General features: G+C 65.6%; 289 protein-coding genes, 2 tRNA genes and 2 pseudogenes (1 of these 293 running past the window's edge). 136 read left to right on the forward strand and 157 right to left on the reverse strand.

Translation table 11 applies throughout. From position 1 onward, the window contains the following. Positions 1-459: the 5' end (the start) of an ABC transporter permease gene (locus tag C7I55_RS06900; RefSeq protein WP_106512141.1), read on the reverse strand. It extends 762 nt beyond the left edge of the window; the window shows 459 of its 1,221 coding nt (coding positions 1-459); it begins with the start codon at positions 457-459; its stop codon lies beyond the left edge, outside the window. Further along, on the reverse strand, positions 456-1,388 hold the full coding sequence (locus C7I55_RS06905; protein ID WP_199192748.1) for an ABC transporter ATP-binding protein: 933 nt from the start codon (positions 1,386-1,388) through the stop codon (positions 456-458). Before C7I55_RS06905 ends, C7I55_RS06900 begins: the two co-directional genes overlap by 4 nt. 40 nt (positions 1,389-1,428) lie before the next feature. Between C7I55_RS06905 and queG the strand changes: the two genes are divergently transcribed. From queG to C7I55_RS06915, 3 genes are all read left to right on the forward strand, one after another. Continuing rightward, positions 1,429-2,547 carry a tRNA epoxyqueuosine(34) reductase QueG gene (queG, locus tag C7I55_RS06910; protein WP_106512143.1) on the forward strand — a complete coding sequence of 373 codons (1,119 nt, stop codon included), beginning with the start codon at positions 1,429-1,431 and terminating at the stop codon, positions 2,545-2,547. Positions 2,548-2,785: 238 nt separating this feature from the next. Further along, complete coding sequence (locus C7I55_RS28735; protein ID WP_233222087.1) at positions 2,786-3,229, forward strand: hypothetical protein; 444 nt, start codon at positions 2,786-2,788, stop codon at positions 3,227-3,229. Positions 3,230-3,231: 2 nt separating this feature from the next. Beyond that, the gene (locus tag C7I55_RS06915) at positions 3,232-4,041 is read left to right on the forward strand and encodes a ferredoxin--NADP reductase (protein WP_233222118.1); all 810 of its coding nucleotides are present in this window, start codon (positions 3,232-3,234) and stop codon (positions 4,039-4,041) included. Positions 4,042-4,059: 18 nt separating this feature from the next. On the opposite strand, the gene C7I55_RS06920 is transcribed toward C7I55_RS06915, so the two are convergent. Next, complete coding sequence (locus tag C7I55_RS06920) at positions 4,060-4,443, reverse strand: hypothetical protein (protein WP_106512145.1); 384 nt, start codon at positions 4,441-4,443, stop codon at positions 4,060-4,062. After that, the gene (locus C7I55_RS06925) at positions 4,440-5,126 is read right to left on the reverse strand and encodes an EI24 domain-containing protein (protein ID WP_106512146.1); all 687 of its coding nucleotides are present in this window, start codon (positions 5,124-5,126) and stop codon (positions 4,440-4,442) included. Before C7I55_RS06925 ends, C7I55_RS06920 begins: the two co-directional genes overlap by 4 nt. 148 nt (positions 5,127-5,274) lie before the next feature. Here C7I55_RS06925 and C7I55_RS06930 point away from each other — a divergent pair, with 148 nt between their 5' ends. Next, positions 5,275-6,273: an adenosine kinase gene (locus tag C7I55_RS06930; RefSeq protein ID WP_106512147.1), complete on the forward strand. Its 999-nt coding sequence runs from the start codon at positions 5,275-5,277 to the stop codon at positions 6,271-6,273. Between the two features lie 150 nt (positions 6,274-6,423). Further along, positions 6,424-6,807 carry a hypothetical protein gene (locus tag C7I55_RS06935; RefSeq protein ID WP_106512148.1) on the forward strand — a complete coding sequence of 128 codons (384 nt, stop codon included), beginning with the start codon at positions 6,424-6,426 and terminating at the stop codon, positions 6,805-6,807. An 88-nt stretch (positions 6,808-6,895) separates the two neighbouring features. Here the strand turns inward: C7I55_RS06935 and C7I55_RS06940 are convergent, their stop codons facing one another. Both C7I55_RS06940 and C7I55_RS06945 read right to left on the reverse strand, forming a co-directional pair. Next, a complete protein-coding gene (locus tag C7I55_RS06940) occupies positions 6,896-8,470 on the reverse strand; it encodes an amino acid permease (protein WP_106512149.1) in 1,575 nt (524 codons plus the stop codon). 142 nt (positions 8,471-8,612) lie between these two features. Then, positions 8,613-8,990, reverse strand: coding sequence for a histidine triad nucleotide-binding protein (locus tag C7I55_RS06945; RefSeq protein ID WP_106512150.1), 378 nt, complete (start codon positions 8,988-8,990; stop codon positions 8,613-8,615). Positions 8,991-9,180: 190 nt separating this feature from the next. Here C7I55_RS06945 and C7I55_RS06950 point away from each other — a divergent pair, with 190 nt between their 5' ends. From C7I55_RS06950 to C7I55_RS06960, 3 genes are all read left to right on the forward strand, one after another. Beyond that, on the forward strand, positions 9,181-9,663 hold the full coding sequence (locus tag C7I55_RS06950; RefSeq protein ID WP_106512151.1) for an SspB family protein: 483 nt from the start codon (positions 9,181-9,183) through the stop codon (positions 9,661-9,663). Positions 9,664-9,830: 167 nt separating this feature from the next. Continuing rightward, a complete protein-coding gene (gene fumC / locus C7I55_RS06955; protein ID WP_106512152.1) occupies positions 9,831-11,231 on the forward strand; it encodes a class II fumarate hydratase in 1,401 nt (466 codons plus the stop codon). 104 nt (positions 11,232-11,335) lie between these two features. After that, a complete protein-coding gene (locus tag C7I55_RS06960) occupies positions 11,336-11,794 on the forward strand; it encodes a GNAT family N-acetyltransferase (protein WP_106512153.1) in 459 nt (152 codons plus the stop codon). Positions 11,795-11,801: 7 nt separating this feature from the next. Here the strand turns inward: C7I55_RS06960 and C7I55_RS06965 are convergent, their stop codons facing one another. The 3 genes from C7I55_RS06965 to C7I55_RS06975 all read right to left on the reverse strand — a co-directional run bounded on the left by C7I55_RS06965 (position 11,802) and on the right by C7I55_RS06975 (position 15,828). Further along, positions 11,802-13,673: a glycoside hydrolase family 2 protein gene (locus C7I55_RS06965; RefSeq protein WP_233222088.1), complete on the reverse strand. Its 1,872-nt coding sequence runs from the start codon at positions 13,671-13,673 to the stop codon at positions 11,802-11,804. Positions 13,674-13,749: 76 nt separating this feature from the next. Further along, positions 13,750-15,093 (reverse strand): glycoside hydrolase 5 family protein, encoded by a 1,344-nt coding sequence (locus C7I55_RS06970; protein WP_106512472.1) that lies wholly within the window; start codon positions 15,091-15,093, stop codon positions 13,750-13,752. Positions 15,094-15,300: 207 nt separating this feature from the next. Continuing rightward, a complete protein-coding gene (locus C7I55_RS06975) occupies positions 15,301-15,828 on the reverse strand; it encodes an acyloxyacyl hydrolase (RefSeq protein ID WP_106512155.1) in 528 nt (175 codons plus the stop codon). 451 nt (positions 15,829-16,279) lie between these two features. On the opposite strand from C7I55_RS06975, the gene C7I55_RS06985 reads away from it, so the two are divergent. Then, positions 16,280-16,816 (forward strand): DUF4142 domain-containing protein, encoded by a 537-nt coding sequence (locus tag C7I55_RS06985; RefSeq protein WP_106512157.1) that lies wholly within the window; start codon positions 16,280-16,282, stop codon positions 16,814-16,816. A gap of 198 nt (positions 16,817-17,014) precedes the next feature. Here C7I55_RS06985 and rplQ read toward each other — a convergent pair whose 3' ends face one another. The 4 genes from rplQ to rpsM form a co-directional block, all read right to left on the reverse strand. After that, positions 17,015-17,437: a 50S ribosomal protein L17 gene (gene rplQ, locus C7I55_RS06990; protein ID WP_106512158.1), complete on the reverse strand. Its 423-nt coding sequence runs from the start codon at positions 17,435-17,437 to the stop codon at positions 17,015-17,017. 532 nt (positions 17,438-17,969) lie between these two features. Then, positions 17,970-19,034, reverse strand: coding sequence for a DNA-directed RNA polymerase subunit alpha (locus C7I55_RS06995; RefSeq protein ID WP_106512159.1), 1,065 nt, complete (start codon positions 19,032-19,034; stop codon positions 17,970-17,972). An 84-nt stretch (positions 19,035-19,118) separates the two neighbouring features. Continuing rightward, on the reverse strand, positions 19,119-19,508 hold the full coding sequence (gene rpsK, locus C7I55_RS07000; protein ID WP_106512160.1) for a 30S ribosomal protein S11: 390 nt from the start codon (positions 19,506-19,508) through the stop codon (positions 19,119-19,121). 80 nt (positions 19,509-19,588) lie between these two features. Then, a complete protein-coding gene (rpsM, locus tag C7I55_RS07005; RefSeq protein ID WP_106512161.1) occupies positions 19,589-19,957 on the reverse strand; it encodes a 30S ribosomal protein S13 in 369 nt (122 codons plus the stop codon). 228 nt (positions 19,958-20,185) lie between these two features. Between rpsM and C7I55_RS07010 the strand changes: the two genes are divergently transcribed. The 3 genes from C7I55_RS07010 (at position 20,186) to C7I55_RS07020 (ending at position 22,915) form a co-directional block, all read left to right on the forward strand. Then, complete coding sequence (locus C7I55_RS07010; protein WP_106512162.1) at positions 20,186-20,605, forward strand: secondary thiamine-phosphate synthase enzyme YjbQ; 420 nt, start codon at positions 20,186-20,188, stop codon at positions 20,603-20,605. Position 20,606: 1 nt separating this feature from the next. Beyond that, positions 20,607-21,089 carry a YbaK/EbsC family protein gene (locus tag C7I55_RS07015; RefSeq protein WP_106512163.1) on the forward strand — a complete coding sequence of 161 codons (483 nt, stop codon included), beginning with the start codon at positions 20,607-20,609 and terminating at the stop codon, positions 21,087-21,089. 119 nt (positions 21,090-21,208) lie between these two features. After that, positions 21,209-22,915, forward strand: a complete 1,707-nt coding sequence (locus tag C7I55_RS07020) for a DEAD/DEAH box helicase (RefSeq protein ID WP_106512164.1) — start codon at positions 21,209-21,211, stop codon at positions 22,913-22,915. 190 nt (positions 22,916-23,105) lie between these two features. On the opposite strand, the gene C7I55_RS07025 is transcribed toward C7I55_RS07020, so the two are convergent. Next, the gene (locus C7I55_RS07025; RefSeq protein ID WP_106512165.1) at positions 23,106-24,764 is read right to left on the reverse strand and encodes an MFS transporter; all 1,659 of its coding nucleotides are present in this window, start codon (positions 24,762-24,764) and stop codon (positions 23,106-23,108) included. Positions 24,765-24,851: 87 nt separating this feature from the next. Further along, positions 24,852-25,418: an SRPBCC family protein gene (locus tag C7I55_RS07030; RefSeq protein ID WP_106512166.1), complete on the reverse strand. Its 567-nt coding sequence runs from the start codon at positions 25,416-25,418 to the stop codon at positions 24,852-24,854. 259 nt (positions 25,419-25,677) lie between these two features. Between C7I55_RS07030 and C7I55_RS07035 the strand changes: the two genes are divergently transcribed. The 7 genes from C7I55_RS07035 (at position 25,678) to C7I55_RS07065 (ending at position 29,857) form a co-directional block, all read left to right on the forward strand. Further along, positions 25,678-25,992, forward strand: coding sequence for a hypothetical protein (locus C7I55_RS07035; RefSeq protein WP_106512167.1), 315 nt, complete (start codon positions 25,678-25,680; stop codon positions 25,990-25,992). A gap of 84 nt (positions 25,993-26,076) precedes the next feature. Then, the gene (locus C7I55_RS07040) at positions 26,077-26,457 is read left to right on the forward strand and encodes a fluoride efflux transporter FluC (protein ID WP_106512168.1); all 381 of its coding nucleotides are present in this window, start codon (positions 26,077-26,079) and stop codon (positions 26,455-26,457) included. Continuing rightward, positions 26,454-27,608 carry an RluA family pseudouridine synthase gene (locus C7I55_RS07045; protein ID WP_106512169.1) on the forward strand — a complete coding sequence of 385 codons (1,155 nt, stop codon included), beginning with the start codon at positions 26,454-26,456 and terminating at the stop codon, positions 27,606-27,608. The genes C7I55_RS07040 and C7I55_RS07045 overlap by 4 nt, the downstream gene beginning before the upstream one ends. Then, positions 27,608-28,255 carry an FMN-binding negative transcriptional regulator gene (locus C7I55_RS07050; RefSeq protein ID WP_106512170.1) on the forward strand — a complete coding sequence of 216 codons (648 nt, stop codon included), beginning with the start codon at positions 27,608-27,610 and terminating at the stop codon, positions 28,253-28,255. The genes C7I55_RS07045 and C7I55_RS07050 overlap by 1 nt, the downstream gene beginning before the upstream one ends. Further along, the gene (locus C7I55_RS07055) at positions 28,252-28,911 is read left to right on the forward strand and encodes an HAD-IA family hydrolase (protein ID WP_106512171.1); all 660 of its coding nucleotides are present in this window, start codon (positions 28,252-28,254) and stop codon (positions 28,909-28,911) included. The genes C7I55_RS07050 and C7I55_RS07055 overlap by 4 nt, the downstream gene beginning before the upstream one ends. Next, positions 28,908-29,171: a hypothetical protein gene (locus tag C7I55_RS07060; RefSeq protein WP_106512172.1), complete on the forward strand. Its 264-nt coding sequence runs from the start codon at positions 28,908-28,910 to the stop codon at positions 29,169-29,171. The genes C7I55_RS07055 and C7I55_RS07060 overlap by 4 nt, the downstream gene beginning before the upstream one ends. Continuing rightward, complete coding sequence (locus tag C7I55_RS07065; protein ID WP_106512173.1) at positions 29,168-29,857, forward strand: ATP12 family chaperone protein; 690 nt, start codon at positions 29,168-29,170, stop codon at positions 29,855-29,857. Before C7I55_RS07060 ends, C7I55_RS07065 begins: the two co-directional genes overlap by 4 nt. Positions 29,858-29,922: 65 nt before the next feature. Here C7I55_RS07065 and C7I55_RS07070 read toward each other — a convergent pair whose 3' ends face one another. Together C7I55_RS07070 and gmk are read right to left on the reverse strand one after the other, a co-directional pair. Then, entirely contained in the window at positions 29,923-30,561 is a 639-nt protein-coding gene (locus tag C7I55_RS07070) for a hypothetical protein (protein ID WP_106512174.1), read from the reverse strand. 106 nt (positions 30,562-30,667) lie between these two features. Next, complete coding sequence (gmk, locus tag C7I55_RS07075) at positions 30,668-31,300, reverse strand: guanylate kinase (protein WP_106512175.1); 633 nt, start codon at positions 31,298-31,300, stop codon at positions 30,668-30,670. A 47-nt stretch (positions 31,301-31,347) separates the two neighbouring features. Between gmk and C7I55_RS07080 the strand changes: the two genes are divergently transcribed. Together C7I55_RS07080 and C7I55_RS07085 are read left to right on the forward strand one after the other, a co-directional pair. Further along, on the forward strand, positions 31,348-31,881 hold the full coding sequence (locus C7I55_RS07080) for a DUF1697 domain-containing protein (protein WP_106512176.1): 534 nt from the start codon (positions 31,348-31,350) through the stop codon (positions 31,879-31,881). Beyond that, positions 31,881-32,471 carry a DUF2585 domain-containing protein gene (locus tag C7I55_RS07085; protein ID WP_106512177.1) on the forward strand — a complete coding sequence of 197 codons (591 nt, stop codon included), beginning with the start codon at positions 31,881-31,883 and terminating at the stop codon, positions 32,469-32,471. The genes C7I55_RS07080 and C7I55_RS07085 overlap by 1 nt, the downstream gene beginning before the upstream one ends. Before the next feature lie 51 nt (positions 32,472-32,522). Here C7I55_RS07085 and C7I55_RS07090 read toward each other — a convergent pair whose 3' ends face one another. Continuing rightward, positions 32,523-32,714 carry a DUF3606 domain-containing protein gene (locus C7I55_RS07090; protein WP_106512178.1) on the reverse strand — a complete coding sequence of 64 codons (192 nt, stop codon included), beginning with the start codon at positions 32,712-32,714 and terminating at the stop codon, positions 32,523-32,525. A gap of 136 nt (positions 32,715-32,850) precedes the next feature. Between C7I55_RS07090 and C7I55_RS07095 the strand changes: the two genes are divergently transcribed. Further along, entirely contained in the window at positions 32,851-34,335 is a 1,485-nt protein-coding gene (locus C7I55_RS07095) for an ATP-binding protein (RefSeq protein WP_106512179.1), read from the forward strand. Between the two features lie 36 nt (positions 34,336-34,371). On the opposite strand, the gene C7I55_RS07100 is transcribed toward C7I55_RS07095, so the two are convergent. Next, positions 34,372-35,451 (reverse strand): alpha/beta hydrolase, encoded by a 1,080-nt coding sequence (locus tag C7I55_RS07100; RefSeq protein ID WP_233222090.1) that lies wholly within the window; start codon positions 35,449-35,451, stop codon positions 34,372-34,374. Positions 35,452-35,504: 53 nt separating this feature from the next. Further along, positions 35,505-36,227, reverse strand: coding sequence for a TetR family transcriptional regulator (locus C7I55_RS07105; RefSeq protein WP_106512474.1), 723 nt, complete (start codon positions 36,225-36,227; stop codon positions 35,505-35,507). Positions 36,228-36,455: 228 nt separating this feature from the next. On the opposite strand from C7I55_RS07105, the gene C7I55_RS07110 reads away from it, so the two are divergent. The 5 genes from C7I55_RS07110 to C7I55_RS07130 all read left to right on the forward strand — a co-directional run bounded on the left by C7I55_RS07110 (position 36,456) and on the right by C7I55_RS07130 (position 44,284). Next, positions 36,456-36,911 (forward strand): type II 3-dehydroquinate dehydratase, encoded by a 456-nt coding sequence (locus C7I55_RS07110; protein ID WP_199192749.1) that lies wholly within the window; start codon positions 36,456-36,458, stop codon positions 36,909-36,911. Beyond that, positions 36,908-38,227: an MFS transporter gene (locus C7I55_RS07115; RefSeq protein WP_106512181.1), complete on the forward strand. Its 1,320-nt coding sequence runs from the start codon at positions 36,908-36,910 to the stop codon at positions 38,225-38,227. The genes C7I55_RS07110 and C7I55_RS07115 overlap by 4 nt, the downstream gene beginning before the upstream one ends. After that, a complete protein-coding gene (locus C7I55_RS07120; RefSeq protein ID WP_106512182.1) occupies positions 38,227-39,144 on the forward strand; it encodes a shikimate dehydrogenase in 918 nt (305 codons plus the stop codon). The genes C7I55_RS07115 and C7I55_RS07120 overlap by 1 nt, the downstream gene beginning before the upstream one ends. Then, positions 39,138-41,012 (forward strand): bifunctional sugar phosphate isomerase/epimerase/4-hydroxyphenylpyruvate dioxygenase family protein, encoded by a 1,875-nt coding sequence (locus tag C7I55_RS07125; RefSeq protein WP_106512183.1) that lies wholly within the window; start codon positions 39,138-39,140, stop codon positions 41,010-41,012. Before C7I55_RS07120 ends, C7I55_RS07125 begins: the two co-directional genes overlap by 7 nt. Positions 41,013-41,317: 305 nt before the next feature. After that, entirely contained in the window at positions 41,318-44,284 is a 2,967-nt protein-coding gene (locus tag C7I55_RS07130) for a TonB-dependent receptor domain-containing protein (protein ID WP_158266314.1), read from the forward strand. 105 nt (positions 44,285-44,389) lie between these two features. Here the strand turns inward: C7I55_RS07130 and C7I55_RS07135 are convergent, their stop codons facing one another. From C7I55_RS07135 to C7I55_RS07150, 4 genes are all read right to left on the reverse strand, one after another. Further along, positions 44,390-45,922: a tannase/feruloyl esterase family alpha/beta hydrolase gene (locus C7I55_RS07135; protein ID WP_106512185.1), complete on the reverse strand. Its 1,533-nt coding sequence runs from the start codon at positions 45,920-45,922 to the stop codon at positions 44,390-44,392. Next, the gene (locus tag C7I55_RS07140) at positions 45,922-48,588 is read right to left on the reverse strand and encodes a TonB-dependent receptor plug domain-containing protein (RefSeq protein WP_106512186.1); all 2,667 of its coding nucleotides are present in this window, start codon (positions 48,586-48,588) and stop codon (positions 45,922-45,924) included. Before C7I55_RS07140 ends, C7I55_RS07135 begins: the two co-directional genes overlap by 1 nt. A 62-nt stretch (positions 48,589-48,650) precedes the next feature. Beyond that, on the reverse strand, positions 48,651-49,670 hold the full coding sequence (locus tag C7I55_RS07145; RefSeq protein WP_106512187.1) for a hypothetical protein: 1,020 nt from the start codon (positions 49,668-49,670) through the stop codon (positions 48,651-48,653). Then, positions 49,667-50,791, reverse strand: a complete 1,125-nt coding sequence (locus tag C7I55_RS07150) for a CapA family protein (protein ID WP_233222091.1) — start codon at positions 50,789-50,791, stop codon at positions 49,667-49,669. Before C7I55_RS07150 ends, C7I55_RS07145 begins: the two co-directional genes overlap by 4 nt. Positions 50,792-50,951: 160 nt before the next feature. Between C7I55_RS07150 and C7I55_RS07155 the strand changes: the two genes are divergently transcribed. Further along, positions 50,952-51,929, forward strand: a complete 978-nt coding sequence (locus tag C7I55_RS07155) for an alpha/beta hydrolase (RefSeq protein ID WP_233222092.1) — start codon at positions 50,952-50,954, stop codon at positions 51,927-51,929. A 10-nt stretch (positions 51,930-51,939) separates the two neighbouring features. Here the strand turns inward: C7I55_RS07155 and C7I55_RS07160 are convergent, their stop codons facing one another. The 3 genes from C7I55_RS07160 to C7I55_RS07170 form a co-directional block, all read right to left on the reverse strand. After that, a complete protein-coding gene (locus tag C7I55_RS07160) occupies positions 51,940-53,184 on the reverse strand; it encodes an alpha/beta fold hydrolase (RefSeq protein ID WP_106512188.1) in 1,245 nt (414 codons plus the stop codon). 181 nt (positions 53,185-53,365) lie between these two features. Beyond that, a complete protein-coding gene (locus C7I55_RS07165) occupies positions 53,366-54,364 on the reverse strand; it encodes a LacI family DNA-binding transcriptional regulator (RefSeq protein WP_106512189.1) in 999 nt (332 codons plus the stop codon). A 38-nt stretch (positions 54,365-54,402) separates the two neighbouring features. Next, positions 54,403-55,914, reverse strand: a complete 1,512-nt coding sequence (locus tag C7I55_RS07170; protein WP_233222093.1) for an AMP-binding protein — start codon at positions 55,912-55,914, stop codon at positions 54,403-54,405. Between the two features lie 99 nt (positions 55,915-56,013). Here C7I55_RS07170 and C7I55_RS07175 point away from each other — a divergent pair, with 99 nt between their 5' ends. Continuing rightward, the gene (locus tag C7I55_RS07175) at positions 56,014-57,135 is read left to right on the forward strand and encodes a 5-methyltetrahydropteroyltriglutamate--homocysteine S-methyltransferase (protein ID WP_106512190.1); all 1,122 of its coding nucleotides are present in this window, start codon (positions 56,014-56,016) and stop codon (positions 57,133-57,135) included. A gap of 197 nt (positions 57,136-57,332) precedes the next feature. Here the strand turns inward: C7I55_RS07175 and C7I55_RS07180 are convergent, their stop codons facing one another. Beyond that, the gene (locus C7I55_RS07180; protein WP_106512191.1) at positions 57,333-58,322 is read right to left on the reverse strand and encodes a zinc-dependent alcohol dehydrogenase family protein; all 990 of its coding nucleotides are present in this window, start codon (positions 58,320-58,322) and stop codon (positions 57,333-57,335) included. Positions 58,323-58,438: 116 nt separating this feature from the next. Here C7I55_RS07180 and C7I55_RS07185 point away from each other — a divergent pair, with 116 nt between their 5' ends. Further along, positions 58,439-59,338 carry a LysR family transcriptional regulator gene (locus C7I55_RS07185; RefSeq protein ID WP_106512192.1) on the forward strand — a complete coding sequence of 300 codons (900 nt, stop codon included), beginning with the start codon at positions 58,439-58,441 and terminating at the stop codon, positions 59,336-59,338. Positions 59,339-59,375: 37 nt separating this feature from the next. On the opposite strand, the gene C7I55_RS07190 is transcribed toward C7I55_RS07185, so the two are convergent. The 3 genes from C7I55_RS07190 to C7I55_RS07200 all read right to left on the reverse strand — a co-directional run bounded on the left by C7I55_RS07190 (position 59,376) and on the right by C7I55_RS07200 (position 62,904). After that, on the reverse strand, positions 59,376-60,410 hold the full coding sequence (locus tag C7I55_RS07190) for an aromatic ring-hydroxylating dioxygenase subunit alpha (RefSeq protein WP_106512193.1): 1,035 nt from the start codon (positions 60,408-60,410) through the stop codon (positions 59,376-59,378). A gap of 119 nt (positions 60,411-60,529) precedes the next feature. Next, a complete protein-coding gene (locus tag C7I55_RS07195; protein ID WP_106512194.1) occupies positions 60,530-61,375 on the reverse strand; it encodes a p-hydroxycinnamoyl CoA hydratase/lyase in 846 nt (281 codons plus the stop codon). Positions 61,376-61,443: 68 nt separating this feature from the next. Beyond that, positions 61,444-62,904 (reverse strand): aldehyde dehydrogenase, encoded by a 1,461-nt coding sequence (locus C7I55_RS07200; protein WP_106512195.1) that lies wholly within the window; start codon positions 62,902-62,904, stop codon positions 61,444-61,446. Positions 62,905-62,976: 72 nt separating this feature from the next. On the opposite strand from C7I55_RS07200, the gene C7I55_RS07205 reads away from it, so the two are divergent. Both C7I55_RS07205 and C7I55_RS07210 read left to right on the forward strand, forming a co-directional pair. After that, complete coding sequence (locus C7I55_RS07205; protein ID WP_106512196.1) at positions 62,977-63,498, forward strand: MarR family winged helix-turn-helix transcriptional regulator; 522 nt, start codon at positions 62,977-62,979, stop codon at positions 63,496-63,498. Between the two features lie 47 nt (positions 63,499-63,545). After that, positions 63,546-64,850 carry an MFS transporter gene (locus C7I55_RS07210; RefSeq protein ID WP_106512197.1) on the forward strand — a complete coding sequence of 435 codons (1,305 nt, stop codon included), beginning with the start codon at positions 63,546-63,548 and terminating at the stop codon, positions 64,848-64,850. Positions 64,851-65,291: 441 nt separating this feature from the next. On the opposite strand, the gene C7I55_RS07220 is transcribed toward C7I55_RS07210, so the two are convergent. The 3 genes from C7I55_RS07220 to C7I55_RS07230 form a co-directional block, all read right to left on the reverse strand. Further along, positions 65,292-65,741 (reverse strand): hypothetical protein, encoded by a 450-nt coding sequence (locus C7I55_RS07220; protein ID WP_106512199.1) that lies wholly within the window; start codon positions 65,739-65,741, stop codon positions 65,292-65,294. A gap of 153 nt (positions 65,742-65,894) precedes the next feature. Continuing rightward, complete coding sequence (locus C7I55_RS07225) at positions 65,895-66,212, reverse strand: hypothetical protein (RefSeq protein WP_106512200.1); 318 nt, start codon at positions 66,210-66,212, stop codon at positions 65,895-65,897. A gap of 53 nt (positions 66,213-66,265) precedes the next feature. After that, positions 66,266-66,901 (reverse strand): fumarylacetoacetate hydrolase family protein, encoded by a 636-nt coding sequence (locus tag C7I55_RS07230; protein WP_106512201.1) that lies wholly within the window; start codon positions 66,899-66,901, stop codon positions 66,266-66,268. Positions 66,902-67,310: 409 nt separating this feature from the next. Here C7I55_RS07230 and C7I55_RS07235 point away from each other — a divergent pair, with 409 nt between their 5' ends. Continuing rightward, positions 67,311-67,709 carry a DoxX family protein gene (locus tag C7I55_RS07235; RefSeq protein WP_106512202.1) on the forward strand — a complete coding sequence of 133 codons (399 nt, stop codon included), beginning with the start codon at positions 67,311-67,313 and terminating at the stop codon, positions 67,707-67,709. Between the two features lie 452 nt (positions 67,710-68,161). Here C7I55_RS07235 and C7I55_RS07240 read toward each other — a convergent pair whose 3' ends face one another. The 6 genes from C7I55_RS07240 to C7I55_RS07265 all read right to left on the reverse strand — a co-directional run bounded on the left by C7I55_RS07240 (position 68,162) and on the right by C7I55_RS07265 (position 74,505). Further along, positions 68,162-68,710: a Fur family transcriptional regulator gene (locus C7I55_RS07240; protein ID WP_106512203.1), complete on the reverse strand. Its 549-nt coding sequence runs from the start codon at positions 68,708-68,710 to the stop codon at positions 68,162-68,164. Between the two features lie 151 nt (positions 68,711-68,861). Further along, positions 68,862-69,218: a hypothetical protein gene (locus C7I55_RS07245; protein WP_106512204.1), complete on the reverse strand. Its 357-nt coding sequence runs from the start codon at positions 69,216-69,218 to the stop codon at positions 68,862-68,864. Between the two features lie 236 nt (positions 69,219-69,454). Beyond that, positions 69,455-69,751 carry a thioredoxin domain-containing protein gene (locus C7I55_RS07250; protein ID WP_106512205.1) on the reverse strand — a complete coding sequence of 99 codons (297 nt, stop codon included), beginning with the start codon at positions 69,749-69,751 and terminating at the stop codon, positions 69,455-69,457. A gap of 153 nt (positions 69,752-69,904) precedes the next feature. Further along, positions 69,905-72,055, reverse strand: coding sequence for a TonB-dependent receptor (locus C7I55_RS07255; RefSeq protein ID WP_106512206.1), 2,151 nt, complete (start codon positions 72,053-72,055; stop codon positions 69,905-69,907). A gap of 160 nt (positions 72,056-72,215) precedes the next feature. Continuing rightward, on the reverse strand, positions 72,216-72,569 hold the full coding sequence (locus tag C7I55_RS07260) for a hypothetical protein (protein WP_106512207.1): 354 nt from the start codon (positions 72,567-72,569) through the stop codon (positions 72,216-72,218). Between the two features lie 328 nt (positions 72,570-72,897). After that, positions 72,898-74,505, reverse strand: coding sequence for a winged helix-turn-helix domain-containing protein (locus C7I55_RS07265; protein WP_158266315.1), 1,608 nt, complete (start codon positions 74,503-74,505; stop codon positions 72,898-72,900). Between the two features lie 424 nt (positions 74,506-74,929). Between C7I55_RS07265 and C7I55_RS07270 the strand changes: the two genes are divergently transcribed. The 3 genes from C7I55_RS07270 to C7I55_RS07280 are packed head-to-tail and all read left to right on the forward strand — an operon-like array spanning position 74,930 to position 76,630. Next, the gene (locus tag C7I55_RS07270) at positions 74,930-75,346 is read left to right on the forward strand and encodes a hypothetical protein (protein WP_146150948.1); all 417 of its coding nucleotides are present in this window, start codon (positions 74,930-74,932) and stop codon (positions 75,344-75,346) included. A gap of 52 nt (positions 75,347-75,398) precedes the next feature. Beyond that, complete coding sequence (locus C7I55_RS07275) at positions 75,399-75,662, forward strand: hypothetical protein (RefSeq protein WP_106512210.1); 264 nt, start codon at positions 75,399-75,401, stop codon at positions 75,660-75,662. Beyond that, entirely contained in the window at positions 75,659-76,630 is a 972-nt protein-coding gene (locus C7I55_RS07280) for an alpha/beta hydrolase (RefSeq protein WP_199192750.1), read from the forward strand. The genes C7I55_RS07275 and C7I55_RS07280 overlap by 4 nt, the downstream gene beginning before the upstream one ends. A 77-nt stretch (positions 76,631-76,707) precedes the next feature. Here C7I55_RS07280 and C7I55_RS07285 read toward each other — a convergent pair whose 3' ends face one another. Further along, positions 76,708-76,905 (reverse strand): hypothetical protein, encoded by a 198-nt coding sequence (locus C7I55_RS07285; protein WP_233222094.1) that lies wholly within the window; start codon positions 76,903-76,905, stop codon positions 76,708-76,710. Between the two features lie 331 nt (positions 76,906-77,236). Here C7I55_RS07285 and C7I55_RS07290 point away from each other — a divergent pair, with 331 nt between their 5' ends. After that, entirely contained in the window at positions 77,237-77,965 is a 729-nt protein-coding gene (locus C7I55_RS07290; protein ID WP_106512480.1) for a Crp/Fnr family transcriptional regulator, read from the forward strand. Between the two features lie 29 nt (positions 77,966-77,994). Beyond that, the gene (locus C7I55_RS07295) at positions 77,995-78,237 is read left to right on the forward strand and encodes a DUF6894 family protein (RefSeq protein WP_408640592.1); all 243 of its coding nucleotides are present in this window, start codon (positions 77,995-77,997) and stop codon (positions 78,235-78,237) included. 372 nt (positions 78,238-78,609) lie between these two features. Here the strand turns inward: C7I55_RS07295 and C7I55_RS07300 are convergent, their stop codons facing one another. Next, positions 78,610-79,128, reverse strand: a complete 519-nt coding sequence (locus C7I55_RS07300) for a MerC domain-containing protein (RefSeq protein ID WP_233222095.1) — start codon at positions 79,126-79,128, stop codon at positions 78,610-78,612. 154 nt (positions 79,129-79,282) lie between these two features. Here C7I55_RS07300 and C7I55_RS07305 point away from each other — a divergent pair, with 154 nt between their 5' ends. Next, on the forward strand, positions 79,283-81,478 hold the full coding sequence (locus C7I55_RS07305; protein ID WP_106512482.1) for a TonB-dependent receptor domain-containing protein: 2,196 nt from the start codon (positions 79,283-79,285) through the stop codon (positions 81,476-81,478). Between the two features lie 333 nt (positions 81,479-81,811). Continuing rightward, a complete protein-coding gene (locus C7I55_RS07310) occupies positions 81,812-82,213 on the forward strand; it encodes a hypothetical protein (RefSeq protein ID WP_146150949.1) in 402 nt (133 codons plus the stop codon). A 108-nt stretch (positions 82,214-82,321) separates the two neighbouring features. On the opposite strand, the gene C7I55_RS07315 is transcribed toward C7I55_RS07310, so the two are convergent. Continuing rightward, a complete protein-coding gene (locus tag C7I55_RS07315) occupies positions 82,322-82,765 on the reverse strand; it encodes a hypothetical protein (RefSeq protein WP_106512213.1) in 444 nt (147 codons plus the stop codon). 182 nt (positions 82,766-82,947) lie between these two features. After that, complete coding sequence (locus C7I55_RS07320; RefSeq protein ID WP_106512214.1) at positions 82,948-83,847, reverse strand: helix-turn-helix transcriptional regulator; 900 nt, start codon at positions 83,845-83,847, stop codon at positions 82,948-82,950. Positions 83,848-83,942: 95 nt separating this feature from the next. On the opposite strand from C7I55_RS07320, the gene C7I55_RS07325 reads away from it, so the two are divergent. Further along, positions 83,943-84,689, forward strand: coding sequence for an SDR family oxidoreductase (locus C7I55_RS07325; RefSeq protein WP_106512215.1), 747 nt, complete (start codon positions 83,943-83,945; stop codon positions 84,687-84,689). Positions 84,690-84,907: 218 nt separating this feature from the next. Next, on the forward strand, positions 84,908-85,201 hold the full coding sequence (locus C7I55_RS07330; RefSeq protein WP_106512216.1) for a hypothetical protein: 294 nt from the start codon (positions 84,908-84,910) through the stop codon (positions 85,199-85,201). Between the two features lie 281 nt (positions 85,202-85,482). On the opposite strand, the gene C7I55_RS07335 is transcribed toward C7I55_RS07330, so the two are convergent. The 6 genes from C7I55_RS07335 to ligK all read right to left on the reverse strand — a co-directional run bounded on the left by C7I55_RS07335 (position 85,483) and on the right by ligK (position 92,675). Next, entirely contained in the window at positions 85,483-87,465 is a 1,983-nt protein-coding gene (locus C7I55_RS07335) for a TonB-dependent receptor plug domain-containing protein (RefSeq protein WP_106512483.1), read from the reverse strand. A 412-nt stretch (positions 87,466-87,877) separates the two neighbouring features. Then, positions 87,878-89,047, reverse strand: coding sequence for a 4-hydroxybenzoate 3-monooxygenase (pobA, locus tag C7I55_RS07340; RefSeq protein ID WP_106512217.1), 1,170 nt, complete (start codon positions 89,045-89,047; stop codon positions 87,878-87,880). A gap of 2 nt (positions 89,048-89,049) precedes the next feature. Further along, complete coding sequence (locus C7I55_RS07345; protein ID WP_199192751.1) at positions 89,050-90,057, reverse strand: aldo/keto reductase; 1,008 nt, start codon at positions 90,055-90,057, stop codon at positions 89,050-89,052. Beyond that, positions 90,054-90,947, reverse strand: a complete 894-nt coding sequence (locus tag C7I55_RS07350; protein ID WP_106512218.1) for an amidohydrolase family protein — start codon at positions 90,945-90,947, stop codon at positions 90,054-90,056. The genes C7I55_RS07345 and C7I55_RS07350 overlap by 4 nt, the downstream gene beginning before the upstream one ends. Continuing rightward, positions 90,944-92,008 carry a 4-oxalomesaconate tautomerase gene (locus C7I55_RS07355; RefSeq protein ID WP_106512219.1) on the reverse strand — a complete coding sequence of 355 codons (1,065 nt, stop codon included), beginning with the start codon at positions 92,006-92,008 and terminating at the stop codon, positions 90,944-90,946. Before C7I55_RS07355 ends, C7I55_RS07350 begins: the two co-directional genes overlap by 4 nt. Then, positions 92,001-92,675: a 4-carboxy-4-hydroxy-2-oxoadipate aldolase/oxaloacetate decarboxylase gene (gene ligK / locus C7I55_RS07360; RefSeq protein ID WP_106512220.1), complete on the reverse strand. Its 675-nt coding sequence runs from the start codon at positions 92,673-92,675 to the stop codon at positions 92,001-92,003. Before ligK ends, C7I55_RS07355 begins: the two co-directional genes overlap by 8 nt. A 98-nt stretch (positions 92,676-92,773) precedes the next feature. Here ligK and C7I55_RS07365 point away from each other — a divergent pair, with 98 nt between their 5' ends. From C7I55_RS07365 to C7I55_RS07395, 7 genes are all read left to right on the forward strand, one after another. Further along, the gene (locus tag C7I55_RS07365) at positions 92,774-93,943 is read left to right on the forward strand and encodes a LysR family transcriptional regulator (RefSeq protein ID WP_106512221.1); all 1,170 of its coding nucleotides are present in this window, start codon (positions 92,774-92,776) and stop codon (positions 93,941-93,943) included. 67 nt (positions 93,944-94,010) lie between these two features. Further along, entirely contained in the window at positions 94,011-94,889 is an 879-nt protein-coding gene (locus tag C7I55_RS07370; RefSeq protein ID WP_106512222.1) for an NAD(P)-dependent oxidoreductase, read from the forward strand. Further along, on the forward strand, positions 94,886-95,911 hold the full coding sequence (locus C7I55_RS07375) for an amidohydrolase family protein (protein WP_106512223.1): 1,026 nt from the start codon (positions 94,886-94,888) through the stop codon (positions 95,909-95,911). Before C7I55_RS07370 ends, C7I55_RS07375 begins: the two co-directional genes overlap by 4 nt. Further along, positions 95,908-96,372, forward strand: a complete 465-nt coding sequence (ligA, locus tag C7I55_RS07380; protein ID WP_106512224.1) for a protocatechuate 4,5-dioxygenase subunit alpha — start codon at positions 95,908-95,910, stop codon at positions 96,370-96,372. The genes C7I55_RS07375 and ligA overlap by 4 nt, the downstream gene beginning before the upstream one ends. 1 nt (position 96,373) lies before the next feature. After that, positions 96,374-97,246: a class III extradiol dioxygenase subunit beta gene (locus C7I55_RS07385; protein WP_106512225.1), complete on the forward strand. Its 873-nt coding sequence runs from the start codon at positions 96,374-96,376 to the stop codon at positions 97,244-97,246. Between the two features lie 116 nt (positions 97,247-97,362). Beyond that, positions 97,363-98,316, forward strand: coding sequence for a Gfo/Idh/MocA family oxidoreductase (locus C7I55_RS07390; protein WP_106512226.1), 954 nt, complete (start codon positions 97,363-97,365; stop codon positions 98,314-98,316). A gap of 493 nt (positions 98,317-98,809) precedes the next feature. Continuing rightward, complete coding sequence (locus C7I55_RS07395; RefSeq protein ID WP_158266316.1) at positions 98,810-100,153, forward strand: S8 family serine peptidase; 1,344 nt, start codon at positions 98,810-98,812, stop codon at positions 100,151-100,153. Between the two features lie 515 nt (positions 100,154-100,668). Here the strand turns inward: C7I55_RS07395 and C7I55_RS07405 are convergent. From C7I55_RS07405 to C7I55_RS07415, 3 genes are all read right to left on the reverse strand, one after another. Then, complete coding sequence (locus C7I55_RS07405; RefSeq protein ID WP_106512229.1) at positions 100,669-101,121, reverse strand: RcnB family protein; 453 nt, start codon at positions 101,119-101,121, stop codon at positions 100,669-100,671. A gap of 284 nt (positions 101,122-101,405) precedes the next feature. Further along, positions 101,406-103,031, reverse strand: a complete 1,626-nt coding sequence (locus C7I55_RS07410) for a M10 family metallopeptidase C-terminal domain-containing protein (RefSeq protein ID WP_106512230.1) — start codon at positions 103,029-103,031, stop codon at positions 101,406-101,408. A 318-nt stretch (positions 103,032-103,349) separates the two neighbouring features. Further along, positions 103,350-104,993, reverse strand: a complete 1,644-nt coding sequence (locus C7I55_RS07415; RefSeq protein ID WP_106512231.1) for a M10 family metallopeptidase C-terminal domain-containing protein — start codon at positions 104,991-104,993, stop codon at positions 103,350-103,352. Positions 104,994-105,219: 226 nt separating this feature from the next. Between C7I55_RS07415 and C7I55_RS07420 the strand changes: the two genes are divergently transcribed. Further along, the gene (locus C7I55_RS07420) at positions 105,220-105,552 is read left to right on the forward strand and encodes a GFA family protein (RefSeq protein WP_106512232.1); all 333 of its coding nucleotides are present in this window, start codon (positions 105,220-105,222) and stop codon (positions 105,550-105,552) included. 325 nt (positions 105,553-105,877) lie between these two features. Here C7I55_RS07420 and C7I55_RS27710 read toward each other — a convergent pair whose 3' ends face one another. The 8 genes from C7I55_RS27710 to C7I55_RS07460 form a co-directional block, all read right to left on the reverse strand. After that, entirely contained in the window at positions 105,878-106,186 is a 309-nt protein-coding gene (locus C7I55_RS27710) for a hypothetical protein (RefSeq protein ID WP_146150950.1), read from the reverse strand. 221 nt (positions 106,187-106,407) lie between these two features. After that, on the reverse strand, positions 106,408-106,863 hold the full coding sequence (locus C7I55_RS07430) for a hypothetical protein (RefSeq protein WP_158266317.1): 456 nt from the start codon (positions 106,861-106,863) through the stop codon (positions 106,408-106,410). Positions 106,864-107,003: 140 nt separating this feature from the next. Continuing rightward, positions 107,004-107,489 (reverse strand): hypothetical protein, encoded by a 486-nt coding sequence (locus C7I55_RS07435; RefSeq protein WP_158266318.1) that lies wholly within the window; start codon positions 107,487-107,489, stop codon positions 107,004-107,006. A 146-nt stretch (positions 107,490-107,635) separates the two neighbouring features. Next, positions 107,636-108,235 carry a hypothetical protein gene (locus C7I55_RS07440; RefSeq protein ID WP_106512236.1) on the reverse strand — a complete coding sequence of 200 codons (600 nt, stop codon included), beginning with the start codon at positions 108,233-108,235 and terminating at the stop codon, positions 107,636-107,638. A gap of 472 nt (positions 108,236-108,707) precedes the next feature. Beyond that, positions 108,708-109,469, reverse strand: coding sequence for an OmpA family protein (locus C7I55_RS07445; protein ID WP_106512237.1), 762 nt, complete (start codon positions 109,467-109,469; stop codon positions 108,708-108,710). A gap of 53 nt (positions 109,470-109,522) precedes the next feature. Further along, a complete protein-coding gene (locus tag C7I55_RS07450) occupies positions 109,523-111,016 on the reverse strand; it encodes a hypothetical protein (RefSeq protein WP_233222098.1) in 1,494 nt (497 codons plus the stop codon). 13 nt (positions 111,017-111,029) lie between these two features. Next, complete coding sequence (locus tag C7I55_RS07455; RefSeq protein WP_199192752.1) at positions 111,030-113,375, reverse strand: TonB-dependent receptor; 2,346 nt, start codon at positions 113,373-113,375, stop codon at positions 111,030-111,032. A gap of 90 nt (positions 113,376-113,465) precedes the next feature. Next, entirely contained in the window at positions 113,466-114,863 is a 1,398-nt protein-coding gene (locus C7I55_RS07460) for an MmgE/PrpD family protein (RefSeq protein ID WP_106512238.1), read from the reverse strand. A gap of 105 nt (positions 114,864-114,968) precedes the next feature. Here C7I55_RS07460 and C7I55_RS07465 point away from each other — a divergent pair, with 105 nt between their 5' ends. Next, entirely contained in the window at positions 114,969-116,252 is a 1,284-nt protein-coding gene (locus C7I55_RS07465; RefSeq protein WP_106512239.1) for an MFS transporter, read from the forward strand. Next, complete coding sequence (locus C7I55_RS07470; protein ID WP_158266319.1) at positions 116,207-117,373, forward strand: CapA family protein; 1,167 nt, start codon at positions 116,207-116,209, stop codon at positions 117,371-117,373. Before C7I55_RS07465 ends, C7I55_RS07470 begins: the two co-directional genes overlap by 46 nt. A gap of 113 nt (positions 117,374-117,486) precedes the next feature. Here the strand turns inward: C7I55_RS07470 and C7I55_RS07475 are convergent, their stop codons facing one another. Beyond that, positions 117,487-118,656, reverse strand: a complete 1,170-nt coding sequence (locus C7I55_RS07475) for a cytochrome P450 (protein WP_106512241.1) — start codon at positions 118,654-118,656, stop codon at positions 117,487-117,489. Positions 118,657-118,902: 246 nt separating this feature from the next. Further along, positions 118,903-119,256: a hypothetical protein gene (locus C7I55_RS07480; protein WP_106512242.1), complete on the reverse strand. Its 354-nt coding sequence runs from the start codon at positions 119,254-119,256 to the stop codon at positions 118,903-118,905. 62 nt (positions 119,257-119,318) lie between these two features. Here C7I55_RS07480 and C7I55_RS07485 point away from each other — a divergent pair, with 62 nt between their 5' ends. The 3 genes from C7I55_RS07485 to C7I55_RS07495 all read left to right on the forward strand — a co-directional run bounded on the left by C7I55_RS07485 (position 119,319) and on the right by C7I55_RS07495 (position 120,536). Next, the gene (locus C7I55_RS07485) at positions 119,319-119,708 is read left to right on the forward strand and encodes a hypothetical protein (RefSeq protein ID WP_106512243.1); all 390 of its coding nucleotides are present in this window, start codon (positions 119,319-119,321) and stop codon (positions 119,706-119,708) included. Positions 119,709-119,816: 108 nt separating this feature from the next. Then, on the forward strand, positions 119,817-120,074 hold the full coding sequence (locus C7I55_RS07490; RefSeq protein ID WP_106512244.1) for a hypothetical protein: 258 nt from the start codon (positions 119,817-119,819) through the stop codon (positions 120,072-120,074). 54 nt (positions 120,075-120,128) lie between these two features. Continuing rightward, positions 120,129-120,536 carry a hypothetical protein gene (locus C7I55_RS07495; RefSeq protein WP_106512245.1) on the forward strand — a complete coding sequence of 136 codons (408 nt, stop codon included), beginning with the start codon at positions 120,129-120,131 and terminating at the stop codon, positions 120,534-120,536. A gap of 5 nt (positions 120,537-120,541) precedes the next feature. On the opposite strand, the gene C7I55_RS07500 is transcribed toward C7I55_RS07495, so the two are convergent. Continuing rightward, positions 120,542-121,528 carry an alpha/beta hydrolase family protein gene (locus tag C7I55_RS07500; RefSeq protein WP_106512246.1) on the reverse strand — a complete coding sequence of 329 codons (987 nt, stop codon included), beginning with the start codon at positions 121,526-121,528 and terminating at the stop codon, positions 120,542-120,544. Here C7I55_RS07500 and C7I55_RS07505 point away from each other — a divergent pair. Beyond that, positions 121,527-122,444 carry a LytTR family DNA-binding domain-containing protein gene (locus C7I55_RS07505; RefSeq protein ID WP_158266320.1) on the forward strand — a complete coding sequence of 306 codons (918 nt, stop codon included), beginning with the start codon at positions 121,527-121,529 and terminating at the stop codon, positions 122,442-122,444. The genes C7I55_RS07500 and C7I55_RS07505 overlap by 2 nt on opposite strands. Before the next feature lie 20 nt (positions 122,445-122,464). Here C7I55_RS07505 and C7I55_RS07510 read toward each other — a convergent pair whose 3' ends face one another. From C7I55_RS07510 to C7I55_RS07545, 8 genes are all read right to left on the reverse strand, one after another. After that, positions 122,465-123,742, reverse strand: a complete 1,278-nt coding sequence (locus C7I55_RS07510) for an alginate export family protein (RefSeq protein ID WP_106512248.1) — start codon at positions 123,740-123,742, stop codon at positions 122,465-122,467. A 10-nt stretch (positions 123,743-123,752) separates the two neighbouring features. Continuing rightward, positions 123,753-124,547, reverse strand: coding sequence for a uroporphyrinogen-III C-methyltransferase (gene cobA / locus C7I55_RS07515; RefSeq protein ID WP_106512249.1), 795 nt, complete (start codon positions 124,545-124,547; stop codon positions 123,753-123,755). Position 124,548: 1 nt separating this feature from the next. Next, on the reverse strand, positions 124,549-124,905 hold the full coding sequence (nirD, locus tag C7I55_RS07520; protein WP_106512487.1) for a nitrite reductase small subunit NirD: 357 nt from the start codon (positions 124,903-124,905) through the stop codon (positions 124,549-124,551). Positions 124,906-124,909: 4 nt separating this feature from the next. Then, on the reverse strand, positions 124,910-127,420 hold the full coding sequence (gene nirB / locus C7I55_RS07525) for a nitrite reductase large subunit NirB (RefSeq protein ID WP_106512250.1): 2,511 nt from the start codon (positions 127,418-127,420) through the stop codon (positions 124,910-124,912). A gap of 237 nt (positions 127,421-127,657) precedes the next feature. Next, positions 127,658-128,866: a CmpA/NrtA family ABC transporter substrate-binding protein gene (locus C7I55_RS07530; RefSeq protein ID WP_106512251.1), complete on the reverse strand. Its 1,209-nt coding sequence runs from the start codon at positions 128,864-128,866 to the stop codon at positions 127,658-127,660. Continuing rightward, positions 128,863-129,444 (reverse strand): ANTAR domain-containing response regulator, encoded by a 582-nt coding sequence (locus C7I55_RS07535; protein WP_106512252.1) that lies wholly within the window; start codon positions 129,442-129,444, stop codon positions 128,863-128,865. The genes C7I55_RS07530 and C7I55_RS07535 overlap by 4 nt, the downstream gene beginning before the upstream one ends. A 181-nt stretch (positions 129,445-129,625) precedes the next feature. Then, positions 129,626-131,407: a bifunctional protein-serine/threonine kinase/phosphatase gene (locus C7I55_RS07540; protein ID WP_199192753.1), complete on the reverse strand. Its 1,782-nt coding sequence runs from the start codon at positions 131,405-131,407 to the stop codon at positions 129,626-129,628. Continuing rightward, entirely contained in the window at positions 131,407-132,228 is an 822-nt protein-coding gene (locus C7I55_RS07545) for a formate/nitrite transporter family protein (RefSeq protein WP_106512253.1), read from the reverse strand. The genes C7I55_RS07540 and C7I55_RS07545 overlap by 1 nt, the downstream gene beginning before the upstream one ends. Positions 132,229-132,854: 626 nt before the next feature. Here C7I55_RS07545 and C7I55_RS07550 point away from each other — a divergent pair. After that, a complete protein-coding gene (locus tag C7I55_RS07550; protein WP_106512254.1) occupies positions 132,855-133,073 on the forward strand; it encodes a hypothetical protein in 219 nt (72 codons plus the stop codon). Continuing rightward, positions 133,073-133,630 (forward strand): response regulator, encoded by a 558-nt coding sequence (locus tag C7I55_RS07555; RefSeq protein WP_106512255.1) that lies wholly within the window; start codon positions 133,073-133,075, stop codon positions 133,628-133,630. The genes C7I55_RS07550 and C7I55_RS07555 overlap by 1 nt, the downstream gene beginning before the upstream one ends. A gap of 177 nt (positions 133,631-133,807) precedes the next feature. On the opposite strand, the pseudogene C7I55_RS29430 reads toward C7I55_RS07555, so the two are convergent. The 3 genes and pseudogenes from C7I55_RS29430 to C7I55_RS07570 form a co-directional block, all read right to left on the reverse strand. After that, positions 133,808-134,077 (reverse strand): annotated as a pseudogene (locus tag C7I55_RS29430) (NAD(P)H-dependent oxidoreductase); the annotation flags it as partial. Next, complete coding sequence (locus C7I55_RS07565) at positions 134,074-134,379, reverse strand: hypothetical protein (protein ID WP_106512256.1); 306 nt, start codon at positions 134,377-134,379, stop codon at positions 134,074-134,076. The gene C7I55_RS07565 and the pseudogene C7I55_RS29430, both read right to left, overlap by 4 nt. A gap of 79 nt (positions 134,380-134,458) precedes the next feature. After that, positions 134,459-135,343: an HD-GYP domain-containing protein gene (locus C7I55_RS07570; RefSeq protein WP_199192754.1), complete on the reverse strand. Its 885-nt coding sequence runs from the start codon at positions 135,341-135,343 to the stop codon at positions 134,459-134,461. Positions 135,344-135,440: 97 nt separating this feature from the next. On the opposite strand from C7I55_RS07570, the gene C7I55_RS28470 reads away from it, so the two are divergent. Further along, entirely contained in the window at positions 135,441-135,875 is a 435-nt protein-coding gene (locus tag C7I55_RS28470) for a hypothetical protein (RefSeq protein ID WP_199192755.1), read from the forward strand. A 61-nt stretch (positions 135,876-135,936) separates the two neighbouring features. Here C7I55_RS28470 and C7I55_RS07575 read toward each other — a convergent pair whose 3' ends face one another. The 4 genes from C7I55_RS07575 to C7I55_RS07590 all read right to left on the reverse strand — a co-directional run bounded on the left by C7I55_RS07575 (position 135,937) and on the right by C7I55_RS07590 (position 138,327). Beyond that, a complete protein-coding gene (locus tag C7I55_RS07575; protein WP_106512257.1) occupies positions 135,937-136,278 on the reverse strand; it encodes a hypothetical protein in 342 nt (113 codons plus the stop codon). Then, entirely contained in the window at positions 136,275-136,808 is a 534-nt protein-coding gene (locus C7I55_RS07580; RefSeq protein ID WP_106512258.1) for an RNA polymerase sigma factor, read from the reverse strand. The genes C7I55_RS07575 and C7I55_RS07580 overlap by 4 nt, the downstream gene beginning before the upstream one ends. Before the next feature lies 1 nt (position 136,809). Further along, on the reverse strand, positions 136,810-137,157 hold the full coding sequence (locus tag C7I55_RS07585; protein WP_146150952.1) for a hypothetical protein: 348 nt from the start codon (positions 137,155-137,157) through the stop codon (positions 136,810-136,812). Positions 137,158-137,298: 141 nt separating this feature from the next. Next, on the reverse strand, positions 137,299-138,327 hold the full coding sequence (locus C7I55_RS07590) for a D-alanine--D-alanine ligase family protein (protein ID WP_233222099.1): 1,029 nt from the start codon (positions 138,325-138,327) through the stop codon (positions 137,299-137,301). Positions 138,328-138,601: 274 nt separating this feature from the next. On the opposite strand from C7I55_RS07590, the gene C7I55_RS07595 reads away from it, so the two are divergent. Beyond that, positions 138,602-139,828 (forward strand): ferritin-like domain-containing protein, encoded by a 1,227-nt coding sequence (locus C7I55_RS07595; protein ID WP_106512260.1) that lies wholly within the window; start codon positions 138,602-138,604, stop codon positions 139,826-139,828. Between the two features lie 195 nt (positions 139,829-140,023). Here C7I55_RS07595 and C7I55_RS07600 read toward each other — a convergent pair. The 10 genes from C7I55_RS07600 to C7I55_RS07650 all read right to left on the reverse strand — a co-directional run bounded on the left by C7I55_RS07600 (position 140,024) and on the right by C7I55_RS07650 (position 152,907). Next, positions 140,024-140,097: transfer RNA gene (locus C7I55_RS07600), tRNA-Gly, on the reverse strand. An 839-nt stretch (positions 140,098-140,936) separates the two neighbouring features. Next, positions 140,937-142,304 carry a 50S ribosomal protein L11 methyltransferase gene (locus tag C7I55_RS07605; protein WP_106512261.1) on the reverse strand — a complete coding sequence of 456 codons (1,368 nt, stop codon included), beginning with the start codon at positions 142,302-142,304 and terminating at the stop codon, positions 140,937-140,939. A 218-nt stretch (positions 142,305-142,522) separates the two neighbouring features. Continuing rightward, positions 142,523-143,593: a suppressor of fused domain protein gene (locus tag C7I55_RS07610; RefSeq protein WP_106512262.1), complete on the reverse strand. Its 1,071-nt coding sequence runs from the start codon at positions 143,591-143,593 to the stop codon at positions 142,523-142,525. Between the two features lie 340 nt (positions 143,594-143,933). Further along, positions 143,934-145,193 carry a ComEC/Rec2 family competence protein gene (locus tag C7I55_RS07615; protein WP_158266322.1) on the reverse strand — a complete coding sequence of 420 codons (1,260 nt, stop codon included), beginning with the start codon at positions 145,191-145,193 and terminating at the stop codon, positions 143,934-143,936. A gap of 1 nt (position 145,194) precedes the next feature. Further along, complete coding sequence (locus C7I55_RS07625; protein WP_106512265.1) at positions 145,195-147,564, reverse strand: TonB-dependent receptor; 2,370 nt, start codon at positions 147,562-147,564, stop codon at positions 145,195-145,197. An 85-nt stretch (positions 147,565-147,649) separates the two neighbouring features. After that, entirely contained in the window at positions 147,650-148,609 is a 960-nt protein-coding gene (locus tag C7I55_RS07630) for a FecR family protein (RefSeq protein ID WP_106512266.1), read from the reverse strand. Beyond that, positions 148,566-149,165: an RNA polymerase sigma factor gene (locus C7I55_RS07635; RefSeq protein WP_106512267.1), complete on the reverse strand. Its 600-nt coding sequence runs from the start codon at positions 149,163-149,165 to the stop codon at positions 148,566-148,568. The genes C7I55_RS07630 and C7I55_RS07635 overlap by 44 nt, the downstream gene beginning before the upstream one ends. Before the next feature lie 408 nt (positions 149,166-149,573). Then, positions 149,574-149,936 (reverse strand): hypothetical protein, encoded by a 363-nt coding sequence (locus tag C7I55_RS07640; RefSeq protein ID WP_158266324.1) that lies wholly within the window; start codon positions 149,934-149,936, stop codon positions 149,574-149,576. A gap of 13 nt (positions 149,937-149,949) precedes the next feature. Further along, complete coding sequence (locus C7I55_RS07645) at positions 149,950-150,345, reverse strand: hypothetical protein (RefSeq protein ID WP_106512269.1); 396 nt, start codon at positions 150,343-150,345, stop codon at positions 149,950-149,952. Positions 150,346-150,600: 255 nt separating this feature from the next. Beyond that, a complete protein-coding gene (locus C7I55_RS07650) occupies positions 150,601-152,907 on the reverse strand; it encodes a hybrid sensor histidine kinase/response regulator (protein WP_106512270.1) in 2,307 nt (768 codons plus the stop codon). Positions 152,908-153,036: 129 nt separating this feature from the next. On the opposite strand from C7I55_RS07650, the gene C7I55_RS29435 reads away from it, so the two are divergent. Continuing rightward, positions 153,037-153,186: a DUF6894 family protein gene (locus tag C7I55_RS29435; RefSeq protein ID WP_408640587.1), complete on the forward strand. Its 150-nt coding sequence runs from the start codon at positions 153,037-153,039 to the stop codon at positions 153,184-153,186. Positions 153,187-153,275: 89 nt separating this feature from the next. Here the strand turns inward: C7I55_RS29435 and C7I55_RS07655 are convergent, their stop codons facing one another. From C7I55_RS07655 to C7I55_RS07685, 7 genes are all read right to left on the reverse strand, one after another. After that, on the reverse strand, positions 153,276-155,471 hold the full coding sequence (locus C7I55_RS07655; RefSeq protein ID WP_106512271.1) for an ATP-binding protein: 2,196 nt from the start codon (positions 155,469-155,471) through the stop codon (positions 153,276-153,278). After that, entirely contained in the window at positions 155,468-156,883 is a 1,416-nt protein-coding gene (locus C7I55_RS07660; protein WP_106512272.1) for a glycosyltransferase family 2 protein, read from the reverse strand. Before C7I55_RS07660 ends, C7I55_RS07655 begins: the two co-directional genes overlap by 4 nt. Next, positions 156,880-157,848 (reverse strand): HEAT repeat domain-containing protein, encoded by a 969-nt coding sequence (locus tag C7I55_RS07665; RefSeq protein WP_146150954.1) that lies wholly within the window; start codon positions 157,846-157,848, stop codon positions 156,880-156,882. The genes C7I55_RS07660 and C7I55_RS07665 overlap by 4 nt, the downstream gene beginning before the upstream one ends. Positions 157,849-157,907: 59 nt before the next feature. Continuing rightward, positions 157,908-159,020 carry a YaiO family outer membrane beta-barrel protein gene (locus C7I55_RS07670; RefSeq protein ID WP_106512274.1) on the reverse strand — a complete coding sequence of 371 codons (1,113 nt, stop codon included), beginning with the start codon at positions 159,018-159,020 and terminating at the stop codon, positions 157,908-157,910. Further along, positions 159,017-159,391: a response regulator transcription factor gene (locus C7I55_RS07675; RefSeq protein WP_106512275.1), complete on the reverse strand. Its 375-nt coding sequence runs from the start codon at positions 159,389-159,391 to the stop codon at positions 159,017-159,019. The genes C7I55_RS07670 and C7I55_RS07675 overlap by 4 nt, the downstream gene beginning before the upstream one ends. 25 nt (positions 159,392-159,416) lie before the next feature. Continuing rightward, a complete protein-coding gene (ctrA, locus tag C7I55_RS07680; protein ID WP_106512490.1) occupies positions 159,417-160,118 on the reverse strand; it encodes a response regulator transcription factor CtrA in 702 nt (233 codons plus the stop codon). Positions 160,119-160,394: 276 nt separating this feature from the next. Beyond that, complete coding sequence (locus tag C7I55_RS07685; protein ID WP_106512276.1) at positions 160,395-162,560, reverse strand: ATP-binding protein; 2,166 nt, start codon at positions 162,558-162,560, stop codon at positions 160,395-160,397. 248 nt (positions 162,561-162,808) lie between these two features. Here C7I55_RS07685 and C7I55_RS07690 point away from each other — a divergent pair, with 248 nt between their 5' ends. From C7I55_RS07690 to C7I55_RS07710, 5 genes are all read left to right on the forward strand, one after another. Next, positions 162,809-163,609, forward strand: coding sequence for a DUF1499 domain-containing protein (locus C7I55_RS07690; RefSeq protein ID WP_106512277.1), 801 nt, complete (start codon positions 162,809-162,811; stop codon positions 163,607-163,609). A gap of 459 nt (positions 163,610-164,068) precedes the next feature. Then, complete coding sequence (locus C7I55_RS07695) at positions 164,069-165,058, forward strand: aldo/keto reductase (protein WP_408640588.1); 990 nt, start codon at positions 164,069-164,071, stop codon at positions 165,056-165,058. A 428-nt stretch (positions 165,059-165,486) separates the two neighbouring features. Next, positions 165,487-166,041 carry a GbsR/MarR family transcriptional regulator gene (locus C7I55_RS07700; protein ID WP_199192756.1) on the forward strand — a complete coding sequence of 185 codons (555 nt, stop codon included), beginning with the start codon at positions 165,487-165,489 and terminating at the stop codon, positions 166,039-166,041. A gap of 64 nt (positions 166,042-166,105) precedes the next feature. After that, positions 166,106-166,804, forward strand: coding sequence for a DUF4166 domain-containing protein (locus C7I55_RS07705; RefSeq protein ID WP_106512278.1), 699 nt, complete (start codon positions 166,106-166,108; stop codon positions 166,802-166,804). Next, positions 166,801-168,300 carry a TIGR01777 family oxidoreductase gene (locus tag C7I55_RS07710; protein ID WP_106512279.1) on the forward strand — a complete coding sequence of 500 codons (1,500 nt, stop codon included), beginning with the start codon at positions 166,801-166,803 and terminating at the stop codon, positions 168,298-168,300. The genes C7I55_RS07705 and C7I55_RS07710 overlap by 4 nt, the downstream gene beginning before the upstream one ends. Positions 168,301-168,632: 332 nt before the next feature. Here C7I55_RS07710 and rpsI read toward each other — a convergent pair whose 3' ends face one another. The 4 genes from rpsI to C7I55_RS07730 all read right to left on the reverse strand — a co-directional run bounded on the left by rpsI (position 168,633) and on the right by C7I55_RS07730 (position 170,883). Beyond that, positions 168,633-169,214 (reverse strand): 30S ribosomal protein S9, encoded by a 582-nt coding sequence (rpsI, locus tag C7I55_RS07715; protein WP_106512280.1) that lies wholly within the window; start codon positions 169,212-169,214, stop codon positions 168,633-168,635. After that, on the reverse strand, positions 169,214-169,693 hold the full coding sequence (gene rplM / locus C7I55_RS07720; RefSeq protein ID WP_106512281.1) for a 50S ribosomal protein L13: 480 nt from the start codon (positions 169,691-169,693) through the stop codon (positions 169,214-169,216). The genes rpsI and rplM overlap by 1 nt, the downstream gene beginning before the upstream one ends. A gap of 450 nt (positions 169,694-170,143) precedes the next feature. Further along, entirely contained in the window at positions 170,144-170,371 is a 228-nt protein-coding gene (locus tag C7I55_RS07725) for a helix-turn-helix domain-containing protein (RefSeq protein WP_106512282.1), read from the reverse strand. Next, positions 170,371-170,883, reverse strand: a complete 513-nt coding sequence (locus C7I55_RS07730) for a DUF2975 domain-containing protein (protein WP_106512283.1) — start codon at positions 170,881-170,883, stop codon at positions 170,371-170,373. The genes C7I55_RS07725 and C7I55_RS07730 overlap by 1 nt, the downstream gene beginning before the upstream one ends. A gap of 78 nt (positions 170,884-170,961) precedes the next feature. On the opposite strand from C7I55_RS07730, the gene C7I55_RS07735 reads away from it, so the two are divergent. Beyond that, positions 170,962-172,293 carry a retropepsin-like aspartic protease gene (locus C7I55_RS07735; protein WP_106512284.1) on the forward strand — a complete coding sequence of 444 codons (1,332 nt, stop codon included), beginning with the start codon at positions 170,962-170,964 and terminating at the stop codon, positions 172,291-172,293. A 13-nt stretch (positions 172,294-172,306) separates the two neighbouring features. On the opposite strand, the gene cutA is transcribed toward C7I55_RS07735, so the two are convergent. Then, positions 172,307-172,642, reverse strand: coding sequence for a divalent-cation tolerance protein CutA (gene cutA / locus C7I55_RS07740; protein WP_106512285.1), 336 nt, complete (start codon positions 172,640-172,642; stop codon positions 172,307-172,309). Beyond that, a complete protein-coding gene (locus tag C7I55_RS07745) occupies positions 172,639-173,688 on the reverse strand; it encodes a COX15/CtaA family protein (protein ID WP_106512286.1) in 1,050 nt (349 codons plus the stop codon). Before C7I55_RS07745 ends, cutA begins: the two co-directional genes overlap by 4 nt. Positions 173,689-173,846: 158 nt before the next feature. Between C7I55_RS07745 and C7I55_RS07750 the strand changes: the two genes are divergently transcribed. The 4 genes from C7I55_RS07750 (at position 173,847) to C7I55_RS07765 (ending at position 178,076) form a co-directional block, all read left to right on the forward strand. Continuing rightward, on the forward strand, positions 173,847-174,212 hold the full coding sequence (locus tag C7I55_RS07750) for a MerC domain-containing protein (protein ID WP_106512287.1): 366 nt from the start codon (positions 173,847-173,849) through the stop codon (positions 174,210-174,212). Between the two features lie 145 nt (positions 174,213-174,357). Next, positions 174,358-174,834 (forward strand): Fur family transcriptional regulator, encoded by a 477-nt coding sequence (locus C7I55_RS07755; RefSeq protein WP_106512288.1) that lies wholly within the window; start codon positions 174,358-174,360, stop codon positions 174,832-174,834. 117 nt (positions 174,835-174,951) lie between these two features. Then, a complete protein-coding gene (gene dxs, locus C7I55_RS07760) occupies positions 174,952-176,877 on the forward strand; it encodes a 1-deoxy-D-xylulose-5-phosphate synthase (protein ID WP_106512289.1) in 1,926 nt (641 codons plus the stop codon). 458 nt (positions 176,878-177,335) lie between these two features. Continuing rightward, the gene (locus C7I55_RS07765; protein ID WP_106512493.1) at positions 177,336-178,076 is read left to right on the forward strand and encodes a TlyA family RNA methyltransferase; all 741 of its coding nucleotides are present in this window, start codon (positions 177,336-177,338) and stop codon (positions 178,074-178,076) included. A 188-nt stretch (positions 178,077-178,264) separates the two neighbouring features. Here the strand turns inward: C7I55_RS07765 and C7I55_RS07770 are convergent, their stop codons facing one another. After that, a complete protein-coding gene (locus C7I55_RS07770; protein ID WP_146150955.1) occupies positions 178,265-179,074 on the reverse strand; it encodes a hypothetical protein in 810 nt (269 codons plus the stop codon). An 82-nt stretch (positions 179,075-179,156) separates the two neighbouring features. Here C7I55_RS07770 and C7I55_RS07775 point away from each other — a divergent pair, with 82 nt between their 5' ends. The 9 genes from C7I55_RS07775 (at position 179,157) to C7I55_RS07815 (ending at position 188,198) form a co-directional block, all read left to right on the forward strand. Next, positions 179,157-179,762 carry a hypothetical protein gene (locus C7I55_RS07775; protein ID WP_106512291.1) on the forward strand — a complete coding sequence of 202 codons (606 nt, stop codon included), beginning with the start codon at positions 179,157-179,159 and terminating at the stop codon, positions 179,760-179,762. Between the two features lie 101 nt (positions 179,763-179,863). Then, a complete protein-coding gene (locus tag C7I55_RS07780) occupies positions 179,864-180,922 on the forward strand; it encodes an efflux RND transporter periplasmic adaptor subunit (protein WP_408640593.1) in 1,059 nt (352 codons plus the stop codon). A gap of 4 nt (positions 180,923-180,926) precedes the next feature. Continuing rightward, positions 180,927-184,040, forward strand: a complete 3,114-nt coding sequence (locus C7I55_RS07785) for an efflux RND transporter permease subunit (protein WP_106512292.1) — start codon at positions 180,927-180,929, stop codon at positions 184,038-184,040. A gap of 9 nt (positions 184,041-184,049) precedes the next feature. Next, on the forward strand, positions 184,050-184,604 hold the full coding sequence (locus C7I55_RS07790) for a TspO/MBR family protein (RefSeq protein WP_106512293.1): 555 nt from the start codon (positions 184,050-184,052) through the stop codon (positions 184,602-184,604). 64 nt (positions 184,605-184,668) lie between these two features. Beyond that, the gene (locus tag C7I55_RS07795; protein ID WP_106512294.1) at positions 184,669-184,959 is read left to right on the forward strand and encodes an accessory factor UbiK family protein; all 291 of its coding nucleotides are present in this window, start codon (positions 184,669-184,671) and stop codon (positions 184,957-184,959) included. Positions 184,960-185,052: 93 nt separating this feature from the next. After that, positions 185,053-185,562 (forward strand): type III secretion system chaperone family protein, encoded by a 510-nt coding sequence (locus tag C7I55_RS07800; protein WP_106512295.1) that lies wholly within the window; start codon positions 185,053-185,055, stop codon positions 185,560-185,562. 482 nt (positions 185,563-186,044) lie between these two features. Next, positions 186,045-186,857 (forward strand): pyrroline-5-carboxylate reductase family protein, encoded by an 813-nt coding sequence (locus C7I55_RS07805; RefSeq protein ID WP_106512296.1) that lies wholly within the window; start codon positions 186,045-186,047, stop codon positions 186,855-186,857. Positions 186,858-187,136: 279 nt separating this feature from the next. Next, positions 187,137-188,027, forward strand: a complete 891-nt coding sequence (locus C7I55_RS07810) for a branched-chain amino acid aminotransferase (protein ID WP_106512297.1) — start codon at positions 187,137-187,139, stop codon at positions 188,025-188,027. A gap of 96 nt (positions 188,028-188,123) precedes the next feature. Further along, positions 188,124-188,198 (forward strand) — tRNA-Gln (locus C7I55_RS07815). 50 nt (positions 188,199-188,248) lie between these two features. On the opposite strand, the gene C7I55_RS07820 is transcribed toward C7I55_RS07815, so the two are convergent. The 6 genes from C7I55_RS07820 to C7I55_RS07845 all read right to left on the reverse strand — a co-directional run bounded on the left by C7I55_RS07820 (position 188,249) and on the right by C7I55_RS07845 (position 191,147). Beyond that, positions 188,249-189,292 (reverse strand): tyrosine-type recombinase/integrase, encoded by a 1,044-nt coding sequence (locus tag C7I55_RS07820; RefSeq protein ID WP_106512298.1) that lies wholly within the window; start codon positions 189,290-189,292, stop codon positions 188,249-188,251. Then, the gene (locus C7I55_RS07825) at positions 189,276-189,536 is read right to left on the reverse strand and encodes a hypothetical protein (protein ID WP_106512299.1); all 261 of its coding nucleotides are present in this window, start codon (positions 189,534-189,536) and stop codon (positions 189,276-189,278) included. The genes C7I55_RS07820 and C7I55_RS07825 overlap by 17 nt, the downstream gene beginning before the upstream one ends. Further along, the gene (locus C7I55_RS07830; RefSeq protein WP_106512300.1) at positions 189,536-190,135 is read right to left on the reverse strand and encodes a hypothetical protein; all 600 of its coding nucleotides are present in this window, start codon (positions 190,133-190,135) and stop codon (positions 189,536-189,538) included. Before C7I55_RS07830 ends, C7I55_RS07825 begins: the two co-directional genes overlap by 1 nt. Positions 190,136-190,237: 102 nt before the next feature. Continuing rightward, on the reverse strand, positions 190,238-190,537 hold the full coding sequence (locus tag C7I55_RS07835; protein WP_106512301.1) for a hypothetical protein: 300 nt from the start codon (positions 190,535-190,537) through the stop codon (positions 190,238-190,240). Next, the gene (locus C7I55_RS07840) at positions 190,534-190,740 is read right to left on the reverse strand and encodes a hypothetical protein (protein WP_106512302.1); all 207 of its coding nucleotides are present in this window, start codon (positions 190,738-190,740) and stop codon (positions 190,534-190,536) included. The genes C7I55_RS07835 and C7I55_RS07840 overlap by 4 nt, the downstream gene beginning before the upstream one ends. Continuing rightward, positions 190,740-191,147, reverse strand: a complete 408-nt coding sequence (locus C7I55_RS07845) for a hypothetical protein (RefSeq protein ID WP_106512303.1) — start codon at positions 191,145-191,147, stop codon at positions 190,740-190,742. The genes C7I55_RS07840 and C7I55_RS07845 overlap by 1 nt, the downstream gene beginning before the upstream one ends. 273 nt (positions 191,148-191,420) lie before the next feature. On the opposite strand from C7I55_RS07845, the gene C7I55_RS07855 reads away from it, so the two are divergent. The 3 genes from C7I55_RS07855 to C7I55_RS27715 all read left to right on the forward strand — a co-directional run bounded on the left by C7I55_RS07855 (position 191,421) and on the right by C7I55_RS27715 (position 192,849). Next, entirely contained in the window at positions 191,421-191,666 is a 246-nt protein-coding gene (locus tag C7I55_RS07855; protein WP_106512304.1) for a hypothetical protein, read from the forward strand. 322 nt (positions 191,667-191,988) lie between these two features. Further along, entirely contained in the window at positions 191,989-192,177 is a 189-nt protein-coding gene (locus C7I55_RS07860; RefSeq protein ID WP_106512305.1) for a hypothetical protein, read from the forward strand. Between the two features lie 78 nt (positions 192,178-192,255). Continuing rightward, a complete protein-coding gene (locus tag C7I55_RS27715; RefSeq protein ID WP_146150956.1) occupies positions 192,256-192,849 on the forward strand; it encodes a hypothetical protein in 594 nt (197 codons plus the stop codon). Between the two features lie 124 nt (positions 192,850-192,973). Here C7I55_RS27715 and C7I55_RS27720 read toward each other — a convergent pair whose 3' ends face one another. Next, positions 192,974-193,189 carry a hypothetical protein gene (locus tag C7I55_RS27720; protein ID WP_146150957.1) on the reverse strand — a complete coding sequence of 72 codons (216 nt, stop codon included), beginning with the start codon at positions 193,187-193,189 and terminating at the stop codon, positions 192,974-192,976. Between the two features lie 66 nt (positions 193,190-193,255). Here C7I55_RS27720 and C7I55_RS28065 point away from each other — a divergent pair, with 66 nt between their 5' ends. The 6 genes from C7I55_RS28065 (at position 193,256) to C7I55_RS07900 (ending at position 195,678) form a co-directional block, all read left to right on the forward strand. Then, positions 193,256-193,447 (forward strand): DUF6961 family protein, encoded by a 192-nt coding sequence (locus C7I55_RS28065; protein ID WP_408640594.1) that lies wholly within the window; start codon positions 193,256-193,258, stop codon positions 193,445-193,447. A 125-nt stretch (positions 193,448-193,572) separates the two neighbouring features. Next, positions 193,573-193,809: a hypothetical protein gene (locus tag C7I55_RS07875; RefSeq protein ID WP_106512308.1), complete on the forward strand. Its 237-nt coding sequence runs from the start codon at positions 193,573-193,575 to the stop codon at positions 193,807-193,809. An 84-nt stretch (positions 193,810-193,893) separates the two neighbouring features. Continuing rightward, positions 193,894-194,508 carry an SOS response-associated peptidase gene (locus C7I55_RS07880; protein WP_106512309.1) on the forward strand — a complete coding sequence of 205 codons (615 nt, stop codon included), beginning with the start codon at positions 193,894-193,896 and terminating at the stop codon, positions 194,506-194,508. A gap of 3 nt (positions 194,509-194,511) precedes the next feature. After that, on the forward strand, positions 194,512-194,838 hold the full coding sequence (locus C7I55_RS07885) for a hypothetical protein (RefSeq protein WP_106512310.1): 327 nt from the start codon (positions 194,512-194,514) through the stop codon (positions 194,836-194,838). Then, positions 194,835-195,296 carry a helix-turn-helix domain-containing protein gene (locus C7I55_RS07890; protein WP_106512311.1) on the forward strand — a complete coding sequence of 154 codons (462 nt, stop codon included), beginning with the start codon at positions 194,835-194,837 and terminating at the stop codon, positions 195,294-195,296. The genes C7I55_RS07885 and C7I55_RS07890 overlap by 4 nt, the downstream gene beginning before the upstream one ends. 199 nt (positions 195,297-195,495) lie before the next feature. Next, positions 195,496-195,678 carry a hypothetical protein gene (locus C7I55_RS07900; protein ID WP_106512313.1) on the forward strand — a complete coding sequence of 61 codons (183 nt, stop codon included), beginning with the start codon at positions 195,496-195,498 and terminating at the stop codon, positions 195,676-195,678. A gap of 31 nt (positions 195,679-195,709) precedes the next feature. Here the strand turns inward: C7I55_RS07900 and C7I55_RS27725 are convergent, their stop codons facing one another. From C7I55_RS27725 to C7I55_RS07955, 11 genes are all read right to left on the reverse strand, one after another. Further along, positions 195,710-196,249, reverse strand: coding sequence for a hypothetical protein (locus C7I55_RS27725; RefSeq protein WP_158266327.1), 540 nt, complete (start codon positions 196,247-196,249; stop codon positions 195,710-195,712). Between the two features lie 103 nt (positions 196,250-196,352). Further along, positions 196,353-196,694: a hypothetical protein gene (locus C7I55_RS07910; RefSeq protein ID WP_106512315.1), complete on the reverse strand. Its 342-nt coding sequence runs from the start codon at positions 196,692-196,694 to the stop codon at positions 196,353-196,355. Further along, complete coding sequence (locus C7I55_RS07915) at positions 196,694-198,490, reverse strand: phage tail tape measure protein (protein ID WP_106512316.1); 1,797 nt, start codon at positions 198,488-198,490, stop codon at positions 196,694-196,696. The genes C7I55_RS07910 and C7I55_RS07915 overlap by 1 nt, the downstream gene beginning before the upstream one ends. A gap of 53 nt (positions 198,491-198,543) precedes the next feature. After that, on the reverse strand, positions 198,544-199,287 hold the full coding sequence (locus tag C7I55_RS07920) for a hypothetical protein (protein ID WP_106512317.1): 744 nt from the start codon (positions 199,285-199,287) through the stop codon (positions 198,544-198,546). 153 nt (positions 199,288-199,440) lie between these two features. Next, positions 199,441-200,574 (reverse strand): phage major capsid protein, encoded by a 1,134-nt coding sequence (locus C7I55_RS07925; protein WP_106512318.1) that lies wholly within the window; start codon positions 200,572-200,574, stop codon positions 199,441-199,443. A 1-nt stretch (position 200,575) separates the two neighbouring features. Beyond that, positions 200,576-201,214, reverse strand: coding sequence for an HK97 family phage prohead protease (locus tag C7I55_RS07930; protein WP_106512319.1), 639 nt, complete (start codon positions 201,212-201,214; stop codon positions 200,576-200,578). 131 nt (positions 201,215-201,345) lie between these two features. Beyond that, the gene (locus C7I55_RS07935; protein ID WP_106512320.1) at positions 201,346-201,588 is read right to left on the reverse strand and encodes a hypothetical protein; all 243 of its coding nucleotides are present in this window, start codon (positions 201,586-201,588) and stop codon (positions 201,346-201,348) included. A 205-nt stretch (positions 201,589-201,793) separates the two neighbouring features. Then, complete coding sequence (locus C7I55_RS07940; RefSeq protein WP_106512321.1) at positions 201,794-202,111, reverse strand: hypothetical protein; 318 nt, start codon at positions 202,109-202,111, stop codon at positions 201,794-201,796. After that, positions 202,101-202,454 (reverse strand): P27 family phage terminase small subunit, encoded by a 354-nt coding sequence (locus C7I55_RS07945; protein WP_199192757.1) that lies wholly within the window; start codon positions 202,452-202,454, stop codon positions 202,101-202,103. Before C7I55_RS07945 ends, C7I55_RS07940 begins: the two co-directional genes overlap by 11 nt. 124 nt (positions 202,455-202,578) lie before the next feature. Next, complete coding sequence (locus tag C7I55_RS07950) at positions 202,579-202,884, reverse strand: HNH endonuclease (protein ID WP_106512323.1); 306 nt, start codon at positions 202,882-202,884, stop codon at positions 202,579-202,581. Beyond that, a complete protein-coding gene (locus C7I55_RS07955; RefSeq protein ID WP_106512324.1) occupies positions 202,881-204,266 on the reverse strand; it encodes an AAA family ATPase in 1,386 nt (461 codons plus the stop codon). Before C7I55_RS07955 ends, C7I55_RS07950 begins: the two co-directional genes overlap by 4 nt. A 682-nt stretch (positions 204,267-204,948) precedes the next feature. Between C7I55_RS07955 and C7I55_RS07965 the strand changes: the two genes are divergently transcribed. Then, positions 204,949-206,394 carry a tyrosine-type recombinase/integrase gene (locus C7I55_RS07965; protein ID WP_106512326.1) on the forward strand — a complete coding sequence of 482 codons (1,446 nt, stop codon included), beginning with the start codon at positions 204,949-204,951 and terminating at the stop codon, positions 206,392-206,394. Between the two features lie 47 nt (positions 206,395-206,441). Here the strand turns inward: C7I55_RS07965 and C7I55_RS07970 are convergent, their stop codons facing one another. Beyond that, positions 206,442-206,801: a response regulator gene (locus C7I55_RS07970; RefSeq protein ID WP_158266328.1), complete on the reverse strand. Its 360-nt coding sequence runs from the start codon at positions 206,799-206,801 to the stop codon at positions 206,442-206,444. A gap of 627 nt (positions 206,802-207,428) precedes the next feature. Here C7I55_RS07970 and C7I55_RS07980 point away from each other — a divergent pair. Then, the gene (locus C7I55_RS07980) at positions 207,429-208,643 is read left to right on the forward strand and encodes a dimethylarginine dimethylaminohydrolase family protein (RefSeq protein WP_106512329.1); all 1,215 of its coding nucleotides are present in this window, start codon (positions 207,429-207,431) and stop codon (positions 208,641-208,643) included. A 203-nt stretch (positions 208,644-208,846) separates the two neighbouring features. On the opposite strand, the gene C7I55_RS07985 is transcribed toward C7I55_RS07980, so the two are convergent. Next, complete coding sequence (locus C7I55_RS07985) at positions 208,847-209,212, reverse strand: hypothetical protein (protein WP_106512330.1); 366 nt, start codon at positions 209,210-209,212, stop codon at positions 208,847-208,849. A gap of 240 nt (positions 209,213-209,452) precedes the next feature. On the opposite strand from C7I55_RS07985, the gene C7I55_RS07990 reads away from it, so the two are divergent. From C7I55_RS07990 to C7I55_RS08025, 8 genes are all read left to right on the forward strand, one after another. Beyond that, positions 209,453-211,918 (forward strand): ATP-binding protein, encoded by a 2,466-nt coding sequence (locus C7I55_RS07990; protein ID WP_106512331.1) that lies wholly within the window; start codon positions 209,453-209,455, stop codon positions 211,916-211,918. A 57-nt stretch (positions 211,919-211,975) separates the two neighbouring features. Then, positions 211,976-212,362, forward strand: coding sequence for a response regulator (locus C7I55_RS07995; RefSeq protein ID WP_106512332.1), 387 nt, complete (start codon positions 211,976-211,978; stop codon positions 212,360-212,362). 122 nt (positions 212,363-212,484) lie between these two features. Further along, the gene (locus tag C7I55_RS08000; protein WP_158266330.1) at positions 212,485-215,385 is read left to right on the forward strand and encodes a S8 family peptidase; all 2,901 of its coding nucleotides are present in this window, start codon (positions 212,485-212,487) and stop codon (positions 215,383-215,385) included. Between the two features lie 47 nt (positions 215,386-215,432). Next, complete coding sequence (locus C7I55_RS08005; RefSeq protein WP_158266331.1) at positions 215,433-217,514, forward strand: GGDEF domain-containing phosphodiesterase; 2,082 nt, start codon at positions 215,433-215,435, stop codon at positions 217,512-217,514. A 414-nt stretch (positions 217,515-217,928) separates the two neighbouring features. Continuing rightward, the gene (locus C7I55_RS08010; protein WP_106512335.1) at positions 217,929-218,516 is read left to right on the forward strand and encodes an RNA polymerase sigma factor; all 588 of its coding nucleotides are present in this window, start codon (positions 217,929-217,931) and stop codon (positions 218,514-218,516) included. Between the two features lie 26 nt (positions 218,517-218,542). After that, a complete protein-coding gene (locus C7I55_RS08015) occupies positions 218,543-219,532 on the forward strand; it encodes a FecR family protein (protein ID WP_158266332.1) in 990 nt (329 codons plus the stop codon). A gap of 76 nt (positions 219,533-219,608) precedes the next feature. Then, positions 219,609-222,182, forward strand: a complete 2,574-nt coding sequence (locus C7I55_RS08020) for a TonB-dependent receptor (RefSeq protein WP_158266333.1) — start codon at positions 219,609-219,611, stop codon at positions 222,180-222,182. Continuing rightward, positions 222,176-224,314, forward strand: a complete 2,139-nt coding sequence (locus tag C7I55_RS08025; RefSeq protein ID WP_106512338.1) for an Atxe2 family lasso peptide isopeptidase — start codon at positions 222,176-222,178, stop codon at positions 224,312-224,314. Before C7I55_RS08020 ends, C7I55_RS08025 begins: the two co-directional genes overlap by 7 nt. Here the strand turns inward: C7I55_RS08025 and C7I55_RS08030 are convergent. The 7 genes from C7I55_RS08030 to C7I55_RS08060 all read right to left on the reverse strand — a co-directional run bounded on the left by C7I55_RS08030 (position 224,303) and on the right by C7I55_RS08060 (position 229,929). Then, positions 224,303-226,051, reverse strand: a complete 1,749-nt coding sequence (locus tag C7I55_RS08030) for an asparagine synthase-related protein (protein WP_158266334.1) — start codon at positions 226,049-226,051, stop codon at positions 224,303-224,305. The genes C7I55_RS08025 and C7I55_RS08030 overlap by 12 nt on opposite strands. Beyond that, a complete protein-coding gene (locus C7I55_RS08035; RefSeq protein WP_106512340.1) occupies positions 226,051-226,710 on the reverse strand; it encodes a lasso peptide biosynthesis B2 protein in 660 nt (219 codons plus the stop codon). The genes C7I55_RS08030 and C7I55_RS08035 overlap by 1 nt, the downstream gene beginning before the upstream one ends. A 48-nt stretch (positions 226,711-226,758) precedes the next feature. Further along, complete coding sequence (locus C7I55_RS08040) at positions 226,759-226,878, reverse strand: benenodin family lasso peptide (protein ID WP_106512341.1); 120 nt, start codon at positions 226,876-226,878, stop codon at positions 226,759-226,761. A gap of 114 nt (positions 226,879-226,992) precedes the next feature. Further along, positions 226,993-227,601 (reverse strand): GntR family transcriptional regulator, encoded by a 609-nt coding sequence (locus C7I55_RS08045; protein ID WP_106512342.1) that lies wholly within the window; start codon positions 227,599-227,601, stop codon positions 226,993-226,995. Further along, a complete protein-coding gene (locus tag C7I55_RS08050; RefSeq protein ID WP_106512343.1) occupies positions 227,598-228,479 on the reverse strand; it encodes a phytanoyl-CoA dioxygenase family protein in 882 nt (293 codons plus the stop codon). The genes C7I55_RS08045 and C7I55_RS08050 overlap by 4 nt, the downstream gene beginning before the upstream one ends. 17 nt (positions 228,480-228,496) lie before the next feature. Continuing rightward, positions 228,497-229,114 (reverse strand): acyl-homoserine-lactone synthase, encoded by a 618-nt coding sequence (locus tag C7I55_RS08055; RefSeq protein ID WP_106512344.1) that lies wholly within the window; start codon positions 229,112-229,114, stop codon positions 228,497-228,499. A gap of 77 nt (positions 229,115-229,191) precedes the next feature. Continuing rightward, positions 229,192-229,929: a LuxR family transcriptional regulator gene (locus C7I55_RS08060; protein ID WP_106512496.1), complete on the reverse strand. Its 738-nt coding sequence runs from the start codon at positions 229,927-229,929 to the stop codon at positions 229,192-229,194. A 275-nt stretch (positions 229,930-230,204) separates the two neighbouring features. Here C7I55_RS08060 and C7I55_RS29440 point away from each other — a divergent pair, with 275 nt between their 5' ends. From C7I55_RS29440 to C7I55_RS08090, 6 genes are all read left to right on the forward strand, one after another. Further along, positions 230,205-230,576: a transcriptional regulator domain-containing protein gene (locus C7I55_RS29440; RefSeq protein ID WP_408640589.1), complete on the forward strand. Its 372-nt coding sequence runs from the start codon at positions 230,205-230,207 to the stop codon at positions 230,574-230,576. Positions 230,577-230,595: 19 nt separating this feature from the next. Next, entirely contained in the window at positions 230,596-231,003 is a 408-nt protein-coding gene (locus tag C7I55_RS28740; protein WP_158266335.1) for a DNA -binding domain-containing protein, read from the forward strand. A 276-nt stretch (positions 231,004-231,279) separates the two neighbouring features. Continuing rightward, on the forward strand, positions 231,280-231,495 hold the full coding sequence (locus C7I55_RS08075) for a helix-turn-helix transcriptional regulator (protein WP_106512347.1): 216 nt from the start codon (positions 231,280-231,282) through the stop codon (positions 231,493-231,495). Then, positions 231,488-232,060 carry a S26 family signal peptidase gene (locus tag C7I55_RS08080; RefSeq protein ID WP_106512348.1) on the forward strand — a complete coding sequence of 191 codons (573 nt, stop codon included), beginning with the start codon at positions 231,488-231,490 and terminating at the stop codon, positions 232,058-232,060. The genes C7I55_RS08075 and C7I55_RS08080 overlap by 8 nt, the downstream gene beginning before the upstream one ends. A 68-nt stretch (positions 232,061-232,128) precedes the next feature. Beyond that, positions 232,129-232,692, forward strand: coding sequence for a lytic transglycosylase domain-containing protein (locus C7I55_RS08085; protein WP_408640590.1), 564 nt, complete (start codon positions 232,129-232,131; stop codon positions 232,690-232,692). A 348-nt stretch (positions 232,693-233,040) separates the two neighbouring features. Next, entirely contained in the window at positions 233,041-233,238 is a 198-nt protein-coding gene (locus tag C7I55_RS08090; protein ID WP_106512350.1) for a hypothetical protein, read from the forward strand. Between the two features lie 92 nt (positions 233,239-233,330). Here the strand turns inward: C7I55_RS08090 and C7I55_RS08095 are convergent, their stop codons facing one another. Continuing rightward, positions 233,331-233,711 carry a hypothetical protein gene (locus C7I55_RS08095; protein WP_146150961.1) on the reverse strand — a complete coding sequence of 127 codons (381 nt, stop codon included), beginning with the start codon at positions 233,709-233,711 and terminating at the stop codon, positions 233,331-233,333. Between the two features lie 62 nt (positions 233,712-233,773). Here C7I55_RS08095 and C7I55_RS08100 point away from each other — a divergent pair, with 62 nt between their 5' ends. The 4 genes from C7I55_RS08100 to C7I55_RS08115 all read left to right on the forward strand — a co-directional run bounded on the left by C7I55_RS08100 (position 233,774) and on the right by C7I55_RS08115 (position 237,480). Next, positions 233,774-235,333: a recombinase family protein gene (locus tag C7I55_RS08100; RefSeq protein ID WP_106512352.1), complete on the forward strand. Its 1,560-nt coding sequence runs from the start codon at positions 233,774-233,776 to the stop codon at positions 235,331-235,333. Then, positions 235,330-236,223, forward strand: a complete 894-nt coding sequence (locus tag C7I55_RS08105; protein WP_233222102.1) for a plasmid partitioning protein RepB C-terminal domain-containing protein — start codon at positions 235,330-235,332, stop codon at positions 236,221-236,223. The genes C7I55_RS08100 and C7I55_RS08105 overlap by 4 nt, the downstream gene beginning before the upstream one ends. Continuing rightward, positions 236,220-237,113 carry a plasmid partitioning protein RepB C-terminal domain-containing protein gene (locus C7I55_RS08110; protein WP_106512353.1) on the forward strand — a complete coding sequence of 298 codons (894 nt, stop codon included), beginning with the start codon at positions 236,220-236,222 and terminating at the stop codon, positions 237,111-237,113. The genes C7I55_RS08105 and C7I55_RS08110 overlap by 4 nt, the downstream gene beginning before the upstream one ends. A 64-nt stretch (positions 237,114-237,177) precedes the next feature. After that, positions 237,178-237,480 carry a hypothetical protein gene (locus C7I55_RS08115; protein WP_146150962.1) on the forward strand — a complete coding sequence of 101 codons (303 nt, stop codon included), beginning with the start codon at positions 237,178-237,180 and terminating at the stop codon, positions 237,478-237,480. Positions 237,481-238,104: 624 nt separating this feature from the next. Here C7I55_RS08115 and C7I55_RS08120 read toward each other — a convergent pair. Continuing rightward, positions 238,105-238,326 carry a hypothetical protein gene (locus tag C7I55_RS08120; RefSeq protein WP_158266336.1) on the reverse strand — a complete coding sequence of 74 codons (222 nt, stop codon included), beginning with the start codon at positions 238,324-238,326 and terminating at the stop codon, positions 238,105-238,107. Positions 238,327-239,327: 1,001 nt separating this feature from the next. On the opposite strand from C7I55_RS08120, the gene C7I55_RS08125 reads away from it, so the two are divergent. From C7I55_RS08125 to C7I55_RS08160, 8 genes are all read left to right on the forward strand, one after another. After that, positions 239,328-253,049 carry an HNH endonuclease gene (locus tag C7I55_RS08125; protein ID WP_158266337.1) on the forward strand — a complete coding sequence of 4,574 codons (13,722 nt, stop codon included), beginning with the start codon at positions 239,328-239,330 and terminating at the stop codon, positions 253,047-253,049. 9 nt (positions 253,050-253,058) lie between these two features. Continuing rightward, complete coding sequence (locus C7I55_RS08130) at positions 253,059-253,532, forward strand: SMI1/KNR4 family protein (RefSeq protein WP_106512357.1); 474 nt, start codon at positions 253,059-253,061, stop codon at positions 253,530-253,532. Between the two features lie 2 nt (positions 253,533-253,534). Beyond that, positions 253,535-253,849, forward strand: a complete 315-nt coding sequence (locus C7I55_RS28080) for a hypothetical protein (protein WP_106512358.1) — start codon at positions 253,535-253,537, stop codon at positions 253,847-253,849. Positions 253,850-254,309: 460 nt separating this feature from the next. Next, on the forward strand, positions 254,310-254,636 hold the full coding sequence (locus C7I55_RS08140) for a flagellar biosynthetic protein FliQ (protein WP_233222103.1): 327 nt from the start codon (positions 254,310-254,312) through the stop codon (positions 254,634-254,636). Positions 254,637-254,645: 9 nt separating this feature from the next. Continuing rightward, the gene (locus tag C7I55_RS08145) at positions 254,646-255,392 is read left to right on the forward strand and encodes a flagellar biosynthetic protein FliR (RefSeq protein WP_106512360.1); all 747 of its coding nucleotides are present in this window, start codon (positions 254,646-254,648) and stop codon (positions 255,390-255,392) included. Between the two features lie 4 nt (positions 255,393-255,396). Continuing rightward, positions 255,397-256,500, forward strand: coding sequence for an EscU/YscU/HrcU family type III secretion system export apparatus switch protein (locus C7I55_RS08150; protein ID WP_106512361.1), 1,104 nt, complete (start codon positions 255,397-255,399; stop codon positions 256,498-256,500). Then, on the forward strand, positions 256,484-258,499 hold the full coding sequence (locus tag C7I55_RS08155) for a flagellar biosynthesis protein FlhA (protein WP_233222104.1): 2,016 nt from the start codon (positions 256,484-256,486) through the stop codon (positions 258,497-258,499). Before C7I55_RS08150 ends, C7I55_RS08155 begins: the two co-directional genes overlap by 17 nt. A gap of 63 nt (positions 258,500-258,562) precedes the next feature. Continuing rightward, the gene (locus C7I55_RS08160) at positions 258,563-259,690 is read left to right on the forward strand and encodes a tetratricopeptide repeat protein (RefSeq protein ID WP_158266338.1); all 1,128 of its coding nucleotides are present in this window, start codon (positions 258,563-258,565) and stop codon (positions 259,688-259,690) included. A 125-nt stretch (positions 259,691-259,815) separates the two neighbouring features. Here the strand turns inward: C7I55_RS08160 and C7I55_RS08165 are convergent, their stop codons facing one another. The 23 genes from C7I55_RS08165 to C7I55_RS08275 are packed head-to-tail and all read right to left on the reverse strand — an operon-like array spanning position 259,816 to position 275,309. Further along, positions 259,816-260,148 (reverse strand): hypothetical protein, encoded by a 333-nt coding sequence (locus C7I55_RS08165; protein WP_106512364.1) that lies wholly within the window; start codon positions 260,146-260,148, stop codon positions 259,816-259,818. A gap of 12 nt (positions 260,149-260,160) precedes the next feature. Continuing rightward, positions 260,161-260,715 (reverse strand): tetratricopeptide repeat protein, encoded by a 555-nt coding sequence (locus C7I55_RS08170; protein WP_146150964.1) that lies wholly within the window; start codon positions 260,713-260,715, stop codon positions 260,161-260,163. A gap of 14 nt (positions 260,716-260,729) precedes the next feature. Next, on the reverse strand, positions 260,730-261,482 hold the full coding sequence (locus tag C7I55_RS08175; protein WP_158266339.1) for a sigma-70 family RNA polymerase sigma factor: 753 nt from the start codon (positions 261,480-261,482) through the stop codon (positions 260,730-260,732). Continuing rightward, the gene (gene fliP, locus C7I55_RS08180) at positions 261,479-262,201 is read right to left on the reverse strand and encodes a flagellar type III secretion system pore protein FliP (RefSeq protein WP_106512367.1); all 723 of its coding nucleotides are present in this window, start codon (positions 262,199-262,201) and stop codon (positions 261,479-261,481) included. The genes C7I55_RS08175 and fliP overlap by 4 nt, the downstream gene beginning before the upstream one ends. Further along, positions 262,198-262,617, reverse strand: a complete 420-nt coding sequence (locus C7I55_RS08185) for a flagellar biosynthetic protein FliO (protein ID WP_106512368.1) — start codon at positions 262,615-262,617, stop codon at positions 262,198-262,200. The genes fliP and C7I55_RS08185 overlap by 4 nt, the downstream gene beginning before the upstream one ends. Beyond that, positions 262,614-262,904 (reverse strand): FliM/FliN family flagellar motor switch protein, encoded by a 291-nt coding sequence (locus tag C7I55_RS08190; protein WP_199192759.1) that lies wholly within the window; start codon positions 262,902-262,904, stop codon positions 262,614-262,616. The genes C7I55_RS08185 and C7I55_RS08190 overlap by 4 nt, the downstream gene beginning before the upstream one ends. A 10-nt stretch (positions 262,905-262,914) precedes the next feature. Continuing rightward, complete coding sequence (locus C7I55_RS08195; RefSeq protein ID WP_106512369.1) at positions 262,915-263,712, reverse strand: FliM/FliN family flagellar motor C-terminal domain-containing protein; 798 nt, start codon at positions 263,710-263,712, stop codon at positions 262,915-262,917. Between the two features lie 11 nt (positions 263,713-263,723). Continuing rightward, positions 263,724-264,914, reverse strand: a complete 1,191-nt coding sequence (locus tag C7I55_RS08200; RefSeq protein ID WP_106512370.1) for a flagellar hook-basal body complex protein — start codon at positions 264,912-264,914, stop codon at positions 263,724-263,726. 2 nt (positions 264,915-264,916) lie between these two features. Beyond that, positions 264,917-265,366 carry a flagellar hook assembly protein FlgD gene (locus C7I55_RS08205; protein WP_233222105.1) on the reverse strand — a complete coding sequence of 150 codons (450 nt, stop codon included), beginning with the start codon at positions 265,364-265,366 and terminating at the stop codon, positions 264,917-264,919. A 1-nt stretch (position 265,367) separates the two neighbouring features. Then, entirely contained in the window at positions 265,368-266,258 is an 891-nt protein-coding gene (locus tag C7I55_RS08210) for a hypothetical protein (protein ID WP_106512371.1), read from the reverse strand. Then, positions 266,255-266,704, reverse strand: a complete 450-nt coding sequence (locus tag C7I55_RS08215) for a hypothetical protein (RefSeq protein WP_106512372.1) — start codon at positions 266,702-266,704, stop codon at positions 266,255-266,257. The genes C7I55_RS08210 and C7I55_RS08215 overlap by 4 nt, the downstream gene beginning before the upstream one ends. Beyond that, entirely contained in the window at positions 266,697-268,022 is a 1,326-nt protein-coding gene (locus tag C7I55_RS08220) for a FliI/YscN family ATPase (RefSeq protein WP_106512373.1), read from the reverse strand. Before C7I55_RS08220 ends, C7I55_RS08215 begins: the two co-directional genes overlap by 8 nt. Further along, positions 268,019-268,675: a FliH/SctL family protein gene (locus C7I55_RS08225; protein ID WP_106512374.1), complete on the reverse strand. Its 657-nt coding sequence runs from the start codon at positions 268,673-268,675 to the stop codon at positions 268,019-268,021. The genes C7I55_RS08220 and C7I55_RS08225 overlap by 4 nt, the downstream gene beginning before the upstream one ends. Further along, the gene (locus tag C7I55_RS08230) at positions 268,672-269,073 is read right to left on the reverse strand and encodes a hypothetical protein (RefSeq protein WP_106512375.1); all 402 of its coding nucleotides are present in this window, start codon (positions 269,071-269,073) and stop codon (positions 268,672-268,674) included. Before C7I55_RS08230 ends, C7I55_RS08225 begins: the two co-directional genes overlap by 4 nt. Beyond that, on the reverse strand, positions 269,066-270,316 hold the full coding sequence (fliF, locus tag C7I55_RS08235; protein ID WP_158266340.1) for a flagellar basal-body MS-ring/collar protein FliF: 1,251 nt from the start codon (positions 270,314-270,316) through the stop codon (positions 269,066-269,068). Before fliF ends, C7I55_RS08230 begins: the two co-directional genes overlap by 8 nt. Positions 270,317-270,338: 22 nt before the next feature. Beyond that, on the reverse strand, positions 270,339-270,659 hold the full coding sequence (locus C7I55_RS08240) for a flagellar hook-basal body complex protein FliE (protein WP_106512377.1): 321 nt from the start codon (positions 270,657-270,659) through the stop codon (positions 270,339-270,341). Next, a complete protein-coding gene (gene flgC, locus C7I55_RS08245; RefSeq protein WP_106512378.1) occupies positions 270,656-271,084 on the reverse strand; it encodes a flagellar basal body rod protein FlgC in 429 nt (142 codons plus the stop codon). The genes C7I55_RS08240 and flgC overlap by 4 nt, the downstream gene beginning before the upstream one ends. Further along, positions 271,084-271,419 (reverse strand): flagellar basal body rod protein FlgB, encoded by a 336-nt coding sequence (locus tag C7I55_RS08250; protein WP_106512379.1) that lies wholly within the window; start codon positions 271,417-271,419, stop codon positions 271,084-271,086. Before C7I55_RS08250 ends, flgC begins: the two co-directional genes overlap by 1 nt. A gap of 10 nt (positions 271,420-271,429) precedes the next feature. Continuing rightward, positions 271,430-272,560, reverse strand: a complete 1,131-nt coding sequence (flgI, locus tag C7I55_RS08255) for a flagellar basal body P-ring protein FlgI (RefSeq protein WP_106512380.1) — start codon at positions 272,558-272,560, stop codon at positions 271,430-271,432. Continuing rightward, on the reverse strand, positions 272,560-273,150 hold the full coding sequence (locus C7I55_RS08260) for a flagellar basal body L-ring protein FlgH (RefSeq protein ID WP_106512381.1): 591 nt from the start codon (positions 273,148-273,150) through the stop codon (positions 272,560-272,562). The genes flgI and C7I55_RS08260 overlap by 1 nt, the downstream gene beginning before the upstream one ends. Next, on the reverse strand, positions 273,147-273,824 hold the full coding sequence (locus C7I55_RS08265; RefSeq protein WP_106512382.1) for a hypothetical protein: 678 nt from the start codon (positions 273,822-273,824) through the stop codon (positions 273,147-273,149). Before C7I55_RS08265 ends, C7I55_RS08260 begins: the two co-directional genes overlap by 4 nt. Before the next feature lie 4 nt (positions 273,825-273,828). Beyond that, a complete protein-coding gene (locus tag C7I55_RS08270; protein WP_106512383.1) occupies positions 273,829-274,602 on the reverse strand; it encodes a flagellar hook-basal body protein in 774 nt (257 codons plus the stop codon). Then, positions 274,599-275,309, reverse strand: coding sequence for a flagellar hook-basal body protein (locus C7I55_RS08275; protein WP_106512384.1), 711 nt, complete (start codon positions 275,307-275,309; stop codon positions 274,599-274,601). The genes C7I55_RS08270 and C7I55_RS08275 overlap by 4 nt, the downstream gene beginning before the upstream one ends. A gap of 775 nt (positions 275,310-276,084) precedes the next feature. Between C7I55_RS08275 and C7I55_RS08280 the strand changes: the two genes are divergently transcribed. From C7I55_RS08280 to C7I55_RS29445, 3 genes are read left to right on the forward strand one after another with little or no spacing between them, the layout of a single operon-like run. Beyond that, positions 276,085-288,810: a polymorphic toxin-type HINT domain-containing protein gene (locus tag C7I55_RS08280; protein ID WP_106512385.1), complete on the forward strand. Its 12,726-nt coding sequence runs from the start codon at positions 276,085-276,087 to the stop codon at positions 288,808-288,810. Positions 288,811-288,815: 5 nt separating this feature from the next. Then, positions 288,816-289,214, forward strand: a complete 399-nt coding sequence (locus C7I55_RS08285; protein ID WP_146150965.1) for a barstar family protein — start codon at positions 288,816-288,818, stop codon at positions 289,212-289,214. A 26-nt stretch (positions 289,215-289,240) separates the two neighbouring features. Beyond that, positions 289,241-289,366, forward strand: a complete 126-nt coding sequence (locus tag C7I55_RS29445) for a Hint domain-containing protein (protein ID WP_408640595.1) — start codon at positions 289,241-289,243, stop codon at positions 289,364-289,366. A gap of 10 nt (positions 289,367-289,376) precedes the next feature. On the opposite strand, the pseudogene C7I55_RS08295 reads toward C7I55_RS29445, so the two are convergent. Beyond that, positions 289,377-290,042 (reverse strand): annotated as a pseudogene (locus C7I55_RS08295) (integrase core domain-containing protein); the annotation flags it as partial. Positions 290,043-290,425: 383 nt separating this feature from the next. On the opposite strand from C7I55_RS08295, the gene C7I55_RS08300 reads away from it, so the two are divergent. The 14 genes from C7I55_RS08300 to rlxS all read left to right on the forward strand — a co-directional run bounded on the left by C7I55_RS08300 (position 290,426) and on the right by rlxS (position 321,859). Further along, positions 290,426-304,249, forward strand: a complete 13,824-nt coding sequence (locus C7I55_RS08300) for a LysM peptidoglycan-binding domain-containing protein (RefSeq protein ID WP_106512388.1) — start codon at positions 290,426-290,428, stop codon at positions 304,247-304,249. Between the two features lie 2 nt (positions 304,250-304,251). After that, positions 304,252-304,626: a hypothetical protein gene (locus C7I55_RS08305; protein WP_106512389.1), complete on the forward strand. Its 375-nt coding sequence runs from the start codon at positions 304,252-304,254 to the stop codon at positions 304,624-304,626. Positions 304,627-304,839: 213 nt separating this feature from the next. Further along, positions 304,840-306,087: a S8/S53 family peptidase gene (locus C7I55_RS08310; RefSeq protein WP_158266342.1), complete on the forward strand. Its 1,248-nt coding sequence runs from the start codon at positions 304,840-304,842 to the stop codon at positions 306,085-306,087. A 27-nt stretch (positions 306,088-306,114) separates the two neighbouring features. Further along, on the forward strand, positions 306,115-306,447 hold the full coding sequence (locus C7I55_RS08315) for a hypothetical protein (protein ID WP_106512391.1): 333 nt from the start codon (positions 306,115-306,117) through the stop codon (positions 306,445-306,447). A gap of 257 nt (positions 306,448-306,704) precedes the next feature. Then, positions 306,705-309,695: a patatin-like phospholipase domain-containing protein gene (locus C7I55_RS08320; RefSeq protein ID WP_146150966.1), complete on the forward strand. Its 2,991-nt coding sequence runs from the start codon at positions 306,705-306,707 to the stop codon at positions 309,693-309,695. Positions 309,696-310,093: 398 nt separating this feature from the next. After that, positions 310,094-311,716: a hypothetical protein gene (locus C7I55_RS08325; RefSeq protein ID WP_158266343.1), complete on the forward strand. Its 1,623-nt coding sequence runs from the start codon at positions 310,094-310,096 to the stop codon at positions 311,714-311,716. Between the two features lie 264 nt (positions 311,717-311,980). After that, positions 311,981-314,107 carry a ParB/RepB/Spo0J family partition protein gene (locus C7I55_RS08330; RefSeq protein ID WP_106512394.1) on the forward strand — a complete coding sequence of 709 codons (2,127 nt, stop codon included), beginning with the start codon at positions 311,981-311,983 and terminating at the stop codon, positions 314,105-314,107. Between the two features lie 588 nt (positions 314,108-314,695). Continuing rightward, positions 314,696-315,661 carry a DUF2493 domain-containing protein gene (locus C7I55_RS08335; RefSeq protein ID WP_106512395.1) on the forward strand — a complete coding sequence of 322 codons (966 nt, stop codon included), beginning with the start codon at positions 314,696-314,698 and terminating at the stop codon, positions 315,659-315,661. Positions 315,662-316,018: 357 nt separating this feature from the next. After that, positions 316,019-316,930, forward strand: coding sequence for an ArdC family protein (locus C7I55_RS08340; RefSeq protein ID WP_106512396.1), 912 nt, complete (start codon positions 316,019-316,021; stop codon positions 316,928-316,930). Next, on the forward strand, positions 316,923-317,147 hold the full coding sequence (locus C7I55_RS08345) for a sigma factor-like helix-turn-helix DNA-binding protein (RefSeq protein WP_199192760.1): 225 nt from the start codon (positions 316,923-316,925) through the stop codon (positions 317,145-317,147). Before C7I55_RS08340 ends, C7I55_RS08345 begins: the two co-directional genes overlap by 8 nt. Before the next feature lie 68 nt (positions 317,148-317,215). Next, positions 317,216-318,139, forward strand: a complete 924-nt coding sequence (locus C7I55_RS08350) for a nucleotidyltransferase and HEPN domain-containing protein (protein WP_106512500.1) — start codon at positions 317,216-317,218, stop codon at positions 318,137-318,139. A gap of 287 nt (positions 318,140-318,426) precedes the next feature. Continuing rightward, on the forward strand, positions 318,427-318,840 hold the full coding sequence (locus C7I55_RS08355; RefSeq protein WP_106512398.1) for a single-stranded DNA-binding protein: 414 nt from the start codon (positions 318,427-318,429) through the stop codon (positions 318,838-318,840). A 309-nt stretch (positions 318,841-319,149) separates the two neighbouring features. After that, complete coding sequence (locus C7I55_RS08360) at positions 319,150-319,500, forward strand: hypothetical protein (RefSeq protein ID WP_106512399.1); 351 nt, start codon at positions 319,150-319,152, stop codon at positions 319,498-319,500. A 352-nt stretch (positions 319,501-319,852) separates the two neighbouring features. After that, positions 319,853-321,859 (forward strand): relaxase/mobilization nuclease RlxS, encoded by a 2,007-nt coding sequence (gene rlxS / locus C7I55_RS08365; RefSeq protein ID WP_106512400.1) that lies wholly within the window; start codon positions 319,853-319,855, stop codon positions 321,857-321,859. A gap of 203 nt (positions 321,860-322,062) precedes the next feature. Here the strand turns inward: rlxS and C7I55_RS08370 are convergent, their stop codons facing one another. Next, complete coding sequence (locus C7I55_RS08370; protein ID WP_106512401.1) at positions 322,063-322,314, reverse strand: hypothetical protein; 252 nt, start codon at positions 322,312-322,314, stop codon at positions 322,063-322,065. Between the two features lie 408 nt (positions 322,315-322,722). Between C7I55_RS08370 and C7I55_RS08375 the strand changes: the two genes are divergently transcribed. Further along, positions 322,723-323,037 carry a hypothetical protein gene (locus tag C7I55_RS08375; protein ID WP_106512402.1) on the forward strand — a complete coding sequence of 105 codons (315 nt, stop codon included), beginning with the start codon at positions 322,723-322,725 and terminating at the stop codon, positions 323,035-323,037. 215 nt (positions 323,038-323,252) lie between these two features. Further along, the gene (locus C7I55_RS08380; RefSeq protein WP_106512403.1) at positions 323,253-323,735 is read left to right on the forward strand and encodes a hypothetical protein; all 483 of its coding nucleotides are present in this window, start codon (positions 323,253-323,255) and stop codon (positions 323,733-323,735) included. The last annotated feature ends 165 nt before the right edge of the window (positions 323,736-323,900 follow it).

Below are 323,900 nucleotides of genomic sequence, written 5' to 3' on the forward strand. Positions count from 1 at the left end.
GAGCGCCTCGGTCTGCCGTGCTTCGTCGAGGATGAGGGTGATCTGCCGGTGCTGCAGTCCGCCGGCGCCGAGCGAGCCGGTGAGCGTCGGCCGATCCGGCACTCCGGTCAGCACCGCCACGACCTTCTTGTCGCGCGCGCCGAGCAATATCCGGGCCTGATCGGCGACATCGTAGTCGGGGTCGAACTGCACGAGATCCGGCAGCGAACGCTCGCCGAACGATGGGTCGAGCCGGGCCTTGGCCTGCGCGATCGGTGCGAACGCGGCCTTGCTCGCGATCACCGCCACGGTCGGCTTGACGTCCTGCCGCGCCATCTTCTCCGTGAGATTGCCGAACACGACCGAGATGGCGATGATCGCCAACGGCCCGATCAGGAACAGCAGGAAGGTGCGCGACCACACGGTCGCCATGAAGTCGCGGCGGCCGATGACGAACGCGGCGCGGACGAAGCTCTTCATCGGGATGCATCCTCCTGCATCTGACGCGCGGCCGCTTCGCCGGCGATGGCGACGAAGGCGTCATGAAGGCCCGGTCGCTCGATCGACAGCTCCTCGATTCCGGCGCCGCCGTCGATCAGCGCCTTGAGCAGAGGCTCGATGCCGCTCTCCGGGAGCTCGAAATGCCACAGCGAGTCGATCTTCTTCGTATCGGAGGGGAAGGCGGCGCGCCACGGACCCTCGGCATTGCGGGTGCGCAGCCGCACTTGCGGGCGCAGGCGATTGCGCGCGTCCTCGACCGTGCCTTCGAACCGGATTCGTCCCCCGGCGATGATCGCCACCCGCTCGCACAATCGCTCGGCGTGGGCGATGACGTGGGTGGAGAAGATCACCGTCGCGCCGGCCGCCGCTTCGTCGCGGATCAGCGCCTCGAGCCGCCCCTGGTTGATCGCGTCCAGCCCCGAGAACGGCTCGTCGAGCACGATCAGCTTCGGGCGGTGGACGATCGTTCCGAACAATTGCACGGTCTGCGCCATGCCCTTGGACAAAGCCTTGATCGGCTTGTCGACATAATCGCCGAGCCCGTTGTCGCGCAGCAATCCTTCCGCGCGGGCGCGGCCGACCGACAGCGGAAGGCCGCGCAGCGCACCGATGAAGGCGATCGATTCCCGCGCCGACATCGACTGATAGAGGCCGCGCTCCTCGGGCAGGTAGCCGACCTGCCCTGCGACATCGAGCGGCGCGTCATGGCCGAGCAGGCGCCGCTCGCCGCGATCGGGATCGATGATCCCGAGCAGCATCCGCAAGGTGGTCGTCTTGCCGGCGCCGTTGGGGCCGAGGATGCCGTAGATGCTGCCCTGGGGGACTGCGATATCGACGCCATCCACCGCGGTCTTGCCGTCGAAGGCCTTGAAGAGCCCTTTAGCCTCAATAGCTAAGCCACTGACCACTTTGTCGTACCCCCTGCGGCAAATGTGGTAGCGGGGTCGAATGAACGAAGGCAAGCCCGGGCTGCGCGAAAGGCTGGAGGCGAAGGCGAGGGAACTCGGCTTCGCCGCCGTCGGAGTCGCACGTGCGGATGCCGCGCCCAAGACGGCGGAGCGGCTGCGCCAGTGGCTCGCCAACGGATCCCATGGCGACATGCTGTGGATGGCGGAAACGGCGGAACGACGGGCCTCGCCGGCGGGCCTGTGGCCGGATGTCCGCTCGGTGATCTCGCTGGGCATGAGCTATGCGCCGGCGGTCGATCCGCTCGCGCTTGCCCAGGCGCCGGAGATCGGCCGCATCTCGGTCTACGCCCAGGGCGCCGACTATCACGACATCGTCAAGAAGGCGCTGAAGGCGCTGGCGCGGTGGCTGGTCGAAGAAGCGGGGTGCGAGCTCAAGGTGTTCGTCGACACCGCGCCGGTGATGGAAAAACCGCTCGCCGAGGCGGCGGGCCTCGGCTGGCAGGGCAAGCACACCAATCTCGTCAGCCGGACGGACGGCAGCTGGCTGTTCCTCGGCGCGATCTACACCACGCTCGAGCTCGCGCCGGACGCGGATGCCGCGGCGGCGGCAGATCGCGACGGCGCGAATCTCGGACCCGCCATCCCGCCTCACCGCGTCCATTGCGGCAGCTGCTCCGCGTGCCTCGATGCCTGTCCGACCGGCGCCTTTCCGGCACCTTTCCAGATCGATGCGCGGCGCTGCATTTCCTACCTGACGATCGAGCATAAGGGCCCGATCCCCGAGGAGTTCCGCGACTCGATCGGCAACCGCATCTACGGCTGCGACGATTGCCTGTCGGTCTGCCCCTGGAACCGCTTCGCCGACACCGCGCGCCGCAACCAGGCCTTTCTACCGCGGGCGGAACTCACCGCGCCGGCGCTGGCCGATATCCTCGCGCTGGACGATCCGAGCTTCCGCACCGTCTTCGCGGGCTCGCCGATCAAGCGGATCGGACGCGGTCGCATGGTCCGCAACGCTGCCATCGCTGCCGGCAATAGCGGCCGGGCCGAACTCGTTCCGGCGCTTGAAAGACTCCTCGAAGACGAAGATCCGGTGGTATCGGAAGCGGCGGCCTGGGCGGTCGCTAAACTTCGTCGGACGCTCCTGCCGGCCGCCTGATCGGCCGGAGCCTTCGCACGGTGACGGCCGCATTGTCATTTCGAGATCACGACGCTAGTTGCTAATGATAGTGATTCGCAACAAGGCAGGCGACCGATGATGGGAATGGTGATCATGGCGGCGATCCAACGGTCTGCTGCGGAAGCGTCCCGCGGCTGGATCTCGGCAATCGAGCGGACCCAAACCAGCCCTGGAAAGTCCATCCGCGCTTTCGCCACACGCCGCTGAGGACCCGCACATGTATCTTTATGTCGATCGGCCCTGCGCCGACCTTGCCCCCGGTGCGCGCTTTCTCGTCGCCGCAATGCGTGAATGGGTGGCGGCCACCCAGGCCGGGCGCTGCTCGTGCCGGGCGCTCGCCCCGGGCTTCGGTGCCGCCGGCGCACGCGAGATCCTGCCGCACTTTCAGATGATGATGGCGGTGCTGAACCGCGACGGCCTGACTGCGCTGCGCTTCGGGGGCCGTTGCCGCCCGACCGTGGTCGAAGACGAGGCCGTGCTGCTCGGGTTGCTGGATCGCGCCGCCGGCGGGCTCTCCTGCCTCGTCGCCGCACGGGCGCTGGTCACCCCGGCGATGGCGCCGATCCTCGTTCGCGCCCTGGCTGCGGTCGCGTCCGGCCTGCTCGCGCCGCCGCGAGGGCACCGCGCCAACGAGGGCAAGGCCGAGGAGGACGAGCGTTGAACGTGCCGGTCCGCCTTCCGCTCGTCCAGCCCGATCAGCCGGCCTTCGATACGGTCGCGGTGCGCTGGGTCCACCACTGGAACAGCCACTTGTTCAGCCTCGCCGTCGAACGGCCGCGCAGCTTCCGCTTCCGCTCCGGCGAATTCGTGCTGCTCGGGCTTCACGACGGCAGCAGGCCGCTGATGCGGGCTTACTCGATCGCCAGCGCCGCTTATGCCGAGGAGCTCGAATTCCTGTCGATCAAGGTCGAGCATGGCCCGCTGACCTCCCGTCTCCAGCGGATCGAGCCCGGCGATCTTCTCTATCTCGGCCGCAAGCCGACCGGGACCTTGGTCGCCGATGCCCTGACGCCGGGGAGCCGGCTGTTCCTGTTCGCGACCGGCACCGGCCTTGCGCCGTTCCTCAGTCTGCTCCGCGATCCCGATACCTATGACCGGTTCGCGCAGATCATCCTGGTGCATTCGGTTCGGCGGGTGAGCGATCTTGCCTGGCGGGACCAGCTTACCGGCCAGCTCGCCGACGATCCGCTGGTCCGCGACCAGGCCTTGCTGCAGCTTCTCTATGTGCCGACGGTCACCCGCGAGCCATTCCACACGTCCGGCCGCATCCAGGCGCTGATCGACGACGGCAGGCTGTTCGGTCCGCCTTTGCACGGGCCGGCCCGGCTCGATCCGGCGATCGATCGGATCATGCTCTGCGGCAGCAGCGCGATGATCGCGGACCTTTCGGAGCGTCTCGCCACGCTCGGCTTCGAGGAAGGCTCGAACGCGCGGCCGGCGCATTTCGCGGTGGAACGCGCGTTCGTCGGCTGACCCGGCCGGGTCTTTTCGTCAGCGGTGCTGCGTCGTCCTGCCGAGCGCGGCGACGCAGCTCGCGCGGTCGAAGTCGCGGCCGTCGGGCAGGCGCGCATCGACATGGGTGACGATCGGATCGCCGCCGCCGCGCGGCGGGTAAAGATAGGCGTCGAGGACGCAGGCGGGCCCGGAAAATTGCAGCTTCCGCGCCGAGCCTTCGCGAACGTCGAGATCGGGCCGGCCGAATTGCGCTTCGATCACCTTGGCAGTGCGGCCGATCACATTTTCGAGGCCGACGACGCTGTAGACTCGCGGCGCCGGCAACTGGACGCGCGGCGGCGTCGCGGGCGCGATCTCGGTCTTGGCCACGCAGGCGCCGAGCAGCGGCAGCAGCAGGAGAGGCGCGGTCTTGAGCTTCATCTCTTGCCTTTGTGAAACACGTGGGTGGCGGCCGCAGCCCCTATCAGCGGCGCGAGCAGATTGGCAAAGGGAATGAGAAACAGCCACGTCGCGCCGAGGCCAAGCAGCGCCCGTTCGAGTCGAGTCTCCCGCAGCCAGGCCTCAAGCGCCGCTCCCTGATGGTGCCGCGCCGCCACCATCTCACCGAGGTCCCGGCCGAGCGCCAGGGCGTTGACCGCCGAGAACAGCAGCAAAGGTCCGATCCCGGTGATCAGCAGCAGCAGGTAGAATGGGAGCGCGATCAGATTCCAGAGCAGGATCCGCCCGGCCGAGCGCAGCGAAAGCGAGATGCCCCGTCCCAGCGCAACCGGCCGGCCGCGCGCATTCGGGTAATGACGGGCTTCGACCGCTTCCACGATCTCGTCGGAGAACAGCCCGATCACGCCGATCGCGATCGCCGGGAACAGGAACCACAGGCTGAGGAGACCGAGCGCCAGGCCGGCGAGAGTTCCGCCCCCGGCACCGAGCGGACAGGAACCGTCGAACGGCCCGATTCCACACGGATCGACACCGGTCAGCAGCCAGGCCGCTCCCGCGGCGGCCGCGGCGAACAGGACAAGGGTCACCAGCAGCGATTTGGCGAGCACCTTCAGGAAGACAGGGTCGCCGATCTGGCCGAGAGCGCGCGTGAAAGCGGTAAGCATCGCCCTTGCTGCCCCGTTCGCGGCATCAGGGTCAAGGTCGAAGCCCTGCTCCTCTCAGGCGCTCGCGAAAGCCGGCGGCGAACAGGCATTCCACGACCTTGCGCTTTGTTCTAAAGGCGCACGCTTTCCCGGCTATGAAAGAGTGAATGTGACCGACACCCGCCTCGACGTCCTCTGCATCGGCAACGCGATCGTCGACGTCATCGCCGCCGCCGACGAAGCCTTTCTCACCGCCGAAGGGCTCGACAAGGGATCGATGCGGCTGATCGACGCCGACGAGGCGACCCGGCTCTACGGCAAGATGGGCCCCGGACGTGAGGTAAGCGGCGGCTCGGCCGGCAACACCGCCGCCGGCATCGCCATGCTGGGCGCCCGCGCCGGCTTTGTCGGCCAGGTCGCCAACGACCAGCTCGGCGAAGTCTATGCCCATGACATCCGCTCGATCGGCGTGGAGTTCACGACCCCGGCGAGCGACGGCGGTGAGGTGCCGACCGCGCGGTCGCTCATCCTCGTCACCCCGGATGCGCAGCGGACGATGAACACCTTCCTCGGCGCCGCCCAGCATCTCGACACCGCCAAGCTCGACGAAGAGCAGGTGAAGAGCGCCGCAATTCTTTATCTGGAAGGCTATCTCTGGGATCCGGAAACCCCGCGCGCGGCGATGGAGCGGGCGATCGAACTCGCCCATGCCGCCGGCCGCCGGGTTGCCTTCACCCTGTCGGACAGCTTCTGCGTCGATCGCCACCGCGACGGCTTCCTGAAGCTGATCGAAGACAGGAAGGTCGACATCCTCTTCGCCAATGAAGCGGAAATCGTGTCGTTGACCGGCGAGAAGGATTTCGATTCCGCAATTGTCGCCGCCGCGCCGCGCGTGCCTCTGCTCGTCGTCACGCGCAGCGAGAAGGGCGCCGTCGCCGTCGAGAACGGGCAGCGCGTCGATGTCGCTGCCGAGCCGGTCGACCAGATCGTCGACACCACCGGCGCCGGCGACCTCTTCGCCGCGGGCTTCCTCGCCGGTCTCGCCCAGGACCGCGGCCTGGAGCACAGCCTCCGCATGGGCGCAATCGCCGCGGCGGAAGTGATCTCGCATTATGGTGCGCGTCCCGAAGCCGATCTGAAGGCGCTGGTCGCCCAGAAGCTCGGCTGAGCCCGCCGATCCCGTCCCGGTCAAATGGCGAGGGGAGCTATGGCTCCCCCGTCGGCGGGTGCGCGCCTTCGCTTAAGCGCAGACAACAAGCACAGCAGCATCCATTCAGCGCGGGCCGGCTAGAGGCGGAAATCGAAGGAGAGCCGCTGAGTGTCCGATGACCGCCTGTATCTGATCGAATGCAATGCGGGTGCCGCGGCCATGCCGCGCAACGTCCTGACGGCCCACGGTTACAGCGTGCACGTTGTGACCGCCGAAGACTTCGCGCCCGATGCGGCGCATTCCGGCGCGCGCCCTATCCTGATCGCGACCTCCGGTACCGACCTCGGTTGCGCGCGCGCCGTGCTCCAGGCGCTCGGGGGCAGGGATGCGCAGGTTCCGGCCTTCGTCATCAATCCGGGATGCGGGCTGCGGCAGGCGGCAGGATTGCTGCACAGCGGGGCGGCCGACGTGATCGACGAGGGCGTGCCGGGAAGCGCGCTGCTCGGCAGCGTCGCGACCTTCGCCCGCGAACCTGTGCTTTTGCGGGAGTAGCCGCCGCCGTCAGAGGGCGCGCAGGCGACTGCGCCGGCACCAAAAAAGGGAGGCTTTCGCCTCCCTTTTTCATGCGCCGGGGATCCGGTCAGCGTGTCTCGCCGACACCGGGTATCTCCGGCTCCAGATCATGCAGTTCCGGTTCGTGAACCTCCACCAGGCCGCGGCCGAGATGGCTGTTGCGATAGGAATAGCCATAATAAACGATCAAGCCGATTCCGGTCCAGACCGGCAGGACGAGCATCGCATCGCGCGGCAGATTGAGGAACAGGAACACGCAGCCGATGATCGTCAGCGGACCGACCAGCCACAAAGCGGGAACCCTGAACTTGCGCTCCCGCGAGGGATCGCGGCGGCGCAGCAGCATCACGGCGATCGCCACCATCATGAAGGCGTAGAGCGTACCGGCATTGGCGATGTCGGCCAGCGCGCCGACCGGCAGGAACGCCGCGGCAAGCGCGACGACGACGCCGGTAAGAGCGGTGACGACATAGGGAGTCCGCCATTTCGGGTGGACCTTGGAGAGACCTTCCGGAAGCAGGCCGTCGCGCGACATCACGAAGAAGATGCGGGTCTGGCCGAACAGCAGGATGAGGATCACCGACGGCAGCGCCAGGAAGGCGGCGATGCCGAGCGCGTTGCCGACCGCACCGAAGCCGATGTTGCGCAGGACGTGGGCGAGCGCCTCGTTGGAGCAGACCAGAGCCTGGGCATGCGCCGGCATCGCGCACTGGCGGGCGAGCTCTTCCGAGCCGGCCGGGAAGGGCACGCCGCCCGGTCCCATGATCGGCTGGCCGCCGATCGTGCCGATCGCGCCGGCGGCAACGAGAATGTAGAAGATGGTGCAGATGCCGAGCGAACCGATCAGGCCGATCGGCACGTTGCGCTGGGGATTCTTGGTTTCTTCGGCCGCCGTCGAGACGGCGTCGAAGCCGACATAGGCAAAGAAGATGGTGGCTGCCGCGCCGACGGCGCCGACGCCCGAGCCGAAGCCGCCGAACAGGCCCGCCGGCAGGAACGGGTTGAAATTGGCGGTTTCGACCTTCGGGAGGGTCAGCACCATGAAGGCCGTGAGGGCCGTGATCTTGATCGCGACCAGAACCGCATTGACGCGTGCGCTTTCACTGGTGCCGATCATCAGCAGCCAGGTGACGAGCAGGGCGATGATCAGCGCCGGCAGGTTGATGAGGCCGCCCGGTGCGCCGCCGAGCGCGAGCGGACCGGCGCTCAGCCAGGGCGGCAGGGTTATGCCGAGGAATTCCTGCAGGATCGTGCCTGAAAAGTAGCCGGACCAGCCGACCGAGACCGCGCTTGCCGCGATCGCATATTCGAGCACCAGGGCCCAGCCGACCGTCCAGGCGAGCAGCTCACCCATTACCGAATAGGTGTAGGTGTAGGCGGATCCCGCGACCGGAAGCATCGCCGCGATTTCGGCGTAGCAGAGTGCGGCGACGATGCAGACCGCGCCGGCGATGATGAAGGCCAGCATCAGGCCGGGCCCGGCCTTCTGCGCGCCGGCGGCGGTGAGTACGAAGATGCCGGTACCAATGATGCAGCCGATCCCGAAAAGCGTCAGCTGCAGAGCGCCCAACGAGCGGTGCAGCGACTTTTTCTGAGCGGTGGCAAGAATGGCATCGAGAGGCTTTACGCGCCCGAAGATCATTACCCGTCCCCTTGAAATGTCAGGCGCATTGAACGCGCCTTTATGGATTGGCGCGGAGCCTAAACACTAAATTCCCGGCCGCAAAGCGAGAAACTCGCCGGGCGTCGCGGGGGGGATGACCTGGGCGTCGCCGCCCCGCCGCTCAGCGCGCGAGCATCGGCCCGAGCGGTCGGCCGCCGAACAGGTGGACGTGGAGGTGCGGCACTTCCTGGCCGGCATGGCCGCCGACATTGGCGAGCAGGCGGTAGCCGGGCGCAACCAGATCGAGGGCGCGTGCGACATGGCCCACGGCGCGGACGAAGCCGCCAATCTCCTCGTTCGACCCCCGCGCTGAAAAATCGTCCCAAGAGACATAGGCGCCTTTGGGAATGACGAGGATGTGGGTCGGTGCGGCCGGATTGATGTCATGGAAGGCGAGCGCCCATTCGTCCTCGTAGACGGTCTTGTTCGGAATCTCGCCGCGCAGGATCTTCGCGAAGATGTTGTCGGGATCGTAGGGGCGGGTCGCGTCGATCGCCATCGATGGGCTCCTCGTCTGATGGTTGTCTGCTGGCGTCCAGGACAAGCCTTACGGCGTCCCCGACTGGCGGGGAAGCGCGTCTCCTTGATCGGGGGAAACCCGGCCTGCACGCGCCCCGATTCCACCGAACTCGCGCAATCCGAGCGCGCAAATGCTTGACCCGTCCCGTCGCGGCGCTACCACGGGCCTCATGCAGGACGATATGCCGGACAGCCTGATTCCCTATGACGAGATCGTGCAGGAGGCCCTGCGCGCCGTCGTCGGTCGTGTGCTTGGCGAGGTCGAATCGACCGGGCGCCTCCCCGGCGAGCACCATTTCTACATCACCTTCAAGACGGGCGCCGCCGGAGTCGACATCCCGCGCCACCTCTCGGAGCGCTTCCCGGACGAGATGACCATCGTCATTCAGAACCGCTTCTGGGATCTCAAGGTCGCCGAAGACGGGTTCGAGGTCGGTCTCAGCTTCAACCAGATGCCGGCCAAGCTCGTCATCCCCTTCTCGGCGATCACCGGCTTCGTCGATCCCGCGGTCAATTTCGCTCTCCAGTTCCAGGCGCAATCGGACGAAGGCGATCTCCAGGACCACGAGGAAGCCGAAAACGATCATCCGGTCGCCGAGCCGGTCGAGGATGGCTCCAACGTCGTCTCGGTGGATTTCAGCCGCAAGAAATAACGCCGGCTATCCGGCCGTCTGCATCCTTATTCGCAATCACGACGGCTCGGCGCGATGCGCGCGGCGCCTGATCGTAGGCGGGCTGCGCGCGGAGCGCGCCGTGCGCCTTCCCTTGCGCCTGCCGAGGCCATAAAGGGCGCGGCGAAGATCAGCGCAACGGAGTCTCCATGGCATCGCTCACCCCCACCCGCACCGAAACCGACAGCTTCGGCCCGATCGACGTTCCCGGCGACAGCTATTGGGGCGCGCAGACCCAGCGCTCGATCCAGAACTTCCCGTTCGGCCCGCGTGAGGCGATGCCGTCCGAGATCGTCCACGCGCTCGGCTTCGTCAAACAGGCGGCGGCGCGGGTGAATGCACGGATCGGCGGTCTCGACGCCGGTCTGGCCGAGGCGATCCAGCAGGCCGCCGGCGAAGTCGCGGCGGGCGATCTCGACGATCAGTTCCCGCTCGTCATCTGGCAGACCGGATCGGGCACCCAGTCGAACATGAATGCCAACGAGGTGATTGCCGGCCGCGCCAACGAGATCCTCAGCGGAAATCGCGGCGGCAAGAGCCCGGTCCATCCCAATGATCACGTCAACAAGGGTCAATCGTCCAACGACAGCTTCCCGACGGCGATGCACATCGCTGCGGCACGCGCCGTGGAATCCCGTCTGATCCCGGCTCTGGAGACGATGCACCGCCGCCTCGCCGCCCAGGCTGCGGCCTGGGATCCGATCGTCAAGATCGGCCGCACCCACCTCCAGGACGCGACGCCGCTCACCCTCGGCCAGGAATTTTCCGGCTATGCGGCGCAGATTGCGGACGGGATCGATCGCGTCCGCGGCGTGCTTCCGCGCGTCTATCGCCTCGCCCAGGGCGGCACCGCCGTCGGCACCGGCCTGAATGCCCCGAAGGGCTTCGCCGAGGAATTCGCAGCCGAGGTCGCCAAGCTCACCCGGCTTCCGTTCACCAGCGCGCCCAACAAGTTCGAAGCGCTCGCCAGCCACGACACGCTGGTCGAGCTTTCGGGCGTGCTCAACGTGCTCGCAGTGTCGCTGACCAAGATCGCCAACGACATTCGCCTGCTCGGCTCCGGCCCGCGTTGCGGCCTTGGCGAACTGAAGCTGCCGGAAAACGAGCCCGGAAGCTCGATCATGCCCGGCAAGGTCAACCCCACTCAGGCCGAGATGCTGACCATGGTCGCCGCCCAGGTGATGGGCAATCACGTCGCGGTGACGGTCGGCGGCCTCCAGGGCCACATGGAACTGAACGTGTTCAAGCCGGTGATCGCCGCCAACGTGCTGCGCTCGATCGACCTGCTCGCCACGGGCATGGAGAGCTTCACCGAGCGTACCCTCGACGGCCTCGAGCCGGACGAGCGCCGCATCGCCGATCTGATGAACCGGTCGCTGATGCTGGTCACCGCGCTCGCACCCGAAATCGGCTACGACAATGCCGCCAACATCGCCAAGCACGCCCACAAGAAGGGGCTGACGCTCAAGGAAGCCGGCCTCGAGCTCGGCCTCGTCGATGCGGAGACCTTCGATCGGGTGGTGAAACCGGAAAGCATGCTCGGCCGCTGACAGGACGAATCCGCGCCTGTTCGGCGCGGATTCGTGAACTCTTCGCCTTCCGATCCGCGCTCGCGCCCGGCTACAGCGCCGTGCAGGGACGCGGGAGGGGCGAGATGATCGAGATACGCGAAGATGATCTGTCGGACGACGACGTGCGCGCGCTGCTGGCGCTGCACCTCAACGGCATGCACGCCAATTCGCCGCCGGGCCACGTCTTCGCGCTCGATCTTTCCGGGCTTCGATCGGCCGAGGTGACGGTCTGGACGGCCTGGGTCGACGGCGCGCTCGCAGGGATCGGCGCGCTCAAGGATCTCGGCGACGGAACCGGCGAACTGAAATCGATGCGCACCCACCCCGATCATCTCCGCAAGGGGGTTGCCGCGGCGTTGCTGGAGCATGCGATCGCGGCGGCGCAGGCACGCAAGTATCGCCGCGTCAGCATCGAAACCGGCACCGGCGAGGCCTTCGAGCCGGCGCTTGCGCTCTACCGCAAGCGCGGCTTCGGGCATGGCGAGCCGTTCGGCGGCTATGCGCATACCGAGTTCAACCAGCTGCTGCATCTCGCGCTTTGACGCGCGTTCAGCGGCTGTCTGGCGTCCGTTTCGAGTAATAATCGGCGAGCACGCCGAAGGCCTGCTTGCGCTCGCCGGTCTCGGAGATCAGGCCCTTGCGGTTCCAGCCCTGCTGGTAGACCGGGTGCTGGCGGCGCGGCGAGCGGAAGTCCTTGAGGATCCAGGGGGACATGCCGGCGAGGAACGGGATGCTGTCCGCCATGGCGAGCGTCTGGCGATAATATTCGGCCTGGAACTCCTCGGAGAATTTGCGGCGAAGGCCGGCGTCGAGGAAGCCCGCCTTGGCGTCGGCGCCGAATTCGGAGAGGATCAGCGGCTTGGTCGCCCCGCTCCGCCAGCCGATCGCCGGCAGCGCCTCGAGCCGGTCGCCGCTATACCAGCCATTGTAGGTGTTGATCGCCATCACATCGAGCTGCGCGACCAGCGGATCGTCGATCACCATCTCGATCCTGCCGTTTTTCTCGTCGCGGCGGGTGAGCAAGGCGGCGGTGACGAGGCGGCTGTCGTCGAGCGCGCGCACGTCCCGGACAAGGGTGGTGAGGAACGCGTTGCGGGGTTCCGAGACCGGGGTCTCGTTGGCGACGCTCCACAAGGCGATCGATGCGCGATTGCGGTCGCGCAGGATGTTTTCGGCCAGCATCCTGCGCGCGACCGCCAGCGTTTCCGGCCTTGCGAAGGCGACGCGCCAGTAAACCGGCACCTCGCTCCACACGATCAGCCCGAGTTCGTCCGCCATCCGGGTCATCACCTCGGAATGCGGATAATGGGCGAGGCGAACGAAATTGCCGTGCAGCCCGTCCTTGATCTCGGACAGCAAGGCGCGCGCCGCCGCCGGCGTGATCGCGCGCGTCGGCTCCTTGCCGAGTTCCTCCTCGTGCAGCGAGATTCCGCGCAGGAAGATCGGCTTGCCGTTGAGCAGGATTCGGGTGCCGCGCACCTCCAGGGTGCGGAACCCGATCCGGTCGGAAAGGACATCTTCGCCGCTCTCGAAGCGCACGTCGTACAGTGTCGGACTTTCGGGCGACCAGCGTTTCAGCGCGCGCGGCGCCGCTGCCTCGCCAGTCCAGCGGCCTTGCGAATCCGCCGTTCCCGAGAGAGTGAGTCCGAGCGCGGGGATGCGAACCCGCACGGGACGGCCTGCCGCGGACGGGCCGTCGAGGGTCATGCTCGCCCGGATCCGGCCGGCGCCCGTCAGCCGAATCCAGGCATCGTCGACATAGGTTGCCGGCGTGGTGACCAGGCGGACCGGACGAATGACGCCGCCATAAGTCTCCCAATCGGTGACCGTCGGCGGCACCGTGTCGTTCGACCGTTCGGAATCGACGCCGATCGTGATCTGGTTCTCGCCGGCCCGAAGCTTGCCCGTGACTTCCAGCGCGAACGGCGTGAATCCACCCTCGTGGGTGCCGACGAGGGCGCCGTTCACATAGATGCTGGCGCGATAGTCGACGGCACCGAAGTGGAGGAACTGGCGCTCGCCCGGGCGCGGCGCCGCCTCGAAGCGGCGCTGATACCAGACGAGGCCGTCATAATAGCGCATCGTTGCGTCATGGGTGATCCACGAGGACGGCAGGCTGGTGACCGGCGCCCGGCGCATGTCGAGCTCCCACAGGGCGTAAGGATCCTTGCGGGTTTCGGCGTCGACGTCGACATCGGCGTAGCGCTGGTGCGTGCGGCCGGGCGCCTCGCCGTGAAACCCGGCGACTCCGTCGCGATAGGGATCCACCGACCAGTTCCAGGGACCCGACAGATCCGTGCCGGCGCGGCCCGACGCGTTGACCAGCACCCGATCGGGAAGAAGCTGCGCGGCCGCGGCGTCGGGAAACGCCCCTGCCATTGCCAACGCACACGCGACCAGGGCCAACCACTTCCTCGCCATCCCGCTCTCTCCTCGGTATTTTGAGAGAGCTTTCGGGCAAGGCACGTGGCCGTGCAAGCCTCCCCGCGAGGCGTTCCTAGCTTCGTACCGCCTTGAGGGCGGCGATATGGTCGCGGATCACCCTCTTCGTGCTCTCGTCGCCGTCGAACACGCTGTACCAGCCCTGCGGTTCGTGCGGCGGATCGCCGAGATAGGAGGTGTCGCCGGGCTGGAAACGATGATCGGGGCTCGACGCGCGGCCTGCGCCGCCCCACGCCCAGAAGTTGGAGGCCGCGAGCGGGCCGCCGGCTTTGGCGTTGGCGAGCACCGCATCGTAGATCAGCGCGTAGAAGCGGTCCTTGAAGGTGGTCGGGGTGCCCGGATCGTAGAGTCCCTTGTCGCGCGGGAAGCCGAACTCCTCGATCACCAGCGGCTTGCCGAGCTGAGTCGCGAGCGCGATGTGGTCGGCGATGTAGGTTCTGACCTTCGCGGCGCCGGCATCGAAGGTGCCGAGCAGGTCGGCGCTGTCCACCCAGGTCCAGTTGAGCGGCCAGATATGGGCGGTGAGATAGTCGATGCTGCTTGGGCTGTGCGCCTCGATCACGCACTGCCGATCGCTGTGGCAGCCCTGAAGCCCTTCGCTGCCAGTCGACACCAGGTGGTTGGGATCGATCGATTTGATCAGGTTCGCCGTCTTGCCGATCCAGGCGTAGAAAGCCGGCAGATTCGGCCGGCCGACCGCCTCGCTGCCGGCGGGGCGGGGCTCGTTGGCGAGCTGCCAGGCCATGATCGCCGGGTCGTCGGCGTAGCGAATGCCCGTGACGCTGTTGGTCCGGCCGACGACCGCGCGAACATAATCATGATACAGGCCGATCGCTGCGTCGCTGGTGTAGAAAGCGGCATTCATGTCGGCGAATTGCGGCCAGGGATGGGCCGGATCGTTCATGTTGATGTAACGGCCGCCATTGGTCCAATAGAGGTAGGTCATCATCCCCCCCGACCATTCCCAGAAGTTGGTCAGGTAGATCACCGCCTTCATCCCGCGCTTGCCCATTTCGGCGAGCGCATAATCGAGGCCGGTGAGCAACGTCTCGTTATAGTCGGCTGTCTGAGTGCGGAATGCCGGCGTGATCGAGTTCTTGAGCGGCGACAGCTCGGAGGAGCCGAGGATGCGGAGATTGTCGATGCCGAGCGCCGCCATCGCATCGAGCTCCCGCTTCAGCCGGTCGCGATTGCCGTAAGGGGCGTCGGTACCGAGATAGGCGGCGTACCAGATGTTGGCTCCGGCGTAGCGATAGGTCTCGTCGCCGATCCGGAACCGGGTGCCGTCGACCCGGACGAAGCGCGACGGCGCGCCCGGGCGCAAAGGCGTGGTGGCGCCGGTGGCGCAGCCGGCGAGCAGGGCGGCCCCGGACAGTAGGGTCGTGCGACGGTCGAACATGATCATTTCCTCAGTGACGGGACGCCGCAGTGCGCCCGCGCACCGCAACACGGCCATGCGCTCCCGGTGGCGGTACAACTCCCCTGCTCGGCACGCGAGCCCCCGCCGCTTTGGGAGCAACAGAGGATGGCACGGGCACCAGCGGCGGCGGATTGCTTTTCATCGAGGGTAGAATAGCCGTCCTCCGCCGAAGCCGTCCAGCGCTGCTCAACGGAATCGATGGTTGATCCGCACGCCGATCGTGTCGATGCCGGGATTCTGATCGCCCAGCAGGGTGGCGTGGCTGAGATGGACCCAGCTTGCCTCCGCCGAGGTGCGCGGGCCGAGCCGGAATCCGATCCCGAACTCGGGCGCGAAGAGGATGCGGGAGCCGAAATCGATCCGGTCCGGACCCGGGCGCCTGGGCCCGCTGTGGACGGCCAGACCGATTCCGGGCCGCAGGTAGATCCTCTTGCCGACCTTCCAGCTCAGTCCGGCCGCGGCGAAGTGCGTGTCGCCGGCGCTGTTCAGCGAGACGAAGCCGTACGGTGACGGGGATCCGAGTGGTCGCAGGCCACGGATCCGCGCGCCGCGCCAGCCGAGCTGAAGATCGACACCCTGCTCGACATTGCCGCTGAGGTTGAGCCGTGTCTCGACATCGTGCGCGTAGATGCCGCCGAACAGCTCCTGCGCATCGACCGGAGAGGCCGTGCAGGCGACCGTGCCCAAGGCAGCAACGGAAAGGATGCGGACCATCCTGCGTCAACTGCGGCGCGCGGAGGCGGGTTCCGGACCCCAAGCGCGGAACCGCGGCCGACGGGCCGGGTTCCTCCCGCATGAGCAGCGACCCTACAGACGGCCAGGCACAACCTGGCCAGGCACCCGGCGACGAAGCCGCGCCCGGCACCCCCGGCACCGGCGAGAATCTTTGCCGCCATTGTAATGGAACGGGCGAGCATGACGGCACGCCATGCCCGGTCTGCGGCGGATCCGGCAAAGTCATCGAAGGTCTCCCGGGCGGCTGATCGCCAGACAAGATTCATCGTAACCTGTATCAACTCCCTGGTTTTACTTGGAACCCTGAGCTTCGCCTCCGGTTTGCCGGACGTCGCCAAACCAAAACCATGTGAAGCGACCTGGGTCGACAGCCAGGGTGAGCGCGCTTATCGCGCTCTCCCGGCGGATACGGGTTGGAGGAGATGACCAGATGATCCGTTCCCTTTTGCTCGCCGCGTTGGGCGCACTCGCCCTGGCCGCTTGCGCCACGACCGAAGCCGACATGCAGGCCGATGCCGCCGCTGCATCGGGCGACATGACTCCGACGCAGCGGGGGGCCTATGTCGAGATGGCCGCGGCAAGCGATTTGTTCGAGATCCAGTCGTCGCAACTTGCCGAGAGTCGGGCAACCCGCCCCGAGGTCAAGGAATTTGCGCGGATGCTGATCCAGCACCATCAGCAGACGACCGCCCAGCTGACCGCCGCCGCGACGGCCGCAGGCACGCCGCCGAGCCCCGATCTGATGCCGATGCAGGCGCAGATGATGGGCGAGCTGCGCAATGCGTCGGGCGCGGATTTCGACAGCGTCTATCTTCGCCAGCAGGTGCCGGCCCATGAAATGGCGCTGGCCCTGCACAGCAATTACGCAAGCAGCGGCGACACCGAGGCGCTGCGCGCAGTCGCCACCGCGGCCGTGCCGATCATCCAGCAGCACCTCGACCGCGCGCGTCAGCTCCAGGGCGGATAAGCATGATCGGGTCAGGCTGCATCAGCCTGATCCTTGGATCGTGCTCTCGTCATTGGTTTGGAGCCTGATCCGCAGCTTAGGTCGGAGCCGAGCGCTCCAACTTAACATGATCAGGCTCTGCGCCGGCACAAAGAGAAAGGGCCCCCGCATCGCGGAGGCCCTTTCTTCATTCCCGAACGGTCCGTTCGGACCGAGGCCTCAGGCCGCTTCGTCATACTCGTCGGCGCCCTGCACCGGACCCGAATCCTGGCCCTTGGCGGAGACGTCGCGGTCGACGAACTCGATGATCGCCATCGGCGCCGCGTCGGAAGCGCGGATGCCGGCCTTGATCACGCGGGTATAGCCGCCGGCACGGTCGGCGTAGCGCGGCGCAAGCGTGTCGAACAGCTTGACGAGCTGGGTGTCGTCGAGCAGCCGCGCATGCGCGAGGCGGCGGTTGGAAAGGCCGCCCTTCTTGGCGAGCGTGACCAGCTTCTCGACATAAGGACGAAGCTCCTTCGCCTTGGCGACGGTGGTGGTGATCTGCTCGTGCTTGATCAGCGCGGCAGCCATGTTCCTGAACAGGGCGGCGCGGTGGCTGGAGGTGCGCTGGAGCTTACGTCCGGCAACGCGGTGACGCATGGTGACTTCCTTCTTCGTTCGTCCGGACCCCGTGTCAGGTAAATCCGGCCAGGCTGTCTTGTGGGGGACAGCCCCGACCCCGTTCTCGCCGGGCCGAGGCCCATGCGAAAAGGCGGAGCAATGGCCCCGCCTGTCGCCGGCTCCTCAACAGGATTCTACGGCGGGAGTCAAGGGTAGAGCGACCCGCGTGGAGCGCAAGAATAAGGGGCCGCCTCGCGGCGGCCCTTCGAAAGATCGGTAGAAGAAGCAGAACCCGCCCCCTTCTCCCTGACGGTCGAAGGGTGGTGATCCTGGCTGCCGATCCCGCGGATGGGCAGCTTCGGGATCACCCCATGAGCTCCTGCTCGAGCGTCTTCGCCATCTCTTCGCGCCTGCGGCGGCTCACTGCGCAACGTCCCCGCACGGCCGCGCGGGCGCTCGCTCTCCGACGTCCAGCCTCCGGCCGGCCGCCCCCGAGCACCTCGGATGGCCACGAAAAAGGGCCGCCTCGCGGCGACCCTTTCTTAGGTTCGAATGGGTTCGAGCCGAAGGCTCAGCCCATCAATTCCTGTTCCAACTTCTTGGCCATCTCTTCGATGTTCTCCGGCGGCCAGCCGGGGATGTCCATGCCGAGGCGCAGACCCATCGAGGAGAGCACTTCCTTGATCTCGTTGAGGCTCTTGCGGCCGAAATTCGGCGTACGGAGCATCTCGGCTTCGGTCTTCTGGACGAGATCGCCGATGTAGATGATGTTGTCGTTCTTGAGGCAATTGGCCGAACGCACCGACAGTTCGAGCTCGTCGACCTTCTTCAAGAGGTAACGGTTGAGCTGGTTGGCGTCGGTCTCGCCCTCGCCGGCGGAGACGCCCGCCGCGACACCGGTCGGAACGCTGGTCATGGTCAGGCCTTCGTCGAAGTGAACGAAGAGCTGCAGCTGGTCCTGAAGGATGCGCGCGGCATAAGCGAGCGCGTCGTCCGGGGTGATCGTGCCGTCGGTCTCGACGGTGATCGTCAGCTTGTCATAGTCCAGCTCCTGGCCGACGCGGGTATTCTCGACCTTGTAGCTGACCTGGCGGACCGGGCTGTAGAGCGCGTCGACCGGGATCAGGCCGATCGGCGCGTCGGCCGGACGGTTCGAGGCGGCCGGGACATAGCCCTTGCCGGCTTCGACGGTCAGTTCCATGTTGAGCGTCGCACCGTCGTCGAGATGGCAGAGGACGAGGTCCTTGTTCATCACTTCGATGTCGCCGGTGGTGGTGATCGCGCCGGCGGTGACTTCGCCGGGGCCGGTCGCCGACAGCTGCAGACGGCGCGGCTGATCGCCCTCCATCCGCAAAGCGACCTGCTTCACGTTGAGGACGAGGTCGGTGATGTCCTCGCGAACGCCGGTGAGGCTCGAAAATTCATGCAGCACGCCCTCGATACGGATCGAGGTGACGGCCGCACCCTGGAGCGAGGAGAGGAGGACGCGGCGCAGCGAGTTGCCGAGCGTCAGGCCAAAACCGCGCTCGAGCGGCTCGGCGACGAACGTCGCCTTGCGCCGCGCGTCGCCGGCGGCGCGCTTCTCGAGTGCGTTGGGCTTCTTCATTTCCTGCCAGTTCTTAGCGTTGACGGCCATGATCTTCCCTTGGATGCAACGGAGCCGCGGGGACGGTTCCGGATATGAAGGCCGGGGCGCCGCACGGGCGCCCCGACGAAATCGTTACACGCGGCGGCGCTTCGAAGGGCGCACGCCATTGTGCGGGATCGGGGTCACGTCGCGGATCGAAGTGATCGTGAAGCCGACCGCCTGGAGGGCGCGGAGCGCGCTCTCGCGGCCGGAACCCGGGCCCTTCACTTCGACTTCCAGGGTGCGCACGCCATGTTCGGCGGCCTTCTTGCCCGCATCCTCGGCGGCGACCTGGGCCGCGTAGGGAGTCGACTTGCGGCTGCCCTTGAAGCCCATCATCCCGGCCGACGACCAGGCAATCGCATTGCCCTGCGCGTCGGTGATGGTGATCATCGTGTTGTTGAAGCTGGCGTTCACGTGCGCGACGCCCGCGGTGATGTTCTTGCGCTCGCGCCGACGAATGCGCTGAGGTTCGCGTGCCATGTTCTCTTATCCTACCAAATCTCGTGTGGCGCCGTGCCGCCGTCGAAGGCGCTGCCGGCGGAGCAATCCATCGGGATGGATTACTTCTTCTTGCCGGCGATCGGCTTGGCCTTGCCCTTGCGGGTGCGCGCATTGGTGTGCGTGCGCTGGCCGCGGACCGGAAGGCCCTTGCGATGACGCAGGCCGCGATAGGATGCGAGATCCATCAGCCGCTTGATGTTCATCGCCGTTTCGCGACGAAGATCACCCTCGACCGTGTGGTCGGCGTCGATCGTCTCACGGATCTGGAGGACTTCCTGGTCGGAAAGATCCTGCACGCGGCGCTCCGGCGCGATGCCCAGCTTGTTCGCGATTTCCACGGCCTTGGTGCGGCCGATACCGTGAATGTAGGTGAGCGCGATAACGACGCGCTTGTTGGTCGGGATGTTGACACCCGCAATACGTGCCATGTGATGTTTTCTCCTGCTCCACAGGGCGGCTGGCTGACCGCCCCATCTCAGCGCTTCGTGACTATATCCCGAAACGAGGATAGCCGACGCGCGCAGAAGCGCCGCCGGACGACCGGTTATCGGGATAGGCGGCAAATAGGTGTTGGGAGCGCCTCTGTCAACGTTCGTGACAGGCGAAGAAGAGCATGAAATCTGGCGCATCCGCGCCGTCCCGTTTAGGGCCGCGCGATGCGTCAATCAACCGCCTTGATCGAGATCGCGACCGAACGGCAGGGGCTGAAGGAGATCACCGCGTCCGTCCTTCGCTGGGTCGAGGGGCAGGGGGTGGGCGAGGGCCTGCTCACCCTGTTCTGCCGTCACACGTCCTGCTCGCTGCTCGTCCAGGAGAATGCCGCTCCGGACGCGCGCTCCGACCTCGAGCGCTATTTCGCGACGATCGCGCCCGAGGATCCGACGGCCTATGATCATGACGACGAGGGTCCCGACGACATGCCGGCGCATCTGCGTGCCGCACTGACCGCAGTCCAGATCTCGGTCCCGCTGATCGGCGGACGGCTTGCGCTCGGCACCTGGCAGGGCCTCTATCTCTTCGAGCATCGCCGGCGCCCGCACCGGCGCACCATCGCATTGCATCTGCTGGGGGAATGACATGAGCCTCGAATCGGTTCGCGCGTGGCTTGCGGCCAACGCGCCCGATCTCCCGATCATCGAAGTCGAAGCGAGCACCGCCACGGTCGACGAAGCGGCGGCGGCGCTCGGAGTCGAGCCAGGCCGGATCGCCAAGACCCTGGCGGTGCGGGCCGGCGGCGAACCCTTCCTGCTCGTCGCGCGCGGCGATGCGCGGCTCGACAATCAGAAGGCGAAGGCGGCTTTCGGCGGCCGGCCGCGGATGCTCGGCGCCGAGGAGACGCTCGCGCTGACCAGCCATCCCGTCGGCGGAGTGTGCCCGTTCGGCCTCGCGGCTCCGGTTCCGGTCTATTGCGATGTCTCGCTTCGGAACTTCGCGATCGTCTATCCGGCTGCCGGATCGCTCAACAGCTCGGTGGAAGTGTCGCCCGAACGCCTCGCCGCGATCACTGGTGCACAATGGGTCGACGCCTGTCGCTCGCCGCACGTCGATGAAACCGGATGATCGTTCCGAACCGGGACGAGCTTGCTGCGATGCAGCAAAGCGCTTCCCTCTGGCACGATGAAGGTCTATGGGACCGCTAAACCTTGCCCCTTGCGGGCACACCTCCCATTTGGATCCCCATGCCCTTCAGCCATTTGCCCCCGCTTCTCGCGGAAGCCCTATCCGCGCGCGGTTATTCCGCCCCGACGCCCGTTCAGGCCGCCGTTCTCGAGAACGACGCGGACGGACGCGATCTCATCGTGTCGGCCCAGACCGGATCCGGCAAGACCGTTGCCTTCGGCCTCGCCATGGCGCCGCAGCTGCTCGAGGAGAGCGGCGCGCTGCCATTCATCCGCGAGCCGCTCGCTCTGGTGATCGCGCCGACCCGCGAGCTTGCGCTTCAGGTCAGCCGCGAGCTGATCTGGCTCTACGGCAAGGCCGGGGCGCGGATCGCAACCTGCGTCGGCGGCATGGATGCCTCGAAGGAGCGGCGCAGCCTTTCCCAGGGTGCGCATGTCGTCGTCGGCACGCCCGGCCGCCTGCGCGACCATCTCGAGCGCGGCGCGCTCGATCTGTCGCAGCTGCGGGTCGCCGTGCTCGACGAAGCGGACGAGATGCTCGACATGGGCTTCCGCGAGGATCTCGAGGAAATTCTCGACGCGACTCCGGAAGGCCGGCGAACCCTGCTCTTCTCGGCGACCATGCCGAAGCCGATCGTCGCGCTGGCCAAGCGCTACCAGAAGGATGCCTTGCGCATCTCGACGGTGGGCGAGGATCGCGGCCATGGCGACATCGCTTATCAGGCCGTGACGGTGGCACCGGCCGACATCGAAAATGCGGTGGTCAATCTGCTTCGCTTCCACGAAGCGGAATCGGCGATGCTGTTCTGCGCCACCCGCGACAATGTCCGCCGGCTCCATGCGAGCCTGATCGAGCGCGGCTTTGCCGCCGTCGCGCTGTCCGGCGAGCACAGCCAGAGCGAGCGCAACCATGCGATGCAGGCGTTGCGCGATCGCCGCGCGCGCGTCTGCGTCGCCACCGACGTCGCCGCCCGCGGAATCGATCTTCCGACCCTCAGCCTCGTCATCCACGTCGAGCTGCCGCGCGACGCCGAGACGCTGCAGCACCGTTCGGGACGCACCGGCCGCGCGGGCAAGAAGGGCACGGCGGTGCTGCTCGTCCCCTATCAGCGCCGCAAGCGGGTCGACATGATGCTGCGCGGCGCCAAGATCGCGGCCGAGTGGATCCAGCCGCCGACTCCGGAGGATATCCGCCGCAACGATCGGACCCGCTTGCTCGAAGCCCTGCTCGAGCCGGCCGAATATGACGACGAGGATCGCGAGGTCGCGCAGAAGCTGCTCGCCGAGCGCAGCCCGGAGGACATCGCCGCGGCGCTCGTCCGCGCCCATCGCGCCCGCATGCCGGCGCCCGAGGAACTTGCCGACCAGCAGGTGGGCGGCGATCAGGAACGGCAGAAGGAGCATCGTCAGGGCTTCGAGGACACCGTCTGGTTCCGGATGGACATCGGCCGCCGCCACAATGCCGATCCGCGCTGGCTGCTGCCTTTGCTCTGCCGCCGCGGCCACATCACCCGCAACGAGATCGGTGCCATCCGCATCGCCCCGAACGAGACTGCGTTCGAAATCCCGCGGGCGGCCGCACGCCGCTTCGCCGAGGCGGTGAAGCGCACCGCCGGCGGCGATCCCGACGGCGAGGGCGCGATCCAGATCGAAGCGATGAACGGAACGCCCCGCGACGCGGCCAAGCAGAATCGCCGCGAAGGACCCCCGCCGGCCCGCCACAAGGCCAAGCCCGCCTACAAGGCAAAGCCCCACCGGCCGCGCTGAGACCCGCCGTATTGTCCCCTACCCAGCGGGGAGGGGCTAGGGGTGGGGAGGAGCGAGGCTGCTCGATGCAGCCGAGCAAGTAGCGGCGTCCTCAGCCACATCGAGGGGCTTCGGCCGCGCCCCACCCCTCAATCCCCTCGCCAAAGGGGGAGGGACGGTTCGAGAGAGAGGGAGGCTGAGCGGCACCCCCTCAATCCTCGATCTTGTTCCGGAACGTCTCGGGAAGCAGCAGCAGGCCGATGACCACGGTCAGCGCCGCCACCACGATCGGGTACCACAGGCCGTAATAGATATCGCCGGTGGCCGCGACCATTGCGAAGGCGGTGGTCGGCAGGAAGCCGCCGAACCAGCCATTGCCGATATGGTAGGGCAGCGACATCGAGGTGTAGCGGATCCGCGTCGGGAACAGCTCCACCAGCAAGGCCGCGATCGGGCCGTAGACCATCGTCACGTAGAGGACGAGGATGGTGAGGATCAGGATGGCGAGCGGCTTGTTGATCGCCGCCGGATCGGCCTTGTCGGGATAGCCGGCCGCGGCGAGCGCCACCTTGGTGCGATCCTGAAATGCCCTGATCGCAGCGCCGCGCGCGGCATCGTCGAGCCCCCGCGGATCGACCCCGGCGAGGGTGGTGGCGCCGATCCGCACCTGCGCGATACTCCCGCCCGGCGCCTCGACATTGGCGTAGGAGATGCCGGATTTCGCGAGGTACGATTTGGCGATGTCGCAGCTCGAGCGGTCGAACTTGTTGCGGCCGATCGGATCGAATTGCACCGAGCATTCGGAGTCACTGGCGATCACCGTCACCGGCGAGCTTGCCTGCGCCTGATACAGCGCCGGATTGGCGGCGCGGGAAAGGCCCTGGAACAGCGGGAAATAGGTGAGCGCGGCGAGCGCGCAGCCGACCAGGATGATCTTCTTGCGGCCGATCCGGTCCGACAGCCAGCCGAAGAAGACGAAGCCGGGCGTGCCGATGGCAAGCGCGATCGCGATCATGATGTTGGCGGTGGCGCCGTCCACCCGCATTGCCTTCTCGAGGAAGAACAAGGCGTAGAATTGGCCGGTATACCAGACCACCGCCTGGCCGGCGACGGCGCCGAACAATGCGATCAGCACGATCTTGAGATTGCCCCAGCGCGCAAACGCTTCGGTCAGCGGCGCCTTCGAGGTCTTGCCTTCCGCCTTCATCTTGCGAAACACCGGGCTCTCGTTGAGCTTCAGGCGGATCCACATCGATACGCCGAGCAGGACGATCGAGACGATGAAGGGCAGGCGCCATCCCCAGGCGGCGAAGGCTTCCTCGCCCATCGACCAGCGGATCGAGATCACCACCAGCAGCGCCGCGAACAGGCCCAGGGTGGCCGTCGTCTGGATGAAGCTGGTGTAGAGACCGCGGCGATGATCGGGGGCATGCTCGGCGACGTATGTGGCGGCGCCGCCATATTCCCCGCCGAGCGCCAGCCCCTGCAGCAGGCGGAGCAGCACGAGTATCAGCGGCGCGGCGACGCCGATCGAGGCGTAGCTCGGCAGCAGGCCGACCGCGAAGGTCGAAAGGCCCATGATCGCCATGGTGACCAGGAAGGTGTTCTTGCGGCCGACGAGATCGCCGATCCGGCCAAACAGGATGGCGCCGAACGGCCGTACCGCGAAGCCGGCGGCGAAGGCCGCGAGCGCGAAGATGAAGGCCGTGGTCTCGTTCACGCCCGAGAAGAATTGCGCCGAGATGATCGTCGCCAGCAGGCCGTAGAGATAGAAATCATACCATTCGAACACGGTGCCGAGCGAGGAGGCCGCGATGACCAGCTTCTCGTTCTGCGGCAGTTCGGTCTCGTCGGAATGTACGCTGGCCATGGATCCCCTCTTGTCGGTTTTTACACGTGGTCGGCGAAAGGCTCCTTGCCGGCAAGTGGAAAGTGTTAGCGCTCCCAGCGCCCGGGCTCAGCCGGCGAGCGCTTTGGCTAGCCGCTCGAGGGCCTGCCCCATCACCCCATCCACGGCGGGCGCCAGGGCCTCGGCACCGCCGCGAATGGTGCCGGCGACGGCATAGGTCTGCGTGATTTCGGTCCCGCCTTCGACCGTGCGCAGGCGCCATGTCAGCCGGCCGACTGCCGCTTCGTTGAGGATCGGGCCGAGCGCCGCATCCAGCGTCACGCTCGCATAAGGCATGGTCATCAGCACGCGGCCATGCTGGACGCCCCCAGCGGCCTGCGATGTGCCGCCACCGGATGTCCGCGCGCCGGCGAGGATCCGTTCGCAGAAGCATCCGCCCGGCGTCAGGTCGAGACTCATGTTCGCAGCGCTCCCCGAATAGGTGTGAGCCGAATCCCACCAGCTGCCGATGCGGCCGAGCATCGCCCAGATCTGCTCGGGTGTCGCTTTGACGATCCGCACGCTGCGCACTTCGAAACCGGCCGGCGCGGCGGAAACAACCTCCGCCTGGGCGGCAGCACCCCACGGCAACGCCGGGACGAGCGCCAGAGCGAGAGCGGCAAGGCGAGGCTTCATGCGTCTTCTCCCGATGTCGCCGAGAGCTTATCCCATCGCAGCGCCCGCGCAATGGTGCTCCATTCATGCCGTCTGCAGACGAAAGACGACGCTCCGTCGCCGCATGCTGGGCAAATGCGCGGCTTCGCGGCAGCAAAGGGGCAGCGACGCGGGTGTCTCGCCTGCTTCATCCCCGGGCGCGATGCCCGCGTCGTCACGCCGCGTACCGAATGGACGAAGCCTCGGGCGCGCAGCCGGATTCGGCGAGCAGGAGAGAGCGGTGCACGACCGGGGCGACGATCTGCACGGCACGATCGGCGGTGACACAAGATCCCGCGCCCCGAACAGCCTGCTACTGCGGAGGTCCGATCCCGGCGCCCTGATCGTCGAACGGCCCCGAGCCGATCTGCTCGACGCGCTCGCCGGGCTCGCCGGCGGCCCGGAGTTCGTGGAGCGAGTCCGAAGCGGTCCGACGCCGCTGCACATCTCTCTGCTGGCGCAAGGATCGAATGCCCCTCAGCCTGCGCGATTCTCCGCAAGCTTGCCGGAGCTGTACTGGCCCTATCTGATCGATCCACTGGACGGTGATCGCTGACCGGTTCGCCCGCTCGTGGCCCGCCGGAACCGTGAACGCCCTCCGCACTGGCGGAAGCGGGCCTGCATCGCTACATCGCGCGACATGCCCAATCTCTTTCTCGTCATGCTCGGCGGCGCTGCCGGCGCGGGCCTGCGCTACGGCGTCGGCCAGGCCGCCTCGCGCGCCTTCGGCCCCGGCTTCCCGTGGGGAACGCTGATCGTCAACATGACGGGAAGCCTGCTCGTCGGCCTGCTCGCCGCCATTCTCCTCAGGGACGGCGCCGCTGCCGACCGCGCGTCGTGGCTGCTGCTGGTCGTCGGCGGCCTCGGCGGTTACACGACCTTCTCCTCGTTCAGCCTCGAATTGTTGCGGATGGCGGAAGGCGGACAGGTTGCGGTCGCATTCGGCTATGCGGCGGGTTCGGTGATCGCCGGCCTCGCGCTGGCGGCCGGTGGCTTCGCGCTCGGGAGGGCTGCGGCATGAGCGAGAAGAAGAGCGAAGGCGAGGTTCGCCAGTTCACCGTGTCGGCCGATGACGACGGCATCCGGCTCGACCGCTGGTTCAAGCGCAACCTGCCGGATGCGAGCTTCAACCTCGTCTCGCGCTGGGCGCGCACCGGGCAGCTCCGCGTCGACGGCAAGCGCGCGACTCCGGGCGACCGGATCGAAGCCGGCCAGATGATTCGCGTGCCTCCGGCCGAAGCCGCACCTGCCGCCGCGACCCCGTCCAAACCCAAGATCGTTCGCCCGACGCTGACGCAAGATGAGATCGCCTTCGTCAACGAGATCGTCATCCACCGCGATCCGGCGGCGTTCGTCGTCAACAAGCCCCCCGGTCTCGCCACCCAGGGCGGCACCAAGACCCATACCCATCTCGACGGCCTTCTCGATGGCCTCGCCGACGAGGCCGGTAACCGGCCCAAGCTCGTCCACCGGCTCGACAAGGATACGTCCGGCGTCCTCCTGCTGGCGCGAAGCGCGCGGGCGGCAGGATTCTTCGCCAAGAGCTTCTCGGGGCGGACGGCGCGCAAGGTCTATTGGGCGCTGGTGATCGGCGTTCCCGACATCAAGGACGGCTATATCGACCTGCCGATCGCCAAGCAGCCGGGCACCGGCGGCGAGAAGATGCATGTCGACGAGGAGGAAGGGCTTGCCGCCCGCACCCGCTACCGGGTGATCGAGCGCGCCGGCAACAGCGCCGCCTGGGTCGAGCTCCAGCCGCTCACCGGCCGCACCCACCAATTGCGCGTCCACATGGCGGCGATCGGCCATCCGATCGTCGGCGACGGCAAATATGGCGGGCAGGACGCGTTCCTCACCGGCGCGATCAGCCGCAAGCTTCACCTCCATGCCCGCCGCCTGCGCATCGATCATCCGGACGGCGGCCAGATCGACATCACGGCCGAACTGCCCGGCCATTTCGCGGAGAGCATGGCCTATCTCGGCTTCGATCAGGGCGACGGCGATCTGCCGCTCGACGAGATCAAATTTTCCGAGACCGCCGAAGGCAAGCGCCGCGCCGCCACCGCCGCCGCCAAGTCGCGCCGCAAGGAACGCAAGGGCGAGCGTCGCAGCCGCGGCAGCGGGGGAGCCGAGGGCGGCCGCGGCGGCGGCGCAGGGCGCGGGCGGCGCTGATGCATCCGAACCGCAAGTTCCACATCGAGGATCGCGAGGCGATGGCGGCGCTGGTGCGCCGGACCGGATTCGCCACGCTCGTCGTCCAGACCGATGAAGGTCTGCGCGCCGTGCACCTGCCGGTGCTCCTCCAGGGCGATCGGCTGCGCTTCCACGTCGCGCGCGGCAACAGGGTCCATGCGGCGTTGCTCGCCGGTGCCGAAGCGATCGTGGTGGTGAACGGGGCCGACACCTATGTCAGCCCGGACTGGTACGGCCAGCCTGGTCGGGTGCCGACCTGGAACTATGTCGCGGTGGAGATGAACGGCCGTGCCGCCCCGCTCGGACGCGAGGCGCTGATCCGGCTGATGGACGATCTCTCCGCCGAGCATGAAGAGAAGCTCGCCCCGAAGACGCCGTGGACCCGCGCCAAGGTCGATCCGGCGCTGTTCGAAGGATTGCTGAAGGCGATCACCGGCTTCGAGATCGAAGTCGCCGAGTGGCGCGGCACTGCCAAGCTCGACCAGGACAAGCCCGACGAGGTGCGCGCGCGCCTTGCCGACGCGATCGCGGCGGCCGGTTGGCCGGAGGCCGCGGAGCTTGTCAGGAGTCCCGCGAACGTGACGGCGGTTTCGACGCCCGTGCTGCCGCGGGTGCCGCGACCATGAACCGGCTCGCCATCTTCGACTGCGACGGCACTCTGGTCGATGGCCAGGCCAATATCTGCCTGGCGATGGAGGCATGTTTCGCCGAGGCGGGGCTGCCGCAGCCGACCCGCGATCGCACCCGGCGGATCGTCGGGCTCAGCCTGGTCGAGGCGATGGAGAGCCTGCTGCCGGACGCGAAGCCGGATGTGCACCGCGCCCTCGCAGATGGGTACAAGCGCGCCTATCAGGGCCTTCGCGCCCGCGGTCTGGCGATCGAGCCGCTCTACGACGGCATCGCGGATCTGCTCGCCGATCTCGAGACCGACGGCTGGCTGCTCGGCATCGCTACCGGAAAATCGGATCGTGGCCTCGCCATCTGCCTCGATCATCACGGCCTCGCCCACCATTTCTGCACCTTGCAGACCGCCGACCGCCATCCGTCCAAGCCGCATCCCTCGATGGTCGAGACGGCGCTCGCCGACGCCGGAGCGGATTCGGCCCGCAGCATGATGATCGGCGACACCAGCTACGACATGATCATGGCGAAGCAGGCCGGCGTCATGGCAGTCGGCGTGGCGTGGGGCTATCACCCACCCGAGGAACTTCTCGCCGCCGGCGCCGATATCATCGTCCACGCGCCGCGCGACATTGCGGCTCTGATGAAGGTCGCCGCATGAGCCCGCAGGATCCGCACCGTCCCGACGATCTCCCGGCCCGGTCCGAGGCCTATTGGCGCAACCGCTTCATCCTGATGAATCTTGCCGGCATCGGCGGCACCGCGGTCGCCCTGCTCGGGCTCGCCATCTGGTATTCGGATCTGCTGATCGAGGGCGGATCGATGGCGATCGGCCTGCCTCTGGCCCTGATCGGAGTCATCGTGAGCTTCGTCGCCCCCAAATTCCTCGCCCGCCGCTGGAGGAGTCCGCCGGGAAAATGAAGCGTTTCTACAAGCAGGCGGCCGCTTTCCCGGGCGATGCCGGAGTGTCGATCGCGCTCGACACGCGGCCGGTCAAGACTCCGGCGCGCGCCCCCCTGACGGTGCCGACCGACGAACTCGCCGAAGCGATCGCCGCGGAATGGAACGCGCAGGGGGAGGAGGTCGACCCGCGGGCAATGCCGCTCACCGGCCTCGCCAACGCCGCGATCGACAGGGTGATGCCCGATCCAGAGGCGTTCGCCGCCAGCCTCTCCACCTATGCCGAGAGCGATCTGCTTTGTTATCGTTCGGAGGGGCCGCAGGAACTGGTGCGCCGCGAAACGGAGCAATGGGATCCGCTGATCGCCTGGGCGCGCGCCCGTTACGCGGTCGATTTCACGCTTGCTACGGGGGTCATGCACCGCCCCCAGCCGCCGGAGACGATCGCCCGGCTGAGCGAGGAACTGCGCGCGCGCGATCCATTCCGGCTGGCCGCAATGTCGCCTCTGGTGACGATCTCCGGCTCGATCGTGATCGCGCTCGCCCTTGCCGAAGGCGAGATCCGCCTCGCCGACGCCTGGGCGGCGGCAACGCTCGACGAAGCCTGGCAAGCCGAGCAATGGGGCGAGGATGCGCTCGCCGCGCAAGCCCTCGCCGCGCGCCGGCGCGACTTCGAAGCCGCCTACCGCTTTCTGACTTTGCTCTGACCCCGTCAATCTCCCCTCCCTTGAAAGGCAGGGGAGAGTCAGCGGTGTTCGCTGCCCTCTTGTGCTCAAATCCCCTCGTGGGTTCCCCGCAGCTCGGCTTCGGCGACCGACGCATGCGGATGATCATGTGCCGCCAGATCCTCCTGCGGCGCACTCACCCCCTTGGGCAGGAACCAGCGCGCGATGATCAGGCCACCTGCGGCCAGGGCGGCGGTGTCGGCGATGAACAGGTAGATCGCGAACGCCCAGTCATGATGATAATAGATCGGCGCCGCGAGGTGCATCAACGCGCCCGCTGCGACGGCGAAGATCGCGACCACGCGGGCGCGCGATCCGAAGTCCGGTACGCGATGATCGACGCCGATCAGGGCGGCCCCGATCAGCAATGCGATGATGAAGTCCAGGACGAGCAGGCCGAGCAGGGAGCCGGTGTCCAGCGCCGCGGCGCCGTTGATATTGTAGGATATGGTCGCGATCGGACCGCGGCCGTACATCGCAGTCTGCACTGCCGATCCGTTCGCGTCGGGGATCACATAGGTTCCGGTGCTCGGAAGGTTTGCGGCCAGGCTCCGCTGAACGCTTGCCGCGGGGAGGTCGTCGAGCGACCGGGTGGCGAGATTCTGCAGCCCGCTCAGGTGAAAGATGAAGCCGATCACGAACATGGCGAGCGCGGCCGGAACCGCGCCGATGATCACCCGGATCATAATATCCTCCCTGTTGCCCGGGAGGCAGGCCTCCCCGTTTCGGGAGTGTAACGCAAAGCGGCCGGGGAAGGTGCCGTTGCCTCGGACCGCCTTTCCGCGCCGCGCCTCAGCCGATCAGCGAGCGGACGAAATCGTGGAGGAAGATGCGCCGGGTCGCCTTGAGGCGCTCCGCCTTCAGGACGGTGTGGACGAGCTTGAGGCAATGTTCGGCGTCGTCGTTGATGAACACATAATCATATTCGGCCCAGTGGCTGATCTCGACCTCGGCGCGCGACATGCGGCGGGTGATGACCTCGTCGCTGTCGGTGTTGCGGGTGCGCAGGCGCCGTTCGAGCTCCTCCATCGACGGCGGCAGGATGAACACGCGGACGATATCGGGATCGACCTGCTTCAGCTGCTGGGTGCCCTGCCAGTCGATGTCGAGCAGCACGTCGCGGCCGCTCTCGATCTGCTTCACGACCTCGCTTTTCAACGTGCCGTAGCGATGGCCGAAGACGTGCGCCCATTCGAGAAAGCGGCCATCGGCGACGAGCCGGTCGAACTCTTGCGGAGAGACGAAATGATAATCCTTGCCGTCGACCTCGCCGGGGCGGATCGGGCGGGTCGTTGCCGACACCGACAGGCCGATGCCGTCGTCGCGCTGCAGGATCATGCGGGCGATCGTCGACTTGCCGGCGCCGCTGGGGCTGGAAAGAACGAAGAGAAGCCCGCGCCTCTTGAGGGGATTGACCGTCGCCATGGCCGCCCTTGGCTTGGCAGCGGCGCCCGCGTCAAGCAGGATGGCGCATGGCAAAGTTCATCGCGCTGCTTCGCGGCATAAACGTGGGTGGTCATCGCAAGGTGCCGATGGCCGACCTGAGGGCTCTGGCGGAGGAGCTCGGGCTCACCGCAGTTCGAACCTATGTGGCGAGCGGCAATCTCGTCTTCGCGGCGGCGGGCCGCAGCGAAGACGAGCTCGAATCCGCGCTTGAGGAGGCGATTGCCGGGCGCTTCGGCTTCGCGGTGGACGTGATCGTTCGCTCGGCGGAGCACTGGGCGGGGCTCGCCGCCGGCAACCCGTTTCCGGATCAAAGCGCCGCCACGCCCAATTACGTGATGATGACGATCGGCAAGCGGCCGGCGACCGACACCGACGCCGATTCGATCCGGCCCCGCGCCGCCGCCGATGAAGCGGTCGAGCGGGTGGGAGAAGCCCTGTGGTTCTGGTTCGGCGGGGGATCGGGCAGATCGAAGCTCGCCGCCGCCCCGCTCAAGGATGTCTGGACGGCGCGCAACTGGCGGACGGTGCAGACGATCGGCACGATGCTGGAGGGGGAATGATGAATCGACTGACCGCAACCGGGCCGGTGCCGATCGTGCCCGCGCGCTACTGGTTCCTCGCGCTTGGACTGGTGGCGATCGCCGCCGCGATCCTGCTGTGGATGGGCCGTCCGCCGATCTGCACCTGCGGCGTGGTGAAGCTGTGGACCGGCGCGGTGAACAGCGCCGACAACAGCCAGCATATCGCCGACTGGTACACGCCGAGCCACATCATCCACGGCTTCCTCTTCTATCTGCTCGGCTGGGCCTTTCTGCGCAGCAACCCACCGGGCGACCGGCTGCTGGGCGCCGTGCTGATCGAGGCCGGATGGGAGTTGCTGGAGAACAGCCCGATGATCATCGATCGCTATCGCCAGACGACAATGGCCCTCGGCTATAGCGGCGACAGCGTATTGAATTCGGTCGCCGACATCGGCTGGATGAGCCTCGGCTTCGCCCTGGCGCGGCGGCTGCCGCTGGGGGTGACGATCCTGCTCGCAATCGGTTTCGAGCTGCTGACGCTGGCGATCATCCGCGACAATCTGACGCTCAACGTGCTGATGCTGGTCGCGCCGATCGATGCGATCAGGATCTGGCAGGCGGGGGCGTGAATTCTCCCCTCCCTTGAACGGGAGGGGAGAACGGAGGAAAGGGAGCGCTGACTACGCCTCCGTCTTCAGTTTCTCCGCTTCGCGGTCGAGCACGTCGCGATCATTGCCGAAGCGCTCGATCAAGTCTTCGGCCTGGGCACGGTGCAGGCCGTGCTTGTGGGCGAAGTAATCGACTTCATAGGTTTCGCTGCCCGAGACCCGGGCGCGGTCCTGGCCGCCGCGCTTGCTCTTGTCGTCCGACATGCATCGTCTCCTTGGTTGTTACGGAGCGGCAACGCTGCGGCGAATCGCCGGTTCCGCGCACTTTCGGTCAAGCGCCTGACAAGTAACGGCTCTTCCGCCTTGTCGCACGCGCGCGCGTCGTCCAAGAGGGACTCATATGTCCGTGATGATCGAAATGGGGTCGGGCGCCGGCGGGGCGGCGGTGACGATGGACCTCGAGGAACTGCTTGCCACCCGCCTTCTCGTCCAGGGCAATAGCGGCTCGGGCAAGTCGCATCTGCTGCGGCGGCTGCTCGAGGAGAGCGCCGGAGTCGTCCAGCAGATCATCATCGATCCGGAGGGCGATTTCGTCTCGCTCGACGAATTCGGCCATCTGCCGATCGACGCCACCGGCTACAGCCACAACGAAATCGCGAAGATGGCGTCGCGGGTGCGCGCGCATCGCGCCTCCTGCGTGCTGAGCCTCGAGGGGCTCGAGATGGACGCCCAAATGCGCTGCGCCGCAACCTTCCTGAACGCCCTGTTCGATGCGCCGCGCGACCAATGGTATCCGGCCCTGGTCGTCGTCGACGAAGCCCAGGTGTTCGCGCCTTCGGCCGCCGGCGAGGTCAGCGACGAGGCGCGGCGCCTGTCGCTCGGCGCGATGACCAATCTGATGTGCCGCGGCCGCAAGCGCGGCCTCGCCGGGATCATCGCCACCCAGCGCCTCGCCAAGCTCGCCAAGAACGTCGCCGCCGAGGCGTCCAACTTCCTGATGGGTCGCACCTTCCTCGACATCGACATGGCCCGAGCCTCCGATCTGCTCGGCATGGAGCGCCGCCAGGCCGAGCAGATCCGCGATCTTCAGCGCGGCGAGTTCCTTGCGCTCGGGCCGGCGCTGTCCCGGCGCCCGGTCAACGTCAAGATCGGCCCCGTGCGCACCTCGGCGCGCAGCTCGAGTCCGAAGCTGGTGCCCTTGCCCGCGGCGGATGCCGATTTCGGCGATCTGTTCAGCGGCCTCGCGGACGCGCCGCCGCCGCCGCCGCCGCCGCCGGTGCCGCGGCCTACCCCCGCGGAGGACATGCTGCGGGCGCTCGAATCGGCGGCGGACGCACCGCGCCAGCCGACCCGCGGCGAAATGCTCGAGGTCGACGAGGAGACTCGCGCACGGATCATCGACAGCGCGCTTGCCGGAGTCGTCGCCGAAGGCGGAAGCCAGCCGCTTCCCGTCCTCTACCAGGATTTCGGCGTGCGCTGCCGAATGCTCGGACTCGCCGGCCAGGCACTGGATCTGCCGTCTTTCCGCCGCCGCCTCGCAATGGCCAAGGCCGGCATCCCCGCCGACGAGGAGGGCTGGGAAGGGGCGCTCGCGCTTGCCGACATCGTGCCCGAGGACATGCACCCGGTGCTGCTGCTGCTCGCCCGCGCCGCCCGCGACGGCGCGCCCTGTCCGACCGACGACGAGCTCGCTCACATTTACGGCACCAGCTCGACCGCCCGCCTGCGCCGCGTGCTCGCCTTCCTGGAAGAGCAGCACATCATCGTCACCCGCATCGATCTGTCGGGCAAGCGCTCGGTGACCCTGCCGTCGCTCGGTTGGACGACGGCGCCGTCGGTGGCGGAGCACGAAAAGCCTCAGGCCAGAGTCGCCCGGCGGCGCTGAACGCGGGGCCCCTCCGCGTGGGCCGACGCCGCGCGGTCAGCGTCTCGCCTTGTCCTTGCCCTTCAGCATGGTGTCGAACCAGGCGAAGGTCGCCTCCACCGCGCTCACCGTCGCCTTGCGAGTCTGGGCGGACGTTGGGCCGATGAAGCTGTGATCGGCACCGGGGATGAGGATCAGGCGATTGCGAACGCCTGCCCGATCGAGCGCTGCGGCCATCTGCCGGGATTGTTCGGACGGGACGATCTTGTCGGAGTCGCCGGCGATCAGCAGCATCGGCGGATCCTTGGCGTCGACATGGCTGATCGGGCTGGCGAGCGTCACCGCCTCGCGCAGGCACGTGGGATAGACGCAGCCGAGCAGGCGCCATTCGGGGGCGTCCGGCGCACGGTGGGCCATCGGCCGCCCGGCCTGAGCGGCGATCGCGGCAAGGTCGAACACGCCGTACCAGATTACCGCGGTGTCGACGCAGGCGCTGGCGGCCTTGTCGGGGCGCTCGGGCGCTGCGCCGGGCTGCGGCGGATCGAAGGCCCCGTTCTCGCACCCGGCGGCGGCGAGCGCGGCGAGGTGTCCGCCCGCCGACGCGCCCCAGATCGCCGCACGGGCCGGGTGCATGCGGTAGCGCGACGCGCCGGCCCGGAGCCAGCGCAGCGCCGTACGGAGATCGTCGATCTGGGCGGGGAATTTCGCCTCGGCGCTCAGCCGATAGCTGATCGAGGCGACGACATAGCCGCGGGCCGCCAGCCCGGCGAGCGTTGCCGGGAAATCGGCGATCGCGCCGGCCAGGCGCGGACTGCCGCCCAACCAGGCGCCGCCATGGACGTAGACGATCAGCGGAAAGCCGCCTGCCGGCGGTGTTGTCTGAGCCGGGGGACGATAGAGATCGAGCGTCAGCGGCCGGAAACCGGGTCGGCGCGCATAAACCAGGCCGGGCAGTGCGGTTGCGCCGTTGCTGAACGCGATCGGGTGCGGCGGCGACTCCTCGACCACAGCGTCGGCGACGGTCAGATCGGGCGCGCTCCGCGGCTGCGCGTGGATCGGAACGGCGGCCGCACAGGCAAGCGCGAGCATGGCCGGGGCAGCGCCTGCCGAGCGGTTCAGCCGGTGCCGATGGGCCATGTCTCTTTTCTCCGATGCGCAGCGATACTGTGTACGAACCGGTTAGCGGCGGGTCAAATCTTGGGCGCTTGTCCCGCCCGGCACCAGCCGCAGATGATGTCGACGATCTGCTCGCGGCGGCGCTTGGCGACGCCCGGCGCGCCCATGTCGCGCCCGAACACTTTGAGGAAGGTGTGGCGGTTGGAGACGGTGTAGAAGCAGAGCGCGCTGATGTTCATGTGGAGATCGACCGGATCGATGCCGCGCCTCATCACCCCTTCCTGCTCGCCGCGCGCAAGGATCGCGCTCAGCGACGCGATCACGCTCTCGTTGCGCTCCTGGATGCCCTGAACGTCGCCGATATACTCGGCGAAGTGGATATTCTCGTTCATCACCAGCCGGACGAAGTCGGGGTGCTGGATGTGCCAGTCGAAGGTCTGGCGGATGAGCCCGGCAAGCGCTTCGATCGCCGGCAGGGACTCGAGGCCGAGCGCGGATTCGCTGTCGCGAATGCGGCCATATTCGCGCTCGATCACCGCACGATAGAGCGCCTCCTTGCTGTTGAAATAATAATAGATCATCCGCTTGCTGGTCTGGGTCTTCTCGGCGATCTCATCGATGCGTGCGCCGCTCAGCCCCTTGTCGGCGAATTCGCGGGTGGCGACGCCGAGGATGTTCTCGCGGGTTTCCTCGGCATCCCGCGCCCGGTCCGCATCGCTCCGGCGCCCGGTCTTGCGTGCGGGTGGGCTCGCCGGCTCACCGGGGCTGGATCGCAGATCTCGGCGGGCAGTCGGCATTCGCACTCCTCGGACGTGATTCTCGAGAGCAGGATGCGCGAAACGGACCGGCCGATCCTGCACCTTCCGGATCCTTGTTAGAGCGGAGAAGAGGATCGTGGAAGAGGCGCGTTCGAGACCATTCTTCATCATGAGCGAACCAGTTCGTACATTTCTCTTGCATCCCTTGCCTTTGTGATCAATCATCATGGCGAGGCGGCGAGACGACTGCCTGACAGGAGGGGCTTGGTGGCTCAAGTGCGGACGGTGCATGTCCTGAACGGCCCGAATCTCGATCTGCTCGGGCAGCGCGAGCCGGAGATCTACGGCCATGCAACGCTCGCGGACGTCGAGCGCGATTGCCGCGCGGAGGCGGAATCGCATGGGCTCGAGCTGCTGTTCCGGCAGACCAATGCCGAGCATGAGATGATCGCCTGGCTGCACGAGGCACGCACGGGGGCGGCCGGGATCGTAATCAATCCGGCCGGCTTCACCTATCACGCCGTGCCGGTGCTCGATGCGCTGCGCATGTGCGAGTGCCCGATCGTCGAAGTCCATATCAGCAACATCCACCGCCGCGAGGCCGCCTGGCGCGCGCATTCGATCATGACCGCGAGCGTCACCGGCATGATCACCGGGCTCGGCGTCGACGGCTACCGGCTTGCCGTCCGCCATCTCGCCGTCCGAATCGGACGCGGCGAATGAGCAACGGCCTAGCGACCCCGCCGGTTGCCGGCGCTGCCCAGCCGCCGCGGCGCAGCCATGCCCGCTTCGGGATCCTCGGCCTGATCAGCTTCGCCACCTTGCTCAACTATCTCGATCGTGCGGTGATGGGCGTCGCCGCGCCGGCGATGTCGAGCGAGCTCGGAATCACGCCGGTGATGATGGGGGTGATCTTCTCCGCCTTCTCCTGGACCTATGCTTTCGCCCAGATCCCCGGCGGCATGGTGCTGGACCGGCTCGGCACCAGACTGACCTACGCTCTGTCGCTGGCCGGCTGGTCGGTTTTCACCCTGCTCCACGGCATCGCCAGCAACGTCACCGCGATCATCGTCTTCCGGCTGGGGCTCGGCGCGGCCGAGGCGCCCTGCTTCCCGTCCAACAGCCGGGTGCTCAGCACCTGGTTCCCGCAATCCGAGCGAGCCCGGGCCAACAGCGTCTATTCGACCGGGCAGTATTTCGGCCTCGCCTTCTTCAGCCCATTGCTGTTCTGGATCGTCGCGGCGTGGGGCTGGCGCGCGCTGTTCGTGATCGCCGGCGCCATCGGCATCCTGTTCGCCGGCATCTGGTATCTCGCCTACCGCGAACCGCAGCACAGCCGCGCCGCCAACCAGGCCGAGCTCGATCATATCGCGGCCGGCGGCGGTCTCGCGTACCAGGGCGCCAGAATCCCCTTCTCGTGGAAGACGGTGCGGGCGCTGCTCGGCAAGCGCCAGATCCTCGGTGCGTCGATCGGCCAGTTCTGCGGCAATTCGACTCTGGTCTTCTTCCTCACCTGGTTCCCGACCTATCTCGCCACCGAGCGGCACATGGACTGGCTCAAATCCGGGATCTACGCGGTGATGCCCTATATCGCAGCGACCGCCGGCGTGCTGCTCGGCGGCTATGTGTCCGATCTGATCATCCGCCGAACCGGCTCGGCCAGCCTTGGGCGCAAGCTTCCGATCGTCTCGGGCCTGCTGCTCGCCTCGACGATCATCCTCGCCAATTTCGTCGACAGCAACGCGCTCGTCATCCTGATCATGTCGGTCGCTTTCTTCGGCCAAGGCATGGTCAATCTCGGCTGGACGCTGATTTCGGATGTGGCGCCCAAGCCGCTGATCGGACTCACCGGCGGCGTGTTCAATTTCTGCGCCAACCTCGCCGGAATCGTCACGCCGATCGTCGTCGGCCTCATCGTCGGCGCGACCGGCTCCTTTTACGGGGCGCTCGCCTTCATCGGCATCCTCGCGCTGATCGGCGCCGCTTCGTACATCTTCATCGTCGGCGACGTGCACCGCGTCGAGCTGGAGAGCCTGTGATGGTGCGCGGTGCTGAGGACGGCCGCGCGCCAAAGGCGGTCGCGGCGGCGGACGGCCGACGCTACCTCACCGGGCTGATCGGCAACGGCATCCTCGCCTCGCGATCCCCGTGGCTGCACGAGCAGGAGGCGGCAGCGCAGGGCGTACGGCTCCTCTACTGCCTCTACGATCTCGCGGAGCGCGGCCTCGGCGCCGACGATCTGCCGAGACTGCTCGAGGCCGGCCGCTTGCTCAGCTTTGCCGGGTTCAACGTCACCCATCCCTACAAGCAGGCGATCATTCCGCATCTCGATGCCTTGAGCGACAACGCCCGGCGGATCGGCGCGGTCAACAGTGTGCAGTTCAGCGACGGCCGGGCGATCGGCCACAATACCGACAGCCTCGGCTTCGGCGAAAGCCTGGCACGCGGCCTTCCCGGCGCGGCGCTCGGGACGATCGTTCAGATCGGGACCGGCGGCGCCGGCGCCGCGACGGCCTATGCCCTGCTGGCTGCAGGCGTCCGCCGGCTGGTCCTCCACGATCAGGATCCGCTGCGCGCGGCAGGGCTCGCCGAACGTCTGCGGCCAATGTTCGGCGGCGACGATCGGGTCGAGATCGGTACCGATCTCGCCACCTCGCTCGCCGCCGCCGACGGCATCGTCAACGCGACACCGGTCGGCATGGTCGGCCATCCCGGGCTGCCCCTGCCCGAGGCGAGCCTCAGGCCAGAAATGTGGGTCGCCGACATCGTCTATTTCCCGCTCGAAACCGCGTTGCTGCGCGCCGCGCGGGCCAAGGGCTGCCGCACGCTGGACGGGAGCGGGATGGTGGTGTTCCAGGCGGCGGCGGCGTTCGACATCTTCACGGGCCTCGAGGCGGATGGCGAGCGCATGCTCGCGGGCTTTCGCCAGACCCTCGGCGGCGATCCGGCATGCTGACCTCGATCGCCACCGTCTCGATCAGCGGAACGCTGGAAAGCAAGCTGCAGGCGGTCGCGGCGTCCGGCTTCGACGGCGTGGAGATCTTCGAGAATGATCTCCTCGCTTTCCCGGGGTCCGCCGCCGAAGTCGGACGCATGATCGCCGATCTCGGCCTCACCTGCACCCTGTTCCAGCCGTTTCGGGATTTCGAGGGGCTGCCGGACGATCTCCGGGCCCGCGCGCTCGATCGGGCGGAGCGCAAGTTCGACGTGATGCAGGATCTCGGCACGGATCTGCTGCTCGTCTGCTCCAGCGTAGCGCCGGCGGCGTCCGGCGATCACGGGAGGATCGTCGACGATTTCCGCGCGCTCGGCGACCGTGCCGCCAGACGCGGCCTCCGGATCGGCTACGAGGCGCTCGCCTGGGGCCGCCACGTCTGGGATCATCGCCAGGCCTGGGAGATCGTGCGAAGGGTCGGTCACCCGGCGATCGGCTTGATCCTCGACAGCTTCCACTCGCTGGTGCGCGAGATCCCGATCGAGACGATCTCCGACATCGACCCGGCCAAGATCTTCATCGTCCAGCTCGCAGACGCGCCTTGGCTGCAGATGGATTATCTGTCGTGGAGCCGGCACTTCCGCAACATGCCGGGGCAAGGCGACATCCCGGTACGCAAGTTCGTCAGCGCCTTGCTGGACATCGGCTATCGCGGGCCGCTGTCGCTCGAAATCTTCAACGATCGCTTTCGAGCCATGCCCGCTTCGGTGGTCGCGCTCGACGGATTCCGCGCGCTCCGCCTGTCGGTCGACGAAGGCGCACGGGCGATCGGCATCGAGGTGCCGCCCGCTCTGCCGCCGCGGGTCCGGTGCCGCGGCTTCGAATTTCTTGAATTCGCCGTCAGCGATCAGGAACAGCAGGATTTCTCGGCGATGCTGGCCACGCTCGGCTTTGCCGAAACCGGACGGCATCGCTCGAAGGCGGTGACCCGCTGGCAGCAGGGGCGGATCAACATCGTCCTCAATGCGGATCCGGACGGCTTCGCCCATTCCTACAATGTCGTCCACGGCCCCGGCCTGTGCGCGATGTGCCTGCGCGTCGACGATGTCGCCGGTGCGGTGGAGCGCGCACGCGGCCTCGCCATCCACGCGTTCGAGGGGCGGATCGGCCGCGGCGAAATGCCGGTCCAGGCGATCCGCGACGAAGGCGGCGGACTCCTCTATTTGGTCGGGGACGGCGATCAGGACGAAATGTGGAACCGCGATTTCGCCCCCGTTGCGACCGCCCTTTCCAGTTCGGGTGCCGGGCTGATCGATGTCGATCATGTCGCTTATGCGATGCGCGATCAGGAAATCCCGACCTGGGTGCTCGCCTACTTCGCCTTCTTCGATGTCGAGAAGAAGGTCGGCGGCGAAGTCCCGGATCCGCTCGGCCTCGTCCAGACCCAGCCGGTGGAGTCGCCCGACCGCGCCTTTCGCCTGCTGCTCAGCGGATCGAGCGGGCCCGACACTCTGTCGTCGCGTCTGCTCCAGCGTTACTGGGGCGCGGGCGTCCAATATGTCAGTCTGCGCACCGGCGACATCTTCGCCGCGGCCGAGCGTCTGCGTGCGCTCGGCACGGAGATGCTGCCGATCCCGGCCAATTATTATGACGATCTGGAGGTGCGCTTCGCGCTCGATCCGGCGCTCGTTGCGCGCCTCGCGGTGCACGACATCCTCTACGACCGCGACGACCGCGGCGAATATTTCCAGCTCGCCACCCGCGCATTCGGCAAGCGCTTCTTCTTCGAAATCGTCGAGCGGCGTGGTGGCTATGATGAATATGGCGCGGCCAACGAAGTGATCCGCTTGGCCGCGCAGTCGCGTTTCAAGGACGAGCCGGAGATCTGAGCCGACCGACTCGTCCGACATTGATCCGATCGATCCCGGGCTGCAGCTGCGACCCGGGCTCCACGTTCTGCGCAGCGAGAGCGGTAGTAACCAGTTCGTTCCTGCTACGCACTGTGATTGCAAAGATGACGGTGTCTACACCTTTGACAAGTCGCCAGATTCATCCGCTTGAATTAATGTACGAACCAGATAGTATGTGAGTCGCGCCGGTACTTCCGAAGCTTCGTTTCGGGCCGGCGATGTCGAGGATCAGACACTCCGCAAAGGAGGAGTCCGCGGCAGGAACTCTCAGGGGAGGGTTGATAATGAAGGCTGTTTTTTCGACGTCGGTCTCGGCCATTGCCTTTCTGTCCGCAGGGATGGCGGCAGCGCAGGCCCCGCAGGCGGACCCGACGGTTCAGGCCGTTCCGGAAGCAACCGGTGAAGCGCCGCCGGTCACCACCAACGATCAGGGCGAGATCGTCGTCACCGGCTCGCGCATCGCCCGTCGCGACTATCTTTCGGCAACTCCGATCTCGACGGTCGGCAGCGAGACTCTGCTGGAAACGCCCTCGGTCAACGTCGAGGCGACGCTCAACCAGCTCCCCCAATTCGCGCAGGGCCAGAATCAGAGCGCGATCGGCGCGGTCGCCGGCGGCGGCCGGGCGACCCTGAACCTTCGCGGCTTGGGCGAGACCCGCAACCTCATCCTGCTCGACGGCCGCCGCCTGCCGCTGTCGAGCGCGTTCGCGGTCGTCGACGTCAACATCATCCCGCCCAGCATCATCGAGGGGATCGAGACGATCACCGGCGGTGCGTCGGCGGTCTACGGGTCCGATGCAATGTCGGGCGTCGTCAATTTCAAGACGCGGCGCAGTTTCGAGGGGCTGCAGATCGATGCCCGCAAGGGGCTGAGCTTCCGCGGCGATGCCGGCACGTTCGACGTGTCGCTGCTCGGCGGCCTCAAGGCGGCGGACGGCCGCGCTCGCGCCTTGCTGTCGATCGGCTATTCCGAGCGCGACGTGCTGTGGGGACAGGACCGGCCGGAATTCTTCGCCCAGGGCGTGCTGTCGTCGTTCATCGGCCAGGGCACCTTCGTCCCGTCCGCCAACAATCTGCCGACCCAGGCCGCGGTCAATGCGGTGTTCGCCCGCTACGGAGTCGCCCCGGGCACCGTACCCAACGCGCGTTCGCTCGGCTTCAACGACAATGGCACCCTGTTCAGTCAGATCGGCGCGGTCAATTACAGCGGGCCGTCGACCTTCCAGTACAGTCTGCTCGGCGGCACCGTACGGCAGCCGGTGACGATGCAGGAATATGTCGTCCAGCCGATGGAGCGGAAGAACGTCTTCGCCAAGTTCGAATATGATCTGGCGACCAATCTCACCGCGTACGCCCAGGTGCTCTATGTCGATTCCCGGGTGACCGGTCAGGTCGGCTTTTCGCCGACCTTGTTCGTCGTGCCGACCATCCCGGTGTCCAATCCGTTCATTCCCGCGGATCTGCGCACCGTGCTCGCGTCGCGCCCCAGTCCCAATGCGGATTTCACCCTCAACAAGCGCTTCGTCAGCTTCGAGGACCGCAAATTCCACTCCGACGCTCAGACGTCGCAATATATCGTCGGCCTGCGCGGCGACGTCGGCGTGTCCGACTGGCGGTTCGACGTCTACGGCCTCCATGACGAAATGGATCTCGTCGAAACCCAGGACAAGGCCTTGTTGCTGTCGCGCATGCGCGCCCTGCTGTTCGCGCCGGACGGGGGAAACTCGATCTGCGCCGGCGGCTTCAACCCGTTCGGCCTCGGCCCCAGCGCGGCGATCTCGCCGGCGTGCCGGGACTATATCGAGACCGAGACCCACGACGTCACCAAGACACGGCAGAATGTGTTCGAGGCCAATCTGTCGGGCAGCCTGTTCGAACTTCCCGGCGGCACCGCAAAATTCTCGCTCACCGGCACCTATCGCGAGAATGAGTTCAGCTTCGATCCCGACAATGCCCGCGAGAGCAGCGACATCATCGGCACCTTGCTGACCGCACCCGCCAGCGGCGAAATCTCGGTCAAGGAGGCCGCGGCGGAACTGCTGCTGCCGTTGATCCGAGACTTCGCGATCGCCAGGCGCCTCGAGCTGACACTCGGCTACCGCATCTCGGATTACGACGTCAGCGGATCGTTCAGCACCTACAAGGCGGATCTGGTGTGGGAGCCGGTGCGCAGCCTGTTGCTGCGCGGCGGCTACGAGAAAGCGATCCGCGCGCCCAATATCGGTGAGCTCTACAGCTCCGCCCAGGCGGCGCAGGCCCAGATCGGTTCCCCGCCGTCGGCCGGTGATCCCTGCGACGTCCGCACGAGCGCCCGCGCCGCGGGCGGCGCGCAGCTTGCCACCCTCTGCGTCGCCACCGGCGTTCCGGCCAACATCATCGGCAGCTATCAATATACCACCGTCGCGGTCGGCGCCGTCGCCAGCGGCAGCACCGCGCTGGAGCCGGAAAAGGCCGACACCTATACGCTCGGCGCGGTGTGGAGCCCGGATTTCGCCGGGCCGCTGCTGCGCGGCCTGACGCTTTCGGTCGACTATTACGACATCACGGTCGACAACGTCATCTCACAGGTCGCCGGACCGACCGCGATCAACAAATGCTACAATCTCGACGGTTCGAATCCGTCTTACGATCCCACCAACATCTATTGCGCGCTGATCGCCCGCAACGCCGCCAGCGGCGACATCACCACCGTCGCCACGCCCTATCTCAACCTCGGCGGCCTGCGCACCAGCGGCATCGACGTGCAGGCAGATTGGCGGATCGATCTCGCCGAGATCGGCCTCGCCAAGGGACGGCTCAATCTCAACGTGATCGTCAACTTCCTCGACCGCTACGAGGTCAAGCTGCTGCCGGAATCGCCGTGGCTCGATTATGGCGGGACGATCGACGGCACCCAGGCCGCCACCACGCCGCCGGTCGGCCTGCCACTGCCCGACTACAAGATCTTCGCCAATGTCTCCTACGAGCTTGGTGGTGCGCAACTGGGCGTGCGCTGGCGTTATCTGCCGAAGATGGACGACGTCACCGCTGTGACCCGTCCGGCCAGCCCGGCCCCGGGTGTGCCGTCCTACCAATTGTGGGACGTGAACGCCTCGATCGACATCAACGATCGCTTCACCCTGCGCGGCGGAATCAACAATGTCTTCGACAAGGATCCGGTGACGATCGCAGGCACGCCCGGCCTCACCCAGCCCGGCACCTACGACATCATCGGCCGGTCTTTCTACGTCGCCGCAACCACGCGCTTCTGACTCCCTTCTCTCAACCCCGTTGGGGCTGAGCTTGTCGAAGCCCTCTCTTTCCTGTCCTCAGTCAGAAGAAGGAAGGGGCTTCGATAAGCTCAGCCCGAACGGATGTTAACGTGATGCGGAAAGCCGCGCCGTCAGCGACGGTGTCGCCTTGCAGCTGTACGAAGCCGCAGCATTCTTGTCACCGCTGCCGTCATACTCCGCAGCCTTCGGGAAGGGGCAGAGCTTCCGGGTGAAGCGCACCCCGCCATCGTCGCCCGTCTTGGCGGCGATAATCTGCTCCGGCGCCTCGCCCTGCTCGACCCAGCGGATCAGCGACCACAGGATGTCGCGATCGGGATCCGGCGCGCCGCTCCCGATCGGATGCCCGGAGCCGCCGAAGCTGTCGGCGCCGGGGCCGCCGCGGCAATGGTACATGCCGGGGACCATGAACAGCCGCACCGTGTCGGCGAGCCGTGCGGCGCCGCCATTGGCGGCCGCGAGCGCGCCATAATAGTCGATCGTCGGATCGGCGATGGTCGAGGGGTCGGCCCAGCCCTGGTAGAGCATCGCCTTGCCGCCGCGGCGGACGAACGGGGCGATGGCGGTGCGGTCGGCGCGCAGCTCCGGCATCGCGCGATTGATCGCGGCGAGATCGGCGGTGCGGCGGAAACTCTCCTCGTTCCAATCGGGATCGTCATGGACGGCGTCCGCCCACATCGCCCGCAACAACGGCGAGGGCGGGCCCGGCCGGGTGCGAACGCCCGGCAGCAGGCCCTTGTCCATCGCACGGCCCTGCTCGTCCGGCATTGGCGATACGATGCTGTCGAGCATCGCCAACTTGGCCGGGGTCAGGCAATCGCCGGTTCGTCCTTCCGGGCAGAGCAGGACGCGCCGGTCGAACGTGCAGGCCAGCGGGTTCTCGATGATGCCGTCCGAAACGCCGTCTTTCGGATCGCAGGCCGCGGTGACCGCGCGCTCGTAGAGCGACCAGTCGGAATCCGACAATGCGCCCAGCGGATTGCGCTTCTGGGCGAGCGCGAACCACATCATCCGCACCGAGACGAGCGGCATGTAGGGCCCGGGCGCGCCGGCGATGACGCCGTCATAATCGGCGGGATAATTCTGCATCTCCTTCAGCGCCTGCCGCCCGCCGCCGGAGCAGCCGAGAAAGTAAGACCCTGTCGCCGCCCGGCCGTAATGCAGTCTGGTCAGCGCCTTCGCCGCCTGCGCGGTGAGATGGACGGCGCGATGCTCGTAATCGATCCGAGCCTTGGCGTTCGCCATCCACCTCTTCTCTGTCGCCTTGTGGCCGCTGTCGGTGGTGACCGTGGCGAAGCCCTGGTCGATGCGGACGCTCATGTCGCGATGGTTGAACACCCCCGCATCGCCGCCGACACCCGCGCCGAGCAGCCGTCCGTTCCACGCCGCCGGGAGCCAGAGCTCGAAACCGATGTTGGTCTCGATCGTGCCTTCCACCCGGCAGAACGGCTTCGACACCGGCACCGCGCGATAGACGCCGCCGCTGCCCGGCACTTCCCAGGACGGCGCCGGCTGGATGGAGGTTGCCGTCTTCACGATCACCGATCCCGCGTGTCGCCCTTCCAGCGCGGCGCAATCCGCCGCCCCGGCCGCAGCGACCGCCAGCGCCGCCCACAGCATCAGAATTTCACGCCGGCGGTGAACGAGATCAGGCGCGGGATCGGATTGGACGATTGCGGATCGTAGCCGCGCGCCGTGTCGACGAAGGGCGGTTTCTCGTCGAGCAGATTGCGGACGTCGACCGAAAAGCGGAACCGGTCGTCAACGTCCCAGCCGAGGAACAGGTCGATCGTGTCGTAATCGCCGGCCCGCTGCACCGGCGCGACGGTCGTGTTGCGATAGCCGGCAAGGTGGTTCCAGGTCACCCGCGCCTGGACGGCGTTCCACTTGACGCCGATATCCGCCTGCGCGCGGAATTTCTGCGGGAAGGCGATCGTGCCGAGCACGTCGGCGAGGCCCGCGTCGGGCACCGCCTCGAAATCGTAGCGGGTGAAATAGGTGCCCTGAACCCCGGCATCGAGTTCGATCTCGCCGATCGTCCTGCGATAATAGAGGCCGAAGTCGATCCCGTTGACCAGTGACGTGCCGAGATTCTGCCGCCGCCCGTCGGCGATGAACTGCACCAGGTTGGCGTTGATCGCGCCGTTGATCGGCAGGCCGGAGGCGAGCAGCGCCTGGACCTCGGCCGCGCTCGGATCGAACTTGACGAAATCCGTGTAGAGCGGATTCGTCAGCAGCCCAGGCGTGCCGCGCAGCGCCTGGATCTGGTCGGTGTAATCGATGTCGAAATAGGTGAGGGTGGCGGTGAGGCCCGGCGCGAACGTGGGCGCGAACTCGACGCCGGCCGACCAGGTCGTCGCGCTTTCGGGGCGAAGGTCCGGATTGCCGCCGGCGATACCGATGCCGGTCAGATTGCCGCTCGGGCCGGGCAGGGTGTCGTAATAGAGGCCGGCGCCGCCGGCGACGGTCGACACTTCGGTGAAGGTGGGCGCGCGGAACGAGGTGCCATAGCTGCCGCGCACGGTCACCCCGTCTGCCGGTTTCCAGGTGACGCCTATCTTGGGATTGGTGGTGCTTCCGAAATCGGAATAATGTTCGTAGCGGCCGGCCAGCGACAGCGACAATTCGCGCAGCCCCGGCACGGCATTGTCGGCGCCGAAGATCGGCACGAACAGCTCCGCGAACGCCGCCTTGACGGTGCGGCTGCCGTCGTCGGCGACATGGGTCTCGGCCGCGCTGGTGCCGGTCGCGAGATCGGTGAACGTATATTCCTTGCGATACTCGCCGCCGACCGCGAGGCGGACATTGCCGCCGGGCAGGTGGAACAAGGATCCATCGAACTGCAGATTGGCGACGTCCAATCGGGTCCGCCCGGTGATCACGAACAGATTGTCGCGGATGCGCGCGATCGTGGCGGGATTGTTCGGGCCGCCGAAGACGTTGAACGCCGTCAGCGGGTTGGTGTCGGCGAGGGCGGCGTTGAGCGCCGCCGCATTGATGCCGATCCGGCGGTCGGCGACATCGCTGGATTCGCCATGGGCATAGTAAAGGGTGCCGGACCAGTCGCCGAACAGATCGGCCTCGATGCCGCCGCTGACGTTCCAGGATTCGCCACGATACGGATTGATGTCGGGCCCGCCGACCTGCGGCAGCAAGGAATAGGTGACGTTGACCTGGGTCGCGCCCGGCACCGGGCTGACGAAGAAGGGATTGGTGTTGCGCACCGTCGCAGTGATGTTCGAGATGCCGGCGATCTCGCCGTTGCGCTTCGAATAGAATCCGTCGGCGAACAGGCGGATTCGGTCGCCGAGTTGCTGGTTGAACGCGGCGATGACGTTGACCCGCTCCTGCTCGGGGATGACGGTGTCATACTGGTTGTAGAAGCAGCGATTGGTGGTGCCGCGGACCAGCGATCCGACATTGGCATTGGTCACGCCGCCGGTGGGAATCGCGTAGGTTCCGCCGCCGACGCTGATCGTGCCGGGATTGCAGAAGTTGGACCTCAGGTCCCGGCCGCCGCGGTCGCGATTGTCGTCCTGGTAGAAATCGAGCTCGGTGCCCCGGAGCGCGTCGTTGCGCGTATATTCGGCCGAGACCATGATCGAGCCGCTGTCCCATTTGCGGCCGAAGATGCCGGCAATCTGCTGCTCGTCATAGCCGCGCTCGGTAAAGCCGGAGCGGGCGCGGATCTCGATCCCGTCGAAATTGCGCCGGAGGATGAAATTGACGACGCCGGCGATCGCGTCCGATCCGTAGATGGCGGAGGCCCCGTCGGCGACGACCTCGACGCGGGCGAGGGCGATTGCCGGGATCACTGAGGGGTCGGTATATTGTCCCTGGGTGCCCTGCGGCGGCATGCGCTTGCCGTCGTAGAGCAGCAGGGTGGCGTTGGTGCCGATGCCGCGCAGATTGATGCCGGCGCCCCGGGTGGCGTTGGCGGCCCCGTTCTGCGCCGATCCGCCCTGGCGGTTGGCGCCGAGGGCAACGACCTGGGGCACGCGCCGCAGCAGGTCGCTGGTCGAGGTCACCGGCTCCTGCGCGATCCGCGCCTGATCGATGGCGATGACGTTGGAGCCGACCGGCGCGATGCCGCGGATGCGGCTGCCGGTGACGACGATCCCTTCCTCGGCCGTCGTCGCGGCCGGCGCGATCTCGCCCGCCTCCTCCGCCTGCGCCGGCTCCTCTTGGGTCGCCGGCTCCACGGTCTGCGCCCAGGCGGGCTGGGCGATGGCGAGCGCAAGCGCGCTCCAGGCGGTGCGGCTGGCAAGCGATCCGCGGTAGGTCATCAGGTCATCCTCCTTCGAGCATCCGTCCGCTGTTCGCCGCGGTTCGGATCAGGTGTTTCGGTTCAGGTCGTCTCGGCGCGCGCCGGCACCACCCGCCGCGACCAGCGCGGCGCGAGCGAGAGCAGGACGATGGCTGCGATCAGGATACAGGCGCCGATCAGCTCGGCGGTGCGCGGCGCCCGCAGGCCCCAGAACCAGGCGAGCAGCAGGGATCCGCCGACCCCCGCGACCAGGCTCGCGGCGCGCTCGAGCGGCACGCAATAGGCATTCTCGCGCGGATCGAGCAGGATCACGATCGCGAACACCGAAATGATGGTGAGGGTGATGCCGATGCCGAGGATCGGCCAGATCACCGGATCGGTCCAGACGTCGACGAACCCCCATTCCAGCTCGCCGGCCTGGTTGCCGAAGCCGCTCGCCGAGAGGGCAGCGAGGATCGCCACCGACAGCGGCAGCGCGAAGATCTTCTCCTCGACGAAATAGCGCCGCACCGACGCCGGATCGCCGGTCTTCGACACCTTGGTCATCACTGCGAGCCGGATGAAATAGCCGATCGTGTAGAGAATGACGGTCAGGATCGCGAGCGGCGGCAGATCGAGGCCTCCGCGATCGAAGAGCGTGATCGTGAGGGCGATCAGCACCATCACCAGCGCCGTCCAGCTCCACCAGCGCACCTTGCGGCCGAACATCATGTCGACGATCGGGGCGATGATCAGGATGTCGCCGCGCATCAGCAGCTGGATGAAGGGGATGCTGACTCCGACGAAGGTGAAGGAGAGCGGCACGGTGAACAGCACCAATGCGGTGCCGATGCCGGAGAGCAAGGTGTAGCGGGTCGGCACCGGGAACCGCCGGCCGGCGACGGTGACACCGTGGGCGTCGCGGTGCCAGCCCGACAGCCAGATGAAGACATAGGTGATGACCGTGCTGACGATCAGCGAGGCCGGCAAGGTTTCGAGCCCGGTGAGCGGCCGGCCCAGCCCCGCATGCGGCAGGCTCGTCACCAGCTTGGTGATGATCACGTTGGGCAGATAGGACAGGAAATAGAGGAGGACGATGCCCTCCATCGGCAGGCGCTTCATGCGTCGCTCCCCAGCAGTTCGACCATGTCGGGACCGGGGCGATAGCGCGCGTTGAGCCTGGCTTCAGCCGTGACCGCATTCATATAATCGACGACCTCCGCATGTTCGGCGGAACCAGGGGCGGCGAGGCGCGGCACCGCGTCCCGGCCGATGTGGAGGGGAAGGAAGCCGGCGCGGGTGATCCGTCCGCCGGCGATTTCGAGCCGCGCGATCATCGACAGGCGCGAGGCCTTGGGGAAATTGTAGAGGCTGTCGAAATCCGGCTCCCACTCTTCGGCGAGCACCCGGATTTCCTGGAAGCTCCTGGAGGCGGCGTGGGCCGGATCCATGCGCAGATCGGTCGCGAAGTTGCACAGCGAATAGAAGACCGGCGCACCGTCGATCACCTCGCAGCCCTTGAGGATATGGGCATGGCCGCCGAGGATGGCGTCGGCGCCGGCAGCGATCGCGGCACGGGCGACGTCGCGCTGATAATCGGCGATCACGGCGCGGACGAAGTGGATGCCCCAATGGTGCGAGACCAGGACGACGTCGGCCTCGGCCTTGGCGGCGCGGATGTCGGCCTCCATGGCGGCAAGATCGCCCTGGTGCGGAAAGGTGTGGATCCGCGCCGGCGTGCCGGGCTGGTCGTGCTCGATCTGCTCGTACACCGTATGCGCCCGCATCGGCGCGCAGCCGGGCCGGCGTTCGTCCGCCCAATAGGCCATCGGCAGGATGCTCGAATAGGCCAGGATCGCGACACGGGTGCCGTCGGGCAGGGTGAAGCACACGGGACGCCGGGCCTCGCCGATGTCGGCACCGGCGCCGACCACGGCAAGTCCTGCATCCTCGAGGTTGCGCCTGGTCTCGAAGAAGGCGTCATTGCCCCAGTCGAGGACATGGTTGCCGGCCATCGAGATGACGTCGAATCCGGCGCGGCGCAGCGACGCGGCGCCGTCGGGCCGCGCCAGCACCGCATGCCGTGCCTGCGGCGCGCGCACCCCGGTTGCGGCGAAGCTGGTCTCGAGCTGGCCGAACACGATGTCCGCGCTGCGCAGGAGCTCCGCCGTGTCGGCGAAGCTTTCGTCATAATCGGCGCGGTCCATGGCGAGGTCGCCGGTCGCCAGAAACACCGCGCTCACGACCTGCCTCCGGGCATTTGCTCTCCTCCGGGCCGATCGATAATGTCGTGCCTCATAACAATTATGTATCTGAAGGTGAAAGCGCTTGCAAGCTCCTCTTGGAGGTGAATAGATCTTGTCGACAGGCTCCCGCGCGAGGAGCCGAACGGAAGGATGTTCGATGCCCAGACGCCCCCTGATCGCCAACCTGTCCGCCCTGTTCCTGTGCGGCACGGCCTCCGCCCAGCCCCCGCAAGCCACGCCCCAGGTCACGCGTTCGGCCGATCCCGGCCGTGCCGCTTATGCAGCGATGCCGGACACGAAGGGCACCGGCCGCTATCCGGCGCTGAAGGAGGTCGATGCGAGTCTGCCCGATCATGTCGTCTATCGCCCGGCCGATCTGGGTGGGCTCGGCGGCCGCAAGCTCGGCCTGCTGGTGTGGGGCAATGGCGGCTGCAGCGACGATGGCGCGAGCGCTCGCCAGCACCTGGCCGAAATCGCGTCGCACGGCTATGTGGTGGTCGCGCCCGGCAAGATCCTGAGCGGACCCGGCGCGCCGCCGGCGTCCGCGGAGCCGCGCCGGCCCAATGCTTCAGGGGGCCTGCCGCCGGTCAAGACGACCGCCGCGGATGTCGCCCGCGGCATCGATTGGGCGCTCGCCGAGAATGGTCGGCTCGGCAGCCGCTATTTCGGGCGGATCGATCCCAAGGCGGTGGCGGTCGCCGGCCATAGCTGCGGCGGGCTGCAGGCAATCGAGATCGGTGCGGATCCGCGGGTCAAGGCGGTGATCGTCCATAATAGCGGCATCTTCACCGACGGCAGCAATCCGATCCCGGGCGTCACGGTGGACAAGGCGATGCTGAAAGCCTTGCACACGCCGGTTCTCTACGTGCTCGGCGGCACATCCGACGTCGCCTGGCCCAACGGCAGCGACGATTTCAGGCGGATCGAGCACGTGCCGGCCGTATTTGCGACCAGCGGCGTCGGCCACGGCGGCACCTTCCGCCAGAGTAATGGCGGGCAGGTCGCGCAGATCGCGACCGCTTGGCTCAACTGGCAGTTGCGCGGCGATTCCGGGGCCGGCCGGATGTTCACCGGCGATCCCTGCGGTCTCTGCACGGATCCGTCGTGGAAGGTGGAACGCAAGGGGATCCGCTGAACCGCGGGCGTCAGCGGCAGCGTCCATCGCGAAGGCACGGGCGCAGCATCGGCGGCGCTGTGTGCGCGACCAGCGGTGCCGGTGCCTTCGGCCAGCGGCCGGCGGCGAGCCTGGCATCGACATGGCGGATGCCGGCGAGGACGACGTCCGGCGTGAAATTGCAGTGGCCGGCCTGCTTCACCCACAGCGATTGCACATCGCTGCGTCTGGCTGCCTCGGCGTAGAAACGCTGCAGCGACGGCGAGGTCAGCCCATCGCCGACCGCCTGGACGGCGAGCAACGGCACGTTTGGTTTGCCGTTCGGCGTGTAATGGCGGGTCATGTAACGGACGGCGCCCGGGCTGGCGGCGATCCGCGGCGCGGCGTTCAGCCGGGCGAGATCGGCATCGAGGCTGAGCCCGGCCTTGCGATACAGCGCCTCGACCAGCGGCCGCCGCCCGGAAAGCGCGAGCTGCCGGCGATAGTCGAGGCCGGTGTTCCACGAGAAGGTGCCGCCGGCGCGGCGTTCCTGATCGGCCCGCGGCAGATAGACTCCGCGCACGAACGCGTCGCCGATCTGCGCCGCCTGCCCGTCGGCATCGTCCGCCGCAGGCGCCGGCGAACCGGGCCTGGTCCAGCCGGGGATCCCCGCGAGCACGCCTGCCAGCGCGACCCGCGCCCGCCCTTCCGCCGTCGCCGTCGCCGCCGCGAGCGCTTCGCCGACCTTGCGCCCGTTCGTCATGTCGTCGCCGGTCTCGACCACCTTGATCGTAGAGTCCGGCGCGACAAGGGTTCGAAAGGCGAAGGCGCCGTCCAGCGCCATGTTCATCATGCCCACCGCCCCGCCGATGGAGGCGCAATAGGCGACGGCGCCATCGATCGGGGCAGGCCTTTGCTCGGCGAGAGCGGTGGTGACCAGCCCTCCCATCGAATAGCCCCAGCCGATCACCCGCTTCGGTTTACCGTAGCGCGCCGCAAAGGCGGCGATCGTCGCTCGCTGCGCTGGCACTGCCTCCTCGAGCGCCCAGCCGCCGGCGCCATAATCGGATCCGGCAAGCGCATAGCCGGCCGACAGCAACGCGTCCTTGATCTGCGCCGGTGCCACTTCGGGCGCGCCGACGTTGGGCGAATAGCCGCGGCTCCACAGGAGCAGGGTGCCGTTCCAGTTCGCCGGCATTTCCGACGCCCAACGCGCGCCGGAGGGCAGGGGCTCGCCCACGGAAGGCGGCGCCGCACCGATCAGGGCAAAAGCGACGACGGCTCCAGCGATGCGCATGCTCACTCTCCCACGTGTTCGTGCAAGCGTTTGCATGCTGAGGCCCGTCACGCAAGCCCAAGATCCTCCCCGGTACGGGGCGGGGACCGCCGCCGCAGGCGGTGGTGGAGCGGCTGGCATTGAGTCCTGAGCAGCCCCTCCACCTGCTGCCCATGGTCCCCCTCCCCGTACCGGGGAGGAGCTAGGCGCTCTCCCGCGCGATCAGCCGGAAACCTACGTCGATCCGCCTTTCTCCCGGCGCAAGTTCGCGTGTTCGGCGCTGGATCGCGGCGATCGCCTCGCGCGCGATCCGCCGTCCGTCGATGTCGACGGTGGTGATCGTCGGCCGCATTTCGCCGGCGACCGACGTGTTGCCGAACCCGACCACTGCAAGATCGTCGGGGACCCGCAGCCCGCTGGTCTGGGCTTCGACGATCAGCCCCTGGGCGAGATAATCGGAACCGCAGACGACGACGTCGGGCTGGACCTCGAGCCGGCGGATCTCGGCGAAGACCCGCCGCGCGTGACCGAAGCGCGAGGGGATGTCGACCTCGCCTTCGCTCGGCGCCTGGCCGCCCTGTGCCAGCCATTCCTCCTTGAAGCCCGCGCTGCGCATCCGCGCGCGGCTGCCGTTGGCGGTGACGAGGTGCGGGCGCTGATAGCCGCGGCCCATCAGGAAGCGGGCGATGTCGCGGCCGGCATCGGGGTGCGAGAATCCGACCGCGATGTCGACCGGATCCTCGGGCAATTCCCACACCTGGAGGAAGGTCACGCGGCTGCGCCGCACCAGCGCCTTGATCGGCTCGTTGATCGGCCCGGTCGAGATGATCGCGTCGGCGCGGCGGCTGATCGCGGCGCGGATCATCTGCTCGGCCTGGATCTCGTGGGGGCCGGTGAGGCCGAGCATCACGGTGATCCCGCCGGCGCTCAATTCCTCGACCATGGCCTCGATCGTGTCGTTGAAGATCGAATTGGTGAGATTGGGGATCAGCACCGCGACCAGCCGGCTCTTGCTCGACGCGAGGCCGCCGGCGACCAGATTGGGGATGTAGCCGGTCTCGTCGATCGCCGCCCGGATCCGCTCCCCGGTCGCCGCCGCGACGACGTCCGGATTGTTGATGAATCGCGATACGGTCGCGGTCGACACGCCGGCGCGGCTGGCGACGTCCTCGAGTTTGGGGGTGGGATCGGTGCCGCTCATCCCAACGGGATAGCGACCGCGTCACCCGGAACGCAAGCTCACTCGCCGAGCAGTGCGCGCAGCGCCGACTTGATCACTTTGCCCGATCCGGTGCGCGGCAGATCCGCGACGAAGTGGATCTTCTTGGGCAATTTGTAGCGGGCGAGGCGTTCGCCGCACGCTGCCAGGATCGCCTGCTCGTCCGGCTCCGCACCCCGATGCAACAGCACGAACGCATGGCCGACCTCGCCCCAGCGTGCGTCCGGGACTCCGAGCACCGCCGCCTGGGCGATGGACGGATGGCCGGCGAGCACCGCCTCGATCTCCGCCGGATAGACGTTCTCGCCGCCGGAGATGAACATCTCCTTCTTGCGGTCGACCAGCGTGAAGAACCCGTCCTCGTCCTCGCGGACGAGATCGCCGGTGCGGAAGAAGCCCTCGGGCGTGAACGCCTTCGCGGTCTCGGCCGGGTTGCGCCAATAACCTGCGCAGACATTGGGCCCGCGCAGAAGCAATTCGCCCACCTCGCCGGGCGCACAATCGCTGCCGTCGGCTGCGGCGACGCGGCGCTCGATCGTCGCCCCGAGCAATCCCGCCGATCCTGCCTTGCGGTCGATGATGGCGGGGTCGAGCGGCATGCCGAGCACGGTTCCGGCCTCGGTCATGCCGTAGCCGTCGACGATCGGAATGCCGTCGGCCAGCCATTCGCGTATCCGCGCCGCCGGATGGGGGGCGCCGCCGGTGAACACCGCCTTCAATCCGCGCAGGCGGTCGGGATCGAAGCCCGGTGCCGCCCGCAGCATCTCGGCCATTTGGGGCACGCAGAAATAGTGGCTGATCGCCAGGTCGGGATCGCCCAGCCGTGCGAGCGTCGTCGCCGGATCGAAGCCGCTCGACACGACGATGCGGCCGCCCATCATCAGCGTCGGCCGGACATTGGTCACCATGCCGATGACGTGGAACATCGGTGAATCGACCAGAAAGGCGCTGTTCGGGCCGACTTCGCCGAGCACCGCGAAATTGGCCGCGGTGGCGAACAGGTTGCGCTCGGTGAGCAGCACGCCTTTGGGCTTGCCCGACGTCCCCGACGTGTAGAGCATCAGCGACGGCAGGTCGGCATCGCCCGCCTCGAACGGTGCCGGCGCTTCCGCCGCGATCGCGGCGGCAACCTCGGCCATCGCCATCTTCGGCACCGCGCTCGTTGCGAGGCAATCGAGCATGTCGTCGCCGACCAGCAGAACGGGATCGCAATCCTCGATCAGCGCGCACAATTCGGCCGGGGCGAGGCGCCAGTTGAGGGGCGCCAGGATCGCGCCGGCGCGCGCACAGGCGAGCTGGAGGATGACCGTCTCGCTGCAATTGCGGGCGAGCGCGGCGACTCGTTCGCCCCGCGTCACGCCGGCCTTGCGGAGGAAGGTGACGGCCGAGGCGATCGCGCTGTCTAGCGCACGATAGGTGAACTCGGCGCCGCCACCGGCGCTGGCGAGCGCGACGGCGTCCGGGCGCGCACGGGCATGAAGACGGACGAAGTCCGGTACCGGCATCGGCCTTGCGCGCGCTGCGCCCACCATCGCATCCTCTCCCAGGAATGAGGACAAGGCTTCTGGCATATGTTGTGAGGCATAGCAATGTGCGCTAGAGACTGGTGAAACCCGTCCGAGGAGAGGATCATGACCAGCCGCCCGCCCTTTCGCGCCGACCATGTCGGCAGCCTGCTGCGCCCGCGCTATCTGCTCGAAGCGCGCGAGCGCGCCAAGACCGATCCCGCCGAGGCGCCGCGGCTGAAGGACCTGGAAGACCAGGCGATCCGAGACATCATCGCCTTGCAGGAAGAGGTGGGGCTGAAGGGCATCACCGACGGCGAAGCGCGCCGCGCCTCCTGGCACATGGATTACATCTACCAGATCGGCGGGATCGAGAAGGTCGCCTCCAACATCAAGGTCCACTTCCACAACCAGGCGGGCGACATCGATTTCACGCCGTCGGCGCTGCGCGTTTCCGATCGGCTGAGCCTGCCGTCGACGATTTTCGCCGACGCCTTCCAGTTCCTCAAGGCGAACGTGACGCACGGCATTCCCAAGCTCACCATCCCGAGCCCGTCGATGGTTCATTATCGCGGCGGCCGCGCGGCGGTTTCGACCAGCGTCTATCCGCGGCTCGAGGATTTCTACGACGATCTTTCCGCCGTTTACGCGCAGGAAATCGCCAATCTCGCCGGGCTCGGCTGCACCTACCTGCAGCTCGACGATACCAGCTTGGCCTATCTGAACGATCCCGAGCAGCGCAAGATGATCGCGGCCGAGGGCGGCGATCCCGAACGCCAGCACGAAATCTACATCCAGATCATCAACAAGGCGCTTGCCGGCCGGCCCGACGGCCTCACCATCACCACCCACCTGTGCCGCGGCAATTTCCGGTCTTCCTGGGTAGCATCGGGCAGCTACGATTATGTCGCCGACGCCTTGTTCAACCAGCTCGACGTCGACGGCTATTTCCTCGAATTCGACGACGAGCGTTCGGGCGGGTTCGAGCCGCTCCGCCTGCTGCCCAAGGGGCACAAGCGCGTCGTCCTCGGCCTCGTCACCACCAAGCGCGGCGAGCTCGAGCAACGCGACGACATCCTCCGCCGGATCGAGGCGGCCTCGAAATTCGCACCGCTCGACCAGCTCTGCCTCAGCCCGCAATGCGGCTTCTCGTCGACCTTCGAAGGCAATGACCTCAGCATGGACCAGCAACGCGCCAAGCTCGAACTGATCGTCGACATCGCCAAGGAGGTCTGGGGCGAGTTGTAAGACGTCTTCCCGATCGAGAGAATTTCCCTACTAGCTCCCCTCCCTGCCGGGAGGCTAAGGGGGGCGCCTTTGGTGGCTCGATGCCGCCGAAGGCGCAAATGGCATCCTCGCGGCTATCGAACCCGCTCGGCTGCAATCCACCCCGGGCCCCTCCCTGAAGTAGGAACGGGAAGCGTGTGCACGGGCGGTCGCCGCCTTCAAACCCGCACCACGATCTTCCCGAATTGCGCATTGGACTCCAGATAGCGGTGCGCCTCGACGATTTCGTCGAACGCGAACACCCGATCGATCACCGGCCGCAGCGCGCCGCTCTCCAGGCGCGCCAGCACGAACGCCTTGGCCGCTTCCAGCCGGTCCGGATCGGCGACGATCTCGTGGATCAGATAGCCGCGCAGGGTCAGGCTCTTGCCGAGCACGGCGCCGATCGGGAACGGCGTCGGCTCGGCACTGAGCGCGCCATATTCGATCAGGATCCCGCCCCGCGCCATCGCCGCGGTGAGGGGCTCGAACGCCGGGCCGCCGATCGGATCGAACACCACCCGGACGCCCTCCGGACCGGCGATCGCAGTCAGCCGCGCGAGCAAATCCTCTTCCTCCGAGGCGACGACATGAGCGGCGCCGGCGTCGAGCAGCCTGTCCGCCTTGGCGGACGTGCGGGTGACCGCGATCGGAACCGCCCCGATCGCATTCGCGATCTGGATCGCCGCCAGGCCGACGCTGCTCGACGCGGCGGTGATCACGACGAACTCGCCGGCGGTGATCCTAGCGACATCGATCAGCGCGCCATAAGCAGTGACGTATTGCATCCAGAGCGCGGCCGCCTCTTCCCAGCCGAGCGACGGCGGGTGCTTGACCAGCAGCCGAGCGGGGAAGGTGGCGCGCTCGCCATAAGCCGGCCAGCGCACCATCGAGGGCGGCGGCACCACGCTGACCGCGTCGCCTTGGGCGAATCCATCGACCCCCGCGCCGACCCGCTCGACGATCCCTGCCGCTTCGAGACCGAGGCCGGACGGGAGGGCGGGCTTCTCGATATAGACGCCGGTGCGCAGCATCGCCTCGGCGCGGTTGAGACCAAGCGCCTTGACCGCGATCTGAACCTCGCCCGGGCCGGGCGGCGGATAGTCGACGGACTCGTATTGCAGGACCTCGGGGTCCCCGAGCCGGTGCAGGCGAACGATGCGGGTCATTGGCTTACTCCATCATCAGGTGATGGAATGGGCTATGCTGCCGCACCTGCCGCCGATAAATCCGGCGTTCGGCACATCTGTGCAAACCAGGAGTTTCGAATGGTGCGCAATCTCTGATGGACCGCCTGACCAGCATGGCCGTGTTCGTCCGCGCCGTCGATCTCGGCTCGTTCGCGGCAGCGGCGTCCGCGCTCGATCTCTCCGCCCCGATGGTCGGCAAGCATGTCCGTTTCCTCGAGGAGCGGCTTGGGGTCCGCCTGCTCAACCGCACCACCCGCCGTCAGAGCCTGACCGACTTCGGCCGAACCTATTATGATCGCTGCCGGGCCGTGCTGGCCGAAGCCGATGCCGCCGACGCACTCGCGGCCGACCAGCGCCTCGAGCCTTCGGGCACGCTGCGGGTTGCGATGCCGGTGCTGTTCGGCCGGCGCTGCGTCGCGCCGATCCTGACCGATCTCGCCCGCGCGCATGCCGGCCTCGAGCTCGATCTGTCGTTCAGCGACCGCCTCTCGGACCTTGCCGAGGATCGCTTCGATCTCGCGGTCCGCACCGGCACGCTTGCCGACAAAGCGGGCCTGATCGCGCGTCGGGTCGCCCGCCAGCGCATGATCGTGGTCGGCGCGCCGGTCTATCTCGAGGGCCGCGGCGTGCCGGAGACGCTCGACGATCTCGCCGCTCATGACGGGGTGATCTATCGCCGCTCCGGGCGCATCCCGCCATGGCTGTTCCCGCAGGAGGGCGCGCCCGCGCGCGAGATCACCCTCGCCAACCGCCTGCGCTTCGACGATCTCGGTGCGATCGCCGATGCCGCCGCGGCCGGCATGGGGCTCGCGTGGCTGCCGAGCTGGCTGGTCCGAAACCAGCTTCGCGCCGGCACGCTCGTCCATCTGCTGCCGGATCAGCCGCCCTATCTCTACGACGTCCACACGCTCTGGCTGCAGACCCGGCACCTCCCCAACAAGGTTCGGCTCGCCGTGGATGCACTCGCCGCGGGGCTGCCGAAAGTGATGGAATGAGGTGTCTTGAGCGCTCGCGCTGGCGCACACGCGTCTCTTAGGCCAGCTCCGCGGCTTCCGCCTTGCGCAGCCGCTCGATCACCAGCCGCGCTTTCACCCCGCCCTGGTCGATCGCATAGGCCCGCAGCTTCGAGCCCGGATTGCGGAGGATCGAGCGCTGTTGCGCCTCCAGCACCTCGACATCCTCGGCGAACACGCCGCCCTGCTGCTGCTTGAAGCGGGCGGTGAAGCCGGTGTCGTGGACGTCGAAATTGCGCGCCATGCCCCAGAAATAATGGGTGCTGGTCTCGCTCTCCGGGGTGATCGCGTCGATGACGAAGCCGCGCACGCCCTGATCGTGAGACTCGACGCTGGCACCGGCCCCGACCGGCGCGACGCCGACGTCGATGATGACGTTGGACGGCGGCAGGAAGCGGCAGATCTGCCAGCGGTCGACGAGCCCGTCCTTGCCGAGCGCGCCCCGCCAGAAAGGCGGCGCCTCGATCCCCGGCATCCAGCGGGTGACGACGATCTCGTCCCCTTCCGCATGAGTGGTGATCGGCGCTTCCATCAACTCGCGCTGCCCGATCGACCCTTCATGGACGTAGGTCTCGTGCGTCAGGTCCATCAGATTGTCGATCAGCAGCCGGTAGTCGCAGGCAATCGCATTGTAGCCGCCGTCGAACGTCCAGCCGTCGCTGCTGCACGGCCAGAAATCGGGGATCAGCGCCGGATCGGCCTTCTCCGCCGCTCCGATCCAGATCCAGACATAGCGGTGGCGCTCGACGACCGGATAGGTCTTGACGCAGATCGACCGGTTCACCGGATCGTTCCGCAGCGGCATTTCCTCGGCGCGGCCATCGCTGCCGATCAGCAGGCCATGATAGCGGCAGCGGATCGAATCGCCTTCCTTGATCCCCATCGACAGCGGCAGCAGCCGGTGCGGACAGGCATCCTGCATGGCGACGATCTGACGATCGAGCCGGCGGTAGAGCATCACCGGCTCGCCGCAGATCGTGCGTGCGAGCGGCGCGCGGTCGACCTCGAAATCCCAGCCGGCGACGTACCAGCGATTGTCGATCCACGTGCTCATCGCAGACTGTTCCTCTCGTTCAAACCCGTCCCGCGTGCCGCCTTCGGCATCGCCCGCGTGCCGCCTTCGGCATCGCCCGCGTGCCGCCTTCGGCATCGCCCAGGCGACGCCGGATGGCGTCACTCGGCGTCGCTGCCGGCGCGTTCCTTGTCATAGGCACCGAGCCCCGGCTTGTAGCTCTTCTCGTCGATGAACTGGCGGATGCCTTCCTTGCGACCCTGATTGTCGTAGTAATTGGCGGCTTCCTGGGCGCGGACGAGGAAATCCTCGGCATTGTCGTAGGTCATGTCCTTGACCCGCCGCACCGCATCCTTGGTCGCTTTCAGCGCCACCGGATTCTTCTCCAACAGGACGTTGGCGACCTCGGTCACCCGCGCCTTCAGCCGCTCGGCGGGGACTGCTTCGTTGACCAGATGCCATTCGGCGGCCTTGGCGCCGTCGATCATCTCGCCCGTCATCGCATGGTACATCGCGTCGCGCAGGCTGATCAGGTCGACGACCACCTTGGTCGCGCCGCCGCCCGGCAGGATGCCCCAGTTGATCTCGGACAGGCCGAATTTCGCCTCCTCGGCCGCAAAGGCGAGGTCGCAGGCGTAAAGAGGGCCGTAGCCGCCGCCGAAGCACCAGCCGTTGACCATCGCGATGGTCGGCTTCTGATACCAGCGCAGCCGCCGCCACCAGCCATAGCTTTCGCGCTGCGAGCGGCGGATGCCGCGAAGGCCCTCGGCTTCGGTCTCGCGGAAATATTCCTTGAGATCCATGCCGGCGGTCCAGGCCTGGCCTTCGCCGGTGAGCACGAGCACGCCGACATCGTCGCGATATTCGAGCTCGTCGAGCACCTCCAGCATCCGGCGGTTGAGCTTGGGGCTCATCGCGTTGCGCTTCTCCGGGCGGTTGAACCGCACCCAGGCGATTCGGTCGATCACTTCGTACGCGACGGTGTCCTGTTCGCTGCGTTCCTGCATAGACTTGCTCCGATGTCGAGGGCGGGCGTTCGGCGCCGCCGGGAAGAATGGGCCGAAGGGGTGACTGCTCAGAAGGGGTAATGGCCGGCCTGGGTCTCGAGCGTGATCCAGCGCAGCTCGGTGAAGCTGTCGATCCCGGCCTTGCCGCCGAAGCGGCCGTAGCCGGAGGCGCCGACGCCGCCGAACGGCATTTGCGGTTCGTCGTGCACGGTCGGGCCGTTGACGTGGCAGATTCCGGACTTGATCCGGCGCGCAATGGTGAGGCCGCGTGCGGTGTCCCTGGTGAACACGGCGGCCGAGAGGCCATATTCGCTGTCGTTGGCGAGGCGGATTGCGTCCTCCTCGTCCTTGGCGCGGAGGATCCCGACGATCGGGCCGAAGCTCTCGTCGCGATAGAGGTTCATGTCCTTGGTGACTCCGTCGATCACGGTCGCGCCCATCAGCACGCTGTCGGCCTTGCCGCCGGCGAGCGCCCGCGCGCCTTTTCCGAGCGCATCGTCGATCAGCGCGTTCACATGGTCGACGGTGCGGCGGTCGACCACCGCGCCGAGCGGCGTCTTGCCCTCGCGCGGGTCTCCGCACAGCAAACCGGTCGCCTTGGCGCCGAATTTCTCGGCGAATGCGTCTGCGATCGTCTCGACGACGATGATCCGCTCGGTCGACATGCAGATCTGGCCCTGGTTCATGAACGCGCCGAACGCCGCGGCGTTGACCGCCTCGTCGAGATCGGCATCCTCGAGCACGATCAGCGGCGCCTTGCCGCCGAGCTCGAGCAGCACTGGCTTGAGATGCTCGGCGGCGCGCTTGGCGATGATCCGGCCGACCGCGGTCGATCCGGTGAAATTGATCCGGCGCACCGCCGGATGATCGATCAGCGCGCCGACCACGTCGCCGGCATCTTCGGGCGCGTTGGTGACGAGGTTGACCGCGCCTTCGGGCAGCCCGGCCTCGACGAACGCCTCGACGATCAGACCATGGGTGCGCGGGCATTGCTCCGAGGCCTTCAGCACCACCGTGTTGCCGCAGGCGAGCGGCACTGCGATCGCACGCACGGCGAGGATGATCGGTGCGTTCCACGGCGCGATGCCGAGGATCACGCCGACCGGCTCGCGCAGCGCCATCGCGATGCAGCCGGGCTTGTCGGACGGGATCACCTCGCCGCCGATCTGGGTGGTCAGCGCCGCCGCCTCGCGAACCATGCCGGCGGCGAGCATCAGGTTGAACCGAGCCCACATCTCCGTCGATCCGGTCTCGTGCATCATCGCATCGACGAACTGGGCGGCCCGCGCCTCGAGCGCGTCTGCGGCCTTGTTGAGCAGTGCGCGGCGCGGATTGGGCCCGAGCGCCGACCAGGCCGGGAAGGCGCCGGCGGCCGCGCCGGCGGCGCGCTGCGCATCTGCGACGCTCGCCGCCGCGGCCCGAGTCGCCGCTTCGCCGGTCATCGGGTTCAGGCGGGTGAACGTTCGGCCCCCGGCAGCCTCTTCATGCCGGCCGCCGATGGACAAAAGCACATTTGCTGCTTCAGACATTGCCGTCTCCACGTCGTTTTGCTGTTGTCATCGGCATAATGTTGTGGAACATAACAATCAAGGGAGAAACGCGTGGCGAACGCAAACACCAATGTGGCGAACGCCGCCCAGCCGGCCAATGTGGCGAACGCCGCCGAGCCGGCCAAAACGGCGAACGCCGCCCACCCGCAGGGTTCGACACCGTCGCTCCAAGATCTTGTCGGCTACGCCCTGCGCCGGGCGCATAACCGCATGATGGGCGATCTTGCCGTCACCCTGGAGCCGACCGGCCTCAGGCGGGTGCTGGTCGCGATGCTCGCGGTAATTCGGGCGAAGCCGGGGATCATCCAGATGGGGCTCGGCACCGAACTCGGCATTCAGCGGGCCAATCTGGTGCCGCTGATCAACGAGCTCACCGCGCTCGATCTGATCGATCGCCGGCTGGCGCCGCACGATCGCAGAGCGCTCGCGCTCTTCCTCACCGCCAAGGGCGAGGCGGAGCTCGATCGCACCCTTGCGCTGGTGCTCGCCCATGAAGAACGTACGCTCGCCCGGCTGACCGCAAGCGAGCGCAAGCAATTGCTCGGACTGCTCGACAAGATAGCGGCCGACTGACCGGTCACGGCGCGCTCACGCGCGTCCGTGCGAGAAGGAGAGTGAGAATGGACCGGGATCCGCGGACTGTGCTGGCGGAATCGCCGATGAGCCGCGCGCAGATCGTCGCCGTCGTCATTACCATCGCGTTGAATGCACTCGATGGCTTCGACGTGCTCGCGATCAGCTTCGCGTCGCCCGGTATCGCCTCCGAATGGGGGATCGACCGTGCCGCTTTGGGCGTGGTGTTGTCGATGGAGCTGATCGGGATGGCGGTCGGCTCGATCATCCTCGGCGGGGTCACCGATCGGATCGGCCGGCGCCCGATGATCCTGCTCTGCCTGTGTGTCATGGCGCTCGGCATGTTCATGGTGACGACCACCACCAGCATCACCACCCTCTCCGCCTGGCGGGTGTTCACCGGGCTTGGAATCGGCGGCATGCTCGCCGCGACCAATGCAACGGTCGCCGAATATGCGAATGCCCGCAGCCGCAACTTCTGCGTCGCACTGATGGCGATCGGTTATCCGATCGGCGCGGTGCTCGGCGGCATGGTCGCGGCACAATTGCTGAAGGGCAGCGACTGGCGCTCGGTCTTCTATTTCGGCGGCAGCGTCACCCTGCTCTTCATTCCGATCGTCTGGTTCCTGTTGCCCGAAACCCTGCCCTTCCTGTGCCAGAAACAGGGTCCCGGCGCGCTCGACAAGGTCAACCGGCTGCTGGCGCGGATGGGCCATGCGACGGTGGCGGTGCTGCCGCCCGTTTCCGCGGCGCGGCACGGCGGCTCGATCGCCGATATCTTCCGCCCGGCCCTGCTCGCCACGACACTGCTGGTCACGCTTGCGTATTTCACCCACATCGCGACCTTCTACTTCATCCTGAAATGGGTGCCCAAGATCGTCGTCGACATGGGCTTCGCACCCTCGGCGGCGGCGGGCGTGCTGGTCTGGGCCAATCTCGGCGGCGCGACCGGCGGCGCCCTGCTCGGCCTGTTCGCGCGGCGCCTGCCGTTGCGGCCGCTGATCGTCGTCGCCCTCGTTGGGTCGGTGGCGATGGTCAGCTGGTTCGGCAGAGGCCAGAGCGATCTCACCCAATTGTCGCTGGTCGTGGGGATCGCCGGCTTCTTCACCAATGCCGGAGTCGTCGGGCTCTATGCGGTGTTCGCCGAAGCTTTCCCGACCCATGTCCGCGCGACCGGAACCGGCTTCGCGATCGGGGTCGGCCGCGGCGGCGCGGCGATCTCGCCGATCATCGCCGGCCTGCTGTTCGAATCCGGCTTCGGGTTGCAGGGGGTTGCGGTCGCAATGGCCGCGGGTGCCGGCATCGCCGCGATCGCGATTCTGGCGCTGCCCAGCCGGGCGCCGGCGGCATAGGGCGGCCCGCGGAAGGGGGCGGCATGAATGTCGGCGATCTGATCGCGTCGGTGTCCACGTCCATGCCGAACGCTCGTGCCGCCAGCCCCACGATCCGGCCCAGGCCAAATCCGATGCGGCCGCCTCCGTCTATTTCAAGACCGACGGCGAACGGCCGGCCATCCAGAAGACGACCGACCATTATAGCGCCCGCAAGATCGGCTTCGTCATGTTCACCGTCGCTTGCGAAGCCGGCACGGGCATCCCGCATGGCGAACGAGGAGATCGCCGACTCCGCGCGGGCCAACAGCGGCGTCATGCTCGCCTTCGCGTCGACGAAGCCGGCTTCAAGCCCGAGCTGCGAGGTCCGATCCTCAAAGACGATGCGGCCGGATTGCTGTTCTGACGGGCGTGCGCGGCGCGGCTTGCCAGGACATCGCCAGATGCCCTCGACCGCGCCCGTTACCTTCTTTGCACGCCGTGCGGCGCGCGCAGGCTCGGCCAGGCGCGCGAGGTGCCGACGGCGTAGGTGATGCCGTACGCCAGCACGATCAGCGAGCTCACCACCGCGAAGGCATTGACGAACTCCGGCCTGAAGGCGAGCCAGGGGACGAGCGCCAATCCGCGAAGCAAATAGATTCCGGTGATTACAACCAGAGCGGTGCGCATCAGCGGCAGGCGGCGCAGCAGGCCTGCGCCGGAGAAGGCATAAGCCGCCCAGATCGCCAGAATGAGCGCGATCGCCGTCGTCACAAGGGCCGGCATCGGCGAGCCGCGCTCGGCCGCCTGCGCCAGTTCTTCGCCTGCGCCGAAGAAGCGGTACCAGTCGGGGCCTCCCAGGATCACGCCGACATGCAGCAACGACGCGCACCCGCTCATCACGCCCCCGGCGACCAGCCACAGATTTCGCATCCTGCCCCCCTTTGGCGTTGTTTAGGGCGGCGTATTATCCTGGCCATACACTTGTCAAATGGGATGGGCCGCGTTCCGGCAGGAGAGCGCAAGAAGGGCCACCACCCGTCCTGACCGGATACCCGGTGACACGGCCGGCGCGGTTCCGCAGCGTCAGCCTTTCGGCCCTGCCTCGCGCTGCCCGCCATGATGAACCCGCCACCGCGCCGCGTTCGCGACGGCCAAGTGGCCGGCGTGGCCGGCAGAATAGGCGATCCACAGCGACGCCAGTTTCACCGCGAAATTTCCGGCGATGCTGAGCAATGACAGGCTGAGGCTGCGTTCGACCTCGGTGAAGGAGGGATTGTTGGTGGTGAGGAAGCACAGGAGCGTAAGCCCGGCGGCGATCGGCACCATCACGGCAAGCCCGGTGCGCCAGCTGTCGGCGAGCCAGCCCATGCCGAACGCGATCAGCAACACAATGATACCCATTTTCCTCTCCTCGTTCCCGCTCTCCGGCGGCTTGTTGTCGTCCCTCGTTCAACTCATCCGCTGGCGACCACCCGCTGGTCGATCGTGCCGAACGGCCGCGTCTCGCCGATCACCGCCTCCATCCGCACCCGGTCGCCGAAGCGCAGGAACGGCGTTTGCGGCGCGCCGCGCTCGATAGCCTCGATCGCGCGGCGCTCGGCGAGGCCGCAGGATCCGGTCTCGGCATAAGCCGGCGACGACACCGTCCCCGAGCCGATGATCGTGCCGGCGCACAGGCTGCGCGGGTGCGCGCGGAATGGGCGATGCGCTCGTGAAATCCGGATTGCATGTCCCGCGACGGCACCGCGCCGAAGCGCGCGCCGTTCAGTGCCACGTCGAGCCGGCCGTCGATCCGCCCGCCCAGCCAGGCGTGCCCCAACTTCGTCGGGTGTCACGACAATCGGAGCGATGCTGCACGCCGCTTTGGCGCCGATCCATCCGAAGCCGGTCTTCATTTCAATGGGCGCGATCGCGCGCAGCGACCAGCCGTTGATCTGGACGATGGGCCGTACGTGCGGGAGCGCGTCGGCTGCCGGAGTCGCCATTGGGACATCATTGGTGATGATGCCGGATTCCCCTTCGAAATCAATCCCGTCCGCCGCCGAAGGTAGCAAGATATCGTCAGTGGCGCCGAGACAGTGGTTCAACATGCCAAAAGGCGGCGGATCGGCCGTGGGCGGCGGACGATCGCTCGGCTTCTGCAGGAGTTGGCCGCGCGCGGGGGTAGCGGGAGCCGTGAGCCACTGCCGGAGGTGGGCATGGTCACGCTGGTGCGATCGGCATTCACCGCTGGCGCCGCCGGCGCGGCGCTGTCGCCGCGCGAAGATCGTTCCTGCCGTGGCTGCCCCAAGACCTGCTGGTCCTCCTGTTCGCGCCAGCGGCCTTGCCCGTCTTCGCCGGTCCCGCAATCGCGCTGCGTTGGGTGCGCGGTGAGGAGGCGCTTGCGATGGCCATCGTCCTTCCGCTCAAGATCGCTTACGGTGCGTGGGTGGCGGCTGCCGTGACACCGCTGGCGGTACTGGCGGTACTGGCGGTGCTCGGCGAAACGGGAGGGTGACGATGATCGATCGGCTGGCGGGATGGTCTCCTTACGGGCAGGCGGCGCTGCGAATGATGGCGGCCTTGCTCTTCCTCACCCACGGGGTGCAGAAATTCTTCGGCTTCCCCGAACCGTCCGAGCGCGGCACCGTCCAGCTCTTCTCGTTCATGGGCTTTGCCGCGACGCTCGAGCTGGTCGGGGGCCTGCTGCTGCTCGTCGGCCTGTTCACGCGGCCGGTCGCCTTCCTGCTCTCCGGCATGATGGCGGTCGCTTACTTCATGGCCCACGCGCCGCGCAGCTTCTATCCGATCCTCAACGGCGGCGAACCCGCCATCCTGTTCTGCTTCATCTTCCTGTTCCTGAGCATGGCCGGGCCGGGCGCGCTCAGCCTCGACGCGGCACGCGGCCGGCGTCTCTAATTTCTCCCCGAGCGAGTTCGAGGCGGGGGACCAGGTTTCGCCAGCTCCGCAGTGAAAGGCCGGAGACCACTCGGCGCCTGAAATGCGTCGCCCTTGCGGGTCTCCGAGCCCCCTCCACCACCGCCTGCGGCGGCGGTCCCTCTCCCCGTTCCGGGGCGGATCTCATCAGGGCCTGACGCGCTCAGCCCCACGACAGCACACAACAGGCGACCAAAGGATCCTCCCCGGGAACGGGGAGGGGAACCGTCCGAAGGGCGGTGGAGGGTGGCACGAGACCCACTCGGCGCCCGAAACTGCCACGGCATTGCTGGTCTCCAACGCCTGCCGCCGGCTGAGATGAGGACGCCGCTCTTCGGGACGCACCCTGCTCGTCGGGCGGGCTCCGGACACAGCTAAAAAAACAGTTGAGTGCAGGTCGGTCTCCAGGCCGCGGTTGCGCGCCTAGCGGAGCGTCAGTGGACCTGGCAGGCGTTGCAGAGGCCTTCGGCTTCGACCGAGACGGCGCGGGGCTGAAAGCCGCGGCCGGCAAGTCTCGTGTTCAGCCGCGCTTGCTGCGCCGTAAGGTCGACGGCGAGATGGCGGCGGCAGTGCTTGCAGAGCAGCAAGCCCCAGCACGCCGCCGCGGGATCGGGCGAGATCACGAAGCGCTTCCAGCTGATCACCGGGATGACGAGCCGCGCATCCTCCAGCGCGCGCAGGCATCGATAGATGATCGTCGGGTGCTTCGGGACCCCATCGGCGCCGAGACTCTGCGCGATCTCATAGGCCCCGATGGGCCGGTCCGAATCCCAGAGGACACGAAGCACGTCCTGCCGGTGGAGGCTCCAGCGCAGCCCGGCCGCTTCGCCTTGAGACAGATAGGCCTCGAAGGGCAGGGCCCGGATCGGCGTTCGTAGCGCTTCGTCGATGTCGGAAGCGTGCAGAGGCCTGGACGGGATGGTGGTTTGGGCCTCCTGCGCATGACTCTGGGACGCGTGCGGGGCGTGATGGTCGTGGAGCATGAGCTGGTATCCTTTGCGGGTCGCACGCGGCGGCAAGCGTCCGGTGACGCGCCGCGCGGCGGTTTCAGCAGGGCAGCCCGAGGGAGATCGAGGTCGAGCGCGTCAGAGCTCGATCTCGCAAGGACCTGACGGCGTGCCGAGCGGCACCCGGTCAGGCAAGAGGCGGTGGCTTGAGCAGCGGGGGTTCGGACCGCCCGGCGAGGATCGCGACACCCATCGGGGCCGGGGGCGCCGTTGCGCAGAACAGACGGAAGGGCGCTTCCGGCGCACGCGGGAGGATACACCCGGCCAGCGCAGCGGCGGCGCTGTCCGGCGTCGCTTCATGGCGCGAGACGCTCTTGCCCGCGACTTCCTCCGCAAGCGCGGCGCGGGCAGCCATGCCGTCGCCTCCTTCGCGCGCGCTGACATGCGCGTCGACATCGGCGTGCGCGCACATGGCGGCGGCCATGGCGGGGCCGTTGGCAAGCGCGAGCGCCAGCATCAGCACCAGGATCACAAGGCGGCGCATCGGCTCGGCCCTCCTACTCTGCGCGGGCCGCGGAGCGACCGGCGCACGGCTCGCGCCTCCTGAGGAGCGTCGCCCAACTGCCGCTGCGGCCCGGCATCAGGCCGTGCCGGATCGGATGGCAATAGGCGGCCTTACAGGCGCGCTCGTCGGCAAGCGGCCAGGCAGCCGCCGCGGGCGACCGCAGCCTTCCTTCACACGGGAAGGAGAACAGGCTCGCGGCTCGCGGGCTTGCGGGGTCACGGCCCGGTTCGGCTCACGACTCGCCCCGAGCGCGCGTCGACGTCGATCCAGATGACTTGCCCGTTGCGGATGAACTTGAGCCGGTAGATGGCCGCCTCCTCGTCGAACTCGGGGCCGAGATACTGGCTTCCCCGCATCTTCGGGAGGAGCTTCTGTTCGATGGCGGAAAGCGGGATCAGGGCACCGGATTCGACCGCCCGGTGCAGCGGCCCATGCTCACGCGGCCGGGCCTCCGCCGGCACGGGGAGGCCGAGCGCGCAGGCGGCAAGCAGCACGGCGAGAGTAAGGCCCATGCCACTCACCAGGGACGCCTCGCCAGGGCAACCCGACGACTCCCTGGCTGAGGACCTGCGCGAAGCGTCGTGCTCAGTCCCCGGCGGGCGGAGATGGTCGCGGGGGCTTCGCAGGATCGAGGGGCTTGCGATCGGCACGGCGCATCTCCGCGCTCAGAAGCTCACGCGCGCGCTGACCCGGATGTCGCGACCGGCGAGCGGCACGAACTCCTTGGTGAAGGAGGCATGGCGGCGTGCATCGACGTCGAAGATGTTGTTGGCGGAGAGGATGAGGGTCGTCTCGCGGGCGCTCCACGGCCGCCATGCGAGGGAGGCGTTGACCAGGGTGAACCCGTCCGTGGGCGTCTCGAGCGCCGCCACCCGGTCCTGGTCGTCCACCCACTCGACCTCGGCACGCGCGGTCAGCGTGTCCGATCCGGCCTCGAGCCCGCCGAGCAGGCGCAGCGGCGGGATGCGCGGGACCGGTCCGCCGGCGTCGACGGTCGCGCGGACATAATCGGCGACGGCGTCGGCGCGGATGGTGAAATCGCCCGCCTTGAACAGGTCCGCCGAAGCCTCCGCTTCGAAGCCGAAATAGCGCGCGTCCCGCTGAAAATATTGGAAGACCGGAAGCTCGTCCTGTTCCTCGCCGGTTGCCGCCTGGAAGATGTAGTCGTCGAACCAATTGGCATAGACGCTGGCGCGCAGGCGCACCGGGCCGGCCTGTGCCCGCACATAGGCTTCCAGCCCCCAGCTCTTCTCCTTGGCGAGCGTCGGATCGCCGATCTCGAACGCCTGGGTGGCGACGTGCGGACCGTTGGACAGCAATTCCTCGGCGGCGGGCGCGCGCTCCGCCCGCGACAGGTTCACGCCGAAGCGGAATGCCTCGCTGGGCGCGTAGGCCGCACCGAAAGCCGCGGAGAAGGCATCGAAACTGCGATCGACGTCGACCACGTTCGAGCGCACCTTGGTGTGCTCGTAGCGGCCGGCGGCCTCGAGCTCGATCCCGCCGAGCTTGAACTCCTGGAGCGTGAACAGGCCGAACTGGCTGGTCTCGTTGGCGGGAACGAACGCCTCGGCACCGATCGCTTCGAAGTCGCGCTGGAAGAACTGGGCGCCGCTGGCGCCGCGCCAGCCGTTGCGATCGGCCTGGACGAGCTCGAAACGCCCTTCCATGCCTTGCGTCTTGAAGACGGTGCCGACCTCGTCCCCTTCGAACTCGGTGTGCTTGTAGTCGGCCGCGCCGAGACGGACGCGGATCTGATCGAGGAAGGACCCGCCGACATTGACCTGCGCCCGCAGATCGGCACGCACCTGCTCCAGGCCGATGGTGACGGCTTCCTCGCCATGCTCCGCTTCCTCGGCCTCTTCGCCTTCTTCACCCTCGTGATGATGGTGGCCGGCACCCGGCGCGGTCGGAACGCCGTAATCGCTGTCGAACCAACTGACCGATACGCCGAGGCTGCCGCCGTCGCGGATGAGGGCGAAGCCGCCGGCGAGCGTCTTCTGCTCGGTACCGCTGTTGGGGATCCTGCCACGGCGATTGGCATTCTCGGTGGCTTCGGCAGCCTCGTCGAGATGGCCTTCCTCGGCCTCCTCCGCGGCGATCTCCAGCTGCTCGGCGCGGAGCGCGGGGGAGAGCACGTAGCCGCCGGCGCGAAGATCATCGGTCTTGCGCCAGGTGCCGTCGAGGTGGAGGACGAGGCCTTCTCCAACGGCGACGTCGGCGCCGGCGCCGATGCTGCGCTCATCAGCGGCCGAGCCGTAGGCGCCGATCACGTCGACATGGGCGCCGTTTTCCGGGAGAGCGCGCGGTATCCTGCGGTCGAGAACGTTGACCGCGCCGCCGATCGCCTGGCTGCCGAACAGCAATACGGCGGGGCCGTGCAGCACCTCGATCCGCTCGGCGGTGAGCGGATCGATGGTGACGGCGTGGTCCGCGGACGTGTTGGACACGTCGATCGATCCGATGCCGTCGGTGAGCACCCGAATCCGCTCGCCCTGGAACCCGCGCAGGACGGGCCGCGAGGCACCCGGGCTGAACGAGGTGGAGGAGACGCCCGCCTGGCGCGCCAAGGTGTCGCCAAGCTGCGGCCGCACGTCGCGCAGCAGCTCGGTCCCGGTCAGCACCGAGGCGCCCGAAAGCAGGCTGAGTTCGCGGACGTAATTGCCGGTGACGATGATCTCCTGCGATTCCTCGTGCTGCTCGCTGCCCGGCGACGATTGCGCGGGAGCGGCGACCGGCGCGAGGTTGCTGGTCTGGGCGAAAGCGGGCTGAGAAACGAGCGCGGCGGCGGTACCGGCGAGGAGGGTGAGGCGAAGCATGGCTATATCCGATTGGCTGGCTGCCGCTGGGCAGCGAATTGGCGCAGCAAGGCGCCATGATGTGCGAAGAGGGGGTGGGTCGCCGTGCCGCACGGCCCTCCGAAGCGTCTCGGATTGCGCGCGCGGGGACAGGCATGGCGCGCCGGACGGCACGCCGGGGTCAGCCGAGCGGCGGCTCCGCGAGCGGCGCAAGCGTCCTGCCGTGGAGGATGGCGGACTCCGCAGGCACGCCGCGCAGCATTTGCGGCCGATGCGCGCTCAGCTGGAACGTCTCGGGCGGAAGCGCATAGGCCGCGAGCGACACGGCGGCGGCGTCCGCGAGCGAACCCTTCTTCGATATCGACTTGGCGGACGTCTCTTCGGACAGCGCCGCTTGCGCGATCGCCACGTCCTCGCTCCCGCGTGCGGCAGCATGCGCCTGTGCGTCGGCGTGGGAGCAAACAACGCTGGCGATCGCCGCGCTGTTGGTCACGGCGAGCGAAAACAGGAGGAGGAGGGCCAAAAGGCGCGACATCGGGCGATGAGATAACATCTGGTCTCGACTGCGCAACCGGCTTCACGAAGAAAGTGTGCGGTTCGCACCCGACCCGTGCAAATCGGCAACACTCACTGGCCGATGGCAGCTCGAGCGTTGGAGCATCAGCTCTGCAGGTTCCGAACCGTTCTGAAACGATTCGGCCGCCCACTCAGGCTCCAGCCGACGGCACGGATCGCATGGTCGGCGAGGCTCGGCCCGAGCCTGGGCAAGCGGGTCGAAGTCACGCGCATCGGCAGAGACGGAGCGACGCTGAACCTTATTCGCTTGTGTTCCGACGCTCGGGCCTGACCCGTCCACCGGGAAATCAGCCCCGGCGGTAATCCGGCACCGATCCACTCTGGCGCCAGTAGCGCCCGAGCGGCAGCTCCTGAACCAACCTCTCGAACCGCAGGTCTCGGCGCATCGCTTCGGTGGAGGGCAGAAACAGGATGTGCAGCCTTCGGTTCTTGCGTTGTGAAAAGACCCGGTGATCCCCAGCGAAACGCACATCGGCGACCTGGAAGCCGCGGCCGAAATAATAAGCGTGGGCGAGCTTGAACGCCTCATCCACTTGCCCGAGGGCGGCTGCGAACTGGATGGAATTCTCGCAATAGCCTGTTCCGGTCTTTGCGAGAGCATGATTGACCTGAATCGCTTCCACGATCTGTCCGGGGCTGCGGGATTGGAACGCCCGCGCCGTCACCTCCAGCATCGTGAAGTTGTCCGGTGTGACGCCGTTCGGCCGGCCCTCCTCATTCGCGTTCTGCGCCAGTGCCTCGGCGCTCCGACCCGTGTACATGAACAAGTAAAGGCGCGTGAACCACACCGCATAATGGCTGGAGAACAGCTCGAAAGCGGATTTCATCGCCTGCTCCGCCTCCTCCAGCCGTCCGGCAGCCCAGAGCATGACCACCTGGGCGTACAGCCGGTTCGGGGAAGGCCGCCCGTCGGACGATGCCAGCATGATCAGATCGGCGGCCTCTTTGCATCGGCCGACATTCAGCATCGTCCAGGCGAGGTTGAGGAGGAGCACCGGGCTGCCGGGATTGGCGGCAAGCCCCTTTCGAAGCACCTGCTCGGTCCGCAGCTCGGCGCCCATCCTGGGCAGGAGCATCGCTTCGGCGGCGACCGCTGAGCTGTTACCCGGATCGATCTGTCGGGCGCGTTCGATCGCACCCTCCGCGCGGACGCGCATCTGTGTTTCCATCGCCGGAGACCAATGCTGGGACGCGATGGCGTAATTGTGTGCCAGCGATCCCCAGGCCTCGGCGCTGCCGGGGGCGAGCTGCACCGCACGGCGCAGCATGCCGATCGCCTGGTTCGTTCCCTCGGCCGTGGCTTGCTGGCCGATCACTCTCGCCTGATCGATCAGCGCTTGAGCCTCCTGTGAGACAGGCTGTGTGACCGGATTGCCGCGCGTGCGCCACAGCGTATAGGCTCCGCCACCCGCGGCCAGCACCGTCAATCCGCCTGCCAGCATGTGCCGGCGCGTGAACCGGGCAGCCGAAGCGCCGGCCGTCGGCGATTCGTCGGAAGGCGCCGGCTGCGGCGCGAGGATGGCATCGGCCGACGGCGCTGGGCGTCCACCGGCGCCGACCAGGCGGTACCCGACTCGTGCGACCGTATCGATGTGGAATGCACCCTCTCCGATATCCGTTCCGAGACGCCGGAGCAGCAGGATGATGCGGTTGACCGCACTATCCCCCACCACTCGGCCTTCCCAACATTGGTCCACCAGATCGTCCCGGCTCACCACCGTGCCCTCTGCCCGCGCCAGCACCGCCAGGACCTGCATCATGCGGGGCTCGATCGTCTGACGCTGGCCATCGTCCCGGCGTACTTCCCGGGTCGACGGATCAACGATGAGCCCGCCCAGTCTGAATGGCGCGACGTGGGCGAGATCGACGGCAGTGCTCGGACCGGGTTTGCTCACGCTGCCACTCCACACCCAGCTGAGGTCCATGCGAACCCGAACCGATGCTTGTCCCCGAACCGGCGGACGCTTTGGGGGCATCGGCCCTGTTCGGGGCTCGCAGCAGCGCTTCTATCGCAAACCCGGCTCGGATTCACGTCTCGAACGGCGTTCCTCATCAAACCATCAGAGATCCCCAACGAAACCATCACGCCGCCTTTGTCCTCATCATGGCCCGATCATCGTAATTCATCGTGCCATTCAGGCAGCGCATCCGTCCCGGTGCGCAACGACATGGAAAGGCGCGGAACGGATGGAGCAAATTTTGTCGAATGTTCAGCTGAAGCAACATGCGCGGCAAGCTGAGCGGGCTCAATCACGACGTCGTGACGCTCGGGTCACAGAACCAGTGGCAGGTCTCCGAACGTCTCGACGGTATCCAAGATTGATCCAGATTGTCTCACCTCGAAAGGAATTGCTCATGCGCGTTCTTTCTATCACGGCGGCGCTGATTGCCGCTTCGCTGCCATTTGCTGCGCCTGCCGCCGCGCAGGAGTCGCTGCCATGCAAGTTTCCGAAGCGGATCATGATCGTGCACGGCAACAACGCGGTTGCGCGCATGGCGATCAGACAGGTCGCCAGCCAGATCACCGGGAAGGGCATGGAAGGCAACAATAGCGGCGTTCTGCGCGGCGAGTTGCGCGGGCGAGAAGTGGAATTCACCATTCGGTGGTCGAACGGGCATCGCGGCTTCTACACGGGACGGATCAGCGGATCCGGAACGCTCAGTGGCCAGAACACCGACGCCACGAACATGCGCTCGCAGACCACCTGGTTCTTACGCGAAGCCGTCCCCTGCTGACCGGGTAGCAGGCCGCCCGAGGGCGGCCGGGCCTTATGACAGGAGCATTCCCATGCGGATGTTGAAGCTCGTCGGCTGGATCGGCGTCGTCATCGCCCTGGGCGTCGCCAGCGTCCGCGGTCTCTGGTTCGCCTGGACCAGCCACGCGATCCTGGTGCCTCGCGGAGGTGGCGGCAGTGCCGCGCTCGAACGGGAACCCGGCCTCTTCTGGTTCTGCGTCGCCATGTACACGCTGATCGCGCTCGCGGCGCCTTTTGCCACGCTGGCAGCGGTCGGCGACTTACGGGCACATCTTCGCTCGCGCAGAGCCGCATGAACGCACCTGACACGAGGATTTCACGTATGAAACAAATTGCCCTCGCCGCCGCCTCAGCCCTTTTGTTCGGCAGTGCCGCGGATGCTCGGCCGCTCAAGCCGTTGATGACGCCAAATGATCTTCAGTCGCTTGGATTCGAACCGGCGGATGCCCGCATCGCCTATGGCCCCGACCCCGATCAGTTTGGCGAATTGCGAATACCGGCCGGTGCCGGTCCGCACCCCGTGGTGGTGCTGATTCACGGAGGTTGCTTCAGGGCTTCCTATGCCACGCTGCGTGACCTCGCGCCGATGGCGGACGTGCTGAAGGCGGAGGGCATTGCCACCTGGACCATTGAGTACCGACGCCTCGGGCAGGCCGGCGCGGGCTGGCCTGGTACCTATCGTGACATCGGCACCGCTATCGATCGGCTCCACGCTCTGGCGCCGCGCTTTCCCCTCGATCTCGCCCGCGTCGTGGTACTCGGCCACTCCGCCGGCGGAGGCCTTGCCATGTGGGCGGGCGCCCGCCCGCGGCTACCCAAGTCGAGCGATATCGCCGTCCGCGATCCCCTGAGGGTTGCCGGCGTGATCAACCTCGCCGGTCCATTCGACATGCGCGAGAACATCGCCAATTACCATGCCGAGTGCCGGGCGCCCGTGATCACCCAGATGCTGGGGGGCGCCGAAGCCGAGGTGCCGGCCAGGTATATCGAATCCTCGGCCGGCGCACTTCTGCCCCTTGGCATACCTCAGCGCCTCATCTGGGGCGAACACGAGGATTTCATGCCTCGGGAGGCGGCGGCCGCCTATGTGGCCCGGGCGCGGGCAGCTGGCGACGACGCCGCAATTCGGATTGTTCCGGGGGCTGGTCACTTCGAGATCGCGAGCCCGCATACAACGGCTTGGCCGATTGTTCTCGCCGAGATCCGAACCTTGCTCGCAGCCTCTTCCGATGCGACGGCCCGAGAGCATGAAAAGGGCAAATAGCGACGACGCGGCGCCTCTAACTAGCAGGTTCGGCCGTCCGCCGGCGCGGTCCTCTCTGCTCCAAGCAATTGCCGCTTCTACACATCTGCAAGACGAGCGGCGCGCCGACGCTCGGTGTCCTGGACGCGCCGTGCCATCTCGTTCCAGGTGGCTTCCGAACGAAGCGCTCTTTCCTTCACGTTGACGAGCGTCGCCGCCTCGGCCTCCGCTCTGGCCTCGGCCGCGCGGGCACGGTAGAAAACGAGTTGCTCCGACATTCGGTATTCGGTCTCCATGATCGTTCCGGTACCTCAACGCTCGTCGGCGGCAGCGGATCCGCTGCAAAGAGCGAGAATCGCAAAGGGCCGGTAGCCCCGCACGCGCACTCCGGGAAAGATGATCCGAGGGAGACTGGTGTCCGACCGGAGCGGGGAGCGGACGTTCGGCCGCGTTCTGTGCGGCCCGTGCCGGGTTGCGGCTGGAGAGCGACATCCATCCGGCGAGGCGAACCGGCGGAGGATGCACGGCCAAGGTTGTGGATGAAGGAGCGCGGGCTTCCATGTCGCCGGGAACGCCGATGCCGGTTCTGCATTTCGGATCCGAACAGCGATGGACACTCACATCTCCATGATCAGCGATGTATCGCCTTTTCGCCAGCTCGTCGCGAAGCTGCGGCGACTGGCACCGATCGACGAAGCGGATGAGGCCGCGGTCCTTGCTTTGCCGCATCGAGTCGGTCGCGCCCGGGCACGCGATTATTTGATCCGCGAAGGATCGAAGCCGCATGAATGCTGCGCCCTCATCGACGGCTATGCGGCACGAAGCAAATTGGGGGTGAATGGCGGGCGCCAGATCGTCTCCTTCCACATACCGGGCGACATATTGGACATCCAGCACCTGTTCCTGGAACGCGCCGATCACAACGTTCAGGTGATCAGCGATGCAACCCTGGTCTGGGTGCCGATGGCGGCGATGCGTGCATTGGCAACGCAACGGCCGACGATCGGGACCGCTTTCTGGCGGGATGCATTGATCGACGCGTCGATCTTCCGGGAATGGGTTTTGAACGTCGGTCGCCGGGATGCGAAAACGCGCATCGCACACATGCTCTGCGAGTTCATCGTGCGAAGGGCCGCGGCGGGTCTGGGAACAGCCGAGCAGACGCAATTGCCGTTCAGTCAGGAGGAAATCGGCGACGCGACCGGCCTGACGTCCGTTCACGTCAATCGGATGCTGCGAGAGCTGGCCGAAGCGGGTCTGATCGTCAGGAAGGGCCGGTCTCTCGAAATCGTCGATTGGGACGGTTTCCGCCGTGCCGCCGGCTTCGATGCCGCTTACCTCCATTTGGCCGCCTGATCAGGGAAGGGAGACACGGCGTGACGAACATGAACCGCTATTTCCTTCACCTCCACGAATGCGGCACCGTGGTCGAGGATGCCGAGGGACTGGAATGCGCTTCGCTGGCCGAAGCGAGACAGCTTGCCGTGGCCAGTGCCCGGGACGTGATGATCGGGGAGCTTCGCGAAGGCAGATTGTGCCTGGACTGCCATATCGTCATCACCGACGGTTCGGCGACGGAACTGGCACGCGTGCCTTTCCGTGATGCTGTCGTGGTGCGGGGCCGGTAAGCGATCGCGCCGGAGCGGCCGCCGAAATCCGAACCACAGCCCTTCAACGGCCTCCGCGCGTGGCTGTCTCCGCCCGTGCAATGAGGGGAGACTCTGGTGCACTTCGGAATGGTGATGCGTCAGTCGCAATCCCACGCCCTCGCCGGATGGCCGATAGCGCGGTGTCGCAACTGGACGTCCTTCCGCTTCGTCGGCGCGGATTACGGCGGATCGCTGGCCCGGCGCGCACCGCTCGCGTTGTCGTGCGCAGGATCCCCGGGCCCGGCACCTGTATCAGCATGGTCGCCACCCCCAGCAAGGACGACGTGGCGTTCGACGGCAGGCTCTCGGCCAGAGGCGACTTATCCATCGCGCGCTGCTCCAAGCCGTTCGTTATGCGGAGCGGCGGCACGCCCGGAGCTGCGCATAACGCTTGCGGAGACGCCAGTTCACGAGATGCCCGATGGCGAGCAGGACACTCCCGACCACCGAAACGCCTGTTTCCAGGGCCACCTGCAAGCCGCCCAGCGCACCGATCCCGATCAGAAGCAGACCGGCTGACGCAACGAAGGCAGGCAGGATAACGCCGTGCCGGCGATAACCGCCGGAAAGCGCGAAGGCGCTCGCTGGAACGGCAAGCGCGAACGCGAGGACATGAAATTCCTCCGGAACCCGGACAAGGCGCGACAGCGACGGCGCGGCTGCCAAGAGGAGCGGCAATACCAAGCAATGGACGAGACAAACCCCTGAGGCGCCAATCGTGAAGGCGTCCAGAGACGGGGTCAGCCGCGCTCTCATGCGTCGCGAGAGGAGGGCGAGCGTGGATATGGTTTTCATAATGAGACGATATAGCATATCATTTAACGGCGGATGCAAGCCTTGCGTGGCTGCGGAGCCAGGAACAAGGCTCACCTCTCGTGATCCCAGAGCGATCCGACTTGAAGCTCCGGCCATCACGCTCGGCGTATTGACTTAATGATATAACACATCATAAAGGCCCGGCCGAAGGGAGCATCTTGTGAGTGGAAATCGAAGCTCAGCCGCGCTGCTCGCGACGGCGGCAGCAATGTTTGGCGTGCCGAATGCGGCCTGGGGCCAGGCCGCCGCCGTTGAACGGGAGGAGGGCTCCGGCGGCATCGTCATCACCGGACAGTCGCTCGAGACCGAAGAGCCGGCCTTGCCGGTGCAGGTGCTGGCCGGGGACGCCCTCGCCCATCGCCGACAGGGCGGGCTTGGGGAAACGCTTGCCGGACTGCCGGGCGTGCATCTCGACAATTTCGGCGGCGGTGCCTCCCGTCCCGTGATCCGCGGTCAAACCTTGCCTCGCATCGAAGTGCTGACGGATGGCGCGAACCTGTTCGACGTGTCTTCGGTTTCGCCAGACCACGCGATCACCACGGATCCGCTGCTGCTCGATTCGGTCGAGATCCAGCGCGGGCCCGCCGCCATTCGCTATGGCGGGAATGCGGCCAGCGGCGCGATCAACCTGATCGATAGCAAGATCCCCAAGGCGGCGCCGCCCGGCGGGCTGACCGGCGCGACCGAAGTGCGCTACGGCACCGGTGACCAGGAAAAGACGGTGGTCGGTCGCGCAACCGGGGGGATCGGCCAATTCGCGATCCATGCCGAAGCGGCCCGTCGCAGCGCGGAGGATTATGAAATCCCCGACGCTTATGGTTCGGACAGGCTGCGCGACTCGTTCGCCGAGAGCACCAGCTATGCGGCCGGTGCATCCTGGATCACCTCCAAGGGCTATCTCGGCGCTGCCTATTCGCGGATGGAAAGCGAATATGGGCTCCCCGGCCACAGCCACGTCAACGGCGTGTGTCACACGCACGGCCTCGACCTGCATTGCCAGGCGCATGGCGGGTTCGAGGATCCGTTCGGCTCTCCCGACAGCCACACGGCTTTCATCAAATTGCGCAGCGAGCGTGTCGATCTGCGTGCGGAGTATGACGATCCGCTTCCCGGCCTCTCCCATGCGCGCCTGCGCATGTCCTACACCGACTATGCGCATGACGAGATAGACGGCGACCTGCTGTTCACCCGCTACACCAACACGGTCTGGGACGGTCGCCTCGAACTCACCCACAAGCCCTTGCTCGGCTTTACCGGGACGCTGGGCGTGCAATATAGCGACGGCAGGTTCGGCGGCATCAATGTCGACGACCTTCACAAGCCGTTCCCGGACGGTGCCTATGGCCTGGACGGCTATCCGGATTATCTCACCAGGAATGTCGGCATATTCCTTACCGAACGCCGCTCCTTCGGACCCGTCGATGTCGAGGCCGCCGTTCGGAAGGACTGGCGCAAGATCCATGCAACGGTGCCCCCGTTCCGGAGCACCCTCGGAGCCGAAGTGCAGGATCTTTTCGTCGAATGGTACGGGCCCGATTGGCGACGGATCCTCGAGGAGGAGGAAGTCGCCGCCTTTCGCGCAAGGAACCCGGCGGTGAAGCACGATCCCTTTTCGGCGTCGCTCGGCGCCACATGGAATATCGGGCAGGGTTATGGCCTTGCCATTTCCCTTGCCCATAGCGAGCGCGCGCCCAGCGTGCGCGAACTCTATGCTCGCGGCAACAATCTGGCAACCAACAGCTACGAACTCGGACTCGCGGTCGGCAACCCGGTTCTGGAGGAAGAAGGCATCGCTGCCGAAGATGTTCTGGAGACCGCGAAATCGGTCAACCTGACGTTCCGCAAGAAGGGTGGTCCGCTCGAATTCGAGGTTGGTCTGTTCTATCAGGATATCGGCGATTATGTGTTCGCGCGTCTGATCGAGACCGAGACGGCAACAGGCGTTCCGCACAACTTCGTGATCTATACGGCCGCCGATGCGCGCTTCGCGGGAATAGACGGGCAGGTGAGCTACGCCTTCACCCCGTCTTCGCGAATCACGATGTTCGGCGACTATGTCGACGCCGAGCTCAAGCGCGAGAACGACAATCCGCCCCGCATCCCGCCCGGACGTCTCGGCGCCCGCTACGATCTCGTGGCGGGCCCGATCTCCGGAGATGTCGAATATTATCGCACCTTCGCCCAGGACAAGGTCGCTGCATACGAGACGCGCACGCCGGGCTACGACATGCTTAACGCGACGCTCAGCTACCGCTTCGACCTCGGCCAGGCCAAGGCTGTCGAGCTCTACCTGCGCGGCAGCAACCTCCTCGACGAGCTGGCCTTCGCCCACACCTCGTTCGTGAAGAACCAGTCACCGCTTCGTGGCCGGAGCGTCGCGATCGGCATGCGGCATTCCTTCTGATCGGGCTCGATGATATTCGGAAGCGAACTCAGCACTACGGCACGGCGCGTTGGCGGAGCGTCGGCGGCGTACCGCTCATCCTGGATGGAGGGAATATCCGGCGCTACCAGGCCTAGAGAACGCTCCAGTCCTCGCTTGAGCGCGCGCGGTATGGCTGGAGTTACACCTCCAGATCGGCATCGTCCTATTCCTGGCTCGTGACCGGCCCATGATGCAGATGGTGTTACGAAGATGCCTGTCCGGGTCGGCGGTCCTGGCGCTTTCGATCGGGCATCGTGCTCCAACGGGGCTGACCACACGATCCGGATCGACCGAAAGGCCGACAGCTTCGCGTTGAAGTTCCACATCCGCGCGTTGGAGGGTCTCTGCTACGCGCCTCAATCGATCATGTTCAACGGCCACCTCAGCCTAGACGGTTTCGACGGCGTCGACAGGTGGGTGCTGGAGCCCGCCGATCCCACGCAAGTCGAAGGGCTGGATGACATCCTCTCTGCGGGGAGAGTGAAGATCGGGAGCGGCAACATGGTATTGTCCGTGCCCAGAGATGCGGTGGTCAAGCGCACGTTCCACGTTCAATTCGTGGCCTTTTCTTGCGGCGCTGGACGCGTGTCGAACGGGGTTGGCAAAGTGCACATCGGCTCTGTCGCAGCCGATCTCCCGCTTTCCGAAATCGCAAGACAAGGCCGCGAGACCTCCGACCGAAGTGAGGGAGAGGGGCTGATGGTGCCCCGCTAGGCCCAGATCCACAGGCGCGAAGCCACGTTGGCTGGATCGCGGCCGGAGCGGATCAGCTCCCGGCTGGCGATCACCTCGACGATCAGCACATCGGCAAGCCCGTGCTCTTCACGACGGCTGCCGGACGGACAATGTGAGCTGCTGAGGAGACGACCAGAGACCCTGTCTTCGTACACCGGCGGGCAGAAGGGAGCGGCGAAAAAACCAGCCTTCACGGACACCTAGAACGTAATCGCTATCGCCCGAGAAGCCGAACGCGAGAACATCATCCCCCAGCTCTGTCTCCCGATAGATGCCGCTTGCGAAGGGCGCGCCGATTACAAGATGGTCCAGGATGGTCGTATCCCGAACCAGAACGAGATGAAGTTGTTCTTCATAAGGGCTGTCTTCGTCCAGCACCAAGACGATGTCGCCAGAGCTCAGGATGTACTGGGCTATCAGGCTTGCAGCGGCGAGAGTGATCTTCGCCTCGGTGTCTTTGCGGTGCAGGTCGATCCTTGGCTCGGGATCATTCCGCTGGGAAATCGTTTCAAATACCGCGGCTGGCTGCATCGCGTCATTCTATGCGGTGCGTTTCGGCGACGTCAAAGGCGTCGACGTGAGGGGCGCATCCTCCTGATTGATTCTCCGGCAGTCGAGATGTGGCGCTATCAGGACTTTCCTTCTGGGAATCGGCAGCTGAGCGGCGGCGAATTGCGCACCCACCCCGGATGTGTTGACCGCGCATCGCCGGCTCACGGCCGAGGCTCGCGAGCGAAGCTCCCGGGTGCGCAGCCGAACCGCTTGCGGAACGCGGTGCTGAAGGCGCTGGCGGACTCGAATCCGACGTCATAGGCGATGCGCTCGAGCGATTTGGTCCGACGGGTGAGTGCATCCTTCGCGAGCGCCATTCGCCAGGCGGCCAGATACGCGTACGGCCCGCATCCCACCTTCTCGGCGAAGCGCGCGGCAAAGGCCGATCGCGACATGCCGGCTACCCCGGCGAGCTTGGCGAGCGTCCATTTCGCGCCCACGTCCGAGTGCATTGCGCCGAGCACCCTGGCGATCGCCGGGTCGCGCATCCCGCCGAGCAGCCCGGGAGGCGCCAGGTCGTTAAAGCCGCTCCACCGCAACGCCTCGACGAGCAGCACCTCGAGCAGCCGATGCACGATCAGCTGCTTGCCGGGATGGTCGGAGGCGCATTCCTCCGAAAGCGACGCAATCAGGCGGCCGAGCCGCGTCCCGCGCCCTTGCGAAGCGGGGATATGGACCAGCTCAGGAAGCAGCCCGAGCAGGAGCGCCGCGTTTGCCCGTTCGTAGGAGAAGCTGCCGCCCAGAGCGACGAAATCGGGCGCGCCGCCTTGCTCGCCATGGCGTACTGCCTCGCCGCGGGGTTCTGCGAGCCTGCAGGCGATGCCCGGCGCGCTGGACAGCGAAAAGGCCGGGGTCGTCGGCAGCAGCAGGAAGTCGCCTTCCGCAATGTGCTGCGGCGCTCTGCCGTCGAACGTGACCCAGGCGGCTCCGGCAAGGACGATCGTGAAGCCCGGAGCGTCGTAGGCCGCGTAGCGCACGCCCCATCGCCCCCGCCCTTCGATCGGCTTGGAGACTGCAGCGCTCGGCTGCAACAGGGTGACGACTTCACTCAGCGGATCCATATCTGGACGATTCATCAATATTCATGGACGTTATCCCATAGATCGTCCAACCACGCTTTGTCTATTTCCGATGCACTGAACCCACGGAGATCGACATGACCAAGACCATCCTCATCACCGGAACCTCGTCGGGTTACGGCAAGGCGACCGCCGAGCTCTTTCTCTCGCGCGGGTGGAATGTCGTCGCAACGATGCGGAGGCCTGATCCCGCTACGTTCGGCACCTCAGACCGGCTGCGCGTGCTTGCGCTGAACGTGACCTGCGAAGAGAGCCTCTCGGCGCTGACCGAGGCTGCAGGGCCAATCGACGTGCTCGTCAACAATGCCGGGCTTGGCGGGGTCGGAGCGTTCGAGGCGATGCCGAAATCGATGATCCGCCAGCTCGTCGAGACCAACACGATCGGCGTCATGGCGATGTGCCAGGCCGTTATCCCGCAGATGCGCGCGCGACGTTCGGGCACGATCGTCAACGTGACGTCGAGCGTCACCCTGGGCGAGTTCCCGCTTGCCGCCCTCTACACCGGCACCAAGCAGGCGATCGAGGGCTTTTCCGGCTCGCTCGCCCATGAGCTCGCCTATTTCGGTGTGCGCGTGAAGCTGGTGGAGCCGGGCTATGCGCCGACGACCCGGTTCGGAGCGAATGCGATCGTTCCGATCGAGGATCTGCTGCCCGGCGACTATGCCGAATTCGCGCGGCCGATCCTGGAGGCGTTCGCAAACCCGGTGATGACGACCAGGGAAAGCGAAGTCGCCGAAGCCATCTGGCAAGCGGCGCACGACACGGCTGGTCAACTTCGCTTCCCGGCAGGCCCGGACGCGGTCGCGCTCGCTCAGGCCCGCTGAGAGCGGACCGACTGCGCCGAGCTGGGCACGAAGCGGACGACCGTTTTGTTCGGCTGCTCGCGCACTTTTTCGATCCAACCTGCGCCTGGCCGGCCGATCTGAAGCCCGGCGAAGGTGAGACGCGACACGTCCGGGAAACGAGGGTGCAGCCCGAACGCCGGACCTGGAGCAGCGTCGCTGCGTTGGGATCGTATCGACACTGGAACAAGGACGTTTAGATGCGCAAAATCTTGCTGGCAGCGGCCGCACTCGGGGCACTTTCGCTCGCCGGATGCGGCGGCAAGGGCGATGACAAGCTTGGCGATCAGGCGGCCGAGGCCGCCGAGAACAAGGCCGAGATTCTCGACGAGATCGCCGACAACCAGAGCGGCGCTGCCGAGGACGCGACCGAGGCGCAGGCCGATGCGACCCGCGCCGCGGGTGGCGCCAAGGAAGAGGCTATCGACGATGCCGACGTGAATGCGGACGCGATGTCGAACGCCCAGAAGGATGGGCTGATCAACGGCCAGTGACGATGCGGCGAGCGCGCCCCCGCGGGGCGCGCTCGCCCCCTCCTGTGAACCGCTTGGGGAACTGACCAGCGCCGCGATCGGCGGGCAACGACAGCTATGTAGGCCAGATCGCTTATGGGCGCGCGGCGATACCACCCACCAAAGCACCAAGAGCAACTCCGACGGGTTTCCGCCGCGGCCTTCGCGGAGATTTCTCCCGCCCGATATGTCGATCGCAGGGATCCGGTCAGCTCACGGGTACGGCGGAGGTACGTAGACCGACGACCGCGATGTTGGGCCGTCTACTCTCCGCCGAAGCGCAGCCGCACGCCGCCGTTGGCGACGAAGCCGTCCGTGGGCCCCCAGGCATCGACGGTCCAGCGCCCATCCGCTGCACGCCGCCGGCGAAGGATCGGATCGTATTTCGTCTGTCGGACCCCAAGGATGTTCTCGAGATTGAGGAAGAGGCTGGCACGGCCGAGCGCGATTTCGCCTAGCAGGCCGAGCTCGACATAGGGCCGGCTCCTCGATCGATAGGGATTGTCGTCGAGCTGCTGACGGCCCGTATAATAAGCCTCGACGCCGATCCGGCCGGTGCCGTGCTTCTCCCACATGGCGACCACGCCGGCACTGTGGCGTGGCGTGCGTGGCACTGCCCGTCGCCCCGTTCCGGATGGATCGGGCTCGCGCGCGTCGATGTAGACGTAGCTGCCGGTGACGCTGACATCGCGGAGGCGCTGACGGAGCAGCAACTCGATGCCGCGGGTCCGCGTCGTGCCTTCGACGTTGACGAGGCGCACGGAATCGGCGCCGACTTCGTCGAGGCGGACCGCATTCTCGACCCGCGACCCGAAGAGGGAGGCGGTGGCCTCGGTGCCGCCGATTGCATAGCCGACGTCGATCGAGGCGGTGTCGGCGACCTCCGCCCTCAGGCTGTCGAGCGGCTGGAGGCGCGACAGGCCCGTCGCCTCGATTTCCTCGACGAACGGCGTCGGCGCGAAGAAGCCCCGGCCGAGCGACGTCCTTATCGTCCAGTTGCCCGGCCGATAGAGCGCCGAGAGGCGCGGACTGAGGCGGGTGCCGAACGCGTCGTGGACATCGAGCCTGGCGCTTCCGGCAAGGGTGACGTCTTCACCGAGTGTCTGCTCGATCTGCGCGAACAGGGCCGGCACGGTGTAGGTGTAGTCGAAGTTCGCGAACGTCCTCGAACGATAGGCATCGACCTGCAGGGCAGAGCCCGCCAGCCACGACGTGTCGCCCGCGGTGCCGGCGAGCGACAGCTCCGCGAACAGGGTGGAATGCCGGTCGTCCTCGACCAGGTCGCCGAAGCGATGGCGATGCTCCTGGTTCATGGCCGACGCGCGGAGGTGGACCGTGCCGATGCCCTCGAGAGGCATCTGGCCGACGAAGCCCGCGTCCAGCCTGGTGCTGTTCTGGGCTTCGACGAACGCGCTTCCGTCGGGCGCCGTTCGCCCGGGCAGGGTCCCGCCTTTCCGGTCCTCCGTCATCGCGCCGGCGGTCAGAAATGCCTTCACACCGTCGCCGCGATCCCAGAAGATCCGCGGTCGAAAGGTGACTCGCTCATAGCCGGGCATGTCGGCCCACCCGTCGCCGTCGAGATCCTGCCGGCTCTGCCGATGGTACCCGCCCACGATCGAGGTGCCCCAGCCATCGGCCAGTGCGGTCGCAGCATAGCCGGTCAGATCCTGGCCGTTCCTGCTGGTCGCATTGGCGATGAACTCGCTCTCCGCCACCTCGCCGGGGCGCCGCGAGACGAGATTGATCACGCCGCCGAGCGCAGCCGGACCGTAAAGCGCCGAGGCTGCGCCCTTGATCACCTCCACCTGGCGAAGGTCCGTCGGCGGGATCTGAAGCAAACCGATCGCCTGTCCGCCATAAAGAGGCAGTCCATCGGAGAGGATCTGGGTATAGCGCCCCTCCAGCCCGCGCACCCGCACGTTCGAGGCGCCGAGCGCCGGCGAGGCTACCTGCACCCGCAGCCCGCCCGTCTCGGCCACGAGCATCGCTATGTTGCCGGGCGTCATCAGAAGTTTCTCCGCGATCTCCTCCTGGCCGATCACCTCGACTCGGATCGGCTCATCCTGCACACGGCGGCCGAAGCGCGTCGCCTGGACGACGATTTCCTCGCCTTCCTCCGCCTCTGTTTGCCCGCCGGTGTCCTGCTCCTGCGCCAGTGCGACGCCCGGCAGACCGGCGATGGCCGCGAGGACAGAGAGGAAAACGAACTGCCTGTGACGGGACGCTGTTGACGAGAAGGAGGGCATCCAAGACCTGACGGGTTGAAGCAGCAACGCGCCGGTGCACGCTGCGGCGATGCGATCGTCAAGCTTAATCGCCGCAATCTGTGCAACGACGTCCCAGTCCTTCAGCTGCGTGCCGGAAGTGGAGGGCTTCGACAAGCACAGCCCGAACGGGTGAGGAGCTGGTTTCCAGCAGGACCACTCGCCTGGGACGTGCTCATGGATGTTACGCCCGAAAGGTCCTCTCGCTCTCCTTCGCCCGCTTGTGACGGCGCTGCGGAGTTTCCGCTGCGGTGCCTTGCGTGCGGCAGTCGTCTTCCGAAAGCTTCCGATCCGAACAGCCTAATGCGACCGGGTGCAGGAAGAGCAATGTTGCCGATCCATCGTCAATGCAGCGGACAGGGTCTGGAGGGCGACACTCCGATGGCGGCAGGCACTAGAGCGGCAGCCCGACGTAATTTTCCGCGATCGCGGTCTGCATCGCTTTGCTCTGCGCGACATAATCGAGCTCGGCAATCTGCATGCGATGCTCGAACGCGCCGTCTTCGGGGAAGCGGTGCATCAGCTTGGTCAGCTGCCAGCTGAACCGCTCCGCCTTCCAGATCCGCGCCAGCGCGGTCTGCTGATAGGCGTCGAGCGCCCTGTCCTCGCCGCCTCGATAATGCGCGATCAGCGCGTCCGAGAGATAGGCGACGTCGGAAGCGGCGAGGTTCAGGCCCTTGGCGCCGGTCGGCGGGACGATGTGGGCGGAATCGCCGGCGAGGAACAGGCGGCCGTGGCGCATCGTCTCGAACACGTAGGACCGCAAGGGTGCGATCGAAATTTCGAGCGCCGGCCCACGCCTTACCCCGCGCTCGGAAATGCCGTCGAAGCGCAATGCCAGTTCGTCCCACAAGCGGTCCTCGGGCCAGTCCTCGATCCGCTCGGTCAGCGGCACCTGGATATAGTAACGGCTTCGCGTCGGCGAGCGCATCGAGGCGAGCGCGAAGCCGCGCGGGCCGTTCGAATAGATGAGCTCGGGATGGCAGGGCGGCACGTCGGCGAGGATGCCGAGCCAGCCGAACGGATAGACACGTTCATATTCGCGGGTCCGCTCGGCCGGGATCGCCTTGCGCGAGGGGCCGTGGAAGCCGTCGCAGCCGGCGATGAAATCGGCGTCGATCCGGCACGCTTCGCCGCCCTGCTGGAAGCTGATCCAAGGCGCGTCGCTTTCGAGACCGTGCAAAGCGACGTCGCTGGCTGCGTAGACGATGTCGAGACCCCGGTCCGGCGCTGCCGCCATGAGGTCGCGGGTGAGCTCGGTCTGGCCGTAGACCATGACATGCTTGCCGGTCAGGGCCTTGACGTCGATCCGGATCAGCCGTTCGCCGTCGGCGAGGTTGAACCCTTCCTCGATCATCCCCTCCGCGTTCATCCGCCCATCGAGGCCGAGCCGCGCCATCAGATCGGTAGTCACCGTCTCGAGCACGCCGGCGCGGATCCGCGACAGCACGTAATCGGGCGTCTGCCGCTCGACGACGACGCAGGCGATCCCGGCCTGGCGGAGGAGATGGCCGAGCAGCAGCCCGGACGGGCCGGCGCCGACGATGGCGACCTGGGTCCGCATTCTCAATTTCCTCCTGAAGGGGCGAAGTCCTCGGTGTCGATCTCGGCCTGGGTCGCGGCCGGATAGCGCGGCCCGGCCACCGCCTCCGGCGTGAACAGCGAGTCAATCGCGGCGATCAGATCGGTGTCGATCGCGACACGGCCGGCGCCGAAATTCTCGTCGAGATGGACCTGGGAGGTCGTCCCGGGGATCGCGACGACATGCGGCCCGCGCGCCAGCACCCATGCGAGCGAAAGCTGCGCCGGCGCGCATCCTGCTTCCGCCGCAAGCGTCTCGAAGCGTGCGAGCAGGGCGAGATTGGCGGCCAGGTTCGGGCCCTGGAAGCGCGGCATGGAACGGCGGATGTCACCCTCGACCAATTGATCGGCGGAGCGGATCGCCCCGGCGAGGAAGCCGCGGGCAAGCGGCGAGAAGGCGACGAGGGCGGTGCCGAGCGCCCGCGTTGCCTCGAGCACGCCAAGCTCGACGTTGCGCGACCAGGGCGAATATTCGTTCTGCACCGCCGCGATCGGGTGGATCGCATGCGCCCGCCGCAAGGTGTCGGCCGAGACCTCGCTGAGCCCGATCGCCCGCACCTTGCCCGCGCGCACCATCTCGGCGAGCGCGCCGACCGACTCCTCAATCGGCACCTGTTTGTCCCAGCGGTGGAGATAGTAGAGGTCGATCACGTCGGTGCGCAGCCGCCGCAGCGAGTCTTCTAGCGTGCGTCGCAATGTCTCCGGACGGCCATCGATCACCCGTTTCCCATCGACGCCCTGCATCCCGCATTTGGACGCGAGGGTGAATTCGCGGCGGCGATGCCCCACCGCCTCCCCGATCAACTCCTCGTTGACGCCGAAGCCGTAGAGCGCCGCGGTATCGAGCAGATCATAGCCGAGATCGAGCGCGCGATTGAGCAGGCGCACCGCATGGTCGTGCGCCGGCGGATGGCCGTAAGCGTGGCTCAAGGACATGCAGCCGAGCCCGATCGGCCCGACGCTCAGCGGCCCAATGCTGCGCCGCTCGCTCACGCCCGCTCGTTCCCGGAAAGGCGCTCGGGCCAATAAAGGCGCTCGGGATTGTCGATCAGCAGCTTGCGCTGGAGCTCCGCCGTCGGCGCGATCCGCGGGATGACATCGACCAGGGTGCCGTCGTCAGGGATGCGATGCTCCATGTTCGGGTGCGGCCAGTCGGTGCCCCACAGCACCCGGTCCGGATAGCGCTCGACCACCGGGCGGATGACCTCGACGAAATCGTCGAACGGCGGCCCCATCGGCGACAGCCGCTCGGCGCCCGAGACCTTGGTCCAGATCGTCGGATGCTCGTCGAGCAGCTGTTTAAACCGCGTGATGTCGGCACCGTCGGGCCCCTGCGCGATGTCGGGGCGGCCGAGATGGTCGACGACGACGATGGTCGGGATCGCCTCGAGGAAGGGAACCAGCTCTTCCAGGATGTCGGCCTCGAAATAGACGACGACGTGCCAGCCGAGCGGCGCGATCTTCTTCGCGATCTCGAGGAACTTGTCCTTGGGGGCGTTGTCGACCAGCCGCTTGAGGAAATTGAACCGCACGCCGCGGATGCCGCCCGCGTGCAGCGTCTTCAAGTCGTCGAGCCCGATGTCGGGATCAACCACCGCGACGCCGCGCGCGCGTCCGTTCGATTTGGCGATGCCGTTGAGGGTCGCTTCATTGTCGGTGCCGTGGCAGCTCGCCTGGACGATGACGTTGCGCGAAAAGCCGAGATGGTCGCGAAGGGCGAACAGCATCTCCGGGGTCGCATCCTCGGGATGATATTTGGCCTTGGGGCTGAACGGAAACTGGGCCTCGGGCCCGAACACATGGACATGGGCGTCGACCGCGCCGGGCGGCGGGGTCCAGTGCGGCTTCGAAGGCGCATCCACCCAGGTCTGTGTGCGGCTCATGCGAAAACCTCTCCATCCATCAATTTGCGGGCGGTGCGCAGCAGGGCGGCGCTCGCCACCTGGCCCTGATCATCGAGCTCGAGCACGCAGCTCATCTCGCCGGTCGGATGCTCGACCGAGAGCGTCTTCCTGTGCCCCTCGGGGATGTTCGCGACTTCGGCCGCGGGCGATCCGTCGATCAGGCAGGCGGTGGCGACGCTGACTGCGCCGAGCACGCCGATCGTCGCATGGGCGCGGTGGGGGATGAAGCTGCGCACCGTGACTGCGCCGCCGCCCCGCGGCGGGGCGACCAGCATCATCTTCGGCACCGATTTGGCGGCGACGTCGCCCAGGTTCATCATCGGCCCGGCCTTGAGCCTGATCGCCTCGATCCGGGCCTTGAGCGCGGTGTCGCCGTCGAGCGTGTCGCGATCCTCATAGCCGGTCGCGCCGACATCCTCGGCGTGCATCACTACGCAGGGCATGCCGTTGTCGATCAATGTACAGCGGACACCCTCGATCACGTCGGCTGCGTTGCCGGTCGGCAACAGGGCCCCGCACGACGATCCCGCCGTGTCGCGAAACTCGACCGGAACCGGGGCAGCCGTCCCCGGCACGCCGTCGATCCGCGCGTCGCCCGCATAGGTGACGACGCCGCCGGGCGTGCGGATCGTCGCCACCGCGGCCTGCCCGGTATTGACCATGAAGATCGCGACATCGGTCTCGCCATCCTCAGCGGCGACGAGGCCGCGCTCGATCGCGAACGGGCCCACGCCGGCGAGGATGTTGCCGCAATTCTGCGCGTCCGTAACCAGGGCCTGGTCGACGAACACCTGCAGGAACAGATAGTCGACGTCGATCCCCGGCCGTTCGGATTTCGACACGATTGCGACCTTCGAGGTCAGCGGATCGGCGCCGCCCATGCCGTCGATCTGGCGCGGATCGGGCGATCCCATTACCCGGAGCAGCAAGGCGTCGCGCTCGGCAGGGTCGGCGGGGAGATCGGCGGCGAGAAAGAAACCGCCCTTGGAGGTGCCGCCGCGCATCCACATGCAGCGCACGCCCGAATTCGGCTCAGACATATTTCAGGCCAAGCTTCTCGAGCTTGCCGCGCATGTCGTAAATGTCGAGGCCGAGCTCGCCCGCCGCCAGCCGCCGGCGCTTGTCCTCCTCGGCCGCTTCGCGCGCCTGCGCCTTGGCCAGCACCTCTTCGGCGCGTTCCCGTTCGACCACGCAGACGCCGTCATCGTCGGCGACGATCACATCGCCCGGCCGGATCGCGGCGCCGGCGCAGACGACCGGCACGTTGACCGATCCCAGGGTCGCCTTGACCGTACCTTGCGCGAACACCGCCTTCGACCAGACCGGGAAGCCCATTTCGGTGAGGTCTCTAATATCGCGCACGCCGGCATCGATCACCAGCCCGCGGCAGCCGCGCGCCATGGCCGAGGTGGCGAGCAGGTCGCCGAAATAGCCGTCGACGCACGGGGAGGTCGGCGCCAGCACCAGGATGTCACCTGCGCGCAATTGCTCGATCGCGACATGGACCATCCAATTGTCGCCCGGCGGCGCCGAGATCGTCACCGCAGTGCCGGCGATCCGCGCGCCCGCATAGATCGGCCGCATGTAATGGCCGAGCAGCCCGGTCCGTCCCTGCGCCTCGTGCACGGTGGCGACCCCCGCGTTCGCGAGCCCGTCGACCACCCCCAGCGGGGTGCGCTCGAAATTCTGGACGACGATCCCTGCCATTGCGAACTCCTTTGCCTTGCCATGGGCGTGCAACCGCTTGCCCCACACCGCAAATGCGAAGCCTGCGCATCCGATAAGTTTTTGCTAAGCCTGGGCGCATGGACGCGTCCGATCTCAATCTCCGGCACCTGCAGGCGATAGTCGCCGCGACCGAGACCGGAAGCCTCAGCGCCGCCGCCCGCCGGGTCAATCTTACCCAGCCCGCAATCACCCAGGGCGTCCTGAAGCTCGAACGCGGCCTCGGTTTGCCGCTGTTCGAGCGACGGCCCGGCGGCATGGAGCCGACCGACGCTGCCCGCATCCTCGCCCCGCGCGCCGCTGCTGCGCTCGCTCTGATCGGCAGCCCGCGGGTCACCGGTCCGCAGATGCGGGCGTTCATGGCGCTGGCGCGGGGCGGCAGCTATGTCGCCGCCGCGGCCGAGACGGGCATCCGCGAAGCCTCGCTCCACCGCGCCGTCGCCGATCTCGCGCTCGGCCTCGGTCATCGCCTCGTCGAGCGCCGCGGCCGCGGCATCGCGCTCACCGCCCGCGGCGCCGGCGCCGCCCGCCGTTTCCGCCTCGCCGAGGCCGAACTGAAGGCGGCGCTCAGCGAGCTCGCCGCCTTGCGCGGGCAGGAGGTCGGGCGGATCGCGGTCGGCGCGATGCCGCTGTCGCGTGCGCGCCTGCTGCCCAATGCGGTCGCCGCCTTCCACCGCGATCATCCGCAGGTCGACATCTCGATCGCCGAGGGCTCGCATGTCGAGCTGGTCGGCCCGTTGCGCGACGGCGAGATCGATCTGATGCTCGGCGCGCTCCGGGATCCGACCCCCGGCGACGACCTCGTCCAGCAGCCGCTGTTCGTCGACCGCCCGGTGGTGCTCGGCCGCAGCGGCCACCCGCTGGCCGGCCGTAACGCCGCCCCGACGACGGCGGAGCTCGCCCGCTTCGCCTGGGTGGTGCCGCCCGAAGGCACGCCGCTGCGCGCGCAATGGCGCCGGATGTTCGAGCTCGGCGCGGTGGCGCCGCCGCGAGTGGCGATCGAGTCGGGCTCGGTGATCGTCGTCCGCCAATTGCTGATCCAGAGCGATTTCCTGACCCTGCTCTCGCCCGATCAGGTCGCGGTCGAGCTCGAGGCGAAGTGGATCTGCCGGATCGGCAGCGCGCCCGGCGATCCCAGCCGCACGATCGGCCTCACCACCCGCGCCGGCTGGCGGCCAACCCCGCTCCAGCGCCGCTTCGTCGCCGCCGTCGAGGCCGAGGCCGGGCGCATCGCCGGAGCGCAGACTTAGCTTCGGCTAATGAGGCGGACGTGCTTCTGATTGGCGCGTGCGGCCGACCTGCCGCAGAGCCGATCTCATGGCGCACACCGTCACCTTGATCGGCTTCGGCGAAGCGGGGCAGGCCTTTGCTGGCGCTCCCGGCTGGACCGGCAGCGTCCGTGCCTACGATCGCCTCACCGACGACCCGGCCACCCGCGCCGCCAAGGAAGCCGATTATCGCCGCGCCGGTGTCGACGGCGCCGCCTCGCTGGCCGAGGCGATGCTCGGCGCCGCTTGCGTGCTCAGCCTGGTCACCGCCGATCAGGCGCTCGCCGTCGCCCGCGACGCCGCACCGCCGATCGGCCCCGGCACCCTGTTCTGCGATCTCAACTCCGTCTCGCCCGGCACCAAGCGTCAGGCGGCCGCGGCGATCGAGGCGGCCGGCGGCTGCTATGTCGACGTCGCTGTCATGGCGCCGGTCCACCCCGCCCGCCTCGCCGTGCCGCTTCTGCTCAGCGGCCGCGAGGCGCCCGCCGCCGCCCGCGCGCTTGCCGGCCTCGGTTTCGCCAATGTCCGCGTCGTCGGCACCAAGGTTGGCGAGGCGTCGTCGATCAAGATGATCCGCTCGGTCATCGTCAAGGGCCTGGAGGCGCTCACCGCCGAGGCGATGCTCGCCGCAGAGGCCGCCGGAGTCACCGGCGAGGTGCTCGCCTCGCTCGACGCCAGCGACAAGCTGCGCCCGTGGGCCGAGCGCGCCGATTACAATCTCGATCGCATGCTGGTCCACGGCCGGCGCCGCGCCGATGAGCTGGAGGAAGTGGTGAAGACGCTCGCCGATCTCGGCGTCGATCCGGCGATGTCGCGCGCCACTGCCGTGCGACAGCGCGCGCTCGGCAGCCTTGGCATCGCCCCCGCGCCGGCCGGGCTCGCCGCCAAGATCGCCACCATCACCGACAGAAAGGCGGATGCGGCATGAGCCTCGTCATCGACTGCCACGGCCATTACACCACCGCGCCGGCGGCCCACAACGACTGGCGCGACTTGCAGAAGGCCGCGTTCAAGGCCGGCACCGCGCCGCCGCCTTACCCCAGCATCTCCGACGACGAGATACGCGAGACTCTGGAGACGAACCAGCTTCGCCTGCTGCGCGAGCGCGGCGCCGACATGACCATCTTCAGCCCGCGCGCCTCGGCCATGGCCCACCATGTCGGCGACGAGAGCGTCTCCAAGGCCTGGGCCCGCGCCAACAACGATCTCATCGCCCGCTGCGTGGCGCTCTACCCGGACATTTTCGCCGGGGTGTGCATGCTGCCGCAATCGCCGGCGGCCGATTTGGCGGGCTCCGTGGAAGAATTGGAGAGGTGCGTCACTGAGCTCGGCTTCATCGGCTGCAACCTCAATCCGGATCCCGGCGGCGGCCACTTCCGGCACCCGCCGCTCACCGACCGCTATTGGTATCCGATCTACGAGAAGATGGTCGAGCTCGACGTGCCGGCGATGATCCACGTCTCGGGCTCGTGCAATCCGGGCCTGCACGCCACCGGCGCCTTCTACATCGCCGCCGACACGATCGCCTTCATGCAGTTGATCGAGGGCGATCTGTTCCGGGATTTCCCGACCTTGCGCTTCATCATCCCGCATGGCGGCGGCGCGGTGCCCTATCATTGGGGGCGCTACCGGGGTCTGGCCGACATGCTCAAACAGCCGTCGCTCGACACCCATGTGATGAACAACGTCTATTTCGATACCTGCGTCTACCACCAGCCCGGCATCGATCTGCTCGCCGAAGTGATCGACACCAAGAACATATTGTTCGGCTCTGAAATGGTCGGCGCCGTCCGCGGCATCGATCCGCAGACCGGCCAGTATTTCGACGACACCAAGCGCTATATCGACGCGTTGCCGATCTCCGACGACCAGCGCCACGCCATCTTCGAAGGCAATGCGCGCCGTGTCTTCCCGCGCCTCGACGCCAAGCTCAAGGAGAAGGGCCGGTGAACCAGCCCCGCGACATCCACGCTTACCTTGCCGAGTTCGACGACATTCCCGGGACCCGCGTCTACACCGCGAAGCGGGCGCGGGCCGGCTATCACCTCAACCAGTTCGCGATGAGCCTGATGAAGGCCGAAAATCGCGAGCGCTGGAAGGCCGACGAGCGCGCCTATCTCGATCAATGGCAAATGACCGAGGAGCAGAAGCAGGCTGTCCTCGACCGCGACTACAACCGGCTGCTCGATCTCGGCGGCAACATCTATTTCCTCGCCAAGGTCTTCTCGACCGACGGCCTCTCCTTCCTCCAGGCGGTGAGCACGATGACCGGGATGAGCGTCGAGGACTATCAGGCAATGATGATCGCCGGCGGCCGCTCGCCGGAGGGCGTGCGGTCGCTGCGGGAGGGCACCAGTCCGCCGGGCGATACGCCCCGCGAGGCGCCCGAAGACGAGAAGGGACCCCGCTGACATGGCCCGCATCACCGCCGGAATCGCCTCCAGCCACATTCCCGCGCTCGGCGTCGCCGCCGATCTCGGCAAGACCGAGGAAGCCTATTGGGCGCCCGCCTTCGCCGGCTACGAATGGACCAAGAGGTTCGAGCGCGAGCAGAAGCCGGACGTCGTCATCCTGGTCTACAACGATCACGCCTCCGCTTTCGACATGCGGATCATCCCCACCTTCGCGATCGGCTGCGCCGAGCGCTTCCAGCCGGCCGACGAGGGCTGGGGCCCGCGCAAGGTGCCGGTGGTCGAGGGGCATCCCGATCTCGCCTGGCACATCGCGCAAAGCTGCATCCTCGACGAATTCGACATGACCATCATCAACGAGATGGACGTCGATCACGGCCTCACCGTGCCGCTGACGATGATGTTCGGGGAAGTCGAGGCGTGGCCGGCCAGGGTGATCCCGCTCGCGGTCAACGTCGTCACCTATCCGCCGCCGTCGGGCAATCGCTGTTGGGCGCTCGGCGAGGCGATCGCCCGCGCGGTCGAAAGCTTCCCCGAGGATTTGAACGTGCAGGTCTGGGGCACCGGCGGCATGAGCCACCAGCTCCAGGGCACGCGCGCCGGCCTGATCAATGCGGAATGGGACAATCGCTTCCTCGATCGCCTCGAAGGCGACACCCAGGAGCTGCGCCACATTCCGCACATCGAATATCTGCGCGAAACCGGCTCGGAAGGGATCGAGATGGTGATGTGGCTGATCATGCGCGGCGCCCTCGGCGCCCGCACCCGCACCCTCCACCGTCATTACCACGTCCCCGCCAGCAACACCGCGGTCGGCCATATCGTGCTCGAGCCGGTCGCCGCTGACGCACCTGCCGAAACGGCGGCCGGCTGAGGGGGATTGCCTGCCGGTACTTACCTGGCCGCCCGAATGTGCGTCAACGAACCTTGAAGCAAGGGAGCGGCCGCAGGCCGTACCGTTGCTTCAATATACGATAGGAGCTTGAGACCATGAGAATCGCCCTTGCCGGTGCCGGCGCCTTCGGAGAGAAGCATCTCGACGGACTGCAGAAGATCGACGGGGTCGAGGTCACCTCGCTGGTCGGCCGCACCCTTGAGGCGACTCAGAAGGTCGCCGACAAATATGGCATCGGCCACGTCACCGACGACCTCGCCGAAACGCTGAAGCGCGACGACGTGGACGCCGTCATTCTCTGCACGCCGACCCAGATGCATGCCGCCCAGGCGATCCAGTGCCTCGACGCGGGCAAGCACGTCCAGGTCGAGATCCCGCTCGCCGACAGCCTCGCCGATGCCGAAGCGGTGGTCGCGAAGCAGCGCGAGACCGGGCTGGTGGCGATGTGCGGCCACACCCGCCGCTTCAACCCGTCGCACCAATGGGTCCACAACCGCATCAAAGCCGGCGAGCTCGCCATCCAGCAGATGGACGTGCAGACCTATTTCTTCCGCCGCCGCAACATCAACGCCAAGGGCGAGCCGCGCAGCTGGACCGATCACCTGCTCTGGCACCACGCCGCGCACACCGTCGACCTGTTCGCCTACCAGGCCGGCGCGCCGATCGTGCAGGCGAATGCGATCGAGGGCCCCCACCATCCGGGGCTCGGCATCGCCATGGACATGTCGATCCAGCTGAAGGCCGCCAACGGGGCGATCTGCACGCTCTCCTTGAGCTTCAACAATGACGGCCCGCTCGGCACCTTCTTTCGCTACATCTGCGACAACGGCACCTATATCGCCCGATACGACGACCTGGTGAACGGCAAGGAAGAGCCGATCGACGTCACAAAGGTCGACGTCTCGATGAATGGAATCGAGCTCCAGGACCGCGAATTCGTGGCGGCCATCCGCGAGGGGCGGGAGCCGAACAGCAGCGTGGTGCAGGTGCTGCCCTGCTACCAGGTGCTGGACGGGCTGGAGAAGCAGCTCGTCGCGGCGAGGGGGTAAAGAGACCCAAGCGTTAAGTCCCTCCCCTTCAGGGAGGGGTTGGGGTGGGCAGGGTCGACGGATTGTCTCCGCTCCCCTGCTCGCTCAGCGGAAACTCCCCGCGACGGCTGCATGGGTGGAGCGAGTTCAGCCGCATGATTTCGCGCTGCTCAGCGCCTTCAGCTCCAGGCGTGGTGATCACCCCGCACCGTCTGGACCCGTCCCCGCCCTTTTCGATTCTCCCCCAAACGCTTCGGCGCCTACGGGGGGCAACGTCACAGGTGGAAAACTAAAAACGGTGTCAGCTGCACGGCGACATCGCAGCGTTCCGGAAGCGTCGAACCCCGGCGGTGCAAGACTTCGCCAGGGTCGCCACGGGCGAACGGCGGACCGGCGTTGTTTCGGTGGTGCAATGCGGACGAGGTCTGCGTGATCCCCGTCACGCACCCATTGCGAGGCCGAGATTATCCTCCCGACGCGCGTCTGCATCGCGCCACGCAAAGGGAGAATGGAAATGAGCAAGGTTCGCATTCTGGCGGTGCTGCCCGCGCAAGAGGTTCTGAGAGAATCGGCAAGTGCTTTTGCAATGGGTCAGGTGGCGTCCATCGCTGCGTCTCCGAGGGGCCTGCCGAGCAACGTGGATATCGATCCCGCTTTCCCTGCGGTTCCCCTGGCGAGCATCGGTGCGACGGGGTTGGTCGCAAGCATGAGCGCGGCGCGCGCGCCGGAATTCGTGGTCCGCGGCGAAATAGACGAAGCAGCCTATTCAAGTCTCGCCAAGGACGGTGTGTCGGCGATCAACGGCTCGCGGATCTTTGCAGATCCGCGCATCTCGACGACGCTGGCGCCCGGCTGCGCGGTCGGCCCGCTCGGACAGGCCCATGATGTAGCGAGTAAGCTGGATGTCGCGACATTGGCCGCCCGAAAACTGAGCGGACGTGGCGTGGCGCTCGCTATCATGGACACCGGGATCAACCTTGCGCACCTGCAGGCGAAGGGCCTGACGCCAGCCTTGGATCCGAGCCTCACCTGGTCTGCGGGCGCAGGATTGCCAGGCAATTATCCGGTCGACCACGGTACGATGTGCGCCTTCGACGCCCTGATCGCGGCCCCGGACGCTACCCTGCTGGACTTTCCGATACTGCTCTCCACGACCTCCGGAAGAAGCGCGATGGACGGCTTTCTAAGCGACGCTCTGCAAGCTTATTCCACGCTTCTTACCATGATGCGCCTCCCGCTGAGCCAGCGGCGATACCGTTCGCTTGTAATCAGCAACAGTTGGGGAATGTATCATCAGAGCTGGGATCTTCCCGCCGGTCACCCAGGTCGCTACGCCGACAATCGAAGCCATCCGTTCAACATCATCGTTGGATCGCTGGCACGCAGCGGTGCCGACATTCTTTTTGCGGCGGGAAATTGCGGCAAGGACTGCCCGGATGGACGGTGCCAAGGCCAAGTGCGCAATTCGATCACCGGCGCCAACGCGCATCCCGAGGTCATTACGGTCGCCGGCGCGACGATCAACGACCGACGTGTGGGATATTCTTCTCAGGGCCCGGGTATCGCGGGGATGGCTCACGCGAAGCCCGATCTGACCAGCTATACCCACTTTCTGGGTTCCGAAGCGTTCGGCGCCGGGACCGAGGACAGCGGTACATCGGCTGCATGTCCCGTCGCGGCGGGCGCCGTCGCAGCCTTGCGCACCAAGCTTCCGCCAAGCCGCCTTGCACCGAAGGATCTGGCTCGTGAACTTCGAACCGATGCGGTGCTGGTTGGTGGCGGGACCGCCGGATGGAACCGGGACTATGGCTATGGTATCGTCCGTCCCGCGGCGACGGCGATACGATTAGGTCTTTAGGAGGATCAACTGGCTTTCCTGCTAAAATTCCAGTGCGATGGACAGCCATCCCTTGCCGACGCGGCCCGCATCCTGGGCGTCGCACATGAGGCGATCGATCCAAAATTCGGCGTGGTCGCGATCGATCCGGACGAAGGACTTTATTCGGTCCGGGTCGACAACGCCAGCGGGGAAGGCCTGGGTTCCGGGAACCCCGATCACGTGCAGTATTCCGATCCGCGGATCGCGCCAATGGACAGGCGGCCGAAGTCTTGATCGCGATGATGCGGATTTCGGATGGTACTAGAGAACGATCGAACAGGCTGAATCAGCCTGACTCGTGAACCATGCTTCTCGTCGATCGATTTCAGAGCCTGATTCACACCTCAGGTCGGAGCTAAACGGTCCAACCTAAGATGATCAGGCCCTCAGCACCCCCGCCGAAACGCGGGAGCCATGTTCCCGGCACAAGCGGGCGGTAGCGAGGGGGAAAGGAGTGAGCGCGATTTCCGGAACGTGCCCACTCCTTCCATCGATCAATAGCGGTTGCGCAGCACCTGCAGCACGCGGCCGTTGCGCGCGTTGATCAGCAGCAGGTCGTCGCCGTAGCGGATCCAGCGCTGGTTGGCGCCGGGCGCGCGCAGGCGGTAGCTACGGTAGTCGGAGACCGTATAGCGCGATCCGTAGAAGGCCGGCTGCAGGCGGTAGCCCGGGCCGACGGCGCGGTAGCGCCAGCCGCGCACCGGGGCGACATAAGCGGCGCGGCTGCGCTGGAGCTCGCGGCGGTCACGGCGGACTTCCCGGCGATCGCGGCGGATCTCGCCTCGGGATTCGCCGCTGCGGATGTCCTCGCGCAGCTCCTGGCGGCTTTCGCGCAAGTCGCGCCGGTCTTCGCGAACCTCGCGCCGGGTCTGTGCGCTCGCCGCGGTCGGCAAGGCGGTGGGAAGGGCGGTGGCGGCCATCAGGCCGATCAGGATGAATTTACGCATATACTCTCCATTCGTTCGTCGCCGCGCCCGTTCGGACGCGCTGTTTCCCGCTCCTCACCGCTCTAGGATCGGCCAGATGAACGGCGTGCGCATGGGATCGTCAGCCTGGAGACAGGTTGCGCAGCGCTCAAAGTGGAAGAGCGTCGACCAGGAGGAGCCCGGACGACCGTTCGGGCTGCGACCCAGTGCATCGCGTGCATCGCGGGTGCCGGCTCTCGGCACCGGCGAGCCCACCTTGCGGCGTGCAGCGAGCGCGATGCTGAGACCGCGCCCGCTATGCCGGATCAGAAGAACAGGTCTGCCATCACCACCGTGGCAACGCCGAGATCGATGGTGAAATCGGCCACCTTGTCGCCGTCGGTGTCGCCGGCGAGGAAATGTCCGCCCCAGCTTGCCCAGCTTCGAAGCTCGCCGGCGACGCCGCCGAACAAGGCGCTGCCGATGAAAGCGAACGCCTCGTCGACCTCGGTGAAAATATTGGCATCGATCGCCGTCAGGTCGATCTTGTCGGTCCCGGAGGTGAAGTCGAGGATGACGTCCTTGCCGCTCGCATCGAAGAAGCAGAAGCTGTCGGCGCCCTTGCCGCCGACCAGCACGTCGTTGCCGCCGAGGCCGTTCAGCACGTCGTCGCCGCCATTGCCCTTGAGCCAGTTGGCGACGTCGTTGCCGACCAGATAGTCGCGGGCGTTGCCGCCTACGGCATTCTCGATGATCGTGTTGTAGGCGATCGAGATGTTGCGCACCGCGGGCGCGGTGATCCCGGCTATGCCGGTATCGGCCTCGACGATGCCCGGGTTGCGCGAAAGGGCAAAGCCGAGCCAGCCTTCGTAGCTCGCCGCGTCCCATGGAGCCAAGTCGGACTCCGCACGAAGCGCATTGGCCTCCTCGAGCGTCAGAGAACCGATCGAAGCCGAGCTGAACGAGCCCGCGCGAAGATCGAGGAACACGCCCATATTTGCCGTGGAGAAATCAAACGTGTCGTTGCCGCCGGCATCATAGACGCAGAGAAAGGGAAACGGATTTTCCGCGAGGTCGTAGACCGGGTTGCCGGCGTTCGAATCGGCGAAATAGACGGTGTTGCCGCGGCGCGTGGTCGGATCGGCGCCGTATTTTTCCTGGATGGTCAGGATGTCGTGCAGCAAAGGAGTCTGCGGGAGCAAAGTGGTCGGGATCGCGGAGTTCCAGACATCGCCCCCGCCCGTACTCCTGTCCGGAAAGTAGGACATGGTGGTAAACTGGCGGCTGTCCTGGGCATATACCGCACTGCTCTCATAGTCGTCGGGAACATCGTCTCCCGCATCGTAATCGCCCGGGTGGCTCAGCCCAAAAGAGTGGCCGATTTCATGAATGAGCGTGTAGCTGCCGAACAGGCCCGGGCCGATGGAGAGATTGCCTACCTTTGGGGACGGATTGATCCAGATGCTGCTTTGGGGTGTCTTCTGATCGCCGTCGTCCGTCGGGAAGTAGGCCCAGGCTGCTTTGGGGCCGGTGATGGTGTTGGCAAGCAGGATATCGGGGCTGGCGCCCCGGCCATTGCCACGCTGTTCGACGACGCGCACCGCGATGAGATCGTCCCAAAGCTGCATTGCGTCGCGCGTGCCGGTTCGCTGGGCCTCCGTCAGCGGCGAGAAGCCGGCATATTCGCCTGGAACGCTGCCCGTCTGGTTGGTGGGCAGCGCATCGAGGAAGCCGAAGGTGATCGTCCTGCCTTGAAGCCTGGCGTCGCCGTCGATCTGCGCGATCACTTGCTCCTGGTTGAAGATCGGCTTGCCGGCCCAAGTGCCGATGCCGGTCGAATCCTCGAGCCGATAGGGCGTCGGCTCGGAAGCGGGCGTGGGACTGCCACTGCGATCGTTTGGAAAGCGGTTGAACAGATTGGACAGGGAAAATACGTTTTTCGAACGGGTCATGATGCCTCCTGGTCTGGGACCGTTCCCAACCAGTGAGACGATGACGTGCTGGAATTCCGACAGTTAAAGCGAAACATTCACATTGTTGAGCTCACTTGCGGCAAAAGCAGGTCAGGTAACGAAGGATCGACGCAGCGATAGCGTCGGGTGATTTACACTTGCGGATAATCTGTTGTCCAAGGGTTTTGTTGGCATGACAATACTTTCGGGTGATCCGACGACGGCGAAATCGACCGGTTCCGGTTTGCCGGAACCAGCGCGCCGCGGGATTTCCCGAGCGGGAGAGCCCGGGCCTTTTCGCCCGGGCTCCACAGCGTGTCAGAAGAACAGGTCTGCCATCACCACCGTGGCAACGCCGAGATCGATGGTGAAGTCGGCCACCTTGTCGCCGTCGGTGTCGCCGGCGAGGAAATGTCCGCCCCAGCTTGCCCAGCTTCGAAGCTCGCCGGCGACGCCGCCGAACAAGGCGCTGCCGATGAAAGCGAACGCCTCGTCGACCTCGGTGAAAATATTGGCATCGATCGCCGTCAGGTCGATCTTGTCCGTCCCGGAGGCGAAGTCGAGGATGACGTCCTTGCCGCTCGCATCGAAGAAGCAGAAGCTGTCGGCGCCCTTGCCGCCGACCAGCACGTCGTTGCCGCCGAGGCCGTTCAGCACGTCGTCGCCGCCATTGCCCTTGAGCCAGTTGGCGACGTCGTTGCCGACCAGATAGTCGCGGGAGTCGCCGCCGACGGCATTCTCGATCACGGTGTTGTAGGCGATCGAAATGTTGCGGATCATTGTCGCAGTGACTCCGTCGACGCCGGTGTCGGCCTCGACCTTGGCGGCGCCCATCGACAACAGCGAGCCGGTCCAGCCCGCGTAAAAATCGGGGTTCCAGCTCATTGCCGGCACACCCTCCGGCTTCAGCGCATTGTAGGCGTTCATCGCCGCCACCGCCTCGTCATAGGGCAGATAGCCGAACGAAGCCGAGCTGAACGCGCCGGCGCGCAGATCGAGGAACACGCCGGTGATCGCGGTCGAGAAATCGAACGTGTCGTTGCCCCCGGCATCGTAGACGCAGAGGTACGGGAAGGGATTCTCCTCGAGGTCGTAGACGGCATTCCCGGCAGTCGAATTGGCGAAATAGACGGTGTTGCCGCGGCGCGTGGTCGGATCGGCGCCGTAAACCTGCTGGATCGCCATGATGTCGTGCAGCAAGGGGGTCTGAGCGTAGCTCTGGTCGAGCAGCGAAGGCTCCAGCGTCTGCGTGCCGGTGATCCCGTTCGGGAAATAGGACATCACGGTGAATTGCTGCGTGTCCTGCGCATAAACGGCGTCGTCGGTGTAGCCGATCGGATCGGGCACGCCGTCGCCGTCCTTGTCGGCAGCGGAATCATAGTCGCCCGGATGGCTCAGGCCGAGCGAATGCCCGATTTCGTGGATCAGCGTGTAGGTGCCGAAGCCCCCGTTTCCGAGCGAGCCATTCGTCCATTGCTGATCGGCCACCCAGATGTTGCTCTGGGGCGTGCGCGGGTTGCCGTCTTCGGTCGGCATATAGGCCCAGGCCTGCTCGGGTCCCGTAGTGGTGTTGGCGAGCGCGATGTCGACATTGCCGCGAGTCTCGATGAAGTGCAGCGGAACGAGGTCGTCCCACAGCTCCATCGCCTGACGGGTGGCGGCCTTTTGCGCCGCGTCGAACGGCGAGAAGCCCGGATACTCGACACCGGTCTTGCCGACCGCATCGGCGGCATCGAGGAAGCCATAGCGGATGACCCGGCCCTCGATCTTCCAATCCGTGGTCAGTTGCGCGATCACCTGGTCGCGGTCGAAAATCGGCTTGCCCTGCCAGCTGCCGGCGCCGGCATCATTCTCCAGCAGATAGGGCAGCGGCTCCGACGCAGGTGTCGCCGCCGTGTCGCGGTCGTGGCGGTTGCGGTTGAACAAGGTGGGCAGGGAGAAGAGGTTCTGCGGACGGGTCATGGTGCCTCCTGAACTGGGGTCGTTCCCATCCAGTCAGACGATGCTGCACTGCAAAACCGACACGGAAGTGAAACATTCGCGGGCGGTGGACAGTCATTTGAACGGACTCCGCAACCGCGAGCGAGACGCGGTGCGGATGATCAGGTACGATAATCTGCTGTACCAGCGCTCGGTTCGGCCGCTCTGGCGTGTGGCGGACGTTCGCACTTCACGATAAGGATTGATGATGAGCGTTCAGGGAAGCTGTCATTGCGGCAACGTGCGGATAGAGCTGCCACGCATGCCTGATTGGGTGGCCGACTGTAATTGTTCCCTGTGCCGCCGGACGGCATGGCGCGTCGCCTATTTCCCGCCGGAGCAGGTTACCGTTTCGGGCGAAACGATCCCGTACATCTGGGGCGACCGGATGATCGGGATCCACCACTGCCCGGTGTGCGGCTGCGGGACGCACTGGCAGACCCTTGGGGAGGATTTCGGCAAGATGGGAATCAACGCCCGCTTGCTCGACGCCTTCGACGAAAGCACGATCGAGGTGCGGAAGTTCGACAACGCCGAGTGAGTTCCCGTCGTCGGCCGGCATGTTCCTTTCATTGCTTCGCACCCGTTCCGGCAGATGCTCTCCTCAGTGAAGCCGGAAGGGCCTGTCGGAGCCCTTCCGGTCGGAAGGAGAAGGCGAGGGCTTCGACGGGCTCAGCCCCAACGGAGTTGAGGCTGTTGCAGCTTTACGAAGGGGCCGTGATCGGCCTGGCTGAAGGGGAACAGCCTTGCGCCGGAACTTCCGCTCCGCCGCTCGGACGGGTGGGTGTCGTCCCCGTCCCCACTCTCCCCTGAACATCCCGTTCGGGCTGAGCTTGTCGAAGCCTTCTCCTTCCTTCGTGAGAAACCTAGGAATCGTTCGCTTCGGGGTCAGCCTCCGGCGCTCCTTGCTCGGCCGCCTTCTTGTCGGCCTTCGCCTGCGCTTTTTTGGCGGCGTCGGCGGCCTTGTTTCGTTCGCGCTCGCGGCGCTCGAAATCGTAATTGGGTTTGCGTGGCGTGGCACTTGCTCCGGAAGAGGCGGGGGCGGGAGGATCCGACGCCTCACCTACACCCATCCTCGTACCGCTGCCAAGTGCGTCGGGATGCGGGCCGGCGGGAAAGCCGAAGACGAGGATCCGGATCGACTTTCCGCCACCCAGCGCATGATCGCGGCCCATCAGCGCTCCGCGCGCGGTCCGGGCGACTCGACGTGGACCGACGCCTGCGAGGCGCCGAACGACAGAGCCGGTCAAGCCGGGCGGGTCGAAATCCGACTGGCCGGAGCTCCCCGGCATCGGTTGCAGGGCGACGGCGAGCCAAGATCGTCCACGGAGAGAGGCGAAGTCGCTGCGGGAGGGACGCGGATCGGGGCCGAAGCCGCGAGAAAAGGTCCGCGCGATCAACTTTCAGCCGGATGACGGATCTCGTTGTCGGCAGGCGCGTCTCCGTGGCGAGCAGTTGCGATGTCGGGCAATCGCTGCCGGCGGAGCGCGATGCAGCGGGCAGCATCGGCGCTACGCTCTTCTTCAAGCTCCAGCCAGCAGGCCGCGACCTCTGGATCGCGGGGAAAGCTGTTGGGTGGAGTCACGCCCCCGCGCTCGAACAGCATGCGCAATTGCTGCGCCGCTACGCCTTCTTCATGCCCTGGGGCCACAGCGGAATCCTCCATCATGCGGAGGCCTTGCTCCATGCTCTCGGGTGGCCGACGTGTGGATCCGCGCATGAACCCGCGGACAATCAGCCGACCGATCTGAAACTGCTTGACGGCGGGCGGCCGGGACGAATTGCGGATCGCGTCCGCCGCCTTGGCATAGTTGCCTCCGCCCGGTTCGTTGATCGCCTCTGACACGGCCATGTCCATGTGCTGCTTGTCGGCGTGCCATGCCCACCATTTCGAGGCGTCCTGCCTGTCTTGCGAGCCAGGAGCCGGGTCGTCGTTCCCGCAGCCTGAGAGCGCAATTGCGAGCGCACCTGCGGCGAGCGCGGGAAGTTCATTCATCGTCGCACCGGCGGCGCACCTTGCTCTCGGACCCGGTCGCCGGCGGAGCGCGCCGCATCGGCAGATGCGGATCGTCTCCGAGCAGCGTCGACGTCGGGCAATCGCTGTCGGCGAAGCGCGATGCAGCGGGCAGCATCGTTGCTTCGATCTTCCTCGACGTCCAGCCAACAAGAAGCGACCTCCGGATCCCGAGGGAAGCTGTTGGGCGGGTTCGGGTCTCCACGTTCGAACAGCATGCGCAATTGCTGAACCGCGCCTTCATCTTTCTGGCCGGGCGCTACCGCGGAATCTTCCATCATGCGCAGGCCTTGCTCCATACTCTCGGGCGGTAAGCGCTTTCCACCCTCCATGATGCCGCCGACGATCAACTGCCCGACCTGGAATTGCTTGACCGCCGGCGGCCGGGACGAATTGCGGATCGCATCCGCCGCCTTGGCATAGTCGCCCCCGCCTGGTTCGTTGATCGCCTCTGCGACAACCATATCGACCTGCTGCTTCTCGGCATGCCAAGCCGACCAGCTTGATTCTTCGACGCCGTTGTTCGGCTCAAAAGTCGTATCGCCGTTCGAACAGCCGGAGAGCCAAAGTACGGCGGCAACTCCCGCCATGGCATGAGCAGGGGACATCTTCATCGGCGTACCGGCAACGCGTCGGCATAGTGCGTCAGCGGGGAATGGCGCCCGTTCACCTTCCCACCGTGACGAAGTGTATAATAATCCTGAACGATCTGGCCCATCTGCTCCAGACCATAGGCGCGCAGGGGCATGCCCTTCTTTAGTTCGTAACCGTATCCTCGGTCATAGAGCCCGCGGATCGGCACCCACATGCCCAGCCCGTACCACTGATAAAGATGCGTGGCTTCATGCATGAAGAGCGCACGCAGCGGGACGGGCACGCTGGCCAGACTGAAATCCTCCCGGAAATCGTGGCTCGGGAAATAGATGTTGCCGTCCGGCGCCATCGCGCGATTGTTGCGGAAGGGCCACCAGAAGTTGCGAGGGTAGATGCGCGCGCGCTCGACGCCCGGCACCATGCCGAACATCCACCGGACCTCACGAAGCTCGCCGGACGTGAGCGTGCGTCCACGGAGATTGACGTCCGCAGTGCGCGCCAGGACACGCGCATTGTCCTTCGCAGATCGGGCGCGGCGTTCGATCTCCTCGCCGAGCGCCTTTACAGGATGATAGGTCTTCGCAGGATCGAATGTGCCGAAACCGGGTTCGTCCATAGCCCCCTCCAACGTGGTGTCTGACCACGTCTGCAAACGCGGCTGAGGGCAGCGGGTTGCAGGCGTGTGGTGGGTCGAAGCCAAAGGCTCGAAGCATATTTTGACGCCCTAGTTCGCTGCCTTCATGCCTGTTCTACGGAAGGATCTCTGTGCCTTCGCTTGCAATCATCACTCTCCGACAAGCGGACCCATAAAGAACACAGCTTCGCGGCATTGACAGACAAAGCAGTATCGGGAGGCTGGCTGCACCGTTGGCGCGGCTACAATTTCCTATCTCTCTCCATTCTGATGAAATATCGAGGCCAGAGATGCCCGCACCGCAACAGAGAGTAAGTCGGAACTGATCCCGGTACAGGCGTTCGGGCGCGGACTTGGCCTGTCTTAGCTTTAACGCTAAGAGCGCCATGTACGCGGAGAGGTGAGTAAGACCGGTAGGGCGAAGACCGGCAGCCTTCGGGAAGGTCGAGCGCGTCTAAAGCTTCACCTCGATATCCACGCGCCGCCGCGATGGTTCGGCGAGGCCGTCGGCGCCTTCCGCTGCGACCGGCTGCGCCGATGTCTTCCAGCGCAGCTCGAGCTTCTCGTCGGGCACGCCGAGCCGGCGCAGCGCTTCGCCGACGAGTTCGGCCCGGGTGCGGGCGATCGCCGGATCCTCGGCGATGGTGCGGCCGGAGACCTCGGCCGGGTCGGTCGCCGCCCAGCCGGTGACGACCACGCGTGTCGGGTTCACGCCGCGGATCCAGGTGATCGCCTGATCGAGCAGATAATCGTCGAGCTGGTAGACGATGAACGCCTTGTCGAAGTCGAAGACGAGGTGGAAGGTCCGGTCGGCGAAGGGAGGCTCGGGGGCTTTCCGCACCTCCGACAGCGGCCTGACGTTGCGTGGCGGCAGCGTGAATTTGTTGCCGGCGAAGCCCTCGGCCGGGAGCATGTGGCGGGGGCAGGGCGTCGGCAGGACGGAGCTGCGCACCGGCTCGAGCACGAGGCCGCCGCAATGGCTCGCGACATCGGCGGCAATGCGGCCTTCGACTAGGATTTCGAAATTCCAGTCGGGCTTGCTTGGCGCGCGGCTGACGTCGAAGCGGCGGCCGCCGGCGCGGTCGTCGGCGAGCCAGCAGCCGGATTTCTTGCCGGCGTCGGTGTCGCGGTAGATCGGACAGGTGATGAAGCGCACCGTCTCGGCGGTGTCCGCTGCCGCGGCGAATGCGGGCGCGGCGAGCAGGACGGCGAACATCGTGCGGCGCGCCGGTCCGCGTCCTGCCGAAGATCCTCCGGGCGAGGGCGCCCTCACAAGGCGCTCATCAGGTTGACCAGGTCCTGCTTCTCCTGCTCGGTATAGCCGATGCGGTAGCGGCGGTCGTAATAGTCCACGACGGCGCGCAGATCCTTGGCCGAGCCGTTGGAGAAATAGGGCGCACGCGCCGCCAGCCCGCGCATCGATTGCAGGGTGATCTTGCCGACGTCTGCGCAGCGGCCGGTGGTCAGCGCGTAGCCGGGATCGCTGGTGTAGATCACCCGGCCGTAATGCGGGTGGGGATCGCGCCGGCAGGTGATCCGGAACAAAGGCAGATGCGGGGCCGGATCGGCGAAGGGCTGGGTGGTGGTGCCGAGATCGACCTGCCCCGGCGCGACGTCGTTCCCCATCTGGGTCATGTTGTGGCAGAAGACGCAGGAATTGCGCACCGGATTGCCGAAGCCGATCGGCGAGTTGATGCCGGCGCTGTCGCTGATCAGGAACATCTTCTCGCGAAAGCTGCGGGCGCCGCGCGCGACCGACTGGCGGAAGGCGCTCTGCTCGGGCGTGAGGCTCGGGTCGGGCTTCTCCCAAGCGGCGAATTCGCTCCACACCGGCGCCGGGCCCTGGCTGCCGAGATTCCCGGGCTGCGACCGCGCGAGCTTGTCCGGCCCGCCCTCGGCACCCCCCGCATCCAGCGCGCCGCCCCGACGGTCGCGAATCTGGGCCGAGAACAGGCGGCTTTCGAAATAGACGATCCGTGCCATGTCCCTGGCCGACATGTTCTTGAGGAATTCGAGATGGGTGGAGGCGGCGTCGCGCATCTGGGCGTTCAGGGTGCCGGCGCGGCCATCGGCCATCAGATTGCCCGACATTGGCCGGCCGCTCTCGGGATCGAGCGGCAGCGGCATGCCCTGCTTGGGATCGTAGGCGAAGCCGACCGCAAGCAGATATTTGAGGTTCGAGATCGGCCGCGGTCGCCGGTAGACCGAGACGTTGGGGCTCGCCGCGGCAGGGCCGTATTTCGCACCTGTGTTGCAGCCCCAGGGATCGCGCACCGTCTCGATGGTGAAATCGGGCGTGATCGCCTTACCGGTCAGGTCCTTCGGCGGCCACGATCGCTGGATCCGGATCAGGCCGTGATCGAGCAGCAGCGAGTGCGAGGCGCGTGTCGCCTGAGGCAAGGTCGGGCAGTTCGATCCGTCGCCGGCGGCGAACAGCGGATCGCGCCCGTTCGTCGCGGTCCATCGCTCCTGCGCCGTCTGCGCGGACAGGCTCATCGAATCCGCCGGCTGGTGGCAGGTGACGCAGGCTCGGCCATTCGGGCCGATCGGAGCGAAGAAGGGATGGCCCTTGGTCTTCATCGGCCCGCCGACCAGCATCGTCCGCAAGGTCCCCGTCTCGTTCTCGTAGTCGAGCTCGGCGGGGAACACGCGGCCCTCGCCCGGCGCCCACCAGCGCTCGGGCCTGGAGGCCGGCGCCGCCAGCGCGCTGGTCAGCGCAGCCAGCGCGGCGGCGGCAAGAACCAGGGGGGCGGCGCGGATCATGTCCGGCCCCGCATCAGAAGCGCACCGTGCCGCGGATGCCATATTGCCGCGGTGCGCCGAAGATGTAGCCGCCATTGGCGCTGGAGGCATTCTGGATCTGCGAGGCGATATAGACTTCGTCGGTGAGGTTGTTGACGAAGGCTTCGAGCCGGTAGCGCGCGCCGAGATCCAGCGTCAGCCGGGCATCGACGACGTCGCGCGCTGGCACGTCGCTGAACGCACTCGGGAACGGCGTGCCGATCTGGCGGCTGACATGCGACCATTGGACGCGTGGCGTGAGGGTGACGTCGCTGCCCAGAGCGAACGCATATTGGGCGCCGGCATTGATCGTCCATTCCGGCGAGAAGGGCAGTTCCTGACCCTTCGGCACCAATTGGTCGGCGACTCCGCCGCACAAGGATGGGGTGCCGACAGGATTGTTGGTGTTGTTGACGCAGACATCGTCGGCGAATTGTGCGTCGAGCCAGCCGATGCCGCCGTTGAAGCTGAAGCCGCCGAACTGCGCGGTAAGCTCGAACTCCGCGCCCCAGGCCGTGCCCGACGCGGCATTCTGGGTCAGCGGCAAACCGTTCAGCAGGCTGGCGAGCTGGATGTCCTTGTAATTCGAGCGGAAGATGTCGGCGTTGATCCGAAGGTGCCGGTCGAGCAATTCGGCCTTGACCCCGGCCTCGTAGACGTAATTCTTCTCGGGGTCGAAATTGGGCGTGTTAGGGGTGAGATTGACGCCGCCCGCCTTGTAGCCCTTCGATGCCGTGGCGTAGAGCAGCAGATCGTCAGTGACGTGGACGTTCACGCCGATCTTGCCGGTGAGCGCGGTCGATTTCTGCACGCCGGTGATCGGCATCGCGGTCACCGGCGTGCCGATGCCCTGGGTGATCGTGCGGCTGACCTCGAACCGGTCGTAGACCTGCTTGTCCCAGCTGTAGCGCGCGCCTGCGATCAGCTCGATCCGGTTGGTGGCGAACCAGTTCGCCTGGCCGAAAAGGGATCGCGACGTGTTGGTCGCCTCGGTGACCGTACGGTTGAGGATCGCCGAGACGATGTCGGTTCGGCTGCGGTCGTCGCGCAACTGCACCAGCGGCACGGTTTCGTGCAGCGAGAAGGCGCCGACCACCCATTGCAACGGCCCCTTGCCGGTCGACAGCAGATTGAGCTCGTTGATGAAGGTGCGGAAATCGGTCGAGGCGCGGCTGACCCGACCGCGACGCGCGGTAGGCGCCGCGAGAGCGATCGGCGCCAGCCCGCGGTCGCCGTCCGACTGATCCCTGGTATAACCATCCTGCCACGATGTCAGGCCGCGGATCTGGAGGGCGTCGCCGAGATCGTAGCGAAGCTCGCCCGAGAGCCGGTAGCCCTGCTGGTTTAGGAACGAGACCGCATCCTCGCGGATGACGAATTCCTCGCTCTGGCGCGGGTCGTTCGCGGGCTGCGCGGGATCGCGCAGCGCCGGAACCAGGTCGCCGCGATTCTTCACCGGGATGTTGTCGGAGCGGTAGTCGAAATACTCGCCGCGGACGTTGATCTTGAGCCGTTGGTCGGGCGTGCGCAGCGCCAGGTTCACACGCACCGCGTCAAGGTTGAAGGCGCCGGGCTCGCTCGGGCTCGGGCCGATATTCTCGGAGAAGCTGTCGCGCTCGTCGTGGATCCCGGCGATGCGGACCGCGACAGTGTCGTTCGGCCCCCAGTTCAGCGCGCCGGTGGTGCGGTACTGGTCGTATTTGCCGATCGTCTGCTCGACATAGCCGGACGTGTCATTGAATTCGGGCTCGGGCGTGCGGACGTAGATCGCGCCGCCGGTCGAATTCTGGCCGGTGAGCGTGCCCTGCGGCCCGCGCAGCACTTCGATCGCGCCGATGTCGTAGAAGCTTTGGCCGATGAACTGCTCGTGGGGGATGAGCTGGCCGTCGATATAATAAGCGATGCCGGGATTGGAGGTCGGCGCCGACTGAGCGATGCCGACGCCGCGGATGTTGATGAAGGTCGAGCGGTTGACCGTGTTGATCGCCACCGACGGCGCCGATTGCTGGACGTCGGCGAGGTTGGTGATGCCGCGGCGGGCGATCTCGTTCGCCGAGAATACCGTTGCGGAGATCGGGATGTCCTGCAGGCTCTGCTCTCGCCGCTCGGCGGTGATTACGATTTCCTCGAGTCCGTCCTGGGCGGCGGCCGCTTCGCCGGGCTGGTTCGTCGCGGCCCCGGGGCCGGACGGGCCGGTGGGATCGCTGGCCTGCGGCACGGTCTGCGGGTTGGAGGGCACCTGATCCGCGGCCTCCTGGGCGTGCGCGGCGGTGGACGCGAGCAAGGCAGAAAGGCACGCGGCGCCGAGCAGGCGCGCGCGGCGATGGGCGACAAGGGACATGAGGCCTCTCCTGATGGTGTCGCCCCTGCATCTTTGCAGTGAGCCGAACGCCACGTTAATGTTGTACCCCATAGCAATCAAGCATCAAAGTTAAGCGCTTGCATCACCCGCGCAGAGGCGGATCACCGCGCCGACGTCGGCCTCCCGATCCAGCGACAGCCAGCGGTCGGCGAGCGTATCGGCAGCGCCTCGCGACAGCGGGCGCGCGGCGCGGGCGGCGCAGGCGACGAACTTGGCGCGGAGCTGAACGTCCGACAGCGGCCGGTCGGGGTGGCCGAGCGGCACGTCCAGTTCGGCGGACAGGGTCCTGCCGTCGCGGAGGAGGATCTCGAGCGCCGCCGAGGCGGCGCGGTCGCGGCCCCAGCCCGGACGCTGGCGGTAGGAGACGCGCTCGGCGAGCGCGAGGATGTCCGGGTCCGCCAGCGTCTCGGCGTCGAAGCCGTCGAGCCCGACCTGCCCGCGCACCAGCGCCAGCGCGACGGTGAACGGCAGGCTGAACTTGGCGTCGATCGCGGTCGCCGGCCGCTTCTTGCGCGCCTCCGGTTCGAACAACATCGCCTGCACGTCGCCGCCTTCGAGGCCGATCGCCTCGATGTCGCGGGCCGCGAAGCCATGATTCGCGGCGAGGCCGAGCGCCGCCTCGATATAGCCGTGCGTACCGCGGCAGGCCGGCCACGGCTTGAAGCTCAACCGCTCGATCCAGAAGCGCTCCCCCAGGCCGTCGAGGATGTCCGCCGGGTCGTAGTCGCCGCCGACATAGAGACGGAAGAAGCCCGCTCGTCCTTCAAGCGGCGCATCGAAGCCGCGCACGCCGCGTGCGGCGAGTTCGGCCGAGATCACCGCCGCCTGGGCCGGAAACGCCTCGCGCACGGCCCGGATCACGGTGTCGGCGCTGTATTTGATCTCGCCGGGGCAGCTCACCTGGCAAAGCAGGAGCGAGAAGGCATCCTGGATCTGGCGGGGGGTCAGGCGCATCAGCCGCGCGGCGGCCGCGGCGGCGCCGAATGCACCGAGGATCGGCGGCGGATACCAGCCGCCTTCCTCCATGGTCCGCCTGAGGCTGAGGCCCAATCGGCAGACGAGGTCGCAGCCGATCGCCACCGCTGCGATCAGCTCGTCGCCGCTGACCGGGCCATGGCTTTCCGCCACCGCCAGGGCCGCCGGAATCAGCGAGGCATTGGGGTGGGTCGGCGCGGCGTCGAATGCATCCTCGAAATCGAGTGCGTGGGCGAGGGCGCCGTTCGCGAAGGCCGCCGCTGCGGCGGGCACCCTGGTGCCGTGGCCGAGAATGGTTGCGGTCCCGGGCTGGGCGGAGGAGAGGGCGACGAACGGATCGGCCTCCCGGCTCATGCCGCTGGCGGCGAGGATCACGCCGATGCCGTCGAGCAGCGCGCACCGGGTGGCCGCTACCGTCCCGGGCGTCAGCGCGGAATAAGGCGTCTCGGCGATGTGGCGGGCGACGATCGCGGACAAAGGTTGCTGGGTCATAGAGGATCCATGTAAGCGCTTGCGAAGCGTTGCCCGATCGGCAATCCTGTGTCCACAAGAACGGGGCGGACGAGACTCCGAAGAACCCGGTACGAGGAGATTGTCATGAGCGTCGGCCCCGAACTTGCCCGCAAGATCCGCTGGCGCCTGGCGATCCCGACGATCCTGTTCATGTTGCTGAGCTCGCTCGATCGGGTGAATATCAGCTTCGCGGCGCTCAAGATGAACGCGGAGCTCGGCTTCACGCCGACCCAATATGGCTTCGGTGCCGGCATCCTGTTCGTCGGCTTTCTCGCCGGCCAGTATCCGAGCATCCTGCTGCTCCAGCGGATCGGCATGCGGCGCTGGCTGGGCGGCTGCGCGATCCTGTGGGGAAGCTGCGCGGGCGGCATGGCGTTCATCGACAGCCACCTGCAATTCTACACCTTGCGGGTGCTGCTCGGCTTTGCCGAAGGCGGGCTCGCTCCCGGCATCGTCCTTTATCTCAGCCAGTTCGCCACCGAGCGCGAGCGCGCCACCACCTTCGCGACGCCAATGCTCGCCATCCCGCTGTCGATCATCATCGGCGGCCCGGTTTCGGGCTGGCTGATGGGAACGAGCTTTGCGGGTCTGTCGAGCTGGCGCTGGATGTTTCTGGCCGAGGCGCTGCCGACCATCCTGCTCGGCTTCGCCGCCTTCTTCTATTTTCCCGATCGGCCCGGCGACGCCCGCTGGCTCTCCGACAGCGAAAAGAACTGGCTCGCCCGCAACGCCGCCAACACCAGCGCCAAGGCGCAGCGCAACGACTGGACGGTGCTCGCGCGGCCGATCGTCTGGACCTCGGCCCTGCTCTGGTTCTGCCTGCTGTCGGGTGCCTACGGCATCATGTTCTGGCTGCCGCAGATGGTGAAGCAGATGACCGCGCTTACCCCGTTCGAGATCGGCCTGGTCAACGCCTTGCCGTGGATTGGCGTCGCGATCGGCATCTACGCCAATTCGGCCCATTCGGATCGCACCGGCGAGCGCTTCTGGCATGTCGGGCTTCCCGCGGCGGTGACCGCAGGCGCGATCCTGGCCGCCGCGGCGTTCGGGCCGGGCATCCCCGGGCTGATCGCCCTGTTCGTCGCCGGCCTCGGCCTCGGCGCGGCCCAGGGTGCCTTCTGGGCGCTGCCGACCTCCCTGTTCACGCCCGCCACCTTCGCCGTCGGCGCGGTCGCGATCAACATTGCCGGCAGCGGCGGCGGCCTCGTCATCCCGCATCTTATGGGCTATCTGCGCGAGCAGAGCGGCGGCTTCGGCGGCCCCACCCTGCTGATCGCCTCCATGCTCGCCGCCGCGACCCTGCTCGTGCTGCTGATCCGGCTGTGGCTGTTCGATCGCCCGGCGGACGCGGCCGCTCCGGCGCGGTGAGCGGCGCTTTCGAGATCCTCGGAGTCGGCGACGTCGGCGCGAAGCGCGCGGATCTCGCCTCCATCTTCCGCGGCTGCACGGGGGCGCTGCGCGGCGGGCTCACCTTCGGCCAGCTCGAAACGACGATCTCGGATCGCGGCGCGAAGGTGCCGAATGCCAAGCTCGCCATGCGCGCGCCGCCCGGGCTGGCGCCCGCGCTGGCGCAGGCCGGCTTCGACGCAATGTCGTTCGCTGGCAATCACTGCCTCGACTGGGGCTACGACGCGTTCGGCGACACGCTCGCGCACATGGCGGCGGCGCAGGTCGCCTTGTGCGGCGCCGGGCAGGATCTCGCGTCGGCGCTGGAGCCGGTCCTTCTCGAGCGGAGCGGCGTGCGGATCGCCTTCATCGCGGCCAGCGCCATCCTTCCCGAAGGCTATGCGGCCGAAGCGGATCGCCCGGGCTGCGCCCCGCTGCGCGCCCATACGGTCTACGAGCCGATTGAGCACGACCAGCCCGGCACGCCGGCGCGCACCCGCACCGCACCGCATCGCGGCGACCTCGAGGCGCTGATCGAGGCGGTGCTTGCGGCGCGTGGGGCGGCGGACCTGGTCATCGTCTCGCTTCACTGGGGCATCCACATGGTGAAGGGCGAGATCGCCGACTATCAGCGCCGCGCCGGCCACGCCCTGATCGACGCCGGCGCCGACGCGATCTTCGGTCACCACCCGCACATCATGAAGGGTGTCGAGTTCCATGGCGGCCGGCCGATCTTCTACAGCCTCGGCAATTTCGCGATCGAGCAGCCCCACGTCTGGGACCCGGCGATCGTCCGCTCCGCGTCCTTTCGCCACCTCGTCAGCCTCAATCCGTCCTGGACGCTGGGAGGCGCGTACATGCTGCCCGAGGATACGCGGATCACCGGCGCCGCCAAACTGGTCGTGCGGGACGGCAAAGTTCTGGAGGTCCGTTTCCTCCCAGCCTGGATCGAAGACGACAGCGCACCGGTAATGCTGACCGGCGAGGATCCCCGCTTCGAGCGAGTCCGCGCCTATCTCGAGGAGGTTACAGCCACTGAGGGTCTCTCGACCCGCTTCGAGGCCGACGGCGACACATTGCTGATCCGCCCTGCATCGACCTGAGCACGCAGAATTTCTCTCCCTGGAAGGGGTTAGAGGTGGGTCCGGACCCGAGCCCCCCCATAGAGGCGGAAGACGATCTGACTGACTCCGTCCTGCGGAGAAGGCACCCGCCCCTATTCGAATGCCAGCGGCACTTTGAGGGCCCCGATTTCCGGCATGCGGGTCGGCACCACCGCGCCGTCGAGCGAAAAGCCGGTCGTATGGGCAAGGATTTCCTCGAGTGCGACCGCGAGTTCCAGCCGGGCAAGGGCGGCCCCGGGGCAATGGTGGGTCCCGCGGCCGAAGGCGAGGGAGTCGCGGATATTGTCGCGATCCAGGCGGAAGCTCTCGGCATCGTCGAACACCTCCTCGTCGCGATTGGCCGAGGCGTAGACCAGGGCGATCGGCTCGCCGGCCGGGATCGTGCGACCGCGCAATTCGATGTCGCGAACCGCGGTGCGGGCGAAGCCGCGATAGGGGGTGTAGAGGCGGAGGAACTCCTCGATCGCCGACGGGATCAAGGCGGGCTCGGCGCGCAGCCGGTCCTGCAGCGCGCGGTCGCGGGAGAGATGGACGCAGATCGATCCGATCATCACGGTCGGCGCGATAATTCCGACAACCAGGACCTGGCGGATCATGCCGACGATCATTTCCTCCGGCAATGGTTCGCCGTCGGCGCGGGCGGCGAGCAGCGAGGAGGTGACGTCGCTCTCCGGATCGAGCGGCCGTGCCTTGCGCTCAGCGACCAGCCCCCGGGCCATGTCGTAGAGTAGCAGGCTCGATTCCTTGGTGGCTTCGAGATCGGCCGACTGCACCGCGACGTTGAAGCGGCGACCGACTTCGCCGAGGCTTTCGACCTGGTCCGGCGGCAGGTTCATCCAGCGCCCGAACACCAGCACCGGCATGCGCGACGAGAATTCGGTGCAAATGTCGCCGCCGCCCTTGGCGACCATCGGGGCGAGCAGATCGCCGCAAATTGCCCGCACATCCGGCCGAAGCCGCTCGACCTTTTTCGGGGTCAGCAAGGGCGAGATCGCGCGGCGATAGGGCGTATGCTCGGGCGGATCGAGGTGGAGCGGGGGTCGCCGTCCGGTGAACGCGACCTTGGGCACCACATTCTGCTGTGACGTGATGTAGGTGTCGCTGTCCGCAGCCGCGGCGGCGACATCGGCATGTTTGGTCAGCGCCCAGAAGCCGCCCCATGCTTCGGCGTGGGCGACCGGGCAGCTCGCGCGCAGACGGCGATAATCGTCGTGCGGGCTGTCGAACGTCTCGGCGGCAAGGGGATCGAAATCGGCGGTCATGAGAGCGTCTGTACCAGCAATGCAAGCGTTTGCAACGCTCATCATGTCCGCTCACGCAAGCGCGTCGAAGGGCCTTCACGCAGACTGCTGCCGTGTCACAGCACCGCTCGGCAGCTCCAGCGAAATGGTCGAAATTGCATGCCCGAAGGGCGATGGCCGATGCCGGCAGTGCAATCGGCGCGGTGGGTCAGCGCCTCACGTCACCCTCTGCGGGGTTCGTCTCTCCAAGGAGAGCGCCGAAATCGCTTATACGGAGTCTCGGGCCGGGCGCGACGAGGCGTCTGCCTCCGCTCCCGCCTGTTCGCCGAAGGTCATCGCGAACAGCATCGCCTCGTCGTCATCGGCAAAGGTGATGCGGAACACGAATTTGCCGCGATGCGGTTCGGTCGGTGCCAGGGCCACCGGGTAGCCGCGTTCGCGCGCCCAGATGGCTTCGGGTGTGCTTTCCATCGACGCGTAGAGGAGCCGACGGAGGGCGGCGCCGAACTCACGGTCGGGGACGCCGCTTTCCTGCGCAAGCCCGCCCACTTCCGCACGCTCCCGGGGAAAGCCAGGATATTCGACGAGAAAGACACAGCGATCGATCTGATGAATTGCCATGCGCCGATGCTATCGGCCCCGAGCTTAACCGTCGATTGCAAATTTGCGCCGTGCGAACCCTTATGGGACAGATCAGCCGCACGCTGCTGAACGCTCGCTGGCCGGGCTTGTTCCGGCGATCGGGTCGGAGGGCGAGCGTCGGCCTCACGCCCGCGCGCATCCTGGTGCCGCGTCCATTGCCACCTTCGGCCCCCCGCGGGATGCACGTCGCGAAAGGCAATCGCAGCATGTTCGAAGACTTGGCTCCCGTGCAGGAATGGTCCGGCACCGATCCCGACCGCTTCCGGGCCGAGATCGTCGGGCAGGGGCGGCTATGTCGGCCCGTTAGATCTGACGCCGGAGGGGTTCCGGTCAGCGTGGTGTCGCTCGACGAACCCGGTTTCGATCGCTTCCCGCTCTACCGCGACGCGATTGCCGCCGCGACGTCACACCGGAAGCCGTCGCAGGAGTGAAGGCGGCGCTCGCGGATCTGCTCGATGGACCGGCCGAGCGAAAGCAGTGAGAGGTCCGGATGCGCGGAGGCGGCTTGCCCACCTTTGCGACCGGGTTCACAGGGGGATATGAGATCCGGTTCCCGCAGGCGCTCGGCCGCCCGCAAGCTGCCCGTCCAGATGCTGGCGTTCCAGACCTTCCTCGGCTGCCTGCTGTTCTTCCCCTTCGTCGACCTGTGGATGGCGGTTCTGGCATGGCTCGTCCCGGACGCCGGGCAGCCCGCCCCGGTCGCCTTGCTGCTCTCGGCGCTGATGGCGGCTGTCTGTGCCTGGAAGCTCCCGAAGCTTGCCGGGCGTGTTCTGGCCGCGGTCCGTGCGCGACGCTGATCGGGCCACACCGGCGATCTTGCCCGCGCGCTTCGCCAGGGCTTAAGAGCGGCCATGCAGCATTGGGTGGACTTCAAGGATCTGATCGCGAGCACGTCCGGTTTCGACCGCGGCAGCCTGCATGTCCTCGCATCGGTGCCGCTTCACGTCATTTGCGCCCTGCTGCTTCGCCGTCCGCTCACCAGCTTCTGGCCGTGGCTGTTGATGCTGGCGCTCGCCGGCGTCAACGAGGCGGCGAGCGGCTATGCCGACGGGCGCCTCGAGGATTGGGAGATCCCCGGCAGCCTTCGCGACCTGCTGCTGGTGATGGCGTTGCCGACATTCCTCGCCGTGGCGCTGCGGCTGCGGTTGCTCTCTCCCGCCGGGCGCCGGCCGCCGCCGAGCCGAACCCTGCCGATGCTGCCCGTCTCGGCGTCGCCGCGTGAGATCATCGTCGACGCCGAGTTCGAGGAAATCCGCTGACTTTCTCAGCGCGCGGCCAGCGTGCGGCGGAAGAAGGCGATCACCTCACGGTTGAAGCGGGCGTGGAAGGCGGCCCGATCGAAGCCGGGCGGATCCGTGCAGATCATTGCGCTCGCCTTGGCCGCCGCCGGCGAGCAAGGGGCCAGAATGGCGAAATGGCCGGCCTTGGGGATGACGTGGAACTCGGGCCTGTTCGGCAACGCCCCCCGCACCACGTCGGCATGATAGGGCGCCGGCAGGATCTCGTCGGCCTCAGGCTTCCACAGCTGAACGGGAACGCGCAAGGTACGCATGGTGTCGCGGGTGAAGGTGTAGCCGAGCGCCGGCGCCGCGCTGACAACGGCGCGGATCCGGCTGTCGTGGGTCCATCGCGGCGGAGTCGCTGGGCGGCGGCCGGCGCTGAGCTTGCAATCGAAATCGCCCGGCCGCTCGCGGCAATGGGCGAGCACCCGCGTAAGATCCGGCTCCGCACCGGCGGCTGCAAGCACGGTGAAGCCGCCCGACGAGAAGCCGAAGGCGCCGATCCGGTCTGCGTCGATCAGCCCGCGCCATTCGGGTGCGTCAAGCACGTGATCGATCAGCACCTTCAGCTGGCGGGGACGGTTGGCCATGTCGGTAGCGCGGCTCTGGTCGCGCCAATTGTCGCCGCCATGAGTCAAGGCGGCGACCACGAACCCGGCTTCGGCAAGCGCGATCGCAGTGTCGAAATGGCCGGCGAACGATCCGCCGTTGCCGTGCGAGAAAACGATCAGCGGCAGCTTGGCGCCAACCGGTTTCGCGCCGGCCGCGACGAGGCCGTCGCCGAGCCCGAACTTGACCCGCTTCGATGGCGCGTCGCTCGGATACCAGATCCCGATCTCGATCTCGCCGCCCTCCGGATCGGCAATGGTGCCGCCGCGAAAGCCGGCGGATCGCGCCTCGGCAGCCGTCGATGGGGCGGCGACGCCGAAGGCCAGGGCCAGAAAGGCCCCGATCGCAAAGAAAGTCCGCATGCATGTGCTCCTTGATGATCTTGCGGAGCGGAGTTGGCGCACGATCCGCCTTCGGCGCGAGCAGGGTTTCGCGAACGGGCGAACGGGTTCGCGGGCCGGCGAACCGCGCTATAGGGGCGCGGTGACTCCGGATCCGACCCGTGCCCCTGTCTGGCTCAAGTGGCTGCTGACCACGACCTGCGTCGGCCTCATCCTCGGGCTGATCGGACCCTATGGCAGCTATCTCAATGGACCCGCCCATGTCCGGATCTTCTACTGGATCGGGATGAGCTGGCTCGGCATGGCGATCCTGATGCCGTCGATCATCGTCGCGCTGCGGCTCGCCCGGCGCTGGGCTCTGCCGCAATGGCTGACGATCGGAGTCGCGATGATCCTCGCGGCGATCCCGCTCAGCGCCGCAATCGCGCTGATCGCGACCGCCTTGTGGCCCGAGCTGACCTTTCTCGGGCCGGCCGACTGGTATGCACAGGTGCTGTTCGTCTGCCTGCTCCAGGGCGGCGCCTATCTGCTGGTCGCGCGCCGGGGCGCTGATGTCCTGGTAACCAGCCGACCAGCGGTGCCGAGCCACGATTCGGCCACTCCCGCAGGCCCGTCACCGCCGGCCGTGTCTGCCGCAGCGCCGCTCTGCCTGCAGATGGAGGATCATTATGTCCGGATCCACGGCGCCACCGGATCGCGTCTCGAGCACAGCACACTGGCGCAGGCGATTGCCGATTATGGGACCGGGGAGGGTTTGCAGATCCACCGCTCCTGGTGGGTCGCCCGTTCGGCAATCGCCGAGATCGTCCCGGACGGTCGGAGCGTGAAGATCAGGCTCACCAACGGCGTGGTGGCGCCGGTCTCGCGCAGCCGGCTCGCGGCACTGCGCGCGGCAGGGTGGCTGGAAGACGCCAAAGTCGACGCTCCGGCCGAGTAGACCAAGGTGGCCCGACGGACTCAGAACACGAAATCCGCGGAGAGCCAGAAGCGGTCGGTGTCCGTCGCGAAGCCTTTGGTCCGGTAGCCGGCGTAGCGCGCTGCGAGCGTGGTGCGGCCGATCTTCGCACTGGCGAGCAGATCGATCTCGCGCCCGTAATCGAGGTCGAGCCGGTCGCTCTCGAAGCGGTGCCAGGTCGCCGAGAGGGTGATCGCATCGGCCGGGCCGACCTTCTTGGCGCCATAGCCGGCCCCGAAATAGAGATCGCGAAGGCCATTGGGCGGCGTCACGACGAAGCGATCGGCCCAGCCGTTGAACTTGAACAAGGTGGCGAGCGGCGTCTGGAAGCTGGTGAGCGCACGACCGTCATCGGCGCCGAGCTCTTCATAGCCGGCCGTGGCGGTGAAGCCCGCGGCTGCGGCGGAGGCTTCGGCGAGCAGGTAGGTGGCCGAATAATCGTTCGGATTGCGATGATAGTCGCTCTGGCGCGCATAGCTCGCCGCATAAGAGAGCGTTGCAGGGCCGGCCGGCCGGCTGCCCGCCAATCTTACGCCGTAGGTCTGGCTGGAGAGGCGATAGGCCTGCACGAGGGCTTCGTCCTGATCGACCAGGAGGGCGAAGGCGCTGATCGTGCCGACCGGGGTGGGCAGGCCGGCGACTGCGAACAGATTGTCGCCGTCGACTGCCGTCTGGCGCGCGCCGCGTCCGCGGCTGCCGTTCACGGTGCGCACGCTCCAGACGTAGCTGACGTCGAGGGTGGGGCCGCTTTTGGCGCCATATTGCAGGCGGAGGGCATCGAAGGTCTGCTCGTTCTGGCGGAAGGCCGCGCCGCCGACGAAGCGCTGGTCGAGCAGTTCGATCCGCTGCCGCCCGAGCGTTACCGCGCCGTTCTTCAGGCCGGCATAGCGGACCTGGGCCCGGTTGAGCTCGACATTTTCCGGATCGAGCACCAGCGGCCGGTCGGTCGGCCCGCGCACGCCGTTAAAATAGTCATCGACGAGCGCCACCGTCGCTTCGCCCTCGATCAGCATCGACCAGGGGCCGGACGCGACCTCCGCACCGGTGCGCAGCCGGGTGGTCAGCGCGTCCGCTTCGCGGGCGAGCCCGTCCTGATCGACATGTTCGTAGCGGATGCGCGCGTCGAAAATCGGCTTCACCGTCACCGGCTCCGCGGCGGCCGCGGCCGGCGCGAGGACCGCACAAGTGAGCGCGACCTGGGCGACGCGCCCGCTGCGCGGAGCACGTCGTTCCGGTTCGCCGCGCCACGTCGCGCGGCGATCGACACCGTCGTCAACCATGGTCTTCCCCCTAGATCGTCGTGGTCATCGATATGGTCTGGTCAGCCTGGACTGGTTCGCGGCCGGCCGGCACACCGACGGCTTCGCCGACCAGCAGCAGGGTCGGATCGTCGTCGCTGATCGTCGCGACCAGGAACGACAGAGCGTCGAGGCGGCCGCGGATGATCCGTTCGTTCGGCAGCGAGACGTTGACTGCGACCATGACCGGCGTATCGGCGCGGCGGCCGGCGGCGATCAGGTTGCGGGCGATCTCGCCGGCCGAGCCGCGGCCCATGTAGAAAGCGAGGGTCGTGTCGGCGGCGGCGAGCGCGCGCCAGTCGAGCGAGAGCGTCTCGCCAGCGCGGGCATGCGCCGTCACGAAGGTCAGGCGGCGGGCGAGCCCGCGCAGGGTCAGCGACACCCGGCTCGACGCGGCGGCGGCGCTGGCGGCGGTGATTCCGGGGCAGATGCGGACGGTGACGCCGTGGGCGGCGAGATGCTCGACCTCTTCGGCCGAGCGGCCGAATACGGAGGGGTCGCCGCCCTTCAGCCGCACCACCTTCATCCCCGATCGCGCCGCCGCGAGCATCAGCGCATTGATCGAGCGCTGATCCTTGGAATGCCGACCCGAGCGCTTGCCGACCGAGACCATGACGACATGCGCCGGCGCCAGCGCGAGCACGCCCGGCCCGACCAGGGCATCGTGGAACAGGATGTCGCAGCCGGCGATCAGCCGCTCGGCCTTGCGGGTGAGCAGGTCGGGGTCGCCCGGTCCGGCGCCGACCAGCCAGACCTCGCCGGGGGCGATGAGCGGTTCGCCCGCCATCTCAGGCGGCCCTCGCCACCGGCGCGAGCGCGACGATCGCGCTGCGCAGGATCAGCACGCGGCCGCCGCTCACCTTCACCGGGATGGTTGGCGTGCACCCCTTGTCCTGGCCTTGCGCCTCGCCGCTGGCCAGCGAGATCACCCAATTGTGCAGCGGGCAGGTGACGCTCGATCCGTGGACGATGCCCTCCGACAGCGGGCCCCTGCCGTGCGGGCAGCGATTGACCAGCGCATAGACCTGGTCGCTGCCGGTGCGGAACACCGCGATGTCGTCGCCGCCGGGCACGCTTATCGTGCGGGCGCCGCGGAGCGGAATCTCGGCGAGATAGCCGACGTCGAGCCAATCTCCGGTGATCATCATCTTACTCCGCGGGTTCGAGGATCTGGGGGGCGGGGCGAAGCTCGCCCAGGGGAGCATGCTGCTCGTGGTGGGCGCCGGCGGCGCGTTCGGCCCAGGGATCGGTCTGGCAGAAACGCTGCGAAACATGGAAGCGCTCGGTCAGCGCCCTGCGGCCGTCCTCGTCGTCGACCAGGCGGCTCTGGAGATAGGCGAGGCCGACCCGCTCGATCCACGGCGCGGTGCGTTCGAGGTAGCGCGCTTCCTCGCGGTAGAGCTGGATGAAGGCGGCGCAATGGTCCATCGCCTCGGCCTCGGTCGCCACCCGGCAGAGGAAATCGGTGGCGCGGACCTTTATGCCGCCATTGCCGCCGATGTGGAGTTCGTAGCCCGAATCGACGCAGACCACGCCGAAATCCTTGATCGTCGCCTCGGCGCAATTGCGCGGGCAGCCGGACACCGCGATCTTGAACTTGTGGGGCATCCAGCTTCCCCAGGTCATGCGTTCAATCTTGACTCCGAGGCCGGTCGAATCCTGGGTTCCGAACCGGCACCAATCCGATCCGACGCAGGTCTTCACCGTGCGCAGCGACTTGCCGTAGGCATGGCCCGAGACCATGCCGGCGGCGTTGAGATCGGCCCAGACCGCGGGCAGATCCTCTTTCCTGATGCCGAAGATGTCGAGCCGCTGGCCGCCGGTAACCTTGACCAAGGGCGCATTGTATTTCTCGACCACGTCGGCGATCGCGCGCAGCTCGCGCGGGTTGGTGATCCCGCCCCACATCCGCGGCACCACCGAGTAGGTGCCGTCCTTCTGGATGTTGGCGTGCATGCGCTCGTTGACGAAGCGGCTCTGCTGATCGTCCTGATACTCGCCCGGCCAGGCGCAGAGCAGATAATAATTGAGCGCCGGCCGGCAGGACGAGCAGCCGTCGGGGGTCGACCAATGCAGCTTCTGCATCACTTCGGGGATCGCGCGAAGGCTCTGGGCGATGATCTCGCGGCGGACGTCGTCATGGGTGAAGCTGGTGCATTTGCACATCGGCTTCTCGCCGCGCTCGCCCGCATAGGCATCGCCCAGGGTCAGCGCGAGCAGGCCTTCGACCAACGAGGTGCAGGAGCCGCACGAGGCCGACGCCTTGGAACAGCCGCGGACCGCGTCGAGCGTGCAGGCGCCGCCCTCGACCGCCGCCACCACCGCGCCCTTGGACACGCCGTTGCAGCCGCAGATCTCGGCTTCGGCGGGCAAGGCGGCAAGCCGGGCGTGGGGATCGCCGCCGCCGGCGCCGGCCGCCACCGGGCCGTGGATCAGGGTGGCGCGGAGCGGCGAGACGTCCTCGCCCTTCTTGAGCAGATCGAAATACCAGCTGCCGTCGGCGGTGTCGCCGTAGAGGACGGTGCCGACGATCCGCGCATCGCGGACCACGATCCGTTTGTAGACGCCCCGCGCGGCATCGCGCAGCACGATGTCCTCGGCGCCGTCGCCGCCCGAAAAATCGCCCGCCGAGTAGACGTCGATGCCGGACACCTTGAGCTTGGTGGCGGTGGCGGTCGGACGATAGGTTCCGGCGCCGGTGGTCAGCGTGTCGGCGAGCGCGCGGCACATCTCCCAGATGGGCGCGACCAGGCCGCAGCAGGCGCCGTCATGCTCGGCGCATTCGCCGACCGCCAATATGTCGGCATCCGACGTCACCATCGCGTCGTCCACATGGATGCCGCGGCCGACCGCAAGCCCTGCGGCGGCGGCAAGCCGGATGTTCGGCCGGATGCCGACCGCCATGACGACGAGGGTCGCGGGGATCTCGCGCCCGTCCTTCAAGCGCACGCCTTCGACCTTGCCGTCGCCGAGGATTTCGGCGGTGTCGGCGCCGGTGAAGATGGTCTGGCCGCGGCCTTCCAGCGCGGTCTTGAGCAGCCAGGCCGCGGCTTCGTCGAGCTGGCGTTCCATCAGGGTCGGCATCAGGTGCAGCACGGTGACCTTCATGCCCCGCAGGGTGAGGCCGTGCGCCGCCTCAAGCCCGAGCAGGCCGCCGCCGATCACCACCGCATCGCCGCCGGCTTGCGCGGCGCGGACCATCGCCTCGACATCGTCGAGATCGCGGAACGAGACCACGCCGGGCAGGTCGCGGCCGGGGATCGGGATCATGATCGGATCGGAGCCGGTGGCGATGATCAACTTGTCGTAGGCGACGCTGCGTCCCGACGCGGATGTGACGACGCGCCGGCTGCGATCGATCGCGGCGACCGGGTCGCCGGCGACAAGGCTGATGTTGTTGGCCGCATACCAGGCACGGTCGTTGAGCACGATCTCGTCGAAGCTCTTCTCGCCGGCGAGCACGGGCGAGAGCATGATCCGATCGTAATTGACCCGCGGCTCGGCGCCGAAGATCGTGATCCGGTAGCGGTGCGGATCGCGCTTCAGCACCTCCTCGACCGCGCGGCAGCCGGCCATGCCGTTGCCGATCACCACGAGGTGGGGGCGTGCGTCGCCGCTTCGCTCTTCCCCGGATCCCTGCCAGCCCGCCGAAAAATCCATCACCCTGCTCCGAAACGCAAAAAGGCCGCCCGCGACCCGCCCCTTTCGGGGCGGTCGCAGGCGGCCTTGCCTGTTGCTCACCCGGCCGAAGCCGGAGCGTCCTTCACCTTCTCCGTCGAAGGCTCGGGTCTATGTCGCTGCGGACAGCCTCGTCCGCGTGTGTCCAAGGTGCGGGAGACCGGCGCCCCACGCAAGTGCAATTATTGCGATGCAGCAAGCATGTGAATTTTTGTGCATTCAAGCCATTTTGAAGCTGCGGAGATAGGCCTCGATGTCGACGGGATCGAAGATGCGGCCATCGAAGAAGCGGTCCGGCCCGAGGGTGAGCGTGCCGCGGTCGGAGCCGGCCCCGGTCGGCACCGCAAGCGCGCCTTCGACCTTGAGGCTTGCGCCCGGCAGTGGAGTGGCGCCGCCGGCGAGCGCGCGGCGATAGATGTCGGAGCGGAACAGGCGGGCGGCGCGCGCCTCCGCCGCGGGGTTCGGCGCGACGAACTTCCAGCGGACGAATTGCGAGTAGATCCACAAGGCCTGGCTGCGCCACGGGAAATTGGCCGCTTCGCGATGGAGCATCAGGAAATCGGGCGAGTCGACGATCTCCCCGCCTCTGGACAGGGCCATGCGCCCGGCGAGCGCGCGCTCGATCAGGTGGGCCGGCTCGCCGATCACCTCCGGATCGGAGAGCATCGCGGCGAGCTCGGCGGCATTGGCCGGGTCCTCGCACCAGGCCGCAGCGCGATCGAGCGCGCGCAGCAGGCGATCGACGGTATCGGGGTTGGCCTCGGCCCAGTCCTCGCGCATCGCCAGCACCTTCTCGACGCTGCGGCCCCAGATGTTGGAGGTGAAGGCGACGATTTCGCCAAGCCCTTCCTCGACCGCGACGCTGCTCCACGGTTCGCCGGCGATGAATCCGTCTATCTCTCCGGCGGCGAGCGCCTCGACCATTGCCGAGGGCGGCAGCACGCGCAGCTGGAGGTCGCGATCGGGATCGATGCCGGCAAAACCGAGCCAGTAGCGCAGGGTCAGCGCATGACTCGAATAGCGATGGACGATGCCGAGGATCGGCTTGCGGCGGTGGAGGCCGATCGCGGCGGCGAGATCGTGGGCGGTGGCGACGGGATCGTCGACCCGGTTGCGTGCCACCGGATCGAGCGCCGCGGCAAGCTCCGACGACAGGGTCAGCGCATTGCCGTTCATGCCGAGCTTGAACGGCGCGGCGAGGGCCACGGCGGGGTGACCGATGCCGAGCGTCACGGCGAGGGCGAGCGGGGCGAGCAGGTGGGCGACCTGGACCTGGCCGTACAGCAGCCGGTCGCGCACCGTCGCCCAGCTGCGCTCGCGCATCAAGGTCAGGTCGATGCCCGCCTCGGCGGCGAAGCCGAGGCGGTGCGCGGCGATCAGGATCGCGCTGTCGGTCAGCGGCACGAAGGTGGCGGCGACGGGGATCATGCTCTGCCTCCGATCAGATCGGCGGCGGTGACGATCGCGTCGGCGACGTCGACGATCCGCCGCCCCTGGTTCATCGCCGTCGATCGGATCAGCGCATAGGCCTCTGCCTCGGGCATGTTTCGGCTTTCCATCAGAATGATCTTGGCGCGCTCGATCTTCTTGCGGTCGGCAAGCGCGCTGCGCGCTTCCTCGAGCTCGGCGCGCAGGCCCGCAAAGGCGTTGAAGCGGCGGACGGCGAGCTCCAGGATCGGCTTCACCCGCTCCTTGCGCAGACCATCGACGACATAAGCGGAGACGCCGGCGTCGATCGCGGCGCCGATCATCATGTCGTCGGATTCGTCGACGAACATCGCGATGGGACGGGCGAGCGCCTTGCTGACCAGCAGCATCTCCTCGAGCGTGTCGCGGCTCGGCGTGCCGAGATCCATCAGCACCACGTCCGGCGCCAGCCGCTCGATCCGCGCGACGAAGGCGCCGGTCGGCGCCACGACATGGATGTCGTCGAACCCGGCCTCGCGCAGGCCCTCCTCCAGGATGGTGGCCCGAAGGCCGCTTTCGTCGACGATGGCGATACGCACGAAGGAAATCCCGGGCCAGAACGGCAGCGATGTGTCAGTGGAGTAAGACTACGGCCGCTTCTGGGGAAGCGCCGGCCGGTCGAGGATCAGCGCAGGAACTCTACATCAACTCGTTAAGTCTCGCTTCCCCAATAGACTAGCGCCGATCGGAGCGGTGAATATCTCACCTCCCACCTTGCCGTCAGCGCACGAAGACCGAGACCAGCAGCAGCGCGAACAGGATCGCGCTGAGCGCCTTCCACGCGAGCACGGGATTGCGCTGGAACAGGGGCCTCGTGTCGGCACCGGCCAGCGCCGGGTTCGGGTGCGACAGATCGTAGGTAAATTCGGACAGCAGCTCGTAGCGCCCTGCGGGATCGATCGCGACCGCCTTGGCGATCGCCGCGTCGACCCAGTCCGGCACGGCGGGATTGTGCTCGCTGGCCGGGGTATAATAGAGGCGGCGCTGGGCGGCGCGGCTGCGCGCGGCGGCGACGCGCGGGCCATAAGGCAAGTGTCCGGTCAGCAGCTGATAGGCGATGATTCCGAGCGAGAAGAGGTCCGATGCCGGGCTGGCGGGAAGGCCGAGATAGAGTTCGGGCGCGCCATATTGCATCGTTCCGGCGAAGGCGGAATCCTCCTCGGCGACGAGACTGAGCTCGTCGAGCCCGGCCACCTGCACCGATCCGAAATCGATGATCCGCGCGGTGCCCTCGGCATCGACCAGGATGTTCTGCGGCCGCAGATCCCGGTGCAGCATTTCGAGCTTGTGGAAGGCGAGCAGGCCGGCGGCGATCTGGCCGATCAGCGAGCGGACCGCGGTGAGGTCCGGCGCCGGATGGTCGCGCATCCACTGGGCAAGCGTCTGGCCGTCGATGTAATCGGAGGCGGCGAAGACGTGGCTTCGGTTCCGCGGCTGCGGCGCCGCGCGCGCGACGTGCGGATGATCGATCCGGCGTGCGATCCATTCCTCCAGCAGCAAGGCGCGGAGCTGGGCCGGATCGGCACCATGCTCGGTGGAGGGCACCTTCAAGGCGACTCGCCTGCCGGTCTGCGGGTCCGAAGCGAGATAGACGTGGCTGCGGGCGCCGGCATGGATCTGCCGCAGAATGTGATAGCCTTCGAAGTCCGATCCCGGGGTGAGCAGGGGCGCCGGCGGCAGGGTGATCTCGCTGCCGAGCACGTCGTCGACGCCGCCTTCGGGCAGTTCGTCGACCCGGATCAGCTGGACGGTGAGATCGTCTTCGCTTCCCGCGTCCGCCGCCCCTGTCGCCAGGGCCTCGGCGGCCGCCTGGAGGTCGTTCGCGGCCGTGAGCAGGGCCGCGATCGCCGCGTCCTGAAGGTGATCGTGGAGTCCGTCGGTGGTGAGCACGAACAGGTCGCCGGGCTCGAGCGCGACATGACGATAGTCGATCTCGACATGGCGATCGATGCCGAGCGCGCGGCCGAGATAGGATCTGCCGCCGCCGACCGCGACAACATGCGGCGCGGTGAGCGGCTCTATGATGCCGCCGCGCAACCGGGCGATGCGCGCGTCGCCGACATGGAAAAGGTGCGCGCTCCGCGATTTGAGCACCAGCGCCGAGAAGGTGCAGATCAGCCCGCGTTCACGCTCCTCGTCGGAAAGGGGGCGTCCGTTGCGCGCGTGCATCTTGCTGTTGATGGCGGCGATCACGCTGGTGGCGGCGCTGCGCACCGACCACCCATCGGACGTGCAGTAATAATCGGCGAGGAAGGTCCGGGTGGCGGCCCGGCTCGCTTCGCCGCCGAGGCTGCTGGTGCTGATCCCGTCGGCAATGGCGGCGGCAATGCCCTTGCTGGCAAGCGCTGCGCCTTCGGGCACGACGAGCCCGCGGCAATCCTGGTTGTCCGGCTTGGCGCCGGCCCGGCTGCAATGGCCGGCCGAGACGGTGAGGCGCGGCCGCACTCCCCTGGGCCAGTGGGGCACGGCCTCAAGCACCGGCCGCGCCCCGTCCTGCGCCATCAGGCGGCCAGCTTGATCACGCGCCGCGGCGCGGTGCGGACGTGGGTCGAATACAATGTGAGCCCGGTGAAGGTCAGGCCGCCGACGATGTTGCCGAGCACGGTCGGGATCTCGTTCCACCAGAAATAGTCGGCGATCGAGAAGTCCGCCCCCATCATCAGGCCGGCCGGGAACAGGAACATGTTCACGACGGAATGTTCGAACACCATGTAGAAGAACAGCATGATCGGCATCCACATCGCGATCACCTTGCCGCTGACATGGGTGGAGATCATCGCGCCGACGACGCCGGTCGACACCATCCAGTTGCACAACATGCCGCGCACGAAGATGGTGATCCAGCCGGCCGCGCCATATTCGGCATAGCCGAGCGTCCGGCCCTTGCCGATCCCGGCGATCTTCTGGCCGACCTCGGTCGGTTCGATCGAGAAGCAATAGGTGAAATAGATCGTCATCAGGAAGGCGACGGTGAGCGCGCCTGCGAAATTGCCGGTGAACACCAGACCCCAGTTGCGCAGCACGCCGCTCCAGGTGATCCCGGGCCGCTTGTCCCAGACGGCGAGCGGCGCCAGCACGAACACGCCGGTGAGCAGATCGAAGCCGAGCAGATAGAGCATCACGAAGCCGACCGGGAACAGCAACGCGCCGAGCAGGGCATTGCCGGTCTGGACGGTGATGGTGATCGCGAAGGCGGCGGCGAGGGCGAGCGTCGCGCCGGCCATGAAGGCGCGGATCAACGTGTCCCGAGTCGACATCAGGACCTTGGCTTCACCCGCATCGACCATCTTGGTGACGAATTCCGAAGGCGCCAGATAGGCCATCACATTCCCTTTCGAACGGACGCAACAAAGCCGCCTCGAACCGGACCCATCGGGGCGGCTCGGGCGGCATCGTTGCCGTGTTGCTGGTGAGGCAGCGTCCACCCCTCGTTGGGCGCCGGCTGCGTCTGGTGCGATGCTATGCGATTCGCCCGGCAATCGTAAAGCGCTATTTTGCGGTGCAACAATGGTGGGGGATGGCGATTGTTTTGGAGGAGAGGAAGGGCTCGTGCTGACGAAGTCGCGGGCCGCCGACCGAAGATCCTCACCCTAACCCTCCCCGTTCGGGCTGAGCCTGTCGAAGCCCACTTTTCCTTCGGGCAGCAAGAAGGAGAGGGCTTCGACAGGCTCAGCCCGAACGAATCTCCGAGGGATGAACACGAACAGATCCCCGAGGCGCGAACGGAACGGCGTGTCGGCAGGCCCGGCGGCGAAGCGGAAGCCGATGGTGGCGCAGCATCGCGTTCAAGACGCCTGGTCTCGTTCCGGCTACGTGTCAGCGCGGGTGTGACGCAAATCATGGTGCCCGGCGCAAGCCCGTCTATGAAGGAAAGGCGGCGGCACGAACGGGGCATTCCGCAGCCACAGTCGCGGTCCAGGGATGCGGCACCGAAGCAAGTGAGACGCCAATGGTCGAATATGCCTGCCGCCGCCGATCGCGGGGTCACATCACCGACGCGCAGCTGCGGGAAACCGCGCAGCTCGCCGCCAGCGGCCGCACCGTTCCCGATTTCATCATCCGGGAGATCGCCCGCCGTATCGAAGCGGAGGATCGGTGCGCGGCGGCGGTGCAGCGGCCGCGCAACTGGTTGCTCGACGATGCGTCGGCACCGGCGGAGCCCAATTGATGGCCGCCATCGCTGCCAGCGCCTGCGTGCACGTGGTCGACGACGATCCGTGGATCCTGGCGGACGTTGCCGCCTGGCTGTCGCCGCGCGGATTCGCCGTGACCACCTTTTCCACGGCCGACGCCTTCCTGAGCGCATTGCCAACGCTGCAGCCCGGCTGCGTGCTGATGGATCTCGGCATGGTGCCGCTCGACGGCTGTGCCGCCCTGCTGATCATGCGCGACTATCCGATCGACTGGCCGGTGATCATGCTGAGCGAGTCCGCGGCGGCCGACATTGCCGACCTGTGCATGCTGGCGGGCGCCGATCTGCACCTGGTCAAAAGCAGCGATCCTGCGCCGCTTCTCGCCGCCGTCGATACGCTCTCGCGCGGCTTCGCCGAGGCGCGGGCCTATGACGGGGTGACGTGCCTGTCGCACGCGCACCCGATCGATGCGCAATCCTGGCACGCGCACAAGGACGCGCTCTGCCGCCGCTTCCTCCAGCATCTGGCACCGGCCAAGACCGACACGGCGGAGCGCTCCGGTGACGGACCGATCGGCAAGGCGCGCGGCTGAGCAAGTGATCGTCGGAGAGTGAGCGCTCCTGCGCTTCCGCCGAGGTGCCCGATACGCTTTGTCGCTTGGCCTAGTCGGCGAGGCGCGTGCGGCGTCCGCCCCGTCCGCGATCCAGCCATGCCGTTCCTCTTCGCTACTGGTCGTGACGATCCTGAACACGCGGCGATCGATCCGGTCGAAGCCGCGATAGCCGAGCAGGCAATCGCGCCAGATCCGCTCCAGCGGATCGCCGAACGCGCCGGCCTCGCGTTCGGCCGAGGTGTTGCTGGTGTTGAGCACCAGGGCGCTCTTGCCGTGCAGCAGGCCGATCGGGGCTTGGCCGTCATCTTCGCCCTTGGCAAAGGCGTAAGCGGCGCCGTGCGCGAACACCCGGTCCATCCAGCCCTTCATCATCGCCGGCGGTGCGCCCCAGCAATTAGGGTGCGCGGCATGCGAGGCTGGCCTTATTGGCCGCGCGCCTTGTCGGCCTGCTGCTCCAGCGCCTCCGCCTTCTGATCGGCGGCGTCGCGCGCTGCATCGGCCTGCTCCTCGAGCGCGTCTGCCTGGGCCTCGCGGGCGTCGTTGGCGCTGTCGAGCGCGGCGTCGTTGCGTTCGCCCATCGTCTCCGCGGGGCCACTTTCGATCGCGTCCTCGCTGCCGACCGCGCCCGACGCATTGTCGGTCTTTTCGCCCGCTTGCTCCTGCGGCCCGTCGCAGGCGCCGACCATCGCCACCACCAAGCCCACCAAAGCGGCCTTTTTCAGCATCATGTTGCCACTCCTCCTGTTCGTCGATCTACGCGGCCAATGCGCAGATTGTTCCGGGAGCAGCGCGCGGCGCGGCAGCGGCTCAGGCGTTGAGGCCGGCGGCGACCGTCGCTTCCAGCGCGGAGAAGCAGGCGGGATCGACCGCCCGGCCGACTTCGTCCTTGATGATGCCGAGCGCTTTGTCGCTCGGCATCGCGGCGCGATACGGCCGGTCGGCGGTCAGCGCATCGTAGAAGTCGCACACGGTGATGATCCGCGAGTCGCGCGCGATCAGCATGTCGTGGAGGCCGAGCGGATAGCCGTGGCCGTCGAGCCGTTCGTGATGCGCACCGGCGATCGCGGCCATGTCGCGCAGCGGCCCGATCCGCGCGAGAATGTCGACGGTGTGTGCGGCGTGGCTGCGCATCTCGACCCACTCGCGGTCGTCAAGCTTGCCCGGTTTCTCGAGGATCCGGCTGCTGATCGCGAGCTTGCCGACATCGTGGAGCACCGCGGCGCGGCGCAGCGTGCGCAACTCGGCCCCGGCGATACCGACGCGGCGCCCGACCGCTTCCGCATAGGTTCCGACCCGGCAGGAATGGCCGCTCGTATAGGGGCTCTTGGCATCGATCACCGCGCCGAAGGCGGCGACGATGTCGTCGAGCCAGGCCTCGTCCACCGCGATCCGCTGCTCGGCGGGCTCGAAGTCGCGCACCCGTTGTTCGAGCGCCGGATCGCGCAGCCCTTCCCAGAAGCCGGGATCCCGCGCCAGCGTCCGAAACGCCTGGACCAGGGCCGGATCGAACCAGCTTCCGCTCCGTGCCTCCACTTCCTCGATCGCGGCATCCGGTCCGGCGGCGACCTGGAACACATCGACGATCTGGGCGAGCAGCGCCAGGCGCGCGGCCAGCGGGATCGACTCGCGGCTCTGCCCCAGGGGCTTGCCGCCGCCGTCCCAATGTTCGTCGAGCGGCGATCGCCTGCGCAACCGCTTCCGGAAAGCGGAGCTGCCGGGCGATGTCGGCGCCGCGGGTGCAGCGCGTCTGGATGAGGTCGCGCGCGATGTTGGTGCCGTCGCGGAGGATATGCGCGATCGCCTTTGCGCGGGCGCCGATCCGGTGCCCGGAGCCGGTGCGGCTGAACACGAATTTGAGGGTCGGCCCGAGCCCCTCCGGCACCAGCTTGAAGTCGTGCTTGAAGCGGCGGTCGTCGGCCAGATACAGATCGGCAATCCGCGCCGCATTGCTGCTGCAGCCGAGATCCTTGAGCAGTGTCGCATAATAGACGGTCCGCCTCTCTTCGCTGGAAAGGTGCAAGGCGGAGGCGATGCGACTGGCAATCCAGCAGGCGCGCAGCGAATGGCCGGCGGGCTGACCTTCGGTCAGATCGAGCGCGTAGGAGAAAGCCCCGAGGATCTCGGCAAGCGAGGTCGTCTCGTCGGCGCGCGCCGACGCGAATTCAGCGGCAAATGCGTGGCGCACGAACAGGCCCTCTCACCTCAAACGAGCCTGTTCGCATAGCGGCTCCAGCTTAAGGCGGCGTTATCGGCCGGCGGCCGAGTACGAGGTGTGCAACGCTCGCCTAACCGTGGCGGGTTCGGCCCGGAAGATCGGCTGCGAGCAGGACGAGCAAGAGGGCGAGGGTCGCGATCAGCATCGCCGGGCCGCTGACCGCCTCGAGCAGCGGCAGGACCACCCTCGCCGCATCGGTTCCGCTGGCGAGCAGCTGCCGGCCGGCGAACAGCAAGGCGGCTGCGGCGGCGAGCTCGACGAAGAGGGTCTCGCGGCGCGCGGCGGCGGCCGCGCGTTCGGCCATCTCGATGTCGATCCGGCGCTCGACCTGGAGCGCAAAGGCCTCGTCCCGCTCTCGCTCGGGGATGGCAAGGCGCGCGGCAAGGGCGGCGACGGACTCTTCGGGCGTCATCGTGTTTCTCCGTTGCCGAGCAAAGTCACCAGAAGCGCCGTACCGCGCGCGACCCTGGTCTTCAACGTTCCCAGCGGGAAATCGAGGATCGCCGCCGCTTCGGAATGGGTGTAGCCCAGCACGTGGCACAAAGTCACCGCGGCGCGATCCTCCGGCTTCAGGCGCTTCATCGCGTCGGCGACGATCGCCTCCGCCTCGGCATCCGCGGCGGCGTGCGGCTCGGGCGCGATCGCCTGGCCGGCATAAGCGGGCGGACGGCGGCGGCGGGCCCGCGCATCCATCAGAAAGGTGGTCCAGGCGATCTTCAGCAGCCACCCGCGATAGCGGCCGTCGCCGGCATAGGTCTCCGCTTTGGTCCAGGCGCGGAGGAAGCTTTCCTGGGCGAGATCGTCGGCATGGCCGCTATCCGGCGCGAGCCGGGTCAGGAAGCCGCGCACGACCCGCTCGTGGCGGCGAACCAGGACGGCGAACGCAGCGCGGTCGCCGGCTTTGGCCGCAGCCGCAAGGACATCGTCGCCGGCCTCCTCCAGCTCAGCCTCCCGACCTCTTCAGGATCGACCGCCAGACGACGACGATCCCGATGAACGCCGGGAAGAAGGCGGCCGCGGCGGCGCTCCGGATCTCCGCCGTTCCGCCCTGGACGAGACCGGCGGCGAGGATCGCGCCGGCGATCGCGATGAGCACCAGGCCGGTGGTCTGGCTGCGGCGGCGCGGCCGATCGTTGAGCTGCGTGAGCAATTCGGGGACGATCGGCGAATTCGCGCGGATCGCTTCCTGCAGCGTGCGGTGGAGATGGCCGTCCTGGCGCACGCGCATCACATGGAAGGCGAAGATGAACAAAGCGCACGCAATGAATGCGAGCAAGAGATCCTGAGTCATCAACCCGCCTCCCGACTGCACGGCATCCCCCGGATGCCCATCGGCTCCGATGTGCAGGAAGGCGCCGGCAAGCGGTAGCGGATTCTGCGGCACCGGTTCGTCACCTTTGGTCTCTGTGTGCGGCTTGCATGTGCGGCGGAGCTAACGGCGCTGGACGATCCGGCCGACGACGCCCTGGCGCAGCATCGAATGGGCGACGATCGTCTCGACCAGCTCGGCATGGTTGAGGCCGATCGCTGCGGCGGCGCGGGAGATGGTCTTGCGCGACCACAGATTGCACGACAGGTTCACTTCCATGAAGCGGATGTCGCCGGTCGCCGGATCGTAGCGATATTCGAAGCGGCCGTAATCGAACGGCCACAGCTCCCCGATCAGGCTGTTCGTATGGTCTTCCAGCCGTGCGACGAGTTCGGGATCGTCGATCGTGCGGAGGGGGTCGTCGTCGATCGGCACGAGCCCGCGTTTCTCTTCGTAGCTGCGCAGCGTGCCGGGCGTATCGGGGAAATAGCCGGTCGCCGGCAGCAGCCATGGGCCGCGCCCGCCGATCACGGGCACGGCGATGTCGATCAGCGGCGCATAGGGTTCGATGATGACGTCGTGCCCGGCGGCGAGGATGGTCTCGGCATGCGCCTTGGCCTCGCTCCAGGTGTCGAGGATCCGCACGCCCCACGAGGCGGAGCTGGCATTGGGTTTCACCACCAGCCGTTGCCAGGCGAAGGGCGGCGGTGCCACCTGTCCCTGTCCGCGGCGGACGGCGACCCAATCGGTCACCGGCACGCCGAGGTGGCGGGCGACGATCTTCATCAGATGCTTGTCGTCGGTAAGGCCGCGCAGGATCGGGATCGCGCCGAGCGCCGGCACGCTGCGGCGGAGCAGCAGCAGAGGCGCGAGCATCTCGCTGTTGAGGAAACCGGCGCGGTTGAGCACCGGCACGACGAAGTCGGTGTCCGGCCGCTCGTGCAGGATGTCGAAATCGGTCGCGGGGGTCACGTCGAGGCCGATCGCACGCAGGGTCGTCAGCATTTCGTGGTGGTAGACCGCATGGGTGCCGTCCTCGCCGTCCGGCACCCCGCCCGAACAGGCGTGCTTGGCGAGGAAGAGCAGCCTCAGCCGCGCCTTGTCCTGCTCGAGAAGGGCCAGCGGCCCCTGAATCTGCCTGCTATGTTCCACGGCATCGCTCCTGTGTCGTCTCCAAGGATGCCGGTCGGGAGGCGTCTGGATGTGCGGGCGCGAATTAATTTCTGGGATCGGGGCGGTGCCGGGTTCCCTTCGGCTCCTGTTGCAGGTGGGCCGGATCGTTGGGCGCGGCGGCACGTTGCTGTTCGACCGTCTAGAGCAGCAAACGCGATTTCGAAATCTCGCTTGCTGCTCTAGGCCTTTGTAATCACATCGCTAAAGCCGAAAACCGGTAGCAACGTTTCGGCGCGATGCTCCAGGAGGCCGAATGATCGAGACACGTGAGCAGCTCATCCACACTCTGACCGAAGCTGCCGAGATCGAGCACAATCTCCTTTGCTCCTATCTCTATGCCGTGTTCAGCATGAAGCGCGCCGGCGAGGCGGGGCTGACCGAGGCCCAGGGGGAGGCGGTCGAGCGCTGGCGCAAGACCATCCTCAAGATCGCGCTGGAAGAGATGGCGCACCTCGCCTGCGTCAACAATCTGCTGATCGCCATCGGCGGGGCGCCGCATTTCGATCGGCCGAACTTCCCGGTCGCGCCGGGCTATCATCCCGCGGACGTGGTCGTGCGCCTGACGCCGTTCGACGAGCGCACGCTCGATCATTTCATCTTTCTCGAGCGTCCGGAAGAGTCCGACATCGAGGATGCGGACGGGTTCGAGGCCAGCGGCGAGGAACGCGAGGTTGCCGCCCGCGGGGTCACGCCGTCGGCGGAGGATTATGCGACCGTCGGGATGCTCTACGATTCGATCGCGCAGGGCTTCACCAGCCTGGCCGAGCGGCTCGGCGAAGCCGCCCTGATCGAACCGGCCGGCCGCGGCCAGCTTTACTCGGCCCTGGTCAAGCTGCCGAACATCCCGCGCGTGACCGGCCTCGAGAGCGCGCTGGCGACGATCCGGCAGATCAAGGAGGAAGGCGAGGGCTCCTCCGGCGGTGGCGCGGTCGATAGCCACTTCGAGCGCTTCCAGGCGATCCGAACCGAATGGAGGGAGATCCGCGAAGCGGACCCGGACTTCCGCCCGGCCTGGCCGGCGGCGCACGATCCGGTGATGCGCAAGCCGATCGAGGGCCGTCCCCGGATCTGGATCACCGCGCCCGACGCCGCGCACCATGTCGATCTCGCCAATGCGATCTATGGCACGATGCTGAGCGTGCTCGCGCAGACCTTCAGCATCGCCGACGCCGACGAACAGCGCCTGCTGATGCGGGCGTCGGTGGAGCTGATGGAGGCGAGCGCGTCGATCTCGGTCGCGCTTGCACGGCTGCCGGCAAGCCCGGACCATCCCGGCGTCAATGCCGGCATGACCTTCGCCGTGCCGCGCAACTCCTCCTACCGGCCGCTCGAGGCACGGGCGCGCGCGCTGTTCCTCGAACGGGCCCTGGAGCTCGAGGCGCGGGCGAAGGCGGTGCTTGGCGGAGAGGTGGCTGAAAAGGCACTGCGCAGGCTCGGCAATGCGATCGGGCTGCTCGATGGGTCGCGGGCGCCGGAGTGATGTGGTGGAGCGTGCGGGCTCGTGCGCTCCATCTTCAAACCATGCCCCGGCATGGAAGAGATGCTTTCTTGGAATGGAGGGTCGCCCCTCGCGCTTTGCGCTCCAACCTAAACCATGCCCCCGGCATGTTGGCCGCCCCTCGCGCTTTGCGCTCGTGCGCTCCAACCTAAACCATGCCCCCGGCATGGTTTAGGTTGGAGCGGGTGAAGGGAATCGAACCCTCGTCGTAAGCTTGGGAAGCTTCTGCTCTACCATTGAGCTACACCCGCGCGCGGTCTCCTCTCTAGAAAACACGGCGGGGCTTGTCGAGAGGACACGGCGCGATGGCTGGCGGACGCTGCGCTGCGCCAGATATCCTGTATTTGGCCTGTATTAACAGGGCCGCGGTGCGGCAGGCGCGGGCGGGCGTGGCAGGATTGCTGCTGGGAGTGTGCGGACGGTGCTCAGCGTGAGCAGGATGGCTTTTCACGCTGCCGCGGTGCGGCACGTCATCCCCGTGATCCCAGCGATAGGTCCCCATCGAAGTACGACTTCGATGGGGTCCCGGGAGCTGGGACCTCTCCGAGCTACGTGACGGCGTGCGTGAAAGGCACGGCGCCCTTTCCGACCTGAGATCCCAGCCTGCGCTGGGATGACGGTGTGGGGGGCAGGATAGACAACATGCCCCGTTACCGTGAATAAGATCCATGATTTGCCGCCGCGGCTCGCCCTGGCAACGCGGAAGGTGCAGCAGACGGCCTGTATTTTGCCTGTATCAACAGGTCCCGCACCGCGGTGAGCTCCGTGTTTGGCGGGATTTGTGCGAGGGGTCCGGGCGGCGCCCTCCGGCCGACTCGAATGCCCGCGCGCCTGCGATCCGGGACGCAGGCGGCCGACCCGGATCGCAGAGCGAGCGACCGCCCGCGAGCGGCTTGTTCTTGTTCAATCCTCGGCCTTCAAGGAGGGGCCGTGCCCTGTGGCCGAGGAAGTGCCCTCGCGCCGCGATGGCTCCAGGCGGGAGTTCGCGGCAAACGGATGGCTGGAACATATCAGGAACATGCGCCTCCGTCAATCCCTGCCATCGCCGAGCACGCTTGCGGCACGCACTGCTGAATAGCGACCGCTCCGGCTACGCGCCTTCGCCCAGCGGCAACAGGATCAACGTGATCCGGTCGTGACCGACCGCGATATCGACGGTCTCGCCCGCCACGACCTCGATCGGCTCGGGGAAGCTGTGCAGCACCTGGAGCCAGCCGCCGTCGCTGTAGCGATCGGGGTGGTTGTCGAACGTCACGCCCGGCCAAAGATCGATGTGCATCCACTGCACGATGCCGATCGCGCGGCCGCTCTCGGTCACGGGTATGCTCAGGCGTGCGAGCGTGGCGTCATGCTTCTTTTGCGTGAGATCGAGGCGGACCAGTTCGAGATCGTCCGACAGGCGCTCCCAGGCGGTCATCGTGCCGTGGATCGGCAGGCGTTGCGGGGCGAAGGCGGTGAAGGCGGACAGATCGAACCCCGAGACGTCGCCAACGAAGGCGTAGTCCGCGAGGTTGTCGCTCGCCACAAGACACCCCATCGCGCTGGCGGCGCGCGGGATGACGATCGCATCGGGCGCGAGCAGGCGGCGATGGGCGTCCTCGAACGTGTCGAGCACTTTCTCGGTCAGCAGGTCGCTCGAGAGGATTTCGGAGACGAGGATGTCCGCGGGCGCGTCGAGCTCCGCGCCGACGGCGAGCTCGGTGGAAGGCCGGGCGTGGACGGTAATGCGATCGGCATAGCCGTTGCTGGCGACGATCTGCTGCGCCATCTCGGCGATCATCGGCTCCATCTCGCACGCCACCACCTGTCGTGCCCCGGCCCGCGCGGCCATCAGCGACAGCAGGCCGCTGCCGGCGCCGATATCGAGCACGCGCGCCGCGGGGCCTGCAACTTCGATCGCCGCCTTGATCGCGTCCTCGAACGCATCGTTGCGCGGCACGTCGTTCATCATCGGGATGTGCCAGAAGGGCACCGAGGCCGATCCCAGCCGCCGGACCTGATGGCGCAGGTGGAGACTGTCGGGCTGCAACGCGAGCGCGCGGCGGAAATGCTGAAGCGCTTCGAGACTGCGGCCCGCATCGGCGAGAACCACGGCAAGGTTGCCGATCTTGACCGGATTGTCCGGGTCGACCGCGCAGGCGCGTTCGAGCATCGCCATCGCTTCGGCGGTGCGTCCGAGCCAGTGCAGGGTCAGTCCCTGCTCGTGCAGCGCCACGGCATGATCGGGCTCGATCGCCAGAACCTGGTCCCAGGCGACCAGCGCATCCTCGGGGCGCGAGAGGCGCCCGAGCAGGCCGGCCAGCAGAGGCAGCACGTCCGTCGGTCGGTAATTCTGTGCCAGCACGTGGCGATAGCCCGCTTCGGCGCCCTCCAGATCCCCCTGCTCGTGCAGGGCCATCGCTTCGGCCAATGCCGCGCGGGCTTCGGTCAGGCGGTCGGGGGAAGCCGGGTCGGTCACGTCGATGTCCTTGATAAATCGGTGTGAAGGCGCGTGCCCGATAGGGCAAATGGCGGCGGGAGGGATAGGGTTTGTGTGGTGTGTCCGGCGAGGTCGCACGATGACCGGCTCGACCAGATACACCGTCTTTGGCCGGCGACCGACGGCCACCTCATTCGTCGCGGACGGGCGAACCACGACGCTTGGCGACGGAGTGGATGAGCAATGCGTTTGCCGAGTCAGCCGATGGTGCGGACGATGTTCCCGGCCGCATCCCGGATGTTGGTCTGCTCGACTTCCCAGACGACCCCGGGCAGGCCGGGCACCCGATACTCGCCGACCACCGGCCGCAACGTGGCACGCAAGGCGTCCAGCGCAGCCGGAGTGAGCGTGACGCGCAACTGGCCGTTTTCCTCCGTCAACGCCATTGGCTCGCCCGGCGCAAATGTGATTGCTTCGCCGGAACTCGCCAGGAACAGCTCGCGTCCGAAGGGCAAGCGTAGCGAGAGCGATTCCAGCAGTTCCTCGACATGGCCGGCGCCCATCCGGATCGCCGTGACCGGCGACTGAGGCAGCCGCTTGCGCGTCGACCAACTAAGCGCAGGGACGAACAGCATCCCCAACGCGGAGCCGTCGCGCGCCTTGCCTGCTTCCACCAAATCGCGAACGTCGGGCCGCTCCAGCAGCGATGCGCGTGAAAGGTCGGTCGTCCACAGCGGCATGTGCGGCAGCAGAGCGTCGAGAAGGCCGCGCGTCTGCCATTGTTTGCCGGCCTCCATTTCCTCGAGCGTAAGCCCGACGATCTGAATGAAATCGACCCTGCCGTTGGGTGTGGCGATCGCCGGCAACTCCGGATCCGCCACGAAGGCGAGCGCCTGCAGCTGGGTGTCCGTCTCCAAAGCTATCGGCCCGTTGATGTTCATCCATTCGCCGTCGCGCAGCAGGTTGCCCGACTGGAACACGTAGCGGGCCAGATTCTGCAGCAGGCTGAACGCCCAGGCCGGAGGCTCTTCGTCCGCCGCATCGCAGGTCAGGCGAAAGGTCAGCTCAAACCCCCAGCCGCTGACCTCAGGATCCTCACTGTCCTTTTGGTAGAGCTCGCTCAGACCATAACTCACAAAATGCCAGTGGGGGACGGGCGCGGTCCGTTTCCAGGCGCTGATCCCGTCAAGCGGATCAGGCCCGCCGAGCATCCATTTTATGATGGTCCCGAAATGCTTGGGCACCTGTCCGGGATAGAGGCGGGCGAGTGCGGCATCGATCGCCTCCCAGCCCGGTGCGCTCTCGTCGCCTGCTTCCTCGTCCGTCATGGCGAGAAGCTATGAACTTCGCCCGTGCCTGTCGAGCCTGCCTGGCGCTCGTGCTCCCTGCTCAGCGTCCTCGAACCGTTGCAGTTCAAGCGTGAGACCATTGCCGATATCCTCGACCGTGCAGGCACGCGACCTCATTCCATGTGGCCTCCGATCTGCAGTCTCCGGGTTTCCGAGGGTGCCGCTTGGACTGTTCGCCGCATTGGAGCGCGGGCGGCATAGCAGTGCCTGAGGTCCGACCATCTCAAGTTCGAGCATTGAGTCCAGCGCCGCCGCAAGCAGCGAAACAGGCTCCGCACCATGGGGGCTGGCCGCTTGCCTTCCCTGACGCCGCGATCGTCTAACGTGCATGCCGGTGAATTGTGGCCGATGCTCTCAATGGACCCACCAGGAGAACTCGATCCTCCTCATCTCGATTGTCGGTGACGATCATTCGATACGCTCGGCCGCGGTCGCTGACCCGGCAAAGGATGTGTCCGTCGCGACTGGCCAAGCGGGCGACCAGGCGGTGCATCGCGAGATCCGTCGCGGGGTGGATCGCGGTCGCGTAGACGTCGCGTGGTCCAGGATAGAGCCGCGCGTTCATCGCCCTTTCGAGCACGTCCATGCTCGGATGGGCGGCATGCCAGACCGAGCAGATCCAGTCGCGGGCGGCAAGCGCCCGAACGGTCGCGGCCGAGGATGCGTCGAACATGCCGTGGTGGGGTAGTGTCGCGACATGCACCGGACCGCTTGCCGTGGCTGCGGGGAGCAGGGCGTTCATCCATGGGCGCGTACCGGCGTCGGCCCAGTCGGTCAGGTCGCTGCCGGCGAAGTAGCGAAACGGGCCATATGTCAGCAGCAGCGCGGAGGCGCCTGCATTTTCGTTCGGAGCCTCGTCGGATCGAAGGGATCCGTAGTCGGGGAACAGCGCGCGTGCCTCGTCGCCGCGACCGGTCCAGACGGTGCCGCGCGAAGCCACTACACGCGCCGAGAACGTGTCGTGATCGGCCAACAGCTGGCCGGTGGCTCCCGCGCGCAGTCGCGCGATGCGGCCGCCCGCGGCCGCGAATGCGCGCGCAAAGGCCACGTAATTTTCGGCCGAGGCAACATCTTCGAACCGCGAACGTCCGTAGTCCGGCCAGTCCGGATCGAGCAGCGTGCCGAGAGGGACATGCGCCGCAACGTCACCAATTCCCGTGGCGCGATAGCCTTCCGGCCTCTCGATCATCTGCCCATTCACGCCGCCGACGTGATCGGGGTGAAGATGGGTGGCCATGGTGGCGTGAAGTGAAGTGCCGCCGGTCTCGCGCAGGCGGCGGCCCACGTAGCGCCCGATCCAGTCGCCCGCCGGACGGCTGCCGTTGGGCCGTGCCGGGACCAAGGCCGGATCCGGCCTGGCGACGGCCCCCGCGTCGATCAGCGCGACCGACCCGTTCGGGGCGACGACGACCGTGGCATCGCCGCGCCCGGTCGCGAGATGGTGAATGTCCAGCCAACCGGGCTGCCATGGCGGAAGCGTACCGCCGGCCCGGACCGCCTCGTCCTTGGCGGCGCGGCCGAGCAGTCCGGTCGCTGCAGCTCCGGCGGCCTGACCAAGAAACGACCTGCGTCCGATCATCTCAGAAACGCAGGGTCAGGCTGGCACCCGCGGTTCGCGGCGCCCCGAGATATTCCGCGCGGACCGTTTGCGTGGACGGGATCAGGACATAGTCGGTGTTGAACAGGTTGCGGACGAACGCAGCGACTTCAACGCCCTCGCCGAGGCCGACTCCGATCGTGCCGTTGACGATGTCGTAGCCGTTCACGACCAAGCCAGGGTCCGCAGCCGCACCCGTATTGTACGTCCCGGTGAAAGAATAAAGCAGGTTGCCGAACACGCGGGCGCGCCCGACCGGCACATCCACGTCGAGGGCGAGCGACACTTTATCATGGGGTGCGGAGCCGAGCCGATTGCCGGTGTAGACCGCGCCGCCGGGGATGACGAACTCGTCATAACGCGTGTCGAGCAGACCGTAATTGGCGGAGAGGGTGACTTCCGGAACCGGGCTGATCGCCAGCTCTGCCTCGATCCCCTTGATCGTCGCGCGTCCGGCGTTGTTGATGTTGAGAATGCGGGTCTGGTTGTTGAAGAACAGCTCCTGCTTGTTGCGGTATTCCATCCGGAACGCCGTAGCGTTCAGGCGGACGTGCCGATCGAGCCACTCGCTCTTAAAGCCGGCTTCGAAATTGTCGACGGTCTCGGGTTCGAACGGAGTCGTGAGCGCGGTCAGCACAGCGGCCTCGGTATTGTACCCGCCCGCAGTATAGCCCTTCGAATAGCTCGCGTAGAGCATGAGCTCGCGCTTCGGTGCGTAGCGGAGCACCGCACGTGGGGTGAAACGGCCCCAGTCCGCGGTGAGATCCGAAGCCTGGAAGTTGCCGCTCGGCACGATCCGATCGATGCGATCAAGGCTGGCCCGCTTGCGATCCCACGTATAGCGACCGCCGAGCGCCAGCGAGAGGCCCCGGGTGAGATTGATGGTGCCGTCGGCGAAGATTGCCAGCGACCGGCCGTCGACCTGCTGGTCCGCCAACTGGTTGGTGACGAGCGCTCCGGTGCGCGCAGCGCGAGCGATCGTACCCAGGGTGCGCTCGGCATGCTCGTCGAAGAAATAGGCGCCGATCAGAAAATTGCCGCGCGACCATGTTGGGGAGGCGAGGCGGACCTCTTGCGAAAAGGTGGTCACCCGATCGCGGTCGTCAGAAATCAGTTGGCTCGAGCTTGGAAGAAAGCGGAAATTGGCGCCGACGTTGGAGAAGATGTCGGTCGAGCGCGACCGGCGCCAGGCGGTGATGCTGGTGACTTCGCCGATGGGCGTGTCGAGCAGGAGCCGTGCGGAAGCGCCGCCCTGCTTGCGCCGGAACGCCTGCCACACACCCACTTCGGCGGTACGGGAATTGCCATCGTCGCCAACCCCGATCGAAGACAGCGCACGGCCGCCGCTGCGATCCGAGGCATAGTCGCCGCCGAGCAGCAGTTCGGCGCCTTCGGCCAGCCGGAGCCGCAATTGCGCGCGACCCGCTTTGCTGTCCTGGTCGTCCAGTTCCTGGCCGGTCAGCCGGTCACGGCCCCAGCCGTCATGGCGGCGCAGCAGGCCGGCCACCCGGAAAGCGGCTCCGGCAGCGAGCGGCAGATCGGCCTGCACGTCCAGATCCCGGGTGTCATATTCGCCGTACGAGGCGCGCAGGCGCGCTCTGGGCGTCTCGAAGTTCGGCCGGCCCGTGTCGATCACGATCGCCCCGCCGGTGACGTTGCGGCCGAACAGCGTGCCTTGGGGGCCGCGGAGCACCTGCACCGAATCGATGCCGAACAGCTCCAACGTCGCGGCGCTGTTGCGCGGGATGTAGACGTCGTCGACGAACACCCCGACGGGCTTGTCGACGCCAACCTGGTTGAACGTGTTGGTTGCGCCGCGGATCGCCAGGATCGGCCGCCCCGGGCTGAACGAGGACACCAGCAGGTTGGGCGTCACGCGAGACAGATCTTCCAACTGGTTGATCCGCTGCCGCTCGATCACGTCGCGCCCCAAAGCGGTGAGCGAGACCGGCACGTCTTGCCCTCGCTCGCGGCGGCGCTGTGCCGTGACGAGGATCTCCTCCTGCGCGCCCGGCTCGGCGCCGGACTCGGCGGCCACGGCGGCCACGGTCGCGGAGGGGCGCAGCACCACGGTCTTGCCGTCGTCGCGGGCAACTTCCATGCCGAGGGCGCCGGCGAGCCTGTCGATGCCTTGCCTCGTCGTCATCGTGCCCCGAATCTCGGGGATCGTTCGATCACGCATCCCGTCGGGTGCGATGATCTGGATGCCGGCCTGGCGTGCGAATTCGGGTATTCCGGTCGCCGCCGACTGGGAGGGAATTTGGAAGGACCGCGGTTGCGCTTGGGCCGCAGTCGCTGTTGAAATTCCTGCCACGATCAACGACGCCGTCGACAGATACCGCTCGATCTTCATGTCTTGTCCCCGCTCTGCGCCGCACGGCGCCCTCCCTCTCCGGAGAATCGGCCGCGATCGATCCGCTAGTGCGACACGCAGAAAATCAGCGGGTAAGGACGATTTGGTTGGGCGCGGACTCGGCGCGGATGCCGAGGCTGGCCGCCGCGGCCAGCGCAAAACCGCGTGGATCGCTGGCGGCGAACAGCCCGGTGACGCGGCGGCCGGCAACTTCGGGCGCAACGACGATGCGCGTGCCGCCGTAACGCGCGAATGTGGAGACGGCGTCTCCCAGCGGCACGTCGGCGAAATCGAGCATGCCGCTGCGCCAACCCAGCGCGCGCTCCACGCTCTGGGCATCGGGCGCGCGCCGCATCAGCTTGCCGGCCGCGAACGTCAACCGATCGGTCCCGCGCAATGTCGTGCCGGAGCCCCTGGTCGCTCGGCGGGTCACTTCCACCAAGCCCTCGCGCATCAGCACGTCGGCACCATCGCTGCCCAGGCGCTCGACGGAGAAGCTGGTGCCGAGCGCTCGGACGCTCAGTGCGCCGGCATCGACGGTGAAGGGACGGTCAGGATCTTTCGCGACGTCGAACAAGGCCCTGCCGGCCAGCAGGGCGATGACGCGCTCCCTGCCGCTGAATGCCACAGCAAGGCGGCTCGCCGCGTCGAGCGTCACCACCGATCCATCGGCGAGCGGGATCGAGCGTATTTCCCCTGTGCCGGTCGCATGTTCGTGCAGCTGGTCGCGCGGCCACAGGCTCACCGCCGCCGCGCCGACGAACGAAGCGGCGATGGCTGCGCCGCCGGCGCCGAGCAGCCATCGGCGCGATGGATGCGGCGCAAGTCGCTCCACGTTGAGCGGGCCGAGCGCCCGGGCGCGATCGAAGGTGGCGAATACCGCTTCGGCGCGGATCAGCGCACCGACGTGCCGGCGGTCGGCGGCAAGCCATGCCTGCAGGGCGGCCTCTTCCTCTTCGCCGAGGCCGCGGCCTCGGCGCGCGACCCAGGCCGCCGCTGCCTCATCGATCGGGTTTGCCGCTTGATCCACGAACGTCCAGTGCATCTTGATCCTGAGTGCCAGATGCACGAGCCGCACGCTTTCCGCTACGCTCCAGCCGCTCCATCAAGGTGAGCAATGCCTTCGCGACGTGTTTCTCGAGGGTGCTTTCGCTGACTCTCATCCGCGCTGCCGCGTCGCGCTGGCTGAACCCGTCCAGCTTCAGCAGCTGGAATGCCTCGCGCTGGCGATCCGGCAGCTCCGCCATCAGCGCGGCAAGACGCTCGAGTTCCTGCCGGCCGCTCACCTGCTGTTCGGGGCCGGGCACGTCCGCCGCGGGATCGAACTGGTCGAGCTCCGCGAGATAGTCGATCGGCACGATCCGACTGCGCCGGAACTGCGCGAGCAGGATCGATTGCGCGATCTGGAAAACATAGTTGCGCGGCTGGCGAATATGGTCGGTCGACGGCAGTTCGCCGGCGATCGCATAGGTCTCCTGGACGACGTCATCGACGTCCAACCCGGACCCCACGACGCGGGATCTCAACCAGGCGCGCAGAGCGGGCTCGAGCGGGAGCATCCAGCGGGCGATCCAGGCCGTGCGTTGAACACCGGGCAGCATCGCGCCGGTCTAGCCGACCTGTGTGACACTATCGCGCGCCGAGAGGCACCAAGGTCTCCTGTCGACTTCTCACGCGCAGCAACGGCGGCGCGCGCCGATCATCATGTCGTTCGCGGTCTCGCGTGAGCCCATCTCCCACGACTTCAGGACTCGCACCCCATTGCGCTTGCCGCGCCGGGATCAAGATCGCTTCGGCGCGCGCCGGCGAGGGTGCCCGTCCTCGCACGTATCGAGCATCTCTGCGGCAGCAGATCACTCGAGAGCGAGTTACGTGCCCGCTTACCGGGTGCATCAAGCAGGATTTCTCGTCTCGGCCCGATGCAACGGCATGTTGGTTCGTTTGGGAGATGGCGAGCCGTGGCCGCTCCGCTCCTGAATTTGCCAACCGAAGCAATGAACGGCGCGTCGTCACCGCGCGATGAATGCGGCCCCGTCGTTGAAGCCGGGTCCCATCAGTGCGACCTCGTAGCGCGTACCTGGACGAAGCTGGGCAGTTGGTGGGTCACCTTCAAAGCCTTGCGGAGCGACACCAAAGTCGAGACTGGCGACGCACACCTCGGGGTCCCTTCGCTCCAGATGCCAGATCGGAACTTTCCGATCTGCCGTCGTCTGTGGGCCATATACATTGACCGTGCGGATGCAGGTCCGGAAACGTTCGGCAACCGGAGTCACGATGAAGCGTGCCTTGCCGGCATCCTGCTCCACCGTCACGTGAATGCCTTCCTGGCAGGCAGCCACGAGTGACAGCCAGGCCAATATTGCAAGGCGCATACGTGGTGCCCGATCAGAAGCCATAAACGCCGCTGCCACGGAGCCTAGGTGCCAGCGCCTTCATTCCTTTAGCATCGCCGAAAAACTTGAACCCGCCATAAACGCCGACCATGTCCGCCTGCCTTTCGATCGTCTCCTGCGCGAAGGTCCTGCTGCGGGATTCATAGTCATAGAGCCTGTCGGGATCGAAGCCATGCTGGCTCATCTCGTAACCGTAGCGCGTCAGGAACCGGTCAAATCCCATACGGCGATACTGCATGACGTGAAAGAACTCGTGGAGGAGAAGCGCGACGTAGTACTGGCTGGTGCTGAAGTCCGGTGGATAGGAAGTGGAGCAGCCAGGTTTGGTAACCTTGTGGTGGAGGGCCGTCCAAAGATTCTGCTCTACACCGCTTCCCTTCTCGGACATCCGTTTTCCGAATAGACGGGGCCTCGGCCAGCCACCAAAGTCGATCACGGGACATCAACTCAGAGGTCACGCATCGAATTCGCGTCGCCGATCGTGAAGGCTGCCGCAAATGGCCACACCTCGCGTACTGATAAGCGCAGGTTTGCCGAAGGCGTGGTCGTGACGGGAGACCAATCCGCAACCCTCTAAAGATGAGTTTTGTCTCCTTGGGACTCCAGGATTGTTTCCGATCTTCCCCGATCGGGCAGGGAAGGGCTAACCTGAAACGGTAGTCTGTTCCGGAGCGACAAGCTGATGGATGCCTGCTGCGAGGGTCTCCAGCTTGTACGGTTTGCGCAGGATGGGAAACTCGCGCTGGTCCTTCGGGATGAATTGCTTGCTGCTGTACCCGCTGGCGAGGAGCACCGGCAGACCTCTACGTGTTTCCCGTATCCTTTGAGCGAGATCCAGCCCGCTCATGCCCGGCATGACGATGTCGGAGAACACAAGGTCGACATCGGTCTCCTCCAATCGGGAAAGGGCTTCGCTGCCGTTGGCAGCTTCCACTACGTTGCAGCCGAGATCGTCGAGCAATTGGTGAGCGAAGTAGCGTACGTGATCGCTGTCCTCGACCAAGAGCACCCTCAGGCCCTGCGGCAGAGCGGTGTGCTCACCCACGGACTCCTTCCTCGGAGCCGCCTTGCTCGTTCGGGGAAGCCAGATCTCGACGGTCGTGCCGTGGCCGACTTCGGACTGGATCTTGGCGGATCCGCCGGACTGAACAGCATATCCGTGGATCTGGGAAAGGCCCAGACCAGTACCCTTGCCGGTAGGTTTCGTGGTGAAGAAGGGTTCGAATACGCGCTGAAGCTGCTCGGGGGAAATGCCTTCGCCAGTGTCGCTGATCGAAAGGGTAACTCCCTCCCCATTCGGGCCAGAGACATTCCGCGTCGAGACCGTGATACGCCCGCCGTTCGGCATCGCGTCTCGGGCGTTGACGACGGCGTTCAGCAACGCCGCTTCGAGGCCGGCGGGATCGATCTCGACGTGCCACAGTGCAGGTGCAAGATCGAGCTGGAGATCGTAGAGGCTGCCGAGTGTCCGCTGGAGCATCTCGCCGAGCGCATCCAGGCGAACGCTTAGGTCGATCACCTCAGGCTCGAGCGGCTGACGCCGGGCGAACGTCAGCAGCTGAGATGTCAGGCTTGTTGCGCGCTCGGCGGTCTCCAGCATGACGTGCAGGTACCGGTTGCGCTTCTCGAGCGGCAAATCCGGCTGCCTCAACAGGAAATCCGCGGATCCACGCATGACCGTCATAAGGTTGTTGAAGTCGTGAGCGATGCCACCGGCGAGCTCACCCAGGGCTTGCAGCTTCTGTGACTGTAGGAGCGCTTCCTGGGTTACGCGGAGCTCCTGCTCCGAACGCTTCTTCTCGCTTACGTCACGCGTGATCTTGGCAAAGCCGACATGCTCGCCGTCTTCATTGTAGATGGGATCAATCAGGACGTGCGCCCAGAAAAGGGAGCCGTCCTTGCGCACCCGCTGAGCCTCGGCTTCGAACTTGCCGTCGCGCAGCGCCGCTTCGAGGGCGGCCGCCGGCGCACCCCGAGCACGATCTTCCTCGGTGTAGAAGCGAGAGAAATGCTTTCCGAGCACCTCCTCCTCCTCATAGCCCTTGATCGCTCGTGCGCCGGAGTTCCAGCTGGTAATGCGGCCTGCAGTGTCGAGCATGTATATGGCGTAATCGCGTACGCCTTGCACCAGCAGCCGGAACTGGAGCGCGCTCGCAAAGGTGGACTCTTCCAGGCGCCGTTTCTCGGTTATGTCCCGCGTGATCTTAGCGAAACCGACCAGTGCCCCTTCTTCGTCGTGAATGGCATCCACCACGACATGCGCCAGGAACCTGGTTCCGTCCTTGCGAAGCCGCCAGCCTTCCATCTCGAACCGCTTTTGCTCGGCAGCGGTCTTCAGGATCCGTGACGGGAGCCCGTCGCGACGGTCTTCGGGAACAAAGAACTTTGAGAAATGCTCGCCCATGATCTCGTCGGCCTCGTAGCCCTTGAAGCGCCGGGCGCCGGCGTTCCAGGTGGTGATCAGCCCGTGCGGGTCCAGCATGTAGATCGCGTAATCTTCGACTGAACCCACTAGCAACTGAAAGCGTCGCTCGCTCTCGTGCAGCGCGCGCTCCCGTTCCTTCCGCTCACTGATGTCACGGGTAATCTTCGCGTAACCGATGAGCGTGCCATCTTCAGCGCGGATTGGGTCAAGGATCGCGTGTGCCCAGAAGCGAGTGCCGTCCTTCCGAACGCGCCAGCCCTCCGCCTCGAACCGACCTTCCCTGGCTGCGATCCGAAGGGCACGGGCGGGCAGCTCTGCCTCCTGATCCTCGCGCGTGAAGAACCGCGAGAAATGTTCTCCGGTGACCTCGTCAGCGGTGTACCCCTTGAAGCGCTCGGCTCCCGGGTTCCAAGTGACGATCCGCCCTTCCGCGTCAAGCATGTAGATGGCGTAGTCCGTCACCGACTGCACCAGCAGCTCGAATTTGCGGTCGGTGAGATGCTCCTCGAAAGTCGATGTCGCCATTGAGGGTCCTCATGCTTACCTGCTGCACCCGCCTTGGCGGGTCTCGCAGTAGTGAGCAAGGTACAAAGGCGGTAATACGGGGACAGGTTTCCGCCTGATCTCAGCGAGCTTGAAGCCATAAAAGCGTCCGTGGGCTGGGCGGGCCATGCGCTACTTTTCAACACCGCAGACGGACGGCGGGTTCGCGACGGCGCCGGGCAGGAATTGCCGGATCATGAAGCCGCTCAGCGATATGCCGTCATCATCGCGCGGAGATCCTCTAGGACGATCCGCTCATGATCTGGAGAGGAAATGAATTCCGCGTCGAGGTCACCGACGGGTACCGGGGCTCGGTGAGTGCCCTGTCGATGCAAAGCTCGCTCCCGCGTTCAAGCGTCCGCGCCGTCCTCGCTCTCGATGGCTGGAAGCGCGAATTCAGGATCCCTGGCGGCCACCCTGAAGAGCTCAACGACTGCCTCGGAGACAGAGCCTTCGCGAACGGCATCTTCGAGGTCTCGCGCAGCATTCGAGAGTCGGATCAGGCCCAGCATGCCGGCCTGCGAAATAATCCTGTGTGCCGCAGCGCCGATTTTCTCCTGGTCTGTCGAACGTTCCGTCTGCGTCGCTTCCTCAGCCGCCCTCAGGGTTTCGCTCGTCTCCGCGATGAGCCCTTCGACATGGCGGCGGAGGCGCGCAGGCGGCAGCATAGCCTTTACCTCCTGGAAAACGGCACGATCGAACCAGATGCTCGTCTCTCGAGAGTCCGGCGCGACATTGCCGCCGAAGCTGCGGCCGGCGAGCGCTCCGGCGATCGCGGAATGCAGCTCTACCGGGCGGATCGGTTTCCCGATGTGCCCATCCATACCGGCATCCAGGAACTCCCTGATCTGAGCCGGCAGCACGTTTGCCGTCATTGCCAGGATCGGCGTTCCGGACGCAGCGCCGGGAAGCTCACGAATCCTCCGCGTCGCGGTGATGCCGTCCATGCGTGGCATCTGTATGTCCATGAGAATGAGGTCGTACAGGGTGGAACTCGCTGCTCGGACGGCAGCGATCCCATCGCCGGCTACGTCAATCTTGTGTCCGGCCCTCCCCAGGATCGCCTTGGCGAGTTCCTGATTCATCGGCAGGTCCTCGACGAGGAGGATGCGCGCTCCGAACACCTCCGGCGGCAGCTGCTCCGCCTCCTTGATGAGGTCATCTCTGCTGGCAATTGGCAGCCCGACCTCAAACCAGAATGAGGACCCCTCATTCGGCGTGCTCGAGAGTCCGACGCGACCGTTCATCAGTTCGATCAGCGTTTTCGAGATGCTGAGCCCGAGCCCCGTGCCGCCGTAGCGCCTCGTGATGGACGCGTCGGCTTGCACGAAAGGCTGAAAGAGCATTGCCTGCCGGTCAGGCGCGATGCCCGGTCCAGTGTCCGTTACGGTGACTCTCATGTCCTCGACGTTCTCATCCGCGCGTACCCGGGCGACATCGAGTGTGATCGATCCGGTGGCCGTGAATTTGACGGCGTTGTTCAAAAGGTTGAGTAGAACTTGCCGTAAACGGCTCTCATCGGCGAAATAAAAGCCCGTGAGCCTCGGATCAACTTCGACCCGAACCGCCAGACCCTTGAGCTCTGCACTGCTCCTGACGATAGAGACCGCATTATCGATGAAGGTTGCCAACGCAAACGGATGTGGCGACAGTTCAACGCGACCAGCTTCGATCTTGGAAAAGTCGAGGAGATCATTCACGACGGTCAGCAACATCGCTCCGGCATTCTGGATCATGCCGACCTTCTTGCGCTGTTGAACCAGCAAAGAGCTGTCTTCCGAGAGCAGATCCGCGAACCCGATGATGCTGTTGAGCGGGGTTCGAATCTCATGGCTCATCACAGCCAGAAAGTCGCTCTTGGCACGCGTGGCATTCTCGGCTCTGCTCCGCGCTTCCGCAAGTTGCCTTGCCCACTGCCTGGCGGGGCGAACCACGAGAGCCCAAGCGACGCCGAGGAGCAGCAGCGCCGCGAGACTGGTGGCAAGGTTGATCGCGAGGTACCGATTAGCCTCTTCCTGCGTGGCAGCAACGAAGGATCTGGAGCGTTCGCCAATCCTGGTGAGCGCAGAGCGGTACGCCCGCTCCAGCTCGAGGTAATCGGGTTCTTGCACGAGGCGGAGGGCATCTTCGCGTTGACCGTTGGTCACGAGTTTCAGCGCCTTGATTTGCTGCTTCGCAATCTGGTTCTCGGCCTGTTCGACGAGCATGAAGGTTGCCCGGTTCTCCGAAAGCTGAATGGCCTCGCGCAATATGCGCAGAGCCCCGCGGAGCCGGGGTTGGACATCCAGATATCGCCGGGCGTATGCCGGGTTGCCCGTCGCAACAGCCGCGTCAACGGCAAGCTCGGCCGTGTCACTAAGGTGTTGCACCCGTTCGGATGTCGTAAGAACCGTCAGTTGCGAGCTTGTGATCGTGCGGAGCCGCTTGCTCACCACCCACGTGGTTGCGCCAGAAACCACCGCGATGATGAGCATCGCAGCAACGGCGATGAGCACCGCTCGCACGGGAAAGCGCGGCACGAAAGACTCGGACGGATCATCGCTCACCGATCGCCGAAGCCTTTCCGCGTCATTTGCCCCCACCCCTGATGGCCGCGCAGGAACTGCCACCAGCCACGGATCCGCCAGAGATTTGCGAGTTGGCGATAGCCGAAGTTTTCCAGGACTGCGACAGCTGTGAGAATCGCGAGGTCTCGAGCCCGGGCGAAGCGACGCAGTTCCGCTTCCTCGAGGATGAGTGTGGCCACGCTGACAAAGACACCGAACGTGAAGGTCATGGCAATGAACGCCGCGAAATAGGCGGTGTTCAACGTGCCGAGGAGCCATAGCAGCGGGATGAGGAAGTATCCGAGGACCTCCACGACCGGGCCGACGACGTCGACCAGCAGGATGTGCCCGAAGCCGATGAAGCCGACGCGTCCATAGCGCGGATTGAACAACATCCTGCGGTGCCGGAAGAATGTTTCGAGCGCCCCCCGCTGCCATCGTGCTCTTTGTCGGCCCAGGATCGCGAAGCTTTCCGGTACCTCGGTCCAACAGACGGGTTCGGGGATGAAGGCGATGCGGTAGGGGCGCTTCTCCTCTCGGGCATGCCGATGAAGCTTGATCACGAGCTCCATGTCTTCCCCCACGGTGCCGTGGCTGTAACCGCCGACGTCGAGCGCTGCCTGGCGTTGGAAAAGCCCGAACGCGCCCGAGATCACCGTCAGCGCCTGCATCGCGCTGAGGGCCAGGCGCGCCATCAGGAACGCCCGGAGATATTCGACGATCTGCACCAGCGCGAGAAAGTTGCGGGGCAGCCCCACGCTGAGCACCTGGCCAGCGTGGATACGGCTGCCATTCGCTATCCGGATCGTACCTCCTACGGCGAGGGTCTGTCGTGGCTCCTCAACGAAAGGACGGACCGCGCGCAGCAAAGCATCCGGCTCCAGCAGGGAATCGGCGTCGATCGAACAGAAAAGCGGCGCCCGCGCGACATTGATCCCGGCGTTCAGGGCATCCGATTTCCCACCATTCTCCTTGTCGACGACCAGCAATCGCGGCAGCCGCGGACTCGCATAGAGGCCGCGGATCGGTGCGTGTTTGACTGCGAGATCATGGTAGCGTGCGACCGGAGCGAGCGCGAAATGGTCGAGCAAGGTCGCGAGCGTGCTATCCTTGGAACCATCGTTGATCACGACGATCTCGAAATCCGGATATTGCAGCGCCAGGAGGGAGTTCACGCTTTCGACGATCGTGACCTCCTCGTTGAACGCCGGCGCGAGCACGGCGATCGCCGGAGCCTCGTCGGCGTAGCGGCGCCACAGGATCGATGCTTTCGGAATGGGCGGACGGCGTCCGAGCGCGTAGCCTGCGAATATGAGCTGAACGATGTAGAAGGCCGTTTGAACCAGTCCAGTGGCGATCACCAGGATCGCGACCCAACCGGCTATTGTGGCGCCAGCGGTGGAGAACGTCATTCGGAGCGCCTCTCCGCAAGGATAGTGGCTGCAGCCGTGCGGGCCGGTTCCTGGTCGGATTCGGCGACGCGCTCCATCATGTCCACACCGATCTGGCCGAGCCGGAGCAGGGCTTCGCCGGCCCGCAGGCGAACCCAGAATACCTGATCGTGCAGAAGCGCGGCGAGGTTCGGTGCTGCCTCCGTCAAGGAAATGCGTCCCGCCGCCTCTGCGGCGGCTGCGCGCACTTCCCAGTTCGGGCTCAACAAGCCGGATGCGACCGGCTTTCGACCGGCTGGATGCCCGAAGTCCCCCAACGCCCGAAGATACCTGGGCAGATCGGGATCGTCCGCCGGCGCCGCACTCGCCAGGCGTGCTACGATGGGCACCAGGGAATAGTCTCCGGAAGCGGCCAGGATCTCGATCGCCGTCGCCTTGGCCCCCGGGGACACGGACTCGTCGAGTATGAGGGCTTTGAGTTCTTCCGGCTGGGCCTGGGCGATCTCTCGAAAGAGTGCACGCGTCAGAAGCGAGTTTTCTTTCGTGCCGATAGCGAGCATTTCGACGAGCTCTCGGGCCGGCGGGGCAGCGCGCACCTCCGCCAAGGCCAAAGCTGCGCTCAACCTGACCTCGGCGCTACGATCCCGGAGCGCGGCATGCAGATGCTGAATGGACCTTGCGTCGCCGAACTCGGCCAAAGCTTCGGTCGCCGACAAGCGCACCCGGGCCGAGCCGCTTCCGAGACGATGGCGAAGCCGCTCCGGCACCCCGAAGGACGTCGCTGTCGCGACGAACCGCTCGCGATCGGTTCCACGCACGAGGCGAATCAACTCAATGGACAAGTCCGTGATCGAACGCCGTGCCAGCCAGTCGATCTTCAGCGCCGGCCGGGAGCCGAGCAGAACAGGAACCAAGCGCTTCCTCTCTGCCTCACGGGCGCGCTTGAAACGGCCGAAGATCACCCGCCCTGCCAGCAGTCCGAACATGATGACCAACGCGCTCCCGGCGATCGCAAGGGACGCCCACCACAAGGCGAGCAATGTGGTCAAAAGCGGATGCCGAGGCCCATGCCGACCTGAGATCGGTCCGTTCCGGTTGCGCGATCTTCATGCGCGATGGACAAGCGAATGGTTGTGCGCTGGCTGATCGCCGCAGAGACTCCCGCGAAAAGGCTGAATGTGTCAGTCACCACACCTTCGCTCACGTCCGGGGCGTCGGCAGCTCCGGCGAACAGCCTGATGGCCTCGGTTGCGAGCACGTCAGCGCGGCCGAGCCAGCCCCATTGATGATTGCCCGCCTCATCGAAGATGTTGATCCAGCGGCCGCTAATCCATGCTCGACCGCCGAAGATGTACTGCTCCACGCCGGGTGAGACGGTCTGAATGTCGCCGGCGGCATAACGTGCCTGGCGGGCATCGAGGGTCACAGCGGTCGCGGCCGGCCCGCGTCGCACGCGCAGGGAGCCGCCGACGCCGATCTGCCATTCGGGGCGAAAGTCCGCATCGGGAGTGCCTCCGAGGCTCACATAGATGGCAGCATCGCTCGATAGCCTCTGGTCGAGGCGCAGCTCGCCATAGACGTCGCTGAACCCGAAGCGCCTGGATCCCTCCAGTCTGCCCGCAATGACCGTCGCCGGGCCTGCATTGTAGCCGAGCTGGACAGTCGCCTCCTTCCAATCGGGTCGGCCACTCCCCAAGGCGCTATAGCTGCCATCAATATCGAGCTGCCAGCGGTAAGGGAGGGCCGCCTCGCCGGCGCTGAGGGTGCTGATGAGATCACGCACCTCTTGATTGCTGCTGCTGATCGAACCGACCTGACGCCTTGCTTCGTCCAGGTCTCCTCTCCGTTGCGCGAGGCGCGCCAGTGCGATCCGTGCGTCGACGTAATCAGGCGCGATCTCGAGGGTCCGCGAGAGTGCGGCCTTTGCCTCTTCATCCCGATGGGCAGCTGATAGCGCGAGGCCAAGCTGCAGGTGAGCATCCGCATTCGCAGGCTGAGCTTCCACCACTTGGCTCAACAACTCCACGGCTCTTGCAATATCACCGGCGGTTCGAGCTGCAACGCCCTCTTCGTAGGCCTGCTCCGGCGCCAACGTCTGCGCGACCGCGGGTTGCGGAACCGCCAGCAATGCAGTCGCGACGAGCGCGTGGTAGCTCACTTCTGTCCCTCGAGCAGACGGCTGAGGCGGGCCACGAGCTCCTCCGGAATGAAAGGCTTCACGAGATAGTCGTTGGCGCCGAGCTCAAGAGCGCTGACGATATCCTGCTCCTGCTTGCGCGCGGTGAGCATGATGACGGGGACGGATTTGGTCGCTTCGTTCTCCCGGAGCCGGCGGAGCACCTCATAGCCGTCGATTACCGGCATCATGGCGTCGAGGATGATCGCGTCGGGAATGGCATCCGCGATGCGCTTCAGAGCTTCGCTTCCATCGTTGGCGATGACGACGTCGTAGCCGCGTGAACTAAGGCGATAATCGATGAGGTCGATCAGCAGATCGTCATCGTCGCAAACAAGAATAGAAATGCCCATGATTCACACCTGATGACGGTATAGGTTAAGCGGCCCGCGGCTGCTCCACTTCATCGGGATCGTTCAAGGCGTAGCCGCGGCCCCATACGGTCTCGATGTAATTTTCGCCGCCGCAGGCGAGGGAGAGCTTCTTGCGGAGCTTGCAGATGAAGACGTCGATGATCTTCAGCTCCGGCTCGTCCATGCCGCCATAGAGGTGGTTGAGGAACATTTCCTTGGTGAGGGTCGTGCCCTTGCGGAGCGAGAGCAGCTCCAGCATCGCATATTCCTTGCCCGTCAGGTGCACGCGGGCGCTGTCGACCTCGACCGTCTTGGCGTCGAGATTGACGGCGAGCTTGCCGGTGCGGATGACCGACTGGCTGTGCCCCTTGGAACGGCGGACGACCGCATGGATGCGGGCGACGAGTTCGTCGCGGTGGAACGGCTTGGTGACGTAATCGTCGGCACCGAAGCCGAGCGCGCGCACCTTGGAATCCATCTCGCTGATGCCGGACAGGATCAGCACGGGCGTGCCGACCTTCGCCATGCGCAGCTTCTTCAGCACGTCGTAGCCGTGCATGTCCGGAAGGTTGAGGTCGAGCAGGATGATGTCGTAATCATACAGCTTGCCGAGATCCAAACCCTCTTCGCCAAGATCTGTCGTATAGACGTTGAAGCCTTCGGCCCCGAGCATCAGTTCGATGCTCTTCGCCGTGGTCGGCTCGTCTTCGATCAGCAACACGCGCATTGCTTTACCCTTATTGTCTTGGAAGCCGACGGCGTGCTCCGCGAGCGCACTGGCGGCCATCCGTTACTCCGTCCAGATGTGAACGATGAAGGTTAACGGCGCATTTCGCCGCATTAAGATATCTCCCTCGGGCCTGGTCTTCCGTCACCGCCATCTTCCGTCGACGGCTCCGAGGACCGACATCAAGCCCTCCGGCCAAAGAGGCGACCACAGCGGGTCGTTAGTGACAATAAGCTCGCGGCAAGGCGTGGCAATCCAGAGGTAAGCCCTGCTGGGTCAGCAAGCCTCGCGCAGGGTCTGGGCAAATTCGGCGACCAATGCGGCGCGATCGCTTCCCGTCGAAGCTTCCAATGCCGTTTCAAGTTCGGAGGCCTTCGCCCCGAGCTCCGGTTCGGCGAACATGCCGGCCGATCCTGCAAGCTTGTGAAGGAAGATTTGCAGCTGCTCGATCGCGGCATCGTCCAACCCCTCTGCGGCATGGAGGCGGTCCGCGAACCGGAGCAGTTCGACTTTCCGCGCTTCATATTTCGCCTGCAGGGCTGGGCTGACCGGCGGCTGGTCGGTTTGGTCTTGTTTCCGAGACTCGCCGGACGTCCACTTCCTGATCGTGGAATTCAGCAACGCCATTTGCACGGGTTTCGTGACGTGCGCTTGCATGCCCGCCGCAAGGCACGCCGCAATGTCGTCGGGGTAAGCATTCGCTGTCAAAGCGACAATGGGCAGGTCTTCTGCCGCTATGCCAGCAGCTCGGATCGCCTGAGTGGAGGTGATACCATCCATGACGGGCATCTGCATGTCCATGAGGACGAGCTGATGTGGCAACCCTTGCTCTGACGCCGCAATGACGGAGGCAAAGGCCTGCGCGCCGTCGGACACCGTGGTGACGCTGTGGCCCAAATGGGCCAGCATGGCTTGCATCAGTTCCTGATTCACGTCGTGATCCTCTGCCAGCAGGATGCGCACGGGGCCGCCTGAGATCAGTTGGCTCGGAACGGAGAGCTCGCTCCGCGCAGCTTTTTCAGCGCGCTCGATCGGGAGAAGGAGGGTGAAAACGGTGCCGACGCCGATCTCACTTTCAAAGGTGAGCGATCCGCCCATCAGCTCGGCCAGCCTTTTGCTGATCGAGAGCCCGAGGCCGGTCCCGCCGAAGCGGCGGGCGGTTGACTGCTCAGCCTGGACGAACTGGTCGAACACCGCGGCATGGCGATCGGGTGCGATGCCGATACCGGTGTCCGCCACCTGAACCTCGAGAACGCTCCTGCTGCCATCATGATTGACGCGGGCACTGAGTGTAACACGACCTTCGTGCGTGAATTTGATCGCATTGCCAAGAAGGTTCAGCACGATCTGGCGTACACGCAAGCCATCAAGCGTGGCGAACTGAGGCACACTGGCGGCGGTGTGGCATTCAAGATCGATATGCTTCTGCGATGCGGCAGGCTGCAGAAGCTTGACGCAATTCTTCAGCTTGTGATGCAGATCGACAGCTTCAGGCGAGATCTGGATCTGCCCCGCATCGATCTTCGAGATGTCGAGTATGTCATTGAGAAGGCGCATCATCGCCTTGCCCGAGTCAGCAATCATCTGCGCTTGACGTCTCTGCTCCGGGTCGAGCTTGCTTCCAAGAAGCAGATCGGTGAACCCGAGTACGCCGTTCATCGGGGTTCGTATCTCATGGCTCATGTTGGCCAGAAAATTGGATTTGCTCTCCGCAGCCGCTTCGGCATTGGCCCGAGCGGCAACGAGTTCAGCCTCGAGCCGCTCTCGCCTGGCGAGATCCTGCTCGAGCTGCAGATTCAGATCCCTTAACGTGGTCATCCGTTCCCGGCGCTCTCGCGCAAGGATCAGCCCCAGTATCAGGAGGAGAATTGCGCAACCTACGACTGCGATTTCCGCCTTTGCCTCAAGGCGAGAGAAGGTGGTCTGGCGTTTCTTGAGGAGCCTTCGCTCCTGGCTGTCGGCCTCTTCGATCATCTGGGTCCATCGCGCCTGTCGGAGCTTGTTCTCAGGACTGAGTGCGACGGCGGCTGCGTCCTGAGGGCGTCCCTGCGCGGCCAGCTCGAGGATACGCTTCGTTACCTGGACTCGCTCCTCGTACAACGTTCGCAGCTTGATCGATCGCCTATATTGGGCCGGGTTGTCCGCAGTGGCCTTGAGCAGAATGTCCAGTTCACGCCCTGCGTCCTGTTGAAGCTGGCTGGCCTCCGCTCGGAGCGCGGGCGATCCACCGAGGACAAATCCGCGCTTCTGCACCTCTGCTCGAAGCATGAGGACGCGGGTCTTGGAAAGCTGGTCAGCGACCTGGAACGTATGGCTGACCCACCCCTCGGCAGCCCGCTTCTCGGCGACCAGAAACACGATCAGACCACAGCCTGTGAAGAGCAGGATGAGGCAGCCCGCGATGAGCGCACGCGTGGATATGTTTGGGAAGCGCATGACCATTCAAAAATACTGTTTGTTCATCATAGGATGATTTTTCCGGCGGAGGCGCCGGAACGGAGAATGGTGCTCCTCAGGAGTGCAGACCGGATGCGGTCCGGGATGCGCTCTTCGGATCGTGTGGAGGCCGTGCGGTGAACCTCGACGCACTTTCCTTCAGGCAAGGCGAGATGCTCCGCTCCCCCTTTGTGTGGATGCTCTTGCCGTCGCTCCCGCTTCGGGGCACGATGCGTCGAAACGGGAGGCAGGACATGGCGACGACATCGGGAACGGCGGGCCGCGCGAAGCGCGACTGGGCGCGCTTGGTGACGTGGGGTGCCCTGCTGTTCGGCGTGGGCGGCGTGCTCGTGGCGCTGATCGCCTCGCTCGGCGCCGGGCGGGAGCTCTGGCATTTCTCCGTGGCGTTCGGCGTGCTGCGCTACGCCTTCTTTGCGGCGATTGCGGGGGCGGTGTTCGGGATCGTCGGGCTGGTGCTCGCGCGGCGCGCGCGGAAGGGCAATCTGCTGCTCGCCAACCTGGTGGCCCTGGTCGTGGCGCTCGGCTTCGTGCTCTTCCTCGGCTCGCTGATCCGGCAGGCGCGGAGCGTGCCGGCGATCCACGATGTCGCGACCAATCTCGACGATCTGCCGCAATTCCGCACGCTCACCGTGCGCGCCGACAATCTCGAGAAGATTCCCGACATGGACCGTCCGGAACTGAAGGCGCTGGCGCCCGAGGCGCGGTGGAAGGCGATCCACCGCGAGGCCTATTCGGATCTGCAGACGCTCAGGCTGGCCGCCAGTCCGGAAGATGCGATTCGGCGGGCCGAGGCTCTGGCCCGCGATCGCGGCTGGACGGTCGCCAAGTCGGATCCCGCCGGCGGCACGCTCGAGGCGACTTCGACCAGCACCTTCTTCCGCTTCAAGGACGATGTCGTCGTCCGGGCACGGCCGGCGCCGGGCGGCGGCAGCCTGGTCGACATGCGCTCGATCAGCCGGGTCGGCGGCAGCGACGTCGGCATGAATGCGAAACGGGTGCGGGCCTTCATGGCGGACCTCGCGAAGCAGGGCTGATCGAAGTTCCGGCCTGGCCGGTTCGAAATGCCTGCCGTGGGGTACTCGCCCGCGGGGACTTGAGGGCGTCGAGTCCTGACCGGCGTGACCTCGTCAGCGCGCGGGGCTGCCCCGGAGGAACGCGTCACGACTGCGATGTCCTGCCACGCATCAGGCGCGTTTTGACGCCAAGACCGCGATGCGCGCGAAGGGTGCGGGAAACGGCGGCACCCTTCGTCATTCCAGCGGAAGCTGGACTCTTCAAGAGATGGGCATTGGAGCTGATGCGGAGCGCGGCGCCTCCTTCTGTCTGAGGCCCCAGCTTTCGCTGGGATGACGGCGTGGAGCGGAGGGACTTGCGGGTGGGCGCGAGTGCTTTCTCGACAGCGCCGAACGGGCGGGCGCGCAAACCCAGAGGTTCGCCGGGGAGCCGGATCGACCGCCGCTCGTTGCTTGCGCGAAGCGGGAAGGAGCCTCCAGATGATCACAAGACGTATGCTCGGCACCAGCGGCCTCGAAGTGTCGGCGCTCGGGCTCGGCTGCATGGGCATGTCCGAATTTTACGGGGCCGGTGACGAACGGGAGTCGATCGCCACCATCCACCATGCGATCGATCGGGGCGTCGACTTCCTCGACACCGCCGACATGTACGGAGTCGGGCGCAACGAGGAACTGATCGGCAAGGCGATTGCGGACCGGCGCGATGCGGTGGTGCTGGCGACCAAGTTCGGCAATGTCCGCGGCGAGGACGGCAGCTTCGGCGGCATCTGCGGCACGCCGGATTATGTCCGCTCGGCCTGCGAGGCGAGCCTCAAGCGGCTCGAGGTCGAGACGATCGACCTTTACTATCAGCACCGCGTCGATCCGGACGTGCCGATCGAGGAGACGGTCGGCGCGATGGCCGAGCTGGTGCGGGAGGGGAAGGTCCGCTTCCTCGGCCTCAGCGAGGCGGCGCCGGAGACGATCCGCCGCGCCCATGCGGTGCATCCGATCGCGGCGCTGCAGACCGAATATTCGCTGTGGAGCCGCGATGCGGAGGCGGGGCTGCTGCCGGCGGTTCGGGCGCTCGGCATCGGCTATGTCGCCTACAGCCCGCTCGGGCGCGGCTTCCTCACCGGCCAATTCAAGACCTCCGACGATTTCGCGCCCGACGACTGGCGCCGCAACCACCCGCGGTTCAGCGGCGGCAATTTCGAAAAGAACCTCGCCCTCGTCGGCGAGATCGAGGCGATCGCGGCGGAGAAGGGCTGCACCGCGGCACAGCTCGCTCTCGCCTGGGTGCTGGCCCAGGGTGACGACGTCGTGCCGATCCCGGGCACGCGCCGCACCGCGCGCCTGGACGAGAATATCGGGGCACTCGACGTCGTGTTGACGACGGAGGATCTGGCGCGGATCGACCGCGTGCTTCCGCCGGGCGCGGCTGCCGGCGAGCGCTATCATGCCCAGGGGATGGCGACGCTGAACGGGTAGCGGCGCCGGGCCCCGCTCGGATGTATCGTGGCACCGCTACAAGGCCTGGTCGGCCGTGCGTCGTCTCGAGCGTTGGAGCTGGGTGAGGACGGGGACCCGGCTGCGTCTGGATCAGCACGCGCCCATAAGACGGTGAAGGTGAGGGGTTCGACAGGCTCTGCCCGAACGGAGCAGAGAGGGTTCGATGGAGCCTGATGATGAGAGCTCCGCATCCGGCAATCTCACCGGTATCCCCAGAACCGTTCGGGCTGATGAATGGGTTGCTTGATCCCCCGGACCAAGCGTGGGGGCCCCATCATTGTCGAAACCCTCCTCTCCTCTCTCCTGGCTCGTCGACGCGTGCGCTTGCGCGAATATGCCGCCTTGACAATCCGCGCCTGATGTCGGAAGTTTCTGTCGTGACAGAAATATCCGTTCCGAGTCGCACGATGCCGCCCGCGGTGGAGCGCTTCGTTTTGCAATGGGGCGACATGGGCGGGCAGTGGGGCGTCAACCGTTCGGTCGCGCAGATCCATGCCTTGCTGTATCTCGCCGAGCGGCCGCTGACGGCCGAGGACATTGCCGAGACGCTCGGCATCGCGCGGTCCAACGTCTCCAACAGCCTGCGCGAGCTGCAGGGGTGGAAGCTGATCCGCCGGGTGCCGGTGCTCGGCGATCGGCGCGACCATTTCGAGGCGGAGACGGATCTCTGGGAGATGGCGAGCCGGATCGCGCAGGGGCGCAAGGAGCGCGAGATCGATCCCGCTGCGGCCGCCATCCGCGCCTGCCGCACCGACGCCGAGGCAGATGCGGGGGTGAGCGGCGTCGCCCGTGAGCGGCTGGCGGCGATGGACGATTTCGTGACCTCGCTGACTCGGTGGCACGACCAGATGCTCGGCGTTCCCGCGCCCAAGCTGATGGCGCTGATCCGGATGGGCGCGAAGGTGGCGAGCCTGGTCGGCTTCGGGCGCGGCAAGGCGTCGAACGATACGGAAAGCGGCTGAGGAGAGCCCCCTTTTTTGAGCGCATATTTCCGTCTTTACAGAAATAACAAGAAAGGAGGAAGCGATGACCGGCACATGCGCAGTAACTGCGACGCGGAGTGCCGTGCCGTCGCCGGCGACAGCGGAGGCGCAGGCCGCTCTGGGGGACATCCGCTTCCGCCGCCTGGTCGGCGAGGACGGCTGGGACAGGCTTCCGGAGGCGGTGCGCGCCCGCTTCGCCCGGCGCGCCGCCAGCGGCCGCACCATCCTCTATGCCGGGTCGATCGTGGAGGCACGGATGAGCCGGATCGGCTGGTGGCTCGCCCAGGCGGCGCGGCTGGTCGGCGCGCCCCTGCCGCTCGGCTGCGACACCCAGGTGCCGGCGGTGGTGAGTGTGACAGAGGATCCGTCCACCGGCGGCCAATGCTGGACCCGGATCTACGGCCGCGCCCGCGGCTTCCCGCAGGCGATCCACAGCGCCAAGAGGTTCGCCGGACCGACGGGGCTGGAGGAATATCTCGGGCTCGGCTTCGGGATCGCGCTCGTGTTGCGCGTCGAAGACGGCGCGCTGCATTTCGACAGCGATCATTATTTCCTGCGGTGCGGCGCGTTTCGCCTGCGCATCCCGGCGTGGCTCGCGCCCGGGCACATGCGGGTCAGCCATGCAGACGTCGGCGACGGCCGCTTCACCTTCGTCCTCAGCCTTCACCACCCCTGGTTCGGCGCGCTCGTCCACCAGGTGGGCCTGTTCCACGAGCGACCCGAATTGGGAGACGCGGCATGACCGACCTGCTCTGGACCCTCGTCGCCATCCAGATGGTGATGGGCGCGACCGACACCTTCCTGCACCATGAAGGGATCGAGCGGCTCGCCTGGCGCCCGTCCCAGCGTCGCGAGTTGCAGCTCCACGGAATCAGGAACCTCGCTTACGGGGTGGCGTTCGGCACGCTCGGCTGGACGATGCCGCAGGGGGCCTGGGCGATCGCCCTGCTCGGCCTGCTGTTCGCCGAGTTGATCATCACCTTGTGGGACTTCGTCGAGGAGGACCGGACCCGACGCCTTCCCGCTAGCGAGCGGATCCTCCACACCTTTCTGACCCTCAACTATGGCGCGATCCTCGCCTTCGTGACGCCGGTGCTGATCGGCTGGGCATCGAAGCAGACGTCCATCGCGGGCATGTCCTACGGCCTTTGGAGCTGGATGTGCGCGCTGGCGAGCCTCGGCACCCTCGTCACCGGCGTGCGCGATCTCGCCGCGGCCGCGCGCACCCAGCGGCTCGCCGAGAGCGACGCGGCCCGGCTTGCCGCGGGGCTCGCACCGGGGATGGCGGTGCTCGTCACCGGCGGCACCGGATTCGTCGGACGGCGCCTGGTCGGCGCTCTGGTGGCGGCCGGTCATGACGTGACCGTGCTCACCCGGCGCCCCGACAGCGCGTCGGCGCTGCCGGCGCCGATCCGGATCGTCACCGATCTCGCGCAAGTCGGCGCCGACGCGCGGATCGACGCGATCGTCAATCTTGCCGGCGAGCCGATCGGCGACGGCCTGTGGACCGAGGCGAAGCGCGCGCGGATCGTCGACTCCCGGGTCGCGGTCACCTCCGCGATCGGCCGCCTGATCGATCGGCTCGCGCACAAGCCGGAAGTGTTGGTCAGCGGCTCCGCGATCGGCTGGTACGGGCTGCGCGGAGACGAATATGTCGACGAGAGCGATCCCGGCACCGAAAGCTTCTGCCGGGAGGTGTGCACCGCCTGGGAAGCCGCCGGCGCCAGGGCTGCGGCGGGGCGGGTCCGCCTCGTCTGCCTGCGCATCGGGCTGGTGCTCGGGCGCGAGGGCGGCGTGCTCAGCCGGATGCTGGCGCCGTTCGAATTCGGACTCGGCGGCCGCTTCGGCGACGGGCGCCAGATGATGAGCTGGATCCACCGCGACGATCTCGTCCGCCTGATCGTCCGCGCCCTCGCCGATCCGCGCTTCGAGGGGCCGCTCAACGGCACCGCGCCGCAGCCGGTCGAGAACAGGGGTTTCGTGCGTGCGCTCGGGCGTGCGTTGCACCGGCCGGCGATCCTGCCGGTGCCGGCCGCGCCCTTGCGCTTCGTGCTCGGCGCGTTCGCCGACGAATTGCTGCTGGGCGGCCAGCGGGTTCTGCCGGCACGTGCCTTGGCGCTCGGCTTCCGCTTCGACTATCCCCGGATCGACGATGCGCTCGCGGAGATCGTCGGACGCCGGGCGGAGGCGCCGCGTCCGCACATCCGCCGGCGTCCCGAGGCGGGGCTGCTGCGCTGAGGGGGACGGGCGGGGCGGTCCTGTCGCATGGCAGATGGGGCACGGCGGGGTTTCAGGGCAGGACGCCCCCTCTTTCTCATCATTCCAGCGGAAGCTGGGATCTCCCGGAGGACCCGCGTCGGCGCGGATCAAGCGCGCGGTGCCTCTTCCGGCCTGGGATCCCGGCTTTCGCCGGGATGACGAGAAGGGGCAGGGAGATGACGGGAAAGCTGGGACGACGGTGGGGTGTGAACGACGAGCGCCGAACTCAAAGAAAAAGGGCCGCCCCGAAGGACGACCCTCTTCCTGCTCTGTCTCGCTCGCCTCGAAGTGCCACTTCGAGGCGGAAGCCTTTAACGCTTCGAGAACTGGAAGCTGCGGCGTGCCTTGGCGCGGCCGTACTTCTTGCGCTCGACGACGCGCGGATCGCGGGTCAGGAAGCCGGCGCGCTTCACCGTGGTGCGCAGTGTAGGCTCGTAGCGGGTGAGCGCGGTCGAGATGCCGTGACGGACGGCACCGGCCTGGCCGGAGAGACCGCCGCCCTTGACGGTGGCGACGACGTCATACTGGTCGCGGCGCTCGGTGATGTCGAACACCTGGTTGATGATCAGACGCAGGGTCGGACGGGCGAAATAGACGGTCTGATCACGGCCGTTGACGATGATCTTGCCGGTGCCGGGCTTCAGCCACACGCGGGCAACGGCGTCCTTGCGGCGGCCGGTCGCGTAGGCGCGGCCCTGCTTGTCGAGCTGCTGCTCGCGAAGGATCGCCTGGATCTGCGGACCCTGGGTGGCGACGCCATGCTCGTTGGAGATCGGCGCTTCAGCTTCTTCCGAAGCAGCTTCGACCGGAGCGTCGGCCGCGGCCGGGGGAGCCGCCTGGGCGGCGCCGGTCAGCTGGGCGAGATCGGCGAGGGATTGACGATTGTCGGACATCAGGCACCCACCTTGTTCTTGCGGTTCATGCCCGCGACGTCGAGGGTTTCGGGGTTCTGGCCGGCGTGCGGATGCTCGGTGCCGGCATAGAGGTGGAGGTGGCGCATCTGCTCACGGCCGAGCGGCCCACGCGGAATCATGCGCTCGACGGCCTTTTCGAGTACTCGCTCCGGGAAGCGGCCTTCGAGGACCTTGCCGGCGGTGACGCTCTTGATGCCGCCGGCATAGCCGGTGTGGCGATAATAGACCTTGTCGCCGAGCTTCTTGCCGGTGAAACGGACCTTGTCGGCATTGATCACCACGACATGATCGCCGATGTCGGCGTGCGGGGTGAACAAAGCCTTGTGCTTGCCGCGCAGCAGATTGGCGATGATCGTGGCGACACGGCCGACGACCAGGCCTTCGGCATCGATGAGATGCCATTTCTTCTCGACCTCGGAGGCCTTGGCGGCCTTGGTGGTCTTCATCAGCGCCTTCATGGGCCCCAACTCCGTAACGAGGCACGCCGGATGACGCGCCCACCTGAAATGAACCGCGCCGCCCGAGGCTTTCACCGGGGGCGGCGCTGACGAGCGGCCAAATGGCAGGAGAGGGGTTTTAAGTCAAGAAAAACCGCGGCTTTGACGAAAGGTAAAATAATACCATCTCGATTTTGCCCTTCATGGGAAGGCGGGAAAAGGCCGCCGGCTTCCGTGCTTCTGCTCAGGCCGGCTCGACCGGGAGCGAGGGCAGAAGGCGCTTGGATCACGCAAAGCCGCAAAGCCGCCAAGGGGTTGGCGCGTCGCTTCTCTCCGGCCCGATCCCAATCAACGGCGATGCAGACAAATGCGGGGAGCCGAAGGGAGATCACGCTTCGGGTCTTTACGTGAACAACGCTTCTTCTTGTTCGCAGGCAACGGGCGCGTTTTGTTCGTAGGCAACGGGCGCGTTCAGTCGTCCGCGGCAGGGGGCAGGGTGCGGTCGAATTCGAGCAGGTCGCCGGGCTGGCAATCGAGAAAGTCGCAAATCTTTTCCAGCGTCTCGAAGCGGATGCCCTTCACCCGGCCCGACTTGAGCAGCGACAGATTGGCCTCGGTGATGCCGACGTGGGCGGCGAGCGCCTTGGAGCGCACCTTGCGGCGGGCGAGCATGACGTCGAGCCGGACGACGATCCGCATCAGATGATCTGCCGGTGGTCGTCGGCGATCCGCTGGGCTTCGCCGAACAGGCGGGCGATGAAGAAGAGCAGGGCGCTGACCAGCAACGCGAAAAAGTCGCCGCTCTCGAACGACAAGGTCACGCTGAGGCTGTCGCCGCCGCCGACCAGACCGCCGGCGAGCTCGAACAGCGGCGGCCCGACGATCGACGCAACCGACGAGACCAGCACCCAGAAGGCGAAGCCGCGCAGATCGGCGATCGTGCCCCGCGTGAACGCCTCGCCGGCCTCGATCCCGCGAAGCATGGCGAGCAGCCGCCACAGACCAAAGCAGAACGGGAGGCCGGAGAGCAGGGCGCCGGCGGTCTCCGCGGAAGGCGCGCTGCCGGAGGTGCTGAAGCGCACCCCCTCGATGCCGCCGAGCAGCATGGCCGCGCCGGCCAGGACGATCAGCAGGACCGTGGCGAGCATTCCGATGACGGTGCCGATCCGCATTCGCCGCGCGCCAGCGGCCAGCCGGTTTTCAGATTTCATATTGCTTCAGCCAAAAAGATTATCGTATTGCGAAAAGACGTAATTGATTGACGATGAGCTTACAGGAGATACGCGGTCATGCCCAGAGCCTCTTCCCACATCCTGCTGTCCCTGCTCTCGGACGCGGCGCTCGCCTGCGCCGGCCTGATCGGCATCGCGCCCGCGCCGGCGGCCGCCTCCGCCGCGGTGGAGGCCGATGCGCTCGACGCGGCGATCCTCTCGGCGCGGATCGGCGCGACCGCGCCGCTCGAGGGCCTTCTTGCCGGCGCCGATCTCGAACCCGCAGCGCGTGCGCTTGGCGAAGCGCAGCTTGCCGCAATCCGCCGCGGCGGTGCCGGGCCCGCCGCGGCGCTGGCGCGCTATTTCGCGCTCTCCGACCCGGATCGGGGCCGGCGCGCGCGGGCGCATGAGATCGCCACCGAGGTCGCGTTCTCGGCGGAGGAGTATGCCGAGGCGATGCGCCAGGCCGACGCCTTTCTGTCCCTCAAGCCGGACCGCCCGGCCAAGCAGCTCGACAGCATGCGGCAGACCCGACAGGTCGCCGCCATCCTCGCTGCCGCGCCGGTCCAAAGCGTGTCGCGGATCGAGGCCGCTCTGTCGACCCAGGGGGCGCGGGACAAAGTCGGGTTGCTTCGCGTGCCCATGAAGATCGGCGCGGCGCAGGCGCAGGCGCAGGCGGTGGTCGATACCGGTGCCAACCTCTCGGTGGTCAGCGCCGCCACCGCCAGGAGGCTCGGCCTGAGGATGCTGGACGGAGAGGCGGCCGTCGGCAATTCGATCGGTAGCGACGTGCCGGTGCGGATCGGCATCGCCGCGCAAGTCGACGTCGCCGGCGCGACGTTGCACAATGTCCCGTTCGCCGTGCTCGCCGATTCCGCGCTCGATTTCCCGATGGTGCCCGGCGGCTATGCGATCGAAGCGATCGTCGGGCTGCCGGTGCTGCGGGCCCTCGGCCGCGTGACGTTCGGGCCGGGTGAGCGCCTCACCGTCGAGGCGGCGCCGAACCGCCCGGCTGCCGCACCGAACCTCCTGCTAATCGGCAACGATCCCTATGCCGAGGTCGTCATCGCCGGCCGGCCGCATCCGCTGTTCGTGGATAGCGGGGCGGTCAGCAGCGTGCTCTATCGACGGTTCGCGGCGGAGCGCCCGGACCTCCGCCCGGCCGACGCCGGCAAGACGCAGGGCAAAGGCGGGGTTGGGGGGACCACCACGGTGCGGGTGGCAAATCTCGGGCCGCTGCCGGTCGCGATCGGCGGCGCCGCGGCGGAGATGAAGACCATCGATGTGGAGCTTGCCGACGATGCCAATGCCGAGGAACGCTACGGCGTCCTCGGCAACGATATCCTGCGCGCGTTCAGGAGCGTCACCTTCGATTTCCGTCGCGGCACCCTTGAGGCCGAGCCGAGATGAGGGCGGCCCACGTTCAGCTCGGGCGGGTCTCGTCCAGCACCCATTTCGCGTAGCCGGGCGTCGCCGCCGATATCGGCCATATCGCCGCCGCCGGAAGGTCGTAGCTGTGGAGTTCGGCAAGCCGACCGATCAGTGCCTCCGCCTGCTCGGCAGCGGTCTTGAACAGCGCGGCGACTTCGGTCGCGTCCTCGATCCTGCCGTCCCAGCGGTAGAGGGATCGGCACGGCCCGAGGATGTTGACGCAGGCGGTAAGCCGTTCGTCGATCAGAATGCGCGCGATCCGCGCTGCTTCCTCGTCCGACGCGAACACGGCGTAGACGGTGACGATCTGCTGAGGCGCGTCGCTCATCCGCCGCTCGGACCGGAACGATCGCTGGTGGCGCCGCTCTGATCGTCCGTCACGCCGAGGCGGTGGCCGGTGGCGACCATCGTGCCGAGCAGGACCACCGCCATCGCCTGGTGGCCGGCCGCGATGCTGATGTCGACTCCGCTGAGCAGTGTCGCGATACCGAGCAGGATCTGCACGCCGACCGCGGCGAGCAGGGCGAAGGCCTCGGTGCGAAGGCCGCGTCGCCACGCCGCGCGGGCGAAGAGAGCAGCAGCAAGCGCGACGCCCCAGGCGAGCCAGCGATGGACGAACTGCACCATGATCGGATTGTCGACGAAATTGCGAAGATACGGGTCGAGCATCGGGGTTGCCGCCGGAAACCATTCGTCGCCCATCTTCGGCCAGCTCGAATAGGCATAGCCCGCGTCGAGCCCCGCGACATAGGCCCCGAACAGCAATTGCAGCGCGAGCGCGGACAGCGCCCAGATCGCGATCGTCGGCATCCGTGCCGGCTTCGCCGCAGGATCGTCCGCCAGCCTTCGCAGATCGAGCGCCACCCAGACCAGAGACGCGAAGATCAGCAGCGCGTTGAGCAGGTGGACGGCGAGGCGGATGTGGCTGACGTCGGGACGATCGACGAGGCCGGACGCGACCATCCACCAACCGATCGCCCCCTGCAGGCCGCCGAGCGCGAGCAAGGCCACCAGCTTCCAGCCATAGCCCGCGGGAATCGCTTTCCGCAGCCAGAACCAGAGCAATGGCAGCGCGAAGGCGAGGCCGATGACCCGGCCGAGCAGCCTGTGAACATATTCCCAGAAATAGATGTTCTTGAACTCGGACAAGGTCATGCCCGAATTCACCTGCTTATATTGCGGGCTCTGGCGATAGAGATCGAACTCCTCCTGCCAGGCTTCCTCGCCGAGCGGCGGGATCGTGCCGGAGACCGGCTCCCAGCGTACGATCGACAGGCCCGATTCGGTGAGCCGGGTGACTCCGCCGACGACGACCATCAGGAAAACGAGCGCGGCAACGGCGAGCAGCCAATTGGAAATCGGCCGGGGGCGCATGGGGGGGCGGCGGAGCGGGGAGCGGCGGCGGTGGCCATCATGGCGCCATATGGCTCCAGGATGGACGAAATCCAATGCAACTTTTTCGGGTATGTAATGTTGTATCTTCTCCGTTGCGGGCTTATACAGGGGCCTGCGAAGGAGGGAACGGAGTTACGATGTTCGCCAATACGGCGCGGAGCGGAACGATGGATCGGATGGCGATTGCGCTGTCCGGACTGTGCCTCGTCCATTGCCTTGCAAGTGCGGTGTTCGTTGCGGTGCTCGCCTCCGCGGGCGGCATGCTGCTCAACCCGATCATCCACGAAGTCGGCCTGATGATGGCGATCGGACTTGGCGTCGTCGCGCTCGGCCGCGGGATCGTCGACCATGGCTTCATGATGCCCTCGGCGGTCGGCGGCCTTGGCCTCGGCGTGATGGCCGGATCGTTGATGCTCCCGCATGGCGGCAGCGAAGTCTATTCGATCATCGGGGTGCTGATCGTCGCCTTGGGCCACGATCTCAACCGCCGCGCGGTGATCTGAGCGCCTGGCGGCGTGCCGACCTCCATCGATGCCGGCGGCAATTCCCTGATCTCCAAACCCTCTGAATTCGGATCACGCCGAGGTCTCCGCCTTTGAGCGGGCTACGCAGCTTGCCCCCGCGCGCCCGAATCCCTACCTAGGCCGAATGGCCGACCACGAGCACCACCACGATCATCATGCCCATGGGGGCGAGTCGCTGATGACCGCCGCGCAGGCGACGATGGAGCGCTCCGGCGAACAATGGACCGCGATGCGCCAGGCCGTGTTCGAGGCCCTCGCCAGCTTCGACAAGCCCGCTTCCGCCTACGACATCGCCGACAAGGTCAGCCAGCTTCAGGGCCGCCGCGTCGCCGCCAACAGCGTCTACCGGATCCTCGATCTGTTCGTCGGTTCCAATCTCGCCCGCCGGGTGGAGAGCGCCAATGCCTATGTCGCCAACGATCATCCGGATTGCCTGCACGACTGCATCTTCCTGATCTGCGACAGCTGCGGTCAGACGACGCACCTCGACGACGATCTCCTCGCCGGCGGTGTGCGCGATGCCGCCAAGCAGGCCGGCTTCTCGCCGCAGCGGCCGGTGATCGAAGTCCACGGCACCTGCCCGGACTGCAAGGTCGCCTGAGCGGCCGGCGCCGCCGCAGCGGCCCGTGCCGGCTTCACGGAGCCTGCACCAATTGCTCATTCGACAGCGCAGCCGCTTTGGAGTAGCGAGGGCCAAAGGGATTTTTAGCGTAAGATCATGACCGAACGTCCTAATACGCCTTTGCTCGATACCGTTCCGACTCCGCATGAGCTCCGCCGGCTCCGTCCCGAGCAGCTGCGCCAGCTCGCCGACGAGCTTCGCCAAGAGACCATCTCGGCGGTATCGGTCACCGGCGGCCACCTCGGCGCAGGCCTCGGCGTCGTCGAGCTGACCGTGGCGCTCCATTATGTGTTCAACACGCCGGACGATCGCCTGATCTGGGATGTCGGCCATCAGGCCTATCCGCACAAGATCCTGACCGGCCGGCGCGAGCGAATCCGGACGCTACGCCAGGGCGGCGGTCTCAGCGGCTTCACCCGCCGCTCCGAGAGTGAATATGATCCGTTCGGCGCGGCGCACAGCTCGACGTCGATCTCGGCGGCGCTCGGTTTCGCCGTTGCCAACAAGCTTGCCGGAACGCCGGGCCGGGCGATCGCCGTGATTGGCGACGGCGCGATGTCGGCCGGCATGGCCTATGAGGCGATGAACAACGCCCAGGCCGCGGGCAATCGACTGATCGTCATCCTGAACGACAACGACATGTCGATCGCGCCGCCGGTCGGCGGCCTCTCGGCCTATCTCGCGCGGCTCGTCTCGTCCGGCCCGTTCCTCGGCCTGCGCGGTTTCGCCCGCCGGGTGGCGCGGCGACTGCCCGATCCGCTGCATCGCGCCGCCCGCAAGGCAGACGAATATAGCCGCGGCATGGTGACCGGCGGCACCTTGTTCGAAGAGCTTGGCTTTTATTATGTCGGGCCGGTCGACGGCCATGATCTCGACGCGCTGATCCCGATCCTCGAAAATGTCCGCGACGCCGCCGAAGGGCCGATGCTGATCCACGTCGTCACCAAGAAGGGCAAGGGCTATGGCCCGGCCGAGGCGGCGGCGGACAAATATCACGGCGTCCAGAAGTTCGACGTCGTCTCGGGCGAGCAGGCCAAGGCGCCGGCGGGACCGCCAAGCTATACCGGCGTGTTCGCCAAGGCGCTGATCGCCGAAGGGACACGCGACGACAGGGTCGTCGCGATCACCGCCGCGATGCCGTCCGGCACCGGCCTCGACAAGTTCCAGGTGCAATTCCCGGACCGCACCTTCGACGTCGGCATCGCCGAGCAGCATGCCGTGACCTTCGCCGCAGGCCTCGCCGCGCAGGGTTACCGGCCGTTCGTCGCGATCTATTCGACTTTCCTGCAGCGCGCCTACGATCAGGTCGTCCACGACGTGTCGATCCAGAATCTGCCGGTGCGCTTCGCCATGGACCGCGCCGGCCTGGTCGGCGCCGACGGCGCCACCCACGCCGGCAGCTTCGATCTCGCTTACCTCTGCACCCTGCCGAACATGGTGGTGATGGCGGCGGCGGACGAAGCCGAGCTTGTCCACATGGTTCACACCATGGCGCTGTACGATGCCGGCCCGTCGGCGGTGCGCTATCCGCGCGGCAACGGCACCGGCGTGCCGCTCCCCGAAACGCCGCAGCGGCTCGAGATCGGCAAGGGCCGGATCGTCCGCGAAGGCAAGAAGGTTGTCCTTCTGTCGCTCGGCACCCGGCTCGAGGAAGCGCTCAAGGCCGCCGAGATACTTGACGCGCGCGGCCTGTCGACCAGCGTCGCCGACCTCCGCTTCGCCAAGCCGCTCGACACGGAGCTGATCCGCCGCCTGCTCACCAGTCACGAAGTCGCGGTCACCGTCGAGGAAGCCGCCGTCGGCGGTCTCGGCGCCCACGTCCTCACCATGGCCAGCGACCAGGGCCTGACCGACGCCGGCCTCAAGCTGCGCACGATGCGCCTGCCGGATACCTACCAGGACCAGAACAAGCCCGAGAAGCAATATGAGGAAGCCGGCCTCGATGCCGCCGGCATCGTCGACACGGTCCTCAAAGCCCTCCGCCACAACAGCACCGGCGTCATCGAAGAAGCGCGGGCGTAAATTCATCTCATCAAAGTGGTACTTTGATGGTGACCCGGCAGGAGAGGCCGGGGAGGGGAACGACGTGTCCGTCTCCAGTGTCTGCGACCTGCGAACGAGTCTGCCCCACTCCCGATCCTCTTCCCTGAAGGGGAGAGGAGAAGCGGCTGAACTCAGGCCGTTATGGAGCAATCTCCGCTGCACGGCGGGGAGAAGCTGGGCTAGGCTTGGGCCTCAAACCTCCAACTTGGATCGGCTGCCTCTCGCCGCTCCGTCGCCGCCTCCGTCACGTACGGGGGCGGTTTTTTATGGGTTTGCGGCTGAAGCGGAGGGTCAGGCCGGCGAGCGGCCACGCGCCTCATCTTGAGCGATGTGCTTGCTCGATGGAATCGGAACGCCTGCTCCGGATCCCGGAATTGCAGCGATCTTCCAATCGTCTCACGGTTCCGTCCGACGACAAGTCGCTCTACGAGGCCGCGATGGCAAAATATCGTGTCGATCAGATGCTCGTTGATCGGGGACTCGTCGAAAGTCGAGCGAAGGCGCAGGCGTTGATCCTCGCCGGCCTCGTTTTTTCGGGCGAGCGCAAGATCGAGAAAGCGGGGCAGCCCTTGCCCGAGGAGGCGCCGCTGGAGGTGCGCGGGCGCGAGCATCCGTGGGTGTCGCGGGGCGGGATCAAGCTTGCCCACGCGCTCGACCACTTCGGGTGGGACGTTACGGGTACGATCGGCCTCGACGTCGGATCGTCGACCGGCGGCTTCACCGACGTGCTGCTGCAGCGAGGCGCCGCCAAAGTGTTCGCGATCGACGTCGGCACCAACCAGCTCGCCTGGAAATTGCGCCAGGATGCGCGGGTAATCGTCCACGAGCAGACCAACGCTCGCTATCTGACGGCCGAGATCGTCACCGAGCCGGTCGACATCGTCGTCTGCGATGCGAGCTTCATCTCGCTCGCCAAGGTGCTCGACACTGCGATCGACTTCGCCCGGCCGGGCGGTCGACTGGCCGCCCTGGTCAAGCCGCAGTTCGAGGCGGAGCGCGGTGAGATCGGCAAGGGCGGGGTGGTCCGCGATCCCGAAGTGCATGCCCGGGTGAGCGATGCCGCCGCGGCTTGGGTGCAGTCGCGGGGCTGGACAGTGGTGGGCGTGGAGAAGAGCCCGATCACCGGGCCGGAGGGCAATGTCGAATTCCTGCTTGGGGCGGTGAAGGGCGAGGGGTGACTCCTGATTCTTTTCCCATCCACGACTTCGTGGAGGGGGTAGGGGTGGTTCTTTCTTACTTCCAAGACAAGAAGAGCCACCCATGTGGCGCCACCTTAGGACCGCGCGGGGCGCGGTCCAGGCGCCCAATCCTCCACGAAGTCGTGGAGGGGAGTCAGTTCGCGGCGCTTCCCCCTTCTCTTTCCCCCCTACCGCGGATCGTCGCAGAGGGCGTGATAGGCGACTTCGATGACGGTGCCTTTCTCGATCCCCATCGGGCCTTCCGGCTTGTCGTAATCCTTCTGCTCGGTGAGCGCGCCGCCGGGGGCGTATTTGCGGCCGGAATGGGCGGTGATGGTGCGCGCCGGACAATCGATGCGCAGCAGATAGCCGATGTCGCCGACGACATTGCCCTGATCGGAGTTGAGCAGGCGGAACCAGGCCTGGCGCCAGCTCGGCCCGCGGGTGACGCTGGTCGCGTCCACGGCGATGCCCTGACCGGTCGCCGCCGCTCCGAGATTGACCCAGAGCGGTTCGGCGCCGGCCAGTGGGGCGGGATTGGATCGAGGCGGCGTCGCCGCGATCGGCGCGGTGGAGGGCGTCGAGGTCGGGGACGGTGGCGCATCGGGCGAGGCGACGCTCGCCGCTGCGCCGGTCGGATCGAGGCCGCAGCCCGTGACGGCAGCCTCGGTCTTGGGCTTGACGTCGGCATCCTCGACCAGGCTCGCGACGTAGAGGAAGTCGCGCGGTCCGAACGCGGCGGGATTGTTGCCGCCGGGCTGGAGCCGCGAGGCGAGATCCGAGAGCTGGCGGAGTTCCCACACGGTGAGCGTCTCAGTGAGCTTGCCCTCGACGCATTTCCCGGCATCCCCGGACATTCCGAACCGCACCAATTGCGCCGCGATCAGCTCGTTCTTCGGCTTCCAATAGTCGGACGCATAGCCCGCGCATCCGGCAAGGGACGCGCCGCCCAGCATCAGCAGGCCGAGGCGCAGAGGGGAGGGTAAGGCTCGGGGCACAGGGTTCTCCGGTCGTCTCAAGATGGGATCGTATCCGCGATGCGACCTTTTCACATCGCCTCGCGCCCGTCAAAGTCGTGTCATGCGCAAGATCTGCCTGATTCTGCTCTCGCTCTCCGCCTGCCAGAACGACGCGGGCGAAGAGGCCGCGACACAAGCAGTCGATCAGCAGCAGGCTCTGCTCCCGGGCGACGGACTGCCGAACGCTGCCCCCGATCCGGCGCAGCTGCAGGCGCTGGTCACGCGGGCCATGGCCCCCCTGATCGCCAACGCGAAGACGGCGCGCTATCGCAACGTCCACCCGGGTACCGGCGGTTCGGCGTGCGGCGACATCGCCGAAGGATCCGGCATCTTCCGCCCGTTCGTGGTCACGCCCCAGGCGGTCGCGGTCATCGCAGCCACCCCGACGATTGCCTTCGACGATCCCGACGACATCTTTGCCGATGCCTGGATCCGCTGGTGCGCCACGCCGGAAGAGCTTCGCCGGATCGGCCCGGCGCTCAAGCAGGTTGCGGAGAGCAATGTCATCGAGACGGTTCCGGATCCGCAGATCCCGCTGCCCGGGGAGACGGATCTGCCGCCGCCGACGCCGGCCGACCGGCCGCCGCCGCCTCCGGCTCCGGCCAAGGCCGGGCCGCCGCCGGCGATCGACAGCTTCTTCAACTCGGTCCAGCGGCAGGGCGAATGAAGGCTCGGGCCGGGGTGAAGAATCATCGCGATCTGCAACGGGGTTGATCGCGCAGGCCCCGGTCGTTAGCGACATGGTCCGTGCCCATAGTCCGGAATTTCCTGGTGACGGCGCTCTGTGCTTCGCTGGCCGCCTGCGGGAACGGCGCTGAGGACAAGGGCGGCCGCAATCGTCAGCCGCCGCTCGTCAAAGCCGCGCCGGCGGCGTCGATGCGTTTCGTCGAGACCGTCGAGGCGATCGGCACCGCAATGGCGAACGAGCAGGTCACGCTGTCGGCACCGGTGACCGAGCGCATCGTGCGGCTCGGCTTCGATGACGGCCAATATGTCCGCCGCGGCCAGATCATCGCCGTGCTCGCCCAGGGCCAGCAGACGGCGCAGCTTGCGGAAGCCCAGGCGCGTGCGCGCGAAGCGCAGCAGCAGCTCACCCGCGTCGAGGCGCTGCGCGAACGCGGCTTCGCCACCCAAAGCAATCTCGATGCCCAGATCGCCTCGGCCGCGGCGGCGCGCGCCCAGGCGGGCCAGGCGACCGCCACGATCGGCGAGCGCGTGATCCGTGCGCCGTTCGCCGGCTGGGTCTCGCTGCGCACCATCTCGGCCGGCGCGGTGGTCAATTCGGGCACCCCGATTGCGACGATCAGCGACATCTCGACGATCAAGCTGGATTTCCCCGTGCCTGAGACGGTGCTGGCGACGATCCGCCCCGGCCTCACCATCGAAGCGCGATCGGCCGCCTATCCCGACCAGCCGTTCCGCGGCCAGATCGCGACGATCGATCCGGTGATCGATCCGAACACCCGCGCGGTGACCGTCCGCGCCCGCCTTCCCAATCCGGATGGGCGCCTCAAGCCCGGCATGCTGCTCACCGTCTCGATCGAGCAGGCGCCGCGGCTGTCGCTCGGTGTGCCGGAGCTCGCCGTCGTCGGCGAAGGCGACCGCCGCTTCGTCTACGTGATCGGCCGCGACGGCGCGGCGCATCGCACGGAGATCAAGGCCGGCTTGCGCAGCGAGGGCCGGATCGAGATCCTCCAGGGTCTGAGGCCCGGCGACCGGGTGGTGACCGACGGCGTCGTCAAACTGTCCGACGGGATGAAGGTGAAGCTCGCCGGCCCCGATGCATCGAGCGCTGCGGCACGCGGTCCCAAGAAATCGGGCGTATGACCCGATGATGATCTCCGACGTCTCGGTCCGGCGGCCGGTATTCGCGGCGGTGGTCGCGATCCTGATCGCAGTGGTCGGCCTCGTCGGTTTCTTCTCGCTCTCGGTCCGCGAATATCCGGACGTCGATCCGCCCGTCGTCTCGATCACCACCGTCTATACCGGCGCTGCCGCAAGCGTCGTCGAAAGCCGGATCACCCAGGTGATCGAGGAACGGCTGTCGGGCATCGAGGGCCTGCAGACGATCACCTCGCGTTCGCGCGACGGCCAGTCGGAGATTTCGGTCGAGTTCAGCCCGGGCCGCTCGGTCGACGAGGCGGCCAACGACGTTCGCGACCGGATCGGCGGGGCCGCCCAGGATCTGCCCGAGGAAGCGCTGGCGTCGGAAGTCCGCAAGGTCGATGCCGACGCCTCGCCGATCCTGTTCCTGGTCTTCTCCAAGCCTGGCTGGAACCAGCTCCAGCTCTCCGATTACATCGACCGCAACGTGCTCGATCGCTTCTCGTCGCTCGACGGGGTCGCCCGGGTGTTCATCGGCGGCGAGGCGCGGCCGGCGATGCGGATCTGGCTGAAGCCGGAGCGGCTGGCCGCGTTCGGCCTCACCCCCGCCGATGTCGAGCAGGGGCTGCGCACCCAGAATGTCGAGCTTCCCGCCGGGCGCCTGGAATCGTCGGCGCAGAATGTGACCCTCCGGGTCAACCGGCCGTTCGCGACGGCGCAGGAATTCACCCGGCTGATCGTCGGCCGCGGCAATAACGGCTATCTCGTGCGCCTCGGCGATGTCGCCCGGGTGGAGCAGGGCCCGGAGAATCCCTATTCGGCGTTCCGCAACAACGGCGCCTCGTCGGTCGGCCTCGGCATCGTCCGCCAATCCGGCGCCAACACGCTGTCGGTCGCTGAGGCTGCAAAGGCGCTGGCGGAGCAGATCAAGCCGAGCCTGCCCGACGGCATGACCGTGACCGTCGCGTCGGACGAAAGCCTGTTCATCAGCCGCGCGATCGACGGCGTCTACCACACCTTGTTCGAGGCCGCCGTGCTGGTGGTCATCGTCATCTTCCTGTTCCTGGGCAGCTGGCGCGCGACCTTGATCCCGGCGATCACCGTGCCGCTGTGCCTGCTCGCCTCGTTCGCGGTGCTGTGGGCGGTCGGCTTCTCGATCAATCTGCTCACCCTGCTGGCGCTCGTGCTGGCGATCGGCATCGTCGTCGACGACGCGATCGTCGTGCTCGAAAATGTCTATCACCGCATCGAATCGGGCGAGCCGCCGCTCGCCGCCGCGTTCGAGGGCACGCGTCAGGTCGGCTTCGCGATCATCTCGACCACGCTGGTGATCTGCGCGGTGTTCGTGCCGGTGATGTTCATCGCCGGCCAGACCGGCCTGCTGTTCCGCGAGCTCGCGGTGGCGATGATCGGCGCGGTCGCCTTTTCAGGCTTCCTCGCGCTCAGCCTGACCCCGATGCTCTGTTCCAAGCTGCTGCGCCACGAAACCCGCGGGCGCTTCGCCGGTTGGCTCGACGATCGCTTCAAGCGGCTGGAGACCGGCTACGGCCGTGGCCTGGAAAAGGCCATGGCGCGGCCGAAGACGGCCTTCGTGCTGCTCGCCTTGCTGTTCGCCGGCACCGCCACTCTGTTCACGACCCTGCAGTCGGAGCTGGTGCCGAGCGAGGATGTCGGCATCCTCGAAGCCAGCATCTCCGCACCGGAGGGAACCGGCTTCGCCGAGATGGACCGCTACATGCTCGAGGCGCAGGACAAATTGCTGCCGCTGACCAAGGAGGGTGCGGTCCGCAACGTCATCCAGCGGACGCCCGGCGGGTTCAGCGCGAGCGACGACTTCAACTCGGGTCGCTTCATCATCTTCCTGCGGCCGTGGGAAGACCGGACCGAGACCACGCAGGAGGTCGTCGGGGAGGTCAACAGGCGGCTGGCGGAGCTGCCGACGATCCGCGGCAACGCGACGGTGCGCTCGTCGATCGGCCGCGGCCGCGGACAGCCGATCAATTTCGTCATCGCCGGATCGACCTACGAGGATCTCGCCCGCGCCCGCGACCGCATCCTCGCTGCGGCGGAGGGCAATCCCGGCCTCGTCAATCTCGACAGCGACTATAAAGAAACCAAGCCGCAGCTGCGCATCGACGTCGACACCGCGCGCGCCGGCGATCTCGGAGTCTCGGTGTCCGACGTCAGCCAGGCGCTGCAGACCCTGCTCGGTTCGCGCCGCGTCTCGACTTATGTCGATCGCGGCGAGGAATATCGCGTCGTCGTCCAGGCCGAGGCGCCGGCCCGCGCCACCGAGGCGAACCTCGCCACCATCCATGTCCGCAGCCGCTCGGGCGCGCTGATCCCGCTGTCCAACCTCGTCACGATGAACGAGACCGCCGGCGCGCGCGATCTCGGCCGCTACAACAAGCTGCGGGCGATCACCCTCTCGGGTGCGCTGGCGCCCGGTTACTCGATGGGCGAGGCGCTCGCGTTTCTCGAAGAGCAGGCCGCCGCCTCGCCCGAAGTGACGGCAGTCGGCTATCGCGGCGAGAGCCAGTCGTTCAAGGAAGCCGGCGGTTCGATCTGGATCGTGTTCGCGCTGACCATCCTCGTCGTCTATCTGCTGCTCGCCGCCCAGTTCGAAAGCTTCGTTCATCCCGGCGTGATCATCGCGACTGTGCCGCTTGCCGTGGCGGGCGGTGTCGTCGGCCTCGCCGTGATGAGCCAGACGCTCAACCTCTACAGCCAGATCGGCATCGTCATGCTGGTGGGCCTCGCCGCCAAGAACGGCATCCTGATCGTCGAATTCGCCAACCAGCTGCGCGATCAGGGACAAAGCATCGGCGATGCGATCCGCACCGCCTCGATCCGCCGACTGCGCCCGATCCTGATGACTTCGATCGCGATGGTCGCCGGCGCGGTGCCGCTGATGCTGGCCGGCGGCGCGGGCGCCGGCGCGCGTCAAGCCATCGGCGTGGTGATCGTCTGGGGTGTCTCGATTTCGACCATCATCACGATCTTCCTCATTCCGCTGCTCTATTCGCGACTTGCCCGCTATACGGGCTCGCCGCTTGCGGTTACCCGAAAGCTCGAAGCGGAGTTGAGGGGAGGGCGAGGGGAGCCTGCGCCCGCAGAATAGGGAGGGATCATGACGGGAATTGCGTCGCGTTCGCAGCTGAGGATGTCGTTTCTCCGCTACGCCTTGATAACGGTTCCCGCGATCCTGCTGCTCGGTACGCTGTCGGGGCGTGCGTCCAATTCCGGTTACGGCAACGACTGGTTCGATGCGCTCACCAGGCCGGCGATCATGCCGCCTTCCTGGGCGTTTCCGGTCGCCTGGACGATCCTCTACATCCTGCTCGGCCTCGCGCTGGCGCTGATCCTCCACGCACGCGGCGCCCGCGGGCGCGGTCTCGCGGTGACCTTGTTCCTCGTCCAGCTCGCGCTCAATCTCTCCTGGTCGCCGATCTTCTTCGCCGCCCACCAGATCCGGATTGCCTTCTTCGTGATCGTCGCGATGTTCGTTGTCGCCGCGGTCACCGCCTGGCTGTTCGGCCGCATCCGCAGCCTCGCCGGCCTGCTGATGCTGCCCTATCTTGCCTGGCTGCTGTTCGCCGCGACGCTCAACTGGCAGTTCGTCCAGGCGAACCCGGAAGTGGCCGCGCTTGTACCGGGGCAGCAGAGCGCCAATATTCGGGTCTGAATCCTGCCGCTTTCGGCGCGCCCCGCGCGTTGGACGCGCGAACATCTTGGCCGAGGAGCCCGTTATGCAGTCCCAGAACCGCCTGTTCGACGATGTCGTGAAGATGATGAACGGCGCCGCCGGCACCTTCGCCGGCATGACCCGCGAGGCGGAGGGCGCCTTTCGCGAGCGCGTCCGCGAGTGGGTCGGCGGGCTCGATCTCGTCAGCCGCGAGGAATTCGAGGCGGTGAAGGCGATCGCCGTCGCCGCGCGCGAAGAGAATGCAGTGTTGAAGGCCCGGCTCGATGCGCTCGACGCCCAATCGGCGGCCGGAACTGGCGCCGCAGCGGCCGGCAATGGGCCGGATGTACAGTAATCCACAACATATTGTATGTGGGCGCCGACTCCGACTTGCACCGCAACATAGAGGGAGGCAGGCTCCGGGTGAACAAAAGCAGGACCCAGGGGCATGATGGACGTGGACGAGTTTGAGCTGGAGCGCGAAACGAGCGCGCCCATCGACATGCTCGAACATTATTTCACCGCTCACGGCTGGAGCTGCGAGCGGGGCGAGGACGAGATCGTCGCCAATTTCCAGGGAAGCTGGGCACAATATGAATTGCGCGCGATCTGGCGCGAGGAAGACAATGTCCTGCAATTCCTCGCACTGCCCGACATCCGCGTCGCCACCGACAAGCGCCTCACCGTCTACGAGACGATCGGCCTGATCAACGAGCAGCTCTGGCTCGGCCATTTCGAGCTGTGGGCGAGCTCCGGTCTCGTCCTTTTCCGCCACGCCGCCCTGCTGGAAGGCGACGACGGCGCGGTTCTGACCCTGCAGCAGGCCGAAACCCTCGTCGAAGCGGCGATCGAGGAATGCGAGCGCTTCTACCCGGTCTTCCAGTTCGTGCTCTGGGCCGGCAAGACCCCGCAGGAAGCCATCGCAGCCGCCCTGATCGAGACCCAGGGCGAGGCATGACGCCAGCCCGAAGTGGTACTTCGGGCTGAGCAGATTGGCTTTTCCCAGTTGAACAACCCGCTCTCGGTCCTTTCTCATCCTCTCTGTCCGCCACGCGGATTGGAAGGGGATGACCAAGTGCGCTTTGCCCCCGGCAAATCGCAGCCATGCCGGGGCATGTCGAGGCTGGTCATCTGAAAGCTGGTGGAGGGGCCCGCCACCGCCGATAGCGCCTCCACCATCCCCCTCCCCATCGCCTGTGGCGACAGGGAGGACAGCATCCCGACAAGGGGTTACTCAAATCCGATCGCGTAGGGTTCCTGGCTGCGCGATTTGACTCTAAGTCATGTTCCCTCTATGTTCCTGCTCGCGAAACCGTCCGGCTGCTCCCCACAGCCGCCGGGCCGGAAGCCGGCCCCCGGACGCGGCGGGTCGGCTCATTCCATTGCCGACCGCGATTGCGTAAGGCGCGCCCTGAACCAACTCTGTTCGGAGCGGCGCGCATGACCCTGTTCGAAGGACCCATCTGGCTGATCGGCTGCGGCAACATGGCCGGAGCGATGCTGGAGGGCTGGCTGCGTGCCGGCGCCGATCCGCGATCCTTCACCGCGGTGCGCCCGAGCGGCAAGCCGGTCGCCGACGGCGTGCGCGTGCTCACCGCTTTGCCGGAGGACGAAGTGCCCGCGCTCGTCCTGCTCGGGGTCAAGCCGCAGAAACTTGACGAGGTCGCGCCGTCGCTGGCGCCGGCGCTCGCGGCCGAGACCATCCTCGTCTCGATCCTCGCCGGCGTCGAGCTCGGCGCCTTGCGGGCGCGCTTCCCGGCGCCGGCGACGATCGTCAAGGCGATGCCGAACCTGCCGGTCGCGCTCGGCAAGGGCGTGATCGAATTGCTCAGTGACTCCACCGATACCGCGGCGCGCGACCGGGTGGAGCGGCTGATGGCGGCACTCGGCCATGTCGAATGGTTCGAGGACGAGGCGGGCTTCAACATCGCCAGCGGGCTCACCGGCGCCGCCCCGGCCTTCCTGTTCCGCTTCCTCGACGCGCTCGCCGGCGCCGCCACCGAACTCGGCCTCGCGCCCGATCAGGCCGCCCGTCTCGCCGCCCGCATGGCGGAAGGCGCGGCCGCCCTCGCCGCCGGATCGGATGCTACCCCGAGCGAGCTCGCCCGCCGTGTCGCCAGCCCCGGCGGCACCACCGAGGCGGGGCTCAAGGTGCTGGACTCGGGGGAGGGCCTGAAGCCGTTGATGCTGCGCACTCTCGATGCCTCCCGCCGCCGCGAAGCGGAACTCGCCGCCGTTGCCCGCCGCGGCTGAAACGGAACAATCACCCGTCGCCGTCATTCGCCTTCGCACAACAGGAGGTTCGACATGGCCAATCCGGAACAACCCAATAGCCGCCTGATGTGGATCATCGGGCTGATCCTGCTTGCCATCGTCATCGTCGTCGCGCTGTGGGCGTTCACGGGCGCCGGGCCGGTTCCCTGAACGCGTAACGTCCGGTTCAACGATGCTTGCGGGGCCGGCACCCGCAATTGACGCTCCCCGCGCCGGGCCCTATCCCCCAGCCTCACCCCTGAAACAGCGGCGAGTGCAATGACCGACCAGCGACCCTATGACGACCGTGACGGCTTGATCTGGCTGGACGGCAAGCTCATTCCGTGGCGCGAGGCGAACGTCCATGTCCTCACCCACGCGCTGCATTACGCATCGTCGGTCTTCGAGGGTCAGCGCGCTTATGGCGGCGAGGTGTTCCGTCTCACCGATCACAGCACCCGGCTGAAGCGCAGCGCCGAGATCCTCGGCTTCGAGATCCCGTTCAGCGTCGAGGAGATCGACCAGGCCTGCCGCGACGTGCTCAAGGCCAACGACCTCACCGACGCCTATCTCCGCCCGGTCGCCTGGCGCGGATCGGAGCAGATGGGCGTGTCGGCCCAGAACGCCAAGATCCACCTCTCGGTCGCCGCCTGGTATTGGGGCGCTTATTTCGGTGAGGACGCGGTCCGCAAGGGCCTGCGCCTCGACATTTCGAAATGGCGCCGCCCCGCGCCCTACACCGCGCCGGTGGAGAGCAAGGCGGCGGGGCTGTACATGATCTGCACCATGGCCCGCCATGATGCCCAGGCGAAGGGCTATGACGATGCCCTGATGTTCGATTATCGCGGCCAGGTGGCGGAGGCCACCGGCGCCAATGCCTTCTTCATCCGCGAGGGCAAGATCTACACGCCGACGCCCGATTGCTTTCTCAATGGGATCACCCGGCAGACCGTGATCGGCCTCGCCCAAAAACGCGGCATCGAGGTGATCGAGCGCGCCATCTGGCCGGAGGAGCTGGAAAGCTTCGAGGAATTCTTCCTCACCGGCAGCGCCGCCGAGGTGACGCCGGTGTCCGAAGCGGGGCCGTGGCGGTTCACCGTCGGCGAGCTGTCGATGCAGCTGCGCCGCGACTATCTCGATCTGGTCAACCGCCGCACCTCCAACACCTGATCCGTGCGTCCGGAAAGCCCCCTTCTTTTCGTGCCGCGGCACGGCGGTTAGGGGCTTCCGCAACGCGCCGCGGCGGCTATAAGGCCGCCACCCTGCTGGGGCGTCGCCAAGTGGTAAGGCACCGGTTTTTGGTACCGGCATTCGCAGGTTCGAATCCTGCCGCCCCAGCCAGCACTTAGCTCTGTTATCCACAGGGCATTCCGCAATCCGTTCCGCAATCCTCATGCCTTGCGCTCCAGTTTGGCGACCGCAGAATCACTGAGGCTCGCGGTCATCGCCTGGTAGGTGTCGAGCATCCGGTTGACGGTGGAGACGGTCCAACCGAGGTAGGATGCAATCTCGGAAGGTGTGGCGCCGGCTTCAGCCAGCTTCGTGCAGGTCGTGCCCCGCAGATCGTGAAAGTGCAGCCCATCGAGGCCCGCAGCGAGCGTCGCCTTCCGCCACGTATGCTGAAAGTGAACCTTGCCCCAAGGCTTGCCGCTAGGGGTCGTGAGGATCGTCAGAGCGCGCTTAGGAACGGCGTCCAATGACGTGCGCAGCTCGATCCGAGCGGGCATGTCGATCTTGCGCTTGCGCTTGCCCTGCCGAAACTGGATCCGCTTGCCGTCGTAGCTTGCCCAGCCGAGCTTCAGCAGGTCGCCTTGCCGCTGACCCGTCCAGAGCGCCAGATCAAGCGCTAGGCGCATCTCAAGGGGCGCTACAGCGCGGAAAGCCGCGACGTGCTCGGGCAGCCACAGCTTGTCGGCGCGATCGGCCTTGTAGAGCTTCTTAGGGCGCGTAGCGTGGTTGAGCGAGATCAGCCCGCGGTCGCGGCCCCACTCCAGAATGATGCGGAGTACGCCGAAGATCGCGTCGGCCTGCCGCAGCGAGGTCTTGGCCATTTCGTCGCGCCAATCCAAGAAGCGCGGCCGGATCTTAGGATCCTCGATGGCGGCAAGGGGGTAGGTGCCCCACTTGCGCTCGATGCGAGCGATCGCCGCCAGATAGTCGACCTTGGTGCGCGGGGCGAGCTTCGCCCAGACGGGGCTGCGCTGGTAACCTTCAATGACCGACTGGAGCGTGCCGACTGTCCGCGCGACAATGGGCGCCGCAATCGCTGCATGGTAGGCGCGCATGAACGCCGGAGAGCCCTTGCTGAAATCCTCCGCTTCGTCGCCGGCGAGCGGGCGCAAAGCGCCGTATCCGCGCAGATTGTAGTAGGTGCGCCGCGTGCCGTCAGAAAGCACCTTACGGCTCTCGTACACGCCTTTAAGCGGCACGCGCATTTGCTGCCTCCCATTCCTCGAGCGGCGAGAGCTTGCGCGTTTGCTGCCGAGCGATGATCCCGGCGAGCAGATCTAATACGTGGTCATGTTGGCGAATGTCGTAGCGGTTGGTGCCCGTGACCGGCCCCGGCACAATGCCCCTGGCTCGCCAGCCATCATACTGCGCATGGCTGATATGCCCAAGGTACGCGCAGATGCCGTCCTTGCTTTGCAGTCTTGCGGAGGGGTCGAAGCCCGACGCCATCAGGCATCCCTCTCTCGGATATCGCAGCGCTCGCTGAGTACCGTGGCGTACCCGACTGAAAGGCGGCTTATGACTCCAAAGATGGAGAGCCGGACATGAGCCTCAAGCATGTTGCGGTCGTCGGTTCGATTGAGATCAAGATCGTAGAACCCCCACGATTCACCTGCGTCGCCACCGTCAAGCGTCCCCCGCTTGTGAATCATGATTTCAGTGCTGCCGGCCGAGTTCGAGATCACGAACTCGCTGTTGATGTAGGACTCGCGAGCGCGAGCACGCTTGGCGTTTTCGAACACATCCGGCGACCAGGCGTCGAATGAAGCGACAATTCGGCGCGCGACCTCTGTCGCCTGCGATACGGGCATCCAAACCCGGTTGGTGAATTCGCCGATCAACATGAGCTGCAGCGTGTCTTTCAACGTGAAGACCCACCTGCCGACGCTGGGAAGCTTGCGTCCAATCCCGCTGAATACGCCGCGGTCGAGACCGTTCCTAAGCTGCCGAGCGTCGATGCCGGAGATCAGGACGGCATCGCCGAACCCGAACTCTTCCGCCATCGCCATCGCGAAACCGATCTCAATTGGGTCCTTATCGCCAGCCATGGAAAACCTCTTGTGCCGTGTTGATACTCAGGTGAGTACATCAATCCGACGTGAGTAGCAAGCGATAAACAAGGCGGGGGCCGAAGCCCCCGCCCTAGATCGTCAGATCGCTTTTATGCTCTCGTGTGCCACGCCCAGCAGCCGGCTGATGCCTTCGAACGCCCTTTGCTGGTCGCTCGAATGTAGGGATGAGAAACCCGGGCCATCCGCTGCCTCGTAGCAAACCTGAAGGAGGGCTATGGCTTCTAGAACAGCCGCTTCCGCCGTGTCGGCGTGTTCCTGTTCCGGAGCGCTACCGCGTTTCCTCGCCGCCTCTGAGGAGTGGTCGTCGGCCGAGTAGACACGGCTTTGAAGCGGCCGGATCTGCTCGGGAGAGACGCTGAAGATCGGAGACTCGGTCACGACGTCGCCTCCATCTGGTCCACGTGCCTTGCCGCCGTGGCGATCAAGCGAGCCAGCCCGTTGAAGGAGCGCATCAGCGTTGTTTTGTTCTGCAGCTCGCCCCCCGCTGCTGCGATGCTCAAGGCCTCGGCCAAGCCCTCAGCCTCAGCCAGTATCGTTGCGGCTTCATCGGCATGGTGTTGCCGGTCGGTGTTGGCGGCCATCAGAACGCCTCCTCACGCTCGCCCTGGTCATCGACGTTGCCGCCGGAAGGATCATCGTCCTCGGCGTCGTCGGGGTCACCCGGGCCATCATCAACGCCAACTGCGTAGTGGCTGTAGACTTGGTACTGGCAGCCGACGTCGTCGCCAGCTTCGCAGCAGTCTGGATCCGAGACCTCGCACCCGGCACCGCGGGTCCAATACGGGTCATGCTTGACGAAGCTGTCCTCGAGGACGGGTTCCTCAAGGTCGGGGTCGCCGTCCAGGGTGTCGAGCTCGTCGATCGCGCGCTGGATCACTCGTTCAACGATTTTGCGAGGAGCGTGCGGGACGCCGAGCATGAATGCCAGGGTCGGGGGTAGCGTTAGTTGGTTGTTTAGATGGTCGGCGGTATAGGCACGCGTAGCCATGATCGTCTCCTTACGGACGCTGTGGTCAGAGCCGGGTGGAAGGGCCAACTTCCCCTCGGCTCGTATCTCTGTTAACAGGGTTTCTATGACTGGTCAAGAAACCGTGATAACAAGGAAGCGCCGCGGCCCATCGCCCACCGGGCGCGGAGTGCTCGTGGGTGTGCGACTGCATGCTGAGCAGCTTGCCGCAGTAGATGCTTGGTGTGCGAGCCAGGAAGACAGCCCTACACGTCCCGAAGCTATCCGGCGGTTGATCGAGAAGGGGTTGAGGGCTTGAGCCAGTCGCATGAGGGTCTCACCCCCGCTGACCTAGGAAAGGTCGTTTCTCTGGTGATCCTTGAGGTCGTGGCGGCGATATCTCCTACCCCAGCTATCGCCGACGAGAAGCTCGAGACAATCGCCAATCGCCTGATTTCAGCTTCTGAGCAGATGGTCTCGGGGGGCTCGAAGGAGGCGCTGCGCTGTGTCGCCGAGATGCTTATTCAATCGGATGCCGGCAATCGGTACGAGCATCCGTAGCCTACACATCTTTGGCGATGAGGTACCGGACAGCGCGTGGCAACGCGATTCACACTTGACTGGACGCTACATTCGTGAGCTATCGGGCGCAGACAGATTCTGAATGCGTTGTCAACGTTGACAACCGCGGATTTCAACGGCTCGTCGCATTTACGGGGATAAAACCATCCCCAGCCCGTTGCGTTGGCTTATTATCGCCTATATAGCCCCCATATACTCCTCATATGGAATGCACGGGAACGAACTTTACGGCTTGTCAAGGGTTCTCATGCTAGCCGGAGAATCTCCGGCCGATTGTCAACCACGAGGAGGAGGGAGCATAGTGTCGACGATGATAGAGCGCGCAGCCGATTTGCTGTTTCCAGAATCTGGACGGCAGACGCTGAATATCAAGTTTTTTTGCGGAGGCGATGATAACGTCACTGCACTGCAGCTTGCTGAGCAGGTCGTCCGAGCCGAAACCCAGATTCGCGGAGGGTCCGCACGCCTCGTCGAGCGGATCGACTCCTAACACTCAAACGCATTCTCATTGACGTGAGAGCGCACGCAGTGATAGCCGGCAACCTTTGATCCTTAGGTTGTCGGCTTCATGCGTTTCAAAGACCTGTATAAAATCGTAGATGCCGTTGAAGCGCCCCCAGTCCTTTTCGACGAACTGGTGACCCATGTGCGGAACCACCATCTCGGCGTGGGGACGGTAAAGGTCTATGCCGTAAAGGGCCTGTCTCCAAACCACCAGGCTCACTTCCGGCTGATCGATTGCGATCGAACCAGTTCCTATGACGAGGAGTTTCGCGACGTTGAAATAACGTACTGCGAATCCTTGGACGCGCATCCGCGCGAGCGACGCTACGCTCTCACCAAGGAACTTATGCACGTCTTCGATACCCGCGAGCAACTCGTGGACAGTCGGGACAAGTTTATCAAGCTTCTCAAGGAAATCCAGAATAAGCCTATGCCGGCGCATGCGAGCCCCGCTTTCAATGCAGAACTCGACACACGATGGATGGCTGCAATAATCCTATGCCCAAAACGATTTCGCGACCAACACGTCGAGGAATACCGGAAGGATGTTCTGCAAGATTTTGACATCGCAGAGCTATTCCGTATTCCTGAGTGGGTCGTGCCTTTCGTGATGGATGATTACTATGAAGAGGCGTTCGACTTATTGATCAACCAGTGAGGGGCTCGGGCGAACTTGGGAGGGGCTAGAGAAGTTTCCCTAGCGCCTTCTAAGATTGTGCTTTCGCGCTGCGGCTTAGCGATGAGGGAAAGCGGCTCCCGAGGAGCTGCGCTCGCGCGCTTGGTCAATTTTTCATCGCTCCCCAGTCCATGTTCGGCCGCAGATCGGGCGCCGTGATCGTGAGTCCCGCGAAACGGCCGGCAAGGATGTCGGCGGCATGAACCAAAGCCCTCTCCCTGGTTTCGGGTTTGCCGGACAGGTCGCGGATGATAGCCTTGGGGAGGCTCTGAACAGCTCGCAAGCAGTGGAAGCGAACGTCTGATTCGGTGAGGACTGGCATTGCTGTAGCCTGGAACATCGTGGCAACATTCAGTCAATGATTCGATTGCCGGAGGTTTGAATAGCGATACCGGAATGGGAGCTTTGGGCCTGCGCCAACGAGATGATCCGCCAGCATCGAGATGATGCAAAGATCGTCGCCGGCCAGCGCGCGGACGAGTTGCTAATGAAGGGCGACATCGAAGGCGCGAGCACCTGGCAGGCCATCATCCGGCGGATCGAGCAGCTGACACGCGCGCCCGGGGCGTCGCTCCAATGATTACACGACCAGCTACGGAGATTTGTTCGCTATCAAGCATGCAGGCGACCCTTGACGCGCGGAAACTTGGCCGCTTAGCTAGAAGACAATGGCCTACGATTGGTCACAAGCTTGAGAGAAAAAGCATGAGCTCGAACGAAGTAGAAATTCAGCTGGGGCAGCCGACGTACTCACCGCCTCGCGGGGCTTGGGTATACAATATAACCATCGCAATTCCAAGAATTGAACAGGACTATTCTATCGCCATTGCAGTGAAGGAAAGTGTTGCGGAGGCGCATCGGGAGAAGGTGGCTCTCGAACTGCTGAGTGAGATATGCCAAATGATTGCCGACCAGGCAGATCGTGATGCGGCCGCCCAATGACGGGGCGCTAGCGTTGAGAACACTCATCCGAAGATTGGTCCGCTGGCACTGCATCGAGGGACGGCGAGGGAGCGAGGATTGAAGATGTGCAATCGCTACCGCATGTCCGCAAAGCAGGAGGAGCTTGCTCTCCGCTTCGGAGTGGATCCGGCGCTCGTCATGCCGGAACCGGAAACGCTTCCCCCACCAGAGCTGTTCCCCGATCGCATCGGATGGATGGTGCGCGAGGAAGACGGCGAACGCATCCTCGATGTGGCAGCGTGGGGCTTCCCGACTAAGGTCCGCGGTGCCAGCGGCAAGATGTTGGACAAGAAGGTAACGAATGTCCGCAACCTTTCGAGCCCGTTCTGGCGATCGTCGCTCAAGGACCCTGCCAAGCGCTGCCTGGTGCCGGTGACGGACTTTTGCGAGTGGGAAGGCGAGAAAGGATCGAAGCTGGCGCGATGGTTCTCGGTGCCGTCGCGGCCGATTTTCTCCTTCGCCGGCGTGTGGCGGGAGACCGAAGCCGGCAAGGCGTTTGCGTTTCTCACCTGCGGCTACGAAGGCGATCCTGCAGCGCACATTGTCGGGCGAGTGCATCCCAAGGCTTGTCCCGTCATTCTGCATGAAGACGATGAAGAACGCTGGTTGCGTGGGGAGACCGATGATGTCTGCACGTTGGCATCGGCATTTCCCTCTCAGCTAATGTCAATCGCCTGATCTATGACGGAAACGGTCGTCGCGCGCGTTCGCAAGAAGGTAATCCGGGCGCAGCGCAACAAGCAGGGCACGCGCTTCACCCCGGAAGAGATGGACCTGCTCCTAGAGATTGGGCAGTATGAGCTCCTCGCCGCCCAAGAGGCAAAGGAGTTGAAGGAACTCGCGCGTCAGCGGCCGGAGGCTCGTGAGGCGCGCGAGGCCAGCGTACCAGCGAGAGAACGTGCGGATCGCGCCATGGTCGGACCCGCTCCGTCCACCCCCGAAGAAGCCCTCGAGCGCGCACGCCGCTTAATCGCGAGCGGCAAGAAGCCTGCAAAGCGAAAGTCGTGAGCCGTACCTACAATGCCTGGCCGGCCGCCATGCGGCGAGAAACCGCGGCGAGCTACCTCGATATGTCCGTTGCTGAATTCGAGCGAGGCGTGTTCCATGGGAAGATCCCGCAGCCGATCATGTTCGTCGAGCGGGAACGATGGAGCAAAGTCGCCTTGGATGAGGCCCTAGAGGGGAAGACCGGCCGCCATATGACCGATTGGCGCTCTGAGCAGCCGCTGTACAAATCCCAGCCGCAATTCAATCCAGCATCCCCTGCGCGCGAGGCGGAACTCAACTCGGGTTATGCGTTCACACCGGCGTCGTTGGCTGAGCGATGGCAGTGCAGCGCCCAGTCGATACGTGCGATGATCAAGAGAGGCGATCTCACCGCCCTCAGCTTTGGCAAGTCGCACCGGATCCGGCCGGAGGAGGTCGCACGGATCGAGTCCTGCGTAACGGAGCCGAGGAAAGAATGACCAAAGCCGTGCGCTTCACGCAAGCCGATCTCACGCGTGCGATCCGCGGTTGTGTCGCTGCCGGGTTGGACATTGTGAGCGTGGATATCCAGGCGGGTGGCGCCATCGTCGTGCATGCGTGCGGCAGTCTCCCGATCGAACCTGCCAACGATGGGATGCGATGTTTGAGAACCGCTAGCCTCCACTGCAACGAGGATACGTGCGTACGCTGATCGTTCCCGCCAGCAAGATCGATTTCGTCCAGTCCGCAGAGTGCGGGCAATGGGTGCTCGAACATTGCGCCCGTGGCGTGCAGGGGCGTGTCGGCTCCAACGGCGCCTATGCCCTCACGTTCGTTGATGATGACGAAGCCGATGCGTTCCAGGCTGAGTGGCTGGCCTGAAGCCAGCATCGATAGCCGCAAACACCCCAAGTTAGAACGGCTGCCAATGCCCATCACGATCGGAGAAAATACGATGCAGCTTGCGCTGCTGCCACGCAGGCAGCCGGGAGGTTCCCGCTGAAAGATTCCTCAGAGACAGGTAGGCCCACCAATGGTCGCAAAGTTCCTGGAATCTATTTGCCGCGAGTTCACCTACGGTTTCTCCCGCTTCTGCCTGCCGCAGCATGTACCCCGGAGGAGCATCTTCGTTCCCCTCGTGCCATTCGAGGCGCACTTCACCTCCAGGCCAACGCTCATCGTTATACCGGGCGTGTTTAGCGGTGTTGGCGATTGCTTCGCACATCGCCTGCTGAGGTATGTGATAATAGAGATCCGCCAAGAAGAGGTCGGCAGAGAATTTTTCTTTGCGCTTTCGAGCCTCAATTGCGAGGGAGTTCTCTACCCAGTTGCGGAGGCTTTGGGCGGCTATGCATACATTGATAGCCGCATACGCTAGAGGTTCCGGCTCGTCTGGGTACGCGATCTGAATTTCACGAAAGACTTCAGCGTCCCACGTGAGCTTAGTCCACATGCTCGCCACGTCACGTATGATGGCGGTGTGCAGAGTTGCGCGCTCAAGCGGGGGGGACGGTCTTCTTGCCATGGCGCCGCTTACCATCAGTAGCACGCATGGCCTAACGGTAGCTTTCCTCCTGCTGCTCAAATGTGGTCGACCTACCTCCGTCGACCACTCCGAAGATCGCCCGATTGCCTTGCTTGGCGTCATGTAGAGCTTGTGCATAACCAGCTAGGATCTCGTTGGGAGCAGTGTCGCCCTCGACGATTTTACCGCGGCACTCTCCGCTCGTGCGGGACGCAGCGTCCAGGAGAGAGGCTAACGTCTCGAAATCGGAGAGGCCGGCGCTGACGAGAGTTCCTGCAAAGATCGCCATCACAGCCTCATTGGCCACCATGAGTTCGTGAACTTGCCTGGTCAGATGGTCGTGCGCTTCCTGGGCGCTGATCGTTTCATTCATCACAGCCTCTGCCTTTGTTTTCTGTGGTTGGTAGTCTGGGAGAGTTCATACCCAATTGCCGCGCCGCGGAGGCTCGAGACGTCGCCGATCTGGTTCATCTGAGCTAGAAGGTCTTGCGTCATCACCGCGCCGCGGAGATCGAAGTTGACCATCCGGCCCGAGCCTCCGCCGTTGGGCGACACGCTGACCCGCTCGCCACGCGACACCCGTGCCACCGGGCTGCCGTTCACGCTAAGCAGATTGCGATCGATGCCGCCCCGGCCGGCGATGCTAAAGGCGCCGCCGTTTGCCATGCCGGTGACGTTTGCCATCGCCGGAACCTTCGAACCTCCGAAGCCGCCGAATTGCCCGACAGCCCCCGCAACGCCTTCGATCGCGCCTAGCCAGTCCCCGCGCTTGATCGAGCCGACGATACCCTGCAGCGAACTCGCGATGTTCTGAGCCATGCCCGCGAAGGCCTCGGCGGTCTTCTTCGTCGCTGTCTCGGCTTGCCCGACCATGTTGTCATCGAGCCGCGCCATGTGGTCGCCGATGCTCGTCACCATGTCAGGAATGTAGCTGTTCCGCACCACAACGTCGTCGAGCCACTTGAAGGCATTTGCGACGGTGCGGATCTTCGACATGACGCTTTCCCAGACCGCGTTGAGCTTGTCGAGGATCCAAGTCTTCACGGTCGTGTAGAGGCCGACGATGATCGGCTTGATCGTGTCCCAGTTCTTCCACGCCAGGTAGACTGCGCCCACAGCCACCGCGAGCGCTGTAATGACGGCGCCAACCGGGTTCAGGGCAAGCACCATCAGCGCTTTGCCCATTGAGAGGATCAACGGGATCAAGCTCGACACGATGGGGCCGAGTTTGAGGACAACCGGGAGTAGGGCGCTGAATGCCGTTACGACCGGGCTCAGTGCCAAGAGGACGGGTCCGAGAGCTGCAGCGATGGCGCCCGCGCCGACGATGAACGTCTGAGTTGCCGGCGATAGCTCGTTGAACTTGATCAGGATGCCGGTGAAAGCTGTGATCAGCGGTGTGAGCGCCGGCAAGAGCTTGGTGCCGATCGTGATCTGCAGCTCTTCCCAAGCGGCCTGAGAGGCCTTCACCTGGTTAGCCGTGCTGCCGGAGGTGCGGGCGACGTCGCCCTGAGCGTTTTTCGTCGCCTCGAGGATCAGCGCATAACGGGCCTGGATCTTCTCCTGCTCAGTCAGCGTGCCCCCGAGAGATCCGATACCAAGCTCGGCCGCCTTCGCATTCACCGCGGCCTCCGAGAGGAAGACGCCGAACTTGCGCAGCGGTTCGCTTTCGCCCGACAAGCCCGACTGCAGCGCAGCCAACGCATCTTCGCCGCTGGTGTTGTGGAAAGAGGCAAGGTCCTGCGCCAGCACTGTGAAGGTTTGCGACATTTTCGCCGCCTCGGCGCGGGTCTTGCCCATCTGGTTGAAGTAGAGGCCGAACGTCTTCGCCCCTTCCTGCATCTCGCGTGTCGAGCGGCCAAGGGCGTTGCCCGTCGCCTCCGCCCACTTGTTCATCTCGCCGGCCATCTCGCCGAACGTCTGATCAAAGGCGGATTGCAGCTCGGCAGCGTCACTGGCGGCCGTGACAGCGCCTTTCCCAAACGCGAGCAAAGGGGCTGAGACCGCTAGCGAGAGGCCAGCGCCCGCTTTGGCCAGGTTCGCGCCGACGCTGCTCAGCTTCTTCTGAAGCCCCGCCATCTGGCGCTGCGCTTCCGTGGCGCCATTCCGAAACGCAGCTGTCTCCAGGCTCAAGTTAACGGCAAGGGAGCCGATTAGCGAGGTGGCCATGTCATTCCTCAGTCTTGAGCGGCCTCAGCCGCAGGATAGGGCGGCGCGCCGGCTCAGCCCGTGTGCCGAATGCCGCGCGCTCCGATCTCGTCCCAAAGGAACCGCCAGACCCGGAAAGCCTCGTCGAGCGGCAAGGCGCGGTCGTAGAAGGCGGCGGCGGCGCACCGAAACGAACCGGGGTCGCCGAAGCCTCGAGCGCCGATCTGGTAAGGAAGAGAGGCGTAACCGGGTGTGCCACTGCTGTTCACCGCCCAGGGCGTGATCCCGTAGCGATCTTCCCGGTCGTACCGCACCAGCTGCCCTCCCTCGACGAGGGAGATATAGCTGTATTGGTCCTGAGAAGGGTTTGCGCTGCGTACGACACCCGGTCCCCCGGTGATTGCCGTGGTACCTGAGGACGAGACTGCCCAGTCGGATGAAGAGTCATTCCAGTAGACGCGCCGGTCTGCGCCACGATTGAGCCAGAACACGGTCTGGGGTCCCATTGTCCGTCCGAAAGCGTCGGGAAGGTCGCGGATTGGATCCGTGGCAATGATGATTGCAGTGTGGCCGTAGGCGGTCAGGTTGAACGGGGTCTGGAACCCGATCGTGTTGGTAAGCCGCGCGTAGTTCGGCCCGTAGGTCGGCGTTCCGATTACCTGCAACGGAGCTGCCGGATTCGCTCGGTTGGCGATGCTGGCCCCTTGGGTTCCGCCCATGAAGTACATGCCAAGACACGTCTCCTGATATGGAATGCGGACGTCGTGTCCGGTGTGCGAGGTAAACGTTGCGTCGGTAACGCGGGTGACGACGGACATATCAACTTTCCTCGATCTTCGGCGGCTTCAGCCGCATGATGGGGCGGCCATCGCGGCCAGTCGGGACGGCAAGAGGCTCGGGGGGGGGGGGAGAGTTGCCCCCTGCCGTCCCGTGAGGCGCGGCGCCTCGGGATGTAGGCGCCGGCTCAGTCATCAGCTGGAGAGGTCAGTGATCGCAGCGGCGAACGTGCCCTTGGTAAAGCCGGTCGGCTGCTTAACGGCGAGGCCAACGCGCTCCTCGGCGAGCAGAGTGACCATGTTGCGGCGGAAATTATCGCTGTCTTCTGTGCTGATCTCGACGCGGGCCGCCATGCGGTCATAGAGAGTTGCGGAGCCGCGAAAGTCTCCGACGAGGAAGGTGCCAGGCGCCATTGCCTGAGATGCCACGACAGGCAGCCCCCAGAGGCGCGGCTGCAGCGTTTCCTGGGGATTGCCGATGATGTAACCGCCGGCTGCGTCCTTGATCATTTGCATGCCCACCCAATCGGACGGGTGCATGACAATCCCTGTCGCCGGGATGTTGGCGAGTGCATTCTGGAGAATGGCCGCAGCGATGACGTCCAGCTTCGTTGGCGCGGCAACCACGAGGCTCCCGGCCGCGAAGCCCGTGGCGTTGGTGTAGATGCCGCTGAGATCGGTTCCGGTGCCGGCACCGTTCAGCAACTGGTTGTCTTCGACAATGCCGAGGCCAAACAGGAGCTCGTTGTCGATCGTGGCGCGAAGCTGCGGCGCATCGTCAAGGATCTGGCGCGATGCCAAGGTCCAGTGTGCTACGGTCCGGATAGGAACCGGCACCAGGTCGAAAGCATAATTGCTCTCCGGCTTCAGGGCGCCTTCGGCGACCGTAGCCGCGTTGTTGGTTCGGGTGGTCTGACGCGGATACTCGACAGAACCGGACGAAACCGGAATCACCGGAAGCAAGTCGCGGATCAGAAGTGGGCGCAACGGCATCGAGACCACGTTATCGCGCTGAGCGGGAGCGAGCGGCCCGCCGCTGGTCGTGCCGCTGGTGATCGCCTTAACGTCGATGCCGATGCGCCGTCCTGCCCCTGCGTTCTCCAAGAACGATTTCACCTCGGCAGCGTCAATAAACTGCTGCCCCGGTGTGACGGGGTCTCGGTGCTGACCGATGTCGGTGGGGATGCGGGCGAACTTCTGCTCGAGCTCGTTCATCACCGACTTGACAAAGCCGGCCTCCTCGAGCGCCTTCTTCACATTCTCATCGAGAGCGTTGATTTGCACCTCGACGGCGTCGGTGTGCCTCTGCAGCAGATCCTTGATTTCCATTTCAGTTCCTTCCGATGTTGGCGAGCCGAGCCGTTGCTTTCGTGAGGATCGCGGCCAGCTCGGCGTCGGCCTGCGTCTCGTCCTGATGTTCGTTGATTGCCTTCCATGCAGCGCCGGCCGCTGCCTTGGCGCGACGGCTTGAGAGCCCGCTCTCCTGCAGCAGCTCGGCAATGTCGCGCGGGCCGGTAATCGCTTTGACCGCGGTCACGCGGGTTGCGTCATTCATCGGGATGGCGACGAGGCTGCCTTCGAAGAGCTCAGCCTCCGACACGAGCCGAACGCCCTTAGCATCGTGCGTCGTCTTGGTCGGCTTCCAGCCGATCGAAAGACCGGTGAGCGCGCCATCCTTGGCTAGCGCGTGCGCTTCCTGGGCGTCACGGGTGGCGAGGGTCAGAGCGCCTTTGACGTAGAGCCCTTCAGAGCGCTCCTGCCATTCCTTCCAAGCGCCGATCGGCCGCTGCATATCGTGATGGAGCAGCATCGGCAGGGGCGCTGAGCGGCTGGCGAGCGTCTTGGTAAGGCAACCGGGAAGCAGCTTGTCGCCGCCGTGGTCGACGTTGCCAAAGCCAGCCAGCAGGCCCTCGATGGCGCCGCTGTCGCTCAGTTGCTTAATCTCAAATGGGGAACCCGCGTATTCCATGAACGCACCTCAGCTGTCGGGAGCAAGCCCGTTTTCCAGCCGATCGGCGCGTTAGACGCGGGGAAGATCGGTGCCGCGACGTGGCAGCCACGTGTTAGCGAGGTCGGGGCTAGCAGGTTGTGGGAGCAAGATCAAGTCTCTGGTGGTAGTTCTGCGGCGGCCAAGTGTGCAGCTTGCTTAGCCATTCCGAAGAACCATGCCGAAGCGGTCGCCTGGTTGTGTGTGGTGGCGATCAGCTCATTAGTGAGCGAGGCAATGCCGGCCATGATCTCCCGGTACTGGAAGCCCTCCGTGGCGAGCCGGGCGATGTGCTCTCTCAACTCGTGGTGAACCAGCAGCCCACGCTGCAGCTCGGCGTCCGTGATCTTCGTCATGCTTGTTCTCCTTGAGTTGTACGGTCGACGACATGCCAGCCGGTGCGGCGGCTCAGTGCCGCGGCGTAGGCGCGAGCCTCGGTCTCGGTTGAGTAGTCTTGCGGCGCAGTGCTCAGATCACGTCCGTCCCGCGGGAAGATCGCGACACGGTAGTCGCCAGTCTGCCGCGCTGTGATCGCGATCGATGTCCGTCGAGGCTTGCTTCTCATTGGGCCTCTCCGAACTCGCGGAGAGCCCAAGGCTGCGTGTCGGCATAGTACCGCTCAACGATCTCGCGTTCGTGCGCCGTGCGCGCTTCCCAGGCGGCCATAACCCGCGGCCCGTGGCGCTCCCAATCGGAGCGCATGGCGAGCATGACGGCCTGTTGGACCTCCGGGCTTTTCTCGTGCCACAAGCCGTCGCCGTGCGGACCCAGATAGCCCTCGCCGTTGAACAGGCACGATCCGGGCCCGTAGAACAGGTCCTCAAGCTCCTGATCACTGAGCGCTGCGCGCCCTTTCGATATCCTCCGCTTAATTGGCATGCTTCTCTCTCCGGTTGCTGGTGAGTGCAGGCGGCCTCGGCGCCTCGCTCGGTGCGCCCGCGTCGAGGTCCAGTTCGCGAACAAGGCGGGCGAAAGCGACGCGTGCGTCACGCTCCATCGCGACTGCAGGATGGGCGCGGATCGTCCCCCGCTCGTCCGTGAAGGTCAGGCCGCCATGGGCGGCGAGAGCATCTCGCGCCTGTCCCATGCGGTCCCAGGCTTCGCACGCTGCCTGGAGCAGTCGCAGGTGGTGCGGTTCGAGCGTGTAGTCGCGCATGACTGCGCACCACCATTCGACGGCGCTGGCGGACAGGTGGGTAGGCGGTTCAGGATGGTTGTTCATCGTTGGTCTCCTTGCTCGCGCGGAAGTAACCGGGGCGCCGCGCATGTGGTTTGAGGGACCCGCCGGTCAGGAAGGCACTCGATCCTGAAGGCGCGACGCCCCCCCCGGCAGTGTGTGTTGCCGCTCATTCCGGCCACCCTGACGGACCGATGCGCGGCTTTGGCTTGAGTGGCTTGCCGCGGTCGTGCGCGTCCTTCTCATCGGCGCACTCACGGCAGATCCATTGATAGTTCGACCGATCGCCTGTGCCGCCTTTGGCCAGGCTGACGATGTGGTCAGCGATGCAGCCGACGCGGACAACGGGAGGTGTCTTGCGCTGGCATAGCTCGCACAGGATCACCTCACGCTTCAGCTGCTCACGGATGCGCTGGTGCTGTGTGCCATAGCCTCGCTGACTGGTGGTCTTGCCGCCATGATCCCACCGGCTCACTGGTCGTGCTCCGGCTCGTCATCCCAGATCACCTCATCAGGCGCGGCGGCCTCAGTGGCCGCGCCGAATATACCTTTAGGTATAAGGTGTATGTTGCGGGCGGTTTGGGCGGGTAGATTGGGGCGGTTTGGGGCGAGTGTTTGGGCACCGTTTGGGGCACCGTTTGGGGCACCATTTTGCACCTCGACCAAGCCGTGATTATCGCGCCGCTTGTTCTCGTCTCGACACACGAAAGCACGCTCGATCCGGCCTAACCGGAACAGCCGATCCATCGCGGCTTCCAGCCTCGCTTTGCCGATGTTCTTGCTTTCGGCCATCTTCGCGAATTGCGTTGGGGCGTAGTTAGGCGAAGGCATCTCGGAGACTGGACGGCGCTGCTTATTGCGCTCGGCGAGGCACGCCAAGAAAATGGCGTTATCGCTGCTTGCGCGGGCATTCTCGGCGATCGCGGCCTGCTGATCCTCCGGCAGGTCTCCATCTTGCACGAATGCCCATTGGTGCCAGCGGAAGGCGATGGTCTCGCCGTTCCTGGCATAGTTGGCCTTCTGCCGGCTGAGAACGCGCAGGTCGGGATCGGCCGCGTGGCCATTCTCGTCCTTGGGTGTCTCGAGGAAGATGCGCGATCGAACCTGGTTCTCCCAGGCGGTCGAGCCAGAGAAGGAGTCACCGGCCTTATTCGGATGGCCTAGCAGCAGCACGGCCCCGTTTGCCCGCATGGCAAGGCGGTTCATCAGTGACATGAAGGCTGCCACCTCCACGCGGATATTCTCATTGCCGGCGAATAGGTGCGCCACATTGTCGAGCGCGATGAATGCGGCGCCGTGCGCAATTGCCACACGCTCCAAAGCCCTGAACCGCGGCGTCGGGCGGATCAGCGGCGAGACGGTTCCGGTCTCATCCCGTTGCGGCTGCTCGAACGTAGCGAGCTCGGCGCCGATTTGCCCAGCCAAAGAAACAAGGTTCAGCTTGCCGGAGAGCGCGCTCAGAGGGGCGGCTAAGTGCGCGCAGATCGCCTTCTGCCGGCGGTGCAGCTCGTCCTGGTCGTCCTCGCAGCTGAGATACAGTGTCGGCTTCTGCTCGGTCGGAATGCCCATGAACGGCAGGCCGAGCGCGATACAGGTGCAAAGCTGCTGCGCGAGCAGAGACTTGCCCGCAGATCCCGGACCCGTGAGATAGGTCGCCTGGTTGTGCGGTATCCAGCCATCGAGCAGCCAGCGCCGATCGGGTGTTTCCTGATCCTGCCATGCGCCCGGATCCAGCAGCGGCATTTGCTTCAGATCGGCAGGGTCGACGTGAGGCGCGGCGTTGTCGATGGCCGCTCTCCAAGTGTGTTCACTGGCTAGGCGCTCGTAGGAGCGGAAAGCGATGGGATCATTATCCATGCGCGCCCTCCGTTCGCTCGAACATCTGCGCGACCATGAGAAGGCGAACGAGGCCGTCTGCCGTGTCTTTCAATTCGTCGCAGCTAGCAGGGGCGAAAGCGCGTTCGCCAGCGACGGTCACAATCAGGCGATAAAGCCCCTGTGCTCGGGTCGAAGTCGCCGAAGCGCTAAGCCCCGTAGCGTAGGTTTGAGCTTTCAGGAGGCGCTGCCGCAGCTTCCTCTCGTCCTCGTTCGCCCATGGCAAGAAGGTCTGGATCGGGTCCTGCGCGGGATTTGGTGCTGAGCTCATGCGCCTGCACCGTAGGCGGCTTCATCAGCTTGCTTTACCGCCGTCAGGCCATCATCGCCGCGCCACCAATGGCGCAGAATGATCGGCGGGATCTCTTCCGCACTTCGCCCGTAAGTTATTGATATTTGCCTGTGGGTAGTTTGCTCATTCCGCAGCGAGAGCGGCAGGGAAGCTGGCGCTAGGTCGGTTTTTGGTACCGGCATTCGCAGGTTCGAATCCTGCCGCCCCAGCCAACCGAATCCTCATGATTCGGCCTTAGAACAATTACTTGCACACAAATCTCTAGACACGCCAGCTAGACCCGGTTCGCCTGAATTGGCCCGGATTCGACGCCTATTGTGTACCGATTTGTGTACCGCTTTTTGTTCTGCCGAAGGACCGATTGGAGTCGGTATGACAGGCAGTCTCGCGCGCATAAGCACCTCGAACGACAACATAATCGAGCTGGACAGGGTTCGACCCGGTTCGGCTGAGCGGGGCTCTGGTAACCGCGATTTGTGTCCCGATTTGTGTACCGATTTTTCGACAAGTGCGGCTCCTCGGAAGGTCAAAAAGCCAAAGAAAAAGGAGCTGAACCCGGCACTTATCGACGATCTGAGGCGTGGAAAACTGGACGACTCAAAAACCGGTGCCTTGTCGATCGAGGTGCTTCCGAGCGGCAAGAAGAGGTGGCTCTACCGTCGGCGGATCGCCGGCCGCGGAGAGGTGGTGAAGCTGAGCCTCGGCCTTTATCCGGCCTACTCGATCGCCGACGCGCGGGAGTGGGCGAACGCGCTCAACCTGCAGATGGACACGGGCATAGATCCGCGAGAGGCGGCTCGGCAGGAGCTTCGCCTTGCTACGATGACCGTCGATCGGGCGCATGACCTCTACATGGAGGCCGTGCGCGAAGGCCGTTCCTCGCGGGCCAAGCGCATCAACAAGCCACGGACCGTCTCAGACAAGCTGGACATCTACCGGCGCGACATCGCACCTAAGCTCGGCCGGAAGATCATCTACGACGTCACGGAGACGGATCTCATCAAGCTGGTTGAAGCGAAGGGAAAGAAAGCGCGGGTGCGGGCGAACCGGCTAGCCGCGGAGCTCAAGGTCTTCTTCGGCTGGACTGCGTCGCTGCGGGGGCTCGAAGTCGGGCTGGAGGTCGATCCCTCCCGGCGTCTCGGCGACCTCCGCTTCCCGGAGGCGCCACGAACTCGGCGGCTAGCTCTTCAGGAGATTGCTTGGTTCCTCGAGGCCTTGGTCGAGGAAGAGCGCGACTATCAACGCGGCATGCTGCTTTGGCTTTTGACGGCCGCGCGCCTTGCCGAGGTGTGCGAGGCGCGCTCGAAGGAAGTCTGCGATGGGATCTGGACCATACCCGCCTCCCGGACCAAGAATTCAGTGGAGCATCGCATCGCCCTCGGCCCATGGGGCTGGTTGCTGATGCAGAACGGCGGTGACTGGGTCTTCCCTGCTCCGAAGCTCGACGGACCGAGGTCTCGCAATTGCTGGTACGTGGCCCGCAATCGTGTACGAAAAAGGATGGAGCAGCTCGCGGGACAGCCGATCGAGCGCTTTACGCCGCACGATTTCAGACGAACCTGCCGCTCCAACACGAAGCGGCTAAGGCTCGATTTCGAAACGGCCGAGGCGATGCTGAACCATGTGAAAAAGGGGCTTGAACGGACCTATGACACGTATGAGCTGGAGGAGGAAAAGCAGGCTTGGTTCCTGACGTGGGAAACGGAAATTGTCCGGATCGCCCGCGGGGCGGGAGTGGCGGAAGCACTGGGGGTTCCCCCAAACGTTCTTCCCCGGGTGACTAAGTCCGTACCGGAACTAGGCGTACGGCTCGGGTAGGAGCCTCAGGAGACCGGTCGCGAGCTCTGCGTTGCGAAAGACCCTGCTTAGGCGAAGCGGGTCGGCGCGATCCCGTTCATTTCCGCACGGCCGGACACGAAGAGGATCGACACCGCCGGGTTGATCAGACGCGCCTCGCGCGCCAGTTCCGCGCTCGTCATTCCAGGCATCAGATAGTCGGTTGAGAGGAGGTCGGGGTTCATTTCGTCCTTGATCGGGTTAAGGGCTTCATCTGCTGAATGCGCTTCCGCGACGTGGAGGCCGAGGTCGATGCGCATGTCGGCGGTATTCATCCGGACGAACTCTTCGTTGTCGACGAGGAACGCCATCCTCCCGTCAGACCGGCTCCACCGGGCGGCGGCGATCTCGTCCTCGTCGCTTTCAACCTGACCGGCACTGACGGGCACTGGCCGGCGGCCACAGCTCGATTTCGGTCAAACGCCCGCGAACAGCTTAAGCCAAAAGCTGCCGATTGCCGGATTGCGCCCGACGGCCGCGAACCCGTCTTCCGAAGAGCCGGTGGCGGCGCCAATGCCCTCGAGATTGTCGACGCTGCGTGGCCATGGGCGCGTGCTGCTGGCCGGCCCTGCGACGATAATCTCCGGCCTTGGCCCCCTGAAGGAGAGCGGATCGCCTTCGCCGCGTAAACAGACGGCGATCGCGAGATCTGGACGTTCCCGTCGAGGGGTAGGGGGGCTGATGCGACTGACCGCCTCGCCCGCCAACGACGCCTACATCAGCTGGTCATCAGACGGCAGGTGGATCACCCTCGCAAGCGCCCGAGGAGGATTCTCGGACGAGGCGTTGCTCCATCCCGCCAATCCTTGGCCTTACGGCGACATTTACGTCATGGGCGTCGGCGGTAGCGGCGCCCATGCCGGACCGACGATCCGTTCGAGAAGGGACCGCCAGCCTGGCGCCTGCTCGCGCCAGCGACCCAGCTTGTTTTGTTCCTGCTTATCGGGCAGCCGCCACGACGCAGTCGGAGGAGCGACAGAAGTAAGTGAAAGGGCAAGGCGCTGAGCAGCGCCGACATGCTGATAACGCCGATCGTCACCAGCCCCGCACGGGTGAGGCGCTTCCCCCCGCTCTCGGCCTTGATCGTCGGCTTGCGTTCGAGCCGGCCTCAGATCATCCGGCAGCGAGAACAGCGCGACGGCGACACCTTCCACGCATCTCAGGGCTCCGGCGGCATCCATCCACTCCCTCCCAGTATTCTGAACCACCAAGGCTCGGCTGGAACGGTGTGCAGGGCTGCTACGTTCTCGGAGTTCGCGGCTGCCAGCCGTTCACGTTCCGTCTCGAGGTACCCTTTGGCTTCACGAATGCGTCACGCGACCCTGCCTTCCGCAGGTCGGCTTTTTCCTGCGCCGGGCGGATATTATTACGTCGACAGCGAGTGGGGCACGCTCAAGGAGGTCCTTCTCGCCTCGCCGGAGCATCTCAGTCTCGTGCCCTGCAATGCCGTGAGCATCGAGGCTGTGCGAAGAGGCCTGGCGTCGTGCTCGACGCGCTCGGCAGAGCAGCATCGGGCGATGGCGGCGGCGCTCACGAAGGCAGGCGTCGATGTCCATCTCGCACCAGCGATGCCTGGCATGCCCGACCTGGCCTTCACCCGAGATACCAGCCTCATGACGCCCTGGGGTCTCGTCGGGCTTAGACCCGGTGCGTTGCACCGACGTAGCGAGGTCGACGTGGTGCTTCGCGCAGCAGCGAGGTCCGGAGTTCCTACTGCCGGCCGGGTGGAAAGCGGACAGGTGGAGGGCGGCGACATTTGCCTGCTGAGGCCAGGTGTCGTGGTGATCGGCGTCTCCGGGGTGCGGACCGACGCGGCCGGGGCCGAGGCGTTGGGAGCGATGTTCAAGATCCGCGGATGGACAGTAATCACGACCGAGATCGATGCGCGTCTCCTGCATCTGGACACGCACTTTTGCATGCTCGACCAGAATTTGGCGCTCGGCTGCACCGAGAGACTGGATCCTGCGTTCCTTGCGGAGGTCGCCGGCCTTGGCGTCAAGGTCATTCCGGTTCACCTCGATGAGGTCTCCGCCCTTGGCTGCAACGTGCTCGCGCTCGGCCAACGACGCATCATTTCCCCTGGAACCGCGCCGCGCATCGATGAGGCGGTACGGCGCCTCGGTTTCGAGGTGATCACCGTGGCTTTGGACGAGTTCACCCGGTGTGGTGGAGGAGTTCATTGTCTGACGATGCCGCTCAGGCGCGAAGCCGGTTCGTTTGGCAGGACCTGAGCGGAAAGCGACAAGGCTCCCGTCGAAATGGATGACCGGTCTTGTCGCGACCGGACGCTGGTGTCCCATGCCGTAAATAGCTCAACTGCTCGTGACCTGCCAATCTTAGTGGCCCGGCCGAGCCTAGCTGACGCTGCCGCTTCAGCGAGATGTGATTGCGTTTGATGACATAACCGGCTTGCGCAAGGATGCCGTGATGTTCGTCATCCGGAGGGTTCGGTTCCCAAGACCACCCAGGCGCGCCCCTCGGCTGCCGAAGCCACGATCCGGGCGTAGGGTTGAGTGAACAGGCGACGAATCTGCATGCGGGCAAGCGAGCTTCCCGTCACGATTGCGAGCGCCTGCGCTTTGGGCATCAGCGCCATATGCTCTCCCATGCGCTTGATCATGTCCTGCGGCTGGATGGGGCAGGCGGAGACGTCGATGATCATCGAGTAGTCGCGCAACTCGTGCGCGACAAAATCTTGCTTCAGGTCTGCTATATAATCATCGACCTCTTCGACGGACATCAATCCACCGAGGGTCACCTCGATAATCGCCTCGGCCCGATCAACGAATATGGTGTACATGCTTCCCTCCGGGGGAAGCATATATCCGAAGACGTTCAAGAAAGGTTGACGCCGTCTGCCGGTGACCTGCCGTCACCTCTATTCCCCTTCCGGTATCAGGCTCGCCCATGCACGCATTGGCGCTCGCAGCGCTACCGACGGAGCCAGGTTCGCGACAGGGCGCTCAGCTTGCCGTCAGCGTAGGTCACCTTCTTTTAACGCCTTCCTCGTAGGAGTGCGCAGAGTTGTTGGAGGAAAAGCATGACGCCGTTGGTGGGTCGCGCAACGACCAAGCTGATCATGGTTGCGTTCATGCTCACCGCCGGGCCTTCGCTCGCGCAGGAGGGTCGGCTCCAAACCGCCTCATCCTCATCTTATGACAAGCAGCTCGAAGCCGCCAAACAGGCCATGATGGCGGACCCGGAGCGAGCTTTGAACCTCGCGCGCCGTGCGTTGCCCCTTCTCAGTCGTGTGCCGGAAGGGCAGGAGCGACGTGTGGCCGAAGCGCGCGCTCAATGGCTCGAAGGCGAGGCTCTCGGCCGGATGGGCCGTTCGGATGAGGCTGCAAGCGTTCTGGACAAAGGCTTGGCAACGGTTCGAGCTCTTGCACCGTCAGCCAAGCTGCACGGCGACCTCCTGATGTCGCGAGCCGCGACCTCCGCTGACGTCGGCCAGGTGCGTCCCGCTCTCGAAGGATACCAAGCTGCGTTCCGGATCTTCCAGCGCCTGGGGGACGATCGTAGCCAGGCCATGGCGCTCCAGAATATCGGCGCGCTCTACAGCAATGCAGGCGACAACGAGCGGGTTCTCAAATATTATGATCAATCCGCAGACATCTACCAGGGCGACCCAGCGGTGGTTCTCGCAGCCCACAACAATATCGGCACCGCTTACCGGGACATGGGCAGGCTGCCTGAGGCGGAGCAGGAGTTCCGCCGCGCACTGGCTCTCAGCCGCAAGATGGAAAGCCCGTTGCTGGAAGCGCGCGTACTCACCAACATAGCAGCCACGCAGCTTCTCGCAGGGCGGTTGCGCTCGGCGGATTCGACCGCCGATGCAGGCATACGCGTGGCGGCGCACGGAGCTGCCGCGGAATGGGCACCCTTTCTATGGGGCGTGAAGGCGCAGATCGCGGAGAAGCACGGGGATCGCGGAGCGGCGGCCCAATATCTGGAGCGTACCTTCGAAGGTGCCAATCTCGAAGAGACGAACCCCTTTTTCCGCGACTTTCACGACACTGCCCAGCGTGTCTACGCGGCCCTCGGAAACCAGCAAGCAGCCCTCGCGCACTTGCGAGCATTGAAGCGCATCGACGATGAGACCCGGGAAATCCGGACCTCCACGAACGCAGCTCTGATGGCCGCTCAGTTCGACTTTTCGAACCAGGAACTGAAGATCAGTCGTCTCAAGACCGGACAGCTCGAACGGGATATCGCCCTCGCCAAGTCCAGGGGGCGTGTTCAGGTCATCCTCCTTGCCAGCATTGCGCTTGCGCTTGCGCTTGTGATCGCGGCGTATCTCTCCATTCGTCGTAGCCGGAACAAGGTGCGCGCCGCGAACGCGGACCTCAGCCAGTCGAACCTTGCCCTCGAGAAGGCTCTGCGCGCCAAGTCTGAGTTCCTGGCGACGACCAGCCATGAGATCCGGACCCCTCTGAACGGCATATTGGGGATGACGCAGGTTCTCCTCGCCGACCGAACGATCATTGGCGAAACCAAGGGGCGGGTCGAGGTCGTGCACAGCGCCGGCGAGATGATGAAGGCCGTGGTCGACGACATTCTCGACATGGCCAAGATCGAGTCCGGCCGGATCGAGATCGTTGCGGAGACAGTGTTTCTTCGAAAGCTCGTCAGCGACGTGAGTCGGATATGGACGGACCAGGCGCAGGAAAAGGGCCTGACGGTCGCCTTGGATCTTCAGCGCGCACCCGAGGTCATCATCGAGGATGGCCGCCGCCTCAAGCAGGTCGTCTTCAACCTGATCTCGAATGCCGTGAAGTTCACGGACGCCGGAACCATCAGCATCGAGGCTGCCGCGGACGAAGTCGAAGGCGTTCTGAAGATCGTCGTGCGCGACAGCGGGATAGGCATTCCCGAACATCAGCTGGAAGCGGTGTTTGAAGCTTTCCATCAGGTGGACGGACGAACGACACGGAAATTTTCGGGTACGGGGCTCGGCTTGGCGATCTCAAAGAACCTCGTCGAAGCCATGGGCGGTACCATCACCGTGCAGTCCGAACTGGGCATCGGAACCACCTTCAGTGTCCACCTGCCGCTTCGCCTGCCGGTGACTGCAGACGTTCCCGATACGAACGCTGGAACGGGGGACCTCACCCTCGATCGCTGCGCCGTTCTCATCCTCGAGCCAAATATGCTGCTTCAGAGCATCACCGCGGCCGCTCTGGACAGTGCCGTTGCCGAGTTGGTGTTCGCCGATGACGCGAACGCTGCGATCGAGCTCCTCGGCCGACGTGGTTTCGACATCATTGTCCTGGACGCAGCCGCACTCGGAGACGTCCCAACGGAGGACGCAAAGCGGCTCTGTCCCGCCGCCAAGATTGTGCTCATGGGCGCCGACGCGGCCATGTCGCCGGGAGCGAACACCATTGCCGGGGTGGATGCGATCGCCATCAAGGCTTTTCCGCCCATCAACCTGGCGCAGATCCTGGAAGACGTCGTCGGCGGCGACGTGGTTGCCAAGGTAAAGACCGTGAAAGCCGCCGCCTGATCGAACTCTTCGTTAACCCTGATCGTCTATGCAGGGCCAGAACCAGGAGCCAGATCCATGCGCGTGTTATTCGTCGAAGATGATCCCATGAACCGGCGGGTGGTCCGGGACATGCTGAGCGTCGCCGGCGCTCACATGGCGGAGGCCGAAGATGCCGAAACGGGTCTGCGCATGATCGATCAGGAGAGCTTCAACGTCATCCTGATGGATCTTCGGATGCCCGGCATGGACGGCTTGGAGGCGATCAGGCAAATTCGGGCGCGGCAAGACGACAAATCCTTGCTGCCCGTTATCGTCGTGACAGCGGATACTGCCTCGCGCATTCGTGAGGATTGCATGGAGCAAGGCGCTGACGAGGTGATCCTGAAGCCCGTGGCGATGAAGGCGCTGTTCGACGCTATGGGCAAGATGATCATGGAGCATGCCAGACGCTCCGCAGCCTGAGGGCCGACTGCACGTGGGTTCCCTCACGGTGATTATACCTAACGACATTTTAGGGCTCTTAATCAGTTCTCGGGTAAAGGTTTTCTGCGCACGGTGCTCCAATGTTTCAACGGGGCAACGTCATGAAAATCAACCGCGCGTCTCTACTTGCCGGATCAATCCTGTGCGGCGCCGTGCTGCCGGCTCCTGCCCTTGCTCAGACGACTGCGGCGCAGACTTCGGCCGCTTCGGCGCAGGGAACCTCCGCAGCGGCTGCGAAGCCCGTCCAGCCTTATTACCGGAACATCCGGCCTTTCTACCGTAACATCCGTCCCTTCTGGGGCGACGTGAACCCGTTTTACCGGAACATCCGGGCATTCTGGGGTGACGTCGATCCGTTCTATCGCAATATTCGCGCGTTCTGGGGAGCCGTCGACCCGATCGTCTCCGCGCAAGTGGTCGGCGCGCCCGCATACGACAAGGTCGGTCCGTTCTGGGAAGATCTCGGCAACGATTGGTCGGCGTTGAGCGCAAATTGGGAGACCGCCGGCACCTACGCCTCGAACCCCACGAAGTATGCCGCAATCGCAACCCAGTTGAAGGGCATTGTGACCAAGTCGGAGACGATGTGGGGCAAGGCTGTTACCGCTGAGACCGGCACGTCCTTCTCCAAAGGTTTCGCCGAGAAGCTCTTCACGCGATTTGGCATCGACCCCAACAATCCGGCGTCGCTTGCCGCGCTCACGCCTGCCGAACAATCCCACTTCTTCATTGACTGGTATGACGGGCTGATGGGTTACTCCGGCACCGACCATGCCGACCACTGGATGAAAACGGTGGACTGGACGCCCTCGCTCACCCAGGTTCAGGGCGATGGCAAGGACGCCGTCATCGGCCTGCTGGACTTCGTCGTGGCCGGTGACCAGGACATCCGCAACAACGTCGTTGCTTATGACGGCGTATCCAACTTCACCAATGGTCATGGCGCCGGCGTCGCCAGCCTCATGGTCGCCGCCCATGACGGCAAGGGCGTGATGGGTATCGCTCCCGAGGCCTCGGTGGTCGCCTTCAATCCTTTCGACGAGAGCGGAACCGCGGGTTGGGAGGACATCACGCGCGGAGTCGCCATGCTCAGCGGCAAGGCCGGTGTGGTCAACATGTCGCTTGGCACTCCCGGCTGGACGCTCGAAGCCGACTGGTCGAAGGTTTTCTCGAGCCCGGGTGTGGCTGCAAACCTCAAGAGCACAGTGTTCATCAAGGCTGCCGGCAATGACGGCATCACGCAGACCCAAAACATCAAGTGGGACTGGGCAAACAATCCGGCCCTGCTCGTGGTGGGATCCGTCGACCCCACGGGCAAGATCTCCGAATTCTCCAATCGTCCGGGGGAGGCGTGCCTGCTGACCGGCACCGGCGCGTGCAGCGAGCAGAACAAGCTCAAATATCGTTTCGTCGTGGCACCCGGCGAGCTGATCCTCGTCTCGGACGACCAGGGCGGTGTGACGCGTCAGACCGGTACGTCCTTCTCGGCGCCGATCGTCGCAGGCACGGTGGCGCTGCTCCTCGACCGCTGGCCTTGGCTCGCAGGCAATCCGCAGGCGACCGTCGATATCATCACCAGCACGGCCAAGGATCTCGGCGCGCCCGGCGTGGACGGCGTCTATGGTGCAGGCCTCATCGACGTCGAGGCGGCGCAATCGCCCAAGAGCTTCGATCAGCTCGTCTGGTACCAGTGGGACGGGAAAAAGCCGACGGAGAAGAGCGTCGACAGCGTGCAGAAGACGGTCACACAGGCGGATACCAGCAAGTGGGACTCCAAGGACATGTTCTTCTACACGTTCGAACGGCTTGCTGGCGGATCACAGCGTGATTTCGCCATCCCGCTGTCGTCCAAGCTCGTCGACCAGACCCTTTACGTGAACGGCGCCAACGAGCAGTTTCAAGCCTATCTCTACGATCGCATGGTCGACTGGGTTAACACCAGCGGAACTCCGACGAAGGGCAAGTTCACGAATTTCATCACGAGCGCTGCGCCCGTGCAGAACCGCATGGGCCTCAATCTGTCCATGTCGTTCGCGCCGCGCAGCGCCGCGTTCGGCTTCTCCAGGCGCGGGGTGGCGTACCAGTCGTCCGTTCGCCTGGCGACACCGTCGGACAAGTTCGGCGTGCGCGTGGGCTATGGCGACGGTGCGGTCCTGCTCGGCGGCCGCGAGAGCTTTGGCCTGTTCTCGAGCTATGACTCGCGTACCGGCGGCGTGAACCCCGTGCTCGGCATCGCGTCCGGCGGCGCCTATGCCGGGGCCGACGTGGCGCTTGACGGGAAGACCACGCTGACGATCGGCGGGACGGAGAAGACGCTGACTCGCGACTGGCGCAATGCGTCCGTCCTGGAGAACAGCCTCTACCGCGACGTCAATCGCTACAAGGCGAGCGGCGTCAACATCGGCGTGACGCACCGGGTGAACGAGGCAATGGTGGTCAGCGCCAGCTACACGAGGGTCGGCGAGCGCAGCGCGCTGCTCGGCGTTCAATCCTTGGACCGGAATGATCTGGGACATGGCTCGACGACGGAAGGGGCAACGTTCGGCCTCGACTATGAGCTGGGACATGGCCTCAGCGTCGCGACTTCGGCCACAGTGGGCCGCACACAGACCTCGAACGGCAGCCGCCAGAATCTCGCTGTCTCCGACGGCGGTCTGCTGAGCACAGCTTCCGAGGTCGCCTTCGCCAAGGCCGGGATCTTCGGCAGAATGGACCGGGCGCGGCTTTCTGTCTCGCAGGCGATGCACGTAGAAAGCGGCAGCCTCGACTACACGGTGATCAAGGTTGTCGACCGCAACACGGGAGAGATCGGCCCGGTCACGGAGAAGATCGGCGTCTCAGCCGGGAAGCGACCCCTGTTCACGGAATTTCTCTACGGTGCACCGATCCTTAAGGGTGCCGGTGAGATGAGTGCGTTTGGTCGCTTCCAGCTGCAGGGCACGTCCCAGGATTCGTTGAACAGCGGGATGGTCGTTGGCGGTCGCTTCAGAATGGGCTTCTGACCTTCAGGTCGAGGCTGCCGTGGGTGCAGATGGACAGGTCAGGTAAGATGCGGGCAAGCTACATTCCTGATCGCCGTCTGGTTCTCCTGGGGGCCGCGGGCGTGGCCTTAGTGCTGGCGCAGCTGAACTTCTTCGAGTGGTTCTGCGGGTTCTCAGCTCACTACGAAGCATTGCAGCTCGACGAGCTTCTCACGACCGCTCTGGTGCTGACAAGTGCGGGCGCCTGGTTGTCCTACCATGATGCGCGCCAGCTTCGCCACGCCGTGGCCGAGGTCCAGAGCCTCAAGGAGCAAGCCGATGCGGCAGCGCGTCTGGACATCCTGACCGGCCTGCCGAACCGGCGAGCACTCGAGGATTTTGCAAGCAAGCACGACCCTCGGCTGAATGGGAGTGACCTCACTGTCCTCATCAGCGATCTCAACCACTTCAAGCAAGTCAACGACACCCATGGGCACCGGGCTGGGGACATCGTCCTACGGGAAATCGGCGCTCGCTTCCGTGCCGTGCAAAGCGACCATGATGACCTTCTCATAGTCAGGTTCGGAGGCGATGAGTTCGCCTGCGTTATCCGCCACCAGCAAGGAGACGATCTCGCGGAGCGGGTGGCACAACGCCTGGAAGCAGCCGCGCGGCGTCCCATCCATCTCGGGAGCGATCTCGATGTTGAATTGAGCGTGTCGATCGGCGTGGCATGCGTGCGGCAAGGCGCCTCGATCGACGATGCCTTGGCGGAGGCCGACGCAGCCATGTACGCCGCAAAGCGCGACGGTGGCCGTGGACTTCTTCCTGTGTCTGAGATCGCGCCCTTCCAGGGAGCGGCGGGGTCGTGGCGCAGGCGATTGTTGGAAAGGCACGTCGAACGTCCTCTTGCCGGCAACGGCCCTAACGTCTTCGCGGCAGCCTTGCGCATCGACCGCTACAACGCCGTGCGCGCGACCATCGGACATTCGCACAGCAACCAGCTCGTTCGCGAACTGACCGAGCGCCTCGCCGGGTGTGCCGACGAGATCGTTATCGACCGCATGTCGCCGGACACGATTGGGATCGCGTTCGAAGCACGCACGGAAGACGAAGCCCTGGAATTTCTGGAGCAACTTCGTGCGGGAGCCGAAGGTTCAGTCGCGGTCGGAGGCCATGTCGTCGATGTCACGATAACCTTCGGCTATGCCGGGCCCGCAGCACTTGCCGAATTGCGGGCAGTGGCCGAGCAGGCCCAGATCGCTCTGGATCAAGCCTTGGCGTCTCACCGGAGGTCCGCTTGCTTCTGCGAGGTAGAATATGGAGACCCTTCCGACAGACTGACCATGATGTCGGAAATGCGAGCTGCCCTCGCCAACGGCGAGATCATGCTCGCCTACCAGCCCAAGGTTCGGCTTCAGGACAATTCAATAGACGCTGCGGAAGCGCTGATCCGTTGGGAACACCCGGTTCGGGGGCGTATCGCTCCGGACGACTTCGTTCAGATCGCCGAGGAAACGGGCGATATCCGGGAGATGACGGAGTGGGTGCTGCAGCAGGCGATCAAGGATCAGATGCTCATGGCGCGCTGCGGGTCGGACCTCCCCGTCTATGTGAATGTGTCCGGCCGGTTGATTGGTGATGAGTCATTCACGAAACGGCTCCTGGAAATGATCGGGGGAGCGAATGGTAGGATCGGCATCGAGATCACCGAAACGGCGGTGATCGACAATCCCGAGATCGCAATGTCCAATCTTCGGCTCCTGGCGGATGCGGGGGTGCGGGTCTCGATCGACGATTATGGGGCCGGCATGTCGTCCCTGAACTATCTCAAGCAGCTTCCGGTGCAGGAACTCAAGATAGACCGCCAGTTCATCACGCATCTGGCTGAGAGCCATCGCGACCCCCTGATCGTACGTTCCACGATCGACTTGGCACATGGCCTGGGTATGGAGGTCACGGCGGAGGGCGTAGAGAGTGAGTCGTCTCGCGCCCTGCTGAGGGTGATGGGCTGCGATCTGATCCAGGGCTTTCTCATCACTCCGGCTCTCCCGATCCTCAGCTTTCTTCAATTCTGTCGTGATCATCGCAAGGCTGAAGCAACTGCCCCCCAAGACCGGTTCGAGAGAGCCGCGGATTTCTGGCTGCTGTCGTCTGCGATGACCAGCTGATCGGCAGCCGTGAACCCCTCAGGGTCTCGTGAAGTCTGGCAGCGTTGTTGACGGCCTTGGTTCACGATCTTGATCATGTCGGGCGCGACGGCCCTGTGGCCGGACACAATGGGCATTGATTTGACTTGCCTGTTTGACTCGCGCGATGTTAGTTTCAAGTGCGCCGTGACTGCGGCGCCGAGGCTTGAGAACCTCGCTTGAGAGACTAGACCCGCTGTTAAGGCGGCCGGGTGGCCGATGCGGATGTCCAAGCCGCGTGCGGCCAAAGGCGTCGGCGCGTGCCTCAAGCATGTTCTCAACACCCGGCTCCCGCCGGCATCGCCTCGAACCAAGAGGCGAGGCGGGCATGGCTGCTGCATCGAACGAGTCTCCGTCTGGAGAAGGCGGGGCCCGCAGGGCGAGAGGAGCAGGCCGATGCGCCTGATCCCCGACGTTTTGAGAGCCTTGACGTCGCCCGGGCTCACGGACGGCGATCCGCTTCCGTCGGGCAGCCGCGCGCGTCATGCCCCCTTACCCGCGCTCGGGGACCTCTATCATCGGGAAGCGCCGAGACTGCTTCGCTATTTCGCGCGGCGGGCCGACCGGCAGGATGTCAACGACCTGGTGCAGGAGAGCTTCACCCTGCTGGCCCGCGCCGCGGCCGGCCCGGACCAGTCGATCGAACGGCCGGAAGCTTACCTCAATCGCATTGCCGCGAACCTGTTGCGCAGCCGGGCCAAGTCGGCCCTCCAGCGTTCGCTCGCCCGGCACGTTCCCGCCGAGGATGCGTTGCTGGTTGCACCGGATGCGGTTACGGCACTGGAGGCGCGCGATACGCTGAACCGGCTCCAGGCTGCACTGATGCGTCTGAGCCCCAAGACGCGAGCAATTTTCCTCGCCCACCGCCTCGAGGGCCTGAGCTACAACGAGATCGCCACGACCATGGCTCTCAGCGTAAAGGGCGTGGAGTGGCACATGTCGAAGGCACTCACCCATCTCAATCGCGCGCTGGGGTCCCGTTGAACGACGGGCGCGGAACCGACAAATCCGTGGACGAGGGCGTGCGCGGGGAGGCGGTCGCCTGGCTCGTTGCCCTGCGATCGCCCGACGGCGCCGACCATCATGCGTCCTTTGAGCAATGGTATGCATCCGATCCGCGGCACGCCGACATCTATGACGAACTCCTCGCCAACTGGGAGAAGATGGCGTTGGCAGAACATCTGGCGGCTGCCACCGCGCCGGCCGCGCCGGGGGCGCGATCAGCATATCGCCGCCGCACGACCTATGCGCTTGCGGCAGCGGCGTCGCTCGTGCTGCTCGTCTTTTGCATCGCCGCCTGGCTGCGGCTCGCCGAACTTCGCCCGGGTGACACGGTGTCGACCGCGATCGCAACCAGGACCGGTGAGATACAAACGATCCGTCTGGCCGATGGATCGCGCGTCGTCGTTGACACCGTTACTGTCCTGTCGGTCGCCTACACGCAAAGCGAGCGGCGGCTGACATTGAAGCAAGGCCGTGCGCGGTTCGACGTCGCGCATGACATGAAGCGTCCCTTCGTGGTCGACGCAGCCGGAGGGACCGTCACCGCGCTCGGGACGCTTTTCGACGTCGACGTGCAGGGACCGAAGGCTGTGGTGTCCCTCCTGCGCGGCCTCGTCGAGGTGAGAAGCGCGGGCGCGCTCGAAGGCCGCAGGACAGCCGATCCGAGCCTGCTTCAGCCCGGGCAGCGGGTGGCACTGGATGCGTCGCGTCCGGTGGGATTGCCGACACGGCTTCGGCCGGAAGATGTGCGCTGGCCCACGGGCATGCTGTCCTTCGTCGACGCACCACTGACAGAGGTTGCCGCAGCGGCAAATCGCTACACCGACATCGAGATCATCCTGTCCGACCGCGAGGTCGGCGCCTTGCGATTTTCCGGCACTTTCCGCGCCGGAGATGCGCAGGGGCTGGCGCGCATGCTCGCGGCCACGTTCGACCTGGACCTCGCCTCCCGCAATGGCGCGCTCCTGCTGGAGCCTCATCGGCAGACGCAAAAATAATCCCAGGGTCGCGCCCGCCTGCGGTGTCGATGTCCCCAAGCGATGCCGTCTGCGTGCGTCGCAAGGGGAGGTGTCGATGCAAATACTGCGCTCAGCAGCAATCGCCGTTCACATGTCTGCCGCAATCACTGCGGCCGCTCTCAACCCGGCCACGGCTTCTGCGAGGCCGCTCGAGCGGCAACATTACCGGCTGCCGCCGCAACCACTGGCAAGCGCGCTGCAGGCGGTCGCCATGGCATCGCGGCGCAGCATCATGGCTCCGGCATACGTCGTCGGCGGCAGGAGCGCGCCGGCACTGGAGGGCGACTATACAACGGAGGAAGCAGTCGACGCCCTGCTTGCGGGCTCGGGCCTGAGGCACCGCGCCGTCGCGAACGGCTTGATCATAGAGCCGGTCCCGGCGTCCGAGAGCCGGTCGCACGAGTCAGGCTCGGGCATCGTCGTCACGGGAAGCCGGATCCGCGGCGCCCCGGTCGCCGCACCGGTCATCCGCCTCGACCAGGAGGCGATGCGGAATGCGGGCCAGACCAGCCTCGGCGAGGTCACCCGAAGCATTCCGCAGAATTTCGGAGGTGGCCAGAATCCGGGTGTCGGTGCCAACGTGCCGTCGAGCAGCGGCACCGATGTCGGAGGCGCATACACGATCAACCTGCGCGGCCTCGGCAGCGACGCGACGCTGACCCTGCTGAACGGCCACCGCCTCGCTTATAACGGCTCACGCCAGGGCATCGACGTGTCGTCGATCCCGCTCGGCATGGTCGACCGGATCGAGATCGTGGCCGAGGGTGCCTCGGCGCTCTACGGCTCGGATGCGGTCGCGGGCGTCGCCAACATCATCCTGAAGCGCGATTATCATGGCCTCGAAGCGCGCGCCAATATCGGCGGATCGATCGACGGAGGCAACTTTCAGCAGCAATATGGCGCAGTCGCCGGGCGGAGATGGACGACGGGTGGGCTGATCGCCGCCTACGAATATGCGCGGGGCTCGGCTATCTTGTCGGACGACCGCTCCTACGCCGCCTCGCGGCCGGGCGTGACCATCTTTCCGGCGCTTCGACGGCACGCGGTGGCGATGGCCGGGCATCAGGCCATCACCGATCGGCTGCGTTTCTCCGTCGACGCCTTGTTCAACAAGCGCTGGAGCCGCTCCGGCTTCCCGCTCAACGCCGCGGGCGACCTTGCGGTCAGCCGGACGGAACAGCGATCGACCAGCCGGTCCATCGCGGTCGCGCCGTCCTTCACGCTCGACCTCGGCCGGGACTGGCAGCTGGCTTTGTCCGGTGTCCATGGCGAGGAGACGGTGCGCCTGCGCAGCGACAGCTACACGGGAAATGTGCAGGCCAGCAGTGCCTCGGTCTGCTACTGCAACACCGGCCGCTCGGCGGAAGTGTCGGGAGACGGCATTCTGTTCAGGCTGCCGGCAGGACCGGCCAAGGTCGCCTTTGGCCTCGGCTATCGGGACAACAGCCTCGATGCTTTCCGCGGGGCGGGCAATATCAACAATGTCGAAGCCTCGCAGGACAGCCATTATGTCTATGGGGAACTCAATCTGCCGCTCGTCTCCCCGGCGCAGATAATCGCCGGGGTCGCCCGGTTGAATCTCAGCGCTGCCGTCCGGTACGAGCGCTACCCCGGCGTGGACGCGGTCGCCACGCCCAAGATCGGGCTGATCTACGCACCGCTGACCGACATCGTCCTACGGGCAAGCTGGGGCAAATCCTTCCGGGCGCCGACGCTGTTCCAGCAATATCAGGTCCGAAGCGCGCTTCTCTATCCGGCGAGGAGCCTCGGCGGCCCTGCCTCGCCCGCGGGCTCGACCGCCTTGCTGCTCCAGGGCGGCAATCCGGCGCTCGAGCCGGAACGTGCCCGCACCCGCACCGCCACGATCGAATTCAACCCGCGCGCGGTGCCGGATCTGCGCATCCAGCTCGGCTACTTCTCGATACGCTATACCGACCGGATCGTCGTTCCGATCAGCTTCTCCTCCCAGGCGCTGAGCAATCCGCTCAATGCGCCCTGGGTGACGCGCGCGCCCGGGCCCGACCGGGTCGCTGCCGCCATCGCCGACGCGGCGCAATTCTTCAACGTCTCGGGTGGACCCTTCGACCCTGCACGCGTGGTGGCGATCGTCGACAACAGCGCGGTCAATGCCGGGCGCCAGGCGATCCGCGGGGTCGATCTGCTGGCCGACTACGGCATGGACATCGGCAATGGCGGAAGGCTCTCCGTTTCGCTCAACGCGACCTACCTCGAGAGCAGCCAGCAACTCACGCCCGAGGCGCCGGTGCTTGCCAGGGCCGGGACTCTCTTCAACCCGCCCCATTGGCGCGGACGCGGGAGCATCACCTGGTCCCAGAGCGGGCTGACCCTGAATGCCGCCGCCAGCCGGATCGGCGGTGTCGACGATATCCGTGCGAACCCGCCCACCCGGGTCGGCGGCACGACCGCGTTCGATTTTACCGCCCGCTACGTGTTCGGCGAGGGGCACGGATCTCTGCGCGGGCTCGAACTCAGCCTCACGCTGCAAAATGCCTTCGGCGATGATCCCCGGAGGATTGCGACGTCGGTCTATTCCGACACGGCCTATGATTCGACCAACTACTCGCCGGTCGGCCGGTTCGTCGGTTTCGGGATCGCCAAGTCATGGTAGGCGCACGGACAGCGAGGCGTGCGCGCCGGTGCACGCTGCTCATCCTCCTATCGCTGATCATCGGCTTCGGCTCCGCGTCCGCCACGCCCGGTTGCGACGATGTCCTGCCGCCGCCCGCGGCTGGGGCAATCGGCCCGGAACGGGACGTCACCACGGACGACCTGCTTCGCCTTCGCGACGTGGGGCAACCCGACGGGGCGATGTTCGGCCAGCCGACGCCATTCGCCGTCTCGCCGAGCGGCGGCGAGGCCGCTTTCATCATCAGCCGGGCCGATCCGGACAGGAACCTCTATTGCCGTGCCCTCGTCGCGGTGGGCCTGGCCGGAGCACCCGCCCGGATCCTGGACCGCGGCGGCGAGATGATCATCAACAGCGTCGTTGCCCGCAACCTCGTCGTCGCGAACGGCTTCCCGACGCTGCTGACCCCCGTCTGGTCGCCCGACGGGCGCTGGATCGCATACCAGCGGCGCGACCAGGGCATCACCCAGGTCTGGCGCGCCCGAGCCGACGGCAGCGGGGCCGAGCAGGTGACCCGGTCCGAGACGGACGTCGAAGGGCTCGCCTGGTCGGCCAACGGCAAGAAGATCGTCTACGTCACGCGTCCGGAACGCGCCCGTGCGGCGCGATCCATCGACGAGGAGGGCCGGAACGGCTGGTTGTACGACGCGCGCTTCGCCCCGGAGGTGGCCCCGCGGCCGCTGCTTCCCGGAACGGCGGCGCGCGAGGCCTTCACCATCGACCCGGAGACCGGGGCAGTCGTGCCGGCGATCGAGGACGAACGCGCTCTGGTGCCGATGCAGGACCTGTCCGGCCAGCCGATCGCACCAGCGGCGTTATCGGCAAGCGGCCGGCGCGCCTGGACGGAACGGCGCGATCCCTCGCCGCTCAGCCCCCTGCGGCTGCTTGCCACCGACGCGGCCGGCAGGACGGTCACCTGTCGCGACCCGCGCTGCGATGGCGGGTTCACGGGCCTCTGGTGGGACGGCGAAGGCCGCGAGGTCCGCTTCTTGCGCCGGGAGGGTTGGGCGAACGGCGAGCTCGGCCTCTACCGGTGGGTTCCGGGTTCCGCGCCGCGGCGGGTGCTGCTCACCAGCGACGTGCTGCTCGGCTGTACGCCGGCGGGCGTTCTCCTGCTCTGCACGTCCGAAAGTGCCGTCGTGCCCCGCCATCTGGTCCTGGTCGATTCGGCGAACGGCCGGCTGAAGAAGGTCTTCGATCCCAATCCCGAATTCGGAGCGATCAGGCTGGGCAAGGTCGAACGCCTGCGCTGGCGCAACCACCTGGGTCTGGAAGCCTGGGGGGATCTGGTGCTTCCGCCGGACCATCGCTCGGGAACCAGGCTGCCGATGATCGTCGTCCAATATCATAGTGACGGCTTCCTGCGCGGCGGCACCGGCGACGAAAATCCGATCCATGCCTTCGCCGCGCGGGGCTTCGCCGTGCTGAGCATCGAGCGGCCCGTATTCGTCGCGGCGCGCGCAGCCGGGGTGACATCCTATGATGACGTCAACGCGATCAACGCAAAGGACTGGGCCGAACGCAGAAGCCTGCTGTCCTCGCTGGTGACGGGCGTCGACCGGGCGATCGCGGCCGGGATCGCCGACCCGGCCCGGATCGGGATCACCGGGCTCAGCGATGGCGCCTCGACGGCGCGCTTCGCCCTGATCAATACGGACATGTTCGCCGCAGCGTCGATCAGCAGCTGCTGCATCGAGCCGAACACCGTCATGACCTACGGCGGCATCGCTTATGCCGATGCGATGCGAGCAATGGGTTATCCGCCGGCAACGACGCCCGCTCCGGACTTCTGGCGGCCTTACTCCATGGCGCTCAACGCCGGGCGCATGGATCGGCCGCTGCTGATGCAGCTTGCCGACGGGGAGTATCTGCTCGCGCTCGAGACGTTCACCGCACTGCGCGAGGCGGAGCAGCCCGTGGAAATGTACGTCTTCCCGGGCGAGCACCATATCAAGTGGCAGCCGGCGCACCGCCGTGCAATCTACCAGCGCAATCTCGACTGGTTCGCGTTCTGGCTCCAGGATCGGGTCGACGCGGACCCGGGCAAGGCCGCGCAATATCTGCGGTGGGCGCGGATGCGCCTCGGCGCCGACCGGACCGCCTCACCGCCCTGACCAGGCGCGTGCCCATGTTTCGGCGTCGACCAGCTCCAGCACCCGCCGGAACCCGGCCCCCTGCGCGGGCCTGGGGTCGTCGAGGATACGCAGCGCCGCGGCAAGGTCGATGATGCCGTTCGCCGCCAGCATTCCGTCCGCCAGCATCGTGCGGATGGTGCTGCGGTGGGTCTCGAAGATGGCGGCGACGAAGCTGTCCGGCGTCCCCTTGGACCGACGCTGGACGATGGCGGCAGGCAGGTCTGAGGCGAAGGCCCGCCGCGCGACGATCCGGTTCCTGCCATTCTCGAACCAGAGCCAGCTCGGAACCGCAAGGCAGGTCTCGACAAGGGGTTGGGAAAGCAATGGGGCAACCGATGGCAGTGCGTCCTGCGGATCGGTCGCCTCGACGAAGCTCTGCGCGAAGGCGAGCAGGCGCACATGCATCGCCTTGCCCGGTAGCGCGCCTTCGGGAAGATCGAGCCAGGGATGCTCGCGCGCCGGCTCGGCCGAAGCCAGTGCTTGCCGGGACAGGAAAGTCGCATCGGGCACGTGGCGGAGCGCCGGCTTGCCGAGCCATGCCCTTCTGACCGCATCGCTTGCGACAGCCCACAGGCTCGCCGGCGCGAGCTGGCTGATGTCGCCGACGGTCCGCAGGAAAGCCCGTCCCGGCCCGGCGACCAGCAAGCGGTCCGCGGCCGGACCGGAGGATTGCAGCGAGCAGAAGACATTGTCTCCCCCGCCGCCAGTGTAGACCGCCCCGTAACCGGCCCCAACGGAAGCCGCTTCGATCAGGCGCTTCGACTCCTGGACGAAGAGACGAACCGTCGGTCGGGGGAGGTGACGCGCGCCGGAGCGGGCGACATCGACCCGGGACACGTCACGTTGCGCCTCGATCAGGGTCGTGCCGAGCTGCTCGCAGACGAGCCGCGCATAGGATCGTTCATCGCCCGTTTTTTCGCGCGTGACGAGTGTGAGAGCGTCGAATGCAGCCCCGGCATCGGCAAGGCAGGCGGCGACAACGGACGAGTCGAGCCCTCCGGACAGCAGGAGCAGGATCCGCTGCTGTTGCGATGCCCGCGCGGCAATGCAGGCGCGCGCGGAATCGCGTACCCGCTGAGCCGCTTCGTCCGGGTCATCGATCCGAGGGTGCACGCAGGACCAGGGTGTCCAGAGCGCCTCGGTCGCCGATGCGGTCGGCCCGAGGGTTAGCCGCTGACCGCCCTGCAACTCGCGCACGCCCTGAAGGCAGGTCTCCGCGCGCCTGGTGTCGCGGACCAGGAGGTGCTGGGCGACCTCTTCCCATGCGACCGCGGGCCTTAGCCCGCCGCAGGCGACGAGAAGGTCGATGTCGGAGGCGATCACGGTCGCGCCGGCCGTCTGGTAGACGTAGCAGGGCAATTCGCCCAGAGGCGCTCGAACGATCTCGATCACGCCCCCTGACGGCGGGACCAGGATCGCCACATAGGGGCCCCAATGATGCGCGATGAGACGCGTCCCGTGCGTGGCCGCGATCCGCGCCGCCTCGTCGGCGCCCACCTCCCGGAGGGCGCGGACGCCGTCGCGCCGGAACAGCGCTCCGAGGATGATCCCTTGCCCGTCGAGCTGGATGGGGGCGTCCTGAGCGCACGCGACCCAGGCACGGTCGCTGGTGAAGCAGAGCTTCAGGCCGGCGCCGCGCAGACCTTTCTCAAATCCCCGCTGCAGGTCCGGATCGAGGCGGCCCTTCGGGTGCAACAAGGCGGCGAAACGGCGCATCACAGCGAAAGGACCGGCGTGTAGGTGTTGACGGTGTCGACGCGGTCGTTGACCAGCCATGGGCCGGTCTGGACCCAGGCATGGGCGGCGAAGGGGCGCAAGCGCACGCCGATGATCAGGTCGGCGGGCAGGTTCCGCCTCCGGAAGAGCTGGGCTGCGGCGATCGAACGGATCAGGCATTGGTCATGCGAGCGCGCCAGCCGCGCGGTATATTCAAAGGCGGCGACCATGCCGCCAAGGCGCCTGACCGATACTTCGTCGGCTTCGCTTTTTCTTTCGGCAAGCCTGCATAAGGTTGCGTGAAGGCCGCGGCGGCGAAGCGACCGGCGCGCCAGCGCGAGTGCCGCGGTGGCGGCGGCCACGTCGCGGATGCGGATGCGTGCGCCGGCCTCATCAAGCAGGCTGCCGGTCGGAGGGTCGGGCGGCAAAAAGGGGCATGGCACCTGATCGCTCCCCGTCTCGACGAGGAGCCCGGATCGAAGCAGCCCGGCGAGAGCAGCGCCCTCGCCCTGCGCAGGGGCCCGCCGGACGATCAGCGACCGGAAGGCCGCCTCACCGTCCAACCCGAGGCAGAAATAGCGGTCTGCAATCGTGTCGAGGAACAGAAGCCGGCCGCCAACGTCGCAGAACGAAATACCGGTGCGGAGAACATAGCCCATGGCCCGTGTCCGGCGAGTGGCGCGCGGCAGGAACCGCGCGCCGACCCTTCAGTCGTCGGACAGGCCGGTTTCGAACTGGCCGAGCTGCTCGTCGACGGGGATGCCGCCGGCGCCCAGGGTTTCGACGCTGGCCGCGCCGAGGTCGATGATCTGGTCTTCGCGTTCCATGACACACTCCTGTGAGCTGCTGCGGACTTTCGCAGCCCCTGGAGAGTATGACGCCTCTGCCGCTATCCGAATTTTATATGGATTCTATATCGGGATTGTTTGGACGGCTGGCCTTCATTGCGTCCGGTAAACGCCTCGCACGATCTCGGCCGCGGCGCGGCGCCGGCGGCGATGGTAGCGCCCGACGAGACGCTTGAGTGCCTCGCGCTCCTCGCTCGCGACGGCGGCCGCGACGCCGGCCAGCTCCTCTTCGACGGCATCGAGGACATGCGCCTCGATCGTCCGCACCGCGTGCAGGCGGGCGTTGAGCCGGTCTATCGCGCGGACATGCTCGCCATTGGGGGACCGACAGGCGATCGCCAGGAAGACGTGGCCGACCCGCTCAGCCAGCGGACGTTCCGCGGCAGGCCGGTCGGCACCCGCTTGCAAGGGGGAGCGCGGCCATGCCCTGATCGAGAGTGCGAGCAGGTCGGCCGACCAGTCATAGAGGTCCTGCAAGCCGGGCGCGTCGATGGACGGAAGGTGGAATCCCCCGCCCATCCGGGTTTCGACCAGCCCCTCGCCGGTCAGCCGGTGGAGCGAATCGCGCACCGGCGTCACGCTCGACGACAAGGTCGCGGCAAGGGCGTTCGGGTCGAGCCGGTCGCCGGGCCGGAATTCCCGGCCCATGATCCGGGCCTTGAGCGCTTCATGGACGCGCTCCGCGGTAGGCCCCGAGTTCATGATGCAGGGCGCCGCGCGTTCGAATAGGCCTCGACCATCTGCTGCTGGTCGGGGCGAAGCGCATCGATCGCGCCCAGCGGGCGATCGAAGCCGTCGCCGAGCAGGACCGAGGGGCATTGGCCTTCGTAATTGCCGAGATTGGGTCGGTGCTGCCGATAGCCGACGAGCGCTGCGAGCTCCGGCGGGAAGTGTCGCGCGACCGCGGGCGGATAGGCCAGCCACTGATTCTCGTAGGGCTTCAGCCAGCCGAGCGAATAACCGACCACGATGCCGCGCCGGACCTCGCCGCTGCGGTTGGAGCCGGCCCCGTGGAGGGTCGAACCGAGGAACAGAAGGGCCGAGCCGGGCTGCATCTCGGCGGCAAGCGGACCTTCCGGGGGCTCGGGTGCGAGCGCGCGTGGGCCGTGGCTGCCGGGCCAGACCAGAGTCGCTCCATTTTCTTTGGTGAACGGCGTCAGCGGCCACATCACGTTCACCAGATATTCGATCTGCCCGACGGGCCCTCGCCACATATCCTGGTCGCGATGGGGAAGCTGGGCGGGCGCACCGGGATGCACTGCGATCGCCTGCGTGGTGTTGAGCTGGATGCGGTCGCACCATGGGGTGAGCAATCCTTCGACGATGGCGAGGATCAAAGGATGCTGAACCAGCGACGCCGACAGCGCCGATCGAATGAGCAGGCGGCCAAACCTTTTTGTCGTCGTTCCGTAGAAGCTGCCCTGCCCGAACGGGGTGCAGGCGAAGGGCTCGGCGAGATCCTGGTCGAGCGCCGCGACGGTGGATGACGGCAGGGCATCGGGGATGATGCAAAAGCCCTGGCCAGCGAGCGCGCTTGCATGAAGGTCGACTTTACCGGCCATCTCGAGGACATCACGCATCTTGCCTCTCCTTTCGCTCAGGCCGCGAGGCGGCGCTCGCCCGCCGGAACCGGCATTGCCCTGATGCCTGCGGCTGCAAGCAGTCCGGGCGTCTCGGGCGTGATCTCGATCCGCAGCGCCGCGAGCATCCTGCGTTCGATCATGCGCGGCAGACCGAGCGGCCTGCAGCGCCAGCCGAACGCCAGGATCTGCTGGAACCAGCCGATCTCGGCGACCGCGCTGTAGGCCGTGATCCCGCGAGCAAGGGCATGCTCCACCAGCCCCGCGACCAAGGTGTCGCGGACGATGCGGCGTCCCGAGGCGGTGAGCCCCCGGTCGAGGCAGAAGCGTGTCACCTCGAACATGTCCGGGCCACGCGGCACGGCGGCAGCGCAGAGCTCGGGGTAGAGACTGCCAAGGATGTGCGGACGCGTGGTCGGCAGCAGGCGTGCCGAGCCGAGATGACGTGCGTCATCGTCCAGGAGGATCAGATAAGTGGCATGGACGTCGTCGAACTGGTCCACCTCGAAGGTGCCCCCGAGGACCGGAACGTCCCATTTGAGCAGGTCGACGAAGACGGATTTGCGCGCGCGAAACATCGCGCCGAGCGCTTCGTCGGACTCCGGGTGCCCGGCAGATCGCAGCAGATGCAGCATGTTTGTCGCTCCCTGACGTTGATCCGCCAAGGGTCGCGCAAAGGGCGCCGGCGCCGCTATCCCGGAAAAGGGGGATATCAGCGGCGAAAGAGATCGGTGAAGGTCAGCGTTCCGTCGAACAGAGTCTGGACCACCAGCAATGTCCGCTTGTTCACTCCATGCCGCTCGCAGGCCTGCCTGACATGGCAAGCAACCGTTTCTTCGCTGATGCCGAGGATCTGCGCGGCCTCCCAGTCGCTTTTGCCCCGCCCGACCAGGAGCGCGCAATCGCGCTGCCGATCCGTCAGGGCGGGCGGGCGGGGATCCTGCAGGCGGCCGCGCCCCGTCCACAGGCGCCGCGCTGCCTCGAACGCGAAGATGCCGGCGAGCTGGGCGAGGGGGAGCATCAATTCGGGCATGGGGCGGCCCGCCTGGTTCGCGAACGAGCAGGACCCGCGCGCCTCGCCGGGGACGTTCGCGGGCACGGTGAAGCCGTCGCCGAGGCCTTGCTCGCGCCCGAGCCGAAGCAGCCTAAGGTCGGCGGCCGTGAGCGGTATCATCATGGCCATGCTGGACCAGCAGAAACCCTTGCTGGTGACATGGCTGGCTCTGTGCACCGGGTCCGAGAGCCCGAGCACATTCGCATCATAATAATCCGCCCATTGTGCGGGATAATTGTGCAGGCGGATTGCCGTGCCGCGCGCCGCGAGGATGTCGACATGGTGGGTGAGCGCAAAATATTGGAACCCCAGTTCCTCGGTGACTGCCGCCATCGCCGCTGCAAGATCGTCGGGTGTGGCGGACGCCTCGACAAGATGCAGGAACCGCATCGCCATTGCGTGCATGCCCATCGGGCCGTGTCGCGACCGCCGGCGGCGTCTCAAGCCACCGGGCATCCGGCGATCGCCCTTTCCAGTGCGTGTGGGCCGGATGACGGGTTCTCAGGCCGGCATCCGGCGAGTCCGGAGATGGCCGCTCGATACCACACGCGTAACGACAGAAAAAGTGGTGGGGCGCGGCGGACCAGGCGCAGATATCTCCAAGATGGTGCGGCATGGGATCTTGCCATTCTTCTTGAAGTGCGGACCGGAGAGCCGTCGGAGCAGCGGGAATGAGCCTCGACGAGTCCGCAGGTGCAAGTCGCGACTGGCGGGAAGGGACGCGCTACGTGCGACTGCGGGGTATCGACCGTGCCGGGCTCATGTGGGAATGGCTTCGCCGGGATCCGGCTTATGCGGCCTGGCAGGTGCGCGCGAGCACGGCGACCGGCGGAGAGCGCGGGTCAAGCGAGGACGATCCACTCACCTGGGGGCTGCACTTTCGCGGAGCATCCGGATCGCGAGGCAACCGCGGCCCGGATCCTCTGGCATGCGGATCTCGATCCGGGCACCATCCCGATTACGGCCTCTCCTGCGGATCCAAGGGATCCGGAAAGTCTCCACCTTGCTTGGATCGCACCCTGGCTCACGATCGTATCGGATAGCGTCGGACACGAGCATGTCGTGCTCTCCGACGGATGGCACCACATCCGCCTCGACGTCGACAAAGGGCGGCTGACGGGCAACGAGGCGGTGATGCTTCGATATGAGATGCGGGGCATGGTTTCTGCCCAGGCACGGCTGTTGCCGCTGCGCCGCTTCCTCCATGTCGCCCGCTATCGACGCTTTGCGCGGTCACTGTTTCCGCCCGATGCCCGCATCGGCCGCTTGATCGATATGCTCCGCGTGCACGACGCCTTGAAGGCGGGCGCGAGCCAGCGTGAGATCGGCGAGGCGCTGTTCGGGGCAGGGCGGATCGCGAGCGATTGGAACGGCGGGTCGGACTCGCTGCGGTCACGGGTTCGGCGGCTCGTGCGCGAAGCACGGGCAATGGCCCGGGGAGGTTATCGCGACCTCATGCGTCGAAGGTGATAGGTGCAATTCTTCATCGGGTCGAAGTCTGCTCCACGAAGGGCGTGAAGCGCACCCGACACTGGCCAATGCGGGTATTGCTCGCGACCGGTGAGGGCGGGCGCGAGCTCCCGTCGACCCTGCCGATCGGGCGAACCAACCCGGGTGAATTCGGGCGCGCCGGGGTCGAAATCGCAGGCGCCCGTTTCCGACCCTCCCGGATCCCGCTCGATCGGTTCAAGCCGTACCGGTCGGTGCAAGGATGCGCCGCGCATTGGGAGCGATCCGGTGAACGAAATGGCCAGTCGCGCGCAGGCCGCCTGTGAGGCCTGTCCCTTCCTGACCGCCAAGCAGGCAGCCTTCCATCTCGGGCTGAGCTGCTGGACGCTGAAGCGGTTCCGCCGTGCCGGCACCGGGCCAAGGTGCCGCCTCCATGGCCGGACCTGGCGCTACCACATCGACGATATCGAATCCTGGTCGGCCGGCCAGGTGCGGGCAGGGAATCATGGCTGAGCGCCGGGACCTGCCGCTCTTCGCCTGGGGTGACAGCCTCCGCGCCGCGCGGTCCAGGCGCAAGCTGCTGTGGAGTCGCTGCGCGGTCGTGGCCGTCGGTATCGTCGGTCTTGGCGGCACGATCATGCTGCCGCCTCCGCCTCGGCTGGTCTGGAACGTCAGCGCGAGCGCGCCGATCGGTCTTTATGTCGTGGCGCCCGGGCAGCAGCCCGGGCGCGGCGACATGGTCGTGGCCTGGCCTCCGGCCGCGGCGCGGGATCTTGCCGCCCGCCGGGGCTATCTCGCCGCAAACGTGCCGCTGGTGAAGCGGGTTGCGGCCGTCGAGGGCGATACGATCTGCGCGTCCGGGCAGAGCGTGCGGGTGAACGGCGCACCGGTCGCGCTGCGCCTGACCGCCGACGCCGCCGGGCGGCCGCTACCTCGCTGGGACGGCTGCGTGCGGCTTGCGCGCGGGATGATCTTCCTGCTCATGGCGCGGAGCACGGGCTCGTTCGACGGGCGCTATTTCGGGCCGACGCTCGCCAGCGATGTCATCGGGAAGGCAAGCCTCACATGGCGTCGTTGAGAGCCCTTGCTCTGGCTGCGTTGGTGCTCGGGGAAATTCCGGCGCGGGCCGATCCAGGGGAGGCGCCCATGCTCCGCTGGAGGCCGCAGATCGCGGCCGCAGCGAATAGGTTCGGGGTACCGGAAAGGTGGATCGAGCGTGTCATCTGGGCCGAGAGCCGGGGCAGGACCCGCATCGATGGACGTCCGACGACAAGCCGCGCCGGCGCCATGGGACTGATGCAGCTGATGCCGGGCACCTGGGCCGAAATGCGGTCGGCGCATGGGCTCGGAGCCGATCCCCATGACCCGGGCGACAACATTCTTGCAGGCACGGCCTATCTGCGCGCGATGTACGAGCGCTTCGGATATCCAGGCCTGTTCGCCGCCTACAATGCAGGTCCCGCCCGCTATGCCGCCCACCTCAAGTCCGGCGGGTCGCTTCCGGCCGAGACCCGCTTCTACCTCGCAGCGGTCACCGGCCGCGGCCCGGCGGTTCCGCAGGCGGGCGGCGCCGGCACCGCGACCACGGGACCTGTTTCAGGTCCGCCGAGTCTTTTTGCTGTGCATCGCCCGCCCGCTGCAGGACACGCATCGGGGTCAGGGTCCGCCGCCGTGGCGGACCCGCTCTTTTCGCTGCGCAAGGATCCCTGACGCGGGACTTGCACGAACGCTCTAAAGGGCATGGATCGCGCGGGATGGGCCGGCCGGGCACGCGATTGCGGCGGCTCCTGGTTTCGTTTCGCAGTGCCCTTAGACCCGCGCGCACGGGCCGCCCTTGGCTCGACCGGCCGTGAAGCTGCACATGATGAAGCCCTGACTATCCTTCGGCAAGCGGAGAGCCTCGCTGAGCCCGCAGGGAGGCCGGTGTCTACAGTCTTTCACTATCCTGGAGGCGGAACGAAAATAGAACAAGCACTTGCGTTTTTCGCAATTTGTGGGTACATAGAGATCGAGGCGGCTCCTCCCGAGTCGCTCCAGTCAGCGTCGGGATGCACCCAGATGGACCAGCTCCTTTTCCTCTCAGCGATCAGCTCGGCAGCCACCGCTTTGCTCGGCGGCTTGGGATGGCTGGTCTATCGTGCCTGCCTCGGGATCGCTCTGGTCATCGAGGCCAAAGGCCGCCGTGAGGCGCGGCGCTCGGCTATCCGAATGGCGGCACGTCGAGAACGGGTGAAGCACGAACCACCCAAGCCGTGAACGGACCAGCATCGGTTCAAACGGGCTTTGGGCCAGCGGCGGCCCTCCTGAGGCTGAGACGGGACCGCACGGCTGCCGTCGGCAGCCGCGGGTCAGGAGCAACCGGCCTTGTGCCTGTGCTGCCGCTTCAGGAGCTCGATCGTGTCTGAGGCCTTGGCGAGGGCCACCTCGACCGCATGGATGTCCGTCACCAGAGCGAGGTCGCCGCGGCCGCTCAACCCGAGGATGACGCTCAGCACCGCATCTGATCGGCGAGCCAGGCGGATCAGATGATAGCCGCTTGGCCCAACGGTTCCGCAGAGCCAATTGCGAGCGGTACGGTCGCATGTGTCTGTCCAGCGCATGATCATCTTGGCTGCCGTCCGCGTGCCGCCCAACTCACCACGAAGCGCAGCGCTGATCTCCAGGATATAGTTTGCTTCGCTACATAGGTTCGACCGTCCCGGCAGGACGTTGCCGCTTTTAGGAAACATGTTTCCGACCCTTCCGCGCTACATGGTTCACGCGATCTATTCTCCGGGACAGCCGACCGAGCATGACGATCAACTGGAGCGACCCCGAAAGCCCTGATCCGCCAACGAAGCGGGCCGCGCAATATCTGCGAATGTCAACCGAGCATCAGCGTTATTCATGCGACAACCAGGCTTTGGCCATCGCGCATTACGCCCAGCGGCATGGATACGAAATCGTCAGGACCTATGCCGACGAAGGCAAGAGCGGGCTCATCCTCGAAGGGCGCCGAGCGCTGCAGCAATTGCTGTGCGACGTGGACGAGGAGCGCGTGAATTTCGAGGCGCTGCTCGTTTACGACGTGAGCCGGCTCGGCCGCTTCCAGGATCCGGATGAGGCCGCCAGCTACGAGCTCCGCTGCCGCAAGGGCGGCGTTGCCGTCCATTATTGTGCCGAGCAGTTCGAGAATGACGGCAGCATCGCATCGGCAATCCTCAAGACGGTCAAGCGCGCGATGGCAGGCGAGTATAGCCGCGAGCTTTCGGTCAAGGTCTTCGCCGGCAAGGCGGATCTCATCCGCCGCGGCTATCGTCAGGGCGGTCCCGCAGGATTCGGGCTCCGACGCTGCCTCGTCGATCAGAACGGGTCCCGAAAGCAGTTGCTGGCTCGGTGCGAGCAGAAGAGCATCACGACCGATCGGGTAGTACTCGTTCCAGGGCCTCCCGACGAAGTTGCCATCGTTCAGGAGATCTATCGCCTGTTCGCAGGCGGCCTCAACGAGACCGAACTCGCCGCTCTTCTCAACAGGCGGAGAATTCCCACGGACCTCGGCCGGCTTTGGACGCGCGGCAGCGTGCACAGCCTCCTCGTCAACGACAAATATGTCGGCGACAATGTCTGGGGACGAACCTCGTGGAAGCTCAAGGAAAGGTGCATCCGCAATGCCCGCCGCGACTGGATATGTGCAGACGCCGCCTTCCCGGCGATCGTGGACAAGGCCCTTCACGCGCGCGTGCAGGCGATCATCGCGGCACGGCGGGTCCCGCCTAGCGACGAAAATATGCTCGACCGCCTCCGGATGATCCTTGCGAGTGCCGGGACCCTGTCCAGAACGATCATCGACGCGGTGGAGGATGCACCGTCCAGTGATGCGTATCAGCACCGATTCGGAAGCCTGGTGCGGGCCTACTCTCTGATCGGGTTCATCCCGGCCATGAACTTCGATTTCCTGCAGATCGATCGGGACCTGCGGCAGCTGCAACCCGCGATCATTGAAGGCGTGGTGGAAGGTATCGAGCGCGCGGGCGGCGCCGTTCGCCGCCATCCGAAGGCTGCCTTCCTGACGGTGAATGACGAGTTTACCGCCTGGATCATGGTGGTGCGATGCCGTTCGACAGCGACTGGAGCCCCACGTTGGTGGGTGCGCCTCGATGATCGTCGGAAGGTCGATTTGACCGTCGCCGTTCGAATGGCCGAAGGCAATGACGTGCCCCATGATTATTATCTGCTGCCGCAGCTCGGGGGCAAGCGACGCTTGCTGAGACTGGGCTCGTCCAACGGTGTCCATCTGGATGCCTTCCGCTGCGAAACGCTCGATCCTCTCTTCGCGATGGCCTCGAGGGGCGGGTGGGGGAGGGCGGTGTGAGCGCGCCATCGCTTCCCGCACGTATCGAGATGATCCCGCTCGATGGCATCACGGTCGTCAACCCGCGCAGTCGCAACAGGCGCATCTTCAAAGAGATCGTCGACAATATCGACCGCATCGGTCTGAAGCGCCCGATCACCGTGCGCCCCCGCGCCGAGGACGCTGACGGGTCGCGTTATGACCTCGTCTGCGGCCAGGGAAGGCTGGAGGCCTATCAGGCCCTGCATCAGACCGAGATACCGGCTTTCATCGTCGAGGCGGAGCCCGAGGACTGCCTGATCGCGAGTCTCGTCGAGAATTGCGCGCGGCGGCAGCACCGCGCGATCGACCTGCTCCAGGACATCGGAGGAATGCGCGAGCGTGGCTATTCGGTTGCGTGCATCGCTGGAAAGACGGGCCTGTCGGAGGAATATGTGGGCGGTGTCGCGCGCCTCCTCGAAACGGGCGAGCAGCGCCTTCTGAGAGCCGTGGAATCAGGGTCACTTCCGGTCAGTGTCGCGATCGAGATCGCCGACGCCGACGATGATGACGTCCAGCGTGCCTTGCAGAGCGCTTACGATCAGGGCCTGCTGCGCGGCAGGAAGCTGCTCGCTGCCAAGCGACTGGTGGAAGCACGCCGCCGCCGGGGGAAGCGCCTCAAGTCCGTCGAGCCCTATGCGCCCGAGAAGCTCAACTCGGCCGCGCTGGTTCGCGCCTACCAGGACGATGCCCAGCGCAAGCGCGAGATCATCCGGCGGGGCAACAGTGCGAAGGACAGGCTGGTGCTGATCACCGAAGCCCTTCGACGGCTCGCCGCCGATGCGGCCTTCGCCGCGCTGATCAAGGAGGAAGGGCTGGATACCATGCCTCAGAAGATCGCCGATCGCGTCTCCAGCGTGCAAGCGGCATGACCGCGCTGCACCGCACGCAGCCGGTCGTGCTGGGCTTCGAGCAATCGAGTGTCCGCGTCCCCATTGACGCCATCCGGCCCTTGCGGGAAGTTTCGGGCCGTACGAGGCGATCCGCGAAATATCGTCAGATCGCCGCGTCCATCGCGGAGGTCGGGATCGTCGAACCGCCGGCCGTTATACGCGATGCACAGGATCGTGATCTCTATCACCTTCTGGACGGTCACGTTCGCGTCGCGATCTTGCGCGAGCAAGGCGAAACGGATGTGACATGCCTGGTCGCCATCGACGACGAGGCTTTCACCTACAACAAGCGCATCAGCCGGGTCGCGACGATCCAGGAGCACAAGATGATCCTGAAAGCGATCGCGAAGGGAGTCCCGGAAGAGCGGCTCGCGCGCGCGCTCAACGTCAATATCGCCCATATTCGGGCCAAGCAGAAAATGCTGATCGGTATCTGTCCGGAGGTGGTCGACCTGCTCCGCGATCGCCACGTGCCTATCAATGTTTTCCGCGAGCTGCGTTTCATGAAAACGGTCCGGCAGATCGAAGCCGCGCAGGCGATGATCACGATGAACCGTTATTCGCTCGCTTACGCCAAGTCACTGCTCGCGGCGACGCCCGCGGATCAGATGGTGGAAGGCAAGAAGCGCCGCAGACGCGGCCTCTCCCGCGCGCAGATCGAGACAGTGCGGCGTGAGACGTGCAACCTCGACCGTGAGTTGCGCCTGGTGGAGCAGGATTACGGCGTCGATCAGCTCGACCTCGTGCTCGCGACCGGGTTCGTCACACGTTTGCTCGGGAATGTCCGGGTGGTCCGACATCTCGCGCAACATCATTCCGACATCCTCGCCGAGTTCCAGAAAATCGCGGAAGCTCAGGGCGCTTCGTGATGAGGGCGGGCGCACCGCCCGCGACGGCGGGTTCAGGACCGATGTAATGGCGCCGCTAAGAGCCGTGTCGACCGATCATCCTCGCAATCCACAGGGCGGCCGGATTGACCCCACTCGCTTGTTCCATTTCTGTTCCGGCATGGCGAACGCTCGATTCGAAACCACCTTCAGCTTCAGCCGGCACCGCGCGAATTGCCCCGTGCTCTGCCGTGCATGCGGGCATGAAATCGTCGTTGCGCCGTCTGCATTCGCCGACGTGTTCCCGCTGCCGGTGACGATCAAGGAGGCTGAGCGACGGCTGAACTGCACCGTTTGCGGTGCGCGGCGCGCCCGGCTCATTCCCGTCCCGATGCCGGCCGCGCGATGAGTGTCTCGATAACCTCGGGTGGTGATTGGTCATCAATTGCCACGACCCTGATGCACCGCGGCTCTGGGGTACGTACATCGTTGAATAAGCCGCGGGATCGACATCTAGGCTCGTGCGCCTAAGCTGACGACGGCGATCGCCCCTGCGTGCCTATTGCCCGCGACCCTTTTACCACGGGAGGGCTGTGGGAGGCCCTTCAAGCACGGAGCGGCCCGGATCGAATGCCATGCCCATCATGGCGGTCCGGGTTGACGGGAGAAGGAGACCCCCTGGATCCCCAAGAGGCGGTCGCCACCTCATCATCCGTCGATTTTGAACGCAACCACTTGGATAGCGGTTGAGCGCCTTCATGCTCGAACCGCGCCCCGGTTCAGCCTGTGGTCGCTCGCGGTGCATGTCCATTCGGAGTTCCTCCCGATGTTGTCACCTGAGACTTCTTCGGCAGAGAGCGGACACCCCGGTCGCAACTGAGATGTTGAAAGCGGCTGACGATGATCTCGACGCGCCGCGCGTGCACGGCAGCCGCCAGCGGGAAGAAGCGGCGCCGACCTCGGCTCTGACTTGAGAGTAGCTTTGATCGAGCGCCAAAGCACTGGGTTCAGCGGAAAACGCTGGAATGATGCGTCAGCTGCCGTCTGCAAAGCTGCAGTGGATCTCGATTGCGAGAGCGTCGATCGATTGACGACGGACTTGATCGAAATGGCTGGCGTCGATCGTCCAGGTCGCGAAAGGCGTGAAGAGAATGTCGCGGCCCGAACCGTCGCCGATCAGCTGGACGTCGATTGCATCGAGCGGATCGAGCAGCGGCCGGCGTTTAAGATGGGGCTGGCCGGATGCGTCGTGCACGACCGCAGCATCGGCAATCGCTGACCAACTATATTCGAAGTTACGCCGGACACCGAAAGGCAGATCGAAGCTGGCGCCGCCACCATCGACCCATGTTCGAAAGCGGCGTGGCACACCCAGGACAACGCGGATTGGCTCATCGAAAGGGGGGCGCAGCCCCTTGCCCAACAAGAACGGTCTGAACCTCAATATACGAACGCCGGCCTCACCGGGGAATGGGTCGAAGCCATTTGTCCCATCGATCGCGGATATTGAAGCTGATGCACGTGGGCTCTGGGCTCCTGCGATAGCGAACGGGTCGCGAAGTCGATTTCGAGGCGCGAGAGAGGCTAAGCTGAGAGCGCCAACGCCCCCGCGTGCGTTGTTATCCGCTGCCTTTGCACCACGGAAGGGCTGTGGAAGCCGCTTCAAGCACGCAGTGGCTCGGGTCGGATGCAACGCCCAGGATTGAGATCCGAGTCGGCAGGGAAAGGAAAGCCGCTGGATCCTTGCTCATGAGGCGGTCGCCACCTGTTGTGCAAATCTGCAGGTCGTGCGCTGGCCCAAGGTTTCCGCTGACAGACTTCAACATGCTCGACATGCGCCGGATATAAGCCCTGTTGTCATCCAATATTTCAGAGCATCTTGTCACGGCCGCTCGATCATCCGCCGCTGCAACGCGGCCGATCCGCATCGAGCTGCTCTGGACTATTCATGTCGACGAGCGTGCATGTTGGATCGTGCATGGCTCTCGACATAGCGCCTGACGGGCCCCTCCGTTTACCCGGTTCGTGCTCCGCTGCGGCGAGGATGGCGCGAAACCTGCGAGCGCGTCGTTAGCCTCGAACCTTGAACCCGGCTCCCTGACCGCGCGAGCAAGGGTCGAAGAGGACGCACAGATATTTCGCCGTCGGCCTAAACATTGCTGAGATTCTCCCGATCAGGGAGTCGAGCGGGCGGCAGGCGCCCCAACGAGAAGGACGATGCCGGCATCTGGCTGCCGCGTCGGAGGGGGAAGTTCAATGGTTGCGATATTCACGGGCGGTGGCACGGGACTCGAGCGCGGGTCGGGATCCTTGCTGGGCAAGGCGGGCCTGCTCGGCTCCTCATCGCTGGGGAAAACCGGCGAGCAGCTGTTCGTCAATGCCGCGAACGGCAATCTGGTCGTCAGCCAGCGCGACGAGATCCTGATCGGACGTGGCCCCGACGCGATCGTCTCGCGGACCTATAACAGCCAGGCCGCGGAGGGGCTCGACGAGAATAGAGACCGGTGGCGTCAGAGCGGCGATCGCAGGATCGTGCTTGCCGGCACTGAGAACGCGGCCGGAAGCGTCGCTACGCGCGTCTCGGCGGACGGATCGGAGATAAGCTACACGTGGAACGGGACGCGCGGCCTGTACGTCGCCACCTCCGGGGCCGGCGCTCACGACACGCTGTCGTTGTCCAACAAGGTTTGGACATGGGTCGACGGAACCACTCAGGCACGAGAGATCTACCAGAAAGAAGATGTTCAAAGCGCCTACGCTCGCATCACTTCCGAAACCGACCGCTACGGCAACTCTCTTACATTCACCTATTTTCCCGAAAAGGGGGGCAATCTCCAGAAGATAACTACTGCAGACGGCGGCTTTATCCAATATGAATGGTCGGTTGAAAACAAGAACAACCTCAGGTCGATCACCACGGGATACACAGACGTAACGAGCACTCCACCCAAATCGGCGACGCTGACCCGAACCTGGTACCAATATGACAATGGCAATCGTCTGAAGACGGTAACGGTCGATCTCAGTCCGGAAAACAGCAACGTTGCGGACTCCGATGTCTACGTCACGACCTATCACTATCTGAGCGACGGCACCAACCGCATCGAGATGATCGAGCAGAGCGACGGGACTCTCGTCAAGATCGGCTATACCGGAGCTGCGGTGACCAGCATCACCGAGGCCGGCCCGGGTGGCACGACGCGCGTCACGAAGCTCACTTACGGCACGAACTACACCCTTGTCACCGATCCGCTCGAGCAGGTCACCCGGCTCGACTTCGATGGGGTAAGCGCCGACAAATGGCTGAAGCAGATTACGGCTCCCGCGGCCGCTGGCGGTCTGGCGCAGGCGACGACAAAGTTCAGCTACGATGCAGTCACTGGCGACGTTCTGATCATTGAAGACGCTGCCGGCGATGCTGCGACGTTCACTTACGACGGTGCGGGGAACGTCCTGACCGAGACGGACCCCCTCGGCAATATCATTCGGCGTACCTATGGTGCCCGCAACGAGATTCTGACCGAAACGAGGGAATCGCTCGTCGCGCCGGCCGAGAGCTTCGAGGACGGGCTTTCAACCGGATGGCTCCTCAATGGCGCCGCCGCTCCTGTCTCGGGTCCATTCAGTGGTGTGGGCGGCTCGGTCAGCCACTTCGCAGGTCGGTTCGGCTGGACCGGCGACGGTGAAGCGCTGTCGAAGACCTTTGTGCTGAACGGCAGCGGCCGGACGATCATCGATTTCGAATTCCTGAAGTTCGACACCTGGGACGGCGAGGCCTTCCGGGTATACCTCAATGGCGGCGCAGCAATCTCGTTCGTGCCGGGGCAGGACGCGAGCGGAACCTTCTCCATAGCGGGGCTCACCGGCACCTATCGGATCACGTCTTCCGGCCAGGACAGCGATCTCGGCATCGGCCCCAACGCTCCGGACCGCGCTTACCATGTTCAGCTGGCGGTGGCCGGGACGGGCTCGTCTGTCCGGCTCGGCTTCGGGTCGGGACTTGACCAGGTCCCTGAGGACGAATCATGGGGCATCGACAATGTCGCGGTGCGCGAGGCGACGACCACGCGCTACGTGTACGATCCCAGCATGGCCCTGGCGTATCGGGTGTCGGCCGAAGGTCGCGTGACGGCCTACGAGAACAATCAAGGCCTGGTCTCGCAGGAAAGGTCGCTGGGCAACAAGCGCTATCCCATGGCAGGGCTGTCGCCGGGCGCCGCGATTGATTATGCGACGATCCGAAATTGGGAACTTGCGATCACCGACTGGAGCGGGACGTCGCTGATCTCCTACCAGCGCGACGTGCGTGGTGAAGTCGAAATTGCCCGTCACTGGACCAATGTGGCTGTGAATGGATATGGCCGGGATGCCCGAGCCACCGAGTTCGGCTATGATACAGCCGGCAATCTGGTTTATCATAGGGTGGGCAACGCCTTCGCGGAAACCTATCGCTACGATGGCCTCCTGCGTGTCGAATCCAAGAAGGACTCGAACGGGAACGAGACCAAGCTCAGTTACTCTGTCCTGAGCGGCGCCCCTGGTGGAGTGTCGTCCCAGACGGTGGTCCAGCTCGCAAACGGCGCACTCGAAACGTCTTCATTCGATTCACTCGGCCGGTTGATCAATGTCGTGAAGTCGGGTGGCGGAGCAACGAGCACGACCAGCTATCGCTATGATGCGGCGGGTCGGTTGCGGGCGATTATCGACGGCACTGGTCAGCGGAGCAGCATCCTGTACGATGGGGCGGGCCGAAGGGCCGCGGACATCAAGCCGGACGGCTCAGTCACCGAATATCGTTACAGTCTCGACGACAACCTCATCGCGACGATCCGGCATGGCGCGAAGCTGACCAACGCACAGCTCGAGAGCCTGGTCGACGCCGCAGGCAACCCGACGAACGTCTTGGTGGTCATGCCGGGCGCGCACGCAGATGACCGCTACGAGTGGCGCGTTTACGACCAGGCGGGTCGCCTTTCCGGAACGATCGACGGGAAGGGAGCCGTTGTACAATATGTCTATGACGGGGCCGGGAGGCCGATTTCCGAGACCCGGTTCGCCAATTTCCTCCATGCGTCCCTAGTCGAGGGGTATCGCGCGTCCGGAAGTCCTTCGAGCCTGCCTCTCCCGCAGGAGAACACGAACAATGATCGCATCCTCCGCAACTTCTACGATCGCGACGGCCTGCTGATCGCCACGATGGACGGTGACGGCGCCCTGGCGCGCACCGTTTACGACGGCTTCGGTCGGAAGGTGCAGACGATTCGATATTCAGGGCAAATCCTGGATCCGACGGCACGGCGGACCGGGAGTCTGGCGAGCCTGGAAGCGATCGCGAGCGGAGGTGATCAGTCCAGGACGATTCTCCACGACTACGTCTACAACAGCGGCGGGGACCTGACGGCCGAGGTGGATGGGGAAGGCACTATAACCCGTTACACTTACTCGCTGACGGGCCAGCTGCTGACCAAGACCGTCGGCGAGAAGGTTTTGCGGACCGTGCCCGCCTCTTCAATTCCCGCGCCGATCAATGCGGGAGACCTCGTCTCGACGACCGGCGGGGCAACGGCGGAGACGACGACCTACGACTATGATGTCTACGGGAAGATGCGGTCAGAGCGTCGCGATCGGGCGCAGGGCACCTATGAGTGGAGCATCTACACCTATGACAAGCTCGGGCGGCTCGAAACGACGGATCGGCATGACGTTCCCTCACCGGACAATCGCTACAATCGTTTCACGAAACAGAGGTATGACGGGCTCGGGCGGCTGATTGGAGAAGTCGGAAGCGAGGGCTCCGCGTTGCTCGCTCCGCTCCCTGCCAATGCGCCGGCCAGTGAGATCGACCGTATCTACAAGACTTACGGCCGCACCTACAGCTACGATGCAGCGGGCCGGCTGATCTCGAAGACGGAGCCCAACGGCAAGGACGCGGGTGGCAATCGTACCGTCTATTATTACGGGATCGACGGGGAGCTTGCCATCGAGGTGAATGCCGCAGGTGACGTCATCGAATACCGCCGCAATGCGGTTGGCGAGCTCACCGACACGATACGGTATGAATATCGCCTTCCCAACGGCAATCTGCCTGGTCTCACGGGCGGTGTTGCAGCCGAAGGCGCAGCTATCCGGGCGCTTGTCGCCGGACTTCACCACGGGGTGCAGATCACCAACAATGCCAACACGTCCGTGGTCAGCAAGGGCGCTGGGCGGTTCCAGATCACGAAAGCGCCAGGTGTCGCTTATGGTCCGAATGCGAGCGCCGTGTCGACGGAGCCATTCGAAGGTAACTTCGCCTTCTCCGTAACAAACATTTCGCCGTCGTCAAACTATCATGTTGCAATATCTGGAGCAGCGAAGGCCGCAGATACGGCTGCTATAGATTACAGCTTTCAGATTTATAATGGAACAGCCTACTATTACGAGGCTGGCGTCCAGGTCGCTACCAAAGCGATCAACGGTAAAATGTGGATGTGGAGAACGGGAACGACGCTCCATTACGGCACAGGTCCGGACTGGCAGTCTGCCTCCTCTCTATCTGGTATTTTCCGGACCATCTACAACGTAGCCGGTCCAATGCACTTCGATACATTGCTATTTGAAGTCAACAGTTCGATGGAAGTGCAGTTCTTTGATCCGCAGAAGCCCGGGCTGGCCAACCATGCCAACGCATTGATCACGGACCTCGGCGACGGCACATTCACCATTGCCAAGCAGGGCAGCACGAGCAACGCGTGGGATGCTAGCGCAACGTCGAACCAGCCGATCACCGGAGACTTCCGGATCTCCGCTCGCTATCTGCCTTACTCGCCCAACCTCGTCATCGGCGTCGGCACGAATGTCTTCGCCGATACCAGCTGGCAATCTGTCCAGTACGGGCTACAGCTCACCTGGGAAAAGAAGGTTCATGCCCTCGACAATGGCGTGGTCAAAGCGACCCGAGATCTCGAGGGTCCGGATTTTACCAACATTGTGTGGATGTGGCGGGAAGGCTCGACGCTGCGATATGGCGTAGGGGACAATTTCGAGATTGCGTCGACCTCCGGGCTCCTCCACACGGTCGAGGGTGTCACCGGTGACGTTCACTTCGATTCCAGTCTTTACACGTCCACCAGTGCTGTCGAGGTCAAGATCGAATATCCGGAGCTCATGTCGCATGCCAGCGTCGAGCATGTCGATTATGACGCCGCGGGGTTCGTCAGGGCAACCAAGGACGCGCTCAACAACAGCACCAGCTATACGTACAATGCCTTCGGGCAGGTCGCTTCCATCACGCGCCCGCTTCCGTTGGCACAATCCGAGAAGACGATCTTCGAATATGACCGCCGCGGGAATCACAGCAAGACGGTCAAGGATTCAGGCGGGCTTAATCTTGCGAGCGTGACCTCGTACGATGCGTTCGGACGCGCGTGGCAGACGCAGGATGCCCACGGATATCTGCGCAACACGGGCTACGATCGCGCCGGCCGCGTGATCAGCGTCAAGGACGCCGCTCAGAAGGATGCTGCCCAGAACGAGCAGACTTACGAATATGACAGCCGCGGCTACCTGAGATTCTCCACTGACAGGAATGGCAAGCGCACCTCCTATGTCTATGGTGCGCTCGGTCGAACCCTGACGATCACGACGCCCGAGAATGTTGTCACCACCATTACCAAGAACATGTTTGACGAGACAGTCTCGATTGTCGATGCATCGAACAAGGGCGTTTCCTATGCTTACGATCGTGACGGAAATGTCACTAAGGCCTTCGACGCAGTCAGCAACACGATCGAAAGCGAGTTCGATCTTGCCGGGCGTGTCAAGAAGACGACTGATGCGAATAAAGTTGTTACGACGTACGAATATGACGCCGCCAACCGCGTCCTGAAGACGATCGTCGATCCCGCAGGGCTCAATCTCATCACCACATACCGATATGACGGCAAGGGTCAGAAGATCGAGGTCGTGGGCGCGGACGGCAACGTCACGGCGATCGAATATGATCTCGCGGGCAACGTGTTGCGGCACATCGCAGGCCCGGGGGCAGGTAAGCCGAACGCCACCACCGCTTACGCCTACGACGCCAGCGGGCGTCAGGTCGCGGTCACCGAGGGGTGGGGCACAGCTGCGGCGAAGACCACCGCTTATGTCTACGACAAGGCCGACCGGCTGATTGCGACCCGGGTTGATCCCTATGGGCTCAATCTCAAGACCGAGTTCGGCTATGACAGCCGAGGCAACGTGCTGTGGCGGAAGGATGCCGCTGGGGACACCACTTACTATCAATATGATTCGGATAACCGGCAGGTCCTGGCGGCCGATCGTGAGGGACGGGTCACGGAGACCTTCTACGACAAGGAGGGCCGGATCGTCGGCACGCTGCGTTATGCCGCGCGGGCTACGATCGATGCCGTCAACAAGACTTTCGCCCAACCCGCGAAGAACGCGGATGCCGACCAATTCACCAATCATGTTTTCGATGGTGACGGTCGCTTGCGGTTCACGATTGATCCGCTTCGGGGGCTCACCGAATATCGCTACGACGCACACGGCAATCTCGAGCTGACGGTTCGCTATGGAGGCCCGGTGGACCGGCCCATTCCTCCTTCGACGCTCTACGACGTCGCCGGAGCCCAGGCGCAGATCGCAAAATATTCACTTGGCGCACGGCCCGATCTGCGCGGCTACGGCGTCTTGCATGACGTTGCCGATCGTCCCTGGGTTTCGGTGAACGAGGAAGGCTACGTCACTGCCTACGCCTACGACGGCAACGGCAATGTCGTGAAGCAGACGCGCTTCGACGACCGCTGGAGCGGCGAGTTTACCGCGGCGGGCTTGTCGGCTTGGATGAGCGGGAAGACCGGACGGGTCGATCGCAGCTTCTATGACGCGGCCGGGCGCGTGCAATATTCGGTCGATGCCGAGAACTTCGTCACGGCTTTCACCTATGACGGCGCCGGACGGGTCAAATCCGAGACGCGCTACGCCGAGCAGTTCAACGACATCGTTGACGGAACGACCGCCGCATCCGTCGCTTCGCTGCTAGCCGGTGCGAATGCTGCCAAGGCCGCGGTCACGCGCTACGGCTACGATTCCGCCGGCCGTCTGACGGATATCACCGACCCGCTGTCGGTGGTGACCCATCACGAGCTTGACGCGCTCGGCCAGGCCATCAAGACCTATTACGCCTACGGAACAACGGCCGAGAGCATCACTGCTCGAACGTTCAAGGCAGGGCGTCTTGCAAGCGAGATCCAGGCTTTCGGCGCTACCTACCCGAGCGAAACAGTTCCCTCAGGCACTCCCTATCAGAGCGAGACCGTCTACACGTACGATGGGGTCGGCCGGGTGCTGACCATCAAGACCGGTGCAAAGCAGACCGCCTATGAATATGACGCACTCGGGCACGTGAAGCGTGAGCGCAACCAGATCGATGCGTCGACCTGGGCCGAGACCGAGACGACCTATGACAGCTTCGGCAATGCCGTGAAGGTCAAGGATCCGCGCGGAAATGTCAGCTACGCTTATTATGATGCGCTGAACCGCGTCCGGTTGCAGGTCGACGCCGGCGGTCACGACCAGACCGGCGGCTATGCGACGGAGACGACCTATACGCTCGGCGGCGCGATCGCCAGCGTGACCCGGCGCGCAAAGGCCGTGTCCGGTACTTACAGCGAGAATAGCCGACCGACCGTCAACCGGGATTCTGAACGGGATGCGACGACCTGGTTCGTCCGGGACAAGCTCGACCGGATCACCGATGTGATCGACGCCGAAAACAAGATCGAAAGCTACGTGCTCAACGCCTTCGGCCATCGGAAGACCGTCACGAGCAAGAGCGGCGGCGTCACGACCTATGTCTACGACAAGCTTGGCCGTGCCACCAGGGAGACGGTGGAGATCAAGTCGGAGCTCACGCCGGGCGTCACGACCACGATCGTCAATACCTTCTCTTATGATGCCCGCGGCAACATGCTCCAGAAGGTGGAGGCGTCCAATCTCGCGGAGAAGCGCACGACGACCTACGAGTATGACAAGCTAAACCGTGTCAAGAAAATGTACGGCGATACTGTCGGCTATATCCTTCAGCCAGGCCAGACTGAGAATACCGATGATCAGCCTACGGAGCAGTACCGCTACGATCAGCTGGGTAACCTTATCGAGAAAATAGACGCCCTGAACGCTAGTACACGCTATTATTACGACAAAATGGGCCGGGTCGTCGAGGAGATCGATGCACTCCGGAATGTTGTTTCCCGGCAATACGACGTCAACGGCAACCTCGTTTCCGAAAGGCAACATGCGCTTCGGGCGTCATCGCCGACGGACACGAAACCGGGTCTGCCCGCGAAGAGCGTCGATGACAGGGTTAAATTCTTCTCGTATGATGGCTTGAATCGTCTGCTCAGCACCACGCAAGTGGGGGTTCTGGCCGGCTCCTGGACCAGCGGGGGCTATCAGAACGGGGTGGCAAACCTCACCACCAGCTTCGAATATGATGCCGCCGGCAACGTCATCCGGCAGACGGATCCGAACGGCAATGTGATCCGGAACTATTACGACAAGCTTGGTAACCGCCTCGAGCAGATCGACCAAGAAGGCTATATGACCTCCTGGCGATACGATGCCGAGGGAAATGTGACCACCGACTGGCGATGGGCCACGCGCGTCGAGGTCTATGCTGACGGGAGTCATACCTCGCCGACCAGCATCGACAACCGCGTCACCCAATTCACATATGACCGGAACGGACGCCGTCTCAGTGAGCAGCGCTGGCTCGACGGAACCAAGGCGCAGGCGAGCGCCGATTCGATCATCCGATATACGTACAATGCACTTGGCCAGGTCCTCACCAAAAGGGAAGCTACCGGGGACCAGACTTCTTACACCTATGACAATGCCGGGCGCCTGGAGAAGGAACAGCGGGCGAAATTCCGCGACCAGACCAACAACGAGGTCACCCCCACCACGACCTACAAATATGACGGTCTGAACAATCTCCTCCGCACTACGGAGGGTATGAGCGCGGAGCGCGTTACCACTTATGTTTACGGTGCGGGTGGTCGGCTCGCGTCGATGACCAATGCCGCCGGCGACACGTTCAGCTACGCTTATGACCGAGCCGGCAACGTTTTGCGCGAATCCTATGTGCGCCGTCGGGTACAGAGCATCTCGGCTCAGGGTGCGATCACCTATACCGACATTAGCGAAGCATTGCTCTATGTCCGGGACGCGCTCGGCCGCGTGACGGGCCAAGGCAACGCCACTCTGGTCAACGGAGCGTGGCAGGCGGGCATTCGCCAGAACATTCGGTACAACACTTTCGGTGACGTGACCGGCCGCGGCAGCTCCGCATGGGCCTCTGCTCCGGCCTATCAGGAGCAGTTCGTCTACGACGTCGGGAGCCGGCTCACGGCCTCCAATTCCGGCGATGGCGTCTGGCGCTATTTCGTCTCGGACAAGGCGGGCAATCAGACCCTGGTCGTCGAAGACGAGGGGAGCGATCTCGCCGGCAAGACGCTGGAACAGGTCATCGCGCTTTCCAAGGGAAATGGCGCTGCTCCAGGCTATGTCTATGTCGACCGCATCAATACCACGGCCATAGGCGTCGACAAACGCGGGCAAGCCATTGCACAGTCCGCGATGAAGCGGCAGTTGAACGCGGCAACGGTCGTCGATGTCTCGACGACGAAGGGCTACAATGCCTTCGGCGAGGTCGCCTGGGAAAAGAATGCAGAAGGAGCGCAGACCAGCTACACCTACAACACGATGGGCCGGGTGCGCTCGATCGTCCGGCCGACGGTCTCGGTAACTTTTGAGAACGGCACCAGGCAGAATGTCGCGCCGACCGAATCCTTCCGCTACGATCTTTCTGGGCGCCTGACCGGTACGACGGACGCAAACGGCAACCGCACCACGCGAGAGCTTCTCGCCGGCACCGGCTATGGCGGCAGCGAGGCCCTGGTCACGGCGGAACTCCACGCCGATAATGGCGTGGCACGGACCTATTATGACCAGTTCGGCGATGCGCGCCTGTTCCGCAGCGAGCTATACGCCGCGAACCTGGACAATTTTGCCGCATCAGACGAATCGCGCAGCTACGACAAGATGGGGCGGCTGACGACTCAGGTCGAGCGTGGCGGGCTCACCCATAGCTACCTGTACGACCTTCTCGGCCAGCGCATCCTGCACACCAACACGGTCCTGGGTGCGGCCAACGCCGAAATCACCGACTATGATCTGCAGGGGCGGGTGACGCGGCAGGTGGCGTTCGGCGGCGACACGACGACGACGAGCTATGCCTGGGATGCGACGCTGCAGACTGCAGACGTGACCGTGGGCGGTTGGACGACGACGACGACCCTCGCTAACTCTCTTACTTCCATTGAGAAGGAGGATGTGTTCGGCCATGCCCTCTACAAGAAGGATCTTGGCGGGCGCATCTCGGAGATGACCTACGACAAGGCCGGGCGCCTGGTCGAGCGCACCGGCGCCGGGGCTATGACCTGGACCTGGCTGAACTCGGGGCTGGTCGACACGATCACGGCAACGTCGGGGGCATCCGACACGAAGAACTGGAGCAGCAAGACCACCAGCCACGGCTATGACGTGCTGGGTAATCTCGTAGCTCAGTACACCGTCGATACGGTGGAAGAATATTACCAGTATTCCTGGGATGAGGGCGGATCCTCTTATTATCATGACACTGACCGAGTCTCGAGTGTCGTGCAGAATGCGACGGCCGATTACGACACGGCCGGCCGTCTGCTCTGGTGGAGCGAGGCCGGCACGGGAACTGCGCCGGCGGCGCGCACCGATTATGAATATGATGCCAACGGCAACATCCGCCGGACGCGGGCGGCCCACCGTTTTCTGAATGCTCAGGGGGGCGACGCCGGCGCAGCGCCGACGAAGGACCTTTGGTACAAATATGACGTGCTGAATCGGGTGACGCTGTCCGCAGGCCGCCTTGAAGGGGGCAGCATCGTTGGAGGTGAGGCGAACACCTACAACGCCGCGGGTCAGCGCATGACGACGACCCGTTTCGTGGCAGCATCGGAAGACTATGGCGATCCCAACGATGGGGGCTACAGCGTTCCTTACGAGGCGATTCAGAGGGAAAGCTACAGCTACACGACGGCGGGGCAGCTCGACCTTGTCTATGTCGTACAGGGTGGTTCGACGACTGCGCCGGATGGAACGCTGATCGGCGCAGAGCCCTCGGGGACGGGCACGAAGCGCGCAGATTACGATTATGACGGCATGGGGCGGGTTACCCGGCAGATCGACTATGACGCTGGCGGCACGGTCGTTCAGTATCAGCGCGACGTCACCTACAACGGCAAGGGCCAGATCACCGGGGAGACCACCAACACCCGGCGCGGCGCTGACATCTTCCGCAGCACCATCGTCAACAATTATGGAACCGGCACCTCTTACGCGCTCGGTGCGGTGGTCTGGTCGACGTCGCGGAACGACAAGTTCGTCAAGGGCACGACGTTGGCAACGGGCAGCGCGAACCCGCTCGACACGCGTACCGACAACACGATTGGGTGGTACGACGGGGCGGTGACCACGCAGGTCCGCTATGACGAAGATGCCGGCACTTACACGTACAGCGCATCTTCTGGGACATATACAGAAGATGGCGATCACGATGGTAACACCATCTTCAGGACGACCTATAGCTACAATGATGCCGGGCAGCTGCAGTCCGCGCAGGTGAATGACGGCCGCCCGAGGACGGTCACCTACACCAACGACATGACCGGGCAGGTGATCCGTCGCGATGAGGCGGACAACAAGATACCGACCCAGTCCCAGCCTTACCTCAACGGCGATCCGCATGAAGCGTGGTACCGGTTCGGCGGCAAGCAGATGGGCTATGTCGGCAACAACGGCACGCTCGACACCGACTACCAGAGCTCGGTTTCGAACCGCACGGCGACGGCCGGCACCGGCGCGTTCCGCAACGGCGGCGCCTATGGCGGGACGCATGCCGACTTCGACCTGAGCACGAGCGCGCTGACCAGCTACAGCCAGGGCGGCTCGGGCGGGAGCTATACCGTGCAGGGCGGCGAGACGCTGACCTCGATCGCGGCACAGCTCTGGGGCGATGCCTCGCTCTGGTACAAGCTTGCCGAGGCGAACGGCCTGTCGGCGTCGAACGCGCTGATGGAAGGGCAGCGGCTCACCATCCCAGCCGGGGTGATGAAGAACACGCACAATGCGTCGACGTTCAAGCCCTACGATCCGGCCGAGGCGATGGGCGAGACCAGCCCGACCACGCCCAAGCCGCAGACGCAGAAGAGCAACAAGTGCGGCGTGTTCGGGCAACTGGTGCTGGCGGTCGTGGCGGTCGCGGTGACGTTCGCGACGGCAGGGACGTTCGCGGCCGCGATGGGGCCGGTACTGGGCGGGATCGCGACCGGCGCTACCGCCTCGATCGTGAGCCAGGCGGTGGGCGTCGCAACGGGTATCCAGGATGGCTTCAACTGGAAGGGCGTCGCGATGTCGGCGATCGCCGGAGGGGTAAGCGCAGGACTGGACAAGCTGTCGGGCGTCAAGGGATTGGGCTTCCTCGATGGTGGGTCCATCGGCGCCGATGTGGCCCGAGGTGCCATCGCGAATGGAGTGGGCCAGGGCCTTGGCGTTGCTCTTCAGTTGCAGAGCAAGTTCAGTTGGGCTGGCGTGGCAGCTGCCGGTATCAGCGCGGGCGTGAGCGGTGCTGCGGGCCGGTCGCTTCCGGGCGCTGCCAAGTCATTTCGGCAGGCCAGTTTCGGGAACCAGACCGCATCGGGCTTCGCCGGAGCGATCTCTGGTGCGGCGACCCGATCCGTCCTGACGGGCACGAGCTTTGGCGATAACATCATTGCAGTACTGCCGGATGTGATCGCATCGACGATCGGGAATGCCGCGGTGCGTGGCCTCAAGGACATCGTCGACTACCAAAGCCAACGCGGCCCTGAATATGCGTCCACCCAAGGCCTTATAGATCGGACCACGGTGTCGTCGGAGCCCGAGATTGTCGTAACGGGTCATGTGCCGAATGTATGGGATAAGCTGCAATCTTACGCCAACACCGCCCTTGAATACATCGATAAGGCAGCGGATTATGTTTATTACAATTTAGAATCAAGCATTCGTGCGCGGGCAGAGAGCAGCAACCTAGGGCTCGTTGCGCGCGGCTTAGGCATCGTAGCCGAGCGCGCGGGTTTTCATTCGACTTCCGTGGCGTTCAACAAGGCCGCTGACTTTTATTCCGGTCAGTATTCGGGTGCGGCAATCTCGATTCTGGATCGAGTGAGCGCGATCGGACGCGCTGTGCTGCATCCGGTCACCGCCCTGGAGGGCGTGGCGAGAACCACCGACGCCTTGATAATGTCCAATCCTAGTGACTTCGCGAATGCAGCGAGAGCTGGCATCGGTCGCGCACGAGCGGTGTTGGCGAGCGGCGATGCTCGGGCGATTGGCGAGCTTAGCGGTCGGACTGGGGTTGCGGTTGCCGATATCTTTATTGGGTCAAAGGGGCTTGGCGCTCTCCGTGGCGTTGAGGCTGTCGGCGATCTTGCAGGTGCGGGGCGTGCCACTCGCGTTGTCGGCAGTGCCGCAGAGACTGTGCCCACTATAGCCGGACCAACTGGCAAAGCTTACAGTGTGGCGTTCGAAACGAAGCTGGACGCAAGCGTGTGGGGCAAAAGCGATAGCGTTCACTTCAACAGGGCGAATGCTGCACTTGATGACGCGCTACGTTCGGACCCGGTTTGGGCTGCGCAAATGGAGGAAATGATCCCCGGCGTGCAGGGCTCTGTCGCCAAGGCCGGGGGTCGCGCGACCCCGGAAGGTTGGGTTTGGCACCATGATGTTGAACCGGGTACGATGCAGCTTTCGCCCACCAATCAGCATTGGGACCCCAAATTCTGGAATACCTTCCACCCCGATAACAAAGGGGGGTATGCGATATGGGCTCGGCCCGCTGGTGCGCCGCCAAGGAAATAGGATCGAGATGTGAGGAATCTTGCGGAGTTAAACCTCAATGATCGGGGAAAGGTTGTGGAACGGGCGCCTCCCTCGCCCGAGGTTACCTCGGCCTTTGAACGCGAGTTCAAAGTGTCACTCCCCTCCGAGTATCTCGGGCTTTTGATGTACTCGAATGGCGGGCATCCGGAGCTCGATTCCATCGCACCAATGGGTCGCACCGACATTGCCAAGCGGTCGGTCGATCACTTTTTTTACCTAAATGAAGACCGCGAAGGGCCAGCGAGCCTATGGGCGGCCACAAAGGCATGGCGGTCAATCCTGAGCGAAAAACAGATACCTATCGCGGCCGATGGGGGCGGAAATGCCTTTGTCCTCGATATGGCTGCCACGCCTCCCAGGGTCCTCGCCTGCATACATGATGAAGGCTTTGCGCTTGTTGAAATGGCGCCTTCCTTCGGCGAGTTTATAGATCACCTCGAAATCGATCCGGATATGATCTGATCATGCAAGCTAATCCTCGGTATGCGGGCAAGCCCCTTCTTCGACTTCTTGAATGCTATGTGCTGTGGGCGATAGATGAGCTGCCAGAAAAGGAGGCTTCCTCCCTCGTGAGCATGACCCCGAAGCTTCAAAATCTATATAAATCTGACGGGCAGTGGCAGGATATTATCGCTGGTACTGTCGATATGGATGCTGAAATGCCGGAGCGGTTGAAGGTCCTTTGGGCGCGAAACGTGGAGATCGCCCAACAGAATGGCGCGGCGCTTACGCCGCAGCAGTTTGCAGAGATGGTGGTCGACGACAATTTTGCCGGCTGAGGGTGATTTTAGCGAAAGCAAGATAAAAGGAATGGCTCCCTGGGCGGGGTAAGCCATTATCTGCACATCTTTTTTAGCCGCCACTGGTGGAGAGACTCCCGTGACGTGACCCCCAACTTTCATCCAATCGGGACTGAAGACTGGCTATAGCGATTGGCGAAGGCAGCAAAGGCGGCCGCCGAGCCGAGGACCGGCGTAGCCAGCCTCTCGACATAGCCCTTCTGCATCGGCTTGCCAGGCTTGCTGTAGTGCCAGTCGATCTTCGCCTCGCCAACCAGCCCAGCACCGTTGGGGTAAGCGCGGCGCCTTTGTCCGGATGGGGCATGGAAATGTCAGGGATGCCGCCATTTGAGGGAAGGCTGATCGCTGCTGGGAGCGTGAAGGTGGCTAATCCCCAAATAACCTCAATCGGTTGATTGTCGAATCACCCCGACCGGTCTAGGCGGTGATGAGGGGCAACGTGGGCAACTTCGGTTGCGGCGCGCGCTCCGGGGCAGGGGCAATTTACGGGTGGGTGATGGGTCCTGATCGGGCTCTCGGCTTTTTGAATCAGATGCTCTGGAGCAGCCTGTGGGTGGCTGGTCCGGTGCTCGTCGCGATTCTGCTGGTCGGGTTGGTGATCAGCGTCTTTCAGGTGACGACGCAGATCCAGGAAATGACCTTGAGCTACGTGCCCAAGATGATCGTCGCCGGCTTCCTGCTGATCGCGATCGGACCGTGGATGATGGGGCGGGTGACTCAGTTCGCGACCACTCTGTATCTGCTGATCCCGACCCTGGCGCGCTGAGGCGCGGCGATGGAGCAGCTTGCCGCACAGGGGATCGCCGCCTTGCTGGTCAGCCTGCGGATCGTGCCGACCTTCGCATTCGCGCCGCCATTCACCTTCGTTCGGGTGCCCGGCCTCGTGCGCCTGCTGCTCAGCGTATCGCTGGCCGCCTGGCTGGTTGCGGGCCATCCCGGCCAAGCCGCCCGGCTCGATGTGTCGGCGGGCGGGCTGCTCGTGCTTGCGGCCGCCGAGCTCCTGACGGGCCTAGCCTTGTCGCTGTCGCTGATGCTCGCCTTCGCGGCGCTGCAGACCGCGGGCCGTGCGGTCGATATCCAGGCCGGGTTCGGGCTCGCCACTCTGGTTGATCCCACGACCCGCGCGCAGATGCCGCTGGTCGGAACCTTGTTTGCCTATGCCGCGGGTGTGATCTTCTTTGCGACCGGGGGGCCGGCCGATCTGCTTGCCCTTTGGTCCGCCTCGCTCGACCAGTTGCCGCTCGGCGGTGCCTTTCGCGGCGATGTCGGGGCATTGACCGGCTATCTGTCGGCGGTGTTCGTGCTCGCATTCGGCACGGTCGGGCTGATCATGCTGGTGCTGTTCCTGATCGATCTCGCCGTCGCCTTCATGTCGCGGACGATGCCGCAGATGAACGTTCTCCTGTTCGGTTTCCAGGTGAAGACGCTGGTGACCCTGCTGCTGCTGCCGATCACGGTCGCGCTTGCGACCTCGCTGCTGCTCCGCATGCTCCGCCTCGCCCTCGATACGGCGCTGATCTGACGCGATGGCCGAGGGACAGGAACAGAATCGCAACGAGGAGGCGACCCCGTTCAAGCTGCAGCAGGCGCGCGAAAGAGGCAATGTCGCGCGCGGCACCGATATCGGCTTCTTCGGGGCGGTCGTCGGGCTGATCGGGTTCGTCCTGGTCGTCGGCGACGAGATGGTGGAGCAGCTCGCGGGGATGATGCGTGCCGTGCTCGGCGCGGGGATGGCGGGCGCGTCCGATCCGCAGCGCGCGGTATCCCTGGTGGGGGCGCAGGTCTGGGGCGTTTTTCATCCGCTGATCCTGTTCGGCGGGACATTGCTGGCCGTGGTTGTTTTCTTCGAGCTGCTGCAGCTGCGCGGCTTCATCTTCAGCGCGACGCCGCTCAAGCCGGACTTCACCCGCATCAATCCGGCCAAGGGGCTGAAGCGCCTGTTCTCGGCGCGGATCCTCAAGGAGGCGCTCAAGAACATCCTGAAGTTCACGGCCTACACGATCGTGGTGGTGCTGCTCGTCCGTTCGATCATGGAAGCTCCCGGACTTGCTGGCGCCGACGCGCGCGGCCTTGCCGAGGCACTCGGCTCCGGCACGACGAGGATGGTCGTCTACTTTGCGCTCGTGGCCCTGCTGTTTGCCGCGATGGACCAGATCATGGCGCGACGCGAGTTCAACAAGCAGATGCGGATGAGCCGCCGGGAGGTCACCCGGGAGGCCAAGGACCGCGAAGGCGACCCGCGCATCAAGCGCAGGCGCAAGCAGCTTCACGCGGAGTTCGCGCGCCAGGGCAAGGACATGGGCAAACTGCCGGGTTCCGACCTGCTGGTGGTCAATCCTGAGCATTTTGCCGTGGCCTTGGCCTATGATGCCAAGACGATGACTGCGCCGAGCGTCCGCACCAAGGCCCGCAACCTCTATGCGCTGGCGATGAAACGCGAGGCAGCGCGGCTCAACATCCCGATCATCGAGGATCCGCCGCTTGCGCGGGCGCTTTATGCCGATGTCGAGGCGGGGCGGGAGATCGGAAGCGATCATTACCGCGCCGTCGCCGATCTCTATCTGAACCTTCGCCGCACGCAGGCAGCACGTTCCAAGCCGGAAGATGGACCCAATGTTCAACAGAAATAAGGATCTCGCCCTCGTTCTCGGCGTGGTGCTGATCCTTGTCATCCTGTTCGCGCCGATCCCGCCGGTCCTTCTCGACCTGGCGATCGTGATCAATTTCGGGCTCGGGCTGACGATCCTCCTGCTGACCTTCTACGTCCAGAAGCCCGTTGAATTCTCGACCTTCCCGTCGCTGCTGCTGGTGGCGACGCTCTACCGCCTGTCGCTGAACGTTGCCGCGACCCGGCTGATCCTCACCGGCGCCGATGCCGGCGAGGTGATCGGATCGATCGGCACCTTCGCGGTCCAGGGCAATTTCGTGATCGGCCTGGTCGTCTTCTTCATCCTGGTGGTCGTGCAATATGTGGTGGTCACGGCGGGCGCCCAGCGTGTGTCGGAGGTCGCCGCACGTTTCACGCTGGATTCGATGCCGGGCCAGCAGATGAGCATCGATGCAGACCTCAACATGGGCCTCATCGATCAGAAGGAGGCGGGGCGCCGGCGCGAGGGGCTGGAGAAGGAAGCGTCCTTCTACGGGGCCATGGATGGCGCCAGCAAGTTCGTGAAGGGCGACGCCATCGCCGGAATCATCATCCTGCTGATCGACATCATCGCCGGTTGGATCGTCGGCATGGTGCAGATGGGCATGGCATGGGACGAGGCGCTGGAGCGCTTCACCCTGCTGACGATCGGTGACGGAATCGCCACCCAGCTGCCGGCGCTGATCATCTCGATCGCGACCGGCATCATCGTCACCCGCTCGTCCTCGGACCGGGACCTCAGCACCGAGATCTTCAAGCAACTCGCATCGGTGCCGCGGGTGCCGCTGATCGTCGCCGCGGTGCTGAGCTGCCTGCTGCTGCTGCCCGGCATGCCCAAATGGCCGATCATCCTGATCGTCGCGCTGGCCGTGCTGGCTTTCGTCCGAGTGAGGCGCGCCGCTGCAGCCACCGCCCGCGAGGAAGCGGAGGAGGAACTGGCCTCGCCGGAGGCCAGCCTGGCGGCAGTGCCCGCGCTCGAGATCCGGCTCGGTGCCGAGCTCGGCGCCGCCTGGAAGACCGAGCAGCCGTTGCTGATGGAGCGGTTGGCCGGCCTCCGCCGCGCGCACGAAGAGGAATATGGAGTCGGGTTCCCCGCGGTGCGCATGATCGACGGCGCCGGGCTCGGCAGCTTCGAATATGAGATCAGGCTGTTCGGCGCGCGCTTCGCCGCCGGGGAGCTTCATCCCGGACGCCTGCTCGCGATCGGCACGACGGATGGCGCAGCGATCGAGGGCATTGCGACCAAGGACCCTGCGTTCGGGCTCCCCGCCTTGTGGATCGACCCCGAACTTGCGGCGGAGGCGAAGTCGGCCCGCCTCAGGGTCATCGATCCTGTGACTGTGCTGATCACCCATTTCGGCGAGATCGTCCAATCGGAGATGGCGACCTTGCTGACCCGCTCGGTGGTGGTTCGGATGATCGAGCCGGTGCGGGAGCGGCAGCCGGGGCTCGTCGAGGAGCTGATCCCCAATCTGCTGAGCGTCTCCGACGTCCAGCGGGTGCTCCAGGCGCTGCTCGCCGAAGGCGTGTCGGTCGCCAATATCGACCTGATCCTCGAGCATCTTGCCGATCTCGCGCGTAATCAGAAGGATTCGGCGGAGCTCACCGAGGCGATCCGCCAGCGGCTGAGCTATTCGATCTGCCATCAGCTTCGCGGCCGGCATGACGATCTCGCCGTGCTGAGCCTCGATCCTCGCGTCGAGAACCAGATCACGAGCAATCTGGTGCAGGGCGGGGCGACGCAGTCGCCGATGCTGATCGAACCACGCCTTGCCGAGCAGCTGATCCGGCGGATCTCCGCGCTTGCCGAGGACATGCACAGCCAGGGACGGACCCCGGTGCTGCTCTGCGGCGCGGAAGTGCGTCGTCACCTCAAGGCGTTCACCCGCCGCAGCATTCCGAGGCTTTCGGTGCTTTCAGTGAGCGAAATTCCGATGCGCATCAATCTGAGCTCGTTCGATGTCGTCCGGCTCGAAGCTTGAATTGCGATGGCGCGACCCTGTACCGGGAGCGTGGGCGATGTGGGTTGCAAGGGGGAGAATGACATGAACCAAGAGGGCCTGAACCCCGCCAGCCGGCTGGACCGGCTTCTTCCCCTGCTGGAGGCCGATCCCAGCAACCTCGCCTTGCTTGCGGATGCGGCAGCGACGGCGCTCGAGGAGCGGCGCCCGGAGACTGCCGCCGAGCTGCTCGATCGCTACCGCAGCCGCGCCCCGCTGCCGCCGAAGGAGCGGAACCTGGCGGGACTTGCGGCGCTCCAGATGCACGATTTCGAGGCGGCGGCGCGCCACTTCGCCGTGCTCGCCGAGCAGGGGGAGCGCGATCCCGGCCTGCTCTTCAACCTGGCCTGGTCGCGCGCGATGCTCAAGGAGTTCGATGGTGCGTTGATGCTGCTCGACGAAAGCGTGACGGTTGCGCTGCCGCAGGCCGCGATGCTGCAGATCCAGCTGCTGCACGAGTCCGGCAATGTCGACCTGGCGATGGAGCATGCCCGGGCGGCCCTTGAGCGCCACCCGGAATATCCGCCCTTGCTTGCGGCCGTCTCGGTGCTTGCGATCGATGCCGAGGACGTGGTTCTGGCAGAGGCATGCGCCCGTGGTGCCGGAGCGCACCCCGACGCGCTCGCGACCCTCGGCACCCTCACTCTCGGTGAGGAGCGTCCGGCGGAGGCGATGACCCTGTTCGAGCAGGCGCTCGCGCAGAACCGCCAGGTCCCGCGCGCCTGGGTCGGTCTCGGCCTCGCCAAGCTCCTCTCCGGCAGGGGGGACGAGGCGGCGGACGACATCGATCGGGGCGCCGAGATGTTCGGCGACCATATCGGCTCGTGGATCGCTTCAGGCTGGGCCTATTTCGTGCGCCAGGATCTCGTGACGAGCCGGGAGCGGTTCGAACGCGCGCTGGCGATCGACGAGACTTTCGCCGAGAGCCACGGCTCGCTCGCGGTGCTCGACGTCCTCGATGGGAGGCTCGACGATGCCCGTCGGCGGAGCGACACGGCGCTGAGGCTGGATCGGCAATGCTATTCGGCGGCGCTTGCACGCACCTTGCTTCTCGCCGGCGGGGGCAATCCGGAAGCCGCGCAGCGAATCTTCGAAAATGCCTTGCGCCAGCCGCTCAACGACAAGGGTGACACGATCGGTCAGGCTTTGGCGAAACTCGGCCTCGGGCGCTGAGGCGTCCGAAGGCCAGGCGGTTGAACGGGGCCAGTCCGGTTCTTCGCTCGGATTGAACGAGCAGCTCGCGGTCCGCTGCGTCGGGCGGCGGAGGCGCGCCGGCGCGCCTCGGCAGCCGGAGAGGCTCAGATCCCGACCTGGCCGGCGGCGCGCTCGAGCAGGTCGCGTCCTTCGGGTGTCTCTCCGATGATCCGGAAAACGTCATCGCAGACGGCCTGGAAGGCGGGATCGCTTGCCAGGCCGTCCCCGAACTGTTCGGCGAGCAAGGCGCGGACGAGGGTCTTGCGAAGCTCCTCGCGCGGCATGCCTTCGGCCGCGCGAAGTGTCTGCAGCCTCGCCATCGGCGAGGGGGTCGCGGAAAGGCCCGGAGCAGCGGCCGGAGACCGGTTCTGGTTCAGGCCCCGCAGCCGCTCGCGCAGCACGAGAAGGATCTGGTCGGTGGTGTTGATCCGGGTCATCGGCGCGCTCGCCTAGCGCCCGCTGCGCCCGGAAAACTGATCGAGCAGGAAGCTCGTCGCCGATGCGTCTCCATTTTCGGGCGTCGGGCTCTCGGCGGCGGAGATCTGGTTCACCTGGGAGAGGATGAGCTCCATGTCTCGGTTGAGCGGCGGATTCTCGCTGTTCGCTGCGATTCCTTCGCGCAGGTGCCGCTCGGCCTCCTCGAACTCGTCGCGGATCAGGCGGGTCAGCCCGGCGACGAAGTGGCGGAGATAATGGTCGTCAGGAAGGAGCGCCAACGGCCCCCAGGTCGACAAGGCGGCGGCGGCCTCGCCCGATGTGAGCTGGAAGAAGCCCAGCTGGAAGCGGGCGATCGCGAACTCCGGTGCGAGCTCGACCGCCTGGCGAAGGGCGGCGAGCGCCTCGATCGAGCGGCCGATGCCAGCGAGGATCGATCCGCGCAGGAAGTGCAGCCGGGGATCCTCCGGATAGTCGGCGATCAGCCGGTCGACGGCCTGGATGTCGGAGCCGGAACCGTCCTGAAGCGCCTGGGTGAGCGCTTCCATCTGCGAGTCGGGGCAAAGCATGCTGTTTCTCTTTCCTACTTTAGAGCGCCTGACCGCGCCCGCAGTCTGTCGATCGCCGAGCGATGGATTTGCGAGACGCGGCTCCTGCTCAGCCCGAGCATCTGGGCGATGTGCGTGAAGCTTAGCCCGGTATCATAATGCTGGCGAATGATAAGCCGCTCGCGGTCCGGCAGGCGATCGACCTCGCGGACGAGCCTGGCCTGCATCTCCCGCCATGCAGCGCCCTCATAAGGCGTCGGACGCGGGTCCGCGCCGCTTGCCGGCGCCATCAGCCCGGTGCCTTCCAGCATCAGCCCAAGGGCGAGGCCGATGGCAAGATCCGACAGCGCGGCGAGCGGATCGGCGGGCTGGAGCGAGGCGAGCTGCGACGCGGTGAGCGATCGCGCCCGTTCGCGCTCGAGCCGCCCGCGTTGCGTCATCTGCGCATCGACCTCGGTCATCCGCCCGACCCCGTCGGCGATCGCCCCGACGATCCGGCGGCGGGCATAAGCGGTGAACGGGACCCCGGTCAGCGGGTCGAACCGGTCGATCGCCTCGAGCAGGCCTTCGAAGGCGAATTGCTCGAAGTCGCTCCGGTCGACGCGCTTCGACGCACGGCGGCGGTAGCGGCTGCCGGCGATGCCGCGCGCGAACGCTGCATAGCGGTCGAACAATTCGGTCCTGCACTCGAACTGCGCCTCCAGCCTGAGCCGCCGCCACAAGGAGGCTTCCACGCGTGCGGGCCGGAGCACGAGCTCGAGCCCTGACGGGCCTCGCGCGCGGCTCATCCGAAGCTTCCGAGGACACCTTCGATCACCAGCCGCCATCCGTCGATCAGCACGAACATGAGCAGTTTGACGGGAAGCGAGATCGTGCTCGGCGGCACCATCATCATGCCCAGCGACAGCAGGATGCTGGAGACGACGAGATCGATCAGCAGGAACGGCAGGAGTACGACGAAGCCGATGGTGAAGGAGACGCGCAGCTCGTTGAGCATGAAGGCCGGTGCGAGCTTGAGGATCGATACCTCTTCGGGCCGGGACGGGAGCGGCGTGTCGGAGATCGCGTAGATCGACTCGATGTCCGAATCCCGGGTCTGCGACAGCATGAAGTCGCGGAATGGTCCGCTCCCGGCCTCCATCGCCTGCTCGACGCCGATCTGCCCGGCAAGGACCGGCTTCACGGCACGCTCGTTCACCTGTTCGAACGTCGGCGCCATGCTGAAGGCGGTGAGGAAGAGCGCAAGGCTGAGGATGACCGCGTTTGGCGGGGTCTCCGGCATTCCGAACGCATGCCGGATCATCGCGAGCACGACGACGATGCGGATGAAGCTGGTCATGCCGATCAGGATCGCAGGGATCAGCGAGAGCGACGTCAGGACCAGTACCGTCCGCGATATGTCCGACGTCAGCATGATCGGCGAGCCCGGCGCGGCGGCGAGGACGGGCGCTCCGCCGAGCAGGCAGGCGGCCGCGAGCGAGAGGACGGCGATGCGGCGGCGCGTCATGCCGGCTGCTCCGTGCCGGCGGGCGGCAATTCGGTTTCGCGCAGGATCCGGGACTGTCCCGCCGTGACCAGCAGCAGATATTCGCGGCCCTGGTTGCGGACCAGGCAGATGTCGCCGTGCTGGCTCAGCCGGCGGGTCTCCACCACCTGGATTTCCGGCTGACGCAGGGCCAGGCGCCAGGACGGCAGGCGAATCGGGCCACCGCCGCCGCGCCTTTGCCGGAGCACAAAGATCGCCGCCGCGGCGACCCCCACCGAGACGAGGAAGCCAGCGACGATTCGGCCGAGGGAAATGTCCAGCGCCTCGCCGCGGCCGAGGCCGTTGGCCAAAGCGGGGCCGGCGCACAGCAGGAGCGCGGCGAGACCCGCCGTAGGGCCGGCCTTGTGCACGCCGAGGGGGCGCGCATGACAGGTCATTCCGCGATCTCGATCAGGCGTACGCCGAGCTTGTCGTCGACCGCCACCAGTTCGCCGGTGGCAACGACGACATTGTTGAGGCGAAGCTCAACGGGGCGGGCGAGGCCTCCGTCGAGCGGGACCACCGCATCCCGCCGAAGCGCCATCAGCTCGGCGACCGTCATGCGGACGTCGCCGACGAAGGCCTCCAGCCTCACGCCGAGGTGATCGACGAGCTTGGGATTGATCCGCGTGCTGGCGGAGGCGTCGGTCTCGGTCCGCGTTGCGGACGGATCTTTTTCGGGCACTGGTGGACTCTTATGCTGGAGAATTGAGAATCTTGAGGCCGAGGCCGGTCTCGCCTTGCTCAAGCCGGCACCGACCCGACGTCGGCACGCCGTCAAGGGCGATCGGCAACGGCGCCGCAGAGGGCGTGTCGAGCAGGACGATGTCGCCGATCGCGAGATCGGCAAGGTCGCCGAGCGTCATCTCGGACGGGCCGAGAAATGCCGAAAGGCTCACCTCCTGGCTGGCGAGCGCCCCCCCGATCGAACCCAGCGCTGGTGCGGGAAGAGTGCTTGCAGCCGCAGCCTTGATGGCACCGACCAGCAGGTCCGTCGCGACGACGAGGACGATCGCTGCGGCGCCGTCGGTCTGGCGAAGCTCGATCTGGGAGAGGTGGCGGAAGCGCGGGCCCACGGGTTCGCCGCGGCGCCATGCGCCGGTCGCGGGGAGGCCGAACAGGCCGGAGAGGCCGCGGCAGAGATCCTCGACCGCGCGATCGACGAGTACGGCTGCCACCTTGCGATCCGACGGGGAGAGGTCCGGCGCCGTGAGTGGCCGGTCGAGCATCAGCCCGGCAATCGCGATGCGGCTTTCCTGCGACAGGATCATGGCCAGCCCCTCCTCGCGGAAGCGAGTGTCCGCATCGTCCGGCGCAGCGGAAGCCTTGCTCTCCAGTTGCCCGAAGCCGCCATCTGCATCGAAGCTGCCGCGTGAGAACCATCTTGCGCACCAGCCAGCGAGCGTGTCGCCAAGCCGCGGCAGCAAGAGCGCACCCGTCATTGCCTGCGGGGGCAACCAGCCTGTCCAGCTCGAGATGACCATCGCGTTCATCGGTCCGTGCCTCAGCCCTGGCCCCGGATGCCGAACAGCTGCTGGATCATGTCGTTGGACGCGCTGACGATCTGCGACGAGGCCTGGAATCCGCGCTGGATGAGGATCAGCTCGCCGAACTCCTTGGCAAGATCGACGTTCGACGCCTCGAGCCGTCGCGAGACGACACGGCCGACCCGCTCGTCATCGCTGGCGAGGAGGGTGGGCTGGTCGGCGCCGTTGTTGACGAACAGGCCGCCGCTACGCTGCTCGAGCTTCTGAGGCTCGCGGAACTGGGCGATCGCCACGGCCGCCAGCGACTTCTTGTCGCCGTTGGAATAGCCGAGCTCGATCTGTCCCTTGTCGTTGACGGTGACCGTGGCCAGCGTGCCGGCACCGCGTCCGTCGACGGACGCCGCGCGCAGCGATTGCACCGTTCCCGCCGAGAAGGAGGTGACGCTGCCGCTGAAATCAAGCGCGACGGAAAGGTCGTCCTTCGCGAAGGTCAGGCTCGACGTGGTCGGGTCGACGGTGCCGCCGACACTGAACTTGAGCACCTGCGTTCCGATCACCGTGCCCTTGGCGTCGGTGATCGTGACGTCCCACTCGCGGGGGCCCCGCGCGGATTTTTCGTCGAACTGGACCTTCCAGACATGTTGGCCGCCGCCGGCATCGTAGACCTTGACGTCGTTGATCGTGAAGCTCGTATCGGTCGCTCCGGACGTCTCGCCGGTATAGGAAAGATTGCCGTCGAATTTGACCTTCGTGGTCTTCGTCGGGGGACTGGTCCGCGCATTGTCGATCGACAGGCTGACCGGGCGCCCCTCGGTATCGAGCATCGCCAGCCGATAGTCGGTGCCGGCAAGCACGATATGCCCGTCGCGATTGGCCTCGAAGCTTCCGGTCCGCGTATAGAGGATGCGGTCGCCATCCACCAGCATCATGAACCCGTTGCCGTCGACGGCGAGGTCGAGGTCGCGCTCGGTCTGCCGCAACTCGCCCTGGCGCATGTCGACCCTGGGATCGCCGACGCTGACGCCGTTGCCGCCATTCCCGCCGGCGTTCGAGCCGTCCTGCGGGTTCAGCGCATAGAGATCGGTGAAGGAGACCGTCGAGCCCTTGAATCCCGACGAGTTCATGTTGGCGACATTGTTGCTGACCTGCTGGAGTCCGCGCGAATAGGCGGTCATGCCGCTCAGGCCCACATAGATCGATCCGAACATCGTCAGTTACCTTCCCTGATTTGCGAGATGCTGCCCATCGCGATGTTGCTGATCGTCTGGTTGTCGCTGGTCTTGATGGTGAGGCGGGCATCGCCATTGTCGAAGGCGATGCCGGTGACCTTGCCGGTCACCACGGCCGTCCCGGCCGGAATGTCGACGGTGCGGCCGAGCAGGCTGGTGGCCTGGAGCGCTCCCTGGGCGGAGACGAGCTGCGACAGGCGATCGTTCGTGCTCTGGCCCTGCTGGATCTGCGAGAACTGGCCGAGCTGCGAGACGAACTGGAAATTGTCCATCGGCTTCAGCGGGTCCTGGTAGGTCAGCTGGGTCAGGATGATCTTGAGCAACGCATCGAAGCTGAGCCCGAATGCGCTGCTGGCAGTGTCCTGGACGGTCGCCGTCGGCGCAGCCGCCGTCGACGATCCTCCGATCGGACTTGTCGGATCTATCTGCACCTTAGTCTGTCCCCTTGCCCGAGCCGGTCTCTGGACCAGGCTCTCCGTTCAGCCGAAATTCCGCGATATCGAGGCCATGCCGCGCGAGCAGGGCGGCGACCTCGCCGCGCAGCCTGGCGCGCGCGCTGCGCTCGAGATGGGCGGCGCGAAGGACCACCTCCACCCCGCTCTCGCCCGACCCCACCAGAAGCTGGAAGGGCAGGGCGCTTGTCTGTTCTGCCTCAGGTTCGGCCGGAGACTGGCTTGCCGCCTCGGCCTGCTCGACGTCGTCCTGCACGTCCGATGCCGGCGCTTCCGCCGGCGGTGCCGACGGATCGAACGCCGCCTCGAGCATCTTGCCGGACGAAACCGTGCCGCTGCCCGGGTCGGGCTCGGCCGGGTGCGACGGCACCGGCCGGGCCGATCGTGCGAAAGTCGGTTCGATTCCGGCGCCTGTCGGCGCAAGAGCATCAATCGCCCACTCACCGGCCCCGCCGCTCGCGGCAGGCGGCAGGGGAGGTGCGTGGTACGTTCCGTGCGTACTGGGCGGCCCGGCCGTCGCCGCAGGGGCCGTTTCCGCGGCTTCCGACGCGCCGCGAGCGTCGCGGGGAGGCGGGACTGGCGCGGCGGCGAAGAAGCCGTGGGCGTTGAAGACCTCGGCGAAATCCTGCTCCGAGCCTCCTGCCGGGCCAGCGGGATCCCGGTCGGGATCTCCCAGCGCCACGGATTGCTCCGGGATCGCCTGTGCCCGAGACCCGTCGCCTTGCCCGATCGGGTTCTGCCGGGAGCGGGAAAGCCGGTCATAAAGGGCCTGGAAGCGTTCCGCGCGGTCCTGCGGCGCGGCCTCGGGAGCGGGACGCGCCGGCGCCTGCCGATGATCTTGCGGGCGCGGCCCGATGAACGGTGACATCATGGCCGCATCGCCTCGAAGGTGGTTCGATCCTCGAGCGCCGAAAGCCGCATTTCCTCGGCACGCCGCGCCATCGATCTGTGGAGGTCCCTGAGGCTCGCACCGGTGCGGCGCGCCTGCGCGTCCAGCAGGCGCCAGGCACTCTCCCGCTCGTCGGTTTCGCTCGTGGCAGCAGCGGCCTCCGCCTCCGCGCCCTCGGCGCGGCCCTCGGCGTCGACGGCGCGTGCACCGAGCGCCATGCCGAGCTCGGGGGAGAAGGTCCTGCCGCTCACGTGGCGCAACCATTCGCGATGCTCCGACTCGGCGACGTCACGCGCCTGCGCCGCCATGTCGCGCGCAGCCTCTTCTGCATTGCGGGCGGCGCGGAGCGCGACCTCCGCGGACGTGCGCTGGACCTGCTCGACCGCGGCGATGCGGCGCAAGGCGGCGAGCTTGCTGCGGTCACGCATGGGCCGCTCCGCGGGTCGCGAGAGTCGAGAGGGCGCGCACCGTGTCGGCGAGCACGACCGCCTCGCTCGCGGACTGGCGCAGGAAAGCCTCGGCCTCGGGGCGCGCCGCAATGGCCCGGTCGAGCGGGACATTGGTGCCCGGCTTGTAGACGCCGCTGTCGATCATCACCCGGCTCTCCTCGTACAGCCCGAGCATCGCGCAGACCTGGCGCATTGCCTTCGCATGGGTGGGCGCGACCAGCCTCTCGGCACCGCGGCTGACGCTGCGGGGGACATCGATTGCCGGGAAATGGGCCTGTTCGGCGAGGGTCCGCGAGAGGATGACATGGCCGTCGAGGAGCGATTTCATGACTTCGACGATGGGATCGTCGACATCGTCCGTTTCGCTGAGCACGGTCATGATCGCGCTGATCGCTCCGCCCGAGGCGAGCGCTCCGCAGCGTTCCACGATCCGCGGCAGCGCCGCGAATACGTTCGGGGTGTAGGCGCGCAGGGTCGGCGGCGCGCCGGCGGCGAGCCCGATCTCGCGCAGGGCCATCGCCAGCCGGGTGACCGAATCGATCATCAGCAGGACATGCTCGCCCTTGGCGCGCCAATGCTCCGCCAGGCACAAGGCATAATTGACCGACCGTGCGCGCATTGCCGCGCTCTCATCGGACGTCGCCGCGACCACGGTGAACCGCGCTTTGTCGGCACGGGACTCGATCGATCGCCAGAAAGCCTCGACCTCCCGTCCACGTTCCCCGACCATGCAGACGATGCAGCGGTCGCACTCCACCTGGCGCGCGAGCTGTTCGGCAAGGCTGGTCTTTCCGACCCCGGCCGCGGCGAACAGGCCGATCCGCTGGCCCTCGCCGAGCGTCAGCAATCCGTCGATCGCACGAAGTCCGGTGTTGAGAATGCGGCTCGGGGCCGCCCGCTCGAGCGGCCGGGGCACGCGACCGCCGAGCGGCACCACCGCCTCGAACGCCACGGGAGCGCCGCCGTCGAGCGGACGGCCGAGCGCGTCGACCACGCGGCCGGAATAGGCGTCGCCGACGGGTGCGCCGTCACCCCCGCGGCGGGCGACGACCCGTGCGCCGAGCGCGACCGAGGCCTGACGGTCGAAGGGAACGAGCAGAATCCGGCTCTCGTCGACCGCGACCACTTCCGATGCGACCGCCCGGGCGCCGCCGTCGCATTCGATGTCGCAGAGCGATCCGAGCACCGCCGCCGGTCCGTTCGATTCGACGAGGCCTTCGCCGAGCCGCCGAACGCGTCCGTATGGAATCGCCGTCTCGGCGGACCGGAGGCGCGACAGGAAGGAGTGCACGCTCATGCTCCGGCCGTATCCCCGACCAGCGCGTCGAGCTCGGCGCGAAGCAGGGACCATTGGGTCCGGGGGCCGATATCGACATGCCCCAGCTTAAGGTCGATCCGGCATTCGCCCGCGGAAAGCGCGGAATCCCTGCGGATCGGCGCGTTCGCCCCCGCCTCTTCAAGCCTGCGGGCCTCGTCCTCGTCGAAGTCGTCCGCGCTCACATGAATTGCGAGCACGGCCTCTCGCCCGAGCATCGCCAGATGTCGTGTCAGCGCGCGCTGCACGAGCTCCGCCTCCATCGCCGCCGGACCAAGCAGCTTCTCGAGCGCCTCGCGCGCGAGCGCTGCCGCGAGCCCGTCCAGCTCTGCCAGCTTCTCGCGCCAGAGCTGCAAAGCCTTGTCGCCGGTAGCCCGGAGCGTTGCACTGCGCGCCTTGTCGTCCTTCTCGGCCGCACGCAGTCCCTCGATGCGCGCCTCTTCGCGTGCCTTGGCGACCGCCGATTGCTGGGCCTGGGCTGCGGCCTTGAGAGCCTCCTGGAGCGCTGCGACTTCCTTGCGCAGCGAAGCGAGCTCGTCGTCCCGAGGGTCGTGCCTGGGCGGCGGCGGCGCCGCCGCGAAGGGCTGGGCAGCCAGCATCGCCGCATCCGCCTTGATGACCGGGCGTGCGCTCATCGTCCGGACCGCGTGAACAGACGTGCGACAGAGTCGAAAAGCGTCGGCCGGTGCTGTTGCAGGCTTTCCGTCTGGCGTGGGGCAGGGTCGATGCCGAGGCCGTTGGCGACTTCCATCAAGGCGGTCCAGCTTGCGCTTGTCATCGTCCAGGACGCCTCACCCGCTTCCTCGCCGCTGCGGTAGCGAAGACGCTCGAGCAGCCATTCGGAGCAGGTCGCCTCGGCCTTCCGCGAAGTGGGGATTGCAGGGCCCGGCAGTGCTGCGGTGGCCTCGCGCAGCATGACCATCGCCTCGAATCGCTCGGAGGCGGGAAGGGCGGCAAGGATCGCCCTTTGCGTGCGCTCGGGCAGGGCGTTGAACTCGGCGCTGAGCGCTGCCAGGCCGTCGGGATCAGCCATCCGCGCGCTCCCGGCGGCTCAGTTGCAGCTGGATGCGCCGCGTCCATTCTTCCCGTTCAGCGGGCGTCAGAGCGGCCCGGCGCGTGCGCGCCAGCAGGAGAGCGAGCGCGCCAAGCGCAATCACCGCCACCGCCGCGATGAGCCAGGCATCGCTGTTCAGCCGCCGCGCGGTCCAGGCGGGTGCATCCGTCCCGTCGCTGCCTGGCAATCTTGCGGCCGGCGTCGGCGTGGCCGGAACCGCTGCGCCTTGCGACTCCACGGCAAACAGCAGATTGTCGCGCGCATCGAGCTTGAGCGCGTCCGTCACGGCATTGCCGGCAACGGTCTGATCTTCCGGGTTGAGCGCCGCCTGGGTCACCAGCTGAACCCGCAGGCGGAAGTTCCTCGTCTCGCCGGGCGCCGGCGCGACCATCGGGGACGCCGTCCCGCCGGCCGGGGGCGGAGCCGACGGCGCCGTCGGGTCGGGGCTCTGGCCCGGCTCGGGAAGGATCAGCACGCGGACGTTCACGTTCATTCCGGGCAGCACGCGGTCGACCGCGGCGCGTGCCCGCGCCGCATAATAATCGGCGACTGCGTTGCGCTCGGCGATTTCGGGCGCAAGCGCGACCTCCGGCAACGCCGCCTGGCTGACCACCCTGCCGAGCTCGTTGAGAACGACGACGTCGCCGATCGCGAGATCGGGGACTGTGGCAGCGACCAGCCGCTGGATACCGTAGACACGGCTCTCGTCGAGCAGCCGGCCCTGGACCGGGATCACCGTGACCGCCGCCTTGGGCATGCTTCGATTCCCGCGGAACAGCGACCGTTCCGGTATTGCCAGGTGAACGCGCGCGGTATCGATCCCGTCCATCATCGTAATGGTGCGGGACAGCTCACCCTGGAGCGCGCGCTGGTAGTTGATCTTCTGCGCGAACTCGGTGACGCCCATGTCCGACTTGTTGAACAGCTCGAAGCCGGTCTGTCCCTTGAGCGGCGCATCGGAGCCGGCCATCGCGAGACGGACGGAATCGGCCTGGCCGTCGGGCACCAGGATCGTGCCGCCCTGGTCCTGGAGCCGATAGGGGACGCTCTTCGCCTCGAGCTCCGCGACCACGGCGGAAGCCTCCGCCGCGCGCAGTCCGCTGAACGCGACGACATAATCGGTGCGGAGGAAGGCAAAATAGCCCACGCCCAGCAATGCGACGACGACCGCGAAGATGGTCGCGGCCAGCGCCAGCTGGCGGCCCTGCACCGGGCGACGCATCGGTTGCTCCATCATGGCAGGCTCAGAGCTGCATGTTCATGAAGTCGCGATAGCTCTCGAGCAGGCGCGCGCGGACCTGCATCGCGAGTTCCACCGACAGGCGCGCCTCCTCGAGCGCGTAGGTCACGCGATGGAGCGGCACGCTGTCGTCCAGCGCGAACTGGCGAACGAGCGCGTCGGCATTGTCGATCTTTGCTTCCATCGCGCGCAGCCCGTCGCCGAGAATGTTCTCGAAGCGCACGGGGGCGGCCGCCTGGTTCTGGATCGTGGGCAGCTGGATGCCGACCTGGGTCAACACCGGATCGGCAAGCGCAGGACCGATGCTCGCGAGCGCCTCGATCATGACTGCCGTCCAAGATCGAGGGCCCGCGAATACATCTGGTGGGCCATGTTCATCGCCGTCAGATTGGCCTCATAGGCGCGCGAGGTCTTGATAAGCAGGGTCATCTCCCCCGCATGATCGACCGCCGGATAGCTGACGAACCCATCGGGTGCCGCGTCGGGATGGCCGGGTTCGTAGACCCGCCGGATATTGCCCGCCGCCGGCTCGACGCCGACCACTCGAACGCCGCCGTCGCCCCGGGCCGCGGTCGTTCCGGACATCATCGCGGAGAAACCGCCTTGCGGACCGCTGAGGAGGCGCATCGGCCGATAGGCCTCGCCGGTTGCGGACCGGGTGGTGTTGATGTTGGCGAGGTTCTGCGCGATCACCTGCAGCCTCTGCCACTCGACGTCCAGGCCGGAGCGGCTGATTTCCATGGCGCGCATCACTGGCCTCCGCGGATGACGGTGCGGCTGATCTGCAGCTCTCGGCCCAGCAGGTCGACCAGCGCGGCGTAGCGCATTGCCGTTTCGGAAGCGGTCGCAAGCTCGAGATCGAGCCTCGGTTCCTCGCCCGCGCCGACGCTCTCCATCCGCGGGGTCATTGCGGCGATCGCTGCCGGTCCGCGCGACGCTGCCTCCTGCAGCACGGCCTCGAAGCTTACCCGCATCGGGCGGTAGCCGGGCGAGTTCGCATTGGCCACGTTCTGGGCCGTGGCGATGGCGCGCAGCGACAAGCCGTCGAGCGCCTTCCCGATCAGGACCTGGGTCACCGGGTTCACTTTGCTGCTCCTACTGAACGATGATGTCCGCGTGCAATGCGCCCGCGGCTTTGATGGCCTGGAGAATGCTGATCGTCCGGCGCGTCGTCACCCGTGCACGGGCAAGGCCTTCGACGAGGTCGGCAACTGCCGTATTGGGGAAGCGGATCACGGCCTCGCCCGCATCTTCGGAAACCTCGAGCTTGGTGTTGGTCACCACCAGGCTACGGACGTCGGAGGCGAAGCCGTCGATGAAGCTCGGCTGCGACGCCTGGCGCTCGCCGGTCACCGTGACCTTGATGTCGCCCTGCGAGATCGAGACGCTCGAGATCATCACGCCGCCGCCGGCGACGATCGTGCCGGTGCGCTCGTTGATCACCACGCGCGGCGCTGTCGCCGGCTCGACCGAGACATCCTCGAGCTGCGCCAGGAAGGCGGCCGTGGCGTCCGGCGCACCGCGGTAGCGTATCTTCACCTCGTCGGCATTCTTCACCCACGCGATGCCCGGCCCGAAACGGCCGTTGACCGCCTCGGCGATGCGCTGTGCGGTGGAGAATCCCGGATCGGAAAGCAGGAAGCCGATCTCTCCCTGAGGCTGCAGCACCTGCGAGTCGACCGGGACTTCGACCGTCGCACCGCCCTGCAAAAGGGCGGTCGTCGGATAGTTGCGCTGCTGCTGGTTGAGATCGCTCTCGAAATTGTGGCCGCCGGCGACGAGCGGTCCCTGCGCCAGCGCATAAGGCTTCTGGTCGGGCCCGAGAAGCGGCGTCATCAGCAGGGTTCCGCCGGCGAGGCTGCGGGCGTCGCCGACCGAGGAGATGACCGCATCCATCTTGTCGCCGACATTGGCCGACGGCTGTAGCCGGGCCGTGACGATGACCACCGCGACGTTGCGGCTGCTGATCTGGTCGTCGGTGACGGCGGTGCCGAGGCGGCTCAGCACGTTGCGCAACGCCTGCCGGGTCATCGCGCTGCGCCTCGTGTCTCCCGATCCCGCCAGGCCGGTGACCAGGCCGTAGCCGATCAAGGCATTGTCGCGCCAGCCGTCGAAGCGGCCGAGCGCCTTGAGCGGCACCTGCTGCGCGGCGGCGGGGGCGAGCGGCACGCTCAACGCCAGCAGCGCCGCCGCGGCGCTCCACATCGTCCGGGCTGCGATGCGCATCAGAGAAGCCCCAGGAAGTTGAACAGCCGGTTGATGATTCCGGGCCTTGCGCTGCGTGACACGAAGCCCTGCCCGTCATAGCGGATCTGGGCGTCGGCGATACGGCTCGACAGCACGCGGTTGTCGCTGGTGACGTCCTCCGGCCTGACACGGCCGCGCAGCGCGACATTGGTGGTCTCGCCGTTGATCTTCACCGACTGTTCGCCGCCGACCACCAGGTCGCCATTGGGCAGGATGTCGGTCACCCCGACCGTGATCTGCGCCACCAGTTTCTCCGTCCGCCGGACCTCGCCGCGGCCGCGATAGGATCCGCCGAATTCGAGGGAGCCTTCCTCCGACAGGGAGCCGCCGCGGATGCTCCCGCCCACCTGCGTATCCTTGCTCGAGCTGTTCTGAGCGGAATTGGCCGCCTCGACGCTCTGGTAGATGACCACCGTCAGCAGGTCGCCCCGCGCGGAGGCCTTGCGGTCCGCGCTCATCGCCGACCAGCTGGTGCCCTTGTAGAGGTCCTCGGCCTGCACTGCCGCCGCGGCCGTGCCGAGCAGGGTCGCGAGGCCGAGCATCCGGATGATCGAGGCCTTGCCCATCATTTCCTCTCCGTGTCCGGCGCTGGAATGTCGAAGATGCTGCCGTCATCGGCGCGCACGAACATCCGGCTCCCCGGCAATGCCGCCTGGATCGCGACCACGGCGCGCTGCACCTCGACCGGGCCGACCCGGGAGACGAGAAGGAGCTTGTCGCCGCTGTCCGCCGCAAGGCCATCGGAGAGCAGGATGGGGCCGAGAGCGGCTCCCGCCTCGAGCGGACCTGCCGCCCGAACCGCATGGGCGTGCCGGTCGTACCGAACTGCCGCCAGAGGCCGACCGGAGACACAGGCGGCCTCCTCGGTGTTGGCGGCGGTGATCACGCTTCCCTCCGCAAGCGGAGTGCGCACGATCCGGCAAAGGGGGGGCGCCGCGCGCGGGGGAGCGAAGGTGAACCGGATCGTTGCCCGGTCGGCATCCCGCTGCGGCGCCACCGCCAGGCCGGCGCGGCGGGCAAGGGCCTCGAGCGCCGCTGCGGACAGGGCGACACTGGTCCGTCCGGCGGGCAATGCGGCAATGACCCGGCCGGCGTGCCGTGCGCGCTGTTCCGTCCGCAGACCGCCGAGCTCGAAGGCGTCGGCCAGCCTGATCTCGCGGCTCGCAAGCGCGATTTCGCGGTCGGCCTTGACCGTCAGCGTCGTCGCCGCGGTCGCGACAATGAGAAGAGCGCCGGCAATCATGGGATCAGCGGCGCAGGCCGTTGGCAAGCGCCATCAGCTGGTCGGCCGCCTGGACGATTTGCGCGTTGGCGGCGAAAGCACGCTGGACGAGCAGGAGCTGCACCATCTCGGTGGAGAGTTCGACATTGGATTGCTCGCGCGCGCCCTGGACGAACGTGCCGACGCCGTCCTCGCCCGCCGCGGCGTCGGCGACCTTGACGCTCTCGCCGGCCGCATAGAGGCCGCCGTCGAGCCGCTCCAGCGCCGCCGCATCGTCGACCTTGACCAGGCTGATCTGGCCGAGCTCGATCGCACCGGTCTCCTGCCCTGAGACACCCTTTACGGTACCGTCCGAGGAGATCTCGATTGCCGTGACGTCCGCCGGAATGGTGATTCCCGCCTTGAGCGGCAGGCCCTGCTCGGTTGCGAGCAGCCCATCCTCGTTGACCTTGAGCGTGCCGCCCCGCCAGAGCAGGGTCTGACCCGCCGGGCCTGCCAACTCGATGAAGCCGCGGCCCTGGACCGCGACGTCGAACGGGTTGCCCGTCGATGCGATCTTGCCCTGCTGGTCGATCATGGCGATGGCGCTGGACGTAACCCCGGACGCCGACGACAGGCTCGCGCCAAGGTCGGGACGAACGACGTCGCCGTCGGGCACCAGCGCCATCATCTCCGAGAATCGTACCGTCGAGCGCTTGAACGCCGGCGTGTTCACGTTGGAAATGTTGTTGGCGATCGTGTCGAGCGCGCGCTGCTGTGCGTCGAGGCCGATGGCGCCGACGTAAAATGCTCCGTTCATCGTCCCGACCCTTGTCCGAATGTACTGATCGCGCGGCCAAGCAGGTCGTCATAGACCTGCACCAGCCTTGCTCCGCTTTCCGCCTGGCGGAGCGCCGCCATCATCGAGACCATCTCGTCGCCGAGGGTGACGTTGGAGGTTTCAAGCGCGCCCTGCCGGATCTGCGGCCGCGAAACCTCTCGTGGCCCCGCGAGCCCGAATGCGAACAGGGAGCCGCTTGCGGGCTGCAGCTGCGCCGCCTCGGCGGGCGCGTACAGTCCGATCCTGGCGGTCGGACGCCCGTCCTCGAGCAGCGTGCCGTCGCCGGTGATCTCGATGGCGCTGCCGCGAACGACGAGGTCGCCGCCGCCCGCCTGTTGCAGCCGGTGGCCGGCAGGCGTGATCAGGGTTCCGTCGTCGGCGACCCGGAACTGCCCCTGCCGCGTATAGCGAAGATCGCCTCCGGCCATGATCTGGAAGAAGCCCTCGCCGTCGATCGCCAGATCGAGCGGATTCGCACTCGGGCTGATCTTGCCCTGGCCGATGTCGGCTCGGGCGAGAACCTCCTGGACCTGATCGGCCGCGGAGGCTTGTTCCAGCGAGTGCGTGAAGCTCAGCTGACGCTTGTATCCAGGCGTCACCGCGTTCGCCACGTTGTTCGAGACCATTTCAAGTCGTCGCGTCGAGCTGCTCAGAATAGCGCTCGCGGCGTCGATGAGCCCCCCCATCTTCGTACCCCGGTTCAAATTTTGCCCGGCGCACCTATGGGCGCCCGACCATGGTTTTGACAAGCTTGGCCGAAACGGTGTGCCAATCGCTGATTATGCATGCTGCGCCGCAGAAAACGGCCATTTTCTAATGGTTATTGGTGCTTTTAGATCAAAGCGTTAACGCGCTTATCCACAGCTTTTTTGAAGCAGCGTGGAACGATATGCCGGTTTTCGCGTGCGCCGGGGGCTTCCGGGCTGTGAAATGTTGCGCTTGCAGCCTCTCCCGGATGCCGGATTTGGCGCTCCAGGGTTGTCGACGGTGAGGAAAAGGGCTGGCCTGATTCGCCGCACATGTCTGGGGAGGCCGGCTCTCAAGCCGCACCCGGATACTGTCGTGCGGTGCATTGCTTTCACCGGGCGAAGCCCTGCCTCGGAGCAGCGGCGGGGTAGGGGCAAGCTGTCGCCAGTGGTCCATGTGCCGGCGCAGCGGTGCCGGGAGAGCGATCGCAGTGCCCGGTGCGGCATGGCGGGGAATCGCGCACCCAGGGAAGGGCGGCCGCAGGCCGCGGGCCCGCAAGCGCTGAACTGGCGATTGCCTCGACAAACCGAGGACTTCTTCCGGTGCGAACGTCGAGAGGGTGGAAGGTGACCCGTGCGGGCTGCGCATCCCCTGGATGTCGGCGGAGTCCCGAAGCAACGTGAAAAAAAGTTCTAAACAATCGATCCGTCTTCCCGATCAACGGTCGATCTCGCGCAGGTCCCTGCTGCGCGGGTCGATATTGCGGGGGCGTCCATGGTTGCGATTTTCACTGGTATTGGGCCGGGCACGGAGCGTGGTTCGGGTTCGCTGCTCGGCAGGGCGGGGCTGCTCGGCTCCTCGTCGCTCGGCCGGAACGGCGAGCAGGTTCTGGTCAATGCCGCGACCGGCAACCTCGTCATCAGCCAGAGCGACGAGATCCTGATCGGGCGCGGACCCGATGCCGCGATAGCGCGCACCTATAACAGCATGACGGGCGTCGCCGACGACAACAATGACCGGTGGCGCCAGAGCACGGACCGGCGCGTGCTGGGGCTCACCGGAACCGTCAACACGAGCGGGAGCACCGTTCGGCGGATCTCGGCGGACGGATCGAATATCGCCTACACCTACAATGCCGACGGCGTGTACCGGACCCGCCAGGGTGCCGGGGCCTATGACACGCTCTCCTTCGCCAACGGTGTCTGGACGTGGACCGACGGTGCGACCCAGACGCGCGAGACCTACGCTGCCTATGGCGATTACTGGCAGATCAAGTCGGAAACCGACACCAGCGGCAACACGCTGACCTTCGACTATGATGGCGCGAACCTCACCCGCGTCACCACCGCGGACGGCGGCTATGTCGCTTATGCGTGGTCCGGCAATACCATCACCGGGATTGTGACTGGTTACACCGATCTTGCCGCCAATAGCGGCAAGACGCTGACCCGGACCCGCTACGCTTATGACGAACGGAACCGGCTGAAGACAGTAACGGTCGACCTCAGCCCCGAGGACAATGTTACAGGAGATGGACGCGTCTACGTCACCAGCTACGGCTATGACGGCGACAGCACACGTGTCAGCTCCATCGCGCAGTCCGATGGCTCGCTGCTCGTGATCGGCTATGATGCCGGCGGCCGGGTCGCCAGCCTCACCGAGACGGTGGCGGCCGGCGTGACCCGGGTCACGACCCTCACATATGACGCCAATTTCACCCTCGTCACGGATCCGCAAGGCCAGGTCACCCGGCTCGATTACTCCGCGGCCGGCGAGCGTTTTCTGGAGAAGGTCACCGCACCGGCGGCCGTTGCCGGCGCCGCACCGCAGGTGGTCGGATTCACCTACGATGCGGTCAGCGCGGATATCGCGTCCGTCACCGATGCCGCCGGCAACACCACCCGCTACACCTATGATCAGGCCGGCAATCTCCAGATGGAGATTGATCGGCTCGGGAACGTCATCCGGCGCACCTATGGCGCACGCAACGAGCTGCTGTCGGAAAGCCGGGGCAATGCTGTCGCCAATCCTGCGGTCACGGAAAGTTTCGAGAACGGTGTTGCAAGCGGGTGGACCGGGAGCAACGGTGCTCCGGTGTCGGGCCCGACAGCCGGTGCGTCCGGCAGCCTGAGCCGCTTCCTCGGTCGCTTCGGCACCACCTGGGGCGGCGAGGGCATCGCCAAGACCTTCGCATTGAGCGGCACCGGGCAAACGATCGTCGATTTCGATTTCCTCAAGATCGACAGCTGGGATGGCGAGAGCTTCACCATCTCCCTCGACGGAGCGGCGGCGATCTCGTTCGTGCCGGGCCAGAATGCGAGCGGCAGCTTCACCGCCGGCAGCCTGACCGGCACCTACACGATCACCTCGCCGGGACAGGATGCGGATCTCGGCTTCGGGCCGCAATTCCTCGATCGGGTCTATCATGTCCAGCTGCAGGTCGCCGGAACCGGCTCGTCGCTGCGGCTCGGCCTCGGATCGACGCTCGACCAGCTGGTGGATGACGAATCCTGGGGTGTCGACAACGTCGCTGTGCGCGAGGCGGTCGGGCAGCAGGCACGTTTCGTCTATGACGCCGCCAACCGGCTCCGCTTCAGCGTGAGTCCCGAAGGCAATGTCCAGCAATTCGTTTATGACGGCCAGGGCAGGCTGGAGTGGACGATCGATTATCCCGGCCACCTCTTTGGGGTCGCAGCGCTTCCGCAGGGCGCGGTGCTGACCGAGGTGCAATTGGTTGCCTGGCACAACGGTCTGGCAGACAAGAGCACACTCAAGCTCATCAAGAATGTCTACGATGCCCGCGGCAATCTGAGCCAGGTGCTTCGCTATGGGGCCGCGACCGCCGCCGGAGCGCCGGTGGAGAGCGGCGAGGTCGGCAAGACCAGCTATGTCTACGACCAGGCGGGCAACTTGCTGCTGACGCAGCAGGACGGCAGGGCAGCGGAGACTTTCGTATATGACGGACTTGGGCGCGTCGTCGCGTCGGTGGATGGAGCGGGCGCCAAGACGACCTTCATCTTCAACGATGCGGCGACCCAGACCACGGTCGTGTCGGCCAACGGCCTCGTCGAGATCTCCACCTACAACAAGGCCGGCGAGCGGATCTCGTTTCTCGAAACGACCGCATCCGGCGGCTCGAACATCCTTCCCAATGCGTCGCTTCTGAACGGCACGGAGGGATGGACCCTATCGAACGCGCAGCGCGTGCCGGGGTCCGCCGGCGGGCCGGCGTTCGTGTTCCGCAATATCGGGACGTCCTACGGAACCGCTTACTCCACGGGCGGCGCGGTACCCGCCGCGTCCAGCCTCAAGCTTTCCTACATGGTCAAGCCGGCAGCGCCGGATTCGCAATTCCAGACGGCGATCTTCTGGTACGACGCGCAGGGCAATTTCATCACCCAGAGCGTGTTCGACCGGTGGCCGGGAGACACCAGCAAGTTCACGGCCTACGAGCATGTCGTGGTGCCGCCCGCGGGCGCGGTCGGCTACTCGCTGAACGCCAACGGAACCGGAGAATGGGGCGGTCACAGCCTTTCGATCGATAATCATCTCGCCAACGGCTATCTGGTCAACGGCACCCAGGGCTGGGGGCGGCTCGACAATGTCCAGCGGGTGGCCGGCGGCGCCGGCGGGCCGTCCTTCGTCTTCAGGACAGGACCGGGTCGAGGGACAGCCGAGACGGTCGGGGCACCGGTGCCCGCTGGTGCCGGCCTTACCTTGTCCTATGTGGTGAAGCCGACGGCGCCCGACACCCAGTTCCAGACCGCCATCTACTGGTATGACGCCCAGGGCAATTTCATCACCCAGAGCATCTTCGACAGGTGGCCGGGCAACGTAAACGCCTACACCAGCTACGAGCACCAGATCATCCCGCCGGCGAACGCCGTCGCCTACACCCTCTACACGAACGGCAGCGGCGACTTCGGCGGGCACAGGCTGGCCGTGACCTCGTCGGCGACGGCGGCGGCGGCGAATGCCGAAATCTATACCTACGACAAAGCGGGGCGCCTGATCGCAGAGCGCAGCGCAGGAGCCTCGATCAGCTACCATGTCTATGACAAGGCCGGGCGGCTGGTTGGCGACGTCAGCCACCTCGGAGAGCTGGTCGAATATCGATACGACGCCAATAACCGTCTCGTCGCCACGATCGCCTACGGCACGCCGGTCGACGCGGCGAAGCTGCCCGGGCTCGCCAATTCCGATGCTCCGGCGGACCTTGCTTCGATCCGCCCGCCGGCCGATGCGGCGCGCGATATCTGGACCTGGCGGATCTACGACAAGGAGGGGCGCCTGGTCGAAGCGATCGCGGGCGACGGCAGCGTCTCGATCCAGGACTATGACTTTGCAGGACGGCTCATCAGGACGACGTCCTACGAGAATCGCTTGTCGGCTGCGCAGCTCACGAGCCTGCGGGGGGCGCTCCCGACCTCGGTGATCGCGCCGACTGCGAGCGGGAAGGACGCGGTCGGGCGGAGCTTCTACGACAAGGATGGCAATCTCGTCGCTATCCTCAACGGCGAGGGGCAACTCACCCGGATCGTGCACGACGGCTCCGGCCAGAAGATTGCCGAAACAACCTTCTTCAACGCGGTCGCGGGAGAGCTTCGTTCCGGCGCCGCATTGGAAGTGCTTCTCGCAAATGTGCAGCCGCACGCGAGCGATCGCCGTTTCAACTTTGTCTATGACGGGCAGGGCCTGCTGCGCTTTGCAATCGACGCGGTCGGCCACGTCACGGAGTATCGCTACGGCGCAGGAGGCGCCGACGAAGCTCGCCGGCCGGTCGAGACCATCGAGCATGCCAAGGCCTTGCCGTCTCTTTCAGCTTACAGCTTTGCGGCGGTCAGCAACAGCTTCTATCCGGCAAACATCCTTCCCAACGCGTCGCTTCTGAACGGCACGGAGGGATGGACTCTCACGAACGCGCAGCGCGTGCCGGGGTCTGCCGGCGGGCCGGCGTTCGTGTTCCGCAATATCGGGACGTCCTACGGAACCGCTTACTCCACGGGCGGCGCGGTACCGGCCGCGTCCAGCCTCAAGCTTTCCTACATGGTGAAGCCGGCAGCGCCGGATTCGCAATTCCAGACGGCGATCTTCTGGTACGACGCGCAAGGCAATTTCATCACCCAGAGCGTGTTCGACCGGTGGCCGGGAGACACCAGCAAGTTCACGGCCTACGAGCATGTCGTGGTGCCGCCCGCGGGCGCGGTCGGCTACTCGCTGAACGCCAACGGAACCGGAGAATGGGGCGGTCACAGCCTTTCGATCGATAATCATCTCGCCAACGGCTATCTGGTCAACGGCACCCAGGGCTGGGGGCGGCTCGACAATGTTCAGCGGGTGGCCGGCGGCGCCGGCGGGCCGTCCTTCGTCTTCAGGACAGGACCGGGTCGAGGGACAGCCGAGACGGTCGGGGCACCGGTGCCCGCTGGTGCCAGCCTTACCTTGTCCTATGTGGTGAAGCCGACGGCGCCCGACACCCAGTTCCAGACCGCCATCTACTGGTATGACGCCCAGGGCAATTTCATCACCCAGAGCATCTTCGACAGGTGGCCGGGCAACGTAAACGCCTACACCAGCTACGAGCACCAGATCATCCCGCCGGCGAACGCCGTCGCCTACACCCTCTACACGAACGGCAGCGGCGACTTCGGCGGATACGCGCTGAGGGTCGACGCGCTGTCGACCCCGGCCGACCGCAAGAGCTACTCGGTCTACGACAGCGCCGGCCGGCTCGCTTATGCAATCGACGCTGCAGGCGCCGTCACCGGCTACCGCTACGATGCGGTCGGGCATGTGACCGGGGTCGTGCAATATGCCTCGAACACGGCGTTCATGGCTTCGCCGAGCAAGGCGCAGATGGATGCGTGGGCTCAGGCGCAGCCGTCCGCTGCCACCCGCGTCACCCGCAATTTCTACGCCGAGAATGGCGATCTGCGGTTCACGATCGATGCCGAGGGATATGTCACCGGGCACGAATATGATGCAGACGGCCATGTCATCCGCACGAGGCGCTACAGCGCCGTCGCGACGGTGGCTGACACGCTTCTGAGCGTCAGCAACTGGGCCGCAAGCGCCGCCTATGTCGAGACCAGCTTCCGCTACGATCCCACGGGACGCCTGGTCCGTTCGACCGGCGCCGAGGGCGGCTACACCGACTACAGCTATAATGCGAACGGGACCCTGCTTGCCGAGACCGCCATGACCGGCACGGCGAACGAGGTGTCGACCCGCTACGAATATGACGGCGCAGGGCGGATCACGGCCGAGCACCGCGCCCACGGCATCGTGAACCCCGACAATGTGCTCATCCAGCAGACGACCCGTTATGCTTATGACGGCCACGGCAATGTGGTCGAGGTCACCGATCCGCGGTTGAACAAGACGTTGCGCAGCTTCGACCGTGCCGGGCGGCTGCTGAGCGAGACGGATGCCGAGAACGGCATCGTCCGGTACGAATATGACGCGTTCGGCAACGCGGTGAAGGTTACCGACAAGCGCGGTTTTACGACGTACAATTATTACGACAATGCCGGCCGGCTGATCGCCTCGCGCGATCCCGAAAACTATCTCACCGAGACGAGCTACACCGCGTTCGGCGAGGTGGCGTCGGTGACCCGGCGCTTCAACGTCGTCGCCGGCGCGGCTGCTGTCGGAACGGTGCCGAGCGCGGCGGCACACGACAAGGACGCGACGACGCACTTCGAATATGACCGGCTCGGCCGGGTGGTGAAGACGATCGACGCTGAAGGTTCTTTCGAGACTTACAAGCTGGACGCATTCGGGCAGCGTATCGAGGTTCGAAACAAGCTTGGCGGGGTCACCCTGAACAGCTTCGATCGCCGCGGCCTGCTCGTCGCCGAAACTCTGCCGATGAGCTCCGTCAAGCCCGATGGGACGATTCAGGCGACGACCGTCACCAATCGCTTCGTCTATGATGCGCGCGGCAATCGTACCGAGATGGTCGAGGCGAGTGGCCTCGCCGAGGCGCGCACGACCCTCTATTTCTACGACGGCGCGAACCGGCTGACCGAAAGCCGGCTCATCCTCAAGGAAGCCGATCGCACCACGCCCGGCGCTGATACGCCGCGCGAGCGCTACAAATATGACCAACTCGGCCGACTGGTCGAAACGATCAACGCGCTCGGCGGGCGGACCTTCTCTTATTATGACAAGCTCGGTCGGCTCGTCGAGCAGATCGACCCGGCCGGCGCGATGATCTCCTGGCGCTACGATGCCGCGAGCAACGTCATTCATGAGCGCCGCTGGGCGCAAAAGCCGACGTCGGCCGAGGTGGGCACGCATGGCTGGCCCACCGTCACCGCCGACGACCGGGTGACGAACTATACGTACGACAAGCTCAATCGCGTCCAGAAGACCGACAGGATCAATCCGCAGGTCAACGCCGGCCCGGCCAAGGTCGTGACCGGAGCATGGAACGGCAGTGCTTACGTCACTGCCGGGTCCGACCTGGTGGTTTCGTACGAATATGATGCCCACGGCAATGTCACCAGGCAGACCGATGCCAGCGGCAATTCGGTCTATTCCTATTATGATAAGGCCGGACGCCGGGTCGAGCAGGTCGACCAGGAAGGCTACATGACCTCCTGGCGCTACGACTCCGAGGGCAACGTCATCCACGAGCGTCGATGGGCCCAGCGCGTGCCGTCCGCGACCGTGGCGGACCACGGCTGGCCGGTCGTGACCGCGGACGATCGCTGCACCGAATTCACGTACGACCGAAATGGTCGACGGCTGACCGAAAGCCGCTGGGTGGACGGAGCCAATTACGGTGCCGGGCAGCGCACGATCACTTACACCTATAACGGTCTTGACCAAGTCACCTCCAAGCAGGAAGCGACCGGGGACACCACCACTTACATCTATGACCTGGCTGGGCGTTTAGAGACCGAGAAGCGCCAGGGTTTCGTCGATCATAGCGGTGCCGCGGTGTCGCCGACGACGAACTATCGTTATGACGGGCTCAACAATCTCGTGCGAACCGCCGAAGGCATGGCGGGCGAGCGTGTCACGCGCTACGTCTATGGCGCCGGCGGCCGGTTGGCGTCGATGACGAATGCCGCAGGCGGCGAGTTCTCATATGTCTACGACGCAGCGGGCAACAAGATCCGCGAATCCTATGTCCGTCGCCAGGTACAGAGCGTCAACGCGCAGGGTGTGGTCACCTACAGGGACCTGACCGAGGCGGTGATCGAGACTCGCGACGTGCTCGGCCGCGTCACCGGCCAGGCGCTCGCCAGCTGGAACGGCAGCGCGTGGGTCAATGGCGATCGCCAGGACACGGCCTACAACTCGTTCGGCGAGGTCTCGGCGCGCGGCACGAACGGACTGTGGCAGGAGCAGTTCGCTTACAATGCAGCCGGCCAGCTGACCGCGACCAACTCCGGTGGCGGCGTCTGGCGCTATTTCGTCTACGACAATGCCGGCAACCAGACGCTTGCGGTCGAGAGCGAGGGGACGGATCTCGCGGGCAAGACGCTGGACCAGGTGCTTGCTCTTGCCAGAGGCAACGGCGCCTGGGCCGGTGCCACCTATGTCGACGGCATCAACACGACGATCACGATCGTCGACAAGCGCGGCCAGGCGACCACCACGGCGGCGATGAAGCGGCAGCTGAGCGCCACCGTAAGCGCCGTCGATATCGCGACGACGAAGGGCTACAATGCCTTCGGCGAGGTCGCCTGGGAGAAGAATGCCGAAGGGGCACAGACCAGCTACGTCTACAACACGATGGGCCGCGTTCGCTCCATCGTCCGGCCGACGGTGTCGGTCACGTCCGAGAACGGCACCAGGCAGCAGGTCGCTCCGACCGAATATTTCTCCTACGATCTTTCTGGGCGCCTGACCGGCACCACCGATGCCAATGGCAACGTGACGACGCGGCAGCTTCTCGCCGGCACCGGCTATGGCGGCAGCGAGGCGCTGGTCACCGTCGAGACCCATGCCGACGGCGGTGTTTCCCGGATCATCTACGATCAGTTCGGGGACGCGCGGGTTATCCGCAACGAGCTCGAGACCTCGGCCAGCCACACGTTGCGCTCGGTTCATGACGAGACCCGCAATTACGACAATCTGGGTCGGCTGGTCCTGCAGACGGAGCGTGGCGGGCTCACCCACGCTTACACGTATGATCTGCTCGGCCGTCGCATCCTGCACACCAACACGGTCCTGGGTGCGGCCAATGCCGAAATCACCGACTATGATCTGCAGGGCAGGGTGACGCGGCAGGTGGCGTTCGGCGGCGACACGACGACGACCAGCTATGCCTGGGACGCGACGCTGCAGACCGCGGGCGTGACCGTGGGCGGCTGGGCGACCACCACCACCCTCGCCAACACTCTTACCTCCGTCGAGAAGGAGGACGTTTTCGGCCACGCCCTCTACAAGAAGGATCTTGGCGGGCGCATCTCGGAGATGACCTACGACAAGGCCGGGCGCCTGACCGCGCGTACCGGCGCCGGGGCGATGACCTGGACATGGCTGAACTCGGGGCTGGTCGATACGATCACGGCAACGAGCGGCGCGTCGAACACGCAGAACTGGAGCAGCAAGACCACCAGCCACGGTTATGACGTGCTCGGCAATCTCGTAGCCCAGTACACCGTCGATACGGTGGAAGAATATTACCAATATTCGTGGGAAGACGGCGGGTCGGCTTATTATTACGACACCGAGCGGGTCTCCCGGGTTGTGCAGAATGCGACGGCGGATTATGACACTCTAGGCCGCCTCGTCTGGTGGAGCGAGGCCGGCACGGGAACCGCGCCGGCGGCCCGCACCGACTATGAATATGATGCCAACGGCAACATCCGCCGGACGCTGGCGAGCTATCGCGCTCTTGACACGAACGGCACCGCCTCGACCAGCGCGTCGACGCAGGACCTCTGGTACCGCTACGACAAGATGAACCGGGTGACGACCGCCAAGGGGTCGCTCCAGAACGGGCAGATCGTCGGCGGCGAGATCAACACCTACAATGTGGCGGGGCAGCGCAAGACGACGACGAAAACGGTCGCGGCCAGCGCCTCGATCCCGAACCCCTATGATTATGACGGCACTCAACCTTATATCGAGCAGGGCTATGAGGGGCAGCGGCTCGAGACCTATGTCTACGACGCCGCCGGCAATCTCGACTTCGTCTATGGCATCGATGGCGGCTGGGAGCAGAGGCCGGACGGCACCATCGTCGGCCTGCCGCCGTCGGGCACCGGATCCCGGATCGCGGATTATGATTATGACGGCCTCGGCCGGGTTACCCGGCAGCTCGACTATGACGCGAGCGGCACGGTGGTCCAGTATCAGCGTGACGTCACTTACAACGCCAAGAGCCAGATTACCGGCGAGACCACCAACACCCGGCGCGGCGCTGACATCTTCCGCAGCATCGTCGTCAACAATTACGGTACCGGCACTGCCTATGCGCTCGGTGCGGTGGTCTGGTCGACGTCGCAGAACGACAAGTTCGTCAAGGGCACCACGTTGGCGACGGGCAGCGCGAACCCGCTCGACACGCGCACCGACAACACGATCGGGTGGTACGACGGGGCCGTCACCACGCAGGTCCGCTTCGACGAGAATACCGGCAGCACGTCCAACACGATCTTCAGGACGACCTACAATTACAACGATGCCGGGCAGTTGCAGTCCGCGCAGGTGAATGACGGCCGCCCGAGGACGGTAACCTACACCAACGACATGACCGGGCAGGTGATCCGGCGTGATGAGGCGGACAACAAAATACCGACCCAGTCCCAGCCCTACCTGAACGGCGATCCGCATGAAGTGTGGTACCGTTTCGGCGGCAAGCAGATGGGCTATGTCGGCAACAACGGCACGCTCGACACCGATTACCAGAGCTCGGTTTCGAACCGCACGGCCACGGCCGGCACCGGCGCGTTCCGCAACGGCGGCGCCTATGGCGGGGCGCATGCCGACTTCGACCTGAGCACGAGCGCGCTGACCAGCTACAGCCAGGGCGGCTCGGGCGGGAGCTATACCGTGCAGGGCGGCGAGACGCTGACCTCGATCGCGGCACAGCTCTGGGGCGATGCCTCGCTCTGGTACAAGCTTGCCGAGGCGAACGGCCTGTCGGCGTCGAACGCGCTGATGGAAGGGCAGCGGCTCACCATCCCGGCCGGGGTGATGAAGAACACGCACAATGCGTCGACGTTCAAGCCCTATGATCCTGCCGAGGCGATGGGCGAGACCAGCCCGACCACGCCCAAGCCGCAGACGCAGAAGAGCAACAAGTGCGGCGTGTTCGGGCAGATCCTTCTGATCGCGGTGGCCGTCGCAGTATCTGTCTACACCGGCGGCGCGCTTGCCGGCACATTGGGCAACGCATTGGGCTCGACGTTCCTTGGCGGCGTTGCCGCTGGTGCGGTCGGCGGTGCTGTGGGCAGCATCGCGAGTCAGGGCTTGGGCGTTGCCACGGGGATCCAGCAAGGCTTTAGCTGGAAGGGCGTCGCGCTGGCAGCGATCGGCGGTGCTGTCGGTGGTGCGATGAAGGGTGTCGATGTGTTCGGCAAAGCCGATGTCGGCCTGGTGAAGCTTGGCAATGATGTCGCCAGAGGCGCGATATCGAATGTTGCGAGCCAAGGAATCGGGATTGCGACTACCCTTCAGAGCAAGTTCGACTGGACCGGCGTGGCAATCGGGGGAGTTGTCGCGGGCGCCGTGGGCTTGGCCAACCGGACCGTGGCCGGGCTCGGGGTTGGAGCACTTGCGGGGTCGGAACAGGCATCGCGGCCTAGCTTTGGAAACATGGCCAATCAGGCCATTTCAGGAGCTGCCGGCGCCTTGGCGGGAGGCGCGGCGAGGAGTCTTGCAACGGGCACGAGCTTTGGTGACAATGTTCTTGCAGCGCTGCCCGACGTGATCGGGAGCACGATAGGCAACGCCCTTGCCGGCGCCGTCCAACGTCAACCGTCCGCGATGGGCGGCCCGCTCGATCCCGGGGAAGTCGCTCCAGCGGCCGAGACGATCGACAGCGGCAGCGCACTCGGCCCTGACGGCGAGATCGTCGTTACAGGCTATCGCTCATGGCTGGAGCGTCTAGGCGCAAATCTGACCAGGGGTGCCTCGGAACTTTGGCACTCATGGGGTTTCGACGACCTTTCCAACAGGATAACGAACTCGATTACGGGTTTCGGATCAGCGCTTTCGTCCAAGGCCACTGACGCCAATCTGGGCCGCACGGTTCTTGTCGGTATTACCTCGAGTATCGCCGGACAAAGCTTTGGAAGGCTGGTGAATGGTTCGTTGACTGACAGAAACGCCGCTGCCTATTGGGGTGGGATGCGCGATCATGCCGGCGGCTTGTTCCGGTCGGCAGCGTCGCTTGCCCAGATTGCGCACGATCTCAGTCCGCAAGGCGTCGCGAACTCGCTCGCAGAAGCGGCGGGCGTTCGAACGTTCGGCCCGAACGCTGCGCGATCCGCATTGCCGATCGCACAGGCAGCCGTCGCTGGAAGCGAATATGTATCCTCCCGCGTCAGCAACCGCTCTCTGATCGTCAGCGACGCTCAGCGGCTCTACGGTTCGGCGAAGAGCGAAATCCAAGCTTTTCAGAGGTTGGACTCGGCTGGCAAGCAGGAGGTAATCCTCAGGCTGGCAGGAGCCGGAACCGTGGAGGCAGTGGCTGCCGTCCTCACGGCGGGAGCCTCAAGGGCTGCCAGCGTCGGCCGGATCACGTCTGCCGCAGAGAACATAGCTCCGCGTACAATTGCTGAGTTTGGCGCATGTTTTGTCGCTGGCACTCAGGTGCACACCCCTGAAGGGTTAGCGGCGATTGAAAAGCTTCGCCCAGGAGATTTGGTGCTGGCCCAACCGGAGTTGGGTGGCGAGCGATCGGCACGTCGGATCGTACGAGTCGTATCGTTCGAGGACAAATCGATCTGGACGGTGAGTTATCGCGATGACACTGGAAGGACCGAGACGCTGCGCGCAACTCCCAATCACCCCTTCTGGGTTGAGGGCCTTGGGTGGACGGCCGCCGAACTGCTTCAGGCAGGCCAGCGACTGCAACTGGCGGATGGAACTGGAGCGACTGTTGTCGCTATCGCAGAGACCGGTACGCGACAGTCCGTCTTCAATTTCGAGGTTGAAGGCTTTCATACCTACTACGTTGGCGAACTCGGTGTTTGGGTTCACAACACCAACTGCGCAATGATTGCACCTGGTTCCTTGCCAGCTATCGAGGAGAATGCGGTTGTTACTACGCTTCAACACATTGATGCCGGAACGATGCCTGCTGGAAGCCTAGCGAAAAAATGGGGGACGCAGTTCAAAAATTGGGCAGGAGATCTGCCCGGCAATCAAGGGCCTACGTCCCCTTACGCTGAGTACCGAGTTGCACCTTCTCCCGGCACGAGTGGGGCTGGAACCAACCGCGTTGTGGTAAATAGCCAGACCGGAGAAGCATATTACACATGGACGCACTATGGTGACACGGGTAACCCTCCATTTGTACAGATAAGGTAGTTGTGATGGCTAAAGAAGCTGGCGTATTTTCCTTTTCCGCTGAAGAGGCGGCCGAAGAAATCCTAAAATATCGACAGGATGGGTGGCGAATATTCGAACTTCCCAAGGGAATTTCGTCCAGAGGTGCATTCTTCGAGGGCGTGCGCTCGACGTTGCCCTTGGATCCTCCGTTACTGGGGAATCAGAACTGGGATGCACTCGCAGATTCGCTCTGGTCAGGTCTGGACGCTCTCACAGACGATATGATTTTGATCGTTTGGCCAGACTCATCGGATATGACTAAGAACGCATCAGACGATGCAGAAATTGCGATTAACATATTGTCAGAATTGCCCACTTCTCTGGGAAATGACGATATAACTGCGGGAAATACCAAAAAAGTAGCTATTATCAGATTAATCTAGCCGCAGAGAACATAGCTCCGCGTACAATTGCTGAGTTTGGCGCATGTTTTGTCGCTGGCACTCAGGTGCACACCCCTGAAGGATTAGCGGCGATTGAAAAGCTTCGCCCAGGAGATTTGGTGCTGGCCCAACCGGAGTTGGGTGTGACGTGACCCCCAACTTTCATCCAGTCGGGACTAGAGACCGGCGATTGTGATTGCGCATTGGCGCATGTGAAGCAACGGCCTGCACGCGTGCAGGCCGTTGCTTTTCGAAGCCGGCGGCGAAGGCAGCCGGTGTAGCGTAGCCGAGCGAGGAGTGCGGCCGCTCGGTGTTGTAGTCGTCGATCCATCGGGCGATCGCATCACGGGCATGGCCGATGCTGAGGAACAGTGTCTCGTTCAGCAGCTCGTCGCGCATGCGGCCGTTGAAGCTCTCGACGTAGCCGTTCTGCATCGGCCTGCCGGGTTGGATGTAGTGCCGGTCGATCTTCGCCGCGCCCGACCAACTCAGCACCGCGTTCGACGTGAGCTCCGTTCCGTTGTCACTGACGATCATCCTGGGCGCGCCGCGCTCCGCGACCAGATCGGTCAGCTCACGCACCACCCGCCTGCCCGAGATCGACGTGTCGGCGACGGCGCGCAGGCATTCTCGGGTGACGTCGTCCAATGGTGATGGCGCGGCTTCCAACGGAAGCCGCTTCTGGATCCGTCATCATGTTGAGCACGCGAAAGCGGCGCCCGGTGGCGAGCTGGTCATGCACGAAGTCGAGGCTCCAGCGCTGTTGGGAAGCGCAAGCACCGGCGCCGGCACCCGCGCGCCGACGGCGCGCTTTCGTCCCCGTCGCCGTACGGACACGAATTCTGAGCCCGAAGGTCCATCGCGAGATCGGCTCCCATGCAGCGGTGTACGGCTTTGCCGAGACGCCGTGGCGATCTCCGGCGAGCCTGGATTGATCATGATGGCACGGCTGCTTTTCGAGCGGCTGGAGAAAAATGCTAAACATTTCTCGGTTTCTGCGGATCAGGGAGGTTGAGGGCGTCGTCTCGCCCCGCTGCCTTGGGCGGAGCGTGGTCGGGATTATCACGGACACCTCCTCGCGCGCCAGGTCGGCGACATTGGTGTGAGAGTGCAAACATCTGCCGATTTGCGCGGGTTAGACTTTCGAACGCGGGTGGCGAGGCAGGGACGGCGGTGCCGGCGGGCATTGAGAGTGAGTGGGGGGCGTATCAATGGTTGCAATTTTCACGGGGGGCGGCACGGGTCTGGAGCGCGGATCGGGGGCGCTGCTCGGCAGGGCCGGCCTGCTCGGCTCCTCCTCGCTCGGGCGAAACGGCGAACAGGTCTTCGTCAATGCCGCGACCGGCAATTTGGTCATCCGCCAGAGCGACGAGATCCTGATCGGGCGCGGCCCGGACGCGGCGATCGATCGCACCTACAACAGCCAAAGTGCCGTTCCCCAAGATAATGGCGGACGCTGGCGGCAGAGCACTGAGCGGCGAATCCACGCCCTGACCGGTACCGTGAATGCGGCGGGCAGCAGCGTCCGCCGGGTATCGGCGGATGGATCGGACATCCTCTATACCTACGACGTTGCGCGGAGCCTCTATCGCACCACCCAGGGTGCCGGAGCCCACGATAGTCTCGCCTTTGGGTCCGGTGCCTGGACTTGGACCGACGGCAGCACTCAGGTCCGGGAAACCTATGCCGCTTACACCGATCACTGGCGGATCGCCTCCGAGGTCGACAGCAGCGGCAACACGCTCACCTTCGCCTACACCGGCGCCAATCTTGCACGCATCACCACCGCGGACGGCGGCTTCGTCGATTATGCCTGGAGCGGCGGCAACATCACGGCGATCGTTACCGGCTCCACGGACCTCGTTACCGCTGCGGCGCGGACGCTGACGCGGACCCGCTATGGCTATGACGGGCTCAGTCGCCTGACCACCGTCACCGTCGACATCAGCCCCGAGGACAACAGCATCGCCGACGGGCGCACCTACGTCACGATGTACAGCTATGACGGCAATTCGAACCGGATTGCCACCATCGCCCAGACCGATGGCTCACTATTGGCGATCGGCTATACGGGCGAGCTAGTCACAAGCCTCACGGAGACGGTCGCCGCCGGGGTCACCCGTGTCACGACCCTCGCTTATGGCACTACCTCCACGCTGATCACTGACCCTGCAGGCCAGGTCACGCGCCTCGATTACTCTGCCGCCGGCGAGCGCTCCCTCGAGAAGATCACGGCTCCGGCTCCGAGCGCCGGCGCAACGCCGCACGTCGTTAGCTTCACCTATGATCCGGCGACCGGCGACGTTGCCTCGGTCACCGACGCGCAAGGCGGGGTGGAGCGCTTCGTGTACGATGGGGCGGGGAATCTCGCGGTTTCGATCGGCGCCGACGGCAATGCGGTCACCCGTGTCTACGGGACACGTAACGAGTTGATCAGCGAAAGCCGCAGCACGTCGAGCGGTGGCACGCAAGCCTCGAACCTCATTCCCAATGCGCTTCTGCTTGAGGGCACCGGTGGCTGGCAGTTCGACAATGTCGAACGGGTTGCGGGCGGCGTCGGGGACCCGGTACCCTTTTACGCCCGCAGCGTCGGTGGTCAGTCGGCGGGATTGAGCAGGTCCCGGGTGCCGCTGACATCGAGCGCGAGCAGCTTTGATCTCTCGCTCACCTACAAGGTCGGCAAGCCCGGGACGCAGGTGAAGTTCGGTGCCTTCTGGTACGATGCCGAGGGCCGTTTCCTGAAGGAGGATTATTTCAACCACTGGCCGACCGACACGGCCTGGACGACTTCGAGTCACGAAATCACCAAACCGGCCGGGGCTGCTTATTATTCCCCGTTCTTCGTGACCTACGCCGCCAACGACATTTGCTTTGCCGCGCCGTCGCTGACCGAGTCCAACCTCATTCCCAACGCCAATCTGCTCGACGGGACGGCGGGATGGCAGCTCGACAATGTCGAGAGGGTCGCGGGCGGTGTCGGCGATCCGGCGCCTTTCTACGTCCGCAGCGTCGGCACCCAGCCCGCGGGATTGAGCAGGAACCAGGTGCCGCTGACGTCGGGCGCGAGCAGTTTCGAGCTCTCGCTCACCTACAAGGTCGGCCAGCCCGGGGCGCAGGTGAAGTTCGGTGTCTTCTGGTACGATGCCGAGGGCCGCTTCCTCAAGGAGGATTATTTCAACCATTGGCCAACCGACACGGCCTGGACGACTTCGAGCCACGAAATAACCAAACCGGCCGGCGCGGCTTATTATTCCCCATTCTTCGTCACCTACGCGCCCGTTGATCATTGCTTCGCCGCGCCGCGGCTCGAAGCTGTCGGTGTCGATGTCACCCGCTTCGTTCATGATGCCAAGGGTCGGCTCCGATACACGATCAGCCCCGGCGCAGGCGTCGTCGAGCATCGTTATTCCTCAGCAGGGAATCTCGAATATACGATCGAATATCCGGAGCACAGGTGCGATCTCTCGGCGCTCGCCGCGGGACAACTGGTCACCGAGGCGCAGATGGACGGGTGGCGCAACGCGCTCGTGGACCGCAGCGGCGTCAAGGTCACCTATCGTTCCTATGACGCGCGTGGCAACCTCACTGCCGAGACGAGATATGACGGCGCAACGGTGCAAGGATTACCCATCGGCGCCAGCGCATCACCCGCTCCGTCGGTGACGGTACCGATCCTGGCCGGACGCAATACGGCGGTGACAGCTCAGGCGGACGGATCCTACCGCGTGGTGAAGACCTCGGGGGTCAATAACAGCTACGACGCGTCGGCCTTTGGAAGTGCCGGGTTCTCAGGGGATTTCGTGCTTCTCCTACGACCGCAGCAGACCGACCGATATTTGATCGGCGGGATGTCGCGGTCGCCGGCATCGACAACCAGCTATCTTGGTGTCGACTACGGCCTCGAGGTCGGTCCCGGCGGCAGCGTCGCGTTCGTGGAGGGGAGCGGCTACGGAGGTCTAGGGACCACCGTTACAACGGGCGAGTGCCTTTGGGTCGCTCGGGTCGGGACAACTCTCTATTATCTAAAGGGCGCCACCTTCGATCAGGCAGTTGCTGCAGGCGCGCTCCGCAGCGTCGCCGGAGTCGGCGGAACGCTCTACTTCGACGCCGCTCTCTACTCGGCTGGAGCAGCCTTCGACGTCGCGTTATCCGGAGTGGCAGATCCTGCTTACATGCCGGTCTCGGCGCCGATTTCGGCTGGAGCAAACACTTCGGTCGTCGCGCAAGCCGACGGCTCCTACCGGATCGCGAAGACGTCCGGCGGCCAGGCCGCGTATGACGCGTCGATCACCTCGTCGACCGCCTTCTCCGGCGATTTTGTCCTGCGGATGCGGCCGCGTCGAACGGACCGCTACTTCACGGCGGGAGTTTCGACAGCTCCGGCAGCGTCCAACAGCTACACGGGCATAAACTACGGGATTGAGTTCGGGATCGGCGGCAATGTTCAATATATCGAAGGCACCGCCTATCAGAGCCTAGCAACCGGCTATGCGGCGGGCGAAGACTTCTGGCTCGTCCGTTCGGGCGAAACGATCTACTATTTCCGCGGACCAACGCTGGAGCAGGCGGTTCAGGCGGGGGCGCTCAGGAGCGTAACCGGGGTTATCGGCACGCTCTATGTCGATGTTGCTATCTACTCGCTCGACGCCGAATGCGATCTGGCGATCGCAGACCCCCAGAGTGCCGTCTCGGCAGCGATCGTCGGTCATAAGAATACGCTGGTCACCGATCTTGGAAATGGATCGTTCCGGGTACGCAAGGCTGCGGGCTCGGCAGGTGCTTACGACGCTTCGGTGCGCTCGTCGGCAACGTTCACGGGCGATTTCGCATTGCGCCTGCAGCCGCGCCAGTCGGACAAACATTTCATCGGCGGGGTCGCCACGAACCCGAATGCCTCCGATTCTTACACCAATCTCGATTTCGGCATCGAGCTGCTGGCTGACGGGCGACTTTTCTATGTCGAGGGCGCCGGCTACGGCGCGCTTGAAAGCCGCTATGTCGCCGGCGACACGCTTTGGCTGACGCGGGTGGGGGATACGATCTCCTACTATAAGGGAAATACGCTTGATCAGGCGATTGCCGCCGGAGCGCTACGCTCGGTGATTTCCGGGGGCATCGGCCCCGTATGCTTCGATGCGGCCATATACTCCGTCGGCGCGGAATGTGACGTCGCGATCGACACCCCGATGGCGATGCGGGCGCGTGCGCAAGGGGCGGCGATCAGCGGCTATCAGAACACAGTGGTTACGGCGCAGGTGGACGGATCCTTTCGGATCAGGAAGGCAGCCGGTGCCGTCAACGGCTACGACGCCTCGGTCCGGTCAGCGCAGAGCTTCCCGGGCGATTTCGTTCTTCGGCTCCGTCCGCAGCAGGGAGACCGCTACTTCATCGGCGGCGTTTCGCGGAACCCCGACGCCTCGAATTCCTTCACGAACATCGACGCCGGTATCGAGATGCTCGCCGACGGGAGGCTCTTCTATGTCGAGGGCACCGGCTACGGCTCGCTTGGCGCACGTTACGCCGCCGGCGACACGCTCTGGTTACGCCGCGTCGGTAGCAACCTCTCATATTACAAAGGCGCTTCGCTCGAACAAGCGGTGGCCGCCGGGCCGCTGCGGGTCGTCTCAGGAAGTGCGCTTGGCACCGTCTCCTTCGATAGCGCGATCTATTCTCTCGGGGCCGAGTGCGACGTCGCGATCTGGGGCGAAAGCGGCGGTGAACCGGCGATGTCGGGCGCAGGCGTGCGCGCGGTTCGTTACAGCTATGACCAGGCCGGCCGCCTTCTCTCCCGGCAGGCCGGAGGCGAGGCATCGGAGACGTTCGTCTATGACGGCCTCGGGCGCATGGTCGCGTCCGTCGATACCGCTGGAGGACGCACCAGCATCGCCTTCAATGATTCGGCGTCAAGGACGATCGTGACATTGGCCAGCGGCCTCGTGCAGACGTCTACGTTCAACCGAGCCGGCGAGTTGATCGCGTCCACCAATTCCTCGGCGCTCAACCTGATACCAAATGCAGATTTGCTTGAGGGCACCGGTGGCTGGCAGTTCGACAATGTCGAACGGGTTGCGGGCGGCGTCGGGGACCCGGTACCCTTTTACGCCCGCAGCGTCGGTGGTCAGTCGGCGGGATTGAGCAGGTCCCGGGTGCCGCTGACATCGAGCGCGAGCAGCTTTGATCTCTCGCTCACCTACAAGGTCGGCAAGCCCGGGACGCAGGTGAAGTTCGGTGCCTTCTGGTACGATGCCGAGGGCCGTTTCCTGAAGGAGGATTATTTCAACCACTGGCCGACCGACACGGCCTGGACGACTTCGAGTCACGAAATCACCAAACCGGCCGGGGCTGCTTATTATTCCCCGTTCTTCGTGACCTACGCCGCCAACGACATTTGCTTTGCCGCGCCGTCGCTGACCGAGTCCAACCTCATTCCCAACGCCAATCTGCTCGACGGGACGGCGGGATGGCAGCTCGACAATGTCGAGAGGGTCGCGGGCGGTGTCGGCGATCCGGCGCCTTTCTACGTCCGCAGCGTCGGCACCCAGCCCGCGGGATTGAGCAGGAACCAGGTGCCGCTGACGTCGGGCGCGAGCAGTTTCGAGCTCTCGCTCACCTACAAGGTCGGCCAGCCCGGGGCGCAGGTGAAGTTCGGTGTCTTCTGGTACGATGCCGAGGGCCGCTTCCTCAAGGAGGATTATTTCAACCATTGGCCAACCGACACGGCCTGGACGACTTCGAGCCACGAAATAACCAAACCGGCCGGCGCGGCTTATTATTCCCCATTCTTCGTCACCTACGCGCCCGTTGATCATTGCTTCGCCGCGCCGCGGCTGCAGCCCAGCCGCGAGGGTGCGATCGAGAGCGCCGCCACCGTCTACAAATATGATCAGCTTGGCCGGCTCCGGGTCTCCACGGATGCGACAGGTCGCAATGCCTACTTTGTTTACGACCGGCTCGGCCGGAAGGTCGCCGACGTCGATCATCTCGGCCAGATCGTTGAATATCGCTATGATGCGAATGGCGGGATCGTCGCAACGGCCCGATACGCCACCGGTCTTACGGCGGCTCAGCTTGCCGGCTTGGCCGATCCGATGGTGGCCGTTGACATCGCCGGATTACGTCCAACTGCCCAGGAGTCTGATCTGTGGAACTGGAATGTCCACGACCGGGAAGGGCGCCTCCTGGCAGCGATTGAAGGTGATGGGTCCGTCACCGCGTACGGCTACGATGCGGCTGGTCGCCTGGTGCGCACGACGGCATTCCAGAACAGGTTGACCGCGGCGCAGCTTGCCGGATTCAAGACGAATCCGCCGGAAGCGCCAATCCTTCCCGCGGGGAGTACGGGTGACTCCATAGCGCGGAAATTCTACGACAAGGACGGTCGCCTCGTGGCCGCGCTGAACGGCGAAGGCTTCCTTTCTCGCGCCGTGTTCGACCTGGCCGGCCAGAAGGTCGAGGAGATCGCTTACGCGAGCCCTGTTCAGGCGGCCCTTCGAGCAACCGGCTCGCTCGATCAGCTGATCGCGGCGGCGGCCAGCGGCGTCGCCGATCGTCGAACCCGCTTCATTCACGACGGACAGGGGGCGCTGCGCTTCCAGGTCGATGCCCTGAACCATGTCACCGAATTTACCTACAACGCTGCCGGCAAAGTGACGGCGACGGTCTCCCATTCGGGGACCATTGCGACAACGTCCGATTACAGTTTCCACAACGTGAAGGCGCTGGTAGCCGCCGCCGCAACAACCTCGGAGGAGCCCCGGAGAGCCTCGATCGTCTATGACGCGGCTGGCCGCGCCGCCTACACGATCGATGGCGAAGGCGCCGTGACCGGCTTCGTGTACGACGAAGTCGGGCAGGTCGTGAAGACGATCCGCTTCGCAGGAAGATGGACGGTCGGCCTGCCGACGCTCGCCGTTCTCGAGGCTTGGGCCGGATCGGTTTCGGGCGACGCCGCCAACCGGGTCACCCGCAACGTCTACGATGACCGCGGTCTGCTCCGCTTCGTCATCGACGCCGAAGGATTTGTCACCCGCCACGACTACGACGCTGCGGGGAGGCAGATTGGTGAGACACGCTGGGACGCGGCGGTCGTCCCCGCAGACTATGGCTTTGCGATGCTTCAGTCGCTTCCTACCGGGACATTCGTCCACCGTACCTTCGTCTACGATAATTCTGGCCGGCTCACGGAAACGGTTGATGCCGCAGGCGGCCGCACCCGGCTTAGCTACAATGCGAATGGAACGCTCGGCGCGAGGGTGACGGCCTATGGCACTGCAGACGCATCGACGGTCGCTTACACTTATGACAATGCTGGTCACGTGGTCGCGGAGCATCGCGGCTACGGTACCTCGGATCCCGCGATTACCCGCTACGTCTATGACGGCCACGGCAATGTCGTCGAGATTACCGATCCGCTGGGCAACAAGACGTTGCGCAGCCACGATCGGCTCGGACGACTGCTGACCGAGACCAATGCCGAAAGCGGGATCGTCTCCTACGAGTATGACGCATTCGGCGGAGTCGTCAAAACCACTGATGCCCGCGGGAACGCGACCTACCAATATTATGATCGTGCGGGGCGTCTGACAATCAGCCGCGACGCCGAGAATCACGTAACCGAGACGGCCTACACGCCTTTCGGCGAGGTGAAGAGCGTCACCCGCCGGTCCCAACGGGCGACCAACGCCGCGGCAGTCGGGACGCTTCCGATCGTGGCCTCCGATGCCAAGGACGCGACGACGCACTTCGAATATGACCGGCTCGGCCGGGTGGTGAAGACGATCGACGCTGAAGGTTCTTTCGAGACTTACAAGCTGGACGCATTCGGGCAGCGTATCGAGGTTCGAAACAAGCTTGGCGGGGTCACCCTGAACAGCTTCGATCGCCGCGGCCTGCTCGTTGCCGAGACTCTGCCGATGAGCTCCGTCAAGCCCGATGGGACGACTCAGGCGACGACCGTCACCAATCGCTTCAAATATGATGCGCGCGGCAATCGGCTCGAGATGGTCGAGGCAAGCGGCTTGGCCGAAGCGCGTACGACCCTGTCTTTCTACGATCGCGCCGATAGGCTGACCGAGACTCGCATCATCCTCAAGGAGGCTGATCGCACCAGCCCCGATGCCGAGACGCCGCGGGAGCGCTACAAATATGACCAACTCGGCCGACTGATTGAGACGGTGAGCGCGCTTGGGGCACGCACGCTCTTCTACTACGACAAGCTCGGCCGCAAGGTTGCCGAGGTGAATGCGGTGGGTACGCTCACCACCCACACCCACGACAAGAACGGAAACCTCACCTCGACACGGGTCTACGGCACTGCGGTGGCGCTGCCAACAAGTGCCGGCGGTGCTGCGCCGGGGGCTCCGTCGGGTCCGTATCGCGAGACGCTATACGTCTACGACAAGCTCGGCCGGCTGACGAAGACGAGCGTCGCCAATATCCTCACCGGTGCCTGGAACGGCTCGGCTTATGCAACCGCCACCGGGACGCTGACGACGCAATACGACTATGATGCCAACGGCAACGTGGTCAAAGTCACCGACGCCAATGGCAATGCCGCTTTATCTTATTACGATCGCAACAACCGCAGGGTCGGGCAGGTCGACCAGGAGAAATATCTCACCGCTTGGTCCTTTGACGCGGAAGGGAATGTGCTGAGCGAGCGACGCTACGCCACTCAGGCTTCAGGCACCCCGGTCGTGACCGCGCCGCCCACACTCCCCACCCATGTAAACGACCGGGTGACGGACTTCAGCTACGACAAGAACGGCAATCGCCAGGTGGAGCGGCGCTGGCTCGACGGGACGAAGGCAGGCGCCGGCGATTCCTTCGTCCGTTACGCCTATAACGGCCTCGGCCAGGTGACCTCGAAGCAGGAGGCGACCGGCGACACCACCACCTATCGTTACGACCTGGCTGGTCGTTTAGAGACCGAGAAGCGCCAGGGTTTCGTCGATCATAGCGGTGCCGCGGTGTCGCCGACGACGAACTATCGTTATGACGGGCTCAACAATCTCGTGCGAACCGCCGAAGGCATGGCGGGCGAGCGTGTCACGCGCTACGTCTATGGCGCCGGCGGCCGGTTGGCGTCGATGACGAATGCCGCAGGCGGCGAGTTCTCATATGTCTACGACGCAGCGGGCAACAAGATCCGCGAATCCTATGCCCGTCGCCAGGTACAGAGCGTCAACGCGCAGGGTGTGGTCACCTACAGGGACCTGACCGAGGCGGTGATCGAGACACGCGACGTGCTCGGCAGGGTCACCGGCCAGGCGCTCGCCAGCTGGAACGGCGGTACGTGGGTCAATGGCGATCGCCAGGACACGGCCTACAACTCGTTCGGCGAGGTCTCTGCGCGGGGCACGAACGGACTGTGGCAGGAGCAGTTCGCTTACAATGCAGCCGGCCAGCTGACCGCGACCAACTCCGGTGGCGGCGTCTGGCGCTATTTCGTCTACGACAATGCCGGCAACCAGACGCTTGCGGTCGAGAGCGAGGGGACGGATCTCGCGGGCAAGACGCTGGACCAGGTGCTTGCTCTTGCCAGAGGCAACGGCGCCTGGGCCGGTGCCACCTATGTCGACGGCATCAACACGACGATCACGATCGTCGACAAGCGCGGCCAGGCGACCACCACGGCGGCGATGAAGCGGCAGCTGAGCGCCACCGTAAGCGCCGTCGATATCGCGACGACGAAGGGCTACAATGCCTTCGGCGAGGTCGCCTGGGAGAAGAATGCCGAAGGGGCACAGACCAGCTACGTCTACAACACGATGGGCCGCGTTCGCTCCATCGTCCGGCCGACGGTGTCGGTCACGTCCGAGAACGGCACCAGGCAGCAGGTCGCTCCGACCGAATATTTCTCCTATGACCTTTCTGGACGCCTGACCGGCACCACCGATGCCAATGGCAACGTCACGACGCGGCAGCTTCTCGCCGGCACCGGCTATGGCGGCAGCGAGGCGCTGGTCACCGTCGAGACCCATGCCGACGGCGGTGTTTCCCGGATCATCTACGATCAGTTCGGGGACGCGCGGGTGATCCGCAACGAGCTCGAGACCTCGGCCAGCCACACGTTGCGCTCGGTCCATGACGAGACCCGCAATTACGACAATCTGGGTCGGCTGGTCCTGCAGACGGAGCGTGGCGGGCTCACCCACGCTTACACGTATGATCTGCTCGGCCGTCGCATCCTGCACACCAACACGGTCCTGGGCTCGGCCAACGCCGAAATCACCGACTATGATCTGCAGGGCAGGGTGACGCGGCAGGTGGCGTTCGGCGGCGACACGACGACGACCAGCTATGCCTGGGACGCGACGCTGAAGACTGCGGGCGTGACGGTGGGCGGCTGGGCGACCACCACCACCCTCGCCAACACTCTTACCTCCATCGAGAAGGAGGATGTGTTCGGCCACGCCCTCTACAAGAAGGATCTTGGCGGGCGCATCTCGGAGATGAGCTACGACAAGGCCGGGCGCCTGACAGCGCGTACCGGCGCCGGGGCGATGTCCTGGACATGGCTGAACTCGGGGCTGGTCGATACGATCACGGTCACCACGGGGGTCGCGACCGGCGACAACTGGACCCGCAAGACCACGTCTCACTCCTATGACCTGCTCGGCAACCTCGCCGCTCAGAAGACGGTGGATGCGGGATCGGAGCGCTACAATTTCTTCTACAGGGACGGCGAGCCCGAAGTTTATATCAACACCTGGTCGACGGTGACGCAGGACGCGACCGCGGATTACGACACGCTTGGCCGTCTCGTCTGGTGGAGCGAGGCCGGCACGGGAACCGCGCCGGCGGCCCGCACCGACTATGAATATGATGCCAACGGCAACATCCGCCGGACGCTGGCGAGCTATCGCGCTCTTGACACGAACGGCACCGCCTCGACCAGCGCGTCGACGCAGGACCTCTGGTACCGCTACGACAAGATGAACCGGGTGACGACCGCCAAGGGGTCGCTCCAGAACGGGCAGATCGTCGGCGGCGAGATCAACACCTACAATGTGGCGGGGCAGCGCAAGACGACGACGAAAACGGTCGCGGCCAGCGCCTCGATCCCGAACCCCTATGATTATGACGGCACTCAACCTTATATCGAGCAGGGCTATGAGGGGCAGCGGCTCGAGACCTATGTCTACGACGCCGCCGGCAATCTCGACCTCGTCTATGGCATCGATGGCGGCTGGGAGCAGCGGCCGGACGGCACCATCGTCGGCCTGCCGCCGTCGGGCACCGGATCCCGGATCGCGGACTATGATTATGACGGCCTCGGCCGGGTTACCCGGCAGCTCGACTATGACGCGAGCGGCACGGTGGTCCAGTATCAGCGTGACGTCACCTACAATACAAAGAGCCAGATTACCGGCGAGACCACCAACACCCGGCGCGGCAGCGATCGCTTCCGCACGATCGTCGTCAACGACTACGGAACCGGCACCGCCTACGCGCTCGGCGCGGTGGTCTGGTCGACGTCGCAGAACGACAAGTTCGTCAACGGCAGCGGCACCGCGGCGACGGGCAGCGCGAACCCGCTCGACACGCGCACCGACAACACGATCGGCTGGTATGACGGCGCGGTGACCACCAAGGTCCGCTTCGACGAGAATACCGCCAGCACGTCGAACACGGTGTTCAATACGACCTACAGCTACAACGATGCCGGGCAGCTTCAGTCCGCCACGGTCAACGACGGCCGGCCACGCAAGGTCACCTACACCAACGACATGACCGGCCAGGTGATCCGGCGCGATGAGGCGGACAACAAGATACCGACCCAGTCCCAGCCTAACCTCAACGGCGATCCGCATGAAGTGTGGTACCGGTTCGGCGGCAAGCAGATGGGCTATGTCGGCAACAACGGCACGCTCGATACCGACTACCAGAGCTCGGTCTCGAACCGCACGGCGACGGCCGGCACCGGCGCGTTCCGCAACGGCGGCGCCTATGGCGGCTTTCATGCCGACTTCGATCTGAGCACGAGCGCGCTGACCAGCTACAGCCAGGGCGGCTCCGGCGGCAGCTACACCGTTCAGGGCGGCGAGACGCTGACCTCGATCGCGGCGCAGCTCTGGGGCGATGCCTCGCTCTGGTACAAGCTTGCCGAGGCGAACGGCCTGTCGGCGTCCAACGCGCTGATGGAAGGGCAGCGGCTCACCATCCCGGCCGGGGTGATGAAGAACACGCACAATGCGTCGACGTTCAAGCCCTATGATCCTGCCGAGGCGATGGGCGAGACCAGCCCGACCACGCCCAAGCCGCAGACGCAGAAGAGCAACAAGTGCGGCGTGTTCGGGGCCGTGCTCCTAGCCGTCGTGGCGATCGCGGTGACCGTCGTCACCTCGGGCGCTCTCTTGGCAGCTACAGGCGCGGTTCAAGGCGGGCTCAGCGCTGGCATATCGGCGACGTTGGGCATCGGCGGTGTCACGGGCGCAGCGGCGGGCGTCACCGCAGGGTCGTTTATCGCGGCCGGGGCTATTGGCGGTGCGGTTGGTTCTGCAGCCAGCCAAGGTCTCGGCGTGCTCACCGGCTTGCAGGACAGCTTTAGCTGGAAAGGGGTGGCTCTTGGCTCGCTTGGTGGAGCCGTAGGTGGAGCCACTGGTGTGGGCGGTCTCTTTGGAAAGTCGGGAGCCTTCGCTGGTTTTGGAGGAACATTCGCGCAGGGAGCGTTGCGGGGCGTCCTGGCAAGTGGCCTGACGCAGGGGATTGCGGTCGCCAGTGGACTTCAGTCCAAGTTGAATTGGGTCGGCGTCGCAGCCGCGGGTGTCGGTGGTGGTGTCGCGGCCAGCGTTGGGGGCGCTTTACGGATGAACGCTGCCGATCTGTCAGCGACCGCCGTAGGAAAAAGCCTTGTGGCTGGCATGGCAGGTGGCATTGCCAACGCCGCAAGCCGCAGCTTGCTCGATGGCTCTGATTTTGGCGACAACGTCATTGCGGCGCTCCCGGATGTTATTGCATCGACCATCGGAGGGTTGATCGGTGCGGCGGCAACCAAGAACTACCTAGCGTCTTCTGAAGGGGCGACCTGGGGTATTCTCGTGTCAGCCAGAGGGCCCGGAGCCCTCATGCAGAATGAGCGAGCGCCCTTTGCAGATCTCGTTGCCGCGACGGAGCTCCTCAAGACGAATCCGACCAGTCAGGAATATCAATCTCAATATCATCAGATGCTGGACGCCTTGCTTAACGAGGCATCAAAAACTCCGTACGGTCTTCAACAGGTGGAGGGCTTTAGGCGCGAACTCGGGCTAGGCGGCTCAGGGGCACTCGTGTCGGGCGGATCCGAGGAGATCGTGGGCGTAAAAACCTACTACCTGGGAAAACCCATAGATCGTGCCGGCATTTGGATTGGCAAAGCTAAGAGCCAAATCGAAAACCAAGTGTCGCAATTTCTTGCAGAACGGCCGGGCGCGGCTCTCATTCTGAACGTCGCTAACGTCGGCTTTACGGTAGCAGGAGGACCGATAAGGTACGGCGTTGGGAGTGCTTTGGAAATCTTCGGGGAGAGTGTTCGTGGGTGGATAGCCGATGGCTATCGGGGTGCCGATTGGGATGACACCAATGCCACACGAGGCGGGTCTGGCATCCACTTCGCTGCATCCGCACTTGCAGGTTCCGGGGTCATCAAAATGGGCATCCTGGCTGGCGTTCGGCCAGACGCGAGGATCAGTTCGTCGCTCATCCCGGGTGTGGTTCAGTCGCGAATAAACTTGAATCATCGCGGCGTGGATGGTCGAGAAGTCCGCGGACCGGCAAAGGCTGGATGGGAGCATGCCGTAGCCGGTCACTTCAACCCGGCCAAAGCCGACAAAAGCCAGTTTATAATTTCTCAAGACCAACTTCAGAATATACTTACTAGTGATACAGTCTTGAAAGCTTCCGTAGCGAGATTGAGTAGTAACAGGTTTAAGAGGGTTGTCGATGTAGGTCTCGTCGGAAGGCTATCTGCAAATAGAGGCGGTGCAAGCACTAACTTCATCACCGTATATACTGATAGATTTGGAAACTTGCTAACTGTACACCCAGGAAAGTGATTATGCTGGAACAGGCAATTTTTGACGTCGCTGATCTAAACGAACGACTTTCACGTGGGAAGATATTTCTCGATGCATATGAAGGAATGAACGATTCTAGCGTATTGTTTAAATGTCTAGAGGAAATTGGATTTCATTCAGGTGATTTCATCATCATATCGTTGACTCCCGATGGAGATGATACCATGGTAGGACGTTTGATGACCAGGGATAAAGATGTTTATGAATTCGATCTCAATCTCAACGAAGGCTTTTTCCAGAATTCGCATATTGAAAAGGTTAAGTCGGTTAAAGACATATCGATGACTGGCAAGTCGAACAAATTCGAGGATTTAGAAGAGTTGGCGGCGATCCGTATTCTTGAAGGTCTGGACTGAGGTTGTTTGAAGTTGCCGTGGAATGGGGTGGACGATGTAGACTCATCCTCCGAGCTGCACCGGTAGTGCATTCAATTGGCATCTGTCTGGCGGTGTGAGGAAATTTGGCGCATGGTCCGCGTTGCTCGAGCTCTCTTTCCTGGTCTCCCGCCACGCCCATCCCAAATATCGCCGTTCGGCCTGCAAGTTGACATGCGGCGGGGGGACCGGGTCATGGACGACGATTGCACCATCTTCGTGCGGAACCAGGAGGATGGCGTCGTTCCAGCCTCTGGAGTCGTGGTAATTGCCGACGATACCGACGGTGTTCAATTCACCCAGGCGGAGCAGGGCGGCGCTGGCGAGCTCTACTATAGTTCAGATGAGTTCGGGCAGCCGGAAGGCGTCATCGTCACGCCGCAGGTGCCCGGCTATTGGGTCACCCATGCCGAGGATGCGTGCGACGGGAGCACCGTGATATGCCCCGAGATCGACCGTCCTGGCGAAGCAGGATGGTGGCACCGCCTGCTCGAAGACCACGCCGTCGACCCGCAGCGCGGTGCCGGGATCCGTATCGGGATTGTCGACAGCGGGTTTGCGCCCCAGGCTGGGCTCGAGCACGTGCGATTCCTGTCAAGGCCGGGAGAAAGACATGATGAGCAGCCGAGGGGACCCTTCTGGCGTCATGGCGAGGTTGTCTGTCGGGTCATCGGGGATCGGGCCGCTCCTGCCTGCTGCGCTCCGATCGCGCCTGGTGCGGACTTGCTCTTCGCCAGTGCCAGTTTCACCCGCAGGACGCTTCGGCACAAACGCTTCCTTTTCCCGGCAGCACTCGAGCCGTGCGAGCTCGATCTGGACCCGACCCATGTCGCCGATGCTGTCTCGAGAATGGTGCTCGAGGAACGGGTGCACTTGATCAATCTCAGCCTGGGCACCTTCGACGAGCTTCCGGACGAGACCGGGCTCGCCGAGGCGATCGAGCTGGCCTGGTCGGAGGGCGTTCTCGTAGTCTGCGCCGCCGGAAACGAGCCTTATGACCGCGCAGCATTTCCAGCGGTGCGCGACGATTGCGTCGGCGTCGGAGCCATCGGGCGGCGGGGCTGGGGCCCACCCGAAGGCCTTGGCCGTTTCTCGGAAGCCCTCTCGGAAGAGGATGGAGAGGTTCACGGCGAGGCAATCTTCTACTCGCCACTGAGCGCTTATGGAGATGGCGTCGATGTGGTGGGGCCGGGCGTGAGCATTCTGGTTGCAAGGGAAGGTCGTCCAGCGTTCGACGTGACGGGCACCTCGTTCGCTGCGCCGATCGTCACGGGACTGCTGGCGGTTGATCTCGCCGGCGATGAGGCTTATCTTGCGATGCCGGCGGACGCTCGACGCGCGGCTCATGCGAGGCAACGACTTGCCGACTTGTGCATTCGAACGGGTGTGGATGAAGAATGGGAGGGCCATGGTCTCCCTTGGCTATGCGATACCCGACCTTAATCTTCTCCCTGTACGGAAGAGCATATCATGAGTGACAGCGATCTCAGGCAGCTGATTGTGACGATGCGGAAAGATTGCGCTCGTCTATATGCGGCAGGTCGATTGCCCCTCGATGGCGACAGCCTTCTCGGCAGGTTCTCGACGGCAGAGCTGATCGGTGAGCCGGGATACAGCATGCGCGTCGTCGTGAACCGGACCGAGTTCGCCGAACTCTGCCGCGCGCTGTCAGCGAACTTCGTCGTCGAGCCCGATCACACCCTCCAGACATTCGAGACGCGCAAGGCGCGGCTCAAGCGGCCGGGTCGTCGGCGGACCCTCCGCATCGTGAGAAAGCCTTCGAGCGCCAGCGCCTCCGCCTGAGTAACCATGCGGAAAAGGCCGGAATGATCGGCTGACGCCGACGGACACCGGATCTCCGACCGGCATTTGAGTGCGCCCTGATCCGCAGGCCGCTCTTGCAGCCGGGACAGCGTCTTTCGCCGTCTTGCGATCGCCGCATTCCCTGCGAAGCTAATCTTTGTCGGGCAAGCTCACAGTCCGCAGGGAATCTCACTCAGGCAGTAGGCGATTACGTTTTTCTTCGGGATCGTTGATGCCGGGAGCGAGGCTCGTCGCCCGTGACATGGTGCGCGTCCAAGACCGCACGTAACGCGGCCGCCATTTTCCCATGCGCGGCCGCGCCGGGGCTGCTGCTGCGGGGATATTTGAAAGGTAGGGCGCGAAAGACGTCTGACTGGCACTCCCAAATCAGCCGCCAGCTTTGCCGCTTCGAATGCAACCAAAACTTTGACTTGTCATTGCGACCGGGAGTCCGGAAGATGTCGGACGTCCGGTCGTCAATGTATTCGTCGCGGCGCGTTCCACTTCAGCTCTGGGGGCGTCACATGTCGGTGATCGGAAGCCTCATTCGCTTCGTATTTGGCGGCCGGTGGGGAAAGAAGCGGCAGCTCTTCTATTTCGAAGACATACTTCCGTACGAACTCGCCGCAATCAACGAACGGCGGGCGAGAAAGCAATCGCCAAAGGGTCCGGTGGTCGCACTCGAATCGGGCGATCGTCCCGAGTTCGGAGAACCGCGCGCTCCCATCTTTGTGGACTGGCTGGAAGGCAGCGATCGCTACGTCGAGGCGCAGCACCTTCGAAAGCAAGGAGACGAATACTCCCGACGGCGCGCGGGCCCCGAGGCCGAGCCGCGCTCGCCGGACCCAGGCAAGCTGTTCTTCGACGCAAGTACTCTTCGGGGAGGGCTCTTGAATCGCTCTTCCGTTGGCACCTCCGCGAATCCAGGAGGTCACGGAGGCGCCGGTGTGAACGGCGCAGGCGATGGGCATCGAAACGGCGGGCTCCCGCCCAATTATTTCGGTTTCGACGGCAAGAACCCAGACAAGGGGAAGATGCGACCGCGGCCTGTACCGTGCACGGCCACTGGACTGGCCTTGTCAGGCGGTGGCATTCGTTCGGCGGCGGTGTGCCTCGGCGCATTGCAGGCCCTCGACCAAGATGGGCGGCTCGACGCCGTGGATTATCTGTCGACGGTCTCGGGAGGGGGCTATATCGGCGCTTCCGCGAGTGCGGCATTATCGAGAACGGGAGGTGGCCACTTCCCGTTCGGAGGCGATGTCGCCGACACGCCCGAGCTGGCGCATCTGCGCAATTACTCCAATTACCTGATGCCGAGGGGGCGCAGTCGGCTGCGCAATGTTGGCGAAGTTGTGGTGCTGGTGCTCCGCGGCCTTGTCGCGAACCTTTTCATGGCCCTTTCCTTTCTGCTGCTCGCGGCAGGCCTGTCCCTTCTGCTCCTCCCGCTGCTTGGCGCCAATCCGTGGGCGCCGGTGCTCTGGTCGGCCGCTGCGCTGGCCGTGCTTCTGCTCGTTTGGGCGGCGCTTCGCGCTGTTGCAGCGCTCGACTGGCTCACCGGCGACACGCGAGGCGCACTGCTCAGGTCCGCCCATGCACTGCTGCTGGCAGGAATCGCTCTTGCCTTCATCGCAGCACAGCCTGGGGCGGTTCAGACGTTCCGATCCCTCTTGGTCGACCGTTCGCTGGCCGAATTGTTGTTGATGACCAACGGAGTCGGCCCGGCACTGGCTACGCTCGCCGCATTGGTGTCCGCATTCTCCGGCGCCATCGGCCGCTACCTGGAGACGAGTCGACGCAGCAGGCGTGTCCGGACCTTCGTCCTGCGTGGTGCCAGTCAGCTCGCGCTCGCCGCCGCGTCGCTGGTCTTGCCCCTCGCCCTATGGTGCGTCTTTCTGTGGCTTTGCGCCACTGCGAGCGACAATTTCCTGATCAGGGCGACAGACGGGTTGGCGCGTGACCTGCTCTCACCAGCGTCCCGATGGCCAAGCCTGACATTGCTGACGCGAGTCCAGGACTCGCCCGCCGCCATCTACTTGGCCCTCGGCCTTGCCGGCGTCGCTGGCCAGGTGGCGCTCACTCCCAACGCCTACTCGCTTCACCGCCTTTACCGGGACCGGCTCAGCAAGGCCTTCCTGTTCAAGAGCGTGCCAGGAAACGTCTGGCGCGAACCGAAGGCGCTGGACGGCATAAAGCTGTCCGATCTCGCAGCATCGAACGGCCCGTACCCGATCATCAATGCCGCGATGAACGTTCAAGGGTCTGCAGAAGCAAATCGTCGCGGGCGGGATGCCGATTTTTTCATTTTCACGCCGGGCTTCGTCGGCAGCGATCTCACCTCCTATGCGGCCGCAGCGCCAAGTGGAATTGCGGCTTACGCCGGTGCGTTGCACATGGAGCGCATCGACCCGAGGCTCGATCTCGCCACGGCGATGGCGATCTCGGGTGCCGCCATTTCAGCCAACATGGGATCGAGCACCGTCAGGTTGATGTCCCCGACATTGGCCCTGCTAAACGTTCGACTCGGCTATTGGATGATCAATCCTCGAAGCCTCGCAGGGGGCGGCAAGGTCAGCAATGCGTTGCTCGGAATCACGCGCGGGGTCTACGAAAGCTTGTTCCTGCTTCGCGAGATGCTCAACCTTCATGATGAGAGGAGCAGCCATATCGTGCTGACCGACGGCGGCCATATTGAGAATCTCGGCCTTTACGAACTGCTCAAGCGCGGCTGCGAGCTGATCGTCGCGATCGACGCCGAGGCAGATCCGACCTTGTCTTTCGGTTCGCTTCTGAAGCTCGAACGATACGCGCGCATTGATCTTGGCGTTCGCATCGTCCTCCCTTGGGAGGAGATGGCGGAGAAGGCTCGGAAGACGTCCGAGGATATCCTCGCCGGAACACGCACCTGCGAGTTCGGACCACATTGCGCGGTCGGGCGGATCATTTACCAGAATGGCAGTGAAGGCATTCTTCTCTATTTCAAATCGACGCTTACCGGCGACGAGAAGGACTATGTGATCGACTACAAGAAGCGGAATGCCGACTTTCCACACGAGACAACCGGTGACCAGTTTTTTACCGAAGAGCAATTCGAGATGTATCGCGCTCTCGGTTTCCATATGGTCTCCGGCTTTCTCGACGGCTCTGACGAGTTCGTCTGCACCACGCGGTGGCGGCCGAACGCGGATGCCGACGCACTGCGCCAGCGCATTCTGTCGCTCCTGCCGCGCCGCCATTCCGGCACCCGATAAGACCAAGAGCGGTCACGTACAGTCTGCAGGTCGCCCGGGTCGTCCCGCTGGCAAGCACGCTGTTCCTCCTGTCGGGCTCGTGGCCGAGCAAGACGGTCTTGTCCTTGGGAGCGCCGTCGTGGCGCGGGACGCCGCATTGCATCGCCTCGAGCCGAGACAGCGGCCGGCCGGGCGCGTCCTTTTCCTCGGCTTGTGGGACAACGACCTGCATCCGAGGCAGCCGGCATCTTGATCGCCGATTGCGATTGCCGCGGGTCCGCGCCCTCGAAACGTAGGCGTAGGCACACGTAGTACGCGCCTCTAGATGTCATGTGTCCTTGGGTGTTGTGGCCGACCGTATTCGAACTACCACGATAAGCTGGGGGCGACGCGCACAACTTCTGAGTTGGAGTTTTCGCTTGGGCTTGGTGCGGGCAGGATTGCCAATTAATTTCCCTGCTGGCAACATCATGAAATCGATTCGCATGTCGCCGGGGGGAGAAAATGTGATGCGACTTCTAGCTCTTTTGTGCCTTTCTACGATCGCTGGTGGTTGCGCCGCCTCGCTGCATAAGACGGATAAGGTTTCGACCGACTATAATCGAGTGTTCGCAAACTCGCGAAATGAGGGCGTTCTGCTGAACATTTTGCGTGCTTGGGCGCGTGAGCCATTGCAGTTCTCGACCATGGGGGCAGTGAATGGAACGGTGCGCAGCACCGCCTCGATCGCTATTCCATTCAACAACATCCTGCTTGGAGGGGATGAGTCGATAAATCCCACTGTGACATTTGGTGGAGGGATCAATCCGAGTGTAACAATTGTGCCTCTCTCGAGCAAGGAATTCACCCAGGGGATCCTACGTCCCTTGGGCGGTGAGACAATGGATCATTTCCTGAGCCAGCGTTGGGACCGGCGGTTGGTGCTCCCGTTGATGATCGGCGGCGTAAGTTGTTCCAACGGTTCGGTCGTGATCAACGGGGGATCGGATCCGCATCTGAATTGGGATTTCGTCGAGGCTGCCGAGCACGCTGACGGCTTCTCTCTTTCACAGACGTCGCCTGCTCCCTTTGCCGCCCTGAGAATGTCCGCTGAGAAGGCCGCGGTGGTGTTGAAGGACGGACTCGGGGAAGGGAAGACAGTGACCGCCATCACGCCGTACGACGAGTGGCAGGCTCAACGGTTGAACGGCAGGCGCCACGAAGCCCAGGCTAGCCTTGGTGACCAGGTTGTTGTGGAGATCGCGAAGAAGGGTTCGCCTAAGATCGAGGGATTCTCCCTGAATTCGGTGTGCGCCGCCGAGCCGGCCGCCGACCAGAAGGGCACCCACGTCACTGCGGCATCCATCCTGCCTGGCCGCGTCGCAGCGCATGACGAGCCGTCGGCGGGAGCGAAATCGTCCCATGGTCTCAACGTGCCGCATCAGGAAGAGCTTCTGCTCCGCTCCGTTGAGTCGATCTTTTACTACCTCGCCGAAATCACTCGTCTTAACCTCGAGGCAGATTACAGACGATGCGGCATCCTGCGGCCTCAAGCGCATCAGGAGAGCGCCCGGCAGCTTCTGAAGCGCGAGCACGACGCGCGCGTCGAGATCATCGACCGGATGCATGCGAGAGCTTCGAGCGCGGCTGCAATGGCCCGGGAGGAAATGCAGGCGGCCGCAGCCAAAGGTCCGGATGCAGGCGGTCTGCACAAGAAGGCTGAGCTTGAGCAGGCTCGCGCAGATGCACTTGCGATAACGTTGGAAGCGGCAAAGAACGGGTCGTCCGACGACCCCGACGCCATGTTTTCTGTCGAGGACGGAATCATAGGACCCCAAGATTTCTTCCGCATCCGCATGGCGTGCGAGCATGAGGCGCCGCCGCTCAGGACCGCCGTGTCGACGACCTTTCAAGGGCGCGATTACTACATTCTGCATGGCGGTTCCGCAGACCCCGGCGACAGGACCTTGGAAGTTCTCTCATTCCTGAGCGTCCTTATCGCGCTTCAGACCAGCGAGAGCAGCATCCAGGCAGCGAGTCCCATTATCGCCATCGCACCATGACTCGGCTGCTCATGCCATGCAGTTGTGGCTGGGAGCAAAGGCGCTTCTGGAGCCATCCAGTGCCTGAAGTCGGGAGGCACGGACGAGCCAGTGAGTCGATCCGGATCGCCCCATCTGCTGGGCCAGAGAGTCCGGAGATGACGTTCTGATCGCGCCGTATGTGAGCTCATCCCCGCGGCTGCGGGTTGGAAGAGGAAAGGAGGCTCGCCGCTTGTGAGCGACGGGTGCGGAAAGTCCGCGCCGGCTCGTTTGCGGAGACCCTCCATGATCAGGACTATCCCTCTTAATAAACTTCTCGCCTCCACTCGCAACGTTCGGCGGCGTGGCGATGCGCAAGCGGACGCGCAGCTCAAGGCCGACATCGAGGCCCGCGGCCTGCTCCAGAATCTTGTGGTGACGCCGGTGGCAAAGCCAAGGGGCCGCTTCGCGGTGGAAGCCGGGGAGCGGCGCAGGCGCGCGCTGCAGGCGCTTGCCGATGAGGGCAAGCTGGACCAGGCGCACGGCGTGCCATGCCTCGTTCTGGAGGTCGGAACCATCCCGCCCGAGGAAGCGAGCGTCGCCGAGAATTTCCAGCGCCTCTCGATGAATCCGGCGGACGAATGCCTTGCCTTCCGGCAGCTTATCGCCAGCGGTACGGACGTCGAGAGCATCGCGCGCAGGTTCGGGCTCACCACCCGTTTCGTGGAGGGGCGGCTCCGGCTCGCGGATCTGGCGCCGGTCGTCTTCCAGGCGCTCGGGTCCGGCGAGATCGGCCTCGAGGTGGCCAAGGCCTATGCCGTGACCGGCGATCGCGAGCGGCAGGCCTGGGTCTTCGAGCAGATCGGCAACAGCTATGGCGGCGCCCAGCCTGACAGCGTCCGCCGGATGATGACGCAGGCGACCGCAAGCGGCGCGGACCGACGGGCCCGGTTTGTCGGCGAGAATGCCTATGTGGCGGCCGGCGGCCGCGTGGAACGGGACCTCTTCTCGGGCGAGGCGGCAGCGCGCTGGCTGGACGTACCCTTGCTCGAGCGCCTCGCGACCGAGAAGCTGGAAGCGATCGCGGCGGACGAAGCCTCCGGAGCCGGGCTCGCCTGGGTGCGGCCAACGCTCGCCGAGTGGATCGGGCACAGCCTTGCGAGCGGGCTCGAGCGAATCCCGGCCGAGCCGGCGACGCTCACCGATGCCGAGATGGAGCGCGTGGCGGCGCTTCAGGAGGAGTTCGACGCGCTTGCCGAACTGGTCGATGGTGCAGAGGCGTCGGAGGAGGCGAGGCAGGATGCCGAAGACCGGATGGCCATGCTGCACAAGGAGATGAGGGCGCTCACCGACAAGCCACCAATGCTTCCGGCGGCGCTGCGCGAGCAGGCCGGTACGTTCCTCCTGCTCGACGAGGAGGGCAGGCCTACCCTGCATGATGTCTTCTACAAGGAAGCCGCCGACCCGGACGGCGGCGGCGAAGCCGGGGAGACGCGGGTGGATGGTGCCGCGATACCTTGCGACCCTGCAGCGGCAGTTGCGGAGACTGGACCTGCGCTCTCGCAGCGTCTCCTTGGCGAATTGTCCATGCAGCGCCGGGACATCCTCGCTGTACACATCGTCATGGATCCAGCGCTTGCGCTCGATCTCGCGACCTTCCTGATGGTCGACGGGGAGACGGGCTGTGTTTCGGAGAGAAGCGGCTTCTCGCTGAGGGCCTCGCGGCCTGCCGATCCGATGCCGGATTTCTGCACGGCGGACGCTCCGGCGACGATGAAGCTTGCCGGGATCGTCGAGAGCCTGGACCGGACTTGGGCCGAGGGGGACACGCGCGGGACACGCTTCGATGCATTCCGCTCCCTGAGCTCCGAGGCGCGGATGGCGTGGCTCGCTTACGCCGTTGCCCGTACCCCCGAGGCGAGCATCGGCACGCGGGGCGCGGGCTGCGCGTTCCACGACCACCTTTCCGCGCTGCTCGGGATCGACCTCGCACGCTGGTGGCGGCCGACAGGCATGAACTTCTTCGACCGCGTGCCGAAAAGCGTCACGCTCGCCGCCCTCGCCGAGATCGGTGGACCGGCGCTCTCCGCCCGCTATGCCAACACCAGGAAAGCCGAGCTTGCGCAGAGCTGCGAACGTATCTTCGCGGGCGACTTCATCGGTGACGTCGAAGTGAAGGCGGCGGCTTTGGCCTGGGTGCCGGACGCAATGCGATTCGCGGCGGCTGCGGATCAGCAGGAGGAGGCCGATGTCCCTCCCTGGGAAGAGCGGCCAACTACCGGTCTTGCGGGCGCAGGCGACGCACCGGCGCTGGAGGCGCTCTGGGGGTCGGCTGCCGACGGGTCTGAATTCGGGGCGGCTAGCGGGGAGGGCGATCCCGGCGAGGAGAGGGAAGGCAGCGGCTTGATGTGCGGGATCGAGGAAGCAGCCTGAGAGACTGTTGCTTCCGCGGGCGCTTCTCCCCGGGGGAGCGCCCGCATCCCGCTCAGCACCGGCTGGGGGCGGCGACCGGATTTTGTCAAAAGTGGCCGCAGGGATCGTCCAACGGGATATGCAGACGCTCCCCACTTTCCGCCGCGATCGACCTGGCACATGGGTGTCGCCGAGATGCCTCCCTGAAGGACCTGCCTCCACCCGTCCGGACGGGCGGCAGGCCGTTCACAGGAGATCGGCAATCGTCACCCCACCGCCGGCAGATCGTCGCCCGGGATCCCCGCCGTCCCCAACCCGTGTTGAGCAACACTGCCCTCTGCGTGCCGCGTCAGTTCCGCGCGGCAGGGGGCTCTCACTCGAGCTTCCCATTCAGCGCGCGCGTCCGGCGCGAGAGGGCGCCCTGACCCGGCGCCGCATCCCCGCAACCCACCGGCCGTCGGCCCGTGTTGCCCCGCTTGGCGGGGCTGCCCGCGCCGGCCTCGGCCGGAGGTTTCCCGCGCTTGCCGCGCGGTGCGGGAGATGCGCTCCGACCGGGTCTTGCGGGCTCCCGTCGCCGGACGGTCCGGCGTCTCAACGGGAGACGTTTCGATGCATACCAGCCTTGCCGCACAGCTCGCCCAGCTCGAACTCGGTCACGTCCGTGCCGAACGGATCCGGCCCTGCCGAAGCACCGAGCCGCCCGATCCCGACGCGGTCACGCAGACGCTCGCTGCGATCTGGTCCGACCTGTTCGCGCTCTTCCCCGACACCGCGCTCGAGGAGGATTCCGAGGAAATCGCCTGGGGTCTGGTCAACCTCTTCCATCGTGCCGCGGCCAAGCGCAGCCGCCAGATCGACCGCGCGACCGACGAGATACGGTGTCTGCTCGCCGCCGCCGACGGCTCGGAAGTCAATTCCAGCCAGCTCGAGAGCGAGATCGAGCGGGCCCGCTCTGCCGAGGCCGCGATGCTCGGCCTGGAGGCGATGCGCGAGGCGGCGGCCTTCCTCTATTCCCGCGAAACCGGCTCCTCGTGGCGCCCGGCCGGCGGGTCACGCCTGAACCATGGGGCGTCCTGCACGTCCGCCGTCGTCGACGGCCGCGACTTCCTGCGGGCCCGCGGCGAAGCCCGCCAGCGGGCCCGAATGCCGGACGGCACGCCTGTGCTGTTCGCCGGCGGCAGGCTGTCCTTCGCCACGGACCTCGAGGCAAAGACGTTTGCCAACAACGTCTGGGACACGCTCGACAAGGTGCGCGGACGGGTCGCCGACATGGTCCTCGTCCATGGCGGAGACCACAAGGGCGTCGACCGTCTCGCCGCTTCCTGGGCCGAGGCGCGCAAGGTGCCGCAGATCGCGTTCGGGCTCGACACCCGCCTTGGCCAGCGTGCCGGTTTCAAGCGCAACGAGCAGATGCTGTCGCTCAAACCGCGCTGTCTCGTCGCCTTTCCGGGCAGCGGCGTGCTCGAGCGCCTGGTCGTCGACGCCAAGGCGAAGCAGATCGCCGTGGTCGATCGTCGGGGTCCGCTCGGCACCCATCCCAAGCATGCGGCGCGGCTCGCCGAGGCTGCCGGCTGACCGGTTCGCCGGACCTGCCTCGGGCCGGTCCGGCTGCTCCCGCATGGACGCCAATAGCAAGCACGCACGGCGACGCGGATCGCGTTCGAGCACGTGGGAGGGGCCTCGGCACGGATTACGTTAGCGTCGTCGGACGCCGCTGAGGCGGGTGGGCGTCGCTCTCCTTGGGCCCGCTCCGGTGGGCCGCAACCCGGGCTAGCGCCCGGGTCCTCCACTCCGTTTCGGCCCTTGAGCCTTTCCATCGCGAAGCCGCGATGGGGCTCGGCGGGTGCGGTCCGCCTCCTGAGCGGACCCGCCGATCCGCTCCTGCGCCCACCCGCTCGGCGGATCCCGGGGCGCGCTGAAGGAGCGAAGATCATGCGCAAGACACAAGCAGCAACGAGAGCGTCCAGCCTTTACGCCGAGGTCACGGACCGCATCATCGCGGAGCTTGAGGCGGGGCGATTGCCCTGGGTCCAGCCTTGGGACAGTGCCTCTTGCGGGCCGGCGATGCCGCACAATGGCGGCACCGGACGGCATTATTCGGGGATCAACGTGCTCATCCTCTGGTCCGCCGTGGTGGAGGGCGGCTATTCTTCGCATCGCTGGCTGACCTTCCGGCAGGCGCTCGCGCTTGGCGGCCATGTCCGCAAGGGCGAGAAGGGGACGATCGTCTGCTATGCGGACCGGTTCACGCCCAGGGACGAGGCCGAGAAGGCGCGTGACGAGGACGGCCAGGCGAAAGCGGTTGCGTTCCTGAAGCGCTTCGTCGTCTTCAATGTCGACCAGTGCGACGGCCTGCCGTCGGAGCTCATCGGCGCGCAGGAAGCGCTCGGCGAACGCGAGGCGATTCCCCATGCCGAGGCGCTGATCGCCGCGACCGGTGCCGAGATCAGGATCGGCGGTGGACTCGCTTTCTATGCGCCCGATCCGGACTTCGTGCAGGTCCCGCCGCAGCAATATTACCCCCATCAGATCAACTGGTATCGCACGCTGCTGCACGAGCTCGGCCACTGGACCGGCCATTCGAGCCGGCTCGGCCGCGTCCAGAGCGGGTTTCTCGGCGGTGCTGCTTACGCGCGGGAGGAACTGGTCGCCGAGCTGACCAGCGCCTTCACCTGCGCCTCCCTAGCCATCCAGCCGACCGTCCGGCATTCGGATTATATCGGCGCCTGGCTGGACGTGCTGCGCGGGGATGACAAGGCAATCTTCCGTGCCGCCAGCGCCGCCAGCAAGGCCGCCGATTACCTGCTCGCCTTCGCGCCGGACCGGGAGAACGGTCATGGATGATCGTGCGAAATTACTCGCCCGGCTCGAAGCCGCACTGGCGACCCTGCCGCCGCGAACGCGCGAGGTCTTTCTGCTCCATCGGGTGGCGGACCTCGCTTATCCCGACATTGCGGAGCGGCTGGACGTGGATGTCCGCGTCGTCGAGCGGGAGCTCGCCGAAGCCCTGTTCCTGATCGATGTGGCGCTCCGTACGGGGCAGGAGGAGGGCGGCACATGAGCCTGCACGACGCCGCGGCAAGCAGGATGGCTCTTGCCATCCGGGCCTCGCCTCCCGAAAGTCGGTCCATGCGCACCGACCTCGAGCATCTTCCCCCGGCCAAGCAGCGCGAGCTCGAGCGCGTGGTGCAGATCCTGTTCGAGGAGTTCGGGGAGGCGACTGCGCTCGCCACCCAGGACTGGAAGAAGAAGGGCCGAATCCTCAAGGTTATCCTGTACGGATCCTATGCGCGGGGCGGGTGGGTCGACGAGCCGCACACCGCCAAGGGTTATCAGTCCGACTTCGACCTGCTGATCATCGTCAACGACAAGAGGCTGGTCGACCGCGTCGAATATTGGGCGAAGGCCGAGGAGCGGCTGATCCGCGAACTGTCGATCACGAAGACGCTGAGGACGCCGGTCAACTTCATCGTTCACACACTCCAGGAGGTGAATGACGGTCTCGCCCACGGCCGCTATTTCTTCACGGATCTCGCCCGCGACGGCATCGCTCTGTACCAGTGCGACGATACCGAATTGCACTCGCCCAAGCCGAAAACGGCCACGCAGGCGCTCGCGATGGCGCGGGAATATTTTGAGGAGTGGTATCCGAGCGCTGCTCGTTTCAAGCAAGCTTCAGAATTCCTTGTTACTCAGGGCGGTCCTCGCGAGGCGGCGTTCAATCTCCATCAAGCGACCGAGCGGCTCTATCATTGCGTGCTGTTGGTCTGCACATTCTACACCCCGCACGTGCACAACCTCGGCTTCCTTCGCACCCAGGCAGAGCGCATCGATCGCCGCTTGGTCTATGTCTGGCCGCAGGATAGCCGACGCGAACGCGCGACGTTCGAGAAGCTCAAGGACGCCTATGTGAAGGCGCGTTACTCCCGCCATTACCGGATCAGCGAAGAGCAGCTGGCCTGGCTCGGTGAGCAGGTCGAAGAGCTCGGCCGGGTCGTGCATGCCGTCTGCTCGGAGCGGATCCAGGCTCTGGAGCAGAGCGCCGCCGCCTGACGGCTGGATGTTCCCCGGGGCGTTAATTGACCTCGGGGTGCCGGTTTTCGGTCTGCGTCATGGTCTTCCGATCCGCCGCGCGGATCTCCCCATCTCCTTCTTCAGCCCTTCTGGCGCGGCCGCGGCGAGGCGCAACCCGCGACCCTTCGACCCGTGTTGCCCTGCGGGCTGCCCGCGCCGGCCTCGGGCCGGGGTTTCCCCTGCGGGTGCGCTCCGCCGCTTCGGCCGCGCCTGTCTCCGGGCTGTCGACGGGGCGGTCCCGGCGGCAGGAACAGGAGACTTCAGCCATGACCAACATCGTGATCCTTGTCGGCAATCTCGGCGCCGACCCAGAGCTTCGCTCCACCACCGGCGGTACCGACGTCGCGACCCTGAGCCTCGGAACAGGCCGTCCCAAGCGCGACAGCGAGGGCAAGACCTACAAGGATGCGAGCGGTTTCACTGCCAAGGACACCGAGTGGCACCGCATCATCTGCTTCAACGGACTTGGGCGGATCATCGCCCAGCATGCGGTCAAGGGCATGCTCGTCTCGGTCCGGGGTCGGCTGCATTACACGCGCTGGACCGATCGCGACGGCGTCGAGCGCTATGGCTGCGAGGTCATCGCCGACGACGTCCAGTTCCTCAGCCGCCCGCGTCAAGACAACGGCGACGGCGGATCCGAGCCCCAGCCGGACTTCGATGAGGACGTGCCCTACTGAGATGCTCTTAACGCCCCGGCGGCATGCCCGCCGGGGCTCTTTCCATGCTTCCGCGGCGGGTTCGAAGAGGCCGAAAACGCCGCTGACGCTGTTGGTGCGGGCGGAGGCGGCGGTGAGGGGGCGTCTCGTAGAGGCCCAGTGTGGCGGCCGGCGAAGCGGCTCTCAAGGATGCGCGGTGCCCCCAATTTGCTGCGCAAATCGGCTCCCCCACGCCCCGCTTCGCGGCGCCTTCGGCGTCCCTGACAGCCGCTCCGCCGCCCGCTCCTGAAGCGCCGTCTTCGATCCTGAAGACCACGAAAGGAGATTGTGATGAACGCGATGACGATGATCGGAACCGGGCGCTGCGATGCTCTGGTGGACGCGCTCAAGGCGGAGTTCGGAGGCATATGGGCGGACCGGATCCTGGAAGCCGAAGCGATCGATTTCCTGTGGGAGGCGCGGGTGCGGGAACGCTATCTCGGGCAGGATGAAGCGTTATTTTTCGGTGATGAGGAGGCGACCGAAGAGATGTCGCGGATCGTGGTTCTGAGCTGCCTCGATGGTTGCTGGAACGTTGGATTGTGCCTGGTAGACGGCGACGGAAATGCCGTTGAGCTGGTCTGGAAACGGCAGTTCGGAAGCGCCGCGGACGCGGAAATCGCGTTCCATCTGGCGCGTTGAGCCATCGAAAATGAAGAGGCGGGAGCGGCGCGGCGGCGTCGCTTCCGCTTCTTTTTTTAGCGCACGCCGGGGAGACTATCGCTCCGGGAACGGCTGGTCGTGAGATGTCGTGGGCGTCGGGAGGCCGGAAAGGGATGGGGGGCCGGCTAAGGCAAGATAAAGCTATGGCACCGGTGGCGCCATAAGCCTTTGTCTGCACATCGTTTTCAGAAAAGTGGACCGGCACTGCCGCGGTCGCGCCAGTGCCGGTCGCTCCGGAAATGGCCGATTTGCGCGCGGTTCGGCGGCACTGCTTTTCTTCGGTCGCGGCACGCGTCATCCTTGGGCTTCTTACCCGTCGGATCCTTCGGCCATGGCAGACGATGACCGCTTCGAACCGCGCCTCGGGCGCCAGCGTCAGCAAGGCAACAGGGCGCCGCGCCGCTATCTCGGCCGCATCCTTGCCGCGGCCAATCTCGCCAGAAGCGGAATCGCACGACGGGGCTTGGCGAGAGCGGGCTTTACCGGCAGCCGCATCGGCCGCGGCGCCGGCGTCGGTCGCGTGCTCGTCGGTCATGGCGGCTATCGGGCGTCGAGCCGCCGCCGCGTCATCGTCAAGGCGAGCATTGTCAAGCTCGCCGGCAAGGGGGGCTCCGCGACCGCCGCGCACCTGCGCTACCTGCAGCGCGACGGGACAACGCGGGAGGGCGCGCCGGGCGCACTCTACGGCCGCGACGGCGACGGGGTGGACGGCAAGGCATTCCTCGCGCGGGGCAACGGCGATCGCCATCAGTTCCGCTTCATCGTCTCGCCCGAGGACGGGCACCGATATGATGATCTGAAACCGCTCGCGCGCCGGCTGATGGACCGGGTCGAGGAGGATCTCGGGACCAGGCTCGACTGGGTCGCGGTCGATCATTTCAACACCGGGCATCCGCATACCCACATCGTCGTCCGCGGAAAGGATGAGCGAGGGGCCGATCTGATCCTCGCACGCGACTATATGACCGCCGGTATTCGGGAGCGCGCCGCGGAGCTTGTCGACCTCGACCTCGGGCCGCGCACCGAACGCGAGATGCAGCAGGGCCTGCGCGCCGAGATCGAGCAGGAGCGCCTGACTTCGATCGACCGGGCCCTGCTCAAGGCTGCGGATGACCAGCGGGAGGTGACATCCACGGGCCGGAGCGCGTTCGACCAGACGCTGCGCGCCGGCCGGCTGGCGAAGCTGGCGCGCCTGGGCCTGGCCGAGCATCTCGGTGGAGGGCGGTACCGGCTTGCGCCGGATCTCGCCGAGACCTTGCGCGGCATGGGGGAGCGAGGCGACATCATTCGCACCATGCAGCGAGAATTTACCCGCGCCGCAGCGGCGCGGGCACCGGCCGAGCAGGCGATCTACGACCCGGCTGCGCCGGACGCCCGCCGGCTCGTCGGCCGGGTGCTGGCCCACGGGCTCGCGGATGAGCATGCGGACCGCCATTATCTGGTCGTCGATGGGGTGGACGGGCGCAGCCACTATGTGGCGATCGGAAAGCCGTCGCTCAGCGTGAACGACGGAGACCCCGGCATGGGAGCCGTCCGGGGCGCCATCGTTGCGATCGAGCCGGTTCGTGCCGGGATGCGGGAAGCAGATCGCACCATCGCCGCCGTGGCAGCCGCCAATGGCGGACGATACGATGTCGACACGCATCTGCGGCATGATCCGACCGCAACCGAGCGCTTCGCGCAAACCCATGTGCGCCGGCTCGAGGCGATGCGGCGAACAAAGGGGATCGTCGAGCGGGAGCCCTCCGGAAGGTGGGTCATCAGCCCGGACCATCTCGATCGCGTCGCGGCATACGAGAAATCTCTCCTTCGTGATCGGCCCGTCACGGTCAGGTCTCTGTCGTCGCAGCCGCTCGCCAGGTTGATCGAAATGGAGGCCGCGATCTGGATCGATCGTGAGATGGTGTCGGCTGCGCCCATGGCGGTGCGCGATGCCGGGTTCGGCCACGAAGTGCTCGAGGCGCAGCAGCGACGCCGGCGATGGCTGGTGGCGCAAGGGTTCGCTGAGGAGGCGGAAAGCGGCGTGAGCTTTCGACAAGGCATGATCGCGGCCCTGCAACGGCGCGAATTGCTGCGCGTGGCGGGGCAGCTTGCGGACGAGCTCCAGCTGCCGTTCGGCGAGGCGGCCGAGGGCGAGCGGGTTGACGGCATATACCGGCGCCCGGCCGATCTGGTCAGCGGCCGCTTCGCTGTGATCGAGCGCGCCCGTGATTTCACGCTGGTGCCATGGCGGCCCGTGCTCGAGCGCCAGGTCGGCAAGTCTGTGTCCGGGCTGATGCGTGGCGAAAGTATCGATTGGTCGTTCGGACGAGGGCGGAATGGGCCGAGCGTGTCTTGAATTTGCCTGGCAGAGCGGCGCTGCATATGGAGCGGGTAACGATCGTCGAACTCATCGGTCATAAGGGGATTGTCGCCCATCGAGTGGATCTGCACGCGATCGATGGTGCGCGTGGCGTATGACGCTGCTCGGTGACTGAGACTTACGTGACGGTAAGAGGCACGTGGGGGGCCTCTCCAAGACCTGCGGTCGGACCCTCTAGTTCAATGCGACGGTGGCGGGGTCTCTCTTGAATCTGCCCCTTCCGGTGCCGCGATTCGGATGATGCCGAACTCCGCGTCAGGGTCCAGGAGGAGGACACCGCCGCTGCGAAGGCTGAATTTGAGCATGTCACCCACCGCATCGAGGTCATCGATCGGCAGACGCAATCCGCCGTAGACCACCTCGATCCAGCCTTGGCCGAGGTCGATCGTATCCGTGGCCAAAGTCAGGCGAACGTAGTTTGCCTCCTTCATGAATCGTGCTCTCCTTCGGCAGCCCACTATGGGGATCGCAATCCTGGCGATCTCGCGATCAACCAACGACGCAGGCGATCAGCCGCATGCCTGTTTAGGACGACCGTGCCGCCGATGGCGCCCGGTCACGTTCGACCGAACTGCCGTTCCATCCGCCACAGGAGGTGGCGGAGAATCTCGCTCTCAGCCTCTCGGCAGCTCACGACCACCTCCGGCCATTCGCCGGACCGCTGCGAACGTCCGCTTGCAACGGAACCGGTCGCTCTGCGGGCGAATGTCGACTTGCGCACGGGAACCTGACGTTCGAGCCGACAGGCGCCTCCTATGCCGGCTACAGCGCGGATCGACCCTTAGCTGCCGTTGCGGCTGTCGCTCTTTCGCGGCTAACCTCGCGACCGGAGGGTGAAGGTGAACTGGGCTCCCGCGACCAAAGAAGAGGTTCTGGCCTGCATCGATCGAGAGTGGGTCGGGATCGATCCTGCCCTACGAACCGCGCTCGAAGGGTACTTCGTTGAACCGTACCTCGTCTCATGGGACCGTTATGGCGAGGTCATGCGCGCGTTCGTGGTCGCTCGGATTGGCAAACTGGTGGTGTTTTTCGACGAAATTGAGGAGGATTTCGGCACCGCCAAAGAGGTTGATGGGTGTCTCCTGCAAGCAGCCTTTTACGGTAGCATTGTCCTCGCCTTAAGGGAGCTTCAACGGCTCGGGACGAACGTCTGAGAACCACCCTCCCCGGCTGTTCCCGGCTCGATCGTCAGCCGACCCTGCGAAGGTCCGCTTCCGCGCGGCACCCTGACGTTCGCCGCCGGCGTGCCCCATGCGGGGACCTAGGACGTGCTTCGGCCCAAGGCGGACTCGCCGCTCCGCTCGGATTTGGACCCGGAACGTCATCGTTGTACGGCTCGCTTACTCGATCGATCGCTGCGAGGATTGGAATGCATTCGAGAACCATAGCCACGTTAGACGAACTTCGCCGCATCGAGTGGTTTTCGAACATCGGTGTCGCGGACACCAAAATGGCAAGGGTTCTATCGACGTGGGATGAAGCCATCGCGAGCTGCGCGTCGCCAGAGTGGGAGGATCTTTGCCTGGAGGCCGCCAATCAGTACCGCGGACGGCTTGCAGAGCGCTCTCCCTCCGCGCTGGCTGAGTGGAACGAGACTGTAGGTCGCGTGAAGCCGCAGGTGCAGTCGCTGGTGCACGACAAGACGCGGGCCGTCGTCGAGGGAAAGGGCCTCCCACGGGTCTTCTCGGACAGCGTCGATTGGGACATCCTCCACCTTTGCATGGAGGCGGAGTTCGCGGACCTTTACCCGCCCGGCTTCTATGCGAGTCAGGGCTACTGGTACGCTCAGGGACACTTCCCCTGCGGCTGGGAGGGAGCGTTTCCTGTGGGCGGCAGAATCGTTGTCTTTTGAACCGCCCAAGCTTCGGAGGACGCCTCACTGAAGTCGCCTTTCCATCTGTGGACGCCCCCATCAGCGCAAGCGATTTTTCGTTGGGTATTTGGCACGTGATCGGATGCTGCCATCTGTCCGGCTTCTCGATGCAGCGATGTGAGCTGCGAGCCTGTATGGGAGTTC

Origin of the sequence: Allosphingosinicella deserti, assembly GCF_003012735.1 — a bacterium.
Taxonomy (GTDB): domain Bacteria; phylum Pseudomonadota; class Alphaproteobacteria; order Sphingomonadales; family Sphingomonadaceae; genus Allosphingosinicella; species Allosphingosinicella deserti.

Coding starts and splice junctions, on each gene's coding strand:
- fumC (WP_106512152.1), top strand. CDS start 9,831: ATGGCATCGCTCACCCCCACCCGCACCGAAACCGACAGCTTCGGCCCG.
- C7I55_RS08170 (WP_146150964.1), bottom strand. CDS start 260,715: ATGCTTTGCCCCGACTCGCAGATGGAAGCGCTCACCCAGGCGCTTCAG.
- C7I55_RS07465 (WP_106512239.1), top strand. CDS start 114,969: ATGAGCGTCGGCCCCGAACTTGCCCGCAAGATCCGCTGGCGCCTGGCG.
- C7I55_RS08055 (WP_106512344.1), bottom strand. CDS start 229,114: ATGCTGCATCTGCTGCGATCTGCCGGGCACCCGGAGTCCGACGAAGCG.
- C7I55_RS07505 (WP_158266320.1), top strand. CDS start 121,527: ATGCATGTGCTCCTTGATGATCTTGCGGAGCGGAGTTGGCGCACGATC.
- C7I55_RS07455 (WP_199192752.1), bottom strand. CDS start 113,375: ATGTCCCTTGTCGCCCATCGCCGCGCGCGCCTGCTCGGCGCCGCGTGC.
- C7I55_RS07225 (WP_106512200.1), bottom strand. CDS start 66,212: ATGGGTATCATTGTGTTGCTGATCGCGTTCGGCATGGGCTGGCTCGCC.
- C7I55_RS07500 (WP_106512246.1), bottom strand. CDS start 121,528: ATGCGGACTTTCTTTGCGATCGGGGCCTTTCTGGCCCTGGCCTTCGGC.
- C7I55_RS07880 (WP_106512309.1), top strand. CDS start 193,894: ATGTGCAATCGCTACCGCATGTCCGCAAAGCAGGAGGAGCTTGCTCTC.
- C7I55_RS07090 (WP_106512178.1), bottom strand. CDS start 32,714: ATGTCGGACGACAAGAGCAAGCGCGGCGGCCAGGACCGCGCCCGGGTC.
- C7I55_RS08355 (WP_106512398.1), top strand. CDS start 318,427: ATGACCAACATCGTGATCCTTGTCGGCAATCTCGGCGCCGACCCAGAG.
- rpsM (WP_106512161.1), bottom strand. CDS start 19,957: ATGGCACGTATTGCGGGTGTCAACATCCCGACCAACAAGCGCGTCGTT.
- C7I55_RS07645 (WP_106512269.1), bottom strand. CDS start 150,345: ATGTCCGAGAAGGGAAGCGGTGTAGAGCAGAATCTTTGGACGGCCCTC.
- C7I55_RS07260 (WP_106512207.1), bottom strand. CDS start 72,569: ATGTCGCGCCTTTTGGCCCTCCTCCTCCTGTTTTCGCTCGCCGTGACC.
- C7I55_RS07285 (WP_233222094.1), bottom strand. CDS start 76,905: ATGGAGACCGAATACCGAATGTCGGAGCAACTCGTTTTCTACCGTGCC.
- C7I55_RS07845 (WP_106512303.1), bottom strand. CDS start 191,147: ATGGCTACGCGTGCCTATACCGCCGACCATCTAAACAACCAACTAACG.
- C7I55_RS07550 (WP_106512254.1), top strand. CDS start 132,855: ATGGTCGAATATGCCTGCCGCCGCCGATCGCGGGGTCACATCACCGAC.
- C7I55_RS07280 (WP_199192750.1), top strand. CDS start 75,659: ATGAACGCACCTGACACGAGGATTTCACGTATGAAACAAATTGCCCTC.
- C7I55_RS07665 (WP_146150954.1), bottom strand. CDS start 157,848: ATGTTCGGACTGCTGGCAGGGCGGGTGATCTTCGGCCGTTTCAAGCGC.
- C7I55_RS07615 (WP_158266322.1), bottom strand. CDS start 145,193: ATGATCGGACGCAGGTCGTTTCTTGGTCAGGCCGCCGGAGCTGCAGCG.
- C7I55_RS07440 (WP_106512236.1), bottom strand. CDS start 108,235: ATGGACGAACCCGGTTTCGGCACATTCGATCCTGCGAAGACCTATCAT.
- C7I55_RS07080 (WP_106512176.1), top strand. CDS start 31,348: ATGGCAAAGTTCATCGCGCTGCTTCGCGGCATAAACGTGGGTGGTCAT.
- C7I55_RS08330 (WP_106512394.1), top strand. CDS start 311,981: ATGATCAGGACTATCCCTCTTAATAAACTTCTCGCCTCCACTCGCAAC.
- rplM (WP_106512281.1), bottom strand. CDS start 169,693: ATGAAGGCGCTGATGAAGACCACCAAGGCCGCCAAGGCCTCCGAGGTC.
- C7I55_RS07610 (WP_106512262.1), bottom strand. CDS start 143,593: ATGACGGACGAGGAAGCAGGCGACGAGAGCGCACCGGGCTGGGAGGCG.
- C7I55_RS08270 (WP_106512383.1), bottom strand. CDS start 274,602: ATGAACGGAGCATTTTACGTCGGCGCCATCGGCCTCGACGCACAGCAG.
- C7I55_RS08145 (WP_106512360.1), top strand. CDS start 254,646: ATGGAGCAGCTTGCCGCACAGGGGATCGCCGCCTTGCTGGTCAGCCTG.
- C7I55_RS07830 (WP_106512300.1), bottom strand. CDS start 190,135: ATGGCTGGCGATAAGGACCCAATTGAGATCGGTTTCGCGATGGCGATG.
- C7I55_RS07355 (WP_106512219.1), bottom strand. CDS start 92,008: ATGTCTGAGCCGAATTCGGGCGTGCGCTGCATGTGGATGCGCGGCGGC.
- C7I55_RS08370 (WP_106512401.1), bottom strand. CDS start 322,314: ATGAAGGAGGCAAACTACGTTCGCCTGACTTTGGCCACGGATACGATC.
- C7I55_RS07160 (WP_106512188.1), bottom strand. CDS start 53,184: ATGCGCATCGCTGGAGCCGTCGTCGCTTTTGCCCTGATCGGTGCGGCG.
- C7I55_RS07765 (WP_106512493.1), top strand. CDS start 177,336: ATGGCAAAATATCGTGTCGATCAGATGCTCGTTGATCGGGGACTCGTC.
- C7I55_RS07495 (WP_106512245.1), top strand. CDS start 120,129: ATGCAGCATTGGGTGGACTTCAAGGATCTGATCGCGAGCACGTCCGGT.
- C7I55_RS07170 (WP_233222093.1), bottom strand. CDS start 55,914: ATGGTGGGCGCAGCGCGCGCAAGGCCGATGCCGGTACCGGACTTCGTC.
- ligK (WP_106512220.1), bottom strand. CDS start 92,675: ATGGCAGGGATCGTCGTCCAGAATTTCGAGCGCACCCCGCTGGGGGTG.
- C7I55_RS29440 (WP_408640589.1), top strand. CDS start 230,205: ATGAGCCTCGACGAGTCCGCAGGTGCAAGTCGCGACTGGCGGGAAGGG.
- dxs (WP_106512289.1), top strand. CDS start 174,952: ATGACCGAACGTCCTAATACGCCTTTGCTCGATACCGTTCCGACTCCG.
- C7I55_RS27725 (WP_158266327.1), bottom strand. CDS start 196,249: ATGTGGACTAAGCTCACGTGGGACGCTGAAGTCTTTCGTGAAATTCAG.
- C7I55_RS07430 (WP_158266317.1), bottom strand. CDS start 106,863: ATGGCCGTGTCAGAGGCGATCAACGAACCGGGCGGAGGCAACTATGCC.
- C7I55_RS08075 (WP_106512347.1), top strand. CDS start 231,280: ATGGCCAGTCGCGCGCAGGCCGCCTGTGAGGCCTGTCCCTTCCTGACC.
- C7I55_RS07565 (WP_106512256.1), bottom strand. CDS start 134,379: ATGATGCTGAAAAAGGCCGCTTTGGTGGGCTTGGTGGTGGCGATGGTC.
- C7I55_RS07730 (WP_106512283.1), bottom strand. CDS start 170,883: ATGAAATCTGAAAACCGGCTGGCCGCTGGCGCGCGGCGAATGCGGATC.
- C7I55_RS07140 (WP_106512186.1), bottom strand. CDS start 48,588: ATGACCTACCGCGGATCGCTTGCCAGCCGCACCGCCTGGAGCGCGCTT.
- C7I55_RS27715 (WP_146150956.1), top strand. CDS start 192,256: ATGCGTTTCAAAGACCTGTATAAAATCGTAGATGCCGTTGAAGCGCCC.
- C7I55_RS07240 (WP_106512203.1), bottom strand. CDS start 68,710: ATGCTCCACGACCATCACGCCCCGCACGCGTCCCAGAGTCATGCGCAG.
- C7I55_RS07290 (WP_106512480.1), top strand. CDS start 77,237: ATGATCAGCGATGTATCGCCTTTTCGCCAGCTCGTCGCGAAGCTGCGG.
- C7I55_RS07445 (WP_106512237.1), bottom strand. CDS start 109,469: ATGTTCGCCGTCCTGCTCGCCGCGCCCGCATTCGCCGCGGCAGCGGAC.
- C7I55_RS07755 (WP_106512288.1), top strand. CDS start 174,358: ATGGCCGACCACGAGCACCACCACGATCATCATGCCCATGGGGGCGAG.
- C7I55_RS07145 (WP_106512187.1), bottom strand. CDS start 49,670: ATGAAGCGCCTGCCGATGGAGGGCATCGTCCTCCTCTATTTCCTGTCC.
- C7I55_RS07940 (WP_106512321.1), bottom strand. CDS start 202,111: ATGCCAATTAAGCGGAGGATATCGAAAGGGCGCGCAGCGCTCAGTGAT.
- C7I55_RS07545 (WP_106512253.1), bottom strand. CDS start 132,228: ATGGCCTATCTGGCGCCTTCGGAATTCGTCACCAAGATGGTCGATGCG.
- C7I55_RS07585 (WP_146150952.1), bottom strand. CDS start 137,157: ATGACTCAGGATCTCTTGCTCGCATTCATTGCGTGCGCTTTGTTCATC.
- C7I55_RS07840 (WP_106512302.1), bottom strand. CDS start 190,740: ATGGCCGCCAACACCGACCGGCAACACCATGCCGATGAAGCCGCAACG.
- C7I55_RS06960 (WP_106512153.1), top strand. CDS start 11,336: ATGATCGAGATACGCGAAGATGATCTGTCGGACGACGACGTGCGCGCG.
- C7I55_RS07020 (WP_106512164.1), top strand. CDS start 21,209: ATGCCCTTCAGCCATTTGCCCCCGCTTCTCGCGGAAGCCCTATCCGCG.
- C7I55_RS07030 (WP_106512166.1), bottom strand. CDS start 25,418: ATGAAGCCTCGCCTTGCCGCTCTCGCTCTGGCGCTCGTCCCGGCGTTG.
- C7I55_RS07125 (WP_106512183.1), top strand. CDS start 39,138: ATGCTGACCTCGATCGCCACCGTCTCGATCAGCGGAACGCTGGAAAGC.
- C7I55_RS07750 (WP_106512287.1), top strand. CDS start 173,847: ATGTTCGCCAATACGGCGCGGAGCGGAACGATGGATCGGATGGCGATT.
- C7I55_RS07220 (WP_106512199.1), bottom strand. CDS start 65,741: ATGCGAAATCTGTGGCTGGTCGCCGGGGGCGTGATGAGCGGGTGCGCG.
- C7I55_RS07025 (WP_106512165.1), bottom strand. CDS start 24,764: ATGGCCAGCGTACATTCCGACGAGACCGAACTGCCGCAGAACGAGAAG.
- C7I55_RS07875 (WP_106512308.1), top strand. CDS start 193,573: ATGAGCTCGAACGAAGTAGAAATTCAGCTGGGGCAGCCGACGTACTCA.
- C7I55_RS08195 (WP_106512369.1), bottom strand. CDS start 263,712: ATGAACGCGATGGTCATCTCGAGCTGGACAGGCTGGTTGCCCCCGCAG.
- C7I55_RS07475 (WP_106512241.1), bottom strand. CDS start 118,656: ATGACCGCCGATTTCGATCCCCTTGCCGCCGAGACGTTCGACAGCCCG.
- C7I55_RS07120 (WP_106512182.1), top strand. CDS start 38,227: ATGGTGCGCGGTGCTGAGGACGGCCGCGCGCCAAAGGCGGTCGCGGCG.
- C7I55_RS07255 (WP_106512206.1), bottom strand. CDS start 72,055: ATGCTTCGCCTCACCCTCCTCGCCGGTACCGCCGCCGCGCTCGTTTCT.
- C7I55_RS07985 (WP_106512330.1), bottom strand. CDS start 209,212: ATGTACACCATATTCGTTGATCGGGCCGAGGCGATTATCGAGGTGACC.
- C7I55_RS08035 (WP_106512340.1), bottom strand. CDS start 226,710: ATGGGCTATGTTCTCCGCACCGGTATTTCGTTCTGCGACGTTGGCGGC.
- C7I55_RS07980 (WP_106512329.1), top strand. CDS start 207,429: ATGCTGATAACGCCGATCGTCACCAGCCCCGCACGGGTGAGGCGCTTC.
- C7I55_RS07635 (WP_106512267.1), bottom strand. CDS start 149,165: ATGCTGCCCGGTGTTCAACGCACGGCCTGGATCGCCCGCTGGATGCTC.
- C7I55_RS07100 (WP_233222090.1), bottom strand. CDS start 35,451: ATGGCCCATCGGCACCGGCTGAACCGCTCGGCAGGCGCTGCCCCGGCC.
- C7I55_RS07190 (WP_106512193.1), bottom strand. CDS start 60,410: ATGAGCACGTGGATCGACAATCGCTGGTACGTCGCCGGCTGGGATTTC.
- C7I55_RS08310 (WP_158266342.1), top strand. CDS start 304,840: ATGGACGACGATTGCACCATCTTCGTGCGGAACCAGGAGGATGGCGTC.
- C7I55_RS07785 (WP_106512292.1), top strand. CDS start 180,927: ATGATGATCTCCGACGTCTCGGTCCGGCGGCCGGTATTCGCGGCGGTG.
- C7I55_RS08100 (WP_106512352.1), top strand. CDS start 233,774: ATGACGATCAACTGGAGCGACCCCGAAAGCCCTGATCCGCCAACGAAG.
- C7I55_RS06920 (WP_106512145.1), bottom strand. CDS start 4,443: ATGAAGCTCAAGACCGCGCCTCTCCTGCTGCTGCCGCTGCTCGGCGCC.
- C7I55_RS08345 (WP_199192760.1), top strand. CDS start 316,923: ATGGATGATCGTGCGAAATTACTCGCCCGGCTCGAAGCCGCACTGGCG.
- flgC (WP_106512378.1), bottom strand. CDS start 271,084: ATGCGCGCCATGGAAATCAGCCGCTCCGGCCTGGACGTCGAGTGGCAG.
- C7I55_RS07275 (WP_106512210.1), top strand. CDS start 75,399: ATGCGGATGTTGAAGCTCGTCGGCTGGATCGGCGTCGTCATCGCCCTG.
- C7I55_RS08060 (WP_106512496.1), bottom strand. CDS start 229,929: ATGGCGATGCGGTTCCTGCATCTTGTCGAGGCGTCCGCCACACCCGAC.
- C7I55_RS08220 (WP_106512373.1), bottom strand. CDS start 268,022: ATGAGCGTGCACTCCTTCCTGTCGCGCCTCCGGTCCGCCGAGACGGCG.
- C7I55_RS07485 (WP_106512243.1), top strand. CDS start 119,319: ATGGGACAGATCAGCCGCACGCTGCTGAACGCTCGCTGGCCGGGCTTG.
- C7I55_RS07235 (WP_106512202.1), top strand. CDS start 67,311: ATGATCGATCGGCTGGCGGGATGGTCTCCTTACGGGCAGGCGGCGCTG.
- C7I55_RS07825 (WP_106512299.1), bottom strand. CDS start 189,536: ATGGCGTCGGGCTTCGACCCCTCCGCAAGACTGCAAAGCAAGGACGGC.
- C7I55_RS07625 (WP_106512265.1), bottom strand. CDS start 147,564: ATGAAGATCGAGCGGTATCTGTCGACGGCGTCGTTGATCGTGGCAGGA.
- C7I55_RS08150 (WP_106512361.1), top strand. CDS start 255,397: ATGGCCGAGGGACAGGAACAGAATCGCAACGAGGAGGCGACCCCGTTC.
- C7I55_RS07055 (WP_106512171.1), top strand. CDS start 28,252: ATGAACCGGCTCGCCATCTTCGACTGCGACGGCACTCTGGTCGATGGC.
- C7I55_RS07180 (WP_106512191.1), bottom strand. CDS start 58,322: ATGACCCGCATCGTTCGCCTGCACCGGCTCGGGGACCCCGAGGTCCTG.
- C7I55_RS07305 (WP_106512482.1), top strand. CDS start 79,283: ATGTTTGGCGTGCCGAATGCGGCCTGGGGCCAGGCCGCCGCCGTTGAA.
- C7I55_RS07660 (WP_106512272.1), bottom strand. CDS start 156,883: ATGACGTTCTCCACCGCTGGCGCCACAATAGCCGGTTGGGTCGCGATC.
- C7I55_RS08200 (WP_106512370.1), bottom strand. CDS start 264,914: ATGTTCGGATCGATCTATGTGGGCCTGAGCGGCATGACCGCCTATTCG.
- C7I55_RS06995 (WP_106512159.1), bottom strand. CDS start 19,034: ATGGCCGTCAACGCTAAGAACTGGCAGGAAATGAAGAAGCCCAACGCA.
- C7I55_RS07705 (WP_106512278.1), top strand. CDS start 166,106: ATGACCGGCACATGCGCAGTAACTGCGACGCGGAGTGCCGTGCCGTCG.
- C7I55_RS07390 (WP_106512226.1), top strand. CDS start 97,363: ATGAGAATCGCCCTTGCCGGTGCCGGCGCCTTCGGAGAGAAGCATCTC.
- C7I55_RS07775 (WP_106512291.1), top strand. CDS start 179,157: ATGCGCAAGATCTGCCTGATTCTGCTCTCGCTCTCCGCCTGCCAGAAC.
- C7I55_RS07460 (WP_106512238.1), bottom strand. CDS start 114,863: ATGACCCAGCAACCTTTGTCCGCGATCGTCGCCCGCCACATCGCCGAG.
- rplQ (WP_106512158.1), bottom strand. CDS start 17,437: ATGCGTCACCGCGTTGCCGGACGTAAGCTCCAGCGCACCTCCAGCCAC.
- C7I55_RS08360 (WP_106512399.1), top strand. CDS start 319,150: ATGAACGCGATGACGATGATCGGAACCGGGCGCTGCGATGCTCTGGTG.
- C7I55_RS08020 (WP_158266333.1), top strand. CDS start 219,609: ATGCAAATACTGCGCTCAGCAGCAATCGCCGTTCACATGTCTGCCGCA.
- rpsI (WP_106512280.1), bottom strand. CDS start 169,214: ATGTCCGACAATCGTCAATCCCTCGCCGATCTCGCCCAGCTGACCGGC.
- C7I55_RS28735 (WP_233222087.1), top strand. CDS start 2,786: ATGTATCTTTATGTCGATCGGCCCTGCGCCGACCTTGCCCCCGGTGCG.
- rlxS (WP_106512400.1), top strand. CDS start 319,853: ATGGCAGACGATGACCGCTTCGAACCGCGCCTCGGGCGCCAGCGTCAG.
- C7I55_RS08095 (WP_146150961.1), bottom strand. CDS start 233,711: ATGTTTCCTAAAAGCGGCAACGTCCTGCCGGGACGGTCGAACCTATGT.
- queG (WP_106512143.1), top strand. CDS start 1,429: ATGAACGAAGGCAAGCCCGGGCTGCGCGAAAGGCTGGAGGCGAAGGCG.
- C7I55_RS08175 (WP_158266339.1), bottom strand. CDS start 261,482: ATGAGCCGCGCGCGAGGCCCGTCAGGGCTCGAGCTCGTGCTCCGGCCC.
- cutA (WP_106512285.1), bottom strand. CDS start 172,642: ATGAGCGACGCGCCTCAGCAGATCGTCACCGTCTACGCCGTGTTCGCG.
- C7I55_RS06985 (WP_106512157.1), top strand. CDS start 16,280: ATGATCCGTTCCCTTTTGCTCGCCGCGTTGGGCGCACTCGCCCTGGCC.
- C7I55_RS08210 (WP_106512371.1), bottom strand. CDS start 266,258: ATGATGTCACCGTTCATCGGGCCGCGCCCGCAAGATCATCGGCAGGCG.
- C7I55_RS07130 (WP_158266314.1), top strand. CDS start 41,318: ATGAAGGCTGTTTTTTCGACGTCGGTCTCGGCCATTGCCTTTCTGTCC.
- C7I55_RS07295 (WP_408640592.1), top strand. CDS start 77,995: ATGAACCGCTATTTCCTTCACCTCCACGAATGCGGCACCGTGGTCGAG.
- C7I55_RS07575 (WP_106512257.1), bottom strand. CDS start 136,278: ATGACGCCCGAAGAGTCCGTCGCCGCCCTTGCCGCGCGCCTTGCCATC.
- gmk (WP_106512175.1), bottom strand. CDS start 31,300: ATGGCGACGGTCAATCCCCTCAAGAGGCGCGGGCTTCTCTTCGTTCTT.
- C7I55_RS07410 (WP_106512230.1), bottom strand. CDS start 103,031: ATGACCCGTTCGAAAAACGTATTTTCCCTGTCCAATCTGTTCAACCGC.
- C7I55_RS07965 (WP_106512326.1), top strand. CDS start 204,949: ATGACAGGCAGTCTCGCGCGCATAAGCACCTCGAACGACAACATAATC.
- C7I55_RS07230 (WP_106512201.1), bottom strand. CDS start 66,901: ATGTTGAACCACTGTCTCGGCGCCACTGACGATATCTTGCTACCTTCG.
- C7I55_RS06950 (WP_106512151.1), top strand. CDS start 9,181: ATGCAGGACGATATGCCGGACAGCCTGATTCCCTATGACGAGATCGTG.
- C7I55_RS08350 (WP_106512500.1), top strand. CDS start 317,216: ATGCGCACCGACCTCGAGCATCTTCCCCCGGCCAAGCAGCGCGAGCTC.
- C7I55_RS08160 (WP_158266338.1), top strand. CDS start 258,563: ATGAACCAAGAGGGCCTGAACCCCGCCAGCCGGCTGGACCGGCTTCTT.
- C7I55_RS28470 (WP_199192755.1), top strand. CDS start 135,441: ATGCGCGATCGCCTTTGCGCGGGCGCCGATCCGGTGCCCGGAGCCGGT.
- C7I55_RS08005 (WP_158266331.1), top strand. CDS start 215,433: ATGCGGGCAAGCTACATTCCTGATCGCCGTCTGGTTCTCCTGGGGGCC.
- C7I55_RS07060 (WP_106512172.1), top strand. CDS start 28,908: ATGAGCCCGCAGGATCCGCACCGTCCCGACGATCTCCCGGCCCGGTCC.
- C7I55_RS08165 (WP_106512364.1), bottom strand. CDS start 260,148: ATGACCCGGATCAACACCACCGACCAGATCCTTCTCGTGCTGCGCGAG.
- fliF (WP_158266340.1), bottom strand. CDS start 270,316: ATGCGTCGCCCGGTGCAGGGCCGCCAGCTGGCGCTGGCCGCGACCATC.
- C7I55_RS07685 (WP_106512276.1), bottom strand. CDS start 162,560: ATGGTCATGCGCTTCCCAAACATATCCACGCGTGCGCTCATCGCGGGC.
- C7I55_RS27710 (WP_146150950.1), bottom strand. CDS start 106,186: ATGGGCCGCGATCATGCGCTGGGTGGCGGAAAGTCGATCCGGATCCTC.
- C7I55_RS07935 (WP_106512320.1), bottom strand. CDS start 201,588: ATGACGAAGATCACGGACGCCGAGCTGCAGCGTGGGCTGCTGGTTCAC.
- C7I55_RS07710 (WP_106512279.1), top strand. CDS start 166,801: ATGACCGACCTGCTCTGGACCCTCGTCGCCATCCAGATGGTGATGGGC.
- C7I55_RS07395 (WP_158266316.1), top strand. CDS start 98,810: ATGAGCAAGGTTCGCATTCTGGCGGTGCTGCCCGCGCAAGAGGTTCTG.
- C7I55_RS07095 (WP_106512179.1), top strand. CDS start 32,851: ATGTCCGTGATGATCGAAATGGGGTCGGGCGCCGGCGGGGCGGCGGTG.
- C7I55_RS07990 (WP_106512331.1), top strand. CDS start 209,453: ATGACGCCGTTGGTGGGTCGCGCAACGACCAAGCTGATCATGGTTGCG.
- C7I55_RS07930 (WP_106512319.1), bottom strand. CDS start 201,214: ATGGAATACGCGGGTTCCCCATTTGAGATTAAGCAACTGAGCGACAGC.
- C7I55_RS07995 (WP_106512332.1), top strand. CDS start 211,976: ATGCGCGTGTTATTCGTCGAAGATGATCCCATGAACCGGCGGGTGGTC.
- C7I55_RS07915 (WP_106512316.1), bottom strand. CDS start 198,490: ATGGCCACCTCGCTAATCGGCTCCCTTGCCGTTAACTTGAGCCTGGAG.
- C7I55_RS07385 (WP_106512225.1), top strand. CDS start 96,374: ATGGCCCGCATCACCGCCGGAATCGCCTCCAGCCACATTCCCGCGCTC.
- C7I55_RS08300 (WP_106512388.1), top strand. CDS start 290,426: ATGGTTGCAATTTTCACGGGGGGCGGCACGGGTCTGGAGCGCGGATCG.
- C7I55_RS08050 (WP_106512343.1), bottom strand. CDS start 228,479: ATGCGTGATGTCCTCGAGATGGCCGGTAAAGTCGACCTTCATGCAAGC.
- nirD (WP_106512487.1), bottom strand. CDS start 124,905: ATGATCACCGGAGATTGGCTCGACGTCGGCTATCTCGCCGAGATTCCG.
- C7I55_RS06925 (WP_106512146.1), bottom strand. CDS start 5,126: ATGCTTACCGCTTTCACGCGCGCTCTCGGCCAGATCGGCGACCCTGTC.
- C7I55_RS07015 (WP_106512163.1), top strand. CDS start 20,607: ATGAGCCTCGAATCGGTTCGCGCGTGGCTTGCGGCCAACGCGCCCGAT.
- C7I55_RS07790 (WP_106512293.1), top strand. CDS start 184,050: ATGACGGGAATTGCGTCGCGTTCGCAGCTGAGGATGTCGTTTCTCCGC.
- C7I55_RS08040 (WP_106512341.1), bottom strand. CDS start 226,878: ATGGAACGCGAAGACCAGATCATCGACCTCGGCGCGGCCAGCGTCGAA.
- C7I55_RS07320 (WP_106512214.1), bottom strand. CDS start 83,847: ATGGATCCGCTGAGTGAAGTCGTCACCCTGTTGCAGCCGAGCGCTGCA.
- C7I55_RS07530 (WP_106512251.1), bottom strand. CDS start 128,866: ATGATCCCCGTCGCCGCCACCTTCGTGCCGCTGACCGACAGCGCGATC.
- C7I55_RS07810 (WP_106512297.1), top strand. CDS start 187,137: ATGACCGACCAGCGACCCTATGACGACCGTGACGGCTTGATCTGGCTG.
- C7I55_RS07185 (WP_106512192.1), top strand. CDS start 58,439: ATGGACCGCCTGACCAGCATGGCCGTGTTCGTCCGCGCCGTCGATCTC.
- C7I55_RS07330 (WP_106512216.1), top strand. CDS start 84,908: ATGCGCAAAATCTTGCTGGCAGCGGCCGCACTCGGGGCACTTTCGCTC.
- C7I55_RS07695 (WP_408640588.1), top strand. CDS start 164,069: ATGATCACAAGACGTATGCTCGGCACCAGCGGCCTCGAAGTGTCGGCG.
- C7I55_RS07595 (WP_106512260.1), top strand. CDS start 138,602: ATGATCGAGACACGTGAGCAGCTCATCCACACTCTGACCGAAGCTGCC.
- C7I55_RS08185 (WP_106512368.1), bottom strand. CDS start 262,617: ATGACCTGTCATGCGCGCCCCCTCGGCGTGCACAAGGCCGGCCCTACG.
- fliP (WP_106512367.1), bottom strand. CDS start 262,201: ATGACGCGCCGCCGCATCGCCGTCCTCTCGCTCGCGGCCGCCTGCCTG.
- C7I55_RS08340 (WP_106512396.1), top strand. CDS start 316,019: ATGCGCAAGACACAAGCAGCAACGAGAGCGTCCAGCCTTTACGCCGAG.
- C7I55_RS07910 (WP_106512315.1), bottom strand. CDS start 196,694: ATGAATGAAACGATCAGCGCCCAGGAAGCGCACGACCATCTGACCAGG.
- C7I55_RS08280 (WP_106512385.1), top strand. CDS start 276,085: ATGGTTGCGATTTTCACTGGTATTGGGCCGGGCACGGAGCGTGGTTCG.
- C7I55_RS07415 (WP_106512231.1), bottom strand. CDS start 104,993: ATGACCCGTCCGCAGAACCTCTTCTCCCTGCCCACCTTGTTCAACCGC.
- C7I55_RS07555 (WP_106512255.1), top strand. CDS start 133,073: ATGGCCGCCATCGCTGCCAGCGCCTGCGTGCACGTGGTCGACGACGAT.
- C7I55_RS07435 (WP_158266318.1), bottom strand. CDS start 107,489: ATGGTTGTCGCAGAGGCGATCAACGAACCAGGCGGGGGCGACTATGCC.
- C7I55_RS08275 (WP_106512384.1), bottom strand. CDS start 275,309: ATGGGGGGGCTCATCGACGCCGCGAGCGCTATTCTGAGCAGCTCGACG.
- C7I55_RS07210 (WP_106512197.1), top strand. CDS start 63,546: ATGGACCGGGATCCGCGGACTGTGCTGGCGGAATCGCCGATGAGCCGC.
- rpsK (WP_106512160.1), bottom strand. CDS start 19,508: ATGGCACGCGAACCTCAGCGCATTCGTCGGCGCGAGCGCAAGAACATC.
- C7I55_RS07105 (WP_106512474.1), bottom strand. CDS start 36,227: ATGCCGACTGCCCGCCGAGATCTGCGATCCAGCCCCGGTGAGCCGGCG.
- C7I55_RS07885 (WP_106512310.1), top strand. CDS start 194,512: ATGACGGAAACGGTCGTCGCGCGCGTTCGCAAGAAGGTAATCCGGGCG.
- C7I55_RS08090 (WP_106512350.1), top strand. CDS start 233,041: ATGGACCAGCTCCTTTTCCTCTCAGCGATCAGCTCGGCAGCCACCGCT.
- C7I55_RS07420 (WP_106512232.1), top strand. CDS start 105,220: ATGAGCGTTCAGGGAAGCTGTCATTGCGGCAACGTGCGGATAGAGCTG.
- C7I55_RS07065 (WP_106512173.1), top strand. CDS start 29,168: ATGAAGCGTTTCTACAAGCAGGCGGCCGCTTTCCCGGGCGATGCCGGA.
- C7I55_RS07040 (WP_106512168.1), top strand. CDS start 26,077: ATGCCCAATCTCTTTCTCGTCATGCTCGGCGGCGCTGCCGGCGCGGGC.
- C7I55_RS08045 (WP_106512342.1), bottom strand. CDS start 227,601: ATGAACTCGGGGCCTACCGCGGAGCGCGTCCATGAAGCGCTCAAGGCC.
- C7I55_RS08010 (WP_106512335.1), top strand. CDS start 217,929: ATGCGCCTGATCCCCGACGTTTTGAGAGCCTTGACGTCGCCCGGGCTC.
- C7I55_RS07335 (WP_106512483.1), bottom strand. CDS start 87,465: ATGCCCTCCTTCTCGTCAACAGCGTCCCGTCACAGGCAGTTCGTTTTC.
- C7I55_RS07800 (WP_106512295.1), top strand. CDS start 185,053: ATGATGGACGTGGACGAGTTTGAGCTGGAGCGCGAAACGAGCGCGCCC.
- C7I55_RS07510 (WP_106512248.1), bottom strand. CDS start 123,742: ATGGTTGACGACGGTGTCGATCGCCGCGCGACGTGGCGCGGCGAACCG.
- C7I55_RS07315 (WP_106512213.1), bottom strand. CDS start 82,765: ATGCAGCCAGCCGCGGTATTTGAAACGATTTCCCAGCGGAATGATCCC.
- C7I55_RS07480 (WP_106512242.1), bottom strand. CDS start 119,256: ATGGCAATTCATCAGATCGATCGCTGTGTCTTTCTCGTCGAATATCCT.
- C7I55_RS07115 (WP_106512181.1), top strand. CDS start 36,908: ATGAGCAACGGCCTAGCGACCCCGCCGGTTGCCGGCGCTGCCCAGCCG.
- C7I55_RS07640 (WP_158266324.1), bottom strand. CDS start 149,936: ATGCGCCTTGCAATATTGGCCTGGCTGTCACTCGTGGCTGCCTGCCAG.
- ctrA (WP_106512490.1), bottom strand. CDS start 160,118: ATGCGCGTGTTGCTGATCGAAGACGAGCCGACCACGGCGAAGAGCATC.
- C7I55_RS08025 (WP_106512338.1), top strand. CDS start 222,176: ATGGTAGGCGCACGGACAGCGAGGCGTGCGCGCCGGTGCACGCTGCTC.
- C7I55_RS08080 (WP_106512348.1), top strand. CDS start 231,488: ATGGCTGAGCGCCGGGACCTGCCGCTCTTCGCCTGGGGTGACAGCCTC.
- C7I55_RS08230 (WP_106512375.1), bottom strand. CDS start 269,073: ATGGCTGATCCCGACGGCCTGGCAGCGCTCAGCGCCGAGTTCAACGCC.
- C7I55_RS07325 (WP_106512215.1), top strand. CDS start 83,943: ATGACCAAGACCATCCTCATCACCGGAACCTCGTCGGGTTACGGCAAG.
- C7I55_RS07650 (WP_106512270.1), bottom strand. CDS start 152,907: ATGGCGACATCGACTTTCGAGGAGCATCTCACCGACCGCAAATTCGAG.
- C7I55_RS07045 (WP_106512169.1), top strand. CDS start 26,454: ATGAGCGAGAAGAAGAGCGAAGGCGAGGTTCGCCAGTTCACCGTGTCG.
- C7I55_RS08265 (WP_106512382.1), bottom strand. CDS start 273,824: ATGATTGCCGGCGCTCTTCTCATTGTCGCGACCGCGGCGACGACGCTG.
- C7I55_RS07745 (WP_106512286.1), bottom strand. CDS start 173,688: ATGCGCCCCCGGCCGATTTCCAATTGGCTGCTCGCCGTTGCCGCGCTC.
- C7I55_RS28080 (WP_106512358.1), top strand. CDS start 253,535: ATGCAAGCTAATCCTCGGTATGCGGGCAAGCCCCTTCTTCGACTTCTT.
- C7I55_RS07155 (WP_233222092.1), top strand. CDS start 50,952: ATGCCCAGACGCCCCCTGATCGCCAACCTGTCCGCCCTGTTCCTGTGC.
- C7I55_RS06975 (WP_106512155.1), bottom strand. CDS start 15,828: ATGGTCCGCATCCTTTCCGTTGCTGCCTTGGGCACGGTCGCCTGCACG.
- C7I55_RS08110 (WP_106512353.1), top strand. CDS start 236,220: ATGACCGCGCTGCACCGCACGCAGCCGGTCGTGCTGGGCTTCGAGCAA.
- C7I55_RS08030 (WP_158266334.1), bottom strand. CDS start 226,051: ATGCGCCGTTTCGCCGCCTTGTTGCACCCGAAGGGCCGCCTCGATCCG.
- cobA (WP_106512249.1), bottom strand. CDS start 124,547: ATGGCGGGCGAACCGCTCATCGCCCCCGGCGAGGTCTGGCTGGTCGGC.
- C7I55_RS08155 (WP_233222104.1), top strand. CDS start 256,484: ATGTTCAACAGAAATAAGGATCTCGCCCTCGTTCTCGGCGTGGTGCTG.
- C7I55_RS08000 (WP_158266330.1), top strand. CDS start 212,485: ATGAAAATCAACCGCGCGTCTCTACTTGCCGGATCAATCCTGTGCGGC.
- C7I55_RS08125 (WP_158266337.1), top strand. CDS start 239,328: ATGGTTGCGATATTCACGGGCGGTGGCACGGGACTCGAGCGCGGGTCG.
- C7I55_RS07630 (WP_106512266.1), bottom strand. CDS start 148,609: ATGCACTGGACGTTCGTGGATCAAGCGGCAAACCCGATCGATGAGGCA.
- C7I55_RS06940 (WP_106512149.1), bottom strand. CDS start 8,470: ATGATCTTCGGGCGCGTAAAGCCTCTCGATGCCATTCTTGCCACCGCT.
- C7I55_RS07165 (WP_106512189.1), bottom strand. CDS start 54,364: ATGAGCGGCACCGATCCCACCCCCAAACTCGAGGACGTCGCCAGCCGC.
- flgI (WP_106512380.1), bottom strand. CDS start 272,560: ATGCGCATCGCAGCCCGGACGATGTGGAGCGCCGCGGCGGCGCTGCTG.
- C7I55_RS07405 (WP_106512229.1), bottom strand. CDS start 101,121: ATGCGTAAATTCATCCTGATCGGCCTGATGGCCGCCACCGCCCTTCCC.
- C7I55_RS07050 (WP_106512170.1), top strand. CDS start 27,608: ATGCATCCGAACCGCAAGTTCCACATCGAGGATCGCGAGGCGATGGCG.
- C7I55_RS07945 (WP_199192757.1), bottom strand. CDS start 202,454: ATGAACAACCATCCTGAACCGCCTACCCACCTGTCCGCCAGCGCCGTC.
- C7I55_RS07085 (WP_106512177.1), top strand. CDS start 31,881: ATGAATCGACTGACCGCAACCGGGCCGGTGCCGATCGTGCCCGCGCGC.
- C7I55_RS07245 (WP_106512204.1), bottom strand. CDS start 69,218: ATGCGCCGCCTTGTGATCCTGGTGCTGATGCTGGCGCTCGCGCTTGCC.
- C7I55_RS08305 (WP_106512389.1), top strand. CDS start 304,252: ATGCTGGAACAGGCAATTTTTGACGTCGCTGATCTAAACGAACGACTT.
- C7I55_RS07675 (WP_106512275.1), bottom strand. CDS start 159,391: ATGGGCATTTCTATTCTTGTTTGCGACGATGACGATCTGCTGATCGAC.
- C7I55_RS07955 (WP_106512324.1), bottom strand. CDS start 204,266: ATGGATAATGATCCCATCGCTTTCCGCTCCTACGAGCGCCTAGCCAGT.
- C7I55_RS07195 (WP_106512194.1), bottom strand. CDS start 61,375: ATGCAGGAACGCAGCGAACAGGACACCGTCGCGTACGAAGTGATCGAC.
- C7I55_RS07250 (WP_106512205.1), bottom strand. CDS start 69,751: ATGGGCCTTACTCTCGCCGTGCTGCTTGCCGCCTGCGCGCTCGGCCTC.
- C7I55_RS07175 (WP_106512190.1), top strand. CDS start 56,014: ATGACCAGCCGCCCGCCCTTTCGCGCCGACCATGTCGGCAGCCTGCTG.
- C7I55_RS08285 (WP_146150965.1), top strand. CDS start 288,816: ATGGCTAAAGAAGCTGGCGTATTTTCCTTTTCCGCTGAAGAGGCGGCC.
- C7I55_RS07490 (WP_106512244.1), top strand. CDS start 119,817: ATGAGATCCGGTTCCCGCAGGCGCTCGGCCGCCCGCAAGCTGCCCGTC.
- C7I55_RS07700 (WP_199192756.1), top strand. CDS start 165,487: ATGCCGCCCGCGGTGGAGCGCTTCGTTTTGCAATGGGGCGACATGGGC.
- C7I55_RS08240 (WP_106512377.1), bottom strand. CDS start 270,659: ATGATCGAGGCGCTCGCGAGCATCGGTCCTGCGCTTGCCGATCCGGTG.
- C7I55_RS07350 (WP_106512218.1), bottom strand. CDS start 90,947: ATGAGCCGCACACAGACCTGGGTGGATGCGCCTTCGAAGCCGCACTGG.
- C7I55_RS07365 (WP_106512221.1), top strand. CDS start 92,774: ATGGACGCGTCCGATCTCAATCTCCGGCACCTGCAGGCGATAGTCGCC.
- C7I55_RS06945 (WP_106512150.1), bottom strand. CDS start 8,990: ATGGCGATCGACGCGACCCGCCCCTACGATCCCGACAACATCTTCGCG.
- C7I55_RS08085 (WP_408640590.1), top strand. CDS start 232,129: ATGCTCCGCTGGAGGCCGCAGATCGCGGCCGCAGCGAATAGGTTCGGG.
- C7I55_RS08215 (WP_106512372.1), bottom strand. CDS start 266,704: ATGCGTGACCGCAGCAAGCTCGCCGCCTTGCGCCGCATCGCCGCGGTC.
- C7I55_RS08260 (WP_106512381.1), bottom strand. CDS start 273,150: ATGATGGGCAAGGCCTCGATCATCCGGATGCTCGGCCTCGCGACCCTG.
- C7I55_RS07795 (WP_106512294.1), top strand. CDS start 184,669: ATGCAGTCCCAGAACCGCCTGTTCGACGATGTCGTGAAGATGATGAAC.
- C7I55_RS06965 (WP_233222088.1), bottom strand. CDS start 13,673: ATGGCGAGGAAGTGGTTGGCCCTGGTCGCGTGTGCGTTGGCAATGGCA.
- C7I55_RS08315 (WP_106512391.1), top strand. CDS start 306,115: ATGAGTGACAGCGATCTCAGGCAGCTGATTGTGACGATGCGGAAAGAT.
- C7I55_RS07820 (WP_106512298.1), bottom strand. CDS start 189,292: ATGCGCGTGCCGCTTAAAGGCGTGTACGAGAGCCGTAAGGTGCTTTCT.
- nirB (WP_106512250.1), bottom strand. CDS start 127,420: ATGGATTTTTCGGCGGGCTGGCAGGGATCCGGGGAAGAGCGAAGCGGC.
- C7I55_RS07370 (WP_106512222.1), top strand. CDS start 94,011: ATGGCGCACACCGTCACCTTGATCGGCTTCGGCGAAGCGGGGCAGGCC.
- C7I55_RS08225 (WP_106512374.1), bottom strand. CDS start 268,675: ATGAGCGCACGCCCGGTCATCAAGGCGGATGCGGCGATGCTGGCTGCC.
- C7I55_RS07725 (WP_106512282.1), bottom strand. CDS start 170,371: ATGCGGATCGTCGTCCGGCTCGACGTCATGCTCGCCCGCCGCAAGGTG.
- pobA (WP_106512217.1), bottom strand. CDS start 89,047: ATGCGGACCCAGGTCGCCATCGTCGGCGCCGGCCCGTCCGGGCTGCTG.
- C7I55_RS07200 (WP_106512195.1), bottom strand. CDS start 62,904: ATGTCTGAAGCAGCAAATGTGCTTTTGTCCATCGGCGGCCGGCATGAA.
- C7I55_RS07540 (WP_199192753.1), bottom strand. CDS start 131,407: ATGGCGCAGGACGGGGCGCGGCCGGTGCTTGAGGCCGTGCCCCACTGG.
- C7I55_RS08380 (WP_106512403.1), top strand. CDS start 323,253: ATGCATTCGAGAACCATAGCCACGTTAGACGAACTTCGCCGCATCGAG.
- C7I55_RS07920 (WP_106512317.1), bottom strand. CDS start 199,287: ATGTCCGTCGTCACCCGCGTTACCGACGCAACGTTTACCTCGCACACC.
- C7I55_RS27720 (WP_146150957.1), bottom strand. CDS start 193,189: ATGCCAGTCCTCACCGAATCAGACGTTCGCTTCCACTGCTTGCGAGCT.
- C7I55_RS07135 (WP_106512185.1), bottom strand. CDS start 45,922: ATGCTGTGGGCGGCGCTGGCGGTCGCTGCGGCCGGGGCGGCGGATTGC.
- C7I55_RS07925 (WP_106512318.1), bottom strand. CDS start 200,574: ATGGAAATCAAGGATCTGCTGCAGAGGCACACCGACGCCGTCGAGGTG.
- C7I55_RS07690 (WP_106512277.1), top strand. CDS start 162,809: ATGGCGACGACATCGGGAACGGCGGGCCGCGCGAAGCGCGACTGGGCG.
- C7I55_RS07735 (WP_106512284.1), top strand. CDS start 170,962: ATGCCCAGAGCCTCTTCCCACATCCTGCTGTCCCTGCTCTCGGACGCG.
- C7I55_RS06970 (WP_106512472.1), bottom strand. CDS start 15,093: ATGTTCGACCGTCGCACGACCCTACTGTCCGGGGCCGCCCTGCTCGCC.
- C7I55_RS07805 (WP_106512296.1), top strand. CDS start 186,045: ATGACCCTGTTCGAAGGACCCATCTGGCTGATCGGCTGCGGCAACATG.
- C7I55_RS07375 (WP_106512223.1), top strand. CDS start 94,886: ATGAGCCTCGTCATCGACTGCCACGGCCATTACACCACCGCGCCGGCG.
- C7I55_RS07010 (WP_106512162.1), top strand. CDS start 20,186: ATGCGTCAATCAACCGCCTTGATCGAGATCGCGACCGAACGGCAGGGG.
- C7I55_RS08335 (WP_106512395.1), top strand. CDS start 314,696: ATGCATACCAGCCTTGCCGCACAGCTCGCCCAGCTCGAACTCGGTCAC.
- C7I55_RS07450 (WP_233222098.1), bottom strand. CDS start 111,016: ATGATCCGCGCCGCCCCCCTGGTTCTTGCCGCCGCCGCGCTGGCTGCG.
- C7I55_RS07070 (WP_106512174.1), bottom strand. CDS start 30,561: ATGATCCGGGTGATCATCGGCGCGGTTCCGGCCGCGCTCGCCATGTTC.